The 328,533-nt window shown below is 50.2% G+C and carries 307 protein-coding genes, 2 tRNA genes, 1 other RNA gene, 2 pseudogenes, 1 riboswitch and 1 other annotated feature (1 of these 314 cut by a window edge); of the genes and pseudogenes, 165 read left to right on the forward strand and 147 right to left on the reverse strand.

Annotated features, from left to right (window positions below; genetic code table 11):
* From ACN0R1_RS00545 to ACN0R1_RS00575, 7 genes are all read right to left on the reverse strand, one after another.
* Positions 1 to 29: the start of a YcgL domain-containing protein gene (locus ACN0R1_RS00545; protein WP_417578841.1), read on the reverse strand. The gene continues 259 nt to the left of window position 1, outside the view; 29 of the gene's 288 nt are visible here — the first part of the coding sequence; its start codon is at positions 27 to 29; its stop codon lies beyond the left edge, outside the window.
* Positions 23 to 1,219, reverse strand: coding sequence for a ribonuclease D (rnd, locus tag ACN0R1_RS00550; protein ID WP_417578843.1), 1,197 nt, complete (start codon positions 1,217 to 1,219; stop codon positions 23 to 25). Before rnd ends, ACN0R1_RS00545 begins: the two co-directional genes overlap by 7 nt.
* Complete coding sequence (gene recR / locus ACN0R1_RS00555) at positions 1,216 to 1,827, reverse strand: recombination mediator RecR (RefSeq protein ID WP_417578845.1); 612 nt, start codon at positions 1,825 to 1,827, stop codon at positions 1,216 to 1,218. The genes rnd and recR overlap by 4 nt, the downstream gene beginning before the upstream one ends.
* Complete coding sequence (locus ACN0R1_RS00560; protein ID WP_417578847.1) at positions 1,827 to 2,150, reverse strand: YbaB/EbfC family nucleoid-associated protein; 324 nt, start codon at positions 2,148 to 2,150, stop codon at positions 1,827 to 1,829. The genes recR and ACN0R1_RS00560 overlap by 1 nt, the downstream gene beginning before the upstream one ends.
* Positions 2,151 to 2,164: 14 nt before the next feature.
* Positions 2,165 to 4,027, reverse strand: coding sequence for a DNA polymerase III subunit gamma/tau (gene dnaX / locus ACN0R1_RS00565; RefSeq protein WP_417578849.1), 1,863 nt, complete (start codon positions 4,025 to 4,027; stop codon positions 2,165 to 2,167).
* A gap of 96 nt (positions 4,028 to 4,123) precedes the next feature.
* On the reverse strand, positions 4,124 to 5,569 hold the full coding sequence (gene nhaD, locus ACN0R1_RS00570) for a sodium:proton antiporter NhaD (RefSeq protein WP_417578851.1): 1,446 nt from the start codon (positions 5,567 to 5,569) through the stop codon (positions 4,124 to 4,126).
* A gap of 174 nt (positions 5,570 to 5,743) precedes the next feature.
* Positions 5,744 to 6,721, reverse strand: a complete 978-nt coding sequence (locus ACN0R1_RS00575) for a glutathione S-transferase family protein (RefSeq protein ID WP_417578853.1) — start codon at positions 6,719 to 6,721, stop codon at positions 5,744 to 5,746.
* 161 nt (positions 6,722 to 6,882) lie between these two features.
* Here ACN0R1_RS00575 and ACN0R1_RS00580 point away from each other — a divergent pair, with 161 nt between their 5' ends.
* Entirely contained in the window at positions 6,883 to 7,023 is a 141-nt protein-coding gene (locus ACN0R1_RS00580; protein WP_417578855.1) for a hypothetical protein, read from the forward strand.
* Positions 7,024 to 7,341: 318 nt separating this feature from the next.
* Here ACN0R1_RS00580 and ffs read toward each other — a convergent pair.
* Positions 7,342 to 7,438: signal recognition particle sRNA small type (ffs, locus tag ACN0R1_RS00585), an RNA gene on the reverse strand.
* A gap of 177 nt (positions 7,439 to 7,615) precedes the next feature.
* Here ffs and ACN0R1_RS00590 point away from each other — a divergent pair.
* Complete coding sequence (locus ACN0R1_RS00590) at positions 7,616 to 8,155, forward strand: DUF2058 domain-containing protein (protein WP_417578857.1); 540 nt, start codon at positions 7,616 to 7,618, stop codon at positions 8,153 to 8,155.
* A 54-nt stretch (positions 8,156 to 8,209) separates the two neighbouring features.
* A complete protein-coding gene (locus tag ACN0R1_RS00595; RefSeq protein WP_417578859.1) occupies positions 8,210 to 9,004 on the forward strand; it encodes a response regulator in 795 nt (264 codons plus the stop codon).
* Positions 9,005 to 9,026: 22 nt separating this feature from the next.
* On the opposite strand, the gene alr is transcribed toward ACN0R1_RS00595, so the two are convergent.
* Together alr and ACN0R1_RS00605 are read right to left on the reverse strand one after the other, a co-directional pair.
* Positions 9,027 to 10,130 carry an alanine racemase gene (gene alr / locus ACN0R1_RS00600; protein WP_417578861.1) on the reverse strand — a complete coding sequence of 368 codons (1,104 nt, stop codon included), beginning with the start codon at positions 10,128 to 10,130 and terminating at the stop codon, positions 9,027 to 9,029.
* 36 nt (positions 10,131 to 10,166) lie between these two features.
* The gene (locus ACN0R1_RS00605; protein ID WP_417578863.1) at positions 10,167 to 10,556 is read right to left on the reverse strand and encodes a RidA family protein; all 390 of its coding nucleotides are present in this window, start codon (positions 10,554 to 10,556) and stop codon (positions 10,167 to 10,169) included.
* Positions 10,557 to 10,679: 123 nt separating this feature from the next.
* Here ACN0R1_RS00605 and ACN0R1_RS00610 point away from each other — a divergent pair, with 123 nt between their 5' ends.
* The 3 genes from ACN0R1_RS00610 to ACN0R1_RS00620 all read left to right on the forward strand — a co-directional run bounded on the left by ACN0R1_RS00610 (position 10,680) and on the right by ACN0R1_RS00620 (position 13,072).
* Positions 10,680 to 11,186, forward strand: coding sequence for an Lrp/AsnC ligand binding domain-containing protein (locus ACN0R1_RS00610; protein WP_417578865.1), 507 nt, complete (start codon positions 10,680 to 10,682; stop codon positions 11,184 to 11,186).
* Between the two features lie 119 nt (positions 11,187 to 11,305).
* A complete protein-coding gene (gene folE2, locus ACN0R1_RS00615; protein WP_417578867.1) occupies positions 11,306 to 12,253 on the forward strand; it encodes a GTP cyclohydrolase FolE2 in 948 nt (315 codons plus the stop codon).
* 18 nt (positions 12,254 to 12,271) lie between these two features.
* A complete protein-coding gene (locus ACN0R1_RS00620; RefSeq protein WP_417578869.1) occupies positions 12,272 to 13,072 on the forward strand; it encodes an RluA family pseudouridine synthase in 801 nt (266 codons plus the stop codon).
* A gap of 126 nt (positions 13,073 to 13,198) precedes the next feature.
* Here ACN0R1_RS00620 and ftsZ read toward each other — a convergent pair whose 3' ends face one another.
* From ftsZ to ACN0R1_RS00635, 3 genes are all read right to left on the reverse strand, one after another.
* Positions 13,199 to 14,407: a cell division protein FtsZ gene (gene ftsZ, locus ACN0R1_RS00625; protein ID WP_417578871.1), complete on the reverse strand. Its 1,209-nt coding sequence runs from the start codon at positions 14,405 to 14,407 to the stop codon at positions 13,199 to 13,201.
* A gap of 46 nt (positions 14,408 to 14,453) precedes the next feature.
* Positions 14,454 to 15,713: a cell division protein FtsA gene (gene ftsA, locus ACN0R1_RS00630; RefSeq protein WP_417578873.1), complete on the reverse strand. Its 1,260-nt coding sequence runs from the start codon at positions 15,711 to 15,713 to the stop codon at positions 14,454 to 14,456.
* 461 nt (positions 15,714 to 16,174) lie between these two features.
* Positions 16,175 to 16,528, reverse strand: coding sequence for a hypothetical protein (locus ACN0R1_RS00635; RefSeq protein WP_417578875.1), 354 nt, complete (start codon positions 16,526 to 16,528; stop codon positions 16,175 to 16,177).
* Between the two features lie 126 nt (positions 16,529 to 16,654).
* Here ACN0R1_RS00635 and ACN0R1_RS00640 point away from each other — a divergent pair, with 126 nt between their 5' ends.
* The 6 genes from ACN0R1_RS00640 (at position 16,655) to ACN0R1_RS00665 (ending at position 21,712) form a co-directional block, all read left to right on the forward strand.
* Positions 16,655 to 17,296, forward strand: a complete 642-nt coding sequence (locus ACN0R1_RS00640) for an O-methyltransferase (RefSeq protein ID WP_417578877.1) — start codon at positions 16,655 to 16,657, stop codon at positions 17,294 to 17,296.
* Positions 17,297 to 17,319: 23 nt separating this feature from the next.
* A complete protein-coding gene (locus tag ACN0R1_RS00645; protein WP_417578879.1) occupies positions 17,320 to 19,641 on the forward strand; it encodes a YdbH domain-containing protein in 2,322 nt (773 codons plus the stop codon).
* A gap of 97 nt (positions 19,642 to 19,738) precedes the next feature.
* Complete coding sequence (locus ACN0R1_RS00650; protein ID WP_417578881.1) at positions 19,739 to 19,936, forward strand: YnbE family lipoprotein; 198 nt, start codon at positions 19,739 to 19,741, stop codon at positions 19,934 to 19,936.
* A 9-nt stretch (positions 19,937 to 19,945) separates the two neighbouring features.
* On the forward strand, positions 19,946 to 20,281 hold the full coding sequence (locus ACN0R1_RS00655; RefSeq protein ID WP_417578883.1) for a YdbL family protein: 336 nt from the start codon (positions 19,946 to 19,948) through the stop codon (positions 20,279 to 20,281).
* A gap of 21 nt (positions 20,282 to 20,302) precedes the next feature.
* Entirely contained in the window at positions 20,303 to 20,806 is a 504-nt protein-coding gene (locus ACN0R1_RS00660; protein WP_417578885.1) for a disulfide bond formation protein B, read from the forward strand.
* 21 nt (positions 20,807 to 20,827) lie between these two features.
* Positions 20,828 to 21,712: a DUF1853 family protein gene (locus tag ACN0R1_RS00665; protein WP_417578887.1), complete on the forward strand. Its 885-nt coding sequence runs from the start codon at positions 20,828 to 20,830 to the stop codon at positions 21,710 to 21,712.
* Here the strand turns inward: ACN0R1_RS00665 and ACN0R1_RS00670 are convergent.
* Complete coding sequence (locus ACN0R1_RS00670) at positions 21,700 to 23,148, reverse strand: PLP-dependent aminotransferase family protein (protein ID WP_417578889.1); 1,449 nt, start codon at positions 23,146 to 23,148, stop codon at positions 21,700 to 21,702. The genes ACN0R1_RS00665 and ACN0R1_RS00670 overlap by 13 nt on opposite strands.
* A gap of 97 nt (positions 23,149 to 23,245) precedes the next feature.
* On the opposite strand from ACN0R1_RS00670, the gene ccoG reads away from it, so the two are divergent.
* Entirely contained in the window at positions 23,246 to 24,643 is a 1,398-nt protein-coding gene (gene ccoG / locus ACN0R1_RS00675) for a cytochrome c oxidase accessory protein CcoG (RefSeq protein ID WP_417578891.1), read from the forward strand.
* Here ccoG and ACN0R1_RS00680 read toward each other — a convergent pair whose 3' ends face one another.
* Positions 24,644 to 26,905: a TonB-dependent receptor plug domain-containing protein gene (locus tag ACN0R1_RS00680; RefSeq protein ID WP_417578893.1), complete on the reverse strand. Its 2,262-nt coding sequence runs from the start codon at positions 26,903 to 26,905 to the stop codon at positions 24,644 to 24,646.
* 333 nt (positions 26,906 to 27,238) lie between these two features.
* Here ACN0R1_RS00680 and ACN0R1_RS00685 point away from each other — a divergent pair, with 333 nt between their 5' ends.
* Positions 27,239 to 28,804, forward strand: coding sequence for a SulP family inorganic anion transporter (locus tag ACN0R1_RS00685; RefSeq protein WP_417578895.1), 1,566 nt, complete (start codon positions 27,239 to 27,241; stop codon positions 28,802 to 28,804).
* A gap of 263 nt (positions 28,805 to 29,067) precedes the next feature.
* Entirely contained in the window at positions 29,068 to 31,965 is a 2,898-nt protein-coding gene (gene gcvP, locus ACN0R1_RS00690) for an aminomethyl-transferring glycine dehydrogenase (protein WP_417578897.1), read from the forward strand.
* On the opposite strand, the gene ACN0R1_RS00695 is transcribed toward gcvP, so the two are convergent.
* Together ACN0R1_RS00695 and ACN0R1_RS00700 are read right to left on the reverse strand one after the other, a co-directional pair.
* The gene (locus tag ACN0R1_RS00695; protein WP_417578900.1) at positions 31,962 to 33,536 is read right to left on the reverse strand and encodes an MFS transporter; all 1,575 of its coding nucleotides are present in this window, start codon (positions 33,534 to 33,536) and stop codon (positions 31,962 to 31,964) included. The genes gcvP and ACN0R1_RS00695 overlap by 4 nt on opposite strands.
* 27 nt (positions 33,537 to 33,563) lie before the next feature.
* The gene (locus ACN0R1_RS00700; RefSeq protein ID WP_417578902.1) at positions 33,564 to 34,595 is read right to left on the reverse strand and encodes an AI-2E family transporter; all 1,032 of its coding nucleotides are present in this window, start codon (positions 34,593 to 34,595) and stop codon (positions 33,564 to 33,566) included.
* Positions 34,596 to 34,704: 109 nt separating this feature from the next.
* Between ACN0R1_RS00700 and ACN0R1_RS00705 the strand changes: the two genes are divergently transcribed.
* The 3 genes from ACN0R1_RS00705 to ACN0R1_RS00715 are packed head-to-tail and all read left to right on the forward strand — an operon-like array spanning position 34,705 to position 38,895.
* Positions 34,705 to 35,358: an ABC transporter ATP-binding protein gene (locus ACN0R1_RS00705; RefSeq protein WP_417578904.1), complete on the forward strand. Its 654-nt coding sequence runs from the start codon at positions 34,705 to 34,707 to the stop codon at positions 35,356 to 35,358.
* Positions 35,355 to 37,838, forward strand: a complete 2,484-nt coding sequence (locus ACN0R1_RS00710; RefSeq protein ID WP_417578906.1) for an FtsX-like permease family protein — start codon at positions 35,355 to 35,357, stop codon at positions 37,836 to 37,838. Before ACN0R1_RS00705 ends, ACN0R1_RS00710 begins: the two co-directional genes overlap by 4 nt.
* Complete coding sequence (locus ACN0R1_RS00715) at positions 37,828 to 38,895, forward strand: lipocalin-like domain-containing protein (protein ID WP_417578908.1); 1,068 nt, start codon at positions 37,828 to 37,830, stop codon at positions 38,893 to 38,895. Before ACN0R1_RS00710 ends, ACN0R1_RS00715 begins: the two co-directional genes overlap by 11 nt.
* On the opposite strand, the gene ACN0R1_RS00720 is transcribed toward ACN0R1_RS00715, so the two are convergent.
* From ACN0R1_RS00720 to sbcD, 3 genes are read right to left on the reverse strand one after another with little or no spacing between them, the layout of a single operon-like run.
* Entirely contained in the window at positions 38,889 to 39,374 is a 486-nt protein-coding gene (locus ACN0R1_RS00720) for a hypothetical protein (protein WP_417578910.1), read from the reverse strand. The two genes, ACN0R1_RS00715 and ACN0R1_RS00720, sit on opposite strands and share 7 nt — an antisense overlap.
* Positions 39,375 to 39,426: 52 nt before the next feature.
* Complete coding sequence (locus ACN0R1_RS00725) at positions 39,427 to 42,060, reverse strand: AAA family ATPase (protein WP_417578912.1); 2,634 nt, start codon at positions 42,058 to 42,060, stop codon at positions 39,427 to 39,429.
* Positions 42,057 to 43,271 carry an exonuclease subunit SbcD gene (gene sbcD, locus ACN0R1_RS00730; RefSeq protein ID WP_417578914.1) on the reverse strand — a complete coding sequence of 405 codons (1,215 nt, stop codon included), beginning with the start codon at positions 43,269 to 43,271 and terminating at the stop codon, positions 42,057 to 42,059. The genes ACN0R1_RS00725 and sbcD overlap by 4 nt, the downstream gene beginning before the upstream one ends.
* 162 nt (positions 43,272 to 43,433) lie before the next feature.
* Between sbcD and ACN0R1_RS00735 the strand changes: the two genes are divergently transcribed.
* Genes ACN0R1_RS00735 through ACN0R1_RS00745 form a run of 3 tightly spaced genes read left to right on the forward strand, consistent with a single transcriptional unit; the run spans position 43,434 to position 46,078 of the window.
* Positions 43,434 to 44,630: a multidrug effflux MFS transporter gene (locus tag ACN0R1_RS00735; RefSeq protein ID WP_417578916.1), complete on the forward strand. Its 1,197-nt coding sequence runs from the start codon at positions 43,434 to 43,436 to the stop codon at positions 44,628 to 44,630.
* A gap of 51 nt (positions 44,631 to 44,681) precedes the next feature.
* Positions 44,682 to 45,095: an NfeD family protein gene (locus ACN0R1_RS00740; protein WP_417578918.1), complete on the forward strand. Its 414-nt coding sequence runs from the start codon at positions 44,682 to 44,684 to the stop codon at positions 45,093 to 45,095.
* 26 nt (positions 45,096 to 45,121) lie between these two features.
* Positions 45,122 to 46,078 (forward strand): SPFH domain-containing protein, encoded by a 957-nt coding sequence (locus ACN0R1_RS00745; RefSeq protein WP_417578920.1) that lies wholly within the window; start codon positions 45,122 to 45,124, stop codon positions 46,076 to 46,078.
* Positions 46,079 to 46,097: 19 nt separating this feature from the next.
* On the opposite strand, the gene ACN0R1_RS00750 is transcribed toward ACN0R1_RS00745, so the two are convergent.
* Positions 46,098 to 46,748 (reverse strand): cytochrome b/b6 domain-containing protein, encoded by a 651-nt coding sequence (locus ACN0R1_RS00750; RefSeq protein WP_417578922.1) that lies wholly within the window; start codon positions 46,746 to 46,748, stop codon positions 46,098 to 46,100.
* Between the two features lies 1 nt (position 46,749).
* A complete protein-coding gene (locus ACN0R1_RS00755; RefSeq protein ID WP_417578924.1) occupies positions 46,750 to 48,342 on the reverse strand; it encodes a tetrathionate reductase family octaheme c-type cytochrome in 1,593 nt (530 codons plus the stop codon).
* A gap of 501 nt (positions 48,343 to 48,843) precedes the next feature.
* Between ACN0R1_RS00755 and ACN0R1_RS00760 the strand changes: the two genes are divergently transcribed.
* A complete protein-coding gene (locus tag ACN0R1_RS00760) occupies positions 48,844 to 49,161 on the forward strand; it encodes a high-potential iron-sulfur protein (protein ID WP_417578926.1) in 318 nt (105 codons plus the stop codon).
* Positions 49,162 to 49,320: 159 nt separating this feature from the next.
* Positions 49,321 to 50,733, forward strand: a complete 1,413-nt coding sequence (locus tag ACN0R1_RS00765; RefSeq protein WP_417578928.1) for a diguanylate cyclase domain-containing protein — start codon at positions 49,321 to 49,323, stop codon at positions 50,731 to 50,733.
* A 68-nt stretch (positions 50,734 to 50,801) separates the two neighbouring features.
* Here ACN0R1_RS00765 and ACN0R1_RS00770 read toward each other — a convergent pair whose 3' ends face one another.
* Positions 50,802 to 52,688: a response regulator gene (locus ACN0R1_RS00770; RefSeq protein ID WP_417578930.1), complete on the reverse strand. Its 1,887-nt coding sequence runs from the start codon at positions 52,686 to 52,688 to the stop codon at positions 50,802 to 50,804.
* A gap of 27 nt (positions 52,689 to 52,715) precedes the next feature.
* On the reverse strand, positions 52,716 to 53,225 hold the full coding sequence (locus ACN0R1_RS00775; protein WP_417578932.1) for a hypothetical protein: 510 nt from the start codon (positions 53,223 to 53,225) through the stop codon (positions 52,716 to 52,718).
* A gap of 344 nt (positions 53,226 to 53,569) precedes the next feature.
* Between ACN0R1_RS00775 and ACN0R1_RS00780 the strand changes: the two genes are divergently transcribed.
* The 4 genes from ACN0R1_RS00780 to ACN0R1_RS00795 are packed head-to-tail and all read left to right on the forward strand — an operon-like array spanning position 53,570 to position 57,628.
* Entirely contained in the window at positions 53,570 to 54,565 is a 996-nt protein-coding gene (locus ACN0R1_RS00780; protein WP_417578934.1) for a Bug family tripartite tricarboxylate transporter substrate binding protein, read from the forward strand.
* Positions 54,566 to 54,616: 51 nt separating this feature from the next.
* Complete coding sequence (locus ACN0R1_RS00785; RefSeq protein ID WP_417578936.1) at positions 54,617 to 55,069, forward strand: tripartite tricarboxylate transporter TctB family protein; 453 nt, start codon at positions 54,617 to 54,619, stop codon at positions 55,067 to 55,069.
* Between the two features lie 24 nt (positions 55,070 to 55,093).
* Entirely contained in the window at positions 55,094 to 56,605 is a 1,512-nt protein-coding gene (locus tag ACN0R1_RS00790; protein ID WP_417578938.1) for a tripartite tricarboxylate transporter permease, read from the forward strand.
* Positions 56,606 to 56,611: 6 nt separating this feature from the next.
* Positions 56,612 to 57,628, forward strand: coding sequence for an AbrB family transcriptional regulator (locus ACN0R1_RS00795; protein WP_417578940.1), 1,017 nt, complete (start codon positions 56,612 to 56,614; stop codon positions 57,626 to 57,628).
* On the opposite strand, the gene ACN0R1_RS00800 is transcribed toward ACN0R1_RS00795, so the two are convergent.
* From ACN0R1_RS00800 to ACN0R1_RS00830, 7 genes are all read right to left on the reverse strand, one after another.
* Complete coding sequence (locus ACN0R1_RS00800; protein ID WP_417578942.1) at positions 57,584 to 58,981, reverse strand: sensor histidine kinase; 1,398 nt, start codon at positions 58,979 to 58,981, stop codon at positions 57,584 to 57,586. The genes ACN0R1_RS00795 and ACN0R1_RS00800 overlap by 45 nt on opposite strands.
* 4 nt (positions 58,982 to 58,985) lie before the next feature.
* On the reverse strand, positions 58,986 to 59,753 hold the full coding sequence (locus ACN0R1_RS00805; protein WP_417578944.1) for a response regulator: 768 nt from the start codon (positions 59,751 to 59,753) through the stop codon (positions 58,986 to 58,988).
* A complete protein-coding gene (locus ACN0R1_RS00810; RefSeq protein WP_417578946.1) occupies positions 59,746 to 61,389 on the reverse strand; it encodes a methyl-accepting chemotaxis protein in 1,644 nt (547 codons plus the stop codon). The genes ACN0R1_RS00805 and ACN0R1_RS00810 overlap by 8 nt, the downstream gene beginning before the upstream one ends.
* Before the next feature lie 99 nt (positions 61,390 to 61,488).
* Positions 61,489 to 64,008, reverse strand: coding sequence for a protein translocase subunit SecD (gene secD / locus ACN0R1_RS00815; protein ID WP_417578948.1), 2,520 nt, complete (start codon positions 64,006 to 64,008; stop codon positions 61,489 to 61,491).
* Positions 64,009 to 64,071: 63 nt separating this feature from the next.
* Complete coding sequence (locus ACN0R1_RS00820; protein ID WP_151056714.1) at positions 64,072 to 64,452, reverse strand: hypothetical protein; 381 nt, start codon at positions 64,450 to 64,452, stop codon at positions 64,072 to 64,074.
* A 76-nt stretch (positions 64,453 to 64,528) separates the two neighbouring features.
* Entirely contained in the window at positions 64,529 to 66,826 is a 2,298-nt protein-coding gene (locus tag ACN0R1_RS00825) for a diguanylate cyclase domain-containing protein (protein ID WP_417578950.1), read from the reverse strand.
* 182 nt (positions 66,827 to 67,008) lie between these two features.
* Positions 67,009 to 70,392 (reverse strand): bacteriohemerythrin, encoded by a 3,384-nt coding sequence (locus tag ACN0R1_RS00830; protein ID WP_417578952.1) that lies wholly within the window; start codon positions 70,390 to 70,392, stop codon positions 67,009 to 67,011.
* Between the two features lie 236 nt (positions 70,393 to 70,628).
* On the opposite strand from ACN0R1_RS00830, the gene ACN0R1_RS00835 reads away from it, so the two are divergent.
* Both ACN0R1_RS00835 and ACN0R1_RS00840 read left to right on the forward strand, forming a co-directional pair.
* Positions 70,629 to 71,522 carry a ZIP family metal transporter gene (locus tag ACN0R1_RS00835; RefSeq protein ID WP_417578954.1) on the forward strand — a complete coding sequence of 298 codons (894 nt, stop codon included), beginning with the start codon at positions 70,629 to 70,631 and terminating at the stop codon, positions 71,520 to 71,522.
* 81 nt (positions 71,523 to 71,603) lie between these two features.
* Positions 71,604 to 72,218: a DUF938 domain-containing protein gene (locus ACN0R1_RS00840; protein WP_417578956.1), complete on the forward strand. Its 615-nt coding sequence runs from the start codon at positions 71,604 to 71,606 to the stop codon at positions 72,216 to 72,218.
* A 52-nt stretch (positions 72,219 to 72,270) separates the two neighbouring features.
* Here ACN0R1_RS00840 and azu read toward each other — a convergent pair whose 3' ends face one another.
* The 3 genes from azu to ACN0R1_RS00855 all read right to left on the reverse strand — a co-directional run bounded on the left by azu (position 72,271) and on the right by ACN0R1_RS00855 (position 76,869).
* Positions 72,271 to 72,711, reverse strand: a complete 441-nt coding sequence (azu, locus tag ACN0R1_RS00845; protein WP_417578958.1) for an azurin — start codon at positions 72,709 to 72,711, stop codon at positions 72,271 to 72,273.
* A 112-nt stretch (positions 72,712 to 72,823) separates the two neighbouring features.
* The gene (locus tag ACN0R1_RS00850; RefSeq protein ID WP_417578960.1) at positions 72,824 to 75,865 is read right to left on the reverse strand and encodes an efflux RND transporter permease subunit; all 3,042 of its coding nucleotides are present in this window, start codon (positions 75,863 to 75,865) and stop codon (positions 72,824 to 72,826) included.
* On the reverse strand, positions 75,862 to 76,869 hold the full coding sequence (locus ACN0R1_RS00855) for an efflux RND transporter periplasmic adaptor subunit (protein ID WP_417578962.1): 1,008 nt from the start codon (positions 76,867 to 76,869) through the stop codon (positions 75,862 to 75,864). Before ACN0R1_RS00855 ends, ACN0R1_RS00850 begins: the two co-directional genes overlap by 4 nt.
* A 62-nt stretch (positions 76,870 to 76,931) precedes the next feature.
* Between ACN0R1_RS00855 and ACN0R1_RS00860 the strand changes: the two genes are divergently transcribed.
* The gene (locus tag ACN0R1_RS00860) at positions 76,932 to 77,600 is read left to right on the forward strand and encodes a TetR/AcrR family transcriptional regulator (RefSeq protein ID WP_417578964.1); all 669 of its coding nucleotides are present in this window, start codon (positions 76,932 to 76,934) and stop codon (positions 77,598 to 77,600) included.
* A gap of 107 nt (positions 77,601 to 77,707) precedes the next feature.
* The gene (locus ACN0R1_RS00865; protein ID WP_417579429.1) at positions 77,708 to 77,926 is read left to right on the forward strand and encodes an antitoxin Xre/MbcA/ParS toxin-binding domain-containing protein; all 219 of its coding nucleotides are present in this window, start codon (positions 77,708 to 77,710) and stop codon (positions 77,924 to 77,926) included.
* Here ACN0R1_RS00865 and ACN0R1_RS00870 read toward each other — a convergent pair.
* From ACN0R1_RS00870 to ACN0R1_RS00895, 6 genes are read right to left on the reverse strand one after another with little or no spacing between them, the layout of a single operon-like run.
* Positions 77,883 to 78,125: a hypothetical protein gene (locus ACN0R1_RS00870; protein ID WP_036520787.1), complete on the reverse strand. Its 243-nt coding sequence runs from the start codon at positions 78,123 to 78,125 to the stop codon at positions 77,883 to 77,885. The genes ACN0R1_RS00865 and ACN0R1_RS00870 overlap by 44 nt on opposite strands.
* 31 nt (positions 78,126 to 78,156) lie before the next feature.
* Positions 78,157 to 78,768: a LysE family translocator gene (locus ACN0R1_RS00875; RefSeq protein ID WP_417578966.1), complete on the reverse strand. Its 612-nt coding sequence runs from the start codon at positions 78,766 to 78,768 to the stop codon at positions 78,157 to 78,159.
* Positions 78,769 to 78,812: 44 nt separating this feature from the next.
* On the reverse strand, positions 78,813 to 79,241 hold the full coding sequence (locus ACN0R1_RS00880; protein WP_417578968.1) for a hypothetical protein: 429 nt from the start codon (positions 79,239 to 79,241) through the stop codon (positions 78,813 to 78,815).
* A gap of 3 nt (positions 79,242 to 79,244) precedes the next feature.
* A complete protein-coding gene (locus tag ACN0R1_RS00885) occupies positions 79,245 to 80,069 on the reverse strand; it encodes a class I SAM-dependent methyltransferase (protein ID WP_417578970.1) in 825 nt (274 codons plus the stop codon).
* A gap of 56 nt (positions 80,070 to 80,125) precedes the next feature.
* Entirely contained in the window at positions 80,126 to 80,356 is a 231-nt protein-coding gene (locus ACN0R1_RS00890; protein WP_417578972.1) for a hypothetical protein, read from the reverse strand.
* Complete coding sequence (locus tag ACN0R1_RS00895; RefSeq protein ID WP_417578973.1) at positions 80,353 to 81,120, reverse strand: hypothetical protein; 768 nt, start codon at positions 81,118 to 81,120, stop codon at positions 80,353 to 80,355. The genes ACN0R1_RS00890 and ACN0R1_RS00895 overlap by 4 nt, the downstream gene beginning before the upstream one ends.
* Positions 81,121 to 81,337: 217 nt before the next feature.
* On the opposite strand from ACN0R1_RS00895, the gene umuD reads away from it, so the two are divergent.
* Positions 81,338 to 81,784, forward strand: coding sequence for a translesion error-prone DNA polymerase V autoproteolytic subunit (gene umuD, locus ACN0R1_RS00900; RefSeq protein WP_417578975.1), 447 nt, complete (start codon positions 81,338 to 81,340; stop codon positions 81,782 to 81,784).
* Between the two features lie 5 nt (positions 81,785 to 81,789).
* Positions 81,790 to 83,070, forward strand: a complete 1,281-nt coding sequence (umuC, locus tag ACN0R1_RS00905; protein WP_417578977.1) for a translesion error-prone DNA polymerase V subunit UmuC — start codon at positions 81,790 to 81,792, stop codon at positions 83,068 to 83,070.
* Between the two features lie 19 nt (positions 83,071 to 83,089).
* Here the strand turns inward: umuC and ACN0R1_RS00910 are convergent, their stop codons facing one another.
* The 4 genes from ACN0R1_RS00910 to ACN0R1_RS00925 all read right to left on the reverse strand — a co-directional run bounded on the left by ACN0R1_RS00910 (position 83,090) and on the right by ACN0R1_RS00925 (position 88,513).
* Positions 83,090 to 86,128, reverse strand: a complete 3,039-nt coding sequence (locus ACN0R1_RS00910) for an efflux RND transporter permease subunit (protein WP_417578979.1) — start codon at positions 86,126 to 86,128, stop codon at positions 83,090 to 83,092.
* Entirely contained in the window at positions 86,128 to 87,210 is a 1,083-nt protein-coding gene (locus tag ACN0R1_RS00915) for an efflux RND transporter periplasmic adaptor subunit (RefSeq protein WP_417578981.1), read from the reverse strand. Before ACN0R1_RS00915 ends, ACN0R1_RS00910 begins: the two co-directional genes overlap by 1 nt.
* A gap of 201 nt (positions 87,211 to 87,411) precedes the next feature.
* Positions 87,412 to 87,828, reverse strand: coding sequence for a YccF domain-containing protein (locus ACN0R1_RS00920; RefSeq protein WP_417578983.1), 417 nt, complete (start codon positions 87,826 to 87,828; stop codon positions 87,412 to 87,414).
* A gap of 70 nt (positions 87,829 to 87,898) precedes the next feature.
* The gene (locus ACN0R1_RS00925) at positions 87,899 to 88,513 is read right to left on the reverse strand and encodes a DUF1294 domain-containing protein (RefSeq protein WP_417578985.1); all 615 of its coding nucleotides are present in this window, start codon (positions 88,511 to 88,513) and stop codon (positions 87,899 to 87,901) included.
* Positions 88,514 to 88,661: 148 nt separating this feature from the next.
* On the opposite strand from ACN0R1_RS00925, the gene ACN0R1_RS00930 reads away from it, so the two are divergent.
* Both ACN0R1_RS00930 and ACN0R1_RS00935 read left to right on the forward strand, forming a co-directional pair.
* Complete coding sequence (locus ACN0R1_RS00930) at positions 88,662 to 90,350, forward strand: VRR-NUC domain-containing protein (protein ID WP_417578987.1); 1,689 nt, start codon at positions 88,662 to 88,664, stop codon at positions 90,348 to 90,350.
* Complete coding sequence (locus tag ACN0R1_RS00935) at positions 90,347 to 92,644, forward strand: ATP-dependent DNA helicase (RefSeq protein ID WP_417578989.1); 2,298 nt, start codon at positions 90,347 to 90,349, stop codon at positions 92,642 to 92,644. The genes ACN0R1_RS00930 and ACN0R1_RS00935 overlap by 4 nt, the downstream gene beginning before the upstream one ends.
* A gap of 30 nt (positions 92,645 to 92,674) precedes the next feature.
* Here the strand turns inward: ACN0R1_RS00935 and ACN0R1_RS00940 are convergent, their stop codons facing one another.
* The gene (locus ACN0R1_RS00940; protein WP_417578991.1) at positions 92,675 to 92,995 is read right to left on the reverse strand and encodes an NGG1p interacting factor NIF3; all 321 of its coding nucleotides are present in this window, start codon (positions 92,993 to 92,995) and stop codon (positions 92,675 to 92,677) included.
* Between the two features lie 92 nt (positions 92,996 to 93,087).
* Complete coding sequence (locus ACN0R1_RS00945) at positions 93,088 to 94,035, reverse strand: GlxA family transcriptional regulator (RefSeq protein WP_417578993.1); 948 nt, start codon at positions 94,033 to 94,035, stop codon at positions 93,088 to 93,090.
* Positions 94,036 to 94,128: 93 nt separating this feature from the next.
* Between ACN0R1_RS00945 and ACN0R1_RS00950 the strand changes: the two genes are divergently transcribed.
* On the forward strand, positions 94,129 to 94,680 hold the full coding sequence (locus tag ACN0R1_RS00950; protein WP_417578995.1) for a cysteine hydrolase family protein: 552 nt from the start codon (positions 94,129 to 94,131) through the stop codon (positions 94,678 to 94,680).
* 17 nt (positions 94,681 to 94,697) lie between these two features.
* On the opposite strand, the gene ACN0R1_RS00955 is transcribed toward ACN0R1_RS00950, so the two are convergent.
* The 3 genes from ACN0R1_RS00955 to ACN0R1_RS00965 form a co-directional block, all read right to left on the reverse strand.
* Positions 94,698 to 95,570: an amidohydrolase family protein gene (locus ACN0R1_RS00955; protein WP_417578997.1), complete on the reverse strand. Its 873-nt coding sequence runs from the start codon at positions 95,568 to 95,570 to the stop codon at positions 94,698 to 94,700.
* Positions 95,571 to 95,634: 64 nt separating this feature from the next.
* Positions 95,635 to 96,033 carry a RidA family protein gene (locus tag ACN0R1_RS00960; RefSeq protein ID WP_417578999.1) on the reverse strand — a complete coding sequence of 133 codons (399 nt, stop codon included), beginning with the start codon at positions 96,031 to 96,033 and terminating at the stop codon, positions 95,635 to 95,637.
* A gap of 48 nt (positions 96,034 to 96,081) precedes the next feature.
* The gene (locus ACN0R1_RS00965; RefSeq protein WP_417579001.1) at positions 96,082 to 97,044 is read right to left on the reverse strand and encodes a Bug family tripartite tricarboxylate transporter substrate binding protein; all 963 of its coding nucleotides are present in this window, start codon (positions 97,042 to 97,044) and stop codon (positions 96,082 to 96,084) included.
* 334 nt (positions 97,045 to 97,378) lie between these two features.
* Here ACN0R1_RS00965 and ACN0R1_RS00970 point away from each other — a divergent pair, with 334 nt between their 5' ends.
* From ACN0R1_RS00970 to ACN0R1_RS01005, 8 genes are read left to right on the forward strand one after another with little or no spacing between them, the layout of a single operon-like run.
* Positions 97,379 to 98,002 (forward strand): flavin reductase family protein, encoded by a 624-nt coding sequence (locus ACN0R1_RS00970; RefSeq protein ID WP_417579003.1) that lies wholly within the window; start codon positions 97,379 to 97,381, stop codon positions 98,000 to 98,002.
* 2 nt (positions 98,003 to 98,004) lie between these two features.
* Positions 98,005 to 98,844, forward strand: coding sequence for an IclR family transcriptional regulator (locus tag ACN0R1_RS00975; protein ID WP_417579005.1), 840 nt, complete (start codon positions 98,005 to 98,007; stop codon positions 98,842 to 98,844).
* Between the two features lie 26 nt (positions 98,845 to 98,870).
* The gene (locus tag ACN0R1_RS00980; protein ID WP_417579007.1) at positions 98,871 to 99,566 is read left to right on the forward strand and encodes a fumarylacetoacetate hydrolase family protein; all 696 of its coding nucleotides are present in this window, start codon (positions 98,871 to 98,873) and stop codon (positions 99,564 to 99,566) included.
* Complete coding sequence (locus ACN0R1_RS00985; protein WP_417579009.1) at positions 99,563 to 100,309, forward strand: fumarylacetoacetate hydrolase family protein; 747 nt, start codon at positions 99,563 to 99,565, stop codon at positions 100,307 to 100,309. Before ACN0R1_RS00980 ends, ACN0R1_RS00985 begins: the two co-directional genes overlap by 4 nt.
* Positions 100,306 to 101,112 (forward strand): 2-oxo-hept-4-ene-1,7-dioate hydratase, encoded by an 807-nt coding sequence (gene hpaH / locus ACN0R1_RS00990; RefSeq protein ID WP_417579011.1) that lies wholly within the window; start codon positions 100,306 to 100,308, stop codon positions 101,110 to 101,112. The genes ACN0R1_RS00985 and hpaH overlap by 4 nt, the downstream gene beginning before the upstream one ends.
* Before the next feature lie 10 nt (positions 101,113 to 101,122).
* A complete protein-coding gene (locus ACN0R1_RS00995; protein ID WP_417579013.1) occupies positions 101,123 to 101,926 on the forward strand; it encodes an aldolase/citrate lyase family protein in 804 nt (267 codons plus the stop codon).
* Positions 101,927 to 101,963: 37 nt separating this feature from the next.
* Positions 101,964 to 102,407, forward strand: coding sequence for a tripartite tricarboxylate transporter TctB family protein (locus ACN0R1_RS01000; RefSeq protein ID WP_417579015.1), 444 nt, complete (start codon positions 101,964 to 101,966; stop codon positions 102,405 to 102,407).
* A 4-nt stretch (positions 102,408 to 102,411) separates the two neighbouring features.
* Positions 102,412 to 103,923, forward strand: coding sequence for a tripartite tricarboxylate transporter permease (locus ACN0R1_RS01005; RefSeq protein WP_417579017.1), 1,512 nt, complete (start codon positions 102,412 to 102,414; stop codon positions 103,921 to 103,923).
* A gap of 151 nt (positions 103,924 to 104,074) precedes the next feature.
* Here ACN0R1_RS01005 and ACN0R1_RS01010 read toward each other — a convergent pair.
* The 4 genes and pseudogenes from ACN0R1_RS01010 to ACN0R1_RS01025 all read right to left on the reverse strand — a co-directional run bounded on the left by ACN0R1_RS01010 (position 104,075) and on the right by ACN0R1_RS01025 (position 106,732).
* Positions 104,075 to 104,470: pseudogene (locus ACN0R1_RS01010) on the reverse strand (DUF805 domain-containing protein).
* Positions 104,471 to 104,957: 487 nt separating this feature from the next.
* Positions 104,958 to 105,221 (reverse strand): autotransporter domain-containing protein, encoded by a 264-nt coding sequence (locus tag ACN0R1_RS01015; RefSeq protein WP_417579431.1) that lies wholly within the window; start codon positions 105,219 to 105,221, stop codon positions 104,958 to 104,960.
* Between the two features lie 75 nt (positions 105,222 to 105,296).
* Positions 105,297 to 106,538, reverse strand: a complete 1,242-nt coding sequence (locus tag ACN0R1_RS01020; RefSeq protein ID WP_417579019.1) for a His-Xaa-Ser system-associated MauG-like protein — start codon at positions 106,536 to 106,538, stop codon at positions 105,297 to 105,299.
* 2 nt (positions 106,539 to 106,540) lie between these two features.
* Positions 106,541 to 106,732, reverse strand: a complete 192-nt coding sequence (locus tag ACN0R1_RS01025) for a TIGR03982 family His-Xaa-Ser system protein (protein ID WP_417579433.1) — start codon at positions 106,730 to 106,732, stop codon at positions 106,541 to 106,543.
* Positions 106,733 to 106,773: 41 nt separating this feature from the next.
* On the opposite strand from ACN0R1_RS01025, the gene ACN0R1_RS01030 reads away from it, so the two are divergent.
* Entirely contained in the window at positions 106,774 to 107,979 is a 1,206-nt protein-coding gene (locus tag ACN0R1_RS01030) for an IS256 family transposase (protein WP_151053319.1), read from the forward strand.
* Here ACN0R1_RS01030 and ACN0R1_RS01035 read toward each other — a convergent pair.
* The 9 genes from ACN0R1_RS01035 to vapB all read right to left on the reverse strand — a co-directional run bounded on the left by ACN0R1_RS01035 (position 107,964) and on the right by vapB (position 113,810).
* Positions 107,964 to 108,206 (reverse strand): TIGR03982 family His-Xaa-Ser system protein, encoded by a 243-nt coding sequence (locus ACN0R1_RS01035; protein WP_417579021.1) that lies wholly within the window; start codon positions 108,204 to 108,206, stop codon positions 107,964 to 107,966. The two genes, ACN0R1_RS01030 and ACN0R1_RS01035, sit on opposite strands and share 16 nt — an antisense overlap.
* A complete protein-coding gene (hxsA, locus tag ACN0R1_RS01040; RefSeq protein ID WP_417579435.1) occupies positions 108,203 to 108,811 on the reverse strand; it encodes a His-Xaa-Ser repeat protein HxsA in 609 nt (202 codons plus the stop codon). The genes ACN0R1_RS01035 and hxsA overlap by 4 nt, the downstream gene beginning before the upstream one ends.
* Positions 108,795 to 109,898: a His-Xaa-Ser system radical SAM maturase HxsC gene (gene hxsC, locus ACN0R1_RS01045; RefSeq protein ID WP_417579023.1), complete on the reverse strand. Its 1,104-nt coding sequence runs from the start codon at positions 109,896 to 109,898 to the stop codon at positions 108,795 to 108,797. Before hxsC ends, hxsA begins: the two co-directional genes overlap by 17 nt.
* Positions 109,891 to 111,288 (reverse strand): His-Xaa-Ser system radical SAM maturase HxsB, encoded by a 1,398-nt coding sequence (gene hxsB / locus ACN0R1_RS01050; RefSeq protein ID WP_417579025.1) that lies wholly within the window; start codon positions 111,286 to 111,288, stop codon positions 109,891 to 109,893. Before hxsB ends, hxsC begins: the two co-directional genes overlap by 8 nt.
* Positions 111,285 to 111,560, reverse strand: a complete 276-nt coding sequence (locus ACN0R1_RS01055; protein WP_417579027.1) for a hypothetical protein — start codon at positions 111,558 to 111,560, stop codon at positions 111,285 to 111,287. The genes hxsB and ACN0R1_RS01055 overlap by 4 nt, the downstream gene beginning before the upstream one ends.
* Positions 111,561 to 111,813: 253 nt before the next feature.
* Positions 111,814 to 112,608 carry a CLCA_X family protein gene (locus ACN0R1_RS01060; protein ID WP_417579029.1) on the reverse strand — a complete coding sequence of 265 codons (795 nt, stop codon included), beginning with the start codon at positions 112,606 to 112,608 and terminating at the stop codon, positions 111,814 to 111,816.
* A gap of 94 nt (positions 112,609 to 112,702) precedes the next feature.
* Positions 112,703 to 112,981, reverse strand: a complete 279-nt coding sequence (ppiC, locus tag ACN0R1_RS01065) for a peptidylprolyl isomerase PpiC (RefSeq protein ID WP_233282106.1) — start codon at positions 112,979 to 112,981, stop codon at positions 112,703 to 112,705.
* Positions 112,982 to 113,178: 197 nt separating this feature from the next.
* On the reverse strand, positions 113,179 to 113,577 hold the full coding sequence (gene vapC / locus ACN0R1_RS01070; protein WP_417579032.1) for a type II toxin-antitoxin system tRNA(fMet)-specific endonuclease VapC: 399 nt from the start codon (positions 113,575 to 113,577) through the stop codon (positions 113,179 to 113,181).
* On the reverse strand, positions 113,577 to 113,810 hold the full coding sequence (gene vapB / locus ACN0R1_RS01075) for a type II toxin-antitoxin system VapB family antitoxin (protein ID WP_417579034.1): 234 nt from the start codon (positions 113,808 to 113,810) through the stop codon (positions 113,577 to 113,579). The genes vapC and vapB overlap by 1 nt, the downstream gene beginning before the upstream one ends.
* Positions 113,811 to 114,179: 369 nt before the next feature.
* Between vapB and ACN0R1_RS01080 the strand changes: the two genes are divergently transcribed.
* The 10 genes from ACN0R1_RS01080 to ACN0R1_RS01125 all read left to right on the forward strand — a co-directional run bounded on the left by ACN0R1_RS01080 (position 114,180) and on the right by ACN0R1_RS01125 (position 123,459).
* Positions 114,180 to 115,472 (forward strand): tyrosine-type recombinase/integrase, encoded by a 1,293-nt coding sequence (locus tag ACN0R1_RS01080; protein ID WP_417579036.1) that lies wholly within the window; start codon positions 114,180 to 114,182, stop codon positions 115,470 to 115,472.
* Positions 115,469 to 116,089, forward strand: coding sequence for a hypothetical protein (locus tag ACN0R1_RS01085; RefSeq protein WP_417579038.1), 621 nt, complete (start codon positions 115,469 to 115,471; stop codon positions 116,087 to 116,089). Before ACN0R1_RS01080 ends, ACN0R1_RS01085 begins: the two co-directional genes overlap by 4 nt.
* A gap of 95 nt (positions 116,090 to 116,184) precedes the next feature.
* Positions 116,185 to 116,379: a helix-turn-helix transcriptional regulator gene (locus ACN0R1_RS01090; protein WP_417579040.1), complete on the forward strand. Its 195-nt coding sequence runs from the start codon at positions 116,185 to 116,187 to the stop codon at positions 116,377 to 116,379.
* Positions 116,379 to 119,144, forward strand: a complete 2,766-nt coding sequence (locus tag ACN0R1_RS01095) for a hypothetical protein (protein WP_417579042.1) — start codon at positions 116,379 to 116,381, stop codon at positions 119,142 to 119,144. Before ACN0R1_RS01090 ends, ACN0R1_RS01095 begins: the two co-directional genes overlap by 1 nt.
* Before the next feature lie 372 nt (positions 119,145 to 119,516).
* Positions 119,517 to 119,918: a hypothetical protein gene (locus ACN0R1_RS01100; RefSeq protein WP_417579044.1), complete on the forward strand. Its 402-nt coding sequence runs from the start codon at positions 119,517 to 119,519 to the stop codon at positions 119,916 to 119,918.
* Positions 119,911 to 121,317, forward strand: a complete 1,407-nt coding sequence (locus ACN0R1_RS01105; protein WP_417579046.1) for a phage terminase large subunit — start codon at positions 119,911 to 119,913, stop codon at positions 121,315 to 121,317. The genes ACN0R1_RS01100 and ACN0R1_RS01105 overlap by 8 nt, the downstream gene beginning before the upstream one ends.
* Before the next feature lie 13 nt (positions 121,318 to 121,330).
* Complete coding sequence (locus ACN0R1_RS01110; protein WP_417579048.1) at positions 121,331 to 121,846, forward strand: hypothetical protein; 516 nt, start codon at positions 121,331 to 121,333, stop codon at positions 121,844 to 121,846.
* A 143-nt stretch (positions 121,847 to 121,989) separates the two neighbouring features.
* Positions 121,990 to 122,982: a hypothetical protein gene (locus tag ACN0R1_RS01115; protein WP_417579050.1), complete on the forward strand. Its 993-nt coding sequence runs from the start codon at positions 121,990 to 121,992 to the stop codon at positions 122,980 to 122,982.
* A 43-nt stretch (positions 122,983 to 123,025) separates the two neighbouring features.
* On the forward strand, positions 123,026 to 123,172 hold the full coding sequence (locus tag ACN0R1_RS01120) for a hypothetical protein (protein ID WP_417579052.1): 147 nt from the start codon (positions 123,026 to 123,028) through the stop codon (positions 123,170 to 123,172).
* Positions 123,172 to 123,459, forward strand: coding sequence for a hypothetical protein (locus ACN0R1_RS01125; protein ID WP_417579054.1), 288 nt, complete (start codon positions 123,172 to 123,174; stop codon positions 123,457 to 123,459). The genes ACN0R1_RS01120 and ACN0R1_RS01125 overlap by 1 nt, the downstream gene beginning before the upstream one ends.
* A 93-nt stretch (positions 123,460 to 123,552) precedes the next feature.
* Here ACN0R1_RS01125 and ACN0R1_RS01130 read toward each other — a convergent pair.
* Positions 123,553 to 123,640, reverse strand: a tRNA-Ser gene (locus tag ACN0R1_RS01130).
* A 112-nt stretch (positions 123,641 to 123,752) separates the two neighbouring features.
* Here ACN0R1_RS01130 and ACN0R1_RS01135 point away from each other — a divergent pair.
* Positions 123,753 to 124,100 carry a metalloregulator ArsR/SmtB family transcription factor gene (locus ACN0R1_RS01135; protein WP_417579056.1) on the forward strand — a complete coding sequence of 116 codons (348 nt, stop codon included), beginning with the start codon at positions 123,753 to 123,755 and terminating at the stop codon, positions 124,098 to 124,100.
* A gap of 45 nt (positions 124,101 to 124,145) precedes the next feature.
* The gene (locus ACN0R1_RS01140; protein ID WP_417579058.1) at positions 124,146 to 125,132 is read left to right on the forward strand and encodes a calcium/sodium antiporter; all 987 of its coding nucleotides are present in this window, start codon (positions 124,146 to 124,148) and stop codon (positions 125,130 to 125,132) included.
* 10 nt (positions 125,133 to 125,142) lie between these two features.
* On the opposite strand, the gene ACN0R1_RS01145 is transcribed toward ACN0R1_RS01140, so the two are convergent.
* From ACN0R1_RS01145 to ACN0R1_RS01180, 8 genes and pseudogenes are all read right to left on the reverse strand, one after another.
* Positions 125,143 to 127,986, reverse strand: a complete 2,844-nt coding sequence (locus ACN0R1_RS01145) for an EAL domain-containing protein (RefSeq protein WP_417579060.1) — start codon at positions 127,984 to 127,986, stop codon at positions 125,143 to 125,145.
* A 128-nt stretch (positions 127,987 to 128,114) separates the two neighbouring features.
* Positions 128,115 to 128,813 (reverse strand): SDR family oxidoreductase, encoded by a 699-nt coding sequence (locus ACN0R1_RS01150; protein ID WP_417579062.1) that lies wholly within the window; start codon positions 128,811 to 128,813, stop codon positions 128,115 to 128,117.
* A 96-nt stretch (positions 128,814 to 128,909) separates the two neighbouring features.
* Positions 128,910 to 131,000, reverse strand: a complete 2,091-nt coding sequence (locus ACN0R1_RS01155) for a putative bifunctional diguanylate cyclase/phosphodiesterase (protein WP_417579064.1) — start codon at positions 130,998 to 131,000, stop codon at positions 128,910 to 128,912.
* A gap of 58 nt (positions 131,001 to 131,058) precedes the next feature.
* A complete protein-coding gene (locus tag ACN0R1_RS01160) occupies positions 131,059 to 132,285 on the reverse strand; it encodes an EAL and HDOD domain-containing protein (protein WP_417579066.1) in 1,227 nt (408 codons plus the stop codon).
* 3 nt (positions 132,286 to 132,288) lie between these two features.
* Positions 132,289 to 134,847, reverse strand: a complete 2,559-nt coding sequence (locus ACN0R1_RS01165) for a response regulator (RefSeq protein WP_417579068.1) — start codon at positions 134,845 to 134,847, stop codon at positions 132,289 to 132,291.
* Between the two features lie 10 nt (positions 134,848 to 134,857).
* Entirely contained in the window at positions 134,858 to 136,006 is a 1,149-nt protein-coding gene (locus tag ACN0R1_RS01170) for an FIST signal transduction protein (RefSeq protein WP_417579070.1), read from the reverse strand.
* A pseudogene (locus ACN0R1_RS01175) lies at positions 136,007 to 138,109 on the reverse strand (EAL domain-containing protein). It lies immediately after the preceding gene.
* Entirely contained in the window at positions 138,106 to 140,835 is a 2,730-nt protein-coding gene (locus ACN0R1_RS01180; RefSeq protein WP_417579072.1) for an ATP-binding protein, read from the reverse strand. Before ACN0R1_RS01180 ends, ACN0R1_RS01175 begins: the two are co-directional and overlap by 4 nt.
* A 348-nt stretch (positions 140,836 to 141,183) precedes the next feature.
* Here ACN0R1_RS01180 and ACN0R1_RS01185 point away from each other — a divergent pair, with 348 nt between their 5' ends.
* Positions 141,184 to 143,928 (forward strand): EAL domain-containing protein, encoded by a 2,745-nt coding sequence (locus ACN0R1_RS01185; RefSeq protein WP_417579074.1) that lies wholly within the window; start codon positions 141,184 to 141,186, stop codon positions 143,926 to 143,928.
* Between the two features lie 67 nt (positions 143,929 to 143,995).
* Positions 143,996 to 144,520, forward strand: coding sequence for an S-ribosylhomocysteine lyase (gene luxS / locus ACN0R1_RS01190; RefSeq protein WP_417579076.1), 525 nt, complete (start codon positions 143,996 to 143,998; stop codon positions 144,518 to 144,520).
* Between the two features lie 126 nt (positions 144,521 to 144,646).
* Here luxS and ACN0R1_RS01195 read toward each other — a convergent pair whose 3' ends face one another.
* Positions 144,647 to 145,126 carry a GNAT family N-acetyltransferase gene (locus tag ACN0R1_RS01195; RefSeq protein ID WP_417579078.1) on the reverse strand — a complete coding sequence of 160 codons (480 nt, stop codon included), beginning with the start codon at positions 145,124 to 145,126 and terminating at the stop codon, positions 144,647 to 144,649.
* 70 nt (positions 145,127 to 145,196) lie between these two features.
* Between ACN0R1_RS01195 and ACN0R1_RS01200 the strand changes: the two genes are divergently transcribed.
* The 3 genes from ACN0R1_RS01200 (at position 145,197) to ACN0R1_RS01210 (ending at position 151,243) form a co-directional block, all read left to right on the forward strand.
* Positions 145,197 to 146,933 (forward strand): DEAD/DEAH box helicase, encoded by a 1,737-nt coding sequence (locus ACN0R1_RS01200; protein WP_417579080.1) that lies wholly within the window; start codon positions 145,197 to 145,199, stop codon positions 146,931 to 146,933.
* 123 nt (positions 146,934 to 147,056) lie between these two features.
* Positions 147,057 to 148,037 (forward strand): cytochrome-c peroxidase, encoded by a 981-nt coding sequence (locus tag ACN0R1_RS01205; protein WP_417579082.1) that lies wholly within the window; start codon positions 147,057 to 147,059, stop codon positions 148,035 to 148,037.
* Positions 148,037 to 151,243, forward strand: coding sequence for an EAL domain-containing protein (locus ACN0R1_RS01210; protein WP_417579084.1), 3,207 nt, complete (start codon positions 148,037 to 148,039; stop codon positions 151,241 to 151,243). Before ACN0R1_RS01205 ends, ACN0R1_RS01210 begins: the two co-directional genes overlap by 1 nt.
* On the opposite strand, the gene dauA is transcribed toward ACN0R1_RS01210, so the two are convergent.
* A complete protein-coding gene (gene dauA, locus ACN0R1_RS01215) occupies positions 151,240 to 152,961 on the reverse strand; it encodes a C4-dicarboxylic acid transporter DauA (protein ID WP_417579086.1) in 1,722 nt (573 codons plus the stop codon). The two genes, ACN0R1_RS01210 and dauA, sit on opposite strands and share 4 nt — an antisense overlap.
* 250 nt (positions 152,962 to 153,211) lie before the next feature.
* Here dauA and ACN0R1_RS01220 point away from each other — a divergent pair, with 250 nt between their 5' ends.
* The 6 genes from ACN0R1_RS01220 (at position 153,212) to ACN0R1_RS01245 (ending at position 159,448) form a co-directional block, all read left to right on the forward strand.
* Complete coding sequence (locus ACN0R1_RS01220; protein ID WP_417579437.1) at positions 153,212 to 153,385, forward strand: DUF2788 domain-containing protein; 174 nt, start codon at positions 153,212 to 153,214, stop codon at positions 153,383 to 153,385.
* Positions 153,386 to 153,458: 73 nt separating this feature from the next.
* Positions 153,459 to 154,031 (forward strand): LemA family protein, encoded by a 573-nt coding sequence (locus ACN0R1_RS01225; protein WP_417579088.1) that lies wholly within the window; start codon positions 153,459 to 153,461, stop codon positions 154,029 to 154,031.
* A gap of 9 nt (positions 154,032 to 154,040) precedes the next feature.
* Complete coding sequence (locus tag ACN0R1_RS01230) at positions 154,041 to 154,961, forward strand: GIDE domain-containing protein (protein ID WP_417579090.1); 921 nt, start codon at positions 154,041 to 154,043, stop codon at positions 154,959 to 154,961.
* A 93-nt stretch (positions 154,962 to 155,054) separates the two neighbouring features.
* Complete coding sequence (kdsA, locus tag ACN0R1_RS01235; protein WP_417579092.1) at positions 155,055 to 155,903, forward strand: 3-deoxy-8-phosphooctulonate synthase; 849 nt, start codon at positions 155,055 to 155,057, stop codon at positions 155,901 to 155,903.
* 34 nt (positions 155,904 to 155,937) lie between these two features.
* Entirely contained in the window at positions 155,938 to 158,022 is a 2,085-nt protein-coding gene (locus ACN0R1_RS01240) for an SUMF1/EgtB/PvdO family nonheme iron enzyme (protein ID WP_417579094.1), read from the forward strand.
* A gap of 16 nt (positions 158,023 to 158,038) precedes the next feature.
* On the forward strand, positions 158,039 to 159,448 hold the full coding sequence (locus tag ACN0R1_RS01245) for a DUF4139 domain-containing protein (protein ID WP_417579096.1): 1,410 nt from the start codon (positions 158,039 to 158,041) through the stop codon (positions 159,446 to 159,448).
* On the opposite strand, the gene ACN0R1_RS01250 is transcribed toward ACN0R1_RS01245, so the two are convergent.
* Together ACN0R1_RS01250 and ACN0R1_RS01255 are read right to left on the reverse strand one after the other, a co-directional pair.
* Positions 159,438 to 159,842, reverse strand: coding sequence for a sel1 repeat family protein (locus ACN0R1_RS01250; RefSeq protein WP_417579098.1), 405 nt, complete (start codon positions 159,840 to 159,842; stop codon positions 159,438 to 159,440). The two genes, ACN0R1_RS01245 and ACN0R1_RS01250, sit on opposite strands and share 11 nt — an antisense overlap.
* Before the next feature lies 1 nt (position 159,843).
* Positions 159,844 to 161,121, reverse strand: coding sequence for a tryptophan--tRNA ligase (locus ACN0R1_RS01255; protein ID WP_417579100.1), 1,278 nt, complete (start codon positions 161,119 to 161,121; stop codon positions 159,844 to 159,846).
* A 145-nt stretch (positions 161,122 to 161,266) separates the two neighbouring features.
* Here ACN0R1_RS01255 and ACN0R1_RS01260 point away from each other — a divergent pair, with 145 nt between their 5' ends.
* Complete coding sequence (locus ACN0R1_RS01260) at positions 161,267 to 161,500, forward strand: DUF2789 domain-containing protein (protein WP_151056832.1); 234 nt, start codon at positions 161,267 to 161,269, stop codon at positions 161,498 to 161,500.
* 44 nt (positions 161,501 to 161,544) lie between these two features.
* On the forward strand, positions 161,545 to 162,318 hold the full coding sequence (gene yaaA, locus ACN0R1_RS01265) for a peroxide stress protein YaaA (RefSeq protein WP_417579102.1): 774 nt from the start codon (positions 161,545 to 161,547) through the stop codon (positions 162,316 to 162,318).
* Positions 162,319 to 162,388: 70 nt separating this feature from the next.
* Here the strand turns inward: yaaA and ACN0R1_RS01270 are convergent, their stop codons facing one another.
* The 3 genes from ACN0R1_RS01270 to ACN0R1_RS01280 form a co-directional block, all read right to left on the reverse strand.
* On the reverse strand, positions 162,389 to 163,267 hold the full coding sequence (locus ACN0R1_RS01270; RefSeq protein ID WP_417579104.1) for a Tim44 domain-containing protein: 879 nt from the start codon (positions 163,265 to 163,267) through the stop codon (positions 162,389 to 162,391).
* Positions 163,268 to 163,388: 121 nt separating this feature from the next.
* Positions 163,389 to 165,089 (reverse strand): potassium channel family protein, encoded by a 1,701-nt coding sequence (locus ACN0R1_RS01275; protein ID WP_417579106.1) that lies wholly within the window; start codon positions 165,087 to 165,089, stop codon positions 163,389 to 163,391.
* Positions 165,090 to 165,091: 2 nt separating this feature from the next.
* The gene (locus ACN0R1_RS01280; RefSeq protein WP_417579108.1) at positions 165,092 to 165,475 is read right to left on the reverse strand and encodes a DUF6394 family protein; all 384 of its coding nucleotides are present in this window, start codon (positions 165,473 to 165,475) and stop codon (positions 165,092 to 165,094) included.
* 139 nt (positions 165,476 to 165,614) lie between these two features.
* Here ACN0R1_RS01280 and ACN0R1_RS01285 point away from each other — a divergent pair, with 139 nt between their 5' ends.
* On the forward strand, positions 165,615 to 168,437 hold the full coding sequence (locus ACN0R1_RS01285) for an insulinase family protein (RefSeq protein ID WP_417579110.1): 2,823 nt from the start codon (positions 165,615 to 165,617) through the stop codon (positions 168,435 to 168,437).
* On the opposite strand, the gene ACN0R1_RS01290 is transcribed toward ACN0R1_RS01285, so the two are convergent.
* Positions 168,438 to 168,971, reverse strand: a complete 534-nt coding sequence (locus tag ACN0R1_RS01290) for a hypothetical protein (protein WP_417579112.1) — start codon at positions 168,969 to 168,971, stop codon at positions 168,438 to 168,440.
* Positions 168,972 to 169,010: 39 nt separating this feature from the next.
* Positions 169,011 to 170,468: an exodeoxyribonuclease I gene (gene sbcB / locus ACN0R1_RS01295; RefSeq protein WP_417579114.1), complete on the reverse strand. Its 1,458-nt coding sequence runs from the start codon at positions 170,466 to 170,468 to the stop codon at positions 169,011 to 169,013.
* 99 nt (positions 170,469 to 170,567) lie between these two features.
* On the opposite strand from sbcB, the gene ACN0R1_RS01300 reads away from it, so the two are divergent.
* From ACN0R1_RS01300 to ACN0R1_RS01310, 3 genes are all read left to right on the forward strand, one after another.
* The gene (locus tag ACN0R1_RS01300; protein ID WP_417579116.1) at positions 170,568 to 170,996 is read left to right on the forward strand and encodes a YchJ family protein; all 429 of its coding nucleotides are present in this window, start codon (positions 170,568 to 170,570) and stop codon (positions 170,994 to 170,996) included.
* 66 nt (positions 170,997 to 171,062) lie between these two features.
* Positions 171,063 to 172,232: a hypothetical protein gene (locus tag ACN0R1_RS01305; protein ID WP_417579118.1), complete on the forward strand. Its 1,170-nt coding sequence runs from the start codon at positions 171,063 to 171,065 to the stop codon at positions 172,230 to 172,232.
* A 129-nt stretch (positions 172,233 to 172,361) separates the two neighbouring features.
* On the forward strand, positions 172,362 to 174,764 hold the full coding sequence (locus ACN0R1_RS01310; RefSeq protein ID WP_417579120.1) for a DUF349 domain-containing protein: 2,403 nt from the start codon (positions 172,362 to 172,364) through the stop codon (positions 174,762 to 174,764).
* A 43-nt stretch (positions 174,765 to 174,807) separates the two neighbouring features.
* Here the strand turns inward: ACN0R1_RS01310 and phbB are convergent, their stop codons facing one another.
* Positions 174,808 to 175,557, reverse strand: coding sequence for an acetoacetyl-CoA reductase (gene phbB, locus ACN0R1_RS01315; RefSeq protein ID WP_417579122.1), 750 nt, complete (start codon positions 175,555 to 175,557; stop codon positions 174,808 to 174,810).
* Between the two features lie 326 nt (positions 175,558 to 175,883).
* Here phbB and ACN0R1_RS01320 point away from each other — a divergent pair, with 326 nt between their 5' ends.
* On the forward strand, positions 175,884 to 177,584 hold the full coding sequence (locus tag ACN0R1_RS01320; protein WP_417579124.1) for an L-lactate permease: 1,701 nt from the start codon (positions 175,884 to 175,886) through the stop codon (positions 177,582 to 177,584).
* Between the two features lie 72 nt (positions 177,585 to 177,656).
* On the opposite strand, the gene ACN0R1_RS01325 is transcribed toward ACN0R1_RS01320, so the two are convergent.
* The 4 genes from ACN0R1_RS01325 to ACN0R1_RS01340 all read right to left on the reverse strand — a co-directional run bounded on the left by ACN0R1_RS01325 (position 177,657) and on the right by ACN0R1_RS01340 (position 183,559).
* Positions 177,657 to 179,678, reverse strand: a complete 2,022-nt coding sequence (locus ACN0R1_RS01325) for a hypothetical protein (RefSeq protein ID WP_417579126.1) — start codon at positions 179,676 to 179,678, stop codon at positions 177,657 to 177,659.
* Positions 179,679 to 179,710: 32 nt separating this feature from the next.
* Entirely contained in the window at positions 179,711 to 180,934 is a 1,224-nt protein-coding gene (locus tag ACN0R1_RS01330; protein WP_417579128.1) for a carboxylate--amine ligase, read from the reverse strand.
* Between the two features lie 136 nt (positions 180,935 to 181,070).
* Positions 181,071 to 182,153, reverse strand: a complete 1,083-nt coding sequence (locus ACN0R1_RS01335; protein ID WP_417579130.1) for a zinc-binding metallopeptidase family protein — start codon at positions 182,151 to 182,153, stop codon at positions 181,071 to 181,073.
* Between the two features lie 89 nt (positions 182,154 to 182,242).
* Positions 182,243 to 183,559 (reverse strand): MATE family efflux transporter, encoded by a 1,317-nt coding sequence (locus ACN0R1_RS01340; RefSeq protein ID WP_417579132.1) that lies wholly within the window; start codon positions 183,557 to 183,559, stop codon positions 182,243 to 182,245.
* Positions 183,560 to 183,709: 150 nt separating this feature from the next.
* Here ACN0R1_RS01340 and coaE point away from each other — a divergent pair, with 150 nt between their 5' ends.
* The 4 genes from coaE to cls are packed head-to-tail and all read left to right on the forward strand — an operon-like array spanning position 183,710 to position 186,931.
* Entirely contained in the window at positions 183,710 to 184,318 is a 609-nt protein-coding gene (gene coaE / locus ACN0R1_RS01345) for a dephospho-CoA kinase (protein WP_417579134.1), read from the forward strand.
* A gap of 15 nt (positions 184,319 to 184,333) precedes the next feature.
* Entirely contained in the window at positions 184,334 to 184,540 is a 207-nt protein-coding gene (locus ACN0R1_RS01350; protein WP_417579136.1) for a DNA gyrase inhibitor YacG, read from the forward strand.
* A gap of 24 nt (positions 184,541 to 184,564) precedes the next feature.
* Positions 184,565 to 185,437 (forward strand): UTP--glucose-1-phosphate uridylyltransferase GalU, encoded by an 873-nt coding sequence (galU, locus tag ACN0R1_RS01355; protein WP_417579138.1) that lies wholly within the window; start codon positions 184,565 to 184,567, stop codon positions 185,435 to 185,437.
* A gap of 54 nt (positions 185,438 to 185,491) precedes the next feature.
* Positions 185,492 to 186,931: a cardiolipin synthase gene (gene cls, locus ACN0R1_RS01360; protein WP_417579140.1), complete on the forward strand. Its 1,440-nt coding sequence runs from the start codon at positions 185,492 to 185,494 to the stop codon at positions 186,929 to 186,931.
* Between the two features lie 492 nt (positions 186,932 to 187,423).
* Here the strand turns inward: cls and ACN0R1_RS01365 are convergent, their stop codons facing one another.
* The 9 genes from ACN0R1_RS01365 to ACN0R1_RS01405 form a co-directional block, all read right to left on the reverse strand.
* Positions 187,424 to 188,929 (reverse strand): fumarate hydratase, encoded by a 1,506-nt coding sequence (locus ACN0R1_RS01365; RefSeq protein WP_417579142.1) that lies wholly within the window; start codon positions 188,927 to 188,929, stop codon positions 187,424 to 187,426.
* 152 nt (positions 188,930 to 189,081) lie between these two features.
* Positions 189,082 to 189,924: a methyl-accepting chemotaxis protein gene (locus ACN0R1_RS01370; protein ID WP_417579144.1), complete on the reverse strand. Its 843-nt coding sequence runs from the start codon at positions 189,922 to 189,924 to the stop codon at positions 189,082 to 189,084.
* Positions 189,924 to 190,748, reverse strand: a complete 825-nt coding sequence (locus ACN0R1_RS01375) for an MCP four helix bundle domain-containing protein (protein WP_417579439.1) — start codon at positions 190,746 to 190,748, stop codon at positions 189,924 to 189,926. Before ACN0R1_RS01375 ends, ACN0R1_RS01370 begins: the two co-directional genes overlap by 1 nt.
* Positions 190,749 to 190,861: 113 nt before the next feature.
* Positions 190,862 to 191,725, reverse strand: coding sequence for a prenyltransferase (locus ACN0R1_RS01380; RefSeq protein ID WP_417579146.1), 864 nt, complete (start codon positions 191,723 to 191,725; stop codon positions 190,862 to 190,864).
* Positions 191,726 to 191,734: 9 nt separating this feature from the next.
* On the reverse strand, positions 191,735 to 193,069 hold the full coding sequence (yegQ, locus tag ACN0R1_RS01385) for a tRNA 5-hydroxyuridine modification protein YegQ (protein ID WP_417579148.1): 1,335 nt from the start codon (positions 193,067 to 193,069) through the stop codon (positions 191,735 to 191,737).
* A 77-nt stretch (positions 193,070 to 193,146) separates the two neighbouring features.
* The gene (locus ACN0R1_RS01390; RefSeq protein WP_417579150.1) at positions 193,147 to 194,082 is read right to left on the reverse strand and encodes a hypothetical protein; all 936 of its coding nucleotides are present in this window, start codon (positions 194,080 to 194,082) and stop codon (positions 193,147 to 193,149) included.
* A gap of 153 nt (positions 194,083 to 194,235) precedes the next feature.
* On the reverse strand, positions 194,236 to 195,879 hold the full coding sequence (groL, locus tag ACN0R1_RS01395) for a chaperonin GroEL (protein WP_417579152.1): 1,644 nt from the start codon (positions 195,877 to 195,879) through the stop codon (positions 194,236 to 194,238).
* 64 nt (positions 195,880 to 195,943) lie between these two features.
* A complete protein-coding gene (locus tag ACN0R1_RS01400; protein WP_417579153.1) occupies positions 195,944 to 196,237 on the reverse strand; it encodes a co-chaperone GroES in 294 nt (97 codons plus the stop codon).
* A gap of 220 nt (positions 196,238 to 196,457) precedes the next feature.
* Complete coding sequence (locus ACN0R1_RS01405) at positions 196,458 to 196,937, reverse strand: FxsA family protein (protein ID WP_417579155.1); 480 nt, start codon at positions 196,935 to 196,937, stop codon at positions 196,458 to 196,460.
* A 230-nt stretch (positions 196,938 to 197,167) separates the two neighbouring features.
* Here ACN0R1_RS01405 and ACN0R1_RS01410 point away from each other — a divergent pair, with 230 nt between their 5' ends.
* Positions 197,168 to 197,929, forward strand: a complete 762-nt coding sequence (locus tag ACN0R1_RS01410) for an SDR family oxidoreductase (RefSeq protein WP_417579157.1) — start codon at positions 197,168 to 197,170, stop codon at positions 197,927 to 197,929.
* A 64-nt stretch (positions 197,930 to 197,993) separates the two neighbouring features.
* On the opposite strand, the gene ACN0R1_RS01415 is transcribed toward ACN0R1_RS01410, so the two are convergent.
* Positions 197,994 to 198,476, reverse strand: a complete 483-nt coding sequence (locus ACN0R1_RS01415; RefSeq protein ID WP_417579159.1) for a YajQ family cyclic di-GMP-binding protein — start codon at positions 198,474 to 198,476, stop codon at positions 197,994 to 197,996.
* Positions 198,477 to 198,541: 65 nt separating this feature from the next.
* Here ACN0R1_RS01415 and ACN0R1_RS01420 point away from each other — a divergent pair, with 65 nt between their 5' ends.
* Both ACN0R1_RS01420 and ppk2 read left to right on the forward strand, forming a co-directional pair.
* Positions 198,542 to 199,429 carry a ketopantoate reductase family protein gene (locus ACN0R1_RS01420; RefSeq protein WP_417579161.1) on the forward strand — a complete coding sequence of 296 codons (888 nt, stop codon included), beginning with the start codon at positions 198,542 to 198,544 and terminating at the stop codon, positions 199,427 to 199,429.
* Positions 199,430 to 199,479: 50 nt separating this feature from the next.
* Complete coding sequence (ppk2, locus tag ACN0R1_RS01425) at positions 199,480 to 200,328, forward strand: polyphosphate kinase 2 (protein WP_417579163.1); 849 nt, start codon at positions 199,480 to 199,482, stop codon at positions 200,326 to 200,328.
* A 2-nt stretch (positions 200,329 to 200,330) separates the two neighbouring features.
* On the opposite strand, the gene ACN0R1_RS01430 is transcribed toward ppk2, so the two are convergent.
* From ACN0R1_RS01430 to ACN0R1_RS01445, 4 genes are read right to left on the reverse strand one after another with little or no spacing between them, the layout of a single operon-like run.
* Positions 200,331 to 200,879 carry a cobalamin adenosyltransferase gene (locus ACN0R1_RS01430; RefSeq protein ID WP_417579165.1) on the reverse strand — a complete coding sequence of 183 codons (549 nt, stop codon included), beginning with the start codon at positions 200,877 to 200,879 and terminating at the stop codon, positions 200,331 to 200,333.
* A gap of 5 nt (positions 200,880 to 200,884) precedes the next feature.
* Positions 200,885 to 201,616, reverse strand: coding sequence for an ABC transporter ATP-binding protein (locus ACN0R1_RS01435; protein WP_417579167.1), 732 nt, complete (start codon positions 201,614 to 201,616; stop codon positions 200,885 to 200,887).
* Positions 201,607 to 202,590: a FecCD family ABC transporter permease gene (locus tag ACN0R1_RS01440; RefSeq protein ID WP_417579169.1), complete on the reverse strand. Its 984-nt coding sequence runs from the start codon at positions 202,588 to 202,590 to the stop codon at positions 201,607 to 201,609. Before ACN0R1_RS01440 ends, ACN0R1_RS01435 begins: the two co-directional genes overlap by 10 nt.
* Positions 202,581 to 203,402: an ABC transporter substrate-binding protein gene (locus tag ACN0R1_RS01445; protein WP_417579171.1), complete on the reverse strand. Its 822-nt coding sequence runs from the start codon at positions 203,400 to 203,402 to the stop codon at positions 202,581 to 202,583. The genes ACN0R1_RS01440 and ACN0R1_RS01445 overlap by 10 nt, the downstream gene beginning before the upstream one ends.
* 104 nt (positions 203,403 to 203,506) lie before the next feature.
* Positions 203,507 to 203,717: riboswitch (cobalamin riboswitch) on the forward strand.
* Positions 203,718 to 203,832: 115 nt separating this feature from the next.
* Here ACN0R1_RS01445 and ACN0R1_RS01450 point away from each other — a divergent pair.
* The 3 genes from ACN0R1_RS01450 (at position 203,833) to ACN0R1_RS01460 (ending at position 207,104) form a co-directional block, all read left to right on the forward strand.
* Positions 203,833 to 205,662: a TonB-dependent receptor plug domain-containing protein gene (locus tag ACN0R1_RS01450; RefSeq protein WP_417579173.1), complete on the forward strand. Its 1,830-nt coding sequence runs from the start codon at positions 203,833 to 203,835 to the stop codon at positions 205,660 to 205,662.
* A 177-nt stretch (positions 205,663 to 205,839) separates the two neighbouring features.
* Positions 205,840 to 206,412 carry a cob(I)yrinic acid a,c-diamide adenosyltransferase gene (locus tag ACN0R1_RS01455; RefSeq protein ID WP_417579175.1) on the forward strand — a complete coding sequence of 191 codons (573 nt, stop codon included), beginning with the start codon at positions 205,840 to 205,842 and terminating at the stop codon, positions 206,410 to 206,412.
* A 95-nt stretch (positions 206,413 to 206,507) separates the two neighbouring features.
* Positions 206,508 to 207,104, forward strand: a complete 597-nt coding sequence (locus ACN0R1_RS01460) for a YhcB family protein (RefSeq protein WP_417579177.1) — start codon at positions 206,508 to 206,510, stop codon at positions 207,102 to 207,104.
* 15 nt (positions 207,105 to 207,119) lie between these two features.
* On the opposite strand, the gene ACN0R1_RS01465 is transcribed toward ACN0R1_RS01460, so the two are convergent.
* On the reverse strand, positions 207,120 to 207,890 hold the full coding sequence (locus tag ACN0R1_RS01465; RefSeq protein ID WP_417579179.1) for a Nif3-like dinuclear metal center hexameric protein: 771 nt from the start codon (positions 207,888 to 207,890) through the stop codon (positions 207,120 to 207,122).
* Between the two features lie 65 nt (positions 207,891 to 207,955).
* On the opposite strand from ACN0R1_RS01465, the gene ACN0R1_RS01470 reads away from it, so the two are divergent.
* Positions 207,956 to 209,101 carry a trypsin-like peptidase domain-containing protein gene (locus ACN0R1_RS01470; protein WP_417579181.1) on the forward strand — a complete coding sequence of 382 codons (1,146 nt, stop codon included), beginning with the start codon at positions 207,956 to 207,958 and terminating at the stop codon, positions 209,099 to 209,101.
* Between the two features lie 18 nt (positions 209,102 to 209,119).
* Here the strand turns inward: ACN0R1_RS01470 and hisD are convergent, their stop codons facing one another.
* The 9 genes from hisD to ACN0R1_RS01515 form a co-directional block, all read right to left on the reverse strand.
* Positions 209,120 to 210,430 carry a histidinol dehydrogenase gene (hisD, locus tag ACN0R1_RS01475; protein WP_417579183.1) on the reverse strand — a complete coding sequence of 437 codons (1,311 nt, stop codon included), beginning with the start codon at positions 210,428 to 210,430 and terminating at the stop codon, positions 209,120 to 209,122.
* Between the two features lies 1 nt (position 210,431).
* Positions 210,432 to 211,076, reverse strand: a complete 645-nt coding sequence (gene hisG / locus ACN0R1_RS01480; protein ID WP_417579185.1) for an ATP phosphoribosyltransferase — start codon at positions 211,074 to 211,076, stop codon at positions 210,432 to 210,434.
* Positions 211,077 to 211,088: 12 nt separating this feature from the next.
* On the reverse strand, positions 211,089 to 212,351 hold the full coding sequence (gene murA / locus ACN0R1_RS01485; RefSeq protein WP_417579187.1) for a UDP-N-acetylglucosamine 1-carboxyvinyltransferase: 1,263 nt from the start codon (positions 212,349 to 212,351) through the stop codon (positions 211,089 to 211,091).
* A gap of 24 nt (positions 212,352 to 212,375) precedes the next feature.
* A complete protein-coding gene (locus ACN0R1_RS01490) occupies positions 212,376 to 212,615 on the reverse strand; it encodes a BolA family protein (protein ID WP_417579189.1) in 240 nt (79 codons plus the stop codon).
* Between the two features lie 91 nt (positions 212,616 to 212,706).
* The gene (locus ACN0R1_RS01495) at positions 212,707 to 212,997 is read right to left on the reverse strand and encodes an STAS domain-containing protein (protein WP_417579191.1); all 291 of its coding nucleotides are present in this window, start codon (positions 212,995 to 212,997) and stop codon (positions 212,707 to 212,709) included.
* The gene (locus ACN0R1_RS01500) at positions 212,984 to 213,637 is read right to left on the reverse strand and encodes an MlaC/ttg2D family ABC transporter substrate-binding protein (protein WP_417579193.1); all 654 of its coding nucleotides are present in this window, start codon (positions 213,635 to 213,637) and stop codon (positions 212,984 to 212,986) included. The genes ACN0R1_RS01495 and ACN0R1_RS01500 overlap by 14 nt, the downstream gene beginning before the upstream one ends.
* A gap of 5 nt (positions 213,638 to 213,642) precedes the next feature.
* Positions 213,643 to 214,101, reverse strand: a complete 459-nt coding sequence (gene mlaD, locus ACN0R1_RS01505) for an outer membrane lipid asymmetry maintenance protein MlaD (protein ID WP_417579195.1) — start codon at positions 214,099 to 214,101, stop codon at positions 213,643 to 213,645.
* A 1-nt stretch (position 214,102) separates the two neighbouring features.
* Complete coding sequence (mlaE, locus tag ACN0R1_RS01510) at positions 214,103 to 214,885, reverse strand: lipid asymmetry maintenance ABC transporter permease subunit MlaE (RefSeq protein WP_417579441.1); 783 nt, start codon at positions 214,883 to 214,885, stop codon at positions 214,103 to 214,105.
* Positions 214,885 to 215,736, reverse strand: coding sequence for an ATP-binding cassette domain-containing protein (locus ACN0R1_RS01515; protein WP_417579197.1), 852 nt, complete (start codon positions 215,734 to 215,736; stop codon positions 214,885 to 214,887). The genes mlaE and ACN0R1_RS01515 overlap by 1 nt, the downstream gene beginning before the upstream one ends.
* Positions 215,737 to 215,914: 178 nt before the next feature.
* Between ACN0R1_RS01515 and ACN0R1_RS01520 the strand changes: the two genes are divergently transcribed.
* From ACN0R1_RS01520 to yjgA, 11 genes are read left to right on the forward strand one after another with little or no spacing between them, the layout of a single operon-like run.
* On the forward strand, positions 215,915 to 216,886 hold the full coding sequence (locus ACN0R1_RS01520; protein WP_417579199.1) for a KpsF/GutQ family sugar-phosphate isomerase: 972 nt from the start codon (positions 215,915 to 215,917) through the stop codon (positions 216,884 to 216,886).
* Positions 216,887 to 216,900: 14 nt separating this feature from the next.
* Positions 216,901 to 217,425 (forward strand): KdsC family phosphatase, encoded by a 525-nt coding sequence (locus tag ACN0R1_RS01525; RefSeq protein WP_417579443.1) that lies wholly within the window; start codon positions 216,901 to 216,903, stop codon positions 217,423 to 217,425.
* The gene (lptC, locus tag ACN0R1_RS01530; RefSeq protein ID WP_417579201.1) at positions 217,425 to 217,991 is read left to right on the forward strand and encodes an LPS export ABC transporter periplasmic protein LptC; all 567 of its coding nucleotides are present in this window, start codon (positions 217,425 to 217,427) and stop codon (positions 217,989 to 217,991) included. The genes ACN0R1_RS01525 and lptC overlap by 1 nt, the downstream gene beginning before the upstream one ends.
* Positions 217,978 to 218,490, forward strand: a complete 513-nt coding sequence (gene lptA / locus ACN0R1_RS01535) for a lipopolysaccharide transport periplasmic protein LptA (RefSeq protein ID WP_417579203.1) — start codon at positions 217,978 to 217,980, stop codon at positions 218,488 to 218,490. Before lptC ends, lptA begins: the two co-directional genes overlap by 14 nt.
* A gap of 2 nt (positions 218,491 to 218,492) precedes the next feature.
* A complete protein-coding gene (gene lptB / locus ACN0R1_RS01540; RefSeq protein WP_417579204.1) occupies positions 218,493 to 219,221 on the forward strand; it encodes an LPS export ABC transporter ATP-binding protein in 729 nt (242 codons plus the stop codon).
* A 39-nt stretch (positions 219,222 to 219,260) separates the two neighbouring features.
* Positions 219,261 to 220,766, forward strand: a complete 1,506-nt coding sequence (locus tag ACN0R1_RS01545; protein WP_417579205.1) for an RNA polymerase factor sigma-54 — start codon at positions 219,261 to 219,263, stop codon at positions 220,764 to 220,766.
* A gap of 48 nt (positions 220,767 to 220,814) precedes the next feature.
* On the forward strand, positions 220,815 to 221,105 hold the full coding sequence (hpf, locus tag ACN0R1_RS01550) for a ribosome hibernation promoting factor (RefSeq protein ID WP_417579207.1): 291 nt from the start codon (positions 220,815 to 220,817) through the stop codon (positions 221,103 to 221,105).
* Between the two features lie 21 nt (positions 221,106 to 221,126).
* On the forward strand, positions 221,127 to 221,591 hold the full coding sequence (locus tag ACN0R1_RS01555) for a PTS sugar transporter subunit IIA (protein WP_417579209.1): 465 nt from the start codon (positions 221,127 to 221,129) through the stop codon (positions 221,589 to 221,591).
* Positions 221,592 to 221,594: 3 nt separating this feature from the next.
* Positions 221,595 to 222,452, forward strand: a complete 858-nt coding sequence (gene rapZ / locus ACN0R1_RS01560) for an RNase adapter RapZ (RefSeq protein WP_417579211.1) — start codon at positions 221,595 to 221,597, stop codon at positions 222,450 to 222,452.
* 11 nt (positions 222,453 to 222,463) lie between these two features.
* Positions 222,464 to 222,733, forward strand: a complete 270-nt coding sequence (locus tag ACN0R1_RS01565) for an HPr family phosphocarrier protein (RefSeq protein WP_417579213.1) — start codon at positions 222,464 to 222,466, stop codon at positions 222,731 to 222,733.
* Positions 222,734 to 222,742: 9 nt separating this feature from the next.
* Complete coding sequence (gene yjgA / locus ACN0R1_RS01570) at positions 222,743 to 223,276, forward strand: ribosome biogenesis factor YjgA (protein ID WP_417579215.1); 534 nt, start codon at positions 222,743 to 222,745, stop codon at positions 223,274 to 223,276.
* A gap of 9 nt (positions 223,277 to 223,285) precedes the next feature.
* Here yjgA and ACN0R1_RS01575 read toward each other — a convergent pair whose 3' ends face one another.
* From ACN0R1_RS01575 to ACN0R1_RS01600, 6 genes are read right to left on the reverse strand one after another with little or no spacing between them, the layout of a single operon-like run.
* Positions 223,286 to 226,894, reverse strand: a complete 3,609-nt coding sequence (locus ACN0R1_RS01575) for a YhdP family protein (protein ID WP_417579217.1) — start codon at positions 226,892 to 226,894, stop codon at positions 223,286 to 223,288.
* Between the two features lie 9 nt (positions 226,895 to 226,903).
* Positions 226,904 to 228,382, reverse strand: a complete 1,479-nt coding sequence (gene rng, locus ACN0R1_RS01580) for a ribonuclease G (protein ID WP_417579219.1) — start codon at positions 228,380 to 228,382, stop codon at positions 226,904 to 226,906.
* Positions 228,375 to 228,983, reverse strand: a complete 609-nt coding sequence (locus ACN0R1_RS01585) for a Maf family protein (RefSeq protein WP_417579221.1) — start codon at positions 228,981 to 228,983, stop codon at positions 228,375 to 228,377. The genes rng and ACN0R1_RS01585 overlap by 8 nt, the downstream gene beginning before the upstream one ends.
* 7 nt (positions 228,984 to 228,990) lie before the next feature.
* Positions 228,991 to 229,482, reverse strand: coding sequence for a rod shape-determining protein MreD (gene mreD, locus ACN0R1_RS01590; protein ID WP_417579223.1), 492 nt, complete (start codon positions 229,480 to 229,482; stop codon positions 228,991 to 228,993).
* Positions 229,479 to 230,333 (reverse strand): rod shape-determining protein MreC, encoded by an 855-nt coding sequence (mreC, locus tag ACN0R1_RS01595; protein ID WP_417579225.1) that lies wholly within the window; start codon positions 230,331 to 230,333, stop codon positions 229,479 to 229,481. Before mreC ends, mreD begins: the two co-directional genes overlap by 4 nt.
* A 49-nt stretch (positions 230,334 to 230,382) precedes the next feature.
* Positions 230,383 to 231,420: a rod shape-determining protein gene (locus tag ACN0R1_RS01600; RefSeq protein ID WP_151056964.1), complete on the reverse strand. Its 1,038-nt coding sequence runs from the start codon at positions 231,418 to 231,420 to the stop codon at positions 230,383 to 230,385.
* A 147-nt stretch (positions 231,421 to 231,567) separates the two neighbouring features.
* Between ACN0R1_RS01600 and gatC the strand changes: the two genes are divergently transcribed.
* The 3 genes from gatC to gatB are packed head-to-tail and all read left to right on the forward strand — an operon-like array spanning position 231,568 to position 234,807.
* The gene (gene gatC, locus ACN0R1_RS01605) at positions 231,568 to 231,855 is read left to right on the forward strand and encodes an Asp-tRNA(Asn)/Glu-tRNA(Gln) amidotransferase subunit GatC (RefSeq protein WP_417579227.1); all 288 of its coding nucleotides are present in this window, start codon (positions 231,568 to 231,570) and stop codon (positions 231,853 to 231,855) included.
* A gap of 33 nt (positions 231,856 to 231,888) precedes the next feature.
* Positions 231,889 to 233,343 (forward strand): Asp-tRNA(Asn)/Glu-tRNA(Gln) amidotransferase subunit GatA, encoded by a 1,455-nt coding sequence (gene gatA / locus ACN0R1_RS01610; protein WP_417579229.1) that lies wholly within the window; start codon positions 231,889 to 231,891, stop codon positions 233,341 to 233,343.
* A gap of 12 nt (positions 233,344 to 233,355) precedes the next feature.
* Positions 233,356 to 234,807: an Asp-tRNA(Asn)/Glu-tRNA(Gln) amidotransferase subunit GatB gene (gene gatB / locus ACN0R1_RS01615; protein ID WP_417579231.1), complete on the forward strand. Its 1,452-nt coding sequence runs from the start codon at positions 233,356 to 233,358 to the stop codon at positions 234,805 to 234,807.
* Between the two features lie 98 nt (positions 234,808 to 234,905).
* Here the strand turns inward: gatB and ACN0R1_RS01620 are convergent, their stop codons facing one another.
* Together ACN0R1_RS01620 and rpe are read right to left on the reverse strand one after the other, a co-directional pair.
* Positions 234,906 to 235,964 (reverse strand): cytochrome-c peroxidase, encoded by a 1,059-nt coding sequence (locus ACN0R1_RS01620; RefSeq protein WP_417579233.1) that lies wholly within the window; start codon positions 235,962 to 235,964, stop codon positions 234,906 to 234,908.
* A 131-nt stretch (positions 235,965 to 236,095) separates the two neighbouring features.
* Positions 236,096 to 236,773 carry a ribulose-phosphate 3-epimerase gene (rpe, locus tag ACN0R1_RS01625; protein WP_417579235.1) on the reverse strand — a complete coding sequence of 226 codons (678 nt, stop codon included), beginning with the start codon at positions 236,771 to 236,773 and terminating at the stop codon, positions 236,096 to 236,098.
* 96 nt (positions 236,774 to 236,869) lie between these two features.
* On the opposite strand from rpe, the gene ACN0R1_RS01630 reads away from it, so the two are divergent.
* Positions 236,870 to 237,751 (forward strand): DUF3530 family protein, encoded by an 882-nt coding sequence (locus ACN0R1_RS01630; protein WP_417579237.1) that lies wholly within the window; start codon positions 236,870 to 236,872, stop codon positions 237,749 to 237,751.
* On the opposite strand, the gene djlA is transcribed toward ACN0R1_RS01630, so the two are convergent.
* The 3 genes from djlA to ACN0R1_RS01645 are packed head-to-tail and all read right to left on the reverse strand — an operon-like array spanning position 237,748 to position 240,304.
* Positions 237,748 to 238,581, reverse strand: coding sequence for a co-chaperone DjlA (gene djlA / locus ACN0R1_RS01635; protein ID WP_417579239.1), 834 nt, complete (start codon positions 238,579 to 238,581; stop codon positions 237,748 to 237,750). The genes ACN0R1_RS01630 and djlA overlap by 4 nt on opposite strands.
* The gene (gene murU / locus ACN0R1_RS01640) at positions 238,578 to 239,270 is read right to left on the reverse strand and encodes an N-acetylmuramate alpha-1-phosphate uridylyltransferase MurU (protein WP_417579241.1); all 693 of its coding nucleotides are present in this window, start codon (positions 239,268 to 239,270) and stop codon (positions 238,578 to 238,580) included. Before murU ends, djlA begins: the two co-directional genes overlap by 4 nt.
* Positions 239,267 to 240,304 carry an aminoglycoside phosphotransferase family protein gene (locus ACN0R1_RS01645; protein ID WP_417579243.1) on the reverse strand — a complete coding sequence of 346 codons (1,038 nt, stop codon included), beginning with the start codon at positions 240,302 to 240,304 and terminating at the stop codon, positions 239,267 to 239,269. The genes murU and ACN0R1_RS01645 overlap by 4 nt, the downstream gene beginning before the upstream one ends.
* A gap of 112 nt (positions 240,305 to 240,416) precedes the next feature.
* Between ACN0R1_RS01645 and lptD the strand changes: the two genes are divergently transcribed.
* The 9 genes from lptD (at position 240,417) to ACN0R1_RS01690 (ending at position 248,907) form a co-directional block, all read left to right on the forward strand.
* Positions 240,417 to 243,209, forward strand: coding sequence for an LPS assembly protein LptD (gene lptD, locus ACN0R1_RS01650; protein WP_417579245.1), 2,793 nt, complete (start codon positions 240,417 to 240,419; stop codon positions 243,207 to 243,209).
* Positions 243,196 to 244,494, forward strand: coding sequence for a peptidylprolyl isomerase (locus tag ACN0R1_RS01655; RefSeq protein ID WP_417579247.1), 1,299 nt, complete (start codon positions 243,196 to 243,198; stop codon positions 244,492 to 244,494). Before lptD ends, ACN0R1_RS01655 begins: the two co-directional genes overlap by 14 nt.
* A gap of 8 nt (positions 244,495 to 244,502) precedes the next feature.
* Positions 244,503 to 245,507, forward strand: coding sequence for a 4-hydroxythreonine-4-phosphate dehydrogenase PdxA (gene pdxA / locus ACN0R1_RS01660; protein WP_417579249.1), 1,005 nt, complete (start codon positions 244,503 to 244,505; stop codon positions 245,505 to 245,507).
* Positions 245,508 to 245,513: 6 nt separating this feature from the next.
* Entirely contained in the window at positions 245,514 to 246,323 is an 810-nt protein-coding gene (rsmA, locus tag ACN0R1_RS01665; protein WP_417579251.1) for a 16S rRNA (adenine(1518)-N(6)/adenine(1519)-N(6))-dimethyltransferase RsmA, read from the forward strand.
* A gap of 9 nt (positions 246,324 to 246,332) precedes the next feature.
* Complete coding sequence (gene apaG / locus ACN0R1_RS01670) at positions 246,333 to 246,719, forward strand: Co2+/Mg2+ efflux protein ApaG (RefSeq protein WP_417579253.1); 387 nt, start codon at positions 246,333 to 246,335, stop codon at positions 246,717 to 246,719.
* 67 nt (positions 246,720 to 246,786) lie between these two features.
* On the forward strand, positions 246,787 to 247,614 hold the full coding sequence (locus ACN0R1_RS01675; protein WP_417579255.1) for a motility protein A: 828 nt from the start codon (positions 246,787 to 246,789) through the stop codon (positions 247,612 to 247,614).
* Entirely contained in the window at positions 247,611 to 248,399 is a 789-nt protein-coding gene (locus tag ACN0R1_RS01680) for an OmpA/MotB family protein (RefSeq protein ID WP_417579257.1), read from the forward strand. Before ACN0R1_RS01675 ends, ACN0R1_RS01680 begins: the two co-directional genes overlap by 4 nt.
* On the forward strand, positions 248,396 to 248,764 hold the full coding sequence (locus ACN0R1_RS01685) for a PilZ domain-containing protein (protein ID WP_417579259.1): 369 nt from the start codon (positions 248,396 to 248,398) through the stop codon (positions 248,762 to 248,764). Before ACN0R1_RS01680 ends, ACN0R1_RS01685 begins: the two co-directional genes overlap by 4 nt.
* A gap of 66 nt (positions 248,765 to 248,830) precedes the next feature.
* Positions 248,831 to 248,907 (forward strand) — tRNA-Met (locus ACN0R1_RS01690).
* A 200-nt stretch (positions 248,908 to 249,107) separates the two neighbouring features.
* Here ACN0R1_RS01690 and ACN0R1_RS01695 read toward each other — a convergent pair.
* Positions 249,108 to 251,075 (reverse strand): methyl-accepting chemotaxis protein, encoded by a 1,968-nt coding sequence (locus ACN0R1_RS01695; RefSeq protein ID WP_417579261.1) that lies wholly within the window; start codon positions 251,073 to 251,075, stop codon positions 249,108 to 249,110.
* A gap of 287 nt (positions 251,076 to 251,362) precedes the next feature.
* Between ACN0R1_RS01695 and ACN0R1_RS01700 the strand changes: the two genes are divergently transcribed.
* The 7 genes from ACN0R1_RS01700 (at position 251,363) to ACN0R1_RS01730 (ending at position 256,717) form a co-directional block, all read left to right on the forward strand.
* Positions 251,363 to 251,581 (forward strand): CsbD family protein, encoded by a 219-nt coding sequence (locus tag ACN0R1_RS01700; protein ID WP_417579263.1) that lies wholly within the window; start codon positions 251,363 to 251,365, stop codon positions 251,579 to 251,581.
* 222 nt (positions 251,582 to 251,803) lie between these two features.
* Positions 251,804 to 252,070 carry a hypothetical protein gene (locus ACN0R1_RS01705; RefSeq protein WP_417579265.1) on the forward strand — a complete coding sequence of 89 codons (267 nt, stop codon included), beginning with the start codon at positions 251,804 to 251,806 and terminating at the stop codon, positions 252,068 to 252,070.
* 329 nt (positions 252,071 to 252,399) lie between these two features.
* Positions 252,400 to 252,714, forward strand: a complete 315-nt coding sequence (locus ACN0R1_RS01710) for a NifB/NifX family molybdenum-iron cluster-binding protein (RefSeq protein ID WP_417579267.1) — start codon at positions 252,400 to 252,402, stop codon at positions 252,712 to 252,714.
* Positions 252,715 to 252,910: 196 nt separating this feature from the next.
* A complete protein-coding gene (locus ACN0R1_RS01715; protein WP_417579269.1) occupies positions 252,911 to 253,564 on the forward strand; it encodes a peroxiredoxin in 654 nt (217 codons plus the stop codon).
* Between the two features lie 99 nt (positions 253,565 to 253,663).
* Positions 253,664 to 254,563 carry an MBL fold metallo-hydrolase gene (locus ACN0R1_RS01720; protein ID WP_417579271.1) on the forward strand — a complete coding sequence of 300 codons (900 nt, stop codon included), beginning with the start codon at positions 253,664 to 253,666 and terminating at the stop codon, positions 254,561 to 254,563.
* Positions 254,564 to 254,579: 16 nt separating this feature from the next.
* Positions 254,580 to 255,002: a TIGR01244 family sulfur transferase gene (locus ACN0R1_RS01725; protein WP_417579273.1), complete on the forward strand. Its 423-nt coding sequence runs from the start codon at positions 254,580 to 254,582 to the stop codon at positions 255,000 to 255,002.
* On the forward strand, positions 254,999 to 256,717 hold the full coding sequence (locus ACN0R1_RS01730; protein ID WP_417579275.1) for a SulP family inorganic anion transporter: 1,719 nt from the start codon (positions 254,999 to 255,001) through the stop codon (positions 256,715 to 256,717). The genes ACN0R1_RS01725 and ACN0R1_RS01730 overlap by 4 nt, the downstream gene beginning before the upstream one ends.
* Positions 256,718 to 256,796: 79 nt before the next feature.
* On the opposite strand, the gene ACN0R1_RS01735 is transcribed toward ACN0R1_RS01730, so the two are convergent.
* Both ACN0R1_RS01735 and ACN0R1_RS01740 read right to left on the reverse strand, forming a co-directional pair.
* Positions 256,797 to 257,234, reverse strand: coding sequence for a hypothetical protein (locus ACN0R1_RS01735; protein WP_417579277.1), 438 nt, complete (start codon positions 257,232 to 257,234; stop codon positions 256,797 to 256,799).
* Between the two features lie 122 nt (positions 257,235 to 257,356).
* On the reverse strand, positions 257,357 to 257,770 hold the full coding sequence (locus ACN0R1_RS01740) for a methyl-accepting chemotaxis protein (RefSeq protein WP_417579279.1): 414 nt from the start codon (positions 257,768 to 257,770) through the stop codon (positions 257,357 to 257,359).
* Between the two features lie 42 nt (positions 257,771 to 257,812).
* Between ACN0R1_RS01740 and ACN0R1_RS01745 the strand changes: the two genes are divergently transcribed.
* The 7 genes from ACN0R1_RS01745 (at position 257,813) to ACN0R1_RS01775 (ending at position 263,331) form a co-directional block, all read left to right on the forward strand.
* Positions 257,813 to 259,035 (forward strand): IS3 family transposase gene (locus tag ACN0R1_RS01745; protein ID WP_417579281.1). Its coding sequence is split into 2 segments (ribosomal slippage): positions 257,813 to 258,101 and positions 258,101 to 259,035, totalling 1,224 coding nucleotides; the frame shifts between segments, so codons are not numbered across the junction.
* Positions 258,091 to 258,207 (forward strand) — a sequence feature (AL1L pseudoknot). Its footprint overlaps the gene before it by 117 nt.
* Positions 259,036 to 259,310: 275 nt before the next feature.
* Positions 259,311 to 259,481: a hypothetical protein gene (locus ACN0R1_RS01750; RefSeq protein ID WP_417579283.1), complete on the forward strand. Its 171-nt coding sequence runs from the start codon at positions 259,311 to 259,313 to the stop codon at positions 259,479 to 259,481.
* Positions 259,482 to 259,598: 117 nt separating this feature from the next.
* Entirely contained in the window at positions 259,599 to 260,480 is an 882-nt protein-coding gene (gene bla / locus ACN0R1_RS01755) for a class A beta-lactamase (protein ID WP_417579285.1), read from the forward strand.
* Between the two features lie 112 nt (positions 260,481 to 260,592).
* Positions 260,593 to 261,222 carry a hypothetical protein gene (locus ACN0R1_RS01760; protein ID WP_417579287.1) on the forward strand — a complete coding sequence of 210 codons (630 nt, stop codon included), beginning with the start codon at positions 260,593 to 260,595 and terminating at the stop codon, positions 261,220 to 261,222.
* Positions 261,223 to 261,352: 130 nt separating this feature from the next.
* Positions 261,353 to 262,090, forward strand: coding sequence for a hypothetical protein (locus ACN0R1_RS01765; protein WP_417579289.1), 738 nt, complete (start codon positions 261,353 to 261,355; stop codon positions 262,088 to 262,090).
* A 286-nt stretch (positions 262,091 to 262,376) separates the two neighbouring features.
* Positions 262,377 to 262,553, forward strand: coding sequence for a hypothetical protein (locus ACN0R1_RS01770; protein ID WP_417579291.1), 177 nt, complete (start codon positions 262,377 to 262,379; stop codon positions 262,551 to 262,553).
* A gap of 157 nt (positions 262,554 to 262,710) precedes the next feature.
* Positions 262,711 to 263,331: a GNAT family N-acetyltransferase gene (locus tag ACN0R1_RS01775; RefSeq protein ID WP_417579293.1), complete on the forward strand. Its 621-nt coding sequence runs from the start codon at positions 262,711 to 262,713 to the stop codon at positions 263,329 to 263,331.
* Positions 263,332 to 263,437: 106 nt separating this feature from the next.
* On the opposite strand, the gene ACN0R1_RS01780 is transcribed toward ACN0R1_RS01775, so the two are convergent.
* Positions 263,438 to 264,202: a Crp/Fnr family transcriptional regulator gene (locus tag ACN0R1_RS01780; RefSeq protein ID WP_417579295.1), complete on the reverse strand. Its 765-nt coding sequence runs from the start codon at positions 264,200 to 264,202 to the stop codon at positions 263,438 to 263,440.
* A 392-nt stretch (positions 264,203 to 264,594) separates the two neighbouring features.
* On the opposite strand from ACN0R1_RS01780, the gene ACN0R1_RS01785 reads away from it, so the two are divergent.
* Positions 264,595 to 265,212 carry a methyltransferase family protein gene (locus tag ACN0R1_RS01785; RefSeq protein WP_417579296.1) on the forward strand — a complete coding sequence of 206 codons (618 nt, stop codon included), beginning with the start codon at positions 264,595 to 264,597 and terminating at the stop codon, positions 265,210 to 265,212.
* A gap of 228 nt (positions 265,213 to 265,440) precedes the next feature.
* Here the strand turns inward: ACN0R1_RS01785 and ACN0R1_RS01790 are convergent, their stop codons facing one another.
* On the reverse strand, positions 265,441 to 265,680 hold the full coding sequence (locus ACN0R1_RS01790) for a hypothetical protein (RefSeq protein WP_417579299.1): 240 nt from the start codon (positions 265,678 to 265,680) through the stop codon (positions 265,441 to 265,443).
* Between the two features lie 118 nt (positions 265,681 to 265,798).
* Here ACN0R1_RS01790 and ACN0R1_RS01795 point away from each other — a divergent pair, with 118 nt between their 5' ends.
* The 5 genes from ACN0R1_RS01795 (at position 265,799) to ACN0R1_RS01815 (ending at position 268,585) form a co-directional block, all read left to right on the forward strand.
* Entirely contained in the window at positions 265,799 to 266,758 is a 960-nt protein-coding gene (locus ACN0R1_RS01795) for a LysR family transcriptional regulator (protein ID WP_417579305.1), read from the forward strand.
* Between the two features lie 138 nt (positions 266,759 to 266,896).
* A complete protein-coding gene (locus ACN0R1_RS01800; RefSeq protein WP_417579307.1) occupies positions 266,897 to 267,253 on the forward strand; it encodes a hypothetical protein in 357 nt (118 codons plus the stop codon).
* Positions 267,225 to 267,572: a hypothetical protein gene (locus tag ACN0R1_RS01805; RefSeq protein ID WP_417579309.1), complete on the forward strand. Its 348-nt coding sequence runs from the start codon at positions 267,225 to 267,227 to the stop codon at positions 267,570 to 267,572. Before ACN0R1_RS01800 ends, ACN0R1_RS01805 begins: the two co-directional genes overlap by 29 nt.
* A gap of 45 nt (positions 267,573 to 267,617) precedes the next feature.
* Positions 267,618 to 267,914: a hypothetical protein gene (locus ACN0R1_RS01810; protein ID WP_417579311.1), complete on the forward strand. Its 297-nt coding sequence runs from the start codon at positions 267,618 to 267,620 to the stop codon at positions 267,912 to 267,914.
* Between the two features lie 341 nt (positions 267,915 to 268,255).
* Positions 268,256 to 268,585 carry a hypothetical protein gene (locus tag ACN0R1_RS01815; RefSeq protein ID WP_417579313.1) on the forward strand — a complete coding sequence of 110 codons (330 nt, stop codon included), beginning with the start codon at positions 268,256 to 268,258 and terminating at the stop codon, positions 268,583 to 268,585.
* Here the strand turns inward: ACN0R1_RS01815 and ACN0R1_RS01820 are convergent.
* Positions 268,582 to 269,799 (reverse strand): MFS transporter, encoded by a 1,218-nt coding sequence (locus ACN0R1_RS01820; protein ID WP_417579315.1) that lies wholly within the window; start codon positions 269,797 to 269,799, stop codon positions 268,582 to 268,584. The two genes, ACN0R1_RS01815 and ACN0R1_RS01820, sit on opposite strands and share 4 nt — an antisense overlap.
* A 99-nt stretch (positions 269,800 to 269,898) precedes the next feature.
* On the opposite strand from ACN0R1_RS01820, the gene ACN0R1_RS01825 reads away from it, so the two are divergent.
* From ACN0R1_RS01825 to ACN0R1_RS01835, 3 genes are all read left to right on the forward strand, one after another.
* Positions 269,899 to 270,684, forward strand: coding sequence for a helix-turn-helix transcriptional regulator (locus tag ACN0R1_RS01825; protein ID WP_417579317.1), 786 nt, complete (start codon positions 269,899 to 269,901; stop codon positions 270,682 to 270,684).
* Positions 270,685 to 270,782: 98 nt separating this feature from the next.
* Entirely contained in the window at positions 270,783 to 271,202 is a 420-nt protein-coding gene (locus ACN0R1_RS01830) for a secondary thiamine-phosphate synthase enzyme YjbQ (RefSeq protein WP_417579319.1), read from the forward strand.
* A 76-nt stretch (positions 271,203 to 271,278) separates the two neighbouring features.
* Positions 271,279 to 271,962 carry a GntR family transcriptional regulator gene (locus tag ACN0R1_RS01835; protein ID WP_417579321.1) on the forward strand — a complete coding sequence of 228 codons (684 nt, stop codon included), beginning with the start codon at positions 271,279 to 271,281 and terminating at the stop codon, positions 271,960 to 271,962.
* Here ACN0R1_RS01835 and ACN0R1_RS01840 read toward each other — a convergent pair.
* Positions 271,945 to 273,198: an aspartate aminotransferase family protein gene (locus tag ACN0R1_RS01840; RefSeq protein ID WP_417579323.1), complete on the reverse strand. Its 1,254-nt coding sequence runs from the start codon at positions 273,196 to 273,198 to the stop codon at positions 271,945 to 271,947. The genes ACN0R1_RS01835 and ACN0R1_RS01840 overlap by 18 nt on opposite strands.
* The gene (locus ACN0R1_RS01845) at positions 273,191 to 274,246 is read right to left on the reverse strand and encodes a phosphotransferase (protein WP_417579325.1); all 1,056 of its coding nucleotides are present in this window, start codon (positions 274,244 to 274,246) and stop codon (positions 273,191 to 273,193) included. The genes ACN0R1_RS01840 and ACN0R1_RS01845 overlap by 8 nt, the downstream gene beginning before the upstream one ends.
* 120 nt (positions 274,247 to 274,366) lie before the next feature.
* Between ACN0R1_RS01845 and ACN0R1_RS01850 the strand changes: the two genes are divergently transcribed.
* Positions 274,367 to 275,221 carry an AraC family ligand binding domain-containing protein gene (locus ACN0R1_RS01850; protein ID WP_417579327.1) on the forward strand — a complete coding sequence of 285 codons (855 nt, stop codon included), beginning with the start codon at positions 274,367 to 274,369 and terminating at the stop codon, positions 275,219 to 275,221.
* On the opposite strand, the gene ACN0R1_RS01855 is transcribed toward ACN0R1_RS01850, so the two are convergent.
* The 3 genes from ACN0R1_RS01855 to ACN0R1_RS01865 all read right to left on the reverse strand — a co-directional run bounded on the left by ACN0R1_RS01855 (position 275,189) and on the right by ACN0R1_RS01865 (position 279,133).
* Entirely contained in the window at positions 275,189 to 275,779 is a 591-nt protein-coding gene (locus ACN0R1_RS01855; protein ID WP_417579329.1) for a LysE family translocator, read from the reverse strand. The two genes, ACN0R1_RS01850 and ACN0R1_RS01855, sit on opposite strands and share 33 nt — an antisense overlap.
* 72 nt (positions 275,780 to 275,851) lie before the next feature.
* A complete protein-coding gene (locus tag ACN0R1_RS01860; RefSeq protein WP_417579331.1) occupies positions 275,852 to 276,895 on the reverse strand; it encodes an NAD(P)H-dependent flavin oxidoreductase in 1,044 nt (347 codons plus the stop codon).
* An 81-nt stretch (positions 276,896 to 276,976) separates the two neighbouring features.
* Positions 276,977 to 279,133 carry an FAD-dependent oxidoreductase gene (locus ACN0R1_RS01865; RefSeq protein WP_417579333.1) on the reverse strand — a complete coding sequence of 719 codons (2,157 nt, stop codon included), beginning with the start codon at positions 279,131 to 279,133 and terminating at the stop codon, positions 276,977 to 276,979.
* 198 nt (positions 279,134 to 279,331) lie between these two features.
* Between ACN0R1_RS01865 and ACN0R1_RS01870 the strand changes: the two genes are divergently transcribed.
* The 3 genes from ACN0R1_RS01870 to ACN0R1_RS01880 are packed head-to-tail and all read left to right on the forward strand — an operon-like array spanning position 279,332 to position 281,874.
* On the forward strand, positions 279,332 to 279,736 hold the full coding sequence (locus tag ACN0R1_RS01870) for a hypothetical protein (protein ID WP_417579335.1): 405 nt from the start codon (positions 279,332 to 279,334) through the stop codon (positions 279,734 to 279,736).
* A gap of 50 nt (positions 279,737 to 279,786) precedes the next feature.
* Complete coding sequence (locus ACN0R1_RS01875; RefSeq protein WP_417579337.1) at positions 279,787 to 281,394, forward strand: multicopper oxidase family protein; 1,608 nt, start codon at positions 279,787 to 279,789, stop codon at positions 281,392 to 281,394.
* Between the two features lie 18 nt (positions 281,395 to 281,412).
* Complete coding sequence (locus ACN0R1_RS01880; RefSeq protein WP_417579339.1) at positions 281,413 to 281,874, forward strand: DUF411 domain-containing protein; 462 nt, start codon at positions 281,413 to 281,415, stop codon at positions 281,872 to 281,874.
* A 10-nt stretch (positions 281,875 to 281,884) separates the two neighbouring features.
* On the opposite strand, the gene ACN0R1_RS01885 is transcribed toward ACN0R1_RS01880, so the two are convergent.
* Together ACN0R1_RS01885 and ACN0R1_RS01890 are read right to left on the reverse strand one after the other, a co-directional pair.
* A complete protein-coding gene (locus tag ACN0R1_RS01885) occupies positions 281,885 to 282,715 on the reverse strand; it encodes an MOSC domain-containing protein (protein WP_417579341.1) in 831 nt (276 codons plus the stop codon).
* Positions 282,708 to 282,962 carry a GNAT family N-acetyltransferase gene (locus tag ACN0R1_RS01890; protein WP_225307476.1) on the reverse strand — a complete coding sequence of 85 codons (255 nt, stop codon included), beginning with the start codon at positions 282,960 to 282,962 and terminating at the stop codon, positions 282,708 to 282,710. Before ACN0R1_RS01890 ends, ACN0R1_RS01885 begins: the two co-directional genes overlap by 8 nt.
* A gap of 269 nt (positions 282,963 to 283,231) precedes the next feature.
* Between ACN0R1_RS01890 and ACN0R1_RS01895 the strand changes: the two genes are divergently transcribed.
* The 5 genes from ACN0R1_RS01895 (at position 283,232) to ACN0R1_RS01915 (ending at position 288,787) form a co-directional block, all read left to right on the forward strand.
* Positions 283,232 to 284,515: a DUF4123 domain-containing protein gene (locus ACN0R1_RS01895; RefSeq protein WP_417579343.1), complete on the forward strand. Its 1,284-nt coding sequence runs from the start codon at positions 283,232 to 283,234 to the stop codon at positions 284,513 to 284,515.
* Between the two features lie 59 nt (positions 284,516 to 284,574).
* Positions 284,575 to 285,426: a hypothetical protein gene (locus ACN0R1_RS01900; RefSeq protein WP_417579345.1), complete on the forward strand. Its 852-nt coding sequence runs from the start codon at positions 284,575 to 284,577 to the stop codon at positions 285,424 to 285,426.
* 250 nt (positions 285,427 to 285,676) lie between these two features.
* The gene (locus ACN0R1_RS01905) at positions 285,677 to 286,273 is read left to right on the forward strand and encodes a LemA family protein (RefSeq protein WP_417579347.1); all 597 of its coding nucleotides are present in this window, start codon (positions 285,677 to 285,679) and stop codon (positions 286,271 to 286,273) included.
* A 5-nt stretch (positions 286,274 to 286,278) separates the two neighbouring features.
* The gene (locus ACN0R1_RS01910; RefSeq protein WP_417579349.1) at positions 286,279 to 288,249 is read left to right on the forward strand and encodes a M48 family metallopeptidase; all 1,971 of its coding nucleotides are present in this window, start codon (positions 286,279 to 286,281) and stop codon (positions 288,247 to 288,249) included.
* A complete protein-coding gene (locus ACN0R1_RS01915; protein WP_417579351.1) occupies positions 288,239 to 288,787 on the forward strand; it encodes a YaeQ family protein in 549 nt (182 codons plus the stop codon). The genes ACN0R1_RS01910 and ACN0R1_RS01915 overlap by 11 nt, the downstream gene beginning before the upstream one ends.
* Positions 288,788 to 288,842: 55 nt before the next feature.
* Here the strand turns inward: ACN0R1_RS01915 and ACN0R1_RS01920 are convergent, their stop codons facing one another.
* Both ACN0R1_RS01920 and ACN0R1_RS01925 read right to left on the reverse strand, forming a co-directional pair.
* Positions 288,843 to 290,330 (reverse strand): CoA-acylating methylmalonate-semialdehyde dehydrogenase, encoded by a 1,488-nt coding sequence (locus tag ACN0R1_RS01920; protein WP_417579353.1) that lies wholly within the window; start codon positions 290,328 to 290,330, stop codon positions 288,843 to 288,845.
* A gap of 24 nt (positions 290,331 to 290,354) precedes the next feature.
* Positions 290,355 to 291,689 carry an aspartate aminotransferase family protein gene (locus ACN0R1_RS01925; RefSeq protein WP_417579355.1) on the reverse strand — a complete coding sequence of 445 codons (1,335 nt, stop codon included), beginning with the start codon at positions 291,687 to 291,689 and terminating at the stop codon, positions 290,355 to 290,357.
* A 175-nt stretch (positions 291,690 to 291,864) separates the two neighbouring features.
* Here ACN0R1_RS01925 and ACN0R1_RS01930 point away from each other — a divergent pair, with 175 nt between their 5' ends.
* Positions 291,865 to 292,791: a LysR family transcriptional regulator gene (locus ACN0R1_RS01930; protein WP_417579357.1), complete on the forward strand. Its 927-nt coding sequence runs from the start codon at positions 291,865 to 291,867 to the stop codon at positions 292,789 to 292,791.
* Positions 292,792 to 292,848: 57 nt separating this feature from the next.
* A complete protein-coding gene (gene lhgO, locus ACN0R1_RS01935) occupies positions 292,849 to 294,045 on the forward strand; it encodes an L-2-hydroxyglutarate oxidase (RefSeq protein WP_417579359.1) in 1,197 nt (398 codons plus the stop codon).
* On the opposite strand, the gene ACN0R1_RS01940 is transcribed toward lhgO, so the two are convergent.
* Positions 294,042 to 296,291 (reverse strand): EAL domain-containing protein, encoded by a 2,250-nt coding sequence (locus ACN0R1_RS01940; RefSeq protein ID WP_417579361.1) that lies wholly within the window; start codon positions 296,289 to 296,291, stop codon positions 294,042 to 294,044. The two genes, lhgO and ACN0R1_RS01940, sit on opposite strands and share 4 nt — an antisense overlap.
* 106 nt (positions 296,292 to 296,397) lie before the next feature.
* Here ACN0R1_RS01940 and ACN0R1_RS01945 point away from each other — a divergent pair, with 106 nt between their 5' ends.
* The 4 genes from ACN0R1_RS01945 to ACN0R1_RS01960 all read left to right on the forward strand — a co-directional run bounded on the left by ACN0R1_RS01945 (position 296,398) and on the right by ACN0R1_RS01960 (position 300,956).
* The gene (locus ACN0R1_RS01945) at positions 296,398 to 297,282 is read left to right on the forward strand and encodes a DMT family transporter (protein ID WP_417579363.1); all 885 of its coding nucleotides are present in this window, start codon (positions 296,398 to 296,400) and stop codon (positions 297,280 to 297,282) included.
* Between the two features lie 151 nt (positions 297,283 to 297,433).
* Positions 297,434 to 298,957 carry a cryptochrome/photolyase family protein gene (locus ACN0R1_RS01950; RefSeq protein WP_417579365.1) on the forward strand — a complete coding sequence of 508 codons (1,524 nt, stop codon included), beginning with the start codon at positions 297,434 to 297,436 and terminating at the stop codon, positions 298,955 to 298,957.
* Positions 298,958 to 299,060: 103 nt separating this feature from the next.
* Complete coding sequence (locus tag ACN0R1_RS01955) at positions 299,061 to 300,389, forward strand: aspartate aminotransferase family protein (protein ID WP_417579367.1); 1,329 nt, start codon at positions 299,061 to 299,063, stop codon at positions 300,387 to 300,389.
* Between the two features lie 9 nt (positions 300,390 to 300,398).
* Complete coding sequence (locus tag ACN0R1_RS01960; RefSeq protein ID WP_417579369.1) at positions 300,399 to 300,956, forward strand: carboxymuconolactone decarboxylase family protein; 558 nt, start codon at positions 300,399 to 300,401, stop codon at positions 300,954 to 300,956.
* A 66-nt stretch (positions 300,957 to 301,022) separates the two neighbouring features.
* Here ACN0R1_RS01960 and ACN0R1_RS01965 read toward each other — a convergent pair whose 3' ends face one another.
* The gene (locus tag ACN0R1_RS01965) at positions 301,023 to 301,574 is read right to left on the reverse strand and encodes a copper chaperone PCu(A)C (RefSeq protein WP_417579371.1); all 552 of its coding nucleotides are present in this window, start codon (positions 301,572 to 301,574) and stop codon (positions 301,023 to 301,025) included.
* Between the two features lie 559 nt (positions 301,575 to 302,133).
* Here ACN0R1_RS01965 and mnmG point away from each other — a divergent pair.
* The 13 genes from mnmG to ACN0R1_RS02030 all read left to right on the forward strand — a co-directional run bounded on the left by mnmG (position 302,134) and on the right by ACN0R1_RS02030 (position 313,552).
* Entirely contained in the window at positions 302,134 to 304,032 is a 1,899-nt protein-coding gene (mnmG, locus tag ACN0R1_RS01970) for a tRNA uridine-5-carboxymethylaminomethyl(34) synthesis enzyme MnmG (protein ID WP_417579445.1), read from the forward strand.
* Positions 304,029 to 304,652, forward strand: a complete 624-nt coding sequence (gene rsmG, locus ACN0R1_RS01975; RefSeq protein ID WP_417579373.1) for a 16S rRNA (guanine(527)-N(7))-methyltransferase RsmG — start codon at positions 304,029 to 304,031, stop codon at positions 304,650 to 304,652. Before mnmG ends, rsmG begins: the two co-directional genes overlap by 4 nt.
* 2 nt (positions 304,653 to 304,654) lie before the next feature.
* The gene (locus ACN0R1_RS01980; protein ID WP_417579375.1) at positions 304,655 to 305,470 is read left to right on the forward strand and encodes a ParA family protein; all 816 of its coding nucleotides are present in this window, start codon (positions 304,655 to 304,657) and stop codon (positions 305,468 to 305,470) included.
* Positions 305,470 to 306,369 carry a ParB/RepB/Spo0J family partition protein gene (locus tag ACN0R1_RS01985; RefSeq protein ID WP_417579377.1) on the forward strand — a complete coding sequence of 300 codons (900 nt, stop codon included), beginning with the start codon at positions 305,470 to 305,472 and terminating at the stop codon, positions 306,367 to 306,369. Before ACN0R1_RS01980 ends, ACN0R1_RS01985 begins: the two co-directional genes overlap by 1 nt.
* 118 nt (positions 306,370 to 306,487) lie before the next feature.
* Positions 306,488 to 306,937, forward strand: a complete 450-nt coding sequence (locus ACN0R1_RS01990; RefSeq protein ID WP_417579379.1) for an ATP synthase subunit I — start codon at positions 306,488 to 306,490, stop codon at positions 306,935 to 306,937.
* Between the two features lie 16 nt (positions 306,938 to 306,953).
* Positions 306,954 to 307,778 carry a F0F1 ATP synthase subunit A gene (gene atpB / locus ACN0R1_RS01995; protein ID WP_417579381.1) on the forward strand — a complete coding sequence of 275 codons (825 nt, stop codon included), beginning with the start codon at positions 306,954 to 306,956 and terminating at the stop codon, positions 307,776 to 307,778.
* Between the two features lie 71 nt (positions 307,779 to 307,849).
* Positions 307,850 to 308,074, forward strand: coding sequence for a F0F1 ATP synthase subunit C (gene atpE, locus ACN0R1_RS02000; RefSeq protein WP_417579383.1), 225 nt, complete (start codon positions 307,850 to 307,852; stop codon positions 308,072 to 308,074).
* A gap of 75 nt (positions 308,075 to 308,149) precedes the next feature.
* The gene (locus tag ACN0R1_RS02005; RefSeq protein WP_417579385.1) at positions 308,150 to 308,620 is read left to right on the forward strand and encodes a F0F1 ATP synthase subunit B; all 471 of its coding nucleotides are present in this window, start codon (positions 308,150 to 308,152) and stop codon (positions 308,618 to 308,620) included.
* 12 nt (positions 308,621 to 308,632) lie between these two features.
* A complete protein-coding gene (locus ACN0R1_RS02010; protein ID WP_417579447.1) occupies positions 308,633 to 309,169 on the forward strand; it encodes a F0F1 ATP synthase subunit delta in 537 nt (178 codons plus the stop codon).
* Between the two features lie 15 nt (positions 309,170 to 309,184).
* The gene (gene atpA / locus ACN0R1_RS02015; RefSeq protein ID WP_417579387.1) at positions 309,185 to 310,729 is read left to right on the forward strand and encodes a F0F1 ATP synthase subunit alpha; all 1,545 of its coding nucleotides are present in this window, start codon (positions 309,185 to 309,187) and stop codon (positions 310,727 to 310,729) included.
* A gap of 78 nt (positions 310,730 to 310,807) precedes the next feature.
* Positions 310,808 to 311,677 carry a F0F1 ATP synthase subunit gamma gene (atpG, locus tag ACN0R1_RS02020; RefSeq protein ID WP_417579389.1) on the forward strand — a complete coding sequence of 290 codons (870 nt, stop codon included), beginning with the start codon at positions 310,808 to 310,810 and terminating at the stop codon, positions 311,675 to 311,677.
* 37 nt (positions 311,678 to 311,714) lie between these two features.
* Positions 311,715 to 313,094, forward strand: a complete 1,380-nt coding sequence (gene atpD, locus ACN0R1_RS02025; RefSeq protein WP_417579391.1) for a F0F1 ATP synthase subunit beta — start codon at positions 311,715 to 311,717, stop codon at positions 313,092 to 313,094.
* Between the two features lie 32 nt (positions 313,095 to 313,126).
* Complete coding sequence (locus ACN0R1_RS02030; RefSeq protein WP_417579393.1) at positions 313,127 to 313,552, forward strand: F0F1 ATP synthase subunit epsilon; 426 nt, start codon at positions 313,127 to 313,129, stop codon at positions 313,550 to 313,552.
* Between the two features lie 73 nt (positions 313,553 to 313,625).
* Here ACN0R1_RS02030 and ACN0R1_RS02035 read toward each other — a convergent pair whose 3' ends face one another.
* Both ACN0R1_RS02035 and ribBA read right to left on the reverse strand, forming a co-directional pair.
* Entirely contained in the window at positions 313,626 to 314,669 is a 1,044-nt protein-coding gene (locus ACN0R1_RS02035) for an LLM class flavin-dependent oxidoreductase (protein ID WP_417579395.1), read from the reverse strand.
* Between the two features lie 140 nt (positions 314,670 to 314,809).
* A complete protein-coding gene (ribBA, locus tag ACN0R1_RS02040) occupies positions 314,810 to 315,919 on the reverse strand; it encodes a bifunctional 3,4-dihydroxy-2-butanone-4-phosphate synthase/GTP cyclohydrolase II (RefSeq protein WP_417579397.1) in 1,110 nt (369 codons plus the stop codon).
* Positions 315,920 to 315,998: 79 nt separating this feature from the next.
* Here ribBA and ACN0R1_RS02045 point away from each other — a divergent pair, with 79 nt between their 5' ends.
* Entirely contained in the window at positions 315,999 to 316,286 is a 288-nt protein-coding gene (locus tag ACN0R1_RS02045; protein WP_417579399.1) for a DUF1330 domain-containing protein, read from the forward strand.
* Between the two features lie 12 nt (positions 316,287 to 316,298).
* Here the strand turns inward: ACN0R1_RS02045 and ACN0R1_RS02050 are convergent, their stop codons facing one another.
* From ACN0R1_RS02050 to ACN0R1_RS02085, 8 genes are read right to left on the reverse strand one after another with little or no spacing between them, the layout of a single operon-like run.
* Positions 316,299 to 316,862: an NUDIX hydrolase gene (locus ACN0R1_RS02050; protein ID WP_417579401.1), complete on the reverse strand. Its 564-nt coding sequence runs from the start codon at positions 316,860 to 316,862 to the stop codon at positions 316,299 to 316,301.
* A 4-nt stretch (positions 316,863 to 316,866) separates the two neighbouring features.
* Entirely contained in the window at positions 316,867 to 317,619 is a 753-nt protein-coding gene (locus tag ACN0R1_RS02055; RefSeq protein WP_417579403.1) for a GntR family transcriptional regulator, read from the reverse strand.
* 30 nt (positions 317,620 to 317,649) lie between these two features.
* Positions 317,650 to 318,039, reverse strand: a complete 390-nt coding sequence (locus ACN0R1_RS02060) for a carboxymuconolactone decarboxylase family protein (protein WP_417579405.1) — start codon at positions 318,037 to 318,039, stop codon at positions 317,650 to 317,652.
* Positions 318,032 to 319,498 (reverse strand): NAD-dependent succinate-semialdehyde dehydrogenase, encoded by a 1,467-nt coding sequence (locus ACN0R1_RS02065; RefSeq protein ID WP_417579407.1) that lies wholly within the window; start codon positions 319,496 to 319,498, stop codon positions 318,032 to 318,034. The genes ACN0R1_RS02060 and ACN0R1_RS02065 overlap by 8 nt, the downstream gene beginning before the upstream one ends.
* Before the next feature lie 16 nt (positions 319,499 to 319,514).
* Entirely contained in the window at positions 319,515 to 320,003 is a 489-nt protein-coding gene (locus tag ACN0R1_RS02070) for a flavin reductase family protein (protein ID WP_417579409.1), read from the reverse strand.
* A gap of 13 nt (positions 320,004 to 320,016) precedes the next feature.
* Positions 320,017 to 321,498, reverse strand: coding sequence for an aldehyde dehydrogenase (locus tag ACN0R1_RS02075; RefSeq protein ID WP_417579411.1), 1,482 nt, complete (start codon positions 321,496 to 321,498; stop codon positions 320,017 to 320,019).
* Positions 321,499 to 321,511: 13 nt separating this feature from the next.
* Positions 321,512 to 322,330, reverse strand: a complete 819-nt coding sequence (locus ACN0R1_RS02080) for an alpha/beta fold hydrolase (protein ID WP_417579413.1) — start codon at positions 322,328 to 322,330, stop codon at positions 321,512 to 321,514.
* The gene (locus tag ACN0R1_RS02085; protein WP_417579415.1) at positions 322,311 to 322,922 is read right to left on the reverse strand and encodes an amino acid synthesis family protein; all 612 of its coding nucleotides are present in this window, start codon (positions 322,920 to 322,922) and stop codon (positions 322,311 to 322,313) included. The genes ACN0R1_RS02080 and ACN0R1_RS02085 overlap by 20 nt, the downstream gene beginning before the upstream one ends.
* Before the next feature lie 330 nt (positions 322,923 to 323,252).
* Between ACN0R1_RS02085 and ACN0R1_RS02090 the strand changes: the two genes are divergently transcribed.
* The 3 genes from ACN0R1_RS02090 (at position 323,253) to glmS (ending at position 328,216) form a co-directional block, all read left to right on the forward strand.
* Positions 323,253 to 324,848, forward strand: coding sequence for a BCCT family transporter (locus tag ACN0R1_RS02090; RefSeq protein ID WP_417579417.1), 1,596 nt, complete (start codon positions 323,253 to 323,255; stop codon positions 324,846 to 324,848).
* Positions 324,849 to 325,006: 158 nt separating this feature from the next.
* Complete coding sequence (gene glmU / locus ACN0R1_RS02095) at positions 325,007 to 326,374, forward strand: bifunctional UDP-N-acetylglucosamine diphosphorylase/glucosamine-1-phosphate N-acetyltransferase GlmU (RefSeq protein ID WP_417579419.1); 1,368 nt, start codon at positions 325,007 to 325,009, stop codon at positions 326,372 to 326,374.
* A 12-nt stretch (positions 326,375 to 326,386) separates the two neighbouring features.
* Positions 326,387 to 328,216 (forward strand): glutamine--fructose-6-phosphate transaminase (isomerizing), encoded by a 1,830-nt coding sequence (gene glmS / locus ACN0R1_RS02100; protein WP_417579421.1) that lies wholly within the window; start codon positions 326,387 to 326,389, stop codon positions 328,214 to 328,216.
* Positions 328,217 to 328,533: the final 317 nt, after the last annotated feature.

Consider the following 328,533-nt stretch of genomic DNA (forward strand, 5'->3'; position numbering starts at 1 on the left):
GAACTACGGTATATCGAACAAACTAACATGCAGTCTCTCTTGCGTCTTGTTGTGTTTCCAAAGCCTTCAACAACTGATCACCAATCAGCGTCTTACGCCAGCCACTCAGCGTTTCCGGCAGATGAAAATGCCCCTGATCATCTTTGGAATTAATCAATTTTTCCAGATCACGACGGCGTATGAGCAGCTCCGGCATAATCTGCTGCTGCTTCGCCACATCACGCCCAATGGCCTTGAGACGTTTCAGAGTCGCACTGTGGTATATATGCAGAGGCAAATTAATCGGCTCGGGTGGGTTTTGTTGAGCCGATGCTTCAGCCTGTGACAGAACAGCTATAATCGCAGCACCATCCGTTTTTAGATTCTGGCGGCGCAATAAACCTAAGGCATTTAACTGCTCCAGATTTTGCGGCCAGCATTCTATAATTTTCAGTAGGTGCTCATTTCTCAGTACATGGGGACGGCAAAGATTGCGTTCACGACACAGATTTTCTCGCCAAGCAGACAAGTCACGCAAGCCAGCCAGAGTAACCTCTGAGCTGATATTCAACTGCGTGAAGCGCCGGTAATATTCAAGCCCACCTGGGTCATTATCCCGGGAAGCCTGACCCAGCATACGACACTCATCCAACATCCACTCGTAGCGGCCACTGGCTTCAAGCTCACGTTTGAGTTGTATCGCGATAGTTGGCAAGTAGGCCACATCCAGTGCCGCATACAGAATCTGCTCATCAGATAAAGGACGCTGCAGCCAGTCGGAGCGGGTATGTGCCTTGCCCAGAGTAATATCCAGCGCATGTTGAAGGATACGCTGTAACCCCATACTAAAGCCCCAGCCTGCAAACGCGGCCGCCACCTGAGTATCCAACAAGGGTTCGGGGACAACACCATAATGGTGCCGGAACAACTCCAGATCTTCACTGGCAGCATGCAGCACCTTAAGCACGCGCACATCAGCCAACAAGGCCGCAAACGCTGACATATCATCAATGCTCAGCGGGTCGATTAGATAGCAATGGTACTCATCAGCCACCTGAATCAAGGCCGGCACAGGATAAAACGTATCCACCCGCATAAACTCGGTATCGACAGCAATAAAGGGTAATTCTGCCCACTGCTTACAGTAGTTCGACAGAGTTTCCGCATCACGTATCCACACAGGATCACGCGCACTAAGCTCCAATTGGTCAGCCTTATAAGCCTCTGTAGTCTGTGTCATGCTTTATCCCTGACAATCACACGTCGCCCTGCCAAAGCATGCGCCAGTGTGCCGCCATCAACAAATTCCAGTTCACCGCCGACCGGTACACCGTGTGCAATACGGGTGATACGAATATCCTCACGCTCAATCTGCCCGGAAATATAGTGGGCTGTAGCCTCACCTTCCACTGTCGGATTAGTCGCCAGAATCAACTCTTTGATATCACCTTGATCGATGCGCTCAAGTAACTGCGGAATACCCAGGTCTTCAGGCCCCACACCGTCAATGGGTGACAGATGCCCTTTCAGTACAAAATACACCCCACCAAAACCACCGCTCTGCTCTATAGCCAGCAGGTCAACCGGTGACTCCAACACACAAACCACACTGGTATCACGGCTACTATCGGTGCAAATTTCACACACCGGCGTCTCAGACAGGGTACGACAACGTTCACATTCACCTATATTTTCTACTGCTAACAATAAGGACTCCGCCAACTGGCGGGCATTATCACGATCACGTTCCAGCAGGTGTAACGCCATCCGCTGAGCTGACTTAGGACCCACACCAGGTAAATAGCGCAGCGCATTAATCAGCTGCTGAAGCAACGGACTGAATGACATCAGAAAGGCATCTTAAAGCCTGGTGGCATCTGCATACCACCGGTGACCTGAGCCATGCGCTGCTGCGATTCAGCTTCTACTTTACGAACCGCATCATTCACCGCCGCCGCAATCAGGTCTTCAAGAATCTCTTTATCTTCTTCCATCAGGCTGCTATCAATGCTAACGCTTTTCACATCATGACGGCCGTTCATTACAATACTGACTAGCCCGGCTCCGGATTCACCCTGCACTTCCGCATTGGCAATTTCCTGTTGAGCGCGCTGCATCTCTTCCTGCATTTTTTGGGCTTGCTTCATGATATCGCCCATACCTTTCATCATAATACTATCCTCAACTAATCAATGGGTCTGACAGAAGCTGTGTCCAGCTCGGCAGAAAACTGTTCAATTATACGCTGAACCAACGGGTCCTTCTGCATAGAAATAACCGCCTCAGCCTGGCGTTCCGCTTTTTTACGACTACCGTATTGGGCTGGTGTTTCGTGTGTTTGTTCCGCTTGAATAAAACGTATTTCAAGTGAAGTGTTAAAATACACCTGCAGCGCTTCCTGAATACGCTCTTTCTGGGTGTTATTCAGCAATGCACCCTGCTCAGGTGGATAATGAAAACATAATGACTCCGCATCAACCTCTTCCAGGGATAGATTGCGACAAATACTCGCCGTCATACCGGTTAGTGGCAGCCGCGGTGCAACCCTGACCCAATCGGTTAGAGTCAGCGCTGTCAGACTCGTGGGTACAGCCACCTCATGCTCTTCATCTTTAACCACCGAAGGCATATCAGAGACAGCAGCCGGAGGTGATACGACAGGCGGCTCCCTACTTGCTACTGAGGGTGTGACAACCGGTGGCACAAGCACTTCAGGTTCAGCGGCAGGCTCACTGTATTGGGCTGCCGGTATATCAGCAGCCTCAGGCTTTTTTGCCGAAGAAGGAACCTCATCATCAGTCCAGGGGGGTGGTTCTTCCCAGGGCGGTAACGAGTCCGCCTGTTTTGTTGGCGCAGCGTCAGCTATCTCTGCAACGGTTGAGCTATTAACCGAATCGACACTAACTGGCTCTGTTGACGCCATAGATTTCTCAGCCGTAGCCGCTGGTGTTGACACCTGCAGAGAAGCCGGACGAAATGCCAGCATACGTAACAACACCATTTCCAGCCCTTCACGCAGATCCGGTGCATAAGGCAGGTCTTTGCGTCCCATCAGGCCGATTTGATAATACAGCTGGATATCTTCAGCACGCAGTAACGCTGCAAGTTCCATGACCTGCTGCTGATCTCCCAGGCTGTTATCGATGGCATCGGGAAGTAATTGCGCCAGGGCCACACGGTGCAACAGACTCACCAAATCCGCCAACACAGAGCTGTAATCCGGGCTAAATTCGGAAAGTGCTTGTACCGCATCCATGACACCACGAGCATCATGTTGCGCCAGCGCGGTCAAAATCTGATACACCAAACGCTGGTCGATGGTGCCCAGCATGGTGCGTACATCGGCTTCGGAGACCATGCCTGAACCAAACGCAATCGCCTGATCGGTCAGGCTCAAGGCATCGCGCATGGAGCCATCGGCACTGCGGGCCAACAACCAAAGTGCGGGCTCATCAAAACTAAGCTGCTCTTCGGTGAGCACATAGTGCAGGTGCTCAACAATACGCTGAGGGCTAAGATTCTTCAGGTTAAACTGCAAGCAACGAGACAAGACCGTTACCGGCAATTTTTGCGGATCGGTAGTTGCTAACAGAAATTTGACATGCGGAGGCGGTTCTTCGAGGGTTTTCAGCAGCGCATTGAATGAACTGCTGGAAAGCATGTGCACCTCATCGATCAGGTACACTTTATAGCGCCCATGACTAGGCGCATATTGCACATTCTCCAGCAGTTCACGGGTATCCTCTACCTTGGTACGGGATGCCGCATCCACCTCAATCAGGTCGACAAACCGACCTTCGGCGATCTCCCGGCAAGCCGTACACACACCGCAGGGCGTCGAGGAAACACCTTCTTCACAGTTCAGTGCTTTGGCAAACAAACGGGCAATGGAGGTTTTCCCCACCCCCCGTGTACCGGTAAACAGATAGGCATGATGCAATCTATCATTATCAAGTGCATTCACCAGAGCACGTAATACATGCTCTTGCCCAGCCATTTCACTGAATTTTCGCGGCCGCCATTTTCGCGCCAGTACCTGATAGCTCATAGTCGGGTTTAGCTCTCTCTCAAGTCACCCTGATAAAGGCGTTATCCTACCATGACTCCCGCTTCAAGTCTTACCCCAGTCCAGGCAATTCACCGATCAATACACGCTGAACAGCGCCTGATTTAACCACAGGTGTACCAGTACGCTGGACACATAACCCAGCAGTATCGCCGGCATCCAGCGCAGATGGCCCATAAAGGTGTAAATCCCTCGCGCCTGCCCCATCAGAGCCACACCAGCCGCGGAACCTACCGACAGCAAACTACCACCCACACCCGCCGTAAGCGTAATCAGCAACCAATGTCCGTGAGACATATGTGGTTCCATGGTAATCACCGCAAACATCACCGGAATGTTATCAATCACCGCGGAAATAAATCCCAGGGCTATATTGGCATAGGTCGCATCCCACTGGGTGTAGAGTATTTCTGACATCATCGCCAGATAGCCCATAAAACCCAGTCCGCCAACACACATAATAACCCCGTAAAAGAACAACAGAGTGTCCCACTCGGCCCGAGCGACACGATTGAAAACGTCAAAGGGCACCACGCTCCCCAGGCGCTCCAGACGCTTTTTGTCACCCGCATGCTCGGCTAATAAGCGCTTCTTCGCTAACGAGCCCGGCAAGGTCATACGCAGGAAGTAACCAAAGAATTGCAGATAGCCAAGACCGGCCATCATGCCCAGAACAGGCGGCAAGTGCAGCAGTATATGGCAGGCAACAGCGGTTGCTATAGTGAGTAAGAACAGCACCAAAATACGTCTTGCTCCCCTTTTCAGCTCTACTTCCTCATCCTTAACCTGGGGCTTCTGGTCACCTATAAAGAAAGACATAATAATGGCAGGAATCAGAAAGTTCACCATCGAAGGTATGAACAGCACCAGGAACTCTTCAAAGCGGACCAGGCCCGCCTGCCAAACCATCAAGGTGGTGATATCGCCAAAAGGACTGAAGGCACCACCGGCATTGGCGGCAACCACAATATTGATACAACAGAGATTAATGAAGCGGTTATCGCCCTCACCCACTTTCATCACCACGGCACACATCAACAAGGCCGTGGTCAGGTTGTCGGCAATGGGTGAGATAAAAAAGGCCAGCAATCCAGTCATCCAGAACAGCGTTCGATAACTAAATCCTTTGCGCACCATCCACGAACGCAGTGCATCAAACACCCGCCGCTCTTCCAAAGCGTTGATATAGGTCATCGCCACCAACAGGAACAGCATCAGCTCAGCGAATTCGAGCAGGGTTTCTTTAAAAGCCTCTTCTGGCACACCAGCCAAATCAGCCTGAACATAAACCCATCCGGCAATAGCCCAGATCACCCCGGCTGCTACCAGTACGGGTTTAGATTTACGCAAATGCAGTTTTTCTTCACTCATTACCAGCATATACGCCAGCACAAACACCACCAAAGCGATGTAGCCAGCGGTAGTGGCTGTCAAATTAAGTGGTCCGGTGGCAGCCCAGGTAGAGGTACTGAATAGAGCCAGCAGAAAAGCCAATACTCCAATAATTATTTTTCTGGCAGTCATGATGTTTCACTTCTGGAAGCATTAAGTTGACAGCGCCGAACGCGCTGTCAGGATGGTTGCTCAGTATAGTCTCAGCTTAACCCCTCTTCTATGCTTCTTAAGGGGTAATTATCTAGTTCTTTTAGACTATATAAGCATAAGCTATAAGCACTTACCGCATTGCAACATTGTACATCACATATTTTCACGCTGATGCGGTTGAGCAAAGTCTTGGACTGGTCCTGCAGGAACGATGGCCGTTGGATTAATCATGGTGTGACTAGCATAATAATGGGTCTTGATATGGCCCATATTGACCGTCTTCGCGACGCTCGGTTGCTGATACAAATCACGGAGATAACCCCACAGATGCGGGTAATCATCAATCCGTTTCAGGTTGCACTTAAAGTGCCCATGATAAACCGCATCAAAGCGAATCAGCGTGGTAAATAAACGCCAGTCGGCCTCAGTCAATTGATCACCAAGTAGAAAGCGACGTGTTGATAATTGTTCGTCAAGCCAATCCAGCGTATCAAATAATGGTTGCACCGCTTCTTCATAGGCTGACTGCGTGGTAGCAAACCCGGCTTTATAAACGCCATTGTTCACGCTGTCATATACCCGCTCGTTAATCTGATCGATTTCTTCACGTAAGGCTTGCGGATAGTAATCGCCCGACGTTGCACCAACACTATCAAAGGCACTATTCAGCATACGGATGATGTCAGCCGATTCGTTACTGACAATTCGCTGTTGCTGCTTATCCCAGAGCACCGGTACAGTGACCCGCCCGGTATACACCGGATCTTCAGCAGTATAGACCTGACGCAAATAGTCGGCTTGATGCAGTGGATCAGCAACAACGCCCTCGCCTTCAGCAAAGGTCCAACCATCTTCGCGCATCAACGGATTCACTACAGATACTGAAATAAATGACTCCAGCCCCTTAATCGCCCGAAATATCAACGTGCGATGTGCCCAGGGACAGGCCAGGGATACATACAAATGATAGCGCTGCGGCTCGGGTTTAAAGCCCCCCTCTCCAGTAGGCCCAGGACTACCATCAGCTGTAATCCAGTTGCGAAACTGTGCTTCGCTGCGCACAAACCGACCTTCGGATGATTTCGTGTCGTACCATTGATCAACCCATTCACCGTCTACCAGCAAACCCATTACACATACCTCTTTTGTTCAAAATCAGGAGACGGCTCACAGAAGGTTCCATAAACAGCCAAGACACTGCAGACAAATCCACAGCACAAGTTTGTACTCTTCAGTGTAGCGAATAGATCAGGTTTTAAAAACGACAGTTAAAGTGTGCTATAGAGAAAGGCATGATGATCTTGGGCCACTGGGGACGGATCTGTCTGACACGCCGTAAACACATCCCTGTGGGCTCAACTGCCGCCATCCGGGCGGCAGATGGTCAGACAAATCCGACCCCATCAGCCTCGCAAGCGTTGGTGCCAGCATAAAGTCGGCTTACGCGTTACTATTAAAACTAATGTGCAGCCAATTCACGGAAAGCAGGATTAGCCTGAATAGTTGCCAAGACTTTAGCAGCCAGCCCTGCCGGGTTACGTATTTTTGACTCCCAGCTTTTATCTACAATTTGATCTGGCACAGAGTTTTGGGCGGGTGGTAGTATCGCTTTGAAGTGACCGTCTGGCACCAAGGCCGACGAAAGCGTGTCACTATACCGTTGAATCACTGATTAATTGAAGTACAAAAGATAATTCAGAAAAATATAAGGCGAGTATTTAAACGATAAAAACGAGGGGTAATGGAGGCAGCTCCACCAGCCACATCCCGGCACACGAGTCGACCGCTGTGGCTGCTCCCTTCCAGGCCTGACCAGGTTCACGGTGTATCGTTGCGAGAGGACCGGCAGAGCCACCATAACGCAGCGATCTGAATTAACAGAATCGGCGCGAAGTATAAGCAGGCGAGCTCAGGAATGCAAATTCTGTTGTTACTATTTTTCAAACTCGGCAACAGGATTCCAGATACCCTGCATCGTGTTACACTAAGTCATCTTTATTTTTTGTGCTTCAGGGTTTGTGAGTTATGACAGGTTCGTTAAAAGATCAGTTATTCAAAGCCGGCATCGCCAGCAAAAAACAGATCAAGCAGGTTGAGCTAGAAAAGCGTAAGCAATCCAAACAAGGCAGCAAGCCGGATAATGACCAGCACGCGGCCAGCGTTGAAGCCGCACGACAAGAGAAATTGCAGAAAGATCGCGCGCTCAATGAAGCACGCAAGCAGGCTCAAGTGCAACGTGCTGGCCAGGCTGAGATACGCCAACTGGTTGATCAACACCGCATCCGACTGCCTAAAGACGGTGATATCCGTTACTACTTCATCAGCCAGGACAAGGTCAAGCAACTCTGGATTAATGCCGACCTGCAACGCCAGTTAGCCGGCCGTCGCATAGCTCTGGTCTGTGTCAATGATCGCTTTGAACTGGTGCCTTATGAGATTGCTGAACGCATCATTCAACGTGACCCTAGTGCAGTCATAAAAGAAGATACCGAGCGTCGTGACAAGATCGCGGCGGAGGAAGCCGAATACGAACAATTTCAAATACCTGACGATCTAGACTGGTAAAAATTAGCCATACTGCTATTGTTGACTTAAACGTCCGGAATTCATGAGGTCAGCATGCGGTCACTTTCGGCTAGTCATCTCAACCTGCTTTTGGTTGAGCCTTCGCAGTTACAGCGAAAAATCATTACCCAGCAACTCAATTCGGCTGGTGTAATGGCCATAGACAGCGTAGACACAATCGCTGAAGCCAAAGCCTCTGTCCAGCGAATCAAACCTGATCTAATTGTCAGCGCGCTGCATTTCAGCGATGGCACAGCTCAGGATCTGCTCAACTGGATGCATAACACCCCCGGTTACACCGAACTGCCTTTTATGTTGATATCCAGCGAAACCCGTCGGGAGCAACTGGAAAGCTTTCGTCAATCCGGCGTTATCGCCATACTGCCTAAACCCTTTACCAACGCGAATCTCAAATCAGCCATCAGTGCCACACTGGATCTACTCTCAGCCGATGAACTGTCGCTGGAATATTATGATCCCGAAAGTTTACGCGTATTGGTGGTTGATGATAGCCGCATGGCCCGAAAAATGATCCGCCGCGTACTGACTAATCTGGGCATACAGCATTTTGAAGAAGCGACCGATGGCTCAGAAGCTATAAGCATATTGGCTGAAAAGCCTTTTGATCTGGTGGTGACCGATTACAACATGCCAGAAGTGAATGGGCTACAACTGACAGAATATATCCGCAGTCACGAAACCCTGTCTCATTTACCCGTGCTAATGGTGACGTCTGAATCCAATCAGGCCTACCTTAGCAATGTAGCCCAGAGCGGTGTTAATGCCATGGTCGACAAGCCGTTCGAACCGAAGCTGGTAAAGCGCTTGCTACAGCGTATCCTTGAGTAGCAAGCCTGTTCTGGACCAGGTATCAGGATGACTGAATATCCGCATAGCGCCGCTTTACCCGCCGCGTCAGACCACTTAATAGCGTGTAGGGTATAGTGCCACACCAGTCAGCTACCTCATTGACTGCTACATTAGTACCCCAAAGTTCCACCTGATCTCCAGGCTTGGCTTCTGGGTGTAACGACAGGTCAATAGTCGACATATCCATAGATACTCGTCCCGCCAGCGCGGCACGTCGTCCATTCAGCCACACAGGTGTACCGCTAGGTGCATGCCGGGAATAGCCATCAGCATAGCCAACAGCCAGTGTACCGATACGGGTTGGCTTTTCAGCCACCCAACTGGCACCATAACCCACAGACTCGCCGGCCTGTAATTCCCGTACAGCAATGATTTCAGTGGTCAGCGTCATACCAGGGCGCAGTTGGGATGCCACTGACTGAGGTTCAGCAAAAGGACTGGCACCATACAGCATAATACCCGGGCGCAACCACTGCTGGTGCGCCTGAGGCCAGTGCATCACCCCTGCCGAGTTACATAGACTCAGGTCCACCGAGTGACCCGCTACGGCAGCATGGATCTGCTGTAGCTGACGTTCAGTATGTGGCCGCTGAGGCTCATCAGCGCAGGCGAAATGGCTCATAACCACTAGTTGTTCAACCGCAGGAAGCGCCTGCAAGCGTTGCAGTGCGCCAGCGGCAAGCGACGGCTCGATACCGAGACGGTGCATCCCTGAGTCAATCTTTAGCCAAATATGCAATCCTCGACTATCTGGGTGCTTTGCCAAGTAGGCTTCCAGCTTTTCCAGTTGCTCGATACTATGAAGTGCCGTCCAGAATTGCTGCTGCTGAATTAAGGGTAATTCCTCAGACTCAAAAAAACCCTCCAGCAACAACACCGGCCGGGTAATGCCAGCATCCCGCAACTCCAGCGCCTCTTCAATCGCCGCGACACCAAAGGCATCCACATCCGATTCGAGTGACCTGGCCACCTGTACGGCACCATGACCATAAGCATCCGCCTTGATAATGGCAACCGCACGCGACTGAGGTGCTTGCGCACGCGCCAGTTGATAGTTATGACGTATGGCAGACAAGTCTACCTGGGCTATGAGATTACGCGCCATGCACTGCTCCTGATAAGGCTTTAACGCAGCTTCTGATTAGTCAGCCAATACCATCACGGCTTCCACTTCAATATCTGCATCTTTCGGCAAAGCCTTAACAGCATAAGCGGCACGGGCCGGATAGGGCTGAGTGAAGTAACGCTGCATGATTTCATTAACCTGCGCAAAGTTAGCCAGATCGCTCAGCAAAATAGTCAGTTTGACGCAATCGGCCAGTGAACCACCGGCGGCTTCAGCGACAGCCTTCAGGTTTTCAAATACCTGTACAGCCTGGGCTTCGAATGACTCAGTGACCATTTCCATGCTGCTTGGATTCAGAGGAATCTGTCCAGACATATACACAGTATTACCAGCCTTGACCGCCTGAGAGTAAGGACCAATCGCAGCAGGTGCTTTTTCGGTACTAATAATAGTTTTTGTTGTCATACAGATCTCTCCAAAAGTTAAAAGATGGCATATATTAATGCAATCTCATTAGATATATAATTTATAATTGTAATTTAATCAGATAATTTTCTTATAAAGACAAAATATAAAGGAAAAACCTCTGTGTCAAAATTTTCCAAACCAGGACAGCGTAAACTTGATCGTATAGATCGCAACATACTGAATGTATTACAAAAAGAAGGGAGAATCTCCTATACTGACTTAGCTGACCGTGTTGGCTTGTCAACCACCCCCTGCATGGAAAGGGTCAAACGCCTGGAGCGTGACCGCCTGATAACCGGCTACCATGCTCAGGTTAACCCAGAACTGCTGGGATACGATCTACTGGTGTTTGTCGAGATATCCTTATCCTACCAATCCGCCGACGCCTTCGAGCGTTTCAGCAAAGCCATTTCTGATCTACCCTACATTTTGGAATGCCATTTAGTCTCCGGTGATGCCGACTACCTGCTCAAAGCCCGCCTGCAGGATATGACCCAATACCGGGCCCTACTGGGTGATATGCTGCTAAAACTGCCCGGGGTGAAAAACTCCAAAAGCTACATCGTCATGGAGAGTGTCAAGGAAGGTTCAACCCTGCCAATTGAACACCCTCAGCAATTAATTTGAAATTACTCTTTTCAACTAGCATGCACTAATTGTAATAACCATACAGTTTACATTTTGCAATCCTCGTCGATCCGGCGATAATAGTCGATATTAAACCTAGACCTACAACGAGATCCGCTATGAACGCCCGAATCGAGATGCCAGATGTCGCCACCCACGCCACGCCGGTGAGCCGCGAAACTCTGGACTGGGTCGGCATGAGTCATATCACCCTACCCTTGAATGTTTGCCAACCCGGCGGCCAGTTGCAGCCGGTGATTGCACATCTCGATATCCATGTTGATATAGTGAACCCGGAAGTGAAAGGGATTCACATGTCACGCCTCTATTTGCTGCTGAATGAATTTGCGGCTCAGGAGGCGCTTACACCCGCCTCAATACAGAAACTACTTCAGCGCGTCTGTGAGAGTCACCGCGGAATCAGTGAATCCGCCATTCTCAAGCTGTCATTCGAATACCCTTTGCAGCGCCCTGCACTGAAAAGTGATTACAGCGGCTGGAAGCCTTACCCCAGCAGTATTGAAGCCACCCAAAAAGGTAATGAGTTTTCATTGGAACTCTCGGTATCCGTACCCTACTCATCCACCTGCCCTTGCTCAGCCGCACTATCACGCCAGTTATTGCAGGAGGCTTTTCGTGACGATTTTGCGAGCAGTGAAATGGTCAGCCGAGAACAGGTTGAGCACTGGTTGCGCTCCGAGCGCGGCAGCGTGGCAACTCCTCATAGCCAGCGCAGCTATGCCCGGTTACGAGTAAAAATTGATCCGACGGCGCACGACATTCTGCCCCTGCTTGACCTGATCGACCGCACCGAACAAGCCCTGCAGACACCGGTACAAACCGCCGTCAAGCGTGAAGATGAACAGGAGTTTGCCCGACTCAATGGCGCCAATATGATGTTCTGCGAAGATGCCGCCAGACGCCTGAAAACTGCATTTAACCAAGCAGAGGCCTATCAGGATTTCTGGATTCGTGTCGAACACCATGAAAGCCTGCATGATCATGATGCCGTAGCAGTGGTCAGCAAGGGCGTGCCAGGTGGCTATACACCACTGCTGCAACGCTAAAATTTTAGGACTACAGATATGACCATAGAACTTCGGCATCAGGTTCTGCCTGAAGAACAAGGCTGTGATGCTGCCAGCCTGCTGAGCCGTCTTAGCGAGCTACCCAAACAGCGCATCAAAGATGCGATGAGCAAGGGCGCCGTAGTACTCAAACGCAAACACAGCAAGCGCCTGAGACGTGCCAGTGAAAAGCTGCTTGCTGGCGATCAACTCCTGCTAAGCTATGATGCCGATATTCTTTCGCGGACATTGCCGGAAGGCACTCTCTGCCTGGAACAGCGAAAGTCCTATAGCATCTGGTTCAAGCCTGCGGGTGTGATGTCTCAGGGCACCGCCTTTGGTGACCACCTCGCCTTGCTACGCCAGGTCGAGCTGCAACTAAACAAACCGGTATTCCTGGTACACCGCCTGGATCGTGAAACAGCGGGCCTGATGCTGATTGCCCACACCAAAGCAGCCGCCGCCACTCTGTCCAAACTGTTTCAACAACAGCAGATTAACAAGGTCTATCAGGCCTGGGTAGCGGGCCAAACACCCCCACAAGGCGAGATAGTCACCCCCTTGGATGGCAAACCAGCCAGCACCCGCTTCAAGCGTCTGGTCTATGATGAAAAGCTGAATCAAAGCCACCTGGAAATCACCATTGCCACAGGCCGAACCCATCAAATCCGCCGCCACCTTGCAGAACTAGGATATCCGGTAATGGGGGATCCACGCTACGGAAACAACAACAAGAATACAGCCGGGCTGCAACTAAAAGCCGTACAACTGAGCTTTGAATGCCTGGAGCGTAAACAACAGGTCAGCTACACCTGTTAATGCGCCGCAGCTGCGCATCTCTGCGCCCGCAGCATTTATATTCAAGAGACCTGACCCCTTGAACATAAAAAAACCGCCTCCCGATAACGGGTAGGCGGCAACCTGGATGGTTAAAAAAGCTAGCGCTTAGTCAGCTTGACGGCGCAAAAATGCCGGAATGTCCAGAAAATCCATATCATCCGTTCCGGTTCTCTTCATCTCTTCGGGTAGCGGCGCAGCCATTTCAGGCTTTTTCACTGCCTTGGCTACAGCCATAGGTTTTTCGTCACGACGTCCACGTACCACACTTGGCAGTTCGAGCTGTCCGTAGTCACCGGACTTTCTGGAAGACGTCCCACCTGAGCGAGTGTCACTACCAGAAACCCTTGCCGCTTCCTGAGCTTTGCAAAGACCGGTCGCCACAACGGTGACTTTAATTTCATCACTCATTTCTGGATCTATAACTGTACCGACGACAACGGTCGCACCATCTGAGGCATAACCTTCAACGATATCCCCTACTTCGGAGAATTCGCCCAGACTCAGATCCAACCCACCGGTGATATTCACCAATATGCCACTGGCACCTTTCAGGTCGATATCTTCAAGTAATGGGCTGTTGATAGCAGCTTCCGTTGCGGTGATCGCACGCGACTCACCCCGACCGTAACCTGTACCCATCATTGCCATGCCCATTTCAGACATCACCGTACGCACGTCAGCAAAGTCGACGTTGATCATACCCGGACGGATAATCAGATCAGCAATACCTTGAACAGCACCTTTCAGAACATCATTGGCCGCTTTAAAAGCTTCAATCAGACTGGTGTTACGCCCCAGCACCGGCAGTAGCTTCTCATTTGGAATAATGATCAGTGAGTCCACATGCTCCTGCAGCTCCCGAATGCCTTCTTCGGCGATACGCTGACGCTTTCGTCCTTCAAACGCGAAGGGCTTAGTCACGACAGCCACCGTCAGAATTCCCATTTCTTTAGCCACTTGAGCCACAATCGGAGCCGCACCCGTGCCGGTACCACCACCCATACCGGCGGTAATAAATACCATATCGGCACCCGCCAGCGCTTCAGCGATGCGCTCACGATCTTCCTGAGCAGCCTGACGTCCGACTTCCGGATTAGCACCAGCGCCCAGGCCTTTCGTCAGCCCACTGCCAATGTGCAGAGCTGTGCGCGTTGCGGATTTAGCCAATGCCTGAGCATCAGTATTCGCACAGATAAACTCGACGCCTTCAACGTCGGTTGTCAGCATGTGCTCGACAGCGTTACCGCCACCACCGCCAATGCCGATAACCTTGATAACCGCGCTTTGCGGTAAGCTATCAACCAGTTCAAACATAGTCATCCCTCCAGGAAAAACCCCGTTCTGTGACGGGTCTCATATATCAGAAATTGCCCTGTAACCAGGTTTTCATGCGTCCAAATACATTACCAACCGGCACAGACGCTTTGGGGTGTCTGGCCGCTTCCGGAACTGTGAGCCCGGACTCATTTAGATTACTTTGTGCCTGTCGCGCATAGTGCAACATGCCAATGCTGGTGGCATAAATAGGATTATGCAGTAGCGTTTCCATACCACGTATCCCATCCGGAACCGCCAACCTGACCGGCATGTGAAATATTTCTTCAGCCAGCTCAACGGCACCTTCCATCCGTGCAGAACCACCGGTCAATACCAACCCGGCGGCCACCAACTCTTCGAAACCTGAGCGACGCAACTCATCCTGAATCAGACCGAACATCTCTTCGTAGCGAGGCTCAACCACTTCAGCCAGCGCCTGGCGTGACAGGTTACGCGCTGGACGATCGCCCACACTGGGTACACGAATAGTCTCATCGGACTGGGAAAGCTGTGACAGAGCACAGGCATATTTAATCTTGATCTGTTCCGCATGCTGGGTTGGGGTGCGCAACGCCATGGCGATATCACCGGTAATCTGGTCACCGCCTATCGGAATTACGGCCGTATGGCGAATAGCGCCTTTAGTGAAGACGGCAATATCAGCCGTACCGGCACCAATATCTACCAGACAGACACCCAAATCCTTTTCATCTTCGGTCAATACCGCATAACCAGAGGCCAACTGCTCCAGCACGATGCCGTCCACCTCAAGATCACAGCGACGTATACATTTTTCCAGATTATGAATCGCATTAATCGCTCCGGTGACCAGGTGTACTTTGGCCTCCAGTCGAACGCCTGACATACCCAGCGGCTCTTTAATGCCGTCCTGATTGTCAATCATGTATTCCTGCGGCAGGATATGTAGCAGCTTTTGATCCGCCGGAACGGCTACAGCTCTGGCGGCTTCAATTACTCGTTCCAGATCTTGTTCGGTTACTTCTCGATCCCGCACCGCGACAATGCCGTTGGAGTTCATGCTACTGATATGCCCTGCGGCCATACCGACAGTAACAGAGTGAACCTTGCAGCCAGCCATTAGTTCGGCTTCTTCAACGGCTCGACGTATGGCACTGACTGTGGATTCAATATTAACCACCACACCCCGCTTCATGCCGGCGGATGCATGATTACCCACACCTACAATTTCAATACTGCCGTCAGCGCGAAGTTCGCCCACCAGGCACACCACTTTGGATGTACCTATATCCAGGGCAACGATCATATTGTTCACTGTCAGCATAGTGTTTGTGCGTTCCCAATAGTCAGCTCAGAAAAGTAGGTCTAGCAAGTTATCTGTTAAAAAATTGCAAATAACGGACCAACTTCTTCACCAGTGATAATAAACATCTTATCGGCTTATTATCACCGAGCTTTAATCCTTCTTTCAACAACTTTTTATATAAGGAGATGGCAAAAAATTGCCGCCCAAAACGGCATTCTCATGCAATTTCAAGTAGATAATTACCACAAAGGTGAATACTATTGCCGCTCAAAAAATAAACAGCGGCATATTTTTCATCTTCGCAATTCCGGTTTAAATCAAGATTAAATTTTGAATAAAAAGCGACATTTCAAAACTTAATCTTGATAAGTCACCATGATATCAAAATTGAATTTTGATTTTTCACCAATCATCAGGATGGTATGTTGAATTTAATCAGGAAGAGTTTTAAAGTTTTTAAAACCCTTTTTTTGACTGATTTACCAAAAATAAACTAATACGGCGGCCGAAATGATGGCGAGAACCCCGGAAATAAACACATTCACCAGATCACCCAGCAAACGCTGAATTGCGACAAAATGCACGACCGGAAAGGTGATAAAAACACAACTTAAGGGTATCCACCAATCCAGACGTGAAAAACCGTAGGCCAAGGCACCTATCAAGGTCAGTGCAGCAATATTCCCTAACACCATCACTGTTACCAGACCATTCTGGTTAGTTAAAAATACCGGCTTTCTATCCTCCGGCAACTTATTCAGTGCACCTGCACTCAAAGCAGCCGACATGGATACCAGACCAGTCAGTAAAAATATCAACAGTGGATCAATCATCAGGGTACTCCTGTTTCAATAAGGTGTGAAAGCGCACCATTGTACGGCAAAGCATCTGCTGAGCATAAATAATGATATAATCACCCCCTTTTTCAACCGAATTTTGTCCAGCACCAGGTCTCCCGAATGCCCGAATTTCTTATCGATGAAGCCGTAGAAGATTACGCTTATGTCAGCACCCAAGCTGAACCCGCTCTATTGCAGGAGTTGATCGATGCCACCAATGAAAATATGGGCTGGCCGCAAAAGCTCTCAGGGCGTTTGGTTGGCCGCACTCTGAAAATGCTGGCGAGCCTTGTACAACCCAAACATGCACTGGAGATAGGTATGTTCACGGGCTATTCAGCCCTATCCATTGCTGAAGGCATGCCTGATGACGGTAAACTAATCTGCTGTGAAACCAATCCTCGTGCCATTGAAATGGCCAAACAGTTCTTTCAGCGCAGCGAACATGGCCACAAAATAGAGGTTATTTTTGGTCGTGCTGCCGATACACTCGATACCCTCGACATAGAACTGGACTTCACCTTTATTGATGCCGACAAGCGCAGTTATCTGCATTACTATGAAGAAGTTAAAAAACGCACCCGTCCCGGGGGACTGATTATTCTCGACAACGTGCTCTGGTCTGGCAAAGTGATACAACCTGAATCGGAATTAGATGATATTCTGGTGGAAACCAACCACCGTATAGCGACAGATCCCGATGTTGAAAATGTATTTTTAACCATCCGGGATGGAATGAACGTTGTACGCAAGCGAGGTTAAATCGGCAAACTAAGGAGTCGGGTGTGCCTAAAAAGCTGTTGTTATTGCTGCTGTTACCCTTACTTTTACTCAGCACACTACTGATAACTGCCTATTTGCTGGCGCCAACCCTGTCGAGGATAGCACTTGAGCACTGGATTACGTCTCATGGGTTTGAATCGGTAGACGTCAGCCTGAAGCATCCGCAAGCGGGTCGTATTGATATCAACCAAATTACCCTGACACGTACTGACGGCCAACGCCGTATTCGTTTGCAAGCCAACGACATTCAGATCAGCTTCAGCCTCAAAGCACTGCTGACAACAGCTTCACTCAAATCAATTCACATCCAGCGCCTGTCAGCAGAGATTTTGATCGATACCACATTACCAGAACGCCTGGAGACTCTTCAGGCCAGTGTGGTTGATCTAGATCCAACACTGGCAACCAGATTGTTTGATTTACTTCCGGCAGAAACGGCGCAGATTGCCGAACTGGTCTTAAGTTATCAAACCGATGAAGGTCCGCTGCTTATGGGTGCAGGTGAACTTGGATTAAATCCTCAGCAGTTACATACCCGCCTCTCTCTACAGCGAGACCAGCAAGTTCTGGGCGATATTCGAGCGACGTTGGGCCGCGATCTGTCAATACACCTACAAATTAATGAGCACCACCCCCTCTACGAAGTGGGTGGTGACTTCCAGTTCATTGAAAACCGCTGGCACCTGAATCTGGGACACCAACTCCACGCGGGCGCCCTGTTGGATTGGCTGACACGGCATCAGGTCAGCTTGCCCTTGGCTCTGCAACTCCCAATGGATGATCAGTTGGCTTTTACCTCCAGGCTATCCCTACCCCGCCTACTGCCCTTATCACCCAGCAGATTATTGCAGGTGCTGGAAGGTGACCTGTCACTGTCTGTTAGGCTTCACCCCAGCATAGATCAGGCATTAGCCAAGCAGATCAGTCTGGATATTGATGCGCAGCTAACCTTGCAGCAAAGCACCTTCAACCTGACCCTTATTGAAGGTAGCCGTGTAACACTGCATCAATTATCTACAGGCGATATTTCAGCCAGTCGATTACTACTTCAACTCATCGGTAATACCACTCTGAGTGGACAACTCAACCAACCTGATAGTTGGCAGTATGGCGTTGCAAACTGGGTAATTAATGGTGAAGGGCTGAAGCATCAGGCGCTGGAACACTTCAGCCTGCTACCGCTGCAACTGCAACTGGAAGGCGGACCACTAGGCCAATCGCTACAAGGCGCTGTGTCACTACCCATGATCGCCTTACAACCCGCTGGCGTTGAATTGCCTAATGTAAGCTTTCAGGGCCAGTTTACGGTGCCTACCGATTTCAGCCATATCGATCTATCGGGATCACTTAGTTCTGAACAACTGCCGGTTTCAATCAACACCCAGGCCAGATTGAATACAAATTTGAGAGGTGAAATGAACTGGACTCTTGCAGCCACTCCGGCACCCGCCTTGGTCAGTGCTCTACGCCCTTTCATTGAAGCCATTCCATCACCCCTGATGGTAAATACAGGATCATTTAAAGCCGCTGGTCGGCTGAGTCTTAATCAGAGTGATTGGTCGCTACGGGCATCCTTGGAGCTGATATCGGCCGACCTGCTGTATGGCAACAACCAGATTGAACAACTGCAGTGGCAGTCCGAGCTGCAGATAGATCATCAGGGCAAGCTAAGCAACACGGGACAGATTCGCACAGGGCAAATAAATATAGGCTTGCCTATACAACTTTCCCAGTTGGACTATGAGCTGCTAAACACGGCGGAACAAACATGGCTGACAATCTCGCCTTTCACTGCGTCACTATTGGAGGGGACGATCTACCTGCCAACGCTAAGCTTTGATCCTGGCGAGCCAGATATGATTTTCCTGATCAGCTTACGCGATCTCAATTTAGGTTCAATACTGGAACTTTACGCCGAAAAGGGCATCTATGGTGAAGGATTGATTGACGGACAACTCCCGGTACAGATCACCTCGGAAGGGATACGTATCCAAAGTGGTAATGTGGGCACAGTGCAACCCGGCGTCATCCGCTACCAGCCAGATGAAAACCTGGATGCAATGGCTGACTCTAACATGGGCTTACGCCTGGCTCTGGACGCACTGAGTAATTTGCATTATCGGATGCTGGATATGCAAGTCGACTACCAGCCGAATGGCGATCTGACGCTGCGCAGCCGACTACAAGGCAATAACCCCGAATGGCAGCAAGGACGGCCAATCGATCTGACCCTGACAGTTGAGGACAATATTCCGACACTGTTGAGAGCTCTGCAGATTACTGGCCGGATAAGGGACGCTGTCGACGATCATTTTCAGCGTTAATATTTTTACATATTCAAGGGTTTGTTAGGGATAGGTTAAGCCTGTATTGTTTACACTCATCCTGAAACATTCATAATTCAGGTAACGTGAGGCATTTATGATTTCAGTCTTCCCCCGGTTGGCAGTAGTGTTTCTGCTGATCATGACAGCTGCGGCGTGTACACCAACCGTGCAGCTTGCCGCACCCAAAGATCCAATCACTATCAATCTGAATGTCAAAATTCAGCATGAAATACTGGTTAAGGTCGACAGGGAAATTGATAACCTGCTCGAAGAAAACAGCGATCTGTTCTAGGAGATAGTCATGCTACACGCATACAAACGCGTTATCTGGATCATGGTACTTTTGCTGGTGTCTCTGCCAGCCTGGGCCCTCTCACTGGATCAGGCCAAGTCTCAAGGTTTGCTAGGCGAACAACTGAATGGCTATCTAGGCATCGTCACTGCCAGTCCGTCAGGTGAGCTTCGCTCTTTGGTCACGGAAGTTAATCAGCAGCGTCGTACGCTTTACCAGCGCTCTGCACAAGAAGCCTCTGTCACACTGGAAGTATTTGAAATTCGTGCAGGTCAGCGTTTACAGGAACGTGCAAAAGCAGGAGAATACCTTCAGGATCAGAACGGTCAATGGCACCGCAAATAATGTCCTGATAAGGAGTCCGAGTTGCTGAGTTATCGTCAAATCAATCTGCTGGGATTAGTCACCTGCGTAGCAGCCATGCTGTTTGCTGTCGGATTCCTGCAAAATTATCTGGAACTGGACCCTTGTCCGCTCTGTGTCATCACCCGAATTATTGTCATAACCATGGCGGTAATTTTTTTCCTTGGTCTGGTTCACAACCCCAAGCAAGCAGGCCAGCGTATTTATGGTAGCCTGAATTTATTGACTAGCATTGTCGGTTTTGGTGTACAGCTACGCCATATCTGGTTGCAGAACCTGCCAGCCGATCAGGTACCTGCCTGTGGCCCTGGTCTGGAATTTCTGTTGCAAACACAACCGATGTTTTCTGCACTACGGACTGTATTTGAAGGCTCCGGTGACTGTGCCCAGATATCCTGGACATTTATGGGGCTGAGCATTCCAATGCAATCAGCACTACTGTTTGGTTTTCTGCTGATTTTGGTGGTGTTGCAACTGAAAAAACGCCCCCGCGGCTTGTTCAGTTAACAGGCTGCGTAAACAACCAGCATGAACTTATCTCTGCACCATCCGGTTGTCAGGGATTTGTATTGGGCAATCAACAGCCCAACGTTACTGGAAGCCCCCTGTCTTAAAGACTGGCAGGACTCCAGCCACTGGTTTACACATCGGCTTCAGCAACTTGACCAGCAACCAGCTCCACTGCTGCAACACCTGCAGCAACAGGTACACCATCCGCACCAACCCAGGCTGGGTCAGTATTTTGAACAGTTATGGCATTTCTACTTTAAGCATCACCCTGACTATCAGTTGCTGCTACATAATCTACAGATAAAAGCTCCAGATAATCACACATTGGGCGAGTTAGATCTGCTAATTCGCAATCGGCACAGCCATGAGGTGTTTCACCTGGAACTGGCAGTTAAGTTTTACCTTGCCGTTCCGTTGTACCCCTCCGACAACAGCTTAGCATGCTATATCGGTCCCGGCCTGAAAGACCGCTTGCTGGATAAATATCAGCACACCTGTAATCACCAGTTGCCCCTTTCAGCCAGTGATGCAGCTCAAGCACAGCTTATGGCAAGACAAATCAAAGTAGATCAAGCTCAAGCGGTGTTTCGGGGACGACTGTTTCAGCCCTTGGCAATCGCTGCAAAGAATCAACCCGCCTGGCTACCACAGGCCGAACTACACCAACTGAACGCTACAGAAACTTTTCTCTGTCTGGAGCGTAGACAATGGTTTGCTGAGCAGACAATAGAGCATGACAGCTATAACTATGATCAACTTGCCAATCATCTAGCCACACCCCTCGCTCGCCCCTTTCAGGTTGCCGTTATCGATCCTCAAACACAGCAAGAAACACGTCGGTTATTTGTTGTCCCCGACAGCTGGGAAGCAGCTGCCCGAGACTGTCTGCATCAGCCCCTTTGACCTGACTGTTGATCCATCAACAGCTGCAAACAATCCAATGCTGACTGATGCGCAAGGCTGCAGGGTTGAGCGAAGCTAAGCCGCAATGCCTGATGAAAGTCACCACTGATAGAAAACAATGGTCCCGGTGTGATTGCCACGCCCCGTCGCAGGGCTGAGGTGTAGAGTGCCAATGTATCTATCGGCTGCAGCCACTCAATCCAGATGCATAACCCTCCCTGAGGTACATCAAAGTGTATGTGCTCCGACCAGCGACTCCTTAGTGCCTGCATCCACGCCTGAACCTGGTGGTAAAGTTCACTAATGCGCTGACGCAGATAACGGTCATAATCACCTGATATCAAGTAATCGTTCAATCCTTGCTGCACGAAATGACTGCTCGCCAGTTGCGTTATCAGTTTCAGATAGACGATACGCTTATGCCAGCGTTTGCTAAGCACCCACCCTAAACGTAAATCACGGGACAGTGTTTTGGAATAAGAACCACAGAGAATCACCCGATCCTGCTCATCCAGCGCTTTCAACGGCGACAAGCGTCCAGTAAAACTCAGCTCACGATAGATATCATCTTCGATCAAGGTTATTTCATATCTATTAGCCAAGTCTATCAAGCGACGCTGATGGGATTCTGGCATTAGCGATCCACTCGGGGTAGCGAAGCACGGAGTCACAACACAGGCACGAATTGGCCAGTGCTGCAGTGCCCGCTCCAACGCATTCAGATCCATTCCCGTCTGAGTATGGACCGGTATTTGCACCGCTTTGAGTTGCAGTTGCTCCAGCAGCTGAATAACACCATAGAAACCAGGGTCCTCTATGGCTACCAGATCTCCGGGACGGCAGCAGGCTTTCAACGCCAAAAACAAAGCATTCTGACATCCACTGGTGATACAAAATTGCTCAGCACCGACCTGACAGGCGTCACGCTGATAACGCTGTGCCAAAGTCTGACGCAACGGTAGATAACCGGCTGGTTCCTCATAGCACAAGTGCGCTGTCCCTCGGGATTGGCGCAGAGCCCGTCCAATCGACCGATTCAGCAACATCAACCCGGTTGAAAAAGGGGATGTTTGACCGCCAGGTAACAGATCAAATGCAGCCCCTTGTAACATAATATCAGTCAGCAACTCACTGCTGTTAACCGGCACCGGTCCGGGAATGGCGGTTGACTCTGACACTGATATGTCCAGCACTGAGACAGGCAAATCACAGACAAAATAGCCGGAACGAGGCCGTGCCTCTATCCGTCCCTGGGCTTCTAAACGCTGATAGGCATGTATTACAGTCGCTTTGGATAAGCGTTTTTCCCGGCACAAGTGTCGCACCGATGGTAACCGCTCACCTACCTGCCAACGACCCATTTGTAACTGGGCGTATAGCCAGGCTTCCAACTCAAGATAGGCATAATCCTGCTTCATAAGCACCTCGATAGGCATTCACAACTGTACCTATTATTTATTATTTTTTTGTGCCTGTCCTTATTTATCAAGTCTTCTTACACTGCATCCAGTAATTTAAGAGGACACATGGATCATGCACAAGCCACCATCAGCTACAATCCCACTTCATCCAATCACCGATACCAACGGGCTTGAAGGGCGAAAAATTCATGTGCGCCTCACCGAAGGACGATTTCAACATCTCAGACGACTGATCAGTTGGCCGTTATTGGCTGCATTTTTCGGCTTGGTATGGATGCAGACCAATGGTACCTCTTGGTTGCTGTTTGATTTTCCCGAGCGGCGTATCCTGCTGTTCGGTGCACATTTTTCCTGGTACGACCTACACATTTTGACAGGACTGATGATTACCGCGGCCAGCCTGTTGTTTTTTGTATCGATGATCTGGGGACGCGTCTGGTGCGGTTTTGCTTGCCCACAAACCATCTGGACCTGGATATTTATCCGTATTGAACACTGGACAGAAGGACGAGCGGCTTTGCGCCAACGTCAGGAAAAGATGCCACTCAGTGGAGCCAGACTCGCGCGACGTTTATTAAAACATACCCTGTGGTTGGCTGTAGCTCTGATCACGGCGGTAACCTTCACCGGTTATTTCATGCCTATCCGTGACCTTGTCACCCAACTAGCCAATGCCAATGCACCCGCCACGCTGGTAGGCTGGTTAGTTTGCATGACACTGCTAACTTATATCAATACCGGTTTAGTACGGGAGAAAATCTGTTTGCATGCCTGCCCCTATTCACGCTTTCAGGCCGTAATGATGGATGATCAATCGCTTAAAGTCAGCTATGACAGTGAACGTGGTGAACCCAGGGGATCAATGAAACTCAGAAATTCAGTACAACAAACCAAGGCTGCCGTGGGGGATTGTGTTGACTGTAATATCTGCGTACAGGTTTGCCCAACGGGCATAGACATTCGTGATGGATTACAAGCGGCCTGTATCGATTGCGCGGCCTGTATCGATGCCTGTGACCAGGTGATGCTGAAAACCCAACGTCCAACTGGGTTGATTCGTTTTGCAGCCGCCCAAGAACAGCCACAACCTCAGCGTTTTTGGCGACCGCGCCTGCTAGGTTACTTTGCAGTTACATTGATTGCTTTCAGCTCTACTGGTTATGCGCTGGTTAATAAAAAGGATCTGGTGGTTGAAATCCGTCGTGATCGCGCTAGCCTCTACCGGGAGTTTTCTGATGGATTATTATGCAATTTTTATCAAATCAAAGCTGACAGCTTCGACCCTGGTTTGACTCAGATAAATGTCAGTGTCAGTGGACCGGAAGGTTTAGTACTTCAAGGGCCTGAAACCTTTTTGCTGGATAACAGCGGTGAATGGACAGCCTACAGGGTATGCCTTACGGATCCTGCAGCAGGCGTTTTACCCATCACCTTCAATTTCAGTGATCAGAGCAGGATATGGAGTCGTTCATCCAGCCTGATCACCAGTACCAGTTATCAACAGCGCTGATCAGAATTTAACTTTCACCCCAATATAGGCAGAACGACCCATGCCCGGTACAGCGATATCCCAGGGTACGCCGTTCATGGACATGGTTCGGCCCTGACCAGTGTATACACCGCCAGTTGGCAGGGCATAGTAACGATCGAACAGGTTTTCCACACCTAAATCGAGGCGTACTTGCTTCCAAGTGTGGCTGGCACGCAGGTTGACTAGGTTATAGCCAGAAGTGACAATTTCATTGCGCACATCTGAGCCATCACTTTTGTCATCCACAACAATCCATTCGAGAGCGTTGTCCCAGCCACCTTGCTGATGGCTCAGAGTGAAGCGCGCGTTCAGCGGCATGATGTTGTACAACTCGTCTCCGGTATCACGGTTCTCGCCCTGAGTATAGTTGATCACCCCCTTGAGCCCCCAATTACCCCAGTCATTTGAAGCTAATGGCATTCGCATGGACAGGTCAATACCATACAGACGAGCAGACTGATTGGCGTACTGCAGCACGTTGAATTGGTCAACGCCCCAGCCGGTTAACGCGACTGCATCAATATAGTCATCCACATGCGTGTAAAACGGGGTGGCCGCGAAACTCCAACGATGATCACTGGCGTGCCAATCGAATGTTGCCGAAGCGGTATAGGCCGTTTCGGGCTTCAAGTGAACGTCTCCCACATAGCCGTTGCCGTCACCAACGAAGTTGTTCATCGTCGCCGCCATCGGCCAACTGGACCAAGTGTAGCGCTCGTAAAGATTGGGTGAGCGGACCTTGCGTGCCAACCCCATCTCGATATCCAGAGTGTCACTGTACTGGTAGCGAGCCAGAGCAGTCAGATCCAAGTTGTCGTCGATCTGGTCACGATCCAGCGCATTGAACGCTGCCGACTCCCCCCCCTGGTTGGCTAACGTACTGTAGCCGTGTACTTCGTCGGCATTCATCTGGACACGCTCGTAACGTGCGCCAAGCAGCGTGGTCCAGCGCTCGTGATGGATAGATTCCACTTCAGCAAACAACGCCGTACGATCACGCTGACCATTGTTAATGTTCAGGAAGGTATCTGGCCCCATACCACCACCTGAAGCAGTCCAGTAATCGTCAAGTCGGTAGCGCTGCAGTTCTGTACCGACGCGCAGCAGTTGAGTGGCACTCAAATTAATATCGGCTTTCAGGCTTAAACCGCTGTTATCGCTTTCAGAATACATAGGCATACCGGCCGCACAGGTAGTCGCGGCGCCATCGACCATAAAACCGATTGGACTGCAGGCCTTTCCATCCGGGTTGGACAGCGCTCCGTACCAGAAGCGCTTGTCATCACCGAAGTCCATAAAGTGATCGACCCGTTCATGGTAGACACGCGCTTCCATCACGCCCCAGTTAAAATCACGAGTCCAAGCAAAATTAGCCAGTTTCTGGGTATTTTCCAGCAGGTCCATGCGCTGGTTGGGATAAAGCTGCTCCGGCATATCCTGGTAGCTGAACCGGGTTTCGAACAGGTTATCACCGGTCCTGAAGGCGATGCCTAAGGTGTGATTCTGAGTTTCGTAGGCAGTAGAACCCACTTCATCCAAACCCAATGTGTGACCAGGACGACCTGTCGCGGTGAAATCCTTGAAATTTTTACCAGCAGTATAATTGTCAGCCTGACTCCAGGACCCACTGTAGTTGATACTCAGTTCTTCCGTGGCATAAGTCGCGCTGAGGTTACCGCCGAAAGCTGCATTGTTACTGCGATAGAAAGTTCCGACTTCACCCTTGGTGATACGACCTTCACCAGAGAGAGCAAATTCGGGAGTCGGTCTTTCGGCTACGATGGTACCGCCAATGCTGTCACCACCGACACTGACTGGAGTGATACCGGCATACACCTTGAGCAGTCCGATATTACTGGGTTCGACATAGGATAACGGCGGGTTCATGTGGTTGGGGCAGGCCGCAATCAGGTCCATGCCATCGACCTTAATGCGCAAACGATCATCGGCCAGGCCGTGAATCGCAGGCAGACTGGACACGCCACCGGCACCATACAAACTGACACCCGGGATGTCGCGCAGCAAACTGGCACTGTCATTGGTCGCTGCCCGAAGCATTTCAATGACGGAAGGGCGTTGCTGCACGGCGTTATCCAACACGACTGGGGCCGGCTTTGTCACTACCAGCACAGTAGTTGTCTGGGCCTGCTCGGCGTTAGCCAGCTGGGTAGTTAAGGCAAAGGCCATAGCGACCGGTAATTGCCCCAACTGAAACAGTGAATGTTTTAGTATTCGGTTCATTTTGGCTCCTGCCTGTTCCCTGATCTGTATCTACACCGATGACATCTGTCGGCTTGAAGGGGATAAAAGCCGATGAAGCGGTGCTGCGAAAGGACGAAAGTTTGAAACGAGATGGATTCTAGTGGAAATCCATTTGTTTGGATTGAGACATAATGTCGCACTGTTAAAAAGGATATTCAGGAAAGGAACACCTAATCCATATAGACAGAGAGTGTTCGACCGCTTCAAAGTCATTTTTATCTAAAGGAGTAAAGCCCAGGTACATGGGCTGATTGCAAAGAGCCTGGCGGCGGTGCAAAGTTACACTTTCAGACTAAACTTGGACCAAGTTGTATGTATCGTTTACTCTCCCCTTCTCTAAAAGGTGATCTTTTTGGTGGTATCACTGCTGGCGTAGTTGCCCTTCCCCTGGCGCTGGCGTTTGGCGTTGCGTCAGGAGCGGGAGCCGCCGCCGGCCTCTATGGTGCGATAGCCCTAGGACTGGTGGCGGCCATATTCGGGGGCACACGGGTACAGATTTCCGGCCCCACCGGCCCTATGACAGTGGTTTTTGCTTCAGCAATCGCGGCTTTTGGTGGTAGTTTTGAGATGGCACTGGCTGTAGTGCTGGTCGGTGGTGTGCTGCAAATTGTACTGGGGCTGTTGCGCACTGGCGGGCTGGTTCACTTTATTCCCTATCCAGTGATTTCAGGCTTTATGAGTGGCATCGGTGTGATTATCATTCTGCTGCAATTTGCCCCACTTCTCGGTGCACCTGCGTCAGCCTCTCCGCTGATCGCGCTTAGCCAACTGACCAACACACTCAACAGCATCAATCTTGAAGCACTCGGCCTAGGGGTATTGACCCTAGGTATCGTTTTTCTGACCCCGTTGAAGCTCAGTCGCTTCGTGCCTTCACCACTGATTGCACTGGTCTTTTGTACTCTGCTGAGTTATTTCGCTGGTTTCAACCTAGCCGAAATTGGCCATATACCCACGGGGTTGCCTGAACTGCAACTACCCAGATTCACGCTGCAGGAGTGGAGTGTGATCGTGACACTGGGTGCTACGCTGGCATTGCTTGGCAGTATCGACAGCTTGCTGACATCGCTGGTAGCCGACTCCATTACTCAAACCCGCCATCAACCCAATCGAGAACTGATCGGACAAGGCCTCGGCAATATGCTTTGCGCTTTTATTGGTGGACTCCCGGGTGCCGGTGCGACCATGAGAACCGTGGTCAATGTAAACTCAGGGGGAACTACTCGACTCAGCGGTGTCATCCATGCTTTATTTCTGCTGACATTGTTGATGGGACTTGCTCCGCTTGCATCTCATATTCCACTGGCCGTGCTGGCCGGTATATTGATCAAGGTCGGCTTCGATATACTTGATTACCGTATGTTGAAACGGCTGAAAACGGCACCCCGATCAGAAATACTGATTATGGCAACGGTCTTCACACTAACCGTGCTAGTAGATCTGGTAATGGCGGTGGGCGTTGGCGTAGTGTTGGCGATGGGAATACTGACACGCCGAGTAGCCAGGGAAGCGGACATCAGCTTTGATGACCACAACGGTCATCATTCCCATGATGTTGAAAAAGTGGGGCCGGGGGTTCGCGTTGTACATGTCAAAGGCCCTTTATTCTTTGGATCTGTCAGCCATATGCTTGATCGTATCGAAACCGTCGATAAGGTTATTAACACTCAGGACATTATCATTGACTGCCGTAAGGTCGACTTTATGGATTTAACTGCGATCTTTGCATTGGATGAAATGGTTGAGCGCCTATTGCAACATAAAATACGTCCTAAGGTCGTAACTACACCCGTCATTAAAGCCCAACTTCTGCAACTGAATACCCAGCATCTGTCAGAGGCAATTATTTTCACCAATATGAAATCCGCAATGCATTAAAGGGGTCCATTAAAGGGGTCAGTACCCTTTTTCGTGGTGCCACGCTGGGGTAGTGGTAAGGGCTGATCAGCCCCGAAATATATTATTATGGCGCGAAAGATAGTTTGACAACCCAAGTCTACGACCATTTTTTTGCCCACTTCCAGCGCAAAAACGGTTAGTATTAGCGGCTAAAATTTTCAGCTTCGGGGAATTCATCTCTGAACAGGCCTTTCCCGCCAAGGTGAGCGAGCAGGCCAAAACTCATTCAGGATTTCATCGTAATGTGCCCACAGTCACTTTCGCTACACACCCTTGAACATCATGATGCTTTCATTGCACGTCATATCGGTCCTTCGGTTGAAGAGCAGCAGGCGATGCTTTCCGCCACCGGTTTTCAGACACTGGAGGATATGATTCAGCGTACAGTACCGGCTTCTATTCGCTGTGATATTCCGGCGCAACTGGACAGCCCTCGCACCGAAGCCGAAACTCTGGAGCGGCTGAAAGTGATCATGAGCCAGAATATCGTTCAGCGCTCGATGATCGGCATGGGCTTTACCGATGCCATTACCCCCAATGTAATCCTGCGCAATGTACTGGAAAATCCCGGTTGGTATACCGCCTACACCCCCTATCAGCCGGAAATTTCACAGGGGCGTCTGGAAGGTCTGCTAACCTTCCAACAGATGATTATGGACCTGACCGGGCTTGAACTGGCTAATGCATCGCTATTGGATGAGGCCACCGCCGCCGCTGAAGCCATGACGCTGTGCAAGCGTATGTCCAAGGCGAAAAAAGCCAATGTCTTTATTGTTGATGAACACCTGCACCCGCAAAACATCAGCGTTATCCAGACTCGCGCTGAGCCATTGGGCATTGAGGTAGTCGTAGGCGATGTTGCCAGCTTGATGGAGTTGCATGATTATTTTGGTGTTGTGGTGCAGTATCCAGATACGCTGGGCAACGTCAAAGACTACCAGCAACTGATTGCCAAGGCTCACGAACAAAAAGCCCTTTTCTGCGCCGCCGCTGACATTATGGCACTGGTGCTGTTGAAATCGCCGGGTGATCTGGGCGCCGATGTGGTATTCGGTTCGTCGCAGCGCTTTGGTGTCCCCATGGGTTACGGTGGACCCTCGGCGGCCTTTTTCGCTACCCGCGATGCTTTCAAGCGTTCAGTACCGGGTCGTATCATCGGTGTATCGGTTGATAGCCGCGGCAAACCGGCTCTGCGTATGGCGATGCAAACGCGTGAGCAGCATATCCGCCGTGAAAAAGCCATGTCCAACATCTGTACTGCCCAGGCTTTACTAGCCAACATGGCCGCTTTCTATGCTGTGTATCATGGACCTGAAGGACTAAGAATCATCGCCTCACGCATCCACCGCCTGACGAACATTCTGGCGACCGGACTGTCAGCCAAAGGCGTCACCCTGCTCAACAGCCATTGGTTTGATACCTTAACCCTGGATCTGGGCTTTTCTCGCGATGCGGCCTATGAGCGTGCGTCTGAGCTCGGCATTAATCTGCGCAAAATCGGCGACACCCAACTAGGCATCACCTGTGATGAACGCACTACCCGTGAAGAGATCCTGACCCTGTGGAAAGCCCTTCTGGGCGAAACACACCAGTTAGATATCGAAGCCATTGACCTTGAACTGGTGCAAAAGGGCTCATCCTCACTGCCAGCATCACTGTTACGGAATAATGAAATCCTGACCCATCCGGTTTTCAATACCCATCACAGTGAAACCGAGATGCTGCGTTACCTGAAAAAACTGGAAAACAAAGATATCTCGCTGGTCCACAGCATGATTGCGCTGGGTTCCTGTACCATGAAACTCAACGCTACTGCCGAGATGCTGCCGGTCACCTGGCCTGAACTGGCCAACATGCATCCGTTCGCGCCCCGTGAACAGGCGCTCGGTTACCAGCAGATGATCGACGAACTGGATCTGATGTTACGCGCAATTACCGGCTTTGATGCCATCTGCATGCAACCCAACTCCGGTGCACAGGGTGAATATGCCGGTCTGATGGCGATACGTAACTACCTGCGCGCCAAGGGCGAAGGGCACCGTAACGTCTGCCTGATCCCGACCTCGGCCCACGGCACCAATCCAGCCTCGGCCGCAATGGTCGATATGCAAGTGGTGCTGGTCGATTGCGATGCTCAGGGCAACGTTGATGTAGAAGATCTACGCAGTAAAGCACTGGCACACAAGCAGGATCTTGCCGCCCTGATGATCACCTACCCTTCCACCCATGGGGTGTTTGAAGAAGAGATTAAAGAAATTTGTGCCATCGTGCATGAATGTGGTGGCCAGGTGTACATGGACGGTGCCAACCTGAATGCCCAGGTGTGCATCAGTAAACCGGCCGAGATAGGTGCCGATGTCTCCCACATGAACCTGCACAAAACCTTCTGTATTCCACATGGTGGCGGTGGTCCAGGCATGGGACCTATCGGGGTAAAAGCCCACTTGGTTCCTCATTTAGCCAACCATCCCGTGGTGTCTGTCAATAATGATGACCGCAGCAATACCGCCGTATCGGCGGCGCCCTGGGGCAGCGCCAGCATTCTATCGATCAGTTGGGTGTATATCAGCCTGATGGGAGGAACCGGTCTACGCCAGGCAACAGAAGTCGCCATTCTGAGTGCAAACTACATTGCTCAGCGTCTTAACGAACACTTCCCGGTACTCTATACCGGTCGCAATGGTCGCGTGGCGCATGAGTGCATTATCGATCTGCGTCCGCTGAAAGAGCGTACCGGTATCACCGAAGAAGACGTTGCCAAGCGCTTGATGGACTTTGGCTTCCACGCCCCCACCATGTCTTTCCCGGTGCCTGGTACCCTGATGATCGAACCGACCGAGTCAGAGCCCAAAGCTGAGCTCGACAGGTTTATCGATGCCATGATTCAGATACGTCAGGAAATTGCAGCTGTGGAAGCCGGTGAGCTATCAGCGGAACAAAGCCCGCTACGCCATGCACCGCATACTCAGGCTGACCTGATGGATCCGAACTGGGAACGTGCTTACAGCCGTGAGCAGGGAGCCTTCCCAGCCGAGTGGCTGAAAGAGGCTAAAGTCTGGCCGAGCGTTAACCGTATCGATAACGTTTACGGTGACCGCAACCTGTTCTGCGCCTGCATACCGGTTGAAGATTACCGCTAGTCCTTAGTGGATGCTGGTTTGGATTCCTGAACCAGCATCTGCTCATCAGCCTCTGGAACCAAACCGGCTTCACTCAGTTGCTCCTGCTCCCAGGCTTCAATCAGTGATTCTGTACTGATCGGCTCATCTGGATCTACTTCAGGCACCGCTGTTGCACTGTCATCGATGGTGGCAGCATCCTCAACGGCTAAGGCTTGCGCAACTGTTTCTTGTACAACCACTTCATCCTCAAAGTTATCCACGCCCACTTCACTGTCAGACGCGTCATCTACATCTGTCACACCGCTGACAGCATCATCTACCGGCTCCTCAGTCTGATACAACTCCTCCGGAACCGGCGTCAGATCATCCTGTGCCGCAGTATAGAGCTCGTCGGTCGGGAACTGCACCGAAGGCTGAGGCACGAACTCCATTTTTTCACGCTGTAGACCGGCCACTTTGGACTGGTAAATAGCGTAAAACATCATCACCAGCAGATTCAGAGCGATATAAGCAAACAGAGCCGCTGGCCCCATCCAGGACATCAGTGAAGAGCTCAACAAGGGTCCGAAAATCGCCCCACTACCGTAACCTATCATTAGACCGGAAGACGTTTGCATCAACTGATCCGGCTCGCTCCAGTCATTTACGTGTGCAGCCGACAGAGGGTAAATCACGAACACTAAGGAGCCGTAGCAAAATACATTGATCAATAGCCAATAGAATGGCAACTGGAAGAAGCTTTGCATCACCATCAGCAGACTGAACACCAGTGCACCGAAACACACACCCGCTAATACCTTGCGTCGTTCAATCCGGTCCGACAGCTTACCCAGTGGCACCTGAAGCACCAGACCAGAGAAAACCCCTGCCATCATGAACAATGAGATTTCCTGCACTGAGTAATTAAGTGTCTGCGCATAGATCGGTGCCATAGCAAAGAACGCGGCATTCACAGAACCCGCACAGACGGCACCAAAAAAGCCGGCGGGCGCCACTTTGAGCAGAGGTTTAACGGTAAAACCGGTTACCGGGTGTGGGATAGGTGCCTCTGTACGGGTCATCATCAAGGGCAACAGCGACAAGGAAAAACAGATGGATGCCACAGCAAAGGCTTCGAAGGTATCGGGTGATGCAAACAACAGGAACAGCTGTCCTAGCCCTGATGCCAGGTAGTTCACCACCATATAGATCGCCAGGATGCTGCCACGGGATTTATTATCCGAACGGGCGTTCAGCCAACTTTCGGTGATAATAAACAGACCGGCCAGACAGAAGCCATCAATCAGCCGCAAAACTGACCAGATCCAGGGATCAATAAACAGCACATGCATCAGCGGCGACAAAGACATGAACGAAGCAAACGCCGCAAACGCCCGAATATGCCCACCACGCTGGATCACTTTAGAGGTATAACGCGCACCCAAAAACATGCCCAGAAAGTAACCGGCCATGATCAGACCCACCGTTTGCACGGTGAAACCTTCAAGATCGGCACGTAAGCTGGTCAGTGTGGTGAAAAGTGCATTAGCCAGAACCAGCAAACCATAGCTGGCGTAAAGCGATAACAGGGTACGAGCAGTGGTAAGCATAATTGATCAGTATCTTGAAAAACGCGATTATTCGGAGGTGTTCGGAACTTCATTACCCAACAGAATAGCAACCCAACGGGTACCTTCATTCTGCTCAAGCGCAATTTTGACAATCATCGTCAGGGGAATGGACAAGAACATACCCACTGGCCCGAACAGCCATCCCCATAGAATCAAAGAAAGAAAAACAACCAAGGGAGACAGGCCCAAACCACGCCCCATAAAGCGAGGCTCAATCAGATTCCCCATCACCATGTTGACAGCTATATAACCTGCAACCACAAACATGGCTTCAGTCACACCTAACTGCACCAGTGCGAGCAGCACGGCGGGCACGGCCGCAATCAATGAACCTACATTGGGTATGTAGTTCATTAACATGGCAATCAACCCCCACAACACCGGGAAATCAACATCCAGCCACCAGAGCCATAAAGTCACCAGTGCACCGGTAATAAAGCTGATGGTGGTTTTAATCATCAGATACTGGTTAACCTGTTTCATAAAACCCTGCGCATCACGGATGGACTTTTCTGCATTGGGCAGTGCCGCCTTCACTTTATCGCCAAAACCCGCCTCTTCCAGCAGAATAAAAATTACAATAAAGATCACCAGAAACAAATTGGTCAACAAAGACCCAATGCCAGACAGTGTCGTACCGACCAGCCCCATCACTTGAGATGGATTAAAATGATTCATCACCATATCCCGGTTAACCGGGATATCCCAGCGTTCGAGGTACGGCAACCAGTCGACCGTGAGGGTTTGTAAGCGTTCCTGATATTGCGGCATGCGTGTAAGGAACGAGTCAATCGACTGACTAACAATCATCCCCAGAGCACCACCAAAAATGATCAATACAAATAGTACAATCAGCACAGCCATATACGAAGGTACGCCACGGCGTGTTAATCCACGCAAAAAGGGCGTGCTGATAATAGCAATGAAAAGTGCCAGCATAATCGGAATGACGATAGCCTCGGCCGCTTTGAGTCCGGCAAGAAGCACCACTACGCCAGCCAACCCCACAAGCCATTTCAATCCATGATTATCCGCCATAAAGCTCCTCTTGCACTTGAATCACGTAAAAGAAAGAATTGTATACTTTTAAAACAGTTTTCCCAATCAAAACCCCGTAGCATTGGGAAATAATTAAGCGGACGACGCTATGCTAACTGCCACCGGATTATGCAAAACCTACATGACCCCTCAAGGGCCCCTGCAGGTGTTTTTTAACCTGGAACTGACCCTGCCTCAAGGTAAAAGTTTAGCACTGATGGGTGAATCCGGCTGTGGTAAGTCCACCCTGCTGCAACTGCTGGCTGGTCTGGAGCAGGCTGATGCCGGGAGTATACAACTTGCCGGGCAGCAATTGCTGCAGATGAATGACCATCAAAGAGCGCTGTTCCGACGCCAGCATCTAGGTATAGTGTTTCAACAACTCAATCTGATACCCAGCCTTACTGTACAGGACAATCTGGCTTTTCAGGCACGGATCGCTGGCAACCACGATTTGACCTGGCAACAGACACTGATTCAGCGTCTGGAACTCGACAGCTTAACCGACCGCTACCCCCATCAACTGTCTGGTGGACAGCAACAACGTGTCGCCATTGGCCGTGCACTGGCAGTAAAGCCTGCCGTTATTCTGGCGGATGAACCCACCGGCAGTCTGGATGAGCGCACCGGTGATGCAGTGATGACGCTCTTTCTGGAACTGGTCAGGGATAGCGGCGCCAGTCTGTTGATGGTTACCCATAGCAGTCGCCTGGCGGACCTGCTTGATCGCCGCCTGACGCTGCATAACGGCCAGTTGCAATGACGACCTCACGTTTTACAAACCTCTGGGTGCTTCACGCGCTGCTCAGTCATTGGCGCCGACATCCTTTGCAACTGCTAATGCTGGCTTGCGGGCTGATTGCTGCCACAGCGCTTTGGAGCGGCGTACAGGCGCTCAACGCCCAAGCACGCAGCAGTTATGATCAGGCAGCCGATCGTTTTAACAGCCTGTCGCAGACACAATTGATCAGCCATGACAACGGCGTTCTTTCCGAAGCTGACTACATCAGCCTGCGACTTGCTGGCTGGAAAGTGACGCCACTGCTGGAAGGTACACTTCAACTCCCTGACGGCCCGGCCCTGCGTATCATCGGACTGGAGCCTCTGACCCTGACATTCACCCCCACTCAATCGCCGCGTGGCTTACCCGGTAATTTTGATCTGCATCGTTTCCTGACCCCTCCTGGGCAACTGTTAGTGTCCCAGGCTACCGCTGAGCAACTGCAACAGCTATGGGAAGACTCCGCAATTGCCAAGCTGTTCACATCAGCTGAATCATCTGAATTACCCTATTTGCAAATCACCACCGCCCTTGCAGACAATGAACTGATCGCCGATATTCATCTGGCACAGCAGCTACTGGAACTGCCCGGGAAGCTCTCCCGACTGTTACTGACAGCCGACCCACCCGGCCCATTGCCCGATACCTATCAATCCAGGCTGAAGCTAATAACAGCGGAAGATGAAGCTGATCTGGCCCGGCTGACAGACAGTTTCCATCTCAACTTGAGCGCACTGAGTCTGCTGGCGTTTGTGGTGGGTTTGTTAATTGTCTACTCCTGCATCAATCTGGCGTTTGAACAACGCCGCCCCCTGCGCCGGATTCTGCACAGCTGCGGGGTCAGTCAACGCCAACTGCTCGGGTGGCTACTGGCCGAACTGCTGCTACTGGGCATACTGGCCGCGCTTCCGGGTTTAATCAGCGGCTATCTGATCGCCAGCCTGTTGCTACCCGACCTGGCAGCGAGTTTACGTGGACTCTATGGCGCACAGGTCACTGACAGCCTCAGCTTAGAGCCCGTCTGGTGGTGGAGTGGTCTGGCAATGACCGTTGGTGGGGTTTTACTGGCCGCCATTTTGCCTCTTATAAGGCTGATTAAACCCTCCACAACTCAGGCACAAGACAAGGCGAAGCACTTTCCTTATATGTGCTCCTGGTTGACCCTAACAGGCGCCCTGCTGTGGCTTATCGCGCTGTTGCTGCTGCTCTGGGGTGAGAGTCTGGTGAGTGGCTTTATGCTACTGACGAGCCTGTTGTTTGGATCCACGCTGTTCATGCCCGCCTGCCTGAAGCGCCTGCTGACACTGGCGGAAACCTGGAGTCAGGGACCGGTCACCCAATGGCTATGGGCCGATGCACGGCTACAACTACCGGGGTTGTCTCTGGCACTCATGGCGCTGCTACTGGCGCTATCAACCAGTATTGGAGTAGGCGGGATGGTGGAAGGGTTTCGCAAAACCTTCAGTGGCTGGCTGGACCAACGACTGGCTGCCGAAATCTATCTCCGCGCTGATAACCCTCAGCAGGCTCAGGCTATAGAAGGCTGGTTAAGTGATCGCGACGATGTTGAGGTGCTGCTGCCTTCACGCCGCACGGAGATTAGCCTGCAAGGCTGGCCTGTCGAGCTTCGGGGGTTCAAACCCCACACGACCTACTCGGATCACTGGCCTCTGCTGAGTAGCCTGCCCTCCCCCTGGCAACAGGTCGCCGAGCAACCCGCGCTGCTGATCAACGAACAACTGGCGCGTAATCTGAATCTATCCCCCGGTGATTCGATACGCCTACCCGCCGCTGAAGGCGTTCAGACCTTTACCATCGCGGCCATCTACAGCGATTATGGCAATCCCAAGGGACAGCTGATGCTGTCGATCGAGCGGATGCTGCAACACTGGCCGGATGCCGTAGCGGGCAGTTATGCCCTGCGAGCCCACCCCAAAAACGTAGAGGCCTTGATGCAGGCGCTCACAGAGCAGTTCAGTCTGGATGCCAGCAACCTGTTCGATCAGCAGGCGGTCAAAGGCTTCTCAACCCAACTGTTTGAGCGGACCTTTGCCGCCACTCAGGCGCTGAACCTGTTTATTATGGGGGTTGCAGCAATCGCGCTGTTCAGTAGCTTACTGACGCTATCTGCCATGCGTCTGAGCCAACTTGCCCCTGTCTGGGCGTGTGGTATTAGCCGCCGCTACCTGATGCTCTATGAGTTGATCAAACTACTCAGCCTGGCAATGCTTACCGCGTTACTGGCGATCCCGCTCGGACTGCTACTGAACCTGTGTCTGGTCAAAGTGATCAACGTACGCGCCTTTGGCTGGGAGCTGCCCTGGCATCTGTTTCCAGCTCAATGGCTGTGGCTGGTTGGGGTTACGCTAATCGCTACACTTTTGGCGGCACTGGTCCCGGTGCTACGCCTTCACTTTAGCTCACCGTCAGACCTGCTCAGGCGATTTAGCCATGATAACTAAACGTCTGGGTTTACTGTTGTTGGGCGGTCTATTCCTGAGTGGATGCAGTCAGGAGGAACCCGCGCAAAGCTTTGCCGGACTCGGCAGTCAGGTAGAGGGCTTTGCCCAGGTGCGTGCGGATACGCGATTGGCATTTCCACAGGATTTTGGCCAGCACCCGGACTACCGCATTGAGTGGTGGTATATCACCGCCAATCTGACCGACTCTGAGGGTGAGGTGATCGGGTTGCAGTGGACCCTGTTTCGCCAAGCCATAGCCCCCGCTCCGGAACGCCGTGGCTGGACTAATCAGCACCTCTGGCTGGGACATGCTGGCATCACCCGAAGTGACCAGCATTACGCCGCTGAAACCTACGCCCGTGGCGGTATAGGCCAGGCCGGAGTTGATACCTCAGCATTGAAAGCCTGGATTGATGATTGGCAACTGCACAGTACAAGCGGGGATCTGAGTCAGTTCACCCTGTCGGCCAAGGGTGAGAATTTCAGTTACACCCTCGCACTCAGCACGGAAGCCGACCCAGTATTACAGGGTGATCAAGGATTCAGCCTCAAATCCCAGGCGGGACAAGCCTCTCACTATTTCAGCCAGCCCTTCTATCAGGCCGAGGGCCTGGTGCAGATTGATGACCAGACCCATGCTGTTTCCGGCCAGGCCTGGATGGATAGGGAGTGGAGCAGTCAACCGCTGGCCGCGGACCAGCAGGGCTGGGACTGGTTTTCCATGCATCTGGATAGCGGCGACAAACTCATGCTATTTCGTTTACGCCATGCCGATGGCGAGCATTATTACTCCGGCACCTGGATCAGTGCTGCCGGAACCCCACAGCCCCTCAAACCGGAGCAGATCCGGATGACACCGAGGAAATCACACGCGGTAGCCGGACGTCATTTACCTATTCAGTGGCAACTAGAAATACCGCACCTGGGCATTGAGCTTGAAACCCAGGCCATCAACCCGAATGCCTGGATGGATACCGGCATCCCTTACTGGGAAGGGCCGATACGCATCGGTGGCAGCCATAGCGGTGTCGGCTATCTGGAGATGACCGGCTATTGATGTTGTTTGTAGCGTATATCTCTTACCACCAACAACCTAGCTAACAAAACAATCCAGAAAGCCAACAACAGGGCAGCGCTCCAGTAAACATTCAACTCATCAATAGACACCATTATATCGCCATCAAAAAACGCATTATTTGAAGGAAAAGAGGAATAAAACATCCAGATACAAAAAAGCCCTATAGCATAAACAACAAGCGAGACAAGCATCATTTTTATAAGTGACAAAACAAAACTCACTTTCCCTGATTTTGGCAACATATCAAGCCAAACATATAACACCATTACAAATCCAGACAGAGCAAACACAGAGCCATTAATCAGTGTAAACTGCCAGTATTTTTCAAAACTATCAATAAAACCATTTTCTATTACAAGACCAACTACATCCCCATAAGTCAAAAAACCAACCATAAAAAATACCAGCGCTATCATAAACGCACAGGCAAAGAATTTTAAATTCATAACGTCTTTCATCTCGAGCCTCTCCTTCCTTAAAAATGGCCACTCACAACAGACATGCTATTTATCACCCCCCAGTCACCTGCAAACGACTATTCCCCAAGCCTTGCTGTTTGGTTACGCGAATTTGCACCGGTATGCGCTCTTTAAGAGCCTCGACATGGCTAATGATGCCAATGGTCTTGCCACTGGCATTGAGATTATCCAGTGCATCCAGTGCCACCTCCAGGGTTTCTGCATCCAGAGTGCCAAAGCCTTCATCCAGAAACAGTGAATCGATGCTGGTTTTGTGACTGACCAGATCAGACAGCCCCAGTGCCAGCGCTAAGCTGACCAGAAAACTCTCGCCACCGGACAGCGTCCGTGTGTCTCGGCGAGCATCGGCCTGCCAGGTATCGATCACTTCAATTTCCAGCTCAGCCGCTTCCCGGCGTGCCAGTTGAAAACGGTTATGCAAACGCTCCAACTGCGTGTTGGCTAAACTGATCAGATGATCCAGTGTCAGCCCCTGAGCAAAGCGACGGTATTTCGCCCCATCTTTAGCGCCAATAAGATGATTGAGCTGTTGCCAGCGATCACACTGTTGTTGCTGCTGATCTATCTTCAGCTGCAATGCACCGAGCGATTCCCTGAGCTGACAATCCTGCTGTAGCTGCTGTTGCAACTGCCCCAGTTGCATGGACATTTGCCGCAGGGTATCGGCCAGTTGATCGGCCTGGGTTTGTAATACAGCCTCAGTTTCGGTTTCGGACTGCTGGGCCAGGGCCGTTTCCAGGGATTCCTGTAGCGATAGATACTGTCCTTCTAACTGGTGTAAGTCACTGCGCTGCTGTTCCAGTTGCGACAGGCTGCTGCGGATAGCAGCCAGGCACTGCGTCAGCGTCAGATCTTTAGCATCTTGTTCACTGACAGCAGGCTTATCACCCCCTACCAAGGCATCAAAACGCTGTTGCAGATCTTGCAATTGCTGCGCCTGTTGTCGGCGGGTTTCATCAGCCTGATACTGCGCCTGTTGCTGCTGCTGTTGCTTGGCAAGCTGCTGCTCAATAGCATATTGCTGCTGCTTCAGTTTGTTCAGACTATCCAGACATTGCTGCAGGTGTTGCTGCTCAGTCAGCAACTGCGTCGCCAGGATTTTGCTGGCATCCCCCTGAGGCTCCAATACCAGTATTTGATAAAAGTGCTGCAAGCGTGATGCGGTATCATTCTGCTCGGTTTTCAATGCCTCAATTTGCCGGGTTAAACCATCAACTTCAGCCTGGACTTTGGCAATCTCGGCGGTGAGCTGGCTGCCCTGTTCTGTGACCTGCTCCAGTTGATCACGCAGTGACTGCAACGCCGCTTCAGTTGCTGACACATCCAGCGCCTGATAGGCCTCAATGGCCGGGTGCTCCCGGGAGCCACAGAGGGGGCAAGGCTCATTCGCTTGCAAGGCCTGCCGATGCGCTTCCAGTTGCTTAATCCGCTCTTCCTGGCGCAGCAAAATTTCCTTGTCTTTAACTTGATCACGTAAGCACGTGTACTTATCTCTCAGTGGCTGGCGCTGCTGGGTCAACTCGGCCAGCCCAGTAGTCTTGGCCTCAGATAACTCAACCAGCTGTGTCATTTGCACCGCTTGCCGCTGACTGACTTTTTCAAGGTCAAGCAAGGCATCCAGCTGCCCCTGACGCCTGGTCAGGTCGTGCTGCTGCTGTTGTAGCTGCGCCTCGGTCTGCTCAGCCAAGAGTTCATGGATATCGGCTTGGCGCTGTTGCAGTTCCTGCTGTGAGTCGGTCTGAGCTTTTTCTAGATCTTGTTGCTGCTGCAAATGCCGCTGAGTCTCTTGCTCCAGCACCCGCTGAGCCAGCGATAGCTGCTGGGTGCCTTGATGCACCTGCTGCTGCCAGCCCAGTTGCAGAGTGGCACGTGCCTGATCAAGTTGCGCAAGTCGCTGCTGCGTTTCACGCGTCTGACGCATCAATTGCAGCGCTGTCTGTAACTGCCGCTGTCGAGGAATTAGCGTCTGCTCCTGCTGCTGCAGTTGTAGCCGATCGGCTTGCAAGGCTTCCAATTGCTCATCAGACAGCAGGGTCACCCCACTTGCCTGGCTTTGCAGTAAATCCAGTTGCTGCTTTTCAAGACGGGTGTGCTCGAATACCGCCGCGGACAAACGCCCGTAAATCTCGGTACCGGTAAGCTCTTCCAGCAGTTCTGCACGTTCATTGGCACCGGCATTGAGAAAAGCCGCAAATCCCCCCTGCGCCAGCAGCATGGAGCGGGTAAAGCGCTCGAAATCCAACCCGGTCAGGGTTTCCGTCAGTTGCAGTTTTTCCTGTATCCGGGTCGACAACAGCTTACCGCTGTGCAGTTCAGCCAACTCGACTTTGGGGGCCTGGAGTTTGCCATCGGCCTGTTCTCTGGCGCGGCGCTGGCTCCAAAACGCGCGATAACCCACCCCTTTCACCTCAAACTCCACTTCCGCCAGCGCTTCGGCTGTGTGCCGGGTCATCAGCTCATTTGAGGCGGCTGAAATCACTTTCATCCGTGGTGTCTGGTGATAGAGCGCCAGGCACAGTGCATCGAGCAGCGTAGTTTTGCCGGCTCCGGTTGGACCGGTGATCGCAAACAGGCTGGTCTCGGTAAACGGGGGTTGACGAAAATCGATCAGGAATTCGCCTTTAAGGGAGTTTAAATTTTTTAAGCGTAGGCTGAGGATTCTCATAGCGGCAACTCCCCGGTTTCCAGCTCACTGAGCAATTGCCGATGTAACAGCGTCAAGGCTTGTACATCAGACTCAGACAGCGCTTCCTGCGCCAGGCGACGTGCAAACACCTCATCGGCTGACAACTCGCTGAGGGTTTCTTTCGCCTGGCGAGTAAATCCCTGTGCGGGTTGTAAGCGTTCCCGGCGCACGCGCAGAACCTCTATCGGCAGCTCATCGGTCAAGGCTTCAATACGGGCCTGCAGATCAGCCAGATAGGCGTCGGCCTGCACTACGACTTCGACCCAGACCGGCCAGTCATCACTGGCGTTACCAGCCAGTTCAGCAAACTGAGCTGGCAGAGCGTCTAATTCGCAGCGCAAAGATACCAACTTTCTGAACGCTGGAACGGGTAGTTCTAGCACCTGTTGCACGCCTTTATCTGACAGCTCAACTAGCAGTACCTGCTTTTGTTGTCTGGCTTCATCAAAACTCAGCGCAATGGGTGATCCGCTGTAACGGATATGCTCTGTTCCAGCGATCCGTTGCGAGCGGTGAATATGCCCCAGCGCCAGATAATCAAACGGTGGAAAGGCATCAGCCGGAAAAGCCTCCAGCATACCGATATAAAGCTCTCGAACTGACTCACTCAGGCTGGCACCGACTGTGGTTAGATGCCCGCTGCCTACTACCGGCAAGCGTGTCGTTTGTGTAGCAGCTAATTCCCAAATGCGCTGATACTGCTGCTGAATAGCCTGCTGTAGTTGCTGTTGCTTTTGTTGCTGTGACTCTCCGGACTGACTTTGCAGCAGGTCCCGTGGGCGTAGATAGGGCAAGGCGCAGAGCCAGGCGCATTGAGTACCTTTGCGATCATAGAGGCCTATCAAATGGTCTTCAGGCTTAGCCATGTATCCCGGAATCACCTGGACATTGAGGCAAGCCAACAGCTCGCGGGATTCCTGCAGCATGGCTACGGAATCATGGTTTCCACCCAGAACCACCAACTGCACCTGCAGCGTCTGCAACTTCACAATGCATTGATTATAAAGTTCACGGGCATAACTGGGCGGTGTGCCGGTATCAAAAATATCACCCGCCACCAACACCACATCTATCTGCTGTTGTTCAACCGTTTGTACCAGCCAGTCAATAAAGGCCTGATGTTCCGCAACACGGGATTTTCCGAAGAAATGTTGTCCAAGGTGCCAGTCTGACGTATGTAGAATCCGCATAGAATCTCTATCTTGATGAATGTTTCTGCTGTGAAGATTACCACAGCAGCGATTTTTTTCTGCCCTTAATGCGCAGAATGCGTTACAGTAGGCAGATACTTTTAAACCGATCAGTCTTATATAGATTGAACGGCTTCACACGACGCATAAAGATCTCTGAACATGACATCACAACCACGCTCAATTCCCGGCCTGCTATGGATGCTTGCCGGTTTAACGGCTTTAGCCCCCCTGGCGATAGATGCTTACCTCCCCGCCTTTCCTAACATGGCGGCCGACCTGGGGGTGTCAGTTCAGCACATTGAACTGACAGTCAGCCTGTTCCTGGCTGGCTTTGCTCTCGGCCAACTGACCGGCGGCCCGTTTTCCGACCACTATGGCCGACGCATGGCTATTTCTACCGGATTGGTTCTATTTATTCTGGGTACGCTCGGCATTTTGATCAGCCCGCAAATCGAGACTGTTTGGATCTCCCGGTTTATTCAGGCCTTCGGTGGTGGCATTAGTGTCGTCAATTCCGCTGCAATTGTCCGTGACCTTTTTCGAGGAGCAGACAGTGCTCGGGCCATGTCGAGAATCGCCGCAATCATGATGGTAGCCCCCATGCTAGCGCCGGTACTCGGCAGCCTGCTGCTGCATATCGGCAACTGGCGAGGTATTTTTCTGGTGCTGCTGGTCTATGCCATCACCCTGCTACTGACACTGCGGCTCAAATTGCCGGAAACCCGCCAACAACAGGATTTGCCAGCTATTTCACCCTTGCGGCGCTATCTGCAGATTATCCGCCATCGCCAGGCACTTGGATTTCTGGCGTCGGTTGCCTTCAGCTATGCTGCCATGTTTGCATTTATTACCGGCGCGGCCGGTGTGTATATGGAACACTTTGGTGCCAGCGCATCCATCTTCCCGCTGCTGTTTGGTGCCAATGTCGTGGTACTGCTGATTTGCAATCAGATCAATATCCGTATCGTGCATCGCTTTATGCCACGACGCCTGATGGCAATAGCGCAATGGACACAGTGTCTTATCGGTTGCGCCCTACTCGCGCTGATTGGGGTGATCGAACTGCAACTCTGGCAATTAGTGCCGGTAATGATGTTGTTTATTGGCCTGCAGGGGTTTGTCATTTCTAACGGCATGGCCAGTACTATGGAATTTTTTCCGCAAAGCGCGGCAACTGCAACGGCCCTGGTCGGTGCGAGTGGCTTTGCCCTGGGCGGTTTGTCCGGCGCACTGCTTGGTTTGCTGGGTGATGGTACGCCTATGCCGATGGTGGCTATCATGACACTATCAGTGTTCACAGGTATTTTTCTGCGAATTATCTTGCATAGAAAGCCCCTGTCAACTCCTGCAGACTGAGCTAAAGTGCTAAGCTTAGGGCGTCATTGATCTGAACTATAAGGAATGTAAATGGAACCCTGGCACTTCTGGCTGCTTGCCGCACTTTTTCTGATGATATTGGAGCTTTTGGGAACAGGATTTGTCGCCTTCGCCCTGGGTCTTGCAGCACTGTTTGGTATGCTGGCAGCACTGCTTCATGCACCTGCAGCACTACAGTGGTTGATTTTTGCCATCAGCGCAGCCGCTCTGGCTCCCCTGCTGCGTAAAGTGATGCGCCAATGGGCACCCTCCCGCCGTCGCAGTGCACTGGCTGGCGAAAACAAACCACTGGCAGGCATGGTCATACTGGACAACAACGGGCAACTGAAAGTCAAAGTGGAAAGTGATACCTACTTTGTTCGTTCTGTCAGTGGCCGTGAACTCCCTCCCGGTACCCCTGTCACTATCTCGGGCTTTGACGGTATTACAGCCCTGGTCGACTGAAACTTTAAACTCAAAAGGAACATGTTATGGATGCTATTTTACTGATTACCCTCGTCATTGCGGTGATGGTGGTCTTACTGGTCATCAAAGGATTGAAAATCGTACAACAATCCGAAGCGGTAGTTATTGAGCGACTGGGCTCATATCACAAGACACTGGCTCCAGGCATTAACTGGATTATCCCCTTTGTTGACCTGCCCCGCTCCATCAAAATGCGCCGTTATCAGGTCATTAATAATGAACAGGTCGCTGTGATTGTCGAAGAAACCCGTATTGATCGACGTGAAACCGTACTGGATTTTCCCAGTCAGTCAGTAATCACCGGTGACAACGTCAGTGTCACAATTAACGGCGCCCTCTACTTCCAGGTTATCGATCCTGAGCGTGCGGTATACCAGGCTGAAAACCTGGTCCAGGCGATCGAGATTCTGGCCAAAACCTCACTACGTTCCGAAGTGGGCAGAATGGAGCTGGACAAACTATTTGAGTCTCGTCAGGAGATCAACGACCGACTGCAGATCGTCATGGATGAAGCCGGAAACAAATGGGGTGTTAAAGTCACTCGTGTTGAAATTCAGGATATCGATATTCCCCGTGATGTTGAAGATGCCATGCGCAAGCAGATGACAGCCGAGCGTGAACGTCGCGCGTTGGTATTGCAGGCTAGCGGTGAGCGTGAAGCTGCTATTGCGCGTGCACAGGGTGAAAAAGAATCAGCGGTTCTGGTCGCCGAAGGTGATAAAACAGCGTCTATTTTGCGGGCTGAAGGTGAGCGCGAAGCGATCAACCAGATCGTTGCAGCCGGTGATGGGAAGATAGACCACCAGTTGGTCATAGGTTATCTGTTGGGGCTTGAATACCTCAATACGTTACCGAATATCGCCAAAAACGGTGATCGGGTGTTCTTGCCATTTGAATCATCCAGCGTATTGGGCGCCGTAGGGTCATTACAGCAATTACTCAATCAGGCACCTGGCAAGTAACCGCTGCAATTCAAGTAGATTATAACTTTTCTGGAACCGGGGGTGCCTCATCCTCGGGCTCCACACCCGGCGCCTCATCGGTGTGAGGTGCCTCCCATCCGGTAATCATGGTTTTAATATGTGCCAAGGGCGTATGTCCAACGGTTGCCAGATACATATGCAGAAACAAAAAACACAGCATCATAAAAGCACCCAGGCTGTGTAGAAATGCCACCTCATCCAGCGTAAGCGGTAGCCATTTACTGGTACTCCCCCAAAACAAATACACCAAACCTGAAAGCCAGATCAGCGGATTGATCACCAGCTTAACCAGCAAATAGGCAACTCGCTGTAATGGATTATGTTTGCGATCAGGGGTTTTATGGTACGGGTGCGGCTGCTTCACAAACATGCCATACGCGTAATAGCGCGCCATCGCCACCAGGTTTTTATGTGTCGGGATATAATGCTTCCATTGCCCCGTGGTGAAATGCCAGAAGATCGCAAACACCCATAAGGTAATCAGTAGCCAAGCAGCCACTTCATGCACTTCCACAGCTGTTTTGAAGTCGATCAATTGATGGCTGCCATGAATGGCAAAGCCGGTGAATAACAGCGCAATTATCAAGCTGGCCTGACTCCAGTGCCAGAAGCGCTCGAAGCGGGTATACAGATAGATGGGAGTTTGCATTTTAGTGTCCTCGGCCAGTATTGCGGGTGAGTACGCGCAGGGTTCCATGAACGGCCGACCCTAAGAGTATTAATCCAGCCAGGCTGAAACCCAGCCAATCGAGTAAGTGATAGCGGTGATGTCCAGGCATCCAGATTCCCTCCACACCCTCGAGACGACTCACATCGGCATGACAAGACGCACAGTCCAATGCCTGCTCTTTGGGTGCAACCATGTGGGTAATCGGCCAGACCATGGAGGTTTCCACAAAATCATACTGACCACTAAACGGGGACCCACTGGTTTCAGCACCTACTTTTAAGGCTTTATCCCAATCAAAGTTGTACCAAAAGGCGGTATCATTCGGGATGGCGACTTGGGGAACCAGTAGTGTATTCAACTGCGTATCGTAGGGTTGCTTGCCATGGAACAGCTTAACTGGCCATATCCGCGCATCCGCCGCTCCTGCTTGACCCAGAAACTGGTTGATAGGAACCCGACCACTAGGATCTATGACGGTATCTGGCTGAATATAATCGACACGACCATCAAACCATTGATATACCGGCTGCACGTTTTCACCCAACACAAAGCTGCCTTTGCGGCTGTCATAAATCACATGCCCTGAAGCGTCGCGAGTTACAAACGGCTTGCCATCTTCGGTGAGCTGCCCGGCTTCAGACCAGTCCCAGCCCATTTTGGTCGGCACGCCACCGCGTGAAAAAGCCGGTATATGACAGGTCTGACACGCCAGGGTTTCGGCGTGTTGATTGAGGCGCGACGCATGTGCAAAGCTGGAATCATGCGGCTCACTTCCGTGACAGGACTGGCAGCTGGCAGGATTCCGATCGCCGTGAGACAGTCCACGCATCATCGCCGGGTCTGTATCAGCCGCCGTCATGCTGGTGCGACTCCCCGGTACTTGATGTTGATCTGTTTGATGACAATCACTGCAGCTGAAATTCAGGCCATCCTCAGCCATATGCACATCCAGCTCATGACTGGCATGCACCAGCGATGAATCCAGATCACCATGCTTAACACCATCACCGCCGCCACCATAAAAATGACAACTGCCACAGGTTTCTCTGGACGTGGGGCCAACCTCTTGAGCCACGGTTATCAGATCTATAGCTTGCAAAAATTTGCCTGACCCCTTAGGCCACTCCATGTTCTCATAAGCAGGATGTCCTGCCAGGCCAGCGATCTTTTGATACTCACCAGTATTGTGGCAAGCCAGGCAGTCAACCTGCGTGGGTTCATCAAAATCGAACGTATCATCTTCCCAGCCATAACCTATATGACAGCTCTGACAGAAGGCTTCATTCGATCGATCACCGATGCAAAAACCGTTGATCATGGTTTTTTTACCCAACATTTCACCGGTTAACGGATCTGGATACTCCCAGGTCCAATGACGGGTTTTCATGATCTGACTGGCGGCCTCGGTATGGCAGCTAAGGCAGGCTGCCGTAACCTCCGGGCCAGAGCTGAAAGGGCCTTGAAGTGCTTCAAATTGACTGTGATCAGCGGTTGAACTGGCAGTTGCTAGTGTGACAGGCACGAGCAACAGTGCCGATAGCCCGTATCGGAGCCATTTTATTTTCTTATGCATTATATTGCCCTACGCACTCATGAACTTCTGCGCGAAACGCGCAAATATCTGGTATGAAGCAAAATAAGTGCCATATAGAAACCTAAGCTACCCTCAAAAAACAACCCTTATAATAAAAAGGACTTACTCCATTACCTGAGCATCTAAAAAACATGCTATATCGAATGAGATAGCCATAAACTGCCAATATTTACATGTCACACTCAATCAATATAGCCACATTTGTCATATCGACTACCGATTGCCGATTACTATGACAATCTATTCAGATCATATTCATCATTCACGTCGTATAGTGTTATAAAGAATAAACCTATAAGGGCCTGGCCTTTGTGGGTACATGTGAACCGAGTGAAAAAACCGGTGTCACATTTGTGAATCTTGATTTGTATCATTGCACTGGCAATCCAAGCGAGTTCTAATATACTTATCAACCTCAAATCCGCAGTCAATCAAAAGAATGGGCGCGGGTTCAACCGTCAATGAAAAAGGGTCAATATTATGGCTAACACGAGTCGTCGCGGTTTTCTGAAAAAAGGTATGTTCGGTTTGGCTGCGCTGCCACTGGGTATGGGCGTTCTGACCTCCAAGTCATTCGCTGCCACCCTGCCTCCACTAAGCGAAGATGCGCCTAACGCTAAAGCGCTAAACTATGTAAAAGATTCGAATGCTGCTGCGGATCATCCAGCTCACAAACCAGATTCCTATTGTGATAACTGCATGTTCTGGCAGCCTGACACAGAAGGCTGCACCCTGTTCCAGGGCTTCTCTGTTGAAGCCAAAGGCTGGTGCCAGTCCTGGGTTAAGCGTCCAGGCTGATAATATCCACTTTACCTTCAAAAACCCTCTCCGGAGGGTTTTTTATTGCTTAAAGAACAACCAACTATTCTGCTGCGCTGCAAAAAGCTATACTAAATAAAACGGCTCGGCTTGAGTGGTCTAACTTATGTATGTAAAACCCTGTCAGAGAGAAAAGGCATGAGCAGTACACCTACACCACGCCTTCTTCGCATGATTATAGCCCCGGTATTGGGCTTACTGGTAACAGTGGTATTTTTCGCCATGAGTGGCCTCTATCAGGGCACGTTGCATCAACAGCAAAAGGCCCTTGATATTGAACGCTTGGCCGAAGTACGTGCCAATATCGAAGGTGCATTTAATGGTGCCACAAATCTAACCGCTGGCCTGATCGCCTTCGTCAGTGCGAATGGTGAAATCAGTGAAGAGTTTTTTACCCGCCTCAGTAAGCAACTGCTTGAACAGAACCACCTGATTAGACATATCACACTGGCACCAGACAATATCATCCGTTATGTTTACCCACTAGAGGGTAATGAAGTAGCACTTGGACTTGACTTGCTCCACCACCCGGAACAGGGCCTGACCACAAAGATAATGATGGAAACTGCTGAACCGGTTCTAGCAGGCCCTTATGAATTAGAACAGGGTGACATTGCTGTCATTCATCGTGTACCTATCTATCTGCGTAACTCAGAAGATGAAAAATACTACTGGGGGCTAATGAGCACCCCTATTAATTTCTCAGTACTACTTGAAGCCTCAGGCATACTTAACCCATCATTCGACCTCAACATTGCTCTGCGCAGTCTGGAAGGGACGGGTGCTGATGGTGTGGTATTTTATGGCGATGAAGCGCTATTCGAACACAGGGAGGCAATACGCTCTTCCATCAAGGTACTCAATGGCACCTGGGAGATGGCCGCCGTCTCCGATCGGCCACACAGCAACCCAGTGAGTGGACTTATCTGGATAGCACGCACTATTGGAGCCACATTTGGTTTATTGACCACTTTTATGGTCTGGCAATTGATGCGTATGACTGAGCGTTTACGTGCTTCACAAGCACAATATCGAATGCTGGCCCAGCATGACAGCCTGACAGGATTACCCAACCGCGTGGTATTATATGATCGTTTTGATCAGGCCGTTGCTCGTGCTGAGCGCAACCAGGATACCTTAGTATTGTTGTACATGGATCTGGATGGATTCAAAGAGATCAATGACCTGCATGGACATCAAGCAGGTGACATGACCCTCACTGAGCTGGCAAAACGCTTTCGAAGTATTGTCAGAGGTACCGACAGTGTGATCCGTATCGGCGGCGATGAATTTATCGTATTACTGGAAAATGTTGCCAGCATTGATTCGGTATTGGCTGTTACAGACAAAATATTGCAATGCGTTGCCACCCCTATACGATTTGAATCACTGGAGTTTAGCCTGGGCATCAGCATTGGTATTGCCTGCTTTCCCAATAATGGGCTTACCCTTGACCAACTCATGACCGCTGGCGACCACGCCATGTACGCCGCCAAAGCCACCGGGAAGAATCGTATCAGTTGGGCATCAGACCCTAGCCAGCTTTTTTAGAAGCCATAAAGTACCAGACAACATTGAGACAATGCCAGCACAGCTGGCATCTTGGCTGACGTAAGCACTCAGTTGCACGACTTGTGCCCCAGCCAGCGCTTCACTTTTTCTGCAAGATCTTCTTTATTGAAAGGCTTACTGAGAAAATCGTTCATACCTGCACTGAAACAGGCCTCTCTATCTTCGAGCATGGCATTGGCAGTAATGGCTACAATGGCTACAGAGGCAGCAGGATGATCCAATGCACGAATTTTTCGGGTCGCGGTAACACCATCCATGATTGGCATTTGCATATCCATTAAAACCAGATCAAAATGCTGCGCCGTGATTTTCTCAAGAGCTTCTTCGCCGTTGCTGGCAACAACACACTGATAACCCAGCTTTTTAAGCAATCCAATTGCTACCATCTGATTCACTTTATTATCTTCAACCAACAGTATTTTGTCTGCATGACTTGTATCTAGAAGAGTCTTTGCCAGTTGAGGTAATTGTCCAGTTGAGGGACTATCCAGTTCAGCCTCCGCGACATCGGCATAATCCTTCACCGATACAACAGACAGCACCGAGGCATTAACTGACTTTATTGGTATAACAAATGCAAAACGGCTCCCCTGCCCTGACACACTATCAACACTGATATCACCACCCAGCTGTTCAATAATGCGCTTGCAGATAGCCAATCCAAGACCTGTGCCACCATAACGCTGTGAAGTCGAGTATTCGGCCTGTGTAAACGGCGTAAATAACTTATTCACGGCATCAGCTGTCATGCCGATACCGGTATCTTCAATGCGACAGCTCAGCTTTCCCGCTTCAGGATGGGCAAAGTACACATCAACCCGTCCGTTATCAGTGAATTTGACCGCATTACCAATAAGATTCAGCAGCACTTGGCGCAAACGTCCAGGATCTGACTCATAGCCAGGTGAGATTTGATCTGCAAAGCGCAGCTGCAATTCAACACCTTTACTTTGTGCTGTCGCCTGAAACAAAGCCACCACTTCCTGCGCTAAATCCTGCAACACGAAGGGCAGGGTGTCGAGCTCCATACGACCGGCTTCGAGCTTGGAAAAGTCCAGGATGTCATTGAGAATGGACAGCAAAGCACTGGCACTAGAGTACTGGGTTCTGACCATTTGCTTTTGCTCAGAATCCAAATCAGTTTCAATCAGTAATCTCGACATGCCCAGCACACCATTCATAGGCGTTCTGATCTCATGACTCATCATAGCCAAAAAATCCGATTTAGCCTGACTGGCCTGCTGAGCATGATTAACCGCAACCCGCAGCTCTTCAGCCAACGCTTCAGCCTTGGCTCGCGCTTTGGCTGCAAACGCCATATGCCGTAACAGCAGCAGAATCAAAATACCCATGCTAATGGTGATCAGCACAATCAGCAGAGTCACATACCGATACATCTGTCGCTGCTCGGCACGCTCCTCATTAATTCGTAAAGCTCCCAGACCCTTCATATCGACCACGATACGTTCAGTTACCTGAGACAAACGTTCTGACAAAGAAATCAGAGACTGAATATGCTCACTGACAACATCAGGCCCCTGTTCAAAAAAACCGTCCATTTCCAGAATGATATCAATCACTTCACGTGAGAAAGGTGACAAATTACCAGCGTCATCACCGAACAATTGACTCATTTCGCCACGTTGAAGCAGCTGAATCCGGCTGTATAAAATTTCAAAGCGTAATTCAAGCGCCTGCCAGGCGGACGCATCGGGCGAAACGGCATAGCGGCTAAGTAGCGGAGACAGTTTAAGATTTTCACGGTCCAACTGATAGCTGGCCCACAGCGCATCTTCCCGGGCGGCTTCCAACAGTTGTTGTGAACGGTCATGCATGGTATTCAGAATAAAAAAAGCGGCAACCAGAAAAATCAGGGTAGACAGCAACAGTAACCAGAAGGTACGACGAAAATAAACCTGTTTTTCCAACGTCAAACCCTGACTCTCCCTAACCGATCAGCTCTAATAAAGCTCAATGGACTTAATTTGCCATACAGATCGATTGTAGTACACCTCGGAGTTAAGGTCAGGATTATCATCAAACGGGTAGATGATGAACAACGGCCCTTTATCACGAACACGCAACACTTCACCATCGCGCTTCATTGCTAAAATAACACCCAGGTCTTTAAAGTCCGATGCCGGAATCACTGCACTAAAATCATTCAAGGCGGTGACACGCATGCTAGCAGTGTAATCAGCACCGGCCGCCTCCAGCACAGCTGAGGCCAATGGGCCTTCAAATTCACTAACATCGTCGAACCAAGGAGTTTGCGTGACTACTTTCACTTGCGGCAAGGCTTCTAGCATGTCACGATCAAACAACATTGCTTCATCTGCATTTGTTTGACTGATCTTACCACTAAGCGTTAGAACAACCGGTCCTTCAGGGGCTTGGGCCAACGCACTACTGGCGACACTAGTCATCAGCATAAGCAATGCAATGACTAGCAGCAGTTTAGACTTATACATTCACCCACCCTTAGCGTTATATTTTCTGAATTTTCTATTTTTTCATTATAAATGATTCCAAAAATACAGCAATTATATGCCGTCATAATTTTACAGTGGCAAAGAAAAAATCAAGGGTTTCACGCCCGGACCATGATGGATATATCAACGTTATAAACACACAGATGGCCAGACCTACATATCTGTTGAAAACTCGAAAGACCTATACTTTGGTCTAAAGAATTGAATTTATCCATTGCTTGCCAGCTTTATGACAGCTTTGCTCCCTATAGTGCCAAAGTGCCGCCGTAAACCCTCAGACGTGGACGGCATGCATCTAAACAATAACTAGAAGGTGTTTCACTATGGCAATGTCCTTTCGCAAAACCCTGAAACTGGCTGTTTGTGCCCTGACACTTCCGTTGCTGGTTACCGCCACTTCGGCGACTGCCAGTAATTATCCTAACCGTCCCATCGAAGCAGTTGTCGGCTTCGGCACCGGCGGTAGTGCTGATCGCATGACCCGCATCATGAGTAATCATCTTTCACAAGAACTGGGGGTTCCTGTTCGCGTAACCAATCGTCCTGGTGCCGGCACCCAGATTGCCGCCAACTACATCCTCAATGCGCCGGATGAAGGTTACCATCTGTTTTCTTCTACTTTTGCGCCTTACCTGAACAATACCATCCTGGCAGGTAACGCCACCTATAGCGTGGAAGATTTTTCCTACATTAATTTTCAATGGTTTGATCAGGACCTGATTGCTGTCAACAAAGACAGCGGCTACACCAGTCTGTCAGAAGTGCTCGACGCCATTAAAAATGAGCCAGGCACTGTGAGAGCATCGGTCGTACAGGGTTCAGCAGGTCATCTGATGGCTCGCATCCTGCTGGAAGCGTATGACATTCCCCAGGATAATTTGAATCTGGTGACCTATAACAGTGGCGGTGAGGCACGCACGGCTGTGGCCGGTGGACAAGTTGATCTGGTGTTGATCAGCGCTCAAGGCAGCGAGAGTATCCGCGAGTTTCTGATCCCTCTGGCGATCGTCAGCGAAGAGCGTATTGAACAGTGGGATGTGCCGACAGTTAACGAGGCTCTTGAACCCTTAAATATCGAAGTGCCGGTACTACAGGGATCTATGCGAGGCTTTGCGGTCAGCGCTGAATTCGAACGTCGCCATCCGGAGCGCTTTAACAAGCTGGCGCAAGCAATGCAGAACGTACTGGCCAAGAAAGAACTGCAGGATGAACTGCGTAGCCACGAAATTGGTGGTGTCTGGGTCGGTCCGGAAAAATCCAACCAGTTAATGCGGGAGAACTTTGAGACCTTCCGTCGTTATGCGCACATACTGAACTAATCAGCCCTATCCACCAACGCTGCCCGGTCAACGGGCAGCAGGATGTGATTCATGAACAAGACTAAAAAAGATGTCGGTCAGCTGTGCATGCTGCTTGGCTTAGCTGGCTTTACCCTCTGGTATCTGAGTGATGCCATTCGTGTTTCCTTTACCACCCCTAACCTGCTATTAATTCTGCCGGTTGCTGTGGCGGTACTAATCCTATGTATCACCGAACTGGTCATGAACCTCAAAAATGGCAACCTGTTTGAACCAGTTGAAGATGAGCCAATCAAGGAAATTCTACCAATCATTGTGCTGTTTGCAGTGTATGTGTTGACTCTGCCTTGGCTGGGTTTCGATCTGGGCAGCATTTTATTCGTAGCGATTTTCTTACGTATGAAAAACGAGCGTAACTGGTTCTGGGTGCTGGGATACAGCATCAGCTTTGGTCTGGCTATTGCGTTATTTTTTGCATTGATGCTGCCCTACCCCATGCCGATGACCTTCCTACCCATCGACTGACAATCTGTACAAGGTGAAGTTCTCATGATCGATTTCGCTGCCAGTGCTGCGGCACTGTCCATGTTACTCAGCAGTTTCACACCCTGGATGATCGTCGTTCCCGGTATCATCATTGGTCTGATTTTTGGTGCCACGCCCGGATTACAGATCTCCATGGCAATGGCTATTTTCTTACCGATGACCCTGTATATGGATTTCTTGCAGGCTATGCTGTTTCTTACCGCCATTTTTACTGGCGGCTCCTTTGGTAGTGGTATTCCCGCTATCTTGATGAATATTCCCGGCACCTCGTCAGCCATTGCCACAGCATTTGACGGCTATCCTATGGCCAAGCAAGGTAAGCATAACCAGGCCCTGGGTATCGCTCTGGCATCATCCGTTTTCGGGGTATTGGTTGGCTACTTGATCTTGTTCATGATGATCCAGCCTATCAGCCTGATGGTCTTGAAACTTGGTCCATCCGAAATGTTCATGGTAATTCTGTGGGGTATGACACTAATCGCCAGCTTGCGTGGCGAATATATGCTCAAAGGGCTGATTGCCGGGTTTGTTGGACTGCTGATCGGCACCATAGGTTTCAACGAAATAGGCATGGCACGCGGTACGCTAGGCAGCTTCTACCTGTTTGATGGCATCCCGGTGATTCCCGCCATGATGGGAATGTTTGCTGCATCAGAGCTTTTTCGTCTAGCCAACAAACAATATATCGTCGACAACAAAGCCTCCCGTAATGTGGATCTGCGAAAGATTTTTGCCGGATTTAAAATGGCCTTTCAGTCTCCGATGGTAATGCTACGCGGTTGTTTGATTGGCGTATTTGTCGGTGCCGTTCCAGGTGTTGGCTCATCGGTTTCCAATCTACTGTCTTATGTGGAAACTAAACGTCGTGATTCGGATCCAGACTCCTTCGGTAAAGGTAACCCCAAAGGCATTGTGGCGTCGGAATCGGCCAACAGCACCTCCGAAGCAGGCTCCATGGCCACCCTGCTAGCACTGGGTATTCCCGGTGGTGGAGCCACAGCGGTGATGCTCGCGGCCTTCGCCATGCACAATATTACCGGTGGGCCGCAGTTTATTCGTGAACAAACCGATATTGTCTATGCCATCATCTTTGCCAACTTTGCCCAGGTGTTTTTCCTGATGATACTGGGCCTGTTGTTTATTCCACTATTGGCCAATATCATCAAAGTACCAATGCGTTACCTGATCCCAACCGTGTTGGTCTTGGCTGTCATGGGCTCATTTGGCCTGACGGGTAATTTTGTTGGACCCTTTACCGTACTGGCATTTGCTATCATTGGTTGGTTGATGCGTCGTTACGGCTACTCAGTCCCGGCGGCTGTGATTGGTATACTGCTGGGTGCTATGGCTGAAAAAGCCCTGCTGCACACCTACCAGATCAGTGGCGGTGATATCAGTTATGTTCTGGAGCGACCTGCAACACTGGCCATCATCGCTCTGTTGCTGTTGTCATTGTTTGGACGCCACTTACTGGCACTGATCCGCCGACCAGTAAAGGCGCAATTGAATGAGTAATGTGGCTTGAAAACACTGTACACCCTGCTGCTAGGCACACTGGGCGGCTGGGCCGCCTGGTGGCTCGGGCTGCCCTTGCCCTGGATGTTGGGCCCCTTAATGCTGGTCTCACTACTGGCACTCAAAGGGATAAAAGTGCAAGTGAATCGCCAAGCCAACCGCTTTTTTCTGGGCGTGCTTGGCTTTTGGCTAGGCACCCGATTTGAATCCGGTTTACTGAAAGAGCTGATCACCTGGTACCCCAGCGTCCTGTTGATGATGCTATCCGTCATGCTGACGCTGCTACTGAACACCTGGATGTTCAAGCGTCTGGCCGGGCTTGATACCGTAACCTCGGTATTTTCCTCGTTACCAGGCACGATGAACGCTGTGGTGATTCAAGGTGATCTTCTGGGTGGGGATGCACGCTGGATCGCTATCGCGCAAACACTGCGTATCACACTGGTGGTCATCAGCACCTCCATGATTTTCTACTTCATGCCCGGACAGACACTGGCAAGCCCGACCGTGGAAGCCAGCAACTGGCTGGATCTGTTGTGGATTGGTCTGGTACCTGTTGGCTGGTGGGGTGCAAAACAATTGCGTCTGCCGATGGCTGAGTTTCTGGGCCCATTACTGACCAGTGCACTGCTGTCTCTTACTGTCATCCATATCGAGTTGCCTGGCTGGGTCATGATCATTACCTTTGTGGTACTGGGATCATCGATTGGCAGTCGATTCTTTGGCACCTGTCTGCGTGCTCTGCTCAAGGTCAGCGGCTATGCTGTGCTGGCCACTACGCTGGGCATGCTGATCGCTGCGCTGTTTGGACTCTTGACCTGGAAGCTGACAGGTATTCCGCTGTCTCATGCATTTCTGGCGCTGGTACCTGGCGGTGTAGGTGAAATGGCACTGATTGCTACTGCAGCGGGTATCGATCCCATCTATGTGGTGTATATCCACCTGATCCGGATGTTTTTACTCATCCTGTCAACACCGCTACTCAGCCAACTCTTGCTGCGCCACCAACGGAAACAACACTGATACCAGCAACCCACCCTGTTCGGATCGGCGCAGCTGCAATTGCGCCGCATGGGATTGAGCCACCTGACTGACAATCGACAATCCCAACCCACTCCCCTTTTCATCCCGGTTTACGCGGTAAAAACGTTCGGTAACATGCTGAATGGCTTCATCGGGAATCCCGACTCCTTCATCCTCAACACTCAAGCAGGCCGAGCCCATCACTTCTGTAAGCCGGACACGGATAACGCCATGATAATCTGCATCCAGACCACCGGCATGTACACTGGCATTGTCAATCAGATTGGTCAGTAGCCATTGCACCATAATCGGATCGCATCGCACCGGAAATTCACGTTCATCGGCAATGAATTCCAGTTCCTGTCCACGTTTGAGAATACGGTTCAGCAGACGTGCACAAGCTTCACGGCAGGCAGGTTGCAGATCCTGTACATTGAGTGCGGCATGATCCACCAGATCACTTTTGGTTTTGGCATACTTGAGCAACTGCTGCGTAGTACGCGCCGCATAGTCTGTCGTTTTGCGAATTGACCGCAGATGCTGCTTTAATACCGGGTCATTACAGTGTTTTTCCGACATTTCAGCCAGCACCCGAATTTCAGAGATCGGCGTACGCAACTGGTGTGAGACATCCGCATTGAACTGCTGAATATGCTGCATATTCTGTTTAATTTTGACCATCAGGTGATTGATACTGTTCACCAACGTACTCACCTCAGAGGGCACCTGTTCTTCCACCGGTGAAAGATCATGGGCCGAACGGCTTCGCAAAGCCAACTCAATGCGTTTGAGTGGTGACAGGCCCTGATGTATGGCAAACAACGCAAGCGCCAGGACGCTGAGACCCAACGCCACATTGATTGCCAACAGGCTGGACACAAACTCCTGCAACAAATTTTCACGTCCTTCACGTGATTCGGCAACAATCACTTCGACCAGCTCTCCAGCGGTGGCACCCCGAACCGGGATAAACAAACGCAGCGCCCGCAATTCGGTACCCGCAAAGACTGTGTCGTAAAACCCCTCCCCTTCAAACGCCGCACCAGGCCCTTGCAAGCCTTTAAAACCAGTCAGAAGACGCTCCTGCGCATCCTTAACACGATAAAATAACTTACCCTGCCCTCCAGTACCCAGTGAGTTAACGGAAAAATAATGCATATTGATCCGCACTTCACCCTCGGCAAAGAATAAACGCTCCTCGAACCGCTCTGCCCCCATACGCAGCATGGCATCAAAGCTATCGTCAATCCGCTGAGTCAATACATACTGGCTGACATACAGAGAGAGTGGAATCATCAGAACCAAAGGAACAATAAACCACAAAATCAAATGGGAGCGGACAGACTGTATCATGACCTCAATCCAGATTATCCATCAGATACCCCAACCCACGCACGGTACGAATTGCGGCGGCTGAACCGAGTTTCTTGCGAATACGCGAGACGTAAGTTTCGATAGCACCAGCACTGACATCCTGCTCAAACGATGCAATACTGTCCGCCACCTGATCCTTACTCAGCAAACGTCCGCGATTAAGCAGCAAATACTCCAGCACGGCCAGCTCGCGGCGATGCAATGTCACTTCGTCACCTTTCAGGGTCAAGGTTCGCGATGCCAGACACAATTCCAGATCGCCGTTCTTCAAGCGATTATCGGAAAAGGAGCGACTGCGGCGGATCACCGCCCGCACACGCGCCACCACTTCTTCCAATGAAAAGGGTTTACACAGATAGTCATCGGCCCCCTCTTCCAGACCGCTGATACGTTGGTCCAGTCGGTCCCGCGCCGTGATGATGATCACCGGTATCGGGTTATTGCGACGGCGTAAATAACGCAGAATCTCAATGCCATCCATGCCGGGCAAACCCAGATCCAGCATCAGCAAGTCATACTGGCCGGTTTTCAGCCACGCAATCGCCTGACCACCATCCATCAACAGATCAACGGAATAGCCAGCCTCTTCAATAACGCTTCTAAGCCCCTGTGCCAAAATGGCATTGTCTTCCAGGATGAGTATCTTCATACCACAGCTGCCTGTGCTAAATGCTGACGGAAAAATACCGATGATAGCATCAAACAGGCGACTGTCAGTATCTGGCAACCCTCGGCAAATCAAATCAGGCATGCTTGAATTTCTGACATCCATCAGATAACACACCTGCAAGTAGGTGTAACGCCTGGCTGGCATCTGCTGAATTAGCAGCCGTTCGGTTCAGGCCATCTATATCCTGATTCAGTTGCTGCATGGCCGAGGATAGATGTTGTGTGACATTTATCTGCTCCTGACTGGCAGTCGCAATACTGTTGTTCAACGTCACAATTTCACTGACTGAATTGCTTATCTGACCAAATAACTGATCGGCTTCACGCACCTGATTTACGCTATGACTGGCCTGATTATAGGCTGTTTTCATCACCCCTGAAGCTTGTTCTGCACGCAGCTGAAGTGTTTCAATGATGCCATTAATCGATTCGGTTGCCCGCTGGGTATTGAACGACAAGGTTCTCACTTCATCGGCTACAACAGAGAAACCGCGGCCCGCCTCGCCGGCACGCGCTGCCTCAATCGCCGCATTCAGTGCCAGCAGATTAGTCTGCTCGGAAATACCCCGGATCACAGCCAGTACCTGGGCAATCTCTCTGGATCCATCATGCAACTCCTGAATCACAGTCTGGGTATGGCTCAAATGCTGCTCCAGATGTTCAACTGTTGCCATACTCTGGGTGGATATTTCTCTCCCCTGAACAGTCACCCTCTGGGCGGCCTCAGCCAAGGTCACCGCATTGACGGTATTCTGATTCACCTGTTCAATCGCTGTTGACATCTGCTCCACCGCTGAAGCCAGCGAAACAGCCTGCTGGCTTTGGCTTTCCACGCCTTGAGTGACCTGCTGACTGATATCCAGTGTCCGATCAGCCTGTACACGTAACTGTTCTGTGTTATCGCTGATCTCATGCACCAGTCCTTTGAAATGAAATAGCATTTTATTCAAGGCACGAGCAGCGGCAGCCACCTCATCTTTCCCCTGCTCGTTTGCAACCCGTGATAAATCAGAATCAGATTCAATGTCCACTAACAGATCCCTGAGGCGACTCACTGGTCCTAAAATAGAGCGCTGAACCTGCAGCCCGAGTGCAAACAGCAGAATACAGATAACCCCTCCACCCAACAGATAGGTCCAAACAAGTTGCTCGGTCAGCCGTTGTGCGGTTACACGAACACTGTCGGCAGTCTCAATTTGTTGTTGGACAAACCGATCCACCATCTGGCTGAAAGGCTCAATAGTCTGAGAGACCTCAGCGCTGATCGTCGACTCATTAAGAATGCGGATTGCCAGGGCATCACTGCCAACCGGCTCTACCCAGGCACGATACTGTGCAGTCACTTTTATAAAGCCGGCATCCAGCGTATCCAGAATCTCATTTTCATCCTGATCCAATTGCTCAGGCCGCAATTGCTGAAAAACCGACCAATGCTGCTCTGCTGTTTTAAGTAACTCATGAATGGCCGTCTGAGTATTGGCCATACTGTCCCACCCAGTTCGATATTGTGACAGCTGAGCCATTCCTTCAGTCTGTACCAGGCGCTGTACACGTAATACATCCGAGAGCACCGCCAGATGTTCATCATACAGCGTCAGAAATAACCGGTCTTTTTCGACTGAGCTGAAATGGCTAGCGAGCAGGACCAGAATCAATGCAGCCTGCGGCACCAACACCAGAAGAAGTAATTTTTTTGCAATCGTGAGTCTGGACAGCATTCTCAAAGTCTCTTGAATGAAAGAGCCCTTTGTACGCGACATTTATGACAGAAATATGGCAGATATCAGCAGATGAGCAGCTGATATCTGCTGATCTTCTCAGGGCATTACTTCCAGCTCACGCCGTAATGCTTCAGCCGTAGGACGTAGCTGTGGTAACCCCTGGCGTTTGCGCCGCTGTGCCAACAGATAGAGCAAGGGCGAGGCGATGAAAATCGAGGAAGCCGTGCCCACTACTACCCCAAACAACATCGGCAAGGCAAAGCTGGACACCGCACTGCCACCGGCAATCCCCATCGGTAGCAATGCCAACAGCGTCGTTACCGAGGTGAATACAGTCCGTGTCAGCGTCGAACCTATGCTTTCATTCAACAATTGCAGCATTGGCTTGTCCGGTGTGAGCCGCAGATTCTCACGGATTCGATCAAACACCACCACCTTGTCATTCACGGAATAGCCAATAAGCGCCAGTAACGCCGCCACCGCCGTCAGATTGAACTCAACGCCAGTCAGCACAAAGAAACCGATGGTTTTGGTCAGATCCAACGCAATGGTGAGCGTAGCGGCCAAGGCAAAATGGGATTCAAATCGCCACCAGAGGTAGCCCAGCATTCCCCCGCCTGCAATCAGAATTGCCAGTAGTGTCATGTCACTAAAATCACCACTGACCCTTGGCCCCACCAGTTCGGTGCGCGGAAATTCGGCCTCTGGTTGTACGGCTAACACCGCCTGCTTGAGTTGCTCTACCTGGGCCGTGGCGACGGCTTGCTGTTGTTCTGCCAAGGGTAAACGTATCAGATACTGCCCGGCTTCACCGGACTCCTGAATACTGGCTTGCACCAACCCCTGTTCAGCCAATTGATGGCGCAGTGATTCCGTGCTCATCCCATCCGCACGTACATCAACCAACGTGCCTCCGGTAAAATCGATGCCGTAGTGCATCCCAGGCTGAAAGAACAGCGCCACCGACGCCAGGGACAGCGCCAGAGACAAGGCCAGCCCAAGCCGACGCGCACGCATCAAATTGGGAACCGCTTGGCTCAGGCGATCCAGCCACTGAACACCGCCGATCTTCAACGGTTGACGTGCTTTGCCACGAATGCGCCATTCCATCAGTAAGCGAGTCAGGGTGATTGAGGTAAACAACGAGGTCAGCAAACCTATACCTATAGTGACGGCAAACCCCTTCACCGGCCCGCTACCAAAGAAAAACAGCAGACTGATAGCAATCAACGTGGTTAGATTGGAGTCAAGAATGGTACTCCAGGCACGAGAGAAGCCTTCCTTCAACGCCATCGCCGCCGAATAGCCCTTGCGTGCCTCCTCTCGAATACGCTCGTTGATGAGGATATTGGCATCCACCGCCATACCCAGCGTCAGAATAATCCCGGCAATACCAGGTAAGGTCAGTGTCGCACGCAACAAACTCAGCACGCCGAGTATCAGGCCCAGGTTCACTATCAAGGCGACACAAGCAATCGCGCCCCAACTGCCATAGACGGCCAGCATAAAAGCCAGCACCAAGGCGGCACCGATCATTCCAGTTGTAACCCCCATCGAGATGGCATCGCTGCCCAGATCCGGTCCCACACTGCGTTCTTCAATGACCTGTAAAGGCACAGGCAAAGCACCCGCTCTCAATAACAGTGCCAAATCACCCGCCTCACGTGGGGTAAAAGAGCCGCTAATCTCACCAGAACCGCCACTGATCACGCCTTGAATAACCGGTGCGGTGATCACTGTATCATCCAGTACAATCGCCAAGGCACGACCCATGTTTGCCCGCGTCATGTCGGCAAAAAGTCGAGCCCCTTCAGTATCCAGGGTAAAATGCACCACGGCGGCCCCAGTCTCTGGATGAAAGCCCAAGCGTGCATCACGGATATGCTGGCCTTCCAGTGCCACAGCTGTCTCGATTCTATAGCGTTGTTCACCGGTGGCATCCCAGTGGATCGTCGTTAAGACTGAATCATCAGCCGCATCCGCCAACCAATGGAAGGTCATTTTTGCGGTGGTGCCAAGCAATGCGCGCACCTCGGCAGGGTCCGCTACACCCGGCATTTGCACCAAAATACTCTCGCGCCCCTGACGAGTGATACTGGGTTCAACCAACCCGGTTTCATCCAGACGCCGACGCACCACTTCCAGACTGCGCTCGATCGCCTCAGACATCAGGTGATTTTGCCAGTCCTGAGTGATTTGCAGACTCAGTTGGTGGCCATCCTGCAGCAGCTCGACCCGCCGTATGCCGGTTGCAGCATCTCTAAACAGCGGTTGCAGTTGCTGCTTAGCCTCCAGCAACTGCGATTCCTTATTAAACACCAAGCGCAGATCTTCCGGTGCCCCAACCCAGCGAAAGGTAATTCCTGACTGCTGCAGTACATCAGCGACTTCATCAGCCAGCCCCTGGTGTGCCTGCAGTTGCATCGCCTGCCCATCGGCCTGTAGCAGCAAGTGCGAGCCTCCCTGCAGGTCCAGGCCCAATGACAGGGTGTTATGGGTGTACCAGCTTGGCAAGTGACTTGCCACTGTAGAAGGTAATAGATTTGGTATGGCACTCAACAGCATGCATAGGATCAGCAAGCCACAGAGTGCAGCTCGCCGGTAAAAATTATTCATAGGTTACCCCAATAGAAACAGAATAAGCGTTACTGTCTGAATCAGACAGTGCATATGCAGCGCTTATTGTTGTGGCGGGGCTCTCAGAAGGGGTCGATAGAACTGCCGCGCAGACACGCCAACGGCGGTAACACGCGTGGACTCAACAGTGCGCTGGCCACACAGCCAAAGTAGCAGACCAACAAAAAGGGCAAACAACTGGCCAGGATCCGCTGAGACCTGCTGCTGATCCTCATCCGACGGTTCAACGCTAAAGTTACGAGATTGTTGTGACTGCAGCAGCACAGCCCAAGGCTGCGCCTCGGCGGTAAAGCCGGTTTTCGAATCACCCAAAGTGGGCGTGGGCAAGGCGGTGAAAATCAACCACAACAGCACCAACAGCAACATCCGGATCACGCCGGGTTGAAGCACTGGAGCTACAGGTGATGTGGTTTGATTTGGCATGGAAAAAACCTGTGGAATAGACGCTGAATTATCAGGTTTGTGCGGGTTGGAGTCAATTGTCCACCCGCCCCAAACTTCAGGAAAGACAAAGCTGTTTGTGTATAACCGTGTTTTGGTTAGAATCATAAATCTGAAACTGGTTCTTACCTGACTCTTTCGCCGCGTACATTATCTGATCGGCTTGATGCAATAACTGCTCAGGTGCAACTGTTTCCACTTGGGGATATAAAGTTGCTCCCATACTGGCGGAGACATGAAAATGTTCAGTTTTGTACTGATGCTCCAGCATAGCAGCCTTAAGTATACGCCTAAGCGCAATTTCACAGGCCTCGGTATCGGCCAGATCTGTCAATACAGCGACAAACTCATCGCCACCGATACGCGCCAAGGTATCACCCTCACGTAAAGTTTGCTTCATCTGCTCCGCCAGGAAACAGAGCAAACTGTCTCCTGCTGCATGGCCAAAATCATCGTTAATACGCTTAAAACCATCAAGGTCTATAAACACCACAGCAATCAAGCGTTCGCGCCGTAGCGTCAAATGCATGGCCTGCTGAAGGCGATCATGCAGCAATGAACGGTTTGGCAAGCCGGTCAGCGGATCAAAGTGCGCCAGCTTCTGTAACCGAAGTTCCTGCTGTTTCTGCCGACTGATATCACTGAACAAAGAAACATAGTGCAGTACGTCTCCAGAGTCATCTTGTACCGCTGTGATTGTTATGTGCTCGACATACACCTCGCCATCTTTACGCCGATTCCATAGTTCACCACTCCAATGCCCATCGATATTGATAGACCGCCACATAGATTCATAAAACTCGGCATCATGATGACCTGAATGCAACAACCTGGGATTTTTACCCAGTACGTCTGCACGGTCATATCCAGTGATCACACAAAATGCGTCATTCACTTCCAGAATCTCGCCCCTCGGACAGCAAATGATGATCCCTTCATGCGCATGGGTAAATACAGTTGCCAACTGACTGAGTTTGATATTTTGCTGATGCAATTGTTCTAAATGCTGCTTGCGCTCTGTGACATCTTCCATCACACCCACAAAATGGCTCACTGACCCCGTCTCATCCAGTACGGCGGAGATCCGGGTTGCCACCGGAATCAAATCACCCTTTGCAGTACGATTGATTAGCTCGCCCTCCCAGTCACTCCCTTCTTGCAAGGCCTGACGGAGACTGTCCATCGTTGATCGATCTGTCCAGGCACTTCCCAGGAAACGTGGATTTTTCCCCATTATATAACTGACCGAGTAGCCAAATAGCCTCTCAACGGCCGGATTAACATAGACAACCCGTTGTATATTATCAGTTAAAATGACCGCCACATTAGACTGCTCAACAGCTTTGGATAGCAGCGCCATTTGCTGTTGAATGGACACTCGACGAGTCACTTCGCGAATCAACACCGCCATACTTATCAGCATTAATATAACCAAGGCACACAGCACAAAGAGCATCGCCTGATTATTCAACCACCAATTTCTGACGAAATCGCGCTGAGACTGGGTAACTGAAATAATCACAGGATAACGAGATGAAAGGCTCCAGGCATGCAATGCTTCCTGAGTGGGGTAGAGCTGTTGATTGCGTCCAGATTGAAGAAATTCACTGACCGGCGGCAACTTAGTTGCACTGGGCAACATGGAAACAAGCCGTTCACCCTCAAAACTGAGTAAGCTGATCTCTTGTTTTAGGGTATTATCTGGGTTTTCTGTCAGAAAGAAATCAGTAAAGTATTCAGGATTCAATGCAACCAGTATCCAGTAGAAATCACCCGCAGTGGACTGAGAGCCTGAACGAAGTCCGGTTACCACAACCGAGTGTGTGGAGGACGCGCCTTGGTGCTGATCAATTAAGGGTAAAAAACGCTGATTCACCGTACTTATGACCCTGAGTCCTGCATACCTCGACCAGTCGGAGGACTTGAGATCCAAACCGATACGACTCGCATCTATCTCCCTTCCCTCACTTCTAGACGCGCTGTCTACGAGCACCTGAGTGCCTTCAGTGACAAGGATCTGATGAATATGCGGTGCAAAATGAATCATTTCATCAACGCGTCGACGCAACCCTTCAACCGATTCATCAGATGCAGGGCCATCCGTTGGTTGAGCAAACATCCTATCCAGCGACACCATTGCAGACTCAACGGATTCCAACGTCCGAGTGACACTGCGCTCCAATAACTGGCTCTGAAAAATAATACGCTGTTGCGTCTGCTCCACTGAATGTTTGAAGCTGCTCCATAGACTGAGAAAAACAGCGGCAAAAAGTGCAAACAGGAGGGTTAAAAACAATAGAACCAAGCGGCGATTCTTTAAAATACGCTCAGGTTTGGCTAGATAAGATACATTCAAACGCTAACTTCTCATACTACTTAGAAACCGTTATAGCCATTTAACGCGGCCATATTACTCGGCCTAGATATAAATGAAAAAGATTATTTTGAGCTTGATTAGGGGCTTATTTATAATTTCCAGTGTTAGCCAAGCTCAGTAAACCAACTCGGTAATAGCCCTAGTTGTACTGAAACAAATCACTAGCTCTCCCTTCTAATCAAACGCAACTGATGGATAAATTGCTTATCGGCTGTCTTGAATCCGGCAAAATGAAATTGCAAGCGATCTATTTGCCCTTGCTGATAAAGCGCGACCAGAGAACGCGCCTCTTCCAGCAATTGCTTATATCGACTCTGCAAATTTTGCCAATCTACATCGTCAATACTAGCTTGGGGCAAACACATCTGCGGCATGATGCCATCAACCGCGGCACAACCATCCAGCAAAGGTGGCCGATCGATCTGACCATCGAAATACTGCTGCAGTGTCACCATCCAGGTGCGCTGTTCAATTTCAGCCAATAGCAGGGGTATTTTGTCTACGGGCAAGGCACGGCATTTTTTCCATGCTTGTGGGGGCTCCCAAGTACTCACCCAATCGGGTAACACAGCGGCTGGCATAGGTTTCGCAATGGCAAAACCCTGTGCCGCTGAAAACCCCAACTCCAGCAGCAACTCACCATGCAAAATACTTTCGACCCCTTCAGCGATCACTTGTCGATTCAGGCTTTTGGCAAGTCCCAGAATACTGTTAATGATCATAAAGTGTTCAGGGTCATGCGGCAGGGTACGAATAAAACTTTGATCAATTTTTATTGTCCGTGCCGGAATGTTTTTCAGGAAGGTCAGCGAAGAATATCCGGTACCAAAATCGTCTAGTGAACAGGTAAATCCATAACTCTGCAGCTCTAAAATCAAACCAGAGACATACGACATATCTTCGATGGCACCGGTTTCAAGGATCTCCAACTCAACTTGATTCGCGCTGACCTCAGGATAGCGCTTAAGCAAATCAATCAGGAATTCACTGAATGACGGATCGTGTAATTGCACCACCCCGATATTGACACTCACCACAAAACCTTTGGGTAATCCCACCGCTGACCATTGAACCAGTTGCTGAAATACTGACTCAAGCACCCAGTTACCTATCTCTACGGATAGGTGATGCTGCTCAATAACAGGAATAAAATAACCCGGCAGTAACAAACCCTTTTGTGGGTGCTGCCAGCGAATTAGTGCTTCAGCACCGCTCACATGACCACTGTGCATATCCACTTTAGGTTGATAGTAAAGTACGAATTGGTGCTGCAATAGTCCCTGATGAATAGCTTCAATCTGCTCCAGCTTTCGACGAGTCATTGAATCATTGTCTGGATCAAACACCGCGTAGCGATTTTTACCAGCTTGTTTAGCCTGATACAGCGCTTGTGAAGCTTGACGGATCAATCCATCAGCATCGACCTTGTGCGCCTGCGGGTAAAAAGCGATGCCGATACTGGCAGAGCACTCCAGCGAATATCCATTAATCAACATGGGCTCAGCCAAGTGCATTAATAAACGTTTGACCGGTGACACTATCTCCTCTTCCTGATTGAACCCAGAAAGTATCAGCACAAATTCATCACCACCGATACGCGCCAGGCTTTGATGTTCTCTGACTGAATCACGTACACGCTGACTGATCGCCACAATCAGACGGTCACCCGTTTCAACACCATATTGATCGTTAATATCGGCAAAGCTGTCAATATCCAGATAAATTACGGCCATCAGCCGTCTATCATCCTCCGAAGTCAGCATGGTGTTTTTCAGCAGTTGTAAAAACAGGTTGCGGTTGGGCAAGCCAGTCAGCACGTCATGTAGCTCGACATATTCAAGCTCCTGCTGATGGTTTCTTTGTTGGGTAATATCGATATTAATCCCTACAACTTTGATGGCCGACCCAGCGGCATCACGCTGCATTACGCGCCCCAAAGAGCGAACCCATATCCATTCGCCCGACTGAGTTTGCATGCGGTACTCTACTTCACATAACTCATCACTATTGAGGATAAGCTCATCAATCAGCATCGATACCCGTGAAACGTCATCCGGATGTATGGCACTTTGCCAAAACTGAATCCTAGTGGTACCAGAATCATGCAAAGTAAAGCCCAGCATCTCCCACCAGCGGGCATCACAAATAAGCTCATCCGTAGCAAGATCCCATTCCCAGGTTCCCCCATGTACCGACTCCAACGCGGTCTGCAGGCGTTTACGCTGATCCTGCAACTCTATTTCATAATGTTTACGTTCAGTGACATCATATCCAGTCGCCACATAGTGGCTGGGTGAGCCATCGGCTCCATCATGGCGCTGAATAAACAGGTGTAAAGCGTAACGCTTCCCATCAGGACGCTGATTCCAGATATCACCTTCCCAAAGTCCAGTTCTCTGTAGCACTTGCCACATGCGGCTAAAAAATTCCGGCGTATGCAAACCAGATGCGAGCATACTGGGGGACTGCCCCAGCACAGCGTCCTGGGTATAACCGGTCAGCACAGTGAAGGCCTGATTGACAGCCGTTATGCGATTTTTTGTATCGGTTATGAACAGTGCTTCATGCCCCAGCCTTATAATGTGGCTGATAAGTTCACGTTCAGTGATATCTTCCCGCGTACCAATCAGTCTTTGGGGTTTTGCCATACTGTCGCGCTGAATGACCTTACCGCGTAACTCCATCCAGCGAAGCGCACCAGTAGGAAGCACAATGCGATAACTGATCTTCACCTCGTCATGACTTGGTTGCCACATATCGGATAGCGCCGCGCGTAGTTGCGGCAAGTCATCTTCATGAATATCGCCTTGTTCGGCGCCAGCTTGCTGCAATAAAGACTGTGCTAACTGCTCCGGCAATAAGGGAGGCGCATCCTGCTCAGCCCACTCCCAAAAACCTTCATGAGAGCCCTGCAACAGAAACTTCCAACGTTGCTCACTGAGATCTAACGCCGCTTCCGCTTGCTGCCGTGCATGTTTTTCATGCATTAGCTGCATCGCCTGAGAAGATAACTTCTCGTACATGGACAGCACAGTTTTGATCAGTATTGCCGTGGCGCCTCTCATCTCATCATCAGCACGCTGACGCGCATCAACCAGACTTAACCCTTCAGCAATCGCATGCACGGCCTTAGCCATACGCTTATCACTGTCTAAAATATGGTAGGCCAGCCATTGCGTAAGAAAAGAAAACAGCTCTTCAAGCAACTGGCTAAATGGAAGCTGGCTAGTGCGTAATAACTCAATTTCTTCAAAGAAAAGCTGATGGCTATCCACATGGCCAGAAAACCACTCATCACCGCCTAACGAAGCTTTCCAAATCGTTTCTTCAGTTCGGAAATGATAATCAGCATAATCGGACAACTCTGTAAGAATCTGCTCGATAGCCTGTTTAGAAACACCCTGCACATATTGTTGTCCTAACTTGTTAAGCAAGGACACCAAATTACGATGCTGGTCATCAATAATCGCAATGCCCGTTTCAAGCTGCGAGTTCCAGGGGAAAATTTCAAATGCTGTATTCGCATCATCTGGAAGTGGGGTCATATCCAAAGCAGCCTTATAGCCGATGTTATATTTCTTTAAGGAACATTATAGACCTGCAGACTATAACCCTATATTTATCAAGGTGTAAATGCAGTCAGTACCAATCCTATATAGAGAGAATTTGCTCCCCCGTAGGTCATAGCTAAAATTTAATCAGTTTATTGAGCAATTCTACTGGTGACTTGGTTAGCATTAGATGATAATGATTATTATTAAATATAAACAAGGAGCCTTTCATGAATCACCGCATCCTGACATCTACCCGCTTCAGTGGTTCTCGGCTTCCACTTAACAAGCTCCTTGGAGCTTTGATTCTGGTTGCAGGGCTTGCGCTATTGATCTACCAACTGGTCGTACTGCTGCAAACACGTGAGCTGGTCCGTTACGCATTTTATGCCGGGATGGTAGCGGCAGCTTCTACAGCAGCGGGTGCTTTCCTGGCGGTATTCGCCAATCGCATCTCTGAGCGTTTTCTCGACAGTCTAATGGGCTTTGGTGCCGGCGTGATGCTGGCCGCCAGTATTTTCTCACTGATCCTACCTTCCATGGACATAATGGAAGGCCAAAGCAGTAGCGGTCTCATGGCCTCCGGACAGGTTGCTCTGGCCGTGTTGATCGGTGCAGCCATGATGCTGCTTATCGAAAAAATAGTACCCCATGAACACTTTATCAAGGGCTCAGATGGTATTTCCAGCACGCGTTTACGCCAAAGCTGGTTGTTTGTACTGGCTATTGCTTTGCACAACTTTCCGGAAGGTCTGGCTATCGGTGCCGCTTACGCAGCCAATGATGGACATGGATTAGCCGTTGGAATTGCGATTCAGGATATGCCGGAAGGTTTTGTAGTTGCCATGGCACTGATCGCTGTGGGTTATACACGACTTTTCTCAATCGCTATCGGTGTACTGACGGGACTTGCAGAACCTGCCATGGCAATCATGGGTGCCACTCTACTGGAGTTCAGTACACACCTTCTGCCCTGGGGGCTGGCAGGCGCAGCCGGCGCTATGTTGTTTGTCATTAGCCACGAAATTATTCCCGAATCACACCGCAAAGGGCACGAGTTTTACGCAACCAACGGACTCATTCTTGGATTTGTACTGATGCTGATGCTCGACACCGCGCTTTGACAACAGGTGACCCTAACCTTTGCTTCCGGTAGATTAAGGCCTTGATACAGGGCCTTTTGTTTTCCAGGGAGTCGTACCACCGTGAAATCAGCCAAGCTTTTTCATCATGCACCTGCTACACAACGCAATAGAGATCCTATTCTCAAGGTTTTACAGACTTGTTTACCCGACCCGGCGAGCGTGCTGGAGATTGCTTCAGGTACTGGAGAACACGCAGTGTATTTATCCTCTAATCTGCCGCAGGTAATTCATTGGCAGCCTACCGATATTGACCCGACAGCAATCAGCAGCATTGAAGCCTGGCGGCAGCGCGACCATCATCCAAAGCTGCGGCCAGCTCTCCATCTGGATGTGATGGCTACTCCACAGATTATCCCGAGTGAGTACAACACCCTGCTAGCCATCAACATGATCCATATTGCACCCTGGCAAGCCGCTGAGGGGCTGATGAAATTAGCCCAAAGCCTGCTCTGCAACGAGGGTATCCTCTACCTCTATGGGCCTTTCTGGCAGGATGATGTCAGCCCTGTCGATAGCAACCTGGCCTTTGATGCATCACTGCGTCAGCGTAATCCACTCTGGGGGATCCGCAATCTGGAAGAGGTCACACACTTGGCTGAGGTGCATGGACTGGCACGGCAAGCGGTCATTCCCATGCCAGCCAACAATTTATCGGTGATATTTCGGAAGGAATAAGTGAGTACGGCAGCGATACCACTGTACTCACTAAGCTAGCGCAAAGCCGTGTTTACTCGATGATAAACTTGCCTTTCATCAAGGCAAAATGACCTGGGAAGGAGCAAAAAAAGCTCAAGTCTTTGCCTTTCAAATCGGCCACTGAAAACTCAACGGAGGTACTCTCGCCTCCGCCGACCAACTCAGTTGCGGCCAAAACACGGTCATCACCAGCTGGCACGTAGTTATTGGCAGGCCCTGCAGCCATTGCGTCTTTAGCAAGATCGCTCAATTGATCTGTTTCAACTAACACCCAGTTATGCCCCATTGAGGTTTTCGGCAAGCTGCCACTGTGGGTCAGTGTCAAGGTAACGGTTTCACAGCCCGACGGAACGGTAAGTTCAGCTTCGGAATAACGCATCTGGTCAGTACTGTCGATACTCAATTCACAACTGGACGCCTGAGCCAGCACAGGCAAGAACAGCATTACAAACGCTAACATCAAGACTCTCATGTATCGTCTCCTGGATAGAGTGGGTTATTTTTGCAAATCGTAATGACAATACTTTTTATTTACCTAAAAATCAAATTTCATTAACAGACACCTTGTGAAAGTCTCAAGGAACTCAGTCAATGATTTTCACTTTGAACAACAGTGCATAGAGCGCCGGCACAAACAACAAGGTGATCAGTGTACCCACAGCAACACCGCCGATCAGCACGTAGGCCAAAGGCCCCCAGAACAGATCCATAGCCAGCGGAATAAAAGCCAGAACCGCCGCGAGAGCCGTCAGTATTACCGGACGGGAACGCTGCACGGCTGCCTCAATAACAGCCGCGCCAGCTTGCATACCGGAGTCAAAGTTATCCTGCACTTGTTGCGCCAGTATCATGGTATTGCGCATCAAGATGCCACTTAAACCGATCAACCCCAACATGGCGGTAAAACCAAAAGGTTGATTAAACAACAGCAGTGCAGCCACCGCCCCCACCAATCCCAGTGGGGCCGTTGCGATCACCACAAACGTACCGGTAAATGAGCGCATTTGCAGCATGATGAAAATCAGCATTAATGCCAGCATTAAGGGCTGCAGTTTTTGAATGGAGAGATTTGCTTTGGCTGACTCCTCGACAGATCCACCTACTTCAATGCGATAACCCAGTGGTAATTCAGCAACCAGCGGCTGTAATTGCGCCCAGATCGCCTGAGTCACATCAGGAGGCTGAGCACCCTGTACATCAGCATGTACTGCCAGGAAGGGTTCCCGATTATAGCGTTTAATCACCGGATCTTCATAACGAATGCTTAACTCACCCAACTGACTGAGCGACAACTTGCGACCATCGGCTGTTTTAAGCTCCAGCTCTTCGGGTAACAGGACACCACCCTCTCGCGCACTGCGAGCGACAACCTGAACACTGCGAACATCCTGACGCACTTCGGTAACACTGAATCCATTGAGCTGAAAGGTCAGTTGCTGAGCGACATCGGTCGGCGTCAGTCCCATTAACCGCAGACGATCTGGGTCCATGTCTAAATAATAACTGGGTGTACGCTCATCCCATTCCAAATGTGGCATCACGGTATTAGGATGTTCGGCCATGAGGTTACGCACCTCGTGAGCGATGGAACGCAAGACTTCAGTGTCAGGACCCAACACCCGAAAGCTTACAGGCCAGATCACAGGCGGTCCGAATAGAAGAGGTCTAGCACGCACCCGCGCTTCTGGAAACTCGCCAGCATCCATATGACGATTCAGTTCCGCTATAATGCGGTCACGTGTTTCAGTATCATGGCCTATGGCAATGATCTTGGCAAAGGCCGGATCAGGTTGCTCAGGGTTAGCTGAAATAAAGAAACGTGGCGCACCTGCACCTATGTAAGACGACAGGCTTTTCACTTCCGGCAGGGTTTCAAGTATCGCTTCCAATCGCTGCACCGTGGCTTCTGTCGTACCGATTGAACTGCCCTGCGGCAGGTAAACATCGATCAGCACCTCTGGACGGTTAGAACTTGGAAAAAACTGTTTTTGTACTTGGGTTGCCATGCCCATGCCACTCAGTATCAACAGCGCCAGCGTCGACAGTACGACCGTCTTGCGATAACGTACACAGACTTGCACCAACCCTCGCAAGTACTGGTAAAAACGCGTCTGATAAATATCTCCAGAATGATGCTTAGTGTAGGTTGGCAGCAGTTTCACCCCCAAATAAGGCGTAAAGGTCACCGCCACTAGCCAGGAAACCAGCAATGAAAAGGCCAGTACCCAGAAGATGTTCCCGGTATACTCACCGACACCTGATTGAGCAAAGCCAACCGGGACAAAGCCCGCTACCGTAACCAGCGTACCGAACAGCATGGGGGCTGCCGTCACACTCCAGGCATGGCTGGCGGCACGGACCCGCTCCCAACCCTCTTCCATTTTAACAATCATCATTTCGATGGCGATGATGGCATCATCTACCAACAGCCCCAGAGCGATAATCAATGCCCCCAGAGTGATGCGATCCAGGTTGATCCCGGCAATTTTCATCAACAGGAAGGTTAAACCTATGGTAATCGGTATGGCAATTCCCACCACCAAACCCGCACGAAAACCTATCGCCAATACACTCACTGCCATCACGACCAGCACCGCCACCAGAAATTTGACCTGAAACAGATCAACGGCCTGACTGATCGCTTCGGTCTGATTGGTGAGCATATGCATAGACATACCCAGTGGTAATTCTGCCTGTTCGGCTTCAATAAAGTCGGTCAGGCGCTCACCAAATCCCAGACCATTTTCACCGTCCTGCATCACTACCCCTAGCAATATGGCATCTTCGCCATCAGCCCGAACCAGATAGGAAGGTGGATCCTCATAGCCTTTGCGAATATCAGCCAGATCAGACAACTTCAACAGATGATCACCCACACGGATTGGCAAGGCGGCCAGTTGTTCAGGGTCCGACAGGTCAGCATCCACACGCAAATAAGCGCGTGGCCCATCCAGATCAACAAAGCCAGCGGGCGTCATGCTGTTACTGTCTTCGATCGCGGCAAAAATCTGCTCCGCCGATAACCCCAGATTATTTAAGCGATTCATGTCGAAGTCTATGTACATCCGTTCGCTGCGCTCACCCAGTATCAGCGCCTTTTGCAGGCCAGGAACACGCTGCAAACGATCACGAATGGATTCAGCTTCCCGCGTGAGACTGTGCATCGGCATCCCCGGTGCCGTCAGTGAAATCAGCGAGAAATACACGTCTGAAAAGTCATCATTGACAATCGGGCCTACGACACCCGCAGGTAAATTTCCCGCTTCATCCAGCATACGTTTGCGCACTTGATAAAACAGGTCTGGTACCTTCTCACTCGGTGAAAAATCTTTGAACTCTATCTGTAAATCGGCTCGACCCGGACGAATTGTGGTTTCAATTTTATGCAGATATTCCACTTCCTGAATACGCTTTTCCAAGAGGTCAACAACTTGATCTTGCAACTCGGTCGGTGTAGCGCCTGGCCAGATAGCCGAAACCACCATCACCCGTACAGTGAAGGCTGGATCTTCGGCACGCCCTAAAGACGAGAAAGCATAGACACCCGCAACGACCGACAAAAGAATGAAAAACAAAGTCACCGAGCGTTCGCGAACCGCCAAAGCTGACAAATTGGGGAAATTCATCGTGCCTGCTCCCTGACCTGCATACCTGGTGTCAATAAATGAGTACCCAGAGCAACAATACGACCGCCATCTGCCAGAGGTGCGCGGATACGGGCATACTCACGGTTTAGTTCCAGCACCTCAACGGATACAGGCTGTACCTGGCCCTCAATCACTTGCCAAACCTGGGGGCCTTGACTGCGCTCATCCAGCGCACCCAAGGGTACACTGAAGGTTGTATCTTGGATTGGCTGATCAAGCATGACCTGTACCACACTACCCAGACTTAATGCCTCAGCAGACTGCTCGATACGATAACGTGCTCGCCAGCTGCGACTTTCAGGGTCAGCAGATGCTTCTACCTCGCGTAGTTCGATGGCTAGCGACTTGCCTGCAATCGACACACTACCCGAGGCAGGCGCATCTACGCCGTCAGCCAGGTACACCTCGACTTCAAGCGAACTGTCATCAATCAGGGTAGCCAGGGCTTGCCCTATATCCACCACCTGTCCGGGCTCAGCCACCACAGCGTTCAGTATGCCCGCTTTTTCAGCACGTAATTCGGCATAGTCCAAGGCATTGCGGGCCTGGTCCAACACGGCATTAGTCGCTTGGTGATTACTGATAGCTTCTCGTAGCGTCAGCTCATAACGCTCCAGTGTTTGACGACTGACAAATTGGCCTTCCACCAACTGTTGCTGTCGACTCAATTCACTGCGTGCGATAGCCAAACTAGCTTCAGTTGTTTTCATGTCGGCTTCAGCCACACGAACAGAAGCCAACAAATCACGCGGATCCAGTTGGAATAGCAATTGTCCGGCTTCGACCCGTTGTCCCGCATCAACATGTCGCTCCAGAATACGACCCGATACTTGAAAAGCAACGGGTGTTTCATAACGCCCCTTGACCGTGCCTGAGAGTTTCATAAAAGCCGGAGATGCGTCGGTCACAACCAGCGTTCTGACCCAAGGTGCAGCGGCTTGAGGTTCGTTGGATGAGTCATTATCTGGACTGCAGCCAAGCATTAAAAGCACAATAAATATAAGGAATAAAGGTCTATGCATGGTAATTGACTCAAGAATACATTATGATTAATGAACGCTATCGTACACTAATTAAAATGGATAAAAAAGTGCCTTGTAATACACGATCAGGACGACCTGTCGATCCCAGCAAAGAAGTCGCCATTCTGGATGCCGCCACAGAACTTCTGTTCACCCAGGGCCCAGCTAAATTTTCGATAGAAGCGGTGGCACGCAATGCAGGCGTTTCAAAAGTAACGGTCTATAACCGTTTTAACGAAAAAAACACATTGATCGAAGCCATCATTCATCGCCAGTGCAATACATTACTTCAATACCTGGTTATAGAGCCTGAGCAGGACCAAACACCTCAACAAGCACTGTATGACTTTGCACAAAACCTGGCACATTTCGTACTCAGCCATGAACATCTTAATTTTCTGCGTTTGCTGGGCAGCCTGCACGAAGTGGATCGGGATCTACTGCACGGCATGTACAACAACAGTGTCCAAAACGCCTTAAACACCTTGAGCGGCTGGTTAAAAATACAACAAAAGGCAGGACGTATAGATTGTACTGATACTGAGCATGCCGCCGAGTTGTTTTTGAGCATGCTTGCAGGGCTGGACATAGTGCGTGCCTTGCATCAACTCCCACCCAGACAACCTGGTGAGGAAATCAACAGGCATGTTGACGCTGTTGTAAAGCAATGCTGGAGGCTGTGGGAGAAATGAAAATGTTACATTCAGTCGATTAGATTACAGTTTTACTGCATTTGCATCTGAAATATACATCAAGAATCAGATCTTGGAGTAAAAGGCAAGATGAGCTGGCCCTGCTGTTGATCAGAGCCGCCCGGGCACTGTGTGCACTCACCAGGGGTGATCAGGCCTGGATCAAACATTTCATGCGCTCACAGAACAAGTTTACTGGCGGAGTCCCTGCTATACAGGTACAAACTGTTCAGGGGCTTATGCGTGTGGCGACCTGTCTGGATGCGATTAATTCGCCGTCACTTACAAGTCCATACCAATTAAAGAATCAATTCCTTCATCTCTGATGGTCGCCTTAACTTCATCCAGTGCGGCTTCCTCTGTATCGAACTCATCTTCCCAGACTGTCGAAACACCCGATTCATCGACCACTTCAAGAATCCAGCCTCCCGTGTCGCCACGGTAAATATCGACCTGGACAGTTTTACCCTCAGCCGTCAGTTCCTGGCTTAAAGCACTCATTTCAACTTCAAAATCATCTTCCATCTACAACCTCCAACGTGGGATTTTCAATTCATTATGCTTTTACCATAAGGTATGTACCTGCACCAACCATAAAACCGCCAGCGGTCTTTTTAACAACGCCGTGTACTCTGCTCTTAGTCCAGGAAAGAATCCTGCTGGCGAAATACACATAACCCAGTTTAACACCGCCGACTGCAACGACAGTCAACACAATAATCGTTGCAATGTCTGACGTAGCAATAGTCGTCAGATCGACAAACGCAGGAAACAAGCTTGCATAGAAAAAAATGGCTTTTACATCACCGAGAGTAATGATAAGACCAGAGAAAAAGCTGGCTGATAGTGTTGAAGCGGAACGGCCAGCGGAGACCTGTATTCTAGTATTGGACCTCAGCAGGCTGATACCCAGCCAGATTAAATACGCACCCGCCATATACCTCAAGATCAGGAAAAAACTGCCCATTGTTTCAGCTAATACCGCCATACCCAAAATGGCCAGATATACAAAAACAAGGTCACCAACCAGAATGCCGAATGCCACAACAGCACCGTTCAGGAATCCGGCTGTCGAAGATCGAGCCACCACCAGGGCTACACTGCTGCTGGGCGCAAGTGCCAACACCAGCATTATGACAAACAGCATAAGCATATCGACATAGTTCATGCCAGCTACTCCTGATATCCTCTGCCCAGGTCCGCAGGAGCGGCTTAAGGGGTCGGTTGTATATTCTTTATCTCGATGAACCACTTGGGGTGCATCTCATTGAAATCTGTTCGGATATTGGTTGGCAGATAACTGGCCGAATCCAGTACTAAAGACTGGCCGTCTACACGCTTAAACACAACCCAGTGCCAGAAATTTTTGCCATTTTCCTGATGGTGTTTTATGGACAGTAACGCTAAATCAGGCAATGCATCCCAGGATACAAACGGAACCTCGTCAGCAGAGGCCTCGACCCCGGCATGAGACAACAGCGTCCTGACATACTGAGTGTCCGACCACAGCGATTTATCGTCAGCATAGATACCCATAGCATTGGCTGTGCTCTTCATTTCTGAGTAGCTTTTGCCCAGTATGTTTGCAACAGATGCAATGCCGCATCCTGTTGTTTCTTGCTGTATGACCGGTTTCAGCACCGTTTACTCCTTAATGTTTAGCACGCTGGGCGCTTCAGCAACCAGCGTATAGCACAGCGGTATCTGGGCCGTCTGATTTTCATAGATGGCATACTCCACTTCGCGATTCAGGTGGGGATGTTCCTGAAGACACTGCACCCCAAGCCCACTTTGCACACAGGCAGTAACTATCTCCCCCAGGGTGTGCACAAACCAATAACCGGTTTCCCCAGCGCCACCATCGCTGCCATCATAGGTGATAGCTTCTTCGATACGCACCGGCGTTTTATCAAAGTAGCTGTTCTCCACCACGAAGGGGTTAGCGCTGTCGGGATTGAACACCTCTAATATAGGATGAGTCTCGTAAATGACCAAAAGCGCACCTGGATTCATCAACCCACGCACAACCTGAAAGAAACGCGGAAGATCGGGCATCCAATTGAGTACACCAATGGTGATCAGCACCAGGTCGTAGCGGCCCAGATCATCAGGCAGAGCATAAATATCAGCTTCCACCAGACAGGGGCTAAGCCCAGATGCCGCAGCAAGCTGGGTGCCCTGCGTCAAAAATGCAGCCGACTGATCAAGGCCCAACAAGGGACGTGCACCAAACGAGGCCAAAGACAGCAGCTCCCGCGCGTTGTTGCAGCCTAGCTGAACTGCGCTACGACCCGCGATGCCCAGCTCAGTTAAGGTAGCGGACAGGCAATCATCCAACACATTAAAGTCAGGTTGACTCGCCGCAAGCAGCAACTCGTCCCACTCCTTGCCTTGACTATGTAGATGGGCAGACGCATCCCAAGCCGCCTTATTGGCTTGTGTGAAAGTACGGATGTGATCTGTTTTCATGGTTGATAACTCCATCAATAAGGTCTGCCACAACATAAAGTAGCATATCAGCAGTGCTAGTGACTGGCATCATTAGGGTTTCCTGATTTGCTTTTTTTAAAAGCCTTGCTCACTACACCCCAAGCTAAAAAACCTAATAGAACCACTGGAATGGCGGCATATATAGATGAAAAATAAAACCAAGAAACCAAAGCTGCCAATAGAATCACAGCCGCAGTGATTTGCCCTACAAACTCTTGCACAAAATAAGTTGTGCCGCTATACAGATATCTTAAAATTTTGTTCACTTGCACAGCCCTTTCAGATTAACGTTCTCTGGTCGGGAGCAGAACTCATTAATAGGAATAGGAGGTGGCGATAGATGTGTAAGAGAAAATGCATCAGAAGCAGACGTCGCCAGATTACTAAGCAACTCTGACTCTTCGCTTGACAGATTACTTCCATTAGCAGATATGTTTAGCTGTATTTCCTCTGGCTTACCCGTCAGTATTGACTGAATCACGGCTTGATAGGTTCTCTTCCCTTCTGCAATTGCTTTAATTGCTGCGCCGTAACTAGCTATAGTGAAGTTAGTTATCGAGCGGGCTCTTGTTCCACCAGGAGAAAGTCGAGTATTGCCAAACCTCCCTCCAGTACTGGCATAGTTTGTGAAAACACCACCCGAAAAGCGGCCTAGTATGTCAGCTTTTCTGTTATTAAAATTATACTTTACTATTGCCTCTAGTATTGGAGCTGACTCCCCTCTCGCCAACCCTGACAGTTCGTCTCTGACTGGGTGAGTGACCTGCCACAGCACACTAGCACGGGTTTGGGCAATAGACTTGTATTGGTTACCCCAAATGCCCATCTGCATCTGCAGTTGTATTACCCCAATCCACCAAGTTATTGGGTGATTATAAGCGCCTCTTAAGAACCTTGACCAAGACGCCTCATTACCTATCGCGAAGCTCATTAAAAAGTTATTCATCTCATGATTCTGAGATGACTGTATATGGCCTAAAACACGTTCAACATCACGTTTCTCAGCAATATTTAGATTTAAAGATGCCATAAGACCCTCCGTTGGTCACTATCTCTACAATTATCTAACCTAACAACGATTAGACGCTCTAACTTAATATGTAACAAATGTTTCAATATATAACCACAGAAAAAACCAAAAAACCAGATAAGCCCACACCCAATCCACGGCCTCACATTTACCACTTGCCTGCTCCGTATCCCTTGAGCGATATTGTATATATAAACAGTATTTTAATGAGGTGTGCATGAGCGCTGTGGTACTGATCGGTTGTTTCGCAGACACGGATCTGCTTAAGGCATCAGCGTTGCGTATTCCGTTATATCTGGAACGTGTATCAGCAGGCTTCCCGTCGCCGGCGCAGGATTACGTGGAGCAAACCCTGGATCTGAATCAGTTGTGTATCAGTCATCCAGCGGCGACGTTTTTTGTGCGGGTACAGGGGGATTCGATGCGTGATGCCGGGATCGCTCCCAATGATGTGCTAGTGGTGGATCGTTCACTGGAGGCCAGGCATGGCGATATTATTATCGCCAGTATCAACGGTGAAATGACGGTCAAGGAGCTGAACACCACGCCACATCTCTGCCTGATGCCACGCAATCCGGCCTATCCGGTGATGTTAATTACGGAGGCGTCTGATTTTGAGATCTTTGGCGTGGTTACCAATATCGTCCGACAGATGCGGCGTTGAGTCCTATGCCTGAACGCCCTGCTGTGTTTGCGCTGGTGGATTGTAATAATTTCTACGCCAGTTGCGAAAAGCTGTTCCGCCCCGACCTGAAACACCAACCGGTGGTGGTGCTGTCGAATAATGACGGCTGCGTGGTGGCACGTTCACGTGAAGCCAAGGCACTGGGAATCAAGATGGGGGTGCCTGCGTATCAGGTGCAGGATTTGATCCGACAGCATGATATCACCGCCTTCTCCAGCAACTATGCACTCTATGCCGATCTTTCAGCGCGAGTGATGAGTATTTTGGAGTCCCTGGCACCGCGAGTGGAGATTTATTCCATCGATGAAGCCTTTCTAGACCTGAGCGGCATTGATCACCTGCTATCACTAGAGGACTTTGGCAGGCAGCTGCGTAAAACTGTCTATCAATGCACCGGGATCAGCGTCTGTGTCGGCATGGCACCCACCAAAACCCTGGCAAAACTGGCCAATCATGCCGCCAAACACTATCCAGCGACAGGCGGAGTGGTAGATTTGACCTCACCTGGTCGGCAGCGAAAGCTGATGGCGTTACTACCCGTCGATGAAGTCTGGGGCATCGGTCGGCGATTATCCAGGCGCCTGCAGGCTGAGGGCATCCAAACGGTACTGGATCTGGCGAATGCGCCGCCCAAGCAGATTCGTCGCCATTATTCTGTAGTAGTTGAGCGCACCCTGCGTGAGCTGAACGGTGAATCTTGCCTGGATTTAGACAGTATTTCGCCGACCAAAAAGCAGATTCTCTGCAGCCGCTCATTTGGTGAGCGCATTACCGAGTTCAAACCCATGCGCGAAGCGATTAGCGAGTATACGGTTCGCGCAGCAGAAAAGCTGCGTCGAGAGCAACGCCGCGCGAAAGTGCTGACTCTGTTTCTGCGCACCAACCGCTTTAACCCATCCGAGCAGCAATACACTCCTTCACTTACCACGGAGTTGCACCTGCCCACCGATGACACCCGCGACCTGGTAGCCGCTGCCATGCGCCTGTTAAACAGCGCCTGGCGTGAAGGTTACCGTTATATGAAAGCTGGAGTGATGTTGTCAGATTTCTATGAGTCAGGCACCTTTCAGCCCAGCCTGTTTGAGGAATACCACAGCCATGCCAATGCCGAAGCATTGATGTCTGTGCTGGACACCATCAACCACAGCGGCAAAGGGCGGGTGTTTTTTGCGGTGCAGGGTACGAAAAAAAACTGGAAGATGAAACGCGAGTGCCTGTCACCTGCCTACACTACCTGCTGGAAAGATTTACCTTGGGTTAACTAAGGTACAAAATCCGCAACCCTCAAGTGTTGCGGATTCTAAACACCATGACATAAAACAAAGGCAACACCACCAGGGTTAATGCCGTTGCAAATAACAAACCGAACATGACCGTCACCGCCATGCTCTTGAAGAATGGATCAACCAGCAACGGAGCCACACCCAAAATCGTAGTCAATGCGCCAAGCACAACCGGACGTGCACGACTAATACAAGCCTCCACAACCGCTGTATAAGCTTGTTGCCCCTCTCGGATACGACTACCCGCTTCGTCTACCAGCACGATGGCATTCTTGACCATCATACCTATCAGGCTCAAAAATCCGAGTATCGCCATAAACTCAAAGGGAGTCCGAAATACCAGAAGACCGACCACCACACCAATCATAGCCAAGGGAGCTGTCATCCAGATCACCAAAGGCTCTCTGAAAGCATTGAACATGAACACGACAGCAAGGATCATGGCTGCAAAACCAAAAGGTGCAGAAACAGCCAACCCGGCATTCGCCTCACGCGAAGCGTCATACTCACCGTACCATTGCAACTTGTAACCCGGTGGCAATGGAATAGATTCAATCACAGGGCGGATCTGATTGAACACATCACTGGTCAATATGCCGGGTGCCGGATCAGCCTGAACCATGAGCGTGGGTTCACGGTTTACGCGCCGAATAATGGCATCCTGCCAAACTACATCAACAGACTCCAACAACTGATTCAGCGGCACACTCCGCCCAGCTACCGGACTGAACACTTCAGTGTTCTGAATGACACTAGGTTGCTCACGCTCAGCTACAGGGGCACGCACAATCAGGGGGATCAGGTCATCACCTTCTCGATACACACCTATTTGTCGGCCACTGAGTGTCTGTGCCAAGGCTGCACTCACATCAGTAGCCGTCAACCCGAGACGCTGCAGCTGCTCCTGGCGCCACTGCGGCTGTGCAACCGGAACCTGCTGGCGCCAATCATCCTGAATGGCAATCAGGGCAGGATCAGCCTGCATCAGACGTTTAGCCTCTTCGGCAAGACGACGCAACACGGCCGGATCAGATCCGGTAAAGCCGGCCTCAATTTTCTTGCCACCCCCACGGCCGAGCATGAATTTCCACACTTTGACAGAAGTATCCGGCAGCATTTCCGATAGCTCTTCTTGCAAACTTTCAACCAGACCCGCAATGCGTCCATGATCATCAACATTAATAAGCAACTGTGCAAAGGCCGGATTTCTCGGCTCAGGCGAGTAGGTCAGCATAAAACGCAGCCCGCCTCCACCGATAAACCCGGTGGTATTTAATACACCGGATTTCGAAGAGACATGCTGCTCAGCCAAGGCCAGTATATCTGCCGTACGCCTGATATCACTGCCCTGAGGCAGGTAGAGATCAACCACAAACTGAGGACGTTCAGAGTCTGGCATAAATCCGGGCGTGATGAAGCGTGCCCCCCATGCGGCACTAATCAGTGCAACCAACAACATCACTATCGAAAGCGCTCTATGACTCAACACCCAATGCAACAGTTTCGCATAGCCACGTGTTATACGACTTTGCCCACAGCCTTCAATCTGACGCGGTGCTTTGAGGAACTGATAGCACAGCATAGGGGTAACCGTAATGGCAAATAACCAGCTGAGCAGCATCGAATACAGAATGACCCAGAAGAGTGAACCGGCGTATTCTCCCATGTCACTGGGAGATAAACCGATTGCGCTGAATGCCAGAATACCAACTAAAGTGCCTCCCAACAGTGGCCAGATGGTACTGCGAACAACGGCTGAAACAGCCTCTTTACGATCTTCACCGCGTTGTAAACGCACCATCACACCATCACTGACTACGATGGCGTTATCGACCAGCATACCCAGCGCAATGATCAAGGCACCCAATGAGATACGCTGCATGGCAATATTGTCCATGAGCATGATAATCAGGGTACCTGCCACCGTCAGCAATAGCACAAAGCCGATGATCAGCCCCACTCTCAGCCCCATGAACAGTAGCAACACCACAAACACAATCGCCACGGCGGCCAGTAAGTTAGATACAAATGCAGCCACGGCTGTGCTGACAGATTCAGACTGTAATGAAATCGGGTGAAGCTCCATGCCAACCGGTCGAAGATTTTCCAGTTCAGCTAAACGCATCTGGACAGCTTTTCCCATACTGACCACATTACCGCCCTGAACGTTGGATATACCTAAGCCTATCGCCCGTTGACCATCAAACGTCATCATCATGCTCGGCGGCTCAGCATAACCACGCGTTACTTTGGCGATATCCGATAATCGTAAAACCGTATTTTCCGGACCCAAACCAATTTGCAGCTGTGTCAGATCTGTAAAATCACTGACACTACGCTGAGGGATCACCGGTACACGCAAACCATCTGCCAGCATCTCTCCTGCGACAGTAATCAGGTTCTGCTGCTGCAACACCTGATAAACCTGCTGGGTGTTAAGCCCAAAATGCGCCAGGCGCTCTCGTGACAGCTCGATAAATATCCGCTCTTGGGGTCCGGCCAGCAAGGCTGTACGCGCCACCCCCGGAACCAGAGCCAGTTCTTTGGATAGCTGATCCGCATAACGATACAACTCCCGGTCGCTGAACCCATCCGCCGTAATAGCGTAGAACTGCGCGTAAACATCGGCAAAATCGTCATTAACCAGAATAGGGCCAGTACCTGGCGGCAGTCCACGCTGCGCATCCGCCAGCTTGCGCCTGAGAATATCCCAGACTTGTTGCAACTGTGCATGGTTACGGGAAAACTCCATCTTGATCTCGACAGTCACTTCGGAATAGCCCTGCTTTGAGACCGACTTAACCTGCTTCACTTCCTGTAACATCTGTACAGCAGCTTCGATCCGGTCAGTCACTTCCTGAGCCACCTCCTGAGCACTGGCGCCCGGGTAGGTAGTGATAACAACTGCCTTGCGAATAATAAACTCAGGGTCTTCAAACCGGGGGAGCTGTTCATAACTCAGATAACCACCCAACAAAACCAATACAATCACTACCCAGAGGCTGGTACGTTTAGCAACCGAATAAGCGGCAATATCCATCAGCTTTCAGCTCCGCTGTCATCCAACGGCCTTAGTTTCATCCCCTCACGAACACGGCTCACCCCAGCGGTAATAATCCTGTCTCCCGAGTTCAAACCCGAACGCACAAATACGCGATCACCGACCAGCTCGCCCACTTCCACAGGCTGTAATACCGCTCGGCTTTGTGCATCAAGCATCCATACAAACTGACCTCCCTGATTGTCAGGCACAATAGCGCTTAAAGGGATGCTGATATGATTCTCGACGTCGTGTTGTGAAGCAAATACTCGGGCCGACATACCCGGTAAAATGTTAGCGTCACCCTTATCATGTAAACCCAATATGACCTGATAGGTCTGGGTGACAGGATCGGCTTCGGTGGAAAAAAACTTGAGTGTCAGGGGAAAGGGTTGTTCCAACCCAGGAATTTCAGCAAAGGCACCACTGCGACGAGCAGACTGAAGCACAACTTGATCAGGCACTTGAATGACCACTTCAAGATCCTGCAGATTCTGTATCACCAGAATAGGCTGATTGGCAGAAACACGGGAGAAATCTTCGACCAACTTGCGACCGACTACCCCATCAAACGGTGCCTTAAGTACCGTTTCCTCAAATGTTAACTGTGCGGTACTGAGTTTATTTGCTGCCAGGTTGCGTTGAGTTTCCAGCCTTTCCAGATCTCTGCGCGAAATAGCTTGCGTGCGCTCAAAGATGGCCAGGCCGCGTCGATAATCTGCATCGGCCGAGTTAAATTCAGCCTGAGCTGAATTCAGCGCTGCTCGAAGCTCACGATCATCCAACCTAGCTAATTCATCACCACGCTGAACCATCATGCCTTCATTCACCAGCACTTCTTCAACACGCCCGGCCACCTTGAAAGCCATTTCAGCACGCTGGGCAGATCGTATCGTGCCATTAAAAACCAGGCTGGAACCTGACACAGATTCAACGGTTTCTATACGTGCAGGGCGAGTCACATCGTCTGATGGCGCAACCACTGGCTCTGTAGATGAATCACATCCAAAAAGAAGCCCAGCCATAAGGATCAGCAATATGACTTTGATAAGTGCCACAAAACGACTTCCACCTAGTGTCATTGCATATGCCTCCTGCATTCTTAACTCAAGCTTTAGCCACTTCAGTCGTAACAACACAACCAGGAAACAGCTAACCCAGCCAGTAATGCAATGTTTTAGTTAATAGCACTTTCTACGAAGAAAGCATGAGCCTGGATTAAGAAAAAGTCTATTAAGTTGAACCTATTTACCAATATTTCAGACCATGGCTTGACTGCAGTATCATTCCCAACGCTGACGATCAATATCCACGACCGTCTGCCCCACAGGCGCCAGCGCAATCAGGGCCAGTTTCATATGCTGGATTCCAAACGGAATGCCGATAATAGTGATAAAACAAAGCAAGGCTGATATGAGGTGGCCAATCGCCAACCAGATACCGGCAAAAATAAACCAGATGATATTGCCCATCATCCCCAGACAACCGGTGCCGATATCCTCCCGGCCATTCACGTAACGGCGGTTAACCGCTTGCTTGCCGAAGGGCCAGAAAGTAAACAAACCGATCACAAAGCAGGAACGCGCCCAGGGAATACCGACAATGGTAATCAGCGCCAACAGACCCGCCAACCACCAGGCCAGCCCCATTACCAGCCCACCCAGCACAAACCAGATTATGTTACCTAGTAGTCGCAGCATTTTATCTTATGATTCCTTTTAATCTAATTCGTCGCATTGGTTTGCTTTAGCCCTAGGTTGCGGTTAAGTATCACAGGCCTAGTAATCGAAGCAACTGCTGTCCTTGCTCAGTGATCAGCCAACCAAAAGCGGCACAGTTTACAATACAGGTGACCCAAAACGCATTACGAAACGACTCTTTCTTAGACTTGTGTCTCAAGGTTTGTTGCGCAAATACAGCGCCAGGCCAACCGCCCAACAATGCGCACAAGTGCAAGGTACTCTCTGGAGTCCTTCTGCCACCATTTTTAGCTTGCTGCTTATCCATCCAGTAGAGCACATAAGTCGCGACACTGAGTCCCAGATACAGGAAAGCTATCTCAACGGGCAGATGTGAAAACGTCACACTCAACAACATAAATACCAGAAATAAACTGGCAATCCATATTGAAAAATGACTGCCTTTATTGCCAGCTTGTACCGATGCTCTGATTTGATCAGCCGAAAAGGCAATCTGCTCAGCACGAACCCTGCCCCTGGCATCCTGACCCAAGTTGTATGTGACTAGCTGTCCAACTTCAGGGCGCCGCCGCCTGCTGGGAAAACCACTGATATGGAAAAATATATCTTTCCCATCAATAAGCGGCTGAATAAAGCCGCAGCCTTTATTATCATCCCAAGCCTTAATTTTTCCCTTCTGACGCATTCTCGATACTCCGAACCCTTTATAGCTACAGCTGTAGATGACTGAATGTACTCAAAATGACGTTATAGTGCACTTTTTTATTTAGAGCAGTGGAGCACTTCAAATAAGCCACATTTTTCGGCGGCAACCCAATCAACCCTGAACAAACATGCCGTACAATATCCCCATGGACCTTACAACCCTTTCACCCACCTCACTGGATGATCCACTCTATTACCTGCGTAATGCCCAGCAGGTAATCCAACTGTGTCTGAACCAGTATGCCGATCTGCTGCTGTCAGACGAAATTCAGCAGCTGGAACAGCTCTTGTTACTGGATGAGTCGGCACAGGCGTTGCTGATCCGTATGGTGATGCGAAAAGGGGTGTTGTTCCGCAAGGATAATCTGAATTACCACGAAGTGCCTGATCTGGAAGCCGCTCTAAAACAATTGCAAACGACGGGTTTAGTTGATGATCGACCTGAGTTATCACTACAAGCACTGTGCGATCTCTGCCGACGCGAAGAGTGCTTGCTACTGGCTCGCCACCGTCTGCCTGAACGAAGTCTGACTGCATCCATGCGCAAATCAGATCTGGTAGCAATACTCCTTGAGCAGGCTGCAGAGCAGCAAAAGCTACACAGCTGGTGGCCAGAACCACCTTTTGAACTGGTGGAACTGAGTTGCAATCCCCTGTTTGATCGTCTGCGGCTGATGTTCTTTGGCAACCTCTATCAAAGTTGGTCCGAATTTGTGCTGACAGAACTGGGCCTGCAGCAGTTTGAACCGGTTGCATTCACTCCTGAGTCCAGGCCGTTTCAGCGTCGTGAGGAGGTCGATCTGTATCTGCAGCTACAGCAGTTGCGAGAAGGGGTTGAGGCAGGTGAAGACATCGAAGCCCTGTGCCAATCCCTGCCAGAACCAATTGACTGTGACTGGATACACTATCGCTATCAGAAAGTGCTGTTTCAGCTCGGGCATGAAGCTGAGCGGCGCCAGCAGATAGAATTAGCACTGCGGCTTTACCAGCAGAGCCAACACCGTGAAGCACGCTTACGCACCCTGAGAGTGCTGGAAAAACGCGAACTAGCCGAGCAGGTATTTGCCCTGGCGACGCAAGCGCATGAGCAGATACGCCAACCTGAAATCCGGGCCGGGTTACGGCGTATTCAGCAGCGCTGTGCGCGCAAAGCTGGCCTGGATTTCAGTCTACCGGAATCCATCAAGGTGCCGGTCCATTCGCTAACCCTGCCCAAACCTGAGTATATCAGGGTAGAAAGTGCCGTGATCGAATTCCTGTCAGATGCTGACACGCAGTTATATCATGTCGAAAACCACCTGTTCACTGGCCTGTTTGCACTGCTGTTCTGGCCAGCCCTGTATGTGCCTTTACGTGGTGCCTTTTTCAATCCATTTCAGTCAGGCCCCGCCGATCTATTCCGGCCCGACTTTACTGAAGGACGATCCGAGTTGATTGCGTCAGCGTTTGAGCAGTTAAGCACAGGCGCTTATCGAAACACTATCCTGCAGCGCTTTGAGCAGAAACAGGGAATCAGTTGCGCGTTGATCTATTGGCCCAGCCTGCAGCCTGAGCTGGTTAAAACCGCGCTGAAGCTGATCCCGGCCACACACCTTGAAGCGATCTTTCGCCACCTGCTGCTTGATCTACGCCACCACCGACGTGGCCTGCCCGATCTGATCGAACTGAATCGAGCAACCGGATGCTATCGTCTTATTGAAGTGAAAGGCCCAGGCGATCGCCTGCAGGATCATCAGCGTTTGTGGATGCAGGCCATGCTGGAGCACGACATTCCGGTGAGTGTATTGCATGTACGCTGGGATGAGGACAACGCGTGAAGGTGGCCGTGCGCTCCTTGTGCGAATTTGCCGCACGCCAGGGCAGCCTGGAGCATCGTTATACCCCCTCACCCACCGCAGATGAAGGGATTAAAGGGCACAAAACCCTGCAGTCCCGAAGACCAGAAGGCTATCAACCCGAATACCTGCTGGAAGGCGAATGTCTGGGTATTCACCTGCGCGGTCGTGCAGATGGTTGCTTACCCGGTTACCTGCCAGATGAGCACACACCCCTGGTGGAAGAAATCAAAACCCACCGCGGCGACCTCACCCGTATCGGCCCAGGTCAACGCCACCTGCATGAAGCACAACTGAAGGTATACGGCGCGCTGCTTTGTCAACGCGATAACCTGCGTCAGGTCCAGCTTCGCCTGGTCTACTACGATATTGCTCAGGATCGGGAAACGCCGTTTGAGCAGCTGTGGCAGCGTCAGGATCTGGATGATTTTCTGACAGAATTGTGCAGCCGCTATCGTGACTGGCACCAACAGGAGTCGGCACACCGGCAACGACGCGATGAGGCGTTGATGACGCTGACCTTTCCCTTTACGGACTTTCGTCCTCATCAGCGCCAACTCAGTGAGACGGTGTATAAAGGCATCTGTACCAGGCATACGCTGTTGCTGGAAGCGCCTACTGGCATCGGCAAAACCATCGGCGTCAGCTACCCGGCCTTGATGGCCATGCCCAGGCGGCAACTCGACAGGCTGTTTATACTCACCGCGCGTACCACCGGCCGCCAGCTGATTCTCGACAGCCTGCACAGTCTGCAAGCATCCAGGGATACTCCGTTACCCCTAAGAATTCTTGAACTAACCGCACGAGATAAAGCCTGCGAGTATCCGGATCGATCCTGCCAGGGTGAGTCCTGCCCATTGGCCGATGGCTTCTTCGACAGATTACCTGCAGCGCGACAAGCCGCAGTCAATGCCAACTGGTTGGATAGGTCTCGCATCCGCACGCTGGCGGCTGAACATAGCATCTGCCCCTACTATCTCGCCCAGGAACTGGCACGCTGGTCAGATGTAGTGGTCGGTGATGTGAACCACTACTTTGATCAGCAGGCACTACTCTACGGGCTGACCCGACAAAATGACTGGCGAGTAGTGCCATTGATCGATGAAGCCCACAACCTGATCGATCGCGCCCGCGGCATGTACTCAAGTCAGCTGAGTCAGACGCAGTTTCGTCACGTCGCCAGCACCGCACCCAAGGAACTCAGCACCACCTTCCGGGCGGTTCAACGCGCCTGGCGCCAACTGATTAAAAGTCATCTGGACACGGATGCCAGCTCTGAGCTACAGACTGTACAGTTTCATCTGTCTGAGGTGCCGACTGAACTGAATGGCGCCCTGCAACGCCTGGTCAGAGACCTGACTGATTACATGACAGACCATCCTGTGCTGCCAGAGCTGCAGTCATTGCTGTTGGATTCGATCGGTTTCATGAAACTGGCCGAACTCTTTGATGATCATTCACTCTGTACGCTGACAGTGAAGCAGGAAAAAGGTAAAGGAAAACACCCAGCTTTCAAAGCCAGCCTGTCGATACAAAATCTGATTCCGGCTGACTTTCTGGCATCGCGTTTTCGCCAGGCCCAGGCCTGTGTACTCTTCTCGGCCACGCTGAATCCCGCGCACTACTACCGTGATCTGTTGGGTTTACCAGAGAAATCCGGTTGGCAATCCATTCCCAGCCCCTTTTCGGCCAGACAGCTTGAGCTCAGAATCATCCGCATCAGCACCCGATTCAATGACCGGCAGGGTTCGATTCAACCGATAGTTCAGCGTATCCAGCAGCAATACCACCTGGTGCCGGGCAACTATATGGTCTACCTCAGCAGCTTTGCTTATCTGGAACAGCTACGCCGTGAATTTGCGGCACACTGCCCGGATATACCCATCATGACCCAGTCATCCGGCATGGCTGAACAAGCCCGACTTGAGTTTGTACACGCCTTCCGGACAGAACGCGGTAAAGTGGGCTTTGCGGTACTCGGCGGTGCCTTCTCGGAAGGCATCGACCTACCAGGCGATGCACTGGTCGGCGTGTTCATCGCCACACTCGGCCTGCCACCTTATGACGACTTTCATGAGCAGTTGAGCAAACGCCTGCAGACACGCTTTGGTCAGGGGTATAACTACACCTACCTTTACCCTGGTATCCGCAAAGTGATTCAAGCGGCGGGTCGACTAATTCGTACCCCGGAAGACACGGGTGTGATTGAATTGATAGATGATCGCTTTAGCAGTCAGCAAGTACGGCCGCTGTTGCCTGGTTGGTGGTTTGACTGAGCGGTAGCCCTGCCAAGACGCTGAAAATTCTCACCAGTCGCCTGCTGTCTTAATTGGCAACACATGATGCGCCGGTTCCTCATAGGGATGAGCCGTCAGCATGGCCGTCATCACCGCCTTGATCACCGACTCTTCACACACCATCTCCACTCGGTATTCCGGTACTCGCTCTAAAGCCCCCACCGCCCCAATATGAGGATTCGCCCCCGCCAAGGGCCGAAACTGCCCCTGCCCCAGCACCTTCCAGGCACACTGATCATAATCTCCAATCCGCCCGGCGCCGGCAGCCGACATCGACTCGATCAACTCATCAACATGACTCTCTGGAACATACACAACCACCAGATACATAAAATACCTCTTAGCTTTTGTGTTAATTCTGTAAGCTTAGCAACTTTCGGATTGATATATGCTCGATTCAACGACCATCAAGTGCGGCATCATCAAATACTAAACCTTTCCCGATATTGACTGGGCGTCAGCCCAGTCTGCTTATGAAACATTTTGCGAAAGGCGCTGACATCTTCGTACCCCACATCCCAGGCAACCCGCTCTACGGGTGTTCTACTGTTCTCAAGCGCTTCACGCGCCTTATTCAGTCGCTGCTGCTGCAGGTATTCAGCGGGGCGCAAGCCTGTTGCGCGGTGGAAGCGACGCATAAAGGTGCGTTCGGTCAAACCCGCCAGCTCGGCCATCTCGGTGATAGTGCACTTGGGGCGATAATATTTGTGTAGATGATGCTGCACCTTCAGTATCGGGGCATCTCCGTGCGACATCTCCGGCATGAAGGAGCGGTAATAACTCTGCTGACGCGCCCCGGTATCCACCACCAGAAAACGTCCCAACGCCTGCACGACAGATGGAGGAACATAGCGTCCGATCAGATGCAGCCCCAGGTCTATCCAGGCCATCACCCCGCCAGCGGTCACCAGATCAGAATCTGACAGCAACAGTGCATTAATATCCAGGTCTATCTCGGGATAGTGGTGCCGGAAAACGCTTTCAAGGTGCCAGTGTGTCGTTGCTTTGCGTCCATCCAGCAGACCCGCCTGCGCCAACAGGAAAGACCCAGCGCAGGCGGAGCAGACCAACGCGCCCTGCCGGTGCAAGTCTTGCAGAAAAGCACAAACAATCGGTTGCGGCTCCTGGTAAGCCTGGCCTTCCAATACCGGTGGCACGATGACGAGTGAAGGCGTGACTTCCACGGCATTCAGCGGCGACAACTGCCCCTGTTCAAGTTGCCAGCGAACGATGCGGAACTGCAGCTCAGGTGTCGGCTGCAACTCAACAAGCATGCGGTTAGCCGACATAAACAGATCGATCAGGCCATGCACAGCCGAGAGCGCAGTACCGGGAATCTCCAGAATAGCCACAGAAATGATCTTAGACATGTCAGTTTTGACCCCATAATTGTCAGTCGAACCACCCGAAAAGCGTAACAGCAAACGTTAAAATACGCGATAAGCATTTAACAGGAGAACAACATGAGCAAAACCGCACTGATCATCGTCGACATGCAGAACGATTACTTCCCCGGAGGCAAGTGGACTCTGGATGGCGTAGAAGCCGCCGCCATCAATACCGCTCGCGTGCTGGCTGATTTTCGCCAGCGTGGACTAGCGATCATTCATGTACGGCATGAATTCCCATCCACCGACGCGCCCTTTTTTGTTCCCGGCAGTGACGGTGCCAATATTCATACCAGCCTGCAACCCGCCGAAGGTGAGTTTCAGATTCTAAAAAGCGAGGTCAACAGCTTCCAGGGTACTGAGCTGCACGCGCTGCTGCAGCGTGAAGACATTACTAACCTGGTAATCACGGGTGCCATGAGCCATATCTGCATCGACGCCATCACCCGCGCTGCGGCGGATTTAGGCTACAACAACACCCTGGTACATGATGCCTGTGCAACGCTGGGAGTTGAGTTTAATGGTGTGCAGGTTCCAGCGGTCCAGGTGCACGCCGCCTTTATGGCCGCACTGGCCTTCGCCTATGCGGAGGTGGTCAGCACCGACACCTTCTTGTCGAGCCGTTGATGCATGACCGTTCGCAGCTAAACAAACCCGAAAAAGTTAGCCGGGTTATCGACTAGAATTTTTTGCCGTTCTGTCGAATCCGGCGCACATCGGTATAAAAGTTCAAGTAACTCGGCGTCATTAGGCGGTGGTGACACAGATAACGGATGCGGCCAATCGCTGGCCCACACCACTCTGTCCGGAGCTGCATCTATGTATGCACGCGCTATTGGCAAGACATCACTCCAAGGGTGGCCCTGGACAGAGATTTTTTCTCCCAACGAGAGCATGACCCAAAAGTTACCTTTTTTTAGCAATTCGAGCATTTTTTGGACGTTTGGATCATCGACACCGAGTCGTGCGTCTGCTCGACCCTGATGGTCGATAAGTATTGGGAGATCCAGGTTTTCGTATAACTCAACACTATCGATAATTCCGTGTTTTTCTGGCTGAATTTTCATATACCAACCCAGCTCTCGAAGACGGCTTGTTGCTCGACGAAACTCATCAGCAGAAAGGCCTAAACCCAGTTCCTTACGGAAGGTAAACCGTGCCCCCCGCACACCGGCGCTGTGTAACGCTTCAATATAAGTGTCGTCGCGCTCATTGAACACAATGGCGTTGGCGCAGCCACGGTAATTGGGGCCAGCCTTCTTAAGCGCATCAACCACCACACTGTGGTCAGAACCATAGGTTGTAGCCTGAACGACTACACCACGCTCAATACCCAGCGCTCTATGCATCTTCAATGCGGCATCAATCGTAGCAGAGGGCATTTTGAACAGAGCGTCTGGGCGTGGAGGATAAACTGCCGGGTCACCGAAAACATGAAACTGCGAATCGCAGGTGTTTGCTGGTGGGGCTTCATTTGCCTCACGGGGGTTAGGATTAAAGGGGTAATACCTAGGCATTCTATTCACTCCTGCCATGTAAACTAAAAATGGCCGAGTTCCTCTCGGCCTATGACCAATTGCTTCAGATTCCCTGTGGCCGATTAATAACAGCCATCAGGTCACACTGAATCAGAAACTTCGATTCAATAGGGTTTTGAAGGGTGTGCCGAGCCGGCCTCGAATCCTTGTTCGGAAACATCTTCAACCATTCAGAATTTAGAATCTCTCTTTGTGAACGATCTTGCATCCATACCGTCAGTTTCAGAATATCTTCGGTAGTACCTCCTGCCGCTTCAACGATATTGCGAATATGCGTGAACATATGCGCACACTGAGTCGCCAGATCGACTCCCAGTTCACCCGTATCAGGATCCGTACCATTAATAATACCGCTAGCCACCAGGCCTCCAATCCTGCTTGCTACAGGGATAGGATTAGCATGCTGAAAACCTGCAGTGTATATACTTTGGCGTTGTGACATTTTTGCTTTCCTGTATTTGTCATCAGTGACTGCCGAAACGACTTAGGATCATAGATGAATATCGGCTTCCTCAATCAGCACACTCCAACGATCGTATTCTTCATTTAAGAAGGCTTCAAAGTCACTTACCTCCATTGCGCGAACACTGGCCCCAGCAGTTTCAAATTTCTCGATTACGCTGGGGTCGTTAAGTGTTTTTTTCAGTGCGGCGTTCAGATCTTCCACGACACCTTCAGGTATCCCTGCGGGTCCAAACAGACCTGTGAAGGTTTCCGCTAGCGCCTCGGGGTACCCTAGCTCCGTAAGCGTCGGCACATTCGGTAGAGACGGCAGGCGTTCTGGCGACGTGACAGCAAGTGCAGTGAGCCTACCGCTTTCAACATACTGTTTAGCTACGGTGTACTGGTCAAAGTTGAATTCAACACGACCACCAAGAAGATCCGTTGTAGCCGGAGCATTTCCGCCGTATTGCACCGTCAGCCACTCAGTGTTCAATAAGCGTTGCATCATTTCACTGACCAGGTGGTTTTGGGTTCCAACACCGGGAGATGCCATAGCAAGATCGCCTGGATTTTTCTTAGCCTGTTCAAAAAGTTGCTCAGCAGTCTCAAAACCAAACTCTGGATTTGTCTGAAGCACTAAAGGCACAAAAGAGATAGAACCGATCGGCGCAAAATCATCTTTCCAGAAATAGCTGTCATTTTGGAATAACAGCGGACTGAAAAGCACCGGACCATTAGGCGCGACGAATAAGGTGTAACCATCCTTATCGGCCTGAACCACATGAGATGCAGCAACCATACCCCCGGCACCTGGTCGGTTTACAACGACGAAAGGCTGTCCGAACTCCTTCTCCAAACTTTCAGAGATAATTCGCGCAGTCATATCTACGTTTCCACCTGGAGGATAGGGTACTACCAAGTGAACAGGCTTTTCTGGCCAAGCTGCTTGTGCTCCACTGGCCATCAAAGAAAAAAGTAAGGGTAAAGCTAATCGTTTAAAGATGGGCATTTTATTCTCCTTATTTTAGTTGAAGCGCATTTCGTCACATTTAAAAGCATGTGATCAATCAATGGCTACCCTTATTACTTTCGACAATCTACCACCCTGTCATCAAGTTCAAAACGCAACTTAAGTTCGTATGATGGACTTTATTGTCGATAGATTGTCAGCGATGATTTCAGATCACTCTGAATAGCGCCAAAGCAAAGGAAGGCACGAAATACAATAATTCATAATAGTCCACTATATAGACTTGTTAGTCAGCGAAATATTGACCGACTAACACGACCCCTATAGCTTTTAAATATAAATAATTACAACTAACGATCACGAGGAAAATATAATGCAAATCGATACAAGCAAGCTTTCACCACAAGAAAGCTATCGATTGATAAGTGGCATTGTAGTCCCGAGACCTATTGCATGGATCACGACACAAAGCCCAGAAGGCGTAGTCAACTTAGCACCGTTCAGTTGCTTTACTTTTGTATCCAACAGCCCACTCATGCTAGGCATCAACATAGGCCGCAAAGCGGGTATAGAGAAGGATACGGCACGCAATATACGATCTCTGAGTGAATTCGTAATCAATATCGCTGACTGGTCCATGGTGGAACTCGTGCATGCAAGCGCAGTGGAATACGAGTCCCATGAAAGTGAAGTGGAAGCACTGGGTCTAGCGACAAAACCGTCCAATACTGTCCGACCTCCACGACTTGCGATGGCTCCCATCAGTTTAGAATGCCGATTACATAGTGTTACTCCCTACGGTAATACAGGCGCAGAATTCTTTGTGGGTCAAGTGACCCAAGCTCACCTATCAGATGATCTCTATAAAGATGGACACATCGATACTCGCTCCTTGCAGCCGGTATGCCGAATTGCAGGTCCTAACTACGCAAATCTAGGCGAGATTCGTCAGCTAATACCCGTAGCCCAAACTCCTAAAACCATCATTGAGGGTTAGTTATGAGCCACGAAGACCTATCTCCTGATACGGGTTTAGACAACATCAAGGAAGAAATGCATGAGGACGGCAAGACGCAAGGTGCACGCAGCATAAGAAGAGCCATTGCTATTCTTCGCGCACTTGCCACCGGTCAGGAGCACGGTGTTCGCATTACCGACATAGTGCATCAAACCAGCCTCAATCGCCCCACAGTTCACCGGATCCTGAAAGTATTAATCGAGGAAGGTGTCGTTGAACAAGACGCTAGCACCCGCCGATACATGGTAGGACCTGAAGTGTCTCTATTGGGGATGTCTCGTCCTGCCCATGTACCGGTGAAGTCTGTGGCCGAGCCTTACCTTAGACACATCGCTGAGCAGTGTGGCGACAGCGTCTTTCTATCTATCCGTAGCGGTTTCGACTCTATCTGTGTAGACCGCAAGACCGGTAATTACCCAGTCAAAGTCTTATCAATTGAGGTCGGTGTCCGTCGTCCACTCGGCATTAGTGTGTCAGGCATCGTGTTGCTGGCATTTGCCGATGAAGCTGACAGGGAGGAGGTTCTGCTCGGTAACGAACAAAGGTTGGCGAGTCAAGGCTTAGTCATTGAAGAAGTACGGAGGCGTATTCTTGAAACTCGATCTCTGGGCTTCGCCTACAGTGAAGCCGGGGTCGTACCCGGAACTCGGGCCGTGGCACTGCCTGTATTCGATGCCAATGGTAAACTGGTGGCTTCAATTGCTGTATCAGCAATGGCTGACCGGCTCACTCCGGAACGCCTCGCTACCTTGACCCAACTCATCCGCCATCAAGCCGAACTGATTGCTAAACGACTCAATGAAGTAAAACGCCGACTTTAGGCACTTTACATAATCCAGGAGTGAATATGCTATTTCCAACCCTGCGCCCAGGAAGAGCTCCACTAAGTGGAAGCGTTTATGGCTGCCTGCTCAATTTTCAGCAAGAACTGCAAAGACTCGGAGACGCCATTAACGAGCCTCCTTACAACGGCCCGCCCACTGGACCAGTTATGTACGTTAAAACACCGAATACCCATATATCCGCAGGAGAACCCATTCCCCTTCCCGAAGAGGTGGAGCAGGTTATTATAGGTGCCACTTTGGGAATCGTAATCAAGCACACCTTAACACGAGCCAGCGTCGAGCAAGCCAAGGCAGCAATCGCCGGTTACACATTGGTAAACGATATCACCATACCCCACACCTCGCTTTTTCGACAGCCACTCATGCAAAAATGCCGCGACGGCTTCTGCCCGATTGGGCCTTCACTGGTTGATGTCAATGAACTGCCTGATCCATCCACGTTTGTACTACGCACCTACGTCAATGGTGAGTGCAAGCATGAACAGCGTCTGGATCAGTTAGTTCGTCCAGTCGCGACGCTACTGGCAGACATATCCGATTTTACCAGTCTCTATCCAGGCGATCTGATATTGGCGGGTGTACCCGTGGACATGCCACTGGCAAAAGCGGGCGACATGGTAGCGGTTGAGATGGATGGGCTAGGACGACTGGAAAATCCCTTAGTACGAGAAGCGGACCTTCTGGAGGTGGCACCATGAAGCATGGTCGAGTCGCTTTCGAGGGCAGAATTCAACAAGTTTGGGAAGATCAGGGCAAAGTACGGCTAGCAGATGGTAGACGGGTCGGGGAAACTGAGGTCGTTTGGCTATCACCCGTAACGCCTGGTGCAATTTTTGCGCTGGGAATGAACTACGTTGACCATGCGACTGAAATTGCTTCAAAGGCCCCCGATGAACCCTTGGTATTTTTAAAAGGCGCCAACACTTTGACTGGCCACCGTTCCTATACTCCACGCCCTGCCGATGCCACTAATATGCACTATGAATGCGAACTAGCCATCGTGATCGGCAAGTCTGCACGTCGTGTTGCCCAGAAGGATGCATACGACTATATAGCGGGTTACACCGTGGTCAACGATTATGCTATACGAGACTATCTTGAAGGTTTCTACCGGCCGAACTTCCGCATCAAAAGCCGCGACAACTGCACCCCCATCGGCCCATGGATAGTGGACGTTGCCGACATTCCGGACCCTATGAACCTACGTTTAACTACCCAGGTTAACGGCGTGCTCACTCAGGATGGATCCACCCGAGACATGATCTTCGACGTGCCTTTCCTGATCGAATACTTCAGCCGTTTCATGACACTGCAACCTGGCGACATCCTTCTCACGGGAACTCCCAAGGGCACGGTAAACGTGGAACCCGGTGACGAAATAATAACAGAGATCGAGGGCATCGGTGCCCTGATGAACACTATCACCGCGAGGACTCTATGATACTCAATAAAGATGAGATCCACCTGGCCGCTGAGCAGCTTGACCAGGCAGAAACTGAACGTAACCAGATCGGTCACCTGTCCTTAAAGTATCCGGATATGGGGTTTGAGGATGCGTATGCCATCCAGCATGAATGGGTGAATATGAAGGTTGCCAGGGGTCGCCGTGTTATGGGGCACAAAATAGGCCTTACCTCTAAAGCCATGCAAGAGTCTGCACGCATTGACGAACCTGACTACGGTGTACTGCTCGACGATATGTTCTTCGAAGACAACAGCGAAATACCAATAGACCGTTTCATCGTCCCACGGTTAGAAGTGGAGCTGGCATTCGTACTCTCCAGGGATCTTAGTGGCCCCAACTGCACCGTTCTGGACGTGATGCGAGCTACTGAATACGTGATGCCGGCACTGGAAATCATTGATGCCCGAGTGCAACGTATAGATCCTGCCAGCGGCGGACCCCGCAAGGTCTTCGACACTATCGCCGACAACGCCGCAAATGCCGGCATAGTACTAGGCGGTCGCACTATTCGACCCTTAGACGTCGATCTGCGTTGGTGCGCGGCCATTTGTAGCCGTAATGGTATAGTCGAGGAGACTGGCGTTGCCGCGGGTGTGCTCGGCCATCCGGCAAAAGGGATTGCTTGGCTGGCCAACAAACTATCCCCCTACGGCGTCACCTTAAAGGCGGGTGAAGTGCTGTTGGCAGGCTCCTTTACACGGCCACTGGATGCATCGGCTGGCGATACGTTTCACGTGGACTACGGCCCCTTAGGCTCCCTAGGTTTGCGATTCGTTTAAGGAGAGCATGATGGAACTTCCGGTAAACCACTTTAAAAAAGCATTAAACGAGGGGCGTACTCAACTGGGTTTATGGTGCGCCTTAGCGAACGCCTATGGCACCGAAATCGGTGCCTGCGCGGGCTATGACTGGCTGTTGATTGATGCGGAGCATGGACCCAATGATCTGCAACTGGTTCTCGCCCAACTACAAGCCGTAGCTCCCTACCCAGTGACCCCTGTAGTACGTCCACTCAATGGCGATTCCGACACGCTGAAACCGCTGCTCGATGCGGGTGTGCAAACGTTCTTAATTCCCATGGTTGAGAGCGCAGAACAGGCTCGTCGTATCGTTGCAGCCACGCGATACCCACCCCTGGGGCATCGAGGTGTAGGTGCAGGGCTGGCTCGAGCGTCACGATGGGGACGAGTACCAGAGTATGTACACCACTGCCATACCGAATTATGCATTCTAATTCAGGTGGAAAACCGAGCAGGTATCGATAACCTGAATGAAATCGCCGCCGTCGAAGGCGTCGATGGCGTATTCATCGGTGCAGCAGACCTGGCTGCTGATATGGGATATTTAGGTCAACCAGGACACCCGGCAGTGAATAGCGTAGTACTCGAAGCCTTTAAGCAAATTCAAGTTGCAGGTAAGCCAGCCGGTGCCCTCACCGTCAACGAACTGCTGGCGCACGAGCACCTCGCCGCCGGGTGCCAGTTTCTTGCTATAGGCGCCGATACCAGCTTACTTGCTCGAGTCACAGACGACTTACTTCGCCGATTTAAATCACCTGAGGATACTACGCCAGCCCATTCAAACAGCTATTAGCACAATCTAATTTAAAAACGTAGGAGGATAATAATAAATGTTACGTTCACTTAATTGGTTGCAATTGGTTGCAGCATTGCTACTCGCGCTTACAGGTGTCTTCATAATCTGGCAGGGCAGCGAGTACCCACTTGGATCCTTACGTCGTATGGGGCCCGGTTTCTACCCAGTGATAATCGGCAGCGTGCTGGTACTCTTTTCCGCCTTGCTGACGTTAGAGGTCGCTAGAGAGGAGCCGGAAAAAAACGTCTGGATCCCTCGGCCAATCCTGATGATTTCTTCAGGTTTTATCTGCTTCGGCGCGCTATTGGAGTCTGCGGGCCTGGTGCCCGCTATTCTGGCAATGGTGATACTGACGTCACTGGCCGAAAAACCGGTACGCCCACTATCCACAGCGTTAACGGCTATTAGCCTGAGCATACTGGGTGTGGTCGTATTTATTTACGGCCTAAATATTCCCGTAGCTGCGATTCAATGGTGATCTGATGGATATCCTACATAACTTGGCACTGGGCGCTAACGTCGCGCTGTCCTCGCAAGGACTACTCTTCTGTTTTATTGGTGTGCTGGTCGGCACATTTGTGGGTGTTCTCCCGGGCATCGGCCCCTTAGCAGCGATATCACTGGCCCTGCCGATGACCTATTACCTATCACCACCGGTGGCACTGATCATGCTAGCGGGTATTTTTTATGGTGCTCAGTATGGTGGCTCGATTTCCGCTATTCTATTAAACCTACCCGGCACCGCTTCGGCAGCCGTGACATGCTTAGATGGCAATCAGCTCACAAAACAAGGTCGTGCCGGGGTTGCTATCTTCACAGCCTCTATATCCTCTTTTGTCGGAAGCATCATCGCGACTCTATTAGTGCTCGGCTTCACGCCAATGATCGCTTCCTTTGCATTAGGCTTTGGGCCGGCCGACTATTTCACCATTATGCTACTCGGCCTTGTAGCAGCCTCTACCCTGTCTGTAGGTTCACCGCTTAAAGGCATGGCCATGGTGACGCTCGGGATCGCACTCGGTCTAGTAGGCATAGATAACGCATCCGGTACATACCGCTTTACCTTTGGATCACTCGCACTAACTGATGGCATAAATTTAGTAGCGCTGGCCATGGGTCTTTTTGGTGTAGGTGAAATTCTCACCCAGCTAGGACAAAAACAGCGCGCACCATTAACAACCGGCAACATCAGTTTCAGATCCATGCTACCTAAGCGCGAAGAGTGGCGTGGCCTATGGAAAACAATCCTGCGGAGCTCTGGTCTGGGTTCGTTGGTAGGTGCCCTTCCAGGATCTGGGCCAGCCATTGCTGCATTCATGGCCTATGCCCTTGAAAAGAAAATTGCTAAAAATCCGGAGAACTTTGGCAAGGGTGAACTGCGCGGCGTGTCATCGCCAGAAGCGGCCAACAATGCCGCCGTGCAAGCCGCTTTTATTCCAACGCTGAGTCTAGGTATTCCTGGTGATGCAGTCATGGCCGTACTGCTCGGAGCAATGATTTTGCACGGTATCACTCCGGGCCCAATGCTCGTAACGAATGAGCCGGAAATTTTTTGGGGGCTGGTGGTCAGCTTTGGTGTGGGTAACATCATGTTGCTAATTCTGAACATACCCATGATTCGGCTGTGGATTCGGATGTTATCTATACCCTATCACGTGCTGTACCCCGCCATGCTGTTCTTCATCTGCATCGGCGTCTATTCAATACGCTCGAGTGTTTTCGATATATATTGCACGCTCTTATTCGGCATCGTCGGTTACTTACTGATCCGACTGCGCTACCCAACTGCTCCATTACTGTTGGGATTCATACTTGGCCCTATGATGGAGGAAAATTTCCGTCGTGCATTACTACTCGGGCGTGGTGACTATCACACCTTTTTTGAGAGTACGCCAAGTGTCGTATTCTTAATTTTTACAGCGCTGTTCCTGGTATTGCCACTGTGGTCAGTATTTCGAAAACGCACTACCCGACTTAGGAATCAAGACAAGTGATCTACTATGCGTAAGGACGACCACTTACACATTCACGCCAAGTGTTATTGTGTAAGATATATTTTTTGAAGGGAGGTTGGATTCGCAAAACTTCACATTACCCCAAAAAGCAAAGCCATACAGAGCTTTTTGGGGGTTATCTGGTCATTCTTTAAGCAGCGACTACTTTGGGATTTGCACCAAACCGATTGTCATCCGACTGGCTGCCCATAAACATAAACACGAGCAACACAATCAAACCAAGCAAGGGTACAAATGCTATAAGAAGCCATCAGCCACTTTTATCAATATCATGAAGTCGTCTGACAGTTACAGATATACTTGGAACAAACATTGCCAATAAGTATATCCCACCCAGAATACCAACACCGAGTTCTGGGATATAGCTACCTGTTAGCCCATCAATAAGGCCCAAAATTACTGCGACGATAAAACTAAACAAGACAAAAAACCAATACTCTTTTCGTCTAGCTCTCCCACTAAAGTCCGCATAGTTTTTTAAGGCTTGAATATACCAATTCATTTCTTTCATCCTTGTTTCAATCATTTGATCAAAAAACAAAACAATGTGACGTGATACAGAACGAACACCTCACCAGAAACGGCATAATTCACATCATTTACAAATGTAGCCAGTCTGAAAATCCGATCCATTACAGACAATTGTTTTGTTAACCTAGCTTAGCTTCCACTTAATAGCCACTAAAACAGTGTGGGATTATACTTTAAAACAGGTGTTAATAAAACCTGCAACCAGGGCAATGGCTGTTTAGAACCTCAGGTTTGCGATGAGTATTCAATGTCGTTCCAGTTATAGTCATGCAATGCCTTGACGCCCATCCATCCTTTTCGCAATTGCATGAAAGAAGCGTAACCCCAGCGCCGACATTGAACAGATCACGATCCTGCTCTATCCCCTGCGCATTAAAGCTTCCACCACCGGTGAATGTCGCATCCAGCTCCCTATTCCGTATAGCTGCCGACACGAACGTGAGACGCCCTGAAGCTAGCGGTGTGATGATTGTGTCGCTCACCTAGTAATGCCTTCCCACGGTGACGATACCTGAGTACTGCTGTCCAGTGTAATCAGATTTCGCGGTACGATTCACCCCGGGAAATACAATGTGACGGTCACTTTCGTAACTGTTGACGCCAACCGTCACAGCGGCCTGTACAAACAAGGGGCCTGGTGCGTGATGTAGATAACCAGTGACCTGAAATGAGTCAATATCGGTGCTGCCCGAAGAGCACCAAAACCAACACAGGTCTGAAATGCTTTGCTGTATGTATTTGTAGATGAATTATTTTTTATCAAACAGACTTAGATAAAAAACCCTTAGCCCTGCACAGCACCTAGAGACAAAATCGGTCATTTATAGAGCCTCTAAAAAGGAAGTAAGCGCCGAAACTTGATCATGAGTCTGTATATCGATGTAAGCGAGCATCTTAGATCGAGCACTTAACAAACGTCCATACGTAAGCATTTCACGCTCCGAGGTCCAGCCATTTTCGATCAAAAAAGGAATAGGATTTAAATGGAACATCACTACGTCCTCTAGGCTCGGAAATACCCCATTGTGACCGTAAGGAGCTGTTTTAGACACTCCAACCAATGGAGGCGTTCTGAATAAATATCGATCTTCATTAACATAGGTAATGCCAGCTCGACCAATATCTTGCCCATGCATATGAAAACCGAATTCACCCTGTGGGGTGCCAATCGAGTGAAACATTTGATCACTCATCAGCGAACCAGTATGACAACCCGCACACCGACCTTTACCAAAAAAGATCAACGCGCCATTTTTTTGCTTGTCAGTTAAAGCTGATAGATCACCCCGCAGATAACGATCCCAATCACTGGACTCGCACTCTACTGAAACTTTCTGAGCTATGAAAGCTGCCAGTGCATTCCCAACAACATCTAATGTCAATGAAGGTTCGCCGACCTCTGAAGCTATTGACTTCAGCTCAATCGCTTCCTCTGAATCTCTATTTAGTAGTTCGCTGATCAGTTGATTCGCTGCATCGTACTGAGCATCGAAATACTCTGAGTTAATCAGTTCCAGGTTACGTGACGGAGAAAACACATCCATTCGCCCCAGAAACTCGTCTCTAGCCAATAAAGGAAGTACTGCAGCCACTGCTAGGCCTGAGTTGAACCCCTTTGATGCAGCCTCCCCAATAGGACTGTAAATCAGGCCATCTTGCTCGATGACCTTTCCGTCCCAGAAAAATGTAGTTAGATCTTTATTCGCGCGTCCAAATAATGTGAAAGCATTTCGAGGCACCACCACTCCTTCAGAGGACATTCTTTCCAGACCTTCTGCATCGCCCCCTCCGACTCCAATAGCAATCGGCAGCCCATCAGCTAAGTGTATTGAATCCAAATGACAGGTCGCACAACTAGTGTCGTTATCACCGCTCATTAACTTGGTATTGAAAATGAACTTACCAAGGGGAGCTAGTACGCGATTCACGTGCCGATCTGCTATTTCACAGCTGACTGGGCTAAGATCAAATGTCTGGGCAACCAAACTCAACTTCTCATCGATAGTAAGCGCCTGAGCGCCAAAAGGAATCGCCAGAAGTATCGTTGCAAGTCGTTTAAGCATGGCTATCGCTCTGTAAATCGGTGTTGTCGGGAAAGTTCACTGGCTGTTCGTTGATGAATTTCTAAGCCCTTTAGCCCTAAATAGGCCAAAACATCCTCATTCAGTCCGAAGGAAAGCATCATTTTTCGTGTAAGGTCGTACTCGTGACAATCCAAAAGGTGAATCTGAGTTGTTTTATCGGTAGTGTTCAGAATTCTGTGTCATTTCGATAAACTAAGCAAAAACGAGATGACACATGACCAAACCAAGCTTCGATATGGAAGCCGCTTTAGCCCAACTGCGTGAAGGCAAAGATCTCACAGGCAAAGACGGTATTCTAACGCCGCTTATCAAACAATTGACTGAAGCAGCCATGCAAGCTGAGCTTGATGAGCACCTGTCGACTAAAGAGCAGCCTAATCGTAAAAATGGCTCGACGTCAAAGACCGTCAAGAGCCCCGCTGGCAGCTTTGAGCTCAACACACCCCGTGACCGCGTAGGCTCATTCGAGCCACAGTTGGTTAAGAAACATCAAACCCACTTAACCGACGAGCTTGAGCGCAAGATTATCGCCTTGTTTTCGTTGGGTACCAGCTATCAAGATATCCGCATGCACATTGAAGATCTTTACGGTATTCACGTGTCCAATGGCACTCTCAATGCGGTGACCGATAAACTCCTGCCAGAACTTCAGGCGTGGCGTGAGCGACAATTAGAAGCGGTGTATCCGATTGTCTGGCTCGATGCTATTCATTACAAAATCAAGGAAAATGGCCGCTTTGTCAGCAAGGCGGTGTATACCATCCTGGGTCTCACTGTCGAGGGTAAAAAGGAGCTTCTAGGGCTCTATCTATCCGAGTCTGAAGGCGCTCACCATTGGCTTAGTGTCCTCACTGACCTGCATAATCGTGGCGTTCAAGATATTTTAATTGCTTGTATTGATGGGCTCAAAGGCTTCCCTGAAGCCATAGAGTCCATTTATCCGAACACGGAAATACAGCACTGCATTATTCATCAAATCCGCAACTCGTTGAAATACGTGGCTAGTAAGAACCAGAAAGCGTTCATGGCTGATCTCAAATGTGTTTATAAGGCGGTGACATTAAGTGCGGCAGAAAGCGCTCTGGACGATCTGGAGGCCAAATGGGGTGATAAGTATCCCATTGTTATTAAATCCTGGCGCAATAAGTGGATGACGCTCTCGGCCTATTTTAAATACCCAGATTACGTACGCACCGCCATCTACACCACCAATGCTGTTGAAGCTGTGCATCGCCAGTTCCGTAAGCTGACCAAAACCAAAGGAGGGTTTAGCAATGAGAACAGCTTGCTCAAGCTGTTGTACGCGGGTATGTTAAAAGCGTCTGAGCGGTGGTCACACCCGGTGCAAAACTGGAACCTGACCCTGTCGCAACTGACCATTCACTTCGACGGTCGTCTGGATGGTTACATTGACCTATGAAAACCTGGCTGACACAGAATATTGAACACCCTCGTTTTATCGAGTTCAGAGTTTCCTACTTGCTCAACAAACCAGCTCTCATCCATCGCGTTTGCACATTTCCCTGAAAGCTCTATATATCTGTCTGAATATGATAAATAGGCGTAAGCAGGCAATCCCACCTCTTTACTAATCCATAACAGACAAAAGGCCCCCACCACCAATTGGAATAAATATCGGATCTTCACTGAACAACAATTCCCATTGAGTTTAACAAAGCCACATCAATTCTTTCTCCTGATGGGAGATTGTGATTGGAGCGGTAATCTCTAATTGCCCGGCGTGTAATGGGTCCAAGAATCCCATCGACGTTTTTCATGTCATCAAGGTACCCAAGCATTATTAGTTTGACTTGTACCTGGCGAATGACAGATTCCCGCACATCAATATTTCTAGATGGAGTCATAATTGTGTTGGAAGTCCGCAAATCCGGTGCTGTTGTAGATGGAGTGCTCGGCCTACCCAGTGGATCAGAACTTCTTGGAGTGCTTGGTGTGGTTGAACGTGGAGTCGAAGGGCGAGTGCTCGGATAAGATGGAACTGATTTAGAGTAAGATGGCGAGCGCGATCCACTACCGGCTGATGACCGATGAGACGAATGTGAAGCATGTGAAGAATGGCTTCTATGTGCCGCAAGATAAACTGGTGTGGCTGTATTTAGCGGTGCAACCACAAAACCTAGAGTGTCACCAGTGGGTTCTATTATGTGAGTAAATGCATCATCTGAGGCATCAGCGTTGAGGGCTATGAAGCCGGGCAGCAGTGCCGCAAGCCGCTTAATTCGATTCATCATTTCTCCTTGGTGGATCAAATCGGTCACCGTTTGAACTTACAAAATATCCGCCGCACTCACTCTGAAGTTGACAGCCATCACACTCAATTGGGTAAAAGTTTTTCCAATCAGAGATAGACTTCACTGCATGCTGCTTCAATTCCAATGATAGATGACAAAGAGGGTAGTTAAAGAGTACCGGTTTAATATCAAGTCCACTTACATACTCTATGGACTTTAGCAAGTCAACGGAATATTGCTCAGGTCTTATATATAAAGCTGACCAATTGTGCTTAGCCCACCCGGTCGGTTCTAGGTTCATCACCGAGATCTGTTGAATGGAAGAGAATGTGCGTGTTACTAGCTCAAAAACTTCTCGAATATTGTGATAATTTAATTGATTCGGGATGAATCTTAACTCTATAGGAATACCAAGATTCCCCGCATTAATAAGACCTTTCACCGTTTCGAAAAAAGCGCCTTTCGCGCCAACCAACTCATCATGTAAAGAAGGGTAAGCCCCATACAGCGGTACACCAAGAACGAAATTAATCTCTTTTCCCGCTTCAGCCAGATCTCGACAAAACGCGAGATCACTCAGCGCACGTCCGTTCGTCAAAATATGAAAAGAGGTGGATGGTGAAGCCTGTGTCACTTTTTTAAGCATCACTATTAGCTTATCCCGGTATAGAAGTGGCTCTCCTCCTGATATACCAATCACTCCTTCATACTTAAAATCACAAAGTGATTGTCCTGCAACCTCCAAAAGCCATTCATCATCTCTGTCCTTTGGGGGTTGAGAGCAGAATAGACACCGATTATCACACCTCTCCGTCAGCAGCACTGAATTGTGATTCGCTCGACGGCTCATCATCACCCGAATATGGCCACGCCCTGTAACCATACCAACATCAAGATCATCGATTGTCTGAAACAGTTCCTGATCAACGATTCCATCGTCGTTTTGTTCCGAAATATCGGAATAAACACGTAATTGCGGTAGTTCGCTCACAACAGGTCGATCAGATTTACGAAGCACGTAATAACCGTGTTCAAAATCACTGCGCTCATTTATTTCAAATAAATCTATCCGGGATGTATCACTCATCGGCAAGCGCCGCTGCAAACGCCTGATCCGACCGATCTCCGCTCAGATAGGCTATGACCAATTTGAACATACCCCGATGGTATTCACAAAAATGAGAAAGAGATTTATCACCAATAGGCTCACCAAAAAGGCTGATATTCTGCATTGGGTCACCACCACAATAGGGTTGAAAGGCACAGGATGAACATCCAGGCTTATCGAAATTAATGCCTCCATCGATAATCGAATGAGTCAGCTCAGATATGACCAATTCTGGCGAGTCAATAGGCCCTAGTGAGAAGTCTATCTCTGGATGCAGCCGCTGAAGCATACGAGCTTCGTCTGATCCATAAATTTTGCCATCGAAGTTAAACAAAAGTGTATTTAAACCGAATCCACTCGGACTTTTCAGGTCGGCATAACAGTTAAATCTCGGATCAGATAACCGTTTCACATGAACTTTAAAGCTGTGCTCACCGACACCGTAGCCGGCTTCCCACTGTTTTTTCAGCTCCTGTAGAAAGCGCCTGTAGAAATCGAAGTACTCACTTAAGGTATATGAGTTGTCTTGCCAATTCTTTGCAAACCCGTAAGGACTAATTGGTCTTACGAAGAACTGCCTTAATCCAGCTTCCCGAAAGCCTTCGATAAGCTTTTCCGGTTCAGTCAGAAGGGCTTTTGTTACCGTCGTAACAACCCCTAGTCGATCAGGACCTAAGCAGGCCATGACTGACCTCGCGCCGTGGATAGCTCTCGAATATGAGCTGTCGGAAGCCAAAATCCTGCTATTGTCGTGTATAGAAGCATCACCATCCAGAGAAAATGAGAACTCTACTCGTCTTGGTTTGCACCATTCCAGAATCTCGTCGGTCAGCAGTGAAAGTGTACTCGCAATGACTACGTTAAACTGCCCAACTCCTAACTGATCCTCACACTCTGAGTACAGCTGTTTGATCAAATCAAACCGAAGCAAAGGTTCGCCGCCCTGTATTTCAATCACGTAAGGTGCGACGCCTATCTGAGCAATTCGCTCCACAGTATTCGTTATCAATTCTGGTGACATATCGAACTCAGGTCGATCAATCGGTGCTCTTGCAACCTGGCAGTATGTACAAGTGTGATCGCATCGAAGAGTTGGTACGACCATAAAAACAGGTCTGAATACCAATTCGCTTACAAGCTTCTTTCCGTAACCTGCTGCCAGAATCGTTTCCGAGGCACTAATGTTTTCAGGCGCTGCAAGGAAGTGCTTGCTTTGAAGAACAGTTAATAGTGACTCTGATATCTTTCCAGTGTCGGAACATAGAAGATCAAAGTCGGAGGTATTCAAAATCTGATTGAATCCACTCAGATTACTGATAAACACCTTTTCATCAGCGATACGCTCAAACTCAAAAGGCAGCAACCTCATACTTTACGAGCCTGAAGCTGATCTATGACTAACTGGATTAGCTGGGCCTTAGGTTTGTAAAACTCTCGCTTAAGGCTTTCTCGCAGTGCATAGTCGTTTATCAGCCGATTAAGCTCTGAGCGGACTTCGTTAGAGTCCACTTCGAGGCCTACAATCCAGGTAGAAGGCGTTTCGTCCAATGTCCATGCTGAAAAGGGAGATATCCAATAAAGGGCATTTCTCAATACCCACTCAGAAAGCTCTGTTTTGTAAAATTCGATTGAATCAGACATCAAGAAACTCCTTAAGTTAACCGAGTTAATGCATAGGCAATCAATAAATAATAGAGTCAGTTGCACTTATGAACCACAATAGCCGAGTTTTTGTCAAACTTGGTGAACAGTATCAGGCTACTTTTCTATCTGATCTGATGCAAAGCTCTTCAACCATCCTTTTTTAACAAGTAACGAATATAAAACCCTCTCAGATCCAGACAACAGAATGCAGCGACCTGGTCGGACTAATAGATGCTCAACTCAACAGCCATCAAGTGCAACCGCTGTTGCCCGAAGGCTGGTTTGACCGAGCAACAGCCCCGCCAAGACGTTGAAAATACTCAGCAAAGGCCTGGTTAATCTGTTCATGCTGCTCGCCCTGTGGAAATAAACCCATCTCAGCTTCTTTCGAGGATTTCGTACCCTTCACCAGAAAATGGTTACAGATGGCATGGTCCTGCACATAGGCTTCAAATGCACGCGCGGTTACCTCTTCTGGCAAGCTCCAGTAGACGCTATTAAGTTGCTTATCTACTGCCGAAGACGCCTTAAACAAGGCGCTCGGTTGCGTCCCGGTGGAATCCAGAAAGATCGCCTTAAAGCAGGCATACAGTAAATCATTCAATGGGTGGGGGATGGGAGTACAGTCATGCAGCCAGGCACTGGATGCAAATAAACCACGCGGAGCGTCGCTAAAGCACTTGTCTGCCAGATAATGATCCAGTGCATGAAACCATTCATGTGCGATACTGCCTGGTCCTGCATTCTTGGCTAATGAGAAGCACCGAGTCGCTGGCTGATAGTGCGCCGCCACACCGGGGCGGCCACCGATACCGTACTGGAATGCCAGGCAGCCTCTGAGGGATACCACTTCTTCATTGGCATTGAGTATGTGCATCAAGTCACACAATGCATCGTAAAAATGCATAGCGGCCTGCTCACTCTCCGCCGGTTTAACCCAACGACCGATTTCAATACTACGGAAATTAAAACGCCGGCGCAGTTCTACAAAACTAACCACCTCACCATAACGATGATCAGGACCGCGACGATAAAATTTGGACATACTAGCGCTGTTTATATTGCCGAGAACGATAGGCTCGACTAACCTCAGGACTGCGCATACTTCCTCCCTGGCAATCTTTGGATTGCCCTTCTCGCTAGCTACGATAGAGTGTTTTGATCAAATGATAACCAAACTGGGTTTTTACCGGTCCGTGGATTTTGTACAAGGGTTTTGTAAAAACAACCTGATCAAAGGCTTTAACCATCTGCCCTTTACGAAACTCACCTAAATCCCCTCCTTTCTTCCCAGATGGGCAAATAGAGTGTTTTTTGGCCAACACAGCAAAGTCGGCACCTTTTGCCAGTTTTTGCTTTAACGCCTCTGCTTCTTGTTCGGTTTTGACTAAAATATGTACTGCGCTTGCTGTTGCCATGGGTGCACCAATAAAATTTTTGATCATTCTATAGGCTGCGACTTTTTCATCAAGATGACAACGAAAAAAGGCAGTAAACAGTTCCACGCCAGTGCTTCGAAATAGGAGTTGTGAGTCGGTGTTTTTACTGGATGAGGAACTGTCTAAAAAACGGCGGGAAGGCTGATTGGAAGCAGTGTGGACCACAGAAGGTTGGGTTACACCCAGTTATCCAAGCGCAGCGCCTCAACACGCTCAAACTCTTTCAGATTATTGGTGACCAGCGTCAAGCCCTCGCTACGCGCGTGACCGGCAATATGCAAATCGTTCACGCCGATGGGTGTACCCTGCCGCTCCAGACAGGCGCGAATATCACCGTAATGTGCAGCCGCCTTGACACCGTACTCCAGCACCTCAAGTCGAGAGATAAAGTCTTCCACCTGACGCAGGTTATGTTCGGGCCGTGTACTTTTTTCAGCACCATGCAAGAGCTCGGCCAGCGTGATTGAGCTGATACACATCTGCCCTGCATGGCGGTTAAATACAGTCAATACCTCAACTGGCCTTTTCTTAATCACGTAGATAACGATGTTGGTATCCAGCATGTATTTCAGCATTAAAACGCTTCCCGATCGGGTTGCATCTGAGAGGCCCGCTCCGTCATGAAATCATCCGTAACCTGCTCAGAACTCAAGAAGAAGCTATCCCAAGTATGCTCGACTGGCGTCAGAATGCGCTCACAGCCTAATACACGAACATTGACTTTTTTGACCTGATCAGGAAATCGGCTATCAGCTGGCAACCGAACCGCTTGGGTACGATTATTCACAAACACAGAACCTAATGACATAGTAAACACCCCACAAGCTATATATATTGAGTATATAGCAATAAAGAAGTGAGGCGCAATATTGGGTTATACCCAATATTCACAAACAGATCGACAAAGTAAGTTATGAGCTACCAAGGACGGTGTGCTCAAGTCAGATATATGAGACAAGACGCACAACATATGATCAACGATATAAGAAATTGGCGGTCAGAGAGTCCGTCATAAATCTATATAAGCCCCTGATTCTATTATCTTTTTTCTTTCTATCCTCTTGTTTACCTTGAAAATTCTATTTTCCTATTGTCGCCTATTGTCGTTGGTTGTCGTTACCAATAACTTAGTTTATGATAGGTAGGAAGATAGGTATTAAACAAGGTAGGGGGATTTATGCCAAAGAAGGCCAAAGAATTAAGCGCTACGGAAGTTAGACGTTTAACCCATGCAATCAGTAAAGACGGCAAGCCATACAACGCCCTTCACCCGGTAGGGGGCGTTTCTGGTTTATTGCTTCAGGTTACACCCACCGGCGCGCGCTCTTGGATTTACCGCGTAATGGTAGGAACAAAGCGCAGGAATATAGGCTTGGGGGCGTTCCCTGATGTACCCCTTGCTGAAGCGCGCAACAAAGCCCGCCTATTAAAAGAAAAGATCAATGAAGGTATTGATCCCCTCGAAGAAAGCCAAGCCGTGAAACGCGCCCAGAAGGCCGCACAACTGGCAACAATAACTTTTGAAGATGCAATGAACCGCTATATTAAAATGAAGGCGGAAGAGTTCAGGAACCCACGTCAGGCCGCGCAATGGCATAGCAGTTTAACCGCTTATGCCCTGCCCCATATCGGAAAAATGCCAGTCAAAGAAATTGACATTCACGACATCAAAGCCGTGCTTGACCCTATTTGGCATACAAAAACAGAAACGGCAAACCGGGTACGTTCACGCATGGAAAAAATACTGGGATGGTGTGCCGTGCATGGTTACAGATCCACAGAGAACCCCGCCCGTTGGACAGGAAATCTTAAAGAGATATACGCCAGCCCTTCAAAGATTAAGAACAGCCAGCATTTTGCCGCCCTGCACTTTGATGAGGTGCCAGCCTTTTTCAAAGATCTGCAAAAGCGTAAAGGGGAAGCCGCCCGCGCGCTTGAATTGCTTATTCTGACAGCTTCAAGAACCAATGAAATAATTGGTGACAAACGAATAGGCAAGCCCGGTATTACTTGGGGAGAAATTAACTTTGCTAAAAAGGTTTGGACAGTACCCGCCGAACGCATGAAAACCGGCAAGGAGCACAAAGTGCCATTGTGTGAACGTGCCGTTGCTATCCTTCAGGAAATGAACCCCGGCGCGCCTGATGAAATGGTGTTTACTTCAAACGGCGCTATTCCTTCAAATAACTATTTAAGCGCTTTGCTGAAGCGTATGAACCAACCCATTACAACGCATGGATTCAGAAGCACCTTCAAAGATTGGTGCCGGGAATATACCGCCTATGCTGATGAAGTGTCAGAGCTTGCCCTTGCCCACGTTAATTCAGACGCAACCCGCGCCGCTTATGCCCGTTCTGAGTTATTAGAGAAACGCCGCTTACTAATGGCAGACTGGGAACGCTTTTGTTACCACGGCAAAGCAGAACAGAAAACAAGCAAGGTTGTTGCTATTGGCGGGGGTGCAGCATGAACCCTTTAGATGAATTAAAAAGGCTTTACGGTGAAGGTGGTGCGCTTGAAAATCCAGCCCGGTATAAATGGGAAGTGCTTTATGCAGAAACCCGCGCGCTTGTTAGTTTTGAAAATCATCAAAAGATAATGGGCTTTTATAAACAATGGACAGAAACGAGAAACCCGCATTATTTAGACTGGATTCAATTGATTTTGATTCAATGCAATGCAACCCCTTCCCCTATGCTTTGCAATATATTTGCAGAAGGTGCAGCGCTTAGATTATCCGGGGGCGTTGCCGGTACGCCTGAAAAGATAATAAAAGATTCAGCAAAGGCTTATGCCTTCCGGGTAATGATGAACCTTATTTATGCGGGCAGCACTCTTGAAAGCGCTTCAATTAAAGCAGCATTTCAGGTTCAGGCGATATTTAAAACAGTGAAACCTTACAAGGCTTCAGGGCTTGAAAAGGCTTATGTTAAGGAAATCAGGGCAAGCGGCCTTGAAGCTGAACACTTTGAAGCATGGGATCAAAGCACCGCATTAAGAGAAGATGAAGGTTCAATTGCATTTTGGAATGATGCCAAAGAAAGCTGGCCTGAATGTGATGATGATTTAACAGGCTTCAGAAGATAGGGGAAAAAAAGCATTTCAATTTTTCCCCTCTAATAACCCGCCTATGTCTATTGAATAGGTAACCGTCATTAACCAAAGTTTATAGGCGGTTACCTATGAAAAATCATAATCCCCCCGCGTTTTTATCAGATAAGGATCTTGCTGACCGTTGGTCAGTACACCGCGCTACGCCTTGGGAATGGGCAAGGCAAGGCCGTATTCCTGCACCCGTTAAACTTTCAGGCCGTTGTACCCGGTGGAAGCTTGCAGAAATTGAAGCTTGGGAAGAGAAGCAAGGGGGCGTTCACTAATGAGCATATATAAAAACACCCCTGCCAGCGAGCAACTGAACAAGGGCGCTAAAGAAGACGGTATTGAACAGAATCATTATAGCATGAAGCTTTCAGTTATCAGCAGCGAGAAGCCCAAAACACTGACCAAAACATATAGGCTTGAAAATGGGGAGCTAGAAAAAGGAACCACGGCCAACCTATATCAAGGCAGCGTTTGCACAAAAGAGCTTAACAGCCTTCAAGAGCTTTCAGAGTTACTGCAAGCGCTTAAATTCAATCAGGCGCTTTGCTTTGGTTTGCCCTTTGCTGATGGTGCCCTTTTGAGCAAGAAGCGCTTTGAAGAGCTAGGGAAGCCCGCGGGAGTGGTCACAAGAACAACAGATAATTTCAAATGGCCGAACGGTGGCGGTTTGATGTTGCTCGACTATGACCCCAGCAAAGGCATACAGGCGCTTAACCGGGAAGAATTGCTTCAGCAGATCAAGCAAGCAATGCCAGCAATTGAAGAAGCCGGTTCCGTTTGGTTCCCTTCAAGCAGCAGCCATATTTTCCACGGTGAAGAAGATCTGACCGGGTTAAAAGGTCAGCGCCTTTACTTGCCCGTTAAGGATGCAATCGATATACCCCGCGCCGGTGAAGTGCTAGTTCAGCGCTTATGGTTGAACGGGTTTGGATGGTATGAAGTAGGTCAGGCCGGGCAAATGCTGGAGCGCTGCACCGTTGATGCTTCAGTGTGGCAAACTAACCGCCTTGATTTTGCAGCCGGTGCCAGTTGTACCCCACCGCTAGAACAAAAACGGGGATTGCCCGTTGTTACTGAAGGGGGATCAATTGACACAAAAGAAGCCTTGCCCGATTTGACCCCGGAAGAGCTTGCAGAGCTTGCCAGCGTTAAGGCTTCCGCAAGACGTGACGTTGAAGAAGAAGCCAATTCAGTAAAACAGTTTTACATTCAGGAAAAAGCTTGTTCAATGGTTCCGGCAAACTTGCCAGAAGCTGAGCAAGAAGAAGCCCTGAAGGTTGCTGAACGTATCGTTGCAAGAGCGCTTGAACAGAAAGTTTTAACAGGCGAATTCCCTATTATTCTTGAAGGGGGCGAAGTTGTAACCGTGGGGAAATTGCTGGATGATCCGGCAGCTTATCACGGAAAACTCACTTATGACCCTATTGAACCCGAATATCAAAACAATAAGGTTGTTGGCAAGCTTTACTTGATAGACAGCCGCCCGAACCTAAACAGCTATGCTCATGGTGGCCGCAACTTTAAGCTTTTGCGCCAGCCGCGGGAAGTTGAATTGATACCAGGCCGCCGGCATGACGCCATTCAGGAAGTGCTTTCAACTATGCGCGTTTTGCCTGATGTTTATGATATGGAGCAGCAGCTTGTTACCATTGACCAGGGCAAGGCTGAAGCGCTGGATGAACAGCGCTTTCTATTTTGGTTAGGTGGAAACTTTCAATTCTACACCTGGAAGATGAAAAACAGCCTGCCAGTAATGGAGCTAATCGACCCGCCCGCAAGTCTAGCAAAACAGATCATTGCCATAGGTGCAGGCCGCCGACTGAAGCCATTGAACGCGGTTATCACTGCCCCGGTATTGCGCCCGAATGGTTCTATTTTAGATAAGCCAGGGTACGACAGCAAAACGAAGCTTTTACTTGATAACGCGGAAGCTTTGCCGCTTGTTACTGATGACCCCACCCCGGAGCAGGTCAGCAAGGCGCTTGAAAGCTTGATGAAGCCCTTTGAAAGCTTCCCCTTTGCAACTGCGCTAGATAAGGGAATTATGCTTGCCGGGCTGTTAACGGCGGTTATGCGTCCCGTGCTGCCAACTGCACCGGGCATAGGGTTTGATGCGCCTGTTATGGGTAGCGGTAAAACTTTGCTCGCTGAATGCTTGGGGATTCTTGCAACAGGGGATAACCCCACCGTTTGGCCGCATACTTCAGGCCGTGATGATGAAGAAACCCGCAAACGCATATTAACAGCGCTGAGATCCGGAAGCCGCGCAATGATATGGGATAACGTAACCGGGATTTTTGACAGTGCAGCCCTTGCCGCCTTGCTGACAAGTGAAAGCTTTACTGACCGTGTGCTAGGGCAAAGTGCTTATATAACTGTTCCGAATAGGGCTATTTTAGTTCTTACTGGTAACAATTTGACCCTTGCAGGCGATATGCCGCGCCGGGTTCTGAAATGCCGTATTGATCCGCAAACTGAACGCCCCTATGCAAGAAAGTTTGACCTTGACCCGAAACAATACGTTAAGCAGAACCGCTTAAGCATGGTTTGCGCTGCACTGACCATAATCAAAGGATGGTTGAGCAGCGGTGAATGTATGTTTGGATCTCATGCACCAGGCAGAATGGCAAGCTTTGAAATATGGGATGATCTGGTTAGGCAGCCAGTGGCGTGGATCGCTTCCACAATTAAACCGGGGGAGTATGAAGACCCTATGAACGCAGTAGATCAGAACCAGCAAAGCGACCCTGAACAAGAAGCCTTGTATGACGTGCTTGCAGAAATTCAAAAGGTATTTGGAACCGATGCGTTCACAACAAAGGAGCTTCACAGAAGGGCTTATGGGGATCGTAACCTTGTGGGCGCGGCTGACTTACAAGAAGCGCTTGAAGATCTTGTGGGCGGTCATAATTTAAACACAAGATCTTTAGGCAAGGTTCTTCCCTTCCGGGCTGATAGATTGGTCAGGGGGCTTGCTCTGGTTGCTGCGCCGGAGGATAAGCACACAAAACTAAAGCGCTGGCGTATTAAGGCAGCATAGGCCGGAAGCCCCTAAAAAAAGGGGCTTTTTTGTATTTGCGGTGTATAGCGGTGTGTTGCGTATTGTAATTCCCAGTCTGAAGTTTCAAGTTTTATTTTATTTATAGGTTATATAGGCTGGAAATAAACACCGCAACAATCCGCCATAACCCGCAGACCGCTAAAAACCACGCCTTTCCGCCCGTGCCAGCCTGCTTAAAAAGCCCGTGGCGGTTAATATAACCTTATCATTCATATAATTTTCAGTTACTTAAATGTAAAGAAGCTACCTACCTATCTTAATACCTATCAAAAAGCTTTTGAAACCTGCACTTTATGCTATAATTGGTTATAAGTAACGTATCTGTTATAACCATTTTAAAGGGTATTAAACATGGCAAGACCATTCGAAAAGCTGCCAGCCGGTGCCAGAAACCACCTGGAATCAATGGCCGCCAATGGGCTGTTAAGCGAATCAGCAGCAGCAACCGCCCTGGGTATGCCCCTGCACGAATTCCGCCGGGTTATTGCTGAACACCCTGCTTCAAAAGAGGTATGGCAAAACGCCCTTGCAGTTGAACGGGATCAGATCCTTCAGGCTATGTATGACAGCGCTATAGGGGGCGATACAAAGGCCGCGCAAACCTTGCTTGCCGTTCGCCACGGGATGAGCGAAAAGCAGCCAAAAGGCAATTCTGACCGCGTTAGCGTGGTGTTTAATCTGCCCGCTGCCCTTTCAGCTTCAGACTATCTGGAGGCCGTTGAGGTTAAGCAAGAGAGCTTGCCGAATGAGTGAACAACGCCCGGATCAGTTAAGCAAGTGGCAACAGGAAGCAATGAGCGTTCCTGAAGCGTTTGATCTGTTTCTTGGCGGTTCCCGCGGTTCAGGCAAAACGCACTTGCTCTGTGCCTTATTCCTGCGACATTGTGAACAGCACGGGGAGCGCGCCCGGTGCCTAGTGGTTAGGAAGAGCTTTCCCGGTTTGATGGATCTTGAAGCTGAAATGAAAGCTTTTTTCGGTGCAGTGTATGGCACCGCTTTAAAGTTTGATGGACAGAAGCACCGCTTCACCATGCCGAACGGTGCAACCGTTGCCCTTGACCAGCTTGAACGGGAAGCAGACTTTCAAAAGTATCAGGGGAAAAGCTTCAGCCATATTGCAGTTGATGAAGCCGGTCAATACTCAAGCCCAGCGCTAATTGATCGCCTACGCTCAAGCCTACGCGCGCCCGCTGGCGTTCCTACACGGTTCGTTATGGCAGCGAATCCGGGCGGTGCCGGTCATGCTTGGCTAGTACGCCGCCACGCCTTGAAAGCAAGCTGGCAGCCTTACACGGATGCCGCTTCAGGGTTTGATTTTGTAACGATCAATGCAACCTATCTTGATAATGAATTCATTGACCGGGAACGCTATGCAAAAAACCTGATTGCAAGCTGTGCAACAGATCCGGAGCTTGGCCGCGCGTGGTTGCTCGGTGACTGGTCGATTCTGCGCGGTGCCTACTTCTCAAGCGTTATTGATGAACACCGCAATATGATAGAACCCTGGGAAAAGCTGCCCTATGAAGAGCCGGAAGACCCGTGGAGTGAATACCCTACAAGCTGGGAATACTACCTTGCCAGCGATTACGGCAGCGCCGCGCCCAGCGTCACTTATTTGGTGGCAAGAAGCCCCGGCGCTGAAGCCCTTGATGGGTTCTTTTATCCGCGCGGTTCCCTGATTTTGGTTGATGAAGAAACCACCACCCACCCGGATGACTTGAACCAGGGTATGAATTTAACGGTGCCGGAACAAGCTGACCGGATCAAACGAATGTGCCAGCGCTGGGGAGTGCCTGCCCGTGGCGTTGCGGATGATGCCATATTCAATAAAACGGGCAGCCAATCCGGAAGCATTGCCGATGAATTCAGGAAGGCCGGTGTTAATTTCAGACGCGCCCGCAAAGGCAGCCGGATAGGTGGCTGGGAAATAATGCGCCGTTTACTTGCTGATGCTGGCAAGCCGGATATGCCGGGGCTTTATATATCCCGGAAGTGCCATGTTTGGTGGCAGACAGTGCCAGCGTTGCCCCGTTGCACCCGCAACCCTGAAGATGTTGATTCAACCGCCGCGGATCATGCCGCGGATGCTTGCCGCTATGGTTGCATAGGCAATAACGCCGGGTTCAGAGTTCCAATAAATTTTGCTTACTAATGAGGTATTGAAGATGGAAACCATTGAAGAGTTGAAAGAAGGTTTGGAAAAGCTAAAAAATAAAAATGCTCAATTGCTGGACGAGAAAAAGAAGGTTCAAGCTGAACGGGATGAATTGAAAGCTTTGCTTGATTCTACTGAACAGGCAAAAGCTGAAGCCCTTGCTGAAGTTAAACGCATTACAATAGATCAGCCCCGCGCTGAAGTAATTGAAACGATTGCAGCGGAAGGCATGGCCGATATGCTCAAACGAGAGCTTGAACACCATTTTGAAATAGTACGGATGGAAAACGGCAAGGATGTTTTCCAAAAGGATGGTGAACCGGTTCAGATTGAAGGGGCAACCGTTGAATTCTCTGAAGAGGGAATAAACAAGCTTTACAAAGCCGGAACCCTGAAGAGCCTTGGCCGTTTAATCAAAGGCAGGCAAGCAGCCGGGGGCGGTGCCGTTGGTGGAACTAAAGAAGCGTTCACCGGGCAGCCACAAAACAGCAACCCGGCACCGCGACAGCAATTTGGTTTAAAGTAAGAAAGTGTTATAATATAACAGAGTGCAGAGCGTGGCTAGTGGCTACAATCTGCACCCTACCACCTGCCCCCGTGGGGCAACTCTAAAGCGTCCGTGATGCTAATGAGCACCTATTCTTTTTATGGAATTATGAGGTGCCCACCATGGCCACAACTCAATTGATCGACATTATCGAACCGGCAAAATTCACTGAATACCTGGTTCAAAACTCTATGGAACAAACCGCGCTTGTTCAGGCTGGCATTGTGACCCGTAACGCTGTAATTCAGGAACAGCTAACCGCTGGCGCTGATTCGTTCACCGTCCCTTTCTGGCGCGATTTGAGCGACGATGAAGCGGATATTGTGAACGATAACCCGGCAGTAAATGCGACCCCTGGAAAAGTGACCAGCGGGAAGCAGATTGTCCGTAAAGCGTTTCTGCACAAATCCTGGTCAGCAATGAACCTGGCAAGTGAAATTTCCGGTTCTGATGCGCTTTCCCAGATCCAGAACCGCGCCGGTGCATACTGGGATAGACAGCTTCAGCGCCGCTTAATCGCCACAATGAACGGTATTTTGGCCGCTAACGTGGCTGAAGATGCCGGTGATATGTTGCTGGATATTTCAGGCGAAACCGGAGCCGCTGCAAGCTTCAGTGCCGGAGCTGTAATTGATGCCGCTGGAAGCTTGGGCGACCAGTTAGGCAGCATTACCGGCATGGCTGTTCATGGCGATATTTACCGCGCTGCACTGAAAGCGGATCTGATTGAATTCATCAAACCGTCTGAAGGCTCGCTTGCATTGCCTACTTTCCGCGGATTGGTTCTGATTCAAGATGATTCAATGCCGAAAAGTGTTACCGGGGAATATGTAACGGCGCTGTTTGGTGCCGGTGCCTTTGGCTATGGTGCTTCAGCCCCACGCATTGCCGCAGGTACTGAGATAGAAAACAAGCCTTCAGCCGGTAACGGTGGCGGAATGCAAACCCTGCATACTCGCTTGAACGTTGCGGTTCATCCGGCGGGCTTTAAGTGGCTGGAAGGTGCCGTTGCAGCGGAAAGCCCTTCACTTGCTGAAATCGAAAACGCCTTAAACTGGGAACGTGTGGTTGAACGCCGCGCGGTGCCGTTGGCTTTCTTGAAAAGCAAGCTTTAAGCATGGCTAGGGGCAAGGAAGCCCCACCATTGAGAACCTTATAATGAAGCTATTACTTATCCTAGATGATGAAGGCCGTTTGATGATGGCTGAACATGCTGAAACGGGTTTGCTTGTTTTTAGGCATAGCAACGAAACAGAGACAGGCTTTCTTGATCGGGTACGGGATCAAATGCAGGGGCTTAGCTGATGCAAGCTGAACAGGAAGAACCTGAAGTTTCAATTCCTGAAGCCCAGTGGACACAATGCCGCAAACTATGGGCTGAGGCCTTCCGCCTTTATTTAAAAGACTGTAAAGACGTTTGGACTAAACCAGAGTCAAAGCATGACCCTGAAGCCCTAGCCGCTCTAAATGACCTGTTAAGCGTCAACAGCCCCCAGCTAAAAAGAATATGTGACCATTTAAGCGGGGACATGAACCCGGCCTATGTAAAAAGGATCTTTATTCGCTGGATACAACAAAATTCAACTGATTGATTTAATTGATGTTTTACCCTATTTTTCTATTGATAGGTAGGATGTTAGGTAATTTTCAATTTATCTTGTAAGTTGTTGATTTTTAAGAGAAACTGGCGGTCAGAGAGGGATTCGAACCCTCGATACGTTGCCGTATACACACTTTCCAGGCGTGCTCCTTCAGCCACTCGGACACCTGACCGTTTCGTATTGAGCGGCGCATTTTAGCAGACTAACTGCAAAGCACAAGAGGAATGCCGGTAAAGATAGGTTATAATCCGTTTTTTTCTGAACAAGAGCCAACTGGATAGACTATGGACACCGTTGTTTTTTTCAAATGTCTGAGTGATTCGACTCGCCTGCGTATCATTAATCTGCTGCAGCAGCGCGGTGAGTTGTGCGTGTGTGAGTTGATGACAGCGTTACAGGAATCACAACCCAAAGTCTCACGACATCTGGCACAATTACGCAATTGCGGTCTTCTTAAGGACCAGCGTCGCGGGCAGTGGGTTTATTATCGGATCAACCCGGCCCTACCTGCTTGGACCTCGGAGATTTTAAATGCCTCCTGCCAGGGAGAAAGTGATCAACTGGCCTCTGATCAGCAGAATTTGCTTAGTCAGCAGAGCAATGATCCCTGCGGGCAACGTGATACCCTCTAACATCAATCCCTTTTGTCCTAATGTAACTCTTTGGAGTTCTGTTCCATGCTGATGCCTATTATTGCTATTTTGTTCGGTCTCGCATTGCTTGTCTGGAGTGCTGACCGCTTTATCGACGGTGCGGCTGCGACAGCGCGCTATGCCGGTATGCCACCGTTGCTGATCGGGATGGTCATAATAGGTTTCGGCACCTCGGCGCCTGAGTTATTTATTTCTGCCTTGTCATCTTATCAGGGCAATCCTGGTCTGGCGCTGGGTAACGGTTATGGTTCTAATATTGCCAATATCGGTCTGATTCTTGGTTTGACGGCACTACTCAGTCCGATCACGGTAAACGCGTCGGTATTACGCAAAGAGCTACCTATATTGGCAGGCATTACGCTGCTATCCGGCTTATTGCTGTTAAACGGTCAGATTTCCCGCCTGGATGCAGGCATTATGCTGATCGTGTTTGCGCTTATTATGGGCTGGAGCATTCGTGAAGGGCTTAAAGGCCGTGCAGAGCCCATTATCGGGACGACAGAAGTCGAGGCTGTTGCAGGCCAAATGACGCTGAAACAGGCGATATTCTGGCTGCTGCTAGGGTTGATTCTGCTGATGCTAAGTTCTCGCATTCTGGTGTGGGGTGCGGTTGATATTGCCACCTCACTGGGTGTGAGCGATCTGATTATTGGTCTGACAATTGTCGCTATTGGTACTTCTCTACCCGAACTGGCTTCAGCCTTCGCTTCTATCCGTAAAGGGGAGCATGATCTGGCGCTGGGTAATGTGATCGGTTCAAACCTATTTAATACGCTCGCTGTTGTCGGCCTTGCCGGTATGATTCACCCGTTACAGGTAGATCCGGCCCTGCTTTGGCGGGACTGGCCGGTGATGGCGGCGCTCACCTTTGCACTGTTTGTGATGGGCTATGGTTTCAGAGGCAGGATCGGACGTATTAACCGGGTCGAAGGTGCAGCATTAATACTGGTGTTCATCAGTTATACCGGCTACCTGCTGTACAGTATTTCAGCGGCACCATCGCCAGGGTAACCCTAAATAATCAAGCGGCGTGCAAGCTGATTAGTTCCTGCTCTGGAACCGGACGCCCAAGCAAGTAACCTTGCACGCTGTCACAGCCCTGCGCCTTCAGGAAAGCCAGTTGCGCTTCGGTTTCTACCCCTTCAGCCAGCACTTCGATATTCAGACTTTTACCCAGCGCAATCACTGTAATGATGATAGCTTCATCTTTAGGATTAGTGCCGATATCACGGGTAAAGCTGTAATCGATTTTCAGGCGATCCAGTGGCAGTTGTTTAAGGCGGTTCAGTGAAGAATAGCCTATGCCAAAATCATCAATCGCCAGACGATACCCCGCATGACGCAGGCTGTTTAGCTGCTCTATAGCATAATCGGGATCTTGCATAATCAGGCTTTCAGTAATTTCCAGTTCGATTTGACTACGCGCTATACCGAAACGTGCCAGAATGGCATTGATATGCTCAATAAAATCCGCTTCCAGCAGTTGCTTAGGGGAAATGTTGATCGCCACAGGGGGCACCATTTTGCCCTGTTCCTGCCAGACCAGAATCTGCTCACACGCCAACTCGATCACTTGCCAACCCAAGGGAACAATCAAATTGGTTTCCTCCGCCAACGGGATAAACTCACCGGGCGGCATCATGCCTTTTTCCGGATGCTGCCAGCGCACCAGGACTTCCAGGCCACACAAATCACCTGTTTTGAGAGAGAACTGTGGTTGATAATGCAACAATAGCTGGCGGGTATTCAGCGCAATGCGTAAATCCTGTTCCAACTGAAACGACTGCACTGCTTGAGTTGTCAGTTGGCTACTGTATAGCTCATAACAGTTTTTACCTTGAGCCTTGGCTTTATACATGGCTGTATCGGCATGCTTGATCAGCGTATCCAGGTCTTGCCCATGTTCTGGAAAATGGCTGATGCCTATGCTGGCGGTCATCTGCAGTTTGTGTCCGTCAATTTGCAATGGAATAGTACAGAGATTCAGAAACCGTTCGGCTTCCTGCTCGGCGCGTGACGCTTCGCCAGTTACCAGCAGGATAAATTCGTCACCCCCGGTACGAAACAGCTCACAACCATTGACCAGTCGTCGATTAAGATTATTCGCCATACCTTTTAACAGCTGATCACCAATCTGGTGCCCCAGGCTGTCATTGATCATTTTAAATCTGTCCAGGTCAATGAATAGCAAGCTGAAATTATGTTCTGACACATCATGAATGCGTTGATTGACTCGCTCCATCAGCATGTAGCGGTTGGGCAAGCCGGTTAACACATCATGCCTAGCCTGATGTGCCAGCGTTCGAGTCTGCTTTTTAACCAGATCCATCAACAGGCGTTCACGGTCATGCATACTCAGCACCAGCATGGCCCCCATACAGCCAACTAACACCAGCAGGGTTTGCATCAGTTGCGCATTACTGGCTGGATTCATGGACAGGTAGTCGGGACCCGCTTCAGCATAAACATCCCAGGTCTGTTGTGCGATAGAGATCTGAAAATGATCTGTGAGAATTGGCCGGGGTGCCTGGCTAGCGGTTGTAGTGCTGAAGAATGGAGTCGCTGTATCTGACTCAAACAGCTTGAAATTGATATGTTCAATACCGGACATTTCCAGAGCGGCCGAAAACATCTTATCGACAGTAAACACCCCCACAATAAAACCGGTTAATAGCCTATTACCCATCAACGGATTTTGTTGGTCAGATAATACATACACCGGATGCAAAATCAGCATACCCGGCTCATCCGGCGCCTGAGTCAGGTTCAGTATTTGCGTTGCGACAGGACGCCCCTGCTCCTGAGATTCAATGACCCAGCGTCGTCGATCTTCTATAGAGAGCAGATTAAAACCCAGCGCTGCACGATTCGCTTCTAGTGGCTCGACCATCTGCACCGGAATCAGTGGATCACCGACATGTAAGGATTCTCCATACACTCGGTATTCAGGCTCATTGAGGAGCTGACGGGTTGCGGCTTCAAAGGCATCCAGTTCATTGCTGGCAACAATCGGATCCCAGGAGTAAGCCCGCACAGAGGGGTTATATTGCTGAATTTCAGCAACCATTGCCTGAAACACATCCGGGTCAGCACCCAGTGGCCCGGAAAATTCTTTACCCAGACGAGTCAGATCGGCAAGATTATGCTGCACAACAGCCTGCACCTGCGCATCCAGCACTTTAACATCCTGTTCAAAACTACGTCGTAGCTGCTGATCCAAATGGGATAAGAAAATTTTATTAATTACCAACACAGCTAGAATGACCAGCGCTAACTGCACGGATAGGCGTAAGCGGCGCTTGGCGTTGAGGTGTGTCTTGGGCTCTAATAACGCCAATAGCAACGGAGTAACCAGAATGGCACCGAACGCATCGCCCATCCACCAACTCAACCAGTCATTAAAGAGACCGGCACTACCCTGAGTATTCGCCATCGTATGTACTGAGAAGGTACCAACCGTAGCGTTCAGGGTGCAGGTTAAAAAGCCGGCAAACACAATGAATTTGACCAGGCCTCGACCACTTTGAGGGCGCAATGGATGAGCATGATATTTTTCAATCAGATAAGCCGCCAGCGCTGTCTGTAAGGTGGCGCCAGAGGCAATAAAAATGGCTACGAGAATAGCTTCAGGGTCAAAAAATTCCTGCCAGCCCAGAGGCAACCAGATATTAAACAGCAGATTCCCCAGAAACACACCGGGTAGGAAAGACAGCCCAAAGCGAATAACCATTGCCAGTCCGATACCGGAAGGAATCCATAAAGGAACAATTTGGTCATGTAAACCAGAACCAGCAACCAATACGCCAGCACTGGCATAAACAAGTGCCAGCACTATTACAGCAGGGATGTAATATGAAATCCGCAAAAAAGGTCCTCAAACAACAGGGGACAAAAAACTTAAAGTACCTTGTATACGCGCTGAATACTAACCGAACTCCTCACCGATTCACAGAGAAAAATACGGGTATAAAAAATACGACCGTTTAAGTAAGATTACCAAGGCAGTGAATCTCCAGTGTGATCATAAAAACCACCTGAGATATAGCTATCTTCGTTTTCAATGACTTGAATAATTCCTTTGGCGCTCTCTTCTGTAGTAATTAATGCATTGGGACCGCCCATCGCTGTTTTAACCCAACCTGGATGCAAGGCAATTACACGCACCCCAAAACCGGCCAGATCGATGGATAAACTTTTTACCACCTGATTTAAAGCTGTTTTAGAGCTGCGATAATAATATCCGCCACCCGATTGATTGTCGGCGATACTACCTACTTTACTGCTGATCATAGCCATGGTTTTATGACGACTGGCCGCTACCCGACAATATAATGCCTGCGTCAGCATCAAGGGCGAGAGCGTATTCACTTCCAGTACCTGGCGCCATATTTCCCGATCTACTTCACCAAATTTAATCCCTTTGGGACCGTAACAACCGGCATTATGTATCAGCACATCAATGCTAGAATCTCCCAGCGCACGATCTAATGCCTTGATTTGACTGTCGTTGGTGATATCCAGACAATGCAACTCAAGCTGTTCAGGAAACTTTGCCGCCAGCGCTAATAGCTCCTCTGCATGCTCTAAATCCCGGGCGCAGGCGTGAACCAGAGCACCATCACGGGCATACTGATAGGCCAGTTCAAGCCCGATTCCTCGGCTGGCTCCGGTGATCAACACAGTATTTGCCATTTTCCAACCTCAGCCTAGCTGACAACATCTTTGTCAGTGAAGCACGAAAACCTCAAACTGACAAATCGTTACCCCCACCTTTATACTGATAAAAGACTAACAGCCTTCGGTAAGTAAGGCGCGAAAATCATCCAGGTTTAACGGTTTGTAAAAAAAGAAGCCCTGGGCTTTCCGGCAACCTAAACTCAGTAACATCACTTGCTGCTCTGCCGTTTCAACCCCTTCGGCAATGACTTCCAGTTCCAGACTTTCAGCCAGCGCTATCACCGTCCTGACAATACTAGCCGCCACTTTATCTTTAGTCATATCCGTTACAAACGCCCTGTCTATCTTTAATGAGGAGAGGGGTAATTTGCGCAAATATGACAGACTGGAATATCCTGTGCCAAAATCATCCAGCGCTACATTAAAGCCAGCATCACGGAGCTGTTTTAATGCATCAATGACGGCTTCTTCACGAGACATTAATCCCGTTTCAGTCACTTCAAACTCAAACAAGCTCGGGTCCAACCCAAATTTTTTGACCGGGTCCATCAAGTGCCTGGCAAACCCTGGCCGTTCGAGTTCATAGACAGACAGATTGATTGCCACTGGCAGAATTTTGAGGCCTGAACATTTCATTATTGCCAATTGGCGACAGGTTTCCTGCATAACCCAGTTCCCCAGCTCGGCAATCAACCCGGAACGTTCAGCAATAGGAATAAATACCGCTGGTGAAATAAATCCCAATACCGGATGACGCCAGCGAACCAGTACTTCGACAGCAAAAACCTCTCCGGTCTCCAACAGCACTTTGGGCTGAAAATTAAGACTAAGCGCATTACCCAGTACGGCTTCTCTGAGTGCCTGTTCTAGCACCAATCGATCGCGAGCCTGATGACTCATGTCCTGATTATAAAAGCAGAAAGTGTTGCGTCCGGCGGCTTTGGCTTCCTGCAAGGCGGTGCGCGCACAACGCAGCAAGTCTTCAACATTATCAGCATCATCTGGGTAGAATGAGATCCCTATTGAAGGGTTCATATACAGGGTTTCGCCCCCCAGTATAAAGGGTGCCTGTAATTGCAGTTTCAAATCAAAGGCCATTTGACTGATATCCAGCATCTGGCGCACATCGGCCACCACCAGGCCAAACTCATCGGCGCCCAGTCGTACCAGCGAATCTCTTCGTGAGATCAACTCTTTCAAACGACTGCCTGCCTGTTTAATCAAGCGATCACTACAGGCATGACCAAGGCTATCATTGATTAGCTGAATTTCACCCAGATCAATCTTAACTACCGCCATTTTGGTATGCGACCCGAATCCACTGCGAATACCCTGCTCGATACGATCACGAAACTGACTGCGATTGCCCAACCCCGTCAGTGGGTCATGATTAACCAGGTAATCGATTTCTGCTTCACGCGCTCGCAGTTCTGAAAGGTCGTGGAACACCGCCACATAATATTCAGTTTCATCACGGCTGTTCTTCAAGCAATTAATCGACAACCACTGCAAATATACACTGCCATCTTTACGGCGGTTCCAGATTTCACCCTGCCAGCTCCCGTTCAGCGCAACCTCTGACCAGAGTTTCTCATAGAAGGCCGCATCATGATGATTGGAACGCAGTAAACGAGGGGTTTTACCAAGGACCTCTTCAGGGCTATAACCGGTTATTTCAGTAAAGGCAGGGTTTACCTGAAATATGCGAGCTGAGGCATCAGTTACAAAAATGCCTTCAATCGTATTGTCGAACACCCGCTTGGCCAGACGCTGTTGAATTTCCAATGCATTCTGCTCACGCAGATCTTTGGCAAGGCCTGTAATCCAGGCCACCTTGCCGTCACTATCAAGATGAGAGATGACCGTGAGGTGTACTGGTATTGGCCGATAATTTAGATCCCTGAACTCAATATCCCCTTTCCAGCAGGTTGAATCTTTTAGCAAGGATGGAAACACATGTTCACGCAGCAGTGCGTAGACTTGGGGAGAATGAAAATCAGCGACATAGAGCGGCTCTAATGCCAGGTCTCGTTCTGGAGAAACCCCCAGCATTTGTCGTCCTGCCTGATTCAGAAAAAGCAGACGTTCATCCAATGACACGGTGGAAATCATTTCGTTAGCAGCATCAAGGATATGTCCCTGCTGTTCTAACAGCTGGAACCGCTGAGGCGTTCGGGAAAGCTGGTCGTTATCAGTATTCATTGAATTTATTCAGACTATTGGGTCTATTGGTTATACGATCTAACGCAGACTTGAAGAACTAGTCTTGCGTTAATGACATCATTTCCTGAGCCCAGGCCACACTGGCCAGATACTCACGATTCAATGCCTCTACAAGCTTTAAAGATCGACGCTCCATGCGCGCACTTTCAAATGATTCAATAACTTTTATTATTTTACCCAGGTCTCCCTTGTGCTGTAGCAACGCCTCGGTTATTTGGCTGTCCAGACCTGATTCTGCCAGCAACACAGAGAGCTCCAATCCTTCCAGTTGATGCATCAAAGAGAATAGACCACAGGTGAAGGCTATCTCCGGATCGACATCGTTTACCCGTGTAGCGAGACGTTTTGCCAATGAAGCTCTAATCAGTAACTTGAATACCAGCAATCGCTTTACAGGTTCATTATTGGCCAGCAACAGTGTGGCAACCAGTGCGCGCATTTTTTCAAAGCCCATCAACATGATCGCTTGACTGACGCTGCTGATGGTATTCATGCGCCGATCCGATGCTGAGTTAACCTGTTTGAAAAGCAAAGTACATAAATGTGGATCCTGCACAATCAAGGATTGAAGGTTCCCTATATCAACCTCTTGCGCATACAACTCTCTGATAAGACGCATATCGGCCGCACGATTACCCTGCCGTTTTATCGCTGCTTGAGTCTGGAACTGTTCAGGAATCGCATAAAAATATCCTTGCAATAAATCAAACCCTTGTGCTATCGATTGGTTCAATACCTCTGCATTTTCAATAAAAGCTGCCAAGAGTGTTAAGTTATGCGAGCGGAAATACTCAATCGTGTCAAAAGCCTGTTCTGCGCGCACATCAACCTTAACAATATCAATCAAATCAGCCAGTTTATCGCCGACACTTAAGATAGTGTCAGCCGATGCGGCTATGCGATAGCCTAAGGTTTTAGCACTCTCTATATGCTGCCAAAGCTGAGTATCAATTTCACAATCTGGTAACTCAATCACCACCTGATCAGCAGGCAGTGGCATCAAGTCTGGCTGAGCAAGCCACTCTACTGACACATTCAGAAACAACTGCCGGTCCCCAACCAAAGCATATAACCCTATTTCATAGAAGGCTGCACTACAGGCTCTCGCTGTGGCAACCAAGGGATCTGTGATGTCCGCTTTTAATGCTCCACCATAAGCACGATAAAGCAGCTCATCACCTACATGCTTAAACTCCGCATCACATATAGGATGCAGAGCAATACAATAACGCTTATTCGCAGTCAAATCATTATGATCAAGCATAGGCTAACCATGCAGTCGTTGTTGTAATTGAGGAATCAACTTGGCCATAATCACTTTCAGTTCAGCAACTGAATCCTGTGGATTTTCACCTTGTTTTGCTAGCTGCTCAACGGCAGAAGATGCCTGCGTTGCCGGGCCGGCACAAAAGGTTGCCAGTAGTCCTTTTAGTGTATGCGCAGTTCTCACAAGCGTTTCCCGGTCCTGCTGTTGAGCTGAAACCTCCAGTGTTTCCAGATACTCCGGTGCTTCATCCAGAAACATTTCAAGCACTGACAGTAACAACTCTTCTTCCCCCCCTATCAACTCCAGAGCTTGATCCCAATCGTAAAGCGACTCATTGTGTGCGTGCATAATCTGTCCAGGCTCCCTTGTAGCGTGGGTTGTGTGTAAAATCTGTTGATCCGACTGGAGATGATTTTTTTCCAAAGATTCAATCATTTCATCCAGGGACTGGAGTAGCTTCAGTGGTGGGCAAGACTCAGCGGCCAGTGTGTTTGCTGCATGCTTCAACATTTCCTCATACAAGGCATCAGGCCTGACTGGCTTCGAGATATAGCCATCCATACCCACCGCAAGGCAGCGCTCTTTATCTCCATCCATTGCGTTGGCCGTCATGGCAATAATAGGTGTTCGGGAAAGAGTAGGATTATTTTTCTCCAGCAATCTAATTCTTTGTGTGGCTTCCAAGCCATCCATCTCTGGCATCATCATATCCATTAATATCAGGTCAAAATGTTGCTGCTGGAAACTGTCTACAGCTTTAATGCCGTTTCCAGCCACAGTGACTTGCATCTGTTTTTTCTCCAACAGTTTCACCGCAATACGCTGGTTGATCATATTGTCTTCTGCAAGCAGCACTTTCATACCGGCCAACGCGGCAGTTCCTGGCTGGAGTTGTTTGGGCACCTCTCGCTGCAAACTCAACTGATCCTGAAGCGCTCGTTTGAGCTCTGCCAAGGTGACAGGTTTGGTCATGTAGCCGGATATTCCCATATCACGGCAGCGCTGCGCATCTCCGGCCTCGGCTGAAGACGTCAATATCAACACCCGTGTATTGTGCAACAACTGATCCTGGATCAACTTCTCAGTGGTTTTATAGCCATTCATGCCTGGCATCCAGGCGTCCATCAATACAACACCATAAGGCAGACCCACACGATTAGCGTGACGCACTTTAAATACAGCTTCGGGTCCCGATGAGCAAACATCAACCTGAACGCCTGTAGTTTTCAGCATTGCCTCAATCACTCGACGGTTAGCAGGCTCATCATCCACCAACAACACACGCTGCTGGCACCAGTCTATATCGATTGCCTGATGCAGCTCTGGCGCAGTGACAATGGCCAGCGGCAGATTGACAAAAAATGTAGAGCCCTGTCCTAACTGGCTATGTACATCGACTGAACCACCCAGCATCTCAACTAACTGTTTGGTGATAGATAACCCTAATCCAGTACCTTCGTATTTACGATTTGTTGCAGCATCGACTTGCTCAAAAGGATTAAAAATTGAGTCAAGACGCTGTTCGGATATACCTATCCCTGTATCTATGACCTGAAACTGAAATTCATTAGCTTCAGGGGAATGATTGGCATAAATAACCCTAAGACGCACTTCACCTTTTTCGGTAAACTTGATGGAGTTACCCAGCAAATTGATGAGTACTTGCCGCAAACGCGCCGGATCGACATAGACATACTGGGGCAGGTTTTCTGAAATATCATAATGAATCTGAATATTTTTCGACCAGGCTTTTGGAGCCAAGGCTTTAACACTAGTGCCTATGAGCTCGTATAGATCCACACTTTCAGGTTGAAGATCGAACTTACCTGACTCAATTTTAGACAGATCCAGAATGTGATTAATAATCTCCAGCAGATGGTTTGCAGACAGCCTGGCTAAATCCAGGTGCTCACGCTGCTCTCGCTGCAACTCTGTTTCCAATACCAGATCCAGCATACCCATCACCCCATTCATCGGAGTGCGGATCTCGTGGCTCATATTGGCCAGAAATTGGCTTTTAGCAACATTTGCCGCTTCGGCTGCTTTAATCTGAGCTTTTAACTGTTCATCGTACAAGCAGGCATTAGCTGCACTGGCCAGCTTATGCATAAGCTTTTGCAGTGAAGCCAGCATATCGTCCGTCAGCACCGGAGTACTCTTCTGCAGCAGTAAGACCCCAAACCCCGGCAAGGCAAAGGCATAACGAACTTGAGTATTATCTAAAAATACCTGGGGAAACTCTGCCCAAAATCCCCCTAGACGAGGGCGCTGCTCAGGAAAGCACAAGGCGGAACGAATTGACGTTATAGCTTCCTGCTGGTCAAACCGGCGGGGTAAACTCATTTCGGTTTGCCACTGAATTTCAAGTGAACACACCGCGGCTGACAGGGGCTCAAGCTCGTCATCCCGGCCCGTAAAGCGCCAGACAACACATGCGTTCGCGTTTAAGGCGCGCATCAGAGTTTTCAATGTCTCTTTAAGCATCACCCCTAAATCCAGGCTGTTACCGATTGCCAGAGAGATCTCAAAAAGAATTTCGATTTGCTGTGACTGCTTCACTAGACGACCTTCAGCTCTCAACCTCGGACAGAAGCCCAAGCACCGCGGTTTTATTATAAAACTCAAGGTAATCCTTACCTGAATTTGCGATTTCACCGAGTGTCAGTGCACCAAATAAAGGGTAGTCGCCAGACACCTTGGCTATTTCATTCTTTAGGTGGTCACCCTCAAATAACACCCGTGATATGCAGTCAATAAAACACCCCAGTTGCACCGGATGATCCGTTTGCTGGCGATGTGCTGCTTGTGCTCGTTTACAGGCTTCTGCCGCTGCCGCCAACAGGCTTTCCTCTGTACCATTTAATATACGCACAAAAGAACCTTCCGGTACTTCACCTACACACACCATAGCCTGATCTGTACTGAGCATCAGCGGATCTCTGACGATCATTTCAGCATCAAGCTTATTGATCCCAAATGGATAAAACTTAGCAAGGTCATAGAAATTATCTGCATTGAACACTTGCCCACTATGCGCTTCAACAACTTGCCGATACTCATCAAATGCAGGTTTCCAATCCAGTTGTTTTACGCAGTTTTTGTCGGACGAGGTCACTTTGAAGGATTGAGAAATCGCTTGCCAACCATGTGATACACCAACACCACTCACCAAAGGCAATCTGACCAGCAGTGTGGCGTCCATTAGCATCCCTTTGGGCGTCAACAAACAGGGCTTCTGCACAAAACTGAGCGAACCGGCACCACCGCCGATAAAATTATTAACCAGGCCAAAGTTCATAAACAGCGCGTCAATCATCGCGCCAATACAGGTTGATAAGCCATCAACCAATACCAGTTGTGTCGCAGGAGCAGACATGGCCTCCCAGTACTCGGATAGGGGCTCCAGCTGTTTATCAAAACTGCTATTGATATCACTTAAACCACTGAGACTTGTCCACTCAACGGCGGACTGCAAAGCAACAAAAACAACACCCGTTGAATAGTTTTGTTGCGCATAGATAATTTGAGGAAAAACCCCACCCAGCACACTTGCCTTAGCTTGTTGCAACACTGGATTCAGGGCTTCAGCTGTCCAGTTATTTTCATCGGCAGCAAACACCAGAACCGTAGGAGCCTGGGTTTGTTCATAGATACTGCTCAACTTCTTTTCAAAAGCTTCGACAGAAGGTTCAGCCTCAAAAAAAACATCCATAGACATCTACTCTCCAGTGCTTCTTGGGTTATTAGATGTACGTTCCGCCATTCTTCTTTTAATAAAACTGATCAGTTGCTTTGATTCCAAGGGGGGGGTGATTAAATACCCTTGTATTTCAGTTGCACCTAACGCATCCACATAGTCTCTTTGCCGTTGGTTTTCGACGCCTTCAGCAATAGTGGTCAGCCCTAACCCCTGACATAAGGATGTTAAGGCTCGCACTATGGCTCGGTCACTTCGTCCTGCGGTAATATCTTTAATAAACGCGCGATCTATTTTGAGCGTATCCAGTGGGAAGCGGAGCAAATACTCCAAAGATGAAAAACCTATACCGAAATCGTCTATGGCAATTTTAAACCCAAAGGCTCGCAACCGTTTTAGTATAGCAATGGTTTCATCAGGGTTGTTCATGGCTAAGCTTTCGGTAATTTCCAACTCGATAAGTTCCGGCTGTGTACCACAGGCTTTAGCTATGGCAATGATTTATCCAGGTAAATCTGGCTGTTCGAACTGTGCCGGCGAAAGGTTAATCCCCATCCGCAACGATACCCCCTCGTTCATCCAGCCCACTTGTTGCTGACAAGCTTCCTGTAAAATCCATTCGCCGAGGGCATTAATTAACCCCATTTCTTCCAATACAGGGATAAATACATACGGTGGGACTATGCCGTCCTGCGGGTGACGCCACCTGATCAGTGCCTCCACACCCACGACACGATCATTGCTTAAATCAACCTGTGGTTGATAAACCAAATAGAACTGCTGTTGTTCCAGAGCCTCACGCAAATCTGACTCCAGCTTGAGGCGCTTGTGCAAACCGTCTTCATGGTCTTGTTCATAAGAACCGATAGTAATGCTACCTGAGGGCTTTTGTAGGCGCTGAGCGCGCTGCGCCATACGCAACAACAAAGATGCATCTGTTGTCTTATCCTGTCCCACACTAATGCCAGCCGTGTAGGTTAAAAACGTCTCTCTATCATCGAGCATCCAGGCCCGATCAATGTGCTTTAACCATTGATTCAATTCTGACAATATTTTTTCATGATGCTCAATGGATACCTCTACGATTAACTTCAGTGCAAACACGCCGCCATCCAGTCTTGCTACAAGCGCATCGTTGGGCATAAAGCTCTTTAGCTGATTTGCCAGCAGCACTAACAATTGATCAGTTACATCCGTGCCATAGGTTTCGACCAGTTGCTGAAATCTGAGTACTTCCAGAACCACAACAGCCACAGCACTGCGGTTATTAACAATAAGCTGTATAGACTCTTCAAGATCCCGCTGAAACAGGCGTCTGTTAGGTAGCCCTGTGACCGAATCATGATAATTGAGAAAATTAGACTGCTGCTCCAGGCGGCGCTGTGCGGAAACATCCTGAAAGGATCCGACCAACCGGGCTTGCTCACCATCACGTTGTCCGACAATTTTTAACTGGTAGTCCTGGCGACTACCTGGTGATCTCACTTCAATATCAAACTTCAATCCGGTATCTAATGCATCCTTGAATACGGCCTTCAGTCGACTTTGATCATCCGGATGAATAATTGCCAAAGCCTTTTCTGGATCAGGGCTCAATTCATCAACCCAATGTAAAATGGCTTTAGCATCATCACACCAGATAAACTGCTGTTGCTTAGCATCCAGCTCCCAAAAAGATAAACCAGCCAGCGCTCTTGCTGTTTCCTGCAGCCCTGTGATTCTGCGCAGGTCGCGCTCTCTGTTAGCATCTCTTAATGCATAGCGGATACGCTGGTGCAAGAGTGGAAAATTTATTGGTTTAGGGAAAAAATCATTGGCTCCTACTTCAAAAGCCCACTCTATTGATTCCATATCATCATCACCGGTCAACATCAGGATCGGTGTTACCATATTTTTTTCATAGGCTCGGATGTTCTGAATGCAGTCAAAACCATTCATCACTGGCATGTTAACGTCCATTAAAACCAGATCAGGTTTGTGCTGCATAAAACATTCGACTCCCTCTACCCCATTAGCAGCCTCTATAATGTGATAACCACGTTTTCCTAAATAGCCGCTTATCTTCAGTCGCTCAATCGCTGAGTCATCTACAACGAGTATTTTTGTAGGCAATTTTTCAATCATGAGACACCTGACTTCATCAGACTATTAAGAAGTGCTTTAAGCTCTGTTACCTTGATTGGCTTACCCAAATGACCATTCATACCCGCTGACATACACGCTTGCTTGTCAGCCGGTAACACATTGGCTGTCATGGCATAGATAGGTGTGGGAGGCAACTGATGACTTGTTTCATGCTCACGAATACTGCGGGTTGCATCAACACCGCCCATGATTGGCATCTGCATATCCATCAGCACCAAGTCGTAAGTGTTCTGCATAAACGTTTGCCAGGCTTCCAATCCATTTTCAACCAGGGTAACGGTATGACCCTGTTTTGTTATAAGGGCGGTGATTAATTTTTGATTGACCTTGTTATCCTCTGCCACAAGAATACTCAAGCACTCCGAAGCGTCAGCCACCCTTTCCTTCACAGGAACATGCTCAATTCCCTCCAACATATTAAATAACTCAACAGGGGCGACAGGGTGTGTCAGCAACTGACTCACACCCAAGGTTTGAGCATCATTAATTTCAGATTCCGATACATGATCGGCGATCAGGATAATATTATGATTCTTTATATCATGCGCTATTAAATCATGAATGATCTCGACAGCACTAAAGTCACCAAAACAATTGTTAATTAAACATTTAACGTTTTTGTCACTAGCCAAATAAATACTTTCAACGAATTCAGTTCTATTATCAAAGTAGCTTATTTGCACATTTTTACTATCAAGACAGGCATTAACTACATTATTATTAATCTGTTTATCCAGTATAAAAACAGATTGGACTTCGACTGATTTCAGTATTTTCTTATTATACTCAGCCCCCTGACAAGGCAGCTCAAACCAAAAGCGGCTACCTTTGCCGACTTGACTGACTACGCCCATATGACCCTGCATCAATTCGATCAGCTTCATACATATCGACAGACCTAAACCTGTACCACCAAATGAGCGCGTAGTGGTATTATCAGCCTGCGCAAAGGCGTCGAAAATGAGGCGCTGTTTTTCCTTTGGGATTCCTATTCCCTGATCTGTCACATCAATATGCAGGTGTCCTGTAGCATGCGTATCTGCAGTCCAACGCAGCGACACAGTCACCTGACCGGCCTCGGTAAATTTAATCGCATTATCACAGATATTAACCAATACCTGCCTTAGCCGAATTGGATCGGCAATACAGATATCCGGGATATTCGTCGGCATATCCAGCCGTAGCGAAATCCCTTTTTTACGCGCGATAACAGCGGCAGGTTTAAGGCAATAGCATACCAACTCTTTCAGCTCAAACTTAACAACTTCTATTTGTAATTTACCAGCATCAATTTTAGAGAAATCAAGAATATCATTCAGAATTGATAACAATGCCTGCGAGGATGAGCGAACAACGTCGAGATAGCCTCGCTGAGTTGCGGTGAGCTGGGTATCTAAAGCAAGATCAGTCATGCCCATAATACCGGTCATCGGGGTACGTATTTCATGGCTCATATTAGCCAGAAAGGCACTCTTTGTTTGACTCGCGGCTTCAGCTTCACGCCGCGCGTCTTCGAGAACAAGGTTCAGAGCAAAGAGTTCTTCATTACTGCTTTTAAGATCATGCTCTAGTTTTTTCTGTTGAGTGATATCTGTACGAATAGAGATAAACCTATCCATCTCACCGTCTGCATTATAGAGTGGCATAATAGTCGCCGTTACCCAGTAATACTCGCCAGACTTATTGATATTTTTTAATTCACCATGCCAGGTTTGCCCTGAACAGACCCGATTCCACAGGTTTTCAAACATGGCTTGTGCATGGTAACCACTATTGATTATTCGATGATTTTCACCAAGCAACTCATGTTCAGCATAGCCTGAAATTGTTTTAAAGTGCTCATTAACATAAATAATGTCACCCTTCAGGTCTGTCATACTGACGATAGCATGCTGGTCTAGCGCTTTTTGCTGCTGTTTGAGCTCGGTCGTCGTTGCCTCCAACTCACTGTTTTTAGTTTGCAGCAAGCTAAATACTTTACGCACACGAGCATCCATGTAAAACAACGCACTAACCGCTGCAGCAAAGGCAATTAACACAAAGCCAATAAAATAATAGAGTCTGTAGCCACTGCTGTTCCAAATAGGTTCACTGGGTATTGTAACTACCTGTATGCCACGCACATCACCCGCCTGCCAATCAGTCTTCGGCGAATCTATGTGGTTGTTATGACAAGCTACGCAAGTCTGCTGCATGATAATGGGTGTAGCGAAATTCAGTTCTTTGTGATTCTGATTATAGTTAAAACGATAAAATTCTTCGGCTCGCTGGTTGCGAATCACATCCAAAGCAGCCAGATCAAACTCACTCAGAGTCCGCGAAGCCCTTTGCGGAAATGGAAAATCACTAATCAGGCGTACACTGATATTCTTATCCTGAGAGCTCATGAACTCAACCAGATCGATGGTCATAGTGGCCGGAATGGGAATGGCACCAGGCTTATCACGGTAGTGCTCAGTGACCTCTACCCAGGGATGCACGATCACAGCGCTCACAATCACATCAGTATAGAAAGCGCGAAACGAATCGACGGCTTTTGCATAGGCTCTGGCTGAGCGTACCAGATGATCCTCTTCTGTACCCTTGGCAACCCAGACCCCTAATACAACAAATGCCAACGCGCACAGAAAAGCCAACACAATCATCATCCAACGAAAGCGTTTTCGCTGCTGCTCGAGCAACTGCTGCTGATTGCGCTTCTTCATCAGAACATTTTACCTTGTAAACACCTCAAAGCAGCCGATCACAATCAGTAGCTATTCGAAAGCTTATATACTGTGTAGATCATCTTTTTTATGATTGGACCCTTACCCGCATTCTGATTGCCCTTCCAGCTCGAAGTCAATCCAATACTTAGCATTACTCACAATATATCTGGGTGTATTTTATACAGAATAATCGGAAAACAATACTAATTTCTGCTTTTTCTGTTTAATATCTCCACAGCTTGACTCACAGCAATTTATTTAAACAGCAGTTGTTCTATACTCGCGAACAAAGTTGGATAGTAATTTCAAATTCTGTTCTGCCAATCCCTGAAGGAGTGCCCGCTGTTGCACATACGGATCAAGCCTGCATTGCAGTTTTTTGGCTTGTTTGTTTCTTTACTGCTGATCAGTTGTGCGCAGCTTGTCAACGCAACTGAAACAGAAAAACTACGCATCGGCGTACTGGCTTTTCGCAGCCTGGAATCCACTCAACAGCAGTGGCAGGAAACCCTGAAGTATTTGAGTCAGGCACTCCCTCAGTACGAACTGGAACTACAGGTTCTGTTTATGGACAGCATGACTGAAGCTGTCCATAACCAACAGCTAGACTTTATTCTTACTCAACCCGAACATTACATTTTACTGCGATCCTCCTCTGGGGTATCGGCCTCGGCAACACTCATGCCTGTCTCAGACAAGCAACCCCTGGCACGCTTTGCCGGAGTGATAGTGGCACTGGCTGATCGACCAGAACTTAATAGCTTGAATGCAATACGTGGACAACATGTGGCCGCCGTACATTCCCACTCACTCGGCGCTTACCGCATACAACACTGGACGCTCAGTCAAGCCGGTGTACGCCTCCCTCACGACGTTAAGAAGCTGACATTCACCGGCCAACCTCAAGATAAAGCCATTGAAATGTTGCTCGATAGGCAGGTCGACATAGCCTTTGTTCGCTCGGGGGTCATAGAGTCAATGGTTCAGGCTGGCAAGCTGTCACTGGATCAATTGCAAATTATCAACCCACAACACCACGCAGAATTACCACAGATCCACTCCACCCCGCTCATTCCTGAATGGGCTTTTGCAGCCATGCCGTCATTGGACCCCTTGACCGTTCGCGATATAACCCAGGCACTTTTTGCCATTCCACCCGATTCACCGGCGGCGCTGAGCGGGGGGTATTTCGGCTTTATACCACCGGTTGACTACGCCAACCTGGAGCACATACTGCTGGAGCTCCGAGTACACCCTGATCGCATTACTCACTTTGATATGCGTGATTTTGTCGACAAGTACCTGTCTGAAATTATGCTGGCATTAGCATTAAGTATTTTGGTAGCAGCGACGTGGGTCAGTTACGATATTCGCCAGCGTAAAAAACGTGCGGCGGCGCTGCGCATTGCCGCCGCCGCGTTCAATACCCATGAAGCCATCACCATTACCAATGAACATAACCAAATCCTCCGTGTTAATGAGGCATTTACCCGCATTACTGGATACAGCGAAGAGGAAGTAGTCGGGCACAATCCCTCAATTTTCAGCTCTGGCTATCATCATAAAGACTTCTATAAAACCATGTGGCGTGCGCTTAACACGCTGGGCTATTGGGAGGGCGAGATCTGGAACCGGCGCAAAAACGGCGAAATTTTCCCAGAACATCTTAGTATTACCAAAGTAGCAGGGACCCACGCTGAGCAGTTTTGTTATGTCGCCTCTTTTTCCGACATAACCCAGGCAAAGGAATCCAAAGAAATAATAGAACACTTGTCTCTCTACGACCAACTCACTGGGCTGGCCAATATCGACCTGCTTCGTGATCGTATTCATTCCGCAACAACACGTGCAAAAATGCAAGATCACAGCTTTGCCTTGATATTGATCGATTTGAAAAACTTTAAACTCGTAAATGACAGCCTGGGACGCCGTGCAGGCGATCAGCTTTTGTGTGATGTAGCCACACGGCTGACAGAAGCCTTGCCTATCTATTCCAGCCTGGCTCGACTGGCTGCCGATGAGTTTGTTATTTTGTGCGAGTTCCGCGAACAGCCTGCTGAACAGGCCTTGTTCGATATAGAACACCTGATAAAAGATATAGAGAGCGTATTCATTACGCCTTTTACTATTCAGAGCGAAGCGGTTTATACCCAGGCTAACATCGGCATTGTGCACTGTGCCGATACCGACAGCACCGCTGATGAACTGCTTAAACGTGCGGATCTGGCCAAAAATCAATCCAAATTCAACACCCATAGCAGCATAAGCTTTTATGATCCAATCATGCAGCAGCAAGTGGATCAGGTGGTGCAACTTGAAAATGATCTTCGCCATGCTTTGGAACAAAATCAACTGCGTCTTTTTTTCCAGCCACAATATAACCAGCATCGGCAAATCACCGGGTGTGAGGCACTGATTCGCTGGGAACACCCGACCCAAGGATTAATTTCACCGGCCGCGTTCATTCCATTAGCTGAATCATCTGATCTAATCATATTGATAGGCGATTTTGTCATCGCGACAGCCTGTCAGAAGCTTGCTCTTTGGCAACAACACCCCTACACGGCACAATGGACCCTGGCAATCAACATCAGTGCCAGACAGTTCCAGTGTAATGATTTTGTCGAACGGGTACTGCAGCACATTACCGATGCCAATGCGCCAGCTAACCGGTTAAAGCTGGAGTTAACGGAAAGCCTGCTGATTGACTATACCGATGAGGCCGTTACCAGAATGAACCAGTTAAAGCAGGCTGGCATTCGCTTTTCTCTGGATGATTTCGGTACAGGATTTTCCTCGCTGTCTTACCTGAAGAAGCTCCCTTTCGATCAAATTAAAGTGGATAAGGCCTTTATTCATGACCTGTTGAATAACCAGAGTGATGAAGCCATCATCCGTAGCGTACTGGCCATGGGAGAGGCCTTTGGAATGAATGTGATTGCAGAAGGTGTCGAAACGGAACAGCAGTTGCAAAAGCTTGAGGCACTCGGTTGCCATTTTTATCAAGGCTTCTATTTCAGTAAACCCCTGTCGGATAACCAACTACTCAACTGTATTGCACAAACTTCAACTGAGCCAGCCAAGGACTAGGGGCATCTGCATACCGTCCGAGCAGTGTATATGCTACATTATAGGCAAATGAAATCAGGAGTTTCTTATGCCCTTACTCGACAGTTTTCGTGTAGATCACACCCGTATGCAGGCCCCTGCCGTGCGTACTGCCAAAATGATGCAAACCCCATCCGGTGATCCAATTACCGTATTTGATCTGCGCTTTTGTATTCCCAACCGTGAAATCCTATCAGAAAAAGGCATCCACACTCTGGAGCATCTTTTTGCCGGGTTCATGCGCAATCACCTGAATGGCGATTTGGTTGAAATTATCGATATTTCACCCATGGGCTGCCGCACAGGTTTTTATATGAGCCTCATAGGTACCCCGACAGAACAACAGGTTGCCGATGCCTGGACCGCCGCCATGCAGGATGTGCTCAAGGTAAAATCAATGGAAGAGATTCCGGAGCTGAATGCCTATCAATGCGGCACCTATACCATGCACTCTCTGTCAGAAGCACAGCAGATCGCAACCGATATCATTAGTCGGGGAGTGGGAGTAAACAGTAATGATGAGCTCTATCTGAGTGAAGAGTTCTTGCAGCAAAAAGAAACGCAGGCTGATTAAAGCCTGCGTCGCAGTGAGTTGCACCCCCTTCCTGAGGGTGTAACTCAGATCTCCTGTTGAATCTCGCTGAAGCGATTCATTAAACAGAATTCTACCAAACAAAAAACAGAAAAAACAGAATTATTTCTAAATTTTCTTTTCCCAAAGCTGTGCATTTCCAGCCTCTGGATCAAGCTGATAAGGCCCGTAGCCCAGACGGCTGTAGGCATTCTTAGCTATTTCGTTTCCTTCCAGCACCTCCAGTGTCAATTTGCAGCAGCCCTGTGTTTTTGCAAAGGTTTCAGCCGCTTCAAACAAAAGACGCGAAATTCCTTGCCCGCGAAAGGCACGACTGACCACCACATCATGAATGTTTAACAAGGGTTTAGCCGCAAAGGTGGAGAAGCCTTCTACTGTATTCATCAAGGCCACAGGTTCAGAACCGGAAAAACCAATAAAGCTATGCAGGTGCGGCCTTTTTTGCATTTCAGCCACCAAGCTGTTAACTGTCTGCTCCGCTAAAGGCTCCCCTCCCCCCATAGGATCACAGGCATATTCACACAACAACTGTACCAGCGCATCGGCATGTTCAGGATGGGTGAGATCAGCTTTTACAATTGTTATCATGGTCGATTGCTTCCCTTATTTATTTATGGCGAATCCTCGGCAGTGCTAATTGCAGCATACAAGGCCTTTAATGCAACCGATTATACTACGTAACTACCAGCGGCAGGCAGTCGAAGCGACACTGAGTCACTTCAGACAGAACACAGAATCCGCCGTGATTGTTTTACCGACCGGTGCCGGCAAAAGCTTAGTCATTGCCGAACTGGCACGCCTTGCACGTCAACGTATTCTGGTACTGACCCATGTCAGGGAGCTGGTCGAGCAAAACCATGCTAAATATGCGGCCCTGGGACTACAGGCCGGTATATTTTCGGCCGGATTGCAACGTCGGGATAGTCAACATCAGGTTACCTTTGCCAGTATTCAGTCATTAGCCGGACACACCAAGTCATTTAGTGAAACCTTTTCACTGGTCATTATTGATGAATGTCACCGTGTCAGCACTGATGAGAACAGCCAGTATCAGCAAGTGCTGACTCACCTGCGCCAACACAACCCCGCATTGAAATTACTCGGCCTGACCGCTACACCCTATCGGCTGGGTGAAGGCTGGATCTACCGCCGAGATTATCGCGGTTTTGTCAGAGACACGCTCAGTGCCACCTTTGAACATTGCATTTATGAGTTACCCCTCAGTCAGCTTATTCGCGAAGGTTACCTGACACCACCTGTTTGTATCGATGCAGCGACCCGCCATTACGATTTTTCACAACTCAGTAGCGACCGTGCCGACAACTATGATACCGACGAGGTTAATCGGTTATTGCACAAGTATCCCAGGGTTACTCAAGCCATCTGCGAAGAGATCGTTGAACAAGCCGTCAAACGCAAAGGGGTGATGATTTTTGCCGCCAGCATCGAACACGCTGAAGAAATTCTGAGCTATCTGCCACAAAAACAAGCCTGTCTGATCACTGGCAATACAGACACAGCTGAACGCGATCAGATGCTACAGGCCTTCAAACAACAGCAGATCAAGTACCTGGTTAACGTATCAGTGCTAACGACTGGGTTTGATGCCCCTCATGTTGATTTAATCGCCATTTTGCGTCCAACCCGCTCGGTCAGTCTGTATCAGCAGATCGCTGGGCGTGGATTAAGATTATTTCCAGGTAAATCAGACTGTTTAATCATAGACTATGCCGCCAATGGCTTTAATCTGTTCAGTCCAGAGGTAGGCTCGCCCAGGCCAGCAGCCAATACCGAACCCGTGCAGGTGTTTTGTCCGGAGTGCGGTTTTGCTAATACCTTCTGGGGACGTACCGATGACCAAGGCCAGGTTGTCGAGCACTTTGGTCGATGTTGCCAGGGGCTAGTCGGTGATCCTCCGGTTGAGCCGTGCCGCTTTCGTTTCCGCTTTCGCGAATGCCCGCAATGTAATGCAGAAAATGATATTGCAGCAAGACGTTGCGAGCAGTGCAACGTGTTACTCATTGATCATGATGACCTGCTGAAGCGCGCCTTATCACTCAAAGATGCTAAAATCCTGCGTTGTGCCGGCATGACGTTCAGTCTTCAGGATAAACGCTTACGAGTGACCTACCACGATGAAGAGGGTGAGACCCTCAGTGAGTCTTTTGACCTGAGCCAAGCCGCTCAACAGAGGGTATTTAACCGTGTGTTTAGACGCTGGCATGATGAAACTAAACAGAGCAGAATCCGCTCAGCACCACAGGCACTGAAGGTTGCAGACCAGTTAAAGCACCCGGATTTTGTTATCGCCAGGCAGCGTAATCAGCACTGGTCGATTAGTGAAAGGCTGTTTGATTATTCAGGCAAATACCGCAAGGCTCATGAGCTATACTAAAGACACAGTGTTTTATTGACACAGCGCAACCAAGCGACCAATGGCGTGTTGAATTATGCCTGCGCAAGCAGGATCATGATAGGGTAACATTCATGTATTGCACACCAGGTGCAGGAGATCCGCTTGACCTTACAAGGTATGTCCTTACGTTTTAGCCAGCTAGCAACGCTATGTCTTGCCATGGCGTTCTGTGGTGTGTTGTTCGCCAATAACGCCATATTACCGGTACCGGAAGCGCAAGAACAACAACCGGAAAAAGTGCAGCTTGGCGATCAATTATTCCATGATGTTCGCTTGTCCTCTGACAACAGCATCAGTTGTGCCAGTTGCCACGACCTGGCACATAACGGCGCGGATCGACGACCTTTTTCCGTTGGTGTGGAGGGTGCTCTGGGGCGTATTCGGGCGCCCAGTGTGTATAACAGTCAGCTTAACCACGTGCAGTTCTGGGACGGAAAGGCACCTGATCTGGAGACGCAGGTCGATGGCCCTGTACATAACCCGGTGGAAATGGCCAGTAACTGGGATGATATAGTCACCAAGCTGAGCCAGGACCCAGATAGGCTGGCACAATTTAACGCCCTGTTTGTCGACGGCATTACCCCGGCCAATATACGCAGTGCACTGGCCAGCTTTCAGCGTACCCTGATGCTGACCAATGCGCCTTTTGACCGCTGGTTACAGGGTGATGAAAATGCCATCAGTGCAGAGGAGCATCGTGGCTATGAGAAATTCCGTGACCTGGGTTGTATCAGTTGCCATCAGGGAGCCAATGTCGGGGGGAATATGTTTGCCCGTATGGGGTCACTGGAAAACTACTTTGAACAAAAAGGCGAGTCTATTAATCGAGCCGACCTGGGGCGCTTCAATGTAACCGGTCAGGAACATCACCGCTATGTTTTCAAAGTGCCAGGGTTGCGTACAGCCTCATTGAACAGCTTCTTTTTTCACGATTCCAGTGCAGAAACCCTGGAAGATGCCATTGTTATCATGGCCCGCTTTCAGCTCGGTCGCGAGCTGGCCGAAACCGATATCACGGAGCTGGCAGCGTTCATCCGCTCGCTCACAGGTGAACACCCACGGCTTAATGCGGTGAAGCGCTGATGCACGCTTTAGCCCGCCCGTTTCTGCTACTACTCACGCTGGTTGTAGCCATTCTTATCGCTCTGTTTTTTCAGACCCGCGCGATCAATAGTGTTGACCATACCCACCGGCTGGACCAGTTCCTGCAACTGCGTGAACTGGATGCAGCTCTGGATGAGCAAACACTACTGATAGCCACAGGTGTTCAACACCAGTATGACACCCAGGTCAACTACCGCCGACAGCATGACCAACTGATGAATCAACTGTTGAATACCGACAGTGCTTTCAATCAAGGACTCAACCAGCACTCGGCTGAGCTACTGCAAAGCTATTATCAAGATCAGCAACGTAAGTATGCCTTGTCTGAAGAAATCAAACACTATGCGGCGCTGATCCGCAATGCTTTACTCTATATGCCAACATTAGTACAAGAGCTGCGTGACCTGGATCATCCCCAGCGGGATGAAGCGGCCAGACTGATGAGCCAGCTATTTCGCTACCACCTGTTTCCGGACCAGAAAAGACTGACTGAATTAAATCAGGCCACAGAGCAACTGCAACACATCATCCTTGATGATCATCCGGCATTGCTGTCTTTTGCCAACCAGGCCAGCAGCAACCTGCGTCACCTGGAAAGCCTGCACAAGTACCGGGATGAATTCAATCAGATAGATACCAGCCATCAGTTACGTGCCCTGGAGCAAAGCTACCAAAAGCACTACAACCAGCGCTCGCGCCATGCCGAAGCCTTTACCCTGACACTACTGTTGCTAAGCTGTCTGTTAATGTTACTGCTTGGTGGTATGTTCAGACGCCTGCAGCAACTCAACTACCGCTCAGAACAAGCCCGTACGCGTCTTCAAGACGCCGTAAACAGTCTGTCTGAAGCCTTCGCACTGTTCGATAAACATGGCAAGCTGGTGCTATACAACCAGCGCTGGCTGGCATTTTACCCCTGGCTGCAACGACGCAATGCAGAAGACTGGTCAACACTGCAAAGCATCAACAAGGCTCAGGGCGTAACCACATCGTCACCTATTGCCGTACCCTTGGATAGCACCCAGAACTACCTGGAGCATACCCCGGATGGCAGTTGGTATCAGGCCAGTAACAACCCTACCGCTGAAGGCGGTATTGCCAGCGTACGCACCAATATTACCGAAACTCAGCAGGCACACCTGAAACTTCGTCAACTTGGACGAGCGCTGGAACAAAGCCCCAGTGCGGTCATGATCACAGACACCCAAGGCATCATTGAATACATCAATCCAAAGCTCTCCGAGATGACCGGTTACACCTCTGATGAGCTACTGGGACAAAACAATAATATTCTTAAATCCGGTAAAATCCCGGCTGATATTTTTACCCAGATGTGGCAACAACTACGTGACGGCAACACCTGGACAGGTCAGTTACTCAATCGCAAAAAAGATGGCACCCTCTTCTGGGATTCCACCTCCATCTCCCCCCTGCGAACCGATGAGGGTGAAATCAGTCATTTTATTGCGGTCAAGGAAGATATAACCGAACGCCTTAGAGCTGAAGAACAGCTGCGCATGGTGGCTGCGGTGTTCGAAACCAGTAATGAAGCGATTATGGTGGCCGATCATCAGGGCACGATCAAAGTCGTTAATGCCGCTTTTGAACGTATCACCGGCTATACCACCGATGAAGTCAAAGGACAAAACCCCAGCCTGCTCAGCTCAGGCCGCCATGATCGATTATTTTATGACGCCATGTGGAACAGCCTGCATAGCGAGGGTTGCTGGTCAGGCGAGATCTGGAACCGACGTAAGGATGGTAGCGTCTACCCTGAGTGGCTGTCGATTTCTGCATTGCATGATGACGAGGGCCAAATCACTGAATTTGTCTCGGTGTTCTCCGATATTACCAGCCGCAAGGAAGCCGAAGCACATATTCGCCACCAGGCCTATTATGATGCACTGACACAACTGCCAAACCGCAGTTTGCTACTTGACCGATTGGAAGTTGCCATTAGTACCGCAGAACGTGATCAGCAAACCATATCCGTGCTGTTTATCGATCTGGATCGATTTAAATACGTCAATGATACCCTTGGCCATGAATACGGCGATGAACTACTGGTGGAAGCGGCCACACGCCTGGCTGGTTGTGTTCGCGAAAGTGATACAGTGGCGCGATTCGGTGGCGATGAATTTGTAGTTCTACTGCACAACATACATTCTGACCGGGATGCCGCTTTGGTAGCAGAAAAAATTATCCGTCAGCTCTCCGAACCCTTTGCACTGGCGGGGCGTGACATCATCATCGGCGCCAGTATTGGTCTAGCTATGTATCCAGGGGAGTCAGACGATCCAGACACCCTACTGCGGAACGCTGATCTGGCTATGTACCGTGCCAAGCAAACCGGTCGCAACCGTTTCCAGTTCTTCACCAGCAGCTTGCAGGAGCATGCCAACACACTCATGGAGATGGAACAGGACCTGCGCCTAGCTTTGGAAAATGGGCAACTGGAAATTTATTACCAACCGCTGGTTCGGGCGCAGTCAGGACGCGTCACTGGAGTGGAGGCCTTGCTGCGCTGGCACCATCCAACCCTGGGGATGGTTTCACCGGATCAATTTATTCCCCTGGCAGAAGACACCGGCCTGATAGGCCCAATCGGTCAGTGGGTACTTGAAACCGCTTGTCAGCAGGTCAGTCAATGGCAGCAGCAAGGGCTGAAACTGTATTTGTCGGTGAATATATCCGGTCGTCAACGCGATCTGGGGATGGACGCCCCGTTGCTACGCCGCATTCTGATGCAAGCCAAGCTGCCAGCCGAACAACTGGTACTGGAAATCACCGAAGGCATGTTGCTGGACAACAGCGACGAAACCATCGCCTGGCTACAGTCCTTCTGTGATCTGGGTGTGCACCTGGCAATTGATGACTTTGGCACTGGCTATTCAGCATTAAGCTATTTGAAGCGCTTCCCCATAGACACACTCAAGATCGACCAGGGATTTGTGCGCGACCTGACGCTGGATAATGAAGATGCCCTGTTAGTTGAAGCCATCATCTCCATGGCGCGAAGCCTTAAACTAAGACTCATCGCTGAAGGTGTGGAAACCGAAGAGCAGCGTCATGTACTCTTCAGTCTTGGCTGTGAATTTTTACAGGGATACTACTTCGCTAAACCCATGCCAGCCACATCACTGGTGACATGGATGGCAAACTATCAACCTATCCGCCTGGGCTAAACCGCATGCAGCCGATCCAGCGCTTCTTCCAGTGTGGCGCTGAAGCTAAGATTTTCAGTCGGCTTCATACCGGCACGGGCCATGGCCCTCAGCGGCTGAAATTGCAGATCAGCAATGACCAGACGTATGCCCTGCTGCTCACAAAAATCACTGAAGCGGTCAAAGCCGTTAATACCGCCCGCATCCAGCAAGGGCACGCCATCCATATACAATACGACTCCCTGACGCTCTTGCACACTTTCAGCTAACTCATCGAAAACCCGTTCGGCGGCAGCGAAAAATAGCGGCCCAGACAGTTTCAACACCACCCAGCCCTCCGGCAACGCCTCGGGTACATGTTTGCGCTGCATCGATATGTCCTGGAAGCGTGTCATGCCTGCCAGATCGCGCATAAAGAGGATGGAGGCCATGACGATACCGACTGAAATGGCCAATACCATATCAAACAACACGGTTAATAACATACAGGTCATCAGCACCAGAATATCGCCGATGGGTGCTCGTTTTAACAGCTCTACAACCTTGTGTGCCTCACTCATATTCCAGGCCACTATAACCAGCAGTGCCGCCATACTGGCCATCGGTAACCAGGAAAGCCAAGGGGCAAGAATCAACAATCCGGCCAGGACAACCAGCGCATGTATCATCGCCGAAACAGGTGATTTGGCACCGGCTTTATAATTCGTCGCTGATCGGGCAATCGCAGCGGTTGCTGTAATACCACCAAAAAACGGTGCTACCAGATTACCCATACCCTGTCCTAACAACTCACCATTGGCGTGATGGCGCCGACCACTCATACCATCCAGCACAACGGCACACAGCAAGGATTCAATCGCACCCAGCATGGCAATCGAAAAAGCCGCTGGCAGCAGTTCTCTTATGACAGACCAAGACCAATCCAACGGCTCTCCATCCGGTCCGGGACGCATCCAGGGCCATTCGAATGAAGGCAAAAAGGGTGGAATCCCCTGTCCTTGAGTACCATCCGGTAATTCATAACTGAACCGACTGCCAATGGTATCGACATCCATGCCCATTTGGATAAACAGCCAAGCCAGAAAGGTGCCGCCCAGCAGCGCCGGTAAATGCCCAGGCACCGGCAGCTTGAGGCGCGGCCAGAAAATTAATACCAGTAGCGTAAACAAAGCCACACTGGTATTCGCCATATTCAAACCGGGGAGAGCCGAAAACAGCAGCAAGATACGTCCAACAAAACTTTCCGGCACCGCACTAAACTGCAAACCGAAAAAATCCTGCATCTGCAAAACTGCGATCACTATGGCAATCCCAGAAGTAAAACCCAGGGTAACCGATTCAGGAATATATTCGATTAAACGTCCCAGGCGAGCAACAGCCAGGGCCACCAAAATGACGCCAGACATCAGCGTTGCCACCAACAACCCACCCAAACCAAAGGCTTGAGTCACCGGATAAAGAATGACTACAAAGGCCGCCGTCGGACCGGAGATGCTGTAACGTGACCCGCCACTCAGGGCGATCAGAAAGCCCGCAATTATCGCGGTATAAAGACCGTATTCCGGCTTAACGCCACTGGCAATCGCCAGTGCCATCGCCAGGGGAATAGCGATAATTCCGACAGTAACGCCTGCAATCAGATCGCTACTGAAGTCACGACGGGTATAGCCTTCACGCAAGGTTTCCCGCAGTGCGCTGGCGATACCCAGCGAATGTAAACGAGCACGTGATGAGGACATGGTCAGCCTATCTATAACTAAATGCTATTGTTTGTTCGGATTAATTATAAGAAAACACTATAACGCCCGGCTGTAATCAGTACAATCTACCTGGCGTTAAACCTTGGTGTTATGCCGCACGTCTATTTTAAGCACATAAGTTGAACTTCGACCATCGGGCAGTTTCGAATCAGCGGCAGGTATTTGTACAGTACTCACTTTTAATCAACCCAAAGGAACATCTATGCGGCTTGCAGAAGTAGAAATAATCATGCTCAACGTGGGATTGGCGGTCTTTGGTGCGTTTATCTTTTTTATTATTTATGACTTGGCGAAAAAGTCCAAAGCTGGAAAGTTCGGTACCTTTATCCTATTCCTGGCACTGGGCTTGGGCCTGGCTGTGTTTTTGATCAAAAGCCTGGTCGTTTACTTCTTCGATCTCTGAAGTGTATCACGCGTATTTTTCAGCCTTATGGATTCAGTTATAGTAGAGCTTAATTTTCTCAGGGAGTTAGGCTATGGATCCTTTTTGGCTGATCGTGTTGGTACTGCTAGCGCTGGTAATTTTCTACGGCATTTTTCTGTACAACAATCTGGTGCGATTGAAGCATAATGTCAGCCGCGCCTGGTCGAATATTGATGTACTGTTAAAGCAACGTCATGATGAACTACCTAAACTGGTTGAAACCTGCAAGCAACACATGGCCTACGAGCAGGAGACACTGGAAAAAGTAATGCAGGCCCGCTCGGCTGTTGCCAGCGCCAGAGAAGCTGGTAATGTCGGTGCGCTGGGCCAGGCTGAGACTCAGATGCGCATTGGGTTAGGCAATCTGTTTGCTGTCGCTGAAGCCTATCCGGAGCTGCGTGCCAGTGAATCTTTTCAGCACCTGCATCAGCGCATCACCTCACTTGAAACCGGGATCGCTGATCGACGTGAATACTACAATGATTCAGTCAATAACCTGAACATTCGTATCGAACAGTTCCCTGACATCATCATTGCCAAACGTTTGCACTTTCTTCCCGCTACACTACTGGAGTTTGATGAGGCTGATTTAAAAGATCCAGACATGAAAAAGCTGTTTAGCTAACTTACACGCATGTTTCTGGATCTTTACATTGACCACCAAGAGCAGTTACTGGGAATCACTCTCTGCGGGCTCAGTATCTTGGCGGCTCTGCTTTTTATGTTCCGGCACTTACGCCGTTACCGGCTGATTACCGACACACCCACAGCCATGATACGTTCTGCACCACAGGGTTATGTGGAAATTATTGGTCATGTAGTCAGCGGTGAGGGAGGACTATTGCAAGCACCGCTATCCGGTCGCCCCTGTGTTTGGTACCGCTACCGCATTGATCGACAGGACGATGGGGGCAAGGGTGGCTGGAAACTGGCAGAACGAGGCACTTCTGACGCCTGGTTTCAGATTAATGATGGCACCGGCGTCTGTCTGATAGACCCGGAAAAAGCTGAAATAGATGTAGCCCAGCGTAGCAGTTGGCTTGGCAATAGCCCCAATCCATCGTCTTTACTGAAATATATCACCGTCTTGGGCTCACTCAGTCTCTCTGGTGAACGCTACCGCTATACCGAACATTTAATCATGGAACATGAACAAGTCTATGCGCTGGGACAATTCCAGACAGTCGGTGGAGGGCGAAACACAGCCGCACTCGACAAACTGCAAGCCGATATTATCCGTGATTGGAAACGTAATCATCAACAGCTATTAGCGCGCTTTGCGGCACCCGCTGCGACTGAGTTTTCGGCCATTGAATGGCAAGCTGTACGGCAAGCCGCACTGCAAGAAGCCGAATTACAACGCCAATATCAGAATAACCTGCCGGATATGCACATTCTGTCCAACCCAGGACAGCCAGGTTATCCCCTGATAATCTCCACACAGGATCCAACCCGGCTGATAAAACGCTTCAGACAACGAGCGTTATTGTGCCTACTCTATATTCTTGCGGCGCTCTGGTTTTGTATAGAACTGCTAATGGCTCAGGTATCATAATCAAATGGCTAAATAATCAGGACCCGACGGGAAGACTTGACTCTCCCGGCCTCCTATAATGAAATAACTTTTTGGATTTCACAGGGCATTGAAATGAAACAGAAAACGATTCAGGTCGGCAAACTGGCTATCAGTAATGACAACCCCATGGTGCTATTGGGTGGTATGAATGTACTGGAGTCTCGTGATCTGGCGCTACGTATTGCTGAGCACTATGTTGAAATCACACAAAAACTCGATATTCCCTATGTATTCAAGGCTTCGTTTGATAAAGCCAACCGCTCATCGCTGCACTCTTACCGTGGCCCTGGGCTGGAAGAAGGCCTCAAGCTTCTACAGGAGATTAAGGAAACTTTCCAGGTACCGATCATTACCGATATACACGAACCCTATCAAGCCGCACCAGCTGCTGAGGTTTGTGACATTATTCAACTGCCAGCCTTTTTGTCACGCCAAACTGATTTAGTCCAGGCAATGGCTGCCACTGGCGCTGTGATCAACATCAAAAAGGCGCAGTTCCTGGCACCACAGGAAATGCAGCACATCCTGCATAAATGTGAAGAAGCTGGCAATGACCAGTTGATGCTCTGTGAGCGCGGCACCAGTTTCGGTTATAACAACCTGGTCGTCGACATGCTTGGTTTTACCATCATGAAAGAGTTTGGCTATCCGGTTATCTTTGATGCTACCCATGCACTGCAGATGCCTGGAGGTCGGGCTGACTCAGCCGATGGTCGTCGGGCGATGGCGGCTCAGCTGTCCAGAGCCGGATTATCCCAGGGAATTGCAGGGCTGTTTCTGGAAGCCCACCCGGATCCAAATCAGGCCAAATGCGATGGTCCCTGTGCTCTACCCTTAGCAAAACTGGAAGGCTATCTGACGCAGATGAAGGCGCTCGACAGCCTGATCAAATCACTGCCAGCACTGGATACAGCCAGTTAATACACTGTAGCAACAGGCGTTTGAGGTGAATGACATGGATGATTCAGCGGTTTTACTCGAAGCAGGGGTCCTCGTTGGCCCTGAGCGTCACCGCTTTCGCCTGACAACCGAACTGGGTCCTCATCCCTACGGTACGCTTTGGCAGGCAGAAGACCAGGCCTCCTCAGGACGTCCGACAGTCACACTGCTGTTTCTCCCTGATGTACTAACCCGTCAGCCGGAATTTATTGAGCGGCTGCGTAAACTAATCATTGTCTGTCGGAAATGTAAGCATGCCAACGCACTTGACTGTTATGGCCTGTTCAACTTCAAAGGACTAATTTTTCTGGCCTTCGAAGCCGTGGATGGACTGACCCTGGCGGATATGTTTGCTACGGGGAAAACAGCCCAGCTCAAACCGATGCAAAAGCAAGGGCTGCTGATCCAGATGGGTAAGGCAATGGATGCGTTTCATCGGGAGATTCACAAAAGTCATGCCAGCCTGGCGCCTGAACTGGTCTTTATCAGCAGTAAACGCGGTGTCCGGGTGATGATGATCAGTTGGCGCCATGTTGTAGATGATTACCTTGACCTTATTCCCGGCAAGCCAACCTACCGTCAGTATCAAGCCCCGGAAGGCTTTGACCCGCAGCCCACCAGCCTGCGCTCGGATGTGTATGCTTTTGCCGCACTGACTTACCAACTTTATGCCGACAAGCCAGCCTTTTTGCCCGATGATGACGAAAAAGCCCGCTTTCAGCGTGAACTGAAAGCACCTAACAGTCTGACAGCCAAACAGTGGAGCGCATTGCAATCCGCCCTTAATCCGGATCAACAAAGCAGACCAGCCTCTATACTTGAGCTGCTCAAAGCACTGTTCAGTGAAGAGGAAACTGTTGCAGCCAGCACCCCAGAAGATACAAATTCAGACTCCCCGACTGCGTCAAAATCCAACCGTGTTATCAATGCGATCTCAGGACTCAAAAAACGCTTACCCACTGGCTGGTTACAACGCTTTCAGCCAGTAACACGACTGCTGAACAGAATTCCCGTTGGACCCAGATTGATCGGCGCTTTATTGTTCAGTGCGGGTTTGTTACTGGGTCTGTTGATTAGCCTGCTGTTACAAAAACCCGACCCACAACAACAGCAAGCGATTCAGGCACTCACCGAGCAACGCAACCAGTTGCAGCAGGAGCTTGAGCAGATCCGGGTTAGTCCACAGACCACACAGGGGCCCTCTACTGAAGTACCTGTTGATGAGATGACCCAGCCATTGCCAGCGCAGAACGAATCTGAAACAGCTGCGGTTGAGTCACCAACCCTACCCAGCCCTGCCGCACAGGACACCTCACGCCAAGCACTGGATCAACCTGGTGACCTGGCACGTTTCAGAGATTATTTTGGTGAAAACAGCTTTGCCCCGGTAATGCAGACACTGCCACAAGATACATTTTTGATGGGTGACCTGAATCGCATGGGTGATGACAATGAACGTCCGGTACGCACAGTGAGTATCGACTACACCTTTGCCCTGGGTGTACATGAAGTGACCTTTGAGGAATATGATCAGTTTGCACTGGCTACCAATCGACCCTTGCCTGATGATGCAGGTTGGGGGCGCGGCGCCAGACCGGTTATCAACGTCAGTTGGCAGGATGCTCAAGCCTATACCAGCTGGCTTGCCGCCATTACTGGCGAACCCTATCGCCTGCCCACCGAAGCCGAATGGGAATACGCCGCTCGCGCTGGCACCATCTCAGCCTGGTGGTGGGGAAATGAACTTGTGCCAGCAATGGCAGTCTGTGATGAGTGTGGAACACAATGGGATGGTCAACAAACAGCTCCCGTTGGGCAGCTACCGGCCAATGCCTGGGGCTTGAAAGATATGCACGGTAACGTCGATGAGTGGGTACAGGACTGCTACAGCGATAATTACCTAGGTGCCCCGGAAGATGGATCAGCGATGCTTAGCGGTGACTGCAGTTACAGGGTGATGCGTGGCGGCTCCTGGTTTGAGCTTGCTCGGCTGACACGTTCATCCAGCCGCTACCGACATCCGCCAGATACAGCCAGAAACACCTGGGGTTTTCGGGTAGCACTTGACCTTCCCGCCCCGATTTCTAACGCTTCACCTTAGTCACAGGAGCCTTGTGATGCGCAGTTTTTTAAATATATCTTCTCTTTGCCTAAGCTTAGGACTGGCATCAATGCCCCTGCAGGCCGGTGTCATTAACGCGGCAGACCAAGTCCACTTGGCGCTGACACTCTATAATCAAGATCTGGCAATGATTCAGGACCAACGCCGCCTGCCAAGCCTGTCACCAGGCCAACGTATACGTATTGAAGATGTGAGCCAACAGATGCTTCCGGAAACACTACGTATTCAGGGTGCGGGTCAAATTTTGGAACAAAGTCTGCTACAAAGCCCGTTAAACTACAACGCTCTGCTACAGGCCTATCTGGGCAAGTTTATTCAGGTGGCCCGCATCAACCAGTCTACAGGTCAGGAAACCATCAGCACTGTCGAGCTTTTGAGTATCGATCAGCAGGCGCTGGTCCGACGTGACGGACGTATTGAATCTATTCCTCTACACAGTGCGGAATGGCGTTTTATCTTTCCATCCGAGCTACCGGAAAGTCTGAAAGGACAAGCGGGGCTGCAGTTTGTCAGCGCCGGTACACAAGCTGAAAGTGTCGCTCAACTCAATTATCTCAGCCGTGGTCTCGGCTGGCAGATGGACTATGTACTGACACTGGACAGCCGAGGTACATCACTGTCTGCCGAAGGTCTGGCATCTGTATATAACCACAGTGGTAGTGTTTTTCAGGATGCCGACTTGCGTCTGATGGCAGGTGACATCAACGCCCCTGCAGAGGGACAGCCCGAGATGATGCGCGCCATGGTCATGAGTGATGCCATGGCAGGCCAGGCCAAAGCGCCGGAACAAATGCAGGATTTTTATCTCTACCGCCTCCCCTACCCGGTCACACTGCAACCTGACGAGACCAAACAGTTGCCACTGGTACAGTTTGACGACCTGCCAGTTAAAATGACCTATCGCCATCATTTCAACCTTTGGCCAGCTATGGATCAACAACGTTACCAGTCTCAACCTGAGGTGCAACTGGTATTTGAAGCACCCTCACTGGATAGCAGTAACTCACCCTTACCCGCGGGTCAGGCACGTGTATTCCGTCCGGACCGAGAAGGTGAGCTGCAGTTTATCGGTGCCGCCGAGCTAGGTAACCTGGCCGCTGGTGAAGAAGCCACCCTGTCACTGGGCCGTGCATTTGATCTGAATATCAGCCGTCGGCAAACTCTGTTCAGCGATGGTTTTGACAGCATCACGCTGCAACAAGAGGTCAGCATCACCAACGCTGGCAACGAAGGACGAAGTGTTGATTTAAGTGTTGGTTTTCAGCAGGAATGGGAGTTAAAAGAGTCTAGCCATCCGATGCAGGAAGATGGTGCTGGTCAACTGACCTGGAGCATGCATCTACCTGCGGGTGGCACAGAAACTATGCGTTTCACTGTCGAGATGAAAAAACGCATCAATCGTTAACCCCCTCTTGCATGCGTGTCAGGGCCAGGCTATGCCCCTGACGCGCTGCTAAAGAGTAGTAATGGCGTGCTTTTACCGCATCGACTCGGAAGTAACCCTCGAAGCCACCCTCACAGATTCGTCCCATCTGATATTGGGCTTTCATGTCACCCAGATCGGCGGCTTGCTGCAAATAAATCGCTCCCTGAATGCGATTACTCACTCCCTCACCCCGAAAATGCAACAGATGCCCATACACAGATAAAGCGCGTCGACTTTGATGATCTGCGGCATAACGAAACAGCTTCATCACATAGTCATGCCGCGCTTTACTGCCGCGGGCAAAAGGCGAGCGAAACAGCGTATAGGCAATCCAAAAGATCAGCGGTGCCAGTAAACGCCCGAGCATGCGCATATCAGAGCCACTCCGCCAGTGCTTGCTGTAGCAGCTCGAGTTCATTCTCGGCTTTCTGACGGGCCTTTTTCTTTAGGCTTTCCAGCTCAGCGATTCTATCAGCAATCAGCGTCCTCGCAGCAGCTGATGGGTCTTCAGCTGCGGCTACTTGATCCAGCAACGGCTGTAGCTGCAGCAAAATAGCCCGTTTGCGTCCAGCTTCAGCGCGTTCCAGCACTTCAGCCGACTTCTCTTTTTTCTGCACAGCATCAGTCGTAGACGGTGCTACATAGGTCAGAGGACGAATCCCCACGGCGATACGCACCTGACTGAGCAAAGGGGCCGCCTGAGCTCGCGCTTTCTCAGCACCTTTATGCAAGATGGATTCAACGTAGCCCAGATCGTCCATCAATTCATGGTAACGCTGGCGTGGGGCTGACAGCGTGGCATCCAGGTATTCGAACAGTTGTTTCTTGGCATCGCCCCAGGCAATGCCATTTTCAAATGCCCGACGCATCTGTGCTGTTTCGGCTTCAGTAGCAAAACAGCGGTAAAGCTGAAACAGGGTGCTACTGTCAGGGTCCTTAGGTTCACCCGGTTCACGCGAGTCGGTTTTGATCTGCTTGATCAACCGGTACAGCTCATCAGAGCTGGAAAACAACGGCAGCGTATTGTCATAACTCTTGGACATTTTTCGTCCATCCAGCCCGGGAATCAACTGAGTTTCTTCATCGACCTGGGCTTCCGGCAAGGTCAGTAGTGACCCAAACTGATGATTAAAGCGCCCAGCGATATCCCGCGCCATTTCTATGTGCTGTATCTGATCCTTACCCACCGGAATAATATCGGCATTAAACATCAGAATATCGGCCGCCATCAGCACAGGATAGTTGAACAATCCCATGGTCACACCATCATCCAGGTCGTCGTTGCCAGCCTCACGATTGGCATCAACGGCGGCCTTGTAGGCATGCGCTCGGTTCATCAAGCCCTTAGAGGTCTGGCAGGTGAGAATCCAGGTCAACTCCGGAATTTCAGGAATATCTGTCTGACGGTAAAAGGTGGCCTTATCCGTATCCAGCCCCAGCGCCAGCCAGGTAGCCGCTATGGCACGGGTTGACTCAGCCACCCGCTGCGGGTCCTGGCACTTAATCAATGCATGATAGTCGGCCAGAAAAAAATAGCTGTTATACTCAGGGTTGCAGCTAGCATCAATGGCTGGCTTGATCGCACCCAGATAATTACCGATATGCGGAATACCGGTCGTAGTGATACCGGTTAAAACTGTTTTTTTACCCATTACAGACCCGTGACACGTGACTTAAGTTTAGGTTGCTAAGCATACACGAAAGGCGTTTAAGGGTTAACCAGCGCTTTGACAAAGTCATTGCTCTAGCCAAAACTTACTGTAAAAATAAACTGATATAAATTCACCGGAGGTGAATATGGACACGTCTACGCATACAATTAATACCTTGTTCGAACAGCTTGGACTGGCATCAACGGATGCCCACATAGATCAGTTCATCAACACCCACAAGCTTTTCTCCGACAAGGTGAAGCTAGAAGATGCCACTTTTTGGAATGAAGCACAGGCCGTCTTCCTTCGCGATGCCATCGCCAATGACTCTGACTGGGCTGAAGTAGTTGATGAGTTGAACACCCGTTTGCGTGGCTGATACGGACGCAAATTTTTAACTGACACAGGAATTTCTCTGCCACTATGCTGATATTGATCTCACCAGCGAAAACACTGGATTTTGACTCAAAGCCCGTTACCGAGCAAACTTCTGTGCCGGTATTTACTGACGACGCTAAACAGCTCATTGCCCAACTTCGAGACTACTCTGTTCAGGATATTGCCCAGCTAATGAAACTGAGCGACAAACTGGCCAGTCTGAATGTTGCCCGCTATGAAAGCTGGGAAGCCGAGCATACAACTGATAATGCGCGTCAGGCCATACTGGCATTCAAAGGTGATGTTTATACCGGCCTGGATGCAGAGAGTCTGTCTGACAAGGATTTTGCCTTCGCTCAGCAACACTTGCGCATTTTGTCTGGACTTTATGGGGTGTTAAAGCCCCTGGATCTGATGCAGCCTTACCGATTGGAGATGGGCACTCGGTTGAAAACAAACCAGGGCAACAATCTATATGATTTCTGGGGAGATCGACTCACCGATCACCTGAATGCAGAAGCCACTCAGGCTAGCGATCCGCTGATCATCAACCTGGCATCCAATGAGTACTTTGGTGCCATTAATAAAAAGCGTCTGAAGGGTCGGCTTGTCTCCCCGGTATTCAAAGACTGGAAAAACGGACAGTATAAAATCATCAGCTTTTACGCCAAAAAAGCACGTGGTTTGATGAGTCGTTTTTTGATTCAACAGCAGATAGAGTCAGCGGAAGCCTTGTTGAAGTTTGATCTGGATGGTTACTACTACAGTCCGAAAGACTCCAGCCCTGACTCACCGGTATTTTTGCGCGATCATAGCTGATTAAACCAAAACAGGCAGCCAAACTGTTAACCAGTGGCTGCCTGCTGTTGTTTCAATAGGTAAGCATAGTTTACGCGGGTTGTTCAATACCTACGATTATCCAGTTGCCTGACTGTTCTTGCATACTACGCTCAAGGTGCCAGATTTCGCTGAACTCGGTGGTATCACCTCTATCCTCTTCACGCAGCCAGCCATAAAAATTCACACTGGCAATCACACGATCACCTTTATCAATAAAGTTGACTAGCTCAGCCATCACCGAGACCACTTCGGTGTGTTGATCATGAGCCAGGCCGGCACGTTCCTGCTGCAGCAACGTCAGCATTTCATCAGAGGTGTAGGTAGCGATCTCTTCCCAGTCCTGCTGGTCCCAAACACGCTGCAAGTGGGTAAAGTGCTTTCCGGCAGCCTCCAAAAAAGCATCCTGATCAAACCATTCTGGCAAATTCAGTGGTTCCATCATATAGCCTGTGGCCAGACCGGATACAGGTGGCTCAGGCATAAACCCGCTACGCGACATGGACGTTTGCGCCTGTCCATCACCAAAAGCCGCTGACGAACCTGGGCCTGCATAAGCCGCTCGAGGGTTGGCCGCCCCGCCACGCAGACTTTTCAAAAATTTAAAAATAAGAAAACCAACCCCGGCTATCAACAGAACATCCATTAATTGAATTCCATCAAAAGCCCCCCCCATGAACAAGGCTGCCAACAATCCACCGGCAAGCAGTCCACCCATCAGCCCACCCATACCGGGACGCGCGGCCTGCTGATTCTGGGCACCATCCTGGCGTTGCTGTTGTCTCTGAGCAGGAGGCGATGCTTGACGCTGGGGGGCAGAGAAAGACTTGCCACCGGTCATGCCGCCACCAAAACGTCTGGCCTCTGCATCCATAGGCAACAGAAACAATCCGACCAGAAGGGTTATCATTGGAAGTGTAAAACGGCTCATCAGCACCTCACATTGCATGCACTTGTTTCATGGATTCTAATGTATTTATCAAAGGCAAATATAAGCGGAAATACGACTAATTGATAGCCTTGACTTTCAAGACACCCATAATCCTTGAGCGTTACTCAGCTACACGTAATTTTCGCAGTATACGCACCAGCAAATTATTACCTGCATCGTTGCCGGTTACAGAATAATGCAAAATATTGTAATTATTTAAATTCCACTCCATCTCACGACTCGCCTCAGCACGTCCGCAAAACAGTACTCGGTCACCGGGTTGTAACTCCTGTAGCTCACCCGGTACATAATCCAGGCTATCTCCTTGCTGCAACACTAGCGGAAAGCACTTGAGCATCTCTTGACGGTTATGTGGGTTTTTCATCAGATACTTTAACTGCAGGCTACCTTCGACGGCTATAAAACTGTGCACAGCTGGCGCTTTAGCCTCATTAATAACCACCTCCCAGATTGCCAGACGCTCATCACCGACACTACGGTTGAGACGATTCAACAAGGTATGCGCCCAAACATCAGGTTGCTGCAACAGATGATCAATGAACACCAATAACAGATTTGAGCGGCTGTAAGCCATAATCCGACTGGCAATAACCGCACCTGACTTCATCACAAAATCACAATTTGCATGTTGAAACACCCGTTCATTTGAGTGTCGATTCTGGCGCACCACGCAGGTTAACTGTGGATTGAGTTCACGTGCGGTCATGATGATGGAAAGATTATCGGCATCATTGGCCGTACCAGCCACAATACCCACAGCAGTTTCTACTCTGGCTTGGCGTAAAGTACTTGCTTCTGTTCCTATACCGACGACACCATCGTCGAGCAGATCAAGTCGTTGGGCATCCGGCTCTATCACTGTGATATCAACACCCACACGCACCAACGCCTGGTAAAGTGCCTGCCCGTAGCGTCCAAATCCACAAATAATCCAACGACCCTGACGCGATTTATACAGACTTGATAAGGGACGATGCTTCGGATTAATCAACCAGTCAAACACCAGATGTTTTTGCGGTGAGCTCACCGCCAGTGCCAGATATTCGGCATAGACTTTAAAAGGATCGACAATCAGATCCGTCCCGAATGAAGCCAGGTTGGCTGCGTGCAGGCTTGATTGCGTGCGACTGAACACCTGACGTTTGGGATATTGCAATTTGCTGGCAATGGCAATCGACAAGTTGGCATTATCACTGTTGGTCAACGCCATCACCCCCTGACAACGGGGGTGTCGGATACCCGCATATTCAAGGTTATCTGGACGGGAAGCATCGGCACAAAAAACGGGCACAGGTACCAGCGCATTTTCAAGTTCCAGGGTATCGACTCGGGTCTGGTCAATATCCACCACAACCGACCTGATGCCCTGAGCGGCCAGTTCCTGGACAACCAGACTACCGGTAACACCATAACCGCAAATCAGCCAGAATGATTCCTCCAGTGAATTCACTTTTTTAATGAAGCGGCGTAAGCGCAGCAGGCGTAGAAACGCCGCTTCCTGAAAAATCTGTAAGGTGGCACCGATAGCATACAACCAAGCCGAAACAGATAGATAGATACTCACCATCGCCCACATACGCTGAGCATTGGTAAAAGCATAAGGCACTTCACCAAAGCCGATTGTTGTAGCCATATAAGACACAAAGTAAAAGGCATGAAAAAAGCCCATCCGCCAGGGCTCACCCTGATCATCCTGACCAGGAATCAGCACGAATCCAGCGATGGTAATCGCATAAACCATAATCAATGCAATCAGCGGAATGCGCAGACGCCGCAACAGCAGATAAAGAATATTCTGCATGATCAGCGGCGCACAATAACAGTCTCAACCATCAGCAGTATGACCGATACCACATTGGCAATCAGTGCACCGGCAGCGAAGGAGACCATACTGGCGGTAATAGAGGGCGTCATGCCAGCTTCATTAATATTCACGCCATATCCCCAGATAAACGCGGCAATTAGTAGCTGCAGGTCGGCTACCAGACTGGTAGCCAGCATCAATGCGCCAAGGTGGGTGCGGTCCCCGAACTTAAGTACAGTACAGATTAGACTGACAACCAGTGCGGCAAACAGCTCCCAGACATCGTGATGATCTATATTATCAATTTCACCCACAAAAAAGCCGAAATTTAGTGTCAGTGCCAGTATAATAAAGAATGCAAAAATTACTTTTTCTCGGTTCATAGACATACTTCCGTGACAGAGTGGAACAAACGTCAAACGGTAGTCAGGAACTATATGGCTACCCTTCAGTCCTATCAGACATCAACTTCAGCCTTTACTGACTTACAGGTATCTTATGCCAGGGGTTACAGGATTCAAAATGCTCCGTGTTATTTTTTTAGTGTTTCTGATCAGCTTTTCCGGTTTTGTTCCAGCCCAGGTTATCCAAAGCCCCTATGATAACCGGTCACTTGAGACCTTAATCTTACCCAACCAGCTGAAAGTCTTATTAATTTCCGATCCAGCAGCTGAAAAGGCGGCCGCCTCACTGGATGTTGCCGTTGGCTCTGCTGCTAACCCAGTGGATATCCCCGGTCTGGCACATTTTCTGGAGCACATGCTGTTCCTAGGTACGGAAAAATATCCGGAAGCCGATAGCTATCAGTCGTATATCAATGCTAACGGCGGATCACACAACGCGTTCACTGCCTATGAAAACACCAATTATTTTTTTGATGTTCGCCCTGAAGCACTGGCAGGAGCTCTTGATAGGTTCTCACGCTTTTTTATTGATCCGTTGTTTACACCCGACTATGTGCAACGCGAACGTCATGCCGTTGAATCAGAGTTTCAAGCCAAGCGCCGGGATGACAACCGCCGCATACACGAAGTGACTAAACAGGTCATGAACCCAGAGCATAGTTGGAGTAACTTTGCCGTAGGTGATCTGCATTCACTGTCAGACGGTGATAATACTCAGATACGCGACGCGTTGATCAACTTTTACCAGCAATACTACTCAGCCAACCTGATGAGTCTGGTTATCAGCGGCCCACAAACACTCGATGAGTTGCGTGAACTGGTAGAAATGCGCTTCAGTGACATTGCCAATTTTCAGGCTGAGCCCTATGTAGATCAAGTACCACTGTTTACTGAAGACCAATTGCCTTTACAGCTTGAAGTGCAGACCCTGCGCCAACATCGTACCCTGTCACTGACTTTTCCAGTGGATCCAATTCGTGATCACTGGCGCAGCAAACCGCTTTACTTCATTGGCAGCCTCCTGGGATATGAGGGTGAAGGCAGTCTGTTCAGCCTGTTAAAATCACAGCAACTGGCAACCGGACTGTCCGCCTACACGGCCATTGACCTTCCAGGCCAGGCCAGCTTTCAGGTTAATATTGAGTTAACCGATGACGGCCTTAATCAGATAGATCGCATTACCAGCCTGTTCTTTGGCTATGTCAATCTGCTCCAGAAGCAAGGCCTTAATGCCAACCTGTACCAAGAGGAAAGTGAACTGGCTGTGCTGCAGTTTCAGTTCCGCGACCAACCTCAGCCCATTCATGAAGTGATGATGCTGGCTCAGATGCAGCAGCGCTATCCAGTTGAAAACCTGTTGAATGCCAACTATTTATTGGAGAGCTTCGAACCCGAACTTATTAATAGCTACCTGCAACAACTCAACCCGGACAACCTGCTGTTAACACTGCAACACCCACAAGTGACACCAGAGTTAACTGAAAAGCGTTATAATGCCGGTTACCGCTTTGCAGCTATCGAGCCCCAACGTTTGAACCTCTGGCAGGAAGCGACTCCGGAAGCTGAGCTGCAACTGCGCGAGCTGAACCCGTTCATTCCCGACTCACTGGCATTAACAGAGCGTGATGATCCGGCTACTGACCTGCCGGTAATGCTTCGAGATGAGCCAGGTTTTAGCTTGTGGTACCAACAGGACCAGCAGTTTCAGCGACCCCGTGCTGACGTCTACTTTGCATTTATGACACACCTGGCACTGGCCAGTGCCGAAAATGCCGTCATGCTGGAACTCTACACTCGGATACTCAACGATCAGATGAATGAAATGCTTTATGATGCATCTCTGGCCGGACTGAATGTATCGCTCTACCCCCATCTGCGTGGCTTTTCCATGCAAATTTCCGGTTATAATGACAAACAGCCTCTGCTGCTGGACAGCCTGTTGCAGGAGATGCAGCACCCTGAAATTACCCCAGCCAGGTTTGAACGGGTACGTCAGCAATTTGAAGAACGCCTGATTAACCAACGTCAGGAGGGGCCTTACCAGCTGGCCATGCAACAGCTTTTCACTACACTGATGTCACGCTGGAGCACTGAAGACCGACTTGAAGCCTTGGAGAGTGTTACACCTGAACAACTTGAACAGTTTCTTGCCGAGTTGTTTACCGAGGCTGAAGTGCGCTTACTGGCGCATGGCAATATCACAGCCGATATGGCGTTGAGCATGGGACAGCAGATACAGACTCAACTGCTGCCAAATACCCGACCCGTAACCGGCATTCAGGTACCGGTTGTTAAAATCCCGACAGATACTCCGCTCACTGACACACTGAAGTTAGCGCACAACGACGCCACACTGGTCCGCTACCTGCAAGCGGCAGATCGGAGCCTGGAAAAGCGAGCCGCCGTCGCGCTATTGAATGAAATACTCTCCACCCCGTTTTATTCACGTTTACGTACAGATATGCAACTGGGCTATATCGTCTTCGCCAATTATCTACCGATGGGTGATGTACCTGGCTTGGCGCTCATTGTGCAATCGCCAGTAGCTGATCCCTTAAAATTGGAATCCCATTTTGATGATTTCCTGAGCGACATGCACACGCAACTGCAAGCGTTGAGTGACGAGCAATTGGAAGATTTCCGCATAGGATTACGCTCGCGCTTATTACAGCCAGATACCAAGCTATCTGAACGCTCTCAACGCTACTGGCGGGAACTGGATCGTGATGGGGCCTTCACAACCCACCAGCAGATCGCCGAACAGGTGTCTGACATCTCCCGTGACGATCTGATAGCCGTGCTGGCAGAGCTGCAAACCAGGCAGTATCAAATCCGCAGCTTTGGCAATCTGCTTCCTGAAACTGATGCTGAACCCACTATTCCGGATTTCAGTGGCTACCAGCGCTTACAGCAACAACGTAGTGAAAGCCATTTCCATTGATTAGTCGAACAACACATTCAAATCGGGTGTAAACGACTCTTCCAGCAGCCTGAACCGTTCTTCCGGTTCAGGCTCTGTTTCCATTGCCTCTAAGCGTCGGTAAAAATTAGACGCCCCGAGCATATCCTCACCGACGGTCTGGCCGGTTTCTGTTTCGAAGGTCAACTCACCGCTAAAGCCGACATCCGGATCACAATCCTGACTCAATCCCAACGCAAAACACTGCTGCTCACGGATATCAGCTGTAACTTCTTCAAAAATTCGATCTTCACCCGTCAGCGGCTGTGGCTCTTCTGGCTGATTAAACATTTCTTGAATTTCATAGACTTCATCAGGCTCAGAATACATGATGACAACAGGCTCTAAGGGCTCCACTGGTTCCGACGGATAAATTTCCGTCATCAGCTCTGGATCATAGTCCCCCCAATCACGTCCTTCAAACACATCCCGGGCATGATAACGTCCACCTTCATAGCCATCTGGCGGAATAACATTATATTCTGGACGTTCATTTGCCAGGGATGCCAGTGGCATGAACACAGCCAGACAGCATAGCCGGATACGTCTCACCGGTCAGAACTCCATCGGATAGATAGATTCAGCATAGCTAGCCAGATCCTCAAGTATCTGCTGTTCCTTTGAGGTTAGCTCACGCTCAGCAGCAATACGATTCAGCTCATCGAATAACCCCGTCATGGTCAGACAACCATCATTATCCGGCCCCAATAATTGCCGGCTACGGTACTCTTCCCATTGCTGCTGTTCATCATCAGTCAGACTGAAGGGAAAGTTACGCGCCTTATAGCGTAACAACAGTTCCGGTAAACGCTGATCCTGAAAAGGCAGCTTCAATCCAGCCAGCAGCTCCGGAGGCGTTTGACGTACCTCTTCCATCAGATGACGATCTGTATCGCTGAAAAATCCGCCGCTATAGAGCATGTGATCCGGGTTCTTTTCCGGCTCAAATCCGGATTCAGCATAAACAGCCTGTAATTTCTCCTGCCACACAGTCCGGCTGTCACGCAGCATAGCCAGGTGCTGGCGGCACAACTCACCGGAAATAGACAGTCGTTGTGCTTCATCCGGGCTAAGCATCGTTGCCGGTGCGAGTACCGGGCAACGGTTAGCATGCACCAGCTTCAGCGCCACTCTGGGCGCATCAGCAGGCTGCTCATCATGACGGGTGTATAGACCTGCGTGGAGTTGCTCAACCGTGAGGTCGAGCAAGGGGGCCGGATTATGGCGCAGATCCCAGACAATCACGGCATTGCTGTTGATCGGATGCTGAGCCAGAGGAGCAATAGCTGCCAGGTTGCCCTGCTCTACCGGGTAGCGTGAAGAGACATGCAGCACTGGCTTCATCGATTGCGTATCCAGCATCTGCCGCACAGCTTGCTTGGAGCGCTGAGAATACACAAACTCAAACAGTTTGGGTTGTTTCTCTTTAACTAACTTCGCTAGCGCTAGCGTCGCCCAGACATCTGACAGTGCATCATGCGCCTGCTCATGCGCCAGCCCGTTGGCACGACTTAGATCTTCAAGCCGCAAACTGGGTGCACCTGATTCATAGGTGGGCCAGACAATGCCTTCCGGACGTAGTGCCCGCGCCAGACGCAACATATCAATAATATCCCAGCGTGAGCAGCCATTCTGCCATTCACGTGCATAAGGATCAAAAAAGTTGCGATAGAGAGTATAGCGAGTCACTTCATCATCAAAACGCAGACTGTTGTAGCCCACAGCACAGGTCCCGGGCTGGGATAGTTCGGCATGGATGCGACTGATAAATTCAGCTTCACAGACCCCTTCCACTGCCGCTTTTTGCGGCGTAATCCCGGTGATAAGGGACGCCATGGGGTGTGGCAGAAAATCATCGGCAGGCGCACAGTAAAGCACCAGCGGTTCGCCTATTACATTGAAGTCCATATCGGTGCGTACACCGGCAAATTGCATCGGCCGGTCGCGTTTGGGATCCGTGCCGGACGTTTCATAATCATGCCAAAAATAGGTACCCGCTTGTGCCTGCGCCATCTCACCATCTCATGCTATAGTCGATTATCCGTAACATTCATACGGCTTTGCTATCGTGTTATGCTGAAGAGTATCAGTTAATAATCCGAGGATCATCCTATGTTGCAGGATCAAACCAGCAGCGATCAACTCTGTCCGTGCCAATCAGGCAAACCTTTCAACTTTTGTTGCGCACCGGCCATTAACGGCAGCCGACCAGCAAAGTCGGCTGAGGCGTTAATGCGCTCACGTTATTCGGCTTTTTTTGTCGGTGCCGTTGACTATCTTATCGACTCCATGGCCCCGGAAACCCGACGTGAAGAAGATCGTGAACTGCTGATCGAGCAGTCACAGATCACTAACTGGACTCAACTGATTATTCTCGAAACTCAGGCTGGCCAACCAGATGATACCCAAGGCGAAGTTCGCTTTGAAGCCCATTTTGAAAGCCCTGATGGCAATGGGATACTCCGGGAAACCTCTCGTTTTCGACAGGAAAAAGGACACTGGTACTATGTTGATGGTGATCTGGAGCTCATCTCCACCTGAGACTTTTTTCTGGTTAAGAACTTTACAGTCTGGCCGATAACCTCGAAATAGACTGAGGTTACCGCCATGCGTATTGAGTCATCTTCTTTACACTTAACATCATCACACCAGGCGCTTAGCCGTTATCAGCGCAGTGAACAGTTGCAAGCCAGCCTCCCGGACCGCTCTGGGCAAATGTCCCTGGTGAACTACAGTCATCAACAGAGTACTGAAAGCACCCAACTCATGACCTATACCGAGCTGCGTAGCCAGGCTGGAAAACCCGCACTGGCCGCCGAGGCAGAACGCTTGTCAGAACAAGTCACCGCAGCGAATGAACGTAACCAGGCGGCAGCAAATGAAGCTTCAGCAGGAATTAACCCAAGTGACGAAGATGATAATTTTCTGCAGCTCACGCCAGAAGATCGACTACGTATCTCATTAATTCAGTCGTTGCTGCGCAGCCTTACTGGCAAGGAAATTGATTTTTCCATTACCGATCTGCGTCAGCCAAAACAGCAACACGCCGAAGCCTTAGCAATACAACCCAATGCAACAGCCACACAAGCTCCTGAAGCGCCGACACAAGCCAGTCTGGACTACCAGGTATCAGAAACTTTTTACCAACACGAGCATACTGCTTTTCAGGCTACTGGGCAGGTCACCACCGCGGATGGCCAACAGATTCAGATCGATATCACTCTGAACATGAGCCGTGAGTTACTCCAGCACCAAGAATTTTCACTGCAACTGCGGGGCGCTTTGAAAGACCCCCTGGTCATCAGCTTTGATGGCAAAGCGGCTGAACTCAGCCAGGAGCGCTTTGAGTTTGACTTGACTCTAGATGGTCAGCCAGACCTAATTCCACAACTGGCGGGTAATGCGGCCTTTCTAGCCCTGGATCGTAATGGTGACGGTCGCATCAATGATGGCAGTGAGCTGTTTGGTGCATCAACCGGCGATGGCTTTGCTGAACTGGCAGCGCATGATGACGACGGCAATGGCTGGATCGATGAAAATGATGCCGTTTTTGAACATCTGCAACTCTGGCTAAAACCTGGTGAAGGAAACAGCCAGCAACTGATCAGCCTGAAAGAGGCCGGTATAGGTGCAATCTATCTGGGTAATGCAAACACGCCTTTTACGCTGAACAGCTCGCTGGACGAAGAGCGTCTGGGGGTGATCCGCTCCAGCGGCATCTACTTATCAGAGCAAGGAAAAGCGGGCTTGATCCAGCATGTTGACCTGAGCGTTTAAAAAACTATTTCGTGTTACGCTGCAATCAAGGCTTTTATTGCGACACCTGGCACCGGTAGAATAGTCCACCTTAGCATTAGCTTGGCATACTTAAGGATTACCGGATTCAACGTCCGGTTACGGTGATTGATGTTTGTAGACCTGTTAAAACCTAGATGGCGTCATCCGAGTGCTGCTGTACGCAGTATCGCGGCAACAAAACTCAACCCCAACAAGAAATCAGATGCCGGAAAACTCAGGCAGCTTGCCTACCACGATCCTGATCCCAAGGTCAGGACCGTAGCAATAACACGCCTGACAGACCAGCAGTTGCTAATCCATCTGCTTGAACAAAATAACGATATGGCACTTGCCGAAATGGCAGCCTCCAGGTTGATTGTCCTATCAGAACAGGGACTTATAAATTCCAACCAGTTTGACTCTATACAGAATGAAACAGCACTCAGCCTGTTGATCTGTCACAGCCAGAATGAACGTTTACACTTTGCTCTGCTCCCACGCATCCAGGATGAGCAATTATTGGCTGACATTGCCATGCAGGCGCCACTCACAGGCACTCGTCAATTGGCTGCAACGCGGTTAAATGATACAGACTGCCTGGAAAAAGTACGTCACTTTGCCAAGGATCATGACAAGGTGGTGTATCGCATCACCCGTGATGCACAAAAGCGTATACAGCAGCGTCATGCGGAGCAGCAGGCGATTCTACAGCAGCGCCACAAGCTGCTGGATAACTTACATACCTTAGTCAACGGCAGCGACAAGCAACATTTCAGTGCGCGCATTCAAGCCCTAAAAAATCAGTGGAATGAACTGGCGAGCGATAAACACCCGGATATGGCTGAAACTTATCAGCATCTGCTTCAACAAGCGCAAGCCATCCTACAACAGCAGGAGGCTGAACAGGCCGCTATTGTTGAAGCGGAGGCTATCCGGGCTAAGGCTGTTAAACAGCTAGTGTTATGCCGGGACTTACTCACTGAACTGTTACAACAGCTAAGCCAAAACTCGCTTGATCAAGACAATCCCATACACGCCCTGACCAGACTGGATAACGAAAGCCAACGCCTGCTGGCAGATCACGCGGAGCAGCTAACACAAGCTGAACGCCAAGAGGCCGACAAGCTGGTCACAATCATCAATGCTTGTCATGAACTGCAACAACAGAGCACGCATTTTCGCAGTCTAATGGAGCAAGCCAACTCAGCCAACGACCTGAATGCGCTGCAGACCAGTCAACAGGCTATCAAGCAGGCACTAAAACTGCATCCCTGGCCACCGACCCTGCAAACAGCACTGGATCTCAAAGCGCTGACAGCTACCGGCCAACAGACTGAAAAACGCCTAAAGCAATTAAAACAGCAGGATAAGGCGGTACTGGCAGAGATAGAAGAGCAGTTGAACTTGCTGGATAGCCATATCAAACAGGGCGAAACCCTGAAAGCACAGGAAAAACTTGAAAGCCTTAACAAGTCGATTAAAAATGCACAACTAACTGAACCGCTGCAACAGCAACTTCGCCACCTCACAGCCCAAGTCAATGAGGTGACGGAGTGGCAACAGTTCGCGACTATTTCCAAGAAAGAACAACTGTGTATAGCCATGGAAGCACTGATTGACAGCCCCTTGGCTCCGGTGGCTCTGGCCGAGCAAATACGTGAATTACAACAGCAATGGAAGCAGTTAGATCAGCAATCGCCGGCCCCCGTCAAGCAGCTTTGGGAACGGTTTCATTCAGCGTCACGCCAGGCCTACCAGCCTTGTGATGTTTACTACAAGGAACGTAGTCAATTGCGTGCCTGGAATCTGTCACAGCGCGAATTAATTTGCCAACACCTGGAAACCTACTTCAGTGCGCTAGACTGGTCACAGCCCGATTGGAGAGCACTGGAACAGATACTCAAAAGTGCCAAGCAAGAGTGGCGTGAGTTTTCACCGGTCGACCGAGCACCGGGAAAATTGTTACAAACACGCTTTCAGCAGTTGATAGACCAGGCCGAACAGGCACTACAAGCACACCGTAGCGATTGCGCGGCACAAAAACAGGCCCTGGTTGACCAAGCACAGCAATTGACTCAAGCAGAGGATGTCATAGCCGCAGCAGAAGGAATCAAAGCCCTGCAGCAGGCCTGGAAAGCCATTGACAGTACAGCGAAGCATAAAGAGCGCAAACTTTGGGAAGCCTTTCGCAATCATGGCGACCAGGTTTTTGCCCAACTCAGGACTCAACTGCAGGCCAGCAAGGTGGACTCAGTCAACCCCTCCTCTGCGGATGAGGATCGGCATACAGACGCCCGATTGTTGTGCATACGTCTGGAAATACTGTTTAATCAGCCCAGCCCAGAAAGTGATCAATACCTAAGAATGGAATATCAGATGGAACGCTTGCAGGAAGCACTGGAACCCTGCTCAGAGAGTGAACGCAAAGTAGCGGTTCAACAGGTTATTGATGAATGGCAGGAAGCCGGTTTTGCTGATGAGTTTGAAGCCTTACAACAGCGCTTCAACAGTTTACTGGCACACAAGGAGTAAGCCCCGAATACGGGACTTACTCAGAGCAGATCAGCCAAGCCAATCAACTCATGTGCAGACCGCCGTTAATCGACAGGTCGGAGCCAGTGATATAACCGGAGTTTTCATCCGCCAGAAAAGCGATGGCACGGCCAATTTCTTCTGGATTACCAAAACGCCCAACAGGGATGGTTGAACAGATTTTCGCCTGGATATCTTCCGATATTTTCGCCACCATCGGCGTCATAATATAGCCGGGTGATAGGGTATTCACAGTGACACCTTTCGCAGCAACTTCTTGTGCCAGCGCCTTGGTAAAACCATGGATACCGGCTTTGGCCGCTGAATAGTTACACTGACCAAACTGCCCCTTCTGCGCATTGACTGAAGAGATATTGATAATGCGACCGAAGCCTTTTTCCAGCATCGGATTAATCACCAGACGGGTCATATGGAACATGCTGTCCAGGTTAGCTGACAGTACTTCATTCCATTGTTCCCAGCTCATTTTTTTGAACATACCATCGCGCGTGATACCGGCATTATTGACCAGAATATCGATGCTGCCACCGGTCAGTTCCTCTACGGTTTTGATGCAATCAGCACAAGAGGCAGAGTTGGTTACATCGCCGTAGGCAACATCTATTTCATAGCCATCGCGACGCTGATCTTCCTGCCAGGCTTTAGCCTTATCGTGATTACCACCGCTGTTATAACCCGCCACTACACGAAATCCTGCATCTGCCAGTGCTCGACAAATCCAGGTTCCCAAACCACCTGTTCCACCTGTAACCAAAGCAACTTTTTTTGTCATAGTTCACATCCCATTTACACTGTCGGTTTTATTGTTATTGCCGGTCATGGCATAGCATGAAGCATTGCACTTCATGGCGAAGACCAGCAACTCAATCTTTTGCAAGCCTTTCTCCTTAAGCATAGTCGTTCAATCATGACGGGACTAGCCTATACAGTGAAAAAATACGGTTATTCATCCACTCTAGACATAGGTCTAAGTTTGGCTCAGATTGATTGACTCGCATTTAACAAGCCCCTAACCTTATTGACTATACGGCAAAATTGGTCATACCAATTTACCTAAACAAGTATAAATAAACAATTAATCAAATTAGAGAAGGCTTTATGAACTCCACTCTACTCTCTTTACTGGCATTTGCGCCGCTGGTACTGGCAGCGATCCTGCTGGTCGGACTGCACTGGCCGGCCAGACGTGCCATGCCTGTGGTCTTTATCGTTACGGCAGCAATTGCCCTAACGGCCTGGGAAATGACGTTTAACCGTGTACTGGCTTCAACGCTGCAAGGCTTGATTCTTACTGGTGCCATACTGTGGATTATTTTTGGTGCGATATTGCTGCTGAATACCCTCAAGCATTCGGGTGCTATCACCGCGATTCGTGGTGGGTTTTCCAATATCAGCCCAGACCGTCGTGTACAGGTCATCATTGTAGCTTGGCTGTTTGGCTGCTTTATTGAAGGTGCCTCCGGTTTCGGTACCCCCGCAGCCGTTGCCGCACCCTTGTTGGTTGCGTTGGGCTTCCCTGCATTGGGTGCGGTAATGGTAGGCATGATGATTCAGTCCACACCGGTGTCCTTCGGTGCTGTAGGTACGCCTATCGTTGTGGGTGTTACCGGTGGGCTGGATCGTGCTGGCATCACTGAAAGTTTGATTGCTCAGGGCTCCGACTGGGAAGCCTTTTATCACTTGATCACCTCCGAAGTCGCTATTGTGCATGCGCTGATCGGGGTATTCATGCCGCTGTTTATGGTGATGATGCTGACGCGCTTCTTCGGTCGCAACCGCTCATGGCGCGAAGGTCTGGCAATGACACCCTTTGCCCTGTTTGCCGGCATTGCGTTTGTTATCCCTTATGCCGCCGCGGGTGTATTCCTGGGGCCGGAATTCCCGTCCATGATTGGTGCACTGGTTGGCTTGTTGATCGTAGTGCCTGCAGCCAAAGCTGGTTTCCTGCTACCCAAAAAGAGCTGGGACTTTGCTGATGCCAGTGAGTGGCCGGTTGAATGGATGGGTAATATCGAGATTAAACTCGACAGTCTGACGGCCAAAGCCCCTATGTCAATAACACTGGCATGGGCCCCCTATCTGCTATTGGGTGCGTTACTGGTTTTATCCCGCGTCAATGCGGACGTGAAAGCCTTCTTCACTCAAAACCTGGTACTGGGATGGCAGAATATTCTTGGTGAAGCCGGTGTATCCGGCAGCATACAGTTCCTGTACTTGCCTGGCGGCATCATGATTTTGGTTGTACTGGCCACCTTTCTACTACATAGAATGCAGTTTGGTGAACTACGTGCAGCGGTGAGTGAATCGTCCAAAACCCTGCTGGGTGCGGGCTTTGTATTGCTGTTCACCATCCCGATGGTGCGTATTTTGATCAACTCAGGTGTTAACCTGGCTGACCTGCCCTCCATGCCTCGTGCTATGGCCGAACTGGTAGCGGGCAGTGTGGGTGATGTATACCCCTTCTTCGCCGCCACTGTGGGTGCGTTAGGGGCGTTCATCGCCGGTTCAAATACCGTATCCAACCTGATGATGGCACAGTTCCAGTTTGATACCGCCCAGTTAATCGGCGTTTCCAGTGCTATGCTGATCGCTGCACAAGCGGTTGGTGCTGCTGCCGGTAATATGATTGCCATCCACAACATCGTGGCTGCATCGGCCACTGTCGGCCTGCTGGGGCGTGAGGGTCAAACCATTCGTATGACTATCATTCCAACTGTCTACTATCTGGTGATGGCAGGTCTGATCACCTTGATTGCGCTGCATGTCGTGGGTATTACTGATCCCTTAGTGGTGCAGTAACACCAACTAAAAAGGGACCTCTATAGTGAGGTCCCTTTTTGTTTGTGCCTTTTTGTGTGACCTATCAAAGCATTATTGATCAGGCGCCTGCAAAACCAACTCAGGGGGTTGACGATCCATACCCCAACTTCGCTGCATATAGCCCTGCACTTCATCCAACTCATCCTGCGGCACTTTAGCCAACACTCCACTCTCAAGCGGATCGTAGTGAAAGATATATAAGCGTGAGGTGAACTGTGCAAAGGGTAAAGAGGCTTCACCAAAACGTTCACCCTTACCCGCTGTACTGACAACGACGCCATCACCCCAATTCTGCCCACTGTCATTATTCGGGTTATAAAAATACACCCGCATCACTTCTTCAGGATCCAGTGCCACGCGCAGTAAGGTGATCGCATGCCAGCCGATAAAGCGAGCGGCTGAATCGGTAATAGCGATACCGGCCGGTTGTGGATGAATCAGCGGTTGATTGCCATTAAAATAAGGATGGTAGCAGGCATAAAACGCACGGATAAACTCATCAAGATCCTGAAACTTACCTGTGGCGACATCAACATTGATGCGAAATCCACGACCTGACCACCAGCCATGAAACTCGGGGTTTACCCAACGATGCGGATCCCCTTCCCGTCCAATACAGCGACGCCCCATTTCAGCATAAATACGATCAAGATGCGGGACCAACAGCAAGGAAACCGGATCAAGATCTATGGGCGTTTCTCCAGCGACACCGGCCTGGCAGTCACGAGATGAAATAGGCTGTCCCTCGAAGTGCATCACAACTTCATCATCCCTGGCCGCCCAGACCAGCATCTGCAACAGATAGTCCGGATCATTGTAGGCCCACATGGACAGGGCTCGAGCCGATTGACAGGTCGGGTTATTACCCTGTCCGACGCCGAGCGGCTGCCCCAGAATACACAGCACACCTTCAAGCAAACGCGCATTGACAGATACTTGATCGCCAAAGGCTAAGGTTAAGCGTGTTTGAGCTTGTTTGCACAAGGGTAGACCTAACTGCCGCCAGAGCGCCGGTGCGACCGGAGGCTGATAGAGAATGCCACGCTCCAGCATCAACGCCAGACCATAAATGCCTTGAGCCGTTGCAGGAAGGATCACCTGGCGGATCAGTGCCTGGATCAACTGGCGGAAACACATAAAACAATCCCGGCCAGTTGAAGACAAACCTAACGCTTCAATCAGCAAGTAGTCATCCACAGCCAGCAGATGGCGCAGCAACACAGCATGATAGGGTGAAACCAATCCAGTATCATGCATGGCCCTGGCAAAGCCGGTCGCTTCTGACTGCAAGGCCTGACTATCCATGCTCGCAAGCCTGTCTTTGTAAACATCCACGCCTGGGTCTTCACGGCACGCCTGAGTGGTACCAAACAGACTGCTCACTAACCGCGCGGCACCCTGGCCACTACTACCGAGATCGATGTCCGGATTATGTTGGCAGATTGCAATCTGAGTCACCATACGTTTGACAGCATCAACCTGAATCGGACGTTGTTGTAAAATACGCCAGATTTCATCCACCAACTGATCAATCACATGCTCATAACCGATCCGTTGAGCCAGGTACTCAAACAACAACCGTGGAATTTGTGCCAGACGTCCCTGGGTTTCACGCTCAGCTTCACTCGGTGGAGTGAATAACAAGGCCAGATTAATCGCCATTACCTGCGTCAGGTAGTGGTGAGCCTGCTCAGCAGATATCAGGGGATGACGATAATTGTTCTTAGCGACAGCCAGAAGCCGAATTTCACTGAGTGCTTCTATCACCAGCAAATTGGCATCGGCACTTTGCAGCGAGTGAGATGTCAACGAAGGTACCAAAATCTGCGGCGTTTGCCAGTCAGATCCGGCAAATACACCCGCCAGTTCGATTTTTTCAGCTCTAATTTCCAATGCAGCGCAGCCACCCGACTGCAGCAACACCCGCCTGACCAGGTCGAGTACACCCAGTAACTTGTCGTATTTAGCAAACTCGGGAGCCTGCGTCAGGCGTTCAATACTGGCATCCAGCTTCTGCAGCAAGGCGGCAAGTTTCGGGTTAGTCTGTTCTAATTCTTCAATACCCTGACTCACATACTCACCCTTTTATGGCTACCATTCCAACATCAGACATAAAAATCCAGCTCTTCCTGATGCTTGAGTAAACGCTTCATTTCATCCGCTTCAGAGCCGACAAAATACACTAATCCCCAGTGGGTACCAAAAGCGGTACGCTTGGTCACGGTTTCCTGGGCCGGCGTGGTTAATTCATGTGACTCAAAATAAGGGTGATCTTCGGTCTCTTCAGGAATTTCTAAACGGCTGACTACCCGACGGCGTGGGTAAACACCAAAGCAACCGGCAAATCCCTTGGCATCGACTACTTCTTTCGGAAAGAACTCAAGGATCTCGTCTTCGGTGGTTTTTGGATCAAACACCAGCATACTGGCCTGGTAGGCATTAAAACCATATACCCGTTCCAGCAGCTCAAACACTTTGAAGCCTGGCGGACGGTAGGCCACTTCGCCAAAGTACATCTCACCATCACTGGTAACGAAATACTCAGGGTGAATCAAGCCGAATTCTATATCAAAGGTTTTAACCAGCTTTTCGATCTGCTGTTTAATCTGATCGCGGTATTTTTCCAGCTCTGGTGATGCCGGTACAAACACGGAATAACCCAGGGTGACATACTCGGAAATATTCAAAAAACGAATTTTGCCATTATGAATCCAGGCCTCAACGGCAAATTCCCAACCATCCAAATGGGACTCCATCAACGCAGGAAACTCATCATCCGGAATCGCATCCACATCATCCGGCGTGCGTACCACGCGATGCCCCAGGCAACCGGCCTTATCAAAAGCTTTAAAGTGAATTGGATCGTTCGGGTCACCATCAAGCTTCAGCAGTGTCTGATTTACCCGGCGCAGAAAACGCACCACATCTTCACGATCATGCGCTTCTTCAAAAATACCGACACGGATACCACCCAACTGAGCACGACGCTTCATCAGGGATTTATCACGCATCAACATGGCTTGACCTAACAAGCGCGGGTTATCCAGCAGTACCGAATTGATTGCACCGGCCCACTCCACCGTTTCTTCAAAAATGGGAATGGCGACATCGACTCCCATTTCCTGAAGAGTTTCAGCAATTTCCATCGAACGGTCATTCAGGCGTTCAAAATTCCAGGCGACATAGGGAATATTGTGTTGAGTGCAGTATTCTTCAGCCCAATCAGGGGCGACAACCACATACCTGCGATCAAAGTTCTCTGCCGCCTCCACAGCGCTCAGACTCCAGCCAAGTAGGGCTATATAACCTTTATCCAGATTTTTTTGCATCAATGTTCTCCTGTAGCCTGAAAATTCAAATAACTCCTATCAAGTGTTTTTATACGAGCCAATAAACTTCATTAATTAAAAATAGCCTTTAGACCCTAACAAGTTTGCCCCCCTGACTGTCAAGGTAAAGTTACGCTTAGTCAGGAACAGCCGTCAGGTTACTGCCGTGCACCACACGGTGAACAAAGCGGAGTTTTTCAATGGTGGCTGGTGCCAGCACGAAGGGATAAGCATGATCATGGCCGATACTGCGATTAAGGCTGTTCATCACAAACGTCAGGGGTAACCAATGCTCAATCAGGGTATCAAACGCCCCCTCGTGATAGGCATTAAAATCATGACTGACTTTCATGGAGTGCTGACTTCCGACGCGCGGATGAATCTGCAGACCGTACTCATAAGCGGTTTCCAGGGTATCAACAATATGCAGATAGTGAGCCCAGGTTTCAGCCCAGTCTTCCCAGGGGTGTGAACTGGCATAGGCACTGACAAAATGTGTTCGCCAATCGTGTGGTGCACCGAAGCGGTAATGATTATCTAACGCTTGAGCATAATCCCGCGTATCATCGCCAAACAGGTCGCGAAAAGGGTGCAACCACTGGCTGTTTCTGACTAAACGATCCCAATAATAGTGGCCTGACTCATGCCGAAAATGGCCTAATATAGTGCGATAAGGCTCATCCATCTGCTCACGCATTTGTTCACGTTTTGCTGGGTCGGCTTCAGCGATATTAAGAGTAATTAAACCCTGATCATGCCCAGTCAGCACCTTGGAGCGCTCACTAAAACTAGGGTGAGGGTCTGCCAGAAACTCAAATGCCATACCTCGATAATGGTGCTTAAGTGACATTAACGGTAGATTGAGTTGCAGCAATGAATAGACTAAACGACGCTTTTCCGTTTCCATAATGCGCCAGAGCTCGGTATTACCAGGAACTGACAGATCTGGAATGGTTTGATTCAAGTCACAGGCACGGCAAAAATGCTGCTCACTTTCAGCTTCCAGCATCCAGTTACACACCCCTGCACCGGTATAATTGTTACACATACGGTAAAGACGCATTTCGCCCACCGGCTGCCAAAGTCCATTGCCTGCGGGCACTATGGCACTTAAGCGCTGGGTATCCTGCAAAAACCCCAGGGTGGATCCACATTGCGTGCAGCATACATTGTTAAAGTAAATCAGATTGCCACAAGCCGTACAGGTAAAGAGTTTCATTGGCACAGGCCTCTAGATTTTGCCGTACAGCAAAAGCCAAAACTTCATCCTACTAGCTTCATTCACTCGGTAACAGTTATTCAACGCACTTAAGCCCCGACATGAAGGAGGCCCGTCAGCTTCTGTCGCATCCACACCCAGGCGATGATGGCGGTCAATAGATTTGCCAGTACCAGCGCACTGAACAGCCCCTCCAACCCAAACAGTTGATTACCTAACCAACCCAGCGGCAGATACATCAGGAATAAGCGAATCAAACTGACCTTAAGCGCCAGCATCGGCTGATGCAGCGCATTAAACGCCGATGCGCTCAAGAAGGTAGTAGCCTGGAAACCAAAGCCCAGCGGCACTATCAAAATCCACAAGCGGATAAGACGGATCACTTCAGCATCATCACTGAACAGGGCCGCCAGCGGCGCCGAAAAGAGCACCAGTAACAAGTAAATCAACACCTGCCAGCCCAAGGCAAAACGTATCGCCAGCGCATAAGCTTTTTTAATCCGTTGCATCTGAGCGGCGCCGAAATTCTGACTGATAAACGGTGGCAAGCTCATCGACAAGGCCAGGCACACCAATAAAGCCAGGGATTCAAGGCGACTCCCCACACCAAAAGCCGCCACAGCTTCGGCACCGTGTCGAGCGACCATAGCCGTCAGCACCGCATTGGCAACCGGCGTGGTGATATTAGACAGCGCGGCGGGAGCGCTAATACTGAAAAGTTCACGCCAGTAGCGCAGCAACGTTAGCAGTGATGGAAAGCGTAAGGTCAGCATATGTCGACGGTGATGCAACAGATGCAGTGCAATCAGCGTAGTGATACTCCAGGCAATGACGCTGGCAAGTGCAGCACCCTGTATGCCCAAGGCTGGAAACGGACCCAAACCAAAAATCAGCAAAGGGTCCAGCAACAGGTTCAACAGCGAAGCCAGCAGCATAATCATGGCTGAACCCCGCACATCACCAGTTGCACGTAAAATACTGTTACATACCATATTCAGTACCATGAACACTGAACCGGCGAACCAGATCTGCATATAAGCTCGAATTAGGGGTAGCAGTTCAGGCTCAGCGCCCATCAGTTTGAAAACGGGGTCAATAGCAAACTGCCCGGCAAAGCCCACCAGGATCAGCAAAAGCGAGGTAATAAACAGAATTGAGGTGGCGACTTCGGCGGCCGACCCGGTGTCACCCTGACCGATACGCCGTGCCAGGGTTGCTGACGTTCCTATTCCCAACCCAATCGCCAGGCTGATAACCACAAAAGAAACCGGAAAGGTAAAGGCCAGCGCCGCCATGGGCAGAGTACCCAATTGTCCGACAAACCAGATATCAACCAGATTGAACAGCATGATGCTGACAATCCCGAACATCATCGGGACGGTCATCTGCACCAATACGCTGCGCATAGGTCCATTCAAAAGATCAGGGGAGCGGTTCATTAACCTGAGTAGCCCAACAGAAAAATACGCTATTTTAGCATTTTAAAATGGCCAATGCAGTTTGTCTGTAACGCTTAAAATGCTAATCTTGCTGTTCACCAAGGAGCGTTAGGCAGTATGTTGACTGTAGGATTAACTGGCGGGATCGGCAGTGGTAAAAGTGCAGCCTCCAGACTATTTGAGCAATTGGGCGTTGCTGTTATAGATGCTGACCAGGTGGCTCGTGATGTTGTCGCTCCAGGCGAACCAGCACTTGACGCTATTCAAGCTGAATTCGGTGACGCTGCACTGGACGTTTCAGGTCAGTTGAATCGGCGCTGGTTGCGCCAACAGGTGTTTGACTATCCAGAAAAACGTACCTGGCTTGAAGCACTATTGCATCCACTGATACGTCAGCAGATCCTTAACTGGATAACATCCCACCAGCAGGAAGATTATGTTATTTTAACCTCGCCCCTGCTGCTGGAAACCGATCAACATCGGCTAACGCAGGCTATTATTGTGGTTGATTTACCCGAAGACATTCAGTTGCAGCGCAGCTGCGAACGCGACGGCATGACAACCGCAGCAGCAGGTAAAATCATCGCCGCTCAAATGCCACGGCAGCAGCGGGTGGAAAGAGCCGACTTTATTCTGGATAATAGCGGTAACCTGGCCAGCCTTGAAGCACAGGTGGCCCTGCTCCACCAACAGCTTAAATCCAGGGCCATTAATAAAAGCACATGATGTACATGGAATATTATGACAAAACGTGAAGTACCCTGCCCTCAATGTGGCAAACCTTCGCTCTATGCAGCGGAGAATCTTTCGCGCCCCTTTTGCAGTGAACGTTGTCGTTTAATCGATCTGGGTGAATGGGCCAGTGGAAGTTACCAGATACCGGTAGAACCCAGTCTGGATGACTTTTCATCGGCCGATATTGAGCACCCGCCACTCACACGTCATTAAATACTAGCCACAAGGAAGCCAAGGATGTTAAGTAAAGTTGTTATCCCCGTAGCCGGACTCGGGACCCGAGTTCTACCTGCCAGTAAAGCCGTACCCAAAGAAATGCTGACCGTGGTTGATAAACCGGTGATTCAGCATGTTGTCGAAGAAGCCATTGCCGCCGGCTTTACCGAGATCATTCTGGTAACTCGCAGCGGTAAACAGGCTATTGAAGATCATTTTGATCATCACTATGAGTTGGAAGCCGAACTGAGTCGTAAGGGCAAAACAGCGTTACTGGAAAGCATTCGTGACATTCTGCCTCCAGGTGTCGAAGTAATCAGTGTACGCCAGCCTAAAGCTTTGGGTCTGGGGCATGCGGTACTCTGCGCCGCGCCAGTAGTTGGCGATGAAGATTTTGCGGTGATGTTACCGGATATGCTCATCGATAATGCCGGCCAGCAACGCGACATGTCCTCTATGGCAGCCGCCTGGAAAGCTTCCGGACTGGGACAGATCATGGTTGAGGGTGTGCCAGAAGATCAGGTACAGCGCTACGGTATCGTCGATTGTGCCGGAGTTTCTGTAAACCCAGGCCAAAGCGCCGATATTCGCGGCATGGTTGAAAAGCCAGATGCTGCTTCCGCCCCATCCAATCTCGCTATTGTCGGACGCTACATTCTGCCCGCACGTATTATGACCCTGCTCAAAGACACTCAGCCAGGCGCCGGTGACGAAATACAGTTAACCGATGCTCTGCAAACCCTATTGTCGGAATCTGGCCTGCAGGCCTATTCCATGGCAGGCAAGCTGTTTGACTGCGGTAATAAGGCCGGGCTTTTACAAGCCAATGTTGCCTTCGGTCTACAACACCCTGAAACCGCTGATGCATTGCGCGCCTATATTGACACGCTCTAAATGCCAACCCGATCCCCTTACGGGGTCGGGTTCAGCTAATTGCATCCTTATGAAATGACTGATTTACTCGACCTTGTCATAATTTTATTACTGGTCGGAATTCCGCTCATTCTGTCCTCGGTCTGTTCAATTCATATTCTATTGACCAAGCGTGACAGCCGCGCCAGTATTGCCTGGATGGGATTAGTTTGGCTAGCTCCAGTATTAGGGGCATTTACCTACCTGCTGTTCGGTATCAACCGTCTGCATTCACGCGCCACTGAATGGAAAAAAAAGCTGGCCGATCACCGCCGTGACAGCCTACAGCCCTTTCTACCTGACATGCTCGCGCAATGCGTACCGGAACCCATGCAAACTTTATCGCGATTGGCTGATAAGGTCTCTAACCAACCACTGCTGGTGGGCAATGCGATTACCCCCTTGTTCAATGGCGATGAAGCTTATCCACGCATGCTGGCCGCCATAGATGCAGCGGAACAGAGCATTACCCTTAGCACGTTTATTTTACGTAACGACCGGCTGGGCAAACAATTTATAGATGCCTTAAGTCGTGCCGCCAAACGCCAGGTAGCCATCCGGCTGCTAGTGGATTACATGGGATTTCGCTATTCCTTCCCGACCCTAAAAAAACGCCTGCGTACCGCAGAACTGCACTATGCCGAGTTCATGCCACCCAACTGGCCACGAACTCTGCCTTTTCTTAACCTGCGCAACCACCGCAAGTTACTGATTATAGATGGTCGTATTGGTTTTACCGGCGGCATGAACATCAGTGATCATCACTGTCGCAACAAGCGCCAGTGCGTTCCCATTGAAGACATTCACTTTGTGGTTGAAGGTCCAGTCGTCACTGAACTGCAAACTATTTTTACAGAAGACTGGTACTCAAGCACGGGAGAAAAGCTGGAAGGGCACCCTTGGTTCAGCCCACCCGAAACACCCGGCAGCACCCTGGCTCGCGCCATTGCTGATGGGCCGGATGACCGCTTCAATACCCTGCGACAACTGATGTTAGGTGCCATAGGATCAGCACAAACCCGGATACGCATCATGACACCCTACTTTGTTCCCGATGCCAGCCTGGAAGAAGCCCTGATTACTGCCTCACTACGGGGCATTCAAATCCAGTTGCTGTTACCCGGGCGCAACAACCTGAAACTGGTTGATTGGGCCTGCCGCCACCATCTACTGGAACTGGTACGCCAAGGCGTGGAAGTCAGGTTCAGTCAGGGGCGGTTCATTCATTCCAAATTGTTTACTCTGGATGAAAGCTGGACACTGTTCGGTTCCGCCAACTGGGATAACCGCAGCCTGGCACTGAATTTTGAGTGTAATGTGGAGTGTTATGACAACTGGCTGACACAGCAGTTGAATCAACATTTTGATACCCAGTTTGCCCAAGCTATACCTGTGACACTGAGCGAACTGCAACAGCAGTCACTTCCGGTACGCTTGCGTAATGCAGCAGCAGGCTTGTTATCACCTTATCTTTAAGTAAAGGGGTCAGTACCCTTTTGGTGATTCCATGCAGGATAGTGATGAGGGTTAGTGCCACGCTGGGGTGGTGGTATCGCTTTGATGTGACACGCTTTTCGTCATCCATGACCGCTCGACTGGCGCCATCCCTGGCGCCAGACGGTCCCACCAAAGCGATACCACCACCCCGCCGAAACCCAGTGCCAATCCAAATATCGGATGGAGAGGATAGACAGCAGGGTCATAGCATAGAGCACAGAATTAAGATCCGAACTTCCAGTATGGCAGGGAGCTGCGCGAATACCGATTTAAAACCGACTGTACGCAGGCACCCAGGTTTGAAAGGGCTGATGGGATCGGATCTGTCTGACCCTGTGCGCCAGGGAAGGCGCACTGGAGCCCCCATGGATGGGTTCATGGCGTGTCAGACAGATCCGATCCCATTAGCCCTATGACCTACAGAGGTCAAATAATCCACAGAGGCCCCATCAAGCCGAAATGAACACGATATTATGCGCTCTTGGCGATAATCTCTTTCCACTTGGCCGGGCCGGTGTTGTGAACGGATTCGCCTTTCACATCGACAGCCACGGTTACTGGCATATCCTTGACTTCAAACTCGTAGATAGCTTCCATACCCAGTTCAGGGAAGGCCAGCACTTTGGCGCCGACTATCGCTTTGGATACCAGATACGCCGCGCCGCCTACGGCCATCAGATATACCGCTTTGCTGTCCTTGATGGCTTCAATGGCAACAGGGCCACGCTCGGATTTACCGATCATACCCAGAAGTCCAGTAGTCTCCAGTATCTGACGGGTAAATTTGTCCATACGGGTTGAGGTTGTTGGACCAGCCGGGCCTACGACTTCATCACGGACTGGATCAACCGGGCCAACGTAGTAGATAAAGCGCCCGTTGAGGTCAACCGGCAGTGTCTCGCCGTTGTTGAGCATTTCTATCATTTTCTTGTGGGCTGCATCGCGACCGGTGAGCATTTTGCCGTTCAGCAGCACCGTTTCACCCACCTGCCACTGAGCGACTTCTTCCGGGGTAACTTCATCCAGATTGACGCGACGGGTATTGCTTCCTACTTCAAAGGTCACTTCCGGCCAGTCGTCCAGGCTTGGCGGTGTCAGCTCGGCCGGACCTGAACCATCCAGGGTGAAGTGGGCATGACGCGTAGCGGCACAGTTTGGAATCATGCACACCGGCAGGGAGGCGGCATGGGTTGGGTAATCCATGATTTTAATATCCAGCACAGTCGTCAGGCCACCCAGACCCTGAGCTCCGATACCCAGAGCATTGACCTTATCCATGATTTCCAGACGCAGTTCTTCAACACGATTCTGTGGGCCACGTTCGCGAATTTCATGGATATCAATCGGGTCCATCAGCGATTCTTTAGCCATGACAGCGGCTTTTTCAGCTGTACCACCGATGCCTATGCCCAACATGCCCGGTGGACACCAGCCAGCGCCCATCGTTGGAACCGTTTTAACGATCCAGTCTACGATACTGTCTGATGGATTCAACATCGCCATCTTGGATTTATTTTCAGAACCGCCGCCTTTCGCCGCGACATGCACCTCGACTTCATCCCCTTCGACTATCTCATAATGGATAACCGCCGGAGTGTTGTCTTTGGTGTTCTGACGCTTACCGGCTGGATCGGCCAGGATAGAGGCACGCAGTACATTATCCGGATTCAGGTAAGCACGGCGCACACCTTCATTAACCATGTCGGTCACGCTCATCTGCGCATCCCACTGGACATTCATACCCACTTTCAAGAACACAGTCACGATGCCTGTATCCTGACAAATCGGGCGCTTGCCTTCAGCACACATCCGCGAGTTGATCAAAATCTGCGCCATAGCATCTTTGGCAGCGGGGTTTTCTTCCCGCAGATACGCCTCATGCACCGCTTTAACAAAATCAATCGGATGATAGTAGGAGATGAACTGCAGCGCATCGGCGATGCTGCTGATGAAATCGTCTTGGCGAATTACGCTCATGGGTGACTTTCTCCGGTCAGACATTTTTCAATTAATTGACAGGCGGATGCAGAACTTAGCCTGCACCGGCAAAAACACACATTATACCTAAAACCCGACGCTATTTCCGTCAGGTTTTAGTCGTAGTGCTACTGGTCGTGAAAAGAGAAGACTCAGCTAAGTTTAAACTGCTGAACGTGTTGTTGCAGGCTAGCCGACAGACGTGCCAGTTCCTGACTGGCTGAGGTCACCTGGTTCGCTGCGGTGGCGGTTTCATCAATCGCTTGAGTGATGTTAGTGATATTCTGATTGATCTCTTCAGCGACCGATGACTGTTCTTCAGCTGCCGTTGCGATCTGTGCATTCATATCATTAATTGCATTCACTGACGCACTGATTGCCTTGAGAGCCTCACCGGCATGATTGGCCTGCTCGACCGCTTGCAAACCTTGCTGCCTGCCCTGTTCCATCTGTCTGGCAGCCTGACCAGAACCTTCCTGCACGCGATTAATCCGCGCCTGAATATCACCGGTTGACGCTTGAGTGCGGCTGGCCAGTGAGCGCACTTCATCGGCCACCACAGCAAAACCGCGGCCTTGATCTCCGGCACGTGCCGCCTCAATCGCCGCATTCAGTGCCAACAGGTTAGTTTGCTCGGCAATTTCCTGGATCACATTCAACACAGAGCCTATCTCATCACTGTCTTTGACCAACTGCGTCATACTATTGGCTGACTTTTCAATCTCGGCGGCCAACTGATTAATCACCTGCACCACCCGAGTCACCACCTGCATACCAGTGTTGGTTTCAGACTGTGCTGACTGTGCCGCATTGGAGGCCGCTGACGCATTTTTGGCGACATCCATCACCGTAGCCGCCATTTCATTCATGGCAGTTGCCACCTGGGTGATCTCCATCTGCTGTAATTGCACCTGAGTATTGGTCTGACCACTGGAGGCTGACAGCTGTTCTGCGGCGGCAGACACCTGCACAGAGGCATCAGAGATCTGTTTCATCAGTTTTTCAGGGTATCCACCATGTCACTAAACGAGGCTAACAAACTGTCTTTGCCAGCCGCAGACACATCAATTTTGACCGTCAGATCGCCCTCAGCTACCTGACGCACCACCTGTTGTACATAGGCCGGTTCACCACCTAACTGCCCCATAACACGGCGGGTGATCAGGATTCCAGCGGCTAGAGCTATGAAGAAGCCGACTGTCACTGCAATGATCGTGATCACTACTTCAAGCTCGGCTTCAGCAATCGCTTTAACAACAGACTCATCCGAAACCTGTAAATTTCGTCTGATCATGTCATCCAGTTGCTGGCGCATGGCTGTTGATACTGAAGTATAGGCTTCAAACAAGCCTTCAAACTCGGTGTGTGCCTGCTGATAGACGTTGTCAGAACCAGCCTGGCTCATCCGCAACACTACCGCATCCATAAGCCCTAGCTCTTCACGCCAGCTTCGCATCGCAGTTCTCAGACGCTGATATCCGGCTTCACCCTCTACACTTTTGGGTATAGCATCATAACGTGCCATAACCTCATCCAGATGTTTCCAGGAAGCAGCTCGCTGTGCCAGCAAGTCGGTTAGCTGGCGTCCAGTGTTTGGTGTCCACTCCGACAGCATCAACATATTCAGGGTTTGTGCACGTGTGGTCAGACGCTCTTCATTCATTTCACTCAGCAGTGTCACACTAGGCAAACGCACTTCACCCAACTCAGCAATATCGGCTTTCATTCGCGTTCCAGCGATGATGCTGAGCAAACCCACCAACAGTAGAATCAGCGTAACGACAGAAAAGCCCATAGCCAATAACACACTTAACTTCATATTGCGCACAAATCTTACTCCTCTATGCGCACTCCCTTGCACAGCTATGGATTATTCACCACAGCGCTAATAATTTTTGAATCATAAGTAAATTAGGTTAATACAGCGAGGTACTACTGAAGCAATAACACACTGAAAACCAACCCGAAGCCCAGCAGCAAACGTGCCGTAGCCGGTGTCAGCGCCTTGCGTTTCATCACATGGGATGAAAGCAGTCTGAAAGGTTGAGGAATCAATAATATTACGCCCGCCAGTGGCCAGATCAAATTGATATAGCCCGCAAGACGCAGTCCCAGAGTGATGAGCAAAGCCGCACTCAACAGCACCAGATAAAGTCTTACGGCACGCTCATAACCAATACGCACGGTCAGCGTGCGTAGATCATCGGCACAATCACTTTCATAATCACGCAGTTCATTACTCAGTAATAACAGCGCAACCAGACAGCTAAGCGGCAAGGATAGCCAGACAATACGCACATCAAAGGGGGCTCCCGCGGCCAGATAGCTGCCGGTAATCATCAACACACCCATTAACCAGAACACCATGACCACACCCAACCCGCGGTTTTTATAGTGTATGGGGGCCAGGGTGTATCCCAGTGCACCGATCAATCCAACCAGACTGATCCACAGCAGCGGCAGCCCCGTCACGGACACCAGGTAGAGTCCGATCAGTGCAGCCAGCAGGAAGCACACTAGGCCAAAACGAAAGTTATTATGAATACGCCGACACGCCAGTTGCATTTTGGCATTCTGATGTTCGGGTAGCAGTTTCAGGTCGGCATAGTCATTGATTAGATTCACACCAGCCTGCAGCAGCACACCCGCTAACAGTATTAATAGCACATTCAGCGGTAACCAGTAGCCTTCAGCGTAAGCCGATGCTATGCCGACCAAGCAAGCCATTAGCGCCACTGGAAAAGAGAAAGGCCGCAGCGCTCGGTAAAAGTGATACTTGCTTAAATCAGTACTCATGAAGTCAGACTAATTTCGCACCGGTGCATTAGGGAGGTCGCGCATCAGCAAGGCATAGGTCATGTCGGTATCAAAATCGAGAGGAATACTGACTTTGTGACCCGAACCGGGGGCCGCATCCACTGAAGCGCCGCGCTTGTCGAGCAACTCACTCAAGCGAAAGCGTTTGTTACCGGCAGGCGTCATCAGTTCCAGGGTATCTCCAGTTTCGAAGCGGTTTTTAACATCGATCTGCAGCAGACCTTTGTTTACATCATGACTGAGCACTTCGCCGACAAATTGCTGATGCACACCCACCGAGTTACCGGTTTCATAATTCTGGTATTGATCATGCACGTGGCGACGGTAGAAACCTTCGGTGTAACCCCGATTGGCCAGATTTTCCAACACATCCATGAGTTCCATATCGAACGGCTTGCCAATTACGGCATCATCGATGGCTTTACGATAAGCCTGGGCGGTTCGGGCAACATAGTAGTGTGACTTGGTGCGCCCTTCAATTTTCAATGAATCCACGCCCATCGCGGCCAGCCGATGTACATGCTGAATGGCGCGCAGATCTTTTGAGTTCATGATGTAGGTGCCGTGCTCATCTTCAAAAGCAGGCATATAGTCATCCGGGCGTGAGGCTTCCTGCAACAATACAATTTTATTGCTCGGCATCCCCTCACCCAGGGTCGGCTCAAAGGTTTGAACCGGTACTATATCACCGGAATCATCCTGTTTGGCCTCATGGGCATCATACTTCCAGCGACAGGCATTGGTGCAGGTGCCCTGATTAGGATCACGATGATTGATATAACCCGACAACAGACAACGACCTGAATAGGCAATGCAGAGTGAGCCGTGCACAAAGACTTCGATTTCCATCTCCGGGCAGCGCTGGCGTATCTCTTCCACTTCGTCCAACGATAACTCGCGTGACAGAATCACCCGTTCAATACCAGCCTGATGCCAGAATTTCACACTGGCCCAGTTCATGGTATTGGCTTGAACCGACAGGTGAATCGGCAGATCAGGGAAGCGCTCCTTGACCAGCATGATCAAACCGGGATCTGACATGATCAGCGCATCCGGCCCCATTTCGATCACCGGGACTATGTCATCCATGTAGGTTTTCAGCTTGGCGTTATGCGGCAGAATATTACTGGCGACAAAGAACTTTTTACCGCGCTGATGCGCATAGGCTATGCCTTCAGCCAGGTGGTTGTAATTGAAATCATTATTACGCACTCGCAGACTGTAACGAGGCTGTCCCGCATAGACAGCATCCGCACCGTAGGCAAAAGCATATTTCATGTTCTTCAACGTCCCGGCCGGGGACAGTAATTCTGGTTGTCGCATGATCACTCTACTCTGAAATTAAGCGCGCCATTGTGCCGATTTCAGCTCACAAAGGCAATTCAACAGCCCAGCCGGACTCAGTTCAACTGCAGCTGCAAACGATTGATCTGCTCACGCAACTGCAACAAATCACGGTTTATTAGTTGCCGCGCATTGTTAATCGCACGGACATCCTCACGTAACTCAGCCAGGCTGATTTCGATCACAGCCAGTTCATCAGGCCCCGCTGTCTCTTCCTCGGCGACCAGCTCGGCCTCAAGTTCAGACAACTGACGCTTGATATTGTTTTCCAGTGATTGGTACTGCTGCTGTGCTGTCGTTAACTGTGTCTCGAATTCGCTCAATTGACTTGCTGATTGCTGCTGTTGCTCAGTCAAGCTCGAAACCTGGCTAATCAGTTGCTGCAATTCTTCGCTGCGCTCATCGTTTGCCGCACCACCTGAGCCGACAAGTTCGGATAACTGTGCAAGCTGTTGCTGCTGAGCCGTTATTTCGCCCTGTAGGCGCTCAAGCTCGGCTAGCGGCTCACTCACACCCGCCACACTATTCGACAGAGTTTGCAATTGTGCCTGGTTTTCTTGCTGTTGTTTCTCCAACTGCTCACGCTGAGAAACTTCCTGCTCTACACGCTGTAGCAACTCCTCCAATTGGGACTGTGCAGTCGCACGATCGGCGGTTTGCGCCTGCTGCAATGCAGTCAATTGCTCTTGCAACGTATCACCCGAGCGCTCCAGTGTATCCTGGCTGACGGTCAGGCCGGACTCCAATACGCTCAAGCGCTGCTGAGACTCATCCAATAGCTGGCGCTGCTCCAACAACAGCCACCCCATACCGCCCAGCGCCAACACCAGAATCAATAACACCAGATTCAACAATAAACCACTACCGCGTCGAGGTTCCTGGGGCCTTTGAGGCTCGCGAAGCTCAAACTCATCGTCAAGCGGCGCTTTGGGATTTTGCACACTATCCCGGATACTTTCCGGATTAAATCTAGGTTCCAGTTTATCGCTCATTGTTCACTAGGTCCGCACCTGTTTGTTCAAACTTAATCACATTCATCAGGGTTATATAACACAAAAACCCCGTTGTCTGTCAGCTTACCTCAGGTAATTGCTGACAGACAACGGGGTTTAGATCAGTCAGGGACTGGTCGGTGAGTGATCAGATCACATCATTCCGCCCATGCCACCCATACCACCCATGCCGCCCATATCAGGCATAGCAGGCTTGTCTTCTGGTAAATCAGCAATCATGGCTTCAGTGGTAATCATCATGCCGGCAATAGATGCCGCTGCCTGCAGTGCCGCACGGGTCACTTTGGCTGGATCGATAATACCCATTTCCATCATATCGCCATACTGGTCATTGGAAGCATTAAAGCCGAATGAACCCTTACCTTCGCGAATTTTAGACACTACAACAGAGCCTTCACCACCGGCGTTGGCAACGATCTGACGCAAAGGAGCTTCGAGGGCACGGAAGGCCAGCTCGATACCGATGTTCTGATCATGGTTATCACCCAGCAGCTTACCGACGTTATCCAGCGCACGAATCAAGGCTACACCACCGCCAGGAACCACACCTTCTTCTACCGCAGCACGTGTGGCATGCAGCGCATCATCAACACGGGCTTTTTTCTCTTTCATTTCAACTTCAGTACCGCCACCGACTTTGATGACAGCAACGCCACCGGCCAGTTTAGCTACACGTTCCTGCAGTTTTTCACGGTCATAATCAGAAGAGGTATCTTCGATCTGTACACGTACCTGCTGAACACGTGCTTCGATATCGGCCTGAGCACCCGCACCATCAACAATGGTGGTATTCTCTTTGGTGATATTGATACGTTTGGCTTGACCCAGATGTTCCAGACCTGCCTGTTCCAGGCTCAGACCCACTTCTTCAGAGATAACCTGGCCACCGGTCAGAACAGCGATATCCTGCAGCATAGCCTTGCGACGATCACCGAAACCAGGTGCTTTAACAGCCGCCACTTTAACGATGCCACGCATGTTGTTGACAACCAGAGTTGCCAGCGCTTCACCTTCAACATCTTCAGAGATGATCAGCAGAGGACGGGAAGACTTAGCCGCCTGTTCCAGTACTGGTAGCAACTCACGAATGTTGGAGATTTTTTTGTCAACCAGCAGGATGTAAGGATCTTCCAGTTCAGCTGACATGTTTTCCTGGTTATTGATGAAGTAAGGTGACAGGTAGCCACGGTCAAACTGCATACCTTCAACCACATCCAGTTCGTTGTCAAAACCGGAACCTTCTTCAACAGTGATAACGCCTTCCTGACCGACTTTTTCCATCGCTTCAGCGATGATGCGACCGATTTCGGAATCAGAGTTAGCTGAAATCGTACCAACCTGCGCAATCGCTTTGTAGTCAGTACAAGGTACAGACATCTTAGCCAGTTCAGCCACAACAGCCGCGGCCGCTTTGTCGATACCGCGCTTCAGGTCCATCGGGTTCATGCCAGCCGCAACAGACTTCAGACCTTCGTTAACAATTGCCTGAGCCAGAACAGTTGCGGTGGTAGTACCGTCACCGGCGACATCGTTAGCCTTGGAAGCAACTTCCTTGACCATCTGTGCGCCCATGTTTTCGAACTTGTCTTTCAGTTCAATTTCTTTTGCAACGGATACACCATCTTTGGTGATGACCGGTGAGCCATAAGATCTTTCCAACACCACATTACGGCCTTTCGGGCCCAGGGTTGTCTTTACCGCATCAGCCAGAATATTAACCCCTGCCAGCATGCGCTGACGGGCATCATTACCAAAACGTACGTCTTTAGCAGCCATTCTTAATAATCCTGTTCAATAATTCTGTTTAAAGTAAAAATAATCGGAACTGAAGACGCTGAAATCAGCCTTCAATTACCGCGAAAATTTCGCTTTCCTGCATGATCATCAGGTCTTCACCGTCAACTTTAACGACGTTAGAACCGGCATACTGACCAAACAGCACTTTGTCACCCACTTTGACAGATGGCGCCTGAACATCACCGTTATTCAGGGTGCGACCTGGACCCACAGCTAATACTTCGCCACGGTTAGGTTTTTCAGCAGCGGAACCCGGCAGAACGATACCGCCTGCAGTGGTTTTTTCCTCTTCGCTGCGACGTATAACGACACGATCATGAAGTGGACGAATGTTCATCTGGTTTTTCTCCTGGTATGTAGGAACAGATTTAATATTGTTGATTTTTTAATTGCCAGCGTCTGACGTTGTCCTGTTGAAGCATGACAGTTAGTTAAGGCCAACCTTGGTCAAATTCAACAGGGAGTCTGAAAAAAATTTCAGTGAGCCAGGGCGCTGAACCCTGACGCATATGTGGGGTGGGTAGGTTGGGATTTCAATATCAAAACTGAAAAAAATTTCAGTCCTTACGCGTGTACTCGCCATCGATAATATCGCCGGAGCGAGGTGTCGACTCAGATCGACCCGGCGCATCACCAAATGGCGGGTGATTGGGTGACTGAGTGGAAGTGGAATGCCGGGCGGCTACCACCGTGAAGCGTTTACTCAAATAACCTACCAATGCTTTGCGAGTAAAGGGAATCAGGCAGCAAAAGCCCACCACATCAGTTACAAAACCCGGTGTAACCAACAAGGCGCCACCTACGGCAAGCACGATACCCTCGCCCATTTCCTGACCGGGTATTTCACCTTGGTCCATGCGCTGGCGAGCACGCATCAAGGTGCCCAGACTTTGTATACGCAACATGTTCACACCGATAAAGGCCGACAACAGCACCAGTCCGACGGTATACCACACGCCAATCAACTGGCCGACATTAATCAGCAGGGTAATTTCAATGATTGGAACAACAATAAACAATAAAAAGATAACCGGCATAAAGATCCTCACTTGCTAACCGATCATGTGATCATATTCAATCAAAGGGTGCAAGCGAAACACACTGAGCTCACCAAGCAAAGCCATTATGTACCGCCCGAAGTAAGGGTTTCTACTTATTACCTATAACCCACTAATTTACTCTGCTTATAACAGAATAATTGTTGCACCGCAGCATGATGCGGCGCACAATATGTAGGTGATATCAATTAATCAACAAGGGTTAAACTATGGATCTGAAAGATAAAGTAGTCGTCGTAACTGGCGGCGGACGTGGCCTGGGTCGTGCAATGGCACTGGAACTGGCTGCCAAAGGTGCCAAACTGGCACTAGCCGACCTGAACCAGCAAGATCTTGATGACACCATTGCGCAGTGCAAGGAAAAAGGCTCAGAAGCGCGCGGCTATATTTGTAACGTCGCGGTTGAAGCCGATGTTGAAAAACTTTTTAATGATGTTGTAACCGACTTCGGTGCTGTACACGGTCTGGTCAATAATGCCGGCATTACCCGTGACGGACTGTTCATCAAAGTTAAAGACGGTGCTGTCGTCAGCAAAATGAGTATGGACCAGTGGAACCTGGTTATGGATGTTAACCTGACAGGTACCTTCCTGTGTGGTCGTGAAGCCGCCATCAAAATGATTGAACTGGGCATTCAGGGCTGCATCATCAATATTTCATCTGTTTCCCGCTCAGGCAACATGGGTCAGACTAACTACACAGCCACAAAAGCCGGCGTACAGGCTATGGCCGTTACCTGGGCTAAAGAACTGTCTCGTTACGGTATTCGTGCGGCTTCCATTGCCCCAGGTTATATCGGTACTGAAATGGTCATGAGCATGAAACCTGAAGCGCTGGAAAAAATTGCCGCTGGCATTCCTGCCAAGCGTTTGGGTAAACCGGAAGAGATTGCTTCAACAGTAAGCTTCATTCTGGAAAACGACTATGTCAACGGTCGTTGCTTTGAAGTAGATGGCGGCCTGCGTATCTAACGCGGCGTCTGAGAAAAGGCTGCTACCGGTATACTGGTGCAGCCTTCGCTTTAGGTTCTAATCATCAATCGCGGAAGTTATTGAACTGCAACGGCAGCTCTAGATCAGATTCGCGCAGCAATGCCATCGCTTCCTGCAGATCATCACGCTTTTTACCTGTCACCCGCACCTTCTCACCCTGAATCTGACTTTGCACCTTCATCTTGCTGTCTTTGATCAACTTGGTGATTTTTTTGCACAGCACCTGATCCAACCCCTGGCGCAAAATCACCGTCTGTTTGGCCTTCACACCGCTGAGATCCGGGTCTTTAACCTCCATACAGCGTATATCAATTTTGCGAGCAGTTAATTTCGCCCGCAACACTTCCAGCATCTGCTGCAACTGAAAATCCACTTCAGCAATCAGTGTTACTGTCTCATCCTGCAGCTCAAATTCAGCTTTAACACCCTTAAAGTCATAACGACTTGTTAATTCCCGGTTAGCTTGGTCCACGGCATTGGTCACTTCGTGCGAATCCAGCTCGGAAACTATGTCAAATGAAGGCATACTATACTCCTGTCAGTATTGAGCAAGTGATCAACGCACTCGCCTCAGGTAAACGGAAATCGATTATGAAATGGCATATACTCGGCGCTGGTGCCATAGGCAACCTGTTCGCGACCCGTCTGCTGCAAGCCGGTCAGAACGTCAGCCTTATCCTGCGCCAGCCAAAATCTGACGGCTATTATCAACTGCATTGCCTGGAGGGTAAAGCCAGACGCACCTATAGCTTGCCAACACAGTCAGCTTCAGCCACCGAAACCATCTCCAATTTGCTGATCACCACCAAGGCTTATGACACAGAAACAGCACTCGCCTCGGTCTCCAGTCGGCTCACCCCGGATACAACGATACTGCTGCTGCAAAATGGTATGGGACAGCACGACGCTGTACTGCAGCGTTACCCCTCAGCCAATCTCTGGGCTGGAGTCACCACCGCAGGCGCCTGGCGCCCAAACCCTGATGAGCTCATCTGCGTTGCCGCCGGAGAAACCCATATCGGCCCGTTAAATACACACGCAACACAATTACCAGTTGGCTGGGCAGAACAGGTCCCCGCACCTACCTATAAGCAGGATATTCAAACAGCCCTTTGGCGCAAACTGGCGATCAATTGTGCCATCAATCCACTAACCGCCCTGCATGGCTGCCACAATGGCGCGCTGATCGAAAACCCCGGGCTTTATCAGCAGATGCAGCTAATTTGTGCCGAGCTCGACACCCTGACCCGCGCCCTCGACATACCACTATTTGCAACAGACTTGATTGATCAAGCGGCCAACGTAGCGCAAGCCACGGCGGGTAATCGCTCCTCCATGCTCGAAGATATCACCCATGGGCGACCCACAGAAATTGAGTTCATCACTGGACACGTCTGTCAGCAAGCCGATCAGCTGGGCATCGACCTACCCTGTAACAAGGCCTTACTGTCACAGGTTCGTGCCTTATCCGCAACCTAGCCCTGTGGCTGAAAGGTCGATTCAACTTGGGATTCAACTTGGCAGGCATCATGTTACACTTCAGTGAAACCCTCGGTAACACCCAACCGAACAAGCATCAGGATAGTGCCATGGCCGAAACCTCTACAGAGATTGAATACCCTTACGATAAAAAAATGAAACGTAAGGTTTACGAGCAGGAAAAACGTGCTTTACAGATTGAGTTGCTGAAAGTGCAAAGCTGGATGCGTGAAACCGGGCAGCGTATCGTAATCATCTTTGAGGGGCGCGATGCCGCTGGTAAAGGCGGCACCATTAAGCGCTTTATGGAGCACCTCAACCCACGCCATGCACGGATCATTGCCCTGGAAAAACCCTCCGATGTTGAACGCGGTCAGTGGTATTTTCAGCGCTACGTCAAACAACTGCCCACTAGCGGCGAGATGGCTCTGTTTGATCGTTCCTGGTACAACCGCGCCGGAGTCGAACGGGTCATGGGCTTCTGCTCACCGTCGGAATACCTGGAGTTTATGCGCCAGACGCCTGAGCTGGAGAAAATGTTTGTACGCAGTGGCATTCGTTTGTTCAAGCTGTGGTTCGAAGTTGGCCGTGATGAGCAGTTCGAGCGCTTTCAGTCCCGACGCATAGATCCGGTTAAACAGTGGAAACTATCACCGATTGACATGGCTTCACTGGATAAATGGGATGCCTACACCGATGCTAAAAACGCCATGTTCCGCCATACTGATACGCCAGAAGCGCCCTGGACAGTGATCCTGTCGGATGACAAAAAACGCGCCCGACTCAATGCCATGCGCCACATTCTCAGTCAACTGCCCTACCCGGACAGAGACCCGGAAACAGACATTACCCCCGACCCGAAGATCTGTATTCCGGCGCGCAGGCTGACCAGCGGATAAGCTTACTGGTGAGAGTTCCGGACAGCATAGCTTTTACTGATGAATTCCGGTTCTATAACGCCACGCCGTTGATTCACAACCTGAGTCAATACAAAGCACAAATTGCAACACAGGTTCAGAAAACGAGGCAAAAGATCCGGCACAGACACACCGGATGCGTCCAGCCTGACCAGGGCTCGGATCGCTTTTTTACTGACTGAACGCGCTTGATGCAATTCAGTCACAGGTGAAGAACCCCGCGGCAATACAAAGCCTTGCACCCGCTCAGCCACTTCTGCCTTATAGTGATTCAGGCACTGCTTTAATCCCTCCAGGTCAGACTCCGTCAGCGCAAGTCGACCTCGAATGGAACCATTAGCATGAAATGCCAGTGGCTGCAGCCATTCCAGATCAACAGCGAGATCAGCCATACTTTCTGGCATAGCAGAGCAAGCCATCCCCATCAGAGTACAGAGCTCATCCGTTAAGACTTCGTAATCACACAGAGCAGATACTTCATGAATAAAGGGATAACAGAGTTCATCCCTATCTTTGGACGGTTTAAGTGGCATGGCAATTATCCTAGGACTGAGACAATAGGAGGTGTTGCAGCCAGATCCAGCTGCACCTGAACTTGATAAACTGCCAAGAGGTTTTCATAGGTCAAAACTTCAGCAGGGGTTCCCAGCGCAAAAACGCGCCCTTGATGTAATAGGCAGAGCCTATCACAGTACCGAGCAGCCATAGACAGGTCATGCACCGACAACATCACAGCCTTTTCTTCCTGTGCATAACGACGCAACAAGGCCAACACATGGCATTGATAGTACAGATCCAAGCTCGCCAACGGCTCGTCCGCCAACAATACCCGGGGTTCTCCGGCCAGCACGCGAGCCAGCCATACACGTGACTGCTCACCACCAGAGAGCTGATCAACCGGGTGATCCAGCCAGTCACTGACGCCAGTGATCTCAGCGACCTGCGCCACCACAGACGGATTATCATCCCCCCAAGGCAAACGCCCCAGACAAATAATATCCCGCACACTTAAGGACCAGGCACTCTGGCACCGCTGCGGCAACAGACCCAACAGACGCGCACGTGCGTTGATCGGGTAGTCTTGCAATGACTCACCGAGCAGATGAATATCACCCTTACAGGTTTCAACACCCGCTAGACAATGCAGCAAAGAGGTTTTGCCAGCCCCATTGGGGCCAATCAACCCCAGCATCTCACCTGGGCGCAAATCTAGATCCACGCCACTTAAACGCTGATCCAGCGTGACGCCGAGCATTTCAATCAAAGCCATCGTCTACGCTCCCGCCATACCAGCCAGATAAATAAAGGCGCTCCCAGCAACGAAGTCAGCACGCCCAGTTTCAATTCTGGCCCTGCTGGCAGCAAACGCACCACAATATCAGCCAGGCAAACCAGGATGGCGCCCAAAAGTGCAGAAGGAATCAGCACCCTATCCGGCCGGTTACCGGTCAGCGGCCTGACCAAGTGCGGTACAATCAGCCCAACAAAGCCTATGGCACCCGCCACAGCCACTGACGTACCGACCAGTAAGGCCGTACCCAGGATAATCAATCGACTACCGCGGGTGTAAGAAAACCCCATACTGCGGGCTACCTGCTCCCCCAGGCTTAATCCCAGCAATAAGCGGCGCTGGCTTAAGATCAATCCACCACCCACCAACAGTGCAGGCAGCAATAACCCCAGGTGCTCAAGGCCTCGTTCAGATACCGACCCCAGCAACCAGAACACCAGTTCCTGCATAGCATAAGGGTTGGGCGCAAAATTCAACACCGCCGCCAGTAACGCACCTGTCAGGGTTGAAATGGCTAACCCGGCCATGATCACCATACCCTGACGTGCCGTTCCTGCCAAAAACAGCATTAACGACATTGCCAGCCCGGCACCTAGCAAACCGGCCAGCGCGGGAGCCGCACCACCCGCCAGAGGAAACAAACCAAAATAGAATACACAGGCTGCACCCAATGCCGCCCCCTGACTCGCTCCAGTTAAGCCAGGGTCAGCGAGGGGATTGCGCAGCAGCCCTTGCAACGCGGCGCCACTCAGGCCGAGCGCAGCACCCACAGACATTGACAGCAGGGTGCGTGGCAAACGAATTTCACCGATAACAATCGCCGCTACACTATCCACACCGGTCATCCAGTCAAACAAACCAGCCCATACCGCCACATCGGTTGAACCAACATACAGCGAAAGCAGGGTCGTCAGAGACACCAGCACCAGCAAAATCAGTAAAATCAATGCCACACCTCTCGTGCCTGTCGTAACTGCTCAATCAACTCCCAGGTCCAGGGACCTGGACATTGCCAGCGCCAGTAATCAGTTGTCAGCCAGTGCTGTTCAGGAATACGCCCTGCCAATGCGGGATGCTCAGCAAAACGATTGGCCAACGAGGGGCTGTCCGGTGAAGCCCAGAGCACCGCATCAGGAGGGTCAGTGACCAATTGCTCAAGGTCCAGCGATACATAACCTTGATCAGTCAAGTAGTTGCCCCAGCCAGCCTGACGAAGAATCTGATCTTCGAAGGTACCGATACCTGTACCTATACCATTCGCTCCCAGAAGCAATAAACGTGGAGCCGACAGGTCAGGATGCTGCTCATTCGGGGATGAAGTAGCAAGATTGGCTGGCAGGCCGATCAGTTGCAAAATAGAGCGTTCATAATCCTCAATCTGCTCAAGTGACTGAGGCAATGAGACTACCGCCACCGGCAGGTGTAAAGTCTGCAGCCGGTTTCGCAGTAACAATGCGTTGTATTCACCCACCAAAATCAGGTCTGGTTGTAACTGATAAATCTGCTCCAGTGAACCATCATGTACAGGCCAGTCATCCAGTTTCAATGGCAAAGGATAGCGTTTATGTAAGGGGGATAATCCGGCTACACGGGCCTTATCCACATGGAAGGCCAGTATCCAGTCCATGCACAAGTCCAAAGACAGGATACGCTCAGGGAAAGGTGGCTCAGAATCCGGCGCAGGTTCAGATTTCACTACCAACGCCCAGCCCAACAGCAAGGTCAGCATTAACACACGCCGCAGCCCATTGCGTTTGTAAGGCATCCACTCCCCCATAATTTTTAAGACCTTCTCTGCCTGCAGAGGCTGGCAGAATAACGGAAATCCAGGATGACTTCACCCACCCCGGCCCCTATAATGGCACTGATTTTTGAAATGCTCACTGAGGTGTCGCGTGATTCATGCACGCGATTAAACGGGAAACAGGTGCTGACACCCGTCAAAAGCCTGTGCTGCCCCCGCAACGGTAAGATGTTGTCATCGCAAACGCCACTGTGTTGCTGAAACATGGGAAGGCGCGATGAGCTGCGCCCTGCGCCACATCAAGCCCGGATACCGGCCTAAGTGAGATCACTGTTGGTGTTGCGGAGGGCTTCACCCAGTCAAACTTACGGAACCACCTTTACTTGGGTGGCGCTGTGTCTTTGGCTTTCCCTCCCTCATCACGCCCTACTTAGCGTATGAGGATACAAACTTGAAACATCCCCTGTTCAGACACACCCTGCTAATCTCAGCCCTGACAGCTTCTAGTGCGCCGCTGCTCGCCAACACAGTGCAACTGGAACCCCTGCTGGTGACCGTCAGCACGCCATTACGCATGACGCAGCCTCTGCAAGAGACCCAGGCCGCCACAACCGTTATCACCCGTGCGGATATTGATCGCCTGCAACCCGAATCTGTCGCGCAACTGCTACGGGGACATGCCGGTATTGAATTCGCCAGTAGCGGTGGTGCCGGTTCGATAACCAGCCTGTTTATGCGCGGCAGCAACTCCAACCACACGCTGGTAATGATCGATGGTGTCAAGATCAACAACCCAACCAGTGGCGGTGTTAGTTGGCAATTCTTACCCGTCAACCAGATTGAACGCGTGGAAATTGTACGCGGCCCACAATCCAGTGTCTGGGGGGCTGATGCTATTGGCGGTGTCATCAACATTATCACCCGCGAAGCGACCGAACCAGGAACAGAAGGTGAAATTCGTGTGGGGGTTGGCCAACAAAACACCCGGCTTACCGACGCCAACTTCAGCGCTGCCAATGCAACTACACGCTTCACGTCGTCCTTGAGTTACCGTGACTCTGATAGCATCAATGCCAGAACAGCTGATACCTCCGGCGAAAAGGATGGCTATGAGCATTACGGCCTGCGCCTGCAGCTTGAGCATGACCTGGATGAACGCAACACCCTTTCTGCCGGGTATCTGCGCAGCCAGGGCGACAATCAGTATGACAATTGCTCCGATGCTTTCTGGAACTCATCCAATGCCTGCAAAGAAGAGTTTGCCCTGCAAACACTCAATCTGGGCTGGACACATCAACTAACCAACACCTGGCAAATAGATACATTACTGCAGCGGGTTGATGAAGATCGCGAAGATTATTTTGAAAGTCAGGCCAATGGTCGAACTCACACTCAGCGTGATCAGCTCGGTATCAAGGCAACCCTGACGACTGATCCTTTCAGCCTGGTCACCGGGCTTGATACACAGAAAGAGCGCATACTGAAAGGCTCCGGCTTTACCCAGGACAGCCGGGATATCTTCGGTGTATTTGCACAGACTCACTATCGCCTGACCGATGCCTGGACACTGTCAGCCGGGGTGCGTCATGATGACGATGAATTCTTCGGCAATCAGACCACAGGTAACCTGGGATTGGACTGGCAACTGCATAGCGCTCACAATATCGGCGCCAGCATTTCCCAAGGATACCGGGCACCTAACCTAATGGAACTCTACGGCCCAGTCAGTTGGGGAGCCAACCCAGATCTTAAGCCGGAAGAATCAATTAACTATGAACTCTTCTGGCGCTATCAGCCAGGCTCGGCCTTTAACGCTGAAGTGCGCTTATTCCAGAATGAAATAGACAACCTGATTGTCTGGTCAGCAGGACAAAACCTCAACATCAATGAGTCACGTATCAGAGGTGCTGAAGTCACACTGGGATACCAACTCGCCAACTGGCGTTTTTCCGGAGCTCTGACGCTTCAGGACCCAATCAATCGTGAAGATGACTCGCTATTGCTGCGTCGAGCACGTGAACATGGCCGGATCGATGTTGACTATGCTGTATCAAACTGGGGAGCAGGCGCTACGCTTGAAGGTCAAAGCAAACGTTATGACTTTGGCGGCCAACGCATGGGCGGCTATGCGCTGCTAAACACTCGCGCTTACTGGCACCTGTCATCCGACTGGACCCTGCACGCTAAAATCGACAATCTGTTCGATCAAGACTACGAACAAGCCCTTGGATACAACACCCCAGGCCGCTACGTCGAAACCAGCCTAACCTACCGTTTTTAAGGGATGTGGTGCTGCCATGGATGGCAGCAGTGAGCCCACAAGGACGTGCTCACGGCGTGTCAGCATGAAGGGGGAGGCACTGCCTACTGCCATGTACCAACAGCCACAAAACCCTGAATTGCCCAACCCAACTCGCTATACTTAAACCCAGTCCCTTCACAACCAAGGTGCAACACTATGTCTGACCGACTCGACCGTATCTACACCCGCAGTGGCGACAAAGGCACGACCGGATTAGCCAATGGCAAACGTATCCCAAAATCCCACCCACGCATTGAAACCCTGGGCGATGTTGACGAACTGAACAGCCTGCTAGGCCTGTTAATCGCCGAGCTGGATGCCAGCCATTCGCTACACACACCCTTGGCACAGATCCAGAATGACCTATTCGATTTAGGGGGTGAACTGGCCATAGCCGATGATAACTATACCGTCATCACACTGGACACTGTGACTCGCCTGGAAACCTGCCTGGACCAGTTAAATACCAGCCTACCGCCACTGAAAGAATTTATTTTACCCGGCGGCAGTCGTGCCGCTGCAACCGCCCATCTGGCACGTTCGGTATGCCGTCGGGCGGAACGGCGCATCGTTGAGCTGAGCAGCCTGAATCAGGAAAGCATCAACCCCATGGGGGTCAGCTATTTGAATCGACTGTCCGACTTGCTGTTTGTGGTTGCACGAACCCTGGCGAGGGAAAAGGGAGGCAGTGAGATACACTGGAAGCCCACTCCCCAGGAAAATCTGTAACGCCAAAAGCAGCTAAGACCAAGGATAATTTTACAGGCACGCCCGAAACGGGATAAGCTAATTGCATCAATCAGGATAAAAAGAGGAAGAGTCACGTGGAACAGGAAACTATCTGGATCATTGCTGTGGTTGCACTTGCCGTGGGTGTATTGATTGGTTACCTGCTGGGAAAATCCGGTGGTAATGAAGTCAAGAGCAAACGCCTCGAAGAAGAATTGAATGGCTCCAGAATTGAAATGGACCGCTACAAGCAGGAAGTCACCACGCACTTTGAGCAGACCGCCTCACTGGTGAATGAACTCACTGATCAATATCGTAAAGTACACCAGCACCTGGCTACCGGCGCTCAGAATCTTTGTCCCGACCAACAGCCTGGACGGTCACTTCAGTCATCTCTGCAACCGAAACTGGAAGCCACCGGTATTGATAACACCCTAGAGGCATCCTCGCAGGAAGCATCTACGCCGGAGCCTGAAACCAACACGACAGAAGCTGAAAACCCTACACCAATGGATGCCGCACCCGAGGCTCCGAGAGACTGGGCACCCAAAAAACCCAATGATGAAGGAACCCTGTCTGACCGTTACGGACTGAAAAAAGGCGAAGAAGAAAGCCCCAAGGCCCCTCCCTACCCGGATCCAGGTTTGAATGATGACGAAACCACTCCGGTAAAACCGGGCCAGAAAGGCTGAAACTATCCTGCGCAATTAAACTGGATTAGCAATATCGACAAAACGGTGTTCAAGGCCAAAGTGGCGGGCTAAATGCTCGCCTAATGCCTGAACGCCGTAGCGTTCCGTGGCGTGATGCCCTGCACCGATATAGTGAATGCCTGCCTCGCGAGCAATATGCACCACCGGTTCTGAAATTTCTCCACTTATATAGGTATCGGCACCCAAAGCCAGTGCCATATCGATATAACGCTCCGCCGCACCGGTACACCAGGCTACTTTACTGACCTTATGCTCTCCACCAGCGATCACCTGGGGTTCACGTTCCAGATGCTGCTCAATACGCCGAGCAAAAGACTTCAATGAACAAGGCTCATTAACGTGACCAATATTACCCAGTCCCAGAGGATTACCAGGCTCCATGCTGTCTTCCGTTTCCAGCCCCAGGCGCAAGCCTAAGCGGGCGTTATTACCCAGGGTTGGATGTGCGTCAAGCGGCAGATGGTAGGCCAGCAAGCTGATATCATTCAGCATCAAGGTTTTGATACGCCGATGCTTAATCCCAGTAAGAACGGAGGATTCTCCTTTCCAGAAATAACCATGATGTACCAGTACCAGATCGGCCTGCCACTCGACAGCCTCATCCAGTAAAGCCTGGCAGGCAGTTACGCCGGTCAGAATTTTTTGCACCTGTGGACGACCCTGAATCTGCAAACCATTAGGACAATAGTCCTTAAATTCATTGGATCGCAGTGTCTGGTTACAGTATTCCACCAGTTCATTCAGGTCGACACTATTGTAATTCATTAGCTGATTCCCATTTTTCAGTACAAAACCGTATACTATCAACAAACTTTAATCGAAATGGATTTATGCGTAAATTTAAACTCTTGTCCTGGCCGGTAACCGTCGGCATTCTACTGGCTCTGCTACTGATTCAGTTCTTTTCTGATCGTATCAATCCACCTACAGCCACGGTAGAAGTGGTGGAAACTCTGGCATCGCCGCTAACAGATGGCGTTGTACATCCACGTCTATCCTATGCTGACGCTGTGGATAAGGCTTCACCGGCCGTAGTGAACATTTACACCCAGACTGTCGTCAGAGAACCGGCCAACCCGCTGCTCAATGACCCCTTATTCCAGCAGTTTTTTAATATTGATCGCCTGCCCCAGCAGGAGCGTATTCAATCCAGCCTGGGTTCCGGTGTTATTCTCAGCCCAAACGGTTATGTGGTTACCAACAACCACGTTATCAGTGGTGCCGATAGCATTGTGGTATCTCTCCAGGATGGACGGGAGTCACTCGCCAACGTGATTGGCAGCGATCCGGAAACCGATTTAGCGCTACTCAAGATCAATCTCACTGAGCTACCGAGCATTGTTATGAACACCTCCGACATGTTGCGTGTCGGCGATGTTGTATTGGCGATTGGCAATCCTTTTGGGGTCGGACAAACAGTCACACAAGGCATTGTCAGCGCCACCGGACGTAACAGTATCGGTCTGAGCACCTATGAGAACTTCATTCAGACTGATGCGGCCATCAACCCCGGCAACTCCGGTGGAGCGCTGATTGACCCGAACGGCCACATGGTTGGCATTAATACTGCCATTTTTTCTCAATCGGGCGGTTCTCACGGTATTGGCTTTGCCATTCCGGCACTCACCGCGCGTCAGGTCATGCAGGATTTGATCGAACACGGGCGTGTGATTCGTGGCTGGCTGGGTATTGAGGTACAGGAAATCACACCCAGGCTGGCTGAGTCGTTTAACTTTGGATCAGGGAATGGCGTGATCGTATCCGGTGTAGTGCGTAACGGGCCGGCTCATCAGGCTGGACTGCAACCCGGTGATATACTCACAGCGATTAACGGCGAACCCATTGTCCAGGCACGCAGCCTGATGCTGCAAATTGCGCGCACCAAGCCTGGCGAAAATATCCGCCTGGAGCTACTCAGAAACGAGCGTCGCTTGTCTTTGATTGCTCAATTATCTGAGCAGGTCCGCTCGAACTGAGCAGACCTGCCCAGAAAATCAGTTATCCTTGATAATACGGTACTCAGCTGAGCGTGCATGCGCGGTCAGGCTTTCGCCCCGCGCCAGCACAGAAGCCACTTTACCCATTTCAGAAGCACCTTCCGCCGAAAACATAATCACAGAAGAGCGTTTCTGGAAATCGTAGACACCCAGTGGCGATGAAAAACGCGCCGTACCTGAGGTGGGCAACACATGGTTAGGACCTGCACAGTAATCTCCTAGAGATTCAGCTGTGTAGCGCCCCATAAAGATAGCACCGGCATGGCGTATCTTCGGCAATAGTGCTTCCGGATCAGCCACTGACAGCTCTAGATGTTCTGGAGCTATGCGATTACTCAACATTGCCGCCTCATCCATATCAGCCACTTCAATCAGCATCGCACGGTTTTTCAGTGACACACTGATAATGTCACTACGTTCCATAGTGGGTAAGAGCTTTTCAATACTCGCAACCACCTGATCCAGGTACTCAGCATCAGGACAGATCAAGATGGACTGGGCGTCTTCATCATGTTCAGCCTGGGAGAAAAGATCCATGGCAATCCAGTCCGGATCTGTCTGGCCATCACAGATCACCAAAATTTCGGAAGGGCCGGCAATCATGTCGATGCCCACGGCTCCAAATACGGCACGCTTGGCTGTCGCCACGAAAATATTACCCGGCCCGACGATTTTATCGACCCGTGAGACGGTTTCTGTGCCATAGGCCAGAGCCGCTACCGCCTGTGCACCACCCAGGGTGAACACTCGGTCAACACCGGCCAAAGCAGCCGCCGCCAAAACCAGCTCGTTAACCACGCCATCAGGGGTCGGCACGACCATGATAATCTCTTGCACACCCGCCACTTTGGCCGGCAAGGCGTTCATCAACACTGATGACGGATAGGCGGCTTTACCACCCGGGACATAGATACCCACGCGATCCATTGGGGTAACCTGTTGGCCCAGTACCGTGCCGTCTGCTTCAGTATAGCGCCAGGATTCACTTTTCTGACGCGCATGATAGGTACTGATACGCTGAGCCGCCGCTTCCAGCGCAGTGCGCTGCTCCAACGGCAGATTTTCCAGTGCCTGAAGCAACCGTGCCTGGCTTACCTCAAGCTCAGACATCTGTGTCGCCTGCATGCGGTCGAAGCGGTTAGTGTACTCAATCAAAGCCGCATCACCACGAGCACGAACCTGCTCAATCACATCATCAACGATCTGATTGACCTGTTTATCCGAAACACTTTCCCAAGCCAGCATGGCATTCAACTGGCTATCAAAGTCGGCCTGACCGGCTTTTAGACGTGTGATCTCTACAGACATATCAAACCTCACGTTTAGCTGCTACAGCAGCTTGCATTTGCTCAATAATCGGTTGAATCAGCTCATATTTCATTTTCATCGAGGGCTGCCCCACTACCAGACGCGAACTGATATCCGCTATGTGTTCCATGGGTTCCAGACCGTTAGCTCTCAAGGTGTTACCCGTATCGACGATATCGACAATACGGTCAGCCAGACCCATGATAGGCGCAAGCTCCATGGCGCCGTAGAGCTTGATGATATCCACTTGAGTACCCTTACGGGCATAATAATCACGGGTAATATTGACAAATTTACTCGCTACCCGCAGGCGGCCTTCGACAACAGGGGCGCCCTTCATGCCCGCGATCATCAAACGACAACGAGAAATTTCCAGATCCAAGGGTTCATACAGCCCCTGGCCACCATGCTCCATCAACACATCCTTACCCGCCACACCCATATCGGCACCACCATATTCAACATAGGTAGGCACATCGGTGGCACGAATCACCAGTAGCTTGATATTGGCATGATTGGTATCAAATATCAGTTTACGGCTACTAAAAATATCTTCGGCCGGATGTATATCGGCTGCCGCCAGCAAGGGAAGTGTTTCCGTCAGGATGCGTCCTTTGGAAAGTGCGATGGTCAGCTGCTGTGTCATAGGGATTCTCTCTTAACTTTTTACGCGTCGGATGGTGGCACCCAAACCCTGGAATTTTTCTTCTATAGACTCATAACCCCGATCGATATGGTAAATACGATCTATCAGGGTTTCGCCTTCAGCAACCAGTGCCGCGATGACCAGGCTGGCCGACGCGCGCAAATCCGTCGCCATGACCGGTGCGCCTTTAAGCTTGTTAACGCCTTCAATAATGGCGGTATTACCATCAATGGTGATATCAGCTCCCATACGCAGCATCTCCTGCATATGCATAAAGCGGTTTTCAAAAATGGTTTCGCGAACGATACCCACGCCAATTGCTACAGCATTCATGGCGGCAAACTGTGCCTGCATATCAGTAGGGAACGCCGGGTAAGGGGCGGTAGTCAGATTGACAGCTTTCGGACGACGACCATGCATATCCAATTCGATCCAGTCTTCACCGGTAGTAATATCGGCACCCGCTTCCTGCAGTTTTTTCAATACCGAATCCAGTGTGTCCGGACGGGTATTGCAGGTACGCACCTTGCCACCTGTGGCAGCAGCAGCTACTAAAAAAGTACCCGTTTCAATACGATCCGCCATCACCGCATAACGACAGCCTTTCAGGGCTTCAACACCGTGTACGCTAATCATATCGGTACCGGCACCACGGATATCAGCTCCCATCGCATTCAGGCAGTTGGCCAGGTCTACGATCTCCGGCTCACGCGCGGCGTTTTCAATCAGTGTCTCGCCATCAGCCAGCGCGGCCGCCATCATGATATTTTCTGTTCCGGTAACGGTTACCGTATCAAAAAACACCTTGCCACCTTTTAAGCGGCCATCACAGGTGGCACGGATATAGCCCTGCTCCACTTCGATATGAGCACCCATGGCTTCCAGCCCGCGCAAATGCAGATCCACAGGTCGACTACCTATAGCACAACCACCTGGCAGGGATACCTCCGCCTTGCCAAAACGTGCCAACAGCGGTCCCAGAACCAGAATCGAAGCACGCATGGTTTTCACCAGATCATAGGGTGCCACCACCGAATTAATCTGGCTCGCATCTATCTCAGCAGACTGCGACTCATTCAGCGTGACACTGACACCCAGCCGACGTATCAACTCAAGCATGGTGTTAATATCATGCAGATGCGGCAGGTTAGTCAGGGTAACTGGCTCACTCGCCAGCAGGGTAGCGGCCAGAATTGGCAGGGCCGCATTTTTTGCACCAGAGATACGCACCTCACCATTGAGGCACGCACCACCTTGTATCAGAAACTTATCCATTTATCTGTCCGTATTAGGGCGTGATTAATTCAGGGCAGCCCATTGCTCAGGAGTGTAGGTTTTGATCGTTACAGCATGAATGTCACCACTGGCAATCTGCTTGTTCAAGCAGGCATAAACCAACTGCTGCTTTTTCACCGGACTCAAATCCGCAAACTGATTACTGATAACGGTAATTTCAAAATTACACCCTTCACCCGCGGTCATTACCTGGCTATCTACCAGCTGACTTTCAATTACCTGTTTTACGTCTTCAGCTTGCATATGAACTCCGAGAACTTTTTTTGACAGGGGGCCGATAATAACGCAAAACGGGTCTTAAAGGCGACATTGCCTTTAAGACCCGCAAGGTCAATCAATGCAGGTTTTCTTCAACACCCACCAAGCGGGCAATGGAAAGCAAATCTTCCGGGGTATTAATGGCCGTCAATTCAAAGCCTCTGGCCAATGCCAGGCGCTCACAACAAAACCACAGCGATAAAGCCGAGCTATCTACCCGACCTACAGCTGAAAAATCCAGCTGGCAAGGCCCTTGCACTTGCTTGAGCTGATTCAGCAAAGCGGTGCGCTTCTCTACCACCGTAGAAAACAGCAAGTCACCCTCTACACTGATAACCTGACCAGCGATAGCCTCAGCCTTCGACATCTTCCATCACCTCAACAATCGTACTAGCAACTCGCTCTTCCCAGCTATCAATCACAGCCGAGATATCACGGGAACTCTGATACATGTCAGCAAACTGGTTTTGAAAGGTCAGGCGTAGATTAATCCCTTCAACAGCAACGTTTACCAGCATCCAGTTACCGTCAATGTTACGCATGTAATAGAGGATGTTGTAGGTTTTTCCAGCGGTTGATGTCAACTGAACATTAACCACCTGCATATTTGGCTGCGGGCTGGGAGCACGTGGTGGCGTAATGGAGTATTCACGAATGGAAAACTCACTCACAGCCATAGAGTAAGTTCTGATCAAGGTTGTTTTGAGCACACCCGCAAAACGCTCCAACTGATCTTCAGTTGCACCACGAGCAAAACGCCCCATAACACCACGGCCAAAACCATAAAAATCGATTACAGGAGTGACTATCTGCTCAACTTCAGACTGTAAACGCCCCCTGTTTTCCTCTCGGAACAGCGAGGTGTCATTCATCAGCTCAACCACTTTCTCGGTTGTATTTTCAACCACCAGCTTTGCAGCTTCCCATTCCTCATCAACCGCAAAGGCTTTCAATGTGAACAGAATTGAAAACAAAAAAACCAGATTTGCCGCATACAACTTCTTCATGGTGTTTACTCACTAACCTGATTCATAAGAAATTTACCCACCAAATCCTCTAACACAAGAGCCGATTGGGTATTGAAAATAAAATCGCCTTCGGCTAACACATCCATGTCACCGCCAGGCACGATGCCAACATATTGCTGGCCCAACAGGCCAGATGTCAAAATCATTGCGGAGCTGTCAGCACTGATGTAATCAACATCGGCAAAAATTTCCATTTCCACTTCAGCCATCAGCATCTGCGGATCCAGACGAATATTTTTAACTTCACCAATTTGCACACCGGACATGGACACTTTTGCACGAGGCGTCAGACCACCGATGTTTTCAAAACTGGCATAGAGCTTATAACCGCCCTGTTTTGGGGTAAGATTCAAACCACTGACATTTAATGCCAGCACGAGCAAGGCCAGCAGGCCAATCAGCATAAACAGACCTACGCTGATTTCAACGGTACGGATACGCATTTTACAAGTCTCCAAACATCAAAGCGGTAAGCACAAAGTCCAAGCCCAAAACAGCAAGTGATGCATAGACCACCGTACGTGTTGTGGCCTGACTGATCCCTTCCGAAGTCGGAATACAGTCATATCCCTGATACACAGCGATCCAGGTAACAACAAATCCAAACACCACCGCTTTTATCAGGCCATTCAACACATCACCCTGAAAATCAACGGACTGCTGCATATTCGCCCAGAAAGCACCACTGTAAATTCCCAACCAGTCAACGGCAACCAGAGACGCTCCCCAGATTCCCACAACGGCAAAGATCATCGACAGCAGTGGCATACAGATAAAACCTGCATAGAGGCGCGGAGCAATAATCCGCCGGTAAGGATCCACACCGATCATTTCCAGACTGGCCAACTGTTCAGTGGCTTTCATCAAGCCAATTTCAGCGGTAAGCGCGGAACCGGCACGTCCGGCAAACAATAAGGCTGTCACCACCGGGGCCAACTCTCGCAGCAAGCTCAGCGCCACCATCTGACCGACCGCCTGTTCAGAGCCATAATCCACCAGGATCGTATAGCCCTGCAGCCCCAGCACCATACCGATAAAAATACCCGATACAGCAATGATCACCAGTGACAAAACACCGATAAAATAAATCTGTTTAATCAGCAAGGGAAACATCATCACCGGCGCGGGCGTTGCCACCACCGAGTGAAACAGTATCTGACCTGAGCGCCCCAATGCGGCACATTTGGATAGCGTCTTATGGCCCAACCTTTGAATAGGGTCTAGTATCACCTGAAGACTCCTCCGGCCATCAATTGCTCAGTCAAATCGGGTGCCGGATAGTGAAACGGCACCGGTCCATCAGGTAAACCTTCAACAAACTGACGCACCTGTTCTGAGTCCTGATCCTTAAGCTGATCCGGCGTACCTTCGGCAATGACTTTGCCATCTGAAAGTACGTAAATATAATCCGCAATTGAAAGGGTTTCCTGAATATCATGCGAAACAATGATCGAACTGTGCCCAAGCGCTTCATTCAGACGCTTGATCAGATTGACCAACACCCCCATTGCAATCGGATCCTGGCCGGTAAAAGGCTCATCATACATGACAATATCCGGATCCAATGCAATAGCACGCGCTAACGCTACGCGGCGTGCCATACCGCCGGAAAGCTCGCTGGGCATTAACCCTACGGCTCCACGTAGCCCAACAGCCTGCAGCTTCATCAGCACTATATCGCGAATCATTTCTTCAGGTAGCTGGGTGTGCACCCGGATAGGAAAAGCGATATTATCAAATACCGTCATATCCGTGAACAACGCCCCACTCTGAAATAGCATCCCCATCCGCTCGCGAACGATGAAAAGATCCCGACGACCCAGCGTAGGTATATTTTGATTATCCAGCAAAATCTGGCCTGAATCCGGTAACAACTGGCCACCAATCAATTTTAATAACGTGGTTTTCCCTGTGCCAGAGGGCCCCATGATTGCTGTCACCTTACCGCGCGGTATCTTGATACTGACATCATCAAAAATACGCTTTGAGCCGCGTGAAAAGCTCATATTACGTATTTCAACAATGATGTTATCTGCAGATTGTTTCATATCCTTCGTTGAGTCTTTTTCAACGTCCATCCCCACACCCTGTTACAACAGACAAGACCGGTAAATATACCATTACAGAGGACAAGTTTAAACGCACCTGTTATCCAAGTTACACCCCTGTAACAAATTGAGTTACGATCTCAGGCAAATCTGCGTTAAACTTGTCGTAACTTATATACTTTTCAACAGATGGCTGATCCCGATCCGAATGAGCACATTTAACTTTATCGCCGCCGGTACAAGAACCATTGAAATAGAACACGCCACCATCAGCGCTTTGCTGGCCCAGCTGAATGACAATTTTAGCAAAGCCTGTGAGCTGTTACTCAGCTGTGAAGGACGTGTCATTGTCACCGGTATGGGTAAGTCCGGGCATATCGGCAATAAAATTGCAGCCACTCTGGCCAGTACCGGCACCCCGGCTTTTTTTGTTCACCCGGGAGAAGCCAGTCATGGCGATTTAGGCATGTTCACCGGCAAGGATGTTGTTCTGGCACTTTCCAACTCCGGTGAGACTACTGAAGTCGTGACCATATTGCCGCTAATTAAGCGCATGGGTGCCCCACTGATCAGCATGACCTCAAACCCTGATTCTACGCTCTCACGCTTTGCTGACGTCAATTTGCACCTGCCGGTAGAGCGTGAAGCCTGTCCGCATAACCTTGCACCAACCTCAAGCACCACCGCACAACTGGTGATGGGCGATGCCCTGGCAATCGCACTCTTGGAAGCACGCGGCTTTAGCCCCGAAGACTTCGCCTTTTCCCATCCCGGTGGCAGCCTGGGTCGACAACTGCTATTGCGTGTAGATGATATTATGCATGCGGGTGAGAACATTCCTCAGGTCACGGTCAACACCTCGATCCGAGAAGCACTGCTGGAAGTAACTCAGAAACGCCTGGGTATGACAGCGGTAACCAACGCCACCGGCGAGCTGCTGGGTATTTTTACCGATGGCGACTTGCGCCGCACCCTGGATCAGGAAATCGATCTTAAAAATACCTCGATTGAAGAGGTCATGACCCGCGGCGGCACTACACTGAAAACAGGATCCTTGGCAGCAGAAGCACTAAAAGTCATGCAGGAACGTAAAATCAATGCGCTGCTGATTACTGATGAGCAAGGCCAGCTCGCCGGTGCGCTGAACATGCATGACCTGCTTAAAGCCGGAGTAATCTGACCATGACAGAAACCTTGTCCGATGTACTGAAGCAACGCTTGCAATCCATTCGTCTGGCCGTGTTTGATGTGGATGGTATATTAACCGATGGTTCGCTGTATTTTTTACCCGATGGTCAGGAAGTAAAAGCCTTCAATACGCTGGACGGCCTGGGGATAAAGCTGCTGCAGAAAGCCGGCATCAAGACAGCCATTATCACCGGACGCAGCTCATCACAAGTGAGCATGCGCGCCAAAGCACTCGGCGTTGACTGGCTGATACAGGGGCGTGAAGACAAGCTGACAGCTCTGGAAGAAATCTGGTTAGAAAGTGGAGACAGCGCAACCACTACCGCCTATATTGGCGATGATCTGCCGGACCTGGCGGCCATCATTACGGTCGCTTTTGGTGTCTCTGTTCCCAATGGTCATCCGGTAGTCTGCCAGGAAGCCGATTGGTGTACCTCCCGCCAAGGCGGTCATGGAGCGGCACGGGAATTCTGCGAAGTACTGTTATCAGCTCAGGGTAAACTGACCGGTCTGATTGAGGAATTTCGCTGATGTTTAGTGCCGCCCGCCTGAAACTGATAACCGGTCTGGCAATACTACTGGCCGCGCTGGTGTACTGGGGCATTTTTGGCAGTCCTGGTGAAACCGTTTCAGGTGACCCGGATAATCCAGATCGAGTGGACTTTTTTATCCGCGATGCGTACATCAGTGTATTCGATGAAAACGGACAACTCTCACGCATCGTCCAGTCACCCCATTTGCAGCATTTCCCGGCACCGGAGCTGATCACACTGAACAGCCCATTGATTACACTGCCTCGCGATGGACGTGGCGATACACAGATTTCGTCCGACCTCGGCAGCATGCCAGACGATGAAAGCAAGATTGAACTTGCAGGAAACGTCAGGGTTATTGATAATTCGGCTGCAGAAACACCTTGGGTACTGACGACATCAGTCATGACATTACTGCCACCGGATGATTATGCCGAAACCGATGCTCCCGTTCAGATTCAACAGGGAACCAACCGTACCGATGCTATCGGCATGCAGGCGTGGCTAAAAGAACACCGTATAGACCTGCTGTCTGACGTAAGAGGATATTATGCGACATACTAAAATGTTAATGCTGTGCCTGATCACAGCACTACTGATACTGAGTCAGACTGCTTACGCCCTGCCTGAAGACCAGGAGCAGCCAATCTATGTCTCAGCCGATCACGCCAGCATGAACGAACTCACTGGCGTCGCTGTGTATACCGGATCAGTTGAAATACGTCAGGGCACCATGCTGATGCTGGGTTCACGTGTCGAAATGCACCGTGATAATGCCGGTAGTATTTCCAGAATTTTATCGACTGGCTCCCCTGCTGAGTTTCATCAGCAAGCCAGTGCCAACCAGCCTACAACCAAGGCCTATGGATTACGTATGGATTACCAGGTACCCACTCAGACGGTAACCATTACTGAAAACGCTCGCGTTATGCAGGACGCCGACGAGTTCACCGGAGATCGCATCGTCTATGACATGGATAAATCTGTCGTGGATGCATTCAGAAGCGAGTCTCAGGATGGCCAGCGCGTGCAAATGATCATTCAACCGAAAGGCAACCAGTAGCCATGACCACCACTCTGGAAGCCCTGCATCTGGCCAAGTCCTATAAAGGACGTGATGTTGTTCGCGACGTTTCCCTGAAAATCAGCCAGGGCGAAATTGTGGGTCTGCTGGGTCCAAATGGTGCGGGTAAAACGACCTGCTTCTATATGATCGTGGGACTGGTAAATGCCGACAAGGGCAATATTCGTCTTGCACAGCAGGATATCACCCAATTGCCTATGCACAGCCGCGCCAAAAAAGGCATCGGCTATCTGCCACAGGAAGCTTCGGTGTTCAGAAAGCTGAGTGTCAGCGACAATCTGATGGCCATTCTGGAAACCCGTAAGGAGTTATCCAAATCAGACCGCACCCAGTTACTGGAAGAGCTGCTACAGGAATTCCATATTACCCATCTACGCAACAGCCCAGGTATGGCACTGTCTGGGGGGGAGCGTCGGCGCGTGGAGATAGCCCGTGCATTGGCCACGGAACCACGCTTCATTCTGCTGGATGAACCCTTTGCGGGTGTTGATCCGATATCAGTAAATGATATTAAACAGACCATACGGCATCTTCAGGAACGTAATATAGGTATACTGATAACTGATCACAATGTGCGCGAGACCCTCGACATTTGTGAACGTGCCTACATCGTCAGTGAAGGCGCCATCCTTGCAGATGGCAGTCCATCTGACATAATGGGCAACAAGCAGGTTCGCAGCGCCTATCTCGGCGACCAGTTCCGGCTTTAGTCACCATCCCTGCCTCTGAATAAGTGATCTTAACGGCATATGAAGCAAGCGTTACATCTCAAGATTGGCCAACATCTCACGATGACGCCACAGCTGCAACAAGCCATCCGCCTGCTGCAGCTGTCAACACTGGATCTACAACAGGAGATCCAGCAGGCGCTGGACAGCAACCCGTTGCTGGAAGTCAGTGATGATGAATCTGACACGACCGAAGCGCTCGTGGATCAAACCTATGAAGATAAAGAAACCGCTGCACTAAACAGCAATAGCGAAACGTCAGACAATTCAAACGAAGACACTGGGGCAGATACTGACTGGAATGAATCCATTCCCGATGACTTGCCCACTGACAGCAACTGGGAAGACACCTTCCAAAGCCAAGGCCCAGGCTCAGGCTCTGCTGCCGAAGGCGACTGGCCTAATCAAGACAATGATACCCGAGAAGACACCCTCCAGGATCATCTGATCTGGCAGTTGAACCTGACCCCCATGAGTGAACAGGACTATATGGTGGCAGAGGCCATTATCGACGCCACGGATGCGGATGGCTACCTGCGTAGCGACCTTGCCGAGCTACTGGAACAGTTCCAGGCACAACAGCCGGAACTGTTCATGGAAGCCGATGAAGATGAAATTCTGGCGGTACTCCACCGGGTTCAGCAATTTGATCCACCGGGGGTAGCCGCCCGAGATCTGAGTGAATGCCTGTGTATACAGATCAGGCAACTGCCAGAAACGATCGAATGGCGTGAGCAAGCAATTCGCCTTTGCCGGGAATTTTTACCCCTGCTAGGCAGCCATGATTACAAAACACTGATGCGCAAAATGCGTCTGAATGACGTTGAACTGGATAATGTCATCAACCTGATCCGCTCGTTAAACCCCAAACCCGGCGCATTGATCAGCTCCACTCAATCTGAATATGTCATACCCGATGTCATGGTGCGTAAAATCCAGGATGAGTGGATCGTATCCCTTAATCCAGATATCGCTCCTAAACTGCGGATCAATTCACAGTATGCGGATTTGATCCGACGTGCTGACAGCAGTGCCGACAATACCTACTTGAAAAATCACCTGCAGGAAGCGCGCTGGTTTTTGAAAAGTTTGCTGAGCCGCAATGACACGCTACTAAAGGTGGCAACCGAGATTGTCGAGCGACAGCGCGACTTTCTCGACACAGGTGATGAAGCCATGAAACCCATGGTGTTGCATGATATCGCTGAAGCGGTATCCATGCATGAATCCACCATTTCCCGTGTTACCACACAAAAATTCATTCATACCCCCAGAGGTATTTTTGAGCTTAAATATTTCTTTTCCAGTCAGGTTAATACGGCCGATGGAGAAGGTGCTTCATCCACAGCGATTCGAGCGCTGATCAAAAAGTTGATTTCTGCTGAAAATACAGCCAAACCCCTCAGCGATAACAAGATCGCACAACTGCTGAAAGAGCAGGGAATCAACGTAGCAAGACGTACCGTCGCAAAATATCGTGAGGCGTTAAGCATTCCGCCTTCTAATGAGCGCAAGCGTCTGCTTTAATTAACTATAGAGTACGACCTCATCGTACCGGCACTAAGGAGAGATACCATGCAGATCAATATAACCGGTCATCACGTAGAACTGACAGATGCATTAAATGAGTACGTTCGCAGTAAATTCGTGCGTCTTGAGCGTCATTTCGACAATATTACCAACGTACAGGTGACCCTGAGTGTTGAGAAGCAGCGCCAGAAAGCTGAAGCTGACTTACATGTAGCTGGAGGTGAAATATTTGCACAAGCCGAACAGGATGACATGTATGCTGCAATAGATGCCATGATCGACAAATTGGATCGTCAGGTCATTAAGCACAAGGAAAAAATGAAATCTCATAAATAACCACTAACTATTGACTATCACATGCCTATATCCGAACTACTGACTGAATCCCTGACACTCTGTCATATCGATGCCGTCAGTAAAAAACGTGTTTTAGAAATTGCCAGTGAAACACTGGCTGCCGAAATAGATGAACTGGAAGCTGAAGATGTCTTCAGCGCCCTGCTCAATCGTGAACGCCTCGGCAGTACAGGCATCGGCGACGGTGTGGCGATCCCACACTGTCGTCTGGCTGGCTGTAATAGAGCTCTCGCACTTTTAATCACCTTGAAAGAACCTATTGATTTTGATGCGATAGACAACCGTCCTGTCGACCTTCTCTGCTGCCTATTGGTCCCTGAAGATGCGGCTACAGAGCATTTACAAACACTCGCTGGTCTAGCCGAGCTCTTCAGTCAGTCAGAGATACGTGAAGCACTGCGAGGTGCTACTGATGCCGTCACGCTGTTCAGTCGTTTTATGAACGCTGCCGGGCAAGGAAGCTAAGCTGTGAAGCTGGTCATTTTGAGTGGTCGATCCGGTTCAGGTAAAACTACGGCGCTGCAAGCACTTGAAGATGCTGGTTTTTATTGCATTGACAATCTTCCAGCCATGCTATTACCTGAGCTGATCAAGCAAATGACCGAGGCCACAGGAAATCCTTCCAGGATAGCTGTCAGCATTGACGCCCGAAACCTGACCAGCAACCTGGAACGTTTTCCAGCGTTACTTGAACAGCTCAAACAGTTCAATGACCTGAGTTGTGAAGTAATCTACCTGGACGCATCGGAATCGACGCTGCTGAAACGTTTCAGTGCAACCCGACGCAAGCATCCGCTCACGGATACGCATTCTGGATTACATGAAGCGATCGAATACGAACGGGTTTTACTCGAACCCATCGCCACCCTGGCAGACATGCGGATTGATACTACACGGCTGACGCTGTATGAGTTACGTGATCGTATTAAACTGCGAATTACCAACAGGCGAGAACAATCGCTATCGCTGCTGTTTGAGTCTTTTGGCTTTAAACACGGTGTACCACTGGACGCTGACTTTACCTTTGATGTGCGCACACTACCCAATCCTCACTGGGTACCAGAATTGCGCCCACTGACCGGACTGGACAAAGAGGTACGTGAGTTTCTGCAGCAATCTACCGATGTGGATGAGATGATAGCGGATATCTCTCACTTTCTGGAACGCTGGTTACCACGTATTCGCCAGGATAACCGTAGTTACCTGACAATCTGTATCGGCTGTACCGGTGGCCAACATCGCTCGGTCTATCTGGCAGAATACCTTGCTAACCATTTCAGCCTGTCGATGGACAGTGTCCATGTCCGTCACCGCGAACTGACCTGATTGAGAAAAGCATGATTGAATCCCCCATCACTATCATTAATAAACTTGGTTTACATGCGCGAGCGGCGGCTAAACTCAGCACCCTGGCCAGTGGTTTTTCCAGCCAGATTCAAGTTGAAAAAAGCGGCCGTTGCGTCGACTGCAAAAGCATTATGGCGGTAATGATGCTGGCCGCCAGCAAAGGCACTGAGCTGATTCTTCGCATTGAAGGCACGGATGAACAACAGGCTTTTGAAGCCATAACCACACTGATTAACAACCGCTTTGATGAGCCGGAATAGAGCCCCCTTATGAACCCACCAGATCAACACAATTTTCAGGCCGATGACGAGGATACCATTGTCAGCCGCTCCGAGCTGAAACGACAGATGGATGCCCTGAAGCAACTGGGCAAGCGCATCACCGAATTGCGCCCTGACCAGCAGGAAAAAATTCCTATGGATAGTGTCCTCCGTGCCGCTGTAGCTGAAACGCGACGCATCACCTCCAACGGGGCATTGAAACGCCACATGCAGTTTATTGGCAAACTGATGCGACATGCTGACGTGGAGGCCATCCGCCTGGCACTGGATGAATTTGATACCGCAAGTCAGGCGCATAACCAGAAATTTCATGGCCTTGAACAATGGCGTGAACGCTTACTACTGGAAGGTACTGCCGGAAATGAAGCACTGGAAGCTTTTATCAATGACTATCCACAGACTGATATTCAGCTATTGCGTCAGTTGATCCGCAATACCCGGCGGGAAATTGAAAAGCAGCAACCACCAGTGCAATACCGCAAGCTGTTCCGACTCCTGCGCGATACCACCGAGTCAGACTGAGCCAGGACATCAGCCCTCGTTGGCATTCAGCAGGTTCAGCTGAGGATCATCCCAGTGACCCGTTAATGTATAGGCAATACGGGTCATTTTTTCGATTCGGTCACCCATAATTTTATCAAAAATGAATATCGCACCAGCGACCTGCGGTGCTCCAAGCAGCACCGCTCCGAGGGTGAGATTGCTGCTCAGCGGCACACTCACCTTAATGGTCTTATTCAGCTGTTGGGTATTCAGATTGACATTACCGGTAATTTCCATTGATGCCGATGGGCCAGTGAGCATGAATGGTTCACGGGTACTCGCCAGTCCCCGATTCAGATCATAGCTGGCCTTTAACTCATCAAACACCAATCCGCGTTGCAGCAAATCACTGAAGTCCAACCGCAGACGTCTCGACAGGGTGTTTAAGTTAAGCAGCCCAAATACGCGTAGTAAATTAGCCCCACTACCGGATTCAATAATACGCCCCTCTTCAGCCTGAAAGCTGAAAAAACCATCCAGTTCAGCCACACTGAATTGCCAGGGAGCACCTGGCCAGGTCAATTGTGCTGAAGATACTAACCGAGTTGTCTCCAGAGGCCTTCCCTGCCCCCAAAGCTCAAGCACATCAGCCAAATCAGCGCCTGACAGGTTTAATGTCAGGTCTGTGGCCGGATGTGCCCCAGCTTGCCAATGGGCTCTGCCACTCACAGAGAAATCAAGCAGCTCACCCTGTATGTCTTCAAAAGTTACCTGCTGTGCTTGTGGTTGCATACGCAATTGCCAGCGCCCCAAAGCCCGCTGACCCAAACGCAAGTCATCAATTTGCAGATCAAGCCTGGGAAGCTCTGAGGTATCTACCGAGAGCATTTGATCACTACCCGATTGCAGCAACGGCACAGAAGATTCAGACTCTGCATCTGCACTGGGCAGATGCAGATAATCAAATCGAGCGATCCATTCGCCTTCAGAGACCAATGCTGGGGGTTGAATATAGCCTTGGGCGCTTAGTCCAGCCAACTCACCAGATACTTCAAGCCTGGCGGTTTGCGGCAGTACCGGAACCCCCTGGCCCAGCAACACCTGTCCACGCAGCTCAGCTGACAAGTCCATAACACCTTGCAGCAGTTGATCATAGTGAAAAGATAAACGTGAATTTTCAGGATAGATGTCCAGATACAGCGAGCGGCTCTCCTCAGCCGGTTTTGCCAATACCAAGGGTAGATCAACCGCTGTTCCTACCAGGTCTGAACGTATCTCCATACGTGGGCAGCGTGACGACTCAGCACAAAAGGTCATATCCACCTGCGCCTGACTTTTGCCAGTAAGCCTGTCGGATAGTGTTATACCAGCGAGGTGGTCCAAATTCACACTGGATACAGCCCCTTGCAGATGAACTTGCGTGTCAGTACCTTCGGTAGTTATCTGGGCATTGACCGCTTCCCCAAACAACTGCCCCTGTAAACTGTCCGATGTCAGCCCTTGCCGTGTGGTATAGCTAAGCTGCCCATTGATGCCGCTGAAATATATATCTCTTTCCAGTAGGCGCAGGCTACTTTGCTTAAGTGCCGTCTGGACTTTAACATCTATTTTGTCGGGGTCATCCACCGGAACCTGGAGATGCAAACGTGTAGTGGTCTCGCCGCTAAATTGTAAGTCATCAAAAGCTGACCCTAGATAGCCCCCCAACGCCGACTCAGTCAGTAGTGCACTAAAATCAGACGCATCACCCTCTAACAGCGATGCCACATGCAACTGCTGACTTTGTGGTGGTAGATAGATCCAGCCACTATTGATACGTGAGTTGAGAATATTCCCTTCTGCAATATCAATTCGCAACTCTGTGTTGCGCAGATGTAAAAATATTCGCCCATCCCGTACGACAGGCCAATCGGGATGGAAGGAAAATTCGGCCTGATCGGCATCCAGAAACAACTGCACACTCACCGGTAAATGTTGCGAATCTGGACGTAAGCCTGCATGTATCAACAAACCCGCCTGGTTGACCTGTCCGGCACGAATAGCCTCTTTAAGCCAGTCATACAGGGTTTCTCCAAGCTCTCTCGGTGGTGTGTAAAACTCTGTTTGCAGCGCATCTGCATCAGTAATACCGATCAACAGACTGAATTCAATCTGCTCCTCGGAATCAAACGGACGATACAAACCAAAACGTCCGTTCGCACTAATCGCGTCATTGCGCAAGCTCAGCAGTCCGCTATTCAGGCGTAGCGCCTCGCCAGTGACCTGCCAACTCACCAACCCACTGGCTTCAGAGTAATTCCATCCCGAACCAAAAAGCTGTGGGAAATTCAGTGTAAATGCCGCACTTTCCAGCTCAATTTGCCCGGTGGTCAAACTCGCATGCAACTGACCGTTAATGCCCGATGCTTCAGGGGCATCCTGCCAGGCCGATACAGCCACATCATCCAGGCGGGCTGTCAATACAAAACTCAACCAGTCTTGTGGATTTTCCCAACCCACCACTAACTTACTGACCTGCCCTTCTGGGGCCAGGCGATCCAATACTTGCTCTGCCGCATCCGGCAACACCTCCAGCATCTCCACCCAGTAATGCAGCGCAGCAAGGTCAAGTGAATCAAGGGTAAAATGTAATGGCTCAATACCTTGGTCCGCTACCAAGCGAAACTCGGAAATCAGCTCTGGCAACACCAGCGGCACTCCCTGCACACTGGCCTGCAAGGCTCTGAACTGTAATTGGTAACTATCATCAGCCAGCGGCAGTAATACAAAGCGGCCTTTCAGATTATCAATTTCAGGCCACTGCGGGCCGGAGATCGACAGAGGCGTAACTGAAAAATCTCCTTGAAGCTCTTTCAGTTGGTGGTCAGACCAACTGCCCCAAAGGTGTGCCGACAGGTCCAGATCATCCATTGCCACGGGTAAAACGCCCAGATTCAACAACTCGGGTCCCAAGGCATCACTCTGCAAAAAGAAACGATAATCGCCACCGAGCGGATCAGCCGGGTCAAATTCACTGGCCTGAAGGGCGAATACAGCATAGGCATCCTCGCCAATACGCGGCATACGCGCTGATCCACTGATCTGATACTCACCTTGCGCAGCTTCAAACATGGCGTTTATCGGCGATATCAGCTGTATTTCACCGTTTTGCGGCTGTAACCCAACATGCAGATTACTTAACACCACTGAGGGTTGATGTTGCAAAAAAGCCAGAAATTTTCCACTGCCAGCGTTACCCTCCCCATCGTTTATCTCTTCTGCCGCCGATGGCAGCCAACGCCCCTCATACTCCTGCCAAAGCAAGTCTGCATCCCGAAGTTCGGCCACGCTAAATACCGGCATAAACTGTATCAAGCTCTGTACCACATCCAGCGTCATTTCCAAATGTTCAGCTTGTAAAGAGACAGTCGGAGCATTCGGTGATGAAGACAGTACAGTCAAGTCTTCTATACGCAGCTGCAGATGCTGGTTAGAAAGTGAAGCATGAAATTCACCAAAGCGAATAGTAACACCAAGACTCGAGCTGAGATGAGCGGCTATTTGATCAGAATAACGTGATAGATGAGGCAGACCAAAGCGCAAGCCCAAAAGCACCAGCGCCGGAATCAGCGCCAATACCAGCAGGATTTTGTAGAGTTTTGCCAACCGACGAATCATAGTGCGATCTCAGCGCAATACGACATCGAATTGCTCAGGTGAATACTGCGTTTCTGACTGGAAGCGGATAGTTTTACCGATAAAAGCTTCAAGTTCAGCCACATGATCCGACGCCTCGTCCATAAGATAATTAACCACACTGGTGGCAGCCAGCAGCAGATAGCTTTCCGTATCGTAAGCACGGTGTTGCCGCAATATTTCCCTGAAAATTTCGTAGGAAACCGTTTCAGGTGTTTTAACACTCCCCCGCCCTTGGCAGACCGGACAGGATTCACAAAGTACGTGTTCCAGACTTTCCCGAGTGCGCTTACGCGTCATCTCGATCAGACCCAGCTCTGAAACCCCTGTCACTTTGCATTTAGCATGATCTTTTTCCAACACACGATCAAGTGTTCGTTGCACCTGGCGCTGGTGATCCGGGTCGATCATATCGATAAAATCGATAATGATAATCCCCCCCAGATTACGCAATCTGAGTTGGCGCCCTATCGCCGTTGCCGCCTCAAGGTTGGTTTTAAAGATGGTTTCTTCCAGATTACGGTGACCCACGAATCCACCAGTATTAATATCCACCGTGGTCATGGCCTCAGTCTGATCAAAAATCAGATAGCCACCGGACTTAAGTTCCACTTTGCGTCCCAAGGCCTTTTGCATCTCTTCTTCGACATTAAACATGTCAAACAGCGGACGCTCACCAGGGTAATACTCGATCTTATCGACAATTTCCGGCACCAGCACCTGCGCAAACTCCAACGCACTCTGATAGGTTTCTCTTGAATCGATACGAATACGTTCGACGCCAGAATGAGCCATATCGCGCAGCGCGCGCATATGCAATGGCAGGTCTTCATAAACGATGGAGGTAACGCTTGCTGACTCGATTTTTTGCTGCAGATTGCGCCATAACCGGCGTAAAAAGTCGATATCTGATCTGAGCTCATTTTCGGTAACACTTTCAGCTACCGTACGCAGAATAAAACCGCAGTTATCGTCTGCCTGGTCATTTTCTGACAGCAAAGCCTCCATAATACCCTTGAGGCGATCACGCTCATCGGTATCATCTATTCTTTGAGAAATGCCAATATGGTCATTCTTCGGCATCAATACCAAGTAGCGTGACGGAATAGATAAATGGGTTGTCAGCCGAGCACCCTTGCTACCGATCGGGTCTTTGGTTACCTGAACCAACAGCGTCTCACCTTCACGGATGACTTGAGCTATAGGTACAGTGGTACGGTTGGCATGGTTGCCATTGGCATCAACACCTACCAGCTCATCCACAGGGATAAATGCCGCGCGCTCAAGCCCAATATCCACAAACGCCGCCTGCATGCCCGGCAGAACTCTGGCAACACGGCCTTTATAGATATTGCCGACAATACCGCGACGACTGGCACGCTCAACGTAGATTTCCTGCGGCATGCCGTTTTCAACAACAGCTACACGCGTTTCCATCGGGGTAAAGTTGATCAGAATTTCCTCAGCCATAGGCATGTTCCTTTACTCCTGCACCCTGCTGCCAGATCATCACGCCATGGCGCTGCAACAAGGCGGCTGTTTCAAAAAGTGGCAAACCGACAACACCGGAATAGCTGCCGGTAATAGAACTGACGAACACCGCGGCTTTACCCTGAATGGCGTAACCGCCGGCCTTGTCCAAGGGTTCGCCAGTATGCCAATAGGCCCGACACAGCGTTTCATTCAATTCAGAAAAACTGACCTCACTGGTCACATGAATCACTTCGTGTTGCTGCGGCGTAACCAGAGCCACCGCCGTGATCACCTGATGGGTACGGCCTGACAAACGCATCAACATACTAATGGCATCGGCTTCATCTTCAGGCTTACCCAATATGTTTCCATCAATGGCAACACTGGTATCTGCACCGAGCACAGCCCCTGGTCTATCAAGTTGTCGATAACAGCTTAAGGCTTTTTCAAGCGCCAGACGCATTGTATAACCAGAAGGGGTTTCACCGGCCTGAACGGCTTCACAAATGGATGACGGCACGACTTGGTAGGCCACACCTATCTGCTCAAGCAAAGCCCGACGACGGGGAGATGCGGACGCCAGTATCAGCTCGGTCATGCTACTCTCACTCTATTCTGAAGGTTCTGCGTACACCGTGTAAAATAACATAGACCCAGGGCCAGAGCAGCGCGCTAACTAATGAGGGCAACATAAACTGCAAACCGCCTGAGGTAGTGCCAGTGACACCCTGCATCCAGAAAAATAGCAACTGGTTAACACCCACCAGCACCATCACCATCATCGACTGCTGCCACAAAGGAAACATACGCAAACGTTTGTATAACAAAAGCACCAAGTAAGCAATCAATGTCAGTGACAAAGCATTCAGTCCCAGTACACTGCCACGAATGATGTCAAGCAATACCCCCATTGCAAAAGCACTGCCCAGACCGACTCGGTGCGGCAACATCAATACCCAGTAAATCAGCACCAACGCAACCCACTCTGGACGATACCAGAGCAAGAAATCAGGTAAGGGAATCTGGCTGAGAACAAGCCCAACCAGAAAGGTCGCAAAGATGATCAGCGAACCACCCTGTCCATGATCTTGCTTCATGGCGTATCAGGCTCACCGGGGAAATCTATCACCAGCAATTGACGACTACGATCCAACCGCGCAGAAGGTCTGGCCTTAACCAACAGAAAGGGTCGGCCTGGATCATGGATAATCTCATCCACTACGGCTACCGGATAGCCTCTGGGAAAACGCCCACCCAGTCCGGAGGTTACCAACAGATCACCTTCTTCGATATCAGCTGTACTGGGCACATGGCTTAGCTCCAGCTCATCCAGCAACCCCTTACCCAGCGCAATACTTCTGAAACCGCTACGGTTGACCTCGACCGGGATAGCGGTACGCGCATCGGTAATCAACATAACACGACTGGTGTAGTGTGCTAGAGAAAGCACCTGCCCCATAATGCCACCGGCATCAATAACCGGTTGACCTATGCGCAAACCCTCTTCTAAACCCCGGTTCAAAATCACTTCATGTAAAAAAGGGTCGGGGTTGATGCCGATCAATTCCACCGCTTTGACGTCAGGCTCAAGACGCTCACGTGCATTGAGCAACTCACGTAACTGTCGATTCTCTTCGGTCAAGGATTCCATTCGCTGTGATTTACGCTGTAACTCCAGCGCTTCCGAACGCAACTGCTCGTTATCACGAATTAACGCGGCACGATCTACAAACAGATCTGAAAGTTTATCAGCTGCCCGCGAAGGCATATCCACCAGCCATTGCAACGGTGTTACCAGCAAGGAAAGATACATGCGTCCTTCTTTCATCTTAGGCCAATTCAGATCAGCCGCAATGAGCCCAAACGTCATGATCAACAGAAAAACAAACAGAAAGCGCGGGTTTCGTCCGCGAAAAATAGGATTAATCGGACACCTCCTGCTGTTCATTGAACAGAGGTATCCGATTCAAAGTAAAAACTGGCCAGATCGGCATGCGTTACTCGTGTGTCAGTATCTCAAAGGAGTGCTTATCCAGCATCTCAAGTGCGCGTCCGCCCCCTCTGGCCACACAGGTCAGCGGGTCTTCAGCCATAATCACTGGCAAGCCAGTTTCTTCACTGATCAGACGATCGATATTACGCAACAGCGCGCCACCGCCCGTCAGCACAATACCATGCTCAGCGATATCAGAAGCCAACTCAGGCGGGCAGCCTTCCAATGCGCTTTTAACAGCCTGAATAATGGCTGACAGAGGCTCTTGCAGTGCTTCCAGAATCTCGTTGGAATTCAGGGTAAAGCTGCGCGGAATACCTTCGGCCAGATTACGGCCACGGACATCAATTTCCAGTACTTCGTTACTTGGATAGGCTGTACCTACCTCTTGTTTGATGCGTTCAGCGGTTGCATCACCGATCAGGCTGCCATAGTTGCGACGGACATAGGTAACAATCGATTCATCAAAGCGATCTCCACCCACTCGTACTGATTCGGCATAGACAATACCGTTGAGTGAAATAACGGCAATTTCAGTGGTTCCACCGCCTATATCTACTACCATTGACCCGGTGGCTTCATCGACTGGCAAGCCTGCACCGATTGCCGCTGCCATAGGCTCTTCAATCAAGTACACTTCACGAGCGCCGGCACCGATCGCCGACTCACGGATGGCACGACGTTCAACCTGGGTTGACTTACAAGGCACACAAACCAGCACACGCGGGCTTGGCGTCATAAAGCTGTTGTCATGCACTTTACTGATAAAATACTGCAACATTTTTTCTGTAACATGAAAGTCAGCAATCACTCCATCCTTCATGGGACGGATCGCGGTAATATTACCTGGCGTTCGACCGAGCATGCGTTTGGCTTCAGTGCCCACAGCCGCTACTGTTTTCTGATTTCCTATGGTGCGAATAGCCACCACGGATGGTTCATTTAGTACAATGTCACGATCCCGAACATAAATCAGTGTGTTGGCTGTACCGAGGTCGATGGAAAGGTCGCTTGAAAAAAGCCCTCTGAATTTCTTAAACATGTGAATGAGTACCTGAGATTCGCCAGTTTGGCCAATAATCCTGAAAGGCTGTAACTCTAACAATGGCAGGGATTTTGAGCAAGGAACAAATGTGTTAACTTATGCATGATTCCAATTTTTTTCAAGCTGAATGTGAGAAACTGCTTTATGTCCCTGGATCGAACTGATGTTGAACGCATCGCGCATCTTGCCCGCCTGGCCATTTCTGAACCGGAAATACCGGAATATACAGAGAGTCTCAACAGCATTCTCACCCTGATAGACCAGATGCAGGCCACGCCGACTGACGGCATAGAACCGCTTGCACATCCGCTGGATGCTGTTCAACGCCTGCGCGCAGACACTATCACTGAAACCAATCAGCGCGAACAACTCCAGGCCTGCGCACCCGCTGTAGAAAACGGCCTGTTCCTGGTCCCCAAAGTTATCGAATGATTGCCATCTTATTACCGCAAGGAAAAACCACTGATGTTTAACCTGACACTCAGCGAGCTATCGCGATCTCTCAGCCAGGGAGACTTCAGCAGCCTAGAGCTCACTCAGTCGCTGCTGGATCGCATTCACCGGCTTGATCACCACTACAACAGTTTTATTACCCTGGCCGATGAACAGGCACTAGTGCAGGCCAAGGCGGCCGATGCCACGCGTGCTGCAGGCTATGCTACACCCCTGACCGGCCTGCCGATTGCGCACAAGGATCTGTTCTGCACCCAAGGTCTACGCACCAGTTGCGGCTCGAAAATGCTGGATAACTTTATATCACCCTACAACGCCACACTGGTGCAGCGACTCAATCAGGCCGGTGCTGTCACCCTGGGGAAAACCAACATGGATGAATTCGCCATGGGGTCTTCCAACGAATCCAGCTATTACGGCCCAGCTCGCAACCCCTGGGATACACAGTGTGTACCCGGTGGTTCTTCCGGTGGTTCTGCCGCTGCGGTTGCTGCACGTCTGATTCCGGCCGCCACTGGCTCCGATACCGGCGGCTCCATTCGCCAACCGGCCGCGCTCTGCGGTATCACTGGCCTGAAACCCACCTACGGGCGCATCTCACGCTACGGTATGGTGGCGTTTGCCTCATCGCTGGATCAGGCCGGTCCGATGACCCGTTCGGCTGAAGATGCCGCCTTGCTACTGCAAGTCATGGCCGGAGAAGATCCACTCGACTCCACCTGCTCAACACAGGCCGTGCCTGATTACAGCGCCACTCTGAACGACTCGCTGGAAGGGCTACGTATCGGCCTACCGAAGGAGTATTTCGCTGAAGGGACGGATCCCGCCATACTGCAAAAAGTGCGCGAAGCGGTTGCCGAGTTCGAAAAATTGGGAGCTATAGTCAAAGAAGTCAGCCTACCCAACACCCGGTTGTGCATACCCGCTTATTATATTCTGGCACCGGCTGAAGCCTCTTCCAACCTGTCGCGTTTTGACGGGGTTCGCTACGGCCACCGCTGTGATGACCCCAAGGACCTGGAAGACCTGTACAAACGCAGCCGCGCCGAAGGTTTTGGCGCCGAGGTCAAACGCCGCATCATGGTGGGCACCTACGCTCTGTCAGAAGGCTTCTACGACGCCTACTACCGTAAAGCGCAGCAGATCCGCCGGATGCTGCAGCAAGACTTTATCAGCGTCCTCAACGACGTTGATGTGATTATGGCACCGGTCACCCCTTATCCGGCATTCCGCCTGGGTGAAAAAAATAGTGATCCGGTTTCCATGTATATGGAAGATATCTTCACCCTGTCGCTTAACCTGGCAGGTCTTCCCGGCATGTCAGTTCCCTGCGGTTTCACCGGAAAACTACCAGTAGGACTACAGATTATCGGCAACTATTTTGCCGAAGCCAAACTACTGAATATCGCCCATAAATTCCAGCAAGTTACCAACTGGCATCAACAGGCACCCGCTACCCCTGAGTGAGGATAGATCAAGATGGAATGGGAAGTTGTTATCGGGCTGGAAATCCATGCCCAGCTCGCCACACAAACAAAGATTTTTTCCGGTGCCAGCACCGCTTTTGGTGCTGAACCCAATACCCAGGCCTGTGCGGTCGATCTGGCGCTGCCAGGCATCCTGCCGGTACTTAACGAAAACGCCCTGCGTATGGCGGTAATGTTTGGCCTGGCGGTCAATGCCGACATAGGTAAGCGCTCTGTTTTTGATCGTAAAAATTATTTTTACCCGGACCTGCCCAAAGGCTATCAGACTACCCAATTGGCTGAACCGATTGTCGGCCCCGGCCATGTCGATATAGCGCTGGATGACGGCAGCACCCGTCGGGTACGTATCCACCATGCCCACCTGGAAGAGGATGCCGGCAAGTCGCTGCATGAAGATTTTCATGGCATGACCGGTATCGACCTGAACCGTGCGGGCACTCCCCTGGTCGAAATTGTATCTGAACCGGATATGCGCAGCGCTAAAGAAGCCTCGGCTTACGCCCGTAAAATTCACGCCATCATCACCACTCTGGGTATTTGCGATGGCAATATGGCCGAAGGCTCGATGCGTTGTGACTGCAACGTATCAATTCGCCCCAAGGGCCAGGAAGCCCTTGGCACGCGCACCGAGCTGAAAAACATCAACTCCTTCCGCTTTATTGAACGCGCTATCGATACCGAAGTGGCACGGCAAATCGATCTGATTGAAGACGGTGGCCGGGTTATACAGGAAACCCGTCTTTACGATCCGGATCGTAATGAAACCCGCAGTATGCGTTCCAAGGAAGAAGCCAACGACTACCGTTACTTCCCCTGCCCCGACCTACTGCCAGTGATTATTGACGACAGCTACATCGAGGCCATTCGCAACCAGCTACCGGAACTACCGGATGCACGTCGGGCACGTTTTGTCAGTGACTATGGCCTGTCGGCCTATGATGCCGCGGTACTATCCGCTTATCGCCAGCAGGCTGATTATTTTGAGCAGGTGGTTACCCTGACCAGTGATGCCAAACTCTCGGCAAACTGGGTAACTGGCGAATTGGCGCGCTTTCTCAATCAGCAAGACCTGGATATTAGCGCCTCACCAGTTTCAGCCGAGCAATTAGGCGGACTGATCAACCGCATCAAGGACGACACCATTACCGGTAAAATTGCCAAAACCGTGTTTGAGGTGATGTGGAGCGAAGGTGGCACAGCCGATAACATCATTGCGACGAAAGGTCTAAAGCAGGTCAATGACGCTGGGGCTATTGAAGCCATGATCGACCAGGTCATCGCTGAATGCACGCCGCAGGTAGAACAGTATATTGCTGCCGAACCGGACAAGCGCGGCAAAATGCTCGGCTTCTTTATGGGCCAGGTCATGAAGCTGACCCAAGGCAAAGCCAACCCGGGGCAGGTCCAGGGCGTGCTGAAGCAGAAACTGGATCAGCGCTGCTGATATAGACGCATGCATCCGCGGCATCTAGCGCCAAGGACAAAAAAACCGGATCAATGATCCGGTTTTTTTGCTTCTACATGTTCAGTAATAACTACCGATCAGTAATCACCACCGACCATATCAACCGGACGTGGCGTTGTTTTAGTACTAACAGGCAGTTTTGGATACATCACATCTGGGACGTCACCTGTTAAGGTACGCAGGAAGGCTGTGATTTTCTTCACTTCAGTGTCGTTCAGCTCGGTACCCAACTGAGCAACGCCCATGACGGCAACTGCTTCTTCCAGATCCCATACTGCACCTGAGTGGAAGTAAGGAGCCGTCAGCTCGATATTACGCAGAGGAGCCGCACGGAAGACATAATCATCGGTGGCCGTCTGAGTGACTTCAAAACGACCACGGTCACCCTCTGGCAGGATATCTGCGCCTGGACGAGTAATCAGACCAAATGGGAAGTAACCCTGTCCACCAAAGTTGACGCCGGAGTGACAGGCCGCACAGCCTTTATCCATGAACAGCGCCAAACCTTCTTTCTGCTCAGCATTCAGCGCATCGTCCTCACCATTGAGCCACAGGTCAAATGGTGAATTAGGGGTGATTAGCGTGGCTTCAAAGGCTTCAATGGCAACCGCCATATTATCAAACGTTACAGGATCAGCCTGTTCAGGGAAGGATGCCTTAAAACGATCGATGTATTCAGGCATACTGTTGAGTGTATCAACGACGCGCGCCGGAGTACTGCTCATTTCAACCCCGGCCTGGACCGGTCCTTTAGCCTGCTCTGCCAGGTCAGCCGCACGGCCATCCCAGAACTGAGCGGCATTGAATACCGCATTAAATACTGTCGGCGCGTTACGTGGCCCTTTCTGCCAGCCATGGCCAATGGATACAGGCAGATAATCATCACCACCAAAACCCACGTTATGGCAAGTATTGCAGCTGATCAAATGACTGGAAGACAGGCGCGGTTCGAAGAACAGCATCGCCCCTAACTCAACTTTTTCCGGTGTTAGCACATTACCTTCAATGACTGGCGCCTCCGTTGGAATGGCTTCAAACATTCCAACAGCGCGATCACGTAAGGCGTCAGCCATTGCCACCGAAGATGCCATAGACAGACAGATAGCTACTGATAATAGATTGATTTTACTTTTCATTTTGCCCCCTTTAACCCTGATTCAGGGTATTAAACTACCCGTAAGTCTAGCAGGGTTATAGGGTTTGCCAAATGAGCCAGTGAACAAAGTTCAATGGAAAAATTGATCTAGATCAACAAACGTGTCGGTATTTATTCACCTTCAGCCTGACTGAGACGGCTTCGCATTTGCGCTAGCGTAGCGACGTAATCAGGGGTATTAAAAATCGCCGATCCCGCTACAAAGGTGTCTGCTCCTGCTGCGGCGATCTGGCCAATATTGTCTACCGTCACCCCACCGTCTATCTCAAGGCGTATTGGGTAACCACTGGCATCTATTCGCTGCCTGGCTTCACGCAATTTATCCAGTGTTGACGGGATGAACTTTTGCCCACCGAAACCGGGGTTAACTGACATCAGCAGAATAATATCGACTTTATCCATCACATAATCGAGATAGTGCAGTGGGGTTGCAGGATTAAACACCAAGCCAGCCTTACAGCCGCCATCACGGATCAACTGCAATGAGCGATCAATATGTTCGGAAGCCTCTGGGTGAAAGGTGATCCAACTGGCACCGGCGTCAATAAAATCTCCGATCAGACGATCCACCGGCTTCACCATCAGATGCACATCAATCGGTGCACTGATACCATGTTTGCGCAACGCCTTACACACCATCGGTCCGATGGTCAGATTAGGTACATAATGATTATCCATGACATCGAAATGCACCACATCGGCACCGGCCGCCAACACGGCATTAACCTCATCCCCTAAACGCGCAAAATCGGCTGATAATATCGAAGGGGCTATCAGAAAGTCTGTCATAAAATTTCCTGGTCGTCAGTCTGTCAAATTTGCGTTATTGTACCGAATAAATGTGCATGCATCAGCTTTACCTTTTTGCGGGGCCTCATCCATACCATGAAGACATTTACCTCCTGCTTTTTGCTGGCAGCCGTGTTAGTGACCGGCCTGGTCAGTTTTCCGGGACAGGCTCAGGCAGACAGCATGACAGAACTACAAGCAGTCCTGCCGGCTGATACAGAAATACTGCTACTTGAGCAAGGTGATGACAGCTATCCGGCCCTATTGCAACAAGCCGAGCGCGCCGAAGCCTTTGGCGGCATCCTGATACTGACTGATACTGACAGCGGCAAACAATGGCTGGAACAGTCTCATGCACTACGCCTATACCTGGCTGAACACGGCTGGTGGACTCTTACCAGCCAGCTCCCACTGACGCCCCGCAGTCTCGCCGGTGCATCAGCACAAGCCATGGAAGAAGCACAGGCAATGCAAAAAACGCGGGTGCAACAACGTATTCAGCAAGGGCTACAGACACTGCGCGAGCGAGAGCAGGAGCGCCTGCTAATTCTTGCCATAGGTCGCAGCGCCGCTCAAGCAACCGATTATCTTCACCAGACCCCGGCTGAAAACAACACACGATTAATTCTGATCAATCCACGACCGGCAGATGATGCCCGCTGGGCTGAATTTCTACAGCAACTGAGTGAGTTAGAGATAACCCTTATCGACCTTTATGCCGAGCCCTACCCACCGGGCGAAGCCGCTATTCCGAATGCAAGAATGCGCCGCAATGCGGCCAGGCAAGCTGGATTAGAGGACTATCACCAAAGTAGCATAAAAACACCCTGGGCAGGCTGGCGTCAGGAAATGCCCTGGCTAACACGTCAAGTCCGGGGCAAGCTGATCACACACATTATCGAACCTGATCAACAGACCGCCGAACAGGCGATCACAGAAGAGAGCATAGATCAGCGCCCACCGGGTATTCGCCGTTAGCGAAACCCACGCGCTGTACGAATACGGTCATAGGCACTCTGAATCTCCTGAGTCCTTTCCTTGGCCAGTTGCATCATGGCTTCAGGCATACCGCGAGACACCAGTTTATCCGGATGGTGCTGGCTCATCAGTTTGCGCCAGGCCTTTTTGACTTCAGCATCCGTGGCTGATTCACTCACACCCAACACACCATAAGCCTCTGCCATTAAGGATTCATGTGATCGACCTGTTGCATGATCCCAATCACCGGCATGACGCGTAAAGGCTTGCGCTGCCTGAATACGCTCCATTACCGCCCGCATCTCAATGGGGCTGAATGCCAGCAAATGGCAAATTTCCTCGATCACTGATAACTCAGCGGCTGACATGTCGCCATCCGCCATAGCCACCTGTAACTGTAACTCCAGAAACATCAACTTCACCGGCAAACGATGCTTGAGTACCAAGGCCAGCGGTTTTAACACAGACTGCATGTCGAAATCAGCCTGTTTCCCCTGAGAGAAGTACTTCATTGCCAGCTGCCTGGCTTGCTCATTCAGCTGCATACGCGCCATGACTTCACGCGCGAAGTCGATCTCTGACTCAGTGACCCGACCATCCGCCTTGGCAATTTTTCCCATCACCGTAAAAGTGGCCCGAAAAAACAGTTGCTGTGGTGCAATTGCCTTAACTTTGTGCAAAGCCCGCTGCACAAAGTAGCCAATCAATCCACCGAATACGAGACCAAACAACCCTCCGGACACCAACCCAACCAGTCCACCCAACACCAAACCGGTTTTGTAACGGATAAATTCTTGCCCGGCTTTTTCACCCCAATGCTGACCACTCACTCTATTAATTCCTCACCTAGCTGCTGATCCAACTGATATAAACGCTCTGGAGTACCCACATCTGACCAACGGCCTGCATGATATACACCCCGTAAACGCTGGTTGGCAATCGCCTGTCTGAACAAGGGCGCCAAAGCAAAGCGTCCAGGTTGACAGGCGTCAAATAAACGTCCCTTCAGCACACTGATACCACTGAAGGTCAGAGAACGACCCTTTTCGGTCTGTAGATAACTGCGAGCATCCAGTTTAAAGTCGCCCTGCACATGCCAGTCTGGATTATCCACCATCAGCAACACGCCTAGATCTTGCTCTAACAAGGGCGTATCGATAAACAAGCGCAGATCCAGATCACAAAACACATCGGCATTGATGACCAGAAAGCGATCATCAGCATCTGTTATTAATTGGGGCAAGGCTTTCAGAATACCACCCCCGGTTTCCAAGGGTTCGGTTTCCGCTGAATAACTGATATCCAGTCCCCACGCCTGTCCATTCCCCAACTCAGCCTCCAGTTGCTCACCCAGCCAAGCATGATTGATAACCACCTGGGTAATACCTGACGCTGCCAGTCGCTCCAGATGCCAGACAATCAGTGCCTTACCACCGACTTTCAACAGCGGCTTGGGGGTGTGCAATGTCAGCGGACGCATACGTGTACCCAAGCCAGCCGCCAGGATCATCGCCTTCATATATACCACCGCTTACTCAGTGCACGACCTCGCAGTTCCGGCTGCTGATTAACAGCGGGAATAATCTCACTTTCTAACCAAGCAGCAAATTCAGCGAATTGCGGATAGCGCCGGGCACTCTGATACAAATTGCGCAGGGTTAGCGGAATATCCTGAAGATAGGCCGTTTTACCATCACGTAAACACAAGCGGGCAAAGATCCCGCAGACTTTGAGATGACGCTGCATCCCCATCCAGTCAAATGCCTGCTTGAAAGTATCCACACTCATCTGACTTGCCACTGGCGATTGCTGCTGAAACTGCACCACCCACTCAGCTACTTTCGCTTCTGGCCAGTGAATATAACTATCACGCAGCAATGAAACCAGGTCGTAGGTCAGCGCACCAGCAACCGCATCCTGAAAATCAATCACCCCGATTTGCGCATCCGGTAGCAACATCAAATTCCGCGAATGATAATCACGATGCACCGTAACCTGTGGTTGTGCCAGCACAGCGTCGACCAACAGTGATTCCACCCTGGCCAGCACACTGAATTGCGAATCAGACAATGAAAGCCCCAGCCAATGCTGTAAGAACCATTCACGAAACAAATGCATTTCCCGGCGCAACAAGGCCTCATCATAAGGCGGCAATGTTTGTGCAGGAATACACTGGATCTTATGCAGCTCAGAAAAAGCCAAACTGTATAAGCCATCAGCGCTTTCAGCGCTTAACGCCGAATAGAATAATTGATCACCAAAATCTTCAAGCAGCAGAAATCCTTGCTGCAGATCCTCCGCCAATAATTTTGGCACCCGTACACCGGCGGCAAGCCACTGCTGCGCTACAGCCACGAAAGGACGACAGTCCTCGTGCTCAGGCGGCGCATCCATGACGATAAAAGATTGCTTGTTAGCCTGCACCCTGAAGTAGCGTCGAAAACTGGCATCTCCAGCCACAGGCTCCAGTATAATTTGCGTATCAAGCCCAAAATCCGAGCCTAGCAGGTGTTCTGCCACCCAGTTTTTCAGCGCCAGCTGTCGCCTTCCCATTCGTTGTCCTCTAGCACTTGCCCTAGTTAATGCTTTATTATGCAGTGCTTAATAGTACTAGACTCACAGGCAGCAAGAAACTCTGCCTGATTCGCTACCGGACTGCGACCTGATGCCCTTTAAAAAACATAGCGCCTATCAATTGACCCTAGCCGTGGCTGCTATCCTGTGCGCACCCTTGGTGGCTGCGCAATCGGATGAGCGACTCTGGGTGTGTGACCTGCTGCCAAATGGCGAATGGGACTGTGAAGTTAATGAACTCCTGATGGATGCCCAGACAGGTGAATCTTCAGCGCCTGCGCTACGCAGCTCACCCGCACCAGCTCCTGCACCCGAGGTAACCTCCTCTCCCGTCAGCCCAGCAGCACCTGAAGAAAACGCAGTAACACCTGAGCCGGCCACTGTTCAGGCATACCCGTTAGCGCCCTCAACGCTGACAACAAATACCAGTCAGCCAGTTGCAGCCACAACCCAACCACAGGCAAGCAGCCGGGCTCGCTCTGCAGATGCATGGGATTGTATTGCCGGTGCCGATGGTAACTGGTCGTGTGCTCCGGGTAACGACCAGGCAGTTAGTGTTGCCGAACTGGGTCACTTCAACACCACCCCAGGAACTTCGGGGCTGTTGATCAATAATCCTTACGCTTATCTTGACTGGTACCCCTATTCCAGTGATGAACCTGCCTTATGCCGTGGGCGCTATGTAGAACCAGATATAGATTATTTACAAAGCGACCTACTACCTGGTGAAGAAGCCGTTTATGCCGAAGCCGATCTTTCCAGTGCTGACTTGCAAAGTGGTCTGGCACGTCTGACAGGCGGGGTTAAGCTGCAACAAGGAAGCCGTTTATTCACCAGCCGTTATGGTGAAGTCGATAATACAAGCAACACAGCCTTCCTTGAAGGTGATGTCACCTTCAGAGAGCCAGGACTACTTCTGGTTGGACAGCGTGCAGAAACCAACTTTGATACCGGTGTATCCAGCTTTTACTCCGCTGAATACATTTTGCACACAGAACACCTGCGTGGTTCAGCCTCTACAATCACTCGCTATGATGATAACCGCGTTCGCCTTGAATCAGGGGCCATCACTTACTGTGAACCGGGTAACAGCGACTGGTCAATTGGCTCTGGCGATATTGTACTCCACCCTGACAAAGGCTATGGAATTGCTACACACGCCACCTTCAGGGTAGCTGGAGTCCCAGTCTTTTATATGCCGTGGTTCCGCTTTCCAATCGATAACCGCCGTCAATCCGGCTTTCTCTACCCAACCTTTGGGGTTTCAAAAAGTGATGGGGTAGATTTCAGCATCCCTTATTACTTCAATATAGCGCCAAATCTGGACGATACCCTGACACTCCGCTATATCGAGAAGCGCGGAATGATGCTGGAAAATGAACTCAGGTACATGAATGACTGGTCTCATAATGTATTAAGCCTGGGTTACTTGTCTGGTGATAATAAGCTTGAGGATGAAAACCGATGGCTGGTGGGCTTTAACCATAACGGCGCCCCCAGTGAAGGCTGGAACAGCTATATCGACTATACCGAAGTCAGTGATAATGATTACTTTGCTGATCTCGGCACATCCCTGGAAGTCCAGCGTGAAGACCACCTGGATCAACGTGGACAACTGCGTTACCTGGGAAATGGCTGGCAATTTCTGGCCAACTTACATCAATACCAAACTATCAACGATAACGTATCGTCTCCCTACCAGCGTACACCACAACTTTTGCTGACCGGGAATGAACAACTGAGCCAACGCACCGCACTGAGCTATTCAGCAGAATATGTACGCTTTGAACGCGACCGTAAGGACTTCTTTATCGACCCTGAAGATATTCGCCGGACAGATGCTCAGCGTTTTCACTTCAGGCCATCCGTCAGTCATCGCAACAGCCTCCCCTGGGGCTTTATGAACTCCGAACTGACGCTCTGGCACAGCCAGTATGACTTCGATTTTCCAGACGGTGCTGATACCTCGGATATTCCCGATTCAGTCACCGCTGGCGTGGCTAGCATCGATTCCGGCCTCTACTTTGACAGAGACTTCACCTTTGCGTCCGGTAACTACTCGCAGTCACTTGAACCGCGCCTGATGCTTCTTCATGTGGAAAAAAATAACGAACAACCGACGCTTGATAGTTTCCGCTATTTTGATTCATCTCAGTTGAGCTTCAGTTACAACAACCTGTTTGATCGTTATGGCTGGAGTGGTAGTGATCGTGTGTCTGCCACCTCACAAGCGACACTGGGTGTTTCTTCGGCTCTCTATGATGAGCGTGGCGTTGAAAAAGCCCGTTTAGCCGTAGCTCAAGCCTACTATGCTAAAGACAGAGAAGGTAATGATCTGCGTCCTGGCGATATCAGTGGTGATGAATCCAGCTCCAACCTGGCACTGCTGGCACAGTGGAATATCACCCCAACATTACGCCTGCGCCATGATTCAGAAATTGACCGTGACAGCTTCAGCATGGAAGAGCAGAACTATCGACTAACCTGGCAGCCTGATGATGAAAACATGTTCTATTTCAGTTACCGTGACAGGGTTAACTCAGCCATTCCAGGGCGCGAAAGGACACGCCAATCGGATATAGCTTTCAGAAACCAGATCAATCCACAGTGGGGAGTCATTGGTCGCTGGCAGCATGATGTCGCTAATCGGCAGCGCCTGGATACGTTACTGGGCCTGGAATACGGAACCTGTTGCTGGAAAATGCGTCTGACTGCCAGGGAGTGGTTGAAATCCTCCAATATCCGCGCGTCCGAACCAGAATATGACCGCGGTGTGTTTTTCCAGGTAGTCCTTCGTGGCCTGGGTTCCTTTGGCGGCGACGGTGGTCGTAGTCTGATTGAAGAAATAACCGGCTTTAGAGAGAAAGATCATGATAACTTCTGATAAATGGCTGATCAGGTCACTATTGACCCTGGTGCTGACAACTTTGCTTTCAATGAACACCCAAGCACAGCAGCTGGACAGAATTATCGCCGTTGTAAACGACGATATCATTATGAAAAGTGAGCTGGATCTTCGTACTCAACTAATCAGTGAGCAGATCCAGATGCAGGGTGTGCAGGTCCCACCTGCTGACATACTGCGTCAGCAGGTTCTGGACCGTTTAATCCTCGACAGCCTGCAACTACAGATAGCCGAGGTACAAGGGTTGCGTATCTCTGATCGTCAATTAAATGAAACCCTGGAAGCCATCGCGGCTCAGAACAATCTGACTCTGCCTGAGTTTCGTGAAGCACTGATTGCCGAAGGGCAAAATTATGCACAGGCCCGAGAACAGATTCGTCGGGAGCTGCTGGTTAGCCAAGTTCAACAAAGTAATGTAAACCGCCGTATTCAGGTATCCGAACAGGAAATTCGTAATTTCCTGAATTCAGATGCCGCCCAACAGCAACGCCAGGCTGAATTTCTGCTGAGTAACATTCTGATTGCTCTCCCCTCTCAAGCCACACCCGATATGATTCAGGCAGCAGAACGCAAAGCACAGGAAATCTACGACACCTTGATGGCCGGTGCTGAATTTGCTGATACGGCTGTCTCTGTATCCAACGCTCCCAATGCCCTCAACGGTGGTGATCTGGGCTGGCGTGATCAGAATGAGCTACCGGAAACACTGGCAGCTGCTATTTCCAATTTGCAACCCGGCGACATCAGTCGCCCGATACGCACACCGGGTGGGTTTCACATCCTCCAGGTCAGAGAGCGCCGTGGTGGAGAGGTAACGCTGGTCGAACAGACGTTGGTCAGCCACATCCTGTTAACACCCAATGAAATTCGTTCAGAGCAGCAAACCCGTAACCTGGCATACGATCTGGTTACTCGTATCCGCGATGGCCAGCCCTTCGAAAACCTGGCTCGACGTTACAGTGATGATCCGGGCAGCGGATCACAGGGTGGAGATTTGGACTGGGCTCAAGAGGGTCAGATGGTACCGGAATTTGAACAGGTCATGGGCAGAACCCCGGTAGGCGAAGTATCCGAGCCGTTCGAATCACGCTTTGGCTGGCACATTCTCTGGGTCAGGGACCGCCGGACCCAGGATATGTCATCCACGATGATGGAAAACATGGCTCGCAACACCATCAGTCAACGTAAATATAATGAAGAGCTGGATAATTGGCTGCGCGAATTACGCTCACAAGCCTATGTTGAAATCCGGAATCCAGGATAAAACGCCCAGTGGATTTGCTACGTTTTGCACTGACTCCAGGTGAACCAGCGGGTATAGGTCCAGATCTGTGTGTGCAACTGGCGCAAATTGCCTGGCCACACCAGCTGATTGCCTTCGCCGACCCGCTACTACTGGAGGCTCGCGCCAAAGCGCTGGGTCAGGCCTTGCAACTGCACGTATGGCAGGGTGAGCAGGACAACAGATTGATGCCGCCTGGGGAACTGCTGGTTTACCCGGTGCCTATGTCTGTACCTGCCCAAGTTGGTACACCTGATGTCCGTAATGCAGCCTATGTGCTGGAAACGCTGACTCTCGCAACACAGCATTGCCAACAAGGTAAACTGGATGCGCTAATTACGGCACCCGTTCATAAAGGCATCATCAACGATGCCGGCATCCCCTTCACCGGACATACCGAATTTCTGGAAGCCCTGACCGGCACACCCAAAGTGGTGATGATGCTGGCCACCGAAGGATTAAAAGTTGCCCTGGCAACCACTCATCTGCCATTGAGAGCCGTAGCAGATGCTATTACCCGCCCGTTGCTAGAGCAAGTCATCACTATTTTGTTGCAGGATTTACGTCAGAAATTCGGTATTCCCCAGCCACGCTTGCTGGTTGCCGGACTTAACCCCCATGCGGGAGAAGGTGGTCACCTGGGCGATGAAGAACTGACAACAATTATTCCGGTATTGGATGCCTTTCGCCAACGTGGCGAGCAGATTCAGGGCCCCTTGCCAGCTGATACACTATTCAATCAGAAATACCTGAGCCAGGCTGACGCCGTACTGGCAATGTATCACGACCAAGGGTTACCGGTGCTGAAGTACAAGGGTTTTGGCCAAGCCGTCAACATTACCCTGGGGCTTCCGATCATCCGTACATCAGTTGATCATGGTACCGCATTTGACCTGGCCGGTAGCGGAAAAGCCGATACCGGCAGCCTGATTACTGCCATTAATTATGCTGCGCAGATGGCCTCGGCTCGTCGCTCAGCATCAAAAACAGCATAGGAACTCATGAGTAAAAAACCGGTAGGCCACAAAGCCCGTAAACGTTTCGGTCAGAATTTTCTTCAGGACCAGGGTGTTATCCACCGTATCATTCGCGCCATTTCTCCACGTCCCACTGATCATTTAGTTGAAATCGGACCCGGTCTAGGGGCTCTGACAGAAGAGATCCTCAATGCCGCCGGTGGTCTGGATGCCATTGAACTGGATCGTGATCTGGTACCTATTCTGCGCACTAAATTCTTTAATTACGGTGAGCACTTTCGTGTTCATCAAGCCGATGCGATGAAATTCGACTACACCTCGCTGTGTGAAGACCAGCAGCCACTGCGCATCGTCGGCAACCTGCCTTACAATATTTCCACACAGCTGATTTTTCACCTGCTAAGCTACAATGAGCAGATCGCCGATATGCACTTTATGCTGCAGAAAGAGGTAGTAGAGCGGCTCGCAGCCAAGGCTGGTGAAAAGCACTATGGTCGGCTAAGCCTCATGGCACAGTATTATTGCCAGGTTGAAAATTTATTTCTGGTACCCCCAGAAGCCTTTAACCCGGTGCCTAAGGTAGATTCAGCCATAGTACGCCTAACGCCCCATAAGCAGTTACCCTTGGTAGCCAAAGATGTGGATCTGTTACAGTCTGTGGTTAAAACGGCCTTTAATCAGCGCCGTAAAACTTTGCGTAACAACCTGAAAGACCTGATCAGTGCTGACGCACTCGAATCACTTGAGATTAATCCGGGAGAGCGTCCCGAACGCCTGACACTGCAGGAGTTTATCCGTATCAGTGACTTTCTACATGAACAAAAAAAGGAATAACCAGCGTTTATGAATAGTAAATCTATGGGTGAAAACATGCACATCAGTATCGATACGGCTTATCTGTATGAGCAATCTGATCCGGATGCTCACCGTTATGTTTTTTCCTACCACATCACCATCACCAACCAGAACCCGGTTCCGGTTCAGTTGATCAGCCGCCGCTGGGTCATCACTGATGGTAATGAACAGATACAGGAAGTCACTGGCGAAGGCGTGGTCGGTGAGCAGCCCACTATCGAGCCTGGCCAAAGCTATAGCTACACCAGCGGAACAGTACTTCCCACCGAGGTCGGCAGTATGCAGGGGCATTATTGTATGATGACCGATGAAACAGGTGAATTTATCGCTCCGATTCCAGCCTTCACCCTGGCACTGCCGAATGCATTACATTGAAACTTACTGAACACTAGCCGAGTATTGCTATACTCGGCTCCTGATCATTAAATAACAGAGACCGGCTATGGATTTTGCATCATTACTAGGGATTATTTCAGGCTTCGCCCTGATCATTATTGCCATTTTCCTGGGCGGTAACCCAGATGTTTTTGTCAATATTCCAGGCCTGATGATTGTAGCCGGCGGTACCATTGCGGCTACTTTGCTCACCGTACAATTTAAAGATGTTCTGAATGCCTTCCGTGCCGCCTGGTTCGTATTCACTCGGGACAAAACCAATGCGCAGGAAATGATCGACACCATGCTGGAGCTGAGCCGCATCAGCCACCGCCATGGCCTGTTAATGCTCGGTGATATAGAAACCAACTCCCGTGTCTTGCAACGCGCTGCCAACCTGCTGGCAGAAGCCGCCTCCGAGCAGGTTATTCGCAACACCCTGCAAAATGAAATCGACTCCTTGATAGGTCGACACTTCACGGTACAGGATGTTTTCCGCAAGATGGCCATGTATGCCCCTGCGTTTGGCATGCTGGGTACATTGATCGGTCTGATTCAGATGCTCAGCGCCCTTCAGGATCCGGAAACCATCGGGCCGGCTATGGCCATTGCGCTATTAACCACTTTCTATGGATCGCTTCTGGCTACCGTGGTATTTCTACCCATTGCTGGAAAACTGCGCGCCAGAACACTCGCTGAAGTGACCAACCTGGAGATCATCCGGGAAGGCTGTATCAGCATTCTAACCAATGATCACTATGCACATGTGTATGAGCAATTGTCTTCTTATCTACCAGAAGCATCACGCAAACCGCTACGTGCAGGCAAGCAGAACAAAGCACAGGAGCCAGCCAAAACAGCGGATAAAGCCAAGCCGCAGGATAAAAAGGCATGAACCGCAAACAGCAGCTACTGGATGAGAATGAAGGTCCTGGTTGGATTACCACCTTTGCTGATCTGATGACGCTGCTACTGGTATTTTTTGTACTGCTATTTTCCATGTCCAGTGTCGAACACGAAGCCTTCGAAGAAGCGGCCAAATCGCTGAATATCGCCCTGTCACGTGATTCTGCGCCCGCCAGCCTGATCCCGTTACTGGAACCTGCAGCCGAAACTACCCGTATTCCCGATCTTAATGATCCAGCAATCATCAACCGTGATGCCGAACTAGCCGATCAGATGCGTTTCCAGCAAGCCTTGGTTGATGCCATCAATGTCGAACTCGAAGAGATCGTCGCTGATATCGAAGGGTCTCTTGCCGAAAAAGACATGGGCAGTTGGGTTGAAATCGGCTCGCCACTGGATGGTAAACTCAACCTAAAGGTCAATGCAGCCGTGATGTTTGAGCCTGGCTCTGTGGAGATTCGACGTTCAATGATGCCACTACTAGACAGCGTTCTTGAAGTTGTATTGGATAACCCCGGCTTCAAACTCGAAATTCATGGGCACACCGATGATCAGCCTGTCGATAGCGAACGCTTCCCGTCCAACTGGGAACTATCCGCCTTTCGCGCCACAGCTGTGCTACGCTTTCTTATTGAAGGAGGGTTGTCACCACAGCGTGTTGTTGCCAGCGGATACGGTGACTCTATGCCGTTGCTACCCAATACATCTGAAGACAACAGAGCAGCAAATCGACGCCTAGAATTTGTCCTTGAACGGACGGAGTTACCACGATGAAACCACTGATTTCGTTTCCAGGAATACAAGACCGTGGCCGCCGAGCCTTTCGGATGACCCCTGTACAGGATGATCCGGTCAGCCTGCGCGTTAATGGTGACCTGGTCGACCTGGAAGACCTGTCAGCCAACGGCGTAGCGTTTATCAGTGAACATGAGCTTAAATCCGGACGTTACGATGCGCAGCTTAACTTCACACTGGATGAGCAGGATTTCACCATTTTTTGCAAAGTGGATCTGATTCGGACGCACACAGGTAGTTATGGCGGCGAACTGCAAGAGATGAGTAGCATGGATGAACGCCTGTTATCCCGTTTTATTCTGGAATGCCAAAAACAGGCGATTTTGCGCCAGAGAGCAGAATAGTGTTGCGTGTGCGTAATAAACCCTTGACAGCAAAAGCTCTTCTCTGTAATATTCGTCCCACGTTGATGCGGGGTGGAGCAGTCTGGTAGCTCGTCGGGCTCATAACCCGAAGGTCATAGGTTCAAATCCTGTCCCCGCTACCAAATTTTAAGAAGGCAGATCAGTAACTTACTGATCTGCTTTTTTTGTTTTATAGACTTTTATTTATTCCTCCTGATTGATCAATGACAGCTTTATGTCACAATCCATTGTCATAGTTTTCGGCAGATGCAAAATCCTTATAGAGTGCTTCTACGACAAGGTGTATTTGCTTTGACTCACTGTGCATATAGGGAAGCCAAATTTAATCTGTCCGAAAACGAGCCACGAGCTCACGCAGCGAAGCACTTAATTCACTTTGCTGACGTGCGTAACCTTCAACATCCTGTGCTTGAACAGAAACCTGGTTGATCGACTCATTAATAGAAACAACATTCTTATTAATATCTTCTGTCACCAAGTGCTGCTCCTCCGTAGCACTTGCCGTCGCTATCGTCATATCACGAATACTTTCGACAGAGTTCTCAATACTTTCAAAGGCACTAAGTGCCTCTTGTGACAACCGAGTAGCCTCCTGAGATTCATCCAGGCTCCGATTCATTACAGTGGTCACTTCACGAATACGGCTAACCAGCATGTTCAATATATGATTAATCTGTTCAGTAGAATCGTGCGAACGTTTGGCAAGACTTCTGACTTCATCAGCCACTACGGCAAAGCCACGTCCCTGATCACCCGCACGAGCAGCTTCAATGGCGGCATTCAACGCCAGTAAGTTGGTCTGTTCAGCAATTTGCTGGATGGTGGTCAAAATATTATTAATATTGTCAGTTTCTTGTTCTAGCTCCTGGATAACCTGACTTGAAGCTTCAATACTTTTACCTAACTGATTAACACTGGAAGCGCTGCGGTTAATAACGGCCTTACCCTCTCGAGTCATACTCAAGCCGTGCTCTGATACCTCAGCTGTACGTACACTATTCCGGGCTACATCATTGGCAGCCGAGGACATTTGCGTAATGGCTGTTACAATCAATTCAACAGACTGCAACTGCTGCTGTAACAGCGCCGTCATCGCCGCTGTTTCCTGGCTGGTATGATCTGAAACATCATGGATAGTCAGTGCGCTCTCCTTAATGGAACGAACCATAGTTTGCGTCGACTCAATAAACTGGTTAAACCACTTAGCCAGCTCACCTGTCTCGTCTTGGCTGACAACCTCTAATCTATGGGTTAAATTACCCTCACCCTGAGCAATAGTCTTTAAACCATCTTTAACCAGGTTAATGGGCGAGCTGATACGCCTGGCAATCAACACGCCGACAATACTAAATATCAAAATAACCAGAATGCTAGTCATTACAGTTTGCCAAATCAGACGTGACGCACTGGCAAATATCTCAGCATTTTGTTTAAAGCCGATCAATTTCCAACCCAGTGTTGGTGATGTATAGACATTGGCCATATAGTCGACACCATCAATTTTGACTTCAATCACACCATTTTCAGTGGATGACAAGGCTTGGTAGTAAGGATCTGACAGGTCAGAGACTTTTTTGAAACTATTTTCTGATTTAAGACCATCAACCAGTATAGTACCGTTGCCTTCAAGCAACATAAAGAACCCGGTCTCGCCAAAACGCAGTTTTTGGGTCATATCTGTGAGTGATTTAAGCGAAACATCAATGGCAACAACACCACCGAATTTTCCTTCAGCATCTTTAAATCCTTTAAGTACAGACACAAAAACAGCATCCACAGGTTCCCAGTAATAGCTATCACGACGTGATACCTCATAACTCGCACTTTGACCAATTGTAAACCAGGGACGATTACGAGGATCCCAGTCGGCATAATCATCTGTTCCGGGCCACTCAATATAACCACCCTCAACATCGGACATATACACATAACCATAAGAAGGATTGTTATTACCGATACTTGAAAAATACTCAAAAATCCTGCGTTCTTCTCCACCCTTTGCCCGAGCTGTTTCTGAAGGCTTTTTTCCCGAACCAAAGTAAGTGCTGATGCCAATACTCTTGACTGCTTTGAGTGCAGGATAGTCTGCAACCGCCGCGACATTTTGCTCAACCTGATTGAAAAATGTCACAAAAGTATTTTCCGCAAGCTGCATGTCTAAACGGCTCGTTTCTATAAACGCTTCGCGTGCTTGGTTAGCTACATTGTGTATTGTCAGTGCTGAAACAATTAGTACAGGAAATAAAGCCGTCAGTAAAAAAGCGATAAGCAGCTTAGATTTTATTTTCATTTATAAGCGCCTGTGCATGAGAAATAATAATATCTACCTATAGTAAACTAACAGAATGTTACAAGTTTACTATTCCAGTTTCCACGTAACTCGTTCTATTTACGACACTGACATACCAATTGGATTCTTGAACACAGGCGTATTTCTGTTTGATCAGTAAGCCGCACTCCTCGCCCTGTTATGCGCGTTACCGCACTGACCTAAGCTACACAGCATTCTATCTTATAGTCTTGGTGGTTCTATAAGCTGGCACGTCGTCAGAAGAGCATCACCCCGTAGAGGTCAACATGACAACTTCCGAAAACGCTATGAACAGCCTTTCCGCTCAATGGAAACAGCATATGGGTGCGGCCAAAATTGCCTGGGGCAAACTCACTGATGATCAGTTGATGGAAACTGCAGGGCATCACCAGAAGCTGGTTGGCCTGATAGAAGAGCAGTACAACATCACTCGTGAAGAAGCCGAGAAACAAGTAAAACTGTTCACTGAGACACATATTCGCTAACAATCACTTACCCATAGCTCTATTTACAACTAGCGAATTTTTTACAAAAGCGAGCTTTATCATGGTGAGATTAGAATTTTCAATTGAACTGGCGTATGAGGTTTTAGATGATGCATGTGAATTTGTGTTCAATTTTCACCCAGCCATTACACAGTGTCGCCATCTGGAGAGAGATCAAAGCCAGCCTGGAAAAAATCTACGTAATGGCCGAGGTGCCAAGCTATGAAGGATGCACACTCATCTCAGGACAAAACTGATGAGAAGGATGACATAGAGAACATTACCAGCATTCTAAAGAATTTATTGACTGATATGCTGAACCTTATCGTGATAGAGACAAAGCTGTTCGGCCATACCTTGCTGACGATGATAGGACTCAGCCTGGTGCTAGCGATGCTACTGGTTAGGTGGGTGGCTGTTCCTGGTGCAGCGGTGGTGATAGCACTGGCCAGCCTGCAGGCCTTCAGCCTGACTAGCGCCTTACGTTGATCAACCTGGTACTAGCCCTGCTGGCCTGCTGGCCTGCTGGCCTGCTGGCGGCTGCGATACATTACCCGAGATCTGAAGTTTCGTCAGAGCTGTGCAAGCGTAAACAGCTTGATTACTCAGGCCCGGACTGTCGTTGAAACTGCAACCCAGTGAGCAGGTCAGTAAACTGGTACGAGCTGAGGAGGCTAGAGACAATCTGAAGGGATCTCATCTGGAGTCATTGCTCGAACCCAGATAATATTTATTTGTTATAAGCTTATTCCATTTAAGAACTGATCTGCTATATTAGATTTTCCGCAACAATAAATAGCAGCCGATGAGTACTTAAAATGAAAATTGCCGTTACCAGTCAAAACCGCAAGACTATTACCGGGCATGCGGGCCGCTGTCGTAAGTTCTGGATCTATACCCTTGAGGAAAGTCTGGTAGTTGATAAATCCTTGCTTGAACTCAGCAGAGATGAGTCATTTCACGACAGTGATTCAAATGCACCTCACCCATTGGATAATATGAATATTCTGCTTACGGCGGAAGTGGGAAAAGGTTTATCGGCGCGCCTGGCCCGCAAAGGCATCCGTGTAGTCGTAACACAGGAAACTGATCCTGACAGTGCTATAAAGCAGCTCATAGAGATGACAGAATAATTTCGCTGAAACAAACCCATTAGATGATATGACCACAACTCTGAAACAAGGCTGCCCAGCCCACACAACGAATGATAGCACCGCATAGGTAACGCAATAAAAAACAGCTATCACAACAATAGTTATAAACATATTCTATTTAGTTATTTACCTGTTATATTAGACTTGTCTAAATCAAATAACCGAGGATTTAACTATGGAAAACATTGAAAATACAGTTGTTGGATTGCCAGGCTTAAACCAGCGAGCACCCGAGTTTAATGCCCCCACAACCGATGGCATGAAATGCCTGGACGACTACAAGGGCAAGTGGCTGGTGCTCTTCTCACACCCGGCTGATTTTACCCCAGTCTGCACCACGGAGTTTATGGCCTTTGCAAAAATGGCCCCTGAATTCAACAAGCGCAACTGCGAACTACTGGGCCTGTCTATCGACAGTCATCACTCGCACATCGCTTGGATGCGTAATATTAAAGAGAAGTTCGGCATTGAGATTCCCTTCCCGATCATTGCCGACTTGAAAATGGATGTGGCACGCGCCTACGGCATGATTCATCCTGGAGCCGCTGATACCTCGGCCGTGCGGGCAACGTTTATGATTGATCCTAACGGTATTCTGCGTGCCATGGTTTACTACCCCATGAGCAATGGTCGTTCCATACCTGAATTCCTGCGCCTGCTTGACGCACTACAAACCAGCGACGAGCATAAAGTTGCCACACCAGAAGGTTGGCAACCAGGTGACCGCGTTATTGTACCGCCTTCTGCAACAGCCGCTGGTGCTGATGAGCGAATCAATTCCGGTGAATACGAGTGTGTTGATTTCTACTTCTGCACCAAGCAGCTTTGAAACATATACTTAGCTATTAGTGGCTGATCTAACACCCTCACTTAACATCAAAAGTGAGGGTTTTTTCAGCCGTAACTATTAATGCTTAGGAGTTAAAACATGAATGATTTAGTCGATACTCGAATAGATACGTCAAATATCCCAAAGGTTAAAACCTTTTTTGACGAACCGACCAATACTTTCAGTTACGTGGTACAGGATCCTACATCCAATGCCTGCGCCATTATCGATTCAGTATTGGATTTCGATTATGCCAGCGGTCGTACAGATGTCTATTCTGCCAACGAAATCATCGCTTACGTGAAGGCTGAGAAGCTGCAGGTTGAGTGGATTTTAGAAACCCATGTACATGCAGATCACTTATCTGCTGCACCTTACCTGCATGATGCACTGGGAGGTAAAACCGGTATAGGTGCCATGATTACAGTGGTACAAGACACTTTTGGAAAGGCCTTCAATGCTGGCACAGAGTTTGCTCGTGATGGTAGCCAATTTGACCAGTTGTTTAAAGAAGGTGATCACTTCGCCATCGGAAATTTGCAGGGTTACATACTCCATACACCGGGACACACACCAGCCTGTCTGAGCTATGTGATTGGCGATGCCGTATTTGTCGGAGACACCTTGTTCATGCCTGACTACGGAACTGCACGCTGTGACTTCCCTGGTGGTGATGCGAAAACCCTGTATCAATCTATTCAGAAAGTGCTGAGCTTACCGTCAGAAACGCGTGTATTTCTATGTCATGACTACAAGGCACCAGGGCGTGAAGAATATGTCCATGAAACCAGCGTTGCCGAACAGCGCAAAAACAACATTCATGTACATGAAGGCATCAGTGAAGCCGAATTTGTGCGCATGCGCACCGAACGGGATGCCACACTCGACATGCCAGCTCTGATTTTGCCATCGGTACAGGTCAACATGCGCGCGGGTGAGATGCCACCGGCTGATGAAAACGGCCAAGTCTACCTGAAAATTCCGATTAATCTATTTTGAGCAATTAAAGTACGCCATGGATATTAAAGAACTCGAGCCCGGTTTTAGTATTTGTCACGCCATTTATCCTGCCTATATTGCTGAACTCAAAGCAAGAGGCTTTCGATCAATTATTTGTAATCGCAGGCCAGGTGAAGCAGAAGATCACCTCAATGATGCTGAGTTGAGTAGAGCCGCACAAGTAGCCGGTATTGAGTGGATCGAAATTCCTGTGACACCTGGTGAGTACACCCCAGAAGTGGTCGAAACCTTCGGTATTGCTATTGAAACACTGCCCGCACCTATTTTGGGTTTTTGCCGCAGTGGCCGCCGAGCTGTGTCGCTGTGGATTCATAACCAGATGCAACAAGACACATGTGATATTGGACCGTTACTCATGGCTGCACATGCTGCTGGCCATGACCTTAGCGATCTTCATGATAGATTTATAAAACAGTGAAAATCAGAAAATATTTACCTATTTTGGAATGGTTACCGGACTATCGTCTATCGATATTCCATCAGGACATTCTGGCAGCCGTCATTGTAACTGTGATGTTAATTCCACAGTCACTGGCTTATGCGATGCTGGCAGGTCTACCACCTGAAGTGGGACTCTATGCCAGTATCGCTCCCCTGCTCCTCTATGCAGTATTTGGTACCAGTCGGACGCTCTCTGTCGGCCCAGTCGCCGTTATTGCACTGATGACTGCGGTTGCAGCTGGCAAGATCTCAACCTCCGGCAGCGCTGACTACCTGACTGTTGTGTTACTCCTGACATTTATGTCCGGAGCCATATTAACCCTTATGGGGTTACTCCGGCTTGGTTTTCTGGCCAACTTCCTCAGCCATCCAGTTATTTCTGGCTTTATTACAGCCTCAGCTATTATTATCGCCTTCAGTCAACTTAAACACCTGTTAGGGATTGCCGCTAACGGCCACAATCTTCCTGAACTTATACTGAGCCTGGTACATAACCTTTCAGATATGCACCTGATCACGCTCATACTGGGTGGCGGCTCACTGGCATTCCTGTTTATAACGCGGCGTTGGTTAAGCCTATGGCTAGAGCAGGTTGGCGTTAGTCATAGCCTGGCCAGTAGTCTGGTACGTCTAGCCCCAATCCTGGCCGTCATAGTAACAACCTGGATTTCATCTTTTTTTGTACTCAGCGAACAGGGTTTGGCTGTTGTGGGCGACATCCCAGCCGGACTACCACCACTAACACTACCCAGTTCAGATTTTACACTCTGGCAACAGCTCTGGATCGGGGCTTTACTAATCAGTATTGTTGGTTTTGTTGAATCCGTTTCTGTCGGACAAACTTTAGCGGCTAAGCGACGTGAACGTATCGATCCGAATCAGGAGCTAGTAGGCTTAGGTGTTGCCAACCTTGGATCAGCCTTCAGTGCAGGTATGCCCGTAACAGGCGGATTTTCTCGTTCCGTGGTCAATTTTGATGCGGGTGCGCGAACTCCAGCGGCAGGCGCTTATACAGCACTGGGCATTTTGATAGTCATTTTATGGTTTACGCCCTTGTTAGCAGCACTCCCCATTACCACTCTGGCGGCGACTATTATTGTCGCTGTGGTGTCACTGATTGACTGGCATGCCATTAAACACACCTGGCGCTATTCCAAGTCAGACTTTTCTGCGATGTTAGTCACTATCATGGTGACCCTGTTACAGGGAGTCGAGGTTGGCATTCTTGCCGGTGTTGCATTATCTCTAGCACTACACCTCTACCGCACTAGCCGCCCTCACAGTGCTGTTGTGGGACGTATTGTCGGCACTGAACACTTTCGCAACATAGATCGCCATCAGGTTGAAACCTGTTCTAGGCTGGTGTTACTGCGAGTAGATGAAAGTCTGTACTTTCCAAATGCTCGCTACTTGGAAGACAGAGTGTTGGAAATGATTAGTGAGAATTTACACGTGCAACATCTGGTGTTAAGTTGCCAGGCCGTAAATCTTATTGATGCATCCGCACTGGATAGCCTGGAATCCATCAATAGCCGCCTCAAAGATGCCGGTGTCTTGCTGCATCTGGCCGAAGTCAAAGGCCCAGTGATGGATCGATTGCAACTGGTTAATTTTCCATCACACCTGAGTGGTCAAATTTTCATGAGTACATTTGATGCCTGGCAGGCACTGGGTCCTGAACACAAGGTTTAAACTTGCTGATCTTAAACAGTTACGGGGTCATGAGCCCCGCAACTGTTTAAGGTGTAACAGCACGGAATAGTGCTACTTGTTAGAAGCTGAATACACGTGTATCCGTAGCCAACATTTTTTCAGCCATCGCAGGTGGCACGGCAACGTCAACACCTTCACGCAGGGCATCCCTGGCATTACCACTGTTAGGCAAATACAAGGCACACACACTCACGCTTGCGCCACCCTGTTGCAACTTCATCATTAATTGTTCTGGCGTCACATCGTTTGGCTTTAACTCTTCACTAACGGTTTCCTGCAAGGCAAGATCCCCAGCTTCGTCGCAGAGCAGCACATCGACTTGCGTTCCCTGGTCCTGCATAGCATTCCCTAGCACCATAGCCATGCCTTGAGTCTGAAGTGACCCGCTGTTGACCAGGATTAAGGCTTTCTCAACGCTGTGATCGCTTGCTTGAACAGCCATAGGAACCATCAGGCTTGCAGCTAAAAACAGTGTGGCGTAGTTACTTTTCTTCATTTGCCTTCTCCACTTTATGAGTTATTGAATGACACAATAACACATTAGAACAATCTAATGTTAGTGGAGCTAGAATTATTACCTGTTGCTACACAGGTAATCTTAAAGTATTAATCTACAAATCAGTCATTAATCCGGTCAAGCGACTTAGCCAGCTCGTCTATACGAGATCGAGTTGCTTCAACCAGTTTAGTAATCTGGCCGGCAGAGTCCGATGAACGGCTGGCCAGGTCACGCACTTCTGAGGCCACTACAGCAAAGCCTCGACCAGCCTCACCCGCGCGAGCCGCTTCGATCGCGGCATTAAGTGCCAGCAGGTTGGTTTGCCCGGCAATCCCGGCAATACTGCCGACAATATTACCGATCTCATTACCGACACTCAGCAACTCACCCATCGCCTGATTGGTTTCTTTTAACGCAATCTGTCGGTCAGTAATATCAACCCCGAAGACAACATAACGGGTCACTTTGCCTTCAAAGTCGTTCAGTTCACAAATGCGCGCATCAAACGATCGCAGCAGGCCTTTATGAATCACACCGGCTTTCGTGGAGGCCTATTTCTTTGAGAGAATAAGGCTATGAAAAACTCTAACAGATACTCCCCCGAAGTTCGTGAGCGTGCCGTGCGTATGGTTCAAGAACACCTGAATGATTATCCATCTGAGTGGGCCGCTATTGAGTCCATTGCACCTAAGATTGGCTGTGTACCTCAGACCCTCCACGGCTGGTTACGCCGCCATCAGACGGATACAGGTCAGCGCTCTGGTCAAACCACTGATGAGCGTGAACGCATGAAAGCGCTTGAGCGTGAGAATCGAGAGCTGCGCAAAGCCAATGAAATTCTTCGACTAGCTAGTGCTTATTTTGCCAAGGCGGAGCTCGACCGCCGTACCAAACATTGATTGCTTTTGTTGATGAGTATCGTGACCAATACGGAGTCGAGCCGATCTGTCGAATCCTGCAGATTGCTCCGTCGGGTTACTACAAGCAGGTCGCCAGAGCTCGTGATCCTGAGTTGCGCCCTGACCGCAGTAAACGGGATGACCAGCTCTGTGTTGAAATCCAGCGTGTCTGGGATGACAACATGCAATGTTACGGTGTAGTCAAGGTCTGGAAGCAGCTTCTACGGGAGCAGGTTGAGGTGGCTCGATGCACCGTGAGGCGCCTGATGCAGCGTCTTGGCTTACAGGGTGTGCGTCGAGGCCAAGCTGTCCGCACCACGGTACCGGATGATAAAGCCGCCTACCCACAAGACAGGGTTCAGCGCTATTTCCATGCTGATCAGCCCAACCAGTTGTGGGTATCGGACTTCACGTATGTCTCGACCTGGCAGGGTTGGCTCTATGTGGCTTTTGTGATCGATGTCTTTGCACGTCGCATTGTGGGCTGGCGGGTCAGCAACCGTATGCAGACTGATTTCGTTCTGGATGCACTGGAGCAGGCCTTGCATGAACGTCAACCACATCGGGCCGGAGGGCTGATCCATCACAGTGACCGAGGTAGCCAGTATGTTTCCATCCGATACACTGAGCGCCTAGCCGAGGCCAATATAGAGCCTTCTGTGGGCAGTAAAGGAGACAGCTACGACAATGCATTGGCTGAGACCCTCAATGGCTTGTACAAGGCTGAGGTGATCCACCGCCAATCATGGAAGAGCCGTGAAGCCGTTGAGATGGCCACTCTGAAATGGGTGCATTGGTATAACCATCAGCGGCTACTGGGTTCGATTGGGTATATACCTCCAGCGGAAGCTGAGGCAAACTACTATCAGCACCAAACTGGTCAGGCTATAGCGGCCTGACTTAAAGCAAACTGCCTCCACAAAACCCGGTACGATTCAATAAAGTATTAAGGCTATGTCCAAAGTTCTGGAACGACGACTTTCTGTGCAGACTGGAAATGATGTCTGCTAATAAATCACTCTGCATAATCAGGTCGCCTTCTGAGCTAAATAATTTTATAGGTCAGAATATTAAATAGATGCATATAACAAGCCGGCCAAATTTGTTCCCTGCGGTCGCGGGATGCCCATTTCGCGCGCCGTTTATTACGAGCTTCAACGGCTAGGAGAGTGAAGTGTTTGAGGTAGTAAGAGCCGTTTTCCCTGATGACTTGAAGGGTGTTCTTGATCTGTACCGAGAGTATATTAGCAGCACCTCGGTCGATCTTTCTTTTCAAGGTAACGATCAAGAATTTAACCAGTTACCTGAAAAATATAGCGCTGAAGAGTCAAAAATTTTTTGCTGAAAAAACAGCGAACTTATAAACTCGAGGCCTCTGAGTATCGCACCTAAATAACCACTCCAGACACGATAACGTTAGGCGGTTTGCGTTGCCGGGATCAAATACCTAAAGAGACCCCAGATGAAACATAGAATGACTGTATCCCATTTTGTTTTACTTTTAAGCATAGCAACTTTTTCCTCTTTGTTGATCGCAGATGAGGATGTTCTTCTTTCCGAACTTAAGCGCATTGAGAGCCACCTTGATGCCCGTATTGGGTTTGCTGCGCACGATACGGAGACGGGCATGCGATGGGAATACAACTCCGACCAGCGTTTTCCACTATCCAGTACATTCAAAACGCTGGCATGCGCGGCTCTATTGCAGCGTGTCGATGCGGGTAGTGAGCAGCTTACAACGAGTGTAAGTGTTTCATCATCTGATCTAGTAACTTATTCACCCGTTTTAGAAGAGTATGCTGACACACGTGACATAACTCTTTTTGAACTCTGCGAAGCTACGATGACAACAAGTGATAACACCGCCGCCAACCTAATTTTACAAAGTTTAGGGGGGCCTGAAAGTGTGACGGATTTCGCTAGGCAGCTAGATGATAAGGTTACTCGTTTAGATCGCTGGGAGACCGACCTTAATCAAGCCGAGCCGGGCGATGAGCGGGATACAACGACACCTAATGCGATGGTTAGCAATCTTGAACAGTTGTTGTTGAGTAATGTGTTATCACTAGAGTCTAAGCGTTATTTGCAGACTTGGTTAGTGAATAACAAGGTAGCCGATGCCTTATTTCGGTCAAGCATGCCTAATGATTGGGTTATTGGTGATAGAACCGGTGCGGGTGGATTTGGCTCTAGATCCATTACGGCGGTTATCTGGCCTGCGGAGCGCGAACCAGTATTTGTGGCCTTCTATATAACCGAAACAACAGCATCATTTGAAGAAAGGAATGCCGCAATAGCTCAACTGGGACGTGTGCTCATAGAGTTAATCGATGTAAGCAAATAATTGCACAGCTCTATGCCTGCGACCACCATTTCAATGACTACATCAGGTACTCGTCACGCCTTAAGCCATTGCGAAAAGTGCATACACAGCAGCGGGTGCTGAAAGGAATATTATGAACATCACGAGCTTTTTTAAAAAGCCATCCGACAAGGATACGAAGAGCGTATGGAATACGATGAGTTTGAGCAGATTTGTTGTTTTTATTGCAGTTGTAGCAACTAGCTTTTCGTCAGTCGCTGTCGAAAATAAGGGTGAGGAAGACAGCGTAATTCAAGTTGTTACTGAATACATGGAAGCTTACTCAAAGTCGGAGTTTGATAGAGCAGCCACGCTTGTCCACCCGCAACATTTGAGCGATTACGAACAATACACTCTGCCAATACTGATTGAGGCGAAAAACGATCCTTGGAGTGCAAAACACCCAATTGTAGAGGTCTTCTTTGAGGGAGTCCCAGACGATAAGATCCACAAACTAACGGGGACACAAGTTTCGGCATATATTGATCGCGCGATGGTAACCTACTTGCCGGCCATTCTTGACTCGGCGCGCCTGGAAAACATCAGTGTGAAGTCCGTCATATTCTTGAACGAAAGCCATGCCAGGATACACTATGACCTTTCACACAATGGTGAAAAAAGCGCAATTGAGGAGGATTTCGCTAAACATGAGGGTGAATGGCGCATTCTCCTACCAGTTACCCCTAAGCAAGCTGCTGAACATTTACAAAGTGTTTTCCAGTAAGTCCTTCTTCACTTAGTTAACTATAGTAGGCTGAAATCCATTGCACTCATATTTAATCATGTTCAAGTCTCTATCTTTTGCAGTCATAGTGCTTCTCTCATTGCCCCCAGCCTTTGCCGCACCACCGCGCATGGACTCGCTGACGATCAGCCAGTCAGAAGCCGGGCTAACGCTAGGCTGTGCGCTGGACAAACTCTGTGTCGAAATCGTACCGTCACAAGCCGATTGCGAAGGCCAAGCGTGCGCCAGTATCCTGGTCGATGGCGCGGACTGGAGCCTCAGGCTGTCGGGTGGCCAGCATGATCCGGCTCACTCGCCCTATGGGTTGTCGGAGCTGTCATCGGCAGACGCAGAACCTTCGTTTCAGCTATGGCCGACGCTCATACGTTTCGAGGGGGGTATCTTGGCAGGCGTGGAAACGCAGCTACGCGCCATGTATTCTGGTGGCGGGGCCAGTTCAACAACCCTACACCTCATCGCCTTCTTGCCCGGCCAACCACCGTTTGAAGTTCTCAGTGTCCCGCAAAGCGCCAACGTGATGATCCGGGCGTGTTTTAGCGAACGTGACATGAAGCATCGTGCCCAAGTCTGTCACGACGAATACAACTTCGACGCCAGCCTCGACTTGACCGAAGTATCCGCCGCAGGAATGCCGGTGCTGCGCTATCGCAGCGAAGCGACATCTTTCCCGGGGCCAGTATCGCGGTTCGAAGACTCCCTGGCGGGGCGACCTCTTAGTAAGAGCGACATAGTTACCGTAACCAATCCTCTGTGCAGTTATCATAGGCTGTATAGCTTCGATCCAGAAGCCCGCAGTTATATGCCTGATACGCCGCCGCCCGACTGTTCGGACTACACGGTACCCTGAGTACCGTTGCACCAAACATCGCGGGCCGCCCGAACGGGGTATTGCTAGACATTGCCTTTAATAAGGCCAGAGTTACCACTGAAATAATCAATGGTATCGCTAATGCAATTGGTTCAGCATTCTCGGTGGTACCGTGTTAATAGCATTCATCAAAAATATCAGACCTTTGGCTGCATTTTTATAGTGCTATTGCCCCAAAACTGATAAAAGAAGCGAATATCCTTGGCGTCTGCTGTAACTACGAATCGGACTTTACAGGGGGGTGATGAATTACCTGGAGGGGTAGATGGTAAACGATAAGAAAATTGTCGTGACTACCCGCGCCGACAATCACGCCCAAAGACTCTACAGAAAAGTGCTTGGTGCAGAAATCGAGGCTAGTATTTCTGGGCTGTACTCAGCCGATGAAGTCATCATGGTCGCTCGGGATATAGGAAAGCAAAACCAGGTCTTGCCGTATTAGACCACACGACTACTCTTGCAAAGGTTCTGATCATGGCTATCGCAGAGCAAATAGGCGCCTCATCTCGAAGACAAAGTTCGTATGGATCCTGAGGGAAGTATGTTCTGCGCCTACTCAGTAGATCGACAAGCCTTAGAGGATTTCGCCATAGGCTTTCATGCGCTATGTGAAAATTCAGGCGGCATCGACTCAGATACCGACCAATTTCTGCCGCTTCGCAGCTCTAAACCAGCGCATGAGCCGGACATTAAAGATAACAGTCATGAACATGAGTGAATTCGAGATCAAAACATTAACCCCGGAAGATTGGGAGATTTATAAGTCAGCCAGACTGAAATCGCTCAGGGATTCGCCTGACTCTTTTGGATCAACTTACGACCAGGAATCGGCATTATCAGATGCCGAGTGGCAGACACGCTTAAACCTTAAATTGCGAGCACTGGATGCTTTGCCATTAGTTGCAAAGATGGATGGCCAACCGGTGGGCCTTGCTTGGGGGGTGATACATGAGCCGGATTTGGGAGTCGCTCACATCTACCAGATGTGGGTTTCACCAGCGCTGAGGGGTAAAGGAATAGCGACATCTCTACTGCGTGAAATCAAAGCATGGGCCGCAGGCCGAGGGTGTGAGTTTGTGGCGCTTGCCGTCACAAATAGCAACCAAGCAGCGGTTAGTCTGTATATGTCTTCTGGGTTTATCGCTACAGGGCAGCTCGAGGAACTGAGGAGTGGTTCAGCTATTATGGTGCAACCCATGGTTATGAAGTTATCAAGCTGATCTATCGCTGAGGTATCGATACTTACATTACCCACAACCAGAGTGCGTAAAACATGGCCCACGCATTACTGGATGCGTGACCTTTAAGCAGTCAAGACCCAGCGGCTCAAAGCTTTGCCGTGGCGATGTTTTCAGGTTTTTTGATCACCTGGCGCTGCGGCTTATGATCAAGCAGCACCTCTGTTTGCTTCTGGACCTCCTCATAGCACTCACAACTCAACTCTTCCAGCTGCGGTCGGTCGAGTACTTCGATCAACCCTCGCTTATATGAAAGCACACCAAGGCGCTGTAATTTTATCGCAGCCTCAGTAACGCCTTCACGGCGAACACCCAGCATATTGGCAATGAACTCCTGCGTCATGGTCAAGCGGTTGTCTTCCAGGCGATCCAAAGACAGCAGCAGCCAACGGCAGAGTTGTTGGTCGATCTGATGATTCCGATTGCAAATGGCAGTCTGCGAGACTTGTGTGAGCAAGGCCTGTGTGTAACGAAGCATCAACAAAAGCAACTCCCCGTGACGATCGAACTCCTCTCGCACCTTGCGCTTAGGGAGCCGATAGGCGTGCCCGGCGCTCTGCACCAACGACCGGCTAGACGTGAGCTCACCTCCACCCATATATAAAGAGACGCCGAGCAACCCCTCGTTGCCGACAACGGAGATAGCCGTCGATGCCCCGTTTTCCAACAAATACTGCATAGAGACAATGGAGTTAGTGGGGAAGTAAACATGATGCATGGGTTGTCCACAGTCATACATGACCGCTCGCAAGGGCATTTCCACCAGCTCCAAGTGCTGATACAAACGGTTCTGAACTTCAGGCGATAAAGCTGCCAGAATATGATTCTGATCGGGTTGCGGTTTTGGGATCATAGTGCCCTTAATGAGTCTGTGAATTATGCAAGTCGGCTGGTCTAATATATAGCCGTGACGAGGACACCCAATGAGCGCGAGACTAACGTTCATTGAACTTTCGGTAAACTCATGATCAGCTTTCCGGGCACTTACAGTCTGTGCGTTACCGCACCAAACCCTATTTGCATTTTCAGGTAGAAAGGAAAGCGATCACGGCAAGGAGCGAGTTGAGCTTGAGTTGACCACACTTATTAACAGATGCTAATAATGGCACCTGTTATGTTGACTAGGTGACAGCCATGCAAATGAACTTTTCGGCGGATGCCAAGAAAATGCTGGGCAAGAGGTACAGGGTAAAGCCGAGCCTTATATGATTACACAAACAGCCATTGTTATGATTTTTACCCAGCATGGATAACGCCTTTACGCTAGTCGAATTTACTCGAATATATCTGGCTATTTTTTATTCCTGTGTTGCTGCGTTTTATACCCTAAGAATAATTGCGAAGAAACGATCAGGTTTGCACGAGGTAGTTTTCTCGGGGGAGCGATTTAGCTCAACCTGGTTAAATCATATGCTATTTCGCGGTTTTAGAGTCACTATCTGGTTGGTCTGTTTATTTCGCTGGTTTTTTCCAAGCATTGATCGCTATTTGGGCATCTTTGAGGATCTCAATGTATGGCCAATCGTGCTGGTTGGCGATATTTTACTAGCTGCGGGTTTTTTGTTTGCTGTTGTAATCCATTTAAGCCTAGGGCGTCAATGGAGATCTGGTATTGACCCTCACGAGCCCGGCACATTGAAAACTAATGGTTTTTATAAGTATTCTCGCAACCCGATGTATCTAGGCGTTGCGACTGCACAGGTTGGGTTCCTCCTTGCTTTGCCCTCTGTATTTTCTGTTGTCTGTCTGTTGGTCGGGTTATACGCACTGTACAGCCAAACACTGGCTGAGGAAGCTCATCTTCTAAACAGGTTTCCAAAAGACTACAGACATTACAAAGACCGTGTTCGAAGATGGTTATAGGTATCAAGATATTGCCACCAATGAAAAACATGCGTAGTAAAATTAGAATATTCAATAAAAACAAAAAATTACAGCGAAAAACCATACAAAAAATCCTATAATGGCGACGGTTTTTTGCTCTGGTTCCGACTACGCCTTCACTATGCTTGCCAGTTATAGCTTGGGTATTGGTTAACAGGTTTAGGCAAGTGCGTTCCCGGCCTGACATCAATCCACCGGATGCCCAATTCAACAGCACCGGCAAAGTTCCTTGATACGTCGTATCATCGCCCAGATTACCTGTCGCCGAGCCTCGCGCTGATCCAGCCTCACTCGCTCAAGATCAATGCCTCCCCGCTCATCGAGGTATCTAGCTGGGATACCGCCCTTAAGCGGGTCATCGGTACTCGCTTCTGCCAGGTCATCGTTATCCTGGCAGGATAACGATTCGTTGGGTTGAAAGTAGCGTTCTTCAGTTGAGCTAATCATGTCTCTGACCTCCATTGTGTCGTCCCTGGCGACGGGACGCTTTGGTTATCTCATGGGTTCAGATACATGCTAGTATTATTAAATATTGCAAGCTATTCCAAAAAATCGAGGACTGACTTTGCAAAAACGAACAGGAAACCCGCCCAACCAATCGACCATCACCAGTCAAAAAACACGGAGCCATCTGGCCTGGAATGACTTTGAGCTTGTCCTGGCAATTGCAACTTCAGGCTCTTTGTCAGGCGCTTCACGCGCCCTGGGTGTCAGTCATGCTACTGTTTTTAGGAGGATCGGTGATATCGAGCAGCGCCTGGGCGTTACGCTTTTTGAGCGGAGCCGGACCGGTTACCGACCAACGCTTGCGGGAGAAGAACTTGCCGACACCGCCAAGGTAATGGATGAAGCTGCCTTGGCTGCCGAACGTAAAGTGGCCGGACGTGACCTGGAACCCAGTGGAGAAATCTGGGCCACCACAACGGACTCGCTACTGATGGGGTTACTGACACCCCTGTTTATGCAATTCCAGCACAAATATCCAGGCATCCTGCTCGACGTCGCCGTATCCAACCAATTATTCAACCTGACACGCAGAGAAGCGGATGTCGCCATCCGCCCGTCCAACCGCCCACCTGAAAACCTGATCGGCCGACCCTTGACCCCCATCGGTCAGGCAGTCTACGGGCACCGAAGCCTCGGCTTGACCCCGGGAGGGATGATCGAAACTCTTGCTAACCAACCCTGGATTGGTGGTGGGCCGCGATTACAGGACGCGGCTCTGAGTCAGTGGATGGACAATAACGGGCTGAACGAGGCCTGTGTTTATCGCGTTGATACCCTGGTTAGCATACTCAGCGCTGTTCGCTCGGGCATGGGGCTGGCCGTCCTGCCGTGTTACCTGGCCGGCGATGATGCGGATATTGTGCAGCTCACCGACCCCATCCCTGAACTGGAGTACGGCCTGTGGTTTCTGATGCACCCAGATCTGAGAGGGGTAGTGAGAATTCATGCCTTAATGGACTTTCTGACCGAAGCTATCCGTGCGCAGAAACAACGCCTGGCCGGGCCATTATTACCCTAGCTTGGTTTTATTTGCTGTAGTAGATACATTTGGTATAACAGAGCGCTGCCCCAAAGGGTTTTGAGTCACAATGTCGACCTTTGTGGTCCAATGTTTAACGGCACAGTACCCACGCTATACACAAATGAGGTTATTAAATTGCGAGTAATTATTACTATGGCGTTGCTTCTCTCACTAGAGGGTTGCGCGAGTCAAACTGTTCGGGTTTACGAAAATACGGGCGAAAGGCAGTGTGAAGGGGGCGGGGTTACGCTTACGGAGAATGCAGCGAAGCTCACCAGTGCGGGTATTGACGTTATCGATTCGAAATGTGGCATACAAACTGGTGTTGCTGTTATGGCTGTTTGTGGCGGCTCAACAGTCAACATTCACACCCACGAAATAAAAGCGCATGACCTCGATAGAGCCGAAGAGCTGGGGTTCGAAAATATCATCGCTTTGGTTAGTAAGGAAAGCGGTACCGGCTATGCGTTCAAGCAATGCCCAGACGCCTAATAAGCACAGTGTAACACTGGCTGCTGCATTACTTTTGGCTGCCAGCTCGGTATTTGCCGAGTCGCCAATCCTGCTCGTCGCGCCGCCTGAGATTCAAAAGGCCAAAGGCAATATTGCACCAAAGTTCGAAGGTGCAGAGGAAAAGGCGGTGGGGTTATCCGCCGCCATTGCTGCAGTCGCTGAGGAGTGCCGATGTCACTTTTTCGATGCAGGTCTGGTAACATCGACAAGCCGAGTTGATGGCGTTCATTTGGATGAAGATCAACATGACGAACTTGGTTTGGCATTGGCCAAAGCCATTCAGCCGCTGGTTTCGTAATATTGTGCATAACAATCGCGTGAAAACAAATCTAGGGACAGAAATATGAAATGGCCTTTCATCTATGTAGTTTCGCTATTCGGGTTATGGCATACGATTGACTTGGAAGCGGATACTCTCTTCTCAAGCAAGATTGCTCCTTTCTTATTCAGCTTCGTTTTTATAGCCTTTCTATTTTGGCTTATCCTGAAAATGAGTAGACGCTCATCTTCATCAACTAGTGATGGGGGGGGTGGTGTCATAACGACAGGAGATGGTGTCGTAACGACGGGAAGTTTTTTTGATGTCAGTGGCGGAGGCGATTGCAGTGGTGGTGACTGCGGAGGCGGTGGTGGTGATTGATAGCCTTGCTAACAAGCCACTTAAATACGTTTCCATGCACACAGGTAGTTGTTTATGTGGAGCGGTAGTGAAAAGTTTCCGGACTGGGTATCTATTGCGGTTGCGACCTTAGATACCCCGTTTTATCCACAGAGCATTAAGCAAGTTCACCAAGAATCCAGAGCCTGTTGGCTCGAAGTCAGTTAACAAAGTAGGCCTTGCCGTGCTTCGCATTGAGCTACAAGAAGCAGTGCAATTATCTTCATGATTGCGGCTAGTACAAAAGGAACACTGTATTGATACACCAACAGATCACAGTACGGAAATCGGCAGGGTGGCGCATCTACGCTTGGGTTATTGCTATGCAAGCTGTTGGCGCGCCGATGGCTGCTGTTTATTTCGACGATTTCAGCGTCATGGATATTGTGGACTTTGTCTTCATAGTGATCGGAGTCCTTGGGTTGATGGGATACGTGTATGCATTGCGCATTGGCTCGGCAGGATTCTGGTGGCTGTTCCTGCCAGTGTTTGTACTCTGGGATCTATTCTTTCGTTTCATCATAATGAGGCCTGACTCAGAGGTCGACATCACCTCCTACTACCTTATCCTTTGCATCCTATTTCTGTTTCTCATCCCACAGTACATCGCGATCTATCGCTATCAGCGTGAGCTACAGCTGAGTCAGACCTAGGGTGTATGTACATCTCTGCGCAGGTTAATGACCTGAAACAGCGCTCCTATTGCAGCAACCACACCGGCACCAACTGGCAGAACCCATATGGGTAGATTAAGCATTAATGCCAGACCACCTGCTGCGGCGCCAATAGCACTACCCAGATACAAAGCAGATTCATTGAGCGCTACAGCAAGATTACCATCACCATGCGACTCCCGAGCATGGATTAGCTGATTATTCTGCGGCACTTGCAGAGCCCAACCAACAGCTCCCCAGATTGCTATTGGCAGCATAACCAGCCAAGCACTCCAAGCCGAAATTAGCGGTAGTACCAGAAGAGACAGTGACAGAACCAACATGATGAAAAGCGTCATTCTAGGGCCACTAATGCGGTCGGTCATAGGTCCCACTAAAAAGCTTCCAGCTACACCACCAACTCCCCAAACCCAAAGGTAGGGTATAACTGTTTCCACCCTGCCATAATCTGGAGCCAATAACAGAGGAGCAAGAAAGGTATACATCCCAAGGCTAGCTATGGCGGCCAGCAATGACACCAGAAGAATGATTGTCACTTGGCCATCAACCAACAATGACAACTTGCGATGTAGTGGAATGAATGCCGTACTCGGTAATGCTGGCAATCGCCACAACAGCCCAAAAAGGGCAATTAACCCAAGGGAGGTTACTAACCAAAGTGCCGATGCCCAACCCCATTGTTCTGCCAGAATAAGACCAATCGGGACGCCCAACACTGTTCCCGCGGCCATACCACCCATGATGATAGAAATGGCCTTTCCTCGACCAGTCGTTGACAGTGTCGCCACTATAGCGATGCCCATCGCAAGATAAACTCCGGAACCGATCCCGGCTATCGCCCTAAATACAAGCAACCACGAAAAATCCGTAGAAAGTGCACTGGCAGCGTTTGATAACACAAACAAACCAAGTGCAGCTAACAACCCGGCTCTTTGTCGATTACCCGGTAGCAAAGCCACAATGAGTGGCGACCCTATTCCATAAGCTAGTGTAAAGGCTGTTACTAGCTGTGCAGCAACTCCGACAGAAACACTGAAGGCCTGTTCGATCATAGGAATAAGCCCCGCTGTAACATAAGACGCCATACCGAGTGCAAAGGCACCCAGTGCAATCAGGTAAACAGAAGGAGAGGCTGAGGATGTGGTTATAACGGACGTTACTTCTGTTCGACAAGCTTCATTACTCATATTCATGGATCGTTTCTCCAAGTGCGAAAAACGGCCATTCTATGAGTGCAAATAAACTGTTACAATTTAACTGATTATACTATTACTTAAAGTAACAGGGATCTCATGAGTAAACTTGAGCGCACGCGTGCAGAGCTTACGACCTTCCTGCGCACGAGACGTGAACGATTATCTCCCGCTGACGTCGGCCTGCCCAGCGGCGGTCGTCGGCGCACTCCAGGGCTGCGTCGTGAAGAAGTTGCTGCACTTTCGGGCGTAGGTCTCACTTGGTACACCTGGCTGGAGCAAGGTCGAGACATCAGTGTGTCTCCCTCCTTTTTGGACAACCTTTCTCGAGCACTAAAGCTCGATGCCGCCGAACGCAGGCACTTATTTTTACTTGCTCATGACAGGCTTCCAGCCGAACCAGGCAAAACCTTTTGCGAGGTGCCGCCATTAGTGTTGAGATTAATGAAGGATCTATCGCCTCATGCGACCTACGTGCTTAATCTTCGCTGGGATGTATTAGCTTTCAACGATCCGGCCGACCAGCTATTTGGTTTCAAGCACCATGCGGCAGGACAACGCAATTTGTTGTGGATGCTGTTTACTGACCCGAGCCTGCGCGAACGTTTGGTTGATTGGGAAGATCAAGCCGTACAAATGCTATCCAGTTTTCGACGCGATTATGCCCATGCGACACAGGAAGCAGAGATCCAGGCACTTGTTGCCAATTTACAAAAGGCATCCCCCGAGTTCAAACAGGGGTGGAGCCGCCATGATGTCCACGCACCCTGCCAGGGTAAACGTGACCTACAGCTTGATGGCAGGATAGTTACTTTCGAACACACGTCAATGACCATCGACGCCGATCGGCACCTTCGATTAGTGGTGTATGCAGAAACATCTTAAATCACGGAAAGACTTGAAATTGACCCCAAGAAAGCCGATGAGCGGCTGAGCTTTCTTCTGGACTGATATAAAAAACAGGTAACTGTGGATAACTAACCATGTGGATACAAAAAACCCTTCAATTAGACGCCAAACCCAGGGGCTTTCACCTCATCACCCGTGATGTGTTGCAAGCTATTCCAGAGCTAAAGCAGTGTAATATTGGCCTGCTACACCTGTTTATCCAGCATACCTCGGCCTCGCTGACCATCAACGAGAATGCCGATCCAGATGTGCGGGGTGATTTTGAGCGCTTTTTTAATCATGCAGTTCCGGAAAATGCCCCCTTTTATGTGCATCTGGACGAAGGCAGTGATGATATGCCGGCGCACCTGAAAAGCAGTTTGCTGGGCTGCTCACTGAGTTTGCCCGTCAGTAACGGACACTTAAATCTGGGGAGCTGGCAGGGTATCTACCTGTGCGAGCACCGCAATCATGGTGGATCGCGGCGGCTGGTTTTAACCCTGCAAGGTGAATAGTGGCGCTAACACCCGTTGTGGTGCCTGAGGTACACTTGGATGATGCATCATCCAAACCTGCAAGAGCCTATTCGCTATGAATTATCCAATCAGTGAAATCCATCATGCCCGACTGGGCAGCAGTATTTATGCACTGTTACGCGATGCGCTGATTACCGGGCGCTTCAAGCCTAATGACCGGCTGCGTATCCGCGAACTGGCTGAGCAGTTATCCACCAGTGTCACACCGGTGCGTGATGCCATCCTGCAACTGGCCAAGGAGCAGGCGCTGGAGATGCGCTCACCACGCGACATTCGCGTTCCGCAGTTAAGTCAGAGCCAATATGATGAAATTCGCCTGTTGCGTTTGTCATTGGAAGGTATGGCGGCGGAGCAGGCGGCACAGAAAATCAGCGCCGATGCCTTGCAACAATTACGCGCAAATATCGATCAGAATCATACCGCAATCCTCGCAAACGATCTGTCAGTGGCCTTACGGTTGAATAGCGAATTTCACCTATTACTGGCTGATGCGGCAGGCATGCCCTTGCTACGCAATCTGATTGACATGCTGTGGATGCGTACCGGCCCGCTGATTGCCCAGAGCTACCGTGAGTTTTCCCAGCAGATGGCCATAGGTCATCATGAAGAGCTGTGGCAGGCTCTGGCTAGTCGTGACTCAGACGCGACCCGCACAGCCATCCAGCAGGACATTCTCGATGGTAATCTGAAAATGCGTAGCTTCCTGCGAGAGGATGACGCATCAGCTCAGCCGAGTTAATACCTGATCCAGGGTATCACTCAAAAGCTCAACATGCTCAGCCGTAAACACCAGTGGTGGCCGGATTTTCAGTACATTGGCATCGGGGCCGGTCGCACTGATCAACACGCCCGCCTCACGCATGCCATTGACCACACGACTGGCCAGCGCTGTCGCCGGAGCAAGACTATTGCGATCCTTGACCAGCTCCACTCCGTAAAACAGCCCGGCACCGCGGATATCACCAATGACTTCATGACGCTGGGCTAAATCGTTTAGCTGCCGACCCAGGCGCTGCCCCTGAATCCTGGCATTGACCTGTAGGTGTTCCGATTCAATAACATCCAGCACAGCGGCAGCGGCGCAACAAGACACGGGGTTGCCGCCAAAGGTGTTGAAATAACGTTGCCGTTCGCCAAACAGATCCAGAAGATCAGAACGTGCGACTAGCCCCGCTACCGGATGACCATTGCCCATGGGCTTACCCAGTGTTACCAGATCAGGTACTAACTGATAGCGGCAAAAACCCCAGAAATCATCACCTGTCCGGGCAAAGCCAGACTGCACCTCATCGGCGATATACACACCACCGGCCTGACGAACCCAGTTTACGGCCTGCTGAATTTCAGCAGCCGGTGGACTGAACACGCCATCGCTGGAGAACAAGCCATCCATCATCAATGCGGCTGGACGCAAGCCTTCTGCGGCCATCTGATCCAACACTTGACGCAACTGCTGCAACCACTGACCTGGCGCACGGAAGGTGTCCGGTGCGTCTATCAACCGCACCTGATCACTCACACCGACGCCGAGTGACGGCGACAGCTCGGCGATACTACTGGTCGTGCCGTGATAAGCCCAGCGAGTCACCAAGGCAATACGGTTGCCGGTAACTTCACGGGCAATACGTAAAGCCAGATCATTGGCTTCACTGCCACTGCAGGTCAGGGTAAGGTTATTCAACGCATCAGGGAACAGCGCCAGCAGACGCTCGGCATAATCCAGAATACTGTCGTGCAGATAGCGGGTATGGGTATTCAACTGTGCCACCTGTTGGCAAATAGCCTCGACCACCCTGGGGTGACAATGGCCCACCGATACCACATTGTTGTAGGCATCCAGGTAGCGTTTGCCATCCGCTTCGTAGAGCCATACGCCTTCACCCTTCACCGGATAGAGGGGCTGTTGATAAAACAGACGATAGCTACGCCCCAGTAAGCGTTGGCGCCGTTGAAGTAATGCGCTATGTTCAGTCATCAGAGACTCCAGTAATAACAGGGTTCAGCAGGTCATCCACCCAGACCTCCGGCAGACGGCGTAAACGCATCAAACTACGACCGGCATGGGGCAGGTTACGCAGAATATAGTCACGATTTTCCGGATACAGCTGCGCACGCCAGGAGGAGATAGTCAACGTCAGACACAAACGCGTGGCCACCAGATCGGCTAACAGACTTAACTCGGTATCAGTCAAGGGCTGTTGAGCCAGATAGGCGTTCAAAAAGGGGCCCACCCGGCGTAACGGGTCCGATTCATCCACCAGTTGGTAGGACAGGGCGGTTGCCAGATTATTCACTCGCGGTGCATAGAGAGCATCGCCAAAATCAATGATCCCGGTAATCCGGGTGCCTAAGGTATCCACCAGCACGTTGTGTGGGTTCAGATCATTGTGTATCACCTGCCAGGGAAGTCCTGCCTGCAGAGGAACGACTCGTTCAGCATGACGATCGATCACCCAGGCGACTTCCTTGCGTAATTGCGCATCATCAATGGTGTGTATTCGATCCAGTAATCGCTGTGGATAAGTAATGTCCCAAAGTAACTCACGCTGCGCTCCCGGATGAGAAAAATCAGCCAATGCATGATCCATTTTGCCAAGAATGCCACCCAGCTGTCGGGCCAGATAGGTAAAGGGCGCTTGTTGATAAAAGGGCATGCCTTCCAGATAGCTGACAACACGCAAAGCGCCTACTTGCCCGGAAAATCGAACTCTGGGTTGGCACTCCCCTGAAAGACTTTTCAGTATAGAAGGTAGTGGCAAGTGCGCCGCCCGCTCCTGTAGATAAATCAACATCTGGGTTTGAAAATCTATTTCTGTATCGGCTTCAGCGGCATTGATAAAGCGCACCATGTAACGCTTGCTGCAAGACACACTCAAACAGAAATTACTGTCACGCTCACCGGGTAAACGCTCTAATGTTCCCATCAGGCCATAGTGCTCTCGTAAAACAGCCTGAGCCTCAACCGGATCAACAGAGGGTGCAGCCTGTGTCATCAACGAAGTTGTTGCGGTGTTAGAGGTCATTCACTCAATCCTGATTTATGATGTATGATGCATCATAAATTGAATATTGGGTAAAGTCACCCCTCAATGCTATGCTTAAAGCTGGAGTTTTCCTGTAGCTGATCGCAACCTGGAGTCCTGATGACAACCACCCCTCTGTTCTGGCGGGACCCTGCACTGCCTCATGTTGAACTGCGCTATATTGAGGATGGACGGCAAGTACGTTATGCCCCTCACAGTCACCGGCAATGGTCCCTCGGGGCGATCCTGGCGGGTCAGAGTCATTTCCAATATGCCGGGCAACAACAGGTTATTGAGGCAGGTCAGTTACTGCTGATCAATCCTCACCAAGTGCATGCCTGCAACCCTTGTGCTGACATGCCCTGGTCCTACTATATGCTGTATATCGATACCGAGTGGCTGACCCGACTACGTCAATCTTGTGGAGAACTCGATAGCGATCACTGGGAAGATCTGTCCGTGTCCCGCCTGCGGGATCAGGCGTTATTCAACGGTTTTAGCGACATGGCCACTCAACTGTTTGACCCTCTCGTCAGTCATGCTGAAAAAGATGCCGCACTGTGCCACTATCTACAGCAACTGTTTGCTCAGGTCCGCCGCGAGGCCTCACCACAAAGTCTGCTACCCACCGAACCACTACATAGAGCACTTGAGCATCTACATAAACATTACGACTCTAATGTTCCCTTGCAGACGCTGTGTCAGTTAAGTGGATTAAATCAAGGACAGTTGATCCGCCAATTCCGTCAGACCTGCGGCATGACGCCCCATGCTTACCTGACCAATCTGAGAATTCAGATGGCCCAGATTGCGCTACAAAGTGATCTGCCTCTGGTTGATGTCGCCCTGACCCATGGTTTTGCCGATCAACCGCATTTTCAGCGAACGTTTAAGCGTCTGCTGGCGGCCACACCGGTACAGTATCGCGATGGACCCAAGCGGCTATATCAGCAACAAAACACAACTCATCAGTAACAGCAACGCCAGTATCCGGTTCAACCAGCGTAAACCCTGTCCGGCTGTGCAGCGTTGCTGCAACCAGGCACCAGCCGCGGCCCAAACCCCCAACGACAACCAGCAGATCGGTAAATACAGTAGCGCAAACAGCAGCACCTGATACATATCACCACCTGCCGTATAGGCGGCGATGCCGGATATACCCGCTAGCCAGGCTTTGGGATTCAACCATTGCATCAATGCCCCGGTCATAAATCCGGGAGGTTGGGTTTGCGATTGAGTTTGGACATCACCACTCGCACGCAACAACTGCACACTCATATACAACAGAAACAGAATACCTCCCCAGCGCAATGCCGACTCCAGTTCACCCCACTGCAGAAAGACGCTTTTCAAACCTAAACCCAATGAGACAAACAACAGCACAAAACCCAAGGTCGCACCGGTCACAAACACCAGCGTAGTTGCCAAGCCATAGCGTATACCGCTACTGAGACAGACCAGATTGACCGGACCGGGAGAGATGGATGCCGCCAGCGCAAAGGCTGACATGGAAAAGATGATAGACCCACTCACAGATAGACTCCTTTAAAAAGAAGTCATTGTCTGTGGTCCGCGGATCCTTGTATTGAATAAAATTTCATGGACTCAATCTAGCGCTGACATCAACCAACGCGTCAGTTCAGCGGCAGGAATGGCCTGGCAACCGGTGGTATTTTGGCCCGCCCAAAGCGGTGAAAAGTCAGCGATACCGCGTGCTTCAGCGGCGGAGCGCAAGGGCGTGATTGCCGCCGTGGCCAAAGGAAAGGCGGGGGCTTCGGCACAGATAGGTCCCAGCTCGCGCATCACACGGTTGACGATCCCGCGCGCGGGTCGCCCGGAGAATACATTAGTCAGGGCGGTGTGCACTGCCTCGGGAGACTGCAGCGCCTGTCGATGCAAGGCTGACGTGCTGGCTTCAGGACACAACAGATAAGCCGTGCCCACCTGGACTCCTGCCGCACCCAGTGCCAGAGCCGCCTTAACCCCAGCTGGACTGGCAATACCCCCAGCGGCAATCACCGGGGTGTTGAGACGATCCACCAGCTGCGGCAGCAGGGCAAACAAACCCGTTTGTGACGTCAGATCATCGCTGAGGAACATGCCGCGATGACCACCGGCCTCAAGCCCCTGAGCAATCACCGCATCAACTCCACGAGCTTCCAGCCACAAGGCTTCCTCCAGTGTGGTGGCGCTGGAAAGGATCTTGCTCCCCCAGCTGCGCACTTGCTCCAGCAAGGCGTCATCCGGCAAACCAAAATGAAAACTGACCACCGGCGGCTTAAAGTCACTTAGCAACGCAGCCGTATCAGCACTGAAGGGGGTACGTCCAGCACCGGACTGAATAGCGGCTTGCTCAATTTCTAACTCACGATAATAGGGTAACAGCGCCTGCTCCCAGCGAGCTTGCGTGGATGCATTCGGTGCCGGAGGCGTATGACAGAAAAAATTTACATTGTAAGGTCGTGTGGTTGCCGCGCTGATGCGACTTAACTCGGCCACCAGGCTATCCGGGGTCAGCATGGCGCAGGGCAGGGAGCCCAAACCACCCGCCGCAGAAACGGCCAGGGTCAGATCACTGCCCTGAACACCCGCCATAGGCGCTTGAATAATAGGCCATTGAAGCCCGAACCCTTCAGCAAAATTTAACACCTATAGCCCCCTCATTCATTAACCAGACAAGTCGGTAAATCCAGCCCTACTATAACAAACTAACCTGACGTTGCCTTTAACCTAACGTCTACGCCAGGCATGATAACGCTCCAACCAGGCCAGTACTCGCTGCGGTGCATGGGCTTTTTTCCAGTTACCCGCCGCAAATTTATTCGCCTCGGTCAGGGTTGGATAAATATGGATGGTACCGAGTAATTTATTCAATCCCAGCCCGTGTTTCATTGCCAGCACAAACTCAGCAATCAAATCACCGGCATGCGGTCCAACCAGAGTCACACCGAGAATTTTGTCCTTACCCGGTGGTGTCAGGACTTTAATAAAACCATAGGCCTGACTGTCGGCAATGGCTCTATCCAGATCATCCAGACCATAGCGAGTTACCTCGTAGGCGATCCCCTGGGCTTTAGCTTCCTGTTCATTCAACCCGACTCGCGCCACTTCCGGATCAGTAAAGGTGGCCCAGGGAAGGTAGGTGTAATCCACAGGGAAACGCTTCAACTCACCGAACAGCGCATTCACCGTGGCATGCCAGGCTTGATGTGAGGCCGCGTGCGTAAACTGATAGGGTCCGATCAGATCACCACACGCATAGATATTTGGATAGAGTGTTTGCAGGTAGCTGTTGGTATCAATGCCCTGCGCCTGATCCGGGAGTAATCCCAGGGTTTCCAGCCCATAGCCATGCAAACGCGGCTTGCGTCCCACCGCCACCAGCAACCGGTCAAATTCAATCGACTCTTGATCACCTGCCGCATTTTCAACCAGTAGTGAGGGCTGACCTGTTTGCGGATGGATTTCAACACTCAGGGCGTGATGATTAAGTCGCAGGTCGACCCCTTCACTGCATAACTTCAGCATCACCGCTTCACTGGCATCGGCATCCTCACGGGGCATGATCCGGTCACCACGCTCTAGCTGAATAACCTGTGATCCCAGGCGCTGAAAAGCCTGACTCAGCTCACAGCCAATGGGGCCACCCCCCAGTACCAATAGCCGCTGTGGCAGGCTATCCAGCGACCATAAGTTTTCAGATGTCAGATAATCTATGTCTGTCAGCCCCGGTAACTCAGGCAGCAGCGGTTCGGCTCCAGTCGCCAGAATAATAGCGCGTGAGGACACACGTTCTACCTTGCCATCGGGGTAATGGATATCAACTTCCCAAGGACTCACCAGCGTGGCAGTGCCTTGACGAACATCCACGCCCAAGCCCTGAAAACGTTCAACCGAATCATGCGGCTCAATGGTTTCAATAACCCGATGCACCCGTTGCATTACCGCTTTGAAATCTATGTCGGGGGCCTGGGGGGTAATACCAAAGCGATCAGCTTCTCGCATTTCCTGTGCCAGTCGGGCGGTGCGAATCAAGGCTTTAGACGGTACACAGCCGGTATTCAGACAGTCGCCGCCCATCTGATGTTTCTCTACTAACATCACCTTGGCTTTAACAGCCGCGGCTATATAAGCCGCTACCAGCCCACCACTGCCCGCACCGATGACCAGCAGGTTGGTGTCAAACTGGCGAGGCTTTGTCCAGATCGCCGTAGAGTTTCGATGCTTAATGAAAGTGAGTACTCGCTTAGCCAGTATAGGGAAGAGTCCCAGCAGCACGAAGGCACCGAGTAATCCGGGTGATAACACATCACCGGGAGAGCTGATCTGCGCCAGTTGTGTACCGGCATTCACATACACCAGGGTCCCAGCGACCATACCCAGTTGGCTGACCCACCAGAAAGTCCGTACTTTCATTTGTGTCAGGCCCATGGCCAGATTCAGTACGAAGAAGGGAACGGCGGGTACCAGACGTAAGGCAAACAGGTAAAAGGCACCTTCCCGTTGGATCCCGCTATCAAGCTTATCCATCTGACGATTGAAGCGTTGCCTTACCCAATCATGCAACAGAAAACGCGCTACCAACATCGCCAGTGTAGCGCCCAGCGTGGAGGCGAAAGACACCAGTAAAAAGCCCCAGCCCAGTCCAAAAATCGCACCACCGGCTAAGGTCATAATCGCCGCACCCGGTAAGGACAAGGCGGTCACACCCACATAGATGAGAAAATACATAGCGCTAAGCAACACAGGTCTGGCATCACGCAAGGCTATCAGCTCATCCTGCTGATGCTTGAGATTGTCAAAGCTCAGCAGCTGCAACCAACCCAGTTGCCAAATCACTACACCCGCTACCAGCAACACAAGCAGTAACCCTGATTTTTTACTCATAACCGGAATTTTATCCTCTGTTGATCTACTGCATAGGTCGCCATTTAAGCGAATACCTTACAAAAATACCTCACGAAAGAATCATAAATATCTTACGAAAGGATCCCAGCTATAGGTCAATACACTCTATTTGCGAAAAGAGTGAACCCTGGTTTATCTTTGTAGTCATAAAATTGAACTCATTAAACAGGGTAAGTCATGCAACCCAAACGGCAACTCTCCATAAAGTACATCGCCGCTTTATTGCTGCTAGTGCTTTTTGTTGCCTGGCTTCCAGCCAACCTTGTTGCAGCTACACCGCTATCGCCTGAGCAGTCTGAGCAGTCTGAGCAGTCTGAGCAGTCTGAGCATCATCAAAGTGCCACACACCCCTGCGATGACAGACTGACAACCAGCCATGTTTCCGAGCCAACTCATCCTCACACAAGTACCTTGCAGACCGATACTTGTCAGGGTGGAGGGTGCCTGCAATGCAGCAGTTGCACCGCCATGAACCCAGCCTTTACCTACTCAAATCAACTTCCACTGAGATGGGAACAGCACTACCTAAGCCATCAGGGTGTTGCCGCATCTAAGCGCTTGGATCGTCCACCCAAAAGCTAATTCAGACCCGGTGAATAAAACTTAACACACCTCTGAAAAGGCTTAATACCATGAAACGTAGAGACTTTATGCGCCTGGGTGCGCTGGGGCTATTAACCCTGACACCCCTTACTACTTTTGCCATGTCCAAACACCATCAGGGTAGTGGTACTAACCTGATGGTGCGGCAATTACCTGAACACCTACCGCTAAGACAACTACCGGAAATAGAAAACTTTTCTTCCGGTACTGATTTTAAAACCCGGCTCACCTTGGCACCAACGCCAGTGGAACTGACGGGGCCGGAGCACACTGAACTCTGGCTATACAACAACCAGATCACCCCGTTGATCCAAGTGACTGAAGGAGATAGCGTGGAAATCCAGGTGGACAACCACCTACATCAGCCAACCACTGTGCACTGGCATGGTCTGAAAATTCCAAACTCAGAAGATGGCGGCCCACATGATCTAATAGCGCCTCACCAGAGTCGGACTTACCGCTTTCAGGTGAAACAGGGTAACGCAGGGCTTCACTGGTTTCATCCCCATCCACATGATTACCTGGCCGACCAAATCGCACACAGCATGGCGGGCGCCTTTCTGGTTAAGCCCTACCAGGACCCCTTACCAGCGGATCTGCCTGCCTATTTGCTGATGGTAACTGACCTGCGACTGGACTCACAGGGACAGGTTGCCCCACATACCCATGTGGACTGGATGAACGGTCGTGAGGGCGATATATTGCTGGTGAATGGTCAGCGTAACCCTAAACTGGAACTGGCTCCAGGCAGCACCCTGCGACTGCGGATGATCAATGCCTGCGCCGGACGCTACCTGCGCCTGGCTCTGGACAAGCTCCCGATGCAGCTCATTGGTACCGACGGCGGTTATCTGGAGCAGCCGGTAGATCTGGATGAGCTGTTACTGGTGCCCGGTCAACGTTGTGATCTGTTGATCAAACTCAGTGACGAGCCCAATCAATCCTTTGTTCTGCAAAAACGCCCCTATGACCGCGACTGGATGGGACCGAAACCTGCACACTATCTCACCACAGAAACCCTGATGACACTGGCAACCAACACGGCTACGCTGGCCCCGGCCATTGCGCTGCCGCAACGCTTGACTGAGATTGAACCCTTAGCAGAGGCACAAGTACATCGTCAGGTGGAGTTGTCCGAGATTATGCCTGGCCATGTTATGTCATCAACAGGTCAGGACAGTGCTCGTCATGAAAGTGCAGGCCATGAGAGTAACGCCGGCCATCAAGGGCACGGCAACCACGGCAACCACGGCAACCACGCTGAGTCTGGATCCGCAGCGATGATGACTGGGCGTCCCCCGATTGCTTTTTTAATCAATGGCGAATCCTTCACCCCCGGCCAGATCATGTTTACTGGCAAAGTCGGGCAGATTGAAGAGTGGGAGGTGTTCAACAATTCACATATGGACCATCCTTTCCATATCCACGGCACCCATTTTCAGGTGGTGGCTGAACAGAGTGAGGAGGGGGAATGGCAACCACCAGCCTACCGAGCCTGGCTGGACACAGTGAACCTGAAACCAAAACAACGACTGAAACTGCGGCTGGTATTTGATGAAGCCGGCGAGTGGATGTTCCACTGCCATATTATTGAACACGAAGAAATGGGTATGATGGCCAGCATACTGGTGCAATAACCCGCTAAGGAGAAAATGATGAAAACCAAGTTTGCAATAATCAGTACAGCCTTCCTCAGCAGCCTATTGCTGGTTCTGATCAGTGGCAACAGTGCAGCTGAGCCGGTAATGCAGGTTTACAAAAGTGAAACCTGTGGTTGTTGCCAGGACTGGATAGACCATATCGAAGCAGCCGGTATTCCTGTTGAAAGTACCAATTTGAACAACATGAACAGCAAAAAAATGGAGCTGGGTGTGCCTTCAGAACTGGCATCCTGCCATACCGCTGTGATTGACGGCTATGTGATTGAAGGGCATGTCCCAGCGTCAGATATCCTTCGTCTGCTGCGCGAAAAACCAGCCGTTACCGGCCTCACAGTACCCGGCATGCCTCACGGCTCACCGGGTATGGAAACGGGTCGGGAAGATCCCTATCAGGTGCTGGCATTTGACAGTAAAGACAAAGAGTTACAAGTCTGGTCTGAGTATAACCAACCCTAACAACGGCCGATCATGATCCACGCAATACCGGAGGTGCTTTGTTCGAGAGCACCTCCAGCTTCATCCCTGTAGTAATAATGCCCGGCTGCAGCACCAGCAGATTCTGCCCAAAGATAGCACCTCCCTTTTCCAGCCGTCGATGCGCCAGCAACGTCCGCAAAGGCTCCTGTGTCTGATCAAACTCGCGACTGCCGGGTGGCAGAGTAATCAACTTACAACGCTCACAGGGTGCATGAGCACGAAGGCGCACATCACCGATGGCAATATCCAGCCAACCATCTTCGGCAAACGGAAGACTACCGGACACCACCAGATTAGCTCTGAACTGCTGCTTATCCACAGGCACAGGGCAACGTGTCTGCAACCAGTCAAGCGATGCCTCGGAGGTTAGCAACAGCGGGTAGCCATCCGCAAAACCCACCTGTGCATCGTCACAATCCTTAACTGGCCGTTGGCTTTGCTGACCAAAATACACCAGTTGGCAGTCAATACCGAGGAATCGGCTGATCCAGGCATTAGCACTGGCACCACAGGACTGGGCGGCAACCGTCTGCTTCCAGACCACAACATCCTGATACACCTCAGGAAAGTCAGCCGGTTGCAGCTGCAGTGCGGGAAAGCCTTCAGCCGCCAGCATCAACCCGGCTCCCACAGGGGTAGCCAGCAGATGAGTTAAAGCCGGATAACGTCGTGCGGTAATAAACTGCCCAGCAGGATCAGTCACCATATAACGCCGGTCAGCATCCAATCCCTGCGGTCCCACCCAGGCACGGCTCACCCGTAGCGGCGCACAGGATTTCACCGGATAGATAAACAGATCTGTTACAACCACATCAGCCATGCTGAGCCTCCCGTTTCAGAAACTTATCCACATACCAGCAACTGGCTTCAATCTGGTAATCCTGCTCACGTGCCCAGGCCAACCCGGCACGCACCAGCTGTTCAGCTATACCCCGGCCCCGCAGAGATTCCGGTACATAGGTATGGGTAAAATCTATCTGGTTTCCACGAAGAGCATAATCCAGAACCGCATCAACACCGGCTTCAGTCATGACAAAGCGGTGTTGTGAAGGTTGATGTTCAATCACAGGAATTCCTTTATTTGCTTAGGATAACTCAATTCATACTGATCAGATCAGTCATCACCAGCGCCAGTATTACTTACCCTGAAAAGCAACACAACTCACCCCCTCGGCAACAAAATAAAAATGGGTTTAATAATCTATATATTGTATGCGACCACATCTATGCTATTCGGCTATCCAACAATTGACAAAGGCTAACCCCCTATGTGAATATTCAATAGCTATACAAAATACATGGACTTTATGTTTTGGCTAGGGATACGCCTCTTGATATGAAACCTTATCTCGGCTTCTGTCACCTAACTCATGGTGATAATCTTTTTACACTCATCAGTGCAGCACTCTGCAATCATGCCAATGAGTTTGAGTCCTTAATTTCTACAGAAATTGCCAAAAATGGCTATTGGTTACATTGGGTTAACGATGTTCTTCCAGCCGACCAGTGGCTTTTAAAACACCCTGACGAATGGGGTGATGTGCTGTTATGCAGTTTAAGCGAAGCCTGTCCCATCGTGCTGGGTCCTCTTGAACCGCTGAACAAGACGCCACAGCCAGGGGTCAATATTCTTGAAATTGAACACCTGGAGCCAATCGAACCGTTAGATAGTCAGCTAGGTCTCGATCCCAAAAAATATGTACCTGATATTCTGAGTGATGCTTTGTTTGGTCAGCCAACCCCTACCGATGCTGAGCAACTTCATTATCAGCAAGCTTTACCCGTAATGAAAACCTATGCATTGCTGGATGCTGCAAAAATGCCTTACTTACTGCCCGATCTTTTGCAGGCGTCAGGCTTTCACTATGAGTCACTGTTTCAAGGTACTCTACAGGATGAGATTAGCCATCATGCACCTTACCTGGTCGAGCTGGAGCAAGGGCATCGATTTACCCAACAATTATTCACCGGTCCCCAAGGCATTCTTGGACTATGGGAAAAGTCACTCGGTATCTTCATCCGGACACGCGCCGAGTTTTCAGCGCTGCGGCATCATCTGCGCAAGTTTACCCGCTTACAAAATGCACAGGGTAAAGGGTACTTTTTTCGCTTTTGGGAAAAAACCAGCCTTCCGGCTTTAACCCATGGCCAACCCGCCGAGCTGGCTGAAGCGCTCCTTCAGGACACCAGTTATTTAGGGCAATATTGGCTTATCCCCCTTCCCGAAGACAACAAGGTTATCACCTTTAAACGGCATCCCGATCGTCATGGACAGCCAACAGTACCCGCTAAAATAACTGAGGAAATCTTAACGGCTTTCGATACGCATCTTGAACAGTTTCAAGACCAGCTGATGATCGATAATGCGCTAAAACATTTTGCTGATAATGAATTTACACCACCGGCACCGGATCAAGCGCACTTACTCAACTTGCTAGCATTTTTACGTACGGAAGGCTTTTCTGACAAACAAAAGCGCCAAGAAGCCATAGATCGCTATACGCATGCCTATTCACTCGGCCTTGCTGATCAGGCGCTGGCTATATTCAAAGAAAGCGCTCAGGGGCCGGCTATACGTCTTTGGCACGTGAATAACTTGATTAAGGATTCGAGCTCATGACCCTTATCCAACTTAAGCCACGCCTCCTGTGGCTACTCATACTCTTGGGAGCATCTACCATGGCTAACGCTGATGAATTCAAAACCTACTGTATAGGCCGTTTATTGATTGATATACCTGTCAGCTTTGAGCTCGTCAGTCAGGGTGGATGGGCCTATGTGAGTGAATTTGAACGCTTGGGGCCGGGTGGGCATGAAGAGGCTGAACGAATTTGGCGAGAGCGGATTAAAGCCTTGCAAGATAGAGCATTCACAGTTAGTGGTACAACTCAGGTTTACCGAGCATCTGAGATAGTAGGTGGTGTTTTTATCATTTCAAGACATGGTGACTTTTCCGTACTAGGCATAGAGTCTGGGGATGTATGGTTTGAGGACGCCTTTTTTTCATCTCAAGGAGTAGTTTTCCGTGCCGCCATCGTGATGGATGAAACTGACGCCGATACGCAACGCCAAAAATTACTCAGGGTCGCTAACGCGACCCGACCTCGTGAACCTGACGAGATCCCCAAAGGTGAAGGAAGCTGTGTAGAGGGTGCATTTATTGCACTGCCCCCTGAGGGGGAAGTTCAGGGTGCAACCTTTCGGCTTCCAAACGAGGATCCTATAGGTGTTCGGATCAGTTTTAGCCTTCGAAAACCCGGTGAAAGAAAACTCGATCTTGAAGCCGCTCAAAGTAATATAGGCAGCAGAATTACCATTGCTGGTCTTCCTGGCCGGTATGGTAAAGATTACGGGCGTGAAATCTTCTATATGGCTTCCGTTGGTCAGCAAACGACAGATCAACAATTTGGGCTATCTCTGGATGTTCGTTATTTTGATCGAAGACGACCCTTTGGAGCTGAACCCTATACTCGAGAAAAAGCCGACCAGATTTGGGACAGATTAGTCGACAGTGCAAGGATTAGAAGGTAATCACTATGAGACACTCTTCAGTTCAATATTGCCCTGTACCTTGTAAACAAAATATTCAAGCAGAGGCTAAAATTGCACCGCTTGGATTAATAAATGCCTGACCTCTGAGTGCTAAGTTGACATACATAGTCTGGCCCCCTACAGACTGGACAACACCACTCAATTGCTTAAGAATACCAAGCATCACATTGGTGTTCGGCTGCGGCCTGACCAATGGCATGAACCCACCCCCAACGCAAGGATACCGCGCATGGAACTGTCTACGATTATCTTCATTGTGGTTGTCGCCGTTGTTGTCTTCTATGTCATCAGTATTTTTAACCGCCTGGTGGCATTGAAGAACCGCTTTGAAAATGCCTTTTCACAAATTGAAGTCCAGTTGAAACGTCGCTATGACCTGATTCCTAACCTGGTGGAAACCGCCAAGGGTTATATGCAGCATGAGCGAGAAACGCTGGAAGCGGTTACTGCCGCCCGCAATACCGCTATGGCCAGTTTACAAGCCGCGGCATCCAACCCTGGGAATGCGGCCGCCATCGGTCAGTTGATGAGTTCAGAAGGCGCTCTGCAAAGTGCACTGAGTGGGCTCAAGGTGACCATGGAAGCCTATCCGGATCTGAAAGCGTCTGAAAATATGCAGCAGTTATCCGAAGAGCTGATCACTACTGAGAATCGTGTATCCTTTGCACGTCAGGCGTTCAATGATGCGGTTATGGCTTACAATACCTACAAGCAGAGTTTTCCACAGCGGGTATTTGCCACCACCTTTGGTCATGCGGAAGATGCGTCATTGTTGGAGTTTGAAGACAGTGCCGAAATTCAGGCGGCACCCAAAGTGTCCTTTTAATCCCAATGAACTTTTTTGAACACCAAGACCGCGCCAGACGCAAAACACTGCAATTGGTTCTATTGTTTATTCTGGGTGTCATCAGCCTGATACTCACCCTGACCCTGGCGGTTGGGGTGTTTCTATATTTTCAGCAAGGCTCAGCGGGATCTACAGGGCAAGGGCAATTGCCCTCCGTCAGTCAGGTATTTTCTACAGAGCAGCTTCCATTACTTGGAGGTATCGCTCTGGCCGTTTGTGCCGTGGTGTTACTGGGGTCCTTGTTCCGGCGGATGCAACTGGGCAGTGGTGGTCATACGGTAGCCGAAGCCCTTGGCGGCCGTTTGCTCAATACCGCTACCCGCGATGCCAATGAACAGCGCATACTCAATGTGGTAGAGGAGATGGCGCTGGCTTCGGGCATTGCCGTTCCTCCTGTGTACTTGTTGGATGATGATTCAATTAATGCCTTTGCGGCGGGATTTAACCCTCAGGATGCGGTTATCGGCATTACCCGTGGCGCCATTGAACTGCTTAGTCGTGACGAGCTGCAGGGGGTCATTGCCCATGAGTTCAGCCATATACTCCACGGTGATATGCGCCTGAATATCCGCCTTATTTCCTGGCTCTATGGTATTTTGCTACTCGGCCTGATCGGACGTTTCCTGCTCAGCAGTTTGCGCTACCGTCGGGTCCGCTCGCGTGACGACAAGAGCGCCGCGGTGATGATGCTACTTGGGGTTGGTTTATTGATTGTCGGGTATGCCGGTTCTTTCTTTGGTAACCTGATTAAAGCCGCCGTGAGCCGACAACGTGAGTTTCTCGCCGATGCCTCCGCCGTTCAATACACCCGCAACCCGCTGGGCATCGCCGGGGCACTGAAAAAAATCGGTGGCCATTCTGCTGGCTCTACGCTGAATGCACCTGGTGCTAATGAATTCAGCCATATGTATTTTGGCAGCTCCGGCAGCGCTGGCCTGACTTCATTGCTGGCTACCCACCCACCCCTGGAAGAACGCATCAAGCGGGTCGATCCAGGCTGGAATGGCGAGCTGCCGCAACCTGAGCGGCCTACGCAAAACGAGGTTTCGCAAGACGAGGCTCAGCCAACAGGATCAGGCGACATGAAAGCGTCGGCTTTGGCCGCTATGACTATGGCAGCAAGCAGCGTAAATGCCAATCAGGCCGCTCAGCACTCTATGGCAGCCATGGGTGATCCCGATGCCGCCCATCTGGCCTATGCCCGCAATCTGCTGCAAGCTCTGGATGAGCAACTACTGACGGCCGCTCACGAGCCTTTTTCGGCCAGAGCATTGATTTACGGTCTGTTGCTCAGTGACGATGCTCAGGTACGCGAACAACAACTGATACAACTTGAGCAGCAGGCCCATCCAGATACCTACGCCATGTTAAAGCAGCATCTGAACGCGCTGATCTCACTGGATGCCCGCCTGCGACTACCTCTGACAGACCTGGCCCTGCCCGCATTGAAGCAACTCACGGCTGAGCAATATAAGACCTTCAAGTCCTGTATGGATCTATTAATCCGCGCCGATAACAAGCTCAGTCTGTTTGAGTGGTCATTGCGTAAAATTGTTATAGGTCACCTGGAAGGTCGCCGCCAAAGCGCTAAACGCTTCAAGCTGAAAGACTGTCACCCTGAAATGCAACGGCTAATCACCTTGTTCGCCCACGCCGGACACAGTGATCAAGCCACTGCAGCCAAGGCTTACCAGGAAGCAGCGGCGCAGCTACAGCTGCAGGGAGATTTCAGTCAATCAGAGCGTCCGGGTCTGAAGCAGCTGGAGCTGGATCTGAACAAACTGGCGCACCTGCGTCCCTTACACAAACCGGCACTGTTACAGGCGCTGGTCACCTGTGCCAGCCATGATGGCCGGATCAGTGTGACGGAAGCGGAGCTGCTGCGGGCCATAGCTGACTGCCTCGACTGCCCCTTACCCCCTCTACTTGCTGAAAAGGACACCCATGGCGCTTAAAGCCCAGGTTATTAAAGCCCAGTTGCAAATTGCTGATATGGATCGACATCACTATCAGGATTATGCCCTGCGACTGGCACAACACCCCTCGGAAACCGATGAACGCCTGATGATCAGACTCCTTGCGTTTGCCCTGAATGCATCAGAGCAGCTGGAGTTTGCCCGTGATCTCAGCGGCGAGGGTGGAGCAGAACTCTGGGCGCCCAACCTGCATGGGGGTATCGATCTGTGGATTATTTTCGGACAGGTGGATGAAAAATGGCTGCGCAAAGCCAGTCAGCAGGCCGGACACGTCAAGGTGTATACCTATGGCGGACGCAGTGTGCCTATCTGGTGGCAGCAAAATCAGCAGGCCTTGCAGCGTTACGAAAATCTGGAAGTCTGGGAAATCACCGATGACAGCGTCAAGGCGCTGGGCGCACTGGCAGACCGTAATCTACAACTGCAGATCAGCATCAATGAAGGACAGGTGTGGATCGCCGATGCCAAAACCAGCGTGGCTTTGGAACCCAAATTACTCAAAGGCTTTAAGGCCTGATCCCTAACGCGGAATCAGGCCCCTGGCTTTTCTGAACAGCTAATCAAATCAGTGCTCAGGACGGGAAGGAGAACTGCGCTCCTTCGCGTACACCGGATGACGGCCAGCGCTGGGTAATGGTTTTACGGCGGGTGTAGAAACGCACCCCATCCGGACCATAGGCAAACAGATCCCCAAACAGTGAACGTTTCCAGCCACCGAAGCTGTGATAAGACACCGGCACCGGCAGGGGCACGTTGATACCCACCATACCTACCTGGATGTTATCGCTGAAATAGCGTGCCGCTTCACCGTCACGAGTGAACAGACAAGTGCCATTGCCATACTCATGCGCATCGATCAGATCCATCGCTGCCTGCATGGAATCCACACGCACCACCACCAGTACTGGGCCAAAGATCTCTTCTTCGTAGCAACGCATACCCGCCTTGACCTGATCGATCAAAGTGCCGCCGACAAAGAAACCACCGGCATCATTCACCGCCGGGTTACGGCCATCTACCACGACCACAGCGCCTTCTTCTTCAGCACTGCGAATATAGCCTTCTACCTTGGCTTGATGGGCTGCGGTGATCAATGGACCAAAGTCATTGCTGCTATCGGAGTAAGCACCCACTTTCAGGCTCTGCATCCGCTGACGCAGCTTGGCAACCAGCGTATCCGCCGCTTCATCACCGACCGCCACAGCCACAGAAATTGCCATACAACGCTCGCCGGACGAACCAAAGGCCGCACCGGTCAAGGCTTCTACGGCGTTATCCATATCCGCATCCGGCATAACGATGGCGTGGTTTTTAGCGCCGCCCAGCGCCTGACAGCGTTTACCATGCGCAGAAGCCGTCTGATAAACATACTCAGCAATCGGTGTGGAACCGACGAAGCTGACGGCGGCAATATCCGGGTGAGTCAGCAGGGTATCCACAGCTTCCTTGTCACCATTGACCACATTCAACACACCGGCAGGCAAACCGGCCTGCTGCAGTAACTGAGCGATCAGCAGGGTGGAGGAGGGGTCACGCTCCGACGGTTTAAGGATAAAGCAGTTACCCGACACGATCGCCAGTGGATACATCCACAGTGGCACCATAGCCGGGAAGTTGAACGGTGTAATACCGGCCACGACACCCAATGGCTGCATTTCGCTCCAGGAATCGATTCCCGGTCCAACATTTTTGCTGTGCTCGCCCTTAAGCAGCTCAGGGGCATAGCAGGCATACTCGACATTCTCGATACCGCGCTGCAGTTCACCCATGGCATCATGAGAAATTTTGCCATGCTCCAGGCCGATCAGACGAACGATCTCATCCGCATTGGCTTCCAGCAGTTCCTTGAAACGAAACATCACCCGGGCGCGTTTGGCCGGTGGGGTGTTACGCCAGGCCGGGAAGGCCGCTTTGGCACTGGCAATGGCCTGTTCAACCGTGGCTTTTGAGGCCAGCAGTACGTCGGCATGCGCCGACCCGGCAGAGGGGTTATACACAGGCTGGTGACGCCCTTCCGGGGTAACCAACGCACCATTAATCAGGTGTCCAATCGGGTTCATCAGTGTCTCGCTTCTTTAATCAGGTTATTCGGTTTCGTTGATCGCATCGCCTAATGCATTGATCAGTAAATCTATTTCTTCTTTATCCACAGTAAAAGGCAGACCGAGCTGAATAGTATCGCCACCGTAACGGACATAAAAGCCTTTATCCCAGCACTTCATCGCTATCTGATAAGGCCGCTTCAGCGGTTCACCCGGAGCCGGAGCAATAGTAAGAGCGCCCGCCAGACCATAGTTGCGAATATCAGTGATATGCTGAGTGCCTTTCAGACTGTGCAGTGCCTGCTCAAACACCGGAGCCATACTGGCCGAGCGCTCTATTAGTTGATCACTTTCCAGCAGATCCAGTGCAGCCAAACCAGCCGCACAGGCCACCGGATGCGCCGAATAGGTATAACCATGCGGCAGTTCGAGTACATAGTCCAGTCCACCCTGTTCCATAAAGGTAGTATAGATCTCCGAACGTACCACCACCGCGCCCATAGGAACGGCACCGTTAGTCATCTGTTTGGCAATGTTGAGGATATCCGGCTTAACGCCAAAGGCTTCTGCACCGGTTTTGCTACCACAACGTCCAAACGCGGTGATGACTTCATCGAAGATCAACAAAATATTGTGCTGATCACAGATTTCGCGCAGGCGCTGCAGGTAACCCACTGGCGGTGGAATCACACCGGCAGAACCCGCCATAGGTTCAACAATCACAGCGGCTATATTGGATGCATCATGCAGGGCAACCAGTTCCAGCAGTTCATTAGCCAGTTCGGCACCGGTTTTCGGCATTCCACGGGTAAAGGCATTTTCTTTGAGGACCGTATGGGCCAGGTGATCGGCTTCCACCGCCTGACCGAACAGGGCGCGGTTAGCGCCGATACCGCCGACGCTGATACCGCCGAAATTCACCCCATGATAGCCCTTGATCCGGCCAATCAGACGGGTTTTCGATGGCATGCCTTTCTTACGCCAGTAGGCACGGGCAATTTTTAATGAGGTGTCGGCACTTTCTGAACCGGAACCGGTAAAAAACACATGGTCCAGGCCTTCCGGCATAAAGTCCACCACCCGGTTGGCCAGTTGGAAGGCTTTCGGGTGACCAAACTGAAATGCCGGGGAGTAATCCAGCTGCTTCAATTGCTGACTCACCGCTTCGGCAATTTCCGGGCGATTATGACCGGCACCACAGCACCACAGGCCCGACAGGCCATCGAAGATACGTCGACCTTCGGCATCGATGTAGTATTTATCATCGGCGCCGACAATCATGCGCGGGTTGTCTTTGAACTGACGGTTGCCGGTATAGGGCATCCAATAGGCTTCTAACTGATCACGGCTCAAACCAGCGGCTTTGTTATCCGACATCTTGGCATCTCCAGGTGCCGGCACAGGTGTCCGACACAGCTACAGTATTGATAAGTGATTCCAGTGTGAGCCCGCCGTTAGGTTTTTAAAATATTTATTTAGTTATCTTTACTTAACCTTTTAGTTAACTAAAAGGTTGGCTAAACTAAAATCCTTTAACTGTTAAAGCATTAGCATGAAGACATTGAAACCCGCCTTATCTGGCCAGATCGCCGACGCCGATATCCGCTTGTTACGGATTTTTCGTAACGTCGTTGAGCGTGGTGGCTTTGCGGCAGCAGAAGCCGACCTGAACATCAGTCGTGCCGCCATCAGTACCGCCATGTCCGACCTGGAGCAGCGCCTGTCATTACGCTTGTGCCAGCGCGGCCGCAGTGGCTTTTCACTGACAGAGGAGGGCCGGGAGGTGTATGCCTACAGTCTGCAACTGTTGTCGGCTCTGGAAAATTTTCGTACTCAGGTCAACAGCTTGCACGCGCACCTAAAAGGCGAGTTGAATATTGGCATCACCGATAACCTGGTGACCATGCCACAGATGTATATCACTGATGCCATCGGGGATATCAAGGCACGCGGTCCCGAGGTGATGATCAATATTCGCATGACACCACCTGCCGAAATCGAGGTGGCGGTGCTGGATGGCCGTTTGCATCTGGGCGTAGTCCCAGTCATCAAGGCCCTGCCGGGGCTGAATTACCTGCCACTCTACAGCGAGACCTCACAACTTTATTGCAGTCATGCGCATGCTTTGTTCGGCAAACACGCCATTACCGACGCTGAGCTAAGCCAGATGGATGTGGTTGCCGCCGCTTATGCGCAAACAGAAGAAGCGCTGAAGCATTACCAGTCACTCTATGTCAGCGCCACCGCCACAGATAGGGAAGGGATCGCGTTTCTGATTCTCACTGGCCGTTATCTGGGCTTTCTGCCCACCCATTATGCCGAGCGTTGGGTCAAGGAAAGGCGGATGCAAGCCATCGCACCCAGCCAACGTCAGTTCACCACCGATTTTGCTGCCATTACCCGCAAGGGCAAGCGACCCAACCTGATTCTGGAAACCTATTTGGAACTGTTGCAAAACACCATTCAGGTAAAGGATTGAGTCGGGCTAAAAAACACGCCACAATGGTTTTTAATCAAATAGATGAGGTTCATCAGGGTGTACGATTTCATCATTATTGGCGGCGGTATTCTCGGCATGTCCACAGCGATGCAGTTGCAACAGAGTTATCCGGATAAGCGGATTCTGCTGCTGGAAAAGGAATCCGGCCCAGCTCAGCATCAGACAGGCCACAACAGTGGGGTGATCCATGCCGGTGTTTACTACACACCCGGTAGTCTGAAAGCACGTTTCTGCCTCGAAGGTAATCGACGCATGAAAGCTTTCTGTGATGAACACCAGGTGAGATACGAGGTTTGTGGCAAACTGCTGGTTGCTACCAATGACCTGGAAATGCAGCGCATGCAGGCACTCTGGGAAAGAACCGAAGCCAATGGACTGGAACGTGAATGGCTATCAGCCGATGCACTGCGTGAACGTGAACCGAATATCACCGGAATCGGCGCGATTTTTGTGCCATCCAGCGGCATCGTAAATTATGCCCAGGTGACCCAGGCAATGGCTCAGGTGTTTCTGCAGTTGGGTGGTGAAATTCACTATGGTCACGCCGTTAATGCCCTAAAGGAAAGCCAACAGGAAGTGCAGGTTTCCACAGAGCAGGAAAGCTTCACAACGCGTTACCTGATCAGTTGTTCCGGCCTGATGGCCGATCGTGTAGTACGCATGCTGGGGCTGAAACCTCAGTTCACCATCTGTCCTTTCCGGGGAGAGTACTATCTGCTTCCGCAACAGCATAACCAGATCGTCAATCATCTGATCTATCCCATTCCAGACCCATCCATGCCCTTTCTCGGCGTACACCTGACCCGCATGATTGACGGCACCACCACCGTAGGCCCCAATGCGGTACTGGCACTGAAACGCGAAGGCTATCGTAAAACGGATATATCACCACGGGATTTGCTGCAGATGTTCACTAATCCAGGCATTCTCAGAGTGTTGGCTAACAACCTGCGTCCTGGCCTGGTGGAAATGAAGAACTCGCTGTTCAAATCGGCTTACCTCCAAGAAGTGCGTAAATACTGCCCCAGCATCACCCAGGCAGATCTGACCCCCTATCCCGCCGGCGTCCGAGCGCAGGCTGTCAGCCGTGATGGCAAACTGATCGATGATTTTCTGTTTATCAATACCCGTCGCAGCGTGAATGTCTGCAATGCGCCATCACCGGCGGCAACCTCTTCCTTGCCAATTGGTGAGCATATTGTGGCACAGGTTGTGAGCTTGCTTGAGAACTAAAAACGCAATACCGGCAAGGCTTCTCGCACCCAGCCAGGCAGCTCTTTGGCTGGCATGGGGCGGGCAATGCCATAGCCTTGTCCTGAAGTGCAGCCCAGTGCCAGCAATTGACGACAATGGGCTGGCGTTTCTACCCCCTCGGCAATGACATCCAGATTAAAGGCTTTGGCCAGGCCTAGTACCCCCTGGATGATGGATAGATCATCCGGTTCTGCCAGCATATCCCTGACAAAACCCTGATCGATTTTCAAGCAATCAATGGGTAGGCGTTTCAGATAGGTCAGGGAGGAATAACCGGTTCCAAAGTCATCCAGTGCCAGGCTGACTCCAAGTTCACGGCAACGAGACAGGATGCTGGTGACCATTTCCATGTCCTCCAATGCACTGGTTTCCAGAATTTCAAGCTGCAGTTGCCGAGCATCTACCTGTGGATAAGCCATCAAGGCAGCTTCTAGTTGTTCGGCAAACTCTGGACGCTGTATCTGCTGGGCAGCAATATTGATACTGAGTGGACAGTAAAATCCTTGTAACTGCCAGCGTTGCAACTGCACCAGTGCGGCATGTAATACCCATTCTCCCAATTGCAACTCTAGTTCATGACCTTCGGTGGCAGGTAAAAATGCTCCAGGGGACAGTAACCCGCACTGCGGATGTTGCCAGCGAATCAAAGCTTCGGCACCTTCAAAGGCCAGTGTTTGCATATTGATTTTAGGCTGATAATAGAGTTCAAACTCACTACATTCTAGCCCCTTGGAAATAGCTTTCAGCGCTTGTTGTTTATGCCGCATTTGGGTTTCTAACTGAATGTCGAACAGCTGATAACGGTCCTTACCAGCTTGTTTGGCCAGATACATCGCCTGATCGGCATGGCGCATCAATTGATCCGGTTCAGCATCATCCAGTGGATAAATCGTCACCCCAATACTGGCAGAAATTCTGAAGTTATGTCCTTCCAGTTGTAGTGGCCTAGAGGCAGCCTCAAGTAGACGTTTCAACACTGGTTCACAGTCCTGTAGCTGGGCTAAGCCACCCAACACAGCGACAAACTCATCTCCCCCAATTCGTGCCAGAGTATCTTCCTCACGCAAACTTTGATGCATCAATTCAGATAACTGCTGTAATACCCTATCTCCCATAGCATGACCATGGCTGTCATTTATCTGCTTGAAACCATCTAAATCCAGGTAAGCTACCGCCACCAGCTCTTCAGTGCGACGGCTAATACTGATCATATGATTGAGTCTGTCTGACAAGAGTATTCGATTGGGCAAGCCGGTCAGCGCATCATAATGGGCCAGTTTTTCTAAATCCTGTTGGGCTTTTTTCAGCGGGGTCAGATCAACATCAACACAGTAAAGCTCTTTGTCTCCCGCCAAACTGGTGTGCATAACATGACTGGAAAACACCCGCACACGGTTACCGTCCTTACGCAACAACGTCAGCTCACCTGAGGGAATTTCATCATCCTGGTGTAACCAACGCTCATGCACGGCAATAACGGCATCACGGTCTTCCGGTGGAATAATCAGTTCTTCCAGTCGACGCCCAAGTACCTCCTCCTGAGAATAGCCATAGAGCAACTCACTGGCGTGGTTCCATAAAAAAACCCGACGTTTTACATCATAGCCCTGCACCGCAATGGCCGGAATTTTCTCAAACACATAACGCAAACGGGCTTCACTGGCCTTAAGCAAATCCTCGGTCCGCTTATGTTCCAATGCATGGGTAAACATCTCACCGGCAATGCGTAGCAGATAGATTTCATCTTCCGTCCAAGTGCGTTTGCTAGTCACCGCATCGATGCCGATGAATCCTACCAGTCGGGTATTGGACATCATCGGAACTGACAGCAAGGATTGAATTTCCTGGCTAACCAGAATTTCGCGCTCAATACGACAAGCATCAGGTAGAGCCATCACATCCGAATAATTTACCACCTGATTTGCACGAATCAGTTGCACCATCGGATATTCATCCTTCAGTTCAAAATTTTGCGCCTGCTGTTTTTGTGGCGAAATTCCCGCTGCACACCACTCATGGGTATTGTCGGCATAGATATCATCTCGAATCAAAAACACATAGCTGCGATCTGTACCGGTAAATTCAGCAATCCATTGCAAGCAATGTTCGATTTCGGTATCAAGTACTGAATAGGCACACATCACCACAGCCGAGGATATTCGGCTGATCAGACGCTCCAATTCATAGCGCTGTGTCAGCAACGTGTCATTGCAATCTGAATCCATCTACAACCTACCATCTGGTTACCAGTTGATTTATGCAGTATAGACGCTTAGCGTAGTCTGCCTGAATTTTTACCCCCCTCTATTGGCTACAGGAATTGATTCACACATGAAGGATCAGAAAAAAGCTGTTTTACTGGCACTCGGTGCAGTTGCCTGCTGGTCAACGGTGGCCACTGCATTCAAGCTATCACTGGACTATTTTTCGCCTGCTCAATTGTTATGGGTCGCTACACTGACGTCGGTGACTCTGCTATTGGGAATACTGGCTACGCAAGGACGCTTGTCACAACTGCTGCCCATATTAAGACAGCGCCCAGGCTTTTTTCTGCTGGCGGGGTTAATGAACCCAACGCTCTACTATCTGATACTGTTTCAAGCCTATGATCGCCTGCCAGCACAACAGGCACAGACACTTAACTATACCTGGGCGATTACCCTGACCCTCCTGGCGGTGCCTTTTCTGGGGCAAACCATCCGCCGTCAGGATTGGATTGCTATCACTTTGGGTTATGCTGGCGCCATGGTCATTGCCACCCGGGGTGATCTGCTTAGCCTGCAGTTTGATGACCCCATTGGCGTGGCATTGGCATTATTTTCAACCTTTATCTGGGCGGGATATTGGATACTCAACACGCGTAACCAGGCTGACCCCCTGATTTCGCTAACGCTGAGTTTTATGCTGGCGCTGCCGATGATTACGCTGGCTACCGCCGTGCTGTCGGATTTCCATCTGATTCATTGGCAAGGCTGGTTAGGCGCTATTTATGTCGGCGTTTTTGAAATGGGTATTGCTTTTATGCTGTGGCTGATGGCGATGCGTTATGCTGAAAATACCGCGCGAATATCTAACCTGATCTTTATTTCACCCTTTGTCTCACTGATTTTCCTGCGCTTTCTGGTGGGTGAGCAGATCTATCCGGCAACACTGGTTGGTCTGGTAATGATAGTGATCGCTTTGCTAATTCAACAGATCAAAGAATCAACACCTTGAATTATCTAATAAAAATTAACTTATATGCGGTTATCAACTATGGCTTCAGCCATTTTTTACATATTATAAACAGAGTTATCCACAGATATATTTGATCTAAGCTCTGTTGTAATACGTAAATCCGTCTTACTCTTTAAGCATCGATGACACTATGAAAGAACTGCGACTGATCCTGGGTGATCAATTAAATGCGGCACATAGCTGGTTTAAACACCAGGATGATCAAGTTGTTTACCTAATCGCTGAGTTAATTCAGGAAATCAACTATGTCATTCATCATGTGCAGAAGGTCACCGGCTTCTTTGCCGCTATGCAGCAGTTTGCTCAAGCTTTGCAGCAAGCGGGTCATCAGGTTGACTACCTGACTCTGGATGAAACAGCCCAGTTCAAGGATCTACCCGACCTACTTGCCAATCGTATAGCCCTGCATAACATCACCCAGTTTAGTTATCAGGCACCCGATGAATACCGCCTGGATCAACAGCTTAGTCAGTTTGCTAAGTCGATAAGTATTCCAACTACAATGGCTGATACCGAACATTTTTTAACCTCACGTGATGCCTGGAATAGCATACCGCACAGCCGGATGGAGTTTTTTTACCGACATTTACGTAAAATCCATAATGTTTTGATGGATAGTGACGGTAAGCCCCTGGGAGGCCGCTGGAACTTTGACAGTGAAAACCGTAATCGTTTGCCTGACAACACCGACATACCGGAGCCTTTGCTATTCAGTGAAGATGTTTCTGTAATCTATGCACGACTGCAGCGCCATCAGGTTAAAACACTGGGAAGCCTGGATCCGCATCATTTTATATGGCCGGTTAACCGACAACAGGCACGCCAGCTATTGCAGTATTTTTTACACCAGTGTTTACCGCACTTCGGTCAGTATCAGGATGCAATGACAGAGCGTGGCTGGAGCCTGTTTCACAGTCGACTGTCATTTTGTCTGAATACGAAAATGCTGCAGCCAATCGAAGTGATTCGTGCGGCTGAAAGTCACTGGCGTGCTCATCAGCAAGCTATCTCACTAGCGCAAATTGAAGGGTTTATTCGCCAGATACTGGGTTGGCGAGAATATGTACGCGCAGTGTATTGGGCACACATGCCTGATTACAGCAAACAAAACTATCTATCAGCCGATCGTGGTTTGCCAGATTTTTACTGGACAGGTCAAACCCGCATGCAGTGCATGGCCCATGCGATTACGCAATCACTAGAGCATGCCTATGCCCATCATATTCAACGCTTGATGGTCACTGGAAATTTCACCCTGCTTGCCGGGATCCATCCCGATGAAGTTGATCACTGGTATCTGGGCATTTATATGGATGCTATAGAGTGGGTTGAACTGCCTAATACCCGAGGCATGAGTCTGTTTGCTGATGGCGGTCTGATTGCCAGTAAACCCTATGCCGCCTCAGGTAACTACCTGAATAAAATGAGCCATTACTGTAAAAACTGTCACTATGATGTCAAACGTCGCTCAGGTGCAAACAGCTGTCCCTTCAATAGTCTTTATTGGCATTTTATTCATAGACATGCGGATAAATTTAGCGCTAATCCACGTATGGCGATGGTGTATCGTAACTGGCAAAAATTTAGCAAAGAAGAACAGCAATCTATTCTAAGCACAGCTGAAACAAACCTGGAAAATATACAAAAACTCTAATCATTCCAGTCGTGCAGCCTCAAAATTTGACCTATACTTTCGGCTTAGCTAATTGAATTTTTTGCCAACTTTTAACAACCCTAAATAGGGTCAAGGATGTGTCATGAGTCATGTATTGCATCGCAGTTTGCTTCAAAATTATCCCACCGCAGTGAAGGGTGACGGGGTGTACATTATTGATGCTGACAATAAACGTTACATCGATGCCTGTGGCGGTGCAGCTGTCTCTTGTCTGGGCCACAGTGATGCAAGTGTGATTGAAGCGATTAAACATCAGGTGGATTCTATCGCCTACGCGCACAGCTCTTTCTTTACCACTGAGCCGATGGAACAGCTGGCTGATTTTCTGGCTGAACGAGCACCGGGTTCTCTCAATTCGGTGTATTTCGTTTCCGGCGGTTCAGAAGCGGTAGAGTCTGCGCTGAAACTGGCACGTCAGTATTTTGTAGAAAAAGGTGAGCCACAGCGCAAACACATCATCGCTCGACGTCAGAGTTACCATGGCAACACCCTGGGCGCTCTGGCAACCGGTGGAAACCTTTGGCGGCGTCAACAATTTGAACCCCTGTTAATCAATATCCACCACCTGAGCCCATGTTATGCCTACCGCGAACAACTGAGTGACGAAACTGAAACCGATTTTGTGCAGCGTCTGGCCAACGAACTGGAAGATAAGATCACTGAACTCGGTGGCGACAATATCATGGCCTTTATTGCCGAACCCGTTGTTGGTGCTACCCTGGGGGCCGTACCAGCGGTTGCCGATTACTTTAAGCGCATGCGCGAAATCTGCTCACGTCACGGTATTTTACTGATTGCGGATGAAGTGATGTGCGGCATGGGTCGTACCGGGGCGCTATTTGCCAGTGCGCAGGAAGGGATTGAACCTGATCTTATCTGTATTGCTAAAGGCCTGGGTGCCGGTTATCAGCCTATCGGTGCCACACTGGTGAGTGAAGACATAATCGCTACACTGCGTAATGGCAGCGGATTTTTTCAGCATGGTCATACCTATATAGGCCATGCAACCGCCTGTGCCGCGGCCTTGGCAGTTCAGCAACGGATTGAATCAGATCATTTACTCGATAATGTAACCCTGATGGGTGAAAAACTTCAGCAAGCCCTGATCCAGGCACTGGGTGATCACCCGCATGTTGGCGATATTCGTGGCCGCGGTCTGTTCCGTGGTATTGAACTGGTCAAGGATCGGGGAACCAAAGCCCCGTTTGATACGTCACTTAAATTGCATGCCAAAATAAAAGCTGCTGCCATGCAGCAGGGTCTGATGTGTTATCCCATGGGTGGAACCATCAACGGCAAAGATGGCGATCATATACTGCTGGCACCGCCATTCATTATTACCGAAGCGCATATCACTGAGATAGTCGATAAGCTAAGCCGATCTATAGATCAGGTATTCAATCAGGTTTAAGGAAAAACAATGCAATCACGTTTGACAGAATTAACGTCCAAAAATACCACCTCCGAACAGCAACGCGTGCTAGACAATATTTTACAGGGGCCCAGGGGCAATCTGGATGGTCCATTTTTAGCTTGGGTACACAGCCCGGAATTGGCTGACCATGCCCAAAAGCTGGGTGCCTACTGCCGGTACCATACGCGTATTCCGTTAAGGCTAAGTGAATTGGCCATTTTGACAACCGCAGCCTGCTGGCAATCTCAGGCCGAATGGCAAATACACGAACCTATAGCCCATCAGGCCGGCATAAATAGTCAAGTCACTGAAGCGATACGCCTTGGGAAAGAGCCTGTGTTTGCTGATACAGAGGAAGCCTTGGTGTATCAGATCACCCGTACACTCTATAACACTAAACGTATTCCTGATTCACTCTATCAACAAGCAGTTTCCATGTTAGGAGAAGTGGCATTGGTGGATCTGATCGGTATTCTGGGTTACTACAGCCTGGTAGCGATGACCCTAAATGTTTTCGAAGTGCGACGTGAAACCAATCAACCACTGCCCTTTTCTGAAAGCTGATATAAAGCTGATCAATCGTTAACACTGGCACCCTGAATAATGCTATCGAGGGTGCCAGTGTATTACTTAACGGATCAATGGATCCGTCATAACCCCTTCATCCAAACCCTCTGAACGTCGTGGCGAACCACCTTGCTGCATCGGATCAGTGCGCAGATTTTCCAGCATCCGATCACCACTCACAGCCACCGAACGCACCTGAACCCGAACAGTCTGTGATTCACCGTCATCAAACAGCAAATTCATGCTGAAGCGACTACCGGCACGTAAGGTTTCATTAATGCCTTGCAGCAACAGATACAAACCGGCGTTATCCATATTAACCGGTACACCGCTGGGTAAAACTACAGCACTGATATCAGTAACCTGACCAATAGCTCCAGTTACCATAATACTTTGAATCAATACCTGATCAGCAACATCGGTAGTCGCTGATAACAACTGACGATCGTGATTGGATAAGTTAGTAATAGTCATATAAACCGGAGCTCGATCCAGTTCAGGAACAGCAAAATAAGGGCTCCAGACACTGTCCACATAAATTTTTTCAGCCATCACCTGTACAGAAAAGCACAGACTGGCCAGCAAAATGACCGAAAAACGACAAATACCCACCATGCTACACTCCTCGTTAACTAGGAAATACCCTTACTAACTGTATAGTGTAACCTAGTTTTCCACTGACCCCAAAGCAATTTTAATTCCTTGTTTTTAGTGTAAATGTGGATAAAAGCACAGGTTATTACTATTTTTACCACCAATAAGGCTGTAAAAAATACTTATCCACTTTTACCTGTGTGTAATATGTATAATTAACAGGTAACAACCTTGGCATAAAACTGTGAATAACTTCACCTGTGGGTAAGTAACACTTTTATTCACAGCTGCTCAACATCCGCAACACACCCTAAACAGCCCTGAAGTAACAGAGTTAACCATAAATTAATTACATGAAAAATATACACTTTATATGCTTTTACACAGAAAGATGGTTAGCTTACTATAAACACAACAATAAGCTTTTCTTCTTAAAAGACTTTATTTTATTAATATCAAAACACTTAATCACACTGGTTATTTTTTGACCATTCCTTATCGGCGTTCAGAAGGCTATACTTAGCGCCCTTGAAATAACCGCCTGTCAGTCAGGCTCAATTGTTAACGGTGATAACGAATGCTGGATTACCCGGATCACTTTGATGTCATAGTCATCGGTGGTGGTCATGCCGGTACCGAAGCGGCACTGGCTTCGGCTCGTATGGGTGTAAAAACACTGCTGCTGACCCATAACATCGAAACCCTTGGACAGATGTCCTGTAACCCGGCTATCGGTGGGATCGGAAAAAGTCATCTGGTCAAAGAAATAGACGCCCTCGATGGTGCCATGGCGCGTGCCACAGATCTGGGTGGTATCCAATTCCGCACTCTGAATGCGCGTAAAGGACCTGCTGTACGAGCTACCCGTGCTCAAGCGGATCGTATTCTTTACAAGGCCGCCATTCGTCATATACTGGAAAATCAGCCTAACTTGCAGATTTTCCAGCAAGCTGCTGATGATCTGATCATCAAGGGTGAACAGGTCGCTGGTGTCGTTACCCAAAGTGGCATACGTTTTCAGGCAAAAACCGTGGTGTTGACCGCCGGTACATTTCTCGGCGGTGTGATCCATATTGGTCTGGAAAATTATCAAGGCGGTCGTGCCGGAGATCCACCAGCCGTTGCGCTTGCACATCGTTTGCGCGAAATGCCGTTTCGGGTTGAACGCTTAAAAACCGGTACCCCGCCGCGTATTGATGCACGCAGCGTGGATTTTTCGGTGATGCAGGAACAACCAGGTGATACTCCCACTCCAGTTATGTCGTACATGGGTAGTCTGGCCGATCATCCGCAACAGGTGAGTTGTTACATCACCCACACCAATGCACAAACCCATGAAATTATTCGGGGTGGATTGGATCGCTCACCCATGTACAGTGGTGTCATTGAAGGCATAGGACCGAGATACTGCCCTTCGATTGAAGACAAAATTCACCGCTTTGCCGATAAAGACCAGCATCAGATTTTTGTGGAGCCGGAAGGTCTGACTACGCATGAACTCTATCCTAACGGCATATCCACCAGCTTGCCCTTTGATGTGCAGCTGAATCTGGTACGTTCAATCAAGGGCTTTGAAAACGCGCATATTACCCGTCCTGGCTATGCTATCGAATATGATTATTTCAATCCGCAAGATCTGAAACACACCCTGGAAACCCGCTTTATATCCGGGCTGTATTTTGCCGGCCAGATCAATGGCACCACCGGCTATGAAGAAGCCGGTGCCCAGGGACTGTTGGCAGGGATGAATGCGGCGTTGCAGGTTCAGGAAAAAGCCCAATGGTATCCACGCCGGGATGAAGCTTACATTGGGGTGTTAGTCGATGACTTGATTACCCACGGCACGTCTGAGCCCTATCGTATGTTTACCAGTCGTGCTGAATACCGTCTGGTGTTACGTGAAGACAATGCCGATATGCGCCTGACTGAAAAAGGTCGCGAGCTGGGATTGGTGTCTGATGAGCGCTGGCAGGCTTTTGAGCGCAAACGTGAAGCGGTTGAACAGGAAAAACAACGTCTTGAAACCACCTATATTCAGCCAAACTCACCTGAATCAGCTAAGTTAGCTGATAAATTGACTACGCCATTGAGTCGTGAATACAGTCTGGCCGACCTGATCCGTCGTCCTGAGCTGGGCTATGTCGATCTGTGTGAGCTTCATGGTGAAGGGGTTAGTGACCCGGCTGTGGCTGAACAGGTTGAGGTGGCGTTTAAATATGCCGGTTACATTGAGCGTCAGCGCAGTGAAATAGAGCAGATGCGTAAACAAGAGGATACCCAACTGCCCGCTGATCTCGATTATGCACAGGTCGGCGGCTTGTCGAATGAACTGCGCAGTAAACTGGAAGCGGTTAAACCGGTGAGTATTGCCCAGGTATCCCGTATTCAGGGGATGACACCGGCGGCAATTTCTCTACTGCTGGTGCATTTGAAAAAACGTCAGCTGGCGGCAAAACAGGCTCGGACGGCGGCACTATGAGTAATTATCGGCAGCAGCTGGATAGCTTACTGGCACAAATGGGCATAGTGATTAGCGATGCTCAGGCTGATCAGTTAATTGCCTATCTTGAATTGCTGATCAAGTGGAACAAGGCTTATAACCTGACGGCTGTCAGGTCACCTGAGGCGATGATCAGCCGGCATCTGGCTGACAGTCTGAGCATCCTGGCGCACGTCAGTGGTGAGCGCATCATTGATGTTGGCAGCGGTCCAGGATTACCCGGTATTCCTCTGGCCATCTGTAAACCTGAATGCGATGTAACCACGATTGACAGCAACGGCAAGAAAACCCGTTTTCAGCAACAGGTTAAAACTGAACTGGGATTGGACAATCTGACGGTGGTTCAAGGTCGCGTCGAAGCTTATCAACCGGTACCGTTCGATGCGGTGATTTCCAGAGCTTTCGCGTCGTTGAATGATATGCTCGACTGGACCACACATCTTTGTGCTGACAAGGGTATTTTTCTTGCCATGAAAGGACTGTATCCTGAACAGGAAATCAGCACACTTCGTGAAGGGTTTAGTTTGCAGTCTACCCATGTTTTAACTGTTCCGGGGTGCGATGCTGAACGACATCTGCTGATACTAGGGAGAGCTTGACGGTGGCGAAGATTCTCACGATTACCAATCAAAAAGGTGGTGTCGGTAAAACCACAACCTGTGTAAACCTGGCGGCATCGCTGGCGGCTACCAAAAAACGGGTATTGCTGATCGACCTGGACCCTCAGGGAAATGCGACCATGGGCAGTGGTGTCGACAAGCATGAACTTGAGGGTTCATCTTATGAACTGCTGATCGGTGATATGACCGCTGAGCAGTGCATCGTCTCCGGACTGCCATGTGGTTTCGATATTATTGGTGCCAATGGGGATCTTACTGCCGCCGAAGTGGAATTGCTGCAACTGCCACGACGTGAATTTCGGCTGAAAATGGCGCTGATGCCACTGCATGAACGTTATGATTATATTTTACTGGATAATCCACCGTCGCTGAATCTGCTCACCGTCAATGCGCTGTCAGCCTCAGCAGGAGTATTGATTCCGATGCAGTGTGAATACTACGCGCTTGAAGGGATCAGCGCGTTGATCGGTACTATAGACAAAATCCATAAACGCCTGAACCCGGAACTCAAGATTGAAGGAATATTGCGAACCATGTTCGACCCACGCATGAGTCTGACCAAGGATGTCTCTGTGCATCTGGTGGAGTACTTCGGCGACAAGGTTTATCGTACGGTGATTCCACGTAATGTACGTTTGGCTGAAGCGCCCAGTCATGGTTTGCCCGTTCTGCAATATGATAAAAGTTCACGTGGCGCCCTGGCCTACTTAGCCCTGGCCGGAGAGTTGATCCGACGTACTGAAGCTGAATTAAAACAATCGACAGCGCAACAACCTGAAACACAGGAAGCCGAATAATGGTGGTGAAAAAACGCGGTTTGGGAAGAGGCCTGGATGCCTTGTTATCCGGGATGTCGGAAGACCAGCAATCGCCTTTGCATGAGGCCGCAGAACCTCTGTCCTCTCGGGGCGAACTGCAGCATATGGATTTGAACCGGATTGAACGTGGTCGTTATCAACCGCGTCGGGATATGGAACCTCAGGCACTGGAAGAACTGGCTCAATCGATTCGCACCCAAGGGGTAATGCAGCCGATTGTTGTGCGTCCTACGACCAATGGCAACTATGAAATCATCGCGGGTGAACGCCGCTGGCGCGCTACACAAATGGCCGGGTTGAGTAGCATTCCTGTCATTATCCGTGATGTACCGGATGAAGCCGCCATTGCCATGGCGCTGATTGAGAATATTCAGCGTGAAAATCTCAATCCGATTGAAGAAGCCATTGCGCTAAGTCGCTTACAGACCGAATTTGAACTGACGCAGCAACAAGTGGCCGATGCGGTGGGTAAATCCCGTTCTTCCATCGCTAACTTATTGCGTTTGATGAATTTGACTGATGAAGTCAAAAAAATGCTCGAGTACGGCGATCTGGAAATGGGACATGCACGCGCCTTGTTGGGTCTGGAGGCTGATATACAGATAGATGCGGCCGGTCAGGTGGTCGCCAAAGCACTCTCTGTCAGAGAAACCGAGTTGCTGGTGAAAAAAATTCAATCGGGTGAAATACCGAAAAAGTCGATTCCACCAGTACAAAGTGAATCGTTAAAAGATATATCCAGCCAATTATCGCGTTTTTTTTCAGCACCGGTGAAGGTCTCATCTACGGCGCAGGGAAAAGGAAAAATCAGCATTAGTTTCAACTCACAAGAGCAACTTGATGCTATTTTAACGCAACTGGATAAATCGACTGATTAAAGTTTGTACAACTGTCGTTTAGTAATACCTTAGTAACAGACAAGCGCTATATCTGTTGAGTCATAAGGCTTAAACCCCTATAATCTTCGCACTTAACATCAGGCTGTAGTGGGATAGGATGAGCCCGGATCAGGAGAAACGATTAGAATCTGCTGGTTTAGCAAGTGGTTCAGGCAGAGATAAGCAACGTAAACGCTTTGCTGCTGTTTGCTTCAGGGTGTTATTACTGCAACTGGCACTAACGAGCGTGCTAGCCTTAGCGCTGATGTTTAAAGATTTTGTGACAGCCTATTCGGCCTTTATTGGGGGGCTTCTGTACCTTCTCCCAACAGGCTGGTTTTCACTCAGAGTACTGATAAAAAACAAAGCGCGATCGCCACGGGAAATACTGGCCAACATTTATATGAGTGAAACCGGAAAGGTTTTATTGGCCGTGGCACTGTTTAGCCTGGTATTTATGCTGATTGAGCCGCTGAATGCCGCTGCGCTGTTTGTAACTTATATCCTGTTGCAGGTCACCGGTTGGTACCTGCAACTGAAACTGAATCATCGATTTCTGAAACTTTGACTGAGAGAAGCTGAGAATGGCAAGCGAAAACCCTACATCCTCAGAATACATATCCCATCACCTGAGTAATCTGACTTTTGGTAATCACCCCGTGGAAGGCTGGGGTTTTGCTGGTGGTCAGAAAGCTGCAGAAATGGGATTCTGGGCGATCCACGTCGATACCATGTTTTTTTCGATTCTAACCGGGGTGTTCTTCATCTGGTTGTTCAAAAAAGTGGCTGATACCGCTGTAAGCGGAGTACCTGGCAATCTGCAAAACTTCATTGAAGTGGTTGTGGAGTTTGTTCAGGATAACGTCAAGAGTATTTTCCATCACAATAATCCGACTATAGCGCCTCTGGCTCTAACGGTGTTTGTATGGATATTCCTGATGAACGCCTTGAAGCTGATTCCGGTCGACTTCATTCCTTACATTGCCAGTGAAATGGGCCTGCCCTACTGGAAAATTGTACCGACAACCGATATCAACGCCACGCTGGGTATGAGTTTCAGCGTATTTTTCCTGATTATCTACTACAGTATCAAGGTTAAGGGCGTTAAAGGATTTGCTGCGGAACTGTCTTTACAGCCGCTGGGTAAGTATTTCATCCCGTTCAACCTGTTCCTGGAACTGGTTAACCTTGTAGCCAAGCCTGTTTCACTGGGTCTGCGTCTGTTCGGTAACATGTATGCGGGTGAAATCATCTTTATCCTGATTGCGCTGTTGCCTTTCTGGATTCAGTGGGTGCTTTCAGTACCCTGGGCGATTTTCCATATTCTGGTTATCGTTCTACAGGCGTTTATCTTCATGGTGCTGACAATCGTTTACATGGCGATGGCACATGATGAACATGAGCACTGATTAAGGTCAGTGCTGTTAACTAAAAACGATTTCAATTCACTTTAACCTTAAAAAAATGTTGGAGAAAAAAAATGGCTGAACTGCTGTTTATCGCTGTTGCTCTGCTTCTGGGTCTGTCTGCACTGGCTGGTGCTATAGGCGTAAGTTTGCTGGGTGGTAAGTTTCTTGAAGGTGCTGCACGTCAGCCTGAGCTGGTTCCACTGCTTCGCAGCCAGTTCTTCATCGTCGTCGGTCTGGTTGACGCGGTTCCGATGATCGGTGTTGGTATGGCACTGTACATGCTTTTCGCAGGTTGATAACCGGTAATTATACCTTTGGGGCTGACCCTGGCAGGGTCTTAACCATTCAAATCAACCGCGAGGGGTAATGGCGTGAATATTAATCTCACCATCATTGGTCAGGCCATAGCGTTCGCGATTTTTGTGATGTTCTGCATGAAGTATGTATGGCCGCCAATTACGGCAGCTATGGCAGAACGCAAAAAGAAGATTGCCGAAGGTTTGGATGCAGCTGACCGTGCTGAACGTGATCTGAGACTTGCTCAAGAGCGAGCCGCTGACGATCTACGTGAAGGCAAGGAAAAAGCCGCTGCCATCATTGAACAGGCCAACAAACGCGCTAACCTGATGATTGAAGAAGCAAAAGAGCAGGCTCGTGAAGAAGCCAACCGTGTTAAAACGGCTGCTCAGGCTGAACTGGAACAAGAAGTAAACCGTGCAAGAGAAGTTCTTCGCGCACAGGTTTCTGTTCTGGCGATTGCCGGTGCTGAAAAGATTCTGGAAGCCTCTGTTGACCAAAAAGCACATGCCAAGCTGGTTGAAAAACTAGCCGCTGAGCTTTAAGCGAGGTTTATGATGGCTGAACTCAACACAATCGCTCGGCCTTATACCAAAGCAGCGTTCGACTATGCGCTGAATAAGGGCGACCTCGATCAGTGGTCAGATATATTGGCATTTGCGGCTGTAATCGTGAATGACAGTGAAATGAAGCGAGTTCTTGGAACGCCTTCACTGAGCACGGAGCAAAAAGCAGAACTGATCGTATCGGTCTGTGATAAGACCATGAACGACGGCGCGAAGAATTTTATTTATCTTCTTGCCGAAAATCAGCGTCTGCTTTTGCTTCCCAAAATATCAGCACAGTTTGATCAGTTTAAAGCCGATCATGAAAAGTCAGTGGATGTTGATCTGACTACGGCGTTTGAACTGGATCAAGAACTGGTTGATAAACTGGCTCAGGCTCTGCGCTCCAAACTGGGACGCGAAGTGAAAATGACCTCGACGGTGGATCAATCCATCATCGGTGGCGTAATCCTTCGCGCAAACGACCTTGTGATCGACGGTTCGGTTCGTGCACGACTGACGAAACTGGCCGAAGCGATGAATTCCTGAGTATGGGGAATAACAATGCAGCAACTGAATCCATCTGAGATCAGCGAGATTCTCAAGAAGCGCATCGAAAAACTCGACGTGTCTTCTGAAGCCCGTAATGAGGGCACAATCGTAAGCGTATCTGATGGTATCATCCTGATTCATGGTCTGGCCGACGTAATGTACGGCGAAATGATCGAGTTTCCAGGTGGTATCTACGGTATGGCTCTTAACCTTGAGCGCGACTCTGTCGGCGCCGTGGTTCTGGGTGACTATCAAGGTCTGGTAGAGGGCATGATTGCTCGCTGCACAGGTCGAATTCTGGAAGTGCCAGTTGGCCCTGAACTGCTCGGTCGCGTTGTTGACGCCCTGGGTAATCCGGTCGACGGCAAGGGTCCAATCGAAGCTAAATTAAGCGATCCGGTCGAAAAAGTGGCCCCGGGTGTTATTGAGCGTCAATCGGTAGATCAGCCTGTTCAGACAGGTCTGAAAGCCATCGATGCCATGGTACCCATCGGTCGTGGTCAGCGTGAGTTGATCATCGGTGACCGCCAGATCGGTAAGTCAGCGATCGCAATCGATGCGATCATCAACCAGAAAGGTACCGGCATCAAGTGTATCTACGTAGCGATCGGACAGAAACAGTCCACCATTGCTAACGTGGTGCGTAAGCTTGAAGAGCACGGTGCGATGGATCACACCATCGTTGTAGCCGCTGGTGCAGCTGACCCGGCTTCCATGTTGTTCCTGGCACCTTATGCCGGTTGCTCCATGGGTGAATACTTCCGCGACCGCGGTGAAGATGCACTGATCATTTATGATGATCTGACCAAGCAGGCCTGGGCTTATCGCCAGATCTCCCTGCTATTGCGTCGCCCACCAGGTCGTGAAGCTTATCCTGGTGACGTGTTCTATCTTCACTCTCGTCTGCTTGAGCGTGCTGCTCGTGTAAACGTAGATTATGTTGAGAAGTTCACCAAGGGTGAAGTCAAAGGTAAAACCGGTTCATTGACAGCGCTGCCTGTAATCGAGACTCAGGGTGGAGACGTTTCGGCGTTCGTACCAACCAACGTTATCTCGATCACTGATGGTCAGATCTTCCTTGAATCCGACCTGTTCAACTCAGGTATCCGTCCAGCGATCAACGCCGGTCTGTCTGTATCCCGTGTAGGTGGTGCAGCCCAGACTAAAATCATCAAGAAATTGGGTGGTGGTGTGCGTCTGGCTCTGGCGCAGTATCGTGAGCTTGCGGCTTTCGCGCAGTTTGCTTCTGACTTGGATGACACGACTCGTGCTCAGCTTGAGCATGGTCAGCGCGTTACCGAGTTGATGAAGCAGGCACAATATTCTCCGATGTCTGTCGCTGAGATGGGTCTGAGTCTATACGCTGCCAACGAAGGCTTCCTGAAAGATGTAGAGCTGAACAAAATCGGTGCTTTTGAAACTGCGCTGATCGGCTTCTTCAACAGCGAATTTGCTGACCTGATGAAGTCAATCAATGAATCCGGCGATTATAACGACGAGATTGCAGCGAAGTTGAAAGCCGGCATCGAGAAGTTCAAATCTACCCAGACTTGGTAATTACTCGTCAGAGTAGCGGGTCTGCGGGTGAGTTTCACTTAGCAGACCGGACACTGAGTTAGGAATAGAGGCGGAACTATGGCAGTCGGAAAAGAGATTAAGACACAGATTGCGAGCATTGGTAGCACGCGCAAGATTACCAGCGCCATGGAAATGGTGGCTGCGTCAAAAATGCGTAAAGCTCAGGACCGCATGAAGGCTTCCCGCCCGTACGCTAACGGTATCAGAGGTGTTATTCATCATTTGGCTACGGCCAATCCTGAATACAACCACCTCTACATGCAGGAGCGTGAAGTGAAACGCGTCGGATTTATCGTCGTGTCCACGGATCGCGGGCTGTGTGGTGGCTTGAACGTGAATACGTTCAAGGCAGCCGTCAGCGCTATGAAAGAATTCCATTCGCAGAATGTCGAAATTGATATTTGTGCACTGGGAAACAAGGCGATTACTTTCTTTAAAAACTACGGTGGTAATGTTGTTGCTGCCAAGGGGCATCTGGGTGATACACCCGAACTGGCTGATCTGATTGGCGCAGTAAAAGTGATGCTCAGTGCTTTTGAAGAAGGCAGACTGGACAAAATATTCATTGTTTCTAACGAATTCGTGAATACCATGACCCAGAAGCCGACGGTAGAGCAAGTGTTGCCGGCTAAGGCAGATGAAAGTGACACACATGAACAGCTCAAGCGCAGCTGGGATTACCTCTACGAGCCGGATGCACAGGAGTTGCTCGAAGCACTCTTCGTTCGGTACGTAGAATCGGTGGTTTACCAGGGTGTGATTGAGAATATCGCCTGTGAGCAGGCAGCAAGAATGCTGGCGATGAAAAACGCGACAGATAATGCTGGCGACCTTATTGATGAGCTCCAAATGGTATACAACAAGGCTCGTCAGGCGGCTATTACTCAGGAAATTTCTGAGATCGTCAGTGGTGCTGCTGCTGTATAGTGCAGTGAACAGGTTTAAACGTTGAGAGGATCCGAACATGAGTAGCGGACGTATTGTTCAGATTATCGGTGCGGTAGTAGACGTGGAATTTCCACGTGACGCCATACCGAAGGTTTATGACGCATTACACGTCACAAAAACCGGCCTGACACTGGAAGTTCAGCAGCAGCTGGGCGACGGTGTTGTAAGGGCTATTGCCATGGGTCAGACCGAAGGTGTGAGCCGTGGATTAGATGTAGAAAATACAGGTGCACCTATTTCTGTGCCTGTAGGTACAGCGACACTGGGACGTATTATGGACGTTCTGGGTAACCCGATCGATGAAGCGGGCCCTATCGGTGAAGAAGAGCGTATGCCTATTCACCGTAAAGCACCGTCTTACGCCGATCAGGCAGCGTCTAACGATCTGCTGGAAACCGGCATCAAGGTTATCGACCTGGTTTGCCCGTTTGCCAAGGGTGGTAAAGTCGGTCTGTTCGGTGGTGCCGGTGTAGGTAAAACCGTAAACATGATGGAGCTTATCCGTAACATCGCGATAGAACACTCAGGTTTCTCTGTGTTCGCGGGTGTCGGTGAGCGTACTCGTGAAGGTAACGACTTCTACTTCGAGATGAAAGAGTCCAACGTACTGGATAAAGTATCTCTGGTATACGGTCAGATGAACGAACCCCCAGGTAACCGTCTGCGTGTAGCGCTGACTGGCCTGACCATGGCAGAAAAGTTCCGTGACGAAGGTCGTGACGTACTGTTGTTTGTTGACAACATTTACCGTTACACCCTGGCCGGTACTGAAGTATCCGCCCTGTTGGGTCGTATGCCATCGGCGGTAGGTTATCAGCCAACTCTGGCGGAAGAGATGGGCGTTCTGCAGGAACGTATCACCTCAACCAAAGTCGGTTCTATCACGTCTATCCAGGCGGTATACGTACCGGCAGATGACTTGACTGACCCGTCTCCGGCAACTACCTTCTCGCATCTTGATGCGACCGTGGTATTGTCGCGTCAGATCGCTGAGCTAGGTATCTACCCAGCCGTAGATCCACTGGATTCCACGTCACGTCAGCTGGATCCGCTGGTTATCGGTCAGGAACACTATGATGTTGCACGTAACGTACAGGGTGTTTTACAGCGCTATAAAGAGCTGAAAGACATCATTGCGATTCTGGGTATGGATGAGTTGTCTGATGAAGACAAATCCATCGTATCCCGTGCACGTAAAATTCAGCGTTTCTTGTCTCAGCCGTTCTTCGTGGCCGAAGTGTTCACCGGATCTCCAGGTAAATACGTGCCGCTGAAAGATACCATCAGCAGCTTTAAAGGCATCCTGGCCGGTGAATATGATCACATGCCAGAGCAAGCCTTCTATATGGTTGGTGGCATCGACGAAGCGATTGAGAAAGCCAAGGGCATGAAATAAGTTCTGGCGGAACCTTTTAAGAGGTAATCAACATGGCTGTAACTGTTCAATGCGAGATCGTCAGTGCTGAGGAAGAAATTTTCTCCGGGCTGGTAGAATTTATCTCGGTGACAGGTAGCCTGGGTGACCTGGGTATTATGCCCGGTCACACTCCGCTGTTAACGGAACTGAAACCAGGCCCGGTCGAACTGCGAAAAGAGGGCGGTGAACAGGACGTATTTTACGTCTCTGGTGGTTTTATCGAGGTTCAGCCGTTCAAGGTAACGGTTTTGGCAGACACAGCGTTGCATGCCAAAGATCTGGATGAAGCTGCAGCAATGGAAGCTCAGAAACATGCTCAGCATGCTATTTCTGACAAGTCCGGTGAGTTCCAATACTCACGCGCTGCCTCCCAGCTGGCAGAAGCCGCAGCACAACTGCGTACTCTGCAGCAGATCAAGAAAAAACTCGGTAAGTAATCCGTCCAGGCGGGTTTACCGAAACAAAAAAGCCTCCCTTGGGAGGCTTTTTTCGTTAAGGTTGGATTCAATCTCAGCTAAATGCGGGTATGACCTGTGCAATAAACAGTTCTAAAGAGCGCTTTTTCTCAGCGTGCGACAGGCTGTTATCACTCCAGAAGCTGAACTCATCAATACCCATGGCTTCATAATGTTTCAGGCGCTCAATAATCTCTGCAGGTGTACCTATCATGGTATTTTTATGCAGATTATCGAGTTGAAACTCGGGCCGTTCAGCAAATTTGGATTCAGGACTGGGTGGCAGTAAGCCATTGACAGGTGTCTGTGAATTGCCGAACCAGGCATCGAAGGTGCGATAAAAGCGTGCAATACCGGCCGCACCAATTTTCCAGCCTTCAGGGTCATCTTCACTGTGTACGTAGGTGTGGCGCAGCACCATGATCTCAGGACGTGCCACGTCTGGATTATTGCTCAAGGCAGTATCAAATTTTTGCTTCAGATCCGCGACTTCTTCATCGCCTTTCATCAGCGGGGTCACCATCACATTACAGCCATTTTTGACGGCAAAATTATGTGAGTCAGGGTCCCTGGCGGCGATCCAGATCGGCGGCATGGGCTGTTGCACCGGGCGTGGAGAAGATGTCGATGTTGGGAAGTTCCAAAGTGCACCCTCATGCGCATAGTCGCCTTGCCACAGCGCCTTAACCGCTGGCACCATTTCCCGCAGATACTGGCCACCTTCACTGGCCGACATGCCATTGGCCAGGCGATCAAATTCAAATTGATAAGCCCCCCTGGCCAGACCGACTTCCATACGCCCGTTACTGATTACATCTAACAAGGCACATTCGCCGGCAACCCGGATCGGATGCCAGAAAGGCGCAATAATGGTACCTGCACCCAATCGAATCGTTTCAGTTTGGCCTGCTAAATAGGCCAGAATCGGCATAGGGCTGGGTGCAATGGTGTATTCCATCGAATGGTGCTCACCAACCCAAACGGTTGAAAAACCGCCTTTTTCAGCCATTTTGGTGAGCTCAGTCAGATTTTCGAACAACTCGCTGTGGCTGACTGTTTCATCGTAGCGTTCCATGTGTATGAATAGAGAAAATCTCATGGGTAGAACCTCAAACCTTATGCTGTTTTTATAGTGATGCTTGTGGGTAATTAACCCCTGGATACTTCATCTAATGAAAGTATCTTTATTTGGTATACCATAATACGATACTACCACCGGAATGCTACAAATGAAATGGGTTAATCTTCAAAGGGGATGGAGTCGACGACTTCCAGGTCATAGCCTGTCAGTCCAGCATAACGCAGCGGTGGACCTAAATGGCGCAGCTTGCCAACACCCAGGTCTTGCAGGATCTGGGCGCCGGTGCCGACTTCAGAATAGATACGTGATTGCGACGGACTGAAAGGCTTGCGGGTTTGTGTCAGTTGAGGAATACGTTCAAGCAAGGCTTGGGAAGATTCATGATTAGCGAGGATCACCACAATACCACAGCCTTCAGCTGCAACCCGTTCAAGCGCCGCCCAGAGGGTCCAATTACGCGGTCCGGTATACTCGGCACCCACCAGGTCGCGTAACGGGTCGATAACATGCACTCTGACCAGTACCGCTTCCTGGTGCTGTATATCGCCCATGACCATGGCAATATGTACGCCACCATCTATTCGATCCTCATAGGTCACCAGCCGAAAGGTACCATGCACGGTACTCAACTCACGCTCACCAATACGGGAAACGGTATGCTCAGTACTGAGACGATAGTGAATCAGGTCTGCAATCGTGCCAATTTTGATGCCGTGGCGCTGGGCAAAAACTTCCAAATCCGGGCGCCTGGCCATGCTGCCATCTTCATTCATCACTTCGACGATAACGGCCGCAGGGGTAAGCTGGGCAAGATTAGCTAGGTCACAACCCGCTTCAGTATGACCCGCACGGGTTAATACCCCACCTTCGCGGGCGCGTAAGGGAAACACATGACCGGGTTGAACCAGATCGTCGGGACAGGCCTTGTCAGCTACGGCTGTTAAAATGGTGTGGGCACGATCAGCCGCGGAGATACCGGTGGTAACGCCTTGTGCCGCTTCAATCGATACGGTAAAAGCAGTTGAGAAGGGACTGCCGTTATGCGGAACCATCATATCCAGTCCGAGCCGTTGGCAGTGGGATTCGGTTAGCGTCAGACAGATCAGGCCACGTGCTTCACGTGCCATAAAGTTGATCGCTTCAGGCGTGCATTTTTCGGCTGCCAGTAACAGATCCCCTTCATTTTCACGATCCTCATCGTCCACCAGCAGTACCATTTTTCCCTGGCGAAAATCTTCGATTATTTCTTCAATTGGATTGAATGGCATGTTTGTTCTCCTGCTGTTGATCTGTTTTCATATCATGGTATACCATAATACCAACTTTTGCTAAGTGAGGAAGCGGACAATGAAAGCCTATTGGATTGCACAGGTCGATATCGAGGATCCTGAAGCCTATGCGCAATACACAGCGCGGGCACCGCAAGCCATTGCCCTCTATGATGGGCGTTTTTTAGCGCGAGGCGGACGCTCACTGGCTCTGGAAGGGCGGGATACGCCTGAACGCAGCGTAGTGATCGAATTTGATTCTTATGACCAGGCACTGGCGTGTTATCACTCACCCGAGTATCAGCAAGCCTGCCGTTACCGAACCGGCGTGGCCAGGGTTGAGATAGTGATACTAGAGGGTTTGTAATACGGGATTGAGCTACTTGAGAAAATGGATTTTTCCGGTAGCATCATTGCCGACATAGATGCCGTAAATACCGGCCTGACGCTCGCTGATATAGCGTGCCAATATTTGCCGTATGGCCGGGTAATATATCTGTTCCCAGGGAATATCTTCGGGTGCAAAGAAGCGACAGGTCGCGGTTTCTGGACCATATTCATCCGTGATTTCCAGCGCCAGGGCTCTGAAGATGATATAGACTTCGTTGATCATCGGCACACTGAAAATAGAGTAGGGCGAAAGGATGTCAGCCCTTACACCACTTTCTTCCCAGACTTCGCGTAACGCCGCTTCTTCGGTGGTTTCACCATTTTCCATAAAGCCCGCTGGCAACACCCAACTACCCGCTTGAGGGGGGATGGCGCGTTGGCATAACAGGTATTTACCTTGCTGTTCAATGATGCAGCCGGTAATCACCTTGGGGTTGTCGTAATGAATATAACCGCAAGCCTGGCAGGTGAGGCGATCGTGAGTATCGCCTGCCGGACGGGTAATCTGCAGGTCTGGGCCACCACATTGAGGGCAGAAACGAGGCGTACGCATGCTGTTAACGACCTATTCGGGGCTCCTGAAGCGCGATCGGCGTGACAAATTCGCGCATCTCTGTGTCCTCTCCCTGCTGGGTACGCAGGTATTCCAATGCCACCTGCGCGGCTGCTCTGACATGATCAACCGAGGCCTGGTGGGCTGCATGTGGATCACCGCTTTTGATGGCGTCAACTATGCGTTCCATTTCCTGATTACTGTTGCTACGGCGGTTGGCTTGAGTGACCGAAGTGGCTCTCAGGTAACTGATTCGAGCCTGTAGCTGACGCAATTGTGTTGCCGCAACCTGGTTGCCAGCGCCTTCCAGCAAGACTTCATAAAAGCCTTGGACAGAATCCAATACTTGTTGAAGGTTACCGGTTTTCAACACTTTTTGGTTTTCTTGCAGGGCACGTTCCAGCGCGCGGATATCCTTGGGTTTGGCATTCAAGGTAAACAGTTGCACGATCAGGCCTTCCAGAACACAGCGTAATTCGTAAATATCCCGTGCATCTTCCAGCGTAATAACGGCAACGCGTGGGCCGCGGTTGCCATCGAACTCAACCAGCCCCTCTGACTCAAGATGGCGTAATGCTTCGCGAACAGAGGTACGACTGACGCCCAGGCGTTCACAGAGATCACGCTCAACCAGTCTGTCACCCGGCAGTAGCTGAAAGTTAAGAATTGCTGAGCGCAGCTTATCGAGCACCATTTCCCGGAGAGTGACAAGTGTCCGGTTGATTTTCAAAGAGTCATCGCTTGGCAGTTTCTTCATCAGGATTCGCTCTGGTTTTGGCGTTTAGGGTTAAGAGTCGGTCTCAGCGTCTGCTTCTGCAAAGGCTTCGCGGGCAATACGAAAGCTGTCGACGGCTGCCGGTATGCCGCAATAGATACCGACTTGCAGCAGTATTTCGCGGATCTGCTCACGGCTCAGGCCATTGCGCAATGCACCACGGATGTGCAGCTTCAGTTCATGCGGCCGGTTGAGGGCAGAAATCATGGCCAAGTTTATCATGCTGCGCTCTTGCAGGGATAAACCTTTACGGTCCCAGACATGCCCCCAGCAGTATTCAGTTACCAGCTCCTGCAGTGGCTGGGTGAATTCATCGGCGTTTTCCAGAGAACGTTGTACATAGTCTTCTCCGAGCACCTGGGTGCGGATAGCTAAGCCTTTCTGGTATTTTTCGTTATGCATGTTGCTCTCCTTCCGATAGCGCTAATCCGCCCATCAGGGCATATTTGATTTCCAGATAATCGTCTATACCGTAGCGTGAACCTTCTCTGCCAAGCCCGGAAGACTTGATGCCACCAAAGGGTGCTACTTCAGTTGAGATCATGCCCTCGTTAATGCCTACCATACCGTACTCCAGTGCCTCCGTCATGCGCCAGGCCCTGCCCAGATCACGGGTATAGCAATAGGCCGCCAGTCCATATTCGGTGTTATTGGCCAACTCAATCGCTTGTTGTTCGGTCTCAAATCTGAACAGGGCGGCCAGCGGACCGAAGGTTTCTTCTTCGGCCACCTGCATTTCTGGCGTAACTTCGGTCAATAGCGTCGGCTGGTAGAAGTTCTGCCCGAGTGCATGGCGTTGACCCCCTTGTAGCAGCACGGCACCTTTACTGAGGGCGTCCTCTACATGAGCCTCCACTTTGATAACAGCCTGTTCATTAATCAAGGGACCGATATCGGTTGCTGGGGTAAAGCCATCACCAACGTGTAACGCGGCTATACGTTCTTTTAGGCGCTGGGCAAAACGGTCGTAAATGCCATTCTGAATCAGAAAGCGGTTCACACAGACACAGGTTTGTCCGGCATTGCGGAATTTGGCCAGCATCGCCCCGTCGATGGCGCGATCGATATCGGCATCATCAAAGACAATAAACGGGGCATTACCACCCAGTTCAAGAGACACTTTTTTCAATGTGTCAGCACACTGGGCCATCAGCAGTTTGCCTATGGGAGTTGAGCCAGTAAAAGACAGTTTTCTAACACGGGTGCTGCGGGTCAAGCTACCGCCAATGGCAACGGCGTCACCAGTGACCACATTCAATATGCCAGGGGGAATGCCCGCCTGTTCAGCCAGATCGGCCAAGGCCAGCGCGGTAAAGGGTGTTTCAGGTGCCGGTTTGACAATACAAGGGCAGCCTGCCGCGAGGGCGGGTGCTACTTTGCGGGTAATCATCGCCGCTGGGAAGTTCCAGGGGGTAATCGCTGCAACGATACCGACTGGCTGTTTCTGCACCAGGATGCGAGCATCGGCTTTGTGGCTGGGAATGATATCGCCATAGATGCGCTTGGCTTCTTCGGCAAACCATTCTATAAAACTGGCAGCATAGATAATTTCATTGCGGGCTTCCGGCAAGGGTTTTCCTTGCTCCAGCGTGAGGATTTCTGCCAGGTCATCGGTGTGTTGCAGTATCAGTCGATACCAGGCTTTGAGACAGTCACTACGTTCCCGGGCGGTTTTTGCGCGCCAAGCGGGGAAGGCTTGTTCAGCGGCGTCAATGGCGAGCTGGGTTTCGGTAGCGCCCATCAAGGGAACATGGCCCAGCAGACTGCCATTGGCCGGATTCATGATCGGGCTGGTGGCCGCATTTTGGGCATCTATCCAGCAGCCATTGATATAGGCTTGCTGATGAAATAATTGATTCATGGAATTTCCTTGGGTATCAGGCAAAGCTGCCAGGCAAAGCGCCCAGCTTGCCGCGGTGATACAGCAATGGCACGATATCCTGGTCAGGTAAGCGTAAGCGCTTCACTTCACCGACAATAATGGCATGGTCGCCGCCGTCATATTCGCGCCACAGCTCACATTCGATAATGGCAGTGGCACCCGGTAATAATGGATTGCCCAATTCACTTAATTGCCACTCGACCCCCTGGGCTTTGTCAGCGCCTTTACTTGCAAAGGTATAGGCATGAGCCTGTTGGTCAGCTCCGAGTAGATGAATGGCAAACTGCTTTCTATCACGCAGCAGCGGATAGGTGTCCGAACTGTAGTTAGGGCAAAAAAGCACCAAGGCCGGGTCGAGCGATACGGCGCTGAAGGCACTGGCTGTAATACCGGCAATCTGACCCTTGCTGTCCAGCGTGGTTACAATGGTGACACCTGAAGGAAAGGCACTCATCACCGATTTGTAGAGTTGGGGATCGATCATTGAAATTCTCCGCTTATCGCATAATGAAGGGGTCTGGCATGGGCGCCTGGGATAAATTGATCCAGACAGTTTTAGGCTCGGTATAGGCGAGTACTGAATCGATACCACTCTCACGGCCATAACCGCTTTGCCCAAACCCGCCTATAGGCGCCATGGCTGAAACCGCACGATAGGTGTTGACCCAAATAATGCCAGAGCGGACATCTCTGGCCAGGCGATGTGCCCGTCCGAGATCGCGTGTCCAAATACCTGCGGCTAAGCCAAAACGCGAGTCATTGGCCAGCGACAGTGCTTCGGCTTCGGTCGAAAAGCGAATGACCGCAGCGACCGGACCAAAGACCTCTTCTTGCATGATGGTCAGATCAGATGATGCACACTCGAGCAGAGTGGGTTGGTAATACCAGCCCTTGAGTGCTGTATCTGGGCGTTTGCCACCCAGTCTTAAGCAGGCCCCTTCGGCTAAGGCACTGGCGACACTCTGCTCAACAATGGCCAGTTGCTGGGCGGTAGCCATTGGTCCCATTTCGGAGCTTTCATCCTGCGGATTGCCAATTTTAATACGCTCGGCGCGGTCGATCAGGCGCTCGATAAAGGTATCGTAAATTTCATCCTGAACCAGCAAACGTGAACCGGCAACACAGCTTTGTCCAGCCGCGGCATAGATGCCGGCAATAGCACCATTCACCGCACTGTCTAGATCGGCATCTGCAAAGATAATGTTGGGTGATTTGCCACCCAGCTCCAATGAGAGCTTGGCAAAGTTCTCGGCACTGCTGCGCACCACATGCTGAGCGGTCGATGTACCACCGGTGAAGGCAATCTTACGGACCAATGGGTGGCGTGTCAGCGCTGCACCCGTGCTGGGACCGAAACCGGTCACCACATTGACTACGCCAGGAGGAATGCCGGCTTCCAGTACTAGCCGTGCCAGCTCAAGGAGTGTGGCAGATGCATGTTCGGACGGCTTGAGTACCAGCGTGTTGCCAGCGGCAAGCGCAGGGGCCAGTTTGATGGCAGCCAGGTAGAGTGGACTGTTCCAGGGAATAATCCCGGCGACGACCCCCAAAGGTTGTGGTTGGGTATAAGCAAACAGGTCGGGTTTATCCAGAGGTAGCGTGGTGCCTTCAAGTTTGTCTGCCAGACCGGCGGTATAGTAGAAAAACTCCGGCAAATAATTGACCTGACCTCGGGTTTCACGGATCAGTTTGCCGTTATCCTTGCTCTCAAGCTGAGCCAGGTGTTCCGCGTTTTCTGCAATCAGATCACCCAGCCGTCGTAACAGCTTACCGCGCGCCGTTGCGCTCAGGGTACGCCATGCCGCAGCCTCAAAGGCTTGTTGCGCAGATTGGACGGCTAAATCCACATCGGCTTCATCGGCATCCGCTAGGCATGCCCAGGGTTCTGCCAGTGCTGGATCGAAAGATTCGAAGGTTTTACCTGATAGGGCATCGACCCATTCACCATGGATACACATACGGAAACGTTGCAATGTCATACAAATACCTCTGTTATGTGGCCTGCTGCTCAAGTTGCACTGATTGCAGAAACTCAAGTAGCAGGTGATTAACCCTGTCTGGTGATTCCATTGGCATCATATGCCGTTGCCCCTTGAGTATGGCGCACTGTGCACCCGGGATGCGAGACGCCAGTTGTTCAGCCATTTCGGATGTTGATCCTGGATCCAGTTCACCGGTGACGACCAGTGTCGGAGCTTTAATTTGATCTAACTGAGTCTCACCAAAGCAATCCTGTGTGGCAAAAAGCTGATAAGTTGTGACATAACCCTGAGGATCGTTGTCAATTAACTGTTGGTGAATTGCGTTTATCTGCTCCGGGTGGGCGGCACGATAGTCGTCACTAAACCAGCGCAATAAGGCTTCTTCTACATTGGCATCCGGACCCTGCTCAGCGGCTTGCTGGGCACGTTCAATGACTCGCATACGTTGTTCCATTGTGCGCTTAAACACGCTGTTAAGAATGACTAATGCATCGAGTTTATCTAGGTACTTGAGCGCAAATGCACGCGCGACCAACCCTCCCATGGAGAATCCAATCAGTTTGCACGAGGCGAGGTTCAGGTGCTGCAACAGTTCATCCAACTGATCGGCATAGCAGTTTAAGCTGGCATCAGCGGCTGGTTTTGCGCTGCCACCATGGCCCAGCATATCGTAGGTAATTACCTGAAAATGCTGCGCAAGGGCGTCAACCTGATGGCACCACATGCTTTTATCCAGGCCAACACCGTGGATGAGTACCAGGGGATCACCTTGACCCGATACGTCATAACAGGTGCCAGCAGGTGTGTGGTTAGTGGTTAGTTGCGTCATTGTTAATTCCATTTTCTGCGGCCAGCTCTTCCAGATCACTATAGCGATTGCCGATGCGAGGGTGCAGGCGGCCACCATCAGAAGCACCGAGTACCACCACGATTTCATCGGCTCTGGGTGCATCTTCGATGCGCATTTCCAGTGTGATGTAGTGTGAGCGTAACCCTTCATCGTCTTTGTGCATCATCGGAATCTGTATTGATGTTCCGGGTCCACCGCGCTTGTTGGTAAAAGACAGGTAGGATTTTGCTTTTACGGCTTCGCGGTAGTGATTACCAAAGCGCAGGGTATGGATAACGGCCGAAGCATGCTCTATTTCACCATCGGCACCGACGACAGCAGCTTTTCCGTAGGCTTCAATCGCTTCAGCACCACCCATCAGGGCGCAAAGGCGTTCAACCATTAATTTGCCAAGTTCTGAACAGCCCGCCTTGATCTCAGGTTTAAGATCATCAACAAACCCTTTACCACACCAGGGATTACGAATAATGACCGCCAAACCCACCATGGTAACTGGGGTTTCAGAGGATTTATTACCTTCAATATGGGTTTCTTCAATGTAACTGACGATCTTGCGAATCTCAAAGCTCATGCTGGACTCCTGATGATGTTCATAGGGAGATAGGGTCATTGTTTCCCAGTCTTTTGTTGTACATGGTATACCATAATACAAATCATGCAAGTTTGTACAGTGCCAAGATAACCCCAGCTAACCGATCTAAAGGCCAATAAAAAAATATTACCCGACAGGATTGAAAATTTATCTGGTATGATGGTATACCATAATACTGTAGTTCAGGCTGAACCGCTTTTACAAGCGCGAAGCCCTCAAGGTGGGTCTGGTAAAACCGGACCTTACTTAATAGGACGGCCGTTGATTACAACGGCTGGCTTTGACAAACAAAAACAAAAGGAGACGACCGTGAATGATCGTCCGTTAACGCTATATGAGCGTATCTTTGTGGGCGTTAATCCCACCATGGCGATCGCTTCTTTCATGATGGTATTGATTTTCGTGTTATTCACGGTGACCAATACCGAGTTGGCCAACAGTATCTACACAGGTACCAAGGCCTGGATTGAAAGTTCGCTGGGATGGTATTACGTGATTGTTGTGGGTGCTGTTTTATTCTTTACCCTCTGGGTCGGGTTAAGTCGATTCGGTAACCTGCGTCTCGGGCGGGATGATGAGCGCCCGGAGTTCAGCAACTTTGCCTGGTTTGCCATGCTGTTCAGCGCGGCTGTCGGCACAGGGTTGTTATTCTGGAGTATTGCAGAACCCCTGATGCATATGCAGGGCAATCCTTTCATGACCATGGCGGGCGCTGAAGCAGGTAGCCCTGAGGCGGCGCAGATAGCTTTGCGCGTAACCATGTTCCACTGGGGGCTGCATGGTTGGTGTATTTATATTCTGATGGGTGTGGTGTTGGCCTATTTCTGTTATCGACAAGGCTTACCCCTGACCATTCGGTCGGCACTTTATCCGCTCTTGGGTGAGCGTATTTATGGTCCTTTGGGGCATGCCGTGGATTTGCTAGCCATTTTCAGTACTCTGTTTGGCACGGCTACCACCCTGGGCTTGGGGGTGTCGCAAATGAACGCCGGGCTCAACTATATTTTCGGTTGGGAAATATCCACCACCAACCAGCTACTGTTGATTGCAGGTACGTCATTGGTTGCAACCTTCTCCGCTGTTTCCGGAGTGCGTCGAGGCATTCTCTGGTTGAGCAAGTGGAACATCAGGGTCAGTGCCATACTCTTCCTGTTTTTGCTGATAGCAGGCCCTACGGTATTCCTACTGGGGTTGTATGCCACCAGTGTCGGTGATTATTTGGCGAACTTTATCCCCATGGGACTTTGGACTGATAGCGATCCAGACCAGCAGTGGCAGGGTTGGTGGACCATTTTCTATTGGGGATGGTGGTTGTCCTGGGGTCCGTTTGTCGGGATGTTCATTGCCAGAATTTCCAGAGGGCGTACGGTACGCCAGGTGGTGATAGGCGGCATGTTGGTTTCAACACTCGGTGCATTTCTGTGGATCGTGATCATGGGAGGTACGGGTGTGTACCTGCAACTGCAGGGCGTTGACCTGTCCAGTGTTGCCAACAGCGACTTGACTATGGTGCTGTACAAAACAATCGAGGGTCTGAATGTGCACTGGGCGACTTTGCCCATGGCGGCTTTGGCTACCTTGATGATTGTCAGTTGGTTTGTCACTTCAGCGGATTCCGCAACACTGGTGATCTGTACCATCCTTTCGACGGGCGATCAGGATCCACCGGTTCGTTTCCGCATGATTTGGGGATTGGGACTAGGCGCCCTGGCGGGCGTGTTATTGCTTGCGGGTGGGTTGCAGGGATTACAGGCCGCTACCATAGCCGCCGCGTTACCCTTCTCACTGGTATTACTGCTGATTTGCTACTGCTTGTATAAAGCGTTTCATCAAGAAGAATGTCTGTTGGCGACTATTCCGCTTGCCAGCAGCGATCATCCTTCTCTGCGTAGCACAGCCGTATAATCCTGCCCCCTATACTGTCCAATCGGCCTGAGGGTTGGTTGGGCAGTCCTCGGTTACTGCCCTTGGTTCCTTCTGTATCTTGATCGGTCATGGATGTTTAACGCCTCTCCGGTGTAAAATATGCGCTAGTAGCAATCAAGGACACAGGAAAATACGGCATGCAAACAGACGTAGTCATACTGGCAGCGGGTCAGGGAAGCCGAATGAAATCCGCATTACCCAAGGTGATGCACTCGCTGGCGGGTAAACCCATGCTGCAGCATGTGATAGACAGCGCCGCCACCCTGCCAGATAGTGACATACATGTGGTGATAGGGCATGGTGCCGATCAGGTTAAACAGCAGTTGCACAAGCAACCGGTAACGCTGGCCTTGCAGGCTGAGCAACTGGGCACCGGGCATGCTGTGGCCCAGGCACTGCCGCAGTGTTGTAACGAATCCATTGTGTTGATCCTCTATGGTGATGTACCACTAATCCAATCCCAGACCCTTAATCAACTTATCCACATAGCGGCACAGGATCATCTGGCGTTGCTGACGGTTGAGCTAGATGATCCGACGGGGTATGGCCGCATAGTGCGTAACCCGGTAAAGGATGTGGTCGCTATTGTTGAACACAAGGATGCCAGTGACGCACAACGGGCCATTAATGAGGTGAATACCGGCATTATGGCGCTGAAGCACAGCTATTTGCAGGCCTGGCTACCGCAGTTGTCGGCTGAAAATGCCCAAGGCGAGTATTATCTGACCGATATTATTGCCATGGCCGCGGCGGAGGGTGTCAGAATTGGCGCCATTCAGCCCGCCTGTGAGCAAGAAGTGCAGGGGGTCAATAATCGTCTGCAACTGGCCGAACTGGAACGCTGGTATCAGCGTCAACAGGCCGAATTACTCATGACTAACGGTATCACCCTGATGGATCCTGCCCGTATTGATGTGCGTGGTAAACTTTCAGCGGCTCAGGATGTCATTATCGATGTGAACTGTATTTTTGAAGGCGAGGTTAGTCTGGGCGAAGGGGTTATTATCGGTCCCAATTGCCTAATCCGTAACAGCCGTATCGCCGCTGGCTGCCGTATTGAAGCCAATTCAATCATTGATGGAGCAGAGGTCGGCGAAGCGGTGGTCGTAGGCCCCTTTGCCCGTTTACGCCCAGGTACCGAGCTGGCCGAGGGCAGTAAAATTGGCAATTTTGTCGAAACCAAAAAAGCCCGTATAGGCAAAGGCAGCAAAGTGAATCATCTTAGCTATATTGGTGATGCCTGTATTGGAGAAGACGCCAATATTGGTGCCGGTACGATTACCTGTAATTATGATGGTGTGAATAAATCCGAAACACACATAGGTGATCGTGCCTTTATCGGCTCCAATACCGCGCTGGTTGCCCCGGTCAAAGTCGGCGAAGATGCGACCATCGCCGCTGGTTCTGTGATTACCCGAGATACCCCTGCTGGACAGCTGTCAGTTGGCCGTGCCAGACAGCAAACCCTGAGCCACTGGAAACGCCCAAGCAAACGCGATGCGTAAGGAATCTGAGTCATGTGTGGAATAGTTGGTGCTGTTGCTACCCGTCCGGTAGCTGAAATTCTTCTGGAAGGCCTAAGACGCTTGGAGTACCGCGGCTATGATTCCGCCGGTATGGCGTTACTGGATGAAGTCGGCCAGGTAGCGCGTTTGCGCCGTGCGGGTAAGGTACAGGCACTGGCCGATCTGTTGGCCGAGCAGCCCCAGACAGGAGAGATCGGCATCGCTCACACCCGCTGGGCTACCCACGGTAAACCTACCGAGTCCAATGCGCATCCGCATATGTCTGGCGAGCGCCTGGCAGTGGTTCACAACGGCATCATTGAAAACTATGAGCCTCTGCGTGAAGCGCTCAAGGCCGATGGCTATGTGTTCAATTCCGATACCGATACCGAGGTGGTTGCCCATCTGCTGGATCAGACACTGAAAACCGGACTCACCCCGACACAAGCCTTGCGCCAGTGTGTGGCACGTATGGAAGGTGCCTTTGCGCTGGGTGTGGTACATGCCGATTATCCAGACAAACTGCTGGCCGCACGTAAGGGTAGTCCGCTGGTGATTGGCGTGGGTATGGGCGAAAACTTTATTGCCTCGGATCAATTGGCGCTTTTGCCGGTAACAGACCGCTTCATGTTTCTGCAAGAGGGCGACATAGCCACTCTGACCACCCATAAAATCGAGGTTTTGGATGCGGCGGGTAATGCCGTAGAGCGTCCGGTCAGCATCTTTGAACACGGTCAGGCCGCCGCCGAAAAGGGCAGCTTCAAACATTTTATGCTGAAAGAGATCTACGAGCAGCCTGAAGTAATGAAACGGGTGCTGGAAGGGCGCATCAGTCAGGGTCACCTGCTGGAGCAGGCCTGGGGCGTTGGCGCCTCGGCGTATTTTGATCAGGCTAAACAGGTGCAGATAGTCGCCTGTGGCACCAGTTACCATGCCGGAATGATTGCCCGTTACTGGATAGAATCGATCGTTGGTATTCCCTGCAATGTCGAAGTAGCCAGCGAGTTCCGCTACCGTGACGTGGTACTGCCGCAAAACACCCTGTTGATAACCTTGTCTCAGTCGGGCGAAACCGCCGATACCCTGGCCGCCCTGCGTGAAGTGAAACACCGAGTACTCGCCAGTCTGGCAATTTGTAACGTCCCAGGCAGTTCCCTGGTACGAGAATCCGACCTGGCATTGATGACCAATGCCGGACCCGAAATCGGCGTAGCTTCCACCAAGGCATTCACTTCCCAGCTAGTGGCGCTGCTGATGACCACGCTGATACTGGCTCGACGCACGGGATTGAAACCTGAGCAGGAAGCTCAAATCGTAGAAGCGCTGCAGGCGTTACCAACCCTCATTCAATCGCTGCTGTCACTCAACGACAGCATCGCGAAAATGGCTGAAGCCTTTGCAGAGAAACACCATGCCCTGTTCCTGGGGCGCGGTACGCTCTATCCAGTCGCCATGGAAGGGGCGTTGAAACTTAAAGAGATCTCCTACATCCATGCCGAAGCCTATCCCGCTGGCGAGCTGAAACATGGCCCGCTGGCACTGGTCGACAAGGATATGCCCGTCGTCGCCGTGGCACCCAACAACGACATGCTGGATAAACTCAAATCCAACCTGCAGGAAGTCCGTGCCCGCGGCGGTGAACTCTTCGTGTTCACTGGATGTGAGCAGAGCATTCGCGACGAAGAAGGCGTCACCACCCTGACACTACCCGCCGTACATCCGCTGCTGGAACCGCTGGCCTATACCTTGCCGCTACAGCTACTGTCGTATCATGTAGCCGTGCTTAAGGGTACCGATGTGGATCAACCAAGGAATCTGGCGAAGAGTGTCACGGTGGAATAACACTCCACCATCACCCGTTGGAGCCCGCTCCGCGGGCGAACCCCACGTGTCTTGTAGGAGCCCGCTCCGCGGGCGAAGAGCTTCGCTCACAGAGTGAGCTCCTACGCAGAGTGAGCTTATATGGACCCGCCCGTGTTGCAAGCTATTTTTGACTCGAGCAGATGTGTTGCACGCTTATATCCGACCTATGAGTGAGCATATCTGCTCGGCCATTAAAAGATGTGCACTCACTTTCGCTAATCTCCTACTCGGCTTCTATGAGCCAACCCGCTCGTAAGGATAAGTGAGTCGATTTTATCTGTCTTGTCTTAATAGTC

This window comes from Nitrincola sp. (assembly GCF_048264025.1).
In the GTDB taxonomy this organism is placed as follows: Bacteria; Pseudomonadota; Gammaproteobacteria; order Pseudomonadales; family Balneatricaceae; genus Nitrincola.

What these genes read in the sequence shown, in the direction of transcription:
- ACN0R1_RS01405 (WP_417579155.1), bottom strand. Translation starts at nt 196,937, where the DNA reads ATGCCGGTTATCTTTTTATTGTTTATTGTTGTTCCAATCATTGAAATT.
- ACN0R1_RS01220 (WP_417579437.1), top strand. Translation starts at nt 153,212, where the DNA reads ATGCTCAACGTGGGATTGGCGGTCTTTGGTGCGTTTATCTTTTTTATT.
- ACN0R1_RS01060 (WP_417579029.1), bottom strand. Translation starts at nt 112,608, where the DNA reads ATGTCCAAATTTTATCGTCGCGGTCCTGATCATCGTTATGGTGAGGTG.
- ACN0R1_RS02065 (WP_417579407.1), bottom strand. Translation starts at nt 319,498, where the DNA reads ATGAATCAATTATTTCATCAGCAAGCCTATATCAATGGCTGCTGGATA.
- ACN0R1_RS00710 (WP_417578906.1), top strand. Translation starts at nt 35,355, where the DNA reads ATGACGACCTCACGTTTTACAAACCTCTGGGTGCTTCACGCGCTGCTC.
- phbB (WP_417579122.1), bottom strand. Translation starts at nt 175,557, where the DNA reads ATGACAAAAAAAGTTGCTTTGGTTACAGGTGGAACAGGTGGTTTGGGA.
- ACN0R1_RS00830 (WP_417578952.1), bottom strand. Translation starts at nt 70,392, where the DNA reads ATGACCCCACTTCCAGATGATGCGAATACAGCATTTGAAATTTTCCCC.
- ACN0R1_RS01700 (WP_417579263.1), top strand. Translation starts at nt 251,363, where the DNA reads ATGACAACTTCCGAAAACGCTATGAACAGCCTTTCCGCTCAATGGAAA.
- ACN0R1_RS01090 (WP_417579040.1), top strand. Translation starts at nt 116,185, where the DNA reads ATGAAAAATCATAATCCCCCCGCGTTTTTATCAGATAAGGATCTTGCT.
- sbcB (WP_417579114.1), bottom strand. Translation starts at nt 170,468, where the DNA reads ATGGCGCAGGCACAAGCGGGTACCTATTTTTGGCATGATTATGAAACG.
- ACN0R1_RS01200 (WP_417579080.1), top strand. Translation starts at nt 145,197, where the DNA reads ATGCAACCGATTATACTACGTAACTACCAGCGGCAGGCAGTCGAAGCG.
- ACN0R1_RS00945 (WP_417578993.1), bottom strand. Translation starts at nt 94,035, where the DNA reads ATGTCTAAGATCATTTCTGTGGCTATTCTGGAGATTCCCGGTACTGCG.
- ACN0R1_RS01135 (WP_417579056.1), top strand. Translation starts at nt 123,753, where the DNA reads ATGGACACCGTTGTTTTTTTCAAATGTCTGAGTGATTCGACTCGCCTG.
- ACN0R1_RS01445 (WP_417579171.1), bottom strand. Translation starts at nt 203,402, where the DNA reads ATGCCTTACAAACGCAATGGGCTGCGGCGTGTGTTAATGCTGACCTTG.
- umuC (WP_417578977.1), top strand. Translation starts at nt 81,790, where the DNA reads ATGCCTGAACGCCCTGCTGTGTTTGCGCTGGTGGATTGTAATAATTTC.
- ACN0R1_RS01140 (WP_417579058.1), top strand. Translation starts at nt 124,146, where the DNA reads ATGCTGATGCCTATTATTGCTATTTTGTTCGGTCTCGCATTGCTTGTC.
- ACN0R1_RS01720 (WP_417579271.1), top strand. Translation starts at nt 253,664, where the DNA reads ATGAATGATTTAGTCGATACTCGAATAGATACGTCAAATATCCCAAAG.
- ACN0R1_RS01250 (WP_417579098.1), bottom strand. Translation starts at nt 159,842, where the DNA reads ATGCGCATGCTCGGGCGTTTACTGGCACCGCTGATCTTTTGGATTGCC.
- ACN0R1_RS01365 (WP_417579142.1), bottom strand. Translation starts at nt 188,929, where the DNA reads ATGAGCGTAATTCGCCAAGACGATTTCATCAGCAGCATCGCCGATGCG.
- ACN0R1_RS01810 (WP_417579311.1), top strand. Translation starts at nt 267,618, where the DNA reads ATGAAATGGCCTTTCATCTATGTAGTTTCGCTATTCGGGTTATGGCAT.
- ACN0R1_RS01715 (WP_417579269.1), top strand. Translation starts at nt 252,911, where the DNA reads ATGGAAAACATTGAAAATACAGTTGTTGGATTGCCAGGCTTAAACCAG.
- dnaX (WP_417578849.1), bottom strand. Translation starts at nt 4,027, where the DNA reads ATGAGCTATCAGGTACTGGCGCGAAAATGGCGGCCGCGAAAATTCAGT.
- ACN0R1_RS01225 (WP_417579088.1), top strand. Translation starts at nt 153,459, where the DNA reads ATGGATCCTTTTTGGCTGATCGTGTTGGTACTGCTAGCGCTGGTAATT.
- ACN0R1_RS01085 (WP_417579038.1), top strand. Translation starts at nt 115,469, where the DNA reads ATGAACCCTTTAGATGAATTAAAAAGGCTTTACGGTGAAGGTGGTGCG.
- ACN0R1_RS01370 (WP_417579144.1), bottom strand. Translation starts at nt 189,924, where the DNA reads ATGAAACAGATCTCTGATGCCTCTGTGCAGGTGTCTGCCGCCGCAGAA.
- ACN0R1_RS00755 (WP_417578924.1), bottom strand. Translation starts at nt 48,342, where the DNA reads ATGCATAAGAAAATAAAATGGCTCCGATACGGGCTATCGGCACTGTTG.
- ACN0R1_RS00750 (WP_417578922.1), bottom strand. Translation starts at nt 46,748, where the DNA reads ATGCAAACTCCCATCTATCTGTATACCCGCTTCGAGCGCTTCTGGCAC.
- ACN0R1_RS02060 (WP_417579405.1), bottom strand. Translation starts at nt 318,039, where the DNA reads ATGCATAACGAAAAATACCAGAAAGGCTTAGCTATCCGCACCCAGGTG.
- ACN0R1_RS01150 (WP_417579062.1), bottom strand. Translation starts at nt 128,813, where the DNA reads ATGGCAAATACTGTGTTGATCACCGGAGCCAGCCGAGGAATCGGGCTT.
- ACN0R1_RS01885 (WP_417579341.1), bottom strand. Translation starts at nt 282,715, where the DNA reads ATGGCTGATGTGGTTGTAACAGATCTGTTTATCTATCCGGTGAAATCC.
- ACN0R1_RS00680 (WP_417578893.1), bottom strand. Translation starts at nt 26,905, where the DNA reads ATGAACCGAATACTAAAACATTCACTGTTTCAGTTGGGGCAATTACCG.
- atpA (WP_417579387.1), top strand. Translation starts at nt 309,185, where the DNA reads ATGCAGCAACTGAATCCATCTGAGATCAGCGAGATTCTCAAGAAGCGC.
- vapB (WP_417579034.1), bottom strand. Translation starts at nt 113,810, where the DNA reads ATGTCATTAGGTTCTGTGTTTGTGAATAATCGTACCCAAGCGGTTCGG.
- ACN0R1_RS01955 (WP_417579367.1), top strand. Translation starts at nt 299,061, where the DNA reads ATGAGTCATGTATTGCATCGCAGTTTGCTTCAAAATTATCCCACCGCA.
- ACN0R1_RS01900 (WP_417579345.1), top strand. Translation starts at nt 284,575, where the DNA reads ATGGCTAACGCTGATGAATTCAAAACCTACTGTATAGGCCGTTTATTG.
- sbcD (WP_417578914.1), bottom strand. Translation starts at nt 43,271, where the DNA reads ATGCGGATTCTACATACGTCAGACTGGCACCTTGGACAACATTTCTTC.
- gatA (WP_417579229.1), top strand. Translation starts at nt 231,889, where the DNA reads ATGTTTAACCTGACACTCAGCGAGCTATCGCGATCTCTCAGCCAGGGA.
- ACN0R1_RS00720 (WP_417578910.1), bottom strand. Translation starts at nt 39,374, where the DNA reads ATGAAAGACGTTATGAATTTAAAATTCTTTGCCTGTGCGTTTATGATA.
- ACN0R1_RS01430 (WP_417579165.1), bottom strand. Translation starts at nt 200,879, where the DNA reads ATGCCACTTAAACCGTCCAAAGATAGGGATGAACTCTGTTATCCCTTT.
- ACN0R1_RS00765 (WP_417578928.1), top strand. Translation starts at nt 49,321, where the DNA reads ATGAGCAGTACACCTACACCACGCCTTCTTCGCATGATTATAGCCCCG.
- ACN0R1_RS00810 (WP_417578946.1), bottom strand. Translation starts at nt 61,389, where the DNA reads ATGCTGTCCAGACTCACGATTGCAAAAAAATTACTTCTTCTGGTGTTG.
- ACN0R1_RS01255 (WP_417579100.1), bottom strand. Translation starts at nt 161,121, where the DNA reads ATGGGTAAAAAAACAGTTTTAACCGGTATCACTACGACCGGTATTCCG.
- murU (WP_417579241.1), bottom strand. Translation starts at nt 239,270, where the DNA reads ATGAAGGCGATGATCCTGGCGGCTGGCTTGGGTACACGTATGCGTCCG.
- ACN0R1_RS01465 (WP_417579179.1), bottom strand. Translation starts at nt 207,890, where the DNA reads ATGAATTACAATAGTGTCGACCTGAATGAACTGGTGGAATACTGTAAC.
- ACN0R1_RS01645 (WP_417579243.1), bottom strand. Translation starts at nt 240,304, where the DNA reads ATGGGAAGGCGACAGCTGGCGCTGAAAAACTGGGTGGCAGAACACCTG.
- ACN0R1_RS01815 (WP_417579313.1), top strand. Translation starts at nt 268,256, where the DNA reads ATGCAAGCTGTTGGCGCGCCGATGGCTGCTGTTTATTTCGACGATTTC.
- ACN0R1_RS00580 (WP_417578855.1), top strand. Translation starts at nt 6,883, where the DNA reads ATGATGATCTTGGGCCACTGGGGACGGATCTGTCTGACACGCCGTAAA.
- rnd (WP_417578843.1), bottom strand. Translation starts at nt 1,219, where the DNA reads ATGACACAGACTACAGAGGCTTATAAGGCTGACCAATTGGAGCTTAGT.
- ACN0R1_RS02080 (WP_417579413.1), bottom strand. Translation starts at nt 322,330, where the DNA reads ATGACGCAACTAACCACTAACCACACACCTGCTGGCACCTGTTATGAC.
- ACN0R1_RS00925 (WP_417578985.1), bottom strand. Translation starts at nt 88,513, where the DNA reads ATGCGTCAGAAGGGAAAAATTAAGGCTTGGGATGATAATAAAGGCTGC.
- ACN0R1_RS02045 (WP_417579399.1), top strand. Translation starts at nt 315,999, where the DNA reads ATGAAAGCCTATTGGATTGCACAGGTCGATATCGAGGATCCTGAAGCC.
- ACN0R1_RS01865 (WP_417579333.1), bottom strand. Translation starts at nt 279,133, where the DNA reads ATGAGTAAAAAATCAGGGTTACTGCTTGTGTTGCTGGTAGCGGGTGTA.
- ACN0R1_RS01375 (WP_417579439.1), bottom strand. Translation starts at nt 190,748, where the DNA reads ATGAAGTTAAGTGTGTTATTGGCTATGGGCTTTTCTGTCGTTACGCTG.
- ACN0R1_RS01390 (WP_417579150.1), bottom strand. Translation starts at nt 194,082, where the DNA reads ATGAGCGATAAACTGGAACCTAGATTTAATCCGGAAAGTATCCGGGAT.
- ACN0R1_RS00775 (WP_417578932.1), bottom strand. Translation starts at nt 53,225, where the DNA reads ATGTATAAGTCTAAACTGCTGCTAGTCATTGCATTGCTTATGCTGATG.
- atpG (WP_417579389.1), top strand. Translation starts at nt 310,808, where the DNA reads ATGGCAGTCGGAAAAGAGATTAAGACACAGATTGCGAGCATTGGTAGC.
- ACN0R1_RS01820 (WP_417579315.1), bottom strand. Translation starts at nt 269,799, where the DNA reads ATGAATATGAGTAATGAAGCTTGTCGAACAGAAGTAACGTCCGTTATA.
- folE2 (WP_417578867.1), top strand. Translation starts at nt 11,306, where the DNA reads ATGAACGCCCGAATCGAGATGCCAGATGTCGCCACCCACGCCACGCCG.
- ACN0R1_RS01600 (WP_151056964.1), bottom strand. Translation starts at nt 231,420, where the DNA reads ATGTTTAAGAAATTCAGAGGGCTTTTTTCAAGCGACCTTTCCATCGAC.
- hisD (WP_417579183.1), bottom strand. Translation starts at nt 210,430, where the DNA reads ATGTCTGTAGAGATCACACGTCTAAAAGCCGGTCAGGCCGACTTTGAT.
- ACN0R1_RS00695 (WP_417578900.1), bottom strand. Translation starts at nt 33,536, where the DNA reads ATGCTTACCACTGCTCGTACCCTGTTATCGCTTTACGCCAGCTATGGT.
- ACN0R1_RS01845 (WP_417579325.1), bottom strand. Translation starts at nt 274,246, where the DNA reads ATGACCTCTAACACCGCAACAACTTCGTTGATGACACAGGCTGCACCC.
- cls (WP_417579140.1), top strand. Translation starts at nt 185,492, where the DNA reads ATGACTGATTTACTCGACCTTGTCATAATTTTATTACTGGTCGGAATT.
- rsmG (WP_417579373.1), top strand. Translation starts at nt 304,029, where the DNA reads ATGAGTAATTATCGGCAGCAGCTGGATAGCTTACTGGCACAAATGGGC.
- ACN0R1_RS00995 (WP_417579013.1), top strand. Translation starts at nt 101,123, where the DNA reads ATGGAACTTCCGGTAAACCACTTTAAAAAAGCATTAAACGAGGGGCGT.
- ACN0R1_RS00850 (WP_417578960.1), bottom strand. Translation starts at nt 75,865, where the DNA reads ATGAATTTCCCCAATTTGTCAGCTTTGGCGGTTCGCGAACGCTCGGTG.
- lptC (WP_417579201.1), top strand. Translation starts at nt 217,425, where the DNA reads ATGTTTAGTGCCGCCCGCCTGAAACTGATAACCGGTCTGGCAATACTA.
- ACN0R1_RS01400 (WP_417579153.1), bottom strand. Translation starts at nt 196,237, where the DNA reads ATGAACATTCGTCCACTTCATGATCGTGTCGTTATACGTCGCAGCGAA.
- ACN0R1_RS01770 (WP_417579291.1), top strand. Translation starts at nt 262,377, where the DNA reads ATGGTAAACGATAAGAAAATTGTCGTGACTACCCGCGCCGACAATCAC.
- ACN0R1_RS01285 (WP_417579110.1), top strand. Translation starts at nt 165,615, where the DNA reads ATGCTCCGTGTTATTTTTTTAGTGTTTCTGATCAGCTTTTCCGGTTTT.
- ACN0R1_RS00685 (WP_417578895.1), top strand. Translation starts at nt 27,239, where the DNA reads ATGTATCGTTTACTCTCCCCTTCTCTAAAAGGTGATCTTTTTGGTGGT.
- ACN0R1_RS01435 (WP_417579167.1), bottom strand. Translation starts at nt 201,616, where the DNA reads ATGGCTTTGATTGAAATGCTCGGCGTCACGCTGGATCAGCGTTTAAGT.
- ACN0R1_RS01340 (WP_417579132.1), bottom strand. Translation starts at nt 183,559, where the DNA reads ATGCGCAGCGTATTGGTGCAGATGACCGTCCCGATGATGTTCGGGATT.
- ACN0R1_RS01125 (WP_417579054.1), top strand. Translation starts at nt 123,172, where the DNA reads ATGCAAGCTGAACAGGAAGAACCTGAAGTTTCAATTCCTGAAGCCCAG.
- ACN0R1_RS01880 (WP_417579339.1), top strand. Translation starts at nt 281,413, where the DNA reads ATGAAAACCAAGTTTGCAATAATCAGTACAGCCTTCCTCAGCAGCCTA.
- ACN0R1_RS01290 (WP_417579112.1), bottom strand. Translation starts at nt 168,971, where the DNA reads ATGCCACTGGCATCCCTGGCAAATGAACGTCCAGAATATAATGTTATT.
- ACN0R1_RS01555 (WP_417579209.1), top strand. Translation starts at nt 221,127, where the DNA reads ATGCCTATATCCGAACTACTGACTGAATCCCTGACACTCTGTCATATC.
- hpf (WP_417579207.1), top strand. Translation starts at nt 220,815, where the DNA reads ATGCAGATCAATATAACCGGTCATCACGTAGAACTGACAGATGCATTA.
- mreD (WP_417579223.1), bottom strand. Translation starts at nt 229,482, where the DNA reads ATGAAGCAAGATCATGGACAGGGTGGTTCGCTGATCATCTTTGCGACC.
- ACN0R1_RS01210 (WP_417579084.1), top strand. Translation starts at nt 148,037, where the DNA reads ATGCACGCTTTAGCCCGCCCGTTTCTGCTACTACTCACGCTGGTTGTA.
- ACN0R1_RS00920 (WP_417578983.1), bottom strand. Translation starts at nt 87,828, where the DNA reads ATGCTGCGACTACTAGGTAACATAATCTGGTTTGTGCTGGGTGGGCTG.
- ACN0R1_RS00665 (WP_417578887.1), top strand. Translation starts at nt 20,828, where the DNA reads ATGAACTTATCTCTGCACCATCCGGTTGTCAGGGATTTGTATTGGGCA.
- ACN0R1_RS00575 (WP_417578853.1), bottom strand. Translation starts at nt 6,721, where the DNA reads ATGGGTTTGCTGGTAGACGGTGAATGGGTTGATCAATGGTACGACACG.
- ACN0R1_RS01805 (WP_417579309.1), top strand. Translation starts at nt 267,225, where the DNA reads ATGCGTTCAAGCAATGCCCAGACGCCTAATAAGCACAGTGTAACACTG.
- rpe (WP_417579235.1), bottom strand. Translation starts at nt 236,773, where the DNA reads ATGACAGACTTTCTGATAGCCCCTTCGATATTATCAGCCGATTTTGCG.
- ACN0R1_RS01940 (WP_417579361.1), bottom strand. Translation starts at nt 296,291, where the DNA reads ATGGATTCAGATTGCAATGACACGTTGCTGACACAGCGCTATGAATTG.
- ACN0R1_RS01330 (WP_417579128.1), bottom strand. Translation starts at nt 180,934, where the DNA reads ATGCAAAAAAATCTGGATAAAGGTTATATAGCCCTACTTGGCTGGAGT.
- umuD (WP_417578975.1), top strand. Translation starts at nt 81,338, where the DNA reads ATGAGCGCTGTGGTACTGATCGGTTGTTTCGCAGACACGGATCTGCTT.
- ACN0R1_RS01725 (WP_417579273.1), top strand. Translation starts at nt 254,580, where the DNA reads ATGGATATTAAAGAACTCGAGCCCGGTTTTAGTATTTGTCACGCCATT.
- ACN0R1_RS01110 (WP_417579048.1), top strand. Translation starts at nt 121,331, where the DNA reads ATGGAAACCATTGAAGAGTTGAAAGAAGGTTTGGAAAAGCTAAAAAAT.
- ACN0R1_RS00895 (WP_417578973.1), bottom strand. Translation starts at nt 81,120, where the DNA reads ATGGCATCTTTAAATCTAAATATTGCTGAGAAACGTGATGTTGAACGT.
- ACN0R1_RS01160 (WP_417579066.1), bottom strand. Translation starts at nt 132,285, where the DNA reads ATGCTTGATCATAATGATTTGACTGCGAATAAGCGTTATTGTATTGCT.
- ACN0R1_RS01990 (WP_417579379.1), top strand. Translation starts at nt 306,488, where the DNA reads ATGAGCCCGGATCAGGAGAAACGATTAGAATCTGCTGGTTTAGCAAGT.
- ACN0R1_RS01005 (WP_417579017.1), top strand. Translation starts at nt 102,412, where the DNA reads ATGGATATCCTACATAACTTGGCACTGGGCGCTAACGTCGCGCTGTCC.
- hpaH (WP_417579011.1), top strand. Translation starts at nt 100,306, where the DNA reads ATGATACTCAATAAAGATGAGATCCACCTGGCCGCTGAGCAGCTTGAC.
- ACN0R1_RS01335 (WP_417579130.1), bottom strand. Translation starts at nt 182,153, where the DNA reads ATGAAACTCTTTACCTGTACGGCTTGTGGCAATCTGATTTACTTTAAC.
- ACN0R1_RS01575 (WP_417579217.1), bottom strand. Translation starts at nt 226,894, where the DNA reads ATGATTCGTCGGTTGGCAAAACTCTACAAAATCCTGCTGGTATTGGCG.
- gcvP (WP_417578897.1), top strand. Translation starts at nt 29,068, where the DNA reads ATGTGCCCACAGTCACTTTCGCTACACACCCTTGAACATCATGATGCT.
- ACN0R1_RS00960 (WP_417578999.1), bottom strand. Translation starts at nt 96,033, where the DNA reads ATGTCACAACGCCAAAGTATATACACTGCAGGTTTTCAGCATGCTAAT.
- ACN0R1_RS01910 (WP_417579349.1), top strand. Translation starts at nt 286,279, where the DNA reads ATGAACTTTTTTGAACACCAAGACCGCGCCAGACGCAAAACACTGCAA.
- azu (WP_417578958.1), bottom strand. Translation starts at nt 72,711, where the DNA reads ATGAGAGTCTTGATGTTAGCGTTTGTAATGCTGTTCTTGCCTGTGCTG.
- ACN0R1_RS00985 (WP_417579009.1), top strand. Translation starts at nt 99,563, where the DNA reads ATGAAGCATGGTCGAGTCGCTTTCGAGGGCAGAATTCAACAAGTTTGG.
- ACN0R1_RS00715 (WP_417578908.1), top strand. Translation starts at nt 37,828, where the DNA reads ATGATAACTAAACGTCTGGGTTTACTGTTGTTGGGCGGTCTATTCCTG.
- ACN0R1_RS01260 (WP_151056832.1), top strand. Translation starts at nt 161,267, where the DNA reads ATGGACACGTCTACGCATACAATTAATACCTTGTTCGAACAGCTTGGA.
- ACN0R1_RS00785 (WP_417578936.1), top strand. Translation starts at nt 54,617, where the DNA reads ATGAACAAGACTAAAAAAGATGTCGGTCAGCTGTGCATGCTGCTTGGC.
- ACN0R1_RS01775 (WP_417579293.1), top strand. Translation starts at nt 262,711, where the DNA reads ATGCGCTATGTGAAAATTCAGGCGGCATCGACTCAGATACCGACCAAT.
- yegQ (WP_417579148.1), bottom strand. Translation starts at nt 193,069, where the DNA reads ATGCGACAACCAGAATTACTGTCCCCGGCCGGGACGTTGAAGAACATG.
- ACN0R1_RS00640 (WP_417578877.1), top strand. Translation starts at nt 16,655, where the DNA reads ATGCCCGAATTTCTTATCGATGAAGCCGTAGAAGATTACGCTTATGTC.
- ACN0R1_RS00620 (WP_417578869.1), top strand. Translation starts at nt 12,272, where the DNA reads ATGACCATAGAACTTCGGCATCAGGTTCTGCCTGAAGAACAAGGCTGT.
- ACN0R1_RS00800 (WP_417578942.1), bottom strand. Translation starts at nt 58,981, where the DNA reads ATGATACAGTCTGTCCGCTCCCATTTGATTTTGTGGTTTATTGTTCCT.
- ACN0R1_RS01420 (WP_417579161.1), top strand. Translation starts at nt 198,542, where the DNA reads ATGAAATGGCATATACTCGGCGCTGGTGCCATAGGCAACCTGTTCGCG.
- ACN0R1_RS02030 (WP_417579393.1), top strand. Translation starts at nt 313,127, where the DNA reads ATGGCTGTAACTGTTCAATGCGAGATCGTCAGTGCTGAGGAAGAAATT.
- ACN0R1_RS01915 (WP_417579351.1), top strand. Translation starts at nt 288,239, where the DNA reads ATGGCGCTTAAAGCCCAGGTTATTAAAGCCCAGTTGCAAATTGCTGAT.
- ACN0R1_RS01960 (WP_417579369.1), top strand. Translation starts at nt 300,399, where the DNA reads ATGCAATCACGTTTGACAGAATTAACGTCCAAAAATACCACCTCCGAA.
- ACN0R1_RS01785 (WP_417579296.1), top strand. Translation starts at nt 264,595, where the DNA reads ATGGATAACGCCTTTACGCTAGTCGAATTTACTCGAATATATCTGGCT.
- ACN0R1_RS01825 (WP_417579317.1), top strand. Translation starts at nt 269,899, where the DNA reads ATGAGTAAACTTGAGCGCACGCGTGCAGAGCTTACGACCTTCCTGCGC.
- ACN0R1_RS00940 (WP_417578991.1), bottom strand. Translation starts at nt 92,995, where the DNA reads ATGTATCTGGTGGTTGTGTATGTTCCAGAGAGTCATGTTGATGAGTTG.
- mreC (WP_417579225.1), bottom strand. Translation starts at nt 230,333, where the DNA reads ATGAACAGCAGGAGGTGTCCGATTAATCCTATTTTTCGCGGACGAAAC.
- yaaA (WP_417579102.1), top strand. Translation starts at nt 161,545, where the DNA reads ATGCTGATATTGATCTCACCAGCGAAAACACTGGATTTTGACTCAAAG.
- ACN0R1_RS00870 (WP_036520787.1), bottom strand. Translation starts at nt 78,125, where the DNA reads ATGGAAGATGATTTTGAAGTTGAAATGAGTGCTTTAAGCCAGGAACTG.
- ACN0R1_RS00635 (WP_417578875.1), bottom strand. Translation starts at nt 16,528, where the DNA reads ATGATTGATCCACTGTTGATATTTTTACTGACTGGTCTGGTATCCATG.
- ACN0R1_RS01675 (WP_417579255.1), top strand. Translation starts at nt 246,787, where the DNA reads ATGGATTTTGCATCATTACTAGGGATTATTTCAGGCTTCGCCCTGATC.
- hxsA (WP_417579435.1), bottom strand. Translation starts at nt 108,811, where the DNA reads ATGATGAATCGAATTAAGCGGCTTGCGGCACTGCTGCCCGGCTTCATA.
- rng (WP_417579219.1), bottom strand. Translation starts at nt 228,382, where the DNA reads ATGGCTGAGGAAATTCTGATCAACTTTACCCCGATGGAAACGCGTGTA.
- ACN0R1_RS00745 (WP_417578920.1), top strand. Translation starts at nt 45,122, where the DNA reads ATGGATGCTATTTTACTGATTACCCTCGTCATTGCGGTGATGGTGGTC.
- ACN0R1_RS00780 (WP_417578934.1), top strand. Translation starts at nt 53,570, where the DNA reads ATGGCAATGTCCTTTCGCAAAACCCTGAAACTGGCTGTTTGTGCCCTG.
- ACN0R1_RS01230 (WP_417579090.1), top strand. Translation starts at nt 154,041, where the DNA reads ATGTTTCTGGATCTTTACATTGACCACCAAGAGCAGTTACTGGGAATC.
- ACN0R1_RS01080 (WP_417579036.1), top strand. Translation starts at nt 114,180, where the DNA reads ATGCCAAAGAAGGCCAAAGAATTAAGCGCTACGGAAGTTAGACGTTTA.
- gatC (WP_417579227.1), top strand. Translation starts at nt 231,568, where the DNA reads ATGTCCCTGGATCGAACTGATGTTGAACGCATCGCGCATCTTGCCCGC.
- ACN0R1_RS01180 (WP_417579072.1), bottom strand. Translation starts at nt 140,835, where the DNA reads ATGAAGAAGCGCAATCAGCAGCAGTTGCTCGAGCAGCAGCGAAAACGC.
- ACN0R1_RS01105 (WP_417579046.1), top strand. Translation starts at nt 119,911, where the DNA reads ATGAGTGAACAACGCCCGGATCAGTTAAGCAAGTGGCAACAGGAAGCA.
- groL (WP_417579152.1), bottom strand. Translation starts at nt 195,879, where the DNA reads ATGGCTGCTAAAGACGTACGTTTTGGTAATGATGCCCGTCAGCGCATG.
- ACN0R1_RS01515 (WP_417579197.1), bottom strand. Translation starts at nt 215,736, where the DNA reads ATGGACGTTGAAAAAGACTCAACGAAGGATATGAAACAATCTGCAGAT.
- ACN0R1_RS00790 (WP_417578938.1), top strand. Translation starts at nt 55,094, where the DNA reads ATGATCGATTTCGCTGCCAGTGCTGCGGCACTGTCCATGTTACTCAGC.
- ACN0R1_RS00875 (WP_417578966.1), bottom strand. Translation starts at nt 78,768, where the DNA reads ATGAACTATGTCGATATGCTTATGCTGTTTGTCATAATGCTGGTGTTG.
- lptA (WP_417579203.1), top strand. Translation starts at nt 217,978, where the DNA reads ATGCGACATACTAAAATGTTAATGCTGTGCCTGATCACAGCACTACTG.
- ACN0R1_RS01410 (WP_417579157.1), top strand. Translation starts at nt 197,168, where the DNA reads ATGGATCTGAAAGATAAAGTAGTCGTCGTAACTGGCGGCGGACGTGGC.
- ACN0R1_RS01870 (WP_417579335.1), top strand. Translation starts at nt 279,332, where the DNA reads ATGCAACCCAAACGGCAACTCTCCATAAAGTACATCGCCGCTTTATTG.
- ACN0R1_RS01120 (WP_417579052.1), top strand. Translation starts at nt 123,026, where the DNA reads ATGAAGCTATTACTTATCCTAGATGATGAAGGCCGTTTGATGATGGCT.
- dauA (WP_417579086.1), bottom strand. Translation starts at nt 152,961, where the DNA reads ATGTCCTCATCACGTGCTCGTTTACATTCGCTGGGTATCGCCAGCGCA.
- glmS (WP_417579421.1), top strand. Translation starts at nt 326,387, where the DNA reads ATGTGTGGAATAGTTGGTGCTGTTGCTACCCGTCCGGTAGCTGAAATT.
- ACN0R1_RS01695 (WP_417579261.1), bottom strand. Translation starts at nt 251,075, where the DNA reads ATGAAAATAAAATCTAAGCTGCTTATCGCTTTTTTACTGACGGCTTTA.
- ACN0R1_RS01835 (WP_417579321.1), top strand. Translation starts at nt 271,279, where the DNA reads ATGAATTATCCAATCAGTGAAATCCATCATGCCCGACTGGGCAGCAGT.
- lptB (WP_417579204.1), top strand. Translation starts at nt 218,493, where the DNA reads ATGACCACCACTCTGGAAGCCCTGCATCTGGCCAAGTCCTATAAAGGA.
- mlaD (WP_417579195.1), bottom strand. Translation starts at nt 214,101, where the DNA reads ATGCGTATCCGTACCGTTGAAATCAGCGTAGGTCTGTTTATGCTGATT.
- ACN0R1_RS01300 (WP_417579116.1), top strand. Translation starts at nt 170,568, where the DNA reads ATGTTGCAGGATCAAACCAGCAGCGATCAACTCTGTCCGTGCCAATCA.
- ACN0R1_RS01840 (WP_417579323.1), bottom strand. Translation starts at nt 273,198, where the DNA reads ATGACTGAACATAGCGCATTACTTCAACGGCGCCAACGCTTACTGGGG.
- luxS (WP_417579076.1), top strand. Translation starts at nt 143,996, where the DNA reads ATGCCCTTACTCGACAGTTTTCGTGTAGATCACACCCGTATGCAGGCC.
- ACN0R1_RS01245 (WP_417579096.1), top strand. Translation starts at nt 158,039, where the DNA reads ATGCGCAGTTTTTTAAATATATCTTCTCTTTGCCTAAGCTTAGGACTG.
- ACN0R1_RS00595 (WP_417578859.1), top strand. Translation starts at nt 8,210, where the DNA reads ATGCGGTCACTTTCGGCTAGTCATCTCAACCTGCTTTTGGTTGAGCCT.
- recR (WP_417578845.1), bottom strand. Translation starts at nt 1,827, where the DNA reads ATGTCATTCAGTCCGTTGCTTCAGCAGCTGATTAATGCGCTGCGCTAT.
- ACN0R1_RS00650 (WP_417578881.1), top strand. Translation starts at nt 19,739, where the DNA reads ATGATTTCAGTCTTCCCCCGGTTGGCAGTAGTGTTTCTGCTGATCATG.
- ACN0R1_RS02010 (WP_417579447.1), top strand. Translation starts at nt 308,633, where the DNA reads ATGGCTGAACTCAACACAATCGCTCGGCCTTATACCAAAGCAGCGTTC.
- ACN0R1_RS01490 (WP_417579189.1), bottom strand. Translation starts at nt 212,615, where the DNA reads ATGCAAGCTGAAGACGTAAAACAGGTAATTGAAAGTCAGCTGGTAGAT.
- apaG (WP_417579253.1), top strand. Translation starts at nt 246,333, where the DNA reads ATGAATAGTAAATCTATGGGTGAAAACATGCACATCAGTATCGATACG.
- rsmA (WP_417579251.1), top strand. Translation starts at nt 245,514, where the DNA reads ATGAGTAAAAAACCGGTAGGCCACAAAGCCCGTAAACGTTTCGGTCAG.
- ACN0R1_RS00855 (WP_417578962.1), bottom strand. Translation starts at nt 76,869, where the DNA reads ATGCTTGGCTGCAGTCCAGATAATGACTCATCCAACGAACCTCAAGCC.
- ACN0R1_RS01495 (WP_417579191.1), bottom strand. Translation starts at nt 212,997, where the DNA reads ATGTCGAAGGCTGAGGCTATCGCTGGTCAGGTTATCAGTGTAGAGGGT.
- ACN0R1_RS02035 (WP_417579395.1), bottom strand. Translation starts at nt 314,669, where the DNA reads ATGAGATTTTCTCTATTCATACACATGGAACGCTACGATGAAACAGTC.
- ACN0R1_RS00885 (WP_417578970.1), bottom strand. Translation starts at nt 80,069, where the DNA reads ATGAAAACAGATCACATCCGTACTTTCACACAAGCCAATAAGGCGGCT.
- ACN0R1_RS01380 (WP_417579146.1), bottom strand. Translation starts at nt 191,725, where the DNA reads ATGAGTACTGATTTAAGCAAGTATCACTTTTACCGAGCGCTGCGGCCT.
- ACN0R1_RS01685 (WP_417579259.1), top strand. Translation starts at nt 248,396, where the DNA reads ATGAAACCACTGATTTCGTTTCCAGGAATACAAGACCGTGGCCGCCGA.
- ACN0R1_RS01565 (WP_417579213.1), top strand. Translation starts at nt 222,464, where the DNA reads ATGATTGAATCCCCCATCACTATCATTAATAAACTTGGTTTACATGCG.
- ACN0R1_RS02085 (WP_417579415.1), bottom strand. Translation starts at nt 322,922, where the DNA reads ATGAGCTTTGAGATTCGCAAGATCGTCAGTTACATTGAAGAAACCCAT.
- coaE (WP_417579134.1), top strand. Translation starts at nt 183,710, where the DNA reads ATGTTGACTGTAGGATTAACTGGCGGGATCGGCAGTGGTAAAAGTGCA.
- hxsB (WP_417579025.1), bottom strand. Translation starts at nt 111,288, where the DNA reads ATGAGGTTGCTGCCTTTTGAGTTTGAGCGTATCGCTGATGAAAAGGTG.
- ACN0R1_RS01735 (WP_417579277.1), bottom strand. Translation starts at nt 257,234, where the DNA reads ATGAAGAAAAGTAACTACGCCACACTGTTTTTAGCTGCAAGCCTGATG.
- lptD (WP_417579245.1), top strand. Translation starts at nt 240,417, where the DNA reads ATGCCCTTTAAAAAACATAGCGCCTATCAATTGACCCTAGCCGTGGCT.
- ACN0R1_RS00965 (WP_417579001.1), bottom strand. Translation starts at nt 97,044, where the DNA reads ATGCCCATCTTTAAACGATTAGCTTTACCCTTACTTTTTTCTTTGATG.
- ACN0R1_RS01850 (WP_417579327.1), top strand. Translation starts at nt 274,367, where the DNA reads ATGACAACCACCCCTCTGTTCTGGCGGGACCCTGCACTGCCTCATGTT.
- ACN0R1_RS00670 (WP_417578889.1), bottom strand. Translation starts at nt 23,148, where the DNA reads ATGCCTATCGAGGTGCTTATGAAGCAGGATTATGCCTATCTTGAGTTG.
- ACN0R1_RS01455 (WP_417579175.1), top strand. Translation starts at nt 205,840, where the DNA reads ATGTCTGACCGACTCGACCGTATCTACACCCGCAGTGGCGACAAAGGC.
- ACN0R1_RS01925 (WP_417579355.1), bottom strand. Translation starts at nt 291,689, where the DNA reads ATGTCGGATAACAAAGCCGCTGGTTTGAGCCGTGATCAGTTAGAAGCC.
- yjgA (WP_417579215.1), top strand. Translation starts at nt 222,743, where the DNA reads ATGAACCCACCAGATCAACACAATTTTCAGGCCGATGACGAGGATACC.
- ACN0R1_RS02050 (WP_417579401.1), bottom strand. Translation starts at nt 316,862, where the DNA reads ATGCGTACGCCTCGTTTCTGCCCTCAATGTGGTGGCCCAGACCTGCAG.
- ftsA (WP_417578873.1), bottom strand. Translation starts at nt 15,713, where the DNA reads ATGCTGACAGTGAACAATATGATCGTTGCCCTGGATATAGGTACATCC.
- ACN0R1_RS01055 (WP_417579027.1), bottom strand. Translation starts at nt 111,560, where the DNA reads ATGTCTGATTCAATCGAATTTTACAAAACAGAGCTTTCTGAGTGGGTA.
- ACN0R1_RS00915 (WP_417578981.1), bottom strand. Translation starts at nt 87,210, where the DNA reads ATGACACTAGGTGGAAGTCGTTTTGTGGCACTTATCAAAGTCATATTG.
- vapC (WP_417579032.1), bottom strand. Translation starts at nt 113,577, where the DNA reads ATGCTGAAATACATGCTGGATACCAACATCGTTATCTACGTGATTAAG.
- ACN0R1_RS01350 (WP_417579136.1), top strand. Translation starts at nt 184,334, where the DNA reads ATGACAAAACGTGAAGTACCCTGCCCTCAATGTGGCAAACCTTCGCTC.
- ACN0R1_RS01095 (WP_417579042.1), top strand. Translation starts at nt 116,379, where the DNA reads ATGAGCATATATAAAAACACCCCTGCCAGCGAGCAACTGAACAAGGGC.
- ACN0R1_RS02075 (WP_417579411.1), bottom strand. Translation starts at nt 321,498, where the DNA reads ATGACATTGCAACGTTTCCGTATGTGTATCCATGGTGAATGGGTCGAT.
- murA (WP_417579187.1), bottom strand. Translation starts at nt 212,351, where the DNA reads ATGGATAAGTTTCTGATACAAGGTGGTGCGTGCCTCAATGGTGAGGTG.
- ACN0R1_RS01790 (WP_417579299.1), bottom strand. Translation starts at nt 265,680, where the DNA reads ATGATTAGCTCAACTGAAGAACGCTACTTTCAACCCAACGAATCGTTA.
- gatB (WP_417579231.1), top strand. Translation starts at nt 233,356, where the DNA reads ATGGAATGGGAAGTTGTTATCGGGCTGGAAATCCATGCCCAGCTCGCC.
- ACN0R1_RS01115 (WP_417579050.1), top strand. Translation starts at nt 121,990, where the DNA reads ATGGCCACAACTCAATTGATCGACATTATCGAACCGGCAAAATTCACT.
- ACN0R1_RS01680 (WP_417579257.1), top strand. Translation starts at nt 247,611, where the DNA reads ATGAACCGCAAACAGCAGCTACTGGATGAGAATGAAGGTCCTGGTTGG.
- ACN0R1_RS00605 (WP_417578863.1), bottom strand. Translation starts at nt 10,556, where the DNA reads ATGACAACAAAAACTATTATTAGTACCGAAAAAGCACCTGCTGCGATT.
- ACN0R1_RS01655 (WP_417579247.1), top strand. Translation starts at nt 243,196, where the DNA reads ATGATAACTTCTGATAAATGGCTGATCAGGTCACTATTGACCCTGGTG.
- ACN0R1_RS00725 (WP_417578912.1), bottom strand. Translation starts at nt 42,060, where the DNA reads ATGAGAATCCTCAGCCTACGCTTAAAAAATTTAAACTCCCTTAAAGGC.
- ACN0R1_RS01020 (WP_417579019.1), bottom strand. Translation starts at nt 106,538, where the DNA reads ATGCTTAAACGACTTGCAACGATACTTCTGGCGATTCCTTTTGGCGCT.
- ACN0R1_RS01305 (WP_417579118.1), top strand. Translation starts at nt 171,063, where the DNA reads ATGCGTATTGAGTCATCTTCTTTACACTTAACATCATCACACCAGGCG.
- ACN0R1_RS01195 (WP_417579078.1), bottom strand. Translation starts at nt 145,126, where the DNA reads ATGATAACAATTGTAAAAGCTGATCTCACCCATCCTGAACATGCCGAT.
- ACN0R1_RS01520 (WP_417579199.1), top strand. Translation starts at nt 215,915, where the DNA reads ATGAGCACATTTAACTTTATCGCCGCCGGTACAAGAACCATTGAAATA.
- nhaD (WP_417578851.1), bottom strand. Translation starts at nt 5,569, where the DNA reads ATGACTGCCAGAAAAATAATTATTGGAGTATTGGCTTTTCTGCTGGCT.
- ACN0R1_RS01875 (WP_417579337.1), top strand. Translation starts at nt 279,787, where the DNA reads ATGAAACGTAGAGACTTTATGCGCCTGGGTGCGCTGGGGCTATTAACC.
- ACN0R1_RS01780 (WP_417579295.1), bottom strand. Translation starts at nt 264,202, where the DNA reads ATGATCCCAAAACCGCAACCCGATCAGAATCATATTCTGGCAGCTTTA.
- ACN0R1_RS00655 (WP_417578883.1), top strand. Translation starts at nt 19,946, where the DNA reads ATGCTACACGCATACAAACGCGTTATCTGGATCATGGTACTTTTGCTG.
- ACN0R1_RS00910 (WP_417578979.1), bottom strand. Translation starts at nt 86,128, where the DNA reads ATGGATATTGCCGCTTATTCGGTTGCTAAACGTACCAGCCTCTGGGTA.
- ACN0R1_RS00700 (WP_417578902.1), bottom strand. Translation starts at nt 34,595, where the DNA reads ATGGCGGATAATCATGGATTGAAATGGCTTGTGGGGTTGGCTGGCGTA.
- ppiC (WP_233282106.1), bottom strand. Translation starts at nt 112,981, where the DNA reads ATGGCAACAGCAAGCGCAGTACATATTTTAGTCAAAACCGAACAAGAA.
- ppk2 (WP_417579163.1), top strand. Translation starts at nt 199,480, where the DNA reads ATGTTACACTTCAGTGAAACCCTCGGTAACACCCAACCGAACAAGCAT.
- ACN0R1_RS00760 (WP_417578926.1), top strand. Translation starts at nt 48,844, where the DNA reads ATGGCTAACACGAGTCGTCGCGGTTTTCTGAAAAAAGGTATGTTCGGT.
- ACN0R1_RS01945 (WP_417579363.1), top strand. Translation starts at nt 296,398, where the DNA reads ATGAAGGATCAGAAAAAAGCTGTTTTACTGGCACTCGGTGCAGTTGCC.
- ACN0R1_RS01415 (WP_417579159.1), bottom strand. Translation starts at nt 198,476, where the DNA reads ATGCCTTCATTTGACATAGTTTCCGAGCTGGATTCGCACGAAGTGACC.
- bla (WP_417579285.1), top strand. Translation starts at nt 259,599, where the DNA reads ATGAAACATAGAATGACTGTATCCCATTTTGTTTTACTTTTAAGCATA.
- hxsC (WP_417579023.1), bottom strand. Translation starts at nt 109,898, where the DNA reads ATGAGTGATACATCCCGGATAGATTTATTTGAAATAAATGAGCGCAGT.
- ACN0R1_RS01170 (WP_417579070.1), bottom strand. Translation starts at nt 136,006, where the DNA reads ATGTCTATGGATGTTTTTTTTGAGGCTGAACCTTCTGTCGAAGCTTTT.
- ACN0R1_RS00860 (WP_417578964.1), top strand. Translation starts at nt 76,932, where the DNA reads ATGATTAATGAACGCTATCGTACACTAATTAAAATGGATAAAAAAGTG.
- ACN0R1_RS00805 (WP_417578944.1), bottom strand. Translation starts at nt 59,753, where the DNA reads ATGCCTGATTTGATTTGCCGAGGGTTGCCAGATACTGACAGTCGCCTG.
- glmU (WP_417579419.1), top strand. Translation starts at nt 325,007, where the DNA reads ATGCAAACAGACGTAGTCATACTGGCAGCGGGTCAGGGAAGCCGAATG.
- ACN0R1_RS01920 (WP_417579353.1), bottom strand. Translation starts at nt 290,330, where the DNA reads ATGAACCCGATTGGACACCTGATTAATGGTGCGTTGGTTACCCCGGAA.
- ACN0R1_RS01310 (WP_417579120.1), top strand. Translation starts at nt 172,362, where the DNA reads ATGTTTGTAGACCTGTTAAAACCTAGATGGCGTCATCCGAGTGCTGCT.
- ACN0R1_RS01320 (WP_417579124.1), top strand. Translation starts at nt 175,884, where the DNA reads ATGAACTCCACTCTACTCTCTTTACTGGCATTTGCGCCGCTGGTACTG.
- secD (WP_417578948.1), bottom strand. Translation starts at nt 64,008, where the DNA reads ATGAATAATTTTTACCGGCGAGCTGCACTCTGTGGCTTGCTGATCCTA.
- alr (WP_417578861.1), bottom strand. Translation starts at nt 10,130, where the DNA reads ATGGCGCGTAATCTCATAGCCCAGGTAGACTTGTCTGCCATACGTCAT.
- ACN0R1_RS01930 (WP_417579357.1), top strand. Translation starts at nt 291,865, where the DNA reads ATGAAGACATTGAAACCCGCCTTATCTGGCCAGATCGCCGACGCCGAT.
- ccoG (WP_417578891.1), top strand. Translation starts at nt 23,246, where the DNA reads ATGCACAAGCCACCATCAGCTACAATCCCACTTCATCCAATCACCGAT.
- ACN0R1_RS01270 (WP_417579104.1), bottom strand. Translation starts at nt 163,267, where the DNA reads ATGAGCCGTTTTACACTTCCAATGATAACCCTTCTGGTCGGATTGTTT.
- ACN0R1_RS01585 (WP_417579221.1), bottom strand. Translation starts at nt 228,983, where the DNA reads ATGACCGAGCTGATACTGGCGTCCGCATCTCCCCGTCGTCGGGCTTTG.
- ACN0R1_RS01000 (WP_417579015.1), top strand. Translation starts at nt 101,964, where the DNA reads ATGTTACGTTCACTTAATTGGTTGCAATTGGTTGCAGCATTGCTACTC.
- ACN0R1_RS00955 (WP_417578997.1), bottom strand. Translation starts at nt 95,570, where the DNA reads ATGCCTAGGTATTACCCCTTTAATCCTAACCCCCGTGAGGCAAATGAA.
- ACN0R1_RS01965 (WP_417579371.1), bottom strand. Translation starts at nt 301,574, where the DNA reads ATGGTGGGTATTTGTCGTTTTTCGGTCATTTTGCTGGCCAGTCTGTGC.
- ACN0R1_RS01470 (WP_417579181.1), top strand. Translation starts at nt 207,956, where the DNA reads ATGCGTAAATTTAAACTCTTGTCCTGGCCGGTAACCGTCGGCATTCTA.
- ACN0R1_RS00705 (WP_417578904.1), top strand. Translation starts at nt 34,705, where the DNA reads ATGCTAACTGCCACCGGATTATGCAAAACCTACATGACCCCTCAAGGG.
- ACN0R1_RS01280 (WP_417579108.1), bottom strand. Translation starts at nt 165,475, where the DNA reads ATGAACCGAGAAAAAGTAATTTTTGCATTCTTTATTATACTGGCACTG.
- kdsA (WP_417579092.1), top strand. Translation starts at nt 155,055, where the DNA reads ATGAAACAGAAAACGATTCAGGTCGGCAAACTGGCTATCAGTAATGAC.
- ACN0R1_RS01905 (WP_417579347.1), top strand. Translation starts at nt 285,677, where the DNA reads ATGGAACTGTCTACGATTATCTTCATTGTGGTTGTCGCCGTTGTTGTC.
- ACN0R1_RS02055 (WP_417579403.1), bottom strand. Translation starts at nt 317,619, where the DNA reads ATGAAGAAACTGCCAAGCGATGACTCTTTGAAAATCAACCGGACACTT.
- ACN0R1_RS01705 (WP_417579265.1), top strand. Translation starts at nt 251,804, where the DNA reads ATGAAGGATGCACACTCATCTCAGGACAAAACTGATGAGAAGGATGAC.
- ACN0R1_RS00975 (WP_417579005.1), top strand. Translation starts at nt 98,005, where the DNA reads ATGAGCCACGAAGACCTATCTCCTGATACGGGTTTAGACAACATCAAG.
- ACN0R1_RS00970 (WP_417579003.1), top strand. Translation starts at nt 97,379, where the DNA reads ATGCAAATCGATACAAGCAAGCTTTCACCACAAGAAAGCTATCGATTG.
- ftsZ (WP_417578871.1), bottom strand. Translation starts at nt 14,407, where the DNA reads ATGTTTGAACTGGTTGATAGCTTACCGCAAAGCGCGGTTATCAAGGTT.
- ACN0R1_RS01275 (WP_417579106.1), bottom strand. Translation starts at nt 165,089, where the DNA reads ATGCAGAATATTCTTTATCTGCTGTTGCGGCGTCTGCGCATTCCGCTG.
- ACN0R1_RS00930 (WP_417578987.1), top strand. Translation starts at nt 88,662, where the DNA reads ATGCCGTACAATATCCCCATGGACCTTACAACCCTTTCACCCACCTCA.
- ACN0R1_RS01030 (WP_151053319.1), top strand. Translation starts at nt 106,774, where the DNA reads ATGACCAAACCAAGCTTCGATATGGAAGCCGCTTTAGCCCAACTGCGT.
- ACN0R1_RS01100 (WP_417579044.1), top strand. Translation starts at nt 119,517, where the DNA reads ATGGCAAGACCATTCGAAAAGCTGCCAGCCGGTGCCAGAAACCACCTG.
- ACN0R1_RS00740 (WP_417578918.1), top strand. Translation starts at nt 44,682, where the DNA reads ATGGAACCCTGGCACTTCTGGCTGCTTGCCGCACTTTTTCTGATGATA.
- ribBA (WP_417579397.1), bottom strand. Translation starts at nt 315,919, where the DNA reads ATGCCATTCAATCCAATTGAAGAAATAATCGAAGATTTTCGCCAGGGA.
- atpB (WP_417579381.1), top strand. Translation starts at nt 306,954, where the DNA reads ATGGCAAGCGAAAACCCTACATCCTCAGAATACATATCCCATCACCTG.
- ACN0R1_RS00590 (WP_417578857.1), top strand. Translation starts at nt 7,616, where the DNA reads ATGACAGGTTCGTTAAAAGATCAGTTATTCAAAGCCGGCATCGCCAGC.
- ACN0R1_RS01760 (WP_417579287.1), top strand. Translation starts at nt 260,593, where the DNA reads ATGAACATCACGAGCTTTTTTAAAAAGCCATCCGACAAGGATACGAAG.
- ACN0R1_RS02070 (WP_417579409.1), bottom strand. Translation starts at nt 320,003, where the DNA reads ATGATCGATCCCCAACTCTACAAATCGGTGATGAGTGCCTTTCCTTCA.
- ACN0R1_RS00950 (WP_417578995.1), top strand. Translation starts at nt 94,129, where the DNA reads ATGAGCAAAACCGCACTGATCATCGTCGACATGCAGAACGATTACTTC.
- ACN0R1_RS00835 (WP_417578954.1), top strand. Translation starts at nt 70,629, where the DNA reads ATGAATCACCGCATCCTGACATCTACCCGCTTCAGTGGTTCTCGGCTT.
- ACN0R1_RS01830 (WP_417579319.1), top strand. Translation starts at nt 270,783, where the DNA reads ATGTGGATACAAAAAACCCTTCAATTAGACGCCAAACCCAGGGGCTTT.
- ACN0R1_RS01985 (WP_417579377.1), top strand. Translation starts at nt 305,470, where the DNA reads ATGGTGGTGAAAAAACGCGGTTTGGGAAGAGGCCTGGATGCCTTGTTA.
- ACN0R1_RS00560 (WP_417578847.1), bottom strand. Translation starts at nt 2,150, where the DNA reads ATGATGAAAGGTATGGGCGATATCATGAAGCAAGCCCAAAAAATGCAG.
- galU (WP_417579138.1), top strand. Translation starts at nt 184,565, where the DNA reads ATGTTAAGTAAAGTTGTTATCCCCGTAGCCGGACTCGGGACCCGAGTT.
- ACN0R1_RS00820 (WP_151056714.1), bottom strand. Translation starts at nt 64,452, where the DNA reads ATGCCAAATCAAACCACATCACCTGTAGCTCCAGTGCTTCAACCCGGC.
- ACN0R1_RS01620 (WP_417579233.1), bottom strand. Translation starts at nt 235,964, where the DNA reads ATGAAAAGTAAAATCAATCTATTATCAGTAGCTATCTGTCTGTCTATG.
- ACN0R1_RS01630 (WP_417579237.1), top strand. Translation starts at nt 236,870, where the DNA reads ATGAAGACATTTACCTCCTGCTTTTTGCTGGCAGCCGTGTTAGTGACC.
- ACN0R1_RS00980 (WP_417579007.1), top strand. Translation starts at nt 98,871, where the DNA reads ATGCTATTTCCAACCCTGCGCCCAGGAAGAGCTCCACTAAGTGGAAGC.
- ACN0R1_RS00735 (WP_417578916.1), top strand. Translation starts at nt 43,434, where the DNA reads ATGACATCACAACCACGCTCAATTCCCGGCCTGCTATGGATGCTTGCC.
- ACN0R1_RS01950 (WP_417579365.1), top strand. Translation starts at nt 297,434, where the DNA reads ATGAAAGAACTGCGACTGATCCTGGGTGATCAATTAAATGCGGCACAT.
- ACN0R1_RS01895 (WP_417579343.1), top strand. Translation starts at nt 283,232, where the DNA reads ATGAAACCTTATCTCGGCTTCTGTCACCTAACTCATGGTGATAATCTT.
- ACN0R1_RS01155 (WP_417579064.1), bottom strand. Translation starts at nt 131,000, where the DNA reads ATGAATACTGATAACGACCAGCTTTCCCGAACGCCTCAGCGGTTCCAG.
- ACN0R1_RS01545 (WP_417579205.1), top strand. Translation starts at nt 219,261, where the DNA reads ATGAAGCAAGCGTTACATCTCAAGATTGGCCAACATCTCACGATGACG.
- atpD (WP_417579391.1), top strand. Translation starts at nt 311,715, where the DNA reads ATGAGTAGCGGACGTATTGTTCAGATTATCGGTGCGGTAGTAGACGTG.
- ACN0R1_RS01500 (WP_417579193.1), bottom strand. Translation starts at nt 213,637, where the DNA reads ATGAAGAAGTTGTATGCGGCAAATCTGGTTTTTTTGTTTTCAATTCTG.
- ACN0R1_RS01710 (WP_417579267.1), top strand. Translation starts at nt 252,400, where the DNA reads ATGAAAATTGCCGTTACCAGTCAAAACCGCAAGACTATTACCGGGCAT.
- ACN0R1_RS01765 (WP_417579289.1), top strand. Translation starts at nt 261,353, where the DNA reads ATGGACTCGCTGACGATCAGCCAGTCAGAAGCCGGGCTAACGCTAGGC.
- ACN0R1_RS01240 (WP_417579094.1), top strand. Translation starts at nt 155,938, where the DNA reads ATGGATGATTCAGCGGTTTTACTCGAAGCAGGGGTCCTCGTTGGCCCT.
- hisG (WP_417579185.1), bottom strand. Translation starts at nt 211,076, where the DNA reads ATGACACAGCAGCTGACCATCGCACTTTCCAAAGGACGCATCCTGACG.
- atpE (WP_417579383.1), top strand. Translation starts at nt 307,850, where the DNA reads ATGGCTGAACTGCTGTTTATCGCTGTTGCTCTGCTTCTGGGTCTGTCT.